Source organism: Streptomyces sp. CB02959, assembly GCF_002803155.1.
GTDB lineage: Bacteria > Actinomycetota > Actinomycetes > Streptomycetales > Streptomycetaceae > Streptomyces.
Genome location: NZ_NNBP01000002.1, coordinates 1 through 456,753 on the forward strand (window position 1 = coordinate 1; position 456,753 = coordinate 456,753).

The following is a 456,753-nucleotide window of genomic DNA, read 5'->3' on the forward strand; positions in this document are numbered from 1 at the left end:
CGCCAGCTTGGAAACGGCTCAGTGGTTCTGGGACCAGTACACGACCGACGAGGCCGAGCGCGCCCAGATCACCGCCTCCCCGCTGCGCGCCACCACCGACCAGCTCACCGGCCTGCCCCCGGCCCTGATCACCACCGGAGAGGCCGACGTCCTGCGCGACGAGGGTGAGGCATACGCCGCCAACCTCCGCACCGCAGGCGTAGCCGTGACCGCCGTCCGCGTCCAGGGCGGTCATCCACGACTTCGTGATGCTCAATGCTCTACGCCCCACCCACGGCGCCCAGACCGCCATCACTCCGGCCACCGACACCCTCCACACCGCGCTCCACCCGGCCTGACCCGCTGCGCGAGGCACAGGGCACGCCGGTACGGGTCGCCTGCCGCTACGCGAGCCGGTGATAGCTATGGCCCCGAGGTTCATCAATGTCGGCCGGCACGTACCTGTCCACGCGGCGGGTGAGTTCATCACGGACCGCTTCGTCGTTTTCGCGGGCTCGGTCTGCTCCAGCGTGCCCAGCTCGCGCAACGCCTAGAGCTCATCGGCACGGGCCGCGATCCCGGCGGCTTCGCGCAACTCGGCTTCCCGCGCGGCGGCGGCCATGGCGGCGAGCTCGGCCTGGACGACGCCGTCGGTGTCCGGGGCATAGACGGTGCCCGGCACGGCGAGCAGCTGGGCGCGGCGTTCCCACCCCGCGAGCTCCGCCCTGCCGCGGATGTCGTCGGCCAGAAGGCTCATGAAGATCTTGGTGAGGGGCTGTCCGGCCGTAGGCCGGGCAGCCCCTGTTTGCTATGCGGTGGCCGGGGCGAGTTGCCAGCTGCCGCGGGTGTGGGTGAGTCCGAGGTTGGTCGGTCGGCGGAGGTTGAGGGCGGCGGCTCGGGTGTGAAGCCAGATGTTGTTGTTGATGGTTCCGCGGTAGCGGAGTCTGCGGTTGCCGTGCTGGACGAGCCAGGCGACGGCGCGTTCGACCGGGGGCCGCCAGCGGCGGTAGTCGGTTTGCCAGTCCGGGTCGGTGGCGGCCTGGCGGCGGGCGGCCGCTTGCAGGTCGTGCCACGACCCGCTCCGGTCGGCGCACCGGAGGCCTCCGGCCGCGCCCCGGCCAGGGCTGGGACGCGCTGACGGCCTCGGAGCGCAAGGTGGCCCGGCTGATCGCCGCAGGTCACACCAACCGGTTGGCCGCGGCCGCCCTCCTCGTCTCCCCGCACACGGTCAACACCCATCTGGCGTCGATCTTCCGCAAGCTCTCGGTGCACTTCAGGGTCCGCCTGGCCCGGATCGTGCTGGCGGAGGGCGACCCCGGGACAGCCACCGCCGACTGAGCGAGCTCTGCGCTCCCGTGCAAGGTGTGGTGCGCCCCACGCCAACAGGAGGCGCCAGGCCGGTCCTAGCGTGACGGCATACCGCGCCGCTTCGACGCGCGGACCAGCCGACCCGAATCGAGGAAGCGAGCCATGCCGTACATCACCGTGGGCCAAGAGAACTCCACCGCCATCGACCTCTACTACGAGGACCACGGCACCGGGCAGCCGGTCGTCCTCATCCACGGCTTCCCGCTCGACGGCCACTCCTGGGAGCGGCAGACCGCCGCGCTGCTCGACGCCGGCTACCGCGTGATCACCTACGACCGGCGCGGCTTCGGGCAGTCCTCCCAGCCGACCACCGGCTACGACTACGACACTTTCGCGGCCGACCTGAACACCGTGATGGAAACCCTCGACCTGAACGACGCCGTCCTGGTCGGCTTCTCCATGGGTACCGGCGAGGTCGCGCGCTACGTGTCCACGTACGGCTCCGGCCGGGTCGCCAAGGTCGCCTTCCTGGCCTCGCTCGAACCCTGCCTGCTCAAGAGCGACGACAACCCGGAGGGCGTCGCCCCGAAGGAGTTCTTCGACGGCGTCGTCGCCGCCGTCAAGGCCGACCGCTACGCCTACTACACGGCCTTCTTCAACGACTTCTACAACCTCGACGAGAACCTGGGCACCCGCATCAGCGAGGAGGCCGTCCGCAACAGCTGGAACACCGCGGCCGGCGGCGGCTCCTTCGCCGCGTCCGCCGCGCCGGCGACCTGGTACACCGACTTCCGCGCCGACATCCCCGCCGTCGACGTGCCGGCCCTGATCCTGCACGGCACCGCCGACCGCATCCTCCCGGCCGAGGGCACCGCGCGCCCCTTCCACAAGGCCCTCCCGTCCGCCGACTACGTCGAGATCGAGGGTGCCCCGCACGGTCTGCTGTGGACCCACGCCGAGGAGGTCAACAGCGCCCTCCTCGCCTTCCTGGCGAAGTGACGCCACACCGTTGACCCGTCGGGTGCCGCCGGAGCCCCCGGCGTCGCCCCGGCCCCCTGGTTCCCCTGCGCAGGAACCGGACGAGTTTCAGGAGAGCAGACACCCCATGCAGTTCGGCATCTTCACCGTCGGGGACGTGACACCCGACCCCACCAACGGTCGCACTCCGACCGAACACGAGCGCATCAAGGCGATGGTCGCCATCGCACTCAAGGCTGAGGAAGTCGGCCTGGACGTCTTTGCGACCGGCGAGCACCACAACCCGCCGTTCGTACCGTCGTCACCGACCACCATGCTCGGCTACATCGCCGCCCGGACCGAGAAACTGATCCTGTCCACCGCCACCACGCTGATCACCACCAACGACCCGGTGAAGATCGCCGAGGACTTCGCGACGCTCCAGCACCTGGCCGACGGCCGGGTCGACCTCATGCTGGGGCGCGGCAACACCGGTCCGGTCTACCCGTGGTTCGGACAGGACATCCGCCAGGGCATCAACCTCGCCAAGGAGAACTACGCGCTGCTGCGCCGGCTGTGGCGCGAGGACGTCGTGGACTGGGAGGGCACGTTCCGTACGCCGCTCCAGGCCTTCACCTCGACACCGCGGCCCCTGGACGGCGTCCCGCCCTTCGTCTGGCACGGATCCATCAGGTCCCCCGAGATCGCGGAGCAGGCCGCCTTCTACGGCGACGGCTTCTTCCACAACAACATCTTCTGGCCGGCCGACCACACCAGACGCATGGTGCAGCTGTACCGGCGCCGGTTCGCGCACCACGGTCACGGCCGACCGGAGGACGCCGTCGTCGGCCTGGGCGGACAGGTCTTCATGCGGAAGAATTCCCAGGACGCCGTACAGGAGTTCCGGCCCTACTTCGACAACGCACCCGTGTACGGCCACGGCCCGTCGCTCGAGGACTTCACCGAGCAGACCCCGCTGACGGTGGGCTCTCCCCAGCAGGTCATCGAGCGGACCCTGTCGTTCCGGGAGACCGTCGGCGACTACCAGCGCCAGCTGTTCCTGATGGACCACGCGGGCCTGCCCCTGAAGACCGTTCTGGAACAGCTCGACATCCTCGGCGAAGAGGTCGTGCCCGTGCTGCGGAGGGAATTTGCGAAGGGGCGTCCGGCCGACGTGCCGGAGGCCCCCACGCACGCGTCGCTTCGAGCCGTCCGGGAGGTGTCCGCGGCGTGAAGCTGATCGTCGTCTCCGCGGGGCTGAGCACCCCCTCCTCCACCCGCCTGCTCGCGGACCGGCTGGCCGAGTCGGCCCGCGACGAACTCGCCGCCCGGGGGCACGCGGCGTCGACCGAGGTCGTGGAGCTGCGCGAACTGGCCGGCGACATCGCCAACCATCTCGTGACCGGCTTTCCACCGCCGCGACTGAACGCCGCGATCGACGCGGTGACGGCGGCCGACGCCCTGATCGTCGTCACTCCCGTGTTCGCGGCTTCCTACAGTGGCCTCTTCAAGTCCTTCTTCGACGTGATCGATCCGGACGCCCTCAGCGGGAAGCCGGTCCTGATCGCGGCGACGGGTGGTACCGCCCGCCACTCCCTGGCCCTGGAGCACGCCGTGCGCCCGCTCTTCGCCTATCTCCGCGCCGTCGTCGTCCCCACCGCCGTGTTCGCGGCCTCCGAGGACTGGGGGTCGGGGGGAGACGAGTACACCGACGGCCTGCCCGGCCGCGTCCGCCGGGCCGGCGCCGAGCTCGCCACGCTCATGGCAGCGCGCCCGGTCCGGGAAGAACCCGAGGACGACGTCACCGTCCTCGAACGGCAACTCGCCGACCTGCGCTTCGACTGAGACGGGCCCCTGGCCCGGGCGACGGCGGGGTGGTTCATACTGATCCGCCGTACCGCACGCGGCCCGGGCCCGTCCCGTGCGGCCCGGGCCGGCCCCCGGGGGTCCGACGAGGACGCTTCGCATCAGCGGAGGAAGCCTTCGTAGTTGCGCTGCTGGAGCTGGCTCTCGATCTGCTTCACGGTCTCCAGGCCCACACTCACGATGATGAGGATGCTCGTCCCGCCGAACGGGAAGTTCTGGTTCGCGTTGAACAGCACCAACTCCACTGTTGGTACGAGTGCGATCAGCCCCAGGTACAGCGAGCCCGGCCATGTGATCCGGTTGAGCACGTAGCTGAGGTACTCGGCCGTCGGGCGACCAGCCCGGATGCCTGGAATGAAGCCACCGTGCTTTTTCATGGTGTCGGCGACTTCTTCCGGGTTGAAGCTGATGGCCACGTAGAAGAAGGCGAAGAACACGATCAACAAGACGTACGCGGCGAGGTAGACGGGGCGGTCTCCCTTGGTGAAGTTGGTGGCGATCCAGGTCGCCCATGCCGCCTTCGACCCGCTGAACTGTGCGATGAGCGCCGGGACGGAGAGCAGCGACGACGCGAAGATAACGGGAATCACACCTGCCTGGTTCACCTTGAGCGGGATGTAGGTGGACGTACCGCCGTAGGACCGGCGACCGATCATCCGCTTCGCGTACTGCACCGGGATGCGCCGCTGCGCCTGCTCGACGAAGACGACCAGGGCGACCATTGCCAGGCTCACCAGGATCACCGCGAAGAACTCGATCCAGCCGTCGGCGAGCTTGCCCTGGAGCTTGACCTGCCACAGTGCGCTCGGGAAGCGGGCCGCGATCGAGATGAACATCAGGATCGACATGCCGTTGCCGATACCGCGGTCGGTGACCAACTCACCGAGCCACATGGTCAGGCAGGTGCCGGCGGTCATCGTGATGACCATCGTGATGGTGATGAAGACCGAGCTGTCGGGCACGATCTGGCGCGTGCAGCCCTGGAAGAGCGAACCGGCGCGTGCGGCGGATACCAGGGCGGTGCCCTCCAGGGCGGCGAGCGCCACGGTCAGATAGCGGGTGTACTGGGTGATCTTTGCCTGGCCGGACTGCCCCTCCTTCTTGAGGGCCTCCAGGCGCGGGATCACCACGGTCAGCAGTTGGAGGATGATGCTCGCCGTGATGTACGGCATGATCCCCAGCGCGAAGACGGAGATCTGCAGCAGCGCACCACCGCTGAACATGTTCACCAGGCCGAACAACCCGCTGTTGGCGTGGGTCCGATCCATGCAGAACTCGACGTTCGCGTAGTTCACCCCTGGGACGGGGATGTGCACTCCGATCCGGTAGAGCACGATGATGCCCAATGTGAACAGCAGCTTCTTGCGCAGGTCGGGCGTCTTGAACGCTCGGGCGAACGCGGTGAGCACGGTGCCTCCTGCGCCTCCCGCCACTTTTGGGGCCGGGAGGCGACGGTCTTGAGGATCGATGAATACGTAGCGGCCGTACTGTGCGGAGCTCGCCCGCACGGCGGGTTCCGAGGCAGGCCCCCGTAGCCGACTTGGTTGCCCAGGGTGCGGTGCGCGCGCAAACGAAGTCGCCTTCTCCCTCTCACTCAGGCGCACGGACACTGGGCTTCCGTACACACCCATCGCGACCGCTTGAATGCGGCCAGGGCGCTACCTGGCGGTCGAGCTTTGTGTCCGCGTCGGAACCGGACCGGTAGTTGAGGCGCAGGTCGGCATCGGAACCGGCTTGGGGGGTGAGGTACGGGTGGGCATCGAAGGCTCGGAGCGCGAGGGGTGATAGGGCGTCGGCACCGGCCGGGTGGTTGACGTGCAGGTCGGCATCGGCGCCTTCGTGGCACTGGGCACGGGGCGGGGCGTCGACGGCATCGGGACCGATTCCGCGGGGGTACCGGGGCGGCGCTGAGGACTGGTGGGGCCGTCCTGAGCGAAGGAGCTCGGCAGCACCATCAGTCCGACTCCGAGCCCCGCAACGGTCAGCACGGATCCGGTGGCCGTCCAGGCCGCCCGGGCCCGCCGGCGTGCGCGAACGCCGGCGTGCAGTCGGTCTCGGTGCCGGTCCTCATAGAGCGTGTCCTCCTGGCTGTCGCGCATCATCCGCGCCAGCTCCTGCTCGAAGTGATCCATAGCTCCCTCTTCACTCCACCGGCTCTGCCTCAGCCAGAAGCTGACGCAGCCGTGCAACGCCGCGGGTCGTCAGAGAACGGGCGGTACCCACCGGACAGCCCAGCACCTCCGCGACATCCCGCTCGGGCAGGTCCTGGTAGTAGCGCAGCACCACCGCAGCCCGCTGCCGCGCCGGCAGCAACGCCAACACGGCCTCCAACCGGGTCTGCTCGTCCACGGCAGCGGTCTCATCTGCCACCTCGGGCGGGTCGGGCAGCTGGTCCACAGGGTGCTCGCCCCACCAGCGACGCCGTGCCGAGCGAGCCGCAGCACGGGCCAGGACCCTGCGCACATACGCCTCGGGCGCCGCCTTGGCCACCTTTGGCCAGGCAAACCACAGTTTGACGAGCGCTTCCTGCAGCAGATCCTCGGCCCGGTGCCGGTCTCCACCGGTGAACAGCCGCGCCAGGTGAAGCAACGTCGACCACCGAGCCGCCACGAACCGGTCGAACTCATCGGCCCGCAACTGCCCCATCAGCGTCGCCCCCTCACCTCAACACGCCCCTACACCTTCAATAAAGGCACTGGCCCCTGCCCTGCTATGCACCCCGGCAAGTGACTTGGATCACGCATGCCATCCCGGCCGTGCCCGTGGCGCGACGTGTCCGGGGCCGCGGCGGCAGGTCGGACGGGAGGTCTGCGGGTGGTGGACGAGTCGGTCCGCATGCCTGCGGGCCCGTACACCCCGACGACCAGGACGCGAAGACTGCCAACGAGGTACGCAACGCAGCACCCTTCCCCTGCCCAGGATCGACTCCGAGGGGCGGCCCACTCTCCCGCAGCTCTTCGCCGGCGAGTGCTCCGGGAGCTACACGCTTCGCCTCGCCACGCCTGAGGGCGTCACGTTGGACATCCCGCTCATCGTCGGGGAAACCGCCGCCGACTGACTCGCCGTCCGAGGCGGGCGGGGATGCAGTGCTGCCGGATTCCCGCCGTGTCGGCAGCTCGCCCCGCCAAGTCCCGTGCGGGCCACGCCCCCGCGTGTCACGTTTCGGTAACCTGGCTGAAACCCTTGACGTTTCTCCTGGCTCGTTCCTAACCTCACTGCACTGCTCAACGGCAGTTCCAGCAGTACACGTGCTGCGGCGCTTTCCGCAGTGTTTTGACAGGCATAGACACAGACCACCTGTCGGTGGCTTCGTCGTGCCTTTTTGTGCGTTCCCCGTGCCGCCGGTAGGTCTTCCTCGAAGGCGGATTCATGGCACAACGTTCGGGCGTCAGAGGCGTCGCCGACGTCGTTGCGCTCATCGACGGGCTGGGAAAGATCACCGGCCGGGCGCAGGTCATCTGGTTTCTCGTGTTCGGCGGGCTGTTCCTCGACGCCTACTCGAACGCGGCGCTGAGCGCCGGTCTGGGACCGATGACGTCCCAGATGGAGCTCACCAGCACCCAGGTCTCGATCCTCACGGCCACCGCTCCGGCCCTGGCGATCATCTTCAATCCCCTCGGTGGCTGGCTCGCCACCCGCATCGGCCGCGTTCCCCCGCTCCTCATCGCCAAGGTGTTCGCGATCGCGGGCGGCCTGCTCGCCGCGCTCGCCGGCGACTTCACCGTCGTCTGGCTCGGCCGGGTCCTGGTGGGTGTCGCGTACGGCATCGACTTCGCGGTGGCCATGGCGCTGCTCGCCGAGTACACGCCCGCGAAGCTGGGCGGCCGGCTCAACCTGTGGCAGGCCGTCTGGTACGTCGCCACCACCAGCAACCTCGCCCTGGCCCTGGTCTTCTTCAACCTGGACGTCGGCGCCGACATCTGGCGCTGGTCGGTCGGCTCGGCCGCGGTCGTCGCCGCCGCGCTGCTGCTGGTCCAGGCGCTGATGCTCAAGGAGAGTCCCGCCTGGCTGGCCAGCAAGGGCCGGCTGGACGAGTCCGTCGCCAACCTGGACCGGATCTACGGGATCAAGGCCGTCGCCGGTACGCCCGACGCGGTGACCCGCATCGCGGCCCAGGCACCCGCCATCGGGTTCCGCCAGGCCGGGATCCTGTTCAAGGGCGAGTACCTGCCGCGCACGCTCCTGTCCTCGGTGATCTCGCTCGGGCAGTCGATGCAGTACTTCGCGGTCGGCTGGTACCTCCCGCTGATCAGCCTGACGATCTTCGGGGAGAGCTTCGAGAAGGCCACCATCGGCTCGATGGTGTTCAACGCCTTCGGTATCGCGGGCGGGTTGCTGTCCGCGTACTTCGGCCGCCGCCTCGGGCTGCGGCTCAGCTCCGCCGCCGGTTTCGCCGGGGTCTTCGTGGCCCTGGTGGCGATGGGGCTGACCTTCGGGAAGGCGCCCATGGCCGTGGCGTTCCTGCTGCCGGTGCTGTTCATCCTCTGCCACTCGGCGGGCCCCGGTGCCAACGGCAAGTCCATCGCCGCGCTCTCCTACAGCAGTGACGTCCGCGCGCTGGGCACCGGTGTCACCGGGATGGTCGGCAGCTTCGGCAGCGTCGCCGGGCTGTATGTGTTTCCGCAGATCAAGGACTCGTTGGGCCTCGCCGACACCTTCCTGGTGCTGTCCGCCGTACCGCTGATCGGCCTGATCACCTGCCTGGCGATCAAGTGGGACCCGACGAAGGCCGCCTCGCCCGACGAGAGCGCCGGACCGGGCCGCGACACCACTGCGGCGCCCTCCGCGACCGTGCGCTGACCGCCGCCGGACCCGGCGCACCACACGGTTGGTCGCCTCCTCTCCTCGCCTCTCCCCGCCGCATCCGTCCGCTCCGTACCCCTCCGCACGGCTCACTCGCGATGCTCGAATGAAAGGGCTGCCATGACGCAGACGTTCTCCGGCGCCTCCCCACGGCGCGGTGTGCTGTCCATCGACGAGGGCACCACGGGCACCCGCGCCGGAGTCGTGCTCGACTCGGGCGCAACCCATGAGGTGTTCTACCGGCCGATCAAGGTCAGCCATCCGAACGACCTCGCGGTCGAGCAGGACCCGATGGAGATCTGGACCGCCACCGTCGAGGTGGCGCGCCAGGCTTTCTCCCGGGCGCGCGGGGAGGGCATCGAGATCACCTCGGTCGCGCTGTCCACCCAGCGGGCCACGGTGATGCTGTGGGACCGGGTCACCGGACGGCCGCTGCTGCCCGCGGTGGTGTGGCAGGACCGCCGGTATGCGCACGAGCTCACCGCCTACGAGGCGGAGTGGGACGCCGTCCTGCTGGCCCGGCAGGGCAGGCCGGTCGGCGCCCGCGCCCCGTTCCTCTGGGCCGCCCGGCAGATCGCCGCGCACCCGGAGGTGGCCGAGGCGCACCGGGCGGGACGGCTGCTCTTCGGCACCGTCGACACCTGGCTGATCTGGCGCCTCACCGGTGGCGCCGTACACGCCATCACCCCGACCAACGCCGCGTCCACCGGCGGTTACCTGCTGGACCGGCACGCCTGGGACGAGGAATGGATCGGCCACCTCGGCTTCCCCCTCGACCTGCTGCCGGAACTCCGGTCCGACGACGCGGGTTTCGGCATGACCGACCCGGCCGCCCTCGGTACCGCCGTCCCGCTGACCGCCTCCATGGGTGACCAGCACGCCGCACTCGTCGCGCTCGGCGGTCTCGCCGCCGGGCAGGGCATGTGCATGTACGGGACCGGCGCGTTCGTCGACGCGGCGACCGGCACCACGCCCGCCCTGCCTCGGCCGGACATCGCCGGGGTGCTCGCCCAGCCCGGCCGGCGGCAGCGCGACACCACCCACTACAGCCTGGAGGCGTACACCTCCACCGCGGGTTCGGCGCTTCGCTGGCTCTGCGACGACCTGAGGCTGTTCGCGTCGCCGGAGGAGCTCGGTGAGGAGGCGGGTCGGGTCCGTACCCGGCCGGGCCGCACCCCGCGCTTCGTCCCGGCGCTCGCCGGCGTCCGTACGCCGGTCTGGCACCCGGAGGCCACCGCGTCCCTCACCGGGCTCACCCTCGCCACCACCCGCGCCGATCTCGCCCGCGCCGTGCTCGACGGGATCGCACACTCGGTGTGCGACCTGATCGACGGGGTCGCCGACACCATGGGCACCCCGTTCACCCGGCTCCGGGTCGGCGGCGGGGTCTCCGGCAGCGACCCGCTGATGCAGATCCAGGCCGATCTGACCGGCCTGCCGCTGGAACGGGTCGCCGACTCCGCCACCGCGAGCCTGCGCGGCACCGCGTACCTGGCCGGGGTCGCCCAGGGGCTGTGGTCCTCGCTCGAAGAGGTCGTCGAGGCGCAGCCGCCGGGCCGGATCTTCGAGCCGTCGATCACGGCGACCGAGCGCACCGAGTTGCGGGCCGCCTGGTGCGACGAGCTGACCACCCATCTGAACAACCCCGCGCTTCTCCCGACCCGGGACTGCGCGTCCGCACCTCGCACCCTCCGCTGACGGCCCCCGGCCGTCGCACCGGCGACCCGCACTCGATGACGGGACCGCCGCACCGGAACACCAGGAGTTGATGTTGTGATCACGATGCCCGCCCGGAAACCGCGGCGCGACGCCGCGGCGACCCGCCGGACGCCTCTGTTGCTCGACCGGGCGGCGCTCAAGCGCCGGTTGGCCGACGAGATGTACGACGTGCTCGTCATCGGTGGTGGCATCACCGGGGCCTACGCCGTGCTCGACGCCGCCTCGCGCGGTCTGCGCGCAGCCCTGGTCGAGAAGGACGACTTCGCCTCCGGCACCTCGTCGAAGTCGTCGAAGATGGTGCACGGCGGCCTGCGCTACATCGAGCAGGGCAATGTCAACCTGGTCCGGCACTCGCTCCTGGAGCGCCACCGCTTCCGGAAGAACGCCCCGCACCTGGTGCACCGGCTGCCGTTCCTCTTCCCGATCCTGGAGAAGGAGGGTGTCTTCGACGCCCGCCTCGCCAAGGGCTTCGAGGGCTTGCTGTGGACGTACGACCTGGTCGGCGGATGGCGGATCGGCAAGCTTCACCAGCGGCTCACCGTTCCCGAGGTGCTCGCCCAGGCGCCGACGCTGCGCCCCGAGAACCTCAAGGGCGGGTTGATGTACTTCGACGCCCGCACCGACGACGCCCGCCTGGTCCTCACCATCGTCCGCACCGCGGCCGCGCTCGGAGCGACGGTCCTCAACGGGGCGGCGGCGGAAGGCGTGTTGACGCGGAGGGGCCAGGTGTGCGGGGCCCGGATCGCGGCGGACGGCGACACCCTCGACATCCGCGCGGCGGCCGTCGTCAACGCCACCGGAGTGTGGACCGACGAGCTGGACGCGAAGGCGGACGAGGGCCACCGGCCGCAGGTCCGGCCCGCCAAGGGCGTCCACATCGTGGTGCCGTGGGAGAAGGTGCGGATCAACTGCACGGTCACCGTGCCGATCCCCGGCCGGGCCCGCCGCGCGACCTGCACCCGCTGGGGCAACAACGTCGTGCTGGGCACCACCGACGAGGACTACCGGGGATCCCTCGACGACGTGCACTGCACCCGTGAAGAGATGGAGTTCCTTCTGGAGGGCGCCAACACCGCCTTCGAGGGAGAGCTCGGGCCGGACGACGTGGTCGGCTCCATCGGCGGTCTGCGCCCGCTGGTCGGCGGCAAGGAGGGCGCCACCCTCGACATGCGCCGCGACCACCACATCGCCGTCGGCCGCACCGGCATGGTGACGGTGACCGGCGGCAAGCTCACCACCAGCCGGCACATGGGCGAGCTCGTCATCGACAAGGTGATGACGGTCCTCGGCCGCAAGGGGAAGAGCCGCACCACCGACCTGCCGCTCCTCGGCGGCGCCGGATACGACTCCGAGGCCGTCGCCGCGTCCGGCGGCCTCGCCGCGCACCTGGGCGAACGCTTCGGCACCGAGGCCCGCTTCGTCGGCGACCTCATCCAGGACGACCCGTCGCTGGCCGAGCCGATCGTCGCGGGACTGCCGTACACGAAGGCGGAGGTGGTGTACGCGGCCCGTGCCGAGCTGGCCCGGTCGGTCGACGACGTCCTCTCCCGCCGCACGCGGGCCCGGCTGTTCGCCCGGGACGCCTCCGCCGACGCCGCCGAGTCCGTCGGCGCGATCCTCGGCCGGGAACTGAACCTCACGGAGGCGGAGGTCGAGCGTTCGGTCGCCGAGTACCTCGCAGCCGTCCGTCACGAAAAGTCCGTACTCCTCGAAGGGGCAGCAGCATGATCAGCCGTCAGACCATCACCCACCCGTTCAACCGGGGCCGCTACACCGTCGGTGCCCCCAGCTTCGCCAAGTGGGCGCGGAACACCCCGATCGGCGACGGCGAGGCCGCGCTCCAGGTGAACCCGGTCGAGGTCCCGGAGTCCGTGGTCGAGGCGCTGCGCGAGGCCGCGCACGCGGTGCACACCTCCCGCGAGGAGGTCGTCACCCGGACCCGTGACTGGTGGGCCGGCTCGATGATCGGCGAGACCGAGGGACGTCCGGCGACCCCGAACGCCGTGATCGTCGAGGCGGCCGACGCCGACCAGGTGGCGGCCGTGCTGCGGATCTGCCACGAGGCCGGTATCCCGGTCACCCCGTCCGCGGGCCGCTCCAACGTCACGGGCGCGGCGCTCCCGGTCTTCGGCGGCGTCGTCCTGGACGTCTGCGGGCTGAACCGGATCACCGGCTTCGACGCCGAGTCGAACATCGTGGACGTCCAGGCCGGCATGTTCGGCGACCTCTTCGAGAAGCAGCTCCAGGAGGAGTACGGCGTCACCACCGGCCACTGGCCGTCCGCGTTCGCCGTCTCCACCGTCGGCGGCTGGATCGCCTGCCGCGGCGCCGGTCAACTCTCCACCCGGTACGGCAAGATCGAGGACATGGTCGTCGGCGTCGACGTCGTGCACGCCGACGGCACCCGGGCCACATACGGCGACTACGCCCGCGCCGCGGTCGGCCCGGACCTGCGCCAGCTGTTCGTCGGCTCCGAGGGCACCCTCGGCGTCATCGTCTCGGCCCGGCTGCGGGTCCACCCGCTGCCGGAGTACGCGAGCGCCGCCGCGTACGGCTTCAAGACCTTCGCGGAGGGCCTGGACGCCTGCCGCCGGATCATGCAGCGCGGTGCCACCCCGGCCGTGCTGCGCCTGTACGACACCCTGGAGTCGGGCACCCACTTCGGCCACCCGGAGACCAACCTCCTGCTCATCGCCGACGAGGGCGACCCGGCCATCGTCGACGCCACGCTCAAGGTGGCGAAGGAGGTCTGCGAGGAGTACGGCCCCGAGCTGGACAGCCAGGCAGTCTTCGCACGTTGGCTGGACGAGCGGATGCTGGTCGGCAAGTCCGCCGACGGCTTCGAGCCGGGTCCGGGCTTCGTCGCCGACACCCTGGAGATGGCCGCGTCCTGGACCGACCTGCCGGAGATCTACGACGAGGTCGTCGCCGCTATCCAGGCGGTGGACGGCACCCTGGCCGCCTCGGCCCACCAGTCCCACGCGTACACCGACGGCGCCTGCGTCTACTTCTCGCTCCGCGGAAACGTGGCGCCCGAGTCACGCCGCGACTGGTACCGCTCGGTGTGGGACGCGGCCAACGCCGTGCTCATCAAGCACGCGGCGGCGCTCAGCCACCACCACGGCTGCGGTCTGCTGCGCGGCCCCTACCTGGAGGAATCCCTCGGGGCGGGCTTCGCGACGTTCGTCGCGGTGAAGAACGCCCTGGACCCGGCCGGCATTCTCAACCCTGGCAAGCTGGGCCTTCCCAGCCGCTTCGGTACGTCCCCGCTGAACTGACCTCGGCAGCCACGAACCCTTGATCCCAGGTAGGCCCTTGCCATGACTCGTTTCCCGTCCCGGTCCGGTGCCGCGCTCGATGCCCGGCTGGTCTCCTCGCTCGACGAGGTCCCGGTCGTCGCGTCGGTCGTCGGCACCCAGCTGCTGCGGCAGTTCCTGACCGCGCCGGCCAAGGCGTGCATCGTCGCGTCGCTCGCGGTGGGGCAGCTGCCCCAGGTGGTGCCGGCGCTGGGCCGGGCGGGGAAGACCGTGTTCGTGAACGTGGACAGCAGCCCCGGTCTGGCCCAGGACCGGGGCGCGCTGGAGTTCATCAAGAACATGGGCGCGCACGGCGTGGTCAGCACCCGGCTCTCGCTGATCGAGAAGGGCCGGCCGCTCGGCCTGCTGACGATGATGAAGGTGTTCGTCACCGACCGGTCCAATCTGCGCCGCTCCATGGACGCGATCTCGCGCGGGGCGCCGGACCTGGTCGAGATCATGCCCGCCCCGATCGTCGCCCGGATGAACGAGCAGGCACTGCACGCGATGTCCCCGTCGGTCGCCGCGGGCTTCGTGGAGACCCCCGCGGACGTGGCGCTGGCGCTGGCCCTCGGGTCAGTTGCCGCCGCCACGTCCGACCCCCGCCTCTGGCACCTGCGCCGGGACCAGCTGCCGCCGGTTCCGCGCGCCGCGCTGAAGAGGCCCGCCCCACCGTCCCAGGAGTAAGCCCCCATGTCATACGTCGTCGTCGCCCGGTACCGCACCGAGGAGGGCGAGGAGGACACCGTCCTCGCCCTCCTCGACACCATGGCCGCCGCGTCCCGAAAGGAGCCGGGCAACCTCGCCTACCGCGTCCACCAGGGCACCGAGGACCCGCGGTCGATCCTGCTGTACGAGGAGTACCGCTCCGCAGCCGACTTCACCGCGCACTGCGCCGCCCCGCACTTCCAGGAGATCGTGCTCGACAAGATCGTCCCGCTGCTGGAGAGCCGTGACGTGCTGCGCTGCGCCCCGCGTCCGGAGGTACGGGTATGAAGACCCGTGCGGTGGTGCTGCGCGGCGTGTCGACCGCCCGCCCCTACTCGAAGACCCGCCCGGTCGAGGTGGAGGAGCTGGAGCTGGGCGCCCCGCGCGAGGGCGAGGTGCTGGTCCGCATCGCGGCCGCCTCGCTCTGCCACTCGGACCTGTCGGTGGTCAACGGCGACCGGGTGCGCCCACTGCCGATGGCGCTGGGGCACGAGGCGGTGGGCGTCGTGCAGGAGACCGGACCGGGCGTCAGCCGCGTTCGGTCCGGTGACCACGTGGCCCTGGTCTTCGTGCCGAGCTGCGGCTTCTGCGCCGACTGCGCGGCCGCCCGGCCGGCCCTGTGCGCACAGGCCGCCGCGGCGAACGGGGCAGGGGCGCTGCTGCACGGCCCGTCGCTGCTGACCGACGGCTCCGGCAACCTGGTCCACCACCAGCTGGGCGTCTCCGCGTTCTCCGAACATGCGGTGCTGGCCCAGGAGTCGGTGGTGCCGATCCCGGAGGACGTCCCGTTCACGGTGGCGTCGATGTTCGGCTGCGCGGTCCTGACGGGTGCCGGAGCGGTCATCAACACGGCGGCCCTGCAACCCGGCCAGTCGGTGGTGGTCTACGGTCTGGGCGGCGTGGGCCTGTCCGCGGTGCTGGGTGCCCGCGCGGCGGGTGCGTACCCGGTCGTCGCCGTCGACCCGGTGCCGGAGAAGCGCGAGCTGGCCCTCCAGCTGGGCGCGACCCACGCGTACGCACCCGGCGAGGCGGTCGAGGCGATTCGCGAACTCACCGCCGGCGGTGCCGAGTTGGCGATCGAGGCAGTGGGCAGCGCGAAGGTGATGGCCGAGTGCCTGACGGCCGTGACCCGGGGCGGCACAGTCGTCTCGGTGGGCCTTCCCGCGCCCGACCGGGTGCTGGAGGTCCCGGCGCTGGCGTTCGCGGGCGAGGGCAAGTCCCTGTTGGGCTCGTACATGGGCGACGCGATACCACGTCGCGACATTCCCCGGTTCCTGGGACTCTGGCGGGCGGGCCTGATGCCGGTGGAGCGGATGCACACCGGCACCCTGCCGCTGACCGACATCAACACGGCGATGGAGGAACTGGCCTCGGGCAGGGCGATCCGCCAGGTCATCGACACCTCGGGGATGCTGGACGGCTGACCCGGCCCGCCGCACCGTCACGGCGCCCTTTCCCATTCTGGCTGGGGCGCCGTCCCCGGTGCCGGTATTTCGGGGGGACTGCGACCGAACCGGGCGGATGCCCATGCCGACAACCTTCGACTCCCGCGGCTCGGCGGCCTGCTCTGGACTGCGCTGTTGCGAGCGTGCGTCGGGGGATGTCGGTGCCGTACGGTCCGCGAGTCGAGGTCCGCTCTTGCGTTTGGGCGTGGTCGGTGTGGCGCGCGACCTCTGCGAGGGGGCTCCGTGGGCGTCCCTGAATCGTCGCGCATTTCGTCCCGTGGGCACGGTTGAAGTGCGAGTTCGGTGGATCTGCCATCCGAAGACGCTCTGGATGGCAGCTCCCGCGCGGGAGCCCGTGGTTGACCGTTCAGTGCCGTCAGGCTCGCCGGCCTGGTTCAGGTCTGGGGAGGCCTTCTCCTCTGCCCATGTCCCGTCCTGACGAACACGGACGGGCTGCCGGCCTTCGATGAGCAGGGTGAGCCCCTGAAGCGCCGAACTGCCGAGGAACCACCGTCCACCGTGGTCGACGAGAAAAAGCCTGCTCTGTTCGTCCACGGCGATCAGCGAGTCCGCGCCATGGGACCCGAGGGGGAAGAGCATGCTGTTGACGATGACGCGCGCCGCCGGCGGTGGCCAGGAGCGGGTAGAGCTCGCGGGCGAGCGTGAAGTGACGGGTGCGGCGGCCGAGCGGACGCTGCCGAGGTCGGCCAGGTCCATGGGGATGACCTGGCAGTCCTTCGCCTCCTGGAGAGCGGCACGGGCGATGTGGGGGGCGGCGGGCTGGAACGATGCCCCGGGCCCGGCGGCCGTCAGAGTGCGGGTGGTCTCCAGGCCGGGCCCGGAGCAGCCCCCGGTCACCACGGCGGTCATGCCGGAAAGGTCGCGGTCGGCCACGACGTCCTCGGCGGGGCGGCAGCGGAGAAGGGTGAGCCGAGCGGCTGCTGATCAGAAATGGTCATGCCCCTGACGCCACGATCCAGAGCAAGGTGTAGATCAATTCCAGGAGCGAGCGGCATGACCACCACCGAAGCCGCCTCGCAGCTGAGCATCGGCGAGGTGGCCGAACCAACCGGCGCCCCTGGCCGCCGCTCTCGCCCACGCCGCCGTCGCACCCGGCGCCATCATGCCGGACGTGAGAGAGGCCGGGATCGGTGTGAGACTGGGCACGGAAGGGGTGATCCCCTTGCCGGACCTACCGCACACGTCCGCCGGTCCCGACACCGCAGTCGACGAGAACCGACTGGAAGAGCTGATCATCGAGGCACAGACGGCCCTGCCGTTCGAACTGCCCGCCCTGGCGAATCGGTGCGCCTCGGCCCTCGGCCTGGACGCTGCGCTGATCTACCTCGTCGACCTGCAACAACGGCTGCTCATCCCGCTCGACGACGCCTTGGAACCGCTGCCGGTGGACCGCTCGCCGGCCGGCTGGGCGTACCGCACGGTCTCCTCGCGGGTGGCCGAGGCCGACGACGGCGTGATCGTCTGGCTGCCGCTGGTCGACGGTGCGGAGCGACTGGGCGTGCTGGCGGTGCGGACCGCCGCGCTCGACGGGGCGCGGATGCGCCGCAGCCGGATGCTGGCCCATCTGTTCGCCATGCTGATCACTTCCAAGCGCGCCTACAGTGACTGGCTCGCCGGCCTCGCCCGCACCGCCACCATGCGGTTGCCCACCGAGATGCTGCGGGCCTTTCTGCCACCCCACACCGTCGGCAGCAGCAGATGCGTCTCGACCGCTGTCCTGGAACCGGCGTACGACGTCGCCGGCGACGCCTACGACCACTCGGTGGTCAAGAACGTGCTGCACACCATGATCCTCGACTCCATGGGGCACGACCTGGTCGCCGGCCTGACCACCTCGGTCGCCATGGCGGCGGCACGGAACGCCCGCCGCGGCGGCGGCGACCTGGCCGACGTCGTCGGCTCCGTCGACCGGGCCCTCGCCCAGTGGCTGCCCGACCACTTCTGCACCGGCGTGCTGTGCCGACTCGACGCGGTCACCGGGGTGCTGCAATGGGTCAACTGCGGTCACCCGCCACCGCTGCTGATCCGTGCCAAGCGGGTGCTCGACGGTGTGCTGGACAGCCCCCCGCAGCCTCCGATCGGCCTGGCCGGCCAACTCGCCCCGACAGCGCGGAAGGTTCACGAGGCAACACTGGAACCAGGCGACTGCGTCCTGCTCTACACCGACGGTGTCGTAGAGGCTCGCGACGCGGACGGTGCGGAGTTCGGCCTCGACCGGTTCGCCGAGTTCATCATCCGCTCCTCCGCCGCCGGCCAACTCCCGGCCGAGGTACTCCGGTTGCTCACCCACGCCATCCTCGATTACCAGCGCAACCAACTGCGGGACGACGCGACCATCCTGCTCTTCGAATGGCGCCCGCAATCCCGGTGACGCGGGATTGCACCGAGCCTGCGCGTTCTGCTGCTCGTCGCGGCCGCGCCGGTCCAGCGCGGGTGAATCGGTGGCGAAGGAGCGACCGACGGCGAGTCGGTTCTGGTCGTCGGCGCCTGCATCCGGTCGGCGCCTGCATCTGTAGGAGGGTGCGGCCTGCCCTACTGCGTTCGCGGCAGGTCAACTGTCTGCGGACGGGCGACGACAGCGTTGCGCTCAGACGGCACGGTGGATGGTGTCGAAGCGGCGGAGCAAGCGCCGCCTGTCGAGGAGTCTGGAGCAGTCGTGGATCCTGGAGCACATCGCGAGGATGTCACCGCAACCGTTGTCCGTCGTCGGCTGTGTAACACGGTGATCGATGTCGCCCCGGTCTTCGGGTTCACCGTGAGTTTTGCCGTCACGCACCGGCTCGCCGTGGCGTTGGCGCTGGCCATCGCGGGTGGGGCCGGGGTGTGCGTCTACCGGATGGTGCGTCGGGAACCGATCCGGCGACCGCTCGTCGCCCTGGGGTTGATCTGCGTCGGGGGTGTGTTGGCTGCCCGCACCGGTCAGGCCACCAACTTCTTCCTGCCCAGTTTGGTGGTGCACTGCGTGGTGGCCGTGGTGACACCGGTGCTGCTGGTTCTGGGATGGCCGCCGATGGGCCTGTTGGTCGGCGCGGTGACGGGGGAGCGGACCGGATGGCGGCGCTGTCGGATACGCCGTTGGGCCTTCACCAAGGGGAACTTGGTGATTCTCGCCGGGCACCTCGTGATGCTGGCGGTCCAGCTCCCGCTGTTTCTGTCCGGCCAGGCCGTGGCCCTCGGCTCGGTCGACGTTCTCGGCCCGATCGTCCTTGCGGTGGGTGTGCTGTGGGGGTGGCGCGTGTACCGCCGCACCGTCGGTACACACCGCTGTACCACCCAAGACCGCCCGAGTGCCGGGACCTCCGCTTGTCTGGAAAGGGCTTCCTGACGGTGACCGAAGCGCACGCTACTGACAGGACGCAGCCGACGGCGCGGACCTGCCCCTTCGATCCGCCACCTGGTTACCGCACGCTGCGGGAGAACGACCCCGTTGCGGAGGTGACGTTGCCCGATGGCGTGCCCGGCCGGCTGGTCACCGGGTACGAGGAGGTCCGGGCGGTGCTGGCCGATCCGCGGCTGAGTTCCCGACGGCGCCCGTTGCGGACCGGCGGCGCCACCGCGGGCGACATGCCGGTGCCGCCGCCTGCGCCGGGGATGTTCATCACGATGGATCCGCCGGAGCACACCCGGTTCCGGCGGCTGCTCACGGGCCAGTTCACCGTGCGCCGGATGCGGCAGTTGACTCCCCAGGTGGAGCGGATCGTCGCAGAGCAGTTGGATGCGATGGCCGCTGCCGGCGGGCCGGTCGATCTCGTTCAAGCTTTCGCGCTGCCGGTTCCTTCGCTGGTGATCTGCGAGCTGCTCGGGGTGCCTTACGCCGACCGTGAGGAGTTCCAGCTCAACTCCGCCACACTTGTCAGACTCGACGCGAGCCCGGAGGACGTGCAACAGGCAGCTCGGGCTCTCAGGCAGTTCATCCACCACCTGGCCCTTGCCAAGCGGGACAACCCCACCGACGACATCCTCAGCGGTTTGGCGCGTTCCGGTGAGCTGACCGACGAGGAACTGGCCGGAGCCGGGGTACTGCTGCTGCTCGCCGGGCATGAGACGACGGCCAACATGATCGCGCTGGGCACCATGTGCCTGCTGCGGAACCCCGACCAGTGGGAGGCGTTGCGCGCCGATGCGTCGCTGATGGACGGCGCGGTCGAGGAACTGCTGCGCTACCTGAGCATCATCCAGTTCGGCGTGCGCCGCACGGCCGTGCAGGACCTGGAGCTGGCCGGCCACCGGATCCCGGCAGGCTCCACGGTGGTGGCCTGCCTGCCCTCGGCGAACCGCGACACGGCGCACTTCCCCGGCGACCCCGACCGGCTGGACGTACACCGGCCCTCAAGCCCGCACCTGGCGTTCGGCCATGGCATCCACCAGTGCCTGGGCCAGCAGTTGGCCCGAGTGGAGTTGAAGGCCGCCTTGTCCGCTCTGGTCGACCGGTTCCCCACGCTGCGGCTGGCAGTGCCGGTCGATCAGGTGCCGATGCGCGACGACATGCTCATCTACGGCGTCCACGAACTGCCCGTGACCTGGTAGGCCGCCCACCGCGGTCACCTGTCCCACCACATCGAATCGAAAGGAAGTGCCCCATGAAGATCACTATTGACGAGGACAAGTGCGTGGGTGCCGGTCAGTGTGTGCTGGCCGCAGATGAGGTCTTCGACCAGCGCGACGAGGACGGCATCGTCGTCCTGCTCACCCCTGACCCGCCGCGCGAGCTTTTGGCCCGTGTCGAGGACGCGGCTGCTCGCTGTCCCGCGCTGGCCATCGAGGTGGAGCGGTAGACCATGGATCACATCGTCATGGTGGGCGCCTCGGCCGCTGGCCTGACCCAACAGGCCGTCATCGCCGCCAAGAACCTCCTCGCCGGCCCGAACCGTTCCCTGTCCTACGCCCCGATACCGTTCGGCTGGACCGACCAGTACGACACCAAGATCCAAATACATGGCTGGTGCCCTCCCGAGGCGCACATCGAGGTGGTCGGCGGCGACCTGCCGTCACGCAAGTTCGTCGCGCTGTACCACGCGGGCGGCCGGGTCGTCGGCGCACTCGGATGGAACAGCCCACGCGCCCTGCTTCAGTACCGCGGGCACATCGCCCAGCACACAACCATCTGACTCCGGCCAGTGGCGAAGAGGCCGCCCGGCCGATGTGCCCGCGCCGAACGCCGGTCACCCCGGCACCAACAACCCAACCCAACCCTGACCGCAAGGAGCTTCCCGTGACCTGCCCCGCCCACGAACCCATCCCCCTGCCCCGCGAACGCAACCACCCGCTGGAGCCCGCGCGGGAGACCACCCGCCTGCTCCGCGAGGAACCGGTACGCAAGGTCCGCTTCCCCAACGGCATCGACGCCTGGCTGATCTCCGGCTACGAGCACTTCCGCGCCGTGATGGGCGATCCACAGCGGTTCAGCAGCCGCAAAGACGAGATAGAGCCGCAGACGCGTGCGGTCTCCAGGCCGCCGATGAACAATCCCGCCGCGTTCAACAGCGCGGACGGCGAACAGCATCAGCACTACCGCCGCAAGCTGACCGGTCAGTTCATGGTCAAGCGGATCGCCGCGCTGCGACCGCGCATCCAGCAGATCGTCGACGAACACCTCGACGCCGTCGCGGCGTCTCCCGCTCCGGTGGACCTGGTGAGCACCTTCACTCTGCCGGTGCCGTCACTGGTGATCGCGGAACTGCTCGGTGTGCCGTATGAGCACCGACAGGCATTCCAGGACGCGGCGAGCAAAATGCTGGGGCTGAACCCCACAGCAGACGAAGCACAGCAGTCCTTCGCGCGACTCGCGGCAATCCTTGAATCCGTCTTCGACGCCCGGCTGAGCGACCCCCGCGACGACCTGATCAGCCGCCTGCTGCACGAACACCCTGACCTCAGCCACGCGGAGCTGACCTCACTGTGTGCCGCGCTGTTGATCGCCGGGCATGAGACGACCGCGAACTTCTCCGCGATGGCCACCATCACGTTGCTCCAACACCCCGACCAACTCGCCACGTTCACCGCTCACCCCGAGAGGGCCGACCAGGCTGTTGAGGAACTGATACGCCGCCTCGCCGGTAACGCAAATATCGGAAACCTCATCCGCCGAGCAGTGCAAGACGTGGAGATCAGCGGACAACTGATCCGCGCCGGAGACTGGGTCGCGCCGAACACGGCTGCCGCAAACCTCGACCCGGCCTTGTGCCCGCACGCCGAGCGGCTCGACCTCGACCGCGGCCCTGTGCAGCACGTCGCGTTCGGCTACGGCCCGCACGCATGCGTGGGGCAAAACCTCGCCCGCGCCGAGCTGGAGATCATGCTCGTCAGCCTGTTCTCCCGCTTCCCCCACCTGCGGCTGGCGGTCCCGGTGGACGAACTGCCGTTCCGCCACGACATGCTCGTCTACGGAGTCCACTCGCTACCCGTGACCTGGTTGGACGAGGGCGACACTGCCGCGGCCTAGCTCCTCGACGGCGCCACCGGTGAGGACACCAGGCGGCGCGCAGGGATCGGACACCTCGGTCAGTGGACTGTGCCGCAGGGGCCCTCGATTACCTCACGTCGAGGGGCCTGGCGCTGCGGACGGTGTTCCTTGCGCTCCTCAGCGTGACGGCACCGCGGCGCGCGAGCGGCGTCATCACCGCGACGGACAGGCGGACCTACAGTGAAGGGGTTCAGATGATCGACCGGCCCAAGCAGTGGCTGCGGGCCTGGCCGTGGATGGCTGGCCCGGCAGTCGCCGTGAGCTGCTTCACCTTGTCCGCCCCGGTGGCCCTGGGCACCGCCTATTACCGCGGGATCTCGATCGCCTGGTGCCTCGGTAGCTTGGCGCTCGCCTGCGCGCCGTTGGTCGTACGCACCCGCTGGCCGATCCCGGTCGTCGCCGTGACCTTGGCTGTCAACGTCGCCCAGACTTTTCTGTTCTCCTTCCCCGGGGCTTCACTCATCCCAGCCGGCGTCGCGGTCCACGCTGCGGCGCTGCGTGCCGACAGGCGTTCCGCTTGGCGCGTCGGCGCGTGCGCGGCCGCGGTACTCGTCACCGCGACGCTGATCAGCGACCCAGGTCTGGACAGCCTCTGGCAGCACCTGGCCCTCGTCGCCGGCATGGGCCTGGCGGCGGCCAGCGGCGACGCCACCCGCAGCCGCCGCCAACTGCTCGCCTCGGCCGTGGAACGGGCCGAACGCGCCGAGCGCACCCGGGAGGAGGAGGCCCACCGCCGGGTCACCGAGGACCGCCTGCGTATCGCCCGGGAGCTGCACGACGTGGTGGCCCACCACATCACCTTGGTCAACGCCCAGGCAGGCGTCGCCCACCACCTGATGCGTACCGAACCCGCCCACGCCTACCAGGCCCTTGAGCGCATCCGGGACACCAGCCGAACGGCCCTGGACGAACTGCGTGCCACGGTAGGGCTGCTCCGCTACGGCGAAACCCCGGACGCGCCCCGCGAACCCGCCCCCGGCCTCGCCGACCTGGATGGTCTGCTGAACTCCTTCCGCCAGAGCGGACTTGACGTCACGCTCAAGCGGACCGGCCGGGCAGGCGAGTTGCCGTCGATCACCGACCTCACTGCCTACCGGATCATCCAGGAAGCGCTCACCAACACCCGCAAGCACGCCGGCGCGGTAACGGCACGCGTCCACCTGGACCACCGCACCGACGGCCTGCGGATCACCGTCGAGGACGACGGCCGCGGCACGCCGGAAACCAGCAGCGGCGAAGGCGCCCGTCCAGGCCCCGCCGGTACCGGCCACGGCATGATCGGAATGCGCGAGCGGGCCAATGCCGCAGGCGGCACCCTCACCGCCGGACCAACCCCCACCGGCGGCTTCCGCATCCACGCCGAACTGCCCCTACGCGCCGACCGAAAGGGCTTCAACCCGTGACGATCCGAGTCCTCCTCGCCGACGACCAGGCACTCCTGCGTGGCACCTTCCGCATGCTCATCGACTCCGACCCCGACATGGAGGTCGTAGCCGAAGCAGCAACGGGACGCGAGGCCGTCCACCTCGCACGTACCCGACACATCGACCTGATCTTGATGGACATCCGCATGCCCGACCTCGACGGCCTCGGCGCGACCAAGCTCATCAGCGACGACCGGAACCTCGCGGGCGTCAAGATCCTCGTTCTGACCACCTTCGAGAACGACGAGTACGTCGCCGAAGCGCTACGCGCCGGCGCCAGCGGCTTCCTCGACAAAGGCATCAACCCCGACGAACTCCTCAACGCGATCCGCGTGGTGGCCGCAGGCGACTCCCTCCTGTCCCCGACCGCGACCAAGGCCCTGATCGCCCGCTTCCTGGCCCAGCCCGCCGCCCCCGGCCCGCAGGCACCCCCGGAACTCGCCGCACTCACCCCACGCGAGCACGAAGTGGTCATCCTGGTCGCAGCGGGACTGTCCAACGACGAGATCGCCGAGCGGCTCTACGTCGCACCGCTCACCGCAAAGACACATGTGAACCGCGCGATGACGAAACTCGGCGCCCGAGACCGGGCCCAACTCGTGGTCATGGCCTACCAGGCCGGTCTGGCGAGCCCCCATGCCTGACCTGAGCCTCGGCTGCTGCTTCGCCCACCGGTAGCCGGGGCGACGTATCTGGAGTTGGCAACTCCAGATAGTGCTACTGTGGACTCATGGACGGAACGGAATCCTCCGCGTCCCGTGGCGCACGGCGCCTGAGACGCGATGCCGAGGCCAACCGGCAGCGCACGCTCCAGGCCGCTCGGGAGGTGTTCGCCGAGCGGGGGCTGGCGGTGAACCTCGACGACATCGCTCGCCATGCCGGTGTCGGAGTGGCGACTTCCTACCGGCTCTTCGGCAACAAGCAAGCGCTGATCAACGAGCTGTTCGAAGAGCGTGTCGAGGCCTTGGCGGTGGCCGCCGAGCAGGCTCTGGCGCATGACGACCCGTGGGAGGGGTTCGTCGGCCTGCTGACCATGATCCTGGAGCTGATGGCAGCCGACCGCGGACTGCGAGAAGTGGTGTTCTCCGAGGTCGGGGGGCGTCCCCTGGTGGCGCAGGCGCGCCGCAGGTTCATGCCGGCGGCCGATGCGGTCATGCGTCGTGCCCAGGACGCCGGCCGGCTGCGTCCGGACCTGGCGATGACCGACCTGCCACTCGTCTTCTACATGGTCGGCTGCGTGATCCAGCACACCCAGCCGGTCTCAAGCGCGGTGTGGAGGCGCTGCCTGACGATCGTCCTGGACGGCATGTCCGTCCGCCCCGGGCTGACGGACATGCCGGTGGTCGCCCTCACGACCGCCGAGGAAGAGCGTGTCGCCGGCTTCGGCCCCGCCAGTTCCTGAGCGCATTCGTACATCCCGAGGCGCTCCTCGCCGGGCCCGACGTCTCGCTTCCTGCCGGGCCCGGAACCCGCGCGTGGTGGCCTTGACCGCAGTGGTGTGAGCCACCGAGCGCGGTCAAGGGCCCCTGCCGGCATGCCTCTCCGCCGCGGTCCTGCGCGCCGAGTCCGCCGGTGACGGCTGGACATCGCGCGAACGAAAGATCCTCACACGCCGCGGCTCCGCCGCGGCGTTCCACCGGTAACCGCCGGCCGCGCTGAGCACGGCCGGCTCTCAACCTTCGAAAAGCAATTGCGGAAGGACGGTGTTCGTTGAATCCGACAGCTCTTGAGGTCGACTACCTGATCGTCGGGGCCGGGGCCATGGGCATGGCCTTCGCCGACACCCTGATCGCCGAAACCGACGCGACGGTGGCCATCGTCGACCGCTATGACCAGCCCGGCGGCCACTGGACGGTCGCCTACCCCTTCGTACGCCTGCACCAGCCGTCGGCCTACTACGGCGTCAACTCACGTGAGTTGGGCAGCGGCACGGTGGACCAGGACGGCTGGAACGCCGGACTGCACGAGCTGGCCTCGGCCAGCGAGATCCTGGCCTACTTCGACCAGGTGATGCGCAGGACACTGCTGCCCAGCGGACGGGTCTCCTACTTCCCCAAGTCGTTCTACGACGGCCCGGATCCACAGCGGCCCGACATCCAGCGCTTCCACTCCCTCGTCAGCGGGGCCGACTTCGAGGTGACCGTCAAACGGCGGACCGTGGACGCCACCTACATGAACGTCACGGTGCCCGCCATGGTGCCGCCCAAGTACGAGGTCGCTCCCGGCGTCCGCCTCATCACCCCCAACCAGCTGCCCGCCCTCCAGGACCGGCCGTCCCACTACACCGTCGTCGGGGCGGGAAAGACGGGCATCGACGCCTGTCTGTGGCTGCTCGGCCGCGGCACCGACCCGTCCGACATCACCTGGATCATGCCCCGCGACTCGTGGCTGATCGACCGCGCCCACACCCAGCCCGGGGATTCCTACCTCGAAAAGGAAGCGGCCCGTCGCGAGGCCGTTGCCGGCGCTGAGACGGTCCAAGAGCTGTTCGCACGGCTGGAGGACAGCGGCCTGCTGCTGCGGCTGTCGCCCGACAACGAGCCGACCGCCTACCGCTGCGCGACGGTCGCCCGCGCCGAACTCGAACAGCTGCGCCGCATCGGCGACATCGTCCGCCACGGCAGGGTCAAGCGCATCGGCGAGAACGCGATCGAACTCGACCAGGCCACCCTTCCCACGCAAACCGGCACCCTCTACATCGACTGCACCGCCGACGGCCTGGAACGACGGAAGACGGTGCCGGTCTTCGACCAAGCGCACATCACGTTGCAGGCGGTGGTTCCCTGCCAGCAGGTGTTCAGCGCCGCACTCATCGCCCACGTCGAGGCGAGTTGCACCGACGACGACACCAGGAACGCGCTGTGCGCGCCCTCGCAGCACCCGGACTCCGCCCTGGACTGGATACAGTTCTTCGGCGACATCCAGGAGCGGATCGTGCGGTGGACCGCCGACCCCGCACTCGTCGAATGGCTCGGTACCTGCCGGCTCCTGGGCCGGCGGCTCCCGGAGATCTCCCCCGAGCAGCGGACCGCACTCCTCCCCATGTTCCAGGCCCAGAAACTGAAGTTGGAGCAGCTTGTGCACCAGGCGGACGCAGCCGCGGCGGTGAACTGACCGGGCGCAGCCCGATATCGGCTCCTTGGGGCGGCGGATCGGCGGCCCTGCTGACGGACGGTTGTCTGTCGCGGTAGATCGTCCGGCATGCGGTATGCGCAGGGGGGCGGGCTGACGGCGAAGGCAGGTCGGCCCCGTGGTTCGGAGCCGACCGCCGCCCGGTACGGACCGGCGGGGACGTGGCGCATGCTCGGCCTCCATCTCGATGCCCCGGGCCACCGCCGCGTCCTCGCCTTCCTCGCCCACCTCCGCGCCTCTGACCACCGCCGGGACCGCGCCCGCCGCACCGGGCAGCGCCCTGTACATCAGCCGGTCAGGGGGCATTTCGCTGACGGGCAGTGATTCACGAGGACCCCTGTACACCCGTGCCGCGTTGCGCGATTCTTACTCCGATGGACGAAGTGGCTGGAACCTGCGGTTGATACCCGCAGGAAATTTCGCCAGATGCTCTACCAGGCACCTGAGGGGCATTGCCGTGCAGCAAACCGCGCCGTTACCGCTGATACTGGACATACCGCCTCGTGACCGGCGATGGCTGCCCCGGCGCACCCCTCGGGCCGTTCCTGATCCAGTACAACCAGGGTGGGCGGGCCCACGTGAAAGCAGGTAGCAGCGATCATGCAGCTCGAAGATTTCGGCAGCACCATGCCCTTTCCGCCGCGCATCAATCCGCACCTGGAAGACATCCGCGCCGGCCACGAGCGATGGCTTCGGAGATACCGGCTGATCTCGGATGACGCCGACGCCGAAAGCTTCAAGGAATGGAAAATGGTCGAGTTAGCCGCCCGGGCCTATCCGGAGGCCACCGCCCGCGGCCTGCGCCTCGCCGCCGACGCGCTGGCGTGGTTCTTCCGGTTCGACGACCTGTTCGACGGCGGTCCGCTCGCCTGCGACATCCCCCGGGCCGGGAAACTCGTCGCGGCCGTGACCGGCATCGCGGACGACCCCTCCTTCACGTCGGAGGTCGACGGGACACCGGTCATTGACGCATTCCGTGACATCCGCAGCAGAAGCGTGCACGGCATGTCCCCTGAGTGGATCGAGCGTTCGGCCGATCGGTGGCGCGGCTACTTCCAGGGGAATCTGAAGGAAACCACGATCAGGGCCGGCGGGACCCCCATCTCGCTGAACGAGCTGATCAGGCTGCGCCGTTACACGATCGCCGCCGCACCCTCGGCCGATCTGAACGAGTGCGCCTGCGCCTTCGAGATCTCCGACGAGGTGGCACTGAACCCGCACTTCCAAGGCATGGAAGCCGACACCGCGGACGCCATCATCTTCGTCAACGACCTCTGGTCGGCGAGCAAGGAGGAGTCGGCCGGGGAGCCGTTCAACGCCATCTCGGTCATTCAGAGCGAAGCCCACTGCGATCGCCGCACGGCGCAGATCAAGGTCGCCGGCCTCTTGGACGACCGCGTGCGCCGGTTCACCCACCGGAGAACGGTTTTCGAAGACTGGCTGAGCGGCCGGAAGATGTCGGAACGTGAACGCTCGGCAGCGTTCCACCAGGCCGCGCACCTACAGGACTGGATCCGCGCGAACTACGACTGGTCGCTCGAATCCTCCCGTTACCGCGAATGCTCGTAGGAAACGCGGGAGTCCCTTTTCGGCATCGGCATCGGCATCGGTATCGGCGGACTGCCGGTTGCTGAAAGCAAGAAGACCGCCGGAGACGCACGTCGGGGCACTGGTACACAGGTACCGGTGCCCCGGCATGCGTCTCCGGCGGTTTCGAGAGGCGCGCGGCGAACGCTCCCGTAACGGCGCTACTTGCCCGACAGCCACCGCCTCAACAGGCTCCACCAGGACGAACGCGCCCCGGGCACGCCGGAAGAGGAGTCGGCGGCGGGCGATTCGTCGGCGATTCCCGGGCTGTCGGCGGTGGAATCCTGGCGGACGGCGGCGCCGTGCGCATCGTTCTCCGGGCCGCCGGCCGACGCCCGGCGGCCCTTTTGCGGACTCGCCGTGAACTTCACCGGGAGCGACGTCAGATGGCGGGCGATCCAATGGGACACCCACCTCAGATCGCCCTCGGGAACGGCCAGGTCGATATCGGGCAGCCGCATCAGCAGGACGTCGATTCCCGTGTCGATGATGGCCCGGCCGATGTCCTGGCCGGGGCACTCGTGCGGACCGCCGGTGAAGGCGAGGTGGGAACGGTTGCCCTGCATGGGGACGGAGAGATCGGGGCGGATGACGGGGTCGGCGTTGCCGGCGGCCAGCCCGAGGAGCAGCATGTCCCCGGCCTTGATGGACTGACCGGCGAGTTCCGTGTCGCCGGTGGCCCAACGGGCGGGCGCCACCGCGGTCGGCGGTTCGTCCCACAGCATTTGTTCCAGCGCGTCGGGCAGGGTCATGCTGCCGCCCGTGAGCGACGCCCGGAAACGCGGATCGGTGAGCATCATGCGCAGGGTGTTCGCGGTCAGGTTGGTGGTGTTCTCGTTCGCGGCGATGACGACCAGCCGCAGATGCTGCACCACTTCCTCGTCGGTCAGCTCGGCCGAGTGGGTCATCAGCCACGAGGTGAAATCCGGTCCAGGGGCTGTTCGTTTGCGGTGCACGAGCTGCTGCAGGGTCTGTACGAGGTACTCGTTGCTCTGGAACGCCGTATCCGAGCCCTTGAGCAGGTCCCGGGTGGCCTCGACCAACCGCGCGCCGTCCTCGTCGGGCATTCCGAGCAGCTGCGCCATGACGCGCAGGGGCAGTTGCTCCGCGAACTGGCTGACGAGGTCGGCCTGTCCCGCACCGATGAACTCGTCGATCAGTTGGTTGGCGGACCGGGTGACGCAGCGGCGGATCCCACGCCGGTCGAAGCGCGCCATGCTCTCGGTGAGCGCGACCCGGAACCGCTCGTGCTCCGCGCCGTCCATGAAGAGGCAGACGGGCTGCCAGGCGAGGGCCGGCATGAGCGGTGAGTCCGCCGCGACCTGGTTTTCCCTGAAGCAGTGCCAGATACGCGAGTCATGGCTGAAACGGGAGGGCGTGCGCAGCACTTCGAGGTTCTCCCGGTAGCCCAGGACCAGCCAGGCCGGCAGGTCACCGTCCACCAGCACCGGGGCCACCGGGCCGTGCTTGGCGCGCAGTCTCTCGTAGAAGCCCGGGGCGTCGTTGACCGCCTCGGGGCCGAAGAGCCGCGCCAGTCCGTCGGTTTCCCCGGGTCGGGCATGAGCGGGACATCCCGGAGGCGGTCCGGAGGCGGACGTCGTACGGGGCTGGTTCGCGTGGGAGGGGGTCACCGGGTCTCCGGAGCTGTGGTGGTGAGGGCGTAGAGATAGCGCATGAGGGTCAGCAGGGCATCGCGGCTGGAGCCGCGGTCACGGGCGTCGCAATCGACCATGGGTACGTCGTCGGGGAGATCCATGGCCGCGCGGAGCTCCGACATGGGATAGGAAGGGGCGTCCGGAAAGGCGTTGATGGCGACGACGAAGGGCAGACCGCGTTCCTCCAGCCGGCCGATCACGTCGAAGCTGTCGTCCAGGCGCCGGGTGTCGATCAGGACCACCGCCCCCAGCGCGCCCTCGAAGAGGCCGTTCCACAGGAACCAGAAGCGCTGCTGGCCCGGGGTGCCGAAGAGATACAGCACCAGCTCGCTGCTGAGGCTGATCCGGCCGAAGTCCATCGCCACCGTCGTCTCGGTCTTGCGCTCGACTCCGGCGATGTCGTCCACCCCGACACCGGCCTGCGTCATCGTCTCCTCGGTGGTCAGCGGACGGATCTCGCTGACCGATCCGACCAGGGTGGTCTTGCCCACCCCGAAACCACCGACGATCACTACCTTGACCGCGGTGGAGACCGAGGCCGGCAGGGTGTCCTCGCTCCGGGGCCCGACGACGGGCTCAGAGATTTTGCAGTCCATGCATCACCGCCTCCAACAGTTCGACATCGGGCAACGAGGCGGCCGGGATCGGCGCCCGCGCTTCGACATGGCCGCTCTCCAGCAACTCCGCGAGCAGTACCGTGACCACGCTGACCGGAAGATGGACGTATGCGGAGATCTCCGCGACCGACAGCGGGTAGTCGCATATCCGGAGGATGGCGACCTGTTCCGGCTGCGTGCTCGACGTGGGCCGGTTCCGGGTCACGATCAGCGTGACCACGTCCAGGGGGGCCGCTGCGGACCGTATGTTCCGGCCGGACGTGAGGATGTAGAGGCGCTCGGGACCGCCTTCTTCCCAACTCCGGCGCTTTTCCGGATCCGCGTCGCTCATGGGACCTGCCGGTCGGCCCGCGGCGGGCTGGTGAGGTGCTGACCGATCCGGGCGACCAGGTCCCGCATCCCCTGTCCCATGAGGCCGGCGTCCACGTTGTCGTCGGCCAGCACCGCCAGATACGCTCCGGCGCCGGCCGCCATCAGATAGAAGAAACCGCCGTTGACCTCGATGACGACCAGCTTCATCTGCCCGTCGCCGTGCGGGAATTCCGTGGCGATGGCCGCCGACAGGCTTTGCAGACCGGCACAGGCCGCAGCGAGGCGATCCGCGGTGTCCTCGTCCGTGCCGTACTGAGCCATGCACAAACCGTCCGAGGACAGCACCACGACGTCACGGGTGTGCGGAACGCTCGACGCCAGGCCCTCAAGCAACCAGTTCATATTGAGTCGCTGCTGTGTCACCACTTACTTACTCATCCTTACCTAATGACTCAGTTACGCTCGGACTCTTGGTCGCTCAGGCCGTCGGGACGAGGCGCCGGGGCCCCGGCTCGGGGCTCGCCGGAGATGCCCTCCTGGAAGGCGGCCAGCCACATTCCGGCCTGCGGGGGAGCAGCGGCTGACGCCGGGGCGTCGGACGCGGTGGTGGACGGCGCCGCGGGCCTGTGCCGCAGGGGCGGAATCACGGTGCGGGTGCGGCGCCTGCGCTGCGGGAGCCCGTTGGCACCACGCGGGGAGACGGCGGGCACCGGCTCCTCGACGACCCCCTCCACGTGGCGCATCGGACCGCCGCGGCGGCGGGGCGGCGGGAGGACGGCGGCCCTGGCGATGGCCCCGCCGGGCACCGGAGTCGCGGTGATGAGCTCCGGCGGGACGATCAGGACGACGCGTACCCCGCCGTACGCGGAGCTGCGGAAGGAGACCTTGAAGTCGTTCGTGCGCGCCAGCCGGCCGACCACGGCCAGGCCGAGTCGCGGCGACTCGCCCAGGTCGTCGAGGTCGATTCCGGTGGGGGAGTCCTGCGCCAGGGCCTGCTCGGCGCGCAGGCGGGCCTCGTCGGTCAGGCCGATCCCGGCGTCCTCCATCTCGATGGCGACACCGGTCTGGATCTCGGTCGCGGTCAGATGGACGCGTGTCTGGGGCGGTGAGTAGCGGGTGGCGTTGTCCAACAGTTCGGACAGGGCGTGGATCAGCGGCTCGACGCCGCGTCCGAGAATGCCGACCTCGGCCACCGAGTGCAGATCGACGCGCTGGTAGTCGATGATCCGGGACATCGCACCGCGGAGCACGTTGAACAGCGGGATGGTCTGCTGCCACTGACGGCCGGGCCGGGCCCCACCGAGTACGGCGATGCTGTCCGCGAGCCGGCCGACCAGCGCGGTGCGGTGGTCGAGTTGCAGCAAGTCGCCGAATACTTCCGGGTCGTTGCCGTGTTTGTCCTCCATCTCGCGTAGTTCCTGGGCCTGTTGGTGGACGATCGCCTGTACGCGCCGAGCGATGTTGACGAAGGCCCGCTGGGCGGAGTCGCGCAGGTCCTCCTCGGCCTCGACGGCCTGCAGGACGTAGCGCAGCACCGCCTGGTAGGCGGCTTCGAACTCGGGGCTGACACGGGAGACATGGCCGACGTTGCGGAGCACGTCCTCGGCCCGGATGCCCTCCTGGAGCTGGGCCATGGCCTTGGGCAGCGTCTCCTTGGCCATCCGTACGGTTTCGGCTTCCTGCTGGGCCAGGTGGCCTTGCAGAACGGACTCCCGCTGGGCGAACTGCCGGCGCAGTTCGTCGAGCGCACGTCCTCGGCGAGCCGTTTCCCCGGCTGCGATGGCCACGGCCACCGTAGCGGCGATGCCGATGGCGGCGACCGGGGCGCGGGCCGTCGATGGCGTCAACGACACGGCCACGGCCGTGCAGACGGCAAGCAGTACGGATGGCAGCAGCCATATGGGGGCGGAAGCGGGCCCCGACCCTCCGGGGGGCGAACCAGCACGAGCCATCGGCATCCTCAGAGCACTAATGGAATGGACAGGGCGACATACATGGCGTCCATGGGCACCACGGGAAGGCCGCCCGCACAAGGTCGGCAACCGTGGGATCACGCGCGCCAATTGCTTGGCCGCGGCGCGTTCCAAGGCGGCGTTCCGCACGCAACAGGCCGGGTCCCAGGACGCCCGAGCCCTTGTGCGATCGGCGGCACCATGACAGCCAGTGGCGACGTTCGGTAATCGCCGCAACTCGCTGCGCGACAGCGAGCATAGCGGGGTCGGATGTGTTTCTGTGGCCCGAGTGCGTATAACACATGAGTGCACTCGTGTGCGAAATCCGGAACGATTGTTTGATCCCGGGATTCCGTGGGGCCGGGGACCTGCTGATTCATCGATTCTTTGATCCATTGACCCGTCGAGCGGGCCCCGTCGGGCGGCCGGTGCCGACCCGAGAAGAAACGTATATTCGAGGGTCGAGCAGATGTCCGATTTCGGGTTGTGGTGCTTCGGTGTCGCGCTGATGGTGGATGAGTTGGCCGGATTGTCGCCCCGCGGGGTCGGGCGGCCGGCCTTCAGTCACGCCAACGCAGCGCGCGTCCGGGTGGCGCACACCGCGCTTTCGGTCGGTCCGGCATCGGGGAAACGCTGCGCCTATGCCAGCGATAACACTCTTGAATTCATCGGGCTGGATGCCGGGAAATCGAAGAGGCTGAGGGGTGGCGTATTGGCGCGATTGATCAGCCCGGCGCAGATCTATTCCCATCGCTGGATCGCGGGTTGATTTTGCAGTCTACGGAAATGCGCGACTGTTGCGCCGGCGGGAGGAATTCCGGGGGCGGCGTTGGCGCGCTCCGAATTACGGGCCCTGCCGGGTGGGCGGCGTTTCCTGCGTACGGCTGGAACAGCGATGCCTCATGGAACTGGCCCAAGGTGCGCACGCTCGCGCACCTGGTGCGGGAGTCCGGTCGCTGCCCGGTGTTCGTGGCCAAGCACTTCCGGACGGTCGACGGCACCACGCTGTCCGGGCTGGTCCGCGACGGAGTCGAACTGCGGGTTTCGGTTAGTGCGATGGAGGGCCTGGGTCAACTACGCGAAAGGCGTGCTGGTTTGTCGTGTTCCCTCGCGAGTGGCGGCGGGTCACGCCGGCCTGTCGCCGCCTTGCAGCTGCTCGACGGCGTGGACCAGGGGCGCGAGGACCGGTTCGGCGGCTGCCTGGTCGAGGGCCTCGCGCAGGGCGGTGTTGTGGGTGGGGCGGGCCTCCTCAAGGAGGCGCAGGCCGTCGTCGGAGACGTTGGTGTAGATGCCGCGGCGGTCGGTGGGGCACAGGTAGCGGGCGAGCAGCCCGCGGTCCTCCAGCCGGGTCACCAGCCGCGTGGTGGCGCTCTGGCTGAGGACGACGGACTCGGCGACCTGCCGCATCTGCAGATGGCCGCCCTCGCCGTCGTGCTGGCGGCTCAGCACGTCGAGCAGCGCGTACTCGCGTGCGCTCAGCCGGTGCCGGGTCTGAAGCGCGCGTTCGACGCTGCTCTCGATGCGTCCGTGCAGCAGTGAGAGCGCCGACCAGCTGTGTGCCAGTGCGGTCATCGCCGGGTCGGTGGCGGTCATGAGCGGCTCCCTGGTGCGGGTGGTGCGGGTGGAGGCGGTGGCAGGGGGACTGCCGCCGTATCACGAGAGCCACTATACCCGCGTTTGCCATTAGCCCTCGTGTGCAACTATTGTCGACGCGTGTAAGGGGCTCGCGCATCACTCTCTGTGTGCCGAAGGGCCCTCGCCATGCCGCTCGCACCGCCGGGCCCGGCCATGGGCGCCTACGGCATCGCCGCTCCCACCGCAGCGGGAGCGGCCCGCCCGTGATCCCCCATACCCGCACCGCACGCGTGCCCCACCGATCGCAAGGAAGTCCCCCATGAGCACCACCGCCGTGACCCCGCTGACCGCCGCCGACGCGGAGACCCTCGTCCTGGCCGCCCGCCGCGCCGCCGACGCGGCGGGAGTCCCCGTCAGCATCACCGTCCTCGACGCCGGCGGACACCTGCTGGCCTTCCGCCGCGACGAGCGCGCCGTACTCATCTCCGGTGAGACCAGCACGGCCAAGGCGTACACCGCCCTGCAGCTGAACGCGCCGACGGCCGACCTGGTCGACCTGGTCAAGCCGGACGGGCCCTTCCACTCCCTGCCCACCGCGCTGGGCAAGCCCCTGCTGTTCATCGCGGGCGGCGTGCCGATCCACCGCGACGGACAGCTCGTCGGCGCCCTCGGCCTCGGCGGCGGCGCCCCCGAGCAGGACCACGGCTTCGCCCAGGCCGCCCTCCAGGCGCTCTGACCCACCCCCCCCACGGACCGGCGAGCCCCCCGCTCCGCCCCCACGGCGCACGGCAGCACAGCAAGACAGCGACACAGCAACACAGCAACACCAAAGAAAGGCCCCCCTGATGACTTCCGTACCGAACGTGACGCTCAACAACGGCGTGACCATGCCGCAGCTGGGCTTCGGTGTCTTCCAGGTCCCCGACGAGGAGACCACCGCCGCGGTCGCCGCCGCCCTGGAGGCCGGCTACCGCAGCATCGACACCGCGGCGATCTACGGCAACGAGCGCGGTGTCGGCAAGGCCCTCGCCGCCTCCGGCCTCCCCCGCGAGGAGCTGTTCGTCACGACCAAGCTGTGGAACGCCGACCAGGGCCACGACCGGACCCTGGCGGCCTTCGACGCCTCCCTCGACAAGCTCGGCCTCGACCACGTCGACCTCTACCTGATCCACTGGCCCACCCCGGCCCGCGACCTGTACGTGGAGACCTACAAGGCGCTGGAGAAGATCCTCGCCGACGGGCGCGCCCGTGCCATCGGCGTCTCGAACTTCCAGGTCCCGCACCTGCGACGGCTCCTGGAGCACACCGGCATCACCCCGGCGGTCAACCAGGTGGAGCTGCACCCCGGCCTCCAGCAGACCGCGCTGCGCGCCTTCCACGCCGAGCACGGCATCGCCACCGAGGCATGGAGCCCGCTGGCCCAGGGCGCGGTCCTCGGGGACGAGGCGATCGTGGGAATCGCCGCGGCGCATGGCGTAACCCCGGCACAGGTCGTCCTGCGCTGGCACCTGCAGACCGGCAACATCGTGATCCCCAAATCCGTCACCCCCGCCCGCATCCGGCAGAACCTCGACGTCTTCGGCTTCGAGCTCACCGACGCCGACCTGACCGCCCTCGCGGGCCTCGACCGGGGACTGCGCACCGGCCCGGACCCCGACACCCTCAACTGATCCCGCACGCCCCCGGGGCGCCCGTCCACGCCGGCCGGGCGTCCCGGGGTGCCGACACCACCTCAGCCGCTCCACCGCCTCGACGAGGGGAACGCCTCATGCAGATCGATCTCTCCGGCCGCACCGCACTGGTCACCGGTTCCACCCAGGGCATCGGCCACGCCATCGCCACCGGCCTGGCCCGCGCCGGAGCCCGCGTCGTGGTCAACGGCCGCGGTGCGGAGCGCGTCGCGGACGCCGTCCGCACCGTGCGTGCCGAGTCCGGCAGCGACGACGTCATCGGCGCCGTGGGCGACCTGGCGACGGAGCAGGGCACCGCCGCCGTGCTGGAGTCCGTGCCCGCGGTCGACATCCTCGTCAACAACCTCGGCATCTTCGGCTCCGCCCCTCCGCTGGAGATCGACGACGCCGAGTGGCGCCGCTACTTCGAGGTCAACGTCCTCTCCGCCGTCCGGCTCATCCGCGCCTACCTGCCCGGTATGACGGAGCGGGGCTGGGGGCGCGTCCTCAACCTCGCCAGCGACTCGGCCGTGGTCATCCCCGCCGAAATGATCCACTACGGCATGACGAAGACTTCGCTGCTCGCCGTCGGCCGCGGGTTCGCCAAGGCCGCCGCCGGCACCGGCGTCACCGTCAACTCCGTCATCGCCGGACCGACCCACACCGGCGGCGTCGAGGGATTCGTCCGCGAGCTCGTCGGCGACGAGCTGCCCTGGGACGAGGCGCAGCACGAGTTCATGGTCAAGTACCGCCCGCAGTCGCTGCTGCAGCGCCTCATCGAGCCGGAGGAGATCGCCAACCTGGTCGTCTACCTCGCCTCGCCCTACGCCTCCGCCACCACCGGCGGTGCCGTGCGCGTCGACGGCGGCTACGTGGACTCGATCCTGCCCTGAGCCCGGCGCTCCTCGCTGCCCACCCTGTGGCCGGACCGACCTCCGCGGAGGACGGTCCGGCCACCGCGCGTCTCCGTCGTTCCCGCGGTGCACCCGGGCGACCGTTCCTGACGCACTTAACCCGCGCTTGCATTAAAGCGCGTATGCAAGTATCTTCGTTTGTGAGTAAGGCTGCGAAAAGGCGTACGGGGGAGTCGCCGAGCGGCTCACCACCACGTACGAAAAGGGAGCTCCCGATGAGCCTCGCCCACCTGCTGCCCGGTTCGCTGGGCTTCGGCACCGCCCCCATGGGCAACATGTTCCGCGCCATCCCCGAGGACGAGGCGCAGGCCACGCTGCAGGCCGCCTGGGACCAGGGCATCCGCTACTACGACACCGCCCCCTTCTACGGCGCGGGCCTGGCCGAGATACGGCTCGGCGCGATGCTGTCCCGGCAGCCGCGCGACTCCTACGTCCTGTCCACGAAGGTCGGCCGGGTCATCCACGACGAGGTGGAGGACCCCGCAGCCCGTGATCTGGGCGAGAAGGGCGGCCTGTTCGAGCACGGCCGTCCCAACAAGATGACCGACGACTACAGCGCCGACGCCACCAAGCGCTCCATCGAGGACAGCCTCCAGCGGCTGAACACCGACCGGTTGGACATCGTCTGGGTGCACGACATCGCCCAGGACTTCCACGGCGACCGCTGGCTCGCCCAGTTCGAGACCGCCCGCACCGGCGCCTTCCGGGTCCTGGACGACCTGCGCGACCAGGGTGTGATCAAGGCGTGGGGCCTGGGCGTCAACCGGGTGGAGCCCGTCGAGCTCACCCTCGCCCTGGACGAGCCGCGCCCCGACGCCTTCCTCCTGGCCGGCCGCTACACCCTGCTGGACCATCGCCAGGCGCTGCAGCGGCTGCTGCCCGCGGCGCAGGAGCAGGGCGTCGACATGGTCGTCGGCGGCCCGTACAGCTCCGGCGTCCTGGCCGGCGGCACCCACTTCGAGTACCAGCAGGCCCCGGCCCACATCCTGGAGACCGTCCGGCGCATCCGGGAACTGGCCGAACGGCACGGGGTGTCCGTGAAGGCCGCCGCGCTGCAGTTCGCCCTCGCCCACCCGGCCGCCGCCGCGGCGATCCCCGGCGCCACCCGCCCCTCCCGCATCGCCGAGGACCTCGGCGCGCTGCGCGAGGAGATCCCCACCGCCTTCTGGAACGACCTGCGGGAGACCGGCCTGCTCGACCCGGCCGCCCCGCTCCCGGCCGGCGCCTGACTCTTCGCGGGCGGCCACCGGGACGGCCTCGACGCCCTGGACCGTCCCGGGTCCGCACACGGGATCCCGGCTGATCGCCGATCGGGCGGATCCCCGCCGTTGCCCGCACGGTGGGAGTCGTCCTCGTCGGCATTCGGCCATGCGACGCCGATGATGCCGAGGATCTCGTCCGCCCGCTCCGGCAGTACCGCGCCCACGCCGCACGTGGTCAGCGCTGGTGCGACGATTCCGTCCGTCCGTCGCCCGGTCGTGAGCCGTTCCCGTCGCCGGGTGCGGCCATGACCACGTTCGGCGTGGAGGGCTGCGAAGTGACCACGGCGCACAGCAACCGCAGCGCCTCCCGCGGCCGGCCCGACCGGTGGCCGGAGAGCGCCTGTGCCGGTCCCTGGCCGCGATCGCGGAACGCGCGGACCCGCGGCAGGACGAGCTCACGGCACAACTACGGGCCGCACTCCTGGACTTCGTGTCGGAGACCCCCGACAACCAGGCGGCCGCCCGGCACATCGCCGTACTGTCCGCCGAACCGCCGCAGTCGGCCGTCCGCACGTGCCTCAGCCCCTCGGGCTTCCCGCTCGCCCAAGTTACTGCTGAGCGCCGACGGCTGCCCCGTACCCGACCGCGTGCTCGACGCATACCCGGACCTGAACCAGGACGAATGGAACGCCGTCCTCCAAGCCGGCGGGCTGACCCTCCTGGCATTCGAGACCGATCCGTCCGGCACGGCGGAGTAGCGGCCCGTCGCGCTGACGCCCGGTCATCCCAAGCGCCGAGCCCCTGACTGGCGTTCGGCCCCGGCCGGCTGCCTATGATCGCGGGCGGCGGTACCGCCCCCGCATGTCCCCGGCCACTGGTCCGCGCCCACCACGAGAACCGGCTTGGAGGCAGCATGACCCCGCCGTTCACCCCCCTCTGGGCCCGTCTGCGGCCCGCCGACGACGCCCCGCCGCATGCGTGGACCGGCTGGCCGGGCCCCGTGAGCGCCGCACACACCGCCCCGTGGAACGGCAGCACGGCATACGCGAGCATCAGCTTCACCACACCGCACCGACTGACGGTCCTGGACGCCGCCACGGGGGAGCGGCTGGCACGCCCCGTGATCTGTGACGCCGAGCAGCGCACCTTCGCCCTGACCGCCGGCCCCACCTCGCTTGTCGGAGTGGGAAAGCGGGACGTCGTCGAGCCCCTGAACCGCGTCCGCCGTTCCTACCCGCGGGAGGTGTCCACGGACGCCAGGCTCGTCGGCACCGTGACCGGCTCGGCCGAACCCCGGATCGTGAGCGTCCACTCCTTCGACGGGATCAAGGTCTGGGACGCCGTGGACCGGACGTGCCTCGCCGAGCTGCCGTTGCCGGAACTGCGGAGCCCGGACTGCCTCTGCGCAGGCGTCCTCGCCGGCACGGTGCACGCGGCGGTGAGCGAGGGGGCACGGGTGTCCGTCTACGAGGCGGAAACCGGTCGGCTCGCCGCACGTTGGACCGCCTCGGACACCGACATCACGCGCATGATGTGGGCGGGCGGAACGGCAGGCGCGCCAGACACGGTACTCACCGCGGACTCCAAGTCCCGGCTACGTGCCTGGGACCCGCGCACCGGCGAGCCCCTCGGCCGGGCATGGACGTCTCCCGGCAGTCCGCTGCGCCTCAGTGCTGCCTGCCTGGAGACGGGCGGCACGCGGATTCCCCTTGTGGCCTGCGCCTACGGCGACGGTGTGCAGCTGCTGCGTACGGACAGCGGCCAGGCACCGCTCGACCTTCGGGTGAGTGCGTGGACACGCACCGCCCACCTCACCGGTGACGGGCTGCTCCTGCTCGGCACCTCCGTCGGGCCGCTCGTTCTCCGACTCGACACCGAACGGCTGGCATCCGGCGCGGGGGAACGCGCCGAACTCGATCCGACCGGCTTTCCCGCACCCGAAGCACACGGGGCGGAGGCCGGGCACGACGCGGTCGGCCGGCCGTCGCACGCCGACCTCGTCGACCTCTGGGGGGCCGACCAGGTCCTCGTCCTCGCAGGCGGCCCGGTGAGCGCCGACCTTGTCGCGCCGGACCACGCAGCGTGGTGCGGCATCGGCCTTCCGCTCTCGCCCTTTCCCGGGCTGTCCCTGGACCAGGACCTGGCCACGGACGGCCCGGCCCCGTTGGAACAGGTCGGCGTCGGCCCGGTGGACCCTGACGGCCCGCACGCCCCGCAGCTCCCCGAAGGGCTGGACGGCTACCACTGGTTGGGGACATGGCATGACGACGACCTGGTGCTGAGCCCCTCCGGGGCGGTGGAGATCATCGGTGCGGAGACCGACTACACGGCGGCACAACCGCTCAACAGCAGCCTCGCCACCTTCCTCCTCTTCACCTACGAGTTCGCGCTGGCCGCCCTGCAGCAGGAACCGGAGTACGGCGGCGAGGCCAGGGAAGCCCGCACCGAGCGCCTGGAACAACGCCTCCGCGCCGTGGACGAGGCCGCCTTCTCGCCGCACGGCGCCGAGCACTGGACCGATGCGCTGAGCGACCTCGCGGCGGGGATGTGAGGGGGGCCGATGCCGCCGCGGCAGGGCGGCGGTGACTGGGCCCGCTCTGCTGACGAAGCGCGTTGCGGCGCCCGTTGCGCAGTGGTGAGGGCCCTGTCCCGTCGTCGGTGTGCTTCGAGGGTCAGGGTGCGTCCGAGGCCGATGTCGTGCGGCCGTGCGTGAGCTGTGTGCGTCGTGCTCGGAGGGCGCTCAGGGATTCCTCGGCAAGGGACGTGAGGAAGGCCGGGCACAGCAGGTGGGCCAGGGGAGCGTCCCGGGCCGGGCGGTGGTCGAGCTCGTAGCGGGCGCGACCGCCGGGCGAGGAGAGGACGGTGCCGAGTTCGGCGAGGTCCGGGGCCCAGTGGGGCGGGGCGGCGTGCTCGTCGTGGGCGCACGCCGCCTGCGCGTAGTGGGGGAGCGTCTGCTCCACGGCGGCGATGAGCTCGTCGAGTACGGACGTCTCCTCGAACATGTCGGAGGCGGCGTAACCGGTGACGGCGCACACGGTCAGCAGGTGGCCGGGGCGGTCCTGCGGGTCGGCGAGGGAGAGGTCCAGCGCGGGGGAGGACAGCACGTAGGAGAGGTCCGTGCCCGGCTCGGGGTAGCCGTGGAGCACCGCGGCGAGGGTGTCGATGGTGATCCGGGTGCCGGTCGGCAGCCGGGGCGGGATGTCCTCGGCGGAGCCGGGTTCGATGATGTCCAGGGCGATGCGGGCGAAGCCGGCGACGTTGCGCGGGCAGAGCCATTCTTCCCGGGAGTGGTTCTCCTCCCAGCCCGCGTCCGGATCGGCCAGACCGCGGAGCTGGTCGGGGAGGTCCAGGTCGGCTTCCTCCTCGTGGTCCAGGTAGGGGTGCTGGTCGTGGCGGCAGGGGCGGTCGCGCAGCGCGCCGTCGGTGGCCCGCAGCGCCGCTCCCGCTTCGGGTTTGCCGGTGTCGTCGATCGCCCAGGCGAGGTAGGGAGCCATCAGCACCAGACCGAGCGTCCAGGCATAGGCCGACTCCCCACCCGGGTCGGCGGCGAGCCTCGCGGCACAGTCGAGGACCTTTTGGTCGTACGCGTCGACGGAGAGGGAGTCGAAGTCTGCGCGGATCTCGTCCCAGGCGTGGGAGAGCTCCTCCAGGGCGCTGATGGTCATCACACGAGCCTATCGGCGGCCCCGGCGCGGCGAGCCGTAGGGCCGCGACCGGCCAGGACAGGCGGCCGGCGGGCGCAGCGGAGCGCTCGGGCAGCGGTGCCGCCGGGTTGGGCGGTACCGCTGCCCGAGCGCACGCACCTGACCGATTGTCACGCCCCCGCCCGCTGGCCGGTGACGACTGGTGCCCGGGTCAGGAGTGAGTGGCGAAGTCCTGGGTCCACCAAGGTCCGTTGGGGTTGAGGTTGACGCCTACGCCGGTGGACTTGTAGGAGCAGTTGAGGATGTTGGCGCGGTGTCCGGGGCTGTTCATCCAGCCGTCCAGTGCCGTGGCCGGGTCCTTGGGGCTCTTGAAGATGTTCTCGCCCCAGCTCTGCCAGGAGAATCCGGCACGGGTCATGCGGGTTCCCGGGTCGACGCCCTCGGGGGTGTCGTGGGCGTAGTAGTTCCGGGCGGCCATGTCGTCGGAGTGTGCCTGGGCCGCGGCCTGTATGTGGGGGTCGACGGTCAGCGGGCCACAACCGTGCTGGGCCCGCTGGGCGTTGACCAGGTCGACGACCCGCTGGGCGAACGCCGCGGCGGTGCCGGTCGCGCCCAGCGCCCTGGTCGGGGTCGTGGTGCCGCCGCCCGTTCCGGAGCCACCGCGGGCCGGGTGCGGTGTGGTGCGGTGGGTCGGTTGCGCGTGGCTTTCGGGGGTGGCCGCCGGGGTCGTCGGGTGCTGCTCGTCGTGCTGTTCGGAACTGGTGGGGGTGGGGGTGGCCGTGGGCTTGTGGCGGCGGGGAGAGTGCGAGGCGCTGCTCGATACCGGGGGGACGGAGGTGGCCGCGGTGGCTGCCGAGGCGGTCTGGTCGGCCGCGAGTGTCTGGTCGGCCCCCGAGCCGGCGCGTATCAGCACCAGGCAGGTGCCGCTCACGGTGAGGACGGCCGCCGCGGCCAGCAGCACGGTCCGCGCCCCGGGGCGGGCGGTCTCGGCGCGGTGGCTCCCGGCGTTGGCCCCGGGCCGGCGGGCCGGGTGGGGTGCGGCGTGCCGCCGGTGTGCGGCGGGTGTGCTGGCGTGGCGGCCGGTGCGGGTCGGCGTCTCGTCGTGGGGGGTGGGGCGGGGGGTTTCGTTGTGGTTCATGGGTGCCGTTTCCGATTCCGATGGTGGGAGCGTGTGCTGTGCGGCGTGCCGGTGGCCTGGGGGGCAGTGGGCGGGTACGGGCCGCCTGGTGGACGGTCCGCACTGGGGAGACCCCCGGCGCGGTACCGGATAACGGAAAGTGCCGTGAATTTTTTTGCCGGGTCCGCCGCGGAGGCCGTCGCCCCGGTCTGCCGGGCACGCCGGGCTCACCACACGCCGGTCATGCCGGTCGCTCCGGGCACTCCGGTCACGCAAGTCGCACCGGGCATGCCGGTCACGCTGGGCATGCCAGGCACGCCTGCCGGGGGAGCGGGCGGGGGCCCGTGCGGAGACGACGTTCGCCTTCGACGTAGGTTTTTCTGTTATCGCCGTGCGCCGGACGGGTCACCTGAGCACGGGGGCCAGAAAGGTGTACGCGGATGAACAGGACCGAACAGGCGTGAAGTGGGAAAACGGTACGGCGACCGTCGAGGCGGCCAGGGCGGGAGACGACGTTGCCCGGGAGCAACTCCTCTCCGCGTACCTACCCCTGATCTACAACGTCGTCGGCCGCGCGCTGGACGGCCATGCGGACGTCGACGACGTGGTGCAGGAGACCATGGTGCGCGTCCTGGAGTCGTTGGGGGAGTTGCGGGAGCCGGCGTCCTTCCGTTCCTGGTTGGTGGCGATCGCCATGAATCAGGTACGGCGCCGCTGGACCGTCGCCCACCGGGCCCCCGTCGTCGGCCTGGACCAGACGGTGGAACAGCCCGACCGCTCCGCCGACTTCGTCGACCTGACCATCCTGCGCCTGGGGTTGTCCGGCCAGCGCCGTGAGGTGGCCGAGGCCACCCGCTGGCTGGACGAGGGGGACCGCGCACTGCTGTCGCTGTGGTGGCTGGAGGCGGCCGGCGAGATCAGCCGGCCGGAGCTCGCCGCCGCGATGGACTGCGGGACGCGTCACGCCGCGGTCCGGGTGCAGCGGATGAAGGAGCAGTTGGAGACCGGGCGCGTCGTCGTCCGCGCCCTCGCCGGGAATCCGCCGTGCGCCGAACTCGCCCAGGTGACCGCCGCCTGGGACAACAACCCCGCGCCGCTGTGGCGCAAGCGGATAGCCCGCCATGCGCGCAACTGCACGACCTGCTCCGGGCACTGGAAGGACCTGCTGCCCGCCGAGGGACTGCTTGCCGGCCTCGCCATGCTGCCGCTCCCCGCACACCTCACCCCGCCCGCCGGCCTGCACGCTCCCACCGCGTCCTTCGCCGCCACCTTCCCTACTGCTCCTACTGCCCCCACTGCTCCCACTGCCCCAACCGCTCCCACCGCCCCCACTGCCCCGACGGCCCCCGCGTCGGGCGGCGCGGCGCAGAGTGAGGGAGCGTCGGGCGGCCCGGTGCAGAGCGACGGGGCGTCGAGCGGCGTGGCGTCGCCCGACCACGTGGGACACCACGCGCCGGGGCGACCGCCTCGCCCGCACCGGGCGGCCAAGGCGACGGCCGTCGCGGGCGCCGTGGCGCTCGCGGTCATCGTCGCCTTGTTGTGGCGTCCCGGGGCGTCCCGGGAGAAGCACGCCACCGAGCCCAAGGCCGAGCCCACGGCAGTAAGAACCGTGGCCGCCCCCACACCCAATCCCACGCCCACCCCGACGCCCACACCCACCTCGACGCGCACCCCCGCCGCCACTCCGACCCCCGCCCCGCCGGCACCGCCGTCCCCCACGGCCACCCCGCCCGACCTGGAGGAGCAGGCCACCGCGCTCATCAACCGCAACCGTGCGCAGGCCGGCTGCGGTCCGCTCCGCATCGACCGGAGACTGCACGCGGCGGCGCAACGGCACTCCGCCGACATGGCGGCCCGCGACTACTACGAGCACGTCTCGCCGGAGGGCGTCGGCCCCGACGCGCGGATCACCGCCGCCGGATACGAGTGGAGCAGCTGGGGCGAGAATCTCGACCGCGGCCCGGAGGGCGCCGCCGCGGTGGTGGGCGACTGGATGGGCGACACCCCGCACCGCGACAACCTGCTCGACTGCCGGTTCACCGCGGTAGGCATCGGCGTCGTCCACGGCGCCGGCGGCCCGTGGTGGACCCAGGACCTCGCGGCACCTCGCTGAGCAGTCCGTACCGGGAGACAGAGCAAGAGGAAGAGGAAGAGGCAGAGGCAGAGGCACGCGGCGAGCGGGGGCCGGCGGAGCCCGCCCGGGCGGGTGGGCGGACGGTGCTGCCGTCGCCGATCTGCGGGACCTCACCACCGCCGAGGATTTTTCTTGCGCACCCCGTGAAACATTTCCCCCCTCCCACCGCATCAGAGAAGTGAGGAAAGCAGCGCACACATACGCACACGCACGTACAAGCGCGCACAAGCACGCATACCGGGACGCCGGGGCAGGGGGAGCAGATGAGACAGGGCCGCGCCGAGGAGTGCGCGGAGTTCGCGGCGGCGCGGGCCGGGCACCTGTACCGGGCCGCGTGTCTGCTCACCGCGGGCGACACACACCTCGCGGAGGACCTGGTGCAGGAGACGCTCGGACGGTTGTACGTCCGTTGGGGGCGGGTCAGGCAGGTCGAGAATCCCGCCGCGTATGCGCAGACCGTCCTCACCCGGACCTTCCTCGCCCACCAGCGACGCCGCAGCAGCACCGAACGCGCCACGGACGTGCTGCCCGAACGCGCCGACCCGGCGGGCGGGGACACGGCCCTGCGACTCACCCTCATGGGCGCGCTCGGCCAACTGCCGCCCAAGGACCGGGCCGTGGTCGTCCTGCGCTACTGGGAGGACCGGTCCATCGCAGAGACCGCCGACGTCCTCGACGCCAGTTCGGCCGCCGTACGCACCCGGGTGCGTGCGCGCGCTCGGACGGCTCCGGGAACTGCTGGGCGAGGACCTCGACGGCGCCGGAATGGCCGAGGATCGCCGGCGCCATTCCGGACGGCCCCCGGAAGCCTGCGGAGCAGCCCGACGCTCCCGGGGGCGGCGCGGGCGCCCCGGTCGCCGGCACCCTCTCCGGCCTGCTCCCCGAGGACCTCAGGGTGGTGAAGAAGAGCGGCGACGGCGACACCTCCTTCGGCTACGCCGTCGTCGACGACGGCAGGGGCCGCAGCCTCGTCCAGGTCAACGTCCAGCCCGACATGCGGGACGTCGCCGGTGACCTCTTCGGCTCCGGCGCGCAGACCCTCGCCGACGGCACCCGCATCGCCGTCCACCAGGGCCCCGGCGAGAAGGGCGGCGACGGCGTCGTGATGTGGACGGTGGACACCATGCGGACCGACGGCAGGCGCGTGGTCGTCAGCGCCTTCAACGCCGAGACCCAGCAGAGCGCCGCGACCCGCACGGCCCCCGCGCTGACGGTGGAGCAGATGCGGAAGATCGCCCTCGACCCGAAGTGGTGGCCGGGCTCCTGAGGTTCCCGGGGCGGGCCCGCCCTGTCCCGGCGGACCGCCCCGAGGGTTCAGCCCTGGCGGGCGGCGGGCGTGCCCGGTTCGACGACGCGGCCGCGGTCGGTGCCTTCGATCAGTCCGACGTAGGCGCGGACGACTTCGGCGACGGGGGTGCCCGCCGCGCCGTCCCGCCCCATGGCCTGCAAGGTCTCCGAAATCCAGCCGGGGCTGACGGCGTTGAGCCGGATGCCGCGGGGCATCTCCTGGGCCGCGGCCGGGACGAATCCGTCGAGGCCCGCGTTGACCACGGCTGCGAAGGTCAGGCCGGGCTCGGTGAACTGCGAGATCCCGCCGGTCAGGGTGAGCGAGCCGCCGTCGGCGAGGTGGCGGGCGGCGCAGCGGGTGAGGTGGATCTGGCCGAGCAGTTTGGCGTCGAGGCCGGTGAAGTAGTCGGCGTCGGAGGAGGTGTCGACGCGGGCGATGGTGCCGCTCGCCGCGACGGCGACCACGGCGTCGACGGGGCCGAGCGTGGCGAACAGGGCGTCGATCGAGTCGGGATCCGCCAGGTCGACCTTGACGGGGCCGCTCCGGGAGGCACGGATCACCTCGTGCCCCGGACGTGCTTCCAGGGCGCCGGCGAGGGCCGAACCGATGGTGCCGGTGGCGCCGATGATGACGATGCGCATGGGACGGGCTCACGATCAGTCGAGGCGGAAGTGGCGGGCGGTGCGGGGACGTTCGTCCAGGAGGGCCAACACGGGGCGGCGCGGAATGCTTCCTGGCGGCGGGCGTGAGCGCTTCGGTGGTCCGGCCCCGCTCGGGCCGGTCGGGAGAGTGCGCCCGGGGCGGGCGGCAATCCGCTGTTCGGGGCAACTACCGCCCGTTATAGTCCCGTTGGATGTGACGCGCACGTGCACGTACTGTGCAGAACTCGATCGGAGCCGACCTTCGTGATGCACATCGCCCGCTGCGTACGCGTCGCCTCCACGGCGCTGGCGCTGCTCGTCGTGGGTGCCTGCTCCGCAGGCCCCCAGCCGCCCGACCTCGCCGCCCCGAAGGCGACCGGTACCGTCTACGTGGCCGGGAGGGCCGACGACGGCTCGGCCAAGGTCTGGCGGGTGACCGACGGTTCCGCGAAGCCCCTGCTCAGCGGGAAGCCCCGACAACTTCCGCTCGCCTCGGTCTCTCTTTCCCCCGACGGCGGCCACCTGGCCTACGTGTCGGACGGCACCATGTACGTCATGGACCTGCGCACCGGCGCGGCGCACGCGGGACGCAGCACCGCGGGTTCCGCCCCGGACGCGGTGACCGAGTCCGGCATGCCGGACGATGCGCAGTGCTCGACGTGGTCGTCCGACGGGAAGCACGTCGCCTTCACGGTCCAGCGCGGGGTGTTCGTGTTCGACACCGCCGGGAAGGGCGCCCTGGTCGCGGGACGGCCGGTGTCGCGGTGGCGCGAGGGGCAGCGGGACCTGCGCAACCTCGCGTCCGCGCCCAGCTACCACGACGCGTCCGCCACCTCGCAGATGACCTGCGCACGCTGGCTCGGCACCGAACAGCTCGCCTTCGACCGGCTCGGACACGACACCGCGCAGAGCATCGGTGCCGCCGAGGCCGACACGACCACCCTCGCCCGCGTCGGCACCACGGGGCCCGTCCTGACCGACGTACTGGCCCGCTGGACCGCCTCCGACGCCTGTGACCGGCGGGTGCTGCTCGACTACCACCCCGAGCAGTCCCTCGCCGCCACCCCCTCACCGGTCGCCAACTCGGGCCGGGGGCCCGGCAGACCCCTCATCATGGCCATCGACTCCCTCGCCCAGCGCACCTACGCCGACAACCCGACCCTGGCCGCCCGGGACCTCACCGCGACCGGGATCGGCGCCAAGGGTTCCGTCTGGTACTTCACTCCGGGCAGCTGCCAACTGGTCACGGCGGCACCCAAGTCGCAGGACGACGGGACGTACGACTACCTCGTCACGACCGTCGACGGTACGAGCGGTGCCACGGTGAAGCAGCGCACCCTGCCGCTCGCGATCGGGGCGGGCGCGGCGGTCTCCCGCCCCGACGGCGGCCACGTCGCGGCGAATCCGGCATCTGGTGCGCACACCGTCGCCTACGCGACGCGGGACGGCCGGGTCGGCGTGCTCGACCTGGCCTCGGGCGGCGCGACGGAGCTGACGGGGCCGTGGAAGAACGCGGAAGCAGTGCTCGCCTGGCGGGCGGGCTGACCGGCCGGGACCGCTCCGCGGCCGCGCGGTTCAGCGCATCGCCGGGGCGACCCAACCGAAGTACCCGATCGCCGTCCCGGACAGCAGACCGCAGCAGTGCAGCGCGAAGAGCGCGGCCCGGTTCACCCGGCGCACCGCGGGCGACAGCAGCATCAGCAGGGGCACCGCCAGGCCCAGCACCGGGCCCGCGGCCAGCAGCACGGCCAACAGGAGCACCTGACCCGGCGCTCCGCCGCCGGCGAGCCCCATGAGGCCGGCCATCACACCGCCGCCCACCATCATCACCAGCATCGGAGCGGCGGCCAGCAGCTGCACCATCCCCAACACGATCCACGGCCAGTCCCGTTCGCCGCCCGGACGGGTCCGGGGCGGCCCCCCCGAAGCCGATGTCCGCCATACCGCTCACCCCCTCGTAGCCGTGCCGTGCGGCGCGTCCGGACCCATTGTCGAGACCGCACGGCGCTTCGGCCTGAGTACCCGTACTCAGCGGCCGCCCCGTAAAAGATCTTCGGAGCTCCGCGGTGGGCTACCCCATCACCGCACGGGCCGTGTCGAGGAACGCCGACCGGTTGCCCTCCAGGTAGTCCCGCACGTTCTCGCCGTCGGGCAGGCCCTCCCACACGGTCCGGTTGAGGTCGAGGAAGTGCGCGTGTGCCGCGTCGGGCACGGGTGGCGGGAACTGGATGCGGATCAGCCGGTCCGCGACCCAGAAGCGGTACATCACGTCCCGGGTCGTGAGGTACCAGGGGTCGGTGTCCTCCCACTCGGAAGGCCGGGTGTACGCGCAGCGTTCCGCCTCCGCCGACACCTCGATGAACCGCTCCAGCAGCGCCAGCCGTTCCGCGCGCCGGGTTTCCGACAGGGTGATCTGCTGCCGTTGCTGTTCCACACGTTCCGCGGACCGCTGGGTCCTGTGCTGGACGAGGTAGGACAGCACGCCGCCCAGGGCAACGCCGCCCAACGATATGAGTGACACCCAGACCTGACCCGACATGGCGATCATCGTCCCATGGCGTCGCCCTTCGGGACGATCCCGCTGCGGCCGGTGCGGTCCGCGGCTCTGACCAGCTCTTTCCTCTGGGCGGGGGCGGTGTGACGTGGTGTGATGGGGCCGTGAGCCGCGCTGTCGAAGAGAGCAACCGCCGGATGCTGCGGGCCCGGGACGTCATGGACCGCGCCTACGCGCAGCCGCTGGACGTCCCCGCCCTGGCCCGGATCGCCCACGTATCCGAGGCGCACTTCACCCGCACCTTCCGGGCCACGTTCGGCGAGACCCCGCACCGGTACCTGCAACGCCGCCGCGTCGAACGGGCGATGTTCCTGCTGCGGGAGACGGACCGCAGCGTGACGGACATCTGCTTCGAGGTCGGCTTCGGCAGTCCGGGGACGTTCAGCCGCACCTTCCGCGATGTCGTCGGGCGGTCCCCGCGGGCGTACCGCAAGGAAGCCGCGGCCGCCCGCGTGCCGACCTGCTTCACGATGGCGTGGATGCGGCCGAGCGCCGAACCGCCCGCGCCGCCCGCCGACTGAGCAGTTTTGGATAAGTTTTCGGCCAGTCCGCTCAGTAGCGTGGTGCACATGTTCAACGCCATCACGCAATCGCAGATATACGTCCTGGACCAGGACGAGGCCCTCGACTTCTACGTCGGCAAGCTCGGTCTTGAGGTCGCCGCCGACGTCCAATTGGGCTTCATGCGCTGGCTGACCGTCAGCGTCCCCGGCCACCCGGAGCGCCAGATCCTGCTGGAGAAGCCGGGCGCGCCCGCGATGTCCGAGGAGACGGCCCGGCAGGTACGGGAGTTGGTGACCAAGGGGGCGATGGGCGGCTGGCTCATCTTCACCACCGACGACTGCCGCAAGACGTACGAGACGCTGCTGAGCCGGGGAGTGGAGTTCACCGAGGAGCCCACCGACCGCCCGTACGGCACCGACTGCGGACTCCGCGACCCCTTCGGCAACCGCATCCGCTTCACCCAGCCCAGGGCCTGACGGCCGACCGGGCGGACACGCCCTACGCCGGCGGCGGCGCCGTGGAGCCGCGCACCACCAGGGAGACCGGGATGTCGGCCGGGTTTCCGGGCCGCTCGTCGGCGAGCACGGAGACGAGGGCGGTCATGCCCTGCTTCCCGACCTCCTTGGCGGGCAGGCGCACCGTGGTCAGCTCGGGTTCCACCGCCGAGGCGATGGTGAGGTCGTCGAAGCCGGTCACCGAGACGTCCTCCGGCACGCGGAGGCCGAGCCGGCGGGCGGCCTTCAACGCCCCGACGGCGAGGAAGTCGAAGTCGCACAGCAACGCGGTGGGACGGCGCCCGGAGTCGTGCAGCACGGTCTCCGCGGCGCGCCGTCCGGCGTCCATGGTGAGTGCCGCGTGCACGGTGCGGAGCTCCGCCCCGGTGCCGTCCAGCGCCGCGGCCAGCGCCCGTGACCGGACGGCGAACGTCCAGGAGTCCACCTCGGCCGCGATGTGCGCGATCCGGCGGTGGCCGAGGGCCAGCAGGTGCGTGGCCACCTGGCGCATGCCGTCCACCACGTCGAGGTTGACGGTGGTGGCGGCCCGGGAGTTGGCGGGATCGCTGTCGAGCATCACCAGCGGGAGCCCGTCGCCGTCGAAGGCGGAGAGCACGTCCGAGGCCATCGACGAGGCGAGCACCCCGTCGAGGCTGGCCCGTGCCGAGACGAAGGGGTTGCGCGCGGGGCGGCCGTCCGACGGGGACGGGTACAGCACGACCCCGAGGCCGTGCTGGGCCGCCACCTGCGCGGCACCGGTGTACAGGCGGGCGTAGTACTCGTTGGTGAGGGCCGGGACGATCAGCATCACGGTCCTGGTCCGTCCCGTCCGCAGGTTCCGGGCCGCGAGATTCGGCCGATATCCCAGCGTGTTCGCGGCATCCCGGACCGCCGTGGCGATCCGCTCCGAGACCCGCCCGTGCCACTTCTCACCGAAGACGAGGGAGACCGTCGCCTGGGAGACGCCCGCCTCCCGGGCCACGTCGCGGGAAGTGGGGCGCGCCTTGTCGGCCACGGAGGAAATCCTTTCTCGGGGGTGGAGCGAGTGGACCGCTCGCTCCCAACATGGTAGACATCCCAAGGAAGTTATACGTACTACTGCCGCAGGGCCTCCTGTCGGCGAGAGGAAGGGACATGGGGAACGGCTACGGGAGCCTGCTGCGTACCCCGCACACCGCACGATTACTCGGCGGCACACTCCTGGGGCGGCTGCCGCACGGCATGGCGGCCCTGGGGATCATGACGTTCCTCCGCTCGGAGGGCGCCGGGTACGGCGTCTCCGGCAGTCTCGCCGCGCTCTTCGGCGCCACGGTCGCCGTGGGGCAGCCCCTGCTGGGGCGGGCCGTCGACCGGCGCGGCCAGACCTGGGTGATGGCCCTCGGCGCACTCTTCTCCGGCGCGGGCTTCGTGCTGCTCGCGGTGGTGGGGAGCGAGCCGCTGCCCGTCGCCGTCGCCGCGGTCGCCCTGGCGGGCCTGGCCGCACCGCCGCTGGAAGGCGGGATGCGCGCCCTGTGGCCGGGCCTCCTCAAGAGCGAGGAGCGGGTGCAGGCCGCCTACGCCCTCGACGCCGCGGCCCAGCAGATCCTCTTCGCGCTGGGGCCCCTGCTGGTGACGTTCCTGATCGCGACGGGTTCCGAGCGGGCCGCCCTCATCGTCACCGGCACCGTCGGCGTGATCGGGACGCTGGTCGTCATCACCGCCGGCCCCTCCCGGAGCTGGCGGGCCACCGCCCGCGCCGCGCACTGGCTCGGCGCGCTCCGCTCCTCCCGGCTGCTGGCCCTGCTCGGCACGATCCTCTTCGTCGGGGTGTCGCTGGGCGGCCTGTCGATCTCCGCGGTCGCCTACGGTGACGAGCACGGCTCCGGGCTGATCCCGGCGTGCCTGTTGGCGGCGAACTCCTTCGGCGCGCTCGCGGGCGGTCTGGTCTACGGCTCCCGGTCCTGGCCCGGCACCCCCGAGCAGCGGCTGCGCCCGCTGACCGCCGGACTGGCCCTGTGCTACCTGCCGTTGATGCTCACGCCCGGCCTCCCGTGGATGATCCTGCTCGCGCTGATCTCCGGCATGTTCTTCGCACCGGTGCTGGCCTGCGGCTTCGTGGTGGTGGACCGGGCCGCGCCGGCCGGGACGGTGACGGAGGCGTTCTCCTGGTTGGTGACCGCCCTGGGCGTCGGTGTGGCGATCGGCACGGCCGTCGCCGGCAGCGCCGCGCAGTACGGAGCCAGTGGTGCGAGCTTCGCCGTCTCGGGCGCCGGTGGCCTGGCCGCACTCGCCGTACTTGTGGTCTGTGGCCGATTTTTCACGGTGTCAAAGCCCGTCGCACCACCCCAAAGCGGGTGTGACGAGAAGGTCGCAACCGAGGTCGACTTCACTTCTCACGCATAAGGCTCCGAAGGGAAGTCGAGGACCCCGGCGGTGGGTTGGCGCGCCGCGTCCGTCGTGGGGGCGGGCCGGTGGGTACCGCTCGCCGCCGGGGTCGTCCGGGGAATCCGGCCGCTGGCCGGGTGCCCGTTCCCTGTGCCGGACGTGTCGGTGGGCCGATGCGGCGGCGCAGGGGGGATCGGTGCGGTGGGACGGGGAGCGGGCGATCCGAGGGGGGTCGCCTGCTCCCTTCTCGTTGCCCGGTCGGCGCGGTGCCGGGCGGGTGCGGGCGTCGGCGTCGTGCGGTGGGTGTGCTTCCGTCGACGGGCGGACGGGGAAACGGTGACGCCGCACGTCATGTGATGCCGCGTCGGCAAGGGCGGCGACGCGGGGCCGTCGCCGTGCCCCGGTCGGGGGTGCGGGTGGCGCCCGATGAGAGAGAACCGCTGGTTCCGGACAATCGCCGATCGCGCCATGTTCCTCTGCGCACAGGTGTGATCAAATATGAATATGACACGGCCATGGGTGCCGTAAAGAGTTATTCAGAAGTGCCCGGCGGCAACCCGGTGGTCGGTTCAGGGGGCCGTCGGGGCGGCGTCGCGCAGAGGGGGAGGATGAGCCGAAATCTTCGGCTCCTTGTGAATCTCATGCCTGAACTGGTTCCGCACGGCTGACTTTTGCTGGAAGCTTGGGCTTTGCGAAGCGGAGCGGGTGCCGGGGCATTTTTCTGTGTGCCTCACACAGGGGTCGGCGAGCTCGCACGCGAAAGCCAAGTTGCCGCATGGCGCACGGCAACATGGAGAAAGCAGATGACGAAGCGAGTAATTTCTGCGAATGTCTCGTTCGGCTCATCGTTGCGGCTCTTGCGCGAAGAGCGTGGCTTGTCCCTCGGGGATCTTGCCCGGTTGGTGAATTATAGCAGAAGTCACCTGAGTCGAGTGGAGACGGGAAAGAAACAGCCGGCCGAAGGTCTGGTGCGACTGTGCGACGAAGCCCTGGAGGCAAAGGGAAGTCTCCTGGCCCTGCTCGTACGGGCCCCGCGCCGGCAGAGCGGGCGTATGTGCCCCATTCAACTGCCCCGGAGCATTTCCGACTTCACCGGCCGGGAGGGCGCGCTCGACGAATTGAACGCCATGCTCTCCGAGGTGCACCGGCAGGGCGACGGGCAGGCCGTGGTCACGGTGGTCGAAGGGGCGGCGGGCGTGGGGAAGACCGCCACCGTCGTGCACTGGGGGCACCGGGTGCGGAGCCACTTTCCCGACGGGGTGCTCTTCGCCGACCTCCAGGGATTCAGCCCCGGCGGTCGGCCGGTCAGCAGTCATCAGGTCCTCAGGAATTTCATGACGGCGCTGGGCGCCGTACCGGACGAATTGCCCCGGGAGTTGCCTCACCTGGCCGCCAGCTACCGCAGTCTGCTCACCGGGCAGCGGTTGCTGATCGTCCTCGACAACGCCGCCAGCGCGGAACAAGTCCGCCCGCTTCTGCCGGCTTCCCCCCGGTGCATGGCGGTGGTCACCAGTCGCAGTCGCCTGACCGGACTGGTCACCCGGGACGGCTCCTATCGCATCACCGTGCCGCATCTGAGCGAAAGTGAATGTACCAAGCTGCTGTCCCGTCTCGGTGGTGCGCCGCTGCCGCCGAAGGGTAAGGCGCATTGCGTGTGCCGTTACCTGCCCTTGACCGTGCGTATTGCCGCGGAACGCCGGGAGTCGGTCGGCGGCATGGATATCTGCGAACGCTGCGGATCGGATTCGTTGCTCAAATACCTGTACAACACCGGCGACGACGTCAGCAACATGTACACCGCGCTTTCCTGGTCCTACCGATATTTACAGCCGGAGGCCGCCCGCGGTTTTCGGCTGCTTGCGGCCGGGGTGGGGGACACCGTCACCGTGTCCGAAGCGGGGCGACTGCTCGGAACCGATGTGATGTGGGCGCGGAAGGTGCTCGATTCTTTGGCCGATATTCATCTGCTGCAGCGCCTCTCCCGCGACGAGTACCACTTTCCCAAAACCGTGAAGGGCTTTGCGCGCGAACTCGCCGGGCGGGACGTGCAACGCTTCGCCTACGCGGGGCACGGCGCCCGGCAGGGCTACGAGCTGCTGAGCTACTGAGCCGCGCGATCCGGAACCGCGGCCCGTCTCAGGGGTGTTGACCGCGGGGCGGCACGGTGGCGGAGCCGTTCTCGTGCCGGAGCGGGACGCCGGCCCGGCAGCGGTCCCTGATCCGTCCGGCGGCCTGCGGATACCGCGCGCACAGGTCCTCGACGTCGCCGCCCTCGTAGTCGGAAGCGACGAAACCCGGTGCCGTGGTGCAGCCGAACAGGGACCACCGCCCGCCCTCGGAGACCCGGCCGCCCATCCAGGTCCCCCGGGGAATGCACAGTTGCACCTGCTGTCCCGCCAGCACGTCGGGGCCGAGGACGACCAACCGGTCCGTGCCGTCCGGGTCGAGCAGGAGGAGCTCGATGGGATCGCCGAGGTAGAAGTGCCACAACTCGTCCACCGGCAGGCGGTGCATCGCCGAGAACTGCTCGCCCTCGGCGGTGACCAGCGCGATGATCGCGGCCCCCGCGGGCCGGCCGTCCCCTTCGCCCGGTGCGGTCCAGGTGGCGCGGAAGAAGCCTCCCTCCAGCGGTAGCGGTTCCAGGCCGTAGTGCGCGATCAGCTGTGTGACCGCGATGTCGGGGTGCGACACCTTGCGTACCTCATTCGTGATGCGGCGGTTGCCGCCGGGGGCGGGCGGGGCGGTCGGTAGGGGTGGTGGCAGGGGTCAGTAGCGGTAGTTCTCGGGCTTGTAGGGGCCGCCGACGGCCACGCCGAGCTGGGCCGCCTGCGCGTCGGTGAGCAGGGTCAGTTCGGCGCCGAGCGTGTCCAGGTGCAGCCGCGCCACCTTCTCGTCGAGGAGCTTCGGCAGGTGGTGCACGCCCGGCCCGTACGCGCCGATGTTCGTGTGCAGCTCCACCTGTGCCAGCGCCTGGTTGGAGAGCGAACTCGACATCACGAAGCTGGGGTGGTCCGGCGCGTTGCCGAGGTTCATCAGCCGGCCCTCGGACAGCACGATCACCGCATGGCCGTCGGGGAAGACCCACTCGTGGACCTGCGGCCTGGCGGGCACCTTGCGCACACCGGGGACCCGGGCCAGGGCCTCGACGTCGATCTCCGAGTCCAGGTGCCCCATGTTGCCCACGATGGCCCGGTGCTTCATCCGTGCCAGGTGCGCCGCGGTGACGACGCCCGGGCAGCCCGTCGTGGTGATGACGAAGTCCGCCTCGCCGACGACCTGGTCGAGGGGGGCGACCAGGAAGCCGTCCATCGCGGCCTGGAAGGCGCAGATGGGATCGATCTCGGTGACGACGACGCGGGCGAGCTGGGCCCGCAGCGCGTCGGCGCACCCCTTGCCGACGTCGCCGTACCCGCACACCACGGCCAGTTTCCCGCCGATCTGGGTGGCGGTGGCCGCCTTGAGCGCCTCGACCACCGACTGCCGGCACTGGTAGCGGTTGTCGAACTTGGCCTTCGTCACCGAGTCGTTGACGCTGACCGCGGGGAACATCAGGGCCCGGCACTCTTCGAGCCGGCGCAGGACGGCGGTGCCCGTGGTGGTCTGCTCGCTGGCCCCGCGCACGTTCGCCGCGAGGGTGGTCCAGTACGCGGAGTCGCGCGCCACCGCGCGCCGCACCACGTCGAGCATCGCCGCGTCGCCCGGGTCCGACGGCGCCTCGGCGAGCCGGCAGGTGCCGGTCTTCTCGTACTCCACGCCGTGGTGCAGCAGCAGTGTGAGGCCGGCGCCGTCGTCCATCAGCAGGTTGGGGCCGCCGCCGTCCGGCCACGAGAGGACCTCCAGGGCGCACTGCCAGAAGTCCTCCAGGCTCTGGTCCTTCCACGCGTACACCGGGACGGGCCGGCCTCCAGGGGGGCCGGCGGCCACGGCCGCGGCGGCGTGGTCCTGCGTCGAGAGCCGGTTGGAGCCGGCCCAGCGGACCTCGGCGCCGAGGGCCACCAGTGTCTCGATCAGCACCGCGGTCTGCACCGTCAGGTGGAGGAACCCGCTGATCCGGGCGCCGGCTAGGGGCCGTTGGCCCGCGTACTGGGCGCGGAGCGCCATCAGACCGGTCATTTCGTGCTCGGCCAGGGTGATGTCCGTTCGTCCGGCCGTGGCGAGGGCAATGTCGGCCAGGCGGAAGTCGGCACTGTCTGTGCTCGTCACTGGATGTCCTGTCGTGTGTGTGGGGGAGTCCGGGAGCGCTGCCGGTCTTCGCGGGACACCGGCCGCGCGGGGCCGGTGTGCGACAGCGCGCGGTGCCAGGGGAAGGGGCCGGGACCGCCGCGGCGGCGGTGCCGGAGCCGGGACGGACGTGCTGCGGCCTGCCGGGCACCTTGGTGGATCGAGCTTCGGTGAAACCGGCGCCGGTGGCCAGTGGTTGACCGGTGTCCCTTGCCGCGGACAACGGGCGACAGGCCATGCCTGGGGTTTTCCTCCCGCGGCGGGCGCCGGGGCACGCTGCACGGTGCTGATTCGGTACCGCGCCCGCGGCCTCTCGGTAGGCCGTGGCCGCGGTCACGGTCCCGGCCGTGATGTGTGCGCGGAGAGCCGAATACACCATGGGGTCGGCGCACCCCGCCGTGGGTCCGCCACGACGCGACGCGGCGGGCGGTCCTACCCGACCAGGAGGTCTGCATGGCTTTTCGGATCACCAAGGAGTTCCACTTCTCGGCCAGCCACCGGCTGTCCGAGCTGGCCGACGGGCACCCTTGCGGCCGGATGCACGGCCACAACTACATCGTGGAACTGGAGCTTTCGGCACCGGACGACGGCCTGGACAAGGCGGGTTTCGTCCGCGACTACGGCGACCTCAAGCACTTCAGCCAGTGGCTGGACGCCGAGGTCGACCACCGCCATCTCAACGACGTGCTGGACCGCAACCCCTCGGCCGAGAACCTGGCGCGGTGGCTGTACGAGCGGTGGCTGGAGCAGTACCCGCAGCTGACCGCGGTGCGGGTGTCCGAGACCGCCAAGACGTGGGCGGAGTACCGGCCGTGACGGCCGACTCCGTGCGGCCCGCACAGCGGGAGGGAGGTGGTGCCGCGGTGGAACCGAAGCTCGTGGTCAACGAGATCTTCGGCCCCACTTGAGGGCCGTACAGGGAGAAGGGCCGTCCGCCGGGCAGCGGTGCGCCTTCGTGCGGTTGGGCGGTTGCAACCTGTCCTGCCGCTGGTGCGACACCCCGTACACCTGGGACTGGACCGGTATGGGCGACTCCGGGGTCGCCTACGATCCGCGGCAGGAACTGCGGCCCATGGCGTGGACCGACGTCCTGCGCACCCTCCTCGACTTCGAGGTACCGCTGATCGTGGTCTCCGGAGGGGAACCCCTCAGCCAGCAGCGCCGGTTGATCCCGCTGCTCCGTGAGCTGAGGGCCGCCGGGCGGAAGGTCGAGATCGAGACGAACGGCACCGTGGTGCCGCAGGACGAGCTGGTGGAGCTCGGCGTGCGGTTCAACGTCTCGCCCAAACTCTCGCATTCGGGCGATCCGGAGTCGCGGCGGATCGTCCCGGCGGCGCTGCGGGCGCTCGCGGCGGTCCCGGAGACCGCCTTCAAATTCGTCTGCCGCAACCGGACCGACCTCGACGAGGTGGCGTCCCTCGTCGACCGGTACGGGACCCGCCCGGTGTGGATCATGCCGGAGGGACAGGTCCCGACCGAGGTCGGCCGGCACCTGTCCGCCCTCGGCGATGACGTCGTGGCGCGCGGCTGGAACCTGACCACTCGATTGCATGTCGCCGTCTGGGGCGACAGGAGAGGCGTGTGAGCACCGTGAGCGGAGTCACCGAACTGAGTGTCCTGACCGATTCCGGGCCGCAGGCACCGGACCCGCTGGAGGACATCGCGCGCAAACTGCTGATCGAGATCGGCGAGGACCCCGACCGCGACGGGCTCAAGGAGACCCCGGCCCGATTCGCGCGCTGGTGGCGGGAGTTCTCCCGCTACGACGCGGGAGTCGTGGACACCCTGTTCCCCCTGCAGACCGAGGGGCAGCTGGTGATGGTCTCGGACATCAACGTGTGGTCGCTGTGCGAGCACCACCTGCTGCCGTTCTCCTGCGCGATCACCATCGCCTACCGCCCCAAGGGCGACGTGCTCGGGCTGTCGAAGTTCGCCCGGATCGCCCAGCGGCACGCGCACCGGCTGCAGGTGCAGGAGCGCCTGGTGCGCGACATCGCGGACGAGGTCACCAAGGTGACCGGTTCGGACGACGTGGCGGTCATCGCCACCGGCGAGCACCTGTGCATGAGCATGCGCGGCATCCGCACCCCGGCCGCCATGACGTCCGCGGCCTACTCCGGAATCTTCGAGGAGTACGGGCCGGCCCGGCAGGAACTCGTTGCCACGGTCTTCCAGACCCGCAAGTGAGCAGTGACAGCCGTCCACGATCGGAGGAGTACGCACGTGGCAGTTCGTGAAATTCGCACCGGGCTCAGCCTGGACGACGTCTTGCTGGTACCCCGGCGCACCTCGGTGGTGAGCCGCTCGGCGACCGACACCAGCACCGAGCTGGCCGGGATCTCCCTGCGGGTCCCTGTCCTCTCCGCCAACACCCCCTGGTGCACCGGCCGGCGGATGGCCGTCGCGATGGCGGTGGCCGGCGGTCTCGGCATCGTCCACCGCATGCAGACGGCGGAGGACCAGGCCGCCGAGGTCGCGGCGGTCAAGGCGTCGCCCGTCCCCGAAGGGGCGGACAAGGCCAGCGTCGACGGGCAGGGGCGGCTGCGGGTCGGCGCGGCCGTCGGGGTGACCGACGACTACCTGGAGCGGGCCGCCCTCCTCGTCGAGGCCGGCGTGGACGTCCTGGTCACCGATGTCGCCCACGGCCACGCGGACTACGTGCTGGCCTCCGTGGAGAAGCTGCGGGCCCGCTTCCCGCAGACGGCGCTGATCGCGGGGAACGTCGCCACCGCCGCCGCCACCCGGGACCTGATCGACGCCGGCGCCCACGTCGTGAAGGTCGGCATCGGCCCCGGCGGCATCTGCACCACCCGGATCGTCGCGGGCAGCGGGGTGCCGCAGCTGACCGCGGTCCTCGACTGCGCGGAGGAGGCGGCCCGCTCCGGGATCCCGGTGATCGCGGACGGCGGGATCAAGGCGCCGGGCGACGTGGTCAAGGCGCTGGCCGCGGGCGGCCACGCGGTGATGCTCGGCAGCGCCCTGGCCGGCGCCGACGAGAGCGCGGCCCGCCGGGTGGAACGGAACGGCGTACCCGCCAAGGTCAGCACCGGCTTCGTCACCTTCGGCATGCAGCTGACCCTCAAGCGCGCCCGCGGCGAGCAGGTCAGCCGCGCGGAGCTGGACGAGTACACCCCCGAGGGCGTCGAGGCCACCTTCGCGTACACCGGGACGCTGGCCGCCACGCTGCGGCCGTTCGTCGGCGGACTGCGGTCGGGGATGAGCTACTCCGGTGCCCACACGCTGGCCGAACTCCGGGACCGGGCGGAGTTCATCAAGGTGACGCCGGCCGGGCTGTCGGAGAGCCGCCCGCACGCCCTGGAACGCACCCAGCAGGTGGCCCTGGACTACGCCCAGGAGGCCACCGGATGACGGCCCCCTGGGAGGCCGGCCGCTACGGAAGCGAGGAGATGCGCGCCCTGGTCGGCGACCGCAACCGCTACCAGCTCTTCGTACGGGTGGAGGGGGCGCTCGCCGCCGTCCAGGGCCGGCTGGGCGTGATCCCGGCCGACGCGGCCGAGGCCATCGCGGCCCGCGCCCGCGACCACCGGTGCGACCTGGCGCGGATCGCCGAGATCGAGTCGATGAGCCGGCACGAGCTCTACGCGGTGGTCCAGCAGTTCGCCGAGACCTGCGCCCCGTACGGCCGTTACGTCCACCACGGCGTGACCAGCAGCGACGTCATCGACACCGCGCTGGCCCTCCAGCTGGACGAGGCGATCGGCATCCTCGGCGAGCGGCTCGGCGCCCTGATGGCCGGGCTGTGCCGGCGGATCGCCGAGGAAGGCGGGCGGGTGATGATCGGCCGGACCCACGGCCAGCACGCCCAGCCCGTCACCCTCGGCTTCAAACTCGCCATATTCCTCGACCAGTTGACCCGCTGCCACATCCGGCTGGACGAACTGCGCGGACGCGCCGTGATGGGCAAGGTCGCCGGCGCGGTCGGCTCGCTGGGCGGTCTGGGACCGCAGGGCATGGAGGTGCAGCACGCGGTACTGGCCCGGCTGGGGCTGCCGGAGCCCGAGGTCTGCGCCCAGGCGGTGGCGCGGGACCGGATCGCGGAGTTCGTCTCCTGGGCGGCGCTGACCGCGGCCTGCCTGGAGAACCTCGCGACCGAGATCCGCAACCTCCAGCGCACCGAGATCGGGGAGCTCGCCGAGTCCTTCGCCGAAGGCGACCAGATCGGCAGCTCCGCGATGCCGCACAAGCGCAACCCGGTCCGCAGCGAACGCATCTGCAGCCTGGCCCGGCTGCTGCGGTCGCTGGTCGGCCCGGCGCTGGAGAACGTGGTGACGTGGCACGAGCGGGACCTGGCCAACTCCGCCAACGAGCGCTTCACACTGCCGCAGGCGTGCGTACTGCTCGACGAGATGCTCGTCACCACCACCGCCGTGGTCGACGACCTGAAGGTCTTCCCGCAGCGCATGCAGGAGAACCTCGACCGGTCCCGCCACAGCCACCTCAGCGAAGCCGTCATGCTGGCGATGGTCGACCGCGGCACCGACCGGATCGACGCCTACCGGGCCCTGCAACGGGCCAGCGCGCTCGCCGCCCGGGACGAACGCGACCTGGTGTCGGTGCTGGCGGACGACGCGTCGGTGACCGAGGTACTGCCCCGGGAGGCCCTCGCGGCACTGGCCGCACCGGCCGCGGACACCGGCTTCTGCGAGAGCCTGACGCACGACACCGTACGCCGGGCCGAGGACGTGCTCGGAAAGACTTCGGAAGGAGCACGGACATGCCCGGCACGGTGATCGTGGGCGGCCAGTGGGGCGACGAGGCCAAGGGGAAGATCTCCAGCTACCTGGCGGTCCGGGACGAACCCGCGGTGGCGGTGCGGGCCGGACTGGGGCCGGGGGCCGGACACACCGTGGTGCACGCCGGACGCACCATGAAACTGCGCCAGTTGCCCAGTGCGGTGATCCGCCCCGCCACCCGCCTGCTGCTCGGCGCCGGCGTGCTGATCCGCCCGGACGTCCTGCTGCGGGAGATCGAGGAGTTCTCCGCGGGGTCCCGGGTGGGCGTGGACTTCCGCGCCACCGTCATCGACCCCGAGCACGTCGCCGCGGAGGCGGCCGACGCGGTGCTGAGCGAACGGGTGCGCAGCACCGGCAGCGGACACGGCCCGGCACTGGCCGCCCGCGCCATGCGATCGGCCCGCCGCGCCGAGGACGTCCCGGAACTGGCCCCCTACCTCACGGACACCGTGCGGGAGGCGAACGACGCCGTCGACGCCGGCGACCGGGTGCACGTCGAAGGCACCAACGGCTTCGGCCTGTCGGTGCTGTACGGCACCTACCCGTACACCGTCGGGAAGGACAGCACGGCGAGCACCGCGGCCGCCGACGCCGGACTCGGGCCGACCGCGATCGACGAGGTGGTGCTGGTCTTCCGGGCCTACCCGACCCGGGTGGGCGCGGGGCCGTTCCCCACGGAGATGACCGAGGAGGAGGCCGAGCGGCTGGGCATCGTGGAGTACGGCACGGTGACCGGGCGGCGCCGCCGCGCCGGCACCTTCGACCTGGACCAGGCGCGGGCCGCGGTCCGCGTCAACCGGCCCACCAGGATCGCGTTGACCTTCCTCGACCACGTGGACGCGTCGTGCCGCGCGGTGCGCACCGGCGCGCTGCCCGAGGCGGCGGCGGCGTTCGTGGCGCGGATCGAGGACGGACTGGGGCTGCCGGTGGACCTGATAGGGACCGGCCCGGGCACCGCCGACGTGGTCGACCGGTGGAACGACCGGCCCGCGGGCGCGGCCGGGAACATGGCGATCGGCTCGGGAGGCGAGCGATGAGCGGTACTCCGATGTGGCGGCGGGACCGTCTGCTGACCATCAGTTGGGAAGCGATGGGCCGGATGCTGAACGGCCTGGCGGACGACATCCGCGCCAGCGACTTCGTCCCGACCGTGGTGGCGGGCATCGCCCGCGGCGGCCTGCCGCCCGCCATCGCCCTGTCGAACCAGCTGGCGATCGAGGACTTCCGCATCCTGGGCATCCCCCGGAACACCTCCAACTCCCGCTACAGCGAGCGCGACGAGGCCGTCCTCAACTACGTCGTCCCGCAGCGTTCGTTCAGCGGCGCCCACGTGCTGCTGGTCGACGACATCATGGGCGACGGCGGCACCATGGCCCTGGCCAAGAGCACCGTGCTGGAGCTCGGCGCCGCCGAAGTCCGCACCGTCGTGGTGGTGCGCAATCTGGGCGCCGCGAACACCGCCGACTTCCAGGCGGTCGAGGTGGACGACTGGACGGTCTTCCCCTGGGAAGCACCGCCCGGAGCCGGCGAACTCGCCGTACCGTTACGGGTGTGATCGACATGACGGATGAGATAGGCAGCGCACCGCGGACGACGGTCGTGCTGGACCGGGACGGCACCCTGCTGGACTTCTACGAGATGTTCCACCGGTTCGTCCTGGACCTGCACCGGCAGGAGGGGGTGACACCGCCGCCACGCGAGGAGATCCTCGGCTTCGGCTACTGGTCCGCGATCACCAGCGGGGCCCTGCACATCGGGTCGGTGCGGGTGCGGGACCGGGTGGACGAGGTGGCCCATCGCTACATGGCACACGGCACGCTCTACCCGGGAGTGGTGCCGATGCTGTCGGCGCTGTCCGGCGCCGGCGTGCGGCTCGCGCTGGTCAGTTCCTGGGTCGGCACCGAGTCCACCGTCGCACTGCTGGAGCGCTACGCGGTCCGGGAGTGCTTCGGTCCGGTCCTGACCCGGGACGACCTGGCGGCCCGGGACGCGCAGGTCCCCGACGCCGACTGCAAGACCACGCTGGCCCGGCGGGCGCTGGACGGGCTCGGCCACGCGCCCGACCACCGGCTCTACGTCGTCGGTGACACCCCGTCGGACATCGCGCTGGGACGCCGGCTGGGGGCCGTGGTCGTCGGCGTGCGCACCGGGAACGGCGGCGGTCTGCCGCCCGAGGGGACGCCCGAGGGGCCGGACGTGGTGCTGCACTCGGCCGCGGACCTGGGCGAGTTGATCCTCGGGGCGGACCGGGCCGCGTGACCGCACCCCGTGCCGCGACGGGTGCGGCGTACCCGGGACCGGTGGTGCCGACGGGCCGGACTCCTCTCGTGGGAGTCCGGCCCGTTCCGGCTGCCGGCCCGCGGACGGGCCGGGCGTGATCAGGGTGCCGCGTAGTCCGTCACGTCGTCGAGGTAGTCGGTCGGGTCGGCCAGCCCGGCGTTCCGGAACGCCTCCCGCCGCTCGTAGCAGGTGCCGCAGGTGCCGCAGTGCCGGCTGCCGCCCTTGTAGCAGGACCAGCTGAGCTCCAGCGGGGCGCCCAACCGGGTGCCGTGCGTGGCGATGTCGGTCTTGGACCAGGCGAGGAACGGCGCCTCCACCTGGGGCACCGCGAAGCCCTCGTTGGCCACGGCGACCAGTTCGCGCAGCGCGCTGACGAACTCGGGCCGGCAGTCGGGGTAGATGAAGTGGTCACCGGCGTGCATGCCCAGGGCGACCACCGACGCGCGGTGCGCCACCCCGACCGACACCGCGACGTTCGCCAGCACCGCGTTGCGGTTGGGCACGACGGTGGCCCGCATGGACTGTTCCGCGTAGTGCCCGTCGGGGACGTTGACCTGGTCGTCGGTCAGTGCCGACCCGCGGAGCAGCGCCCCGTAGCCCCGCAGGTCCACCACGTGGTGCCGGGCACCGTAGTGGGCGGCCACCGTCCGGGCCGCTTCGATCTCGCGGTGGTGGCGCTGTCCGTAGTCGACGGTGACGGCGATCAGCGAGTAGTGCAGTGCGGCGTAGTGCGCCATGAGCGTCGTGGAGTCCATGCCTCCCGACAGCACCACCACGGCGGTGAACGGATCGGTGCGGCTGTCGTCTTGGTCCATCAGAAAACCTCCGGAGTGGGAAGGGAACCGAACAACCTGGACAAGGGGCGGTCGGGCGCCTCGGGCCATCGTGGCGGCGGCCGGGGCGCGGCACATCACGGCCCGTGCCGTAGCGCGGGCGGCCGGGTACCGAGGGGCGTCGGACCGGGCCCGAGAGAGTCCGCGTTCCCGGGGCTCCCCGGCCGGTGCAGGCCCGCGGCCCACCGGTCAGGTGGAGGCGGAATCCACCAGCAGCGGCCACAGCCCGGCGGTGCGGAACAGGTGCGGGAAGTCCTTGCGGCCGGTGATGTCGAGCTTGCGGTAGGCACTGGACAGGTGGAGCTCCACCGTGCGGCGGGTGATGTGCAGGGTCGTCGCGATCCGTTCGTTGGTCGAGCCCCGTACGGCGTCGACGAGGATCTGCTTCTCCCGCTTGGTCAGCTTCAGCACACCGCCCAGCGGCGACCGGCCGGCGGACCGCCCTTCCGAGGCGGCGAGCCGCTGCCGCACCCGCGCCGCGAGCGGCCGGGCGCCGCACCGGTCCGCCAGTTCCAGCGCCGTGCTCAGCTCCGCCGTCGCCTCCTCGTAGCGCCCTTCGTCGAACAGCAGGCAGGCCAGGTCGGCGGCGGCGTGCGCGAGGTCGAAGTCGGCGTGCGCGCCCGCCAGCAGCCGCATCGCCTCGCGCAGCAGCTCCTCGCCGTCCGGCGCCCCGCCCAGCGCGCCGAGCACCCGCAGGGCGATACCGCGCTCCCGCGGGGTGTCCATCGCCTCGGCGGTCCGCAGCAGCGCCCGGGCGGTGTCCCGGGCCTCCGCGTGCCGCCCCAACTGCGTCAGCAGATCGACGGTGTGGACGTACGCGTGGACGCCGCCGGTCGGGCCGAGCGGGGTGGTCGCGCCGGTGACCTCCGCCAGGTCCGCCAGGACGCCCGGCAGATCGCCGCCGTCGGCCCGCAGCCGGGCGCGCGTGAGCCACACGTCGCGATGGAGCCAGTCCGGTGACCGGCCGCCCAGGCCGCCGTGCTCGCGCAGCAGCGCGCGGGCCTCGGCACCCTGCCCCGTCGCGAGCCGGACCTCGGCCAGCATCCCCACGATCCAGAGCAGCAACGGGTGTTGCGGCCGCGTCCCGTAGTGCACGAGCGCGTCGACGCACTCGCCGAGCTGCTCGTGCGCGGTGCGCAGCCGGCCGCGCATCAGGGCCATGCGCGCGGTGACGGGCAGCAGCAGGGCCCGGTGCAGCGGGTGCTCGTGGCAGTCCGCGCAGTCGTGGTGGAGCCGCAGTTGGGCCGTCACGTCCTCGTCGCGGCCGTTCCAGGTCAGGACCATCAGCGCCAGCAGCCTGAGGACCGGGTGCAGGCACAGCCCCCGCTCCTCCCGCAACGCCTCCCGCGCGTCGCGCACCGCGTCGGCCGGCCGGCACGTCAGGTGGCCGCGCAGCGCGCTCACGACGGAGGTCGCCGCCGCCACCCGGTCCGGGCCGCAGAAGTCGGCCTCGGCGGCCGTGCGGCGGCCCAGCCCGCGGCCCTTGGGCGCGAGGCGCTCGTCGCCGAGCTGCGCGGCGCTCGGCAGCGGGTAGGCGTGGAGCCCGTCGAGCAGGCGGTGCACCTGCTGCCAGCCGGAGCCGGCGCGACCGGCGGTGAGCGTCGTCCGGGCCGCCGCGCCGGGTTCGGAGCCCAGGTACAGGGCCGTGCTGATGCGGGCCAGCAGGGGGAGCCGGAGGGCGTCGTCGGTGGCCTCCTCCAGCGTCCTGACCGCCTCGTGGAGGCCCTGCGCCAGGTCGATCCCGATCTTGGCGTCGATCAGCTCCAGGATGGCGACCCTCCGGTCCTCACCCGACGCGGCGAGGACGGCGTGCTCCAGATAGCGCCGGGCCCGGTCCGGTTCCCGTGCCGCGAGGGCCTTCTGCCCGGCCCGCAGCAGTACCGGCGCGGCCCAGGGTTCGTCCAGGGGCACCGTCGACGCCGCGAGGTGGTCGGCGATCCGTTCGGCGGGGGCCTGCTTGCCGTGGAGGTAGGCGGCGGCCGCGAGGTGGGCGGCGTTGCGGGCCATCAGGGTCATCCGGCCCAGCAGCGCGTTGCGTACGACGCGGTGGCGCAGGAACAGCTCGTGGTCGTCGCCGACGAGGTGCATGCAGACCAGCAGGTCCACGGCGGCGAGGGTTTCGGCCAGGGTCAGTCCGCTGAGGTGGGAGACGAGGAGCGGATCGGCCGCGGAGTGGGTCTCCGCGACGGCGATGGCCAGGGCGACCTTCCCGGCGTTCGGGTCGAGCCCGGCCAGCCGGGTCCCGATCGACTCCGCGACGGGGGCGGGCCGCAGGGCGGCGGCCGGTGTCGCGTCGGCGGCGGCCGCGGGCCGGTCGCGCAGGATCCGGGCGACCTCGGTGAGCAGGTAGGGGTTGCCCGCGCAGGCGCGGTGGCACTCCGCGACGACGTCGGCGGTCGGCGCGCGGCGCGCCACGCGCCGGATCAGCGCGGCGGACTGCGACGGCGCCAGCCCCACCAGCGGTATGTGCCGTGCCCCGGCGAAGAGTTCGTGCAGCTCTCCGGGGCCGCCGGCCCGGCTCTCGCCGTCCCGTGCGGAGGCGATCAGGACCAGGCGGGCGGGGGGAGGGGTGAGGAGGAGCCGGCGGAGGAAGTCCAGCGAGGCGGTGTCGGCCCGGTGGGCGTCGTCGAGGCTGAGGAGCACGGGCCCGTCGGGCGTCAGTGCGGCGAGGGCGGCCCGGGCGTCGGCCAGCAAGGTGTCCGCCGCCTGGCCCGGCGGTCCGGTGCGGCCGGCCGCGGCGGATAAGGAGGCGTCGAGGGCGGTGCGGTGGGGATCCTCCGGCGGTAGCAACGCGGCGAGTTTCGCGGCCAGTTGGCGGGCGAGGGCGAACGGCGGCTGGTGGCCGTGCGGGGGGCACGGCACGTCGACGGCGATGCGGCCCTGTGCGCGGGCGGCGGCCGAGAACGTGCGGAGCAGGGTGGTCCGCCCGATGCCCGGTTCGCCGGTGACCAGAACGCGGACCGGGCCGCCGCGGGCGCCGTCCTCCAGGGCCGCGCCGAGCCGGCGAAGCTCGGCCTGACGCCCCGTCATCGACGTCTTGGGTCCCTCGTCTGTGCGATGCATGAAGCTCCTCTGTCACAGCTCACCACTTTTACCCCAGTAGCACCCTCTCTCTTCTCGGTGCGGCGGTGCTCTGAACTAGTTGGCCATTGCCTTTCAGAAGAGGCAAAGGGGCAACGCGCCCCCGTCCGGAAGACCGTGGGCTGGTCGCACGGGACACTGCCCCCCGCTCTTGGATGGCCGGAAGGCAGCGGTTTCACGCCAGCTTCCCCGGGCGGTCCGCCCCGGCCCCGCGGTCGTTCCGGCGCGTTCGCCGGTGATCGGGCCGGGCCGAATCCCACCGGTCGCGTCCCGCCGGTGGGCGTAGCCTGGGCCCGCCGAAGCGATGATCCCCACCCCCGGTGGGGGCAGAAGAGAGGTACCGGACGTGTCCGCAGTCGCACCCGACGGACGCAAGATGCTGCGCCTGGAGGTCCGCAACAGCCAGACCCCCATCGAGCGCAAGCCCGAGTGGATCAAGACCCGGGCGAAAATGGGTCCCGAGTACAACCACCTGCAGGCCCTGGTCAAGAACGAGGGCCTGCACACCGTCTGCCAGGAAGCGGGCTGCCCCAACATCTTCGAGTGCTGGGAGGACCGCGAGGCGACCTTCCTCGTCGGCGGCGACCAGTGCACCCGCCGCTGCGACTTCTGCCTCATCGACACCGGCAAGCCGGAGGCACTGGACCGCGACGAGCCGCGCCGGGTCGGCGAGTCCGTCGTCACCATGGACCTGAACTACGCCACGATCACCGGCGTCGCCCGCGACGACCTGGCGGACGGCGGCGCCTGGCTCTACGCCGAGACCGTCCGCCGGATCCACGCGATGACGGCGGACCGCGAGGCCGGGCGGACCAAGGTGGAACTCCTGGCCCCCGACTTCAACGGCGCGCCGGAAGCGCTGGCGGAGGTCTTCTCCTCCCGCCCCGAGGTGTTCGCCCACAACGTCGAGACGGTCCCGCGGATCTTCAAGCGGATCCGCCCCGGCTTCCGCTACGAGCGGTCGCTGGAGGTCATCACCAAGTCCCGCGAGGCCGGCCTGGTCACCAAGTCCAACCTGATCCTGGGCATGGGCGAGACCCGCGAGGAGATCAGCCAGGCGCTCCGGGAGCTCCACGACGCGGGCTGCGAGCTGATCACGATCACCCAGTACCTCCGCCCCTCCGTGCGGCACCACCCCGTCGAACGCTGGGTCAAGCCGGCCGAGTTCGTGGAGCTCAAGGAGGAGGCCGAGGAGATCGGCTACGCCGGCGTCATGTCCGGCCCGCTGGTCCGCTCCTCCTACCGCGCCGGCCGCCTCTACCAGCAGGCCGTCGAACGCCGCGGCGCACCGCTCGCCGTGCCGAACTGAGCCGGACGAGGCGCGCGCCGGGCCCGCCTCAGGCGTTGCCACCGCCGTCGACGCCGATCCGCGCGGCGGTGGTGAACGCGGCCTCCGGGGACGCCAGATACGCCACGGCGGCGGCGATCTCGGCCGGGGTCGCGAAGCGGCTCAGCGGGGACAGCCCCTTCTGGAGTTCCCCGGCCGGGCCGTCCTGCGGGTTCATGTCGGTGTCCGTCGGCCCCGGCGCGACCTCGTTCACGGTGATGCCGCGCGGGCCGAGATCGCGGGCCAGGCCCTTCGTCAGACCGGTGATCGCCGCCTTGCTCGCCGCGTAGACCGCGAAGCCGGGGCCGGTGACCCGCTCGCCCAGGCACGAGCCGATGTTGACGATCCGCCCGCCGGACGGCAGGTGCCGGGCCGCAGCGCGGGCGGTGAGGATCGCGCCGCGTATGTTCACGTCGAGCAGCCGGTCGATGGTCTCCACCGGCACGTCGACGATGTTCGGCAGCGTCATGTCGCTGACCCCGGCGTTGTTCACCAGGATGTCCAGGCGGCCGAGTTCCCGGACGGTCTGCTCCACCGCGGACGTGATCGCCTCGGTGTCCGCGGCATCGGCCCGGATCGCGAGGGTCCGCCGGCCGGTCTCCTTCGCCACGTGCTCCGCGGTGAAGAGAGCGGCTTCGCGGTTCGACCGGTAGGTGAGGGCGATATCGGCGCCGTCCTCGGCGAGGCGCTTCGCGACCGCGGCGCCGATTCCCCGGCTCGCGCCGGTGACGAGGGCGACCTTCCCGTTCAACTTCCCACTCACGGCACTGTCCTTATCTCATTGCATTTCGGAACGTGCAGGAATATTCGGTATTTCCGGGACCTTCGAATGATCACTATAGGCAGGCGCCGTGGGACCCCGACAGCGCGATACGGCCGAAGATCGGAAGTCGGCGCAAAGGTGGGTCTTGCCGTGCGCCGGCCGGGCTGCTGGGGTCCGCCGCCATACGCCGGCCGCCCGGTTGCAGGACCAACACCGCCGCGCGGCACGGCGTCCCGCCACCAGGAGGTGACGGGACGCCGATGCACTGCCGATTTCCCAGCGGTGCCTTATTCCATAAGGGAGTTCAGTCGCCCTTCCGGCGGAGCGTCAGGGCGCTGCGGATCCCGGCCAGCGCGAGCAGGGTGACGACTCCGGCGAATACGCCCGCGGCGGTCACCAACGAGAACCACGACAGCAGGACGGCCACGCCGATGACCGGCAGGGTGAGCCCCAGATAGGCGGCCACGAAGTAGCTGGAGGCGACCTCGCCGGTGCGGGCCGCGGGCACCCGGGCGGTGAGCGCCGCCAGACCCGAGCGGAACGCCGCGCCCGCGCCGCCGCCCCCGAGGGCGGCCCCCGCCAGGAACAGCGTGAGGGAGCGGGCGGGCAGCGCGGCGATGATCAGCGCCAGGCCCACCGGGATCATCGACATGCCCACCACGGTGGCCCGCACCGCCTCCGCCCGGGCGGACACCACCTGCGCGAGACCGGCGGCCGCGAAGGCGCAGCCGGCCACCAGCCCGGTCAGCAGCGGACTGTGCCGATGCAGCCCCTGGGCCAGGAACGTACCGGTGAGGCCCGCCAGCAGACCGAGCACCGAGAAGCCCGCGAAGACCGAGACCGCGACCGCGGTGAAGACCCCCCGCGCCTGCGGCGGCACCGCCAACCGCTGTACCCGGAACGGCCCTTGGGTGCGTATGACCGTCTCGGGCAGGCGGAACAGCACCAGGCCCGACAGCAGCAGGGCCGCCATCACCAGATAGGGCGTGAGCAGCGGGCGGGGCGCGAACTCGGCCAGCACACCGCCCAGCAGCGGCCCACCGGCCAGCCCGAGCATGCTGGTCACCGTGGCCAGCAGGGCGGCGGTGGCCGGCCGCGGGTGCAGCTCCCGCAGATAGGCGGTGCTGGCCCCGGTGGCCAGTCCGACCGAGATGCCGCTGAGCAGCCGCCCGGCCAGCAGCCCCGGCAGCGTCGGGAAGACCGCGAACACCGCACAGCTCGCCGCCGCGACGAGCATGGCCGGCCCGATCACGGCACGGCGGCCGATCCGGTCGGACACCCCGCCGAGCAGCAACGCGGCCACCACGCCCACCGCGTACAGCGCGAACACCACGGTGACCAGCACCGGGGTGAGCCCTAAGCGGGCGCTGTAGAGCCCGTACAGGGGGGTGGGCAGGGCACCCCCGAGCATGACGGTGAAGAGCAGGAACACCACCGTGGCCACCATCGCCGGCCGGCCGCGCGCCGCCGGTGCCTGTTCGCCGGCCGGTACCGCGGGCTTGCGTACTTCCTGGTCGTGAGTCACCGGAACACCTCCATGAGTTCGGACCGGCGCATCCTGCCAGAGCGGCTTTTCGAGGTGATGACGGGGCCGACGCAACGGACTGCGGGCCCCGTTCGGCACCGGGCCGGCGCCGCTCACCGGTCGGCGGCGGGCTCAGACCGGACGGTGCGGATCGGCCGCCACCTCGTCCAGCAGGGTCCGGAAGTCCCGCACCACCGCCGTGATCGTGCCCGCGTCGAAGAGGTCCGTCGGATAGACGACCCGCCCGGACAGTTCGGCGTCCCCGGCGCCGGTGCCGAGCGCCAGTTCCAGGTCGTGGCGCGCGGTCAGCCGCGGCACGGGGTGGGCGGTGGTCGCAAGGCCCCGGAAGACGGGCAGTTCGCCCCGGCCGCCGCGCAGCGCGGCCACGTCGGTGGTGGTGTTCTGGAGCTCGAAGGTGACCTGGACGAGCGGGCGCCGACCGGCCGCCGGCTCCGGGAGCGCGGCGACGACCTGGTCGTACGGGGCCTCCTGATGGGCGAAGGCATCCAGGGTGCGCTGCCGGATCCCGGTGAGCAGGTCGACGAAGGGGACCCCCTTCGGGGCGGTCGAGCGGATGGCGAGCGTGTTGACCAGACACGTGATCAACTTCTCCCGCTCCGGCGTGGTCCGGCCGGTCACCAGCGTCCCCACGGTGATGTCGGTCTGCCCGGTCCACCGCCGCAGCAGCGCGTGGAACCCGGCCAGCAGCGTCATGAACGGGGAGGCGCCGCACGCCCGCCCCACCTCGGTGAGCCGGGTCACCAGGGGGCCGGGCAGGGCGAACGCGTGCTCGTCGGCGTGTGCGGTGCGCACCGTGGGCCGCGGCCGGTCCGCGGGCACGGCGACCGGCTCGGCACCCGCCAACTGACCTGCCCAGTAGGCGACTTGATCGTCCAATGTGCCACGGGACCGCAGCCGCTGCTCCTCGAAGCTCAGCTCGGTGTAGCCGAACGCCAGCGGCGGCAGCATCCGGGCACCGTCCAACCCCCGGAGCGCCGCGGCGTACAGCACCTCCAGCTCCCGGAAGAACACCGCCACCGACCAGTCGTCGAAGACCACATGGTGACCGGCGCACACCAGCACATGGTCGTCCGGGGCCAGGGTCAGCACCGCGGTCCGCAGCACCTCGGACGCCAGGTCGAAGGGGCGCCAGGCGACGTCCTCGACGAGGCGCTGCGCCGCGGCGTGCGGATCCGGCCGGTCGGTGAGGTCCACGACCTCGACGCGGAAGTGTTCCGGCCCGTGGGCCGTCCAGCGGAGCCTGCCGCGGGTGTCCAGCGCGAAGGTGCTGCGCAGCGACTCGTGCCGGGCGGCCAGGGCGCGCAGCGCCCGCACGAGGGCGTCGGAGTCCAGCGGGCCGCGCAGCCGCAGGGCCACCGGCACGTTGAGCTCGCCCGTCCCCGGCGTCAGCTGTTCGGCCGCCCAGAGCCGTGCTTGTGTGGCGGTGGCCAGTGGCCGTACCGCTCCCAGGCCGGTCATCGTTCCTCCGTACCGTTGTCCAGCAACTGCGTGATGGTGTGCGCGATGCGGGCCACGTGGGGCGGGCGCAGCAGCGCGTAGTGATCGGCGGGGAACGGCCGGGCGAGGAGGTCCGCACCCGTGGCCCGCTGCCACCGCCGGGCGCGGTCCGCGCCGTCGGGGTCGTCGCCGTGGACGTACAGCAGCCGTCCGGGGTAGGCGGGCGGGCGGTAGCCGGCCTGGGCCGCGAGGTGCGCCCGGAAGACGTCGAAGGCCCGGGTGAACCGGTCCTCCTCCAGGTCGGGGAGGACCTGCGCGGCACGCAGCTCGTCCAGCAGGGAGCCGAGCCCGGTGGGGCCTGCGCCCTCCTGCTCCGCGGGTCGGGTCAGGCCCGCGGAGCGGTACAGGTCCTCGGCGAAGTGGCGCAGCACGTCCGCCTCGTCGGCCGCGGTCGGTCCGGGAGTGGGCGGGCAGGCGCTGTCCAGCACACCGAGCAGTTCCACCTCCTGCCCGGCGTCCCGCAGGGCGGTGGCCATCTGGACGGCGACCAGGCCGCCGAAGGACCAGCCGAGCAGGCGGTACGGCCCTTCGGGCTGCACCTGGAGGAGCTCGGTCAGGTACCGGTCGGCCAGCTCCGCGACCGTCTCCCGAGGGCGCTGCCCGGGCTCGAAGCCGCGGGCGGCGAAGCCGAGGACCGGCAGGTCGGGGTGGTCCTCGGCCAGGGCCGCGGCCAGCTCCCGGTAGCCGAACACGGTGCCGCCCACCGGGTGGACGAGGAACACCGGGCGCCGGCCGCCCCCGGCGCGCAGCGGGACCAGGGCGCCGCCCGTGGCCGGTGCCCCCGCGCCGGTGCGCAGCAGGGCGGCCTGCTCGGCGACGGTGGGGTGGCCCAGCAGGGCCGACAGCGGCAGCTCGGCGCCGAACGCCCGGCGGACCAGCGCCACCAGCCGCAGCGCGGACAGCGAGTGCCCGCCGAGGTCGAAGAAGTCGTCGTGGACGCTGCGCACGGGGGCGCCCAGCACGTCCTCCCACACCGACGTCAGGCGCGCCTCCCAGTCGTCACGGGGTGGGGCCGGGGCGGTGGCGGCGGCCGGCTCCGCCGCGCCCAGGCGGGCGAGGGCGTTGCGGTCCACCTTGCCGTTCGGCGTGAGCGGCAGCCGGTCGATCCAGCGCCAGGCGGACGGCACCATGTGCGCGGGCAGCCGCTGCTTGAGGAAGGCCGCGCACCCGGCGGTGTCCGGTGCGCCCGCGCCGACCAGGTACGCGGTGAGCCGGTCCGACGTCAGCAGGACCGCGCAGCCGCGCACCGCCGGGTGCCGGGCCAGCGCCTCCTCGATCTCGCCCGGCTCCACCCGCATCCCGCGGATCTTCACCTGGTGGTCGGCGCGGCCGACGTACTCCAGGACGCCGTCCGGAGTCCACCGGGCCAGGTCGCCGGTGCGGTAGAGCCGGACGCCGGTGCCGTCCCGGCGCGTCAGGTGCGGGAAGCGCTCCGCCGTCAGCTCGGGCTGCCCGTGGTAGCCGTCCGCCAGGCAGTCGCCCGCGAGGTACAGCTCGCCGGTGACGCCGACCGGTACCGGCCGGCGGTGCCGGTCCAGGACGTGGGTCTCGGTGTTGGCGATCGGGCGGCCGATGGGCACCGCCTCCCGCCCGTCGTCCCGGCAGTGCCAGGAAGTCACGTCGACCGCCGCCTCGGTGGGGCCGTAGAGGTTGAACAGGTCGGCGTCCAGGCGCGCCAGGAAGCGCCGTTGCAGGGCGCTGTCGAGCGCCTCCCCACTGCAGAACACCCTGCTCAACGGGGCGCAGCGGGCCAACTCGCGGTCGTCGAGGGTGTCGAGGAACGCGCGCAGCATCGACGGGACGAAGTGGACGGTGCCCACCTCCTCCCGGGCGATCAGCTCCGCCAGGTAGCGCGGCTCGCGGTGGCCGCCCGGCCGGGCGAGGACCACCACGGCGCCGGTGATCAGCGGCCAGAAGAACTCCCAGACCGAGACGTCGAAGGTGGCCGGGGTCTTCTGCAGCACCCGCTCACCGGGCCGCAGCCGGTACTCGGCCTGCATCCACAGCAGCCGGTTGGCGATCGCACGGTGCGGCACCACGACGCCCTTGGGGCGACCGGTCGAACCCGAGGTGAAGATCATGTACGCCGGGTCGGCCGGGCCGGCGGCGTCGTCCGGGCCGGCGGCCGGGCGGTCCGCCCACCGCCGCTCATGGCCGTCGACGCACTCCACTACGGCCCCGCTGCCGGTCAGCCGGGCGGCGGCCGCCCCGGTGGTCAGCACGACGGTCGGCCGGGCCTCCCCGATCAGCTCGCGCACCCGGTCGTCCGGGTCCTCGGGCGACAGCGGGAGGTAGCCGCCGCCCGCCTTCAGGACGGCCAGCAGAGCGATCACCAGCTCGGGGGACCGCTCCAGCAGCACCCCCACGAACCGGCCGCGGCCGACACCGAGTTCCCGGAGCCGGTGCGCCAGGCGTCCGGCGGCCTCGTCCAGCTCCCGGTACGTGAGCGTGGCCCCCTCGAAGCGGACGGCCGGCGCCTGCGGGGTGCGGGCGGCCTGCTGCGCGACGAGCCGGTGCAGCACGTGGTCCTCGGGGAACTCCCGCCGGGTGTCGTTCCACTGCGCCAGCCACTTCTCCTCCGTCGCGGACAGCAGCGGGTGGTCGGCGTACCGGGCCGAGGGGTCCTCGCCCATGGCCCGGAGCGCCGTGCGGTAGTAGCCGTCGATCAGCTCGATCTGCTCGGCCTCGAAGCGGCCGGCGTCGTACCGCAGCGCCATCACCAGCCGGTCGGCGCCGTCGTCGAGCGAGAACTCCGCCCCGAAGGGGAAGTCGGAGTGCGCGGCCCACTCCTCCGAGAGGACGTCCAGTCCGCCGCCCGCGCCGACCGACTCCGACACGTGGAAGTGCGTGTAGTTGAAGAACGTCTCGTACGCGGGGCCGGTGCCGGCGAGCGACATCAGGTCCGCCGCCGGGTAGCGCCGGTGGTCCTGGACGCGCAGATCGAGCTCCGCGGTCCGGCCGATCAGGTCCATCCAGGTCCCGTCGCCCAGACGGCAGCGCATCGGCACGGTGTTCAGGAACACCCCGAGCGTCCTGTCGCCGTCGCGTTCCTCGGCCCGGCCGTTGCAGACGACGCCGGTCAGCACGTCGTCGCTGCCGCCCAGCTGCCCCAGCACCCGCAGGTGCGCGGCCAGCAGGACGATGCGCAGCGGCACCCCGAGGGCGTCGGCCAGGTCGCGGAGGTCGTCGGAGAGCGCGGCGGGGAGCGGTGCCTCGGCGCACACCATCTCCCCGGTGGGCCGGGCGGCCCGCCAGCGGGGGAGCGGCGCGGTCTCGGCGCCGGCGAGTTCGGCGGACCAGAACTCCCGCTGCGCGTCGTCGTCCTGCGCCGCGCGCTCCAGCTCGACGAAGGTGCGGAACCGTGAGGCGGGGGCCGTGTCCGGCCAGGAGTGGGCGGCGCCGCCCACCTCGCTGCGGTACCGGTCGAGCAGTTCCGCCGTCAGCGACCGCTCGCTCCAGCCGTCCAGGATCGCGTGGTGCTCGACCACGAACAGCTGGCAGGTGTCCGCCGAGCGCCGCTGCACGTGGAACCTGATGAGCGGGGCGGCCCGCCAGTCGAAGGGGCGGCGCCGCTCCGCGGCGAACCGCTCCGCCACCGCCGCCCGCTGGTCCGCCTCCGCCAGGTGGCTCAGGTCCTCGAAGGTCAGCGGCAGTTCGACCCGGTCGTGCACCAACTGCACCGGCTCGTCGAAGGTGTCCAGGTCGAAGGAGGTCCGCAGCACCTCGTGCCGGGCCAGTACGGTCCCGATCACCGTGCGCCAGGCCGCCTCCGCGTACGGGGCGCGGAGGTGGTAGCTGGTGACGTTGTGGTAGAGCTGCTCGCCGCCGCCCCCGGTGAGTTCGCTGTGGTAGACCATCCCGGCCTGGAGGGAGGAGAGGGGATAGGCGTCGAGCACGCCCGCGGGGACCCGGTCCCGGTCGCGCGGGCCGAGGGCGCCGAAGGGCGCGTCCGCGCGGGCCGCCGCCGGTTGCGCCGACACCCTTACCAGCGGCGCGAGTTCGCGGATCGTCGGATGGCGGACGAGGTCGGGGATGCCGAAGTCCAGTCCCTCTTCCCGGGCCCTGGCCAGGATCCGGATGCTGCGGATGGAGTCGCCGCCCGCGGCGAAGTAGTTCGCGTCGATGCCGACCCGCGGCAGTCCCAGCACCTCCGCCCAGACGCGCGCCAGTGCGCGTTCCACGTCGTTCCGCCCGTCGACGGCGTCCGCCGCTGCCGCCGCCTCGGCCGCGCTGTGCGGCGGCCGGGGGTCGGGCAGCCGGTCGCGGTCCACCTTGCCGTTGCCGGTGAGCGGGAAGCGGTCGAGGGCCACGAGGGCGGCGGGCACCATGTAGTCGGGGAGCCGCCGCGCCAACGCCGTCCGCAGCGCCGCCTCGTCGAGTGTGCCGTCCGCGGTCCGCACGTACCCGGCGAGGTACTCCGTGCCCTGCGGATCCGTCCTGAGGACGGCCACCGCCTCCGCGACCGCCGGCGACTCGGCCAGGGCCGCCGCCACCTCGCCCAGCTCGATCCGGAACCCGCGCAGCTTCACCTGGTCGTCGAGGCGTCCGCAGTACTCCAGGTCCCCGTCGGGGAGCAGCCGGACCAGGTCGCCGGTGCGGTAGACGCGGGCGTCCGGGTCGTCGCCGAAGGGATGCGGCAGGAACCGCTCCGCCGTCAGGTCGGGCCGGTTCAGATAGCCCCGCGCCAACCCCGCGCCGCCGACGAACAGTTCGCCCGGCACGCCCGGCGGCACGGGCTGGCCGTGCGCGTCCAGGACGTACAGCTGGAGGTCCGGCAGGGGCCGCCCGATGGCGCTGCGCGGTCCCGCCTCGGTGTCCGCCAGGGTGATCGGCCGGTAGGTCACGTGCACGGTGGTCTCGGTGATGCCGTACATGTTCACCAGCCGCGGCCGCCGCGCACCGTGCCGCAGCAGCCAGGGGCGCAGCTTCCGCAGGTCCAGCGCCTCGCCGCCGAAGACCACCCAGCGCAGCGCGAGCCCGTCGCCCGCGCCGCCCGCGGTCGCCGCCTCCTCGGCCGCCATCAACTGGTGGAAGGCGGACGGCGTCTGGTTGAGCACCGTCGTGCCCGTGCTGCGCAGCAGGCGCAGGAAGTCCTCCGGGGACCGGCTGACGTCGTACGGCACGACCACGAGCGTCCCGCCGTGCAGCAGCGCCCCCCAGATCTCCCACACCGAGAAGTCGAAGGCGTACGAGTGGAACAGCGTCCACACGTCCCGGTCCGTGAAGCCGAACCACTGCCGGGTGGTGCCGAACAGCCGGATGATGTTGCGGTGCGGGATCAGGGTGCCCTTCGGGCGCCCGGTGGAGCCCGAGGTGTAGATGACGTAGGCGAGGTCGTCGGCGGTGGCCGCCGGCTCCGGGGCGTGGTCGGGACAGGCGGCGAGGGCGTCGGCGTCCGCGGTCAGGTCGACCACCGGACCGTCGTACGCGGTCGGCGTGCCGGGCTCGCCGCCGTCGCGCACCAGCAGGGCGATCCCGGCGTCCTCGGCGATGTGGCGCAGCCGTTCGGGCGGCGAGGAGGGGTCGAGGGGGACGTACGCCCCGCCGGCCTTGAGGATGCCCAGGAGCGCCACGACGAGGTGTTCGGTGCGGGCGGTGGACAGGCCGACGCGGGTCTCCGGGCGCACGCCGCGGGCGCGGAGGTGGTGCGCCAGCCGGTTGCTGCGGCGGTCCAGCTCACGGTAGGTCAGGGTCCGGTCCTCGCAGATCACGGCGGTGGCGTCGGGGCGCAGCCGGGCCTGTTCGGCGAACCGCTCGTGGCAGACCGTCTCCGGTGCCGGCCTCGGCTCCCGGCGCGGCGGCGCGGCCAGCCGCCCCCGCTCCTCGGCGGTCAGGAGCGGCACCCGGGCCACGGAGAGGTCCGGGTCCCGGCTGACGCCGATCAGCAACTGCACGTAGTGGCGGGCCATTTGGGCCGCCAGAGCGTCGGCGTCGAGGACGCCCTCCGCCGCGTACAGCACGGCCTCGTGCCCCGAGCCGGTCGGCACCACGTCGAGGGCGAGGTCGCAGCGCCCGGCGAACGCGCCGGTGTCCGGTGCCGCGATGTCGGCGACCGTGCCGCCGGGCACCTCCCACCGCCGCCCCGGGGTCGCGCGGACGGCGAAGGCCACGTGCGGGGCGGCGTCGTGCGCGGGGGCGAGGCGCGGTGCCGCGCATTCCAGCGGCAGCTGCCGGTGCGCGGCGGCCCGTTCCGCGCTCCGGGCGACCCGGGACAGCAGGTCGCCGAAGGACGGGGCGTCGGCCAGGTCGCAGCGGAGGACGGACATCCCCTCCAGCGGCCCGACCGGGTCGGGGAACGGCCGGGGGCCGGGCTCCGGGCCGGTGGGCGGGACCGCGACCCGGACGTCGGTGGTGCCCCCGTACCGGCTGACCAGTACGGCGAAGACCGCCGACAGGCCGGTGTCCAGGGACGTTCCGGCCGCTCGGCACCGCGCCTCCAGGGCGGTGACGGCCTCGGCGGGAAGCGGGAAGCGGTGGCTGCGCCGGAGGGGAGCGCGGCCGTCGTCCCGCCCGCTGGAGGGCCACCGCGGACGGGGCGCTTCGTCGGCGAGCTGCTCCCGCCAGAAGGCCAGCGCGGTGTGTCCCTGCGGAGTGTCGAGCCACGCCTCGTGCCGGGCCGTGAACTCCGGGTAGGAGGGCGCGGGTTCGCGCGGCTCGTGCGGCCCCAGGAGCATGGCGCGGTAGCCGTGGACGAGCTCGTCGGCCAGTGCCGCCATCGACCGGGCGTCCACGACGGTCCGGTGGGCGGTGAGCAGCAGGGTGGGGTCGGCGCCGGGCGCGCGGACCAGAACGGCCCGCAGCAGAGGACCGGCGTGCAGGTCGAACGGCTCGACGGCCTCCGCGGCGAGCAGTTCGCGCGCTGCGGCGGCGTCCGCGGCCGTACGGAGGCGCCAGTCGAACCGGCCCGACGCCGCGACGACCTGCACCACGGCGTCGTCCCGCACGGCGAAGCGGGTCCGCAGGGCCTCGTGCCGGCGCACCAGGTCGCCGACGGCGGCCCGCAGCGTCGCCGCCTCGGCCGCCGCGGGCAGCGTGAGGCAGTGGGCGAGGCCGCCGGTGGCCGCGGTCGGTGCCGCCTGCTGCCGGTAAAGGTAGTGCTGTGCCGGAGAAGCGGGAATCACCCGGTCGCCGTCGCCGGCGGATTCAGGCCGGGCGGCGTCCCCGTTCTCACTCTTCATCTGCATACCTTTCCTCGATCTGCGGAACGCGCGACATTCATCGAAGAGGTGATCCGGAATTCCGCACCCCGTGCCATTCAGGAGATTCAGCGTGTCCGCGCGCAGAGGGCAAGTCAACAAGATCACACCACTTGACACAGGCCCCCACACCAAGCGCCGAACGGGCGCTACCAAAGGCCATGCGCGGCTATACCTTCGTTCCCCGGAAAGGGAACCAAGGTGCTGGCCGTCCGGTGCCGGGCAGCGGATACCCTCGGCTCACCACCCGAAGTTCCCGGCTCTACGGAGCGGAATTCCGCCTGCCCTCGGGAGGGCCAGCATGGGATTGCATTCCCCGAATGACAGCGATATGTGCACCACTCCGGGAGAGGTGCACAGAATAAGCGACGCGTATGTGGCCGACTACGCGGAACTCGACCCGATCATGGCCAGCTATCTCGGAATCCCGGGTAATGAACGGGAGTTGACGGATTTCTCGCCGGCGGGATATGAGGCGCGGGCCGAACTGAGCGCCCGGGCGCTGGGCCGGATCGAGGCCGCCACCCCCGCCGACGAGACCGAGACCGTCGCCCGGGCCGTCTTCCTCGAACGCCATCGGCTGCTCCAGGAGGAGCACGCCGCCGGACTCGACCTGGCGGCCCTGAACGTGACGTTCAGCCCCGTTCAGCACCTGCGGGAAGTCTTCGACCTGATGCCCGCCGACGCACCGGACCACTGGGCGGCCGTGGCGGCCCGGTTGGCGCAGGTGCCCGTCGCCCTGACCGGGCTGCGCGCCTCCCTGCTGACCGCGGCGGGCCGCGGCGCGGCGCCGGCCGTGCGGCAGGTGCGGCAGGTGGCCGAACAGTGCGCCCGCTGGGCGGGGTTGCGCGGGGAACCGTCGTACTTCGCCACGGTGATCGCCCCCGCGGCGGCCCAGGAGGTGCCCGCCCCGCTGCGCACCGCCCTGGAGGCCGGCGCGCGGGCCGCCGCCGAGGGGTACGCGGACTTCGCCGGCTTCCTCCGCGACCGCCTCGCGCCCGAGGCGCCGGAGCGGGACGCCGTCGGCGCGGACACCTACCGGTTGAAGTCCCGCTCCTGCACGGGCGCCCGGCTCGATCCGCACGAGACCTACGCCTGGGGGTGGGCGGAGTTCCTCCGCATCGAGGAGGAGCTGCGGCAGGTCGCCGGGCGGATCAGCGGCGGGGCGACAACGGCCGAGGCCGCCGCCCTGCTCGACGACGACCCCCGCTACCAGGTGCACGGCCGGGACGGGCTGCGCGCCTGGATGCAGGCGCTGTCCGACCGGGCACTGGACCGGCTGCGCGGGACCGAGTTCGACATCCCCGACGCGCTGACGACGCTCGACTGCCGGATCGCGCCGTCCGGTGGCGGCGTCGGCGCCTACTACAACGGCCCCAGCCAGGACTTCGCCCGGCCCGGCACCATGTGGTGGTCGGTGCCGCGCGACCGCGCGGTGTTCGCCACCTGGCGGGAGACCACCACCGTGTACCACGAGGGCGTGCCCGGCCACCACCTCCAGATCGGCACCGCCGTACACCGCGCGGACCGCCTCAACTCCTACCAGCGGCTGCTGTGCTGGGTGCCCGGGCACGGCGAGGGCTGGGCGCTGTACGCAGAACGCCTGATGCGCGAACTGGGCCACCTCGACGACGACGGCGATCTGCTGGGCATGCTCGGCGCGCAGCTGTTCCGGGCCGCCCGCGTCGTGGTGGACGTGGGCATGCACCTCCAGTTGCGGATTCCGGCCGGCTGCGGCTTCCACGAGGGCGCGCGCTGGACCCCCGCCCTGGGCCTGGAGTTCCTGCTGACGCGGACCCTCGCCGACCCCCACCAGGCGCGGGACGAGATCGACCGCTACCTCGGCTGGCCGGGACAGGCCCCCGCTTACAAGATCGGTGAGCGGCTGTGGCTGGCGGCCCGGGACGAGGCGCGCGCCCGGCACGGGCACGCCTTCGACCTCAAGGCGTTCCACCGGCGGGCCCTGGAACTGGGGTCCATGGGCCTGGACACGCTACGGGCACAACTCGCCGCGACCTGACCGGCGTCGGCCGCGGCCGGGGCGGCCGCGTCGCACCTCCGCGCCCGCCCCGGCCCACCGTGCGGCTCAGCCCACCGTGCGCCCCGGCCCACCGTGCGGCTCAGCCCACCGTGCGCCCCGGCCCACCGTGCGGCTCAGCCCACCGTGCGGCTCAGCCCGCCGGGGTGTCCTCGATGATCCGGCGGAGCGCCGCGCACCACTGCGTCCACAGCCGCTCCACGTCCCCGGCGGGCACATGGTCCCGGTGCATGATGTCGACCAGGACACCGCCCTCGACGGGGATGACGTCGAAGAAGAGGTCGAACTTGGCCTCCGCCACCTCCGGCAGCCGCAGCTCGCCGGTGACCGCGCCCAACTTCACCGTGGGGACGGCGGGGTTGAGATCGAAGACCACCGAGGTCACCTCCCGGCGCGTGCGCCAGGCGTCCGGCACGGCGCCCTCCTGCTCCAGCGCGTCCAGCACGGTGTGCAGCGGGACGTCGGCGTGCCCGAGGTCCTGGGTCAGCAGGCGGCTCGTCCGGTCGTGGTGGGCCCGCGCGTCGGCGGCCCCCGCCGTGCTGCGCACCGGCACGTAGCTGACGTAGTGCCCGACCCAGTCCCGCTCCCGCTCGCCGGGCCGCTGGTCGACGGGGACCGACACCACCAGGTCGTCCCGGCCGCACGTGGCGTGCAGCGCCGCCGTGAACGCGCTGAACGCCACCATGAACGGGGTGCAGCGCAGCGCGGGGCAGCGCGCGGTCACGGCGTCCCACACCTCCTGGTCCAGCTGGAACGTCCGGCGCGCCGGACGGCCGGTCCGGGGCCCGTCCGCGGCCGGACCGGCGCCCCACAGCGGAGCGGGGGAGTCGGCGAGCCGGCGGCGCCAGTAGCTCACGAGGTCCGCCGACACCGGGTTGGCCGGCAGCGCCGCGGGCTGCCGCACGGCGACCTCCGCCGCCGGGTCCACTCCGTCCAGTGCCTGCGCGTAGGCGGTGCCCAGATCGGTGAGGACCGTGGTCACGGACATCCCGTCGAAGACGAGGTGGTGGGCCGCGATCACCAGATCGCTGCGGTCCTCGGCGCGCCGCAGCAGCAGGCAGCGGAACAGCGGCCCGGACTCGAAGTCGAACGGCGCGTTCACGAAGGCGTCGACGGCCGCCTCCGCCGCGTCGTCGTCGGCCGCTTCGGCGCACCGCAGCACCTCGTCCGCGGTCTCGACGACGCGCAACTGCGCACCGTCGGGCGAGCACACGGCGCGCAGGGCCGGATGCCGCTGCCGCACCGCCGCCAGGGCCGTGCCCAGGGCCGCGCCGTCCACCGGGCCGTGCAGTTCGAGCAACACCGCCTCGTTGTAGGCGACCGAGTCCGGTTCCGTGCGGCGGCACAGCGCCCACAGTTCGCGCTGCTGGGCGGACATCGGCCACTGGGCGCGGGGCTCCGCGGGCGCCGCCGCCCGGCCGGTCCGGTCCGCGCCGCCGCCCAGGGTGAGGAACTGCGCCTCGTGCAGCGCGTCGAGGTTCCGGTCCACCGCGGCCAGGAACCGCTCGGCGTCGCCGTCGGTGTGTTCGGTGGAGAGGAAGAACGTCCGGCCCTCCCAGACGTACAGGCCGTCCGCGAGCAGGCTGTGGTACAGCATCTCCAGGGGGAGCGGCTGGTACAGATTGGAGAGCCCGCCGTACTGGAAGCGCCACAGCGAGCCGAAGGTGGCGACCGAGTAGGGGAGTTCGCGCTGCCGGAAGAGGTCGGACAGGGCGCTGGTGAGTCCGGCGGACCGGTCGTTGACCTCCTGGTAGAGGCGCTCCCCGTGCTCTTCGAGGTGGGTCAGCACGGCACCGGCCGCGGCGATCGACAGTGGATGCTTCTGGAACGTCCCGCCGAACAGCGTGGTCTCCGCGTACGGTGCGCTGTCGTCCCCGTAGGCCCAGTCCCCGCCGTCGAGGCCGTCCAGCAGCGCCTGCTTCCCGGCGATGGCCGAGATGCCCAGCCCGCCGCCCAGCACCTTCCCGTAGGTGGCCAGGTCCGGGGTGATGCCGAAGAGGCCCTGGGCGCCGCGGATCCCGACCCGGAAGCCGGTGATCATCTCGTCGAAGATCAGGACGGTGCCGGTGGTCTCGGTCAACTCCCGCAGCCGGCGCAGGAACGCCACGGGCTGGGTCACCGGGTTGCGCGCCTGGACCGGTTCGACCAGGACCGCGGCGATCTCGTGGGCGTGCGCCCGGAGGTACTCCAGGGAGGCCGGGTCGTCGTACGGCAGCACCACCACATCGGCCAGCGAACCGCCCGACAGGCCGGGGGAGATCGGGTCGACGCCGCCGAACTCCCCGGTGCCCCGCCCGAGCATGCCGTCGGTGATGCCGTGGTACGACTTCTCGAAGTAGGCCACCTTGGGCCGGCCGGTGGCCAGCCGGGCCAGCCGGACCGCGCCCATGACCGCTTCCGAGCCGGTGTTGGTGAACGTCACCCGGTCGTGCCCGGTCACCCGGCAGAACTGCTCGGCGACCTGGTAGGTCAGCTCCTGCTGCGGGCCCAGGGACACCGACCGCCCCAGCTGCCGGGCGACGGCCTCCTCGACGTACGGCGGGTTGTGGCCGAGGAAGTGCACGCCGAAGCCCAGGCAGTAGTCGGTGTACTCGGCGCCGTCCACGTCCCAGAAGCGGGCGCCGCGCGCCCGCTGCACGGCGATGGGGAAGTTGAGTTCCTTCAGCTCCGGGCGGAAGTTGGCCCAGGTGCGGCTCTCCACCAGGTGCTTGCGGTAGCGGCCGGCGAGCTGCTTCGACCGCGGGCTGCGCCCCTCCACCCGCCGGACGATGCCGTCCACGTACTCCTGCTGGCGCGCGGTCAGCCCGCTGCCGGCCGCTGCCGCCGCGCCCGGGCGGGGGCTCGCGCGCCCCGGCGCCGGGGGCGTCGCCGGGGCGGGTCGCGCGGTCACCGCCGGGGGACCGGCCGGCGCCGCGGGGAGCGCGGCGGCCGACCGCGTCGGCCCGCCCGCGGGCGACTGCCCGAGCAGCGACAACTGCTGCTGCATGAGCGCGAGTTGGTCGCGCACCACCTGCTCGACGAGGGCCGTGGCGGGCGCCGCGGCGGGCCGTGGCGCCTGCGTGGCGACGGGCTGTGCGGACGGTACGGGCGCCACCGGCGCCACGGGCTCCGCCGGGCCCGGGGCCGGGGACGCCTTCGCCAGGGCCGCGGCGAGGTCGCCGACCGTCGCGTACGTCTCGAACAGGTCGTGCGCCTTGAACGCGGTGCCGTGCCGCTCGTTCACGGCGGTCACCAGGCGCAGCAGCAGGATGCTGTCGGCGCCCAACTCCAGGAACCTGGCCCCCTCCGCGATGTCCTCCCGCGGATGGCCGAGCACCTGGGAGAGTGCGCCGCGGACCTCGTCGACCGCCCAGTCGTGCTGCTCTGTCAAGGGAATCCTCCTGTTGACGCCCGGGGGCGTCGGCTCGTGGTCGGTCGGCGCGTGACCCGTCGGGGCGGCGCACTCCTCGTCGGCGCCGGGCCGGTCCGGCAGCGCCCAGTGGCGCGGGCGCTGCCAGGGGTACGCGGGGGTGCCCGGCAGGTAGCGGCCCCCGGCGCAGACCGCCTGCCAGTCGATGTCGGCGCCGCGCACGTACAGTTCGGCGAGTACCGCGCGGGGCCCGGCGGCACCGTCGCCGCGGGGCCGCGCACCGTGCAGCACCTGCGCCGTCGTCCCGGCCTCGGCGGCGGTGGCGCGGACCGCGCCCTCCAGGGTCGAACGCGCCCCGATTTCGAGGAAGTTGGCGAAGCCCCAGGTCACCGCCGACCGCACGGCCTGCCGGAAGTGCACCCGCCCCGCGACGCCGTCCGCCCAGTGCCCCGGGTCCGGCCGCGCGGCGTCGAACAGGGCACCGGTGACGGACGAGAAGAACGGCACCGCGCACGGGCCGGTGGGCCGGCCCGCGCCGGTGGCGCGCAGGGCGGCGGCCGCCGGCGCCATGGCGGGGCTGTGGAACGCGAAGCCGCCGGACAGCGGCCGGTGGGAGAGCCCGCGGCGCGCCAGCTCGTCCGTGAACTCCCGCACCCCGGCCGCGGGCCCGGAGACCACCACACTGCGGGGCCCGTTCTCCACCGCGACCACCAGCGCGTCATACCCCGCCAGCAGCGGCGCGACCTCCTCCATCGGGGCCGACACCGACACCATCTGCCCCGCTCCCGACGCGGCCTGCATGGCCGCGCCGCGGGCGAGCACCAGGGCGGTCGCGGCGTCGAAGTCCAGCAGCCCGCTGACGTGGGCCGCCGCCGCCTCGCCCGCGCTGTGCCCGAGCACCGCGGCGGGCGCCACCCCGAACGACTCCCACAGCCGGGCCAGTCCGGTCTGCAGGGTGAACAGCACCGCCTGCTCGACGTCGGTGCGCCCGGCGGACCGCTCGGCGGCCCCGTCCGCACCGCTCAGCTCGTCGAGGACGGACACGCCCAGTTCCGCGTCGAAGGCCCGCGCGCAGCGCCGGGCGTGCGCGGCGAACACCGGCTCGGCCAGCAGGTCCGCGCCGCTCCCGGCCGGCCGCTGCCCCTGACCGGAGAAGACGAAGACGGTGTCCCGCCAGGGCGCGCCGCCCGTCGCGGCCGGGGCGTCCGGGCCCGGGGCGCCCTGGCGGAAGGCGGCCAGCCGCCGCCGTAGCTCCGCCCGGTCCCGGCCGGTGAACGCGGCCCGGACCGGGTGGTGCCCGCGGCACACGGCGGCGCTGTGGCACAGGTCGCCCAGCGGCTGGTCGCCGTCGGGCAGGGCGTCCAGGGCCGTCAGATAGCGGGCGGCGAGTTCCCCCAGGGATTCCTCGGCCGCGGCGGAGAGCGGCAGCACGTGCCGCGCGGGCGGCCGGTACGCCTCCCGGGCAGGTTCCGGGGCGGGCTGCTCGACGATGACGTGCGCGTTGGTGCCGCCGAACCCGAAGGAGCTCACCGCGCCGACCCGGGGCCCTCGGGACCGCCAGGGCTCCGTGCGCCGTGTGACGGCCAGGCGGGTGCCGTCCAGCGGCAGCCGCGGGTTCAGGGCGGTGGTGTGCAGCGTGCCCGGCACCTGCCCGGTGCGCAGGCACAGCAGAAGCCGGATCAGCCCGGCCATGCCCGCCGCGGCCTCGGTGTGGCCGAGGTTGGACTTGACGGACGTCACCAGGCACGGGTCGGCCGGCTCGCCGGCCCGTCCGTACGTGGCGGCCAGGGCGCCGATCTCGATGGGGTCGCCCAGCGGCGTACCGGACCCGTGCGCCTCCACGAGGCCGATCCGCTCCGGGCCGGTGCCGGCATCGGCCAGCGCCGCGCGGATGACCGCCTCCTGGGCGGGACCGTTGGGCGCCGTCAGACCGTTGCTGCTGCCGTCCTGGTTGACCGCGGAGCCCCGGATCACCCCCAGCACCCGGTCGCCGTCGGCGCGCGCCCGGGCCAGCGTCTTGAGCACCACCACACCGCAGCCGTCGCTGCGGACGAACCCGTCGGCCTCGGCCCCGAACGAGCGGCACCGGCCGGTCGGCGACATCATGCCCGCCTTGGACACCGACACCCACTGGTCGGGGGCGAGCACCACATTGACCCCGCCCGCCAGGGCGAGCCCGCACTCCCCGGTCCGCAGGCTGCGCACGGCGAGGTGCACGGCGACCAGGGAGGAGGAGCAGGCGGTGTCCACCGCCAGGCTCGGCCCGGTCATGTCGAAGACGTACGACAGCCGGTTCGCGGCGATCGAGCTGGCCTGCGCGGTGCTGAAGTGCGCGTCCACGGCCGCCAGGTCCCGGCCCAGCAGCCGGCCGTAGTCACTGCCGCTGATGCCCACGAAGACGCCGCCGCCGGCCAGCAGCGGAGAGCGCCGGGGCACACCGGCGTCCTCCAGCGCCTCGTGCGCGGTCTCCAGCAGCAGCCGCTGCTGCGGGTCCATCTGCCGGGCCTCGTGCGGCGAGATGCCGAAGAAGCCGGCGTCGAAACGGTCCACGTCCTCGATGCAGCCGGCCCACTTGGTGCTGATCCCGCCCGGCTGCTCCGGATCCGGCGCGTACCGGTCGGCGGCCTGCCAGCGGGACCGCGGGATCTCGGCGACGGCGTCCTCGCCCGCCAGCGAGAGCCGCCACAGGTCCTCGGGGCCGCGCACCCCGCCGGGGAAGCGGCAGGCCATCCCGACGACCGCGATGGCGTGCCCGTCCGGGTCGGCGGCGGTACCGTCCGCGGTGCCGGCCGCGCTCCTCACTGTGCCCCTCCCGACGCGCCCAGTGCGGCGGTGAGTTGGTCGACGGTGGCGTGGTTGAGCACCTGCATCACCGGCACCGGCCGCCCCACCACGGGCTCCAGGGCGGCGGCGAGCTGCTCCGCGCCGATCGAGTTGAGGCCGTAGTGGGAGAAGGACCGGTCGTCGGCGATCTCCGCCGGGGCGACCCCGACGATGCGGGAGAGCAGGGTGCGCACCAGCGGCTTGAGGAGGGCGCCGGGCAGTGCGGTCGCGGCGGCGGGCGTGCTGCCGGGTGCCGGGCGGCCGGGGGCGGTACTCAGCGCGGCCAGCGTCGCCCGCTCGAACTCCCCGCTCTCCAGGCGGCGCCGGCACTCGCGGCGCTGGATCTTGCCGCTGGTGGTCTTCGCCAGCGCGCCCCGCCGCACGATCACCACCTCGGCAGCGGTGACCTGGCAGTCCTCCCAGATGGCGTCCCTGACCCGCTGCGCCAGGGCCTCGGCGCCGACCTCCTTCGCCACGCCGCCCGCCACCTCGACGACGACGGCGAGCCGTTCCTCACCGTCGCGTTCGACCGGGAAGGCGGCCGTCGCGCCACTGGCCAGGGAGGGGTGGCAGCTCTCGGCCACGTACTCGATGTCCTGCGGGTAGTGGTTGTGCCCCTGGAGGATGATCACGTCCTTCAGGCGTCCGGCGACGAACAGCTCCCCGTCGTACCGGAACCCCAGATCACCGGTGCGCAGGAAGGCGCCCTCCGCCTCCTGCCCGGCGATCCGGGCCCCGAAGGTCTCCTCGGTGACGTCCGGAAGGTTCCAGTACCCCCCGGTGATGCAGGGGCCCTGCACCCAGATCTCCCCGATCTCGCCGTCGTCGCAGGGCAGGGCCCGCACCGGGTCCACGATCCGCACCCGGGTGCCCGGTTGGGGGACGCCGCAGCTGACGACGGGCGTGGCGTCGGGGCTCTCCGGGGCCACCGGCACGATCCGGTCGTTCGCGAGGGAGCTCGCCGACACCCACAGGGTGCGCGGTTCCTCCCCGAGGGGCTTGGCCGTCACGATCAGGGTGGTCTCGGCCATGCCGTAGACGGGAGTGGCCACCCGGGGGTCGAACCCCGCGGACTTGAAGGTCTCGGCGAACGCCCGCAGCGTGGCGTCCCGGACGGTTTCGGCGCCGTTGATGGCCACCCGCCAGCTCGACAGGTCGAGTTGGTCCACCTCGTCGGCCGCGCTGCGCACGCAGAGGTCGTAACTGAAGTTGGGGCCGCCGCAGTGGGTGCCGCGGAACCGGGAGATCGCTTCGAGGAGCCGCCGGGGGCGGCGGATGAAGGACTCCGGTGCCATGAGGTAGACGGGCGTGCCGAGCCACAGCGGGTTGACGACGCTGAACACCAGGCCGAGGTCGTGGAAGAAGGGCGCCCACGAGACGAGGACGCCGTCGCTCCCGATGGCCAGCGCGTCGTTCATCTCCGACGACTGCCGGGCGAAGTTGTCGTGCGAGACCATGACGCCCTTGGGCTGCCCCGTGGAGCCGGAGGTGAACTGGAGCAGCGCCAGATCGCTCCCCGACACCTCGGTCGGGGTCCAGTCGCCGGCCGCCGACTCGTCGACGGCGTCGGTCTCGATCCACTGGAGGTCCCGGAGTTCCGCCGCGTCCGGGAAGCGCTCCAGCAGTTCCTGGTGCCCGGCGCGGGTGGTGAGCACCGTGGTCGTCCCGGCGGCTCGCGCCACCGGCAGCAGCCGCCGCAGGTCGTGGTTGCTGCGCGGGAACTTGACCGGGCCGCCCGCGACGCCGGCGTACAGGCACCCGGCGAAGGCGCGGACGAACTCCAGGTCGTGCGGGTGGGCCAGCAGCACGTTGCCGCCGGCGAGCCCCGCGTTCCGGAGCAGGACGGCGCGCGCCCGCGCCGCCCGGTCCAGCGCGCCGGAGGTGAGGCTCTCCGCCGCCTCCTCGCCGTTGCGCAGATACGTGTAGAGAACGCCGTCCGGGTTCCGCTCGGCGCGACGCCGCAGGGCCTCCACCAGATTCCCGGGAGATGTATCGGGATGGCTCGCCGCATTCATTCCAGTGTCTTCCCCTCGCCTATCACACCAGGAGGAACTCGGCCGGAGTTTCGTGCACTCCTTGCCGAGGGTTTCTCCCGGACGGTCACGATGTACCGCGAGGATCTTTGACTCGGCTCCCGGCCAGGGTCAACGTCGGACGTCCCTATTCATGGCCGACCCGGCACCTCCGCGTATCCGGGCATCTTCGTTGGTACTTCTCCGCCCGCCCGGAAGTGTCCGAACAACTCCGCGGAACAACACGCCACTTGACCCGCTTTCCGGACCGCCAATAATCTGCCCGGCGTTGACCGCTCTCCGGTCGATGCACTCTTCGGCGCACTTGATCCGGGCCATTGCCCTGGTGCGCGCATATCCCCGATGGCACCAGAACGGAGCGTGCGGCGTGGGTATCTCCACACACCACCAGATGGACTTCACGAACCGAATCCGCAAAGACGACGAACGACCCGCCATCATTTCCGACGGTGAAATCCTGTCGTACGGCCGGCTACGCGACCGTATCGACCACTACGCCGATGTCCTCGCCTTCACCGGCGCCGAGGCGGGCACGACCGTGGCGCTCAGCCTGGAACGCGGACCGGACGCGGTGGCGGCGATGCTGGCGACGGTGGAGACCGGTGCCGCCTTCGTCTGGCTGGACGGCGCCCAGCCGGCCGCCCGGAACCGCACCGTGCTGGCCGACTCCGGGGCCGTGTGCCTGGTGACCGACGCCGGCGGCCGCGGGGACGGCCTGGTCCGCGACCTGGCCGGTCCCGACCTCGCCGTGGTGCAGATCGACGGGACCGCGACCGCCGCCGTCGAGCGCCTGGGCCGGCGCCGCGGCCCCCGGGCGGTCCCCGAGGACACCGCCGTGATCGTCTACACGTCGGGCTCGACCGGCACGCCGAAGGGCATCGTCCAGCGGCGCGTCAATATCGACGAGTTCACCCGCTGGTTCTCGGCGGAAGTCGGGATGACCGAACGGTCGAAGGTGCTCCAATGGGCACAGTTCGTCTACGACGCCTCCTATGTGGAGATTTTTTCCGCCATCGGTACGGGCGCGACGCTGGTGATGCCGCCCCCGGCCGTCAAGGCCGATGTGCACCTTGTGCTCGACTGGATTCGCCGCCATGGCGTGACCCACATTCAGACCGCACCGAGCCTGTATCGCGCGCTGTTCGACGCACTGACGGCCACGGACGGGCACGCCACCCTGGACGCCTTGCGCGGTATCACCATCGCCGGTGAAGCCCTGTCGCCGGCGCTCGCGCAGGAGGCACGGCGGGTGTTCCCGAACGCCGACCTCTTCAACATGTACGGACCGGCCGAATGCATTCTGGCCACCTACCACCGCATCACGGAAAACCCCGGCGATTCCCGAACGGTGCCCATAGGCATTCCGCTGCCCGGCCGTGAAGTGCTGCTGTGCCACGAGGACGGCACCCTCGTACCGGACGGCGAAATCGGAGAAATACGCGTCCGCAGCCGTTTCCTGGTGCACGGATATCTCCATCGCCCCGAGGAGACCGAGCGCGCCTTCCTCGCCGATCCGCACGGCGAACCGGGCTTCCGGGTCTACCGCACCGGCGACCTCGCCGCCCGGCGGCCCGACGGCACCCTGGTCTTCGAAGGCCGGATCGACGACCAGGTGAAGATCCGCGGTGTCCGGGTCGAGCTCGGCGAGATCGAGGTGGCCGTGGCGGAGCTCCCCGGCGTCCTGCACGCCGCGGTCGTCCCGGTGGACGGCGGCACCGGCGACCGGCAGCTGTGCGCCTACGTCCAGCCGAGGGAGCCGGGCGCGCTGTCCCCCGCGGAGTTGAGGTCCGCACTGGCGGCCCGCCTCCCGCACGCCATGGTGCCCGCCCGGTTCGTGCTGATCGACGCGATGCCGCTGACGGTCTCCGGCAAGGTCGACAAGCGCACCCTCAGGGCCACCGCCCAGGACCCGGCCACCGCGGACCGGACGCCGGACGCCCGACCCGCCGAACTCTCGGCCACACAGCGGAAGGTGGCCGGCATCTGGTCGAACGTCCTGGGCGTCGCGGCGGACAGCCCGGAGGCGGACTTCTTCGCCCTGGGCGGTGACTCCCTGAACGTGCCGCGGGTGCGGAGGGCGGTGGCCGAGACCTTCGGACTCGACGTACCGCTGGCGGCCTTCTACGAGTACCCCGGCATCGAGCAGCTCGCCCGGCACCTGGACGAGCTGCTGGCGGCCGACCGCCCGGCGGCCGTCACGGGTTCCGCGCCCGCTCCGCTTCGGTGAACGAACGCAGCGGGACGAGGCCGAGCCGGCAGGCGGTCAGCGCCACCTCCACGCGGTTGCGCACCTTGAGCTTGGCCATGATGACCGAGACGTACGACTTGACGGTGTTCTCGGCGACGCCCAGGCGCCGGGAGATCTCCCGGTTCGACAGTCCGCTGCCGATGCCGCGGACCACGTGCAGCTCCCGCTCGTTCAGTTCGGCCAACTCCGCGGCCAGGCCGGCCGAGCCGTCGTTCGGCAGGAGGGTGAAGCCGGAGAAGAGGCGGCGGATCACCGAACCGGCGAGGAAGGTGTCGCCTTCGGCGACCGAGCGGATGGCCGTGGAGAGGATCCAGTCCGGGGAGTCCTTGAGCACGTAACCGGTGACGCCGCCCCGCATGGCGCTCAGGAGGAGGTCGTCGGTGTGCCGGTCGACCATGACCATCATGCGGGTCGGCCATCTCCGCGGTCCGGCCCGGTGCACGGCGCTGCTCACTTCGCGCCACCCCTTGGGCGGCAGCGAGGCATCCATCAGGAGCACGTCGGGCCGCTCCGTCGCCACCAGGTCCAATGCCCCCGAGGAGTCCTCGGCCACGCCGACCACCTGGATCTCCTTGCCGCGCTCCAACAGCGCGCCGATGCCGACGCGGGCGAACTCCTGATGGTCGGCGATGGCCACCCTGACGGGTTTCTCCCGGCGGATCTCCGGACTGGCGTGGGATTCGGCAAGTACCACAGCGAACCTTTCTCGTGCTCGCGGCTGAGTGGGGGAGGTGGGCAGGGCCCCGGGTCGTGAGCGCGACCGGGGCCCTGCCCACCCTCGTCATCGCGCACGGCAGTGCGCGGCGCGGCACGGGTGGGGAGAAGGGACGGGAGCGCCGGACGACGTGCCGGGAAGCGGCCACGGCTGTGCGTTCCGACGCGTCGGCGACGCGGAGGACATCGGGCACGTGTGGGACATCAGACCGTCCTTGCCATGGGATCCGGTGTGGCACGAGCTCCGGCCCCTCAACTTTCATGGGGCTCAGTGACGTTGTCCAAGACCTGTTGGTCATCGGTCGCATAATCTCCGGGCATAGGCACCATGCGCGGTTCTGTCCCCGGGGCGGGCCTGACGTGCGGCGGAGGGCGCGAGCGGCCGCCCGCGGGTCAGAGGCGGACCACGACGAGGGCGACGTCGTCCCGGGCGCCGCCCGCCACGCCGAGCCGGGCGAGCAGGGCGTCGGCCAGCCGCTGCGGGCTGAGGTGGCTCATGGTGGACAGCGCCTCGGTGAGCAGGCCCAGGCCGGTGTCGATGTCCTCGTCCCGCCGCTCGATGAGACCGTCGGTGTACAGCACGAGGGTGTCGCCGGTGCGGAAGGCCGTACCGGCCTGCGGGCGGGGCACGTGCTCGGGCCGGGCGCCCAGCGGCGGGTCGGTGGCCTGGTCCAGCAGCCGGCAGGTGCCCTGGGCCTCCAGCAGCACGGGAGGCGGATGGCCGGCGCTGGAGTAGACGATCAGCTTCGAGCGGGTGTCGATCAGGGCGGTGACCGCGGTCGTCGCCAGGGCCCCGTCCACGGAGCGGGCGTACAGCCCCAGCACCTCCAGCGCCTGCGCGGGCCCGGACACCGCCCGGCTGGCCGCGGACAGCGCACTGCGCAGCATGCCCATGACGGTGGCGGCCTCCAGGCCGTGGCCGACCACGTCGCCGACGGCGACCGAGAAGCGGCCGTCGGCCAGGTCGACGGCGTCGTACCAGTCGCCGCACACGTTCAGCGAGCCGACCGCCGGCAGGTAGCGCACCGCGACGTCCTTGTGCCGGGCCAGGTCGGGGGAGTGCAGCATCGCCTCCTGCAAGGTGACGGCGACCTGCCGCTCCCGGGCGTGCGCGGCCCGCAGCTCGTCGTTGAGCCGTTGCAGTTCACGGGCCCGGACGTACAGCTCGGCCTCCATGCTCTGCGCCCGCTCGGCCAAGGGGGCGCCGCCGCGGACCCGGCGGGCGCGCACGAAGTCGGTGACGTCCTCGACCCGGTGGATGATGTAGGCCACCTGCCCGTCCGGTCCGTGGACCGGCGTGTTGATCGGTGACCACCAGCGTTCCTCGAAGCCCCCGGGCCGGTGGATCATCGGGATGTCGTAGCGCTGCACCGGCATGGTGTCCGGGCGGCCGGTGTCCAGCACCCGTTCCAGGGAGGCGCGCAGGTTGCGCACCCCGTCGGCCAAGCGGTCCGTGGGGTTGTCCGGGAACGCGGTGAACAGGTACTGCCCCACCAGTTCCGCGCAGGAGCGGCCGGTGGCCCGGCAGTACGCGTCGTTGACGTCGACGACCACCAGGTCCGTACCCAGTACCAGGTACGGGCTCGGTGTCGCGACGAACAGCGCCCGGTAGTCGAGTTCCGGCCTCACGTGCGCGCCTCCTGAGAGGGCCGCCCTCCTCAGCAACCACGCTACGCACCACCGGCCCGCCCTGCCCACCCGGCTCGGCTCCGGGGCCGCCCGGCTCAGCCGATGTCCAGCACGGCCTTGCCGTGGAGCCGCCGGCCGAGCAGGGCGTCGAGGGCGCCGGCGGCGCCGTCCCAGCTGCCGCGCCAGGCGAGGTGCGGGGTGAGCTCGCCGGCCGCGACCCGGTCGGCGAGCCATGTCAGGTCGCGGGCGAGTCCGGTGCAGCCGAGCAGGAAGAACGTGGTGAGGGTGCGGTCGTGCCGCCCCGCGTCGCCGAAGAGCGCCCCGTAGGGGAAGGTCTCGTCCGCGTGGGCGGAGTGCCCGACCGCGACCAGCGTGCCGCCCTCGGTCAACTGCGCGTGGGCGTCGACGAGTTGACTTCCGCCCACGAGGTCGACGACGCCGTCCACGGCGTCGGTGAGCTGCCGGGGGTCGGCAATCACGTCGTGCGCGCCCAGCTCCCGCAGGCCCGCGCCGTGCCGCTCCGGGGAGCCGGTGGAGGCGATGACGTGCGCGCCGCCGCGCCGGGCGAGCTGCACCGCGTAGCGGCCGGTGCCGCCGGTGGCGCCGGTGATCAGGACGCGCCGCCCCAGGAGGGGGCCGAGGCGGTGCAGGGCGCGCAGTGCGGTGGCGCCGGCCACCGGGATGGTGCTGATCGCCCCGGGGTCGGCGCCGTCGGGCACCACTCCCATCAAGTCGGTGTCCACGGCGCGGAGTTCGGCCCAGCCGCCACCCGGTCCGAGGGTCACCACGGGGGTGCCGGCGGCCGGGCCGGAGCCGTCGGCCGCCGCGCGCTCGACCACCCCGGCCGCGTCCCATCCCAGGACGTCGCCGTCGGCGGCCTGCTGGAGGCCGATGCTCACCTCGCCGAAGTTGAGGGAGGTCGCCGCCACCCGCACCAGGGCCTGGTGCGGGGCGGGTTCGGGTTCGGGGGCCCGGCCGAGCCGGAGGCCGGCGGGGGCGGAGCGGTCGACGAGCAGAGCACGCATGGCGCGGTGCACCCTTCGTGAGACGGCGGGAACCAGTGATCCACAGTTATGCCACTCAGTGGCATCTGCCCGCAAGTGGCATTCACCCCTCGGGTACGCTGTCCGGCATGGGCACCCCACCTCCACCGCACGACGCCGCAGACCGCCTTCCGCTGCGCGAACGCAAGAAGCTGCGGACCCGGGAAGCCCTGGTCGTCACCGCCCTGGAACGCTTCACCGAGCGCGGCTTCCACGGCGTGACGCTCGACGAGCTCTGCGATGCGGTGGACACCTCCAAGCGCACCTTCTTCCGGCACTTCACCAGCAAGGAAGACGTCGCCATGGCGCCGCTCCAGGACCTCTGGCGGGCCTTCCTGGCCGACCTGGAGACCCGCGAGCCCACCCGCGGACCGCTCATGGAACTGCTCCAGGACGCCCTGCTCGGCGCACTGGACGGGACGCCCGCCACCGACTGGCCGCACCGCGTCCGCCTCAGCCGCCGACTCGCCGCCGAGAACCCGTCCATGGACGCCCACGGCCTGCGCTTCTGCCAGGACACCAGCCGCGCCGCGGTCCACGTCCTGCACCGCCGCTTCGGCCTCGACGCCGCGGACGACCTGCGCCCACGGCTCGCCGTAGACCTGCTCGTCGCCGCCTTCCACTACGCGCTGGACAGCTGGACGTCCCTGCCCGGCACCCCCACCCGCGCCGACCTGGCCACCCGCCTCCGCGCCTCCTGCGCCGCCCTCCCCGAGGCCCTCACCTTGACGACCGCCCCGGCCCCCTGACCGGCCCGCCCGCCCCTCCTGCCGTCACCCGGCCCGGATCCGGCCGCGGTCGAGGGTGAGCACCTCGTCGGCCGCGGCCAGGCCCGCCACCTGGTGCGTGATCAGCAACGTGGTGCTGCCCCGGGTGGCGTCCAGGATGTCGGCGAGCACCTCGTCGGCGGCCTCCGGGTCGAGCCCTTCGGTCGGCTCGTCCAGCACGAGGACCGGCGGATCGGCGAGCAACGCCCGCGCCAGCAGCAGGCGTTGCCGCTGACCGCCGGAGAGCGCGGCGCCGTCCTCGCCCAGCAGGGTGTCCCAGCCGTCGGGGAGCGACTCGATCCAGTCCAGGAGCCTGGCCCGGCGGGCCACCGCGCACAACTCCGCGTCCGTGGCGTCCGGTTTGGCCAGGACCAGGTTGGCGCGGACGGTGGTGTGGAAGACGTGCGCGTCCTGGGTCATGCCGGTGATCACCCGGCGCACGTCGGCGCCGCGGCACTCCCGCAGCTCCCGCCCGTCGATCCGGATGCTGCCCGCCTCGTACTCGACGAACCGCAACAGCGCCGCCAGCAGCGTCGACTTCCCGGAGCCGCTGGCGCCGACCAGCGCGGTGCGACGGCCGGGCGAGAGCGTGCAGCTCACCCCGTCCAGGACCGGGGGCCCGCCGGGGCGGCGGCGCACCCGCAGGCCCGAGATCTCCACCGTGGGCCGCCCGGCGGGGGCGAGCGGGGCCGCGTCGACGGGGTCGGTCACCGGCGCCGGGGTGTCGAGCACCGCCATCAGCCGTCCCGCGCCGACCCGCACCTCGGCCAGCCGGCGGGCCGCCGCCGGCAGCGGCGCGAGGGCCTCGAAGGACACCAGGGCCAGCACGGCCAGCACCGTCAGATGCACCGCCGGCAACGCGCCCGCGGCGTGCGCGTGCAGCGCCCGCACGGTGACCCAGACCGTCGCCGCCCCCTGGAGCAGCAGCACCGAGGCCGTGGCCAGGCCGGTGGTCAGCGCCTTGCGGCGCTCCAGCGACGCGATCCGGGCGGCGGTCCGGTGCATCGCCCGGTGGGCCGCGGCCTCGGCGCCGAACACCGCCAGGTCCGCCGCGCCCCGCGCCAGGTCCACGGTGCGCGCCGCGAGATCGGCGCGCGCCGCCTTCTCCGCACGCCCCGCCCGGCCCGACAGCATGAGCACCACGGCCGGCACCAGCAGCCCGGCCACGGCCGACAGCAGCCCCAGCGGCAGCCCGGCCGCCGGCAGCAGCGCCACCGCGACGCCGGTCGCGGTGGCGGCCACCGCGTACGCCGCGGCCGCCGGGATCAGGATCCGCAGCAGCAGATCCTGGGCCGCGTCGACGTCCTCGACCAGGCGCGTCACCAGATCGCCGCTGCGGAACGCCGGGGTACCGGCCGGGGCCAGCGGCACCAGCGCCGCGTAGACCCGGGTACGGAAGCCCGCGACGGCGCGCAGCACCCCGTCGTGGCCGAGCAGCCGGTCGGTGTAGCGCAGCACGCCGCGGCCCAGGGCGAGGGCCCGCACGGCGACGGCGGCGACGCTCACCGCGGCGAGCGGGGGCCGCTCGGCGGCCCGGGTGATCAGCCAGGCGGCGGTGGCCGTCAGGCCGGTGGCGGCCAGTTCGGCGGCGGCCGCGGACAGGGCGGCGGGCAGCAGCCGGGGCCAGTACGGGGCGAGCCACCGCAGCAGACGCAGGGTGGGCCACGGCCGGCGGGCGGTCATCGGGGTCCTCCGGAAGCCGGTTCGGGCAGCGGGTGGCCGGGGTGCTCCGCGGCCAGGGGTTCCGGACGGCCTGCGGGGTACCCCGGTGCGTGCGTGACGCGCCCCACCCGCACCGTGAGCACCCGGTCGGCGTGCGGCAGCAGCGCGGTGCGGTGGGCCACCACGATCACCGTGCGGCCCCGCATCAGGCGGACGGCGGCCCGGGTCACCGCCGCCTCGCTGTCCGGGTCGAGATGGGCGGTGGGCTCGTCGAGGAGCAGTACGGGCGCGTCCTTGAGGAAGGCGCGGGCCAGCGCGAGCCGCTGGCGCTGGCCCGCGGAGACACCGGTGCCGTGCTCGCCGAGCGGGGTGGCGTACCCCTGGGGCAGTTCCTCGATGAAGGCGTCGGCCGCGGCGGCGCGCGCCGCGGCCCGTACCTCCTCGTCGGTCGCGCCGGGGCGCCCGAGGCGGATGTTGTCCGCGACGGACGCCGCGAAGAGGTAGGGGCGTTGGGGCACCCAGGCGATCTGGGCCCGCCACGCCTCGGGGTCGAGGGCGGCGAGGTCGATCCCGCCCGCGGTGACCCGGCCGGTGTCCGGCGCGACCAGCCCGAGCAGCAGCGCCAGCAGGGTGGACTTGCCCGCGCCGCTCGGGCCGACCAGGGCCACGTGCTCGCCGGGCCGGACGCACAGCGCGACGCCGTCCAGCGCGGGCGCGCCGCGCCCCGGGTACGTGCCGGTCGGACCGGTTCAGAACGCCGGGACCGGCTCGCTCCGGTCGGGGCCGTCCACGGGCCCGTCGTCGGCCGGCGGTTCGGTGGCGCCGAGTTGCGTGGCGTCCGGGCCGCGGCGGGCGAAGCGGGCGATCAGGGTCCAGTTCGTCACCGCCAGCGCGACGAAGACGGCGACGAACGTGGCGCAGGACACCGCCAGCGCGGTCCTGCTGACATGGGAGACCGCGTCCTCGACCTTCAACTGCCCGTACACGAGCCAGGGTTGACGCCCGACCTCGCGGAAGACCCAGCCGCCCACCGAGGCGAGGAAGGGGAACGGGATCATCGCCGTCATCAGGTACGCGAGGGGGCGCCGGCGGACCAGCAGGTCCTTCCACAGCAGGAAGACGGCGAAGAACGTGATGGTGGACACGGTGTTCCCGACGATCGTCATCACGTCCATCGAGATCCGCAGCCAGTCGTGCGGGGGCACGTAGTCGCCGGGCCCGAACCGCGCGGCGAGCTGCGCCTGCAAGGGGGCGACGCCGCTGTTCTCCAGGGCGGCCAGTTTCCTGGGCTGGGTCCGGTCGAGCAGCGGGAACTGCAGGTTGCCGACGATGACGACGAAGAAGGAGGCGACCGCGCCCACCACGATCCCCAGGCGCAGGGAGCGGCGGAACAGCACGGTCTCCTGGGTGCCCCGGGCGAAGTGGAAGGCGCTGACCCCGGCGACGAAGACGCCGCCCGTCGTCAGCGCGCCGAGCGTGAGGTGGGCGAGCGCGAGCAGGGCGCTGGGGTTGGTGAGCAGCGCCCCGAAGTCGCTCAAGTACGCGGCGCCGTCCCGGACTTCGTAGCCCACCGGATGCTGGAGGAAGCCGTTGGCGACGAGGATCCAGTACCCGGAGGCGTACGCGGTCAGGGCCACCAGCCAGATGAGCGTGACGTGCACGCCCCTGCGGAGCCGCCCCCAACCGAAGATCCACATGCCGAGGAAGGTGGACTCGGCGAAGAAGGCGATCAGGGTCTCCAGCGCCAGCGGGGCGCCGAAGACGTTGCCGGCGAACTTGCTCAGACCGCTCCAACTGAGCCCGAACTGGAACTCCATGACCAGGCCGGTGACGATGCCGACCGCGTAGTTGATGACGTAGAGCTGCCCCCAGAAGCGCGTCATCCGCTCCCGCGCGGCCCGCTCCACGGGATCACGGGTCAGCGCGGCCCGGGTGTGCATGAGCGCCACGAGCGGGACCAGTCCCATGGTGAGGATCACGAACAACCAGTGGATGCCGGTCGTGGCCGCGAACTGCAATCGGGCCAGCTCCACAGCGGTCATGGTTCCGCCTCTCCCGCTGGCACGGCGTCAGGTGGTGGGTGGACGACAGGGGGCCACCGCTCCCCCGAGAACAGGCGGCGGACGCTCCGACCGCATCCCGTGCGGTGGCCCCTGCGTCGACGGTAGAGAGCTTCGCTTGTGCACTCCAAGACCGGTTTTGCCATGTGATGATGCTCCACAGGCATAAGGAAAGGTCGACGATGGATCTCCTGCAGCTGCGCTACTTCCAGGTCGTGGCCCGCTACGAACACGTCAGCCGGGCCGCGGAGGAACTCCGGGTCGCCCAGCCCTCGCTCAGCCGGGCCATCGCCCGGCTGGAGGCCGAGGTGGGCACACCGCTCTTCGACCGGCGGGGCCGCCGCATCCGGCTCAACCAGTACGGCATGACGTTCCTGCGCCACGTCGAGCGCGCGCTGAGCGAACTCGACGACGGGCGGCGCGCGTTGCTCGACGCCCGCGACCAGGTCCTGGGCAGGGTCTATGTCGCCGCCGAGACCCTGCTGACCCTCACCCACCTCCTGGGCAACTTCCGCACCGCCTACCCGCGTGCCGAGGTGCGGCTCTACCAGTCGACCGCGGAGGAGATGGAGCGCAGACTGCGCGCCCGGGAGGTCGACTTCTGCATCGCCTCCCAGCCGCTGACCGGCCCGAACCTCCGCACCGTCGAGCTGGCGCGCGAGGAGGTGCTGCTCGCCGTGCCGTCCGGCCACCCGCTGGCCGACCGGGACCGCGTGACCATCCGCGAGATCGTCGACGAGCCCTTCGTCACCACCCGCGTCGGGACCTGGCCCCGCGCCCTGCTGGAGCGTCTCTTCGCCGCGGAGGGCCGCACACCGAAGCTGTCCTGCGAGGGCGACGAGCCGGGCGCCAGCGGCGACCTGGTCAGCGCCGGCCTCGGCATCGGCCTCGTCCCGGCCATGTCCCGCCGGGTCGCCACCCGCCACCAGGGCGCCTGGGTGCGCCTCGACGCCCCCGACTGCCACCGGATCCTGTCGCTGGTCTGGCACGAGGACGCCTACGCCTCCGCGGCCGCCGTGAAGTTCCGGGAGTTCGCCACCAGTCGGCCCTTCATGTCGCACTGGCTCCCGGAAGCGGGGGAGGAGAACGACGGGACGGCGTGACGGCGGCGCCCCTCCGCCCGGCGTGTGATTCACCTTTTTGTACCGATTGGTGCGTATATTTTGGCTCCGAACGGTCCCGTGCCCGCACCGTGCGACACGGGGTGCGCCGCCGATGGAGGAGGGGTCCGTGCTGGGCCAGCGTTCCGTTGAGGAGATCGGGAGAATGGTCGAGGTGAAGCTCGGCGGCCTTCCGGTGCACTGCGAACAGATGGCGGTGGTCGCGGGCATTCACCGCGCGGCCTCGGCCGTGCGGCAGCACGTCGAGAACTCCGTGCTGCGCGGCCCGGACCTGACGTGGACCGCGTTCGTGGTGCTCTGGGTGGTGTGGATCCGGGGCGAGTCGGAGTCCCGGCACGTGGCCGAGGAGGTCGGGATCTCCAAGGGGACGCTCACCGGCGTCGTCCGGACCCTGGAGTCCCGGGGGTTGCTGCGGCGCGCCGGCCATCCCGGCGACGGCAGGCTGGTGCTGCTCCGCCTGACACCGGAGGGCGAGGCCCTGATGTGCCGGGTCGTACCGGAGTTCAACGCCGAGGAGGCGTTCGTCACCGGGCGGCTCGACGGCGGGGAGTGCCGGTGCGTGGCGGAGCTGCTCCGCCGGGTGGTGGAGCAGGTCGAAGTCCGTGGCGAGGAGCGGCGGTTGAGCCTGCTCGACGGGGCCGAGCCGGCGCCGCGGCGCAGTGGGCGGCGCCGGTCGAAGGAGTGACGGCGGGCCGGCGGTGTCGGGGCCGGTGGTGTCAGGGGGTGTGGCCGAAGACGTCGAGCAGGCGGGGGACGCCGCCCTCGCGGAACGCCGCCAGCATGCGGTCGGCGGGGGTCTCGCGCCGCGCCAGGCGGGTGAACAGCGGTGCGAGGTGGGCTTCTTCCCCGGCGCCGCGGGCGCGCAGGCCGTCGGCGGCGAGTTCCAGGAGTTCCCGGATGCGGGCGAGCGAGCCGGCGTCCTCCGCTTCGAGTCCGTGTCGGCTGGCGCGGATCCACAGGGTGCGCCAGTCGTCCCAGGGGACCTTGTGCAGCAGCGCCTCGGCCTCGTCGAGCCGTTCCACCAGTCCGAGGGTCAGGGCCGCGGCGACGCCCTCCTCTCCCGGCGGGGCGACGCCGCTGGTGCGGTTCTCCACGTAGCAGTCGACCGCGTGCTCCTCGAAGTACGGTCCGATCCGGCCCCGGGCGAGGGCGGCGCGGACGTCGTCGAGGTGGGTGCCGGCGTCGAAGCCGTAGTGCAACTTGGCGGCCGGCCAACCGTATTGGTGGATCCGGTCGAGCATGTTCCGCTCGGGGGTGACCATGATCCGTTCGCCGGTGAGCGGCCGGGCCGGGACCGGCTGCGGGGACAGCAGGAAGTCCCGGAACGACGCGCCGCCGAGCACCTCGCAGCCGCCGCTCTTGCGGTTGGTGAGGAAGTAGAGGTGGGACGCCCAGTAGTGCTCGATGTACGCCCCGATGTCCGGGTAGGGGGCCTCCGGAAGGGTGTTGGAGGTGTACCGGGCCTCTTCGGCCGGAACCCGCCTGCTCCGTTCGTGCCACACCCAGTTCCGGGTCTCCTTCCACGGCTGGATCCGGCCCCGGGCGATCGGCGAACCGGCCGTGAGGGCCGTGAAGACCCCGGCGAAGCCGCCGAGGACGTTCACCGCGCGGGCCGCCTCGTGCGGTGCGACGTCCACCGACACCTGGTGGGAGGCGATCGGGACGAACCAGTGGTGGTAGTGCCAGCGCCGGGCCAGCAGCAGGTACCAGTCCTTCCGGGTCTTGCGGGCGGCGTCGAACCAGGTGCGCGGCTGGATGCCGGCGCTGAGCACGGTGTGGCCGAGCGGGTCGAGCAGCCCGCGGAGGTCGCGCAGTACGGCGTGGGCGTCCGCCACCGCCTGGCCGACCGTCTCCGCGGGGGCCAGGGACAGCTCGACGGTGCAGATGCCGGTGTCGGTGTTCACGTGGTCCGCGAACTCCCCGTGCGGCCGGGTCACGCCGACGGTGATGCCGGTGACCTCCTCCCGGGCGAGGCTCCACGACGCGTCCCGGGCGGCGAACGCGGGCCACAGCTCGGCCGCCGTGGCGTGGTCCATGCCCCGTCCGGTGGCCCGTGCGACGACCGGGAATTCGAGTTCGAGGCCGATGCGCCGGCGGGGCGCGGGGGCGGCGGGTCCACCGTCCCGGCCGGGGGCGGGCCGGCTCATCCGCGCGGACGCGTGTCGAGGGTCCGCGGCGTCGGGCAACCCGCCGCGGATTGCTGCCCGTCGGGGCGGTCTTCGGTGGGCGGGGCGGGGGTGCGGGCTGCGGCCGGTAAGGACGGGGCCGTGGAATGCGACGACGTGAGCGGCGGCACGTGGGGCATGGCTGGAATACCTTTCCTCGCCTGGTGACCTGCTCGGCTGCGTGACGCAGGGCCCCTCGCCCGTGGCGACGGACGCCGCGTGGAGCGGAGGGCGTCGGGGCGGTTGATTCATGTTCCGGGCCGACTCGCCGCAAACCTGATCACTTCCGCATGCGCCGCATCGGGCCATCGCGCGGAAGCGGCGTGCGCCCGGGTCCGATGCGGCGGGCGCCCGGCACTGGACAGCCCGCCAACTCCCTGCAAAAGTATTCCGCATGTGGCATGACTATTCATCCGATGGTGCGGATCTCGTATGGCCCGTCGGCTTCCGGGCCTTCACCGGGCACGGCGGACTGCGGGACCACGGCGACGACATTTCGATCGTGGCCTCCGACCGCCCGGCCGTCAGCGCCGCCATGTTCACCCAGAGCCTCTTCGCCGGGCCCGCGGTGGTCCTCAGCCGCGCCCACGCCGCCGGGCGGAGGCTGCGCGCGGTGGTCACCCTGGCGCAGAACGCCAACGTCGCCACCGGCCGGCAGGGCGCCGAGCACGCCGCCGAAGTCGTCGGCCGGGTCGCCGGGATCCTGGACGTCCCGGAGGACGAGGTGCTGATCGGGTCCACCGGCGTCATCGGTCGCCCACTGCCCATGGACACCATCCGGGGACACTTCGACCGGACCGCGCGGCACGGCACCGGCGCCTTCACCGCGGCACCGCTGGACGTGGCGCGGGCCATGATGACCACCGACACCCGCCCGAAGACCGCCGTCCGCACGGTCGGCGCCGCCCGGATCGTCGGCATCGCCAAGGGCGTCGGGATGCTGGAGCCCAACATGGCCACGATGCTGGCCTACGTCGTCACCGATGCCGCGCTCACGGCGGAGGACCTGGACCGGGCGCTGCGGACGGCCGTCGACACCACGTTCAACTGCCTGAGCGTGGACACCGACACCTCCACCTCCGACACCGTGGCGGTGCTCGCCAACGGCGCGGCCGGCCCGGTCGATCCGGCGGAGTTCGCCGCGGCCCTCGCCGACCTGTGCCTGGACCTCACCCGGCAGCTCGCCGGCGACGGCGAGGGCGCCACCAAGCTCCTGCGGGTCACCGTCACCGAGGCCCGCGACGCCGCGCAGGCCAGGCGCATCGCCAAGAGCGTCGTCAACTCGCCCCTGGTCAAGACCGCCGTGCACGGCGCGGACCCCAACTGGGGGCGGGTCCTGATGGCCGTCGGCAAGAACACCGACGACCGCGACATCGTGCCGCACCGCGTCACCGTCGCCTTCGGCGACACCGAGGTGTACCCGGCCGAGCCGACCCCGGACCTGCTCGCCGCACTCTCCGCCGCGATGCGCCGCAGCGAGGTCGACATCGCCATCACCCTCGGTCTCGGGGACGGCGCGGCGACCGTGTTCGGCTGCGACCTGTCCGCCGGGTACGTCCGGGTCAACGCGGACTACACGACATGACCCGGCCCGCCCACCGCGCCGGCCGGCTGCCGGTCGCCGCCCTCGACGACCCGGACCGGCTGGTCGCGGCGGTGGCCGCCACCGGCGCCCGGCATGTCTACGTCCATCTGGACCTGGACGTGCTGGACCCCGGCCACTTCGCCGGACTGTCCTGCCCGGAACCGAGCGGCCTGCACCCCGACCGGCTGGCGGACGCCCTGACGGCGCTCGCCGAGGGCTTCTCGCTCGCCGGGTCAGGGATCACCGAATACGCGCCGGCCGCTGCCGCCTCCGCGATGGAAACCGGTCCCGCGGAGGGTGTGTTGCGCCGGCTCTTCGCGGGCCCGGCCTTCCGCTAGCCGGCCGCCGTCACCGTGGTCCGGCCGGGCGGCGGGCCCCGGATCAGGCGTCGAGCGGGTGCCAGGCGGGGCCGTCGCCACCCGGCCGGACCTGTCCGAACACCACGTCGGCGAAGTGGATGCCGAAGCCGATGGTGTCCGGTTCCCGGAGTTCGGCGACCAGGCGGCGGCGGGTGTCGGCGGCCAGTGCGGGGTCGTGGTCGGGGGCCGCGGACCACTCCGGGTGGTCGACCTGGATCGGCGAGTGCAGGGCGTCGCCGAAGGCGATCAGCCGCCGCCCGCCCCCGGTGATCTCGTAACCGGCGTGCCCGGGCGTGTGCCCGAGGAGGAACCGTATCCGCACGCCGGGGAAGACCTCCTCGCCGTCCGCCACGGTCCGGACGTACGGCGCGAACGGCGCCAGGACCGCCGGCCCGGCGCCGTGGGCCGCGAGCTGGTCGCGGTGGGTCCACTCGGGCTCGGCGATCAGATGGTCGGCGTGCGCGAAGGCGGGGCGGTCGCTGCCGGGGGCGAGGTGCCCGGCCCAGCCGATGTGGTCGGTGTGGAGGTGGGTGAAGGCCACCGCCTCGATGTCGGCCGGGGCGCGGCCGAGGGCGGCGAGGTTGTCCAGCAGTGCGCCGCCGTGCAGGGCGCCGTGCGCGCTGCCGGGTCCGCCCGGGAGCGACTGCGGTCCGACGCCGGTGTCGATCAGCAGCGCGCGGTCGCCGCGCTCCACCAGAAGGCCGCCCACGCCCGCCACCAGATTCCCGGTGGCGTCCAGGTACGCGGGGTGCGCGGCCCAGGTCTCGTCGGTGGTGTGCGGCAGCCAGCGGCGCGGGATCAACTGCGCCGCGCCGTCCGGCACGTACGTCACCGTGGTCTCGCCGAGCCGCAGCGATCGGAGGGTGGCCGGTCGGTGCAGTCGCTCGTCCTTGCTCGGTGCGGCAGTGCTCATGGTCGCGGTCCCTCCGGGAGGCGGGGCGGGCAGGGGTGTGCGGGCGCTCCGCGCGGTGGCACGGCGCGCCGGGCCTCCCCGGGAGTGGGGCGGCACCGCAACCATAAGCATCAAGCTTGAATCATTCAAGCTCGGAATATTTAGGCTAGTTGTACTTGGTACGATGGCCGTATGACGACGAACCCGGAAGCGCGGGCCCTCGCGGAGCGCCAGCTGTGCGGCCTGGTGAACGGGTTGGCCCAGCAGATCGCCGACCACATCCGCCGGCGCGCGGCCACGCTCGGCCTCACCGCCCCTCAGGCCACCGCGCTGCGCGAACTGGGCGGCCCGATGACGATGCGGGAGCTCGCCGAACGGATGAGCTGCGAGGCGTCCAACGCCACCTTCGTCGTCGACAAACTCGAAAAGCAGCACCTGATCGAGCGCCGACCGCACCCCACCGACCGCCGCGCCAAGCAGCTGGTCCTCACCCCGCAGGGCACCGAACTCCGCGAACGGCTGCTCGCGCTCCTCGACGCGCAATCCCCCCTCGCCCGCCTGGCCCAGGCCGAACAGACCGCGTTGCAGAGCCTGTTGGTGCGGGCCATGACGCATTCTCCGGAGGGGGAGCCGCCGGCTCGGGGGTGACGCGACGGCGCTGCAGGGGCGACGCCCGCCGGGCGGGTGTCACCTCTTCCCCGGCCTCCCTTCGTCCCCCTTCCCCCTCCCTCAGGCCCACTCGACGAGTTGCAGCACCACGCCGTTGGGGTCGGTCACCTGGAACAGCCGCTCGCCCCAGGGCTCTTCGCGCAGCGGCATGGTGAGCGGTACGCCCGCCCGGTGCAGGCGCTCCGCGTGGTCCGCGAGGTCGCTGACCGTGAAGGCGAGGATCAGGCCCCCGGCTCGCTGGTCGCGCTGCTCGGCGGGCAGCACCTCGGTGCCGCGCCGCAGCAGCACGATGTCGACGGCCGCGTCCTCCCGGGTCAGTTTGGCGAAGCCGTCCGCGGCCGCGGCCTGGGTGTAGCCGAAGTGCGCGGTCAGGAAGTCGCGGGAGGCGGCCACGTCGTCGACGGTCAGCGAGACGGTGGAGGCGGTGATGTTGATGGGGACTCCTCGGAGTGGGAGGGGAATGCCGATGAAAGTAGTACGGGGGTAAATTTAGATCGAGGGTATGAGGGGGTCAAGAAGGTTTTTACGTCGGGGGTAAAGTTGCCGTATGGATGTCGAGCCCCCCTTGGGTCTCCGTGAGACCAAGAAGCAGGAGACCAGGCAGCTGATCTCCGATCAGGCCACCCGCCTCTTCCAGCAGCACGGCTTCGAGGCGACGACGATCGCCGAGATCGCCACCGCCGCCCGCGTCGCGAAGAAGACCGTCACCAACTACTTCGCGCGGAAGGAGGATCTGGCGCTCGACCACCAGGACGAGTTCGCCGCGAGCCTCGCCCGTGCCGTCGACTCCCGGGAGCCGGGGGAGTCCGCACTCGCCGCACTGCGCCGCGGCTTCGCCACCGCCCTGCGGGGGCGTGACCCCGTCGCGGGGTTCGCCGGGTCGGCCTTCGCCCGGATGATCGCCGACAGCCCGACCCTCACTGCCCGGCTGCGGGAACTGCACGACCAGCGGGAGCGGGCCCTGGCCGAGGCGCTCGCCGCGGCCACCGGCGCGTCGGCGGGCGACATCGCGCCCCGGGCCGCCGCCGCCCAACTCGCCGCCGCACACCGCCTCTTGTTCGACCGCCTCCAGGAACTCACCCTGGCCGGCCAGGGTGACGCCCGGATCGCCAAGACCCTCGCCGTCGAGGCCGGGCAGGTCTTCGATCAACTCGAACCGGCCCTGGGGTGGTACGCGGTCCGCTAGGGCCGGGTCGGGGTCGGGGCCGAGGTCGGGGTCGAGTCGGGTGGTCATGGGTCGTGGCCCACCGGCGGGCCCTGGTCTTCCGCCCCGTACTGGACGCCGTGCCGCCGGTTCCGGCCGACGTGGTTATGTATCGATCGATCCATTACCGTGTTAGCGTTTGGTATCGATCGATCCAAAACCTGGGTCGCTGACGAGCGGGAGCGGGGAGTCGAGATGGTTGCCGATACGACGGCGGGCGGGGCGTTGGCGGGCAAGGTCGCGCTGGTGACCGGGGGTTCGCGGGGGATCGGGGCGGCGGTCGCCCGTGCCCTGGCCGCCGAGGGGGCCGCGGTGGCGATCGGTTACGCGGCGTCCGGCGCTCGGGCCGAGGCCGTGGTGGCCGAACTGGAGCGGACCGGTGTCCGGGCCGCCGCCTACCGCGCCGACCAGGCCGACCGGCAGCAGGTCACGGACCTGGTCGCGGCCGTGGCCGCCGACTTCGGGCGGCTGGACATCCTGGTGAACAACGCCGGGGTGTCCGTGAACGGCCCGGTGGACGACGTCGCGGGGGATCTCGCCGCGTTCGACCGGCAGTTGGCGGTCAACGTGACGGGCGTCGCCGCGGCCATCCGGGCCGCGGCCGGTGTCCTGGGGGAGGGCGGGCGGATCATCACCGTCGGTTCGAGCCTGGCCGCCCGCGCCGGATTCCCCGGCGTCGCCGACTACGCGGCGACCAAGGCCGCGATCGTCGGCTACAGCAAGGGCGCGGCCCGGGACCTGGCGCCCCGGGGCATCACCGTCAACGTCGTCCAGCCCGGCAGCGTGGCCACCGACATGAACCCGCCCGAGGGCGACTTCGCGGACGCCCAGCGCGCGGCCAACCCCATGGGCCGGTTCGGCCGCCCGGAGGAGATCGCGGCGGGCGTGGTCTTCCTCGCGAGCCCGGGGGCGTCGTTCGTCACCGGTGCCGTCCTCGACATCGACGGCGGATACCTGGCCTGAGCGCGGCGCGGCCGCCGCGGCCCGGTGGGACGGGTGCGGCGGCCGGTCGGGCAGGGGATCAGAGCCGGTCGAGGATCTTGTTCAGCTCGGCGACCTCGGCGGCCTGAGTGCGGACGACATCGTCGGCGAGCTTCTTGGCGGTGGCGTTCCTGCCGCGCCGCTGCTCGTCCTTGGCCATGTCGATCGCGCCCTTGTGGTGGTCGATCATCATCGACGCGAACTTCCGGTCGAAGTCCCGGCCCTTGGCGGCCTTGAGGTCCTTCATGTCCTTGTCGGACATCATCCCGGACATGGTGGATCCGTGGCCCGTGGAGCCGTGGTCCATGGAGCCGGAGCCGTGGTCCATGCCGGGCATCGCGCCGGCCGACTCGGGCTTGCCCCAGGCCGTGAGCCAGGACCGCATCCGCTGGATCTCGGGGTCCTGGGCCTGCTTGATCGCCGCGACCAGCTTCTTGATCTCCGGGTCGGCGGCGCGGCCGTCGGCGAGCCGGGCCATCTCCAGGGCCTGCTGGTGGTGCGGGATCATCATCTGGGCGAACATCACGTCCGTGTCGCCCACCGGGCCCGGTGCGGGGTTGCCCGTGGTGGAGCCGGCCGTGGCCGACGGCTTGCCGCCGTGGCCGGCGCCGTCCTTGTGGTCCCCTCCGGTGGTCCCGCCGCAGGCGGCGAGGGACAGGGCCGCGGCGGCGGCGAGTCCGGTGAGGGAGAGGCGGCGGGCCCTGGGGCGGGCGGTCCGGCGGGCAGGCCGGGCGGTGCGCTGATGCGCGGTCATGTCGATACCTCGTACGGTCGATTGGGCGGATGCCAGGGGTGAACGCGGGGTGTGCGGGCAGCGCGGGGCGCCCGCGGTGGCGTTCGGCCTAGATCCGCAGGATCGACAGGTGGGCGAGGTCCGGGGGCCGCGGCGGGGGGTTGGGGCGCAGCAGGGCCAGGGCGCCGGCGCGCAGCGGGACCAGCCGGTCGGCCCGGCGGCGCAGTGCCCCGTACAGGAGCGCGGCCAGGGCCCAACTCCCCAGGACGGCCAGGCACAGGGACGTCATGTCCATTCCCGTGCCGGGCGGGTGGGAGGACGCCTTGCCGCCGTGGTGGGCGACGGCGTGGCCGGGGGCCGCGGTCGGCGCGGCCGACATGGCTGCCATGGCCGTGCCGTGGTCGGGGGCCGGGTGCGCGCGGGTGGCGGCGGTCCCCATGGGCGCGCCCGCGGCGCCGGAGTGGCCGCTGGGATGACCCAGGGTGTGCATCGCGAAGACGCCCAGGGCGAGCACGGCGACCAGCAGCAGGTGCCCCCAGGCACCGGCCGCCCGCATCCGCCGGCTCGTTCGCATCTCCTCGACCTCCCGGACCCGAGGATAGGGCAGGGGGTGTCCGGTGCGCTTCGCGGTGGAACGGCGACGGGCACAGCGCCGCCTGCCCTGTCCTGGCCGCGGCCCGGCGCGTCCTGCGTCAGCCCGGCGGTGCGGCCCTCGCCCGCCCGCGCACCGGTTCGTACGTCCGGGCCCGGTGCGCCACGACGTACGGCGCGGTCCGCGGTGCCGTCCGCGCACCGACGCCCTCCGTGCCGCTGGGGGCAGGGAGGGCGTTCGGTGGGTGGCGCGGTCGGTTCGCGGTGGTCGTCGGGCCCGGACCGGGGGAGAGGGCCCGGGGCGCCTCCCCGGCCTTCACCTTCCGCCGCTCGCCGCCGCTGTGTTCCCGGCAGCCGGCCGTCGCGGCCTCCGCGTCGCTCTTCCGGGAATCGCTTGTCCGGGAATCACTTGTCCGCGGCCTGGAACCCGCGCAGCCGCAGGCTGTTGCCGACCACGAAGACCGAGGAGAAGGCCATCGCCGCACCCGCGATCATCGGGTTGAGCAGGCCGGTCGCGGCCAGCGGCAGGGCCGCGACGTTGTAGGCGAAGGCCCAGAAGAGGTTGGACTTGATGGTGCCCAGGGTGCGGCGGGAGAGCCGGATGGCGTCGGCCGCGGCCCGCAGGTCACCGCGGACGAGGGTGAGGTCGCCGGCCTCGATGGCCGCGTCGGTCCCGGTGCCCATCGCCAGCCCGAGGTCCGCCTGGGCCAGCGCGGCCGCGTCGTTGACGCCGTCGCCGACCATCGCCACCGACTTGCCCTCCTTCTGGAGGCGCCGGACCACCTCGACCTTGTCCTGCGGCAGCACCTCGGCGATGACCTGGTCGGGGTCGATGCCGACCTCGGCCGCGACGGAGCGGGCCACCGCCTCGTTGTCGCCGGTCAGCAGCACCGGGGTCAGCCCGAGCGCGCGCAGCCGCCGGATCGCCTCCGGGCTGGTCTCCTTGACGGCGTCGGCCACCTCCAGGACCGCGCGGGCCGCACCGTCCCACGCCACCGCGATCGCGGTCCGCCCGGCCGCCTCGGCCGCCGCCTTGGCCCGCGCCAGGTCGTCCGGGAGCGGGATCGCCCACTCGGCGAGCAGCTTCTCCCGGCCGACCAGTACGGCGTGCCCGTCGACGACGCCCTGGACGCCCAGTCCCGCGATGTTGGCGAAGACCTCCGGCACCGGCAGGGTGCCCACCTCGGCGCTCGCGCCGGCCGCCACGGCCTGGGCGATCGGGTGCTCCGAGGAGTGCTCCAACGCGCCCGCCAGCCGCAGTACTTCGGCCTTGTCGGTGCCCGCCGCGGTGTGCGTGGCCAGCAGGGCCATCCGCCCGGTGGTGACGGTGCCGGTCTTGTCCAGGACGACGGTGTCGACCTTGCGGGTGCTCTCCAGGACCTCCGGCCCCTTGAGGAGGATGCCGAGCTGGGCGCCGCGGCCGGTGCCGACCATCAGCGCGGTCGGCGTGGCGAGCCCCAGGGCGCACGGGCAGGCGATGATCAGCACGGCGACCGCGGCGGTGAAGGCGGCGGTGAGTCCGGCGCCGCTGCCGATCCAGAAGCCGAGGGTGGCCAGGGCGAGCGCGATGACGACCGGGACGAAGACCGCGGAGATCCGGTCGGCGAGCCGCTGGGCGGCCGCCTTGCCGTTCTGGGCGTCCTCCACCAGCCGGGCCATCCGGGCGAGTTGGGTGTCCGCGCCGATGCGGGTGGCCTCGACGACCAGCCGGCCGCCGACGTTGAGGGTGGCGCCGGTGACGCCGTCGCCGGGCACGACCTCCACCGGAACCGATTCACCGGTCAGCATCGAGGCGTCCACGGCGGAGGCGCCGTCCACCACCGTGCCGTCGGTGGCGATCTTCTCGCCCGGCCGGACCAGGAACCGGTCGCCGACGCTCAACTGCCCGATCGGAAGGGTCTCCTCGCGGCCGCCGCGCAGCACGGTGACGTCCTTCGCGCCCAGCTCCAGCAGCGCCTTGAGGGCCGCGCCCGCCTTGCGCTTGGAGCGGGCCTCGAAGTACCGCCCGGCGAGGATGAAGGCGGTGACACCGGCCGCCGCCTCCAGGTAGATGTTCCCCGCGCCGTCGGTGCGGGCGATGGTCAGCTCGAACGGGTGGGTCATGCCGGGGGTGCCGGCGGTGCCGAAGAACAGCGCCCACAGCGACCACAGGAACGCGGCGGCGGTGCCGACCGAGATCAGGGTGTCCATGGTGGCCGCGCCGTGCCGGGCGTTGGTCCACGCGGCGCGGTGGAACGGCCAGGCGGCGTAGGTGACGACCGGCGCGGTCAGCGTCAGCGACAGCCACTGCCAGTACTCGAACTGCAGCGCCGGCGCCATGGCCAGGGCGATCACCGGAACGGCCAGTGCCACCGCGGTGATCAGCCGCTGGCGCAGCGGCCGCAGCGGGTCCTCCGCCGCACCGTCGCCCGAGCCCTCCGCCGCGCCGCTCCCGCCGTCGGGGGAGGCCGGCGCGGGCTCCTGCGCGGTGTAGCCGGTGGCCTCCACCGTGGCGATCAGGTCCTGGACCGAGACGGCGTCCTGGAAGGTGACCTTCGCCTTCTCCGTGGCGTAGTTGACGGTGGCCTCGACCCCGTCCATGCGGTTGAGCTTCTTCTCGATCCGGGCCGCGCAGGAGGCGCAGGTCATGCCGCCGATGGCGAGTTCGACCTCGGCGGCGCCGGGGGTGGTGGTGGTCATGTCTGCTCCTCGCAGCTCACGGAAGGGGCGGTACGGAGGTAGGGGGTGGGGGTATCCGCCGGCAGGGGGGTCAGGCCCGGCCGGTGAAGTCGTAGCCGGCCTCGTCGACGGTGTCGGCGATCAGTGCGTCGTCGGGCGCACCGCCGGTGGTGACGGTGACCAGGCCGGTGCCGATCTCCACGTCGACGGCGAGGACGTCGTCGAGTGCGCCGACGGCCTTGGCGACGACGCCCTGGCAGTGCGCGCTGCCGATCCCGTCGACCTTGTAGGTCACGGTGTGGCCGTCGGGAGTGAGGCTGGACGACATGGGTTCCTCCTGAGTGCGCGGGCCGGTGGTTCCGGCCCCTGCGGGCAAGGGCGGGGCATAGGGGCCGACGGGTGCGGCCCCTCGCTGCTGGATACCCTGGAGGGGTATCGAGCGGCACGACTCCATGTATACCCCCCACCCGTATTCACGGCAAGCGTTTCCGGTGGGTTGACTAGATACCCCGGGGGGGTATGGTGAGCAGCGAGTTGATCGGCCGCACCACCGGCGGTACCCACCACCGGCGGCCCGTGAGGAGGGATTGCGCCATGCACACCGGACTGAAGGTCGGGATCTTCGCCACCGCGCTCGCCGCGGCATTCGGCTCCGCCTACGGCGTGGGGAAGGCGGTGGGCCCCGTCGTGCCGGAGGCCCCCGCGGCCCGGCACGCAGGCCACACCGCGCAGAACGGCACGGCATCCGGCGCCGCGGCACCGGACGGACTACAGATCACCGAGGGCGGTTACACCCTCGACCTCAGGACCCCGGCCGTCGCCGCCGGCACCCCCGCCGAACTCCGCTTCGCGGTGGTCGACGACCGTACCGGCCGCCCGGTCACCGCCTACCGGCCCGCACACGGCAGGGAACTGCACTTCATCGTGGCCTCCCGGGACCTCGCGGTGTTCCGCCACCTCCACCCCCGGCGCGCCGCCGACGGCACCTGGTCCACCCCGGTCGACCTGCCCGCCGCCGGCGGCTACCGGGTCTTCGCCGACTTCACCCCCCACGGCGCGAGGGAGGGGCTGACGCTCGGCGCCGACCTGGCGGCGGCCGGCACCTACCGGCCCGCGGAAGCGCCCCGACCGGCCGCCACGGCCGAGGTCGACGGCTACCGCGTCACCCTCGACGGCACGCTCCGCCCCGGCGAGCCCGGCGCCCTGACCCTGCGGGTCGCCAAGGACGGCAAACCGGTCACCGACCTCCAGCCCTACCTCGGCGCGTACGGCCACCTGGTCGCCCTGCGCTCCGGCGACCTCGCCTACCTGCACGTCCACCCCGACGGCGAACCGGGCGACGGGAGGACGTCGGCCGGCCCGGGGATCTCCTTCACCGCCACCGCGCCGAGTGCCGGCACCTACCGCCTGTTCCTGGACTTCCGGCACCAGGGCACGGTCCGCACGGCCGCCTTCACCGTCCGGGTCGCCGGTGCGGACGGCGCCACCGGCGGCGGTGACCGCAAGGGGGTCGAAGGCGGCCACCAGGAGACCGGCGGCGGCCACCGGCACTGACCGCCCGACGACGGCACACCGGCACACCGGCGCCGGTCCGGCGCCGGACCGGCACTCTCAAGGAGGCGCCCCGGATGACACCCCCTACGGCGGCGCTGCGGCGGGCCGCCGGCCACCCCCTGGTCCGCCTGGTGGCCATCGCCCTGCTCCAGGCCGCGGCCACCCACCTCGGCCGGGCGCCCGCCGCGCCCCGTCCGGGCCCCTGCGAGCGCCCGCGGCCTTTCCCCTTTCCACCACGAGACCAGCCGCGAGCTTTACTGCACATTGGTTGCAACTAAAACCGGCCCGCAGGAATGTAGGGGGGTACCCCGGCAGCGGCCGGGGCTGAACGGAAGAAAGCAGTGCCGCCCATGCCTACGCCCCCCTCCCCGACCCTGACAGGCCAGGCCCCGCCGTCCCGCCGGCAGCGGATCGCACGGTCGATGACCCGCGCCGAGTGGGGGCGGATGGCCGGGATGGCCGGGTTCGTTCTCGCGCTGCACGTGATCGGCTGGTTCACCCTGGTGGCGATCGTGGCGCCGGAGCACTACAGCCTCGGTACCAAGAGCTTCGGCATCGGCATCGGGGTGACCGCGTACACCCTCGGCATGCGGCACGCCTTCGACGCCGACCACATCGCCGCCATCGACAACACCACCCGGAAGCTGATGCACGAGGGGCAGCGGCCGCTCTCGGTCGGCTTCTGGTTCTCGCTGGGGCACTCCAGCATCGTCTTCGGGCTGGCGTTCCTGCTGTCCCTCGGCGTCAAGGCGCTCGCCGGGCCCGTCAAGGACGACAACTCCCAGCTGCACACGGTGACCGGAATGATCGGCACCACCGTCTCCGGCGTCTTCCTCTACGTCATCGCCGCGATCAACATCGTGATCCTGGTCGGGATCTGGGGGGTCTTCCGGCGGATGCGGGCCGGCCACTTCGACGAGGCCGCGCTGGAGGAGCAGCTCAACAACCGCGGCCTGATGAACCGGCTGCTCGGCCGGGTCATGAAGTCGATCACCAAGCCCTGGCAGATGTACCCGCTCGGCCTGCTCTTCGGCCTCGGCTTCGACACCGCCACCGAGATCGCGCTGCTGGTGCTGGCCGGCTCCGGCGCCGCCTCCGGACTGCCCTGGTACGCCATCCTCTGCCTGCCGGTGCTGTTCGCGGCCGGGATGAGCCTGCTGGACACCATCGACGGCTCGTTCATGAACTTCGCCTACGGCTGGGCCTTCTCCAAACCGGTCCGCAAGGTCTACTACAACCTCACCATCACCGGCCTCTCGGTCGCCGTCGCCCTGATCATCGGGACGGTGGAACTCCTCGGTCTGCTCGCCGACAAGCTCGGCCTGCACGGCGCCTTCTGGGACTGGATCGGCGGACTGGACCTCAACGTCCTCGGCTTCGCCATCGTCGGGCTGTTCTTCCTCACCTGGATCGTCGCCCTCGCGGTGTGGAAGCTCGGCCGCATCGAGGAGAAGTGGACGGTCCACGTGCGCCCGGCGGGGGAGCAGACGGCCGACTGATCCCCCGCCCGGCCGCCGCCTCAGCCGGACAGGCCGGCCGCCGGTGTCGCGGCCGGCCGCGCCCCCTGCCGCGGGAAGGCCTCCTGGAGGCCGTCCCTCCGGTCGCGGTGCAGGGTGAAGCGGTCGAAGAGCACCGGCCGGGGCAGCGGATCGGCCGGTGTCGCGGCCGGCGTGTGGTAGTAGCCGACGGTGATCGTGGTGCGGTCGCCGGGGCCGCGGCCCGGATCCACGTCGAACACCGCGATCCCGTACGGGTAGTGGGTGTCCGGGTCGCGCACCGCCGACCAGGTGGCCTTCTCCGTCGCGTCCGGATCCGCCTTGTACGGCAGGCGCTTGGTGCGGACGAAGGCGTCGGGCACGCCGTCGTGGTCCGGGTCGGGCAGGTAGGTGTCGTCGTGCGAGGCGGTACCGCCGCCCCCGAGGATCAGGTGGACGGTGCCCTTGGACGTGTCGATGGCGTCCAGCCGGTCGTCCACCACGGCCGGGCGCAGCAGCGAGTGCGGATCGGTCCCGCGGACCGGATGGGTCCGCTCGTAGTCGTGGTCGTGGCCGCACAGCACCAGGTCGACCCCGTACCGGTCGAGCACCGGCAGCAGCTGCTCGCGCAGGCCCATGTCCCCGCCGTGGCTGGTGGCCGACGAGGACATCGCGAACTGGTGCAGCGACGCCACGATCCAGTCCACCCCGCGGTCCGCGCGGGCCTGCCGCAGGGTGCGCTCCAGCCAGCGGAGCTGGGCGCCCCGGCTGTACCCGCTGATGTAGAGGGAGCGGCCGGTCACCGGGTCCTGGCTGGCGTCGTCCTCGATGGCCAGGTCGTTGCCGTCCAGCGAGACGAAGAGCACCGAACCGACCCGGAAGCCGTACCAGTTCCCGCAGTGGTCCCGGCTCCCGTTGTCCGGCAGCGCGAACCGCGTGGCGTACGAGGCGTAGCCCAGCTCGCCGCCGCCGAGTTCGACCTCGTGGTTGCCGGGCGCCGGCATCCAGGGCCGGTTGCGGGCCGAGACCGACATGTTGTTCATGAAGGCGTCCCAGCACTGCGGCTGCCGCTCGGGGTTGTTGTTGGCGTACGCGAGGTCCCCGTTGAGCAGGTGGAACAGCGGGTCGAACTGCTCGACCTGGCGGACCGCGGCGGCACCGTGCAGCGCCGACTTCTGCCATGCGGTGCTGCCCGTGCCCAGGTCGCCGAAGCTGGTGAAGCGGAACGCGGTCCGCTCGTGGCCGGGCGCGGTCCGGAAGGTGCCCCGCACGGGCGCCGCCCCGTCGTGCAGCAGCTCGTACACATAAGTGGAATCCGGCCGCAGCCCGTGCAGCCGCACGTGGTGGGTGTACGTCTCCACCTTGTTGAGCCCGTCCACGTACGTCCGGGTCTCGGCCGCCACCGTGCGGCCGATGCCTTGGTGCGGGGTGCCCAGCCGCAGTCGGGGGCGGCGCACCGCGGCGCCGGTCGCCCAGGACAGCGTCATCTGGTGGGCGGGCTCGGTGCCGTACTGGAGGTGGACCTGCTCCGGGGGCGGGGTGCCGGCGACCGCCGGGCGCGCCCAGAGCAGGGCGGAGCCGGGGAGCGCGGTCAGCGCACCGGCCGCGGTCGCGCCGCGCAGCAGAGCGCGGCGTGAGGGCTGACGTGTCACGGGTGCCTCCTGGGCCTCGGGAAACCGCAGGGAGGCTCACAGGGGCGGGCGACGGCGGGGGTGCCGTCCGGGGACGGGTCGGTTAACTGCCGGCGAACGGTGAACTGGGCGGCGCCGCAACCCGGTTGAGGCGCCGGGCGGAGTCAGGGTGTGGGAGCGGCGTCGCCGGAGTCCGCGCCTTTTGCGGCGTGCGAGGCCAGCACGCCGGTGCGGTGCCGCTGTACGCACCAGTAGTAGGCGAAGCCGCCGAGCGCCACGACGCCGATGAAGAGGAAGGCGCCCCAGCGCAGGTACCAGTGCTGCGGTCCGGTGGCGTTGTAGACGGCGGCGCGCGGCCAGGCGAGGTTGACGGACATCCCCAGGCCCCAGAGCACCGCCAGCACGTTCACCGGCAGACCGTACCGCCCCAGCGAGAAGCTGCCCTTCGCCACCGTCCAGTTGCCGCGCAGCCGCTGCACCAGCATCGGCAGCGTCACCATCAGGTACGCCAGGTAGATCATGATGATCGCGATACTGGTGATCACCGAGAAGATCTGCGGCTGGTCGATGTTGATCAGCAGGATCACGATCCCGACCAGCCCGATCACGACCGCGGGCACCACCGGCGTCTGGAACCGCGGGCTGACCCGGGCCAGCCGCGCGGACGCCGGGAGGTTGTTGTCGCGGGCCATCGCGAACGCCAGCCGGATGGCGGCGGTGTGCACCGCCAGTTCGCAGACGGTGATCGCGATGACCACGCACCACAGCACGATCTGCCCGACCGTCGACCCGAGGGTGGCCAGGACGACGTACTGCAGGCCGTCCACCGACAGCCGCTCGGCGTGCAGATCGGGGACGGCCAGCAGCGCGAACAGCAGGATCAGCCCGCCGATGACGAACGAGGCGATCAGCGCCCGCAGGATCGCCCGGGGCGCGTTGCGGGCCGGGTCCTTGGACTCCTCGCCGAGCGAGGAGGCGGTGTCGAAGCCGTACATGACGTACGCGGAGGCGAGCGAGGCGGTCAGGAACGCGCCCAGGTACCCCAGGCTCTCGCCCTGGCCCTTGCCGAAGGTGTCCGTCAGCACGGCGGCCGGGCTGCGGGCGACGTGCGCGGCCAGCAGCAGGATCAGCACGATCGCGGCGATCAGTTCGATGGCCACGCCCGCCGAGTTGATCCGCGCCATCAGCTTCACGCCGAAGGCGTTGACCAGGGTGGTGAAGGCGATCAGCACGGCGCCCAAGAGGACCGCGTTGGCGGCCGCGTCGGTCTTCCCGGTGCCGTCGCCGACGAACTGGAACCACGACGAGATCTGCGGCAGCGTCACCTGGTAGGCCAGCGCCACCGCGGCCAGCGAGACCATGGACGCGGTGAGCATCATCCAGCCGCCGAGCCAGCCCACGTGCGGACCGCCCAGCTGCTTCGCCCAGTTGTAGATCGACCCGGCCACCGGATACCGGCAGGCCAGCTCGCAGAAGCACAGCGCCACCATCAGCTGGCCGACGAAGACCATCGGCCAGGACCACCAGTACGCCGGACCGCCGTGGCTCACGCCGAAGTAGAACAGCTGGAAGGTGCCGGTGAGGATGGAGATGTAGCTGATCCCGGCGGCGAAGGTGTGGAAGTTGCCCAGGGTCCGCTTGAGTTCGGGCTTGTAGCCGAGTTCGGCCAGTGCCCCGTCCTCGTGCGCGCCGTCGTCGGAGGAGCCCCCGGCGCCGGGGCCGGAACCGGTCACTCGAACCACCTCTGCGGAGTCGGCGCGGTGTTCCGCCAGACGTGCTTGGCCTCCTGGTACTCCGCCAGCCCGGCCGGCCCCAGCTCCCGGCCGATCCCGGACTGCTTCATCCCTCCCCACTCCGCCTGCGGCACGTACGGATGGAAGTCGTTGATCCACACCGTGCCGGCCCGCAGCCGGGCGGCCACCCGGTGCGCGCGTTCGGCGTCCTGGGTCCACACCGCCCCGGCCAGTCCGTACACCGTGTCGTTGGCCAGCGACACCGCCTCGGCCTCGTCGCGGAACCGCTCCACGGTCAGCACCGGCCCGAACGACTCGTCGCGCACCACCGACATGTCCGGGGTGCACTCGTCGAGCACGGTGGGCAGGTAGTAGAAGCCGCCCGCCAGCTCCGGATCGTCCGGTGGCGCCCCGCCGCAGCGCAGCACCGCGCCCTCGTCCAGCCCGGCCGCCACATACGCCGCGACCTTCGCCCGGTGCGCCGCGGAGATCAGCGGGCCGGTGCGGGCCCGCTCGTCGAACGGGCCGCCGAGCGGGATCCGCCGGGCCCGGGCCACCAGCTCGTCGACGAAGCGGTCGTGCAGGTCGTCCTGGACCAGCAGCCGGGCGCCCGCCGAGCAGACCTGCCCGGAGTGCAGGAAGACCGCCGTCAGGGCGTAGTCGACGGCGGTGTCGAAGTCGGCGTCCGCGAAGACGATGTTGGGGTTCTTGCCGCCCAGTTCGAGGGCGATCTTCTTGACCGTGGGCGCCGCCGCGGCCATGATCCGGCGGCCGGTGACCAGACCGCCGGTGAACGACACCATGTCCACCCGCGGGTCCTCGGTCAGCGGTGCCCCCACCAGCGGACCGGTGCCCAGCACCATGTTGGCCGCCCCGTCCGGCACCCCGGCCTCGGCCAGCAGCCGCATCAGGTGGATCGCGGTGTGCGGTGTCAGCTCGCTCGGCTTCAGCACGAAGGTGTTCCCGGTGACCAGGGCCGGGGCGACCTTCCAGGCGGTCTGCAACAGGGGGTAGTTCCACGGTGTGATCAGCGCGCAGACCCCGACCGGCTCGTGCCGCACGGTGCTGTCGACCTCGGGGCCCCCGGCGGCCACCACCCGGTCGACGCCGCCGGCCGCGCCGAGGTTGCCGAAGTACCGGAAGCAGCCCGCGATGTCGTCCATGTCGTAGCCGCTCTCCACCAGCCGCTTGCCGGTGTCCAACGACTCGGCCCGGGCCAGCGCGTCGCGGTCCCGCTCCAGCAGCTCGGCGACGCGGAGCACCACCCGGCCGCGCTCGGCGGCCGGGGTGCCGGGCCACGGCCCGTCGTCGAACGCCAGCCGGGCGGCGGCGACCGCGGCCGCCGCGTCCTTCGGCCCGCCCTCGTCGACCGTCGCGACCGGCGTGCCGTCCGCCGGGCAGCGGATCTCCCGCACCTGCCCGTCGGCCGCTGCGGTCCACTGACCGCCGATGAACAGCTCCGGCATGGGTGCGCCTCCGGTCTCGTCTCCGGGCGGGTGCCGGCGGGGGCACGCACGCAACGGGCGCCCTGCCGCGGTGGTCTCCGACGGTGGTGATCTCGGTACCGAGCGTAAGTCGACCGTCGGGGGACCGCACGGTGCACGGCGGCGGGGCGCGCGGGCGGGGCGCGGGGTGGGGCCGATGGGGTGACCGCGCGGCGCTGCCCGACAATGGGGGCATGCACCTGGTCCCCGACGCCGCCGCCTACCTCACCGGCCGCTGGCACGTCGAGCGTGCCGTGTACGACCTGCGGGCCGGCACCGAAGGCACTTTCCGGGGCACCGCGGACTTCACCCCGGACGGCCCCGACGGGGCGCTGCGCCACGCCGAGGAGGGTGAGCTGACCTGGGAGGGCGCCGTGCACCCGGCGACCCGCACCCTGTGGCTGCGGCCCGCGCCCGACGGCACCGCCGCGGTCGCCTTCGCCGACGGCCGCCCCTTCCACGACCTGGACCTGCGGACCGGCTGCTGGACCGCCGTCCACCCCTGCGCCGCGGACCGCTACGAGGGCACCTTCACCGCCGTCGCCGCGGACCGCTGGCACCTGGAGTGGCGGGTCACCGGCCCGGCCAAGGACCAGCTGCTGCGCTCGGTCTACCGGCGGACCGGCTGAGCCCGGTGCCGGTGCCCCCGTCGTTCCGGCCGCCGGTGCCGGCCGCTCCCGCTACGGCTTGACCGCCTTCAGCGCGTACAGCAGCGGAATGATCGGCTCCGACTCGGGCAGCCGCCACCAGCCGTTCTCGTCCGGCACCATCGACGGGAAACGCGGCCACGGCAGCACCTCGGTCTCCCGGACGTTCTGCACGGTCAGCCCGGCCCCGATCACCGCGTTGACGACCTCGCCGACGCCGTGCCGCCACTCGTAGCTCGTCGTCGCACCCTGGAGGGGCGGGCCGTCGGTGTAGGTCGTGGAGGTGTCGCTGCGCAGGGCGCCCCGGCCGGCCAGGTAGTCGTTGCGGAGCAGGAGCGGCGGGGTGCCCGGGTCCGCGGGCGGCGTCGCGCCGAGGGCGTTCAGCAGCGGGTGGAACTCCACCAGGTAGAACGTCCCGCCCGGCCGCAGCAGTTCGGCGACGGTCCCGGCCCAGGCGGCGAGGTCCGGCAGGTAGCACACCGCGCCCTTGCCGGTGTAGACCACGTCGAACCGGCGGTCGCCGAGCGCCTCCACCGCGCGGTACACGTCGGACCGCACGAACTCCATCTCCCGGCCGCCGTCCGCGGCCAGCCGCCGGGCCTGCGCCACCGCCTCGGCGGAGAAGTCCAGCCCCACCGCCCGCGCGCCCCGGTCCGCGAACGCGGCCGTCTCGGTGCCCAGATGGCACTGGAGGTGCAGCACATCGCGCCCGGCCAGCTCCCCGAGGTCGGCCCATTCGAACGGCGCGAACCAGTCCTCGGCGCTCCGCGACCCGTCCAGGCCGTAGAACGCACTGGCCACGTGCACCGGGGTGCGGGCGTCCCAGTTGGCCTCGTTGGCGCGCACCATCTCCTCCGTGCCGGGAAGCTCCGGCCGGTCGCCGACCGGCGGCGGGACCGTCCGGTCCGTGGACTCGCTCTGCTCTGTGGTCATGCCCCTCTTCTACCTGCCGGCGCCGCGCGGACACCAGGCAGCCGCTCCGTCCCGACCGGTACCGGCCACCCGGACCACGGCGGCCACCCGGCCCCCGGCGAGCGCCATCCGCCGGGTCGCCCGCCCGGCCAGGGCCTCGTCGTCCGTGGCGACGACGCAGGTGAGCCGGTACGCGCCCCACACCCGCACCAGCAAGGCGGCGAAGTCCGCCCGGTCGGCCGGCGGCAGACCGTCCGTCGGGCGGTCCGCGAGCAGCACGGCGGGCCGTTTCACCAGCGCCCGCGCGAGCGCCGCACGCCGCCGCGCATACGCGTCCAGCTGCCCCGGCAGCAGATCGCCCCGGTCGGACAGCCCGACCTCCGCCAGCGCGTCCCCGGCCAACTCCCACCGGTCGGCAGGTCGCAGCCCCAGCGGGACCAGCGCGGCGGCCACGCCCTGCCGCACGGTCGATCCGGCGAGCGGACCCGGATGGTCGCCGTCGCCCGCGCCGAGCAGCCCGATCGACTCGGCGCGGATCCGGTCGAGCCGGGACGCGGTGACCATGGCCAGATCCGTACCGTCGAGCAGCACGCTGCCGCGGGTCGGGCGCTCCAGCCCGCCCAGGATCCGCAGCAGCGTCGACGCGCCGGCGCCTGGCGGCCCCTGGACGGCGAGCGCGGTGCCGTACGGCACGGTGAACCCGACGCCGGCCAGGGCCCGCACCGGCTCACCGCCTCGTCGGTAGTGCTTCGTCACGCCGCTCAGGTGGTACACGGTGCCTCTCCTCCGGGCCGCCGGACCGCGGCCCCGCGACCGACCGTAGCCACCCCGTGTGATCGGTCGATGAGCGGACGGTGAGAGGCCGATGAGAACGCCCGGCCGCCCCGCCACCCCCTGGCGCGGGGCGCCCGGCCCGCGCCGGTGAGCGCGACCGGCCGACTGCCCACCGCGGGACGGCAGTTGGAGACGGCGCCCGGTGGTCGTACCGTTACCGGCACCGCAATCCGACGGGAAGAGTGGGGAATGAGCCAAGAAATCCGGCCGCTGTCCAGCGCTGTTGACGTGAGCATACCGAGCGTCGCCCGGATGTACGACTACTACCTGGGCGGCAAGGACAACTACGCGGTGGACCGCGAGGCGTGCGAGCAGCTGAGCAAGGTCGTCCCGAGCACCCAGGTGCTGGCCCTCAACAACCGGCGGTTCCTGCGCCGGGCGGTCCGCTGGCTGGCCCGCGAGCAGGGCATCCGGCAGTTCGTCGACCACGGTTCCGGCCTGCCGACGCAGGACAACGTCCACCAGGTCGCCCAGCAGGTCGATCCCCGGTCCCGCGTGGTGTACGTCGACAACGACCCCATCGTGCTGGCGCACGGCCGGGCCCTGCTGGAGGAGAACGAGAACACCGCCGTCATCCAGGCCGACATGCGGGACACCGACGGCATCTTCGGCAGCCCGGAGGTCCGTCGGCTGATAGACCTCGACGAGCCGGTCGCCGCGCTCTTCGTCTCCGTGCTGCACTGCATCCCGGACGCCGACGACCCCGCCGCGCTGGTGCGCCGGGTGGCCGAACGGCTGGTTCCAGGAAGCTTCCTGGTGGTGTGTCAGCTGGTCAGCGAGGACGCCGCGACGCGGGACTTCGTCACGGAGTTCATGCGGGTCAGCACCCACGGGAACTGGGGTCGGGTGCGGCAGCAGCACGAGCTGCGGGGCTACCTGGACGGGCTGGAGATCCAGGAGCCGGGGTTGATGGAGGTCTCGACCTGGCGGCCGGACCCGTCGGATGTCGGCCCCAGGCAGCTGACGCAGGAGTGGATCGAATACGGGGGCGTGGCCCGGAAGCCGTAGCGGCTCGCAGGACGCGGAGGGGGCGGGGCGGGCGCGGGGGGCTCGTCCCGCGGCCGTCAACTCCCCTGTTCCAGCAGCCGTTCCAGAATGGCCAGCGACTCCCGCGGGGACTCGGCCTGGGCGCTGAGCCGGTCCATCACCACCAGGTAGTGGTCGACGTCGTCCCGCTTGTCCAGGTAGAGCGCGCTGGTCAGCTGCTCCAGGTAGACGATGTCCGGGAGGTCGGGCTCCTGGAAGCGGAGGACGGTGATCGGCCCGCCCGCCGCGGCGAGGCCGCCGAGGGCGAACGGCGCGACCTGGAGGGTGATGCCGGGGCGCCGCGCCATCTCCAGCAGATGCCGGAGCTGACCGGCCATCACCTCCGGTCCGCCCAGCGGGCGGCGCAGGCACGCCTCGTCGAGGATGGCCCACAACCGGGGCGCGTCGTCGAGCTCCAGCAGCCGCTGCCGTGCCATCCGCAGCTCCACCCGCTGGTCGTTCTCCTCCGGGGTGGAGCCCGGGTGTCCCAGCAGCGCCACCGCGCGGGCGTACTCCGGCGTCTGCAACAGGCCGGGGACGAACTGGACTTCGTAGGTGCGGATCACCGAGGCGGCCGACTCCAGCCCGAGGTGGGTCTCGAACCAGCTGGGCAGGACGTCGCCGTACTGGTGCCACCAGCCGGGCGTACCGGTCCGGCGGGCGAGGGTGAGGAAGGTGGCCCGGGCGGTGCTGTCGATCACGCCGTACAGCGTGAGCAGATCGGCGACGTCGCGTTCCTTGCAGCTCACCCGGCCCAGTTCGAGGCGGCTGATCTTGGCGTGGGAGGCGCGGATGGCGTCACCGGCGGCCTCGCGGGTGATGCCGGCGGCCTCCCGCAGCCGGCGCAGCTGGGTGCCCAGCACGATGCGCAGGACGGTGGGGCCGCCGCGCGGATGTTCCAGATAGCGGCGCAGGGACAGATCACTGCTCGACTGCGCGGCGCTCATAGCTGACTCCCCTGAGTGGTCGGGTGAACGCCCAGTGTCCCATTGCCCGGAGGAGGCGTACACCTGCACCGACTATCCGGCCGACATATGCCTCAGTTATTGCGCCCGAGGACGGTCGTCTGGTCAGTCGCAGGGGAACAGGTCATCGAATTCGCCGTCCTTGGCGCCTTGGACGAAGGCGGCCAAGGCGGCGCGCGGGTAGATCAGCGCCGGGCCGGAGGTGTGGCGCGAGTTGCGTACCGCGACCCCGCCATCCGAAAGAAGCGCCAGCTCAACGCAGTTGCCACTGGGGTTGCTGCGGCGGCTCTTGCGCCAGACCGCACCTTCGATATCGGTTGCCGGCATTCCGTTGGTCATCGACTCCATCACGACTGCTCCCTTGGTGGGGGGTGTGCTCGGGACCGGTCCGGGGCCGTGATCACGGGTGGCGTGATCCTGCCCCTGGGTGGCCGCCCGTACCGATGTAATTGCAGATGCACTTGCAGCGTTGGACGGCCGACGAGGATATTAGCCCTCCGGGGCGGCCCCGCCCAGACCGTCCGGACGCGCCCAACTCGTATGCCCCTCCGCGGAGATCGTGATGACCACACACCCGGCACAGTCCGAGCGCGACGTCCTCCGGGAAGGAGGGGAGCCAGTGACCGGCGACACCGGACGGCAGACGTGGTGGATGCCGGGACCGGACGGCTTCGCGGCCTGTGCGCTCAGCGGCGCGGCCTGCACCGTGGCGGAGGCCCGCCGGTTCACCCGGACCACCCTCGACGCCTGGCGGATGTGTCCCGGTCTCGCCGAGAACGCGGTCCTGATCGTCTCCGAACTCGTCACCAACGCCCTCCGGTACGGCGCCTCGAACCCCTGCGTCACCGGCCTCGACTCCCTTTTCGACGAGCGGTTCTGCCATGCCTGGCTGGCGCTGACCCGGCAGGAGCGCGGGGTGCTGTGCGCGGTCTCGGACGGCGGGACCCAGGCGCCCGTGCTGCGGCCGCAGCACGCCCTGGCCGAGTCCGGGCGCGGGCTCCACCTCGTCGACCGCCTCAGCGACTCCTGGGGCTGGACGCCGCCCGACCAGTCGGGGAAGACGGTGTGGGCCACGGTGGTGGCGGCCGGCTGAGGGGCCGCGTTCCCCGGCGCGGGCGCGCGGGTCAGTCGCCGCGCAGGAGGTAGTCGTCGCGGACCGCGGAGGGGTCGGCGAACGGCCCGTTGCCGAAAGCGTGCAGGGCGATGGAGAGTTCGTTCGCGGCCGGTCCCTGTTCCGGATGGGCCGCGAAGTCCCCGTCTCTGGCGTTCAGTTGACGTTGCACGCCGCGCTGGCAGAGCTTGGCCAACTGGTCCGCCTCGACCGCGGACAGCGACAGTCCGGGCCGCAGCTGGACGTGGACCACGGGTCGCGCCTCCAGGTCGCCGCCCGGGTCCAGGGTGAGTCGGAACCCCACGATCAGCCCGGCCAGCGGATTGCCCTCGAAGAGTCCGCGCTCGACGTCCTGCGGATAGCTGTTGGCGCCCATGGTGACTCCCGGCCCCGAACGGTGGGTTGCACCGTCATCTTCGGGGCCCGGCACCCGGGCGTCATGAGTCCGGCTACTCAGCTCCGCGGGTGGGTACCCGCGCCCGGTGCCGGCGCGACCAGGGTCCGCTCGACGCACGCCACGGCGGTGTACGCGCCGAACGCGGCGAGGCGCAGCAGCGCGGCGTCGTCGGACGCCCCGTCGGGGGCCGTCAGACGCCAGAACTCGACGTCGGAAGCGGCGAGTTGGGCCGGGTTCAGGGCCGTCAGCAGGGCCACCGCGGCGGCCGGGCGGTCGGCGCCGCGCAGCCCGGCCAGTGCGGTGTAGAGCCAGCCGCGGGCGTCGGGCCGACGGTCGCCCGACCCGGTGCCGGGCGGCCGCCCGCCGTGCGCGGCGACGACCGTTTGCACCCGCCGCCGGGCGGTGTCGGTGAGCGCCCGGTCGTCGCCCGTCGCCGCGCACCGCAGCGCCGCCAGCCCCGCGCCCAGCGGCGCCCCGCCGGCCCAGGACGGCTCCGGGCCGACGGCCGCCGGCAGCAGCGACAGGCTCTCCCCGGGACGCGGTGCGCGCGCCCGCCCCGGCCGTGCCGCGGCCCGGCCGCCCAGGAGGCGCCACGCCCGGCCCGGCGCGCCGTGACCGGCCCGCGCGGACAGCAGCGCCGAGCCGAGCCGGGAGAGGAAGTGGGCGGTCAGGGCGGTGCCCAGGAACTCGGCGGCGTGGTCGGCGGCGAAGGGGCGGTCGTCCGGCGGGCCGTCCGGGCCGGCCGTGGCGGCGCCCCAGGCCAGCAGCCGGGCGTGGCCGGGCTCCCCGGGCGTACCGCCGTCGCGGACGGTCCGGGCCAGCGCGGGGTGGCCGTCGGTGTGCAGCGCCCGGACGTGGGTGCGCAGCACCGGCCCGCATCCCAGGGCCCGCGCCACACCGGCCGCGACCAGCTCCTTGTCCCGGCGCGGCGCCGGGTCGACCAGCAGGGACTCGCGGACCGCCACCCAGGTCGCGCACAGCAGCTCGGGCGCGCCGTACAGCAGCCGGAACTCCGGGGGGATCTCGCCCTCGCCGAAGTGGTCCGCCAACTGGGCGTGTATGGCGCGTAGTTGACCGGATCCGCCGGTGAGGGGATCCACGGTGGCGGTGTGCGGGAAGGGGCTCGGCACGGCGGTCTCCAGTTCGGGTGCGGCGACCCCACGACGGCCGCCTCCGGAGTTGATCATCGCCGTGCGGAGTGCGTCCGGGCGTCGTACGGAGGGCGACACTTCCCCCTACCGCACCCGGAGTGTGACCGGATTCCGCCTCCACCCACCGGAGTAGGGGAGACCCGTAGGGGAACCCCGGGACGGCTCGTCCGGGCGGCGGCCGGTACCGGCGTCAGGCGATCGGCCGCCGCCCGCTCACGCCCCGCCCGCCACCGCCCCGGGCACCCCGTCGACCGGGCTTCCGGCCGGGCCGTCGCCCAGGCCGAAGGCGGACAGCAGCCGCTCCGCCGCCAGCGTCGCGGTGATCTCGCCCGCCCGGACCGCCCGTTCGACCTCCGGCCCCAGCCGGCGGACGTCCGGATGCTCCTGGAGGCGGTCGATCAACCGCTCCCGGACCATCGACCAGGTCCAGTCGACCTGCTGGGCCCGGCGCCGCTCGGCGAGCGCGCCGGTGGAGTCCAGCAGGGTGCGGTGCTGCTCGATCCGCTCCCACACCGTCTTCAGACCGGTGCCCTCGCGGGCGCTGCAGGTGAGTACCGGCGGGGTCCATGCCGCGTCGGCCGGCTGCAGCAGGCGCAGCGCACCGGCGAGTTCACGCGCCGCCGAGCGGGCGTCCCGTTCGTGCGGGCCGTCCGCCTTGTTGACCGACACCAGGTCCGCCAGCTCCAGGACGCCCTTCTTGATGCCCTGCAACTGGTCGCCGGTGCGGGCCAGCGTCAGCAGCAGGAACGTGTCGACCATGCCCGCGACGGTGGTCTCCGACTGGCCGACACCGACCGTCTCCACCAGGACCACGTCGTACCCCGCGGCCTCCATCACCACGATCGACTCCCGGGTCGCCCGCGCCACCCCGCCCAGCGTGCCGGACGTGGGGGAGGGGCGGACGAAGGCCGCCGGATCGGTCGCCAGCCGCTCCATCCGGGTCTTGTCACCCAGGATGGAACCGCCGGTCCGGCTGGAGGACGGATCGACGGCCAGCACCGCCACCCGGTGCCCCATCCCGGTCAGCAGCGAGCCCAGGGCGTCGATGAAGGTGGACTTGCCGACGCCCGGAACCCCGCTGATGCCCACCCGCCGGGCCGCCCCGGAGTACGGCAGCAGCCGCACCAACAGCTCCTGGGCCGCCGCCCGGTGGTCGGCGCGAGTGGACTCGACCAGGGTGACCGCGCGGGCGATCCAGGCCCGGGAGCCCGCCCGCACCCCCTCGGCGTACCGGTCGACATCGATCCTCGCAGGCATGGCCCTCCGCTCTACAGCTCGTGGCCGAGGACCGTCGCCAGGTCCCGCACCAGGTCGTGGGCCGCGTCCGGGATGACCGTGCCGGGCAGGAACACCGCGGCGGCGCCCATGTCCCGCAGCGGCTGGACGTCCTGCGGCGGGATCACCCCGCCGACCACGATGGTGATGTCCTCCCGGTCCTCCGCCGCCAGCGCCTCCCGCAGCGCCGGCACCAGCGTCAGGTGGCCGGCCGCCAGCGAGGACACCCCGACGATGTGCACGTCGGCCTCCACCGCCTGCCGGGCCACCTCGGCCGGGGTCTGGAACAGCGGGCCGACATCCACGTCGAAGCCCAGGTCGGCGAAGGCCGTGGCGATCACCTTCTGGCCGCGGTCGTGGCCGTCCTGGCCCATCTTGGCCACCAGGATGCGCGGCCGGCGGCCCTCGGCGCGCTCGAACGCGGCCACCAGCTCGCGGGTGCGCTCGACCCCCGACGAGGGGCCCGCTTCGTCTCGGTACACACCGGAGATGGTACGGATCTGACCGGAGTGGCGGCCGTACACCTCCTCCAGGGCGTCCGAGATCTCCCCGACGGTCGCCATCGCGCGGGCCGCGTCCACCGCCAGCGCGAGCAGATTGCCCTCAAGTCCCTGGCCGGGCCCGGACTTCGCCGCCTCGGTGAGCGCCCGCAGCGCCCGCCGGCAGGCGTCCTCGTCGCGCTCCGCGCGCAGCCGCTTGAGCTTCTCGATCTGCTGCGCCCGCACCGCGGAGTTGTCGACCTTGAGGACCTCGATCTCCTCGTCGGTCTCCACCCGGTACTTGTTGACGCCGATCAGCGCCTGCCGCCCCGAGTCGATCCGCGCCTGCGTGCGCGCCGCCGCCTCCTCGACCCGCATCTTCGGGATGCCCGCGTCGATCGCCTTGGCCATCCCGCCGGCCGCCTCGACCTCCTCGATGTGCGCCCAGGCCCGGCGCGCCAGGTCGTGGGTGAGCCGCTCGACGTACGCGCTGCCGCCCCACGGGTCGATCACCCGGCAGGTGCCCGACTCCTGCTGGAGGAAGAGCTGCGTGTTGCGGGCGATCCGCGCCGAGAAGTCGGTGGGCAGCGCCAGCGCCTCGTCGAGCGCGTTGGTGTGCAGCGACTGGGTGTGGCCCTGGGTCGCGGCCATCGCCTCCACGCACGTCCGGGTGACGTTGTTGAACACGTCCTGCGCCGTCAGCGACCAGCCCGACGTCTGCGAATGGGTGCGCAGCGAAAGGGACTTGGGGTTCTTCGGGTCGAACTTCTGGACCAGCCGCGCCCACAGCAGCCGGGCCGCGCGGAGTTTGGCGACCTCCATGAAGAAGTTCATGCCGATCGCCCAGAAGAACGACAGCCGCGGCGCGAACGCGTCCACGTCCATCCCCGCCGCCATGCCCGCCCGCAGGTACTCCACCCCGTCGGCGAGGGTGTACGCCAGCTCCAGGTCGGCCGTCGCGCCCGCCTCCTGGATGTGGTACCCGGAGATCGAGATGGAGTTGTACCGCGGCATCTTCTGCGAGGTGTACGCGAAGATGTCGGAGATGATCCGCATCGAGGGCTGCGGCGGATAGATGTAGGTGTTGCGGACCATGAACTCCTTGAGGATGTCGTTCTGGATGGTCCCGGCCAGCTTCTCGGGCGGTACGCCCTGCTCCTCGGCGGCCACGATGTACAGGGCGAGAACGGGCAGCACCGCGCCGTTCATCGTCATCGACACCGTCATCTTGTCCAGCGGGATGCCCTCGAAGAGCTGCCGCATGTCGTAGATCGAGTCGATCGCCACGCCCGCCATGCCGACGTCACCGGTCACCCGCGGGTGGTCGCTGTCGTAGCCGCGGTGGGTGGGCAGGTCGAAGGCGACCGACAGGCCCTTCTGCCCGGCGGCGAGGTTGCGCCGGTAGAAGGCGTTGGACTCCTCGGCGGTGGAGAAGCCCGCGTACTGCCGGATCGTCCAGGGCTGGTTGACGTACATCGTCGGGTACGGACCGCGCAGATACGGCGCGATGCCCGGGTACGTGCCCAGGAAGTCCAGGCCGTCGACGTCGGCCGCGGTGTACAGCGGCTTGACGTCGATGCCCTCCGGCGTCTCCCACGTCAGGTCCGCGACGCTCTTGCCGGTGGCCTGCTGGACCGCCTCCGCCCACCGGGCCCCGTCGCCGGAGGCTCCCGCCCCGGACAGGTCGCCCAGCTCCACCGCGCTGAAGTCGGGGATGGCGCCCTCTCGCCGTGCCGTCTCCGTCATCCCGCCACCTCCGTGACATCCAGGGCCGAGGACAGCACCCCGGCCGCATCGCAGCCCGCGAACACGAACGTGTCCACTCCGGCCGCCACGAACTCCTCCCGGCGCGCACCCGGCTTGCCCGCCAGGTACACCCGTACCGCGCCCGCCGCCTTCAGCGCCGCGGCCACCTCCACCGCCTGCTCGGCGTACACCGCGTCGCTGGAGCACACGCACGCGATCCGCGCCCCGCTCGCCGTGAACGCCGCGGCCGCCGACTCCGCCGTCACCTGCTCCGGCACGGTCTCGATCCCGCCCGCCTGGAAGAGGTTGGCGGCGAACGCCACCCGCGCGGTGTGCGCCGCGACCGGACCCAGCGCGGCCAGGAACGCCTTCGGACGCGCCCCGCCGGCCGCCGATCGGGCGTCGGACCGGGCCCGCAGCGCCTCGAACGCGTCGTCCCGGCGCACCCGCGGCAGCCCCCCGCCGGCCGGCCGCGGGGCCGGCTCGCGCTCCAGCGGAGCTTCGGCCAGGTGCGGGAACTCGCTGACACCGGTGATCGGTTCCCGGCGGTGCGCCAGGTCCTCGCTGCGCCGCTGCCAGGTCTCCGCCAACCGGTCGCCGATCATCCCGGACCGCAGCGCGGCGGCCTGACCGCCCGCGCCCTCGATCTCCTGGAAGAACGCCCAGCCCGCACGGGCCAGTTCGATGGTGAGCTGCTCGACGTACCAGGAACCGCCGGCCGGATCGATCACCTTCGCCAGGTGCGACTCCTCCAGCAGCACCGACTGGGTGTTCCGGGCGATCCGCCGGGCGAACGCGTCCGGCAGGCCCAGCGCCGCGTCGAACGGCAGCACCGTCACCGCGTCCGCGCCGCCCAGACCCGCGGACAGCCCGGCCACCGTGGTCCGCAGCATGTTCACCCACGGGTCCCGACGGGACATCATGACCGAGGAGGTGACCGCGTGCTGGCGCTGCCCGGCGGCGGCCGGCGCCACCCCGCAGACCTCGGCGACCCGGGCCCACAGCAGCCGGGCCGCGCGCAGCTTGGCGATGGTCAGGAACTGGTCGGCGGTGGCCGCGTACCGGAACTCCAGCTGGCGGCAGGCGGCATGGAGGCCCAGGCCTCGCCCGTCCGCGGTCAGTTCCCGCAGATACCCCACCCCGGTGGCCAGCGAGGCACCCAACTCCTCGGCCGCCGAACCGCCCGCCTCGTGGTACGGCAGGGCGTCGACGCTGACCGTACGGATCCGCGGGGCGCTCTCCCCGACCAGGCCGGCCAGCCGGGCGGCGGCCGCCAGCCCGTCGGCCAGCCCGCGGTCGTCGCCGGTACGGGCCACTACGCCCAGCGGGTCGGCGCCCAGTACGCCCGCCGTCTCCGACAGCGCCACCCCGGCTTCCCGGTACAGCCGCAGCAACTCCTCGGCCGCCGCGGGGAATTGCGCGCCCGCGTCCAGGACCACCGGCGCCAGGTCCAGATAGACGCCCTGCAGCGCCTCCGCCAGACCGGACACCGGCACCCCGCCGTCGCCGACGGTCAGCCATACGGAGGTGACGCCGTTCTCCAGGTCGGCGAGGAGTGCCTCGTTGACCCGCCGCGGGTCGGTGCCGACGTGGCGCTGCCGCACGTCCCACCCGGAGACGGCCGTGCCCTCGGGCCGGGCAGCCCGGACGAACGGCGCGAAACCGGGCAGGCCCGCGGCGGGTGGAGCATCCTCGGCGGTGTACAGGGGACGGACACGGATGTCGTCCTGGAGATCCGTGGCGAGCACGTCCTCGGCGGCGGCACCCGCGGCTTCGGAAGCGCCCGATTTGCGGAGCACGCCTTCGACGAGACGCTGCCACTGATCGCGTTCGGCCGCCGGGAAGGCCGCGGCCAGGGGGAGTTCGGGGGACTGGGCGGTCATGGCAGCAGGCTAGGCGAACGACCGTTAGCCGGAGCAGGGGCTCGGGCTGTGACCTTGCCCTCGTTGATGACGCCGCCGATCGCCGTGTACAGGGCGAATCCGCCCCGGACGGACCTCCGCGGCCCCCTCCCCACCCTCCCGGAACCACGCCCTCCGGCGCGCTACGGTGGCCCCGCACCCCACCGAGGAGCGGCATTGCGCAACCCGCCGACCACCCGCACCACCCTCGCCGTCGCCCTGTTCGCCCTCCTGCTCCTGACCGCCACCGCGGCCCTGCTGGTACCGGCCCCCGCCCGCGGCCCCGGCACCCGCGCCGCCTGCCCGGCCCGCATCCTCGCCGGCTGGTCCACCGACCCCGCGACCACCGAGGCGTTCGCCCGCTACGGCGACGACAACTCCCGTACCGACGACTGGACCGGCGGCGACGGCACCCACTCCGTGCGCCTCCCGGACGGCCGGACGCTCTGGCTGTTCTCCGACACCTTCCTCGACCGGATCCACCCCCCGCCCAACCCCCTTGGTGCGCCCTTCCGTTGGCGCACCACCGACGCCGGCGGCACCCCGTTCCTACGCCACAATTCGCTCGTGGTGACGACCCCCGCGGGCACACCGGAGCGCACCCTGACCGGCGGCACCCCCGCCGCGCCCGGACCGTTCTTCCCCGACCCGCCCGGCGGCGGCTGGCGCTGGCCCGTGCACGCCACCGTGGAACCCCGCACCCCCGGCGCGCCGGAGCGGGTCGTCCGGGTGCTGCTGTGGAACCGCGTCCCCGGCACCGGCCCGTGGATCTTCGGGATGCCGCACGGCACCGAGGTCGCCACCCTCTCCCTGCCCGGCCTCCGACTGGAGTCCCTCACCCCGGTCGCCGACCAGCCCACCGTCACCGACCCGGGCCGACGCGTCCTCTACGGCACCGCGCTGGTCCGCGACGGCGGCTGGACGTACGTCTTCGGCGGCGACGACCCGCCCTCGACCCCGGCCGACAGCGGCTATCTGGCCCGGGTCCCGGCCGGCCGGCTCGCGGACCGGGCGGCCTGGCGGTTCTGGGACGGCGCCCACTGGCGGCCGGACGCCGCGCGGGCCGCGCCGGTCCTGCGCGGCGGCGGCCGGCGCGGCGTCGGCAGCGCCTTCACCGTCGTCCGCGACGCCGCGACGTGGGTGCTGCTCACCATGGACACCGCGGGCGGCGGCACCGCCGGGCTGCGGACGATCACCGGCTACTGGGCCTGCTCACCCCAGGGCCCCTGGCACGGCCCCACCGGCCGGATCACCCCGCCCCGCCCGGCCGGCCCCGACCCCGACCACGTCGCGGTCTACAACCCGCAGGCGCACCCGGAGTTCACCGACCGCGCCGGACTGCTGCTCAGCTACGACGTCAACTGGCTGGGCCCGCCCGGCACCCCCGCCGATCCGCTGGTCAACGGCGACGTGGAGCTGTACCGCCCGCGGTTCCTGCGGGTCCGACTGGCGCCACCGGGACGGTGACGGTGGCGCGGCGCGGCTCAACTCCCGTGCTGCTCCCGCCAGATGCGGGCCTGCTCCTCGATGTCGAACGGGACGCGGTCCAGCGGCGGCCCCTCCGGCGGGGTGGCCAGCGCCGCCCGGATCCGGCCGTTGATCTCGGTCAGGACGCGGCGCAGCGCGGCCTCGCTCGGCGCGGCGGAGGCGGCCGCCTGCGCGTCCTCGATCTCCTTGCGCAGGACGAGGCTGGGCGGGAGGAAGGAGACCTGTTCCCGGTCCATCTTCTCCTTGATCCACCACATCTCGTCGTAGGGCCGGTCGAGATTGCGGAGGGGCTTGCCGAAGCCGGGCAGGCTCTCGAAGCCGCCGCGCTCGGCCGATTCGCGGATCTGCTTCTCGACCCAGCTCTCGTAGCTGACACCGGGGGGTTTGCGCTCGGTCATCGTGGGGGTCTCCCAAGGTGTGGCCGGACGGTCCTGGCTCCTTCACGGTAGCGCAGGCCCCCCGTCCGGCCCGGGCCCCGGAGCGGGGCGCCGGGTCAGCCGCCTCCGCCGCCGGTCCCGCCCGTGCCGGTCGGGGTCGGCTGGACCAGCGGGAAGGCGTTGCTGCCGCCGCACACCATCGGGCCGACCCGGACGCCGCCGCCGACCAGGGTCACCGTGACCTGGCCCGGCGGCTTGTTCCCGGGGACCCGGGCGTTGGCCGCGGTGCACACCAGCTGGTTCAGCGAGGCCGGGTCCAGCAGCTTGGCGTTGACCGGCAGGGTGATCACGACCTGGCCGGGAGTGGACGACGCGGTGAGCGGAGCGGGGAACTTCGGCACCACACTGGACAGGCCGCGCATCCGCTCGGCGTGGTTGGGCCCCTGCACCAGCAGCTCGATCGCGGCCTGTGGATCGAGCGGTTCGCGCGCCGGACGGGTCGCCGGGTGCAGCCCGTCCGGTCCGTAGAAGAACAGCTGCACATTGGCCGTCGGCTTGCCCGGGGCCCGCACCCCGGTCGCCGGCTCACCGGCGTCGATCACATCGGTGGGCTCGATCCCGCAGCCGGCCAGCGCCGCGGTGAGCACCCCGGCCAGGGCGCCCAGTGCGGCCCGGCGGCCGGGGGCACGGCGTACGGCGGTGCGGCACGCGGCCGTACGGCTTGCGGTCAGGCGTCGATCGGTCATGCGGTGTCGTTCCCCTTCCCGGCATCGGCGGGCTTCCCGACGGGTTCGTCGGTGGCCTCACCGGCCGGTGCTTCCTCCTGTCGCAGCGGCAGCTCCACGGTGAACACCGCACCGCCCTCCGAGGCGTTGGCGGCGCGCAGGACACCGCCGTGCAGCCGGACGTTCTCCTGTGCGATGGCCAGCCCCAGGCCGCTGCCCTCGGACCGGGCACGGGCCGAGTCCGCCTTGTAGAAGCGGTCGAAGACGTGCGGCAGCACCTCCGGGTCTATCCCCGGGCCGCTGTCGCGGATCTCGATCAGCAGGGTGGCGTCGCCGGGCTCCGGCGCGCGCAGCACCACCCGGACCGGCTCGCCGCCGTGGTGCAGCGCGTTGCCCACCAGGTTGGCGACCACCACGTCCAGGCGGCGCGGGTCGAGCCGGGCCCGGACGTCGTCCGGCAACTCGGCGGCCACCCGGTTCTGCCAGGCGCGGGCCTGGAGGGTCTTGCGGATCGTCTCGGCGACGTCCACCTCGTCCAGGTGGAGCGCGGCGGCACCGGCGTCGAACCGCGAGACCTCCATCAGGTCCTCCACCATCCGCGCCAGCTTCCCGGTCTCCTGGCTGATCAGCCGGACCGCCGAGGCGGTGTCCGGGTCGAGCAGGTCGGCGTCCTCGTCCAGCACGTCGGTGACCGCGGACATCGCCGCCAGCGGCGTCCGCAGTTCGTGCGAGACATCGGCCGCGAACCGCCGGGAGTTGGCCTCCATCCGGCGCAGCTCCGCCATGCTCTCCTCCAGCTTCGCCGCCATCTCGTTGAACGTCCGTGACAGATCGGCGAGTTCGTCGGAGCCCTTGACCTCCAGCCGGGTGTCCAGCTTGCCCTCGGCGATCCGCCCGGCGGCCTGCCGCAGCCCCCGGACGGGCCGCAGCACCCCGCGCGCCGCGAACAGCGGCAGGATCACCGCCAGCGCGAAGGCCGGCAGCGCCCCGCCCCGCGCGGCGGTCACCAGCGCCTCGACGTTGGCCTCCTCGCCGCGCAGCGGCAGCTGGGCGTAGACGGTCAGCGGGGACGGCTGGTTGTCGGTCTGCCGCACCGGCATCCCGATCAGCAGCCAGGGGGCGCCGTCCCGGTCGATGCGCTGGAACGCCGGCACCCGGCGCTTCTCCACCGACGCCTTGAAGCCGGCCGGTACCACCATGTCGCGCCGCAGCCCGGCCTGGTCGTCGTCCGGTACGCCGTTGTAGTGCACCGAGATGTCCCAGTCGCGGGACTTGCCGGAGCGCTCCAGCTTCACCCGGAAGAAATCCAGGTCCGACTGGGACGGCGGCACCGCGAGCTCCGGCGCCAGCGAATTGACCTGGGCCCGCAGGTCGTTGACGGCACCGTCCTGGGACCGCTGGAGGATGGCGTTCCGCGCCTCCCGGTAGGTCAGTCCCGCGGTGGTCAGCGCACTGACCGCGGCCACCAGCAGGAACGCCACCACCAGCCGGGCGCGCAGCCCGCGCACCGCGGAGACACCCGGCACCAGGCGGCGGAGGCGGCTCACAGTGGTCCGAAGCGGTAACCGAAACCGCGCACGGTCTGGACGTACCGGGGACTGCGCGGGGTGTCCTCTATCTTCGTCCGCAGCCGCATCACGCAGGCGTCCACCAGCCGCGCGTCGCCGTGGTAGCTGTGCTCCCAGACGTGCTCCAGCAGCTGCTGGCGGCTGAAGACCTGGCCCGGGGTGGCGGACAGGAACAGCAGCAGCTTCATCTCGGACGGCGCCAGCGCCAGGTCCTGGCCGCCCTTGCTGACGACCAGTCCGGCCCGGTCGATGGCGAGTTCGCCGTAGGTCTCCACCGGCGCGGGCCCCGGCTCGGCGGCCGGGGCGCCGTCGGTGGGCAGCGCGGTGCGCCGGAGCACCGCCCGGATCCGGGCCTCCAGGACCTCTCCACGGGCCGGTTTGACGATGTAGTCGTCGGCTCCGGCCTCCAGCCCGAGAACCACGTCGAGGTCGTCGCCGCGGGCGGTGAGCATGATGATCGGCAGTTGCCGCTCGGCGCGGATGAGCCGGCAGATCTCGAAGCCGTCCTTGCCGGGCAGCATCAGATCCAGCAGGACGATGTCGGGGCGGAAGCCCGGCAGCGCCGCCAGCCCTTCCTCGCCGCTGGCCGCGGCCGCGACGTCATGGCCGCGCCGCCGCAGCGCGAGGGACACCCCGTCCCGGACGGCGGCGTCGTCCTCGATCAGAAGTACTCGTGGCATGGGTCCAGTATCAATAAGTTTCATGATGGATCCGTAACAGGCGGAGCCTGTCCCGAGTCCTGTGCATCTGTGGAGGTGAAGCCGGCGTCCGTGCAAAGGGGCACACTGCGCCGCCGGCAGGTATACCAGCACAGCACACGAGGGGTGGGTTCGACATGGCAGGGCGCTTCGGCAGGGGACGACGCTTCGGAATCGAGGGCGGGATCATCGGCGTGACCACCGTGGCGGTGGCGTCGCTGGCGGTTGTGGGAGCCTTCGCACTCCTCCAACCCAGTGCCGAGGCGGACACGGTCACGCAGGCCCGGAAGCCGGCCCAATCGCCGCGCGTCGCCCCGGTCGACCCGTCCATCGTGCACGCCTCGGACCGTCCGGGCCGCAGCCTCAACATCACCATCGACGACGGCCCGGACCCCGTGTGGACCCCGAAGGTCCTGGAGGTCCTCAAGGAGAACGGCGTCAAGGCGACCTTCTGCATGATCGGCCCGCAGGCCGCGGCGCACCCCGCCCTGGTCAAGAAGGTGGTCGCGGACGGCCACAAGCTCTGCGACCACACCGTCAACCACAACACCGCCATGGACCACCGCCCGGACGACTACCAGTCCCGGCAGATCCTCGACGCCCAGAAGATGATCGAGGACGCGGCGGGCGGCGCCAAGGTCGAGTACTACCGCGCCCCCGGCGGCGCCTTCACCCCCTACAGCCGCCAGCTGGCCGCCGAGCACGGCATGCGCCCGCTGGGCTGGAACGTCGACAGCAAGGACTTCGAGGGCGGCAGCGTCGCGAAGATCGAGTCGACCGTCCGCGGCGAACTCCGCAACGGCCCCACCGTCCTCTTCCACGACGGCGGCGGCAACCGGGCCCGTACGGTGGAGGCGCTGGAGCGACTCCTGCCGTGGATGAAGCAGCAGGGCTACGGCTTCGGCTTCCCGCAGCGGTAGCGCACCCCCCTTCGCACAGCCGAACGGGCCGGTCGCCGCCGGCCCGTTCGTCGTGTCCCGCCCGTTCGCGTCCCGTGCGGCGCCCCCTCGCGGCACGCGGTACCGCCTCACGCGGTGCCGAACAGCTCCGCCAGTTCACGGTCCACGCCCAGGTGCTCGTGCTCCCGCCCGTCCGGCACCGCCTCGTAGGAGCGGGCCAGGAACCGCCGGACGTCCTCGGTCCGCAACTGGACCATGGCGATGCCCTCGTCGGCATGGAACTCCATCACCGTGCGGTCCGAGCCCGACGGCCGCACCCGTACGTCGCCCCGGCCGGCCGCGCCGCGCAGCCCCTCGGCGAGCAGGTCCCGGGCGAACGCCCAGTCCACCGCCGCGCCGTCGAGCGAGATCTCCGGGGGGAAGGTCATCCGCACCGCCAGCGGGTCGGTCCGCTGGTAGCGGAGGACCGCGGGCACCGCGTGGCCGACCGACGTCGCGAGGAGACGGACCTGTACGGCTTGGTCGATGGCGGTGTGCATCGCGGCGGCTCCTCACGGCTGGTCGGCCCGCGGAACGCGGGCGCGGTCATCCTGTAGGACGGTCCGCCCGGCCTCGCCGTGCATACGGCGGGGGTGTGATCTGCGTCATGCCGCTGCTGCCGGACCGCCGTTCCGTGCCGGATGAGTGAGGAATTCGTCCAGGATGCCCGGGGTCGCGGCCGCCGCGAAGCCGGGCGCGGCACCCTCCGCGAGGTCCGGGATGCGGTAGCCCTCCTCGCCCGCGGCCACCGCCGCGGTGAGCGTCACCAGACCGGCTCGGCGGGTGAACGGCGAGGTGGTGAACGTCCAGGCGGCGACGGCGTCGCGCCGCAGGACCAGGGTGTCCCGGCTGAAGGTGCCCGAACGGGCGACCAGGTGGCGGCCGGCGATCCCGTGCCCCAGATTCCGGTACGCGTCCCGGGCCAGCCACAGCACGACCGGCGTGGTGACCAGCGCGTAGATCCATGCGGCGTGCAGCAGGACGGGGGTGAACGCCGCCCCGAGACCGGCCAGCAGCGCGCTGCCCGGCAGCACCGCGAAGAGCAGCCCGCGCATCCGCCGCCGACGCAGCGCGACCCGGGGATGCCCCATCAGAAAACCTTCCTGACGCCCCGTCATGTCCTCGCCGGGGAAAGGCGATTGCATCGTTCCACCGGCCACCCGGACCGCCTCCCGCCGGGGTGCCGGCGGAAGCAGTCCGCTGCGCTTTCGGTTCTCCTCCTTGTTGCCCAGGCCGCCCGCCACCGCCCGCACCGTCGCCCCGCCGCCGGCCCGCAGCAGCAGCGGTTCGCGCAGCACCACGCCGCGCAGCCGGGCCCGCTCGATGGTCACCGAGCGGGTGGTCAGCAGCCCCCGGTGCACCCGCAGCGTGCCGGCGTCGGCCCACTCCAGGCGGTAGCTCCACCAGTTCTCGACGTAGAGGACGACCGCGCCCACCGAGCCCAGCGCGATCACCGCCAGCAGCGCGGCGGGGACGGTCAGCCACAGCATCCCGTTGCCGAACTCCTCGAACGCCCGCCGTACGAAGCCGAGTTTCCAGGGCTCGATGCCCATCTCGTGCAGCGCCCGGTAGGCCGAGCCGCCCGCGGCGAACACCCCGCCGACGACCCAGAAGGTGAGCGGCGCGTACCGCAGCCAGCGCCAGCTGATCCGCGCCAGCACCGGATCCTCGGCGACCGCTCCGGTGGCCGCGCGGGCCAGCAGTTCGGCGCGCAGCCGCTCGCCCTCGGCCACCGGGAGGGCCTCCAGCGACAGTTCGCCGCCGCCCTCTTTGGAGCCCGCCGTGCCGGCCCGCAGCACCGTGACGCCCAGCAGCCGGTGCAGCGGCGACGCGGTCAGGTCGACGGTGCGGATCCGGTGCAGTGGCACGCTCCGCAGCCGCCGGGTGAGCAGTCCGCTCCGCACGTCCAGGCTCTCGCCGGTGACCCGGAAGTCCGTGCGCGCCCAGCGGATCAGCCCGGCCGCGGTGACCACGGCGAAGGCGGTGGCGATCGCGGCGAGGGTGAACCAGGCGCCGCCGGTGATCCGCCCGCCGGTGGCCAGCGCGGTCAGCGCCAGCGAGCCCAGCGGCGCCCCCAGCCAGCCGCAGTGCACCAGCAGGGTGCGGGGACTCAACCGGCGCCATGCGGGCGCGGCCTGCGTCGCGGACCGCTCGTCGGCGTACGGCGCGGCGGTGGGTGCCGGTGCGCCGTCGTCGCCGCTGCCCTTCCAGGGGGTGCTCATGCGGCATCACCCGGCACGTCCTGCGCGACCTCGCCGATCCGCCGGGACAGCGCTTCGGCGTCCGCGTCCGACAGGCCGGCGATCTTGATGTCGCCGGCGGTCGAAGCGGTCGTGACGGTCACCGTCGCCAGCCCGTACCGCCGCTGGATCGGCCCGCGCAGGGTGTCCACCGTCTGCACCCGGGACAGCGGCGCGATCCGCCGCTTCTGCCAGAACCAGCCACCCGCCGCGTAGACCGCACGCTCGCCCAGCTCCCAGGCGTGCACCGCGTACCGCATCCGCGGCATCACCACGAGATAGCCCACCGCGGGCAGGACCAGGACGATCAGCAGCAGCGGCCCCAGCCACGGCAGCGCACCCGGGAAGAAGAGGAGCGACAGCACTGCCATGACCAGCGCGGTCAGCAGCATCGGCCCGCTGAGCGTGAGCAGCGCCTGGACCCGCCACCAGGCGCGGGCGCGGGGGTCGACGCGGTGCCGGGGCGGGCGGAGGAGCGGTGCGGCGTGCTCGGACATGAGGGGGTCACCGTTTTCCAAGTCAAACGTATTGTGTGGCGGTACGTTATAACGGTACGAGCGACTTGTAAAAGTCGGCCGGTCACCGGCGCCGGACGGACGACGGCGCCACAACGGAAGGGACGCCGAACCGCGCCGACAGGATGACCGCACCGGCGCCGAAGAGTGGCGCCGAGCGCGGCACGGAAGCGCGGCACGGAAGCGCGGCACGGAAGCGCTGTACGCAAGCGCAGTACGGAAACGCAGTACGGAAGAAAGGAAGCCGCCCGTGCCCAAGAAGGTGGATCACGAAGCCAGGCGCCAGGAGATCTCGGCGGCACTCTGGCGGCTCGCGAACACCCGGGGCGTGGACGGGGTCAGCCTGCGCGACGTCGCCGCCGAGGCCGGAATCTCGCTCGGCCGGATCCAACACTACTTCCGCAACCGGGACGAGCTGCTGCTGTTCGCCCTCCGGCACATCAACCAGCAGGCCACCGAACGGATCCGGCACCGCCTCCAGGCCCTGGAGGAGGCGCCGACGCCGCGTACGGTGCTCCGCGTCTGCTGCGCCGGAATGCTCCCGCTGGATGCGGAGAGCCGCGCCGGCCTCCTGGTCGCCGCCGCCTACTACTCCCGCGCGGTCCACGACCCCGCCCTGGGCGCGGAGGCCCGGGACGGCATCCCCAAACTCCGCGACCTCTTCGCCGACCAGTTGCGGCTGGCCGCCGAGCGCGGCGAGGTGCCGCCCGAGCGCGCCAACGAGGACGAGGCGATGCTCCTGATCGCCCTCGCCGACGGCCTGGCCTCCTACGTCCTGCTGGGCATCCACGGCCCCGAGCAGGCGCTCGCCCTGCTGGACCGGCAACTGGACGGCCTCTTCGGGCGCGAGGGCGTCACGGGGGGCGGCGCCGGCTCGCGAGCCGATGCCGATGCCGATGCCGACAACAGTGCCGATGCCGACAACAGTGCCGATGCCGACAACAGTGCCGATGGCGATGGCGATGGCGATGGCGATGGCGATGGCGATGGCGATGCCGATGCCGATGCCGATGTTGATCGGAGCGCGGGCCGGTAGCGAAGCCCGCCGACCTAACGCCTGACGTACCGTCAGTCAAGCGCGGAGCGGCCCATCGGTCGGCTTTCCGCGCTTTCGCGCCATCGCCGCTCGGCCCGTTCACGCCGTCTGCCATTCTGTCGTCCGACCGTCGCGCAGGACCTCCCCCCACCGCACCCCGGTGGGGCGCTTCCGCGCGCCACCGGCACGACCAAGGGGAGGCAGCGATGCCGTACATCGGGGAGATCTGGCGGGTGGAACGAGGCGCCGACGTGGTCGGCGAGATCACCGTCACGGAGGCGGATTTCCCCTGGCTGAACGGCCGTTTCACCCCCGGCCCGGCCTTCGCCGAACTGCGGCCGCACTTCGCCCGCGAGCTGGCGCTCAGCGACACCGCCGACGACGACTTCGCTGCCTGGGAGGACGCCTACGCCCGTGCCAGCGACGGCGTCCGACTGATCGCCCCGGACGGTCCGGTGGCGGAGTTCCTGCTGCACATCGAGGACGACGCGGCGTGGTTCCGCTGGAGCGACGAGCCGTTCCCGGCGGAATAGCGGGCGAAGCGACGAGTGGAGCCGCAAGTGGAGCGGAAAGTGGAGCGGTGAGTCAGGTGACGAGCCGTCCCTGGCGGACTGGCCGACGAGTGGAGTGATCAGCGGTGCGGCACGCTCCCGGGGGAACGGGGGACCTCCGCCGTCACCGACCAGTCCACCAGTCCATCAGTCCACCAGTCCATCAATCGATCAATCCATCAGGCTCGCCAGTCGCCCCTCCAGTACCACCAGCAACTCGCTCAGCGCCGAGGACAGTTCCTCCTGCCGCTGCTCCCCGATGCCCTCCAGCAGCGCGGCCTCGTAGCGCAACTGCTCGGGCAGCAACCTGTCGATGGTCTCCCGCCCCTCCTCCGTGAGCGAGAGGTGCGTGACCCGGCGGTCGCGGTCGTCCGGCCGACGACTGATCAGCCCGCGCTCCTCCAGCTGCCGGATGCGTTTGGTGACCGCCGCCCCCGAGGCGAAGGTCTCCCGCGCCACCCGGCCGGGGGTCAGCTCACGATCCATCCGGCGCAGCGTGCCGAGGATGTCGAACTCGGGCCGGGTCAGCCCCGCTCGCCGCAGGGGCGCGTCGGCGGCCTGCTGCAACAGCGCGGAACAGCGGTTGAGCCGTCCGATCACCGCCATCGGGCCGGTATCCAGCCCCGGGTGCACCTGCTGCCACTGGCGCAGCACCCCCGCGACGATGTCCTCGGTCACCCGCACTCTCCTCTCGGCCCCGTCCGTCCGGCCGGTGTCCCCGGTCGCCCATGCACCTCATTGTGCCTGCCCAGGACCGGTCCGAGGGGCACGTCAGGCGGCCAGCGCGGGTGCGGCCGGCCGCCGCACCAGGACGGCCAGCGTCCGGTGCCCCTGCTGCTCGGCGCGGGCGATCCGCTCCTCGGGGAGTGCCCGCTGCCACCACTCGCCGCTCGCCACGTCCACCGCCTCCCGCAGCTCGACCAGGGACCCGGCCAGACGGTCACGCACCCAGCCGGCCTCGCGCCCATCGTCCGTCCCGGTACGCCCGTCGTCCGTCCCGGTACGCGCACCGTCCGGCCCGGTATGTGCACCCTCCGCTCCGGTACGCGCACCCTCCGCTCCGGTACGTCCGGTACGTGTGCCCTCCGCCCCGGTGCGGGCCGGGGTCGTGCCGGGCCCGGCCGCCAGCAGCCGGGTCGCCGCCGCCTCGGCCGCCGCGACCCGTTCCAGTGCCAGATCGATCCGGTCGGCGGCCCGCCGGTTGGTGACCAGCACGCAGCAGACCAGCCCGACCGCCGCGCCCACCACGGTGTCCAGCCACCGGTCGGCGATCAGCGTGCCGGCCGGCAGAGGGTGGCCGAACTCGGTCAGCAGCAGCGCCATCGGTGTCACGCACACCGACCCGAGCCAGTAGTTCCGGGTGATCGTGGCCTCCGCGCCGAGTTGGAACGCCAGCGCCAGCGCGATCATGGTGACCTGTCCGGTGTGGATCAGGGGGAGCAGTGCGGTGAACAGGACGAGCCCCAGCAGGTTCCCGAGGGTGCGTTGGAAGGCGCGCTGCCAGGAGAGCGTGGTGTTGGCCTGGTAGATCGACGCCGCGGTCACCACGGCCCAGTACGGGTGCCCGACCCCCACCGCCAATGAGGCCCAACCCGCCAGGATGCACCCCACCGCGACGCGCGCCCCGATGGGCAGCAGCGGCGACCCGGGCCGGAGCCGCCCGGCCACCGCCCGTACGCCCCGCGGCCGTCCGGGCACCGGGCGCCGCAACCCGGCCCCTCCCACGGCCCGCCCGGAACGGGATCCCGACGGCTTGCGGGAACCCGGCGACTTGCGGGATCCCGACGGAGTGCGGGCCCCGGACCGCAGGGCCATGCCGGGCTCCAGCGCCATGCCGGGCTCCAGCGCCACACCGGCTTCCCACGCCACCCCGGCCAGTTCCTCGGCCTCCGCGGCGGTCAGCGTCACCGCGGGCAGCGGCCGCCCGCTCCGGAGCTCCCGCGCCCAGCCGCCGAGCCGCCCGGCCTCCGCCGCGGCATCCCGCGGGACGCCGCCCAGCGCCGACTCCGCCCGCACCAGCAGCCGCTCCAGCCCCGCCCGTGCCGTGGCCTTCGCCGGCGCACGGGTCGGTACCAGGAACAGCGCGTGCCAAGCGGCGTTCACCGCCGCCGCGGTGGCGTGCCGGGCGTGCGCCACCCCCGGGGGTTCCGCGTCCCCGGCCGACGACGTACCGACGGCGGCCGCCCGCGCCCGCAGCAGCCCGGCCGCGGCCTCCAGAGCCCGCGCGGCGGCGATCCGCTCCGGCCCCTGCGGCCGCACCAGCGCCGGGGCCATGCACACCACCCAGGCGAACGCCCCGGTGGCCAGCGCCAGCGCCGTGTGCGGCAGCATCTCCGCCGGCCGCTGCGGCACGAAGAACGCGGAGGCCGCGATGAAGGTCAGGATCAGATTCCCCGGCGGCCCGATCCGCGTCGCGTCGCACACCACCTTGTGCACCGCGGCGACCAGTGAGGCCAGCACCACCAGCACCGCGGCCGAGGTGACCAGCGATGCCGCGGTCAGCGCGACGGCGACGCTCGCCACCATCCCGAGCACCACCCACGGCAGGGTCCGGGCCCGTGCCGCGTACGGCAGGCCGTGTGCGTACAGCGCGCACATCGCCCCGGCGGAGGTGTAGAGGACCAGGTCGAGTCGTCCCAGTGCGAGCAGCACCAGATCAGGGACGGCCAGTGCCACCACGGCACTGAGCGCCGGCTTGTGCCAGATGTCGACGGGCCGCCGCAGCCGCACCGTGCTCCGGACCGGCAACGGCCGGAACCGCACCGCCCCCGCCCGGCCGGGCGCCGACCTCGTCTCCCACCGCCCCATCGGTCCGGTGTGCTTCGCGTGCTTCCCCATGCCAAAACATTAGCAGGTGTTTTACTAGTGAAAGATATGTGCCGGATCGCCCCGCGGGCGCGCGACAATAACCCCGTGCCAACCGCGAAGAACGTCAAGAACACCGAGGCCGCCAAGCCCACCCAGGCCACCAAGCCCGCAGAGGCGGCTGCGACCGCCGAGAACGCTGCGACTGCCAAGGGCACCAAGAGCGCCAGGACCACCAAGAGCGCCAAGGGCACGAAGAAGGGCGGGGGCGACGGGGACGCCGGGGTTACCGGGGGCGCGAAGACCACCAGGAAGGCCGAGTCGGCCGCCGCGTCCGCCTCCCCCGACCGCCGCCGCGAACTCCTCGACACCGCGGCGGAGGTGTTCGCCGCGCAGGGCTACAACGCGACCACGGTCCGGCAGATCGCGGATGCGGCCGGGATGCTGGCGGGCAGTCTCTACTACCACTTCGATTCCAAGGAATCGATGGTCGACGAGATCCTCGCCGCTTTCCTGGATGAGTTGTGGGCGGGTTATGACGCGGTCCTGGCGGGTGGTCTGGGGCCGCGGGAGACCATCGAGGCGCTGGTCACCGAGTCGTTCCGGGAGATCGACCGGCACCGCGCCGCGGTCGCGATCTACCAGAAGGAGGCCCGGCACCTCGCCACCCAGCCGCGCTTCGACTACCTCACCGCATCCCGTCGGAGGTTCGAGGAGGCGTGGCTCGGCACGCTGGAGCGAGGGGTGGCCGAGGGCGTCTTCCGCGCCGACCTCGACCTCCGGCTGGCCTACCGCTTCCTCCGCGACACGGTCTGGGTCGCCGCGAGCTGGTACCGCCCGCAGGGCCGGCACACCCCCGAGGAAATCGCCCGCCAGTACCTCGCCATGGTCCTCGACGGCATCGCACTCCCCGGGGCCGGATGACGCCGCGCGCCTGACGCCCGCCTGCGGACGCCGGGCCTGCCACATACGACACGAGCACCCGCAACCGAACGCGTGATGCTTGACGGGTGGTGACGGGTGACGGGTGACGGGTGACGGGTGACGGGTGACGGGTGACGGGAGGCGTGACGCGACGGGGTGAGAGGTCGCGCCACGGGGCGAGGGGTCGCGCCACGGCACGGGACGTCACGCGAGGGGGCGGGGGACGCAACCAAGGACGCGCGCCCCGCCGGCGTCAGCGGGCCACTGTCAGCAGGCCACGTTCTTGACGTACAGGGCCCGCGGTCCGCCGGTCGTGCCGTACCGCACGTCCTTCGTCAGGCCCTTGGGGAGTTGGCCCCGCACATCCGCCTGATGCGGGATGACGATGGTGTAGCAGGCAGGCCGCTGGGCGCACAGATTCGTCAGCCGGACGTAACGCTGCCCGCCCTGACTGAAGAACTTGCGCACCTTCGCGCAGCGCGGCACCTGCTCGGCCGCCGCCTGTGCCGTACCGGCCATCGTCAGCGAGGCCCCGCACACCGCACCGGCCAGCGCTATCGACATGATCTTCCGCATCTGCTTTCCCCGTTCACTGCGCGGCGACGGTCCACCCCGGCCCTCATTCGATGACCGGTCGGCCGCCCGCCCGCGCATTCTCGGCCTTCTTCGCTTCCCGGCTGCCTGGCTTCCGTGGCCGGCTGCCTGGTTTCCGTCGCCGACTGTCTGGTTCCCCGTGCCGGCTGTCTGGCTCCCGGCTGTCTGGGCTCTCCGTGCGTTCGTCGGCTCCGCCCCATTCTCCACACCCGCACCCCGGATTTCAGCCCCCGGTTGCTGCCTGGAGTTCATCCACCCGTAGATAGGCCAGGGCCTGCCGGGTGAGATCCGCCACGTTGTCCGGCTCGTCCTGCCATGCCCAGTGCTCCATGGCGACCGACAGCGCATCGATCAATGCACAGGCCAGCAGCCGTACTTCCATGCTGCACTCGGACGCCCCGGTGCGCGCCGCGAGCACCGGAACCAACTGGTCCTGCATGTCCCGCCCCGCCGCCAGCCACCGCATCCGGATCGCCGGCACGCTGCCCATGACGCGGATCAGTCGCCGGGCCTTGTCCGGATCGGCCAGCCTCCGGGCCGCCTCCGAGTCGTCGAACGCCGCCCGCACCGCGCTGGTCAGCGGCTCGTCGACGGGCCGCCCGGCGAGCTGCTGCACGAGCACCCCCACGCTGGAGGTCAGTACAGGCGTGAGCGCGTCCTCCTTGGCCGCGCAGTAGCGGTAGAAGGTGCGCAGCGAGATCCCGGCCGCCGAGGCGATGTCCTCGACGGTCGTCGCCTCGTACCCCCGCTCGGAGAACAGCGTGGCTGCGGTCTCGGCGATCTCCAGCCGGGTCTCCTGCCGCCTTCGTTCGGTCAACGAGGGCCTGCCTCGCACTGCCGTCATGCGCCTCTCCCACTCCCCACGGCCGTAACCCCAGTTGCCCAGCTCTGCATATTGTCACGAACAAGCTTCTTGGCGCGTCATGCCAAAAAAGCTATCTTGGCCCCGGCTGATCACCCGACACCGCCCGACTGTCGCGACCCGCCCGCCCACCTGGGCGGCGAGCCGCCCACGACCGTGACACCGCCTGCCCGTCACTCCGACGCCCCCTCCCTTACGCCACCCGTCTTGCACTGGCTTTCTCGCACCACCTGCCTTACGTCACCTGCCCTGCCCTGCTTGCCTCGCGCTGCCTGTCTTGGGTCGCCTGCGATGGTCCGTCCACGGCGAACTGACTGCGACGAACCGTCCGTGACGAACCGTCCGTGACGAACTGTCCGTCACGGCGCGCACCGCGAGGGGCCAAACGACCGAAGAGTTGCGGGCCCGCAGGCCCGCAGGACTGACGGACCTGCGGACCGACGGGCCGAACGACCGATCGACCGAAATGGATCGAAGGAGCCGACCATGCCTCGTCGTACCTACCTCGTCACCGGCGCCGCCTCCGGAATCGGCCGGGCCACCGCCGCCCGGCTCCGCGACCGGGGCCACACCGTGATCGGTGCCGACCTCACCGGCACCGACATCTCAGCCGACCTCGCCATACCCGCCGGCCGCACCGAACTAGTCGACCGAGCCCGCGAGTTGACCGATGGGCGGCTGGACGCCGTGATCGCCTGTGCCGGACTCGCCCATCCCGACCCCATCACCCTCCAGGTCAACTACTTCGGCATGGTCGCCACCCTCGAAGGGCTGCGCCCCCTGCTCGCCGCCGGTACCGATCCCCGCGCCGTCCTCGTCTCCTCCGCGGTCGCCATCCACCCGTCGGACCCGGCGATCGTCGACGCAGCACTCGCCGGTGACGAGGACGCGGCCGTCGCCGCCGCCCAGGAGGCCGTCGACCGCGGCGAAGGCCACACCATCTACGGCTCCTCGAAGCACGCCGTTGCCCGCTGGCTGCGCCGCGCCGCCGTCACGGAGGACTGGGCGGGCGCCGGCATCCCACTCAACGCCGTTGCCCCCGGCACGGTCGTCACACCGATGACCGCACCGCTGCTCGACGACGCCGCGATGCGCGAGGTCGTCGACGCCAGCCTGCCGATGCCACTGCACGGCCACGCCCGCCCCGAGCAGATCGCGCCCGTCCTCGCTTGGCTCGCCTCCCCGGACAACACCCATATCACTGGGCAGATCCTCTTCGCCGACGGCGGCGCCGACGCCACCCTGCGCGGCGACACCGGTTGGTGACGCCCCGGACCTGGCCCTCAACTGGACCACCGGACCTCCGGACGCCTGCCATCGGGCCCCGCCCCGCACAGCCTCGACGCCCAGGGAACGGGCGGCACCCCCAGCCTCGTACCACCCGGAGCTTCCGCCCCAATGCCGTCGCCCCGCCCCCGCCCCCGCGCCACCCCGGCGCTGAGGCGAGATATACGCCTACGCCCCGCCGTCGCCTATACGCAGCCAGCCAGCCAGCCGAGCCAGGCCGGTCAGTCCGACCAGCCGAGCCAGTCAGGCTGGCCGGACCGACCAGTCCCGTCAGCCCGGTCAGTCGTCCCCGGACGGGCGGGCCGCCACCACCTTCATCCCGCGTTCCGTGAACTCCCTGCGGGTCTCCTCCGCCACTGCGGCGTCGGTGATGAGGGTGTCGAAGACGTCCGCGTCACCCACCCGCGCGAAGCACCGTTCGCCGATCTTTGACGAGTCCGCGACGATCACGGCCCGCCGAGCGCGCTCGGCCATGAGCCGGTTGATCCGCGCCTCGGCCTCGTCGTGCACCGTGGCCCCCCTCAACGGATCCACGCCATTGGCCCCGATGAACGCGATGTCGATGGAGATCTGCTGAAGCACCAACTCGCTGAAAGGCCCCACCAGTTCATAGGAGCGGGGATGCGCCACACCCCCCGTGAGTACGATCTTGATCTGCGGTCGGACGGCCAGCTCACTGGCGATGTTCAACGAGTTGGTGACGATGGTCAGATGCGGTTGCGGGCCCGCCTCCGCGAAATCCGCCCGGGTGGCGAGCGCCCGAGCGATCGCGGTGGTCGTCGTCCCACCGCTCAGCCCGACCACGTCCCCGCGCTCGACCAGGCGCGCGGCCGCCTTCGCCACCGCTTCCTTCTCCGCCGCCCGGTGCCCCTGCTTGTAACGAATCGGAAGGTCGTACGCCACCGAGCTCAGCACCGCCCCGCCCCGGGTACGGACCAGCAGCTGCTGTTCGGCGAGGGTGTCCATGTCGCGCCGCATCGTGGCGGCCGAGACCTCCAGCTCGGTCGCCGCCTCCTCGACCTCCACCCGGCCCCGGTCCCCGAGCAGCTCGAGCAGGGCGTTCATTCGTTCATGGCGCTTCATGACGCGAGCCTAATTCGTTTTCCCGCCCGCACCGGTCCCCGGCCTGTGCTCGTCTCCTCGGCCCGCCCGCCCCTCACCCTTGCCCACCCAGTACCCCTGCCCGTCCACGACCTCTCCCTGACCCCTCACCTCTGCAGGGCTCCACGAAGGGCACCGAGAAGGAATCTGAAGAAGGAATTCGAGAAGGAATCCACTGGTACCCCTCCGCGAGATATGGAAGGCGTGCCACCCAGAGCCGGCCCCGGTCAGCAGGGGCAGCCTGTCCGTGACCGGCGCGGAGGCGCAGTGGTGTCGTGCCGCGGCACTGCGCTGAGTGTCGTGGCACCCGCGTGAGCAGCTCGGCCGTAGTGATTCCGGATGCCGGTCCCGGTGATTCCGGGAGTCGGCAACGGTGGCGGTGGTGATGGCGATGGCGGGGAGACTCACCCCTGGACTGTGACCTCCGCCGTCTGCGGAGCGGGCACCGCCACCGGGGTGTTGAGCACCTCCAGCAGGCGGGCCGCCTCCTGTGCCACCGCTTCCCGGGCCGGCTTGACGTACTTCCGGGAGTCGACGAGTGCCGGGTCCGCATCCAGGGTGCGCCGTATCGAGCCGGTGAAGACGGAGACCAGATGCGTGGAGATATTGATCTTCGTCATTCCCGCGGCGACAGCGCGGCGGAGCTCGTCGTCCGGCACTCCGGACGAACCGTGCAGGACCAGGGGGACCGGGAGTGTCGTGCGCAGCGCCGCGATCAGGTCCTTGTCCAGTTCGGCGGTGCGCTCGCGCATGGCGTGAGAGGAGCCGACGGCGACGGCGAGTGCGTCCACGCCGGTGGCCCGGACGAAGGCCAGGGCCTCCGCGGGGTCCGTCCGCGCCCCCGGCGCATGGACCCCGTCCTTCCCGCCGACCTCGCCGAGTTCCGCCTCGACGAAGGCGTCCCGTTCGTGGCACCAGGCGGTGAGTGCGGCGGTCGTGGCGACGTTCTGCTCGTAGGGGAGGGCCGAGGCGTCCACCATGACCGAGCCCACGCCTGCGGCGATGCCCTGGTGGACCAACTCCGCGTCGGTGAGGTGATCGAGGTGGACCGCGATCGGGGCTGTGGACTCCTCGGCGAGGGCGAGTGTGGCCCGGGTGAGGGGGAGCAGGCTGCCGTGATAGCGGATGCAGTTCTCGCTGATCTGCAGGATCAGCGGGAGGCCGGTGCGCTCGGCGGCCGCTACCAGGGCTTCGGCGGTTTCCAGATGGATGACGTTGAAGGCCGCGGCACCGACCCGCGCTGCACGCGCGGCATCGACGATCGACGGGGTAGGGACGAGGGGCATGGTGTCCTGACTCCCTTGCGGAAGAGGCGAGTTGAGGAGGGAGGTGGGGGCGAGGGCGGGAGTGTGGAGGGGGTGCCGGGTCTGGCGTGCGGCTAGGACGTGGCCGGTTCCTGAAGCATCACGGAGCGGGTCAGGCTGCGCGGGTTGTCCGGGTCCAGGCCGCGGGCGCGCGCCCGCTCCAGGGCGACCCGCTGCACCAACACCAGGTCGGCCAGCGGATCCCGGGCATGGGACACGAAGTGCGCTCCGGTCCGTGCCACATCTGCCTCAAGCCCCTCCGGTGCCCGGCCGAAGAGCCAGGTCACCCGGCCCGGAGCAGCTATCGAGATCGGGCCGTGCCGGTACTCCATCGCGGGGTAGGACTCCGTCCAACTCTGCGACGCCTCCCGCATCTTGAGTGCCGCCTCGCTGGCCAGGCCGTACGTCCAGCCGGTGCCGAGGAACGCGAACTGCTCGGCGTCCACCCACTCCTTCTCGACCGGTGCCGTCAGCGCCTCCTCGGCGTCGCCCACCGCCCGCGCGACGTCCTCGCCCAGATGGGCGCGCAGCAGCGTCAGTGCCGTGGTCGCGAAGCGGGTCTGTACCACGGACCGTTCGTCCGCGAAGGGCAGCGCGACCGTCTCGTCGGACAGCTCGACCGCCGGGGTCTCGGGATCGCCGAGCACCGTCACCGTGGGGATCCGCCCCTTGACCGCTTCCAGTACCCGCAGTACCTCGGTCGTCGTCCCCGAGCGGGTGATCGCGACCACCGCGTCGTAGCCGCGGTCGGCGCCGAGGAACGCCTCCGAGGCCGGGAAGGGGTCCGTGACGCCCAGGCCCGCGCCTTCGCGCAGTGCCGCGTAGGACTGCGCCATGAACCATGACGTGCCGCAGCCGACGACGGCCACGCGCTGACCGGCCTTGGGCAGCGGCCCACTGCCGGCGCCGATCCGCGCGGCCTCCCGCCACGTCTCCGGCTGGCTGCGCAGCTCCTGCTCCATGTACGAGGTCTCGCTCATGGCCACCCTCCCGTGGTGCGTGCTCGGTGATGCCGATCGATTGGTCTGAGATCGACTGCTCTGAGAATGCAACTTTCTGCTTCGCTGACAGCAACTCTACGCACTTTCGTGCATGTGTTCCATCCCTCGTGCGGGTGACGGCGGCGGGTGGTGCTCGCGGTGCAGCCTGGTTGAGTAGGTGAACGCGTGGCGCGAAGTGGGCGTGGCGCGAAGCAAAAAGCGGGTAAGTGACTGTTGACATCTGCGTGAAAGGTGCCTGATATTCGCAAGATCAGTCATGCCGATGCCCGGCCATGGCCGACGATGCGGCGCCCCGGCGCCTTATTACGCAGTCATGCAGTCACGCAGTCATGAGTCACGCAGCAAAGGCGCTCCGTCGCACAAAGGACTTCCCATGTCCACTGCCCCCCTCTCCGCACCGCGCCCGTCGCCCCCGACCCGTCTCGGCACCGGCCGGATGTTCGCACTCACCGGCGCCGTCGTCGGCGTCATCTACGGCTACGACACCGGCAGCATCTCCGGCGCCCTGGTATTCCTCAGCAAGGAATTCGACCTCACCGAGACCGAGAAGGGGCTGGTCAACAGCATCTTGGTGTTCGGGTCGATCCTGGGCGCGCTGATCGGCGGCAAGCTCGCCGACGCCCTGGGACGCCGGACCGCGATGCTGATCGTCGCCGGCTCGTACGCGGTCTTCGTCGCGCTGTCCGCGGTGGCCCCCACCGTCGAAGTGCTCGACGCCGTCCGCTTCCTGCTCGGTGTCGCCATCGGCATCTCGATCGTGGCGGCACCGCTCTATGTCGCCGAGTCGACCCCGGCCCGTATCCGGGGTGCCTCGGTGGCCGCCTACCAGGTGGCCACGGTCGTGGGCATCGTCCTCACGTACTTCGTCAACTGGGGCCTGTCCGGCGGCGGTCACTGGCGCTGGATGCTGGGCCTGTCGGCGATTCCCGCGGCGCTCGTCGTGATCCCGCTGCTCCGCCTGCCGGACACCCCCCGCTGGTACGTCCTCAAGGGGCGCACCGAACGTGCCGTCGAGGTCATGGCGATGACCGATCCGGACGTCGACCCGCAGACCGAGGTCGCCGCGGTGCGCGCCGCGCTGACCGAGGAAAGCGGCGGCTCGATGCGCTCGCTGCTGCGCAAGCCGTACGCCCGCGCCGCGTTCTTCGTCGTCGGCCTCGGCTTCTTCTGCCAGATCACCGGCATCAACGCCGTGACGTACTACAGCCCGCAGATCTTCGAGGAGATGGGCTTCACCGGCAGCGGCCAGAACTTCCTGCTGCCGTCCTTCGTTGAACTGGCCTCCCTGGCCGCCGCCGTGCTGGCGATCCTCATCATCGACCGCCTCGGCCGCCGGGTGGTGCTGCTCTCCGGGATCGGCACGATGGTGCTGATGCTCGCGGTCCTCACCGCCGTCTTCAGCGCGGGAAGGCTGCACGGCGCCACCACCTGGGTGGGCTTCGTCGCGATCCTCCTGTTCACCGCCGCCTTCAACTTCGGCTTCGGATCGCTGATCTGGGTCTACGCGAGCGAGGCGTTCCCCGCCCAGCTGCGCTCCACGGGCGCGTCGGTGATGCTCACCGCCGACCTGGTCGCCAATCTTCTGATCGCCCAGTTCTTCCCGTCGCTGATGGCGAAGGCGGGGGCCGCCGCGACCTTCGCGGGCCTGGGCGTGCTCGCGCTCGGCGCCCTGGTGTTCGCCGCCTTCACCGCTCCCGAGACGAAGGGGCGCCAGCTGGAGGAGATCCGGGAGTACTGGCGCAACGGCGGCCGCTGGCCCACGGAGCCCGCGTCCGGAGCGGTCGGCGCCGGACCGCTCGGCACCGCGGCCGCGTCGCCGGCCTCGCCGTCCTAGGCAGCCCGTTGCGGGGAGGCGCGGAACACCCGCGTCGGTGCGCGGTGGGGCATGAGCCCAGGAGCCCGAGCGCCACACGGCCCGGCCCGCCGGACGGTTCCGGCGGGCCGGGCCATGGTGCGACGGGGCTCAGGAGGGGAGCTGCTGCACGTATTCCGCCAGGGCCGGTGCGGTCTTGGTCGCGATGAATTCGGTGATCCGGTACTCGCAGACCCCGGCGCGGACGAACGGGTCCTCGGCCGTGATCTTCTCGGCGGTCGCACGATCGATCCCGGCGGCGAGGATCACGCCGCCGTCACGCGGGTTCTTCCGCCCGGAAGCGATGAAGTGCCCGGCCGCGTACTCCTTTTCCAGCCACGCCACGTGGTCCGAGAGGGCGGCGTCGACGCGGTCGAGGGGCGCGGTGTAGGTCAGTTCCAATACGAACATGGCTGCAATATAGAGGAGGGGCAATCGGGGTCGGTGGCCGGTACGCACCCGGTCAGCGGTTCGATAGCGTTGCGGGCACCATGGACACTTCCGGAATCATCTCCCGTGCCGACGAACTGCGGCACTGGCCGGCGGACGAAGCCGGGGCCCGCGCGGTCCAGGACCGGCTGCGCACCCACGTGCGGCTCGACGAGCCCGGCCCGGCACCGGGCTTCGAGGGCACCGTGGTCGGTGTGGACGTCGCCTACGACGACGAGCGGGACGTGGTCGCCGCGGCCGCCGTCGCCCTCGACGCCCGTACCCTCGCGGTCGTCGACCAGGCCACCGCGGTCGGCCCGGTCTCCTTCCCGTACATCCCCGGGCTGCTCGCCTTCCGGGAGATCCCCACCGTCCTCGACGCGCTGGACCGGCTCGCCCGCACTCCCGACCTGGTGGTCTGCGACGGCTACGGGCTGGCCCACCCACGGCGCTTCGGCCTCGCCAGCCACCTCGGGGTGCTGACCGGACTGCCCACCATAGGGGTCGCCAAGAACCCCTTCACCTTCCGGTACGAGGCGCCGGGCCCGGAGCGCGGCGCCACCTCGCCCCTGCTGGACGACCGGGCGGCGGACGGTGAGCCCGAAGAGGTGGGACGTGCCCTGCGCACCCAAAGGGGCGTCAAACCGGTCTTCGTCTCGGTAGGACACCGGGTGGACCTGGACCGGGCCTGTGCGCACACGCTCCATCTGGCGGCCGCGTACCGCCTTCCGGAGTCGACCCGGGCCGCCGACGCCCTGTGCCGCAAGGCCCTGGCGAACGCCTGACGGACGGCCCGGCTACCCGCGGACCACCCGGAAGGTGATCCCCGCCTCCTGGAGGCGCCGGGTCAGCGCGTCCCCCATGGCCACGGCCGTCGTCACCTGTCCCGCGGTGTCCGGGAGGTCGTCGAAGGCCAGGCTGAGGGCTCCCTCGGCGAGCATCTTCGCGGTCTCGTCGTAGCCGGGATCGCCGCCCCTGACCTCGGTGACCAGGTGCGCACCGCCTCCGGACGCCACGAACCGCACCGCGAACCAGCTCCGCGCCCGCCGCTGCGGATCGGGCCCGTCGCCCGGTTGCAGCCGGCCCGACAACCAACGCCGGGCGGGCGGTACCTGGGCGAGCGCGGACAGCGCCCCCGCGCCCAGCGCCCCGCCCACCACCCCGGCCACCGCCGTCGGCAGCCGGCGCACCCCCGCGTAGTGCCGGTACCGGAAGTCCGGGCCGTAGTGGTCCAGGGCGGCCGCGGAGCGGGCGACGATCTGCGGGTCCAGGGTCGGCAGCGGGACGCCCCAGGTGCCGGTGTCGCGGCTCCTCACGGGTGGCCCGAACGGGGCGCTCACGGTACGGCCCACGGGCCGCGGTTCGGCCCGCCGACGGGCCCGGGCGGTCCGGGCCATGGCGGCCGGCCGGGAGACCGCGGTGAGCGCGGAGGAGAGCGTTCCGCCGGAGAACGTGCCGTTGGTTCGCACGAAGCCGTCGATGCGCAGCGGCACCGCTTTGGGGAGCAGCCCCACCGTGTAGTGCACACCCAGGTCGTACGGGACGGAATCGAAGCCGCAGGCGTGGACGAGCCGCGCCCCGGACGCGCGGGCGGTGGCGTCGTGGCGCAGGTACATCCGGTCCACGAACTCGGGCTCGCCCGTGAGGTCCAGGTAGTCGGTGCCGGCCCCGGCGCACGCCGCGACCAGGGGTTCGCCGTGCAGCAGATAGGGCCCGACGGTGGTGGCCAGGACGCGGGTGGCGGTGGCGAGCGCGCGCAGCGAGTCCGGGTCGGTGCTGTCGGCCCGGAGCAGCGGGAGGTCCGCGCAGGCCGGGTTGACGGCCGTCAACCGGTCGCGCAGCCGCTCCAGTTTGGTGGTGCTGCGTCCGGCGAGCGCCCAGCGGCAGCCCTCGGGCGCGTGCCGGGCGAGGTACTCCGCGCTGAGCTCGCCGGCGAACCCGGTCGCTCCGTACAGGACGAGGTCGTGGTCCCGTCCTGAGGTGTCCTGCCGTGCCATCTGCATCCTCTCTGGTCCGAGGTCCGGACCTTAGGGAGTCGCCGACGCCACGTCAACGGAAGGACGGGACGGCACGGTTGCCGGTGGCGGACGGGAGGGCGGGCCGGTGCGCTGCCGGTCTTGACGCGGCGGGGGAGCGCGGCCAGATTCGTCCGGTGAGAGGGGACATCCGACGTCCGGTTTGGCCTGGTACGTACGGCGGATGGGCCGGGTGGCTTCTGGAGGAGGCCGGTTGCTGTGATGACGCACTCCGCGGACCCGTCGGGCCGGACACCGCGCCGCGCCTGGTACCACGAGGTCACCCCGCGCCAGTGGAAGGCGCTGTCCGCCGCCTGGATCGGCTACCTCCTGGACGGCTTCGACTTCGTGCTGATCACGCTGGTGCTGACCGAGATCGCCGACGACTTCCGGCTGGACACCGCCACCGCCGCCTCCCTGGTCTCCGCCGCCTTCATCACCCGCTGGCTGGGCGGCGCGCTCCTGGGGGCGATGGGCGACCGCCACGGCCGCAGAGCCGCCATGATCGCCAGCATCCTGCTCTACTCGCTCGGTACCTTCGCCTGCGGGTTCGCCTGGGACTACACCAGCCTGTTCGCCGCCCGGCTGGTGATCGGGCTGGGCATGGCGGGGGAGTACAGCACCAGCGTGACGTACGTCCTGGAGAGCTGGCCCGCCCGGCTGCGGAACCGGGCCTCCGGATTCCTGATCTCCGGCTACGCGGGCGGCACGGCCGTCGCGGCCCAGCTCTACGCCTGGGTGGTGCCCGCATGGGGCTGGCGCTGGATGTTCTGGATCGGCGTACTGCCCGTAGGGGTCGCCCTGTGGATGCGCCGGTCGCTGCCGGAAGCCGGGGACTGGCAGGCCGAGGTCGCCACCGCGGCCGCAGGGGGCGGGACGGCGCCTCGGGAACGCCCGAACCCGTTCCGGCCGCTGTTCGCCGGCCGCCTCCGCCGCCGGGGCAACATCGCGCTGGCGGCGGTCGCCTCGGTCGCGCTGTTCTGCGCCTTCACACCGTACGGCGCGGGGTTCGTACCGTGGTCGGCCGCGGTCGCCGCGCTGTGCCTGGTCGCCTTCGCCGTGCAACTGGGTGGACGCCGCGGCTGGCTGCTGTACGTCTCCTTGATGGTGACGGTGTTCTGCGCCTTCCTCTACAGCTGGCCGGTGCAGGCCCTGCTGCCCACCTACCTCAAGGCCGACCTGGGGTACCCGCCCGCACAGGTCGGCGACGTGATGTTCGTCGCGGGTTTCGGCGCCATGGCCGGCTGCTGGCTCGCCGGGTTCACCGGCGATCTGCTCGGGACCCGGCGCGCCTATGCGTACACCCTGCTGGCCTCCATGGCGTTCGTGTTCCCGGTGTTCGCGGTGCGCGGGAGCCTGGTGGGGCTGGGGGTGCTGATCTTCGTCCTGCTGGCGCTGGGCCAGGGCATCTCCGGGATCCTGCCGAAGTACATCGCGGGGCACTTCCCGACCGCGACCCGCGCCGCGTCGCTGGGCTTCGTCTACAACGTGGGGGCACTGGGCGGCGCGGTGGCGCCGGTCCTCGGTGCGCAGCTCGCCCGCGGCATGCCTCTGGGGCGGGCGCTGGCGGTCCTCACCTTCGGGCTGACGCTGCTGGTCGTCGTCCTGGTGGGCGGCGACGTCCCGCGGCGACTGGCCCGGCTGGTGGACCGTCAGGTGCCCGGCGACCACCTCGTGCCGGCGGCGGATGGCGATGCGGGCACGCAACGGGTGGGCGGGCCGGATGCCGCGCGGGGGGAGTCGTCGGCCGGTGCGGTGTAGCGGGGGCGGTGGCCGTGGCGCTCGCAGGCCGGGACGGGGGCGCCGTGCGCGGAGGCGGCCGGGCTCACTCCGTGCTGTCGTCCTGCCGCCCCAGCGCGACCCCGCGGACGCCCTCCAGTTCGGTCAGCGCCGCCACCAGGGGATGCGCGGAACCGTCGCCCTCCAGGCGGAGCAGTACGTCGGCCGCCACCAGGGCGTCGTCCGGATGGGCCGCCACCTGGACGTCGGAGACCCGGAACCCGCTGCCGGTGCACAGCTCCAATATCCTCCCGAGCAGTCCGTGTTGCGCCCGGTACGTCAGGCGCAGCTCGATCCGGTCGAAGGACGGTCCCCCGGTGATCCGCTCCGACACCTTGGAGAAGCCCCGCACGATCAGGAAGTGCACCGCCGTCGCGCCGATCGCGAGCAGCGGCAGGCCACCGCCGCACGCCATGCCGATGGCGCAGGTCAGCCAGATGGTCGCGGCCGTCGTCAGCCCCCGGACCGCGTCCTTGCGCACGAAGATCAGTCCACCGCCGATGAAGCCGATGCCGGAAACGACCTGCGCGGCGACCCGGGACGGGTCCAACGCCACACCGTCCGTGCCCAGCAGCGAGCCGAAGCCGTGGATCGACACCTCCATGAACAGGGCGCTGCCCACCCCGACGAGGGTGTGGGTGCGCAACCCGGCGCTCTTCTGCCGGGCCTCCCGCTCCAATCCGATCAGCGAGGACAGCAGCAGGGCTATGGCCAGCTCGGCGAACTGACGCGGGCCCTGGCCGGCGTGGACGTCGAACAGCGCGGCGGCGAGGTGTGACATGGCGGCATTGTCCCTCTGCCGGACCGGCGTCCGGCAGCTCCGCGGGCCGTTGTCAGTGGTCGCGGTTAGCGTTGAGGTCGATGGGCTGCGCGGGCGTACGCGCGGCTCGCCGGAGGCGCCGCGGGCGGTGCCGGACGGGGGAGCGGACGTGGAGGACGACATGGTGAAGGCGGCACGGCCGAGGACGGCGCCGGCGCGGGCCGGTGCGCTCCGGCTTCGGATAGCCCCCGAGCTGCTCATCGACCGGCTCGGCGGGGGATAGCGGCGCGGCGGCAGCAGGCGCGCGAAGGCCCGTGGCGGCGATGGCAGTTGAGCATCGTCGCCACGGGCCTTCGCCGTGCGTGACCACTTGGTACGGGGGGCTTGTGGAAAGTGGAACACGTTCTTAACATCACGAGTGTTACATCAGAAGTGTCACAGTGCGGAAGGCATGGGACGCGATGACGCGGTCAGGGAACGGCCCGCTCAGCGGGGTGCGGGTGCTGGAGCTCGCAGGCATCGGCCCCGGCCCGTTCGCGGCCATGCTGCTGGCCGACCTCGGCGCCGACGTCGTCCGGGTCGACCGGCCCGGCGGCGCCGGACTGGGCATCGACCCGGCGTCCGACCTCACCAACCGCAACAAGCGCTCGGTACTGGTCGACCTGAAGCAGCCCGCCGGAGTCGGCCAGGTCCTCGACCTGGTCGAGCGCGCCGACGTCCTGATCGAGGGATACCGACCGGGGGTGGCCGAGCGGCTCGGCGTCGGGCCCGAGCCCTGCCTGGCGCGCAACCCCCGCCTGGTCTACGGCCGGATGACCGGCTGGGGCCAGGACGGACCGCTCTCCGGCACCGCCGGGCACGACATCGGCTACATCGCCATCACCGGCGCCCTCGGCATGATCGGCCCGCCCGACGGCCCGCCCGCCATCCCCGCCAATCTGCTCGGCGACTACGCCGGCGGCTCCCTCTACCTCGTCATCGGCGTCCTCGCGGCCCTCCAGCACGCCCGCACCGACGGTGGGACGGGCCAGGTCGTGGACGCCGCGATCGTCGACGGCACGGCCCATCTGACGGCGATGATCCACGGCATGCTGGCGGCCGGCGGCTGGCAGGACCGGCGGGGCGCCAATCTGCTCGACGGCGGCGCGCCCTTCTACGGCGCCTACGAGACCGCCGACGGCGGCTACATGGCCGTCGGCGCGCTGGAGCAGCGGTTCTACGCGGAGTTCATCCGCCTGCTCGGCATCGAGGACGACGCCCCCGGCCGGGACGACCTCGCCGCCTGGGACGACCTCCGCAGCGCCATCGCCGCCCGGTTCCGGACCCGTACGCGGGACGAGTGGACCGCGGTCTTCCAGGAGTCCGACGCCTGCGTGGCGCCGGTGCTGTCGCTGCGCGAGGCCCCCGGGCACCCGCACCTCGCCGCCCGCGGCACCTTCACCGAGCACGCCGGCCTCACCCAGCCCGCCCCCGCGCCCCGCTTCTCGGCCACCCCCGGGACCGTCCGCAGACCTCCCGCCCGCCCCGGAGCGGACACCGAGGAGGTCGCCCGCGACTGGCAGGCGCCCAGCCTCGCCACCCCGGCCGAGCAGCCCCGCCGACCACTCAGGACCACCCCCGAAGGGACAGCAGAGTGAAGCGCCAGATCTTCACCGAGGACCACGACGCCTTCCGCGAGACGGTGCGCACCTTCCTCGCCAAGGAGGTGACGCCGCATTACGAGCAGTGGGAGAAGGACGGCATCGTCAGCCGGGACGCCTGGCGGGCGGCCGGCCGGCAGGGGCTGCTGGGCCTGGCCGTGCCCGAGGAGTACGGCGGCGGGGGCACCACCGACTTCCGCTACAGCGCGGTCCTGGCCGAGGAGTTCACCCGCGCCGGCGCCCCGGGCTTCGCCATCGGGTTGCACAACGACATCATCGGCCCCTATCTCACCTCGCTCGCCACCGACGAGCAGAAGCGCCGCTGGCTGCCCGGCTTCTGCAGCGGCGAGACCATCACCGCCATCGCGATGACCGAGCCCGGTGCCGGCTCCGACCTCCAGGGCATCCGCACCTCCGCCGAGGACCGCGGCGACCACTGGATCCTCAACGGCTCCAAGACCTTCATCTCCAACGGCATCCTCGCCGACCTCGTCATCGTCGTCGCCAAGACCACCCCCGAGGGCGGCGCACACGGCCTGAGCCTGTTGGTCGTCGAGCGCGGGACGGCGGGCTTCGAGCGCGGCCGCAACCTCGACAAGATCGGCCAGAAGTCCCAGGACACCGCCGAACTGTTCTTCAACGACGTGCGGGTCCCCAAGGAGAACCTCCTCGGCGAGCTCAACGGCGCCTTCGTGCACCTGATGACCAACCTCGCCCAGGAGCGGATGGCGATAGCGATCGCCGGGATAGCCGCCGCCGAGCACCTGCTGGAGATCACCACCCGGTACGTCAAGGAGCGCGAGGCGTTCGGCCGGCCGCTCGCCAAGCTCCAGCACATCCGGTTCGAGATCGCCGAGATGGCCACCGAGTGCGCGGTCACCCGCACCTTCCTCGACCGCTGCATCACCGACCACTCCGAGGGCACCCTCGACGCGGTGCACGCCTCCATGGCCAAGTGGTGGGCCACCGAGCTCCAGAAGCGGGTGGCCGACCGCTGCCTCCAACTCCACGGCGGATACGGCTATATGGCCGAATATCCCATCGCCAGGGCCTTCACCGACGGCCGTATACAGACCATCTACGGAGGGACGACCGAGATCATGAAGGAGATCATCGGCCGCTCCCTGCTCGGCTGACCCTCCCCGACTGTGTCTTCCCGGGCCCTGACACCAGCGGCCGACCCCGCGGCCCCCCGAACCCCGGCCGGAAAGAAAGGCTTTTCTGTGAGCACCGAAGCGTTTGTGTACGACGCGATCCGCACCCCCCGCGGTCGTGGCAAGGCCAATGGCGCACTGCACGGCACCAAGCCGATCGACCTGGTCGTCGGCCTGCTCCACGAAGTGCGGCGGCGCTTCCCCGACCTGGACCCGGCCGCGATCGACGACATCGTGCTCGGCGTCGTCGGACCGGTCGGCGACCAGGGCTCGGACATCGCCCGGATCGCCGCCATCGCCGCAGGCCTGCCCGACACCGTCGCCGGCGTCCAGGAGAACCGCTTCTGCGCCTCCGGCCTCGAAGCCGTCAACATGGCCGCGGCCAAGGTCCGTTCGGGCTGGGAGGACCTGGTCCTGGCGGGCGGTGTGGAGTCGATGTCGCGGGTTCCGATGGCCTCCGACGGCGGCGCCTGGTTCGGCGACCCGATGACCAACTTCGACACCGGCTTCGTCCCGCAGGGCATCAGCGCCGACCTCATCGCCACCATCGAGGGCTACTCCCGTCGCGACGTCGACGAGTTCGCCGCGCTGTCCCAGGAGCGGGCCGCCGCGGCCTGGAAGGACGGCCGCTTCGAGCGCTCCGTCGTCCCCGTGCGGGACCGCAACGGCCTGGTCGTCCTCGACCACGACGAGCACCTGCGCCCCGGCACCACCGCCGACTCCCTCGCGGCCCTGAAGCCCTCCTTCGCCACCATCGGCGACGCCGGCGGCTTCGACGCGGTCGCCCTCCAGAAGTACCACTGGGTCGAGAAGATCGACCACGTCCACCACGCCGGCAACTCCTCCGGCATCGTGGACGGCGCGGCGCTGGTCGCCATCGGCTCCAAGGAGGTCGGCGAGCGCTACGGCCTCACCCCGCGGGCCCGCATCGTCTCCGCCGCGGTCTCCGGCTCCGAACCGACGATCATGCTCACCGGCCCCGCGCCCGCCAGCCGCAAGGCCCTGGCCAAGGCCGGACTGACCATCGACGACATCGACCTGGTCGAGATCAACGAGGCGTTCGCCGCGGTCGTCCTCCGCTTCGTCAAGGACATGGGCCTCAGCCTGGACAAGGTCAACGTCAACGGCGGCGCCATCGCCCTGGGGCACCCCCTCGGCGCCACCGGCGCGATGATCCTCGGCACCCTCGTCGACGAGCTGGAGCGGCAGGACAAGCGCTACGGCCTGGCCACCCTCTGCGTCGGCGGCGGCATGGGCGTCGCCACCGTCATCGAGCGCCTCTGACCCCTCGTCCCACCCACTACGGAGTACCAACCATGAGTGAATCCACCACCATCCGCTGGGAACAGGACGAGACCGGCGTCGTCACCCTGGTCCTGGACGACCCCGACCAGTCCGCCAACACCATGAACGACGCCTTCAAGACCTCCCTCACCGCGGTCGCCGACCGCCTGGAGGCCGAGAAGGACAGCATCCGCGGCATCATCTTCACCTCCGCCAAGAAGACCTTCTTCGCCGGCGGCGACCTGCGCGACCTGATCGCGGTCACCCCCGACCAGGCACAGCAGGCGTTCGAGGCCGGCAACGGCATCAAGCGGGACCTGCGCCGGATCGAGACGCTCGGCAAGCCCGTGGTCGCCGCCATCAACGGCGCGGCCCTGGGCGGCGGTTACGAGATCGCCCTGGCCTGTCACCACCGGGTCGCCCTGGACACCCCCGGCACCAAGATCGGCCTCCCCGAGGTCACCCTCGGCCTGCTGCCCGCCGGCGGCGGCGTCACCCGCACCGTCCGGCTGCTGGGCATCACCGACGCGCTGCTGAAGGTGCTCCTCCAGGGCACCCAGTACAACGCCACCCGCGCCAAGGACAACGGGCTGATCCACGAGGTCGCCGGGACCCCCGACGAACTGCTCGCCAAGGCCCGGGAGTTCATCGACGCCCACCCCGAGTCCCAGCAGCCCTGGGACGTCAAGGGCTACAAGATCCCCGGCGGCACCCCGGCGCACCCGAAGTTCGCCGCCAACCTCCCGGCGTTCCCCGCCAACCTCAAGAAGCAGCTGGCGGGCGCGCCCTACCCGGCGCCGCGGAACATCCTCGCCGCGGCCGTCGAGGGGTCCCAGGTCGACTTCGAGACCGCCCAGACCATCGAGGCGCGCTACTTCGTCGAGCTGGTCACCGGCCAGGTCTCCAAGAACATGATCCAGGCGTTCTTCTTCGACCTCCAGGCCGTCAACTCCGGTGCCAACCGCCCCAAGGACATCGCGCCGCGCACGGTCCGGAAGGTCGCCGTCCTCGGCGCCGGCATGATGGGCGCCGGGATCGCCTACGCCTGCGCCAAGGCCGGCATCGAGGTCGTCCTCAAGGACGTCACCCAGGAGGCGGCCCAGAGGGGCAAGGAGTATTCCGCGGGGCTGCTCGCCAAGGCGCTGGCCAGGGGGCGGACGACCGAGCAGCAGCGCGACGAGCTGCTGGCGCGGATCACGCCCACCGCCGAGCCCGCCGACCTCGCCGGCTGCGACGCGGTCATCGAGGCGGTCTTCGAGGACGTCGCCCTCAAGCACAAGGTGTTCAAGGAGATCCAGCACGTCGTCGAGCCCGACGCGCTGCTGTGCTCCAACACCTCCACCCTGCCCATCACGCTGCTGGCCGAAGGCGTCGAGCGGGACACCGACTTCATCGGCCTGCACTTCTTCTCGCCGGTCGACAAGATGCCGCTGGTGGAGATCATCAAGGGCGAGCGGACCGGTGACGAGGCGCTGGCCCGCGCGTTCGACCTCGTCCGCCAGATCCGCAAGACCCCGATCGTCGTCAACGACTCGCGCGGCTTCTTCACCTCCCGCGTCATCGGCCACTTCATCAACGAGGGCGTGGCGATGATCGGCGAGGGCTTCGACCCCGCCTCGGTCGAACAGGCCGCGGCCCAGGCCGGCTACCCGGCCAAGGTGCTGTCCCTGATGGACGAGTTGACCCTCACCCTCCCGCGCAAGATCCGCAACGAGACCAGGCGCGCCGTCGAGGAGGCCGGCGGCACGTGGCAGCCGCACCCGGCCGACGCCGTCATCGACCGCATGGTGGACGAGTTCGAGCGCCCCGGCCGCAGCGGCGGCGCGGGCTTCTACGACTACGGCGACGACGGCAAGCGGGCCGGCCTGTGGCCCGGGCTGCGCGAGCACTTCCAGAAGGCCGGCGCCGCCATCCCGTTCCGGGACATGCAGGAGCGGATGCTGTTCTCCGAGGCGCTGGACACCGTCCGCTGCCTGGAGGAGGGCGTGCTGACCTCCGTCGCCGACGCCAACATCGGCTCCATCCTCGGCATCGGCTTCCCGGGCTGGACCGGTGGCGTGCTCCAGTACATCAACGGCTACGAAGGGGGCCTGCCCGGGTTCGTGGCCCGCGCCCGCGAGCTCCAGGCGTCCTACGGAGACCGGTTCGCGCCCTCCGCGCTGCTGGTCGAAAAGGCCGAGCGGGGCGAGAAGTTCAGCGACTGAGCCGGGCGTGCGGGGGCGGGCCGCCGCGGCCCGCCCCCGTCACCCCTCGTCGGTGCCGCCGTCCGCGGGCCGACCGGCGCGTTCCGCCCGGCCGCCGTGCTCACCCGTGCCGAGCCACTCCCGCAGCTCTTCCTTCATCGACCGTTGGAAGGCGGTGACCAGTGCCTGCACCACCATCGGCTGCATATGCGCCGAGAGCGACTTCATCCGCGCCACCTCCTCCGCGTCCGGCCCGCCGTCCCGGTACGGCTCCCATACCTCGTCCTTGAAGAGCCGGCTGAGCTCACGGGCCGCCGAGCGGGTGTGCTCGATGACGACGGTGCGCGCCGCCAGGATCGTCTCCAGGGCGATCGGCACGTCCAGCAGCCGCGTGCCCAGGTGCAGCAGCCCCGGGTCGACCCGGAAGACCTGCGGATCCTCGGTCCGGACGAGGACGTTCATCGCCGCCAGCCGATCGAGGTCCTCCTCGGTCAGCTCCCGGCCGACCCGCCGTTCCAGCTGCTCCCGGGTGGCGTCCTCCGCCGTGTCCGGTACCCAGCTCGCCACCAGGGCGCGGTGGATGGCCAGGTCCTGGGCGCTCAGGTCGGGCGGCAGCTGCGCCAGGTAGCGTTCGATGGCGGACAGGGTCAGGCCCTGGTGCTGGAGTTCCTCGATGAGCGCGAGCCGCGAGAGGTGGTCCGGGCCGTAGCGGCCGACCCGGCGCGGGCCGATCTCGGGCGGCGGCAGCAGACCGCGGGTGCTGTAGAAGCGGATCGTGCGGACCGTGACGCCGGCGCGAGCGGCGAGTTCGTCGACGGTCAGGCCGTCGGGGGCGGACTCCATCATGTTCAACAGTATTGCTGTCTCACCAGTCCTGTGAAACCTTCTTCACCGCTCAGCGCGCAGCCAGGCCCTCTTCGGGCAGGGCCTGGGTCCTCCGTACGGTCCGCAGATCAGGCCTATGCCCTCGGGAGGCCGCCATGACCACGCTCCTGCGTATGCCCGGTGAGCCGGGCGCACTCACGCTGCCCGCCCTGCTGTTGCGCAACGCCGAGGACCACGGCGCACGTCCAGCCCTCTCCTGGCGCGCGCCGGACGGCGGCCGGCACACGCTCAGTTGGGAGGCGGCCCGCCGCCGGATCGGCGAACTGGCCGCCGGCTTCAGGGCACTCGGCGTCCGGCGCGGGGAGATCGTCCTGCTCATGATGGGCAACCGCCCCGAGCACTGGCTCGGCGACCTGGCCCTGGTGCACCTGGGCGCGGTGCCCGTCACGGTCTACGGCACCGCCGCGCCGGGCCAGATCGCCCATGTCGTCCGGCACAGTCGGGCCCGACTGGCCGTGCTGGAGGGGCCCCGGGAACGGGCGCGCTGGGAGCCGCTGCTCGACGACCCGGCGGCGCGCCTGGAGCGGCTGGTGGTCGTCGAACCGGCGGACGGACCGCCGGCCGCCGGCCACCCGGCGGAGGGCAGGTGCGAGAGCTTCGCCGCGGTGGCGGCCCGCGGTGCGGCGGCGTACGACCCCGGGGCGTTCGAGGCGGCCTGGCGGCAGGGCGACGCGGGCGACACCCTGACCGTCGTCTACACCTCCGGCACGACCGGCGACCCCAAGGGGGTGGTGGTCAGCCACCGCCACGTGCTGCTGAACGCGGTGGCGCTGGACGGCGTCGTGGAGCTGCCGGACCATGCCGCGCACCTGTCCTACCTCCCCTTCGCGCACATCGCCGAGCGGATGCTGGGCATCTACCTGCCGGTCTTCCGGGCCGCGCACGTCCACCTCTGCGCGGATCCGGCGGAGATCGCGCCGCTCGCCCGTGAGCTGCGGCCGGCGCAGTTCTTCGGGGTGCCGCGGGTGTGGGAGAAGCTGGCGGCGGCCGTCCGGGCCGCGCTGGCGGAGCTGCCCGCGGAGCACCGGGCGGCGGTGGCGGCGGCGGGCGAGACCGCCCGGGCCCACGTCGCCTGCCGGGAGCGCGGCGGGCGGCCGCCCGCCGGGCTGGAGGTGCGCACGGCCGCGGACGGGGAGATCGAGGTGCGCGGCCGGACGGTGACCGCGGGGTACCTCCGGGCGGACGGGACGGTGGAGCCGGCCGCCAGTGTGGACGGCTGGTTCCGCACCGGCGACATCGGCCGGATCGACGCGGACGGCTTCCTGTGGGTGACCGACCGCAAGAAGGAAATGATCGTGACGTCGACGGGCAAGAACGTCTCGCCCGCGCTGGTCGAGAGCGCCCTCAAGGAGCATCCGCTGATCGGGCAGGCGCTGGTGCACGGCGACGGCCGGTCGTGTCTGGTGGCGTTGGTGGTGCTCGATCCGGAGCTGGCCCCGGCCTGGGCGGCCCGGCACGGCATCGAGGGGAGCCTGCCGGAACTGGCCCGGCATCCGGCCGTCCGGGCGGAGGTCGAGCGGGGCGTGGCGGCGGCGAACGAGGGTCTGAACCGGACGGAACAGGTCAAGCGATTTTCGTTGTTGGGCGAGGAATGGCGACCTGAAACTGGCGAGCTCACACCGTCGTTGAAGCTTTGTCGCCGTGTTATTCGCCACAAATGCGGACAGATCCTAGAGCGAATGTAAGCCATGTGATCTCTCACACAGACGGGGGGCCACTCTTCGGGGAAGGTGTGCCGACTGGCCGTTCGCACGACCTGCGGAGCCGGTCATGGTCAAGTTCTCCGAAAGCGAGATGAACCAGTAGTGAGCACAGAAACCGTCGTGGATGAGGGCCAGCGGTCATCGGACGGGGGGAGCGGGACCCGGCAGGACGCGGGGGACGCGGGTTACAGCAAGGCTCTCAAGGGCCGCCACATCAACATGATCGCCATCGGCGGCGCCATCGGCACCGGCCTCTTCCTGGGGGCCGGCGGCCGGCTGCACTCGGCGGGTCCGGCACTGGCCATCGCCTACGCGGTCTGCGGCCTCTTCGCCTTCTTCGTCGTCCGGGCCCTCGGCGAGCTGGTGGTGCACCGCCCGTCGTCCGGCTCGTTCGTCTCCTACGCCCGGGAGTTCCTGGGGGAGAAGGGCGCCTACGTCGCGGGGTGGATGTACGTCGTCAACTGGTCGACGACCGGTATCGCCGACATCACCGCGATCGCCCTGTACACGCACTACTGGAGCATGTTCACCAGCATTCCGCAGTGGGTCATGGCGCTGATCGCGCTGGCGGTGGTGCTCACGATCAACCTGATATCGGTGAAGATCTTCGGTGAGATGGAGTTCTGGTTCGCGATCATCAAGGTCGCGGCGCTGGTCGCCTTCATGTTCATCGGCATCTACCTGCTCGCCACCCAGCACCCGGTCGACGGACACACACCGGGCCTGCACCTGATCACCGACCACGGCGGCATCTTCCCGACCGGCCTGCTGCCCGTGGTGATCGTGCTCCAGGGCGTCGTGTTCGCCTACTCCGCGGTCGAGCTGGTCGGCGTCACCGCCGGTGAGACCAGCGAGCCGGAGAAGGTCGTGCCGAAGGCCGTGAACTCGATCATGTGGCGGGTCGGCATCTTCTACGTCGGCTCGGTGATCCTGCTGGCCATGCTGCTGCCGTGGAACGTCTTCAGCGCCAACGAGAGCCCCTTCGTCACCGTGCTGTCCCACGTCGGCATCCCGCACGCCGGTGATGTGATGAACCTGGTCGTGCTCACCGCCGCGATGTCCAGCCTGAACTCCGGGCTGTACTCCACCGGCCGCATCCTGCGCTCGATGTCCATGGCGGGCTCCGCGCCGAAGTTCGCCGCCCGGATGAACCGCAGCCAGGTGCCGTACGGCGGCATCATGCTCACCTCCACGGTGTGCGTGCTCGGTGTCGGGCTCAACTACTGGCTGCCGGGCAAGGCGTTCGAGATCGTGATCAACATCGCGGCGCTGGGCATCATCAGCACCTGGTGCACGATCATGGTCTGTCACATGGTGTTCGTCCGCCGCTCCAAGGAGGGCCTGGTCGAGCGGCCGCGCTTCCGCCTGCCGGGCACGCCGGTCACCGACATCGCCACCATCGTCTTCCTGGTCGGCGTCATCGTGCTGATGTGGTTCGACGACGGCGTCGGCCGGCAGACCGTCCTGCTGATCCCGGTCCTCGCCGCCGCGCTGGTGGGCGGCTGGTTCGTGGTCCGCGGCCGGGTCCGCCGGATCGCCGAGGAACGCGAACTCGCCGAGTAGGTCGCGCGAGGACCAGCGCCCGTACAGCGGAGGGCGGCCGCGGTGGACCGGAAGGTCGCCGGGGCCGCCCTCCGCCGTGCGGGCCCGTTGTCAGTGGTCGCCCGTACCGTGGGGTCATGGCTGAGAAAACGGGGATCGACGCCGCAATCGCCTTCGTCAAGGGTGATGCCACCGCACCTCAGGGCAAGGGCGTCAAGATGATTGTGCATGTCTGCAACGACCTCGGGGGCTGGGGCAAGGGCTTCGTGCTCGCCCTCTCCCGCCGCTGGCCGGAGCCGGAGCGGGCCTACCGCCGCTGGCACCGCGAGCGGGCGCAGAACGACTTCGGACTGGGCGCCGTCCAGTTCGTGCAGGTCGGTGAGCATGTGTGGGTGGCCAATGTGGTCGGGCAGCGGGGCACGAGGACCGGCAGCAAGGGCGTGCCGGTGCGGTACGAGGCGATAGCGGCCGGGCTCGCCCGGGTCGCCGACCAGGCGCTGGAGTTGGGGGCCTCGGTCCATATGCCGCGGATCGGCTGCGGGCTGGCCGGCGGGAGGTGGTCCCGGGTGGAGCCGTTGATAACCCAGCGCCTCATCGGGCGCGGCGTGGCGGTGACGGTCTACGACCACTGACGGCCCGGGGCCGCCGGCGGCGGATCGCGGGTGTGGCGGACCGGCCCGCGCGGCCGGTCCGCCGCCCCGACGGGCCGGGTCAGCCGCCGATGACCGGATAGTGGTCGGAGAGGTTGGTGTAGGTGTAGTCCTTGCCCCAGCTGGAGACGGTCCAGGGCGCCGACTGCTCCTTGACCACGGTGTTCCCCCAACCGCTGGGCCGGGCATGGCCGTTGCGGAACAGCACGTAGTCCAGGTCCTCGCGGGGATCGTTCGGGTAGCGGTACGCGGCGATCGAGTTCTGCTGGGTGTCGAAGGAGTACGGGTGGCCCGTGCGGCTGTCGGCGGGGGCCAGGTCGGCGTTGGCCAGCAGGGCGTTGTACTCGGCGCCGTGGGAGTCGATGTTCATGTCGCCGGCGACCATGATCTCCTCGTTCGCCGGGATGTTCTTGGCGTCGAGGAAGGCGTCCAGCTCCTTGAGCTGCTTGGCGCGGTCGGCGGCCGCCTCACCGGCCTTGCAGCCCGAATCGGTCGACTGGGTGTGGGTGCCGACGACATGCACCTTGGTGCCGTCGACGTCCAGCACCGCGTAGACGAAGCCCTTGTCGGAGTAGGAGTCCGAACCGCAGGCGTCCTGGTAGATGTGCTGCTCCTTGCGCAGCACCGGCCACTTGCTCAGCAGCGTCACCCCGCCGTCCTCGGGCGTGACGGCCGAGTAGGCGCCGCTCGTGGCGTCCCAGCCGCTCCGGCTGCGGCCGACCACCGGGGTCTGGTGCGGATACTCCGCGGCGGCCTGCGACTTGAGCGCGTCGGAGGAGGAGTTGTCGAAGGCTTCCTGGAGCACGACGACGTCGTTGCCGTGGAAGAAGTCCGCGGACGCGATGGCCTGGGCGCGGTGGTCCTGGCCCCAGTTGGGATACAGGTTCTTGCTCATGAGGAAGGTGTTGTAGGTGAGCACCTTGAGACGGGGCGCGCTCGCGACCGCCGGGGAACCGGCGGGGCCGGCCGGGGCCGACGCGGTCGCGGCCGACGCGGTGGGGGACGCGACGGCCAGCGTGGCGGCGAGGGCTGCGGCGACGGCGACGGCCCGGGACGTACGCAGGGGGGAGTGCGGCACTGAAACTCCCTATCGAGGGGGGACTTGGGGATATGACGTGGCGACGCACATCAAACCAGCTGGGGTTACTTCTAGGTAACCTCCCGGCGGGCAGCAGATTTACAGACCGAGGAGCACTACCGCGAGATGCGGGACATGGGACAGGTCTGGGGCTTGAAAGGCCATCACCTCCCGCCCGACTGGGCGTCGTTCTGCGCCTACTACGACGGGGTGGTGGCCGGGCGGCTGGAGCTCAACGACTCGGTGCGGGACGTCCTGGCGGAGCTGGCCCGCCCGCAGAAGCCGCCGGTGTGGTGGGTCCCGGCAGCGCTCTGGCGGCCGTTCGCCGCGCTCGCCGCCCACTACGCCCTGCTGGTCGACGTCGGTGTACTGCCACCGGTCCTCCGCGAGCGGTTCGGGCTGACCTGGACCGCCCGGCAGCAGCGCCGGCTGCGCCGGTTCGCCCGGGTGGTGCGCTGTCTGGCGGCGCCGGTGCCGCCCCCGCCGCGGATCGCCCCGGCGCTCTTCCTGGCCTACTGGCACACCCACCGCCCGGGCGCCGCCCCGCGGACCCGCCGCCCGCTCGGGGCCACCGTATGATGAGCAACCGTATGAACACGGTAGGAACAGCCACGGAACGCACCGACCCGGAACCCCCGCCGCCCGGAGGTGTGCTCTGGACGCTGGTCGGGGACGTCAGATCGCTCCTGACCCTGCCCGCCGCACTGACGATGCAGGTGGCCCACCCCGCGGTGGGCGCGGGTGTGGACGACCACTCGGTCTTCCGCACCGACCCCTGGGGGCGCGGCGAACGGTCACTGGCCTCGCTCCAGCTCTGGGTGTACGGCGGCCGGACCGCCGTCGAGGAGGGCCGGCGACTGCGGAAGCTGCACCGGTCCATCCAGGGCACCGACGCCCACGGCCGGAAGTACCACGCGCTGACCCCCGCGTACTACGCCTGGGTGCACGCCACCGGCTACCCGGTCTTCCGGCACGCCCAGCGCTACCTCGGCCGTCCCTTCACCCCGGCGCAGGAACGGCAGCTGTACGCGGAGTGGCTCCAGGTCGGCCGGATCCTCGGCATCCACGACCGGGACATGCCGCAGACCATCGAGGAGTTCTGGCCGTACTACCGCAAGGTCCTCGCCGCCGAGGTCGAGGAGACCGCGGTGGTACGGGAGTTGATCGCCACCGACCAACCGCTGCCGGTCCCGGACCGCGGCCCCTGGTGGGTGCGACTGGCGCTGCGGGTGGTCTGGCCGGTGCTGCTGCCGGGGTTCGCCCGGTTCCGCCGGTTCGTCACCATCGGGCTGATGCCGCCGGACGCCCGGCACGCCATCGGTCTGCCCTGGACCGACGCCCAGGAGCGCCGGCTGCGCCGCCTGGGCCGGGGGGTGCGCCTGATGGTGCCCCTGCTGCCGGAGCGGCTGCGGTTCCTGCCGATCGCGCGGCGGGCCCGCCGGGAACACCGGGCGGCCCGCCGGTAACGGCGACGGCGGGCGGAGTCGGGCACGCCCGGACCCCGCCCGCCGCTCCCGGTCAGTGACCGGCGTGCACCTCGTGGGTGGCCGCGATCTGCTTCCACGACTTGGGCTGGGCGACCAGGCCCGGCGCGGCGAACGCCCGCGCGCCCGCGCCCGCGGCCGGCTTGGTCGGCTGGTACAGCCAGGTGTCGAAGAAGCCGGCCAGCGGCTGCCCGGACTTCTGCTCCGCGAACTTCACGAAGTCCCCGATCGCGGCGTTGCCGTACCGGTGCTCCGTCGGCCAGGACTTCAGGATGTCGAAGAAGACCTTGTCGCCGACCTTGTTGCGCAGTGCCTGGAGGGCCAGCGCCCCGCGGTCGTAGACCGCCGAGTCGAACTGCTTGTCGGCGCCCGGGTCGCCCGGCTTCACCGTCCAGAACGGGTCGTCGGCCGGGTGCTGGGCGTAGACGTAGTCCGCCAGCTGCTGCGCGGTGCCCTCGCCCTCCTTCTCCGACCACAGCCACTGGCTGTACGAGGCGAAGCCCTCGTTGAGCCAGATGTCCTTCCAGTCCTTCAGCGACACGCTGTCGCCGTACCACTGGTGCGCCAGCTCGTGCACCACCACCGAGACGTTGGTGCCCTTGTCGAACGCCTTCTTGCCGTAGAACGGACGGGTCTGGGTCTCCAGCGCGTACCCGGCCGGGACGTTGGGGACGTAGCCGCCGACCGAGTTGAACGGGTACGGCCCGAAGACGCTCTCCAGCCACTCGGTGACCTCGGTGGTGCGCTCGATGCTCGACCGCGCCGACCCCAGGTTCGCGCCCAGGTCCGGGCTGACCGCGTTGATCACCGGCAGGCCGTCGGCCGTGGTGTCGGTGGTGATGTCGAACTTGCCGATCGCCAGCGTCGTCAGATACGTCGCCTGCGGCTTGTCCGAGCGCCAGTTGAAGCGCGTCCAGCCGAGCTTGGAGGTCTTCGAGGCCAGCACGCCGTTGCTGAGCGCCTGGGTGCCGTCCGGCACCGAGACGGAGATGTCGTACGTCGCCTTGTCGGAGGGGTGGTCGTTGCTGGGGAACCACCACACCGCCGAGTCCGGCTCCTGGGCCACCACACCGCCGTCCGGCGTCCGGGCCCAGGCGGTGAAGCCGTCGATCTTCAGCTCGGAGGGCTTGCCCGCGTAGCGGACCACCACGCTGATGTCCTTGCCCTTCTCCAGCGGCGTGGCCGGAGTGACCTCCAGCTCGTGCTTCCCGGAGGTGGCGAAGGTGGCCTTCTTGCCGTTGACGCGGATCTCGCTGACCTTCAGGCCGAAGTCCAGGTTGAAGCGGGAGAGGTCCTGCGTGGTCCGGGCGAGCAGGGTCGCCGTGCCCTCCAGCAGGTCCGTCGCCGGCTGGTACTTCAGCCGCAGGTCGTAGTGGGAGACGCGGTACCCGCCGTTGCCGCTCTCGGGGTAGTAGCTGTCGCCCGCACCCGGGGCACCCGGGGTGAAGTCGGCCGCCGCCGCCGGGATCGCCAGCAGCAGGCTGAGCGCGGCCGCGCCCGGGACCAGGAGTCTGTGACGCACGAGTCCTCCAACTCGTAGGGGAGGTCGATCTCTTACGGAGCTTATGTACGCATCGGGGGCCGCGTCATGTCCATGGCCACATCTGACACATGACCGACATCTCACCGACACGCACCCCCGACGCCCCTCTTCTGCACGGGAGTTGACCCGCGCTACGGTCCGCGCGTGACAATACGCCCGGGAACCCCCCACACCCCTTGGAAAACCCTCGTCCTGTCAGCCGTCCTCGCCCTCCTCGCCCTGGTCGCCGCCCCCGGTGCGGCGGGCGCGGCCCCCGCCCCCCGGGAGAGCAAGCCGGTCTACTCCTACGACCACGCCATCCGCGAAACGGTCTGGGTGGACACCGGCCTCGACGGCGACGGCGACGGCCACCCCGACCGGGTCGCCGCCGACATCATCCGGCCCGCCGAACCCGCCCAGCAGGGCCGCCGGATCCCCACGATCATGGACGCCAGTCCCTACTACTCGTGCTGCGGCCGCGGCAACGAGAGCCAGAAGAAGACCTACGACGCCCAGGGCCGCCCGGTCCAGTTCCCGCTCTTCTACGACAACTACTTCGTGCCCCGCGGCTATGCGACCGTCCTCGTCGACCTGGCCGGAACCAACCGCTCCGACGGCTGCATCGACGTCGGCGGCCGCTCGGATGTCCAGTCCGCCAAGGCCGTCGTCGACTGGCTGGGCGGCCGGGCCCGCGGCTACACCGCCCGCAGCGGTGGGAAACCCGTCACCGCCGACTGGTCCAACGGCAACACCGGCATGATCGGCAAGAGTTGGGACGCCACCATCGCCAACGGCGTCGCCGCCACCGGCGTCCCCGGCCTGAAGACCATCGTCCCGATCGCCGGCATCTCCTCCTGGTACGACTACTACTTCGCCCAGGGCGCCCCGCTCTACGACGGCGGCCCCGACGGGCTCGCCGGTGCCGTCGAGAGCCCCGGCGCGCACAAGAACTGCGCCGCCGTCCAGAAGAAGCTCGTCGACGGCGCCCCGCGCAACGGCGACTGGACCGACCTGTGGACCGAACGGGACTACGTCCGCAACGCCGACAAGGTCCGCGCCAGCGTCTTCCTCGTCCACGGCATGCAGGACCTCAACGTCCGCACCAAGCACTTCGGCCAGTGGTGGGACGCGCTCGCCCGGCACGGCGTCCAGCGCAAGATCTGGCTCTCCCAGACCGGCCACGTCGACCCCTTCGACTACCGCCGCGGTGACTGGGTGCGCACCCTCCACCAGTGGTTCGACCACTACCTGATGGGCTACGACAACGGCATCGAGCGCGCCCCGATGGCCGACATCGAGCGCGCCCCCGACACCTGGCGCACCGACGCCCGGTGGCCCGCGCAGGGCACCGCCGCCGTCACCCTGCACCCCCGAACCGGCACCACCGCCGGCGTCGGCGCCCTGGGCACCCGGCCGACCCCGGCCGGCCAGACCGCGGCCTTCACCGACGACCCGACGCTCGGCGAGGCCGACTGGTCCGCCGCCGTCGACCGCGCGACCCCGGCCAAGGCGGGCTTCACCACCGGCCCGCTCACCGCACCGCTGCGGCTCTCCGGCGCCGGCACGGTGACCGTCACCGCCACCCCCAGCACCACCAGCGCCCACCTGACCGCGGTCCTCGTCGACCTCGGCCCGGACACCATCCGCAACTACGGCGCCGACGGCGAGGGCATCGTCACCCGCACCAACAGCACCTGCTGGGGCGCCGGCACCACCGGCGACACCGGCTGCTTCAAGGAGACCGCCGCCGACACCAGCAAGGTCGGCTTCACGGTCTTCAGCCGCGGCTGGGCCGACCTCGGCCACGCCACCGACCCGCAGCACGGCCACCCGCTCACCCCCGGCAAGCCCTACACCCTCACCCTCCAACTGGCCGCCACCGACCACATCGTCCCCGCCGGGCACCGGCTCGCGCTCATCGTGGCCGGCACCGACGCCAACCTGATCGACCCGCCCGCCTCCCGCCCCACGCTCACCCTCGACCTGGCCCGCACCGCCGCCCGGCTGCCGCTCACCGGCGGCGCCCCGGCCCTCGCCCGGTCCACCGCGGGCACCCCGGCGGCCACCCGCCCGGCCGGAACCGCCCCCAAGGGAATCGCCCCGCCGCCGGCCCTCAGCCGGCTGCCGTACGGAGACTGACCGGCCCGGGGCCGCCCCCGCGTGCGGGGCGGCCCCACCACCCACGCTGCCGACCCACGGAGGCACCCTCGTGGCACCCCTTGGATCACTCCGCTCCCGCGGCCTCGCCCTCGGTGCGCTGGCCGCCGCCCTCACCGCCGGGATCAGCCCCGCCCCGTCCGCCGACGCCACCCCGACGCGCGTGCCGCGTACCGGATTCGAGTCCAGCCACGGCGCCCGCTGGACCAGTGAACCGGAGGAAACCGCGTTCCTCGCGGCCTTGTCCCGGGCCGCGGGCGCCGCACCCCGCGTCCGCATCGACCGGATCGGCACCACCGCACAGGGCCGCCCCCTGCGACTGGTCCGCCTCGGCGCCCCCGCCCCCCGGCGCCCCGCCGCCGTCCGGCGCGGCAACTCCGTGCTGCTGGTCTGCTCCCAGCACGGCGACGAACCCTCCGGCCGCGAGGCGTGCCTGACCACCGTCCGCAACCTCGCCTACGCCAAGGACCCGGCCACCCTCCGCTTCCTCGCGCGCACCAGCGTTCTCGTCATCCCCACGGCCAACCCCGACGGCCGGGCCGCCGACACCCGCGGCAACGCCGACGGCACCGACATCAACCGCGACCACCTCGCGCTGACCACCCCCGAAGCCCGCGCGACGGCCGCGGTGATCCGCGACTACCGCCCCGACACCATCTACGACCTGCACGAATACACCCCCAAGGCGCCCTACTACGTCAAGGACCTGCTCTCCCTGTGGCCGCGGAACCCCAACACCGCGGACCCCGTCCACCGCGAATCCACCGCCCTGTCCCAGGACTTCGTCACCCCCGCCGCCCGGGCAGCCGGCTTCAGCACCGGCGTCTACGGCATCTGGACCGACCCGGTGACCGGCGCCCCCGTCAAACAGGTCGCCGGCGACGGCCAGGAGCGGATCCTGCGCAACACGGCCGGGGTCAAGGGCTCCCTCGGGCTGCTCGTGGAAACCCGCGTCGACCCGCCCGCGGCCCCCACCCGGGCGGACACCCGGTCCGCCGCGCCCACCGACACCGAGCAGGCCGACCCGGCCCCCAGCAGACGCCGCCGGGTGGACTCCCAACTCGCCGGTCTGAAAGGGCTGTTCGCCTTCCTTGAGCAGCACCGCGGGCGCATCGAGGCGGCCACCGCGGCGGCCCGCAGCGCCGGTCTGGCCGACCACGGCCCGATCTACCTCGGCGGCGCCGACAATGAACCCCCGACCGCCGACCGCGTCCTGACCCGCCCGCCGCGCGCCTACCGCCTGGACGCCGCGCAGTTCGCCCGGGCCGAAGCCGTACTGGCGGCACACGGCGTGCACTGGCTGCGGGACGGCGACGGCGGCGCCACCGTCCCGCTGCGCCAGTCACTGCGCGCGCTGGTCCCGCTGCTGCTGGACGCACGCGCCGACTCTCACGTCGCGGCGGGCACCCCGGTCGGCCCCTGAGCCGGCGCGATCTCGGCCCGCACCAGCCGCAGCACCTCGTCCGCGCACCCCCAGGACACGGTCACCCCCGCACCCCCGTGCCCGTAGTTGTGCACGCACACCGTCCCGTCCGGCAGTCGCTCCGCCGCCAGCCGCACCGCCGGACGGGCCGGGCGCAACCCCACCCGGTGCGCCAGGACGCGGGCCCGCGCCACCTCGGGGAAGTACCGGGCGCAGCGCGCCACGATCGCCTCCGCCACCGCCGGATCCGGCTCCCGCGACCAGGCCCCCTCCCGCGCCGTCCCGCCCAGGACCAGCCCGAACGGCTGCGGCAGGAGGTACGTGGTGTCCACCGCGCCCGCATCGGCGGCGGTGAACCACTCCTCGACGCCCGGATTCTCCACGATCACCAACTGCCCCTGGACGGGCTGCACGGCCGGGTCCGGAACCAGCTCACGGGCCCCCAGCCCGGAGCAGTTCACCACCGCCCGCACGCCGTCGGCCGCCTCCGCCAGGGACGCCACCGGACCCGCCACCACACTCCCGCCGGCCGCCACCAGCCGCCGCTCCAGATACCTCAGGTGCACCGGCATCTCCACCAGCGGCGTACGCGCCCGCCACCCCGCGCCGCAGCCGGGGGGAAGCTCCTCGGCGCGGGCCCGCCGCAGCCCCGGCACCGCCGCGTACCAGGCACCGAGACCCTCCTCGGGTCCGGCCGCGGCGCTCTCGTCACCCCCGTCGTCCCCGTGACCGCCGTGACCGGCGTGAGCCCCCGGGGTGCTCGCGAGGGTGCCCGTCACCAGCCGGGACCCGGTCTCCGCCGGTCGCGCGGCGAGCCCGGTGAGCACGTCCAGGGAGCGCAGCGACCAGCGGATCGCGTCGTCGTACGGCTGGATCCGGTAGGGCCAGCACAGGCCGCCGGCCACCGCCGAAGTCGTGTCGCCGGCCGCGTCCCGGGCCACCACCCGCACCCGGTACCCGGCCTCGGCGAGCACGATCGCCGAGGTCAGCCCGATCACCCCGCCGCCGACCACGCATATCTCCGGGTCCACCGACCCGCCCGTCCCCGCCGACCGCCGATCCGTCATCTCCGTGCCCTCCCGAGGTCCTGTCGCCTTGCTGTGCGTGGTGCCGTTCGCGGCGTGGTGCGCTTGCCGTCTTGCCGTCTTGCCGTCTTGCCGTCGTCCTCGTCCACTCGTCCGGCCATCGCCGCCGTCCTGGATTTCGACGCCCGACGAGCGCGCTGTCCTCCGAACCCGTCGCCTGTGACCTTCTCCACCTTTGATCTTTGTGTAACCCTCCGGCAGTGGGCCGGACACAACCGGACCGTAGGCTGGTAGGGCCCTCGGTGGACCGGCCCCGCCACGCCACCGGCCGGGCCCCGGCACCGTCGGCCGATGACGCCCCTCGGATCCGCCCGCGACCACTCCTGGCCGCGCACCCGTATCCCGTCCCCGCCATCGTCCGAGGAGACCCATGCTCCGCCACCGGCGCGCCGTGCCCGCCTGGCTCGCCCACCCCTTCCAGTGGCAGCGGCTGCCCGTGCCCTGGGCGGCGGTGGCCCGGGGCACGCTCTGCGCGGGACCGCTGCTGGCCGCGGGGATCGCCGCCGGACACCCGGCCCCCGGCGTGCTGACCGCCCTCGGCTCGATGCTGGCGGGCGTCAACGACCGCCCCGGCACCCGGCGCACCGGCATCGTCCACATCGGCCTGCCCGCGCTGGCCTCCGCGCTCGGCATGCTGATGGGCGAGTCCCTGCGGGCCGCCGACGCGGGCTGGTGGGTGGTCCCGGCGCTCAGTGCGGTCGGCTTCGTCTCCGGCGCGGGCAGCGTGGCCGGGCCGGTGCGCTCCACCGCCGGGATGCAGATGCTCGCCGCCACCGTCCTCGGCGCGGGCATGCCCCTGCCCGGCGCGCCATGGGCCAAGGCGCTCTACGTCCTCGCCGGCTGCCTCTGGCTGCTTCTGCTCCGGCTCGTGCTGCGGTCGCCGCGCCCCGCGGGCGGACCGCTCAGCGGGGAACGGGCGGCCGTCGCCACGGTCTTCGACGCGCTCGCCGACGCCCTGGCGGCGGCCGGCGGGCCGGGCGCGGAGCCCGCCCGCCGCCGGCTCACCGCCGCCCTGGACCGCGCCGACGAGGCGCTGCGGCTGCGCCGGCTCACCAGCCGGCTGCTGGGCCGCCCGGCCCGCCCGGAGGAACTCCTGCTGGCGGAGCGCTTCGCCGCGGCCACCGCGCTCTGCGAGGCCAGCGTCGCGCTGCTGTGGGAGGCCCGCCCGCTGCCGCCGCGGGTCGCCGAGAGTCCCCGCCGGTTCGCCGAGGCGCTGCGCACCGGCCGGCCACCGGGCCGGCTCGCCGCCCCGGACCGCAGCTCCGCCGCCCGCGGCGCCTTCGACCACGCCCTGCTGGACACCGCGGTCGCCTTCGACCGGGAACGGCCGGTGCCACCGCCCGCGGCGGGCACCTCCGCCCCGCCGGAACGCGCCGCGGGCCCCCGCGGCGCACTGGGCCCGGCCGGCCGGGACTACGGGCTGCGGGTCGCCCTCTGCATCGGCACCAGCGGGGCGGTGGCCCTGCTGCTCCGCGCCGACCACTGGTACTGGCTGCCGGCCACCGTCACCTTCCTCGTCAAGCCGGACCTGGGCCCGCTGTTCTCCCGTACGGTCAACCGCTTCGCCGGCACCGCGGCCGGCGTCCTGGTCTTCGCGGCGGCCGGGGCGCTGCTGTCCGGGAGCTGGTGGCCCGCCCTGGTCGCCGGTGCGGGCGGTGCGCTGCTGCCGTTCGCCACCCGGCACTTCGCGCTGCAGACCGGGGCGATCACCTTGATGGTGCTGTCCTTCGTCTACGTCGGGGGCGCTCCGCAGGCCGCCCCCGAGCGGATCGTCGACACCTCCCTCGCATGCGGGATCGTGCTGGTCGTCGGGCACCTGCCGCACCTCACGGATCCGCGCCGCCGGGTCGGCCCGCGGGTCACGGAGGCGCTGCGGAGCACCGAGCGCTTCCTGCGGTACGTCCTGGAACCCCGGCCCGCGGCCGACGCCGCCACCGCCCCCGGTGGGGCCGCCGACGCCGCTGCCGTCGCCGCGGGGCGGCTGGCGCTGCGCCGGGCCGCGTACCGGACGCTGGCCCAGGCCCGGGGCGCCGCGGAGACCGCCGCCGCGGAGTTCCGTCCCGCCCGGGACCCCGGACCCGACTGGCTGACGGTGGTCACCGCCGCCGAACGCATCGTCGACGCCGCCACCGCCTGCGCCGTCCGCCTCGACCACGGCGCCCGCCGCCCGGGCCCGACGGAGGCCGAGCGGCTCTGCCAGGCCCTCTCCGCCATGGCCGACGCCCTGGAGGCCCCCGGCCACCGCCCGCCCGGCACCCCGCCACCGGAACTCCGACCGGTCCCGGACTGCGCCACCCTCACCGACGTCGCGGCCGAACTGGAGCGCCTGCGCGGCTACGCGGGTGCCCGGTGAGCAGGCGGCTCGCCGGCCAGGCGGCTCGGCGACCCGGCCGCTTGGTGACCCGGCCGCCTGGTGACCGGTGACCGGTGACCGCTCTGTCCGGGCCTCCTGCCGACCGCATACGCCGCGGACTCCGGCCCTGACCGGGACCGGGAACCTGACCGGGGCCGGGACCCGGCCCCGCCCCGGATGGCCACCGCCCTCGAATGACCACCGCCCCGAAGCACCCCCCGTCACGACGCCGGCGCCGCCACCTTCCCCGCGCCGCCGGCCGCCCGCCGCCGCACCCGTAGCCCCTCCGCCGCGCCACCGACCGCCAGCGCCACCGCCACCAGCAGGGCGCTCACCCACAGCGGCGCGCGGTAGCCGAAGCCCGCGGCGAGCGTGATGCCGCCCCACCAGGGGCCGACCGCGGCGCCCACATTGAGCGCCGCGGTCGCGAAACCGCCGCCCAGTGTCGGAGCCTCGGCGGCCGCGTAGAGCACCTGCGCGATCAGGGTGGAGCCGACCGCGAACGACAGGGTGCCCTGGACGAAGACCAGCGCGACCGCGGCCACCGCGGCACCGGCCGACAGCGCGAACACCGCCCAGCCCACCAGCAGCGCCACGCCCCCGATCGCGAGCAGCGGCCGGGGCCGCCGGTCCGCCAGTCGCCCGCCCGCCGTGACCCCGGCGAACGAACCCAGCCCGAACAGCGCCAGCACCACCGGTACCCCGGCGGCACCGAAACCGGTGACGTCGGTGACCAGCGGCGCGAGGTAGGTGAAGGTGCAGAACGTGGCACCGTTGACCAGCGCCGCCAACAGCAGCGTCACCAGCAGCCGGGGCCGGCGCAGCGCCCGCAACTCACCGCGCGCACCGGGCGCCGCGGCGTCCGCACCGGCACCGGCCGGACCGCCCGGTACGGACCGCACGAGGGCGACGACGGCCGGCACCGACACCGCGGCCACCGCCCAGAACGCCGAACGCCAGCCCCACTCCTGCCCCAGCACGGCACCGGCCGGAACCCCCGCGATACAGGCCAGCGTCGTGCCGCCCAACAGGACGGAGGTGGCCCGGCCCTTGGCGTCCGGCGCGACCATCGCGGCCGCGGTGGCCAGCGCCACCGCCAGGAACCCGGCATTGGCCAGCGCCGCCACCACCCGGGTGGCCAGCAGCACGCCGAAGCTGGTGGTCACCGCGCCCAGGACGTGGACCAGCAGGAAGGCGACCAGGAAGACCAGCAGGGCGCGGCGCCGCGGCCAGCGCCGGCTCAGCAGCGCCATCAGCGGCGCCCCGACGATCATCCCGGCCGCGAACGCCGAGGTCAGCGCGCCCGCGGCCGGGACGGACACCTGTAGATCGACGGCGATGTCCGGAATCAGCCCGGACAGCATGAACTCGGATGTGCCCTGCGCGAATACCGCCAGCGCGAGCACGTAGAGAGCGAATGGCATCAGAAGATCTCCGCAACCACACCGTGGACCGGCACCGGCCGAGGGCACTGCCGGCGGGGCCGACGGCGCTCGGTAGGACCGGTCGAGGAAGCGGCAGCCCCGGCTACCGCATGGACAAGACCTGCCTCAACAGGCGGTCCGGTGGCGGGAGAAGACCTCGGCGTGGCGGCGCGAGAGAAGGCGCGCCGACGCGACGGCAGCCCGAGGGCGGTGTCGCGGCCGCGGAAACGGCAGCACGAGGAGCCACCGGACGGCGCCCGGTGGCTAGCGTCTTGAGGACTCGGGGCTGGACATGGTCCGCAGGCTAACCGGACCGCCCGGCCCCCGTCCACGGATTTCGGGCCCATCCGCCGCATGAGGGCCGCATGAGGGCCGGACAGCCCGGGGCCCGTCCGGTGGATCGGCATCGGACCGGTCCCGGTCCACCCGCGCCGCGACGCCGGTGCGCCGGCGGTCGGGTCAGCGCGGGGCCCGCGGTATCCGCGCGAAGACCTCGATCCAGAAGCGCTGCACGTCGGGTGCCGCCCCGACCAGATACGTCGACCGCAGCTTCGGCGGCAGCAGCGGTACCAGCCGGGCCACCACCGCACGGTGCTCCCGCAACTGCGTCAACTCGGCGGTCGCCAGCACCTGGTGGACCGTGTCGGTGTCGTTCGTCCCCTCGCCGGACACCTCGGCGGCCGACCGCAGTCTGTCCTCCCAGGCGTCGACGTCCCGCGCCACCTCCTTCAGCCCGGTGACCGGCCGGTCGCTCAGCCGGTCGAGCAGCGCGGTCAGCGACACCGGGGCGTACTCGCCGTCACCGAGGTAGATCGTGCCCATCTCCAGCGGCAGACCGCGCTGGTGGAGTTTGACCAGCCGCTCGATGGTGCGCTTGGTGATCCAGGCCCGGCCCTCCTCGTCGATGTCGTGCTTCCACCACTCCAGGACCGTCTCGGCGACCGCGCCGTACTTCGCGATCAGCCACTCATTGGCCGGGATGTCGCCCGGCTCCACCGTCAGCGAGGCGGTGAAACGGCTCGCCTGGGCGATGTTGTTGCGGGCGACCAGCAGCTTGCGGCCGAGGTGGTACGGCGGATTCTGGACCGCTATCTGGGCCCGGAGGTTCGGGATCGGCCGCCCGGCCAGCGACCACTCCTGGGTGATCTCCATCAGCTTGGCGAACGCCGCCTTGTCCTTGGGGCGGTTGTACTCGTCCCAGACGATCGCCTTGGGCTCCGGGTCCAGGAACGGCGCGGCGAGGAGGTTCTCCAACGCGCCGTCGGCGGTGGGGATCGGCGCGCACAGGTCCTCGACGTTGGTCACCGGCAGCGAGAAGTACAGCGGCTCGCGTCCGCCCAGGCCCTCCCGGACCGTCTCGCGCACCAGCTCGGTCTTGCCGCATCCGGGCGGGCCCTGCAGCAGCACCGTCCAGCGGTTGCGCAGGGCGGCCCGCACCACCGCGCGCACCGGGTCCGGCACCGTGGCGGGATTCCCGGCCCCCACGGCCGCCGCGATCCGGTCGAGGATCTCCGCCGTACGGTCCGTGCCCGCCCTGCCCCCGGGCCGCTCCTCCACCAGCCGCAGCCGTTCGCCGCCCACCAGCGGCAGCCCCCAGCGCAGCGGGAAGCCCTCGCGGGCGTTGGCCAGGATGTGGTCGAGGGTGCGCGGCGAGAGGAGTTCGCGCAGCGACGGGGCGAGAGCGGCCCAGGTGGTGAACACCTCGCGCAGGTCCCAGTCGTGGTACTTCGCCGCGAGCCGGTGCCGCCAGGACGTGTCGTTGGCGGACAACCGGATCGTCACCATCCGGTCCAGTACCGCCAGATCGCTGCGCCGGGCCGCGGTCTCCGCCAGCGACTCGTTGTCCGTCAGGAAGACGCCGATGCAGCCCAGCTCCCGCAGGTCGTACTCGCCGAGCGTCCAGTTGCAGGCGATCTGCATCAGCTGCGACTGGATCGCGGGCCCGGCCTGCAACGAGTCGTCGATCAGCAGCACGAACGGCCTGCCGGGCCGCAGCTGGCTCATCACCAGCTGCCGCAAGGCCAGTTCACCGGTCCGGGCGTCCCGCACCGGGGCGCTGACCAGCAGGTCGTCCGGGGTGAGATTGGCGGCCGGGACGAAGACCAACTCGGTGTCCGGATACGCCTCGGGGAGGTGCGAGAAGAAGGTCGCGGTCTTCCCGATGCCGTGCTCACCGAAGATCTGGCCGGTCTGCCCCATGTCGATCATCGCGTCGATGAACGACTCCAGCCGGGACACCTCCGTCCCGCTCTCCGGGGGCTCCGGATAGGTGGCGTTCGCCCGCAGGCCCGGCCGGACCGGTGTCGTCGGCGTGGTGGTGCTCATCGGTCTCCCGTCGTCACGCGATGGCAGGCCATCGGCGGGGTGTGGTGGTCGGGCCAGTCGTCGCCGCCGTCGGTGATCAGCCAGATCCACTTGTCCGGCTCGGCGGGGGTGATCGCGGGTGCGCGGCCGTCGGTGAGCATCACCACGGCATCCGGTATGTCCTCGAAGGGGCGGCCGTCCATCACCGCACGGCCCTCGACGTGGTCGGCCACCGCCTGGAAGCTCGTCCCGCCGCCGCCGTACACCCGCTCCCCGGGGCGGAACGGCATCACCACCCCGTCGAACGACAGCCAGTGCGCCACCACCCCGTCGATCGAGCCCACCAGCCCGGTCAGCCACTCGACCACCCGGTCCGGCATCGAGGCCGAGGTGTCGTACGCGACGACCAGCACCTTCTCCCGGACCGGTCCGCGCCGCGAGAGCAGCGGATCGTGCCCCAGCGCGGCCAGCAGCGCACCGCGCTTCTTCGGGTAGACCAACCGCTCGCCCTCCGCCAGCTTCGAGGCCAGCACGTCGACCAGCCAGCGCTGCCACCAGTCGACCCGGCCGGTGCGCGGGGTCTCGCCGCGCAGCAACCCCGCGCCCAGCCGCCCCCACACCCGGCGCGCCCGCGCCGACGTCCCGTCCGTGCGGTCCATCAGGTCGAGCAACTCCCGCTCGGCGTCCGGGTGTCCGCGCCGGGCCGCGAGCAGCGCGTTCAGCAGTGCGGCGGAGACCACCTCGTCGATGGTGCCCTGATCGCCGCCCGCCACCGCCGGGTCGGTCAGGTGCAGGCAGGCCGCCGTCGGCGGCGGCACCGGGGGGCTGGTCATCCGCTTGAGCTCGGTGAACACCCGCATGTCGGTCTCGACGAAGTCGTCGTAGGGGAGCGGTTCGAGGCCCTGCTCCGTCAGGTCGGCGACGTATGCGGCGTGGACCTCGAACGGATCGACGCCGACCGGCCGGTCGTCCAGCAGCGGCAGGGCGGTGCGCCGGAGCCGCACCAACGCGACGTGGTTGACGGCCACTTCGGCGGCGATGGTGAACACCGGGTCGGCGCGCAGCTCCGGATCGGCGAAGAAGTGCCGGTGCACCAGGTGCCGGGCCTCGTGGAACAGGACGAACTTCACGCCCTCCAGGCCCAGTCGGACGAAGAAGTCCGGGTTGTACAGCAGGGGGTGGGTGCCGTCGCCGCCGGCGAGCAGGGCCGCCGTGTCCACCGCCGTCGTCGGGATCTGGTGGTGGCACTTGGCGTAGATCCACGACGCCACCACGGACTCGGTCAGCCCGAAGTCCGTCAGCGCGGCCTCCTTGAGCCGCCGCGCCTGCACGACCACCGCCGGATCCGCCGGCCGCCAACTCTCCAGCGCCCGCCGGTCGGCCACCCCGATCACCGGCCGCCGCGCGACCGCCGCCATGTCGTGAGCCATGACCCACCCCCCGTTCTCAGCCGCCTCCATTGGTACCAGCAGCCACTGACAACGGGGTCGACGACGAGCGCCCCGCCCGGTCCGGACGCTGTTGGCCAACAGCGTCCGGACCGGGCGGGGCGCTCGTCGCGGCGGTCGGGGCGGGCGGCAGTGCCACCCGCCCCGACCCACCGTCAGTCCGTCACGCTCGACGGCCGTCCTTGCCGCCCAGCAGCCCGGCCCGCCGCAGCGCGTCCGCCATCGCGTCGTTGACCGGTCCGGCGTCCCGGCCGCCACGGCGCTCGCCGCCCCGCTCGCCGCCGCCCTGCCGCTGCCGCGGCGCACCGCCCCGGCCGCCCTCGCGCGGCCCCCGACCGCCGCCGGCACCGCCGCGCCGCTCACCGCCACCGGAACCGCCGCGCCGCTCACCGCCACCGGCCGGAGCGCCCTTGCCCGGCTCGTCGTCCAGCCGCAGGGTCAGCGAGATCCGCTTCCGCGGGATGTCGACGTCGAGCACCTTCACCCGGACGATGTCGCCCGGCTTCACCACGTCCCGCGGGTCCTTGACGAAGGTCTTCGACATCGCCGAGACGTGCACCAGACCGTCCTGGTGGACGCCCACGTCCACGAACGCCCCGAAGGCGGCGACGTTGGTCACCACGCCCTCCAGGAGCATCCCCGGCGCCAGGTCGCCGATCTTCTCCACGCCCTCCTTGAAGGTCGCGGTCCGGAACTCCGGCCGGGGGTCGCGGCCCGGCTTCTCCAGCTCCTGGAGGATGTCGGTCACCGTCGGCAGACCGAAGGAGTCGTCGACGAAGTCCGCCGGGCGCAGGGCGCGCAGCGCGGCGGTGTTGCCGATCAGCGCCCCGACCTCGCTGTTCGCCGCCTGCACCATCCGGCGCACCACCGGGTACGCCTCCGGGTGCACGCTGGAGGCGTCCAGCGGGTCGTCGCCGCCGCGGATCCGCAGGAAGCCCGCGCACTGCTCGTACGCCTTGGGGCCCAGCCGCTGGACGTCCTTGAGGGCCTTGCGGGAGCGGAACGGGCCGTTGCCGTCCCGGTGGGTCACGATGTTCTCGGCCAGGCCGGAGCTGATGCCGGAGACCCGGGCGAGCAGCGGCGCGGAGGCGGTGTTGACGTCCACGCCGACGCCGTTCACACAGTCCTCGACCACCGCGTCCAACGAGCGCGACAGCTTGGCCTCGGCCAGGTCGTGCTGGTACTGGCCGACCCCGATCGACTTGGGGTCGATCTTGACCAGTTCGGCCAGCGGGTCCTGGAGGCGCCGCGCGATGGACACCGCGCCGCGCAGCGACACGTCCAGGTCGGGCAGCTCCTGGGAGGCGAACGCGGAGGCCGAGTACACCGAGGCGCCCGCCTCGGACACCATCACCTTCGTGAGCTTCAACTCCGGCTGTGCGTCGATCAGTTCGGCCGCCAGCTTGTCGGTCTCCCGGGAGGCGGTGCCGTTGCCGATCGCGATCAGCTCGACGCGGTGCTCCCGCGCCAGCCGCGCCAGGGTGGCCAGCGCCGCGTCCCACTTCTGCTGCGGCACGTGCGGGTAGATCGTCTCGGTCGCCGCCACCTTGCCGGTCGCGTCGACCACGGCCACCTTCACGCCGGTGCGGAAACCGGGGTCCAGGCCCATCGTGGCGCGCGTCCCGGCGGGCGCCGCCAGCAGCAGGTCCCGCAGGTTCGCGGCGAAGACCCGGACCGCCTCGTCCTCGGCTGCCTGCCGCAGCCGCAGCCGCAGATCGATCCCGAGGTGCACCTGGACGCGGGTGCGCCAGGCCCAGCGGACCGTGTCCTGAAGCCACTTGTCGGCCGGCCGGCCCCGATCGGTGATCTCGAAGCGGTGCGCGATGGACCGCTCGTAGGAGCTGGGGCCCTCACCGGCCTCCGCCGGGTCCTCCGGCTCCAGGGCGAGGTCGAGCACGTCCTCCTTCTCGCCGCGCAGCATCGCCAGCACCCGGTGGGAGGGGAGTTCGGTGAACGGCTCGGCGAAGTCGAAGTAGTCGGCGAACTTGGCGCCTTCCTCCTCCTTGCCCGCCCGCACCTTCGCCGCGACCCGGCCGCGCGACCACATCCGCTCGCGCAGCTCCCCGATCAGGTCCGCGTCCTCGCTGAACCGCTCGGTGAGGATCGCCCGCGCGCCCTCCAGGGCCGCGGCCGGATCGGCGACGCCCTTGTCCGCGTCCACGAAGGCCGCGGCGGCCGAGGCCGGTTCCACCGACGGGTCGGCCAGCAGTCCGTCGGCCAGCGGTGTGAGGCCCGCCTCCCGCGCGATCTGCGCCTTGGTGCGCCGCTTCGGCTTGAACGGCAGGTAGATGTCCTCCAGCCGGGCCTTGGACTCGGCCTCGCGGATCTGCGCCTCCAGCGCGGCGTCCAGCTTGCCCTGCGACCGCACGGACTCCAGGACGGCGGTCCGCCGCTCCTCCAGCTCCCGCAGGTAGCGCAGCCGCTCCTCCAGGGAGCGCAGCTGCGCGTCGTCCAGCATCTCGGTCGCTTCCTTGCGGTAGCGCGCGATGAACGGGACGGTCGAGCCGCCGTCGAGCAGTTCGACCGCGGCCTTCACCTGCCGCTCCCTGACGCCGAGCTCGTCGGCGATCCGCGCTTCGATGGACCCGGGGGTCCCGATGGGCTCAGTGGCTGCCGTCACGTTGATCCTGCCCGCCTTCCAGCGACTTTCCTGAGCCTGCATTGTGCAGGTTGGCCCCCCGGACTGTCGCACCGCCCGGCCGGGGGCGCCGGGGGTGTGAGAAGACGCACGCACCCCCGGCGCCCCCGTACCGGGCCGTCGGCTACTCCCTGCCGAACAGCGCCTGGGGGAACGCCCCGGACTCCACGAGGAGCTTGGCGAACCCGGCCGCCAGCTCGGTCAGCCGGGCCACGCCCGCCGCCCCCAGGTGCTCGTACGGCGCCCGGTCCAGCCGGTCCGTCGTCCGCTCCAGGTCCTTGCGCAGCGCCGTCCCGGCCTCGGTCAGTTCGTCGGCGGTGGCCAGCAGCCCGCGTGCGCGCAGCCGCTCCTGTGCGGCCGTCAGCTCCTCCTGCGACCAGCCGCGGGTCGCCAGGATGCCGCGGTAGCTCATCCCGTGCCCACTGGCGGCGTGCGAGACCAGCGCCTCCACCGGGTCCAGCCCGGCGTCCAGCAGGGCCACCAGGTGGCCGTCGCCGCGGTGTTCGCGCAGCAGCGACGCGGCGTGCCAGTAGGCGAGGTGCGGGGCGTCCGGCACCGGCAGGTCGGCGTAGGCGGAGAACAGCGGCCGGGCGTGCCGGGCGCAGCCCTCGGCGGCGGTCAGCGCGAGCTTCGCCGCCTCCGCCATCTCCGCGGACTCCACCGCGTCGCCGAGGCACCGGCGCAGGGAGGCGTCCACCGCCCGCAGCCGGGCGTCCAGGACGGCCTGCGGTGTGGTGACCGTCCAGACCTGCGGGACGTGCTGGGCGACCAGCTCGTGCTTGAAGGAGTAGAAGGTCGCGGTGACCGTACCCGCGCCCACCGCGCCCAGCGGCGCGCTCCGGGCGGCGAAGTACCCGGCGCGGCCGTCCACCCCCAACCCGGTCATTTCCGCGCCGAGTTCGGGGGCGAAGTAGTGCGCCGAGTGGAAGGGGTTGAGGGCGTTGTGGCAGTGCCGGCCGGCCCGTTCTGGCAGTGCGCTGGAAGAGGTCATGCCAGCAGGTTACCGACCCGTTGGTATGCCGCCACCCCGAGCCGCCCGCACCGCTCCGGGGGCCGCCTGGAGCCCGCATGGCAGGAAAGGTGGGAAATCCGTCATTGCCGCCATCCGTCCCGCTGGCCAGGATGTACGGCATGGAGCAGCGCGACGTACTGGTCGTCCTCTTCGACGGCGTGCAGAGCCTCGACGTGACCGGCCCGGTCGAGGTCTTCAGCGGTGCCGGGCAGGGCGCCCCCGGGGCCTACCGCATCCGCACCGCCACCCTGGACGGCGCCCCGGTCCGCACCACCAGCGGCCTCACCCTCGTACCGGACCTCGCGCTGGACGCCGCCGAACCCCCGCACACCCTCCTCGTACCGGGCGGCCACGGCACCTGCACCCCCGACCCGCACCTGGTCGACTGGCTCCGCACGCACGCCCCGCTGGCCCGCCGCCAGGTCTCGGTCTGCAGCGGCGCCTTCCTGCTGGCCGCGGCGGGACTGCTGGACGGCCGCCGCGCCACCACCCACTGGAGCCTGTGCGCCGACCTCGCCGCCCGCCACCCCGCGGTCCGCGTCGAACCCGAACCGATCTACGTCCGCGACGGCGACGTGGCCACCTCCGCGGGCGTCACCGCCGGCATCGACCTGGCGCTGGCCCTGGTCGAGGAGGACCACGGCCGCGACCTCGCGCTGGCCATCGCCCGCCACCTGGTCGTCTTCCTGCGCCGGCCCGGCAACCAGACCCAGTTCAGCGCCCAGCTCGCCGCGCAGACCGCGGAGCGCCGCCCGCTGCGCGACGTCCAGCAGTGGATCACCGAGCACCCGGCGGCGGACCTCTCCGTCGAGGCCCTGGCCGACCGCGCCGCGCTCTCCCCGCGGCACTTCGCCCGCGCCTTCCGCGACGAGACCGGGATGACCCCCGGCCGCTACGTCGACCGGGTCCGCCTGGAGGCGGCCCGGCGGCGCCTGGAGGACACCGCCGACGGCATCGAGCAGATCTCCCGGCAGTGCGGCTACGGCACCACCGAGGCGATGCGCCGCGCCTTCGTCCGGGTCCTCGACACCTCCCCGGCGGAGTACCGCCGCCGCTTCCGGCCCGCCCGGCAGCCCTGAACGGCCCCGGAACCGCCCGCCGCCACCGACCACCACGGCACACCGCACCACCGGCCACCACGGCACACCGCACGACCGACCCAGGAATGAGGCCCCCGTGCAGATCGCCATCCTCCTCTACGACCGCTTCACCGCCCTCGACGCCATCGGCCCCTACGAGACCCTCGGGCTCGTCCCGGACGCCGAAGTGGTGTTCGTCGGCGAACGCCCCGGCGCCCACCGCAGCGACAAGGGCTCCCTCAACCTCGTCGCGGAGGCCGCCCTCGGCGACGTCACCGCGCCGGACGTCCTCGTCGTCCCCGGCGGCCCCGGGCAGGCCGCGCTCATGGCGGACGGTCCGCTGCACGACTGGATCCGTGCCGTGGACGCCGGCACCACCTGGACCACCTCGGTCTGTACCGGCTCGCTGCTCCTCGCCGCCGCCGGCCTCCTGCGGGGCCGCCGGGCCACCTCCCACTGGCTCGCGCTGGACCTGCTCCCCACCTACGGCGCCGAACCCACGGGGGAGCGGGTGGTCTTCGACGGCAAGTACGTCACCGCCGCCGGCGTCTCCGCCGGCATCGACATGGGGCTCACCCTGGCCGGCCGGATCGCCGGCGACTTCGTCGCGCAGACGATCCAGCTCGGCATCGAGTACGACCCGCAGCCGCCCTACGACGCGGGCGCCCCGGAGAAGGCACCGGCCGACGTCGTCGCCGCCCTGCGGGAGCACGGCGACGTCATCCTGGCCGGGAAGCGGTGGCGGGACGAAGGGCTCGTAGGAAAGTGACGGTGCGTCAGGTTCACGGGCGGCGGCCGCCGCTCAGCCCTCCGGCCACCTGAACCGCGGCGCCCTGCGCTCCAGGAAGGCGGCGGCACCCTCCGCGGTGTCGCCGCTCTCCCGCGCCTGCGCCGCCCAGAACGCCCCGCGCGCCTCCGCTTCCTCCGGCGGCACGTCCCACGTCCCGTTGGCCAGTTCCTTCGCCGCGGTCTGGGTCAGCAGCGACCGGCTCGCCAGGACGGCGGTGAACTCCGCGATCCGCTTGTCCAGCTCACCCTCGGCCACCACCTCGTCCACCAGCCCGGTCCGCAGTGCCCGCGCGCAGTCGATCAACTCCCCGGAGAACAGCAGGTACTTCGCGGCCGACAGTCCCACCAGCCGGACCAGCCGCCGGGTCGCGGACGCCGGATACGCCACCCCCAGCTTGGCGGGCGTCACCCCGAACAACGCCCCCTCCTCCGCGAACCGCAGATCACAGGCGGCCGCCAACTGGGCGCCGCCCCCCACGCAGTAGCCCCGTATCGCCGCCACCGTCGGACGCGGAAAGGCCGCCAGCGCCTCCTCGGCCACCACCGCCAGCCCCTGCGAGGCCCCCGACGTGTCCCGCAGCGACCCGATGTCCGCCCCCGCGCAGAACGTCCCGCCGTCCCCGGTCAGCACCAGCGCCCGCACCGCACCGTCCTCCGCCAGCCGCGCCAGCAGCGGTGGCAGCTCCTGCCACATCGCGACGGTCATCGCGTTGCGCTTGCCCGTATTGCTGATGGTGACGGTCGCCGTACCGCCGCTGACATGCGTCTTCAGACCCGGTTCCATGCCCGGATATTAGAGCGACCACCGGGCGCCCGGCCGGATACGATCGGCGACTGATGTCTGCAACCCTCGTCGCCAAAGACCTCGCCGCCGGCCACGGCGAGCGCGTCCTGTTCTCCGGTCTCGATCTGGTCGTCGCCCCCGGCGACGTGATCGGCCTCGTCGGCGCCAACGGCGCCGGCAAGTCCACGCTGCTGCGCCTGCTGGCCGGGCTGGTCACCCCGGAGCAGGGCGGTCTCGCCCTCAGCCCGCCGACCGCCACCGTCGGCCACCTCCCGCAGGAGCCGGACCGCCACCCCGGGGAGTCGGTGCGCGCCTTCCTCGCCCGCCGCACGGGCGTGGCCGAGGCCCAGCGCGCCCTGGACGCCACCACCGAGGCGCTGGCCGACGGCCGCCCCGGCGCCGACGACGCCTATGCCACCGCCCTGGAGCGCTGGCTCGCCCTCGGCGCCGCCGACCTCGACGACCGCGCCGAGGAGACCGCCGCGCAGCTGGGCCTGTCGGTCAGCCTCGACCAGCCGATGACGACCCTCTCCGGCGGCCAGGCCGCCCGCGCCTCGCTCGCCTCGCTGCTGCTCTCCCGCTACGACGTCTTCCTCCTCGACGAGCCCACCAACGACCTCGACCTGGACGGCCTGGACCGCCTGGAGGCCTTCGTCACCGGCCTGCGCGCCGGCACCGTCCTGGTCAGCCACGACCGCGAGTTCCTGGCCCGCACGGTCACCCGCGTCCTCGAACTCGACCTCGCCCAGCAGCAGGTCAACGCCTACGGCGGCGGCTACACCGCGTACCTGGACGAGCGCGAGCGGGCCCGGCGGCACGCCCGCGAGCGCTACGAGGAGTACGCCGACACCAGGGCGACCCTGGAGACCCGGGCGCACACCCAGCGCAACTGGATGGAGAAGGGCGTCCGCAACGCCCGCCGCAAGGCCCCCGACAACGACAAGATCGGCCGCAAGGGCCGGGTCGAGGCCACCGAGAAGCAGGCGGCCAAGGCCAAGCAGACCCAGCGCATGATCGACCGGCTGGAGGTCGTCGAGGAGCCCCGCAAGGAGTGGGAGCTGCGGATGGAGATCGCCGCGGCGCCCCGGGCCGGCGCGGTGGTGGCCACCCTCCGGCAGGCCGCGGTCCGCCGCGGCGACTTCCACTTCGGCCCGGTGGACCTCCAGATCGACTGGGCGGACCGGGTCGCCATCACCGGCCCCAACGGCGCCGGCAAGTCCACCCTGCTCGCCGCCCTCCTGGGCCGGCTGCCGCTGGACTCCGGCGCGGCCTCGCTCGGCCCCGGCGTGGTGGTCGGCGAGATCGACCAGGCCCGAGGCCAGCTGTTCCAGGGCAGTGGCGACACCTCGCTGATGGACGCCTTCCGGGCCGCCGTCCCGGACCTGGCACCCGCCGAGGTGCGCACCCTGCTCGCCAAGTTCGGCCTCAAGGTGGCCCACGTGCTGCGCCCGGCGCACACCCTCTCGCCCGGGGAGCGCACCCGGGCCGCGCTGGCCCTCCTCCAGGGCCGCGGAGTCAACCTCCTGGTGCTCGACGAGCCGACCAACCACCTCGACCTCCCCGCCATCGAGCAGCTGGAGTCCGCCCTCGCGTCGTACCCGGGCACCCTGCTGCTGGTCACCCACGACCGCCGGATGCTGGAGGCGGTGCACACCACGCGGCGGATCGTGGTCGACGGCGGACGGATCACCGACCGGGCCGTGTGACCAGGCACGACGCGGCCGGCGGCCCGCTCCGGTATTCGATTTGTCTCCGGGGCGGGGACCCCGTAAGGTAATCCGAGTCGACGCGGGGTGGAGCAGCTCGGTAGCTCGCTGGGCTCATAACCCAGAGGTCGCAGGTTCAAATCCTGTCCCCGCTACTCGCAAGAACAGCAGGCCCGGTGCTCAGGCACCGGGCCTGCTGCCGTATGTGCACGCACGCATGCTCCTCGCTCACCCTGCCCTCTCCCGCAATACGGGGTATACCAGGAAAAAACGGTCCCTGATCGAGGAGGCGGCGATGACCGGCAGGTCCAGAACTTCCGGACGCAGTCCGGCGGCGGCCAAGCTGGGGCGCAGTTTCGGGCTCCTCGCGATCCTCGGGATCATCCTCGTCCTGGCCGGAATCGTCGGGCTGATCTACGTCGCCGCGGCCACCCTCACCACGATGCTGCTCTTCGGCTGGCTGCTGCTGATCGGCGGCCTGGTCGGACTGGTCCACGCCGTCCAGTCCCGGGGGTCGAGCTTCTTCTGGCTCGCGGTGATCGTCGCGGCACTGAACATCGCGGCCGGGGTGGTGGTGCTCCGCCTGCCCGACGCCACCGCAGCCGCGCTGACCATGTTCGCCGCCCTGCTCTTCCTGACCGGCGGGCTGTTCCGCCTGGCCGGTGCCGTGGTCGTGCGCGGACCGCAGTTCGGCTGGACGCTGCTCCAGGGCGTGATCGGCATCCTGCTGGGCGTCCTGGTGCTCGCCAACTGGCCGGAGAGCAGCCTCTACGTCATCGGCGCCTTCTTCTCGCTGGAACTGCTCTTCGACGGGCTGGGCCTGCTCGCCATGGGGATCGGCGGCCGAGGCGTGGTCGGCATGGTCGAGGACAGCAGAGTGGCTTGATCCTTACCCCGGTCACGCCGGTTCCGACGGTGGCTCGGCGGTCGTCCCGGAGGTCGGCATAAAAGCGCGAATCAAAAACGACGGAACATGTCGCGAGGCCGATCAATTCCGGCAGAATCGGTCAAAAGGCGTCGATTGGCGCTGACTTGTGTTCAGGAGGCCGGTCCGGACCAGCACATTCTCAACACTCGTCGTGTGAGGATGCCTTCCGGACCCCCTGCAGAACCCCCCGAGGAGCTGACCTCCCCGCTCGCCTACGAAGGTGTCTGGCGGTTCACCGCCGCGGCACTGGAGTCGTCGGTGCCCCAGGCACGCCACGCGGTGCGGGATCTGCTCGTCGAACAGCACGTGCCCGTCGCCGACGACATCCTGGACGGGCTCCTGCTGATCGTCTCCGAGTTGGTCACCAACGCCGTCCGGCACGCCGCGCTGCTCTCCCCGCGGATCGCCGTCCAGCTCACCATCGGAGCCAACTGGCTCCGGATCGCGGTCGAGGACGACCACCCCTACCGCCCCAAGGCGCTGGAGGCGGACGAGGGCGACGTCGGCGGCCGCGGCCTGTGGCTGGTCAAGGCGTTCACCGCGGAAGTGGGCGGGAAGTGCGACGTGGAGCACACCGCGGGCGGCGGCAAGGCCATCTGGGCCGAATTGCCGCTGGCCCCGCTCGCTACCAGCCCGCCGACTTCCCGGTGAGCTCGCGGACCGCCGGCCGCGCCGCGTCCAGCACGGTCATGAACCACGCGGAGAACGGCACCTGCGCGTGCCGCTCGGCCAGCTCTTCGGGCGTCACGAACGCGATCTCGGAGATCTCCTCCGGGGCCGGCGCGGGCTGGGTCCGCACCAGACCCACGAACAGGTGGTTGTACTCCTGCTCCACCAGGCCGGAGGTCGGGTCGGGGTGGTTGTAGCGCACCGTGCCGGCCTCGGCCAGCAGCGCCGGGGCCACGCCCAGCTCCTCCGCGGTCCGCCGGGCCGCCGCCGCGAACGGCGTCTCGCCCGGGTACGGGTGGCCGCAGCAGGTGTTGGACCACACCCCGGGGGAGTGGTACTTCTCCAGCGCCCGGCGCTGGAGGAGCAGCCGCCCCTTCTCGTCGAACAGGAAGACCGAGAACGCCCGGTGCAGCTGTCCGGGCGGCTGGTGCGCCGCGAGCTTCTCCGCGATGCCGATCGTCGTGCCGTCCTCGTCGACCAGTTCCAGCATGATCGGCTCGGCGGCGCCGTCCGGCGCGCCCGCCGCCGAGGTTCCGGCGGTCTGTCCGTTGGCAGATGTGATCGGCATGCCCATCCTTGTCGTCGGTCGTCGATGTCAAGTCTGCCCCACCAGGGCCGCCGTCAGTGGCAGAGCACTGCCGGGTGCCGCGCGGCGCCGCGTGTCCCGGCGCCGGGTGGACCGCCCCCGAACGGTCCGCCGCCCGGGACGCGGTTGCGCACCGGCGGCGGCATGGCCCTCGCCACAGCTGCTCCACGGCAACCGTGACCAGCCCCCGCATAACCGGCACCCGGGCCGGCGGCCAGTTGTTCCGGCGAGGCCCGATCCACCATGATGATCGCGGCAGGCGCAGCCGTCGCTCACCCGATCGAGTGGTGAATACGTGGTGAACGGCCGCATCCCGCGATCGGATAGCCTCTGCCGACGTGCCTCCCAGCCCTCCGGGGCCAGGGTGTGCCACGCCCGCCGCCCGGGTAGTTCGTGTCGAATGCGGACCGACCGGCGCTGCTCGTCAGCATCCAAGGAGTGAGTTCGTCTGTCGACCGCCATCCTCACCGGTCCGCCGGTCGCCGGGTCGTCGCTCGAAGCCGACCTGCGCACACTGGGTTTTGACGTCCGTACGGTCGGTGACGCCACCGGTGCCGCCGAGCTGCTCGCCGAGGTCCCGGCCCAGGAACGGGTGGCCCTGGTGGACCCCCGCTTCGTCGGCCACCTGCACGCCCTGCGGCTCGCCCTGACCGACCCCCGCTTCCCGGCCGCCGCGGTGCCCGGCGCACTCACCGTGCAGCCCGAGGCCCGCGCCGCGCTGGACCGGGCGGCCGGCCGCATTCCGGTCGGGGCCGGCACCGCCCACCTGACCGACGTGCTCACCGACACCCTCACCGAGGCGCTCGACCGTGCCGACGTCGGACTGCACCGCGTGGAGCCGGGCAGCCTGGTCGCCACCATCGCGCTGACTCCCGCCCAGCGGGAGGAGGCCCGCGAGGCGGTCGCCGCCGTCGACGACGAGGCGGTCCGGCTGCGCACCGCCGTGAAGTCCCGCGACGGCTTCTTCACCACCTTCTTCATCAGCCCGTACTCCCGCTACCTCGCCCGCTGGTGCGCCCGCCGCGGCCTCACCCCCAACCAGGTCACCACCGCCTCCCTGCTCACCGCGCTGATCGCGGCGGGCTGCGCGGCCACCGGCACCCGCGGCGGCTTCGTCGCCGCCGGCGTGCTGCTCCTGCTCTCCTTCGTCCTGGACTGCACCGACGGGCAGCTCGCCCGCTACTCGCTCCAGTACTCGACGCTCGGCGCCTGGCTGGACGCCACCTTCGACCGCGCCAAGGAGTACGCGTACTACGCCGGACTCGCCCTCGGCGCGGCCCGCGGCGGGGACGACGTATGGGCGCTGGCGCTCGGCGCGATGATCCTGCAGACCTGCCGGCACGTCGTCGACTTCGCGTTCAACGAGGGCAGCGACTTCGAGGGCGGCGCCGGGAACGCCGGCCCGGCCGTGGGACTCTCCGACCGGCTCGACCGGGTCGGCTGGACGGTCTGGGCGCGCCGGATGATCGTGCTGCCGATCGGCGAACGCTGGGCCCTGATCGCCGTACTGACCGCGGTCACCACCCCGCGCATCGTCTTCTACGTCCTGCTCGTCGGCTGTGCGCTGGCCGCCTGCTACACCACGGCCGGCCGGGTGCTGCGCTCCCGGGCCCAGCGGGCCCGGCGCACCGACCGCGCCGCCCGCGCGCTCGCGGACCTGTCTGACTACGGCCCGCTGGTCGAACTGCTCACCGGCGGCGGCCGCGGCCGGGGCCGGGCCGGCTCCTTCCTCGCACCCGTTATGGCGTTTCTCTCGTCCGCGGTGCTGCTGGTGTGGGTGATCTCCCAGCCGGACCCCGCCTCGTGGCTCACCGTCGGCGTCGCGGCCTGCTCGGCGCTGCTGGCCGCCGCGGCCGTGTCCCGCCCGCTCAAGGGCGCCCTCGACTGGCTCGTCCCGCCCTTCTTCCGGGCCGGCGAGTACCTCACCGTCCTGGTGCTGGCCGCCCGGTCGGACGCCCACGGAGCGCTGCCCGCGGCGTTCGGGCTGGTCGCGGCGGTCGCCTACCATCACTACGACACGGTCTACCGCATCCGCGGTGGCACCGGGGCCCCACCGCGGTGGCTGGTCCGGGCGACCGGTGGGCACGAAGGGCGGATCCTCGTGGTCACCGTCCTGGCCGCCCTCCTGCCCGCCACAGGTTTCACAATCGCGCTCACGACACTCGCTGTGGTCCTGGCGCTGCTGGTGCTCGCCGAGAGCATCCGCTTCTGGGTGGCCGCCCACAAACACGGTGCACCCGCCGTACACGATGAAGGAGAACCCGCATGATCGGCCTCGTGCTGGCTGCCGGCGCCGGACGGCGTCTGCGCCCCTACACCGACACCCTGCCCAAGGCTCTGGTGCCGGTCGACGGGGACACCACGATCCTGGACCTGACCCTCGGCAACTTCGCCGAGATCGGCCTGACCGAGGTCGCGATCATCGTCGGCTACCGCAAGGAGGCCGTGTACGAGCGTCAGGAGGCCCTGGAGCAGAAGTACGGCCTCAAGATCACGCTGATCGACAACGACAAGGCCGAGGAGTGGAACAACGCCTACTCCCTGTGGTGCGCCCGTGACGTGCTCGCGGCCCACGACTCGGTGATCCTCGCCAACGGCGACACCGTGCACCCGGTCTCCGTCGAGCAGACGCTGCTCGCCGCCCGCGGCAACGGCCAGAAGATCATCCTCGCGCTGGACACCGTCAAGCAGCTCGCCGACGAGGAGATGAAGGTCGTCGCGGACCCCGCCAAGGGCGTCCAGAAGATCACCAAGCTGATGGACCCGGCCGAGGCCACCGGCGAGTACATCGGCGTCACCCTCATCGAGGGCGAGGCCGCCGCCGAGCTGGCCGACGCCCTGAAGACCACCTTCGAGCGGGACCCCGACCTCTACTACGAGGACGGCTACCAGGAGCTGGTCAACCGCGGCTTCAAGGTCGACGTGGCACCGATCGGCGAGGTCAAGTGGGTCGAGATCGACAACCACGAGGACCTCGCGAAGGGCCGTGACATCGCATGCCAGTACTGACCCGCCTCATTCCGTCCCCGGTCGTCGTCGACATCAGCGCCGGCGCCCTGGACGACCTGGCGGGTCTGCTGGCCGACCAGCGCATCTCGGCTTCCGGCAAGCTCGCCATCGCGATCAGCGGCGGCTCGGGGGCCCGGCTGCGCCGGCGGCTGGCCCCCGCCCTGCCGGGCGCCGAGTGGTACGAGGTCGGCGGCGGAACCCTGGACGAAGCGATCAAGCTCGCCGACGCCATGAAGAAGGGCCACTACGACGCGGTCGTGGGCCTGGGCGGCGGCAAGATCATCGACTGTGCGAAGTTCGCCGCGGCGCGCATCGGCCTGCCGCTGGTGGCGGTCGCGACCAACCTGTCGCACGACGGGCTGTGCTCGCCGGTCGCCACCCTCGACAACGACGCGGGCCGCGGCTCGTACGGCGTGCCGAACCCGATCGCCGTGGTGATCGACCTCGACATCATCCGCGAGGCGCCGGTCCGCTTCGTCCGCTCCGGCATCGGCGACGCGATCTCCAACATCTCCGCGGTCGCGGACTGGGAGCTCTCGCACCGCGAGACCGGCGAGGACCTCGACGGGCTGGCCGCCGCCATGGCGCGTCAGGCCGGCGAGGCCGTGCTGCGCCACCCCGGGGGCGTCGGCGACGACAACTTCCTCCAGGTGCTGGCCGAGGGCCTGGTCCTCACCGGCATCTCGATGTCGGTGGCCGGCGACAGCCGTCCCGCCTCCGGCGCCTGCCACGAGATCAACCACGCCTTCGACATCCTCTTCCCCAAGAGGGCGGCGAGCCACGGCGAGCAGTGCGGCCTCGGTGCCGCCTTCGCCACCCACCTGCGCGGCGACCGGGAGACCTCGGCCCTGATGGTCGAGGTGCTCCAGCGCCACGGCCTGCCGGTCACCCCCGGCGAAATGGGCTTCACCGACGAGGAGTTCGTGCAGGCCGTCGAGTTCGCCCCGAAGACCCGTCCGGGCCGCTACACGATCCTGGAGCACCTGGACCTGTCCACCGATCAGATCAGGGACGCATACGCCGACTATGCCGAAACCATCAGTAGCTGAACTCCGCCCGGTCGTTCACCCCGCGGGCGTGAAGGACCGGCGCAGCGGTGAGCACTGGGCCGGCCGCCTCTACATGCGGGAAATCTCGCTGCGTTGCGACCGGTACCTGGTCAACACCCGGGTCACGCCCAACCAGCTGACCTACCTGATGACCGTCTTCGGGGTCCTCGCGGCTCCGGCGCTGCTGGTGCCGGGGATCTGGGGCGCCGTGCTCGGCGTGCTGATGGTCCAGCTCTACCTGCTGCTCGACTGCATCGACGGCGAGGTCGCGCGCTGGAAGAAGCAGTTCTCGCTCGGCGGGGTCTACCTGGACCGGGTCGGCGCCTACCTGTGTGACGCCGCGGTGCTCGTCGGCTTCGGCCTGCGCGCCGCGGACCTGTGGGGCCCCGGGCGGATCGACTGGCTCTGGGCGTTCCTCGGCACCCTGGCCGCCCTCGGCGCGATCCTGATCAAGGCCGAGACCGACCTCGTCGGCGTCGCCCGCCACCAGGGCGGACTGCCGCCGGTCAAGGAGGCGGCGGCCGAGCCGCGCTCGTCCGGTCTGGCGCTGGCCCGCAAGGCCGCCGCCGCGCTGAAGTTCCACCGGCTGGTCCTCGGGATCGAGGCGTCCCTGCTGATCCTGGTCCTGGCGATCGTGGACTCGGTGCGGGGCGACCTGTTCTTCTCCCGGCTCGGTGTCGCGGTGCTGGCCGGCATCGCGCTCCTCCAGACCCTCCTGCACCTCGTGTCCATCCTCGCCTCCAGCAGGCTCAAGTGACCGCGGCCTCCGGCATGCGACTCGGTGCGGTTGTCCTGACCATGGGCAACCGCCCCGACGAGCTGCGCGCGCTGCTGCACTCCGTGGCCCGGCAGGACGGCGGCCCGATCGAGGTGGTGGTGGTCGGCAACGGCGCACCGCTGCCCGAGCTGGTCGTTCCCGGACTGGTCGTGCGGACGGTCGAGCTGCCGGAGAACGTCGGCATCCCGGCCGGCCGCAACGTCGGCATCGAGGCGTTCAGGACCGAAAGCCCCGAAGGCCCCGACAGTGCCGCCGGATCCGACGGCTACCGCGTGGACGCCCTGCTCTTCCTCGACGACGACGGACTGCTGGCCGGGACGGACACCGCCGAGCTGTGCCGCGAAGCCTTCACCGCCGATCCCGAGCTGGGCATCATCAGCTTCCGGATCGCCGACCCGGACACCGGGCTGACCCAGCGCCGGCACGTCCCGCGGCTGCGCGCCTCCGACCCGATGCGCTCCTCGCGGGTGACCACCTTCCTCGGTGGCGCCAACGCGGTCCGCACGGCGGTGTTCGCCCAGGTCGGCGGCCTGCCCGACGAGTTCTTCTACGCCCATGAGGAGACCGACCTGGCCTGGCGGGCGCTGGACGCCGGCTGGTTGGTCGACTACCGGGCGGACATGGTTCTGCACCACCCCACCACGGCCCCGGCCCGGCACGCGGTCTACCACCGGATGGTGGCCCGCAACCGGGTCTGGCTGGCCCGCCGCAACCTCCCCGCCCCGCTGGTACCGGTCTATCTCGGTGTCTGGTTCCTGCTCACCCTCGCCCGCCGGCCGTCGCTGCCGGGGCTCCGGGCCTGGTTGGGCGGCTTCAAGGAAGGCTGGGCCACCGCGTGCGGTCCCAGGCGTCCCATGAAGTGGGCTACCGTTTGGCGACTGAGCCGGCTGGGCCGCCCTCCCATCATCTGACAAGCTCGTATCTGAGAGCATCAGGCGCGAACCGGGGCGTCCCCGGCAGCGCACCTTGAGGACGAAAGTGTCAACTGTGAGCGAGACCACGCACGACAGTGCGGTCGCCATGAGTGCCCCGCCATCCGCCGACGAAGGACTCACGCCGGCTCAGCGGGCCGAGAAGTACGGGCTGTCGCAGAGCGGAGCCCGCCCCAGCCTTGCGGAGTACGTCCGCCAGCTGTGGGACCGGCGGCACTTCATCTCCGCCTTCTCCAGCGCCAGGCTGACCGCGCAGTTCAGCCAGGCGAAGCTGGGCCAGGTCTGGCAGGTGGCGACGCCGCTGCTGAACGCGCTCGTCTACTACTTCATCTTCGGCGTGCTGATCGGCACGAAGCGCGGCGTCCCGGACTACGTCCCGTTCCTGGTGACCGGTGTCTTCATCTTCACCTTCACCCAGAGTTCGGTGATGGCCGGTACGCGGGCGATCTCCGGCAACCTGGGTCTGGTGCGTGCGCTGCACTTCCCGCGGGCCTGCCTGCCGATCTCGTTCTGCCTCATGCAGCTCCAGCAACTGCTGTTCTCCATGGGCGTCCTGGTGGTGATCCTGCTGGCCTTCGGGCAGCTGCCCACCTTGTCCTGGCTGCTGGTGATCCCCGCGCTGCTGCTGCAGTTCGTGTTCAACACGGGACTGGCGATGATCATGGCCCGGCTCGGCAGCAAGACGCCGGACCTGGCGCAGCTGATGCCCTTCATCATGCGGACGTGGATGTACGCGTCCGGCGTGATGTTCAGCATCAGCGTGATCATGAAGGGCAAGCACGTCCCGCACTGGGTCGAGGTGCTGCTCTACGCCAACCCCGCCGCCGTCTACATCGACCTGATCCGCTTCGCGCTGATCGACAGCTTCAAGGCGAGCCAGCTCCCGCCGCACGTGTGGGCGTTCGCGCTCGGCTGGGCGGTGCTGGCGGGCGTCGCGGGCTTTGTGTACTTCTGGAAGGCTGAGGAGCGGTACGGACGTGGCTGAGCAGATGGAAGGCGTCCAGCCGACGGAGGCGGCGCAGGACCAGATCCCGACGGTGATCGCGGACGACCTGCACATCGTCTACCGGGTCTACGGAACCGGCGCGGGCAAGGGCAGTGCGACCGCGGCGCTCAACCGCATCATCCGGCGCCGGCCGACGGTGGGCGTGCGCGAGGTGCACGCGGTCAAGGGTGTCTCCTTCACCGCCTACCGGGGCGAGTCGATCGGCCTGATCGGTTCGAACGGCTCCGGCAAGTCCACGCTCCTCAAGGCCGTGGCGGGTCTGCTGCCCGCCGAGCGCGGCAAGGTCTACACCCACGGTCAGCCCTCGCTGCTGGGCGTGAACGCGGCCCTGATGAACGACCTGACCGGCGAGAAGAACGTCGTCCTGGGCGGCCTGGCGATGGGCATGTCCCGCGAGCAGGTCCGTTCCCGCTACGACGAGATCGTCGACTTCTCGGGCATCAACGAGAAGGGCGACTTCATCTCGCTGCCGATGCGCACCTATTCGTCCGGTATGGCGGCCCGGCTGCGGTTCTCCATCGCGGCGGCCAAGGACCACGACGTGCTGCTGATCGACGAGGCCCTGGCCACCGGTGACCGGGCCTTCCAGAAGCGGTCCGAGGCCCGCATCCGCGAGCTGCGGAAGGAAGCGGGTACGGTCTTCCTGGTCAGCCACAACAACAAGTCGATCAGGGACACCTGTGACCGGGTGCTGTGGCTGGAGCGGGGCGAGCTGCTGATGGACGGCCCGACCGACGAGGTCATCAAGGCGTACGAGAAGGAGACGGGCAAATAGCCCACCCTTCGCAGGAGGCCCCCGCGAATCCGGTTCGCGGGGGCCTTCGATCGTGACGGAAAGGTCAACTCCGAGTAATGCGGGAACGGTTGGGTTCCGCACGACGTTGATCTGATCGTTGTCCGAGGCTTCGGTACCCACTCGGACGCGGTCTGGCTGTACGACGTAAGCTGTACGGGTACTGAACAGCACAAGTGGTGCAAGTCGGGCATTCACCCGGGCGAGCGACGGGAGCTCGATCGGAGCACGTCGCGAGGTGCGGCGTGTCCGAAATGGGATGTTTTAGCTTGGCGGTGTAGAACGGGAGACGTGACGGCAATGGCTACTGGTTCGCTCCGGCTCCATAACACGCCGGGTAGCCCCCGGTGAGCCGAGGAGACGAGCAGGCGCGTCGCGCCTTCCTCCGGAGGGTGGCGGTGAGTGGCGGGAGGGACCACACGCGCACCGTGCTCGATCAAGCCGCGCACGAGAATTTCCCGGTCGCGCCGTTCTTCCTGCCCCGTGCCTGGCGCGCCGACCTGATGGCCCTCTACGGCTTCGCCCGCCTCGTCGACGACATCGGCGACGGCGATCTGGCGCCCGGCGGTGGCGACGCCGTCCTCCTCGGCCTGGACCGCGTCCAGTACGACGACCGTCCGGCACTGCTCGACGCCCTGGAAGCGGACCTGCACCGGGTCTTCAGCGACCGCGCCCCCGGCCCCAAGCACCCGCTGATGCGCCGGCTCGGCCCGACCGTCCGCCGCTGCGGGCTGACCCCCGACCCCTTCCTCGGCCTGATCGAGGCCAACCGCCAGGACCAGCGGATCAGCCGCTACGCCACCTACGGTGACCTCGCCGCCTACTGCGAGCTGTCCGCCAACCCCGTCGGCCGGCTCGTCCTCGGCGTCACCGGCACCTCCAGCCCGGAGCGCGTCCGGCTCTCGGACGCCATCTGCACCGCCCTCCAGCTCGTCGAGCACATCCAGGACGTCGCCGAGGACCTCGGGCGGGACCGGATCTACCTCCCGGCCGAGGACATGAAGAGCTTCGGCGTCACCGAGGACGATCTGGCCGCGCCGACCGGGGGCCCCTCGGTGCGCGCGCTGATCGCCTTCGAGGCGGAGCGCGCCGGGGAGCTGCTGGACGAGGGCGCTCCGCTGGTGGGGAGCGTGCACGGCCGGCTCAGGCTGCTGTTGGCCGGGTTCGTCGCCGGCGGGCGGGCCGCCCTCCAGGCGGTCGCGGCCGCCGATCACGACGTACTCCCCGGACCGCCCAAGCCGACCAAGCTCAGCCTGCTGCGCGAGGTCGGGGCGACACTGCGACGAGAGGGGTGAGTCGGACCGTGGAGGCAACCACACAGATGTCCGCGCCGGTGCTCGCTGCGTACCGCTACTGTGAGACGGTCACCGGGCAGCAGGCGCGCAACTTCGCGTACGGGATCCGGCTGCTGCCGGCCGACAAGCGGCAGGCCATGTCGGCGCTCTACGCCTTCTCCCGCCGGGTCGACGACATCGGCGACGGAGCCCTGGCCCCCGACGCCAAGGGGCGGCGCCTGGAGGACACCCGCGCGCTGCTCACCCGTATCAAGGACGGCGGGATCGCCGAGGACGACACCGACCCGGTGGCCGTCGCGCTCGCCGACGCCGCCCGGCGCTTCCCCATCCCGCTCGGCGCGCTGGACGAGCTGATCGACGGGGTGCTGGCGGACGTCCGCGGCGAGACGTACGAGACCTGGGACGAGTTGAAGGTCTACTGCCGCTGCGTCGCCGGGGCGATCGGCCGGATCTCACTCGGTGTGTTCGGTACGGCACCAGGCGCACTCGACGCCGAGCGCGCCCCCGAGTACGCCGATACGCTCGGGCTTGCGCTCCAACTGACCAATATCCTCAGGGATGTTCGCGAGGACGCGGGCAACGGACGGACGTACCTCCCGGCCGAGGATCTTGCCAAGTTCGGCTGTTCGGCGGGGTTCCAGAGCCCGGTGCCGCCGCCCGGCGCGGACTTCGCCGGCCTGGTGCAGTTCGAGGTCCGGCGGGCCCGCGCACTGTTCGCCGAGGGCTTCCGGCTGCTGCCGATGCTCGACCGGCGCAGCGGCGCCTGCGTGGCGGCGATGGCCGGTATCTACCACCGTCTGCTGTCGCGGATCGCCGACGACCCGGCGGCGGTCCTCCGCGGCAGGGTCTCGCTGCCCGGCCGGGAGAAGGCGTTCGTCGCGGTGCGCGGGCTCTCCGGGCTCGACGCGCGGGCGATCGGCCGCCGGCAGGCCGTGAGCAGGAGGCGTGGATGAGGTGCCGGACCGCGTACACCGACCACGGTCCGGCGTCGGTGCGGCGGGCAACCCTTCGCCGGACGGAGGCGTCCTTGACAGGCGTAAGGGGGAAGAGCACATGACAGTGGGAGCCACGCTGCCAGGGCGCGATTCCGCCCGTCCCTCCGGCCGTCCCGAAGGGGCGGCCGCGGTGGTCGTCGGGGGCGGACTCGCGGGTACCACCGCGGCGCTGGCCCTGGCCGACGCCGGCCTGCGGGTCACGCTGGTCGAGGGCCGGCCGCGCCTCGGCGGTCTGGTCTTCTCGTTCCGCCGCGACTCCGCCGCCGGCCCGCTGACCGTCGACAACGGCCAGCACGTCTACCTGCGTTGCTGCACCGCCTACGGCAGCCACCTGGAGCGGCTCGGCGCGGGCCATCTGGCGCCCCTCCAGGACCGGATGGACGTCCCGGTGCTCGACGCGGGGCACGCCGGGGGCCGGCCGCGGCTCGGCCGGCTGCGCCGCACCGGCCTGCCGGTCCCGCTCCACCTGGCCAAGAGCCTCGCGCTCTATCCGCACCTCTCACCCGCCGAACGCGCCGGAGTGGTCCGCGCCACCCTCGCCCTGGGGCGCCTGGACCTGGACGACCCCGCGCTGGACACCACCGACTTCGGCAGCTGGCTGCGCCGCCACGGGCAGAGCCCGCGCGCCGTCGAGGCCCTGTGGGACCTGGTCGGCATCGCCACCCTCAACGCCACCGCCGGCGACGCCTCGCTGGGGCTGGCCGCCAAGGTCTTCAAGACCGGGCTGCTCTCCGCCCCCGGCGCCGCCGACATCGGCTGGGCCCGGGTGCCGCTCGGCGACGTGCACGACACCCACGCCGCCGCCGCGCTGGAGAAGGCCGGCGTCCGGACCGCGCTGCGCACTCGGGTCGCCGCGGTCAACCGCGACGACACCGGCTGGCAGGTCACGGCGGAGAACGGCCCGCACGGCCGGGAGACGCTCACCGCGGACACCGTCGTCCTCGCCGTACCGCAGCGTGAGGCGCACGCCCTGCTGCCCGACGGCGCACTGCCCGCCAGGGACCGGCTGTTGGACATCGGCACCGCGCCGATCCTCAACGTCCACGTCGTCTACGACCGCAAGGTGCTGCGCCGCCCGTTCTTCGCCGCGGTCGGCTCCCCGGTCCAGTGGGTCTTCGACCGCACCGACTCCTCCGGCCTGGCCCGCACCGACGGCCACCCGCGCAGCCAGTACCTGGCCCTCTCGCAGTCCGCCGCACAGGACGAGATCGACCGCCCGGTCGCCGAACTCCGTGCCCGCTACCTCCCCGAGCTGGAACGGTTGCTCCCGGCCGCCCGGGGCGCCCGGATCCTCGACTTCTTCGTCACCCGCGAGCGCACCGCGACCTTCGCGCCCGCACCGGGCGTCGGCCGGCTCCGCCCGGTTGCCCGTACCCAAGTTCCCGGCCTGTTCCTGGCCGGTGCGTGGACCGCCACCGGGTGGCCCGCGACCATGGAGAGCGCTGTCCGCAGCGGCACCGCCGCCGCCCGTGAGGCACTCACCGAACTCGGCGTCCCCCAGGGCCGGTTGCCTCAGGAGGCGGCATGACCATGAGTACGGGCGCTCGCACCAGCACAAGCATCGGAAACAGAGGAGAAACCGTGGCTTCCCCGGCTATCGACACCGCGAGCGTCACCGCGCTGCTGGAGCGCGGGCGGACACTCGCCACTCCCGTGCTGCGTGCCGCCGTGGCCAGGCTCGCCCCTCCCATGGACACCGTCGCCGCCTACCACTTCGGGTGGATCGACGCGGCCGGCAACCCCAGCGCCGGCGACAGCGGCAAGGCCGTGCGCCCCGCGCTCGCCCTGCTGTCCGCCGAGGTCGCGGGTGCCGACCCCGAGATCGGGGTGCCCGGTGCGGTCGCCGTCGAGTTGGTGCACAACTTCTCGCTGCTGCACGACGACCTGATGGACGGTGACGAGCAGCGCCGGCACCGCGACACCGTCTGGAAGGTGCACGGCCCCGCGCAGGCCATCCTGGTCGGCGACGCGCTGTTCGCACTGGCCAACGAAATACTGCTGGAGCTCGGCACCGTCGACGCGGGCCGCGCCACCCGCCGGCTCACCCTGGCCACCCGCAAGCTGATCGACGGCCAGGCCCAGGACATCTCCTACGAGCACCGCGAGCGGGTCACCGTCGAGGAGTGCCTGGAGATGGAGGGCAACAAGACCGGCGCCCTGCTCGCCTGCGCGGTCTCCATCGGTGCGGTCCTCGGCGGCGTCGACGACCGCACCGCGGACATCCTGGAGAAGTACGGCTACCACCTCGGCCTCGCCTTCCAGGCCGTCGACGACCTGCTGGGCATCTGGGGCGACCCGGAGGCCACCGGCAAGCAGACCTGGAGCGACCTGCGCCAGCGCAAGAAGTCGCTGCCGGTCGTCGCCGCGCTCGCGGCCGACGGGCCCGCCTCCGAGCGGCTCGCCCAGATCCTGGCCGCCGACGCCAAGAAGAGCGAGACCGAGATCGCCGACTTCACGGAGGAGGAGTTCGCCTCCCGCGCGGCGTTGATCGAAGAGGCCGGCGGCCGTGAGTGGACCTCCCAGGAGGCCCGCCGCCAGCACGCCACCGCCATCGCCGCCCTGGACGAGATCGACATGCCCGAACGCATCCGCGCGCAGCTCGTCGCGCTCGCGGACTTCGTCGTCGTACGAGAGAGATGATGACCATCAACACGAACTAGATCGCAGTCGCCGGCCGGCGCCGTCCGGGCGCCGGCCGACGGAATCCCTGAACACGCATTGACAGTTCACTGCAGAAGGGGAAGCCATGACAGCGACGACCGACGGCAGCACCGCGGCGCTCCCGCCCCGGGGCTCCTCGGCCACCGATGCCGCCGACGGGACCGCACCCGCCGGCCCGGCCGGCAGACCGCCCACCGCCGTGCTCCAGGTCACGGCGGACGCCGCGCGGGAAGCGACCGCCCGCGCCACCGACTACCTGCTCTCCGTCCAGGACCCCGCCGGCTGGTGGAAGGGCGACCTCGAAACCAACGTCACGATGGACGCCGAGGATCTGCTGCTCCGTCAGTTCCTGGGCATCCAGGACCCCGAGCTCACCGAGGCCGCCGCCCGCTACATCCGCGGTGAGCAGCGCCCGGACGGCACCTGGGCCACCTACTACGGCGGGCCCGGCGAACTCTCCACCACCATCGAGGCGTACGTGGCGCTGCGGCTGGCCGGCGACGCGCCGGACGCCCCGCACATGGCCACCGCGTCGACCTGGATCCGCGAACACGGCGGCATCGCCGCCTCCCGCGTCTTCACCCGGATCTGGCTCGCCCTCTTCGGCTGGTGGAAGTGGGACGACCTCCCCGAACTGCCCCCGGAACTCCTCTACTTCCCGAAGTGGTTCCCGCTCAGCATCTACGCCTTCGGGTGTTGGGCCCGGCAGACCATCGTCCCGCTGACCGTCGTCTCGGCCAAACGCCCGGTCCGCCCGGCGCCGTTCGCCCTCGACGAGCTGCACACCGACCCCCGCAACCCCAACCCGCCGCGGCCGTTCGCCCCCGTCACGAGCTGGGACGGCCTCTTCCAGCGCCTGGACCGGGCGATGCACCTGTACCACAAGGTCGCGTTGCGCCGACCGCGCGCCGCCGCGATGCGCTCGGCCGGCCGCTGGATCATCGAGCGGCAGGAGAACGACGGCTGCTGGGGCGGCATCCAGCCCCCCGCCGTCTACTCCGTCATCGCCCTGCACCTGCTCGGTTACGACCTCGACCACCCCGTGCTGCGGGCCGGACTGGAATCCCTGGACCGGTTCGCGGTCTGGCGCGAGGACGGTGCCCGCATGATCGAGGCCTGCCAGTCACCGGTGTGGGACACCTGCCTGGCCACCATCGCGCTGGCCGACGCCGGGGTGCCGGCCGATCACCCGCAGCTGGTCCAGGCGGCCGAGTGGATGCTCGGCGAGCAGATCGACCGCCCCGGCGACTGGTCCGTGCGCCGTCCCCAACTCCCCTCCGGCGGCTGGGCGTTCGAGTTCCACAACGACAACTACCCGGACATCGACGACACCGCCGAGGTGGTCCTGGCGCTGCGCCGGGTCCGGCACCCCGACCCTCGGCGGGTCGGGGCCGCACTCGACCGGGCGGTGCGCTGGAACCTCGGGATGCAGTCGAAGAACGGGGCCTGGGGCGCGTTCGACGCCGACAACACCAGCCCGTTCCCCAACCGGCTGCCGTTCTGCGACTTCGGCGAGGTCATCGACCCGCCGTCGGCCGATGTCACCGCGCACGTCGTCGAGATGCTCGCCGAGGTCGGCCGGGCCCACGACCCGCGCACCCGCCGCGGCCTCGCCTGGCTGCTGGCCGAACAGGAGCCCAGCGGCGCCTGGTTCGGGCGCTGGGGGACCAACTACGTCTACGGCACCGGCTCGGTACTGCCTGCGCTCACCGCCGCCGGGATCCCCGCCTCGCACCCGGCCGTCCGGCGGGCCGTCGGCTGGCTGGAGAGGGTGCAGAACGACGACGGCGGCTGGGGCGAGGACCAGCGCTCCTACCAGGACCGGAAAGAGTGGGCCGGACGCGGCGCCTCCACCGCCTCGCAGACCGCCTGGGCGCTGATGGCGCTGCTCGCGGCCGGTGAGCGGGACGGCGAGGCGGTCCGCCGCGGGGTGCGCTGGCTGGTGGAGACCCAGCTGTCGGACGGCTCCTGGGACGAGCCGTACTTCACCGGCACCGGCTTCCCGTGGGACTTCTCCATCAACTACCACCTCTACCGCCAGGTCTTCCCGCTGACCGCCCTCGGCCGCTACGTCCACGGCGGACCGGCCACCGGCGGGACCGCCGGGGCGCCGGTGGGGGACTGATGCCGAGACGGCTCCCGCCGGACGCGGAACCGCCGCTGCTGGTCGCCTGTGCGCTCGGCATCGAACGGTTCGCGCTGCGGGGCGGTGACCACGGGGCGGCGGGTCCGCCCGTGGTCACCCTCCGCACCGGCATGGGGCCCCAGGCGGCGGAGCGGGCCCTGGCCGCCGCGCTGGGTGAGGGGTCGGCCACCGCGGGTTCGCCCGTGGTGGCCAGCGGTTTCTGCGCCGGGCTGGCCCCGGGGATGCGCCCCGGGGACGTGATCGTCGCCGAGGCCACCCGGGACCACCGGCCCGGCGTCCCCGATGTGCCCTGCCGCGACAACGGCCCCTTGGTGCGGTCCCTGCGGGAGCGCGGCCTGCGGGTGCACACCGGACTGCTGCGCGGCTCGGACCACGTCGTCCGGGGCGCGGAGCGGGCCGCACTGCACGCCGAGGGCGCGCTCGCGGTGGACATGGAGTCCGCCGCGACGCTCCGGACCGCGGTGCGCCGCGGCAGCCCCGCGGTTGCGGCCGTCCGGGTGGTCGTGGACGCCCCGGAACACGAACTCGTGCGCATCGGGACGGTACGCGGTGGAATATCTGCCTTCCGCGTGCTGCGCTCGGTTTTTCCTGTTCTCTTTGAATGGCACCGTTCTTTGCTGCTCCCCAGGAGGTGAGCCAGATGGCAATGCCGCTCCGCCAGACCATCCGGGTCGGAACCTATCTGTTTGAACAGAAAGTGCTGCGCAAGCGGGAGAAATTCCCGCTGATTGTCGAACTGGAACCGCTCTTCGCCTGCAATCTCAAGTGCGAGGGATGCGGGAAGATCCAACATCCGGCCGGCGTCCTCAAGCAGCGGATGCCGGTGGCCCAGGCGGTGGGCGCGGTGCTGGAGTCCGGCGCCCCGATGGTCTCCATCGCCGGCGGCGAACCCTTGATGCACCCGCAGATCGACGAGATCGTCCGGCAACTGGTGGCCCGCCGGAAGTACGTCTTCCTGTGCACCAACGCGATGCTGCTGCGCAAGAAGATGGACAACTTCAAGCCCTCGCCGTATTTCGCCTTCGCGGTGCACATCGACGGGATGCGGGAGCGGCACGACGAATCCGTGGCGAAGGAAGGCGTATTCGACGAGGCGGTGGCGGCCATCAAGGAGGCCAAGCGGCGCGGCTTCCGGGTCACCACCAATTCCACCTTCTTCAACACCGACACCCCGCAGACCATCATCGAGGTCCTCAACTTCCTCAACGACGACCTGAAGGTCGACGAGATGATGCTGTCGCCCGCCTACGCCTACGAGAAGGCCCCCGACCAGGAGCACTTCCTGGGCGTGGAGCAGACCCGGGAGCTGTTCCGGAAGGCGTTCGCCGGCGGCAACCGGCAGCGCTGGCGGCTCAACCACAGCCCGCTCTTCCTGGACTTCCTGGAGGGCAAAGCCGACTTCCCGTGCACGGCCTGGGCGATCCCCAACTACTCGCTCTTCGGCTGGCAACGCCCCTGCTACCTGATGAGCGACGGCTACGTCCCGACGTACCGCGAACTGATCGAGGAGACCGACTGGGAGAAGTACGGCCGGGGCAAGGACCCCCGGTGCGCCAACTGCATGGCGCACTGCGGCTACGAGCCCACCGCCGTCCTGGCCACCATGGGCTCCCTGAAGGAGTCCCTCCGGGCCGCCAGGGAGACCGTCGCCGGGAACCGCGGCTGACGCGACGCGCGGAGAGCCGGCGGTACCGGAGCGGTCCGGTGCCGCCGGTCCGGCTCGGGGCGGCGCGGCCCGCCGCCCGTAAGGAGAACACCTCGTGACCGGATTCGACCTGACCGGGCTGCTCGCCGAACGCGGCGCCGAGCGCTACGAACTGCACAGCCGCCACCTCAACCACCAGCTCCCGCGGATGCTGCGCACCATCGGCTTCGACAAGGTCTACGAACGGGCCGAGGGCGCCTACTTCTACGACGCCGACGGCCAGGACTACCTCGACATGCTCGCCGGCTTCGGCGTGATGGGCCTGGGCCGGCACCACCCGGTCGTCCGCCAGGCCCTGCACGACGTGCTCGACGCCCAACTCGCCGACCTCACCCGCTTCGACTGCCAGCCGCTGCCCGGACTGCTCGCCGAGAAGCTGCTGCGCCACGCGCCCCACCTGGACCGGGTCTTCTTCGGCAACAGCGGCACCGAGGCCGTCGAGACCGCCCTGAAGTTCGCCCGCTACGCCACCGGCCGGCCGCGCGTCCTCTACTGCACCCACGCCTTCCACGGCCTGACCACCGGCTCGCTCTCGGTCAACGGCGAGGACGGCTTCCGCGACGGCTTCGCCCCGCTCCTGCCGGACACCGCCGTCGAGATGGGCGACCTGGCCGCGTTGGAACGGGAGGTGCGGCGCGGCGACGTGGCGGGCTTCGTCGTCGAACCCGTTCAGGGCAAGGGCGTCACCGCGGCCCCGCCCGGATTCCTGCGCGCCGCACAGGAATTGCTGCACCGCCACAAGGCCCTGCTGATCGCCGACGAGGTGCAGACCGGCCTCGGCCGCACCGGCGACTTCTTCGCCTACCAGCACGAGGAGGGCGTGGAGCCGGACCTGGTGTGCGTCGCCAAGGCGCTCTCCGGCGGCTACGTCCCGGTCGGCGCCACCCTGGGCAAGGACTGGATCTTCAAGAAGGTCTACTCGTCCATGGACCGGGTGCTGGTGCACTCTGCCAGCTTCGGGGCCAACGCCCAGGCGATGGCGGCCGGGCTGGCGGTGCTCGCGGTGATGGAGGACGAGGAGATCGTCGCGAATGCCCGGCGGACCGGCGATCTGCTGCGCTCCCGGCTGGCCGCGCTGACCGACAGGTACGAGCTGCTGCACGAGGTGCGCGGCCGCGGCCTGATGATCGGCATCGAGTTCGGCCGCCCCAAGTCGCTGGGCCTGCGCAGCCGTTGGACGATGCTGCAGGCCGCCCGCAAGGGGCTGTTCGCGCAGATGGTCGTGGTGCCGCTGCTCCAGCGCCACCGCATCCTGACCCAGGTCTCCGGCGACCATCTGGAGGTCATCAAGCTGATTCCGCCGTTGATCATCGGCGAGCGGGAGGTGGACCGGTTCGTCGAGGCGTTCACGGCCGTCATGGACGACGCCCACAGCGGCGGCGGCCTGGTGTGGGACTTCGGGCGGACGCTGGTCAAACAGGCGGTCGCCAACCGCTGACGGCGCCGGGGCCGGTCCGGCGGGGCAGTGCCGGGTGGGTCACCGGGCGGTGACCCACCACGGGCGGACGTCAGTCCGTCAGCAGCCGGTCGCGCAGCCGCTCGCGGGTGGCGGGCGAGAGCTTCAGGCCGTCGGCGAGGTAGGTCTCGGTCGAGCCCCAGGTCTCGTCGATCGCGTCGAAGGCGGCCGTCAGGTAGTCGATGTCCGCGCCGAACAGCGGCGACAGCAGCTCCATGACCTCCGGCGACATGCCCGCCGCGGAGTGGTTGGAGCGGCGGACCTTGTAGCGCCGGCTGGGGTCGTTGGACTGGAGGTAGTCCGCCTCGATGGCGTCCCGCTCCACGCCGACCGCGAGCAGCGTGACCGCGATGGACAGGCCCGCGCGGTCCTTGCCGGCGGCGCAGTGCATCAGCGCCGGCATGCTGTCCTCGGCGAGGGCGTGCAGCACCTGGCTGTGGTCCGCGGTGCGGGTGGTGATGATCTCGCGGTAGGTGTGGGCCATGCGGCCCGCGGCCTTGCCGTCACCGAGCATGACCCGGAGCTGGTCCAGTTCGCCGTCCCGTACCATCGTCCAGAATTCCGCCCCGTCGGCCGGGTCGGTGAGCGGGATGTTGACGTTCCGCACACCGGGCAGGGTGACGTCGGGGCCTTCGAGCTTGATGTCGGAGGCGTTGCGGAAGTCGAAGATGGTGTGCAGCCCGAGGCCGGCGAGGAACGCGGTGTCCGCCTCGGTGGCGTGCGCGAGGTGGCCGCTGCGGTAGAGCCGGCCGTGCCGGATGCGACGCCCGTCGACGGTCGGCAGCCCGCCCACGTCGCGGAAGTTGCGCACCTCGGCGAGCTCGGGCTGGGACTGGGGGACCTGCGGCGTCTGCTGCGTCACGGGCGCTCCTCGGGGTCGGCCGCCGACGCTACTCGTCGACGAGGCGGGCTCCTTCGACGATACGACATTGATGCCATAGGCAATCAGGTGGCAAGAGCGTGCGACGCCTGCGCAACGGCGCGCATCATCCCGCATGCGCGGCGCTGTATCAGCACTCCGTGACCGTTCATTGTTCCAACTTGGACAGAATTTGACCGGGTGGTGTTAATCACCTCTCGTCAACCCCTGGTTACGGTGGCGTAGGTCACTTCAGAAGGTGAAGTATGTCCTGACGTGGCAGACGATTCGAACAACATCAGCAAGGGCGCGACAGGCGCCATCGGGTCGTACGCAGCCGTCGGGGACAGCTTTACCGAGGGGGTCGGGGATCCCGGTCCGGACGGGGCGTACATCGGCTGGGCGGACCGGCTCGCGGTCCTCCTCGCCGACCAGCGGGACGAGGGGGACTTCCGCTATGCGAACCTCGCCGTGCGCGGACGGCTCCTGGACCGGATCATCGAGGAGCAGGTGCCCCGGGCGCAGCAGCTCGCCCCCGAGCTGGTGACGTTCTGTGCCGGCGGCAATGACATCCTGCGGCCGGGCTCGGACCCGGACGCGGTGGCCGAGCGCTACGAGGCGGCCGTGGCCGCACTGCGGGAGACCGTCCCGACGGTGCTGCTGTGCACCGGTTTCGACACCCGCGGGATGCCGGTCCTCAAGCATCTGCGGGGCAAGATCGCCACGTACACCGCTCATGTGCGGGCCATCGCCGACCGGCACGACTGCCCGGTGCTCGACCTGTGGTCGCTGAAGTCCGTGCAGGACCGTCGGGCGTGGAGCGAGGACCGGCTGCACCTGTCGGCCGACGGGCACACCCGGGTGGCGCTGCGGGCCGGTCAGGTGCTGGGCCTGGAGGTGCCGGCCGACCCGGACCAGCCGTGGCCGCCGGAGACCGAGCGGACCGCCGCCGAGGCCCGGCGGGACAACGTCCACTGGGCGCGCGAGCACCTGGTGCCGTGGATCGGCCGCCGGCTGCGCGGCGTCTCCTCCGGTGACCATGTCGAGCCGAAGCGGCCCGATCTGCTGCCGCTGTAGCCCTTCCGGTGCACAAGGCCCCGTGTCCGCCCCCGTGGCGGCGCGGGGCCTTCAGTGCGTTGCGGTGCGGTACGGGAGATCCGCCCAGACCACCTGGCCGCGGCCCCCGTCGTCGGGGCGGGTGCCCCAGCTGTCGGAGAGCGCGCCGACCAGGAAGAGTCCGCGCCCGCCCTCTTGGTCGAGGGTGCCGGGCTGGGCGTGCGGCGCGGAGAGGTCCGGGCCGCCCTCGTCGGTGATCTCTATCCGTATGTGCGCGCCGACGACCGCGAGCTCGCAGCCGACCTTTTCGCTGTCGGTGTGCCGCACCGCGTTGGTGAACAGTTCGGTGACCACCAACTCCACATCGTCGCGGACCTGTTGAGCGGCGTCCCACTCGCGCAGCAGCGCGCCGACGCGCCTGCGCGCCTCGGGCACGGACGTGCACCGCGCCGGCAAGTGGAACGCGTCCTGAAGGCTCTGGGCGAGGAAGCCGCCGCATCGCCCTAACGACGGAGCGTTTTTGTAGGAAGCCACGACATAACTATGTGCGATGTTGGTCACCGTTGGCAAGGATCAGTCTGTAATTTGCAGAATCGAAAGTGCAGTCTGTTCGAGCTGATGACGGCATGACACACTGCTGAACACTGAAGCTGGTTGGAGGGGATCGGACGTGGCGGACCCACGGTCTGCAGGTGCACCGACCGTCCTGCGGGTGGTGCTCGGCAAGCGACTGCAGGATCTGCGGGAGCGGGCGGGGCTCTCCTTCGAGCGGGCCGCGGCCGCACTGGACGTGACGCACGCCACGATACGGCGCATGGAAAAGGCCGAGGTCGGCCTCAAGATCCCTTACGTCGAGAAGCTGTTGGCGACCTACGGCGTCACCGATCAGCGAGAGATAGACGGCTTCCTCTCCCTGGCCCGCGAGGCCAACCGCCCCGGCTGGTGGCACCGCTTCCGTGACGTCCTCCCCGAGTGGTTCAGCGCCTTCGTCAGCCTGGAGAGCGAAGCCAACCTGATCCGCTCCTACCAACCGCACTACGTCCCCGGCCTGTTGCAGACCGAGGACTATGCCGCTGCCGTGCTGCGCGCCGGAATGCCGCACGCCGCCCCGGCCGACATCGACCGCATCGTGGCCCTGCGCATGGAACGGCAGGCCCTGTTGACCCGCGAGAACGCCCCGATGCTGTGGTCGGTCATGGACGAGACCGTGCTGCGGCGGCCCATCGGCGGACCCAAGGTGATGCGCGACCAGATCACCCGGCTGATGGAGGCCACCTCGATGCCGAACGTCCGGCTCCAGGTGATGCCCTTCGCCGCGGGCCCGCACCCCGCCATGTACGGGCCGTTCCACATCTTCCGCTTCCCGATCCCGGAGCTCCCGGACATCGCGTACGCGGAAAGCCTCGTCGGAGCCGTGTACTTCGACCAGCGCAACGACGTCTCGCAGTTCCTGGAGGCCCTGGACCGGATGTGTGCGCAGGCCGCGCCGGCACACACCACCGAGGCCATTCTGGGTGGCTTTCGCAAGGAGATCTGAACCCCCCATGGATCGCATACGTATCTACAACGGCATGCCCGCCAACGAACTGGGCAGCGACGGCTGGCACAAGCCGTGGAGCGGCGGAAACGGCGGCGAGTGCGTCGAGGCCATGCGCCTGCGGGACGGCCGGGTCGCCCTGCGCCAGTCCACCGACCCGGACGGTCCCGCACTGATCTACACCCACCGTGAGATGGTCAGTTTCATCGAGGGCGCGAAGGCCGGCCACGCCGACTTCCTGCTCTCCGCCGCGCCGTGTCCGGCGCACTGAGGGAGGAGCCATGACCGACCAGCACAGCTCTCCCGAGGCGGACTCCGGCTGCCCGGAGATCGGACCGTACCCGCCGGGGCCGGACCACCTGGGCTTCTCCGCGGAGGAGATCGACACCAGCCGGCCGCATCCGGCCCGGATGTACGACTACTTCCTCGGGGGATGGGACAACTACGAGGTCGACCGGGTCGCCGGCGACCGGGTCATCGAACTGCACCCGCAGGTGCGCGACAGCGTCCGCGCCAACGGGGCCTTCCGCGGGCGCGCGGTCCGCGCTGTGGTGGCGTCCGGGATCCGGCAGTTCCTCGTCCTCGGCATCGGCATCCCCACCTCGCCCAACACCCACGAGGTGGCCCGGGAGACCGCACCCGAGACCCGGGTGGTGTACGTGGACAGCGACCCGATCGTCGCCACCCACGCCCGGGCCCGGCTCGCCAACGCCCCGGGCACCGCCTTCGCCCTCGGGGACATCCGTGATCCCAAGGCCGTCCTGGACGACCCGGTGGTCCGTGAGCTGATCGACTTCGAGCGGCCGGTGGGGCTGCTGATCGGCGGCGTGATGGACTTCCTCGGCGACGAGGACAATCCCGCCGCGCTGCTCGCCGCGTTCGGCGCCGCACTGCCGGCCGGCAGCCATCTGGTGCTCTCGCACGGCACGTACGAACCGTACGAGGGCTATGCGGAGGGCCGGATCGACGAGGCGGCCCGGGCTCATGTGGAGGAGGTCTACAAGAGCGCCACCACCCCGCTCGCGCTCCGCACCAAGGCCGAGATCGCGGCGCTCCTCGGACCGTTCACCCCGCTGGAACCGGGGCTCGTACGCGTGCCCCTGTGGCGACCGGACGCGCCCGTGCCCGGCCCGAAGGAGCTCAGCGACACCATCTTCTACGGAGTGGTGGGCCGCAAGGACTGAACCGGCGGCACCCCGGCACGGTCGGACGCCGGCGCCCCCGCACCGCGGGGCTGATCCGGAGTGGGAGTCCGACCGGGTGCGGGGAGGTGCCCGGGGGCGGAGAGCGCCACGGGCACGGAGTGGCGTACGGGGGCGGGGAGTTGCCCCGGGGCGGGGACGCGCTCCAGCACACCGCCCGCGAAGACGTCGTACAGCGGCAGCGTCTCCAGATGGACGTAGCCGATGTGGCAGTCGCAGACGGTCAGCGGGCAGGGGCGCGGGCGGAGCGCCGCGCGGAAATCGCCGTCGTAGAGGTTGCCCAGCTCGGCCCGGACGAAATGGCAGCGCCGGATCGTTCCGTCGCCGTCCACCGACACCACCGACTCGCCCGTCCGGCAGGGGAGTCCGGCGCTGCGGTGCGGATGCCGGCTGTACGGGAAGAGGGGATCCAGCGCCGTCCAGTCGGCGGCCTCGTCGTCCGTGTAGGTGCGGCCCTCCGCGGCGTTGACCCAGAGGTAGACCTGCTCGGGGAGGTCCGCGCGGAGCCTGCGGGCGGCTTCCAGGTGCTCGGGGAAGCCGACGACGCCCACGCTGAAGCGGACGCCGAGGTCGGCCAGCTCCCGGGTCTTGGACAGGAAACGCTCGGGGGGCGTCTGGCCCGGGTGGTAGGTGCACCACAGGGCGAGGGTGTCGAGGTCGGCCCCGGCGAGCCAGTCCGTGCGGCAGCTGAGGTTGGTCTGGATCGCCACCCGGCGCACCTGCGGCAGCCGGCTCAACTCGACGAGGGCGCGCCGGTACCAGGAGCGGACCAGGCCCTCGCCCCACGGGGTGAAGAGCACCGACAGCCGGTCGTCCGTCTGCCGCCCGACCCAGGCGGTGAAGCGGTCCAGCGCGGCCCGGTCGGCACGCAGCTGCTCGCGGCTGTCCCGCCGCTTGGCGAACGGGCAGTAGGGGCAGTCGTAGTCGCAGGACGCCAGCGGCCCGCGGTAGAGAAGCGTCAAGTCCATGGCACGGCCCGTCACTTGAGGTCGTAGGCGGCCATCCGGGACCGGACGCCGGGGGAGAACAGCAGCGGGCCCAGGGCGTCGGAGTGCGCCAGCCCCTCGGGGGACAGCCGCAGCACGTCCGGGCCGGCCGTCCCGTCCAGCCAGCCGCGCTCGGCGAACGCCGCCAGCTCCACCGGGAAGTCGTCCGCCGGCGCACTGCCGAAACGGGCCCGGTACTCCGCCACGGGCATGCCCGCCGCCTGGAGGACCGACTGCAGCAGATGGCGGCGGCGCGGCTCGTCACCGGTCATCCGCCAGCCGAACTCGGCGTGCGCGAAGTCCGCGGTGGGCCGGGCGGCGTAGTCGTCGATGAGCGAGCGGATCCGCGTCATCCCGACCGCGTAGTCGAAGGAGTAGTGCAGCGCCGAGGTGTACGAACGGGCACCGCAGCCCAGGCCGATCATGCCGTCGGTCTGGCAGGCGTGGTCCCCGGCCGCGCCCGGGCCCGCGCCGGGACCGGCCGCCGGGCGGCGGAACATCCGCATGGAGACCTGCTCGTATCCCGCGGCGAGCAGGTGGTCCCGGCCGTGGCGGTACAGCCGCAGCCGCTGGGCGTCCCACTCCGGGTCGGGGCCGGCGCTCTCCTTGCGGCCCAGCCCCGTCAGCGGTCGCACGTACAGCGGGTACAGGTACAGCTCCTCGGGGCGCCACTGCAGCGCGGCGTCCAGCGACCGCTGCCAGCTGCGCTCCGTCTGCCCGTCGATCCCGTAGATCAGATCGATGTTGAGCACCGGAACGCCCGACTCCCGTATGCGGTCCAGTGCCGCCGTCACCTCCGCCGGGTCCTGCGGACGGACCGCCGCCCGCGCCTCCGCCTCGACGAAGCTCTGCACGCCGATGCTGATCCGGGTCGCCCCGCGCTCGGCGAGCACCGCCAGCCGGTCCGCGGTGGCGGTCGACGGCGACGTCTCGACCGACAGCGGCACCGTCCGCAGGTCCGCGCCCATCCGCCGCTCCGCGATGTCGCACAGCCGCGCCAGCTCCCCGGCATCGAGGAACGTCGGGGTGCCGCCGCCGAACGCCGCGGCCGCGAAGCGGGCGTCCGGGCCCAGCGCCGCGCGGACGGCCGTCGCCTGCCGCTCCAGGGCGTCCAGATAGGCCCTGGTCAGCTCGCCCGCGGCGCCGATGCGGGTGAAGAGGTTGCAGAAGCCGCACCGCACCTCGCAGAACGGTATGTGCAGATACAGCGAGAGGGCGTGCTGCGGCTCGGCCGCCCACAACTCGCGCAGCGCCGGGCGGTCCGGCAGCCGGCGGTACGCCGTCTTGTGGGGGTAGGCGTAGACATAGCTCTCGTACGGCGAGGCGGGGGCCGCGGCGGGAGCCGGGGACAGCAGGGGGAGCGGGGTGCGGGTCATCGGGCGGCCTCGATCGTGAACTGGGCGTAGGGGACGGTCCATACGGCCTCGTGGCCGAGGCGGTGGCCGGTGTAGCCGTCGTCGCCGTATGTCGTGCCGTGGTCGGAGCAGACGACGGCGAAGCACGGGCGGCGGTCGGCGGCCGCGGCGAAGAGCCGGCCGATGTGCCGGTCGACGTACTCCAGGGCGGCGGCGTGCGTGGCACGGCTGTCGCCGGCCTCCCGGGTGGCACCGGGCAGGTGGAACCAGTTCGGCTGGTGCAGCGCCGAGACGTTCACGAACAGGAAGAGCCGCTGCTCGGCCGGCAGTCCGGCGACGACCTCCTCGGCCCGACGCACCTGGGCCTCGAACGAAGTGGGCGAGGCGACGCCGAACTCCGGCTCCCAGTGCGCCTCCTGGAACAGCCCGGGGAGCACCGATCCCAGCGCCGCCTGCCGGTTGAAGAACCCCACGCCGCCGATGCACACCGTGCGGTAGCCCACCGCGGCCAGCCCCGAGACCAGGTCGGGGGCGTCGAACACCCAGGTGCCGGGCGCGGTGGTCTCGCTGCCGGCGAACCGCGCCGCGAACAACCGCGGATGCGGCCCCGGGGAGGCCGGCGTCGGCAGGAATCCGGCGAATATCGCCTGGTGGGAGGCGTAGGTGAAGCTGCCCGGGGCGTGCCGGCGCTCCCACTGGCCACTAGGCAGATGGCGGGCCAGATGCGGGATCCGGCCGGCCTCGGCGAGCTCCTGTGCCACGTCGTAGCGCAGCGTGTCGAGGGTGACCAGCAACAGGTCGTGACTGCCGACGATCTCGGTCATGTCGGGCCCGGCGGGCACGCCTTCCGGGGCGGCCGCCGCTTCCGGGATGCGGGGGGTGGTGTCAGGGGCGTGCACGAGACGTTCCGTTCTTTCCATGCGTACGGCATACGGCGGCGATCTGCGCACCGTAGGTGTCCAGGCCCTCGGCACCACTGCCGGGCAGGCCGGTCAGCCGGGGCAGCAGATCCCCGAAGGCGTTCACCTCACCCACCGCGAACCGCCGCCAGCCCGCCGCCGGCAGCAGGTCCACGCCCACGCACAGGGTGCGCGGGAAGCACGCGGCGGCCGCCTCGCAGACCGCGAGGGCATCGGACCAGCGGGCCCCCGACGCCTCGATGGCCGCCCGCGCGGCATCGAGGTCGCCGCGCGCCCCGCCCAGGTGGAGGTTGGTCATGGGGGAACGGCTGGTGCGCACCACGGCGTGGGTCGCCCGGCCGGCCACGACCACCACCCGCAGATCGGCCACCCGGCCGTGCTGCGCCGCCTTCGGATACCACCGCTCGATGTGCAGGCCGTCCGGGGCCAGCGCGTCCACGATGGCCGCTATCTGCGGCTCGCCGTCGTATCGGCGCACCCGAAGGGAGTTGAACAGGCGCCCGTCCCCGGTCAGTTCGACCGAGGTGGTGGCGCGCAGCCGACCGCGGCCGTCGCTCTCCAAGGCCATCACTCCGGACGCCGAGGAGCCGTGCGCCGGCTTCAGGAAGGCCCGCCGCAGACCGGCCGACTCCAACAGCGCCCGGACCTCGGCCCAGCCGCCCAACGCCGGAGCGGCCGGGCCCGATGTCGGCGACTCCGGCACCGGCACCCCGGCGGCCCGCAGCACCCCGTGGCACCGCCGCTTGTCGAAGAGCACCGCCAACTCGCCCGGATCGTCCAGCAGGACGGCCCCGCCCGCCGAGGCGGCCCGGGCGACCACCCGCACCGCCTCGGTGAAGCGGGCGTACCACCGGGCGGTGCCCTCCACCGCGGTCGGATCGGCTGCCCCCCGCAGCAGCCGCTCGACGTCGGCGTTCTCCCCCGGCGAGTCGATCCGGACGAACTCGCCCGGCGCGAACTCCGCACCCGTGCGCAGTACCTCGGACCAAGCCAGCAGCCGCGGCGCGGGCAGCCCCGCGGCGCGGACCGCCTCGGCGAAGAGCGTCACCCGGCGGTTCTCGGGATTGCCGACCACGGCGAAGCGGGGCGGGCCCGCGGTGCCGGGTCGGTCGGCGGTGTGCATGGGTGCCTCCGGGCGTTGGGTGGTCCGGCGGGCCCGGGGGAGGGGCCGGACCGGTCTCGGGCGGGTCGTGGCGGCGGCGCGGGCTACTCGGTCACCGCGGCGTACCGCCAGACCCGGTCCTCGTACTGCGCCAGCCGCTCGCTCTCGCCTATGACGACCTCGACGCCCTGCTGCGTCAGCGTCGTACGCACCCGCTCGGCCATCGCGGGGGTGAGGAAGTGGTGCTCCAGGTCGAGCTTCTTGAGGTGGGTGAGCGGCTGGCCCGTGACCAGTGCCTCCGCACCCGTGTCGGTGAGCGTGCCCATCGACAGGTCCAGGCTCTCCAGGCCCGCGACGACCGGAGCCGCGGCGACGGCGGCGGCGATCTCGTCCTGGATCTCGCTGTTCTGCAGCCCCAGGTGGCGCAGTCGGGGGAAGCGGGCGCCGGACAGCGCCCCGGCCAGGTCGCCGATCTCGTAGTCCCCGCCGTACTCCGGCACCCCGAGCCAGAGGACCAGCGACTCCAGGTCGGGGAAGTCGCTCCCGCAGACCCCCCGGACCACCTCGGCCGGCAGCCCGCCGGACTCCAACCGCAGCTCCCGCAGCGCCTCATGGCGCACGACCGGGAATTCCAGCTCCGAGCCGCCGCGCACGATGAGCACCTCCAGCGCGGGGAAGGCGGTGAGCAACGGGGACACGTCGGACTGCTGGATCCAGGAGATCTCCGCCTCCTCCTGGGCGATCTCGCCGAGGAAGACGGCTCGCAGGCCGGTGAACCGGTCCTTGGCGGCCACGATGGCCGAGACGACGATCTCCGAGGTGTTGTCGTACGCCTCGCCCCACTGACCGATGATCAGCGCGCGCACCCCCGACAGGTCCACGGCCCCGGTGAAGCGCTCCCAGAGCTCCTCGAAGCTGCTTTCTTCGCCGTCGCCGTACGGATCGTGACTGAGCCGCCAGGCGACCGCACCGACTTCGGGGAGCGAGGCCGGGGCGTCGGCGGACTCCGGGAACGTGAAGACGGGCAGCCCGCCGAACTCTTCGAGGAACTCGTGAACGCTCATGCCGACATTCCTATCAACCGGCACTGACAATCCCGCCCGAGCCCCCACCTCCCGCCCGCCGGTATCCGGGTGTTTCCGCAGCTCAGCGCCGATTGTCAGACCCGGCCCCTAACGTTTTCGGCAACTCGCGGCGTGCGGCACGACCGCCGTGCGGCGGGTCGGACGTCGGGACGAACGAGGGGAGCAAAGGTCGTGTACCGACAGGGAGATGTACTGATGGTGCCGGTTGCGGAAGGGGCGCTGCCGGAGCATGTGGAAGGGCTGCCGGACGAACCGCGGGACGCCCGCGGGCGGATGGTGCTGGCCCTCGGCGAAGTCACCGGCCATGCCCATGCGGTGGTCGGCCCCGGGGCGCTCCGGCGGGTGGCGGGGGACTGGGGCCCGATGCTGCTGCACCTGCCGGACGGCGGCCGGGTGGTCCACGAGGAGCACGCCGCGATATCCCTCCCGAAGGGCTGGTACCGCGTGGTCCGCCAGCGCGAGTACGTGCCGGGGTCGGTGCGGCTGGTGGCGGACTAGGGGCGGTCACCGTACGCGGCGGGGCGCGCAGCGGCGTACGCGGCGTACAGAGCGGCCGCGCCCGGGGCGGCGGCCGCGAGCGCGAGAACGGGGACGACGGGATGGACGGGACGAACGGGGATGACGGGGTGTTGGAGATGGCGGACGTGACAGGCGTGGCCGAGACGGCAGGGACGGCCGCGACGGCCGAAGCGACTGAGGCGACCGAAGCGAGGGGAGTGGCGGACGCGGTCCGGGCGGCGGAGGTGTCCGCGGCGGTCGCCGAGGCCGACGAGTGGCGCCGGGTCGTCGCCGTCACGGGCGCAGCGGACCGGGCCGCCGCCGAGGCCGGGGTGCGGCTGGCCTACCGGCTGGCCGGACTCGACGAGCCGGAGCGCGTGGAGTGGGTGGCGTCGCCCAGGGAGGCGGTCGCCCGGGTCCTCGCGGCGCCGCCGGGCGAACGGGGCGCGAGCGTCCGCGACGCCGTCCGCAGCCGGCCCTGGGCGGCCGAACGGGACGCGTGGCACGCCGCGGTGGGACGCGCCGCCTGGAGCGCGCACTGGCAGCGCACCGGCGGCCGGCTGTGGGACACCACCCGGACGCTGACCGAGCGGATCGCGACCGGAGTCGTCGCGGAGCTGGCGGCGGCACCGGAAGAGGAGGCCGCGGTGCGGCTGGCACTGCTGGACGCGGTGCACGGACAGCACGACGCGCCCTGGCTGGCCGCGTTCGGCACGGCCGACGGGCGGCTGGCCGGGCTCGCCGCGGTGGCCCGCAGCGCCGGCTGGTGGTGGCCGTACGAGAAGGTCGCGCTCGTCGCCGAACGGCCCACCGAGCTGCACCGCGACGAGGCCGGGCGGCTGGACCGCGGCGACGGTCCGGCGCTGGCCTTCCCCGACGGCTTCGCGCTGTACGCCTGGCGGGGAATGCCGGTCCCGGCCGCCTTCCTGGACGAGCTCGGGAGCCTCACCCCGCAGCGGATACGCGCGGAGGAGAACGCCGAACTCCGCCGCGTCATGCTGGAGTTCAACGGCTACGACCGCTACCTGGAGGAGTCCGGGGCGCGACCGTCGGGCCGCGACGAGACGGGCGTGCTGTGGCGCATCGACCTGGCCGACGACGAGCCGGTGGTGATGGTCGAGGTGGTCAACTCCACGCCCGAGCCGGACGGCACCCATCGCACGTATTGGCTGCGGGTGCCGCCGCGGACGCGGACGGCGCGGCAGGGCGTCGCCTGGACCTTCGGGCTCACCGAGGAGAGCTATGCCCCGGCGCTGGAGACCTGAGCCTCGGCGGCGGGCACCGGGGGCGGAGGCGGCGGCGGGGTGGTGGAGGCCCGGAGGTCGTCCGGTTCGGCCAGGGCGGTGTGGGTGCCCGCCGCCGTACAGGCGTGGGCACCGGCCACGGCACCGAGTCGGGCGCACTCCTCCAGGTCCTCGCCCGACAGCCGGCCGTAGAGGAAGCCGCAGGTGAAGGCGTCACCGGCACCGTTGCTGTCCACGACCGGGGTGGGCGGTACGGCGGCCGGCACCAGCCGCGGGGTGCGGTCGTCCGGCGTGAGGAGGTAGGCGCCGCCCGCGCCGGCGGTGGCGATCACCGCCTTGGCGCGCCCCTCGCGGATGATCTCGCGCATGATCTGGCCGATCCGCTCGCCGGCTCCCGCCGTACTGAGGAAGACCAGGTCCGAGCGGAACGCGAAGGCGCGGTGGTGCTCGGTCAGGCCGTCCCAGTCGTGCAGGTCCGTGGAGACGGGGACGCCCAGTGCCGCGATGTCGTCGAAGAGGTAGCGGGCGAAGTGGCTGATCGACAGGTGGACGTGCCGGGTGCGGCGCAGGAGGGGGAGGTAGTGCTCGGGCGGCATCCGGAGATCGAGCGGGTCGCGGGCGTCGTAGAAGGACATCCGGCGGCCGTCGGGCGAGACGAGGTTGACCGCCCGGCGGGTGCCGTGCGGGGAGATCAGCGGGCGGAAGTCGACACCGCTGCCGGCCAGCCGCTCGCGGACCAGCGCGCCCGGCGGGTCGTCGCCGAGGAAGTCCACGAATCCGGTGGCGAGTCCCAGCGCCGCGCAGCCGAGCGCGACACCGGTACCGGTGTGCCCGGCCCATTCGCGGATGGGCGGCACCGCGTGGCTGTCGGCGGACGGTACGGGCAGTGCGCCGACCCGCACGATGGTGTCCACGCCCGATCCGCCGACGACGAGTACGTCATATGGCTCAGATACCTGCTGGAAGGTCACAAGCGTCCCTGAATCCCTTGCTGGTGAGACGAGTCCCGTGCTGGTGGGAGCGGCCGCGGCCGCGGTGCGTCCGCCGTCGGGAGTCTAGACGCAGACTCGCCTCATATCGGGATGTTAGGGACTGGCGTGACGCGCGGGCGGAACGGCACCGGAGCAGCCGCCGCTCAGGCCCGGAGCCCGGCGGTGAGCGGGTGGCGGCCGGGGTGCTCCCGACCGGCCGTCAGAAAGCGAGCGGGCAGGGAGAAGGGCCGGAAGGGGCGTCGCACGGTCACGTCGCCGGAACGGTCACGGTGGCGAACGGGTCGTTGACACGGGCGCGCCGGGCGCTGAGGCTGAGGCGCACCAGTGATCAGGTCTCGGGTGACCGGCGTGACCACCCTCCGGTGGACGCGCCGGCCGTGGGGGAGAAGGGGTACGCATGGCGGAGCACACCGGGCGCGAGCGGACCGCGATCGTGATCGGCGGCGGGCTCGCCGGGATGCTCGCCGTCACCGCCTTGCGGGGGCACGTCGACACGATCACGGTCATCGAACGGGACCGCTACCCCACCGACCGGACCTTCCGCAAGGGCGTCCCGCAAGCCCACCACCTGCACATCTTCCTCAGCGGTGGACAGCGCGCCCTGGACCGGCTGCTGCCCGGTACGGTCGCCGCGCTCACCGAGGCCGGGGCTCGCAGCCTGTATCTTCCGCGCGACCTGGTCACCCGTACGCCCACCGGCTGGCAGCGCCGTTTCGACGAGCGCCGGCATCCCACGCTCAGCATCACCCGACCGGTCCTGGACGCCGTGGTCCGCGAGCGGGCCCTGCGTGCCACCGCCGGCCCGGCCACCCGGGTCGAGGTCCTGGAGGCGACCGAGGCCGTCGGCCTCACCGGCGACGCCCGGCGGGTCACCGGCGTCAAGGTCCGCGCCCGCAACGGCGACCGCAGTGCCGGTACCGCCCGGGAGCTCCCCGCCGACCTGGTGGTGGACGCCTCCGGCCGTGGCTCCCGTACGCCCCGGTGGTACGCCGAACTGGGCCGCGAGGCGCCGCAGGAGGAGACCGTCGACTCCGGTCTGGCCTACGCCACCCGGATGTACCGCCCCACCGCCCAGGACGGCGAACCGGCGGTCGGCGTCAACATCCCCGGCTGGCCGGAGTGCCCGCGGGGCGCCGCCTACATCCCCGTGGAGGACGGCAACTGGCTGCTGACCCTGTCGGGGGTGCGCGGGCACCATCCGCCGACCGACGAGGCGGAGTTCGCCGCGTTCAGCGCCACCATCGGCGACCCCTACGTCCACGAACTGCTCGCCCGCGCCGAACCGGTCTCGCCGGTGCACGGCTTCCGCGACACCTGCAACCGCCGCCGGCACTACGAGCGCCCCGGCGCGGTCCCCGACGGCCTCCTGGTCCTGGGCGACGCCAACTGCACCTTCAACCCGGTCTACGGCCAGGGCATGTCGGTGGCCGCGCTCGGCGCGGTGGCCCTGCGGGACACCCTCGACGCCGCCGGTGGCCCGGGGCCCGGTGTCCTCGCCCGGGCGCAGCGGGCGGTCTGCCGGGCCGCGGATCCGGCCTGGATCGCCGCGGTCGGCGCGGACCGCCCCTACGTGCGGGGGCTCGGCGCCAAGGCGGGCCTCGGCGAGCGGTTGACGACGTGGTACCTCGACCGGCTCTCCGCCCGTGCCGCCGTCGACCGCGTCGTCGGAGCCGCCTTCCGGGACGTCTTCTGCCTCACCGCCCCGCCCTCCCGCCTGATGGCCCCGCACGTCGTCCTGCGCACCGTCCTCCTGCCCCGCCGTCCGGGCCTGCCCCGTCTGCCCGCCGTGGTGGAGGCGGCATGACACCGCGGAGCGGAGCGGCCCCGGACGGTCCGGCCGCCCCGCGCCGGCACCGAGTGGGGCCACGGGCGGCAACGACGACGGCAGCAACAGCGACGGCGGCACGGACCGCGACCGTGACCGGCAACAGGGCAGGAGCCACGCCATGACCTGGTCGATGACCCGGGACCCCGCCGACTTCGAGGCGGCCGCGGGGGAGTTCCTACGGGGGCGGCCGGTGGAGCACACCACGCTGCTGTCGGTGGCGGCCGCCGTGCGGGCGCTCGGGCCGGACACCTATGGCCCGGAAGCGCCCTGGTACGGCTGGTGGCGCGGCGACGAAGGGGCGGCGGTCGGCGGCGCGTTCCTGTGGACCCCGCCGCGGAAGCTGCTGCTGTCCCCGTTGCCGGAGGGCGCCGCGGCCCAGTTGGTCGACGCCCTGGCGCGGCGGCGGACCGGGCTGCCCGGCGTGAACGCGGCGCGGACGACCGCGGAGGCGGTCGCCGCGGCCTGGCAGCGGCGGCATGACCGTCCGGCGCGGATCGTCGAGCGGCACCGGCTCTACCGGCTCGGCGAGCTGACGCCGCCGCGGCCCGCCCCACCCGGAGCGGCCCGCCTTGCCACGCCCGCCGACCGGGAACTGCTGCTCGGCTGGTCCGCGGCGTTCGCCGCGGACATCGGCAGTTCGCCGCCCCGCAACGCCCGCGCCCTCGACGGACGGATCGCCGCGGGCCGCTGCGCCCTCTGGGAGGCAGGTGGACGCCCGGTCGCGATGGCCGGCATCACCGCGACGCTCGCCGGTATGGCCCGGGTCGCCCCGGTCTACACACCTGCGGAGCTGCGCGGACGCGGCTACGCCGGTGCCCTGACCGCCGCCTTGTCGGGGGCGGCCCGGACCTCCGGCGCGACCGAGCTGCTGCTCTTCGCGGACCTCGCGAACTCCACCAGCAACGCGCTCTACCAGCGGATCGGCTACCGCCCGGTGGAGGACCACCTGGTCATCGCATTCGGAGCGGAGGAGGGGACCGGCTAGGGAGGAGCGTGGAGGAAGCAGACGGCGCCCGGGGGCCGGAGGCGCGCCCTGCGCCATGCGCCCCACGCCCCGGCATACCCACCCTGAATTCACCCGAACGGGTGCTTTCGGCTGGCGCTTCCGTTCATCCCGCCGTAGGCACCCGCGGCCCCCGCCCCCGGTCGCGGAACACACCCGCACACCGGGCCGGGAATGCGCCGGTCGGCTGTGCCGTTGCCCCGGAGAATGCCGGTTGCCGCATCCGGGGCCGCTGCCTGGCGGTCCCGCGGTACCGGAACCCAGCGTTCGCGCGGTCCGTTCACTTCGCGACTGCCCCGACCATGGAGGTGCCGTGACCGCATCCCGACCCCGCCCCACGCGACTGACCGCGCTGCGTCCCGCGAGTTTCGGGGCCGAGCCGACCGGGGAGCGGCTGGCGAGGATGCGAAGATCGCCGCAGTTCGTGGACGGTCAGTTCCGCAACCCCGCCCCGACCCGGCAGCTGCTCCGGGGCGCCGCGCTGCCGATGATGCGTGCGCGGCTCAGCCGCGAGGGGCGGCTGCGGCGCGCGCCGATCGGACGGATCCCGGTGCACCGCCCGACCGACGGGGACTGGGGCCGCCCGCCCGCCTCGGGGCTGCGGCTCACCTGGATGGGACACTCCAGCGTGCTCGCCGAGATCGACGGGCACCGGGTGCTGTTCGACCCGGTCTGGGGCGAGCGCTGTTCACCGTTCGGCTGGGCCGGGCCGAAGCGGATGCACCCGGTGCCGGTGGAGCTGGCGGAGCTGGCACCGGTCGACATCGTGGTGATCTCCCACGACCACTACGACCACCTCGACATGCCCACCGTCAAGGGCCTGATCGCCTCCGGTGCGCACTTCGTCGTACCGCTCGGCGTCGGCGCCGACCTGGAGTTCTGGGGCGTACCCGCGGAGCGGATCACCGAGCTGGACTGGCACGAGTCCACCCGGGTCGCTGGACTGACCCTCACCGCCACACCGGCCCAGCACTTCTGCGGCCGCGGTCTGCGCGGCGCACAGCACACGCTCTGGTGCTCCTGGGTCGTCGCCGGACCCGAGCACCGCATCTATCACAGCGGTGACACCGGCTACTTCCCCGGTTTCGCCGAGACCGGCGCGGAGCACGGCCCGTTCGACGCGACGATGATCCAGATCGGTGCCTACTCCGACTTCTGGCCCGACAACCGCACGGACTGCACCCCCCACCCCGGCGGCTGGCCGGACATCCACATGAACCCGGCTCAGGGCGTCCAAAGCCACCTTGACCTGCAACGAGGCCGGCCGCACGGCGTGCTGCTGCCGATCCACTGGGGCACCTTCAACCTCGCACCGCATCCGTGGGCCGAGCCCGCGGAGTGGACCAGGGCTGCCGCCGAAGCCGTGGGGCAGGACGTGGCCTTCCCGGTCCCCGGTCGACCCTACGAGCCCGCCGGCACGCTTCCCACCCGCCCCTGGTGGCGTGACCTGGCCCTTCCCCTGGACCGGGCCTGGCCCCTTCCCGCCAGCGCGACGACGGCACGCGGCAAGGACCTCGATCTCGTGAACGAGGGCTGACGGGGACGCGTTGAAGCAGCGGCGCCGGCCCTCGCGGCAGTGCCCGATGTCGTCCGGCTGAAGTGCGCAGCCGACGCCCCGGGCGCACGGTGGTGGTACATCTGCGCTACGGATCGGCACGCCCACGGGGAAGCGCCCCTCACAAAAGCGAGGGGCCCTTCTTGCGTCGGCAATGGCGGTTCACCGGCGCCTCGGATCTCGTACGAGCCCGGCCTGCCGTTCCCCGACGCCGTGCCGTTCCGACACCGGCGAGCGATCACAGCGCTTGTCCGGTCGCTCCGCCAGGCGGAACCGAGCTGCGACGGGACGCCGCAGCCCGGCCCGTCACGTCAGTCTTCGCGGCTGGTGACTTCGAGGAGGTGAAAACCGAACTGGGTCTTCACGGGGCCCTGGATCGTGCCGACCGGGGCAGAGAAGACGACCGTGTCGAATTCCTTGACCATTTGCCCCGGCCCGAAGGATCCGAGGTCACCGCCCTGCTGCCCGGAGGGGCACGTGGAGTGCTGCTTGGCAAGCCCGGCGAAATCTGCGCCGGCCTCGATCTGCGCCTTCAGATCCGACGCCTTGGCCTCGCTGTCGACCAAGATGTGACGTGCGGTTGCCCTAGCCATTTGTTACACCCTTTCGATTACGCATGAATGCCGCCAAAGGGTATGCGCCTGGGGACCTTCCAGGTGGTGGCTGTGACGGCCCCGACCTGCCGCAGGTCCCTTCGGCCTCCCGTAAGCGGCGTTCGTAAGTCAGACCTGCACCATCTCACAGGCGATCACACCGTGGCCCATCGGACAGGTCCTTCGGCCGTTGCCGGTGCAGGCCGCGGGCGCGATTCCGCTGCGGTACCGCGCCGACGGCCGCGGCCGAACCGGCCCTGATGCGGCTCGGAGTGCGGGCTCCCGCCGATCGTGCGAGCAAGCCGCCCACCACGCCGACGATGATCTCCGGCATCGGCGCCGCCCACCGTATTCGAGTTCGTGAACGTTGTTTCTTGCGCCGCTGGAACTGCCGGGACCCGCTCGGAAACCCGGACATGGCGGCGCACTAAATGTTCAGGGCCTATTCGGTATTTCAGCTGCCGGAGAAATGCCGCTGCGAGCGGTGACGGGGCAAGTCGGGCGTCGCCGGTGGACTCCGCGACATCCGGGGCGCCTGTCAAGACACTTCACGTGTGAAGGTGCCGGCGGGCGCCGTGGATTCGACGGGAGTCCTGCTGGCGGGGTAAGGCTGATCGGCCTGCCGTCCGGGGCGAGGACGGTGCGATGGTGCGGCCTCGGCGGAACGCCCGAAGCGAGGCGGGGTCGGTGGGGCGGCTGAGGTGTCCGGTGGTGCCTCAACCGCTGCTTTCTGTACGGGAGTTCGGATCTTTTCGTAACTGCGTGCGGGGCGTGCCTACCCAAGGAGGTGGCGCGGGGTGGCGAAACCCCGGAGGGGGTCCGAACCCCACCCCCGCAACAACTAGCGTGCGTGCTCCGCGAACTGCCAACGGCCGATCCGGAGGGCGCCGATGCCTACCGCAACCCCGCCGAGGACCGAGACGTCCCAGGAGGCTCCCCGGTCCCATGGCGGACGGCACGGCCGGACGGCCTTCCCGGAGCCGGTCACCGACTCGGCCATACGGGCCCGCCTGGTCCGGCTCGCCGCCGTCCCCGCCCTGCTCGCCGCGGTCGTCTGTGCGGGCGTCGCCGCGTTCGTGGTCCGCAGCGGCGGCGCGCGGCTCGGCGGCCGCGAGTGGGCGGTGCTGGCCGGTGGCCTCGTCGTGGTCTGCGGCGTCGTCCTGGTCGGCGGCCTGGTCGGGAACGCCGAGGCGCGCGCCCTGGCGCACCGGTGCGCGCGGCTGCGCGAGGTGTGCGCCCGCGCGCAGGCCGATATCGACGACCTCCTCGACCGGGTGCGCAACGACGAATGGCTGCGGATCCGCGACGACCGGGAGCCGTTGCCGGAGGCCGGTGGCGATCCGCTCGGCCGGCTCGCCCACGAGGTCGCCGCCACCGGCCGGGCCGCCGAGGCCGCGCTGATCGAGGCGGTGGGCATCGTCCGCAGCGACGCCACCGGCAACCAGCAGAAGCTGGAGGTCTTCGTCAACCTCGCCCGCCGCCTGCAATCCCTCGTGCACCGCCAGATCCTGACCCTGGACGAGATGGAGCACCAGGTCGAGGACCCGGACCTGCTCAAGGGCCTGTTCGTCATCGACCACCTGGCCACGCGGATCCGCCGGCACGCCGAGAACCTCGCCGTCCTCGGCGGCGCCATCACCCGCCGCCAGTGGACCCGCCCGATCACCATGACCGAGGTCGTCCGCTCGTCGACCGCCGAGGTCGAGCAGTACACCCGGATCAAGCTGGTGTCGCCCTTCGAGGGCACTCTGCGCGGGCACGCGGTCGCCGACGTCGTGCACCTGCTCGCCGAACTCGTCGAGAACGCCTCCGAGTTCTCCGACCCGGAGACGCCGGTCACGGTGCGGGCCCGGCACGTCACCGCGGGGCTCGCCGTCGAGGTCGAGGACCGCGGCCTGGGCATGCCGACGGAGGAACAGGAGCAGATGAACCGCCTGTTGGCGGACCCCGAGCGGATCGACCTCACCGAACTCCTCGACGACGGCCGGATCGGTCTCTACGTGGTCTCCTCGCTCGCCCAGCGGCACGGCCTCGTGGTCCGGCTCCAGGGCAGCATCTACGGCGGCGTCCAGGCCACCGTGATCGTGCCGCCGGAGCTGCTGGGCGCCAACTCGGCCGAGACCCGCGAGGAGTTCCCGGACGGTATGGAGGAAGAGAGGGCCGCGGTGGACCCGGCGCGCGGTCAATGGACGTACGGCGAAGGGACGTACCGCGAAGGGACGTACGGCGGGGCGTACGGCGAGCGGTTCGACGGCGGCGTCGGCCGCCGTGAGCCGACCGGTGCCCCCGCGGCCCGCGCCCTGCCCCCCGCCCGTGCGCTCACCGCCGGACCCGACGGCCTCCCCGCCCGCCGGCGCATCGTCCGCACCCCCGCCTCGACCACCGTCGCCAGCGTCGAGGCCGCCGCGCTCGCACCGCAGCACACCGGCGGCGTGCCCGACGGCCCGCCCGGCTTCCTGCCCGGTGGCGGCCACCCCGCCGACCACCGGCCCACCGAGGCCCGTCTGACCGCCGCCCGGCCCGCCGATCCCGGCCCGGTGGTCCTGCCGCCCCCGCCGCTGCCCCTCGACGACGGCCCCCGCCCCCGACTGCCGCGCCGCATCAAGCAGGCGCACCTCGCCCCCCAACTGCGCGACCTGCCGGACCACCCGCCCCAGCGCACCGGCCCCGAACGCCTCCACGACCCGAACCTGATGGCCGCCTACCAGCGCGGCTTCAGCCGAGCCGACCCCAGCTACGCGGCCGGCCTCATCGCCGCCGGCCACCCCGCCCCCGCTCCTGCCACCACCCCGGGCCAGGACTGCGCGACCGGCAGCCCCGGAGACCCCGAACTGCTCCTTGCCCCCGACCACGACGCCCCGATGGCCCGCCCCCGAGGAGACGACCCCGACCATGGTGAGTGATGTGCGCGCGCAGACGCACGCGGAGTTCCGCGGCAATCAGCACACCGACCTTTCCTGGCTGCTGACCGGACTCGTCCAGCGGGTACCGCACACCCGCAGCGCCGTCCTGCTGTCCGCCGACGGCCTGGTCAAGGCATCCCACGGCTTCGAGCCGGACGTCGCCGACCACATGGCGGCGCTCTCCTCCGGCCTGTACTCCCTCGCCCGTAGCGCCGGTTCCCGCTTCGGGGAGGGCAGCGACATCCTCCAGGTCGTCGTCGAGATGGAGCAGACCTTCCTCTTCGTCGCCGCCGCCGGCTCCGGCGCCTGCCTGGCCGTCCTCGCCGGACGCGAGGCCGACGCCGGGGTCCTCGGCTACGAGATGGGGATGCTGGTCAAGAGCGTCCGCCCGTATTTGTCGACGCCCGCGCGCCACCAGGCCACGGCGGGTGGCCGTTGACCGTGGCCCTGCCGCGCCGGCAGCGGCCGCACGGCCCGGACGCGCCGTGGGTCGACGAGGTGGCGGGCCGCCTGGTCCGCCCCTACACCGTCAGCAGGGGCCGCACCCGGCCCACGGCGCACTTCGACCTGATGACCATGGTGCGGGCGACCGGGCGGCGGCCCGCCGGCCTCCAGGGACCCGACTACGACCGGGTCCTGGCGCTGTGCGACGCGCCCGTCCCGGTCGCCGAGGTCGCCGCGCACGTCCGGCTGCCCGCCGCGGTCGCCAAGGTGCTCCTCGCCGACCTCGTCGACTGCGGGGCGCTCACCGCGCGGATCCCGCCGGCCGTCGCGGCCGAGCCCGCCCCCCGTACCGACCGTGCCCTGCTGGAGGCCGTGCTGCATGGACTTCGTGAACGACTCTGACTTCCGGCTCCCGGGGGATCCCGTGTCCGACTCCTTTCCGACCGCGCTGAAGGTGCTGGTCGCGGGCGGTTTCGGAGCCGGCAAGACCACCTTCGTCGGCGCGGTCAGTGAGATCGAACCGCTCAGCACCGAAGAGCTCATCACCCAGATCAGCGCCGGCACCGACGACCTGTCCGGTGTGGAGGACAAGACCACCACGACCGTCGCCATGGACTTCGGGCGGATCACCCTCGGCCCGGAGCACGTCCTCTACCTCTTCGGGACGCCCGGACAGCACCGCTTCTGGTTCCTGTGGGACGAGCTGTCCCACGGCGCGCTCGGCGCGGTGGTGCTCGCCGACACCCGGCGGTTGGACCAGTCCTTCGCCGCGGTCGACTTCTTCGAGGGGCGGGGCATCCACTTCGTCGTCGCGGTGAACGAGTTCGACGGCGGCCACCGCTACGGGTCCGAAGAGGTCCGGGCCGCCCTGGACCTCGCCCCGCAGATCCCGGTCGTGCTCTGCGACGCCCGTCAGTGCGCCTCCGGCACCCATGTCCTGGTGTCCCTCGTCGAATACCTGCTCAGCCCTGTCCTCACCGCCACCCCGGAGCTGTCATGAACGTCCCCTCCGCACGCTTCCCCTTCCCCTCCCGATATCCGTCCTGGCGCTACCCCTCTTCCGAACTCCCTTATCTGACCGATGACCTGACGCGTCGACTGGTGATCACTCCGGAGGACCACGAGGCGCCGGCGCGGGTGGCCCGGCTGCGCGAGCTGGGCATCGGCAAGAACCCGCTGCCCGCGTTCGACGACTTCGCCCGCAAGCTCGCCCGGACCACCAACACCCCTTATGCGATGGTCAACTTCATCGACGAGCGCGAGCAGTACTTCGCCGGCCTCTACGCTCCCGACCTCGACACCTCCGTCGAGCTGGGCCCGGCACCGCCCAGCGGCCGCCCCGAGCGGATCATGGCCCGTGACCACGGCTACTGCCCGTACGTCGTGGTGCGGCGCAAGGCGCTGGTCCTGGAGGACGTCTGCGACTACCCGCGGTTCGCCGGGAACCCCGTGGTCGACGAACTGGGCATCCGCACCTACCTCGGCGCTCCGCTGATCGACCGCACCGGGACGACGCTGGGCACCGTCTGCGTCATCGACCGAGAACCCCGGCCCTGGGGGCGCGAGGGGCTGCACACCATCAAGACGTTCGCCGCCGAACTCGTCGAGCAGATCGACGAGATGGAACGGCGGCAGCGGGAGGCCGACGCCCGCTGACCGGGTGCGGCCACGGCCCCGGAGGCCCGTCCGGCCGGCCGGGGCCGCACCCGGGCGGCAGCGGCGCGGCCGACCGCGCTCAGGACACCCGGGCCAACGCCTCCCGCCCGCCCGGCAGCGGCTCCTCCTCGGGCCGTTCCGCCGGCGCGGGCCGCAGCACCTCCGCCAGCCGGCCCGACCACTCGCCCTTCCCCTGCCCCAGCGCGAGTTCGCCCAGCCGCAGCAGTTGGATGTCGGAGGTGCCGGCCGGCGCGAAGATGTGGTGCGCGTCGCGCAGGAAGCGCTCCACCGGCCGGTCGGTGAACAGCCCGCAGGCGGCGTGGATGTCCATCGCGTCCCGCGCCGACTCCAGCGCCGACTCCGCGTTCACCAACTTGGCGTTCATCAGCTCCGCGTCGCACGGCAGCCCCTGGTCGAGCAGGTGCACCGCGTGGTACGCGGACAGCCGGGCCAGCAGCAGCCGGGACTGGATCCGGCCCAGCTTGAGCTTGACGGTCGGCAGCTCCGCGAGCGGTTCGCCGTAGCGCCGCCGCTCGGTGCAGAACGCCGTGGTCTCGTCCAGGACCGCCTGGTGGATGCCGAGCGAGACCGCGGTCAGGTTCGGCCGTCCGTACAGCACGCTGGAGGAGTACGCCACGGAGAGCCCGTCGCCCTCCCGGCCCAGCAGCTGCGCCGCCGGGACTCGGCAGTCGTCGAAGAACAGCTCGCCGAAGCTGAAACCGTGCAGGCCCATCGCGGGCTGCTGCGGCCCGACCCGGAAGCCGCGGGTGCCCGACTCGACGAGGAACGCCGACAGGCCCTTGGAGCCCTCGCCGGTGCGCACCACCACCCCGTGCAGATCACCGATGTGGCTGTTGCCGACGTAGATCTTCCGGCCGTTGAGGACGTAGTCGTCGCCGTCGCGGACCGCGGTGGAGGCCATGCCCAGCACATGGCCGCCGGACTGCGGTTCGGTGACCGCGATGGTCGGCAGGCAGTCGCCCGACGCGATCGCCGGCAGCCAGGTCTTCTTCTGCTCCTCGCTGCCGAAGTGGACGATCTTCGCCACGCCCAGCTGGGACGCCTGCGCCATGGCGCCCATCGCGGCGCTGACCCGCGACAGCTCCTCGATGATGAGGGTCTTGGCGACGTGCCCGGCGCCCATCCCGCCGTACGCGCGGTCCACCGTCGCGCCGATCCAGCCCTGCCGGGCGATCAGCCGCGAGAGGTCGGGGCAGACGGTGCGGCTCGCCTCCATCTCGGCGATCCGGGGGCGGACCTCGCGTTCGGCGAAGTCCCGCACCTGGCGCCGGAGTCCCTCATGTCGCTGGTCCGTGAAGTAGCGATGCAAGACGAGCCCTCCTCCGCGAACTTCCGTGTGCCGATCCCTCCCCGCCTCGGGGCGGCACGGACGGTGCCGCCGTGATCGTATCGAAAATGATCTTGTGCCTACCGTGCGCAATACCCGTTGGAATACCAGCTGCGGGTCGCGCAAAACATCAACCGGGCGCATCCATACGGGCACTTGGAGTGCGCGGATGCGCCGCACAACCCCGGCCGCGCCATGCCGGGCGACGCGGTCCCGGGCCGCCCGGAACCGCGCCACCCCCCGCCTCCCCGACCCTCAGTGCCCGGTGCCGCAGCAGGACTCGCGGCGCTGCTGCCGCCCCACCTCCAGCCAGTCGGTGCCCGCCGCCGCGCGCACCGCCGGCCCACCGGGCGCCGGGAACGACTCCACCAGCGCCCGCTGCTCGAACAGCCGCCCGCCCTTGAGCACCGTCGAGGTCCGCACCAGCGCGCCGAGATCGCGGAACGGATCGCCGTCCACCAGCGTCATGTCGGCGAGCTTGCCCACCTCCAGCGTCCCCAGGTCGCGCTCCGCACCGAAGACCCGGGCCGGCAGCACCGTCGCCGTGCGCAGCGCCTGCACGACGCTCAACCCGCCCCGGTGCAGTGCCCGCAACGCCAGATGGAGCGACAGCCCCACCGGCACCAGCGGCTGGTCCGTCCCCAGCGCCACCAGCCCGCCACCGTCCAGGATCCGCCGGTAGACGCCCACCTCGACCCCGATGTCGGCCAACTGCGCCGGCGTCGGACGGCGCCCGGCGTTCTCCCGGACCACCGCGCTGTCCCACGGCGGCATCAGCCGGCTCACCCGCACGTCCTCGGCCAGCGCCGGATCCTCCCCGATCAGCGGCGACGCCGAGAACGGCGTGGCCAGCATGTGCAGCCCGCCGGCCGTGTAGACGTTCTCCACGTCCTGGTACGCGTGGCCCGAACCGGACACCGCATGCCCGAACTCCAGTCGCTGGGTGGCCTGCAGATGGGTCGTCAGATCCTGCCCCAGCTGCACCCCCGGGGTGAGCAGATGGCTCCCCGAGCGCACCCCGAGCCGGTCGTGCGCGAAGCGGGCCGCCTCCGCCATCACCCAACCCGGCGCCCGCACATAGGTCTTGACGAAGTCCCAGTCCAGCGCCGCACCCCGGGCCAGCGACCGCCGCAGCCCCGCCTCGGTGCGGTGCGCCCGCCCCATGCTGTACGCCACCCGCCCGCCGTCCAGCAGCTCACCGCAGGTCAGCAGCCGCGGACCGGCCAGCACCCCGGCGGCCAGCGCCTCCCGCAGCCGCGCCTGCTCGTAGGAGAAGCCGCCGCAGGACACCGTGGTGGTGATGCCGTACGCGAGCTGCAGCGCGGTCTGCCGCCCCCCGTACGTCGTCTGCCAGGGGTGCGTATGGGCGTCCCACAGCCCCGGCAGCACGGTCCGCTCCGCGGCGTCCACCCGGCGGGCGGTACCGGCCCGGGACGCCCGGTGCGGCTCCACCGCCGTGATCCGCCCGTCCCGCACCACCACGTCGACGTCCTCGCGTACCGTCTCACCGGTGCCGTCCCAGAACCGGCCCGCGTGCACCACGGTGTCCCGGGCCCGCGCCGGCCGCTGCGTAAGCGCGACCGGAACGGTCCGGGCCGGACCGCCGGACACCGGGACCAGCCGCAGCTTCCCCGCCGAGAGGTACAGCAGCGTCCCGGAGTCCCCGGACCACGACGGATGGTCCGCGGCCTCCTCGGTCAGCTGCCGCGGCGCACCGTCCGGCGTCCCGTCCGGCCGCACCGGCAGCACCCACAGCGCCGACTCGGCGATCAGCGCCAGCCACTTGCCGTCCGGCGACCACACCGGCCCGGAGTCGTAGCGGTCGGCGATCGAGACGTGCTCGGCGACCTGGTACAGCCGGTCCTTCCCGGTCTCCGTGTCCACGATCCGGATGACGTTGTAGCCCTCGCGGAACCGGCGGTTGAGCCGATTGCGGTCGCACAGCGCCAGATGGCGGCCGTCCGGCGACCAGCTGGGCCGGCCCGGCAGCCCGCCCGCCCCCATCGGCGCGGCCAGCACCTTCTCCGATCCGTCCGCCGGCGTCCGCACGACGAGGTTGCCCGCCATGTCCAGCGCGGCCAGCCGCCCGCCGTCCGGCGACAGCGCCGGCTGCACCCGCCCGCCGGACGCCAGCACCGTCTCCGCACCGGAGTCCACCTCCAGACGGCGCACCGCGAACAGCCCGTCCCGGTCGTCCGCGTACACCAGCGCCCGGCCGTCCCGGGACCAGCTCGGCGCGAGCACGTAGCGGGTGGCCGCGGCCCGGGTGATCCGGCGCGGCGCACCGCCACCGGAAGTGGGCGCCAGCCACAGCGAGTTGAGCGCGGCGAAGGCCACCCGGCGGCCGTCCGGGGAGAGCGCCGGCAGATGGATCCCGCGGACCGGGCCGGCCGCCGTGCGCTCGAAGCCGTAGTCCTTGACGCGATACCGCGGCCGGTCCAGCGGCAGCCGCGCGGTGAACGGGATGGCCTCGGCCCGCCGCGGCGCGTCGGGCCGGACGATCCGGAACTCCCCGCCGACCGTCACCAGCAGCTCGTCCCGCGACACCCAGCGCGGCGGCACCGGCTCCACATCGCCGTCCACCGCCACCACCGCCCCGTCCACCACCAGCGTGCAGCTCGGCCCCGGATAGTCGGTGGTGCGCAGGTACGCCAACCGCCCGGCCGGGGACAGCGCGGGCACCATCACCTGCGCCGTGACGGTCTCGGTGTGCTCGGTGCGCACCGCGCCCCGCCCGTCGGCGGGCACCGACGCCACCGTCCGGGAGACCAGCGCGGCACCGTCCAGCCGGCCCCGCACGAAGAAGATCCGGGCGCCGTCCGGCGACCAGCAGGGATCGAAGTCCTCCCAGGCGCCGCCCTGATGGGGGCCGTCCTGGCCGGGCAGACCGGTCACCCGGGTCAGCCGCCCGGACGCCACCTCCAGCACCCAGACCCGGTACGGGCTGCCGCTCACCGCGTCGCCGCCGCGCTCCGAGGCGAACGCGAGCCGGGTCCCGTCGGGCGACCAGGCCGGCCCCCGGTCGTCCCACGGCCCGTCGGTCAACTGCGTCAGATCCGAGCCGTCCGGGGCCAGCGCCCACAGGTGGAAGTTGCCGCCCCGGTAGGCGCACACCGCGAGCCGTCGGCCGTCGGGGGAGTACACCGGGCGGGTGGGCTCCAGGTCGGGCGGGGTCAGCGCCCGCGCCTCACCGCCGGCCCGGGGCAGCGACCACAGGACGTTCTGCACCTCGGCGACCAGCCGGTCACCGGACGGCGCGAGGGTGGCCGCGCCATTGGTGGCGGCGGTGAACGACAGTGCCACGGGCGCACCGGCCGACGGTGCGCCGCCGGGTGCGGCCGGCAGGGCCGCGGCCGTGGGCGCGGCGACACCCGCCAGACCGGCCACGGCGGCGGCCGAGGCGGTGCCCTGGAGGAATCTGCGACGGGAGAGCGGCGAAAGCGGGGCCGGAGCGTGCTCGGGGCGGTCTGCGGTGTCCAACGATCCTCCTGCGAAAGGGGGTTGCGGCACAGAACCGCCTGATCGTGTCACGCGGACGGGCCGCGGACCATCTCTGCCGCGCGCCCCGTGGCCACCTGCCGCCCCACGGGTCAGAGTGGGCCCGACCGACGAACCCTCCGCCCCGGGAGAGCACCATGCAGCAGGACGTCCACCAGGCCCCCGACGGCGCCCGCATCGCCACCTACACCTGGCTCCCGGAGTCCGGCACCCCGCGCGCCCTGGTCCAGATCGCCCACGGCGCCGCCGAGCACGCCCGCCGCTACGACCGCTTCGCGCGCTTCCTCACCGGCCACGGCTACGCGGTCCTCGCCTCCGACCACCGCGGCCACGGCGCCACCGCCGCCTCCACCGGCGGCCGCGGAGTCACCGGCGAGGACGCCTGGCGGGCCGTCGTCGGCGACCTCAAGGGCATCGGCGACCGCGCGGCCGCCGCCCACCCGGGCCTCCCCCTCGTCCTCCTCGGCCACAGCATGGGGGCGATGCTGGCCCGCGACTACGCCCAGGAATACGGCGCCGACCTCGCCGGGCTGATCCTCACCGGCGCCTTCCGCACCCTGCCGAGCCTCGACATCGACGCCGCCGAGGCCGAACTGGAGGCCGAGATCGCGGCACACGGCCGCTCCCACCTCTCCTCCTTCCTGCCCCGCGCCTTCGCCACCTTCAACGACGCCTTCGCCCACCGCACCGGCTACGAATGGCTCTCCCGCGACACCGCCGAGGTCGACCGCTACGCCGCCGACGAGGACTGCGGCTTCCCGTTCTGCGCCGGTCTGGTCCTCGACTGGGTACGCGCCATCCGCAAGGTCAACGACCCCGACCACCTCGCCCGGATCCCCCGCGGCCTGCCGGTCCACGTCGCGGTCGGCGACCAGGACCCCTGCCACCAGCGGATGACCCTGGTCCACGAACTCCTGGAGGACTTCCGCTACCTCGGCATCCGCGACCTGACCTGGCGCGCCTACCCGGGCGCCCGCCACGAGATCCTGAACGAGACCCACCGCGACGAGGTCCAGGACGACCTGCTGGCCTGGCTCGGCAAGCACCTCTGACCCGCCCGCCACCGGGCCGGCCCTACGCGCCCAGGAACCCGGTGATCCGGGCCCGCAGGCCCTGCGGGTCGAGCCCGTGCGCGGCCAGGTGCTCGTCGAGCTGCCCGTAGCGGCGCAGTTCGCGGCGGCCGACGCCCAGCCCCAGCACCCGGTGCGGCCGGTCCGCCAGCGCGTCGCCGGCGTGCCGGGTGGAGGTGCCGGCCAGGTACGGCTCGACCAGCACCACGTCCGAGGAGCCGGCGGCCTCGGCGGCGGCCCGCAGCGTCCGGCCGTCGAACGGCCGCACCGTCGTCGCATAGAGGACGGTCACGTCCAGCCCCTCGGTGGCCGCCAGCACGGCGTCCAGCATCGGGCCGACGGCGACCACCACCCCGCGGCGGCCCTCCCGCAGCGCCGTGAACCCCGCTCCGGCGACCGGCCGCGGTGCCTCGTTGGCCTGCACCGACAGCCGCACGTACACGTTGTCGTCGCCGGCCGCCGCGGCCTTCCGCAGCAGCACCTCGGCCTCGTCCGGGTGGCCGGGCACGTGCACCGTCCAGCCGTCGAGGGTGTCCAGCAGCGCCACGTCGCCCGGTGCCGTATGGGTGAAGCCACCGCTCGGCCAGTCGTAGGAGGCGCCGGCGCTCACCAGCACCCCGCCGGTGCCCTGGTGGCCGAAGTCCAACTTGAGCTGCTCGAAGGGCCGCTCCACCAGGAAGCTGGCGAAGGTGTGCAGCACCGGCCGCAGCCCGGTCAGCGCCAGCCCGCCGCCGACCCCGATCAGCAACTGCTCGCGGATGCCGACGTTCACCACCCGCTCCGGGTGCCGCCGGGCCGCGTCCGCGAAGCCGTCGACGCCGATGTCGGCGAGCACCACGGCCAGCCGCGGGTCCTCGTCCAGCAGCCGCGAGGTGACCGCGGCGAAACGCTCACGCATGGTGTCCATCTCTGAATTCCTCTCGCAATACGGGTCGTTGGGGGAAAAGGACCGCGGTCAGGCGGCGTGCGCGGAAGGCTCAGGGGTCCCGGGGCTCCCGGGGCTCTTGGGCTGCTTGGGCTCGACGCGGGCGACCACCGCGTGCGGCCGGCCCGGGTGCGGTGCGCGGAACGCCTCGTACAGCGCCCGGTGGTCGCGGCCGTCCACGGTCGTCGCGGACCAGCCGGCGGCCGCGAAGCGGGAGGCGATCCCGCCGTGCCAGCCGTGGGTGGCCGAGGAGTTGTCGATGACGAGGGTGTGCAGCCGGTCCAGGCCGACCGGGCCGGCGTAGGCGATCGCCTCGTGGTTGCTGCCCTCGTCGAGTTCGGCGTCGCCGATCAGCACCCATACGGCGGGTTCGGTCCGGCCCTGGGCGCGCAGCCCCAGTGCCGTGCCCACGGCGAGCGGCAATCCGTGCCCGAGCGATCCGCTGCCGATCTCGACGCCGGGCACCAGGGTCCGGTCGGGATGGTGGCCGAGCGGCGAGTCGTACGAGCCGAAGGCCGGCAGCCAGTCGGTGGGGAAGAAGCCCTTGGCGGCCAGCACCGCGTAGTAGGCCATCGGGCCGTGCCCCTTGGAGAGCAGGAAGCGGTCCCGCTCGGGGTCGGTGGCGGTGGCGGGGGAGACCCGCAGCACCCGGTCGTAGAGGACCCAGAGGGCGTCGAGGGTGGAGGTGGCCGCCGGGCCGTGCTTCTCGTCGCCGGTCATCAGCCCCATCAGCCGGGGCAGTTCACCGAATCCGCGGGCGCCGCGCAGAGGGGCGCCCACGGTGCTGTCCGTCGCTGTCTTCGTCATGCGACAGACTTTGCAACCTCAAGCGAACTTGAGGTCAAGCCTAGGGCCGCGGATCGGCGACCCGCGGCCCGTGGTGGCCGGAATCAGATCTGTCCCGGCTTGAAGGCGTCCTGCTCGATGAGGAGCTTGTCGATCCGGGCCTTGTCCACCCGGTTGGTCACCTCCGTGGCCTCCTGCTTGTCGCGGACGCACTTGGCCAGGGTGAACGCGGACGAGACCACGAAGACCAGCCCCAGCGCGAGGAACCCGCGCTCCCAGGCGCCCACCGGCAGTTTGATGATCCCGATCACCAGCGCCGCCAGCGACAACCCGAACGAGAGCGCGGCCTGCACGAAGAAAGCCGTGGTCGTCGGCCGCTGAATCGATGGAGTAGTCATGCGCGTAGCGTGGCCGCGCGGTGACGTCACCGCATGAGTACGGGTACTCATCCCGGCCACCCCGCCACCTGCCCCGTCGCCCGCCCCGGCCGGGAAATGGCGACGCGCACCGTCTGACATGCGGTATTGTTCTCATGCGCGACCGGCCGGGGAAGCCCCCGGCGGATCGGGCACCGGGACGTGGCGCAGCTTGGTAGCGCACTTGACTGGGGGTCAAGGGGTCGCAGGTTCAAATCCTGTCGTCCCGACTTGCGGAAACGTGAGTCGGAGGCCGTGTCGGAAGTATCCGACACGGCCTCTTCGCGTTGTCCGCCGGTGCCCCGACAGCCCCTGCCGCCCGTCCGCTCTCCGGGCGATCCACATGCCCTCCCTCCCTGTGATGCGGCCCGCCGGGGCCACTCACAGTCGTTGCCGGATCACTCAACTCGTGGTTAAGTCCGGCCTTCCTCACTGTCCGTATGTGGACTGGTGCGGCGTGTTCCCGGCGTGCCAGGATGGGGACGTAGCTTCGACGGCCTTAACTGCTCGTTGGGCCGGCCCGGCGAACGGGGGGAATGGCAGTGGGGGGCGACAGCCGGCCCAAGGGGGAGGGCAGCGTGCTCGCGGAACGGCTCAACCACCTCTTCGCGCACATGCACCCACCGGGCGCCCCGTACACCAACGCCCACGTGGCCGACGAGATCAGCCGGGGGGCGGCGGAGTACGGCGGGGTCAAGGTCACCGAGCAGTACCTGTCGATGCTGCGCAACGGACGGCGGACGAACCCGGGCCCCGAACTCCTGCGCGCGCTGGCGAAGTTCTTCGCGGTACCGGTCGGGTACCTGCTGGGGGACCTCTCGCAGCCGCAGGCCACGCGGGTGGAGGAGGAGGTCCGGTTCCTCGCCGCCATGCGGGACCAGCGGGTGCGCGCCATCGCACTGCGCTCGGTCGGGCTGCCCCCGGAGGTACAGGACAGCCTGACGACGATCATCTCCCAGTTCCGCCGGCAGATGAACCTGCCGGACGGCCCGTCGGAGCAGGGTGGTGATCGGCGTGGCGCACGGCCCGATTCGGACCGCTGAGCGCGACCGGATCTTCACTACCTGGCGGCGGGCCGGACACGAGGGCGGGACGAGCATGCGAGTGGGCCAGATGCGCAGGCGGTGCAAGCAGCTCATCAAGGAGCTGCGGCTGCCCGCCTCGACCGATCTGCGGGGGATCTGCGACATCGTCGCGGCACGAGTGGAACGGCCCGTCCACCTCGTGCCGATGAGCCTGGGCGGGGTGGTCTCCGGCATGACCGCCACCACGGACGACGGCTACTGGGTCTTCTACGAACTCAAGACCTCCGCCTGGCACCAGACCCACATCGTGCTGCACGAAATCAGCCACCTGCTCCTCGGGCACGCCCAGGACCCGGCCGTCACCGAGGACGCGCTGCGGATGTGGACGCCCTCCGTCGACGTCGCCACCGCCATGCGACGCATGGGCCTGACCATGGGCTTCGCCCGGCACCACGGCTACGACAACCTCGCCGAGCGGGAGACCGAGGTGCTCGGCACGCTCCTGATGGAGCACGTGGTGCCCGCCACCGTGGAGCGGGAACTCCCGCTGGAGGGGCCGGCCGCCGAGGTCGCGGCGGCGCTGGGCCCCGCGCTCCGGCACATCCGCCGCCGGCAGGAGGCCGCCGGACCGGAGGAGGAAGCCAATGTTTGACGTCGTCTACCTCTGCTTCGGGGCCGCCGCCTGGGCGTTGGTGGCCTACAAGGCGGTCGCCTGGTTCCGGGACCGCTCCAACACCGACCTCGGGCTCGCCTGCGTGATGACCGGCGGGGTGGCCACGGTCTTCCTCTTCTCCGCGCCCAGCCTCTACCGGGGATTCGACCGGCTGGTCGGCGTCGCCAACCTCGCCATGGTCTTCCTCTACTCCTCCGTCGTGGTCTTCGCCGCCGGTGCGTTGGTGCTGCTGCTCCGCTGGACGGCAGGCGAGGGCGAGGAGGCCCGGAACCGGGCGCGGACCAGGGCGCGGGTGGCGGTCGGCGCGGTGGCGCTGCTGTGGGCGGTGGCCGTCACCGGCTTCGCCGTCGGCCGCCCGGACGCCGTGGAGCACCCCCGGGACTTCAGCACCGCCTACACCGACGCGCCCGGCGTGATGCTCTTCCTGATGCTGTATCTGGCCATCTTCGGGGCGAGCTTGGCGGGCCTGGGGACGCTCTGCCCGCGCTACGCCGCCCGGCTCGGCGGTTCGTGGCTGGCCCGCGGACTGCGGGTGCTGGCCGCCGGCTGCTGGCTCGGCCTGGTCTACTGCGCCTGCAAGGTCATCGGCTTCGTCCTGTCATGGACCGGACACCCGGCGCTCTGGCTCTCCAACGGCGTCGCCCCGCTCAGCGCTTCGGTCGCCGCGATCCTCGTCCTGGCCGGCTTCAGTCTGCCCGCGGCCGGCCCCCGGGTCGCGGCGTGGCGCCGACTGCGCCGCCTGACGCCCCTCTGGCGGACCGTCACCGCACAGACCCCCGAGGTCACCATGGACGGCTCCCGGTGGTCCGGCCGCTGGCCCTTCGCCGACCTGGAGTGGCGCGCCAACCGTCAGATGGCCGAGATCCGCGACGTGCAGCGCGGCATCCGCCGCCATGTGGAGTCCGACGCCATCGACATCGTCCTCGAACGCGCCCGCGCGGTCTCCCTGGACGACGGCCAACTGGCCGCGGTCGCCGAGGCGGCCGCCCTCCGACGCGGCCTGGAGAACCGCGCGGTGGGCCATGTCCCGGCCCACGGCGCCGACAGCGTGGTGGTCGCCGACGGTCTGGACGCCACCGAACTCGCCGCCGAATACGAGCACTTGGCACTGGTCGCGGACGTCTACCACTCACCGCTGATCGAGACCGTGCTCACCGAGTTGCGGCAGCGCAGTGCCACCATGCGCAGCTGACCGCGACCCCGCAGACGGGGTGGCCCGGTACGGGGGTCCGGGCCTCCCCCACCGCACGCGGCGGCACTGACCCACGTGGCCGGTGCCGCCCGGCGCTCCACCACTGGTGATCTAGGCTCGGGCGCCATGCAGAACACCGCCGAGACCGGCCCCGACGCTCCGTTGGACACCACCCCCCTCCTGGACGACCCGTACGCCGCCTGCGCCGCACTCCGCGAGGCCGGCCCGGTGCACCGGATCACCGGCACCGACGGACAGCCCGCCTGGCTGGTCACCCGTTACGACGACGTCCGCAGCGCCCTGGCCGACCCCCGGCTCTCGCTCGACAGGCGGCACGCCACCCCGGGCAACTACCGCGGTTTCTCCCTGCCGCCCGCCCTCGACGCCAACCTCCTCAACATGGACCCGCCGGACCACACCCGGATCCGCCGCCTGGTCGTCAAGGCCTTCACCCCGGGGCGGGTCGAAGCGCTGCGCGCCCCCGTGCAGCGGATCGCCGACGACCTGCTGGACGCCATGGCGGCGCGGGGCCGCGCGGAACTCGTCACGGAGTACGCCGGGCCGCTGCCGATCACCGTCATCTGCGATCTGCTCGGCATCCCGGCCGAGCACCGACGCGACTTCCTGGCCTGGTCGGACGCGCTCATCACGCCCGACCCCGGCCGCCCGCAGGCGATGAAGGAGGCGATCGGCGCGATGCTGGAGTTCTACACCGGGCTGATCGCCGCCAAGCGTGCCGAGCCGGGTGACGACCTGCTCTCGGATCTGATCGCGGTGCGCGACGACAGCGCGGACACCCCAGGCGCCGACCGGCTCAGCGAGGACGAACTGACCTCCCTCGCCTTCCTGATCCTCTTCGCCGGATACGAGAACACCGTCCAGCTCATCGGCAACGCCGTCCTCGCCCTCCTCGACCATCCCTCGCAACTCGCCGCGTTGCGCCGAAATCCAGCCGAACTGGCGCCCGCCGTAGAGGAGTTCCTCCGCTACGACACCCCGGCCTCCCTGGCCATCCGCCGCTTCCCTGTCGAGGACCTGGAAATCGGCGGCGTCCGCATCCCCGCCGGCGAGAGTGTGCTGCTCTCGATAGCGTCCGCGAACCGCGACCCGAACCGGTTCCCCGACCCGGACCGGCTGGACCCGGCGCGTGACCTCTCCGGTCACCTCGCCCTGGGGCACGGCATCCACTACTGCCTCGGCGCGCCGCTGGCCCGTATGGAGGCGGAGATCGCCATCGGCGCCCTCATCAGCCGCTTTCCCGGGCTGCGGTTCGACGTACCGCGGGATGAAGTACGGCACCGTCGGACAATCCGGGCGCGTGGCCTGATTTCGCTGCCCGTGACCTGGTAATCCGGGGACGCACAAGTTTTTGATGCGTAACCCTTCAGTCATGCGGTAGAAAAGTCCTGTGACCCGCCCGGTGTGCATCCCCCGTCGCACCGGGCGGGTCCTTCTTTGCGACTGCGCACACCTCCCGACATGCCGACCGCGTCACCCCTCCCGTGGCCCGTCTGGCGCACCTGCGCTGCGCCCGCCGCCCGCCCTCCTTAGCGTGACTCCATGGCATTTGACGCGCTTGTGTCCAAGAAGGCCGGTGCGCTGGCACTGATCGCCGCCGCCGGAGTGTCCCTGACCCCCATACCGGCCGATGCCCGCCCCGCCGCACCAACGGGGCGTCAGGCCGCGGCCCCCGCCCGGCACCTGCCCGGCGGCCTCAGCGCCCTCGCCTGGATGGTCGCCGACGCCGACACCGGCAAGGTGCTGGCCGCCAAGAACTCGCACCGCAGACTCGCCCCGGCCAGCACCCTCAAGACGCTCTTCGCGGTCACCGTGCTGCCCAAGTTCTCGTCCGGCCGGGTGCGCCAGGTCAGCGCCGACGACCTCGCCGGCCTCGGCGCCGGCAGCAGCGTCGTCGGCGTCCGCCAAGGACAGCGCTACACCGTCGCCGACCTGTGGCGCGGCGTCTTCCTGCGCTCCGGCAACGACGCGGTGCACGTCCTCGCCGCCATGAACGGGGGGTGGTCGGCCACCGCCCAGGAGATGCAGCGGACCGCCCGCCGGCTCGGCGCCCGCGACACCACCGTGAAATCCCCGGACGGCTACGACGCCCCCGGCCAGGTGTCCTCCGCCTTCGACCTGACGGTCTTCGCCCGCGCCGGCCTCGCCAACGACGACTTCGCCCGCTACTGCTCCACCACCCGCGCCGGGTTCCCGGCGGCCGGCGGGGGCACCGTCCAGATCGAGAACACCAACCGGATGCTGGTCGGCTCGCACGGCCTGACCCGCTATCCCGGCATCATCGGCGTCAAGAACGGCTACACCAGCAAAGCCGGCAACACCCTCGTCGCCGCCGCCCACCGCAACGGCCGCACCCTGATCGTCACCGTGCTCAACCCCCAGTCGGGCGAGGCCAACGGCGTCTACAAGGAAGCGGGCGCGCTGCTGGACTGGGGCTTCAACAATGCGACGCGCCCCGAGCCGGCCGGCCGCAGCGGCTCCGACGACGCGGACGACGACGACTCGTGACCCCGGCCGCCCCTCCGGGCCGGTGCCCTGCGCCGACCGCCTAACCGGCGCGCAGCCGGGGAGCCGCCCCGGAGGCGGAGACCGTACCGGGCGCCCCGCCCTCCGGGACCCCGGCCAGAGTGCCGGTCAGGTCCCGTGCCCAGGCCGTCAGTCCGGCGATGTCGATGCCGTGCGGGGCGGCCGCGGCATACGGGGCGAGTGCCGCCGCGCCGCGTCCCAGCAGCGCCGCACCCCCCGTGGCGTTGCCGCGCGCCGCGTGCGTGAGCCCCACGGCCAGTTGGGCCAGCCCGCGCCACAGTTCCCGCTCGGCCTCCGGGGCACCCTTCCAGGCGTCCTCCAGGACCTCGTGGGCGTGGAACGGCATCCCGGCGTCCAGCAGCCGCTGCGCCTCGGTCAGCGCCTCATCGGGCGTACGGGGCACCCCCTCGGGTTGCCGGGCGATCCCCGGCGATCCGTAGGGCAGCGGGCGACCCAGCCCGTCCCGGGGCCTGGCGTTGCGGGCCCGGCCCTGCTCGTCGCGGTCACGGGAGCGGGGCGCGGGGGCGCCGCCCTCCTCGTACCGGGTGCGCTGTCGGTGGTCCTCCGGGGCGTTCACCCTTCGATTGTGCGCCGTGGGACGGTCGGCGTCGCCACGGGGTCGCCACGAGGCGGCCGGGGGCCCCCGGCACCGGTGGCGGGGCCCATCGGCGGCCCGCCGCCGGCGTCAGGGGACCCGGACCGGGGAGGACGCGTCCGGCACCCGGAGCGACGGCGCCCCGCCGCCGTCCGCCGGGACGGTCCAGACGTCGCTCCGCCGCCCGTCCCGGCCGGGCAGCGCGTACGCCAGGGTGCGGTCGTCCAGCCAGGCGGCCTGGTCGTCCACGCTGCGGGTCTCGGCGACCGGACGCTCCCGCAGCGTCCGCAGGTCCAGGACGTACAGCCGCCACGGATCGGTGGCGCCGGCCCGGACCCGCTTCTTGAAGGCGAGACGGGTGTCGTCGGGCGACAGGGAGGGGCACTCGACGTTCTCGCGGACCGTGTGCGCCACCCATTTCCGCAGGTCGCCCTGGACCAGATAGGTCTTCCCGCGGGTCGAGACGGTCGCGTAGAAGAGGTTGTCGTCGCGGGCGAAGGTCACGCCCCAGTAGTTGACGTCGGGGGAGTGGTACCGGCGACCGCCGAGGGTGAGCGGGATCTCCTCGATGTTCTTGATGAGGTAACCGGTGCGGGTGTCCAGGATGGAGGTCCGGGTGGAGAACGACGTGGTCGCGTAGGAGTCGCCGGTGGCGAACATCGTCCAGGACAGCATCCGCCCGGAGGCCGAGACCCGGGCCCGGTTGGGGATGCCGGTGAGCGCGATCCGGCGCCGCTCCCGCAGCCGGCCGTCCAGGACGACCGCGTACGACCTGGGCGGAATACCGGGGCGCCGCTGGAGACAGAGACCGGTGTCGGCGGCCGCGTGGAAGCGGTCGCACACGGGTCCGCCGGTGGTGCGCCGGTCGTCCCCGGGCGCCGTGCCGGGCGTGCGTCCGCCGGGCGCCGGGGCCGGGAGACTGGCCACGCGGCCGGCCCCCGCGCCCGTACTGCGGAAGTACAGCCGCCCGTGGTCGAGGCCGAACGCCGAGGCGGTGTCGGTCGGTTGGGCGCGCCGGGCGGAGGCGACGGTGTAGCCGACGGCGACGGCGGCCAGCAGTGCCCCCGCGGCCGCCACGGCGAGGATCCGGGCCCGACGGGAGCGAGCGGGGAGGGGCGGGAGCCGGTGGGGCGAGGCGGTGGGGGCTTGCGGGGTGTCGGGGTGGTCCGCGGGGCTGGGGCGGGTCATGGGCGGGACGGTCGCCTTTCGGGGTCGGGGGCTTCCGGACCGGGGCGCTCCGGGGGCGGGCCGGTGTTCTCGGGACCTCCGGTGTGCTCCGGTTCTTGCGGATCCGGGCCTTCCGGGGCCGGGTCCTCCGAGGGCGGGGCGGGGCTCGGTTGCCGGGTGCCGGGGCGCCCACGGTCGGCCGGGCCGCGGCCCGCACGTCCGGAGAGGAGGACAGTGGCGGCCGCCAGTGCCGCGGCCAGCGCGAGAGCCGCGGTGACCAGGGCCGGGCCGCTGCCCCACAGCGTCCAGGCGGCACCGAAGCCCGCCGCGGCCAGTAGCCGGCACAGCGCCTGGCCCGTCTGGAGCAGCGCCATCCCGCTCGCCCGGTTGGCGGCCGGCAGCACCGGTCCGGCCAGTGCCATCAGCACCCCGTCGGTGGCCGCGTAGAAGACACCGAGCAGCAGCAGGACGCCCACCAGGAGCACCGGCCCCGCATCGGTGGCCAGGAACAGCAGATAGCCGCCGAGCAGCGCCACGTGCCCGCACAGGAACGGGACCCGGCGGCCGATCCGGTCCCCGAGCCGGCCGGCCGGCACGGCGAGCGCGAGGTAGACCGCCGCGGCGCCCAGCGGCAGCAGCGGGAACCAGCTCACCGCGAAGTCCAGCCGGCGCTGGAGCAGCAGGTACAGGAACGAGTCCCCGATGGTCGCCGCGCCCAGCAGGCCCGCCGCCGCGCAGATCCGCCGGAAGGCGGGGTCGCGGAGCGGGGCGAGCAGCCGGCCCTGGGAGCGGGGCACGGGGCGCGGCTCCCGTTGGTGGGCCGGCAGCCCGGCCCTCCCCGGGACGAAGGCGACGAGCAGCAGCACCCCGAGCAGCCCCACGCAGAAGCTGACCACGAACACCGCGTCGTACGCGTCGGCGGTGGCCCAGAGGAGCGCGAACGCGGCGAGCGGTCCCAGGAGGGCGCCGGTGGTGTCCATCGCCCGGTGGACGCCGAAGGCCCGGCCGAGCGCGTCCGGCGGCGCGCTGAGTGAGATCAGGGCGTCGCGCGGGGCGGTGCGGACGCCCTTGCCGATGCGGTCCGCGGCGAGCGCCGCACCGATGCCCAGGGTGCCGCCGCCGGCGAGCAGCAGTCCCAGCCGGGAGAGCGCGGACAGGGCGTAACCGGCTCCGGCGACCAGCTTGTGCCGGCCGCCGCGGTCGGCGGCGCGCCCGCCGAGCAGCCGGACGAGCGCGGTGACGCCGTTGTAGAGGCCGTCGAGGAAGCCGAACTGAAGGGGGGAGAGACCCAGTTGGAGGACGAAGTAGAGGGGCAGCACGGCGGTGACCATCTCGGAGGAGACGTCGGTGACCAGGCTGACCGCGCCGAGGGCCAGTACCGGCCCGCCGACGCGGCCCCGCGTCACCTTTGCCGTCGCGGCCGCGTCCGTGGTCGCGAGATACATCGATCAACCCTGGTGGGCGTAGGAGGAATCGACCTGGATGGCGGTGCTGTCCGGCCCGGCCCCCGGGGCCGGGCCGGTCGGTCAGTGGCACTGGTAGGACGGACTGCTGTCCTTCGTCTTGCCGTCCGTGCCGATCAGGTCCCAGGAGAAGCCGTTGTCGGTGAAGTTCAACCGCACCACACCGAAGGTGTTGGTGAGCCGCTTCTCGCTGTTGGGCTGGACCTCCTCGATCTTGTACGGGTTGGCGCCCCCCATCCCGCCGAGCAGCTCCACGATCCCGTTCTTGTCGGCCTTGCCGTCGGGGTCCTGAGGGGCGAACCGCTCGTAGTGGTGGTCGTGCCCGTTGAGGACCAGCTCGGCCTTGGCGTCCTGGAGCAGCTTCCACACCGGGCGGCTGACCGGGTCGTTGCCGTGCTCGCCCGACGAGAAGAGCGGATGGTGCCAGTAGGCGGCCACGCACTTCTTGGAGGTGGCGGCCAGGTCGGCCTTGAGCCAGGCCAGCTCCGCGGAGTCCAGGGTGTTGGAGTCCAGCGCGATGAAGTGCCAGTTGTCCTGGTCGAAGCTGTAGTAGGGCTTGCCCTTGGGGTACGCGATCGAGCCGAAGTACGCCTTGTAGCCGGCGAGGGCGCCGGCCGGGTCGTAGGTCTCGTGGTTGCCGGCGACCGGGTGCGTCTTGTCCTTGAAGGCGCCCCAGGTCTTGTCGTAGTACTTCTTGAAGTCCTTCAGGCGGGCGTCGTCGTACTGGTTGTCGCCCATGGTCAGCACGAACGCCGGGTTGATCTTCTTGACCAGTGCCGCGGTCTTGGCGTGCTCGCAGTCACTGTCCTTCGCGGTGCACTGCTCGGCGATGTCGCCGGCGGCGACGGCCGTGAATCCGGCGGCGTGCGCACCCGGGACGCGGTCCGGCGCGGCGTCCGCACGGCCGGGGGCGGACCAGAGCGCCACGCCGCCGACGAGCGCGAGGGCCGCGCCCGCGGCGGCGGGGATGCTCCAACGGGGGCCGCCGGCAGGGGATTTCAGTCGCCTGGTCGGCTTGTGCTGGTTGGATTTCTCGGGCTGCGCCGGGTTCCGCATCGGCTGCTCGGCGCGGGGGATGGACGTCATTTCCGTCTCCTGGATCGGCATGGGGGAGCCGTCCCAAGTGATCCTGAAGGGACCCCCATGTACGCGTCAAGAAGTCGGCACGATAATTGTCAGGAAACTTTCCTAACGATGCTTCGGGGCGCGGAGACGGCCGCCGCCACTACCCCAACTGCACCTCGTGGAAACAGAGATGATCCTTGATCTCCGCGACCCCGGCATGCGGCTCGGGGTAGGCCCAGACAAGGTCCTCGGGGCCCTGTTCGAGCGACCAGTAGGAAGCGGTGCCCTTGAACGGGCACACGGTACGGGTCGCCGACGGCGTCAGCAGATCGGTGCGGACATCCTCCGGCGGCAGGTAGTACCGCACCGGAAAACCGGTCTCGAAGAGCAGCAGCGGCCGCCGGCTCTCGGCGAGCAACTGCCCGTTCACCACGACCCGGACGTGCTCGGTGCCGCGCTTGACCTCAATGCGGTGGCCATGTGTGGACAAAACCCTGATCTCCGTTCATGACGCGGACGGGTACTTCCTCAGGGTCGCATCCGGGACGGGTTCAGGGAGATCCCTGAGGCCGGCGCGCCCCGCGATCGGCACAGTGTCAGGCATGACTTCCGACATGACTTCAGACATGACCTCAGACACGCCTTTCGGTACGCCTTCGGCCTCTCCGTCCCCTTCCGTCGGCCCGGCCCACCTCTCCCGCAGAGCGGCCATCGGTGCGGCAGTGGCGGGTGCGGCGGCCCTCGCCGTCATCGGCCCGACGCGCACTGCCGCCGCAGCGTCCCCGCCGACACCACCAGCCCCACCCGCACCGCTCCCGCCGCTGGAAGTCACGGCCCTGCGCACCGCCCTCTCCGACCTCGCACACCCCGAGGTCACCGGCGCCCAGCTGCGGGTCACCGGCAAGGCGGGCCGCTGGTACGGCACCGCCGGCGTCGCCGACCGCACGAGCGGCCGACCCATCGACGAGCACGACACCTTCCGCATCGGCAGCATCACCAAGGTGTTCGTCGCCACCGTGGTCCTCCAACTGGCCGCCGAACACCGCCTCGTGCTCGACGCCCCCGTCCAGCGCCACCTTCCCGGCGTCCTGCCGTCCGCGTTCCCGCCCATCAGCGTCACCCAGCTGCTGAACCACACCAGCGGCCTGCCCGACGAATCGCGCGACGGCGCACCGGACCTGTCCACCCCCGAGGGCATCGCCCGCCACCGCTACGACAGATGGACCCCGGAACAACTGGTCGCCCTGATCTCCCGCGGCCCGATGAAGTTCACCCCCGGCAGCAAGCAGGAGTACCGCGGAATCAACTACGTCCTCCTCGCCCTGCTCATCGAGCGCCTGACCGGCCGTCACTACGGCGAGGTGATCGCCGACCGCATCCTGCACCCGCTCGGCCTGCGCCGGACCTCACTGCCCGGGAGGGACCCCCGCATCCACGGCCCCCACGTGCACGGCTACCTGAGAATGACCGACGGCAGCCTGCTCGACATCACCGCGTACGACCAGACATCCGCCTGGGGCGAGGGCGAGATGATATCGACCACCGGCGATCTGGACCGCTTCCAGACCGCCCTGTTCTCCGGCACGCTGCTGCCACGGCCCGTCCTGGAGCGCATGTTCACCCTGCCCGACGGCGTGCGCATGGTCGACGGCAGCCCGGCCCGCTACGGCGCCGGTCTGCAGACCGTCACGATGAACGGCATCACGTTCTGGGGCAAGACCGGTGAACGGTACGGCTACGCCTCCTTCATGATCGCCACCCGCGACCAGCAGCGCCGCGCGGTGCTCGCGTTCAACCCGACGCACCGGGACGCCACCCAGCTCCAGATGACACTCCGGGTCGGCGAGGCGCTGACGAAGGGCTGAGGAGGGCGGAGCCGTGTCGTTCATGACCATCGCGGACTTCAGGGGCCGAGGGGGTGTTCGGTGAAGCGGCCGCAGGAGCGGAAGCCCAGTCGGCGGTAGACGGGTTCGCCGTCCGCGGACGCCTGCAGAACGGCGATGCCGGTGCCCTCGGCGCGGGCCGTGTGCAGCGCGGCCAGGGTGAGGGCGGTGCCGTATCCGCGTCGGCGGTGGTCGGCCAGGGTGCAGATGTTGTAGATCCCGGCGACGTCGGCGTGGTGGAAGACCTCGGCCGAAGCGACCGGGCGGCCGTCGGCGTAGCCGACCAGGAAACGGGCCGGGCAGTCGGCTGCCAGTGCCTGCCGCGCCGCCCCTTCGTAGAAGCGGAGGACGGTGGCGGCGGGCGGGTTCCAGTTCGCGGCGAGGATCGCGGCGTAGTGCGCGAGCTGTTCGGGGGTGGTCACCTGCTGGATGTCCAGGAGGTCCGGGGAGGGGGAAGGGAGAGTGCCGTCGAGTTCGGCCCACATGGCCGTCTCGTGATCGGAAGGGGGAAGACCGGCGGCCGCGAGCCGGGCCGTCAGGTCCGGCGGTGTCGAGGCGGGGCCCACCCACCAGGAGAAGGGGCGGCCGGTCCCCGCCGCCGCCCGCACGGTTTCGGCGATCCGTGGCGTGGCGGTGGCGGGGGTGAAGCGGGCCCCGGCGACGACGTTGAAGGTGTCGTCGGCGAGGCCGCTGTCCGCGACGAGGAGGTCGGCGGCCTCGGTGACGGTCGCGCCCGCAAGGTTCCGGTGCAGGTGGCAGGCGTGCTCGGCCAGATTCCGCTCCATCCTGGTCAGGAGGTCGCGTTCGTCGGAGAGAGGAGTTCGCACATGACGCATGATCGATGATCAGAACACGACCGGGCCCGGATGGCACGGCGTTTTCGGGGCCGCCGAACCTGTGCGCCGCGCACCGATGGTCAGGTGCCGACCGGTCGGATCCCGTGACCGGCCCAGTCCGGGGCCGGTGTGGTGAGGGCGGCGAGACGGGCGTGGGTGGCGTCGGGGAAGGGGACGGCGAACCCTTCGCGCTGGTCGACATGGAGGGTGAAGAGTTCCTCGGTGGCCACCGGAGTGCCGCTGGGTGCACCGGTGGGATCGCAGCGGTACATCTCGTGGACCACGCGGAGCTTCTTGGCGGCCACCCCCAGCACCGTGCTGCGGACGGCCAGTTGGCTGCCGCGGGGGACCTCGTCGAGATAGCGGACGTGGGCCTCGACGGTGTAGAGGGAGCAGCCCGTGCGGGTGCGGTAGTCGGCGTCGAGACCGCATGCGTCCATCAGGGCGTCGGTCGCGAAGCCGAAGACCAGGACGTAGTACGCCTCGCTCAGGTGGCCGTTGTAGTCGATCCAGCTCTCGTGGACGACCTGGCGGAAGAGGGGGAGGGGGAGGGGTGGGGAGGGGTGGGGGGAGGGGCCCCCGGGGGGAGGCGAAACCGGGGCGGCGGTAGCTGTGGGGGGTGCAGACGGGGCGGTTGCTGTGGGTGGCGTGGGTGGCGTGGGTGGCGTGAGTGGTGTGGGTGAAGTGGGTGGCTGGGGCTTCATCAGGCCAGGCTCCCCGGGGTGTTGGGGCTCTTGGGGGTGCCGGGGGAGTCGGGGTTGCTGCGGGAGTCGGCGTGACTGGTGTGGGGGAGGCGGCCGGTGGCGCGGAGGACGTTGATGACGCCCTGGTCGCGTTCGGCCACCAGGTCGGCGTAGGTGCGGTCCCCGGCGGCGGTCGCGCAGCCGTCGACCATGGCGTCGCGGAGTTCGCGGTCCAGTTCGGGGGCCTCCAGGCGGGTCCAGGGAGACTTCAGGGACGGGCCGAAGTGGTCGAGCATGTGGGCCATACCGCCCTCGCCGCCGGCCAGTGCGAAGGTCAGGCAGGGGCCCATGAACGCCCAGCGCAGGCCCGGGCCTTCGGTGATCGAGGCGTCGATGTCCTCGACCGTGGCCTCACCGTTGGCGACCATGTGCAGGGCCTCGCGCCACAGTGCCTCCTGGAGGCGGTTGGCGATGAAGCCGGGGAGTTCGCGGTCCATGGTGATGACCGACTTGCCGGCGAGGTCGTAGAAGCGGGACGCCCAGGTCACGGCCGCGGGGTCGGTTTGCGTACCGCCGACGACCTCGACGAGCGGGATCAGGTACGGCGGGTTGAAGGGGTGGCCGACGACCAGGCGGGACGGGTCGGCCGCCGCGGTCTGCATGTCGGTCATCGGGTAGCCGGAGGTGGAGGAGGCGATGACCACGCCGGGGGGCGTGGCGGCGTCCAGTTCGGCGAGCAGCGAACGCTTCAACTCCAGCTTCTCCGGGGCGCTTTCCTGGACGAAGTCGGCGTCGGCGACGGCCTGGGCGAGGGTCGGCGCGACCGTCAGCCGGTCCGGGGAGGCGCCGTCGGCCAGACCCAGTTGTTCCAGGGCGGGCCAGGCGGCCGACACCAGGCGGTGGAGCTTGTCCGCGGCGTCGTCGGCGGGGTCCCAGGCCGTGACGTCGTAGCCGCGGGCGAGGAAGTGGGCGACCCAACCGCCGCCTATGACGCCGGCGCCTATGCAGGCCACGCGGCGCGCGGCCTCGGGGGTGGTGGAGGGGGTGTAGGGCATGGGGTGCTGCCTCCTGGGGGCGGGAGTTCGAGTGGGGGACCGTGGAGCGACGGCTCGTCGGGGTACGGCACGCCGGATACGGCTCGTCGGGGCATCGGCATCGGCATCGGTGCGTGCGTAGGCGCGACGCCGAGGGTGCGGCAGTGAGGGAGTGAGGGAGTGAGGGAGTGAGGGAGTAGGGAGTGCGGGCGCAGGGGCGCGACGCGGCGCCTGCCTCGCCCCGGCGCCTGCCCGGGCCTCAGACCCGCCTTCTTGACCCCGCGCCCTCAACCCCCCGACCTCAGCTCCGCACCCTCAGCTCCGCGCCCTCACGCCCGCAGCTTCAGGCCCAGCCGGGCGCGGGCCTGGTCCGGAGTGGCCACGGTCGCGCCGAGGAGTTCGGTGATCTGGACGGCGCGTTCGACGAGTTGGGCGTTGGTGGCCTTGACGCCGCGGCTGAGGTAGAGGTTGTCCTCCAGGCCGACGCGGACGTTGCCGCCGAGCAGGATCGACTGGGCGACCCAGGGCATCTGCATCCGGCCGAGTGCGAAACTGGCCCACTGGGCGCCCTCGGGCAGCATGTTCACCATCGACTGGAGCACTCCGGGATCGGCCGGGGCGCCCCACGGTATGCCCATGCAGAGCTGGAAGACGGTGGGGTCGTCCAGCAGTCCCTCGGCGAGCAGCTGCTTGGCGAACCACAGTTGGCCGGTGTCGAAGATCTCCAGCTCGGGACGGACGCCGAGTTCCTGGATCCGCTTGGCGCCGGCGCGCAGCATGTCGGGCGTGGAGACGTAGAGCGTGGAGCCGTCGCCGAAGTTGAGGGAGCCGCAGTCCAGGGTGCAGATGTCGGGGAGCAGGTCCTCGACGTGCGGCAGCCGTTCCAGGCCGCTGACCAGGTCGGTGCCGGGCAGCTGGGTGAGCGGCTGCTCCGGGTCGATGACCAGGTCGCCGCCCATGCCGGCGGTGAGGTTGATGACGACGTCGGTGCCGGTCTGCTTGATGCGGTCGACGACCTCGGCGTAGAGGCGGGGGTCGCGGGACGGGGCGCCGGTCTCGGGGTCGCGGACGTGGATGTGCACCACCGCGGCGCCCGCGGCGGCCGCTTCGACGGCGGACGCGGCGATCTGCTCGGGCGTCACGGGGACGTGCGGGGAGCGGCGGACGGTGTCACCGGCGCCGGTGAGGGCGCAGGTGATGATGACCTCGCTGGTGGGGGTGGTCATGGGATCCCTTCGGGTCGGTCGGTCGGTAGGTAGGCAGGGCAGGTCTGCGCGGCGGGGAGGGTGGTCGCTCGGCAGGGGCGGGCAGCAGCGGCGGCGTGCGCCGGGCCGGGGACGTGGCGCTGCTCTTCAGAGGGAACGGGGGCGGGTGTACGGCGAACGGCAGCGGCACGAGCGCTCAGGGCCGTCAGGGAGCCGTCCGGGGAGTCCCGGGGCCCGCCCTGCGTGCCCCGGTCGTCCGGGTCGTCAGAGTCGTCAGAGTCGTCAGGGACGTCAGGGTCGGTTCGGATCGGCGGCCGGGTCCGGCCGGGGCGCGTCGAGTTCGTTCTCGACGAACGCCAGCAGGGCGGCGTGCATGGTGTCCGGGCTGGTGCTGTCCGGGGCGGTGGCCAGGACCTGGGTGGCCAGGCCGTCGATGAGTGCGGTGAGCCGGAGGGCGGTGACGTCGGGGTCGACGGGGCGGAAGACGCCCTGGTCGATGCCGCGCCGGAGGACGTCGGCGACGGTGGTGCGCCACTGCCGGTAGTAGTGCTCGTGGAGGCGCCCCACGGCGGTGTCGCGGGCGGCCTGTGCCCACAGGTCGAGCCAGACCAGCCACTGCCGGCGCTGTTGTGCGGTGCGGGGGGTCTGCAGGGCGATCAGGTGCAGGAGTTCGGCGCGGGCGTCGGGGGCGGCGGCCAGTCCGGCCGCGCGGCGTTCGGTGTCCTCGTCCATGCACCAGCGGACGGCGGCCTCCAGGAGTTCGTCGCGGCCGGGGAAGTGGTAGTGGACGGCGGCCGGGCTGGTGCCGCAGGCGGCTGCGATGTCGGCGACCCGTACGGCGTGGAAGCCGTGCTCGGCGATCAGGCGGACGGTCTCCCGGACGATCTGGAGCGGACGGCCGCCGTCGGGGACCGTGGCCGGGCGGGGCTCGGGCGGTGCCGCGGGGCGTTCCGGGGCGCCCAGCAGCCAGCCGGTGTCCACCCCGCCGATGTCGGCGATCCGGACGATCTCGGCCAGGGCGAAGCGTCGGGTGCCGCCCAGTGACCTGGAGAGTTTGGACGGGTCCATGACGATCCGGCGGGCGAACTCCCGATGGCTGCAGCCGAGCCGTGCGATCACCTGCCGGACGCGGTCGGTGACGCGTCCGGTGTCGTCGGCGATCCGGTCCCCGGGGTCTTCGTTCATGGCCGGGGACGCTAACAGGGTGTTGAGAACATCGCAACGACTTCCGGGGGGTGAGAGTGGAAAGGCGCTGTTCTTCCTGCATGTGTGAGATGGTGTTGAGAGGGTACTGAGTCATGAGTCAGTGATGTGGCGGGTGGGGTGGGACGGTCCGTCCCGGTAGGCGCGGACGGTCGTGGCGATGGGGCCGGCAAGCCGTGGCGGTGGCGCTCCGCAGGCCGCCGCGGGGCTGCCGGGCAAGCCGTAACGGGGGGCCGGGCGAGCTCCGGCGTGCCGCTTGCCGAGCCACCGCGGTGCGACTGGACAAGCCGCAATAAGGGTGAATGTGGCAAAGTGACGGCATGGCTGACCGGGGAGCGAAGGGGCCCACCGTGTCGGTGCCGGAGGACTGGCCCGCCCACCCGGACCTGACCCTGGCGCTCAACGGGATGGGCGGCTTCGACTGGGACCTCGACAGCGGGCTGATGCATCTGGATCCGCCCGCGCTGGAGGTTTTCGACCTCCGGCCGGCGGAGTACGACGACCGCCCGGAGAGCCTCGGCTGCCGGGTCCCGAGCTACGAGGCGGCCCGGCTCGACGCCCTGGTGGCCCGCGCCCTCAAGGACGGCAGTCACTCCTACGGTGCCTATTTCCGGATCCGGCTGCGGGACGGCGGCCTGCGCTGGACCCACGCCCAGGGCAGCATCCGCCGCGACCCCACCGGCCGGCCCCGCCGCATCATCGGTGTGGTCCGCGACGCCACCGACGAGTACGCCCAGGCCGCCGAGCAGATCGCGGTCACCGAGGAGCGCCGCCGGCACACCAGCATCGTCGAGCGCACCACCGCCGCCCTGGCGCACGCCCGCACGGTCGGCGAGGTGATCGGTGTGCTCGCCGACGAGCAGGGGCTGAGCCGGCTGGGCGCCGAGAACGTCATCCTCGGCCTGGTCGAGGCCGGGCGGATCCGGCTGGTCTCCGAGGGCAAGGCGGGCAGCTTCGTCCCGGACCTGGAGTACACCCGTATCGGTGACGAGTTCCCGATGAGCGAGGTGGTGCGGACCCTCACCCCGCGGTTCGTGCACAGCCGGGAGCAGTTCCGCACCCACTACCCGCGCCTGTGGCCGGCCATCGAGCCGCTCAACGTCAGCTCCGCCGCGTATCTGCCGCTGATCGCCCAGGGGCGCCCGATCGGGGTGATCGGGCTGTTCTTCGAGCGGGAGAGCGACTTCCGCGACCCGGAACGCAACGTGCTGGTCGCGCTGGGCAGCAGCATCGCGCAGAGCCTGGCCCGGGCGATGCTCTTCGACCAGGAGCACGAGATCGCCGCCGGCCTCCAGCAGGCCATGCTGCCGCGCCGGATCCCCGGCTTCCCCGAGGCGCAGATCGCGGTCCGCTACCGCTCCGCCCGCATGGGCCGGGACATCGGCGGCGACTGGTACGACGTGATCCCGCTCCCGGACGGCCGGGTCGCCGCGGTGATCGGCGACGTCCAGGGCCACGACACCCAGGCCGCCGCGCTCATGGGGCAGCTGCGGATCGTGCTGCGCGCCTACGCCGCGGAGGGGCACGCGCCGGCCACCGTGATGGCGCGGGCCTCCGCGTTCCTCAACGAACTCGACACCGACCGCTTCGCCACCTGCACCTACGTCGACGCCGACCTGACCACCGGCGCCGCCCGGTTCGTCCGGGCCGGCCACCTCGACCCGATGGTGCGGCACGCCGAGGGCATCTGCCGCCGGCTCCCGGTGGCCGGCGGGCTGCCGCTGGGCATCTCCTCCGAATTCCGGCTGCTGGACTACCCCGTCACCACCGTCCACCTCGCCCCCGGCGACACTCTGGTGCTGTGCACGGACGGGCTGGTCGAGGAGCCCGGCGCCGATCTGGACGCCGGTCTGCGGCAGTTGGCGCGCGAGGTCCGGGACGGCCCGCAGGACGTCCAGCAACTCGCCGACCGGCTCTGCGAGTCGGCGGACGGCCGGCGGGGCGAGGACGACATGGCGCTGCTCCTGCTGCGTCGCCTCGGGGCGCCCGAGCACGACACGGTGGGCCGCTTCCGGCAGCACATCGTCCCCGCCGACCCCGAGGGGCTGTCCGCCGCCCGCCACATGATCCGTGCCGCGGTGCGCGCCTGGGGCGCCCGCGAGCGCTCCGACGAGATCGAGCTGGTCGCCGACGAGCTGATCACCAACGCCCTGCTGCACACCGACGGCGAGGCGGTCGTCAACATCCGTATGCCGCACGGCGCCGAACGGCGGCTGCGGCTGGAGGTCGAGGACGGGTCCAGCAGCCTGCCGCGCCGCCGGGAGCCCGGCGAGGCCGGGGTCTCCGGCCGCGGCCTGCTCCTCGTCGACCGGCTGGCGGATGTCTGGGGAGTGGAGCCGCGCGGCGGTGGAAAGTGCGTATGGTGCGAGTTCAACTGCCCCTGACCGGGAGGCCCTGGCCGATCCGGGCACTCAGCGGGAACGGGCGCCGAGGGATCGGCACGGCCACGTAAGGACTGTTCTATGGGATCGCGGGCGGAAGAGCGCGAGAGCGCCCGCCAGTTGGCGGCGCGACTCGACGCGGAGGGCGTCGGCAACATCGCGCTGACCTGGGTGGACAACGCGGGCATCACCCGCGTCAAGTCGATTCCGGCGGCGCGGCTGGCGGACGTCGTGGAACGCGGCGTCGGGATGTCGCCGGTCTTCGACGTCTTCACCTCCGACGACGCCGTCACCGCCTCCGACCACCTCGGCGGCCCCGACGGCGATCTGCGGCTCTTCCCCGACCTGGACCGGCTCACCACCCTCGCCGCGCAGCCCGGCTGGGCCTGGGCGCCGGTCGACCGCTACGACCAGTCGGGGCAACCCCACCCCGCCTGCCAGCGGCTGTTCGCCCGCCGGATGGTCGACCGGGCCGCCGCCGCCGGCCTCGACCTGCGGATGGGCTTCGAGACGGAGTGGGTGGTCACCCGCGCCCCGCAGGGGCCCGCCGACGCCGAACTGCTCGACTACCCCTGCACCGGCCCCGCCTACGGCATGACCCGGGTCGTCGAGCTCTCCGACTACCTCCGGGACGTCACCGAAGCCCTCACCGTCCAGGGCGTCCAGGTCCTCCAGCTCCACCCCGAGTACGCGCCCGGCCAGTTCGAGGTCAGCACCGCCCCCGGTGACCCGCTGCGCGCCGCCGACGACGTCGTCCTGGTCCGCGAGACGATCCGCGCGGTCTCCACCCGGCACGGGCTGCGCACCACCTTCGCCCCGTCCGTCGTCGCCGGCGAGGTCGGCAACGGCTGCCACCTCCACCTCAGCCTCCACCGCGCGGGGACGAGCCTGCACCGGACCGCCGGCGCCGACTGGGGCCTGGCGCCCGACGCGGTGGCGTTCCTCGCCGGCGTCCTGGACACGCTGCCCGCCCTGCTCGCCATCGGCTGCCCCTCGCCCGCCAGTTACCTGCGGCTGCAGCCCTCCCACTGGGCCGGGGTCTACCAGTGCTGGGGCGTGGAGAACCGCGAGGCGGCGCTCCGGCTGATCACCGGCGCCCCCGACGACCCCGACGGCGGCCACGCCGAGATCAAGCCCTTCGACGCCGTCGGCAACCCCTACCTCGTGGTCGGCGCGGTGATCGCCGCCGGGCTGCACGGCATCGAGACCGGCGCCCACCTGCCCGCCCCGCAGCCCGGCGACCCGGGCGTCCTCGGCGTCCGCGAGCGCGCCCGGCGCGGCATCGTCCGGCTGCCCGCCACGCTCACCGAGGCCGCCGACCGGTTCGAGAAGTCGACGCCGCTGCGCGAGGCGCTCGGCGAGGTGCTGCACGGTGCGGTGCTCGCGGTCCGGCGGGCCGAGGAGGCCCACTTCGAGGAGCGCGAACCGGAAGAGATCGCCGCGGCCACCCGCTGGCGCTGGTGACGGCCGCGAACGCCCCGGGGCCCGGCGCCGGCTCCGCGGTGCTGGACGGACTGCCGCCGCTGGTGGACCACCACTGCCACGGCGTGATCCGTTACGAACCGGACCCCGGGACGTTCGCCGCGTTCCTCACCGAAGCGGACCGGCCGCCCGCGGCGGGCACCACCTTCTTCGACACCCAGACCGGCTTCGCGGTCCGCCGCTGGTGCCCGCCGCTGCTCGACCTGCCCGAGCACTGCCCGCCCGAGCACTATCTGGCCCGCCGCCGCGAACTGGGCCCGGACGAGACCCGGCGGCGGCTGCTGACCGCCACCGGGATCGGCGCCTACCTTCTCGACACCGGGCTGTCCGGCGACCTGACCGGACCGGCCGAGACCGCCGGTGCGGGCGGCGGCACCGGACACGAGGTGGTGCGGCTGGAAGCCCTGGCCGAGCGGACCGCGGCCGGCCACCGCGGGGCCGGTACGGCGGACGCCGCCGAGGAGTTCGCGGGCGACCTCGCCCGCGCCGTGCGGGCGGCCGCGGACACCGCGGTCGCGTTCAAGTCGGTGGCCGCCTACCGGCACGGCCTCGCCCTGGCCCCCGCGCCGCCCGGCCCGGACGCGGTGCGCACGGCGGCCCGCGACTGGCTCGGCGCGGGCGCGCCCCGGCTCACCGACCCGGTCCTGCTGCGCCACCTCGTCTGGCTCGCCGTCGCCACCGGCCGCCCGCTCCAACTGCACACCGGCTTCGGCGACCCCGACCTGCGGCTGGACCACGCCGATCCGACGCTGCTCACCGACCTCGTCCGGGCCACCGCGGACACCGGCACCGACCTGGTGCTGCTGCACTGCTACCCGTACCACCGGCAGGCCGCCTACCTGGCCGGGGTCTTCCCGCACGTCTACGCCGACGTCGGGCTGACCCTCACCCACGTCGGCCCGCGGGCCGCCGCGGTGCTCGCCGAATTCCTGGAACTGGCGCCGTTCGGCAAGCTGCTGTTCTCCACCGACGCCTACGGCCTGCCGGAGCTGTACGCGGTGGGCAGCGCGCTGTTCCGGTCGGCGCTGGGGGAGGTGCTGGGCGGCTGGACGGCGTCCGGTGCCTGGTCGGCGGCGGACGCCCGGCGGGTCGCGGCGATGATCGCGGCGGGCACCGCGCGCCGGGTGTACGGGCTGCCGGACGACGGTCCGCCGGACGCCGAACGGTAAGGGGCAGTCGGCTCATTCACCTATTCCGCCGCGGCCCGATGACGTGGTTTACTGCTGCGTGCCACGTACAACGACCTCTGACGCGCCGGCCGATGACCAGGCCGGAAAGGGCGAAAAGCCCCGAATAGCGCGGCGCGGGCGGATCTTCGCCGATCTGACCCCGCTGCGCACCTCGCCGGACTACCGCCGCCTGTGGTGCGGCAACACTGTCTCCTGGATGGGCCAGCAGATGACCGCGCTGGCGGTCTCCCTCCAGGTCTACGCCCTCACCCGCTCCACCTTCTCCGTCGGCCTGGTGGGCCTGTGCTCCCTGGTCCCGCTGGTCGTCTTCGGGCTCTACGGCGGCGCCATCGCCGACACCGTCGACCGCCGCAAGCTGGGCCTGTACAGCGCCGCCGGCGCCACCGCGATGTCCGTGACGCTGGCCGCCGCGGCACTGGCCGGCTACCACCGGGTCTGGCTGCTCTACACCGTCGTCGCCCTCCAGGCCGTCTGCTTCGCGATGAACTCCCCGGCCCGCTCGTCGATGATCCCCCGGCTGCTGCCCACCGAGCAGCTGCCGGCCGCCAACGCCCTCCAGTCGCTCACCTCCAACCTCGGCCTGATGGGCGGGCCGATGCTGGGCGGCGTGATCGTCGGCCTGTGGGGCTACCAGGCGGCTTACCTGATCGACGTGGCGGCCTTCAGCGCCTCGCTCTACGCGATGTGGCGCCTGCCCGCCATGCGGCCCGAGCAGGGCGAGGGACCGGCCCGCCGGGCCTCGGTCCTGGACGGCCTGCGGTTCCTCGCCACCCGCCCCAACCTGCGGATGACGTTCTTCTCCGACCTCGCGGCGATGGTGCTGGCCCAGCCCCGCGCGCTGTTCCCCGCGGTCGCCGCGCTCTGGTTCGGCGGCGACGCCAAGACCGTCGGCCTGCTGGTCGCCGCCCCCGCGGTCGGCGCCGTCCTGGGCGGCCTGTTCTCCGGCTGGCTCGGCGGCATCCGCCGCCACGGCCTGGCCATCCTGATCTCGGTGGCGGCCTGGGGCGCCGCCGTGGCCGCGTTCGGGCTCTCCCGGCACCTGTGGCTGGGCCTGTTCTTCCTGGCCGTCGCGGGCTGTGCGGACACCGTCTCCATGGTGTTCCGCAGCACCATGCTCCAGGCCGCCACCCCGGACGAGATGCGGGGCCGCCTCCAGGGCGTCTTCATCGTGGTGGTCGCCGGCGGCCCCCGGCTCGGCGACTTCCTCGCCGGTTCCGCGGCCGATCTGACCTCGCCCGCCACCGCGGTGATCGGCGGCGGCCTGGCCTGCGTCCTGGTCGTCACCGCGCTGGGGCTGGGCCGCCGCGCCTTCGCCCGGTACGACGCCCGGGACCCGCAGCCGTGACGGACGGGCGCCGGGCCGGGCGGTGACGGGGGACCGGCCCGGCGCCGGAATCCGCCGTGCGTCCGGGCCATCGACGGGCCAGACTCGGGTACGGGGGCTCCTACGCCACCCGTCGTCTCATCCCGGAGGCCCGTCGTGCAGCGGCAACCGCTCGTCCGCCGTGACCGCACACCCGACTGCGACCACCGGCCCCCGCCGGTCCCCCCGGACCCCGGAGGCCCACCGCCCGGCCCCGTTCCGGAACCGCCCCCCGGCCCCGTGCCGCCCGAGCCGATTCCCGGGCCGCCCACCCCGCCGGCACCGCCGGACCCGATACCCCCGGAACCCTCACCGGTGCCCCGCCCACCCGGCCCCGACCTGGACCCGGTCCCGGAGCCGTCCCCGGTCCCGCAGCCGCTCACGCAGGCGCCGCCCGGCCCTCCCTAGCGCCCGGCCCCGGCGTCCCGCCACCGCACCGCACCGCAAGGAGGTGCCGACCATGGCCAACACGGCCATCGCCACGGTCAACCCGGCCACCGGCGAGACCCTCAAGACCTTCGACGCGCTCAACGCGGGCGAGATCGAGGACCGCCTGGTCCGCGCCGAACAGGCCTTCCAGGACCACCGCAGCACGTCCTTCGCCCACCGCGCCGAACTCCTGCACCGCGCCGCCGACCTGCTCGAAGCCGACCAGGACGGCATCGCGCGCACCATCACCACCGAAATGGGCAAACCACTGGCCCAGGCCCGCGCCGAGGCCGCGAAATGCGTCAAGGCGATGCGCTGGTACGCCGACCACGCCGAGGCGCTCCTCGCCGACGAGCGGCCCGACCCCGCCGACGTCCACGACTCCGGCGCGGCCCGCGCGGTGGTGCGCTACCGGCCGATCGGCACCGTCCTCGCGGTGATGCCGTGGAACTTCCCGCTCTGGCAGGTCGTCCGGTTCGCCGCGCCCGCCCTGATGGCCGGCAACACCGGACTGCTCAAACACGCCTCCAACGTCCCGCAGACCGCGCTCTACCTGGAGGAGCTGTTCCGCCGCGCCGGCTACCCCGACGGCTGCTTCCAGACCCTGCTGATCGGCTCGGGCGCCGTCGAGGAGGTGCTGCGCGACCCGCGGATCGCCGCCGCCACCCTCACCGGCAGCGAACCCGCCGGCCGTGCGGTCGCCGCCGCCGCCGGCGACGAGATCAAGAAGACCGTCCTGGAACTCGGCGGCAGCGACCCCTACGTCGTCCTCCCCTCGGCCGACCTCGACAAGGCCGCCCGGGTCGCCGTCACCGCCCGCGTCCAGAACAACGGCCAGTCCTGCATCGCCGCCAAGCGGTTCATCGTCCACACCGACGTCCACGACGCCTTCGCCGAGCGGTTCACCGCGGGGATGGCCGCGCTGACCGTCGGCGACCCGATGGACGAGGCCACCGACGTCGGACCGCTCGCCAGCGAACAGGGCCGCTCCGACCTGGAGGAACTCGTCGACGACGCGGTCCACCGGGGCGCCCGGGCCCTGTGCGGCGGCGGCCGCCCGCCCGAGCGCCACGCCGGGTGGTTCTACGAGCCGACCGTGCTCGCCGGCATCACCCCGAGCATGCGGATCCACCACGAGGAGGCGTTCGGCCCGGTCGCCACGCTGTACCGCGTCGCCGACCTGGACGAGGCGGTCACGCTCGCCAACGACACGCCGTTCGGCCTGAGTTCCAACGCCTGGACCCGGGACGCCGCCGAACAGGAGCGCCTGGCCCGGGACCTCCAGGCCGGCGGGGTGTACTTCAACGGCATGACCGCCTCCCACCCCGGCCTCCCGTTCGGCGGCGCCAAGCGCTCCGGCTACGGCCGGGAGCTCTCCGGCCACGGCATGCGCGAGTTCTGCAACATGACGACGCTGTGGTACGGGCCGGAGGAGTGAGCCCGGGGCCCTGATCCGGCGGGACCGTCCGCCGGATCAGGGCCCCGCCCACAAGGTGACGGTCAGGCCGAAGGTCGGGTTGTCCGGCCCCGCGCCGCTGCTGCTGTCCGCCGGGTCCACCTTGGTGAACGTCACCTTCGCCACCTGGTTCCGCGTGGACACCACGCACCAGACCGTACCGGCGGTGATCTTCCCGGCGTCGGGGTGCGGGCCGACCGGGTTGCCCTCGGCGGCCGCCCGGCAGGCCTCGGCGGTGTCCGTCCCGGCGTCGGCGGTGCCGGCCCGCACCGGGCTCATCATGCTGCCGCCGACCTCGATGACGGCCTGGGCGCCGTACATTCCCTTCAGGCAGCCCATATAGTCCAGGTCGCCGTCGGACGACGCGGACAGCGGGCTCGTGGCGACGGACGCCGCGTCGAGGTCGAGCGCCTGGAACGTGCCGCCCAGGCAGCTCGCCGCCCGCCAGGTCAGACGCTTGTCGCGGTAGACCACCTTCGCGGCGGCCGCGGTGCGTTCGGACTCCGGCGAAGGCGTGCCGGAGTCCGGCAGAGGGTTCCCGGGGGAGTTGCGGGGCCCGCCGGGGGTGGTGTGGGCGCCGGCCCCCTTGCGGTCGGCGGCGTCGCCGCCGCTTCCGTCGCCGGTTCCGAACACCCCCCGCACCAGCGACGACGTCAGCAGCACGGCGAGGGCGCCGCCCACCGCCGCGGCGAGCAGCACCGCCCGGCCGCGGCGCGCGGGCCGCGGCGCCGGGGCGGGGGCGCCGAGGTCGAACGGTGGCGGGCCGCCGGGCGGCGGGGTGCGCGGCGGAGGCGGCACCGGGCCCGCGGTGCGGGGTGCGCCCGCCGTACCCGGCACCCCCGACGGCCCCCGCATCAGCACCAGGGACCCGGCCGCCCCGGCCGAGCGGCGCTGCGGCCGCGGCAGCCCCCGGGCGTGCAGCGCCCGGTCGACCTTCCCGTGCACCTCGTCGAGGGTGAGCGGGACCGGCGCGGCCAGCGCGTCCAGCAGCGCGCCGGTGAAGGCGGTGTACGCCTCCCCGGCGGGCGCGTGGGCCGGGGCGGTGCGCGTGGTGGACGTCAGGGTGTAGGTGCCCGCCAGGTCGAGCTGGCCGAGGGCCAGGTCGGCCGGCCCGGCCATCGCGGAGACCGCCCGGCCCGAGAAGCAGCAGTCCACGACCAGTACCCGGGCCTTCGCCCGGGCCTCGCCCACATGCCGTTTCACCAGGTCGATCGGGACGGCGGAGAAACCCACCTGGTCGAGGTCGGTGTGCACCAGCCCCAGGTGCAGCAGCCCGGTGTCGTCCAGGACGCCGTGCCCCGCGTAGTAGACCAGCAGCGCCTCCTCGGCCTCCCGCACCGCCCAGGCCAGCGCCGCCCCGACGGCCGACTGGTCGGTGGGGTCGGCCACCACCCGGCAGTGCTCCGGGGCCAGCAGCCCCTGTGCGGGATGGGTCAGGGCCGCCCACAGCCCCTGGAGGTCGGCCGCGACCGACGGGATGCCCGGCAGGTCCGGGCTGGTGTAGCGGCCGGTACCGATCAGCACGGCGCGACTGCCGGGCCCGTACGGGAACCACCGGCCGGCGGTTCTGCCACTCATCGATGCCCTCCCCTGCATGACGAACGGTCGTCGCCATCCTGGCACGATCACCCCGCTCGCACGCCCGGTTCCGCAGGCCGGGTCCGGGGTATCCGCGGTGCCCATCTCCCGCGCCGCGTCGGTGAGTTCAGGATCCTCTGCCGGGCGGGTCGTCCGGCACCACGAACTCGCACCACAGCGCCTTGCCCGACCCCCGCGGCTCGGCACCCCAGCGGTCGGCCAGCGCCTCCACCAGCAGCAGGCCCCGCCCGGAGGTCGCCGTCTCGCCGGGCCGCCGGCGCCGCGGCCACTGACTGGACCGGTCCTCGACCTCCAGCCGGATCCGGCACGGCGAACCGGGCAGCAGCTCCACCGAGACCAGCGCGCCGCTCTCGGTGTGGGTGAGCGCGTTGGCGATCAGCTCCGAGGCGGCCACCTCCACGTCGTGGGTGACCGCACCCGCCCGCCACTGGTCCAGCGTGCGGCGCACCGCCGAGCGGACCTCCGCGGTGCCCGCCGGGTCGGCCTGGTGGACGTGCAGCCGCAGCCGCGGCGTGGCGGCCTCCCCGGGGATCGCGCTCCGGTGCAGCAGCAGGAGCGCCATGTCGTCGTCCGAACCGGGCTCGGCCCACAGGTGGTCGGAGAGCCGGTCGGCGAGCGCGTCCAGTGCGGTGGGCCCGGCGCGGACCGCGGCGGACAGCGCGTCGATCCCGGCCGAGATGTCCTGGCCGGGCTGTTCGACCAGCCCGTCGGTGCACAGCAGCAGCGTCGACCCCGGCTCCAGGAACAGCTGGGTCTCCGGGAAGTGGTCCTGCCCGAAGGCGGTGGCCAGGCCCAGCGGCAGCCCGCCGCTGATCTCCGGCCAGTCGATGTGCCGGGAGCTGTTGCAGATCAGCGGGCCCAGATGGCCGGCCCGGGCGAGGTACAGCGCCCCGGACTCCAGGTCGGCCTGGACGTAGGTGCAGGTCGCGAACCGCTCGGTCTCCAGCTCCGCCAGGAAGCGGGAGGCCCGCACCAGCACCGTCTCCGGCGGGTGGCCCTCACTGGCGTAGGCGCGCAGTGCGATCCGCAGTTGGCCCATCACCGCCGCGGCGTGCGTGTCGTGCCCCTGGACATCGCCGACCACCAGCCCGGTCCGGCCCTGCGGCAGCGCGATCACGTCGTACCAGTCGCCGCCGACGTCCCGGCCGACGCTCGCCGGGTGGTAGCGGACGGTGACCTCGCCGCCGGCGATCGGCGGCAGCAGGCGCGGCAGCATCGCCGCCTGAAGCCCGGTCGCGAACTCCCGCTCCTGGTCGAAGAGGGTGGCCCGCTGCAGGGACTGCGCCACCACACCGGCCAGGGCCAGCGCCAGGTTCCGGGCCTCCGGCGACTGCACCGCCGGCTCGTGGTTGAACAGCCCCAGCGCCCCGAGGACGGTGTCCTGCGCGACCAGCGGCAGGAAGGCGGCACTGCCGGTCGGCAGCACGTCGACGGAGGGGCGCAGCCGCGGATAGCGGGCGACCAGCTCACCGCGGGTGCTCAGGAAGCTGGGCCGCCGGGAGCGCACCGCGTCGGACAGCGGGAGGGTGTCGTCCAGCCGCGAGTTCATCATGTCGGCGGGCACCTCGCCGTCCAGCCCGGCGGTGGCGATCACCTCGAACCGGTCGTTCTCGACCAGGCCCAGCACCAGCGCGTCCGCGCCGAACCGCCGCGCGCCGCCGGTGCCGGTCAGCACCCGCGTCACGTCCGTCACCGACAGCGCGCGGGCCAGCGCCGCGGTGGTCTGCTGCACCATCACCGTCTGCCGCTGCCGCTCCTGCTGGAGCGAGCGCAGCAGCGCGGAGTCGGCGAGCTCGCTGGTCGCCTCCCGGACGATGCCGATGACCCGGTACGCGACGCCCTGCGCGTTGTGCAGGATCCGCCCCTGGGAGTGGGTCCAGCGCCGGGTCCCGTCGCGGCACTGGATCCGGAAGTACGCCCCGTAGGAGGAGTTGCCGTCCTGGAGGGCCTGGGAGAGCGCCGCGTCCAGCCGCAGGCCCTCCTCCGGGGGCACCCGGAGGGTCAGGGACGTCGGCGCGCCGTCGTACTCGCCGGGGCGCAGGTCGAAGACCTCCATGGCGCCGGGGTCCAGGTCCATGAACCCGCTGTCCAGGTCCCAGTCGAAGGTGCCCATGCGGTTCAGCGACAGCCGCTCGCGCAGCCCGATCGGCTCGTGGTGGGACACGCCGGGTGCCGCCTCCTCGACCCGGGGCGCGGCCCGGTCGGCGCGGGGGTCGTAGCCCTCCGCGGAGGGGTCGGGGGGCCGCTCGGCCATGCGAACACCTTAGGCGGGGCCCACGCGGCCCGCATTCCCGGCGGCCGGGACGGCGGCCGTGCCCCGCGGTGAACGGCGCCACCGCACGGTACGGCCGCGATCCACCGGACGGGTCCTCAGGCGGACGCCGTGGCCCGCGCCGCCGCTGCGACCGGCCGGGTGCTGTGCGTCCGGTGCGCCAGTGTGGCCCGCCGGGTCGGTACGTCGACGGTGTAGACGTCGAGGGTCAGCCGGGCGGCGGACGCCTTGAGGACCATGAAGCCGTGGTCGGCGAAGTTCTGCCAGGCGGCCGGGTGGTCGAAGTGCGCCCTGCCGTCGCCGGTCTTCGCCGCCGCGCCGCACACCACCTGCCGGGTGCCGCCGGTCCGGGCCGTCGGTTCCAGCACCTGGAGCGTGTGGTCGTGGCCGGACAGGATCAGGTCGGTCCGCCCGCAGACCACGTTCTCGTACAGGTCCTTGAGGTGGACGCCGCTGGTGTAGTGGCCGATGGTGAAGCCGTCGTAGGCGCCGGCGCTGCCGTGCTTGCCGTTGTTGAGGTACGGGTGGTGGCTCAGGACGACCTTCCAGCGGGCCCGGGACGCCCGCAGCGCACCGTCCAGCCAGGCCCGCTGCTCCCGCATGTACGGCCCGTCCCAGCGGTAGTACGGGTCGAGCTGGGCGACGTAGGACGACCAGGGGATGGTGTCGAGGGCGAAGAACTCCACCAGGGGGCGGGCGGCGGGCAGCGGCACGCTGTAGTAGCGGGCGGGCATGTACCAGCGCCGTGACCGGGTGGCGTACAGCACCTCCCGGTCGCCGCGGGACGGGTCGCCGCCGCTGCCCGGGATCAGCCCGGAGCAGTCGTGGTTGCCCAGCACCATCAGCCACGGCACGTCGATGCCGCTGTTGGGCTTCTCGAACTTGTCCTGGAATTCCGTGTCGTGGTCGGACTCCGGGCCGTTCTCGTAGAGGTTGTCGCCCAGGCCGACGGCCAGTCCCACCCCCTCGGCCCGGCAGACGTCCCGGGCGGCGGCCGCCACCGCGTACTGGGCCGCGTCCCCGGTGCCCGCGTCCCCGATGATCAGGATGGCGAACTCGCCCTTGCCGTTGGGGTGTTCGGGGAACGGGAAGGAGCCGGCCGGGCCGCCGGAGCGCGGTGCGGCGGCGGCCGTCCCGGCGCCCGCGGGCAGGGCCGCCAGCGCCGCGCCGGCCATCGCCCCGCCCAGCACCGCGCGGCGCCCCACATACCCCGGGACCCGGCCGGTGGTCCGCGGCAGCGGTCCGCCGGCCGGTGTCCGGGGGTCGGTCCGCAGCCACTCCTGCTCGGTCAAGTCCGCTTGCGGCGGGATCAGTTCGTCATCGCACATGCCTGGCTTTCTCTCACGGCGGGCCGGGCCGGTGGTGACGGAACGATGAAGCCGGGGTGGACGTATGGCGATCAGCGGCGGTCGTCCGCGCCACCGGCCAGCCGGCGCAGCGTCGCGCCTAGATGACGGGCGTACCCGCGCTGCAACACCGGGACCAGTGGCCCGGCGAGGCGGGTGAGTGCGCGGGCGGGCCGGCTGAAGGCGGTGACGGTGAGCCACACCGAGCCGTCCGGGCGCCGCTCGACGACGAACGCCTCCTCGCCGCACTCCGGGTGGCCCGCCCGGGTCCCGTACGCGAAGCCCGCCCGGTCCGCCTCGTCGACGGTCCACACCACCCGGCACGGGGCGGTGATCCGCAGCGGGCCGGCGCCCAGCGAGACGTCGACGGTCACGCCCGGGGCGGCCCGCGGTGCGCCGGCCCGGATGCGGGTGCCGGCCGCCCGGTGCATTCGGAAGGTGGCCACCGCGTCGCCGGCGGCGGCGAACACCGCCGGGCCGCTGCCGAGCCGGACCGCCTCGCGCAGGTGGTGGTAGCCGGGCGGCAGTGGGGCGCGCCGGGTGCCGCCCCGTTCGGGGTAGGTCAGGTCGTCGTCGGTCATCGGGCGTCGTCCGCCGCGCCGTGCCGTCCGGCGCCCGCCGCGAACCGTGCCGCGCCCGCCAGGCCCTCGGCCAACACGGCCTGCCCGTGCCGGAGTTCGATGGCCATGGCGGTCTCCTCGGTCCGGCCCTCCTGGTCCAGCAGGCCGGCCCGGTCGCTGCGCAGGCAGGCCTGCGGGAGGCGGGCCAGCTCCGCGGCCAGCCGCTCCGCCGCGGTGCGGGCGGTGCCGGTGGGCACCACCCGGTTGACCAGCCCGATGTCCAGGGCCTCCGCGGCCGGCACCGGACGCCCCGTCAGGACCAGGTCCATCGCCCGGCCCGCGCCGATCAGCCGGGGCAGCCGCACCGTGCCGCCGTCGATCAGCGGGACGCCCCACCGCCGGCAGAACACCCCGAAGACCGCCTCCTCCTCCGCCACCCGCAGATCGCACCAGAGCGCCAGCTCCAGCCCGCCGGCCACCGCGTGCCCGGCGACCGCCGCGATCACCGGCTTGCCGAGCCGCATCCGGGTCGGGCCCATCGGCCCGTCGCCGTCCGGCGCGACGCGGTTGCCGTGCGCGGTGCCGACCGCCTTGAGGTCGGCACCGGCGCAGAACGTGCCGCCCTCGCCCCACAGCACCGCCACCCGCGCGTTCTCGTCGTCGTCGAACTCCCGAAAGGCATCCGCGAGTTGACGTGCAGTCGGGCCGTCGACGGCGTTCCGGGCGGCCGGCCGGGACAGCACCACCGTCGTCACCGGACCGGCCCGCTCGACCCGTACGGGGGCGCCGGGGTCCCCGGGCATCAGGCGGCGTCCCCGCCGGTCCGGGCGCCCCCGAGGACCCCGGAGAGGTCGGCGCCGGGCGGCAGGGTGCCGAAGGCGTGGCCCCACTCGCCGTCCAGCCGGGAGGCGCAGAACGCGTCGGCGACCGCCGGGGTGCTGTGCCGCACCAGCAGCGACCCCTGGAGCACCAGCGCCAGGCGTTCGGCCAGCGAACGGGCCATCAGCTGGGCCCGCTCCGGGTCGCCGAGCCCGCCGAGCATCTTGCGCAGTCCGGCCACCGCCGCGTCCAGCCGCCGGTCGGCGCCGGAGGCGGCCTCGACCTCGGTGAAGTAGGCGTCCAGCGCGGCCGGTTCGCGGGTCAGGGCGCGCAGCACGTCGAGCGCGGCGACGTTGCCCGAGCCCTCCCAGATCGACAGCAGCGGCGCCTCCCGGTACAGCCGCGGCATGCCCGATTCCTCGACGTAGCCGTTGCCGCCCAGGCACTCCAGGGCCTCCGCGGCGTGGCTGCTGCCCCGCTTGCACACCCAGTACTTCCCGGCCGCCAGCGCCAGCCGGCGCAGTGCCGCCTCCCCGGCGTCGCCGGCCTGCGACCGGTCCACCGCGGCCGCCAGCCGCATCGCCAGCACCGTGGCGGCCTCCGACTCGACGGCCAGATCGGCCAGCACCGAGCGCATCAGCGGCTGCCGGTCCAGCTCCCGCCCGAACGCCTGCCGGTGGGCGGTGTGGTGCAGGGCCTGCCGCAGCCCCGCCCGCATCCCGGCCGCCGAGCCCAGCACGCAGTCCAGCCGGGTCATGTTCACCATCTCGACGATGGTCCGCACCCCGCGGCCCGGCTCGCCGACCGGCCAGGCGACGGCGTCCTCGTACTCGATCTCGGACGAGGCGTTGGAGCGGTTGCCGAGCTTGTCCTTCAGGCGCATCAGCCGCATGCCGTTGCGGGTGCCGTCGGGCAGGACCCGTGGCACCAGGAAGCAGCTCAGCCCCTCGTCGGTCTGCGCCAGCGCCAGGAACACATCGCTCATCGGGGCCGAGGTGAACCACTTGTGGCCGGTGAGGCGGTAGCTGCCGTCCCCGGCCGGGACCGCCCGGGTGGTGTTGGCCCGGACGTCGGAGCCGCCCTGCTTCTCCGTCATCGACATGCCGGCGATCAGGCCGCGCTTGGTGAGGGGGGCGCGCAGCCCGAAGTCGTAGGTGCGGGCGGCGAGCAGCGGCTCGTACTGCGCGGCGAGGTCCGGTGCGGCGCGCAGGGCCGGCACCACGGCGTAGGTCATCGAGACGGGGCAGCCGTGGCCGGGCTCGGCCTGCGACCAGACGTAGAACTTGGCGGCGCGCACCAGGTGCGCCCCCGGGCGCGGGTCGGTCCACGGCGCGGCGTGCAGGCCGTGCTCCACGGCGGTGGTCATCAGCTGGTGCCAGGCCGGGTGGAACTCGACCTCGTCCACCCGGTGCCCGAACCGGTCGTGGGTGTGCAGCCGGGGCGGCTGCTCCTCCGCCCAGCGCGCCTGGTCCTGCACCGCGGCCGAACCGGCCAGCGCGCCGAGTTCGCGTACCTCCTGCTCGCCCCACGCGCCGCCCTCCCGGCGCAGCGCCGCCAGCAGCGCCGGCTCGTCCGCGGCGCTGAAACCCGTCAGCGGCGGGGCCTGATTGGTTACTTCATGGGTGACGGTCATAGCCCGACATTACAGATTCTCAACGACCGGAGGAAGAGTGTAAGAGCGCCCGGGGCGGCGTTTCGTCCGCACGATCTAGACTTCCCGGACCTATGAACGACGCCCCACTCGCCCTCCGGCCGCTGACCGCCCGCTCCGTCGTGCTGAGCACCCTCCTCGGCCATCACCCGCCCCGGCTCCCGGTGCGCGCGCTGGTGCGGGTCGGCGAACTCTTCGGCATCGCCGAGGGGACGGTCCGGGTCGCGCTCTCCCGGATGGTCGCGGCCGGCGACCTGCGGCAGCAGTCGGGCGGCTACGCGTTGACCGCCCGACTGCTGGCGCGCCAGGCCCGACAGGACGAGAGCCGTGCACCGCGGACCCGCCCGTGGCGCGGCGCCTGGGAGATCGCCGTGGTCACCGCGGACGGCAGCCGCCCGCCCGCCGAACGCACCGCCCTGCGCCAGGCGATGGCCGCGCTGCGGCTGGCCGAGCTGCGCGAGGGCAGCTGGCTGCGGCCCGCCAACCTCGACCGGCCCCACCCGCCGGTGGCCACCGCGCAGTGCACCTGGTTCACCGGCGCCCCCGACGGCGACCCGGCCGCGCTGGCCCGGAGCCTGTGGGACCTGGACGGCTGGGCGGCGCACGCCCGTGAGCTGCTGGCCGCGCTGGACCGCGCCGAGACCCCCGCCGACCGCTTCACCGTCGCGGCGGCGGTCCTCCGCCACCTCCTCACCGACCCGCTGCTGCCCGCGCCCCTCCTCCCGGACGCCTGGCCGGGCGCCGCCCTCCGCTCCCGCTACGACGCCTTCGAGGCCGAATTCCGGGAACGGCTCCGGCACTTCCTGGCCCCCGGCGACGGGTAGTGCGCTTGCCCCGCGCACGTGCCACCCCGTTGGCGCGGCGCTCCCCGCCCCCCGCGGACGGCGGGTCGGCCGGTCGGAGGGGCGCACGGGCGGCGCGGTGACGCGCACGGATGCGGAGCGTGCCGGCACGGGTGGGGGCGCAGGGAACGGGCCTCCTGGAGCGGTGCCGGTGCGCCGGGCCGGAACGCGCCGCGCGGCGGGCCGCCGCGGGCCGTACGGCCTGCCGACTTCCGGTGAAACCCGGGCGGTTGCACCGTCCCGACGGCCGTGCGCGGTGTGTGCGGCCCCCGCCGCGCGTATGCACCGAGGCCGGCGGATGCACGGGGCGTAACCTCCCGGAGTCGAACGCCCGGGCGATTGCCGGTCGGCCGGGCACCGGGGGCACAGGGGGTGCGCCCCTACCCGCCGGTGTGGTGTGCCATGCGGAGGATTTCGTACCCCTTCCGGCGGCGAGGGGGCAGACCGGTCGCCGAAAGCGCTACCGCGCGCTCTGCCGATGCCGACGCGGCCCATGGTTGTCTCTTCCTCGTCGAATTCGACCGCCCGGAGAAAGAAAACCCGACGATCCAGAATCCCAGAACTCGCCGAAAACGCTGACATCTCTGCGCGCCCACCGAAATACCGGCACCTTCCGGAATTCGAAAGCGGGCGACAACTCAGTACGCACAGCAACAAGCGACGGGAGTACGCACATGGAAACTCAGCAGGTACCGGAAACGCAGGAATCGCCGGAGCCGCAGGTACGCCGGGCAGCGGAAGTACGCGAACCGGCGGACCGGGCCGTCCGCGGCGAGGCACTGCGCGGCCGGGGGGCCCGGGGCGTCACCGCGGCCGCCGTCCTGCTGGCCGCCGGGGCGCTGGGCGCGGTGTCCGAGGAGCCGGCCGAAGCCGTCAGCAGCGGCACCTGGGACCGCCTGGCCCAGTGCGAAAGCGGCGGCGACTGGCGGATCGACACCGGCAACGGCTTCTCCGGGGGGCTCCAGTTCGGCCACTCGACCTGGCATTCCTTCGGTGGCCACGTCTATGCGTCCCGCGCCGCCCGGGCATCGCGGACCCAGCAGATCCAGGTCGCCGAACGCGTACTGGCCCGCCAGGGCTGGGGCGCCTGGCCCGCCTGCTCGGCCTCGCTGGGGCTGTACGGCGTCCCCCGCGGCGCCGCGCACACCACGCCGGCGCAGGGGCAGGCCGTACCCAAGCGCACCCACGGCCGGCCCCCCAAGCCCCAGGAAAAGCCCTACAAGAAGGATCGGCATCGCGTTCCCGGGGGTGCGGTGACGGTCAATGCGGGGGACACCCTGAGCGGTATCGCCGTCGTCCACGGAAAGCCGTGGCAGGAAATCTACCGACAGAATCGCCAGGTCATCGGCGAGGACCCGAACCTCATCTATCCGGGCACCCGACTCCAGGTACACGCATCCGGTACGAGGTGACCTGCGGCGGCTGAACCGACGCCGCAGCGGATCCGTGGCCGGGTAATTTCCGCGGAGTGAGTCAACGGAATGCAAGGGGCGAGAGATATTCCCCAACCTTGTTGTTCCGGTGACTTTCCGGGGAAATTGACGGGGGATCCAGGGGGAATTCCGGGAGTCGCTTCCCGAGGGGAGAGGGCAGGCCGTCCGTGGCGCCGCGGACGGCCTGCCCGGCACCGGAGCTAGGTGCGCCGGACCCGCCGCCGGATTTCGTAAGCGGCCAGGACGACACCCAGCGTGAGCAGGCTCAGCCAGAACTGCGCCCGACTGTCCGGCAGCACCGCCATCGCCCCGATCACCAGCGCCATCAGCGCCACGGTCAGCCGGCTGAGCCACGGGAAGCCCCACATCCGCAGGGTCAGCCGCGCCGGGGCGTCGCGTTCCAGTGTGCGCCGCATCCGTAGTTGCGCCACCGCGATCGCCAGATAGACGAACAGGGCGATGGCTCCATAGGAGTTGATGAGGAAGGTGAAGACGACATCGGGCGAGATCCACGCCGCGATCACCGACAGATATCCGACCGAGGTGCCGGCGAGCAGCGCCCGGCGCGGCACCCCGCTCGCACTGACCTTGGTGAAACCGCGCGGCGCGTCGCCGTTCCGGGTGAGGGCGAAGAGCATCCGCGACGAGGTGTAGAGCGCGGAATTCAGGCAGGAGAGCACCGCGACCAACACGATCGCGTTCATCACCGTCCCGGCCGCCGGCACCGCCAGCCGGTCCAGCACCGCCGCGTACGGGCTGACCTCGATCGCCTTCGACGTCCACGGCACCACCGCGACCACCAGGAAGATCGACAGCACGTAGAACGCCACCACCCGCAGCACGATCGACCGGATGGCGCCGGCCACCGCCCGCTCCGGCTCGGCCGACTCCGCGGCGGCGATGGTGACGATCTCGGCGCCGGTGAAGAAGCCCACGCAGGGCACCACGGCGGCCAGCACCGCACCGATCCCCTCCGGCGCGAACCCGCCGTGCGCGGTGAGCCCGGCCAGCCCGCCGGTCGACCCCGGCCATAGCCCGAGCACGTAGAGCGCGCCCAGGAAGAGAAACACCACGATCGCCACGACCTTGATCGACGAGAACCAGTACTCGAACTCGCCGTAGGAGCGCGCCGACACCATGTTCGTCGCCGTCAGCAGCGCCATCAGCACCAGGCTGACCGCCCACAGCGGGGCGCCGGGCAGCCACAGCCGGATGATCCGGCCGCCCGCCACCGCCTCGACCGCGACCACGATCACGAAGAAGTACCAGTACAGCCAGCCCACGGCGAACCCGGCCCGGTGCCCGAGGGTCTCCCGGACGTGCGCGTAGAAGGAGCCCAGCGCCGGGCGGGCCACCGTCATCTCGGCGAGCATCCGCATGATCAGCACGGTCAGGCCGCCGGCCGCCAGGAACGACACCACCGCGGCCGGCCCGGTCGACCGGACCACCACCCCGCTGCCCACGAACAGGCCGGCCCCGATCACGCCGCCCAGCGCGATCAACTGCATATGGCGGCGTTCGAGCCCCTGTCGGAGGCCCGTGCCGGCGGTTTGCGCGCCCGGTCCCGCCGGGTCCGGCCGCTGCGCCGGGGTGTTTGGTGCGGCACCGGCACCGGATGCTGTGGTTCCCGTACTCATGGGGCGCGACGCTAACGCGCCAATCCTGCGGGCCTGTTGCCGCAGTGTTTCAGCTGCGCCGGACCGGACGGCGACGGTCAGCGCGGCAGCACGCAGACCGCCATCGGAGCCGCGAACGGCTCACCGACCCGCACCAGCGCCCCGGTCCGGGCGTCCACCGCGAACACCGTCACCGACCCCGACTTCTGGTTCGCCGCGAACAGCCACCGCTGGTCCGGCGAGAACGCGATCTGCCGGGGGAAGTCGCCGCCCACCGGCACCGTGTCCAGCAGCCGCAACCGGGCCCCGGCCGCCGCCACGGCGTACCGGGTGAGGCTGTTGTGGCCGCGGTTGGCGAGGAAGGCGAACCGGCCGTCCCGGGTGACCAGGATCTGCGCCGGATAGCTGACGCCCGGGCCGGTCCCGGTGGACTGCGGCGCCCCGGGCGCCAGCCGCCCGCTGCGCGGGTCGTAGCCGCAGACCACCACGGTGTTGTCGACCTCGTTCGCCAGATAGGCGTACCTCCCCGACGGGTGGAAGGTCAGATGGCGGGGCCCGGCGCCGGGCCGCAGCGCCGCGTACGCCACCTGCGTCAGCTTCCCGGCCCGCGGGTCGAGCCGGTAGGTGTAGACGGTGTCGTTGCCGAGGTCCACGGCCAGCACATGGTGGCCGTCCGGAGCGGTGACGATCTGGTGCGCGTGCGGCCCGGTCTGTCCGGGGCCGGGCGGCGGGCTGTCGTGGACGACCAGGTCCGTGCGCGGGCCCAGCGCGCCGCTGCCGGGCTGGACCGGGTGCACGGCCACGCTCCCGGAGAGGTAGTTCGCGCTCAGCAGCCACCGCCCACCGGGGTGCACCGACAGGTGGCACGGCCCGGCCCCGCCGGTGGACCGGCTGCCCAGCACCACCGGCCCGCCGCCGTCCCGCGGCAGCGCGACCGCGGTCACCGCGCCGTCCTCCTGCTCGTCGACCGCGTAGAGTGTCCGGCGGTCCGGGGCCAGGGCCAGGTACGACGGGTCGGCGACGCCCGGGATCACTCCGGTGGCGGTGAGCGCACCGGTACCGGGGTTGTAGTCGGCCAGCCCGATGCCGGTGCCGCCGCCCGGCTTCGAGGTGTACGTCCCGAGGAACAACTGCCGCGGCCGCCGCTCCCCGCCCTCCGCGGCTGCCACTTCCGCGGCTGTGGTCACTCCTGCCACTCCCGCGACTCCCGCCGCGACGGCCCCGACCGCCCCGACGAACCGCCGCCGCCCGATGCCCCCGCGTGCCCCGACCGCCTCGTCCATCCCACACCTCCGGTGCCGTGCCCGTCAGGGTGGCCCGTCCCGCAACACCCCGCAAGAGCACCACTTGTGACGTCTCGTCAGATCTCTGACCCCGAGAACCCCGTACATCCCGATGATGACCACCCACCCCCTCCGTAGCACTCCAGTCGTACATCACAACCCATACGTGGACGGATTCGCCGCACGCCTCCTCTTCCGTACGTTCGTGAACACGGCAAACGCATGATCGAGAGGCCACGGATCGATGTACGGCAAGGCATTCGCCCCGGAGTACCAGGGCGAACTGGGCTCGGCGCTGAGCGTGAACTCCTCCTACGAGGAGGTGCTGGCCACCGCGCACCGGACACTCACCGAAGCGGACACCGCGCTCAAGCGGTCCAGAGCCCAGCTGGCCGTCGCCGAGGCCAACCGGCGACTGGGCAGGGTGGACGCGGCGGGCGCCGCCTGGCGCGCCGCCTACCGCAGCGGCCGGACCGCCGGCGACCCCGCCGCCATGGCCTGGGCCCTGTGGAGCGGCGGCACCCTCGCCCGCCAGTGCGGCACCCTGGCGCTGGCTCGGCGGCTGCTCACCCACGCGGTGGCCCTGGCCGAGACCGGCGGCGACCGCCTCGCCCACGGCTACTCCCTCGCCGGCCTCGCCGAGACCGGCCGCATCCAGGGCGACTACGCCGCCGTCGCCGACCTGCACGAGCAACTCCTGGAGCAGGCCCGGGCGCACGGCGAGGCCCGGCACATGGTCTGGGCGATGTCCGGCATCGCCCAGATGCACCGCAACACCGGCGACCACCGCAAGGCCCTGGAACTCTTCGAGGAGTCCGCCCGGATCGCCGCCGACGCCGACGACTTCCGCGGCCGCGCCTGGTCGCTGCGCGGGGTGGCCGACGTGCTCTCGGTCCGCGGCGAGCCGGACCGGGCGCTGGCCCTGCTGTCCGAGGCCGAGGCCATCTGCCGCACCATGGACCTGGCCGGTGCGCTCGCCTACAACCACAAGATGCGCGGCAACGTCCTCTACCGCGCCGGCCGCTACGCCGCGGCCCGCGACATCTACGCCCTCGCGCTGCGCGAGTTCCGGGAGATGCAGGAGCCGCGCGGTGAGGCGCTCTCCCGGCTGGGCCTGGCCAAGTCCCGCGCCCGACTGGGCCGCGACCGCACCGAAACCCTCGCCGAACTCGACGCCCTGGAGCGGGACTTCGCCCGGATCGGGCTGCGCCACGCCCGCGAGATGGTCATCGCCTTCCGTACAGAGCTGACCGCGACACCGGAGGCAGGAACTCCCGCTCCGCGGTCCGGTGCCACCACTCGCCGGTCTCCCGCAGTTCCCGCCAGGTCGTGAAGCGGTAGCGGAACACCCGGGCCCGCACCCGGGCCGGCGGCAGATCGGGGAACGGATTGCGGCGCAGCAGCCGCACGGTGTCCCGGTCGTTCTCCAGCAGCCGCGCCACGAACGGCACGAACCACGACCGGGCGTAGGCCGGCGAGAGCGCCGCGAACCACATCAGCCAGTCGAGCCGCAGATGGTAGGGGGCGAACTGGCGGGGCAGCCGCGCCGGTTCACCCGGCTTGCCGTGGAACTCGTAGGCGTGCCAGGTCGTACCGGGCCCGGAGACCGCGTCCGCGGTGCCCTCGACGACGATCTCCCGGCGCACCCGGGTGATGCTGCCGAACGCGCCGTAGGAGTTGACCAGGTGCAGCGGCTCGTACGAGGTGTTCATCAGCTGGCCCCGGGACAGCAGGTTGCGGGCCGGGCGGTAGCTGAGCGCGAGGACGCCGGCGGCCGCCGCGCACACCACCGCCTCGAACCACACCGGCGGTGCGCCCGGCGCCGGCGGGGTACCGCCCCACAGCGGGGCGGCGGCCGACAGCGCCAGGGCGATGGTGACCCAGTTCAGCCAGGAGAAGTTGCCGGACAGCACCAGCCACAGCTGGGTGGCGGCCATCCCCAGGGCCGCCCACCCGGCCACCGGCTGCGGGGTGAAGAGCAGTACCGGAAGGACGAGTTGGGCCACGTGGTTGGCGGCCGTCTCGGCCCGGTGCAGCGGCTTGGGCAGCCGGTGGAAGAACCAGCTGAGCGGCCCCGGCATCGGCTGGGTCTCGTGGTGGTAGTAGAGGCAGGTCAGATCGCGCCAGCAGCGGTCCCCGCGCATCTTGATCAGCCCGGCCCCGAACTCCACCCGGAAGAGCAGCCAGCGCAGCAGCCACATGATCGGCACCGGGGGAGCGGTGGCGGCGTTGCCGAGGAAGACCGCCAGCGCCCCCGCCTCCAGCAGCAGCGTCTCCCACCCGAACCCGTACCAGGTCTGCCCGACGTTGACGATGGACAGGTACATCGCCCACAGCACCGCCCACAGCGCCATCGCCGCCCCCAGCGGCACCGCGTCCGCCGCCCCCGCCGCGACCGCCGCCGCCAGCACCGCCCCGCTCCAGGCCCACGCCGCGAAGAAGCGGTCCGAGTAGTGCAGCTGGAAGACCGACGGGGACAGCCGGAACGGCGCCCGCGCCGTGAACGCCGGGATCGGCAGCATCCCGCGGGACCCCAGCAGCGCCCGGAACTGCCGGGCCGCGGCGAGGAACGCGACCAGGTAGAGCACCGCGAGCAGCCGCTGGAAGACCAGCCGCCCGAGCCAAGAACCGGGATCCGAGAACCATTCCACCCGCCCATGGGTAGCACCGCGGCCGCCGACGCACGGGCGCGGCGCGCGGGCGGGTGCCCCCGGCGCACGCGGACCGGCTTCCCACCTTACGGACGGCGTCGCACCCGGCAACCGGGGGCCCGCGAACGCCGCGCGGAAGAGGGGCTGACGGCCAACCGGGTGAATGACGCAGCGTGTTTCCGCGCCCCGGCGCGGGCCGTGGCGCCGGGCGGACGCCCCGCGTTCCCGAGACGTGCCGTTATCGGCGGAAAAAGTCGAGCGTTCCCCGAGCGGCGTCGATATCCTGGAGGGCGACGGACGACCCTCCTGGGAGACGCCAACACCATTGGCCCGTCGCGGGAACGCCACACACCCTGGCCGACCTCCCGGTCTGTGAAAGAAGGCGCCACCGCGTCGGAACCAATACCTCGAAGAAGGAGTGCGTGGTGGCATTGCACAAGGCTCAACACAAGCAGCCCCGTCTGAAGCAGGGCGAGCGCCCCGGGCGAATCAAGGAAGTCCGCAATCTCGAAGCCTGGGACCGCTGCGCCCCGGTGCGGCTGGCCGGCTGCGAGGAGGATCCCGTCGAACCGCACATCGTCCGCGGCATCGACTGACCCGACCGCGGGTGCCCGCCGGCCCCGGCCCCTCCTCGGAGGCCGGGGCCGGCGGCCGTGCGGTGCTCAGGGCCGGCGGCCGAGCAGGCACAGCAGCCGGGTCTGGTCGTCGGCGTCCGCCGGGGGTTCCACCGGCGCGGCGAACAGCCCCGATCCCGCCAGCACCTCCGCGTACGGCTCCACCTCGCGCAGTGCCGCGGCCACCAGGTGCGCCGGCAGCCGCTCGTCGGCGCCGATCGCCCGGGACAGGTCCCAGGTGTGCACCACGGCGTCGGCGGTCAGCTGCGTGCAGTACGCGTCGGCCGGGGTGGTGCCGTAGGACAGGTGGACCGAGCGGTGCAGCGCGCCCGGTTCGGCGAACGCCGCGCGGGCCGCCGCCGAGGCCCGGTCCCAGCCCCCGACCGGGTCCTCGCCGAGCTGGTCGCCGTCGAAGTCCCCGTCCACCTCGGCGATCGTGGCCCCGTCCCGTACCAGGCGGGGCACCCACAGCTGTTCCGCGGCGAGGTGGTTGACCAGGTCGAACACCGACCACTGGGTGCACGGCGTGGGTGCCTCCCACTGGTCCTCCTGGACGGCGTGGACCCGGGCGCCGAACAGTGTCAGCGCCTCGCCGTGGGTGCGCAGGATGTCGTTGTTGCCCATGGTCCCGAGGATAGGAGCGGCCATCCCCGACGGCGCCCGCTGCGGGGCGATCGGAGCACCGCGCCGACCGGGCGGGGATGGCGCGGGGAGCTCTGGTGGGCGCGCGGCGGATGGCTGTTCAATGAGCCGGACCGGTGTGGGCCGGTCCTGGCCGCTCCCTCCTGGAGGCACCATGGAAGCCGTCGCACCGCCCGCCGCCCGCGCCCCCGCCATCCGCTGCGCGGGCCACGAACGCGGCTACCCGGAATTCCTCGACCGCGCCGCCCGGATCGCAACGGGCCTGGCGGACCTGGGAGTCGGGCCCGGCGACCGGGTCGCCGTGGTGCTCCGCAACGAGCCCGCGCACCTGGAGATCACCACCGCCGCCGCCCAGCTGGGCGCCGCCGCGGTCCCCGTCAACTGGCACTTCCGCGCCGACGACCTGCGCCACGTGCTGACCGACAGCGGCAGCGCGGTGGTCTTCGCCCACACCGACCTGCTCGGCGCGGTGGCCGCGGTCCTGCCCGAGGGCGTGCAGATCGTCGAGGTCGCGGTGCCGCCCGGCGTGGCGGCTGCCTGCGGGACCGCCGCCCCGCCCGTCACCGGCCGGCACCCGGTCCTCGACGACTGGCTGGCCGATCGGCCGCCGCTGTCCCGGCCCGTCGGGGCCCGGCCGCCCACCGTCATCTACAGTTCCGGAACGACCGGGCGCCCCAAGGGAGTTCTGCGCGAACCGGTCGGTCCGGAGCGGCTCACCGAGGCGGTGGCGAGCTTCCTGGAGTACTTCGCGGTCGCCCCGGGCGGCCGGACCCTGATCCCCGCCCCGCTCTACCACGCCTCGCCCAGCCAGCACGCGGTGCTGGCCCTGGCGGCCGGCCTGGACATCACGCTGATGCCGCGCTTCGACGCCGAGGAGTTCCTGCGGCTGGTCGAACGGCACCGCATCGAGCAGGCGCAGGTGGTGCCCACCATGTTCGTCCGGCTGCTGCGGCTGCCCAAGGACGTCCGCGAGCGCTACGACCTGTCCTCGCTCACCTCCGTGGTGCACGCCGCCGCGCCCTGCCCGCCGCATATAAAACACGCCATGATCGACTGGCTGGGTCCGGTCCTGCGGGAGTACTACGGCGGCAGCGAGACCGGCGCGGTGACCTGGTGCGACAGCCCGGAGTGGCTCGCCCACCCCGGCACCGTCGGACGCGCCCAGGGCACCTGCGCGGTCCTCGTCCTCGGGCCCGACGGGGAAGTGCTGCCGCCCGGTGCCACCGGCGAGATCTACGTCCGGCCCGCCGAGAACTGGCCCCGCTTCAGCTACCTCGGCGACCCGGACAAACGCGCCGCCATGGAGGCGCCGGACCGGCCCGGATACGTCACCCTCGGCGACATCGGCCACCTCGACGAGGACGGCTACCTCTACCTCAGCGACCGCCGCAACGACCTGGTCATCTCCGGCGGCGTCAACATCTACCCGGCGGAGATCGAGGGCTGCCTGCTCGCCCTGGACGGGGTGCGGGACGCGGCGGTGTTCGGCATACCCGACGAGGAGTTCGGCGAGGCGCTGGCCGCGCACCTGGAGACCGAGGCCGGGGTGCGGCTCACCGCCGTGGCGGTCCGCGCCCACGTCGCCCGGCGGCTCGCCGCGTACAAGGTGCCCCGGGCCGTGGTGTTCGAGGAGCGGCTGCCGCGGGACGAGTCCGGGAAACTCTTCAAACGGCAGCTGCGGGACCCCTACTGGGACGGCTACGGCCGCCGGATCTGACCCCCGCGGCCGCCGCCCCGCCCCGCGCTCAGCCGGCCATCGCGTCGAGCACCGGAACCAACTGCTCCTCCTCGTAGGTGAGATGGGCCTCCAGCTCGTCCGTCAGCCGCTCGACCTCGGCGCGGATCCCGCCCGGGGCGGTGGACGGCTCGGCGAGCGTCCGGCGCAGCTCCTCCAGGAGTGCGGCGATGCTCCGGTGCTCCTCGTCCAGCCGGTCCAGGACGGGGGCGAGTTCCGGGCGGTGGCGGCGGAGCGCCGGGAACATCCCGAGGTCCTCGCCGGTGTGGTGGTTGTGCAGCCCCTGGCACAGGGTCAGGCAGTTGATCCGCAGCTGGGCGCCGAGCGCACTGCCGGATTCGGCCAACTCCTTGCGGATGGTGCCGAGTTCGCGGCGGAACGCGTCATGGATGAGGGTGACGGACTGGCCCGGGGTCGCCCCGGGGAAGCGCGGCGGGCCGGTCTCGACGGAGGTCAGCGCCACCACCGGGATGGTGCGGCGGGTCTTCGCCTGGTAGTCGGCCCAGCCCGAGTCGGCCTCGACGGCGCGGGCGAAGACCCGGTCGCGTTCCTCACCGGTCAGCACCTCGGCCGCCGCCTCGTAGGTGAAGACCCCGTCCTCGACCGTGGCACGGGGGTGGGCGACCAGGTTGTGGAACCAGTCGGGGTGGTGCGGTGCGCCGCCGGCCGAGGCGATGACGAGGATCCGCTCCCCGTCGGGGAGGTAGCCGACCGGGGTGGTGTGCCGGGTGCCGGTGCGGGCGCCGGTGGTGGTCAGCAGGATCAGCCGACCGCCCTCGAAGGGGCCGCCGACCCGTCCGGCGTTGGCCCGGAACTCGTCGATGACGTGCTGGTTGAAGTCATGGGGCATGAAGGGTCCGTCTCCAGGTACGAGGTGCCCAGGGCGAAGCCGCGTGGGCAGGGTGAAGTGACCGCACGACGACGGTGGCGGCGCGGCGCGGCAGGGCGCGGCACGGCGGCGTCCGTGGTGCGGGAAGAGGAAAGGCGCGCGGAAGAGCCGCGCGAAACGGTGGAAATGGCGCGTCGCATACGCGCAGGGGAGAGGCAGGAAGAGGTGGGGCGGGTCCCTGACCCGCCGCGCGGTCACGAAGTGACCGGGTGCCTCACTCGCTCGTGGCCCATGGCCGACCCGGTAGTCACGACGCCCACCGTACGGGCACGGACGTGCGAAGGCAATTCCGAATCGGACCGCTGGTCGCCTACCGGCCCTTCCGCCGAGGGGAGTTGACTGCCACGATGTCCCCGCCTCCTCACAGGGGAGAACACTGTTCGTGTACGTGAATATCCGTGCTTCCGTCCCGGAGGGGTGTGCATGGAACGCCGGCACGTCCGCACCGTCGCCGTACTGCGCAGGGTCGCCGACCACTGGATCGGCGCGCACCGCGACCCCGGCGACAACCAGTGGGCCCGCGCCACCTTCTTCTGCGGGCTGATGGCCCTGCACCGCCTCACCCGCGAACCCCGCTACCTCGCCTACACCCGCGGCTGGGCGGAACGGCACGGGTACGGCCTGCACAACGGCCCCACCACCCGGCACGCCGACGACCAGTGCGCCGGCCAGGTCTACCTCGACCTGCACGCCCTGGACCCCGCGCCCGACCCGGCGAAGCTCGCCGCCGTCGAGGAGTCCGTACGGCGGATGGCCGACACCGCGGGCGGGCGGCACGACGACTGGTGGTGGGACGACGCGCTGCACATGGCGATGCCGCCGTTCGCCCGGCTCGGCGCGCTGCGCGCCGACCGCTCCTACTGGGACGCGATGCACGCCTTCTACCTCCACACCCGGGACGCCGAGGGCGGGCCGGGGCTGCACGATCCCGGCAGTGCGCTCTGGTACCGCGACAAGTGGTTCCTGCCCGGCGGGATCACCTCCCCGGCCGGCCGGCCGGTGCTGTGGTCCCGCGGCAACGGATGGGTGGCGGCCGCGCACGCCAAGGTGCTGGCGGTGCTGCCGGACACCTTCGCGCCGACCGCCGCCTACCGCCGCACCCTCGCCGCGCAGTTGGCCGCGCTGCGCACCGCGCAGCGGCCGGACGGGTTCTGGAACGTCAACCTCGCCGACCCCGGGCACCTGCCGGGCCCGGAGACCAGCGGCACCGCGTTCTTCACCTACGCGACGGCCGCCGCGATCCGCGCCGGGGTCGTCCCGCGCGACGCCTACCTGTCGATGGCCGCCCGCGCCTGGGCGGCGATGGCGGCCACCGCCGTGCACCCCGACGGCTTCCTGGGCTACGTCCAGAGCGCCGGTGACCGGCCGGAATCGGGCCAGCCGGTGACCCGCGACTCCACCGCCGACTTCGGGGTGGGGGCGTTCCTGCTGGCCGGTACCGAACTGGCGGCGCTGGGCGGCTGAACGGCGCCGGACCGCCCGGCGTGCGGACCGCGGGCGCCGGCCGCCGTCCCGGCCGCCGACCAGGGCCGGTCACCCCCTGATCGGCACCGCAGGCCCCCCGCTACAGTCGGCTCACCACAGCAGACCAGGGCAGACCGGCACAGACGCCGCCGCCACGGGTTCCGGGGGCTGCCGCCCCGGGGGGAGGACGAACCGCGAGATGAGCCGCCGTTCCCAGGGATTACTCGGCATCTGGGCCGAGGCACAGCGCCAGCAGCAGCGCCGGACGGAGGCCGCACACCGCGCGCAGGCGCAGCAGCAGCGGGAACAGGAACGGCAGGCCCGGGCCGCCGAACGCGCCATGGCCCGCATGCACCGCGAGCGGCAGACGGCCTACCGCCGGCAGCGCGAGGCCGACGCCCGCCGCCGCACCGAGGAACTCGACACGCGCGTCGCCGCCCTCACCGACCTGCTCGCCGACGGCTGCCGGGCCCCCGCCTTCACCGCCGCCGCCCTGCTCCGCCCCGAACGCGTCGAGCCGTTCGCCCCCGGCGCGCTGGCGACCCCGGTGGCCATGCCCGACCCGGCCCGCTACCAGGTGCCCACCGGCGGCCTGCGGTCCGGCGTCCGCCGCGACCGCGACCAGCAGGAGGCCCGCGCCCGCTTCGAACAGGACTGGTACGCGGCCCAGGCCGCCGAGGCCCGGCGCCAGGCCCAACTCGCCGCCTACCAGCAGCAGTACGACCAGTGGGCGGCCGGCGCCCTGGACGGCATCCGCCGGCACAACGCCGGCATCGAGGAACTGCTCGCGGGCCTGCGCACCGGCGACACGGACGCGGTCGTGGAGTACTTCTCCGCCGCCCTGTACTCCGGCACGTCCTGGCCCGAGGGCTTCCCGCGGCAACTCAGCGCCGGCTACGACACCGCCGCCCGCCAACTCGTCCTCGACTGGGAACTGCCGGGCTACGACGTCGTCCCCGACGTCAAGGCCGTCCGCTACCTGCCCACCGCCGACGAGGAGCGGGAGACCGCCCGCCCGGCCGCCCAGCGCCGTGCGCTCTACCGCGAAGTCCTCGCGCAGAGCGTCCTGCTGGTCCTGCGCGACCTCTTCGCCGCCGACACCTACGGCGCCCTGGAGTCGGTGGCGCTCAACGGCTTCGTCGACGACGTGGACCCGGTCACCGGCCGCCCCGCCACGATCTTCCTCGCCACCGTCCTGGCCCCCCGGAACGCCGTCGAGTCCTACCAGCTGGCCCAGGTCAGCGCCCTCGACTGCCTCACCGACGGGCTCCGCGGGCAGCTCTCCGCCCGCCCCGACCAGCGCACCCCGGTCCGCCCCGGGCGCCGCCCGGACGACATCGCCGGCGGCGCGGTGGTCTCGCACGGCACCGACGGCGAACCGGACCTCTTCGCCATGGACCCGCTCGCCTTCGAGCAGCTGATCGCGGAGCTGTTCCGCGCGATGGGGATGCGGGCGGTCACCACCCAGCGGTCCGGCGACGGCGGGATCGACGTGGACGCCCTGGACCCCGACCCGATCCGCGGCGGCAAGATCGTCGTGCAGGTCAAGCGCTACCGCAACACCGTCCCGCCGACCGCGGTCCGCGACCTGTACGGCACCGTCCAGTCCGAAGGCGCCAACAAGGGTGTGCTGGTCACCACCTCGCACTTCGGGCCCGGCGCACACCGCTTCGCCCAGGGCAAACCGCTCACCCTCATCGCCGGCCCCGAACTCGTCGACCTGCTCGGCCGGTACGGGCTGCGCGGCCGCCTCGGCCCCGGCGACGACGGCCCCGGCACCCCGGAGCCCGCCGAACCGGCGCCGGACCACACCACCCTCGCCATGAACTGGTCCGGCCGGGCCGCCCTCGACGTCTGCGCCCTGGTCTGCAAGGGCACCGCCGTGCTCGGCGACGACCACTTCGTCTTCTTCAACAACCCGGCCACGCCGGACGGTTCGGTGCGGATGCTGGCCGGAGTGACGGAGGACCGCGCCGCCCTGCGGGTGCGCTTCGCGGACCTGCCATCGGACGCCGACCGGCTGGTCCTGGTCGCCGCGGTCGATCCGGAGACCGACCCGGACGCCGATCTCGGCGGCTTCACCGACGCCCACATCCGCCTGCTGGACGCCACCGGGACCGAACGCGACCGGCTGCCGGTCTCCGACGGGCGGCCCGGCGAGCGGGCGCTGGTGCTCGGCGCGTTCCGCCGCCGGGCCGGCGACGACTGGGACTTCGTCCTGGGCGGCCGGGGCTACCCCGGCGGGCTGGCCGCGCTGGTGGGCGACTTCGGGATCGAGGTGGCCTGAGGGCGTCGCGCGGCGGGCGGGACCCCTCCGGTCCGCCCGCCCGGGTCAGCTCTGCCACAGCCGGGTGAGGACCTCGTTGACGACCTCGGGCCGGTCCTGGTGCGGTGCGTGGTCGGTGCCCGGCACCCGCACATGACGGGCCCCGATCATCTCGGCGAGGTACTCCCCGCAGGCGGCCAGCGCATCCCCCACGAACGCCCGGTACTCGGGGTGCGCGGTCTCCCAGGTCCCGTTGACGACGGTCTTCGGCATCTCGGCCCGGGCCAGCGGCGCCAGCGGGATCTGCGCGTCCCAGACGGGCCGCTCCCGCATCGCCGACCGGACCGCCCGCAGCACCCGCGGCGTGACCTTCGGCAGGCGCATCCCGTACGCCTCGGTGGACTGCCGCAGGTACTCCTCCGGACTCACCTCACCGGCCCCCTCGGCGCTCGCGTACGCCGCCCGGATCCGCTCCACCGCGGCCCGCACGACGGGGTGCGCGGCCGCGGTGCGCAGCGGTGACGGCTCGATCAGGGTGAGCGACTGGACGGCCTCCGGACGCACCACCGCGGCCAGCATCGCGGCCGCCGCGCCGTACGAGTGACCCACCAGGTGGGCCCCGTCGCCGAGCAGCCGAGCGAGGTCCTCGGCGTCCACCGCGTAGTCGCTGCGCTCGATGTCGGGGCTGTCGCCGAAGCCGCGCCGGTCCACCACCTCCAGCCGGAACATCCCGGCCAGCGGCCGCTGCCCCGCGAAGCAGTCGGTGCCCCAGCTCATCGTGCCGTGCACCAGCAGTGCCCGGGGCGCGCCGGGCAGTCCCTCGTCCCACACCGTCACATGAAGCGGTTCCTCGTTCATACCGGGCCACCCTAGGGGCCGCCGGTCGGTCCGGCCGGTCAACAGGCCGGGGGAGGGGGAAGGTTGGTGCCGGGGGCCACGTAACGGGTGTGCGGGGCGGGCGAGTTGTGGAGGGATCGTGACCGAAATCCGCCCGGCCGGATGCCCGGCGTGCGGCCGGACGCCCGTCGGGCCGCACGCACCCGCCCCGACCCCGCGTCACCGCCGCCCAGGGCTCTTCCCGCCCCCAGGCCCGGGGCCGTCCGAGGGACAGCGACGGACACCACCCCGTACGGACATTTTCCGGCGCGAAGCGACTGATATCTGTCGGACATGAGCGCGTTCACCCGGTATGCGACAGCGGTGCTGCTCGTCGCGCTGGCCGTCGGCTGCGGCGCCCGGCCGGACGCCCCGCCGCCCGCACCGCGATCCACCCCGCCGCACCCCGCATCCCGCGCCGCGCCGCCCTCCCCGCCGCACCGCCGCACCGGCGCCCGCCCCGCGGAGACCGCCCCGGCCCGGCCGTTCACCCTGGTCGCCACCGGCGACGTCATCCCCTCCTACCCCGACGCGGTCGGTACCGCGCAGGACGACGCCCCGGTGGACGGCGGCTACGACTACCGGCCGATGCTCCGGGGCGTCGCACCCGTCATCGCCCACGCCGGCCTCGCGCTGTGCCACCTGGCCGCGCCGCTCGGCCCGCTGGACGGCCCGTTCACCGGCTACCCCGACCTCCAGGCCCCGCCCCAGATCGCCACCGCGCTCAAGGCCACCGGCTTCGACTCCTGCGCCACCGCCTCCCACCACGCCCTCGACCAGGGCGAGGGCGGGGTGCGCCGGACCCTCGACGCGCTGGACACGGTCGGCCTGCGGCACACCGGCACGGCCCGCGGCGCCGCCGAGGCCGCCCACCCGACGCTGCTGCGAGCCCCCGGCGGCGCCCTGGTGGCCCACCTCGCCTACACCTACGAGGCCGGGGAGGTCCGGCCTCCGAGCGACGCGCCCTGGATGATGAACCCGCTCGACCCCGGACGGATCCTCGCCGACGCCCGCGCCGCCCGCCGGGCCGGCGCCGACGTGGTGGTCGTCAGCCCCTACTGGGGCACCGAGTACCGCGCCGCCCCCGACGCCCGCCAGCTGCGGCTCGCCCGGCTCCTCGCCGCCGCCCGTACCGACGGCCGCCCCGACATCGACCTGATCGTCGGCAGCCACGCCCACACCCCGCAGCCCTTCGAGAAGCTCCGCGGCACCGGGGCCGTCCGGACACCGGAAGGCGGGCCGGCGGCGGCCGGCCGGCACGAGAGCGGTACGTGGGTCGCCTACGGACTGGGCGACCTCATCGGCGGCACCCATCACGACGAGCGCGGAGGGATGAGCACCGCCGCCCGGTTCACCTTCGCGCCCCCGACCACGCCCGGCGGCCGCTGGGAGATCGCCAAGGCCGAATTCGTCCCGCTGTGGTGGGACGAGCGAGCGGGCCGCGTGATCGACCTGAACAGGGCGATCGACGCCGGACGGCAGGACCTCGAACCCCTCCGCCACGACATCCGCCACATGGTGCTGAGCCGGGGCGCGGGCAAGGCCGGACTGGCCATGGGCAGATGACGCCGGCCTTCCACTTAAAGCCGTGGTGTGTGTGGCGAGTGAAGAGAGTGGTGTTTCGTTCTCCGCGCCCCACGCGAGCGGGCAATCTGACGCACGGCGGGGGTCGTTCAAGGGGTTCCCGCCGCAGTGCCGCCTGCGCATTGCGACTCATCACTAGAAGAAGGAAGCTCATCATCATGAGCAACACCCACGGCATTGAGACCCGCGAGATTGCCGATGACGACCTGGACGGCGTCGCGGGCGGTCTCTCCGTCAGTGGCTCCCTGGAGGGCCTGACCGCCAAGTTCGCCCCGGGCCCCAACGGTCTGCCCATCCTGACCGGCGGCTCGATCAAGTCCCTCAGCCTCACCGTCTCGGACATCCCGCTGGGCCCGATCGGCGGCTGAGTCACAGCTTCCGCACGTCGGCCTCCAGGACCTGCTCGTGGTCCTGGAGGCCGATGTCGTTCCCGGGGGCCGACGGGTGCGCGCAGCCGGGGGCGGGCCGCGCTCGGCCGGGGCGCCGGGGACGGCGGGCCGGTGCGGTGGCGGTGGGCGCGGGCTCGCAGCACCGGCCTCCGGTCGGCCGCTGGACCGGACCGTGGTCCTCCGGTACGGTCCGCCGCCGTGGTGTGAAACCCTGGTGAAGGAGTGCCGACCCCGCTGACGACCGGATCGGCCAGGCAGAGAAAGGACCGGAGGGCAGTGGGCGAGAGTGCGGCCGTCCGGCCTCGTAACCCGCGCGGGCAGGGCGAGCGCCTGCGGGAGGAGCTGCTGCGGGCGACCGAGCGCCTCCTGGAGGAGGTCGGCAGCGAGGACGCGCTGTCGCTGCGCGCGGTGGCCCGGGAGGCCGGGGTCGCCGCGCCGAGCATCTACCGTCACTTCGCCGACAAGACCGAGCTGGTCTGGGCCACCCTGGAAGTCAGCTACGAGCGGCTGGCGCACGCCATGAACGACGCCGCCGCGCAGGCCGACGAGGGTGACCCGGTGGCCCGGCTGCGCGCCCAGCTCCGCGCCTACTGCCGCTACGCCATAGAGCACCCGGCGAACTACCGCCTGCTGTACGAGACCCGGCAGACCCCGGTCGGCCCCGAGCGGCTCGCCGGGCACCCGGCCGGGCTGCTGGTCCGCAGCTGGCACCACGCGCTGACCGCCTGCGAGGAGGCCGGCTGGCAGGTGCGGGGCTCCCGTGCCGAGGCGCCGTACCTGCTGTGGTCGGCGGTGCACGGCCGGGTGATGATCTGGCAGGTCATGCCGAGCCGCAAGGACACCAGCCGGCTGGACGGGTTCGTGGAGGAGCTCCTCCAACTGCTGCTGGAGCGCTGACCCCGGGTCCTTTCCGGCACCTCTCCGGCACCTTTCCGGCGCCCTCCCAGGAGCCTCCCTCGACGCTCCGCCCCTGCTCATCCCCCTCGCACGAGGCCCCCAAGGCCCCGGCCGCCCGTCGGCCGGGGCCTTGCGCGTACCCGCCGCCGACCGGCCGCGGGGTGTTCCGTTCCTCACGTTCCGACGCGAACCCCGGGACGTTTACCCGATCATTACGCATGTAAGTTTACGCTCGTTAGGCGAAGGATCGACTCATGGCGCACACCCGACCGGTGTGCGCGCGAGGAGCGAGATGACCGAGATGATCGACACGACAGTTCCCGCCGCCCCGGCCCCGCTGCCCGTACAACCCCCCAGCGGCTGCCCCTTCGACCCCCCGGCCGAGTTCGGCACCCTGCGCGCCGAGGAGCCGATCTCCAAGATCTCGCTCCCCGACGGCAGCTGGTCCTGGCTGGCCACCCGCTACGCCGACATCCGCGCGATCCTCGGCGACACCCGCTTCAGCTCCGACACCACCCTCCACGGCTACCCGCTCAGCGGCATGACCGGCGGCGGCAACACCGACAACCGCGGCTTCATCCGCATGGACCCGCCGGAGCACACCCGGCTCCGCCGGATGGTCACCCGCGAGTTCATGGTCAAGCGGGTCGAGGCGCTGCGCCCGGAGATCCAGCGCCTCACCGACGAGCTGTGCGACGCGATGGAGCGCCGGGCCGGCGAGCCGGTGGACCTGATCGAGGCACTCGCCCTGCCCGTCCCCTCGCTCGTCATCAGCCTGCTGCTGGGCGTCCCCTACGACGACCACGACGTCTTCCAGCGGCTCACCGGCAAGCTGCTCTCCCGCACCATCGCGGACGACGAGCGCGAGGCCGCCCGGATCGAACTCCGCGACTACCTCGACGCGTTGGTCACCGCCAAGGAGCAGGAGCCGGGCGACGACATCCTCGGCCGGCTCATCGTCGAGCAGCGGCACACCGGCGAGATCAGCCACGACGACGTCGCCGCCTTCGCCGCCCTCCTGCTGATCGCCGGGCACGAGACCACCGCCAACATGATCGGCCTCAGCGCCCTGACCCTGATGCAGGACCCCGGCACCGCCGAGCGGCTCCGCCAGGACCCGACACTGATCCGCGGCGCCGTCGAAGAACTCCTGCGCTTCCACAGCATCATCCGCAACGGCCCGCGCCGGGTCGCCACCACCGACATCGAGATCGACGGGCAGCTCATCCGCGCCGGTGAGGGCGTCGTGGTGGCCGTCCCGTCCGCCAACCGCGACGCGACCGTCTTCGCCGACCCCGACCGCCTCGACGTCGGCCGGGCCAACGCCCAGCACCACGTCGCCTTCGGCTACGGCATCCACCAGTGCCTCGGCCAGGCCCTGGCCCGGGTCGAGCTCCAGGTCGTGATAGCCACCCTGCTCCGCCGCTTCCCGACGATGCGGCCCGCCGGGCCCGTCGAGGAGATCCCGTTCCGCACGGACATGGCCATCTACGGCTGCCACGCGCTGCCCGTCACCTGGTGACCGGCCGCACCGGCCGACCCACCGTCCCCACCCACCCCCACGGAGCCACCGCCATGAAGATCACCCTTGACGCCGACAAGTGCTGCGCCGCCGGCCAGTGCGTGCTGATCGCCCCCGAGGTCTTCGACCAGCGCGAGGAGGACGGCGTGGTCGTCCTCCTCGACGCCGCACCGCCCGCCGAGCAGCACACCGCGGTCCGCGAGGCCGCCGCCATCTGCCCGGCCGCCGTGATCGAGGTGCAGGAATGACGACCCGCCCGATCGCCGTCGTCGGGGCCTCGGCCGCCGGGATCACCGCCGCCGAGACCCTGCGCCGGGCCGGCTGGTCCGGCCCGCTGACCCTCATAGGCGACGAACCGCACCTCCCGTACGACCGGCCGCCGCTGTCCAAGCAGCTGCTGCACGGCGCCTGGGAGCCGGAGCGGCTGCTGCTGCGCACCGAGGAGCAGCTCGCCCCGCTCGACCTCGACCTGCGGCTCGGCACCCGGGCCACCGGCCTCGACGTGGCCACCCGCACCCTCACCCTCGACGGCGGCGAGCGCCTGGCCTGCGCCGGCGTGATCATCGCCACCGGCGTGGCGGCCCGCACCCTGCCCGCCGCCGACGGCCTCGCCGGTGTCCTCACCCTGCGCACCCTGGACGACGCGCTGGCGCTGCGCGACCGGCTGTCCGGCGGCGCCCGCAGGCTGGTCGTGGTCGGCAACGGCGTCCTGGGCTGCGAGGCCGCCGCGGTGGCCCGGGAGCTGGGGCACGAGGTCGCCCTGGTCGGCCGGGAGCCGGTACCCATGGCCGCGGCCGTCGGGGAGGGCATCGGGGAGCTGCTCGCCGAGGAGCACCGGGCCCGCGGCGTCCGGCTGCTGACCGGCGAGGTGGCCGCGTTCGAGACCGCCGCCCCCGCCGCCGACGCAGCGGCCGCCGAGGGCACACCGGCGCAGGTCGGCGGCGTCCGCCTGGCCGACGGCAGCCGGCTCCCCGCCGACCTGGTGCTGCTCGCCATCGGCTCCGAGCCCGCCGTGGGCTGGCTGGCCGACCCGGCCCTGGACACCACCGACGGGCTGGGCTGCGACGCGTACTGCGCCGCCGCCCCCGGGATCTACGCCGCGGGCGACGTGGCCCGCTGGGAGCACCCGGTGCACGGCCGCCCGCTCCGCTTCGAGCACCGGATGAACGCCACCGAGCAGGCCATGGCCGCCGCCCGCAACCTCGTCGCCGAGCTGACCGCCGAAGCGCCCGCCGGGCCGCCCGAGGGCGCCGCGGAGGGCACCGAGCCGCCGGAGCGCCGGCCGTTCGCCCCGGTGCCGTACTTCTGGTCCGACCAGTACGGCCTCAAGCTCCAGGCGTACGGCCTGACCGGCGGTGCCGATCAGGTGGAGACCACCGTCCTGGACCGGGAAGCCCGCCGCGCCGTCGCCCTCTACGGCCGCGACGGCCGGGCCGTCGGCGCCCTGGCCTGCGCCCTGCCGCCACGTCAGATGCGGGCGCTGCGCGCCCTGGTCGCCACCCCCGTCCCCTGGGAGGAGGCCCGCGACCGGGTCCGGGAGGCCACCGCGGCCGGCTGACGGCCCCGCACGCCGCGCACGGGTGCCGCGGGCACGGCGGGCGGTGTCCGATCATGGAGGGATGACCGACTCGTACGTCCGGGTGCGCGGCGCCCGCGAGCACAACCTCCGCGGCATCGATGTGGACATCCCGAGGGACGCGCTGGTCGCGTTCACCGGGGTGTCCGGGTCGGGCAAGTCCTCCCTCGCCTTCGGCACCCTCTACGCCGAGGCGCAGCGCCGCTACTTCGAGTCGGTCGCCCCGTACGCCCGGCGGCTGATCCACCAGGTCGGCGCCCCCAAGGTCGAGGAGATCAGCGGGCTGCCGCCGGCCGTCGCCCTGGAGCAGCGGCGCTCCGCGCCCACCTCCCGCTCCTCGGTCGGCACCGTCACCACCCTCTCCAACACCCTGCGGATGTTGTTCTCCCGCGCCGGCGACTACCCGCCGGGCAGCACCGAGAGGCTCGACTCCGACGCCTTCTCACCCAACACCGCGGCCGGCGCCTGCCCCGAGTGCCACGGGCTGGGCACCGTCCACCGCGTCACCGAGGACTCCCTCGTCCCCGACCCGTCCCGCTCCGTCCGCGACGGTGCCGTTGCCGCCTGGCCCGGGGCCTGGCAGGGCAAGAACCTCCGCGACATCCTCGCCGCCCTCGGCCACGACATCGACCGCCCCTGGCGCGACCTCCCGCCCGCCGACCGGGAATGGATCCTGTTCACCGACGAACAGCCGGTCGTCACCGTCCACCCGGTCCGCGAGGCCGGCCGCATCCAGCGCCCCTACCAGGGCCAGTACACCAGCGCCCGACGCTACGTCCTGCACACCTTCGCCGACTCCAAGAGCGAGACGCTGCGCAAGCGCGTCCGCCAGTTCATGACCGCCGAGCCCTGCCCGGTGTGCGACGGCCGGCGGCTGCGCCCCGAGGCACTGGCGGTCACCTTCGAGGGCCGCGACATCGCCACCCTCGCGGGCCTCCCGCTCGGCACCCTCGCGGAACTCCTCCGCCCCACCGCCGCCCGCCCCGGCGACGAACCCGCCCCGGCCCTCGCCCGCGACCTGGTCGCCCGCATCGAGGTCCTCACCGAACTCGGCCTGGGCTACCTCAGCATGGACCGGCCGGCCCCCACCCTCTCCGCCGGCGAACTCCAACGCCTCCGCCTCGCCACCCAGTTGCGCTCCGGCCTCTTCGGGGTGGTGTACGTCCTGGACGAGCCCTCCGCCGGCCTGCACCCCGCCGACACCGAAGCCCTGCTGACCGTCCTCGGCCGCCTCAAGGAAGCCGGCAACACCCTCTTCGTCGTCGAGCACGACATGGACGTGGTCCGCCGCGCCGACTGGCTCGTGGACATCGGCCCGCGCGCCGGGGAACAGGGCGGCCGAGTCCTGCACAGCGGCCCGGTCGCCGCCCTCGCGGACGCCGAGCACTCCGCCACCCGCCGCTTCCTCTTCGCCGCCGAACCGCCGCCCGCGCGCACCCCGCGCACCCCCACCGGCACCCTGACCCTGCACGGCGTCACCCTGCACAACCTCCGCGACCTGGACGCCGCCTTCCCGCTCGGCGTCTTCACCGCCGTCACCGGCGTCTCCGGATCCGGCAAGTCCACGCTGGTCACCCGGGTCCTCGCGGAGGCCGTCCAGGACCGCCTGGGCACCGCGGCCTCCCGACCCGACGCCGACGACCCGGCCGCCGCCGACGACCAGGACGCCGGGCCCGCGGTCCGCGCCCGGCTCACCGCCGCCACCGGCCTGGACGCCGTCGACCGGCTGGTCCGCGTCGACCAGAAGCCCATCGGCCGCACCCCGCGCTCCAACCTCGCCACCTACACCGGCCTGTTCGACGCCGTCCGCAAGGTCTTCGCGGCCACCGACGAGGCCCGCGCCCGCGGCTACACCGCCGGCCGGTTCTCCTTCAACGTCCCGGCCGGCCGCTGCGAGACCTGCCAGGGCGAGGGGTTCACCGCCGTCGAACTCCTCTTCCTGCCCGGCACCTACGCCCCGTGCGCCGACTGCCGCGGCGCCCGCTACAACCCCGAGACCCTCCAGATCACCCACCGCGGCCGCACCGTCGCCGACGTCCTGGGCCTCACCGTCGACGACGCCGCGGAGTTCCTCGCCAACGTCCCCGCCGCCGCCCGCAGCCTGCGCACCCTCCAGGACGTCGGGCTCGGCTACCTGCGCCTCGGCCAGCCCGCCACCGAACTCTCCGGCGGCGAGGCGCAACGCATCAAACTCGCCACCGAACTCCAGCGGGCCCGCCGCGGCCACACCCTCTACCTCCTCGACGAACCCAGCACCGGCCTGCACCCCGCCGACACCGAAGTGCTGCTGCGGCAGTTGCACGGCCTGGTCGACGCGGGCAACACCGTCGTGGTCGTCGAGCACGACATGGGTGTGGTGGCGGGCGCCGACCACGTCGTCGACCTCGGTCCCGGCGGCGGCGCGGCGGGCGGCCGGATCGTCGCCGCGGGCACCCCCGCCGAGGTCGCCGCCGCCCCCGGCAGCCGCACCGCCCCCTACCTCGCCCGCCGCAGGGCGCACCGGGACCCTTCTTGACGGTCCGCTAATGTACGCGGGTCAGATCACCCCGCGGTTCCGGCACACAACGGGCCGCGGCACGACGAAGGGGCACCACCCGTGGCAGACATAGAGCAGGCCAGGGCCACGTTCGCGCGGTTCGACGCGGATGGCGACGGCCGGGTCACGCCGGACGAGTTCCGGCACGCGATGGCCGAGATGGGCGACCACCTGGTCACCGGCCCGGTGGCCGAAGCGGTCATCAAGGCCAAGGACACCGACGGCGACGGCCTGATGTCCTTCGACGAGTTCTGGAAGTCCGTCCAGGGCTGAGCCGCGGGGCCGGGCCCGGCGCCCGGTCTCACACCCCCTTCGCCTCCCGTTCGCCCGCGACCGCGCGCAGCGCCGCCACCGCGCGGGCGATCGGGGGCCGGTCGGCACTGCCCCGCCGCACCACCGCCACGAAGCGCCGCACCGGCACCGGCTCACCGCGCAACGGCACCCGCACCAGCGGCGCGTGCTCCGGCACCGGGGCCAACCGCGGCAGCAGGCAGATCCCGCAGCCGTGCGCGACCAGCGCGGCGACCGTGTACCAGTCGACCGCATGGTGCCGCACCCGCGGAGCGAACCCGGCCGACGCGCAGGCGGCGAGCAGGAGTTGATGCTGGCCGGCCGGATCGCCGGCCCGGACCCAGGTCGCCCCGGCCGCCTCCGCCGGCGCCACCCCGTCCACGGCCCGCGCGGCGAACGGATGCCCGGCCGGCACCAGCAGGTCCTGCGGCTCCTGGAGCAACGGCAGCACGGCGAACCGCGCGTCGTCCGGTGGCGGCACCTCCCCGGCCGCCCGGAGCCGGGAGTCCGCCGGCGGGCCCACCGGCGCCGGAATGACCACCGCGATGTCCGCCCGCCCGGTCAGCAGCAGCCCGTACCGGTCCTCCCCGGGATCCTCGCCGATCTCCACCTCCAGCCGCGGCAGTTCAGCCCGCAACCGCGCCGCCGCCGGCGCCAGGACACCGGCGACCGCGGTCGCCACCCCGGTCATCCGCTGCCGCCCGGCGATCCCGTCCGCATACCCGGCGAGGTCCGCGCGGACGTCGTTCCGGGTCGGCGCCGCGGGCGCGCCGGGAGTGGCCACCGCCGACGGGTGCTACGCCCTGCTCGCGGTGGTCGGCGGGGCCGCGGCCGCCCGGGTCGTCGCCCCGGGCGGAGCCGCCCTCGGACGGGTGCTGACCGGTCCGCGGGGACGGACCGCCACCGCGCTGGTCTCCGCCGCGGTGGTCTCTGCCGCGGTGCTCTCGGCGCTCGCCCTCGTCCTGCTGCTGCGGGGCTGAGGAGAGCGCCCCGAAGTCCCCACCGGCGCGGGCTCGTTCTCGGGCCCGGCCGAGGCGCGCCAAGGGGGCGAACCCCGCCGAGGCACCCCGCCGACGCACCTCGTCTACCCTCGCCCTGTGCACCCGTCAGACCCATCGGAGACCCGCCGGACACCGGCACCGGCACCGGCACCGGACCGTCCGGACCCGGCCGGTCCCGCCGCCCTGCCCACCGAGTTCGTCCGGTACGCCGTCGCACTGGACGCGGTCGAACTCGCCTGGGGGTACCTGCACGCCGGGCTGACCGCCGAGGACACCGTCGAGTTGGCGTTCCTCCGGCGCTGCGACCTCGGGACGGACGGGATCGCGTTCGAACGGATCCACAAGGCCGGGGCGGGGGTGGCGACCGGGGACACCGCGGAACTCGACGCGGTCTGCCGGGAGGTCGCGGCCGCCGGCGAGCCCGCGGACGGCGTCGACCCGGGCCGGATCTGGGACCACCTCGCCGACTGCCGACGGGCCGCCCGCGGCGACCGGACCGTGTCGCAGGCCCGACTCGCCGCCGGACGTGCCGAGTTCCTCCTCGACCGGGCGGTCCCCGGCCGGGGCATGAACTGGCAGGAGGGCTCCGCACTGCTCGGCACCGACCGCCCCGAGGAGGTGGACGCCGCCTTCGCCCGCGGCGAGGAACTCCTCGGCGTCGCGGTCATCGGCCTGGCACTCACCCACCCGCACCCCGAGGCGATCCTGCCCCGCGTCGCACGGACCCTGGAGCGGGCCCTGGCGGTGGGCGACACCGGCCTGCGCCACCAGGGCATCGTCGCGCTCGCCCACACCGCCCGGCTGCACGCCACGGTGGACGCCCGCTGCCTGGAACTGCTGCGCCGCTGCCCGCGCGACACCGAGGCGGACATGGACGTCTGGGCGTACGTGCCGCGCCGCCGCCTGCCGTGGTGGCTCTGGTGGCACCGGATCGCCGGGCGGCGGTGGCGGGCGGTGCTGCGGAGGATGCGGCGGCGCGGCTGAACCCGTCCGGCGCGCCGCCCCGGCCGGGCGTCACGCGTCGCGGGCGGCGCCCGCCCCGTCCGGCGTACGGCACACCGGCTCCGCCCGCAGTCCGGGCGCCAGCACCACCGTCACCGCCAGCGACGCCACGGCCAGTATCGCCATCGCCCGCCCCGGCGCCGTCCACTCGGCCAGGGCCCCGGCCAGGGCGGCGCCCGCCCCCTGGAAGGTGAGCATGCCGGCCGCGTGCAGCCCGAGGGCGTGCCCGCTCAGGTCGTCGGGGGTCAGTGCCATCAGCCGGTCCTGGAGCAGCAGCCCCGAGGCGTAGCCGACGGTGGCGAGCAGCACCGCCGCCACCGCCACGGCCGTCGGCGGGCGCACCGCGAAGACCGCGTACGGCCCGGCGAGCAGCAGGCACAGCGGGACCACCAGGCGGTCCGCCCGGCGCCGGGGCACGAACCGGCCGACGAGGGTGTCCCCGGCCAGCATGCCGAGCGCCCCGCACGCGAACAGCAGCCCCGCCTGCCCGGGCGCGTACGGGACGTAGAGCGATTCGCAGCCGACGATCAGGCCGTTGGGCAGCCACAGCGCGAGGTAGACGTACCGCCGGGGCCGGGCGGCCCACAGGACGGCGTTGGTGCGCCAGGTCTCCGCGACCGAGGGGCGGCCGTCGGCGCGCGGTGGCCGCCGGGCCAGTCCGCGGCGGGCCGCGGCCGCACCGGCGGCGTACAGCCCGGCCGCGACCAGCAGCGCGCCGCGCGGCGACAGCGCCGCCACCAGCGCCCCGCCCACCGCGAAGCCGCAGATCTGCACCACCCCGGACGCCATGCCGAACACCGAGCGGCCCAGCAGGTACCCCTCCCGTGGCAGCAGTTCGCCGAGCAGCCCGTAGCGCACCCCGCCGCCCAGGGAGGAGAGCACCCCCAGCGCCGTCAGCACGGCGAACGACGCCCCCACCGGCAGTCCGGGGACGGCCTGGACGGCGGTGCCCAGACCGAGCAGCAGCCCCAGACCGGTCAGCGCGGCGCGCGGCGGGAGCCGGTCGGCCGCCGACAGCAGCGTGGCCGCGCCGATCACCTGGGCCAGGGACGGGCCGAACATGGCGAGGGACGACAGCAGCGGCGAGCCGGTCGTCCCGTACACCAGCGTGCCCAGGGCCAGCCCGCCGACCGTCTGGCCGGCCACCTGCCCGGCGGAGGCGAGGAAGAGCGGAGTGAACTCCGGGGTGCGGAAGAGCTCGCGGTAGCTGCGCATGGCGGGAGTGTCGGGGCGGCCCGGCGCCCCGGCGTACAGTTTCGCCGGCGGGCGAAACGAGGGGGCGGTGGGCGTGGGGTGGTGGGAGGTCACCGCGGACACCCTCGCCGCGGGCCGGTTCGCCGTCTCACCCCTGGCCGAGACCACCGCCGCCCTGAAGACGCTGCACCGCGGCACCGCCGCGCACCCGGGCGAACGCGCCTGGCTCGACGCCCACTTACCCGCCTACCGCGCCCACCTGGCCGCCGACCCGCCGACCGCCCTCCTCGTCCGCTGCGCCCTGCGCCGCACCTGGAACGCGACCTTCCTGACCCCGACCCCGAGCGGCGCACCCGACCAGGACTTCCCCGCCGAACTGGCCCGGATCCGCGACACTTTGCCGGCCACCGCCCGGGCCGACCTCGCCGAGGCGCTGGCCGGCACTCCGCTGCCCGCCGCCCTCCGCCACCGCGACGACCTCCCCGAACGCACCGCGGCGCTCCTCGACTGGGTCTGGCGGCACACCGTGCGGCCGGACTGGCCGCGCCGCCGCCGCGTCCTGGAGGCCGACGTCCTGATGCGCACGGCCCGGCTCGGCAGCGGCGGTTGGGCCGCCGCGCTGGACGGGATGCGCCCCGGCCTGCGCTGGCTCGGCGCGAACCGCCTCCAGATCACCGCCCACGACCAGCCGCCGCGCGAACTGGCCGACGCCCGGCTGCTGTTCGTCCCCGTCACCCCGCAGCAGTCCTGGCTCTCCTGGGACACCGGCGGGCGGCGACCGCCCCGCTCCGCGGTGGTCTACCCCTGCTCCGGCACGCTGGCCGAACCGGACCGGGCGCCGGTCCCCGGGGCGCTGGCCGCCCTGTTGGGGAGCGGCCGGGCGGCCGTCCTGGTGCTGCTCGGCACGCCGAAGAGCACCACTCAGCTGGTCGCCCTGACCGGCCAGGGCCTGGGCTCGGTCGGCCGGCACCTCCAGGTGCTGCGCGACGCCCGCCTGATCGCCCGCCGCCGGGCCGGGCGCAGTGTGCTCTACCGCTGGACGGAGGCCGGCGAGGCGGTCGTCCGGGCCGTCACCGCCGCTGCGGAGCCGTCCCGTCCGCCGTCGCCAACGCCGACTTCCGGTAGGAGTACGAGAAGTAGATGACCAGGCCGATCACGAACCACACCGCGAACCGCACCCAGGTCTGCCACTCCAGGAACGTGATCAGCCACAGCGAGAAGCACACCCCGATCGCCGGGACCACCGGCATGCCCGGTGTGCGGAAGGTGCGCGGCAGGTCGGGTTGCCGGTAGCGGAGCACGATCACCGAGACGCAGACCACCACGAACGCCAACAGGATGCCGATGTTGGTCAGTTCGGCGGCCTCCCCGATCGGCAGGAAGCCGGCGATCAGCGCGGACGCCGCGCCGACGATCCAGGTGACCCGGACCGGCACGTGGTGGGTGGCGCTGGTCTTCGCGAACCACCTGGGCAGCAGCCCGTCCCGGCTCATCGAGAACCACACCCGGGTCACCCCCAGCATGAAGGTGAACATCACGGTCAGGATGCCGATGATCGCGCCGACCGCGATCACGTCCGCCAGCGCGTCCAGCCCGACCGACTTGAACGCCGTGGAGAAGCCGCTCTCCGGGTCGATGTGCCGGTAGTTCTGCATGCCCGTCAGCACCAGGCAGGCGAGCACGTACAGCACCATCGAGACGGCCAGCGAGTACATGATCGCCCGGGGCATGTGGCGCTGGGCGTCCTTGGACTCCTCGGCCGCGGTGCTCATCGCGTCGTAGCCGAAGACCGCGAAGAAGACGGTGGCCGCCCCGGTGAACGCGCCGCCCACCCCGAACGGGAAGAACGGCCGGTAGTTGCCGGTGTCGATGTGGAAGAAGCCGACCCCGATGACGACCAGGACCACCAGCACCTTCAACCCCACCACGATCGTCTCGAACCGGGCGGCGTTCTTGATGCCCAGGGTCAGCAGATACGCGATCAACAGGCAGAGCACCGCCGCGAACAGGTCCATCCGGTGCCCGGGGCCGGTGCCGGGCGCCCCCAGCATCCACGCCGGCAGCTTCAGGCCCATCTCGCCGAGCAGGAACGAGAAGTAGCCGGAGATGCCGATCGCGACCACCGCCACGATCGCGGTGTACTCCAGCAGCAGGTCCCAGCCGATGAACCAGCCCGCGAGTTCGCCCAGCACCGCGTAGCCGTACGTGTAGGCCGAGCCGGCCTTCGGGATCAGTCCGGCGAACTCGGCGTAGGAGAAGGCCGCCGCGGCGCTGGCCACGCCGGCGATGAGGAAGGAGACCAGCACCGCGGGGCCGGCCTTCTCACGGGCGACGGTCCCGGCCAACGTGAAGATGCCGGCGCCGATGATGCCGCCGACGCCGATGGCGGTCAGTTGCCACAGCCCCAGCTCGCGGGTGAGCTGCTGGGCCGCGGTGCCTTCCGGCTCCTCGATGTGCTCGATCGGTTTGCGGCGCCATACGCCCTGACCCGCGCGCAGCAGGCGTGCCATGGGTGATCCCTCCGTACGCTCGGTACGTGTCCGTCGAGGTCCGACGGCGGATCATCATGGACTGCCGGTGGCGCGGTGACGAAGGCGACGCGGCGGCGGGGAGCCATTCGGCCCCGGGGCTTCAGCCCGCGTCCTCCAGCCGGAAACCGACCTTCAGACCGACCTGGTAGTGGTCGACCCGGCCCTCGACGATGTGCCCGCGGACCTGCGTGATCTCGAACCAGTCGAGATTGCGCAGGGTGCCCGAGGCCCGCCTGATGCCGTTCTGGATGGCGGCGTCCACGCTCTGCTGGGACGTCCCCACGATCTCGGTCACGCGGTACGTGCGGTCGGTCACGGTCTCTCCCTAGTCGGGGCGGCGCTCCCCCCGTCCACCCTCCACCGTGCCTCAGCCCGGCCCGGCCCACCAGCGGAGCGCCGGACGCGGCCGGTGGCCCGGGTGCTACGGCACGACGGTGACCGGCCACCGGCCGGCCTTGACCAGCCGCACCGCGACCGAGCCCATGATGCGGTGCCCGGCGGACTCCGAGGCGCCGACCACCACCGCGTCCGCCTTGAGCTCGTCGGCCATCTGCACCATGCCGTTGTACGGATCCCCGCGCAGGGTGTGGAACTCCCACCGCAGCTGGAAAATCCCGTCGAGCCGTTCGGTGGCCTTGCGGATCTCGGCCATCAGCTCCTCGGCCACCTCGTTGGTGGCGTCCATGACCGGCGCGCCCATCGCGGCGCCGGCCGCCAGCACCGGCTGGACGTAGACCATCACCAGCTTCGACCCCTGGCGCCTGGCCAGCCCGGCCGCGTACGCCGCGGCCCGCCAGGACGAGTCGGAGCCGTCGACACCGACGACGATGACCTTGGGACCGTCCGTTCCGCGCTCGAACGGCGCGGTCGTGTTCTCCTCCACACCAGGGAGGTTATCCGCACACACGTGCAGTCGGACTCACGGGCCGGGCGTTCGCGCGCCGCCGTCCCCGGGTGCCGCGGGCACCGGCGGCCAGCGGTCGGCGGCGAGCACCCCCAGTACGTACGCCTTGGCCACCAGCGCGGTGCGGCCCTGGACGCGCCAGCGGCGGGCCAGCCGGGTGAGGTGGTAGTTCACCCCGTCGACGGTCAGCCCCAGCGCGCTGCCGATCGCGGCGGTGGTCGCGCCGCCGGCCGCCAGCGCCAGGATCCGGGCCTCGACGGGGCTGGTCGCGGCGCGCGGCGCGACCGGCGGGGCGGCGGCGCCGGCCCCGGGGTCCTCCCGCAGCAGGGCCAGCAGCGACGGCGGTGCCGCGGACGGGCCGCCGACCGGATCGATCGTCAGCTCGCCCTGTTTCTCCGGCTCGTCGGGGCCGGTCCGCCAGCGCACCTCGACCGGATAGCGGGACCGGTGGCCCAGGCGCAGGGCCTCCATGATCCGGGCGATCTGCGCCGGGTCCCGGGGCCGGAACAGGTCGAGCAGGTTGCGGCCGCGCAGTTGTCCGGGGACCGCGCCCCACTGCGCCGCCATCGCCGGATTGGCGATCAGCACCTGGCCGTCCGCCCGGCACACCGCGATCGGTGTGGGGATGCGGTCCAGCAGCATCACGAAGTAGTCGCGGTAGGCGCCGGCCGGGGGCGGGGCGGGTGGGATCGGCGGCCAGGCGCGCGGACAGTCCGCGCCCGTGCCGTCCTCCGGTGCAGCACCGTGCGTCGCCCCGCTCATCGACCGGTTTCCGCCCTTTCTTCCGTACCGACGGTAGCCCCTGCCTCATCCTCGCCGTCCGCACAAGGGCGCGCGACGACGAACCACTGCACAATCATGCAGTTCCCCGGGGCGGGGCCGGCCACCGGGCCGGTCACGCTGGAGACATGACCGACACCATCGCGCCCCAGACGGGCGACCGCGCCACCGCCGTGAGCGTCCCGGTCGCCGACCTCACGGCGACCGGGATCAGCACGACGCCCATTCAGCAGGCCATGGACCTCGCCCGGATCCACGGCCCCGCCTTTCTGCGCAAGTTCGGTGCGCGCGAGACGCTGTTCCTCTCGTCCCTGGACCTGGTCACCGAGGTCGCCGACGAGACCCGTTTCGCCAAGGGCGTCTCGGTGGTCCTGGAGGGCGTACGGGAGTTCGCCGGTGACGGTCTGTTCACCGCCTACAACGACGAGCCCAACTGGGCCAAGGCCCACGAGGTCCTGATGCCGGCCTTCGCGCTGGGCTCGATGCGCACGTACCACCCGGCGATGCTGAAGGTCGCCCGCCGGGTCACGGCGGCCTGGGACCGGCGGATGGCCGAGGGCCGCCCCATAGAGGTCGCCGACGACATGACCCGGATGACCCTGGACACCATCGGACTGGCCGGCTTCGGCTTCGACTTCGAGTCGTTCTCCCGGGACACCCCGCATCCCTTCGTCGAGGCGATGGTGCGGTGCCTGGAGTGGAGCATGACCAAGTTCGCCCGTCGGCCCGGCACCGACCACGCGGCCGCCGACGCGGCGTTCCGCACCGACGCCGACTACCTCGCGTCCGTCGTCGACGAGGTGATCGCCGCCCGCACGGCCGGCGGTGAGCTGCACGACGACGACCTGCTGGGCCTGATGCTCGCCGCCACGGAGGGCAACGCGGCGCACCAGGGGCCGGTCCTCGACCTCGCCAACATCCGCAACCAGGTCATCACCTTCCTGATCGCCGGTCACGAAACCACCTCCGGCGCGCTCTCCTTCGCCCTGTACCACCTGCTCAAGGACCCGGTCGCGCTGCGGATGGCGCAGCGTGAGGCCGACGAGCTGTGGGGCGACGACCCCGACCCGGACCCCACCTTCGAGGACATCGGCAGGCTGGCGTTCACCCGCCAGGTGCTCAACGAGGCGCTGCGGCTGTGGCCGACCGCCGCCGCCTTCACCCGCCAGGCCCGCGCCGACACCGTGATCGGCGGCCGCTACCCGGTCGCCGCCGGCCAACTGGTCACCGTCCTCACCCCGATGCTGCACCGCGACCCGGTCTGGGGCGACAACCCCGAGGCGTTCGACCCGTTCCGCTTCGGCCCGGCGGCCGAGGCGGCCCGCTCCCCGCACGCCTACAAGCCGTTCGGCACCGGTGAACGCGCCTGCATCGGGCGGCAGTTCGCGCTGCACGAGGCCACCATGCTGCTGGCCCTGTTGGTGCACCGCTACCGGCTGATCGACCACACCGGCTACCAGCTCCGCATCAAGGAGACCCTCACTCTCAAGCCCGACGGCTTCACCCTCTCCCTCGCCCCCCGCACGCCCGCCGACCGGGCCGCGACCCGCGCCGCGCTGGCCGTGCTGCCCGGCGGGCCCACCGGGTCCGCGGACGGCGACGCCACCGGCGCCGCGCCCGACGAGGGCCTGCCCACCCGCGTCCCGCAGGACACCGGCCTGCTCCTGCTGCACGGCACCAACTACGGCACCTGCCGGGAGTTCGCCGAGCGGCTCGCCGACGAGGCCGCCGCGCTGGGCTTCGCCACCGAGGTCGCGCCGCTGAACGCCTGCGCCGGCGGACTCCCCGCCGACCGCCCCGTCGTCATCGTCGCCGCCTCCTACAACGGCCAGCCGACCGACGACGCCGCCGCGTTCACCGCCTGGCTCGGCACCGCGCCCGAGGGCGCCGCGGCCGGCGTCCGCTACGCCGTGCTGGGCGTCGGCGACCGCAACTGGGCCGCCACCTACCAGCAGGTCCCCACCCTCCTCGACGACCGGTTGGCGGCCCTCGGCGGCGAGCGGCTGCTGCCCCGCGCCGAGGCCGACGCCTCCGGCGAACTCACCACCACGGTGCGGAAGTTCGGCGCCGAACTGCGCACCGAGCTGCTGACCCGCTACGGCGACCCGGCGAGCGTCGGCGACCGCGGCCCCGACGGCGCCGCCGACGACGCCGGCTACACCGTCACCGCGCTCACCGGCGGCCCGCTCGACGCCCTCGCCGCCCGGCACGACCTCGTCCCCATGACCGTCACCGAGGCGTACGACCTGACCTCCGACGGCTGGGCGCGCCCCAAGCGCTTCCTGCGCCTGGCGCTCCCCGACGGCGTCTCCTACCGCACCGCCGACCACCTCGCCGTCCTGCCGGCCAACACCCCCGAGGCGGTGGACCGCACCGCGCGGGCGCTCGGCGCCGACCTGGACACCGTGCTGGCGCTGCGCCCGCCGGCGGGCCGCCCGGCCCGTGACACCCTGCCCCTCGACCGCCCGCTGACGGTACGTCAACTCCTCACTCATCACCTGGAGTTGGGTATCCGCCCGACCCGCGAGCAGCGTGCCCTGCTCGCCGCCCACAACCCCTGCCCGCCCGAGCGGCATGCCCTGGAGAACCTCCCCGAGGACGATCCGCGCACCCTCGTCGAGCTGATCGAGGCCCACCCGGCGCTGCGCGGCGCACTGCCCTGGCCGGTGGTCCTGGAACTGCTGCCGCCGCTCCGCACCCGCCACTACTCGCTGTCCTCGTCGCCGGCCGCCGATCCCCGGCACGCCGACCTGATGGTCTCGCTGCTGCCCGGCGGCACCGGCTCGACGTATCTGCACACCCTGCGGCCCGGCGACACCCTGCTGGCCCGGGTCCAGCCGTGCCGGGAGGCGTTCCGCCTCGACCCGGCCGACGACACCCCGGTCATCCTGGTCGCCGCCGGCACCGGGCTCGCCCCGTTCCGCGGCGCCGTCGCCGACCGCGTCGCGGCCGGCCGGACCACCCCGGCCCGGCTCTACTTCGGCTGCGACGACCCCGACGGCGACTTCCTGCACGCCGCGGAGTTCGCCGCCGCCGAGCGGGCCGGCGCGGTCGCCGTGCACCCCGTCTTCAGCGCCCGCCCCGAAAACGGCCACCGCTTCGTCCAGCACCGGATCGCGGCCGAGGCCGCCGAGGTGTGGGAGCTGCTGCGGGCCGGCGCCCGGGTCTACGTCTGCGGCGACGGAAGCCGGATGGCGCCGGGCGTCCGGGACGCGTTCCGCGCGGTGCACCGGGCCCGCACCGGCGCCTCGGAGCAGGAGTCGGAGGCGTGGCTGCGCGAACTGACCGCGTCCGGCCGCTACATCGAGGACGTCTACGCGGCGGGCTGACGTCCCGCCGGGCCCAGGCGGCGGGTGCGCTGCTCGCGCACCCGCCGCCGCCCGTCACGCCTCCGCGCTCTCCGGCCGCTCGGACGTCCCCGACCACTGCACCACCAGCAGCACCAGGCCGGTCACGAGGAAGTTCCGCACTGCGGCCTCCACCCCGTTCCACTGCTTCGACTGCCACATCGAGAACCACTCGCCGCCGATCGCCCAGAACCCGGCGCCGAACAGCAGCAGCATCATCAGCAGCCCGATGGTGGCCAGCCGCCGCGCCCGCCCGGCACCGCCGGACCGCCCCCGCACGGCCCACAGCGCGGTGGCCGCGAGCAGCACCAGCGCCGCCACCGACTCCCACGCGATCACCGCCACGTACGCGGCATCCTGTAGGCCCCGCGAGGTGATGGCCCGCCACATCAGGTCCGGGTCGTGGAAGGTGGTGTCCATCGCCAGCACATGGCGGACGTACTCCCGGTTGGTGCCGAAGTCGGTGATGTTGCCGAAGGCGACCAGCGCTATGTAGAGCGCCACCGTCCCCGTCAGCACCGCCGCCGCCCACGACAGCCCGCCCGAGCCGGCTTGGCCGGTCCCCCGATTCTGCATCCGTACACCCTTTCGCTTGGTCGTTTGCGTCGCTGACCGTATCGCGCCCGCTTCCGTTCCGCCCGCCGGCGGCCAACTCCCGTACCCTGCTCACCGACCAGGCAGGACATGAGGGGAAGCGGGGCCCATGAACAGGAAGCGGTGTGCGGGAACGGTCGCCGTCGCGGCGGCGGCGATGATCGCGGCGACGAGCCCGGCAGGGGCCGAGCCGATCGCCATGAAGATCTCCAACACCTACGACACCAGCACCGCGGTCGGTGTCCACAACGCCTACGAGAAGGCCACGTACCCGTATCTCGCCGATGCGTTGGACTCCGGTGCCGCGCTCGTCGAGGTGGACGTCTGGACCAACGGCCTGGGCGGCTCGTGGCGGGTCTCGCACAGCAACCCGCTCGGCAACAACAACAACTGCGTCGGCGCGGCCACCGCCGCCGAACTGCGCACCAAGGACCGCAACCAGGACTTCGCCGGCTGCCTCGCCGACCTCCGGGCCTGGCACGACGCCCACCCCGGCCACCGCCCGATCCTCGTCAAGGTCGAGATGAAGGACGGCTTCAACGCCAAGGGCGGCCGCGGACCCGCCGAATTCGACGCCCTGATACGCCAGAAGCTTGGCGACGCGGTCTACGGGCCCGGCGACCTGGCGGCCGGCCACGCCACCCTCGACGAGGCGGTACGGGCCGGCGGCTGGCCGCCGCGCGCCGACCTGGCCGGCAAGTTCCTCTTCGAGCTGATCCCGGGCACCGTCGAGGAGAAGAACCCGTTCGACAAGCTGTGGACCGACGTCGAGTACGCCGGCCACCTCAAGGACCTCGCCGCACAGGGCCGACTGGGCCGGGCCGCCGCCTTCCCCGCCGTCCACGGCGCCGCCGCCGGCGACCCCCGGGCCCGCTACGCCGACGCGGCCCTGCGCCCCTGGTTCGTGGTGTTCGACGGCGACGCCGCCAGGTATCTCGACGGCACCATCGACACCTCCTGGTACGACGCCCGCCACTACCTGCTCGTCATGACCGACGCCCACAAGGTCCCGCCGGCCCTGGACGCCACCCACCCCACCGAGGCGGAGGCCCTGGCCCGGGTCGGGAAACTCGCCGCCGCGCACGCCAGTTTCGCCACCGCCGACTGGTACCCGCTGCCGTCCGTCCTCGCCACGGTCGTCCCGCGCGGCGGCGCCTGACCGGCCTGACCGACCCACCGGACCGGACCGGGCCGCCCGCTAGCCGCGGGTGGCCCGCCGGTACAGCGCCGCCACATCCGCCCCGAAGCGACTGCTGTACGACGTGCTGTCGTCCCCGCCCTCCTCCTGACCGCCGATCAGCCCGATCAGGGAACCGGTGCCGGTCGCCGGGTCGACGTCGGTGAGCATCGGGCCGCCGCTGGTCCCGGCCGGGAAGCCGGCGCAGGGGAAGCGGAGCTGGCCCGGCCCCTCGGCGTCGGCGGTGTGCCGGCAGTTGACCGGGGTGTCGCGGTCGGACGGATAGCCGGTCAGCTGCGCCGGCCGGCCGGGCGGGGCGTCGAACCGGATCAGTTCGGCGCCGGTGACGTCCTCGATCCGCTGATCGGTGCCCCCGTGCCGGCGCACCCGGAGGAACGCCACGTCGTGGTCCGGGTCCCGGTCGCTGATCCAGCGCGGGTCCACGTAGATCCGGGTGGGCACCCACAGGCCGTACGGCGCGGTCCCGTCGTGCAGGCCGGGCGCGAAGACCAGCCGGGTGCGGAAGCCGCCGTCGTGGACGCAGTGCGCCGCGGTGGCGATGAGGTTCCCGGCGGGGGAGTGCACCACGCTCGCGCTGCAGTAGTGGCCGGTGTCGCCGTCGGGGCCGGGGGAGAAGAGCGCGCCGACCGGCGGCGACGGCGCCGCCGTGGTGGCCACCAGGGGGCGGGAGGCGGGCAGCGGGGCCGGGGCGTCACCGCCCCGGGGCGCGGCGACGGCCGGCGGGCCCGGCAGCTCCCGGTACGGGCCGGCCAGCACCGCGGCCGCGGCCCGGTCGCCGGCGGACCGCGAGGAGACGTACGTCCCGGTGACCGGGTCCCCGGGCGCCACGTACGGGTCCTGCCGCGCGGCCTTCAGCGCCAGCGCCGTACCGCCGACGACGACGGTCAGCACCCCGAGCGCCACCGTCACCCGCAGCGGCACCCCGGCGCGGGCCCGACCGGTGCGGAGCGGCCGGCCCGCCCCCGGCCACTTCGGCGCCCCGGCCGCGTCGTGCGTCCGTCGCGCGTCCTGTGCCGCCGCCCCGGGCCCGCGTTCGCTCGTCTCCACCAGGTGCCGCCTTGCCGCTTCAGCCGGCGCGGCCGCACCGCGCACCGTCGTGCGGGGCGGGGGCAGCGCCGGAACCAGACATTTCATCCAGTCTGATGCACGGTGGCCCGTGGTGGTTCGGTTCGACGGCCGATCACGTGTGCGCGTGGGCCGGCAGAGTGACGCCGAGCCCGGCCAGGTTGTGCCGGATCAGGGTCTCGGCCATCCCGAACTCGTTGGGGAAGTCCATCGGGACGATGCCCAGCCCCCGCCAGGCGCTGCCCTCCGCACCCTCCAGCAGGCTCTTGACCTGCGGGTTGAGGCGGTCGGCGTTGGACCGCGGCGGGAGCAGCGCGGCGGTCGAGACGTAGTTGACGAAGAGCTTGCCGGGCTGGCCGACGGCCTTGCGGAACTGGGCCTCGACCTTGGGGTACTTCCCGATCGGCTCGGTCATGTAGTCGTCCTGGATGTCGAACTGCGCCGGGTCGGCGTACCGCACGCCGCCCAGCCCGTCCGAGTCCGCCAGCAGCACGACCCGCCCCCGGGCCGCGCCCAGCACCGGCAGCCCCGGGTCCAGCCGGAACAGCGAGCGGTAGCCCTTGCCGTCCAGGTAGCTGTCGAAGATCCGGCGGAAGTCCTCCGCGGAGACCTCCGAGTACTCCTGCTTGACCCGCATCAGCACGGTCTCGGTGGGATGCGCCCGGAGGAAGTCCCGGCACGCGTTGAGCACGTCGCCGAACATCAGCTCCTGGTAGAACGCGCCGTGGTGGATCGCGAAGACGCCGTCGATCGCCCGGCAGCGGACGTCCAGGAACCGGATGCCGGAGGCGAGTTGCTCGGCAACCGAGGTGTTCTGGCACGCCACCCAGGGCCCGCCGATCCGCGCGCCGGAGTCGTGGGTGCCGGGGATGCTCAGCCCCTGCACGGGCGTGGCGTCGCCGAGCGCGGACATCCAGTCCTGCACCGAGACCGCGGTCGGGGCCGCGGCCGCCGCGGACCCCCCGCCGCCGATGCCCGCCAGCAGTCCGGCGGCGGACAGCCCCGCCGCGCCTCTGAGGAAACTCCGCCGATCCAGCGCCGTGCCCATGCCCTGTCCCTCCGTCGAGCCCGTGTGGCCCCGTACGCGGCGGGCACGCCCGGCGGCGCGTACGGATGTGCGATCGGGGCATCGAACCACATCGACGGAGGGAGGGGCACCCGTCGGGCGAAACCGATCAGATCCGCAGCGCCAGCGACAGCGCGATCCGGCCGGCGCTGTCGGTCCACCACTCGGTCAACTTCATCCCGGCGGCGGCGAGTTCGGCCCGCACGCCGTCCTCCCGGAACTTCGCCGAGACCTCCGTGCGCAGTTCCTCGCCGGCCGCGAACGGCACGATCAGATCGACGCCGGGGATCTTCACGGTCAGTTCCGAGCGGGCCCGCAGCCGCATCTCGATCCACTCCTCCGCGGCGTTCCACCGCGCGACGTGGTCGAAGTCGGCCGGGTCGAAGTCGGCGCCCAGCTCGCGGTTGACGACCGCCAGCACGTTCTTGTTGAAGTCGGCGGTCACCCCGCGGGCGTCGTCGTACGCGGCGACCAGGGTGGCCTCGTCCTTGACCAGGTCGGTGCCGAGCAGCAGCGCGTCGCCGGGGGCGAGCAGGTCGTGGACGGAGCGCAGGAACGCGGCCCGCTCGTCCGGCAGGAGGTTGCCGATGGTGCCGCCGAGGAACGCCAGGAGCCGGGGGCCGGGCGTGGCGGGCAGGGTGAGGCCCGGCTGGAAGTCGGCGACCAGGGCGTGCACGGTCAGCCCCGGATGTGCGGCCAGCAGCCCCTCGCCGGCCGCCCGCAGCGCGGACTCGCTGACGTCGACCGGCAGGTAGGTGTGCAGGTCGGTGAGGGCGCGGAGCAGATGACGGGTCTTGTCGGACGAGCCGGAACCCAGCTCGATCAGGGTGCGGGCGCCGGTGGCGGCGGCTATCCGGTCCGCGGTGGCGCGCAGGATCTCGCGTTCCGCACGGGTGGGGTAGTACTCCGGCAGGGTGGTGATCTCGTCGAACAGCTCGCTGCCGCGGGCGTCGTAGAACCACTTCGGCGGCAGTTGCTTGGGCGTACGGGACAGCCCCGCGACGACATCGGCGCGCAGGGCGGCCGCGGTGGCGTCGGCGGGCAGGGTGCGGGTGATGCTGAGGGGGCTCACGTTGCGGGCTCCTTGAGCGGGGTGAGGCGGACCTCGGTGCGGGTGGCGCAGAGCAGGGTGCTCTCGGGGACCTCGGTCCAGTGGGGGGACTCGTCGTAGGGCTCGGAGGCGACGACCCGGCCGCCGCCGGGTATGGCCAGGTGGAACAGGGTGTCGCCCCAGGTGGTGCCGGCGATGCGGGTGCCGTCGGTCAGCAGCAGGGTGAGCCGGGAGCCGGGCGCCGCCGCGGCGACCTCCTCGACCGTGTCGGCCAGCGCCTGGCCCGGATCGTCGCCGGCGATCAGCCGGCGGTGCACCAGGGCCCACAGGAACGCGGAGTCGTTGCGGGCCTGGAGCCGCAGTAGCTCCTCCGCGGGCAACCCGGCGGCCAGCGGCGCCATGGTGCCGGGCCACCCGGCCACCGCGCCGTTGTGGCTGAAGAGGTACCGCCCGGACGCGAACGGCGCGGCGGCCGCCTCGGCGTCCGCTCCGGCCACGGTGGCGTCCCGGACGGCGGCGAGCAGCGCCCCCGTGCGGACCACCCTTGCCAGGTCGGGCAGTTGCTCGTCGGCCCAGATCGGCCCGGCCCGCCGGTAGCGGGCCGGCACCGGGTCGCCCGGCGCGTACCAGCCGACGCCGAAACCGTCCGCGTTGACCGTGCCGTGCCGCTGGTGGCGCGGCGCCCAGGACTGCCGGTAGAGGCCGTTCGGCGGGGCCAGGACCACCTGCCCGAACGGTATCTCCGGACCCACGTACGCGAGATGACGGCACATCAGGTCAGGTCCCCGGCCGACGCCCCGGCGTTCCGGGCGGTGCGGAAACCGGAGAAGATCTGCCGGCGCACCGGGAGGTCCCAGTTGCGGAAGGTGCCGCGGCAGGCGACCGGGTCGACGGCGAACGAGCCGCCGCGCAGCACCTTGTGCGCACCGCCGAAGAACACCTCGGAGTACTCCCGGTAGGGGAAGGCGGCGAAGCCGGGGTAGGGCAGGAAGTCGCTGGCCGTCCACTCCCAGACGTCGCCGATCAGCTGGTGCACGCCGAGCGGCGAGGCGCCTTCGGGGTAGCTGCCGACCGGGGCCGGCCGCAGGTGCCGCTGGCCGAGGTTGGCGCGGTCCGGGGTCGGGTCCGCGTCGCCCCACGGGTAGCGCCGCTCCCGCCCGGACGCCGGGTCGTGGCGGGCGGCCTTCTCCCACTCGGCCTCGGTGGGCAGCCGCCGCCCGGCCCATCGCGCGTAGGCGTCCGCCTCGTACCAGCCGACGTGCAGCACCGGCTCGTCCGGCGGCACCGGCTCGGTCACCCCGAACCGGCGCCGCAGCCACTGCCGGCCCTCCCGGCGCCAGAACAGCGGGGCCCGCAGCCGGTGTTCGCGCACCTGCGCCCAGCCCGCCGGGGCCCACCAGCGCGGGTCGTCGTAGCCGCCGTCCTCGATGAAGCGCTGGTACGCGCCGTTGCTGACCGGCGTGGTGTCGAGGAAGAAGGGCGGCACCGTCCGCCGGTGCGCGGGCCGTTCGTTGTCCAGCGCCCAGGGTTCGGTGGACGTTCCCATCAGGAACGCCCCGCCGGGTATGAGGACTTCCGACGGCAGCGGGCCGGCCGGCGCGGCCGGTGGCTCGGGCGCGGTGAGCACCGGCGGCCCGGACCGCAGCTGATGGGTGATCAGCATCGTCTCGTCGTGCTGCTGTTCGTGCTGCGCGATCATCCCGAAGGCGAAGCCGGCGGTCAGCAGCGGCCCGCCGTGCAGCTCGGCCCGCTCCAGGACGTCCAGCACCCGGCCGCGCACCTCGGCGACGTAGCCGTGCGCCTCGGCCGGGGCCAGCAGCGGCAGCGCGGGCCGCTCGGCCCGCGGGTGCTCGAAGGCGTCGTAGACGGAGTCGATGTCCGGGCGCAGCGCGTCACGGCCGCCGACGGTGCGCAGCAGCCACTGCTCCTCCTGGTTGCCGATGTGCGCCAGGTCCCACACCAGCGGTGACATCAGCGGGGAGTGCTGGGCGACCAGGTCGGGGTCCTCGACGCAGGTGGTCAGCGCGCGGGTGCGGTCGCGGGCCGTGAGCAGTGCCGCGGCGGCCCGCTCCCGGAACGGCTCGGGGTCGATGGTCACTGGCTGTCCTTCCCACGGATGAGGCGGCCCTCGGCCGCGGTGCCGGCGCCGTCCTCGACCGGGCCCCGGCCGTCGGCGTCCGCCGCGGGCAGCGCGTCGAGCTGGTCGTCGGCCGGGCACCGGCCGCGCGCCACATAGCGCTCGGTGAACTCCGCGACCGCCGCGCGGATCCCGGGGGCGGCCCCCAGCCGCGGCAGCGCCTCCTGAGCGGCGGCGAAGCAGGCCACCGCGGCGGCGTGCAGCTCGGGGTCGGTCAGCCCGTCCCGGGCCGCGGTCCGCCACAGCGGGTTCTCCGGTGCCGGACGCCAACCTGCCGTCTCCGCAAGGGGCTTGACGGCACGGTAGGCGTACTCGGCGGCCTCCGGATCGTCGAAGAGGGCGACCGTGACGGCCAGTGGCACGATCCACCCGTCCGGGCCGGGCTGCGCGTCGATCATCCGCAGTTCCAGATGGCCGCGCGGCCGAACGGGCGGGAAGAGCGTGGTGACGTGGTAGTCGAGGTCCTCCCATGTCACCGGCCGCGGGTCGCCGGTGCGGACCCACTCCCGGAAGGTGAGGCCCTCCGGCGCGTCCCACGGGCCGTCCGGGCGCCGGACGCACATCACCGGGGCGTCCAGGGCGTAGCGGGCCCATGCGGTGCGCGGGTCGGCGTCCTGCGGCGGGGCGCAGGTGCGGCCCGGGTCGAGCTGCGCCCAGATGGCCTGGCGGGTGGTGCGGTAGCCGGTGGGCCGACCCTCGGCGAGCGGCGAGTTGGCGAACGCGGCGGCCAGCACGGCACCCAGCAGATGCGCCAGCAGCCACCGCCGGCCGAGCCCCAGCGGCCCGGGTTCCTCGTGCCCGGCGTCCACGCAGACCTGCACGGAGGCGGTGCCGCACATCATGGAGCGACCGGCCGGGCCGCGGCGGTCGAAGTACGCCTCCATGGCGTCGTAGCGGGGTGCGGTGAGCACCCGCCGCGGGGGGTGCCAGGGATTGTGGCCGTGTCCCGCGAGACCGAGGCCCCGCTCCGCGAGGACGGGGCGGACCCGGGCGAGGTCGGCGGTGACCGCCTCGACGCAGGCGGTGAGGGAGGCGGCGGGCAGCGAGCTGAGCTCCAGCTGGCCGCCGGGTTCGAAGGTGAGGCAGGAGTGCAGCGGCAGGGCGCGCAGGGCGTCCTCCGCGGTGCGCATCCGATCCGGTGCGACCGGACATCGGGGGTTGCGCGCGTCGTGGACCAGGAGCTCGATCTCGACGCCTATGCGACGGGGTGGACCCGTCTTGAAACAGATCCCGCGTAGATGGGCCTCAAGTTCCGCTTCCGACACTGCTGGTCGTACGGGCATCGCTTCCCTCTCCCCTCCGGGGCGGCGGCTGGACTGCCGCCCTCCACCTAAGCCGCTGTGGGCGGTGCGCTCAAGGGCGCCTGCCCGCGGCGGACGGCCCGGTGCGGGGGACCGGGCAGGTGGGACGGGGGAGGGCCGCCGGGAAACGGGTACACCCGTTCGGGTGCCGGGCGGCCGTGACCGGGGAGGGAGGGCCGCGGTGCCGGTCCGCCTCCCCGGCGGCGGTGCGCCCGCTACTGCCGGTAGCCGGCCAGGAACCGCCCGATCCGGCTGATCGCGGCGTCCAGGTCGTCGGCGTGCGGGAGGGTGAGGATCCGGAAGTGGTCCGGGCGCGGCCAGTTGAAGCCGGTGCCCTGGACGACCTGGATCTTCTCCCGCAGCAGCAGGTCCAGCACGAACTTCTCGTCGTCGTGGATCTTGTGGACCGCCGGGTCCAGGCGCGGGAAGGCGTAGAGCGCGCCCTTGGGCTTGACGCAGGAGACGCCCGGGATCTCGTTGAGCCGCTCCCAGGCCCGGTCGCGCTGTTCGCGCAGCCGGCCGCCGGGGAGGACCAGGGCGTCGATGCTCTGCCGGCCGCCGAGCGCCGCCTGGATGGCGTACTGCGCGGGGGCGTTGGGACACAGCCGCATCGAGGCGAGGGTGCCCAGCCCCTCCAGGTAGTCCGCGGCGTGCTCCTTGGGGCCGGAGACCACCAGCCAGCCGGAGCGGAAGCCGGCCACCCGGTACGACTTGGAGAGGCCGCTGAAGGTCAGGCACACCAGGTCCGGGGCGAGCACCGCGGCGTGGTGGTGGACGGAGTCGTCGTAGAGGATCCGGTCGTAGATCTCGTCGGCGAAGACCATCAGGTGGTGGCGGCGGGCCAGGTCGAGCATGCCCTCCAGCACCTCGCGCGGATAGACCGCGCCGGTCGGGTTGTTGGGGTTGATGATGACCAGCGCGCGGGTCCGGTCGGTGATCTTCGAGGCGAGGTCGTCGAGGTCCGGCAGCCAGTCGGCGGACTCGTCGCAGAGGTAGTGCACCGGTTTGCCGCCGGCGAGTGAGGTGACCGCCGTCCAGAGCGGGAAGTCGGGCGCGGGGATGAGGACTTCGTCCCCGTCGTCCAGCAGCGCCTGGATCGCCATCGAGACCAGCTCGGAGACGCCGTTGCCCAGGTAGACGTCGTCGACGTCGACGTCCTGGAGTCCGGCCTCCTGGTAGCGCTGGGCCACCGCGCGGCGGGCGGGGAGGATGCCGCGGGACTCCGTGTAGCCGTGTGCGCGGGAGAGGTTGCGCATCATGTCCTGGAGGATCTCCTCCGGGCACTCGAAGCCGAACAGCGCCGGATTGCCGGTGTTCATCCGGAGCACGCTGTGGCCGGCCTCCTCCAGCGCGTTCGCGTGCTCGATCACCGGTCCGCGGATCTCGTAGCAGACGTCGGCCATCTTGCTGGACTGCTTGAACTGCATGCGGCGGCCTCCTCGTTCTCTCTCGCCCGCCGCGGGGCGCGGCAGCACTCGTGACACCGTACTTGGTTTTCCCAACTTCGGACTTGGAAAATCCAATCACATGTCTATGCTGGTGTCATGCCGCGTCGAAGCTATGACCAGTACTGCGCCGTCGCCCGGGCCCTGGACGCCGTGGGCGACCGCTGGACGCTCCTGATCGTCCGGGAACTGCTCGGCGGCTCCCGGCGCTACACCGACCTCCACGCCGACCTCCCGGGCGTCAGTACGGACATGCTCGCCTCCCGCCTGAAGGACATGGAGCGCGACGGGCTGCTGATCCGCCGCCGACTCCCCCCGCCCGGCGCCGCCTTCGTCTACGAACTCACCCCGCGCGGCCACGCCCTGCTCCCCGCCCTGGCCGCACTCGCCGACTGGGGCGCCCCCGCCCTCGGCGAACCGCGCCCCACCGACGCGGTCCGCGCCCACTGGTTCGCGGTCCCCCTGATGGCCCGGCTCGCCCGGCACTTCGCCGGCGGCCCGGTGCGCGTCATCGGCATCGCCCTGGACGAGGGCGCCTTCCACGTCGTACTGGACCCGGACGGAACCCCCGCCGCCCGCTACGCCGACGGCCCCGCCCCCCACCCCGACGCCGTCCTGCGCATGGACACCGCCACCTGCGCCGCCGTCGCCCACGACCGCCTCTCCCTCGCCGAGGGCCTGGCCGCCGGCTGGATCGAGGAATCCCACCCGGACGCCCGGCCCACCGACCCCATGGCGGTCTGAAGCGGGCGACCGCCCGACCGCCCGCCGACCGCCCCACTCGACACCGACCGCCCCACTCGACACCGACCGCTCACGCGGCGCCGCCCGCCGCCCTTGCCGCTGGCGGCCGCCCGTGCCACCGTCCGTCCGGTGGACGCAGACCGGACACCGCCCCACCCGCCCTCCGAGACGGCTCGCTGGCACACCCATGACCTCTCCCTCCACCCCGACCGGGTCGTCAAACGCTTCCGCCGCGCCGAGGGCCCCGGCCCCTACGAGCGCGAACGGCGTGCGCTGACCCTGCTCGGCACGCACGCCCCGGGCGTCGCCCCCGTCCTGCTGAGCGCCGGTCTGGTACCAGGACGCGCGGGGCGTCCGGGCGCAGCTGCCGCTGCTGGCGGAGTACGGGGTGCGGGGGAGGCGGCTATGGGCGCTCGGGTTCGAGGATCCGGGCGTCTGGGCCGCGTTCCGCGGCGAGGAGGCGTAGCGCGGCCTCGGAGGGCGAGCCCTCGGCGGCGGTGTACATGAGGACGCCCTGACCGGAGCCGTCCTGGGTCTGCATCATCTCGAAGTCCAGGGTCAGGTCGCCCACCAGCGGATGGTGGAAGTCCTTGGTGCCGAAGGTGCAGTTGTTGACCGCATGGCGCGACCACAGGGTGCTGAACTCGGTGCTCTTCATGGACAACTCGCCGATGAGCTCGGCCAGTTGCTGGTCGTCGGGGCGGGCCCCGGCGGCCATCCGGAGCGCGGCGACGGCGCGCCGGGTCTCCGTCTCGCGGTCCGGGTAGAGCTCGCGGGTGTGCGGGTCGAGGAAGAGCAGCCGCTGGGTGTTGGGCCGGTCCGCGGGGCGGGACGGGCCGTCGAAGTCCAGGTGGCCGGCGAGCAGGGCGTGCCCGAGGCGGTTCCAGGCCAGGACCTCGAAGCGCGGTCCGAGGGCGACGGCCGGTACGCCCTCGATGGCGGCGAGCAGCTGCCGCATGCCGGGGCGGGCCATGGCGGGGCGGACCGCCGGGCGGCGCCGGTTCGGTGCCGGGCGGGCCAGCTGGCGCAGGTGGGCGCGCTCGTCGGGGGTCAGCCGCAGCGCCCGCGCCAGGGCGTCCAGCACGCCCTCGGAGGCGTTGTGGCTCTGGCCCTGTTCGAGGCGGGTGTAGTAGGCGATGCTGACGCCGGCGAGCTGGGCGAGTTCCTCGCGCCGCAGTCCGGGGACCCGGCGGCGGGCCCCGTAGGAGACCAGGCCGACGTCCTCCGGCTGCAGCCGGGCGCGGCGGGTGCGCAGGAAGTCCCCCAGTGCGGAGGGGCCGGTGGCGGGTGAGTCCATGTCCGCCAGTCTGCGCCACGGGGCGGCCGGGTTGCCTGTCCCTGTCGTTGGCAGGCTGCCGGGTGCGGGTGCGGGTGCGGAGGGGGCGACGGGCCGGGCGGGGCGCCTGTGACGGGCCCGGCCGGAACTGTTCCTTCGGGATTACCGACTGCTTAGTATGCATCGTGGCGAGGGCCGGGCCGGCCCCGCACCAGCCGTACGACTTCAGGTCTGTGGAGGCATCAGGTGAAGGCATGGCGCGTGCACGCGAACGGGGAACCGCAAGCGGTGATGCGGCTGGAGGAGGTGCCGGACCCGCAGCCCGGCCCCGGCCAGCTGCTGCTCCGGGTGCGGGCGGCCAACGTCAACTTCCCCGACGCGCTGCTGTGCCGGGGCCAGTACCAGGTCCGGCCGCCGCTCCCGTTCACCCCCGGCGTGGAGATCTGCGGCGAGGTCCTGGCCGTGGGCGAGGGAGCGGCCGGCGAGGTCGGCGCGCGGGTGCTGGCCCAGCCGGCGCTGCCCGGCGGCGGCTTCGCCGAGCTGGCGGTCGCCGACGCCGCGACGGTCCGGCCGGCCCCCGAGGCGCTGGACGACGCGGAGGCCGCCGCGCTGCACATCGGCTACCAGACCGGCTGGTTCGGACTGCACCGCCGGGCCCGCCTCCAGGCGGGCGAGACGCTGCTGGTGCACGCCGCGGCCGGCGGCGTCGGCAGCGCCGCCGTCCAGCTGGGGCGGGCCGCCGGCGCCCGGGTCATCGGCGTCGTGGGCGGACCCGAAAAGGCCCGTACCGCCCGCGAGTTGGGCTGCGACCTGGTCCTCGACCGGCACACCGACGACCTCGTCGCGGCAGTCAAGGAGGCCACCGGCGGGCGGGGCGCGGACGTGGTCTACGACCCGGTCGGCGGCGACGCCTACACCAAGTCCACCAAGTGCATCGCCTTCGAGGGCCGGATCGTCGTCGTCGGCTTCGCCGGCGGCACCGTCCCCACCCCGGGCCTCAACCACGCCCTGGTCAAGAACTACACGATCCTGGGCCTGCACTGGGGCCTCTACAACGCCAAGGACCCGGCCGCCGTCGACGCCTGCCACAAGGAGCTGACCGCACTCGCCGCCCAAGGGGCGATCAAGCCGCTGATCGGCGGCCGGGTCCCGCTGGCGGGAGCCGCCGACGCCGTCCAGCGGGTCGCCGACGGGGACTCCGTCGGCCGCCTCGTGGTGGTTCCCGGAACGGAGGAGACCCGATGACTGACGCCGCCGACCTGCGCCGGCGCACCGCCGACCTGCTCGCCTCCCACCCGCCGGCCACCACCGGCCGGCTGGACTTCCTGCGCGCCCGCTTCGACGCCGGACTCGCCTGGGTGCACTTCCCGGCGGGACTCGGCGGCCTGGACGCCCCGCGCGCCCTGCAAAGCGCCGTGGACGCCGAACTGGCCGCCGCCGGCGCCCCGGACAACGACCCCGGCCGGATCGGCATCGGCCTGGGGATGGCCGCGCCGACCGTCCTGCGCTACGGCACCGAGGAGCAGAAGAAGCGCTTCCTGCGGCCGCTGTGGACCGGCGAGGAGGTGTGGTGCCAGCTCTTCAGCGAGCCCGGCGCCGGCTCCGACCTGGCCGCGCTCGCCACCCGCGCGGTCCGCGACGACGCCGGGGACTGGATGGTCGACGGGCAGAAGGTCTGGACCTCCAGCGCCCACCTGGCGCGCTGGGCGATCCTGGTCGCCCGCACCGACCCGGCCGTGCCCAAGCACCGCGGGCTGACCTACTTCGTGTGCGACATGACCGACCCCGGCGTCGAGGTGCGGCCGCTGCGCCAGATCACCGGCGAGGCGGAGTTCAACGAGGTCTTCCTCACCGGCGTCCGGATCCCCGACGCCCACCGCCTCGGCGACGTCGGCGACGGCTGGCAGGTCGCCCGCACCACGCTGATGAACGAGCGGGTCGCCATCGGCGGCGCCCGCACCCCCCGCGAGGGCGGGATGATCGGCGTGGCCGCGGCCGCCTGGCGCGACCACCCCGCACTGCGCACCCACGACCTGCACCAGCGGCTGCTGAGGCTCTGGGTGGACGCCGAGGTCGCCCGGCTCACCGGCGCCCGCCTGCGCCAGCAACTCTCCAAGGGCCAGCCGGGCCCCGAGGGCAGCGGCATGAAACTCGCCTTCGCCCGGCTCGCCCAGCAGATCAGCGGCTGGGAGGTGGAGTTCCGCGGCGAGGACGGCCTCACCTACGACGACTGGACGCTGCGCCGCCCCGAGGGCGTCGACTTCACCGGCCGCGAGGCCGGCTACCGCTACCTGCGCGCCAAGGGGAACTCCATCGAGGGAGGCACCTCCGAAGTGCTGCTCAACATCGTGGCCGAGCGCGTCCTGGGCCTGCCGCCCGAGCCGCGCACCGACAAGGACGTCGCGTGGAAGGACCTCCCCCGATGACCCGCACGACCGGGACCCCCGAACCCGACCTCCTCTACTCCGCGGAGGAGGACGCGCTGCGCGCCGCCGTACGGGCGCTGCTCGCGGACCGCTGCGCCCCAGCCACCGTACTGGCCGGACTGGAGACCGCCCGCCCCCACGACCCGGAGCTGTGGCGGGCTCTGGCCGTGGAGATCGGCGCCGCCGGGCTGCTGGTCCCCGAGAAGCTCGGCGGCCAGGGCGCGGGCCCCCGCGAGGCCGCCGTCGTCCTGGAGGAGTTGGGCCGCGCGGTCGCACCGGTGCCGTACCTGACCAGCGCGGTGCTCGCGGTCACCGCCCTGCTCGGCTGCGACACCGACCGGGCCGAGGTCGCCGGACCGCTGGCCGCGCTCGCCGAGGGCCGAACCGTCGGGGCGCTCGCCGTCCCCCTGCCGACCGCACCCGGCGGGACCGGCGCGCCCACCGTACGGGCGGACGCCGCCGGCGCGCTCACCGGCCGGATCACCTCGGTCGCCGGCGCCGCCGGTGCCGGGCTGCTGCTCGTCCCGGCCGAGGGCCCGGACGGCCCGGCGCTCTACGCGGTGGACGCCGCGGCGGACGGCGTGCGTACCGAGCCGCTCACCCCGCTCGACCTGACCCGGCCGCTGGGCCACGTGGCCCTCGACCGGGCCCCCGGCCGACTGCTGGCCCGCGGGGAGCGGGCCCGGGCCGCCGTCGACCGGGCGCTGCTCACCGGCGCCGGTCTGCTCGCCTCGGAACAGCTCGGGCTCGCGGAGTGGTGTCTGACCGAGACCGTGCGGTACACCGGCGAACGCACCCAGTTCGGCCGCCCGATCGGCTCGTTCCAGGCGCTCAAGCACCGGATGGCCGCGCTGTGGCTGGACGTCGCCTCGGCCCGGGCCGCGGCCCGCAACGCCGCCGACGCACTGGCCGGCGACCACCCCGACGCGCCGGTGGCGGTCGCGGTGGCCCAGGCGTACTGCGCGCCGGTGGCGGTGCGCACCGCCGAGGAGTGCGTCCAACTGCACGGCGGCATCGGGATGACCTGGGAGCACCCCGCGCACCTCTTCCTCAAGCGCGCCAAGGCCGACGAACTCGCCCTCGGCACGCCGGGGCGCCACCGGGACGCGCTGGCCGGGCTGGTCGGCCTGGCCGCGCCGTAGGCGGACCGGCGGCGCGCGCCGGGCCCGGAGCGGACCCCGGCGCCGCCGCGCGGCCCGCCCGCCGGGTCAGTCGGTGACGGCGAACGGCCGGCTGAAGGCGTGCGCGGTGCCGCCGCCGGCGGCCACCTCCAGGGCGTAAGCCCGGCCGGGCGGCACCACGGGCAGCGTCACCAGGGCCTCGCCGGCGGTGGCGGCGCCGGCCCGCGGGGAGACCAGTGCCAGTCGCTGTATCCGGCCGCGGCCGGCGGCCTCGTTCAGCCAGACGTCCACCTCGGTGCCGGTGGTGTTGGTCCAGGCGACCGGGAAGCTGCTGTTGGTCCGCAGGCTTCCCGCGGCGGCGGGCGCGCTGACCTGGATCCGGCCGGCCGGGATCCGACCGCCGCCACGGGGGAGCGGCCCGTCCGGTCGGGGACCGGCGGGCCGGGTTCCGGCCGGGTCCGGTGCGGTGGCCGCGGCCCGGTCGGCCGGGCCCCCGGCGGCGTCCGGCCCGTCGCGGGTGACCGCGGTGCGGCCGGTGGCGACCGGGCCGACGGCGACGGCGGGGGCGGTGGGGGACGCGGGCTGTGCGGAGCCGGCGCGGTGCGAGGGGGCCAGTTCGAGGACCATCGTGCAGCCGACCGCGGTGGCGGCGACGGCGATGGCGAGGGAGTTGGCCGTCTCGGCGACCCTGCCCATCGTGTCCTCCTTTTCCTCGGGGGAGGGACGAGCCGGAACATCCCCGGCGACCTTGATCATCAAAAACCCGCGCCCGGCGACCACCTGCATGGGCAGCTCCGGCGCGACAGGACCGGGAGCGGGAGGGATACTGCCCGGCACCACCGGGCGATCAGTAAAGAATCCGTAAATTGGCAAGGGTGTCTTGAAAGTGCGGTTCGGGTAGCGTCGGAGCCATGAAGACCGCAACCCGCCGTGTGCTGATCGGACCGGTTCTCCTGCTGCTGGCGGCCCTCCTCGCGATGGTCACCGTGGCCGCCCCCGGTGCACATGCCGCAGGTGGGCTGGACGAAGCGGCCGCCGCGCTACGGAAGGGCCCGGTCTACGTCGACCCCCGCGCCTCAGGTCAGTTTTCGGCCAGCCAAGCGGACGCCCTCGCCAAGAAGATCAAGGACTCCGGCAAACCGGTCTTCGTCGCCGTCCTGCCCCGCACCTCCGACTACCAGCCGGCCACCGTGCTCCGGGACCTGCGCACCAAGGTCGGCATCAGCGGGGTCTACGCCATCGAACTCGGCGACGGCTTCAACGCCGGCGCCGACCCCCGCGTGATGCCGCGCAGCGCCGTCCAGAACCTCGTCGGCGCCGTCCGGCGCTCCGCGTACCCGACCGTCTCCGAGCGCCTCAACAGCTTCGTCGACACCGCCGCCACCGAGGCCCGCGGCCACGCCCCGGCCTCCTGGGGCGGCACCGGCGGCGGCTTCGGCACCGGCACCGCCGTCGGCATCGGCGCACTGATCGCCATCGGCGGCGGCGGCGCCTACGCCATCGCCCGCCGCAACCGCCGCAAGCGGGCCGAGGAGGAGCGCGCCGCCCTCGAAGACCTGCGGATCGTGGTCGACGAGGACATCACCGCCTTCGGCGAGGAACTGGACCGGCTGGACTTCGACCCGGGCGAGCCCGGCGCCGACGACGCGATGCGCACCGACTACTCCCGCGCCCTCGACGCCTACGAGGACGCCAAGTCGGCGATGGCCGCCGCCGAGCACCCCGGCGACGTCCACGCGGTGACCAAGGAGCTGGAGGAGGGCCGCTTCGCGCTCGCCACGCTCGCCGCGCGCCGGGCGGGCGGACCGCTGCCCGAGCGCCGGCTGCCCTGCTTCTTCGACCCCCGGCACGGCCCGTCGGTCACCGACGCCGGCTGGGCCCCGCCCGGCGGTGCCGAGCGCACCGTCCCGGTCTGCGCCGCCGACAAGAGCCGGCTGGAGGACGGCCGCGAGCCGCTGGCCCGTACCGTCCGCACCCCGCAGGGCGACCGCCCCTACTGGGACGCCGGCCCCACGTACGCCCCCTGGGCCGGCGGCTATTTCGGCGGCGGGCTGCTCCCCGGCCTCCTGGTCGGCACCACGCTCGGCCACCTGATGGCGGCCGGCCCCGCCTACGGCGCCGACTTCGGCGGCTACCAGGGCGCGGAGGGCGGTGACGTCACGGGCGCCGACTTCGACCCCGGTGACTTCGGCGGTGGCTTCGGCGACGGCGGCGGGGACTTCGGGGGCGGCGGCGACGGGGGATTCGGCGGCGGATTCTGACCGGCCCGGCCGGGCCGGTGCCCGCCCCCGCCGGCTACCCCTCCCCGGAGCCGCCCGCCGGCACCCGCTTGGCGCCCAGGAAGCGGGCGTACCGCGGCCGCGCCGCGAAGTCGGCGTACGACCACACCACCGGGCGGCCCACCTCCCGGCACAGGTGCAGCACCCGGTCCGGGCCCAGATGGACGCCGACGTGCGCGCCGTACCCGGCCGGCCGCCCGGCGACCGAACCGGCGTCGAAGAGCACCAGGTCCAGCGGCTCCGGCACCACGGCCCGCCGGGTCGCGGTGCGGTCCGCCCAGAGTTCGGCCGACCGCAGCGGCGGCACCCGCAGTCCGAAGTGGCCCAGCACGGTGTAGGCGTAGCGCTGGCAGTTGGCGCCCCCGCCGAGGTCCGGGGGCGCCCCCGGACCGGCCGCCCCCGGCCCGGCGGGGCGTGACGGGCATTCAGGTGTCCCGGCTCCCGGATGGCGGGCGCCCGAGTAGGCGACGTTGCGCAGCGCACCGGGCAGCGCGTCGTACGCGACCGGGCCGTGGGCGCTGGGGACTTGGGGGCGAGCGGTGGAGGCCACCGGGCCATCATGCCGGTGCTCTTCCCGGTGCTGCCCGGCGCGGTGTCGAGGAGTCTCGACGTGAGCTGATCCATGCACGTGCCCACGCCCGGTCCGTCCGGGCCCGACGTGTACTCGACACCGCGAGGAGACCTCGATGGAACGCCGCATTCCCAAAGCCGCCCTGTGGAGCGCGGCCGCGGCCGCCCTGCTGGCGGCCGTCGCCCCGAACGGTCCGGCGCGGGCCCTGCCGCAGCCCGACCCCAGCCCCCAGCCCTCGCAGCGCGGCATGCTCGACGCGATGCGTCGGGACCTCGGACTCTCCCCGGTCCAGGCCCGGACCCGGCTCGCGCAGGAGGCCGAGGCCCAGCACACCTCGCTCGCGGTGCGCCGGGCGCTGGCCGCGCCACCCGCCGGGATGTGGTTCGACAAGACCCTCGGCCGGCTCGTCGTCGCGGTCAACGACGCCGCCGACGCTCGGCGGGTGCGGGCCGCCGGAGCGGTGCCCAAGACCGTCCGGCACAGCCGCGCGACGCTCCGCGGCATGGTGCAGCAGATCGCCGACCGGGCCGGCCGGGGCGTGCCGGGCGTCACCGGCTGGGGCATCGACGAGCGCGCCAACGGCGTGGTGGTGCGGGTCGACCGCGCGGCACGCACCAACCGCACCGCCGGTTTCGAGAGCGCGGTCCGGCAGCTCGCGGTCCGCTCGCGGGTGCCGGTCTCCGTCGAGCGCAGTGACCAGGCACCGCGCCAGCAGAGCGGCACCGTCGTCGGCGGCGAGCGCTGGATGCCGGGCACCGACGGCATCTGCTCGATCGGCTTCTCGGTGACCGGTCCGGGCGGATTCCAGGGCTTCCTGACGGCCGGCCACTGCACCCGCAAGGCCGACCAGCCCGCGTACGGCAAGGACCGGAGCCGGGTGGGGACCTCCAACCGGGGCGGGACGCACAGCGTCAACGGCTACGAGGGCGACTTCGGCCTGGTGACGGTCGACCAGCCGGGCTGGAAGCTGAGCCCGGCGGTGGCCGGCCAGGGCGGCAGCCCGGTGGCCGTCACCGGCTCCCAGGAGGCTCTCGTCGGGACGTCGATCTGCCACTCGGGCCAGACCAGCGGCTGGCGCTGCGGCGAGGTCACCCGCACCGACCAGACCGTGGACTACGGCAACACCGTCATCTCCGGGCTGTCCTTCACCAACGCCTGCTCGGCGGCCGGGGATTCGGGCGGTTCCTACGTCGCCCAGCCCAGCGCCCCGAAGGCCGTCGGGGTGCACTCCGGCGGCGGCGCCGCGACCTGCGACGTCGGCGGGGACACCGTCACCATCTTCCAGCCGATCGACGAGCCGCTGCGGAAGTGGGACCTGAAGCTGGTGACCGGCACCCCGTGAACCGCGGCCCGGCCCCGGGGGCCTCCGCGTGCCGCAGCAGATCGGGGGCGTCCGGGACCGGTTCATGACCACACCTTTACGTACTGTTTAATGGCAACCGCACAATTGCGAGCGGTTCGCAACAGCAGTCGATCTTCAAGAGGTGTGTGGGCATGACGTCCCGGTCCGTACGGCGCGCGGCCGCCACCGCGCTGGCAGCCACGATGGCGCTCACCGCGGCGGCCTGCGCCGCGCCGGACGAGGGCCGGGGCGGCGGGCCCACGGACACCGCGGTCGTCGGCATCGCCTACGAGCCCGAGACGCTCAGCCCACTCCTGGGCTACGGCAAGGACGGCAACTCCAAGATCTTCGACGGGCTGCTCACCCACGACGCCGACATGCGCCTGAAGCCCGCGCTGGCCGCCGCCCTGCCCAAGGTCACCGACGGCGGGAAGACCTACACCTTCACCCTCCGCCCGGGCGTGACGTTCAGCGACGGCAAGCCCTTCACCGCCGGCGACGTGGTCTTCACCTACGAGACCATCCTCGACGAGCAGACCAACAACGCCTCCAAGGCCGAGCTGGACGCCCTCGACACGGTCGAGAAGAAGGACGACCGGACCGTCGTCTTCCACCTGAAGTACCCCTACGCCCCGTTCGCCGAGCGCACCGTCCTGCCCATCGCCCCCGCACACCTCGCGGGCAAACAGGACGTCAACACCGGGTCGTTCACCACCCACCCCGTCGGCACCGGCCCGTACGTCCTCACCAAGTGGTCCAAGGGCGAGAAGCTCACCTTCACCGCCAACCCCCACTACTGGGGCGGCGCACCCAAGGTGAAGCACCTCACCATGGCCGTCATCAAGGACGACGACATCCGCGCCACCCGCCTGCGCTCCGGCGACCTCGACGGCGCCATCCTGCCGCCCGAACTCGCCGCCACCTTCAAGGCCGACAAGGGCCGCAGGACCGTCGCCGCCAAGACCTTCGACTACCGCAACGTCACCCTGCCCAGCGCCAACCCGGTCACCGGCGACCGCACCGTACGCCGGGCACTGGACCTCGCCGTCGACCGCCAGGCCATGGTCAAGGGCATCCTCAGCGGCGCCGGCAAGCCCGCCTACGGGCCGGTGCCGACCGACAGCCCCTGGTTCGCCAAGGGCACCGAACGCCCGCACGACCTCGCCAAGGCCCAGCAGCTCCTCGACGAGGCGGGCTGGAAGAAGGGCCCCGACGGCGTCCGCGCCAAGGACGGGCAACGCGCCTCCTTCACCCTCTGGTACCTCTCCGGCGACAAACTCCGCCAGGAACACGCCCTGGCCTTCGCCTCGGACGCCAAGAAGGCCGGCATCGAGGCCAAGGTCGAGTCCGGCACCTGGGAGGCCATCGAGCCCAACATGAAGCGGGACGCGGTCCTCGCCGGCGGCGGCAGCCCCGCCGACCCCGACTTCGACCAGTACCTGCTGCTGCACTCCTCACTCGCCGGCGACGGCTTCAACAACATGTCCAGGTACGCCAACAAGACCGTCGACGACCAACTCGTCACGGCCCGCCGCACCGACGACCACCAGGCCCGCAAGGCCGCCTACGACACCGTCCAGCGCGAACTGGCCAAGGACCCCGCCTACATCTTCCTCACCCACGTCGACCACCTCTACGTCGTCGACGACCGCTGGCGGGACCTGACCACCCAGGTCGAACCGCACGACCACGGCCTGGCCTCCGGCCCCTGGTGGAACGTCGAGGACTGGCAGCCCGCGAAGTGACCGCGCCGACCTCGCTGCCCTGGGGGCCGATGGCACGGATGACGGCACGGCGGGCCCTGACCGCAGTGCCGGTGCTGCTCGCCGTCACCCTCGGAGTGTTCGCGATCGCCGCCGCCTCGCCCTTCGACCCGGTACGCGCCTACGCCGGCACCGCCGGACTCACCGCCTCCCAGGAGAACCTCGACCAGCTCCGGCACAACCTCGGCGTCGACCGGCCGCTGCTCACCCGCTGGTGGGACTGGCTGACCGGCGCCCTCACCGGCGACCTCGGCGACTCCGCGAGCCTGCGCGCCCCGGTCTCCCAGGTCATCGGCGAACGCCTCGGCTGGTCGGTGCTGCTGTGCGCACTGGCCTTCGCGCTCGCCGTGGCCGCCGGCACCGTCCTCGGCGTCCTGGCCGCCCGGCGCCGCGGCGGCGCCTTCGACCGCGCCGTCACCTCCGCCGCCTACATCCTGGAAGCCGCCCCGCCGTACTGGCTCGGACTGCTCGCCGTCTGGCTGGGCGCCCTCAAACTCGGCGTGCTGCCGGCCGGCGGCCTCACCGACACCGGCAGCGACCTCGCCACCCCCGACCAGATCGCCCGCCACCTCGTACTGCCCGCACTGGTGCTCGCCGTCTCCCAACTCCCGTGGTTCGTCCTGTACGTCCGGCAGGGCGTCGGCGACGCACTGGAGGAGGACCCCGTCCGCGGCGCCCGGGCCCGCGGCCTACGGGAGCGCACCGTGCTCCTCCAGCACGCGCTGCGCTCCGGCCTGCTGCCCGTACTGACCCTGATCGGCTCCCGGGTGCCCGAACTCATCACCGGCGCCCTGCTGGTGGAGACCGTCTTCAGCTGGCCGGGCATCGCCGCCGCCACCGTCCAGGCCGCCACCAGCGTGGACTTCCCGCTGCTCGCCGCCCTCACCGCACTCGCCACCGCCGCCGTCCTCGCCGGCAACCTGCTGTCCGACCTGCTCTACGGGTTGGCCGATCCGAGGGTGGGATTCGATGGCTAGCGCCACCACGTCCGCCGCGAAGCCGCGGACCCGGCGCGGCGCCGGCCCGCGGCGCGCCCTGCGCCTGCGGGTCTGCGCCGGAGTCCTGGCCGTCATCGTCCTCGCCGTCGTCCTGGTCCCCCTGCTGTTCCCGCTGGACCGGCAGGCCGTGGACCTCGCCGCCAAGCTCCTGCCGCCGTCCGCCGCCCACCCGTTCGGCACCGACGAGGTCGGCCGCGACCTGCTGCTCCGCTGCGTCTACGGACTGCGGGTCTCGCTGCTGGTCGGGGTGGTCGCCGCACTGGCCGCCACGGTCCTCGGCACCGCCGTCGGCGCCCTGGCCGGGGCGCTCGGCGGCTGGGCCGACCGCACCGTGATGCGCCTGGTCGACCTCTTCTCCTCCGTGCCGCACCTCCTGCTCGGCATCTTCATCGTGGCCGTGTTCCGGCCCGGCGTCTGGCCGGTGATCGTCTCGGTGGCGGTGACGCACTGGCTGTCCACCGCCCGGATCGTCCGCGCCGAGGTGCTCTCGCTGCGCTCCCGGCCCTACCTCGACGCCGCACTCACCGGCGGCGCCTCCCGCCTGCGGGTGACGGTCCGCCACCTCCTGCCGGCCGTGCTGCCGCAGGCCGGACTCGCCGCCGTCCTGATGGTGCCGCACGCCATCTGGCACGAGTCCGCACTGTCCTTCCTCGGTCTCGGCCTGCCCGCCCACGAGGCGAGCCTGGGCATCATGGCCAACGCCGCCCGCAGCTCCCTGCTGGCCGGCGACTGGTGGCCCACCCTCTTCCCGGGCCTGTTCCTCATCGTCCCCACCCTCGCCGTCGCCGGCCTGGCCGGCGCCTGGCGGGAGCGGCTCAACCCGCGCCGCCGATCGGAGCTGACCCTGTGACCGCCCACGGGACCGCGGCGGGGGCCGCCCGCCCCACACCCGACCCGACGCCCGACGGGACCCCTGACGGAACCCCTGACGGGACCCCTGACGGGACCCCTGACGGGACCCCTGACGGAACCCCTGACGGAACCCCTGACGGAACCGCCACCGCCGACCGCCCCCTCCTCGCCGTCCGCGGGCTGACCGTCCGCTTCCGGATGCCCGGCGGCCGGTCCGTCGCCGCGGTCACCGACGCCGCCTTCGACCTGGCGCCGGGCGAGTGCCTGGTCCTCGTGGGCGAGAGCGGCTGCGGCAAGTCCGTCCTCGCCTCGGCCCTGCTCGGCCTGCTGCCCGGCAACGCCGAGGCCACCGGCACCGCGCTGATGGCCGACGCCCACGGCGAGACCGAACTGCTCACCGCCCCCGAGGCCGAACTGGCCCGGACCGTCCGCGGCCGCCGGATCGGGCTGATCCCGCAGAGCCCCGCCGCCCACCTCACCCCCGTCCGCACCGTCCGCTCCCAACTGGAGGAAACCGTAAGGGAGTTGAACGGCGTGCCGCGCGGCCCCGCCCTGCGGACGGCCGCCGAACGGGCCGCCGAACGCGCCGCCTTCCCGCCCGGCCACCTCGACCGCCACCCGCACCAACTCTCCGGCGGCCTGGCCCAGCGCGCCGCCACCGCCCTCGCCCTGGCCGGCGACGCCCCCCTGCTGCTCGCCGACGAACCCACCACCGGCCTCGACCGCGACCTCGTCGACCGCACCGTCGACGAACTGCGCCGGCACCTCGCCGCCGCACCGCCCGGACCCGCCGGGAACGACACCGGCCGCGCCCTTCTGATGATCACCCATGACCTGGCGGCGGCCGAGCGGATCGCCGACCGGGTCGCCGTGATGTACGCCGGACAGATCGTCGAACTCGCCGACGCCCGAAGGTTCTTCGGCACCCCCGGCCCGCGGCACCCCTACGCCCGCGGCCTGCTGGACGCCCTGCCCGACCGCGCCTTCACTCCCATCCCCGGGATGCCGCCCGAACTCGGCGACCTGCCGCCCGGCTGCGCCTTCGCGGCCCGCTGCGACCGCGCCACCGCGACCTGCGCGACGCTCCCCGCGCCGCGCGACGGCGTCGCCTGCCACCACCCCGGGCCGCCGGAGAGGGAGACCGACCGTGCTGGAACTGCGTGACATCACCGCCGGATACGACCGCCGCGCCCCCGTCGTCCGCGGCGCGTCGCTGACCCTCGCCCCCGGCGAGGCGGTCGGCCTGCTCGGCCCCAGCGGCTGCGGCAAGTCCACCCTGGCCAGGGTCGCGGCCCTGCTGCACCGGCCGGACGCCGGCACCGTGGTCCTGGACGGCACACCCGCCCAGGGCTGGCGCCACCGCGCGCCCCGCGAGCAGCGCACCGCCTTCGGCGTCCTCTTCCAGCAGCCCCGCCTCTCCGCCGACCCCCGCCTGCGGCTCGCCGACGTGATCGCCGAGCCGCTCCGCGCCACCGGGAGAAAGGCCGAAGTGCCGTCCCGGCTCGCGGAGTTGGCGCCCCTCGTCGGCCTCGGTGACGAGCTGCTCACCCGCCGCCCGCACGAGGTCAGCGACGGCCAGCTGCAACGCGCCTGCCTGGCCCGCGCGCTGGTGCTCCGCCCCCGCTGGCTGATCTGCGACGAGATGACCGCGATGCTGGACGCCTCCACGACCGCCGCACTCGTCGCCGTCGTCGAGTCCTACCGCCGGGAGAGCGGCGCCGGACTGCTCGCGGTCGGCCACGACCGCACGCTGCTGGCACGCTGGTGCGACCGCACCGTCGGCTGGGCGGAGCTGGGCGCGGCAACTGGAATGCCCGGCGCGGCCTGAGCGTTCAGCCCTACGATGGTCCGTCGTGACGCACGGGACGTACATGGCGTACGGGGTGCACGGGGTGCACGGGGTGCACAGGACTTTCGGGTAGACAGGAGCGATCGTGACCGAAGTGACGCAGGTGGCGGCCGGGACGGGTGCCGAAGAGACGCACGTGACGGCCGAGACGGGTGCGGACGCCCCCTTCGCCGTGCCGATCACGGTCCGGGGCTATGAGACCGACACCCAGGGCCACCTCAACCAGAGCGTCTACCTCCAGTACGCCGAGCACGCCCGCTGGTCCGCCCTGCAGGCCGCCGGCATTCCGCAGAGCGCGATGCTGGCTCAGGGCATCGGCCCGGTCGCTCTCGAAACCACCATCCGGTACCTGCGGGAACTCCGCGCCGGCGACGAGGTCGAGGTCAGCTGCCGGTTCGTCTGGGGCGAGCGGAAGACCTTCGTGATCGAGCAGACCGTGCGCCGCACCGACGGCACCCCCGCCGCCGAGATCAGCGCCGTCTGCGGAATCCTGGACCTCACCGCCCGCCGACTCGTGCACGACCCCCGTACGGCCCTGCGGGAACTCGCCTCCGACGCCAAGGCGCTGGGGCTCGGGTAGCCGTTTGAGGCAGGCGCTTGAGGCAGGCGCTCGGGGTGGCCCCTGGGGGGTGGGCGAACGGATCCCCTAGGGGGAGCGGACGCCCCCTCGGGGCCACAACGCGCGGATGGGAGCGAATATTCCGGAGGCCCCGCGCCCTTCAGCGCAGCCGCCCCGCCTCACGCAGCACGGCCACCCCGCCCCCCTCACCCCAGCTGCCCCGCCTCACCCCTCGCGCGCCCCGCGGGTCGGTACCACCGTCACCTCCGTGCCGGCCGCCCGCACCGCCCGCACCTGCTCCACGGGCAGCCCGTCGTCGGTGATCAGCAGGTCGAAGTCGGTGAGCGGCGCCAGCGCGTACAGCCCGTCCTTGCTGAACTTGGTGTGGTCGGCGACCAGTACCCGGCGTGCCGCGCTCTCCATCATCGCCCGCTTGACCTGCACCGTCTCCGGCGAGGTGTGGTAGCAGCGGCCCTTGGCGACGGCCGTGGTCGACAGGAACAGCACATCCGCCCGGTAGGCCCGGACCGCGTCCGCGGTGTGCAGCCCCATGAACGCGTCGTACGCCGGGAAGTACGCCCCGCCCAGCGTGATCAGCGAGATCCCCGGCTCCTGGGCGAGCGTGGTGGTCGCCGGCAGCGAGTTGGTGATCACGGTCAGCGGCGCGTGCTCGGGCGTCTGGTGCGCCAGCATCAGACAGGTGGTGCTGTCGTCGAGCAGCACCGTCTGCCCCGGCACCAGCAGTGCCGCCGCGGCCCGCGCCAACAGCTGCTTGGTCGCCGCCATCGTCGCCATCCGCTCCGCGACCGTGCCGTGGAACTGCGCCGACGGCAGCCCCGTCGCCCCGCCCCGCACCTTCCGCAGCCAGCCCTGCGCCTGGAGCGCGTCCAGATCCCGGTGGGCGGTCATCAGGCTGATCCCGAACTCCGCGGCCAGCTCCGAAGTCCGTACGAACCCGCGGGCGATCACCTTCTCCCGGATCCGCCGCCGCCGTTCCTCCTGGGCCTCGACCCGGTCCATCGCCCCGTTCCCTCCGGTTCGCGCCGCGGTCACCCACGTGAAGGCGCCGCGTGATGTTCACACGAAGGTAACGCGGCGCACGCGGCTCAGGTGCCCGCCGTATGCGGTGCCGCCCCGATGCACCACGGCAGATCCCCGCCCCGATGGGAAGATTCCGGCCACCCTTGACGCCCCTTTTACGCGAGCGATTGCATCACCGCGTCGTCCACCGGCCCCCGCGGATCCCGCCACCCCCTCCGCCGGCCCGGACCCACCCGCATCCGTCCCGCCGCAAAAAGGGGAGCTTCGATGACGAACCCTCCACTGCCCGCGCCCCGCGCGCTCCTGGCCCGCCTCGGCATCCCACCGACCCTCGCCTGGGGCTACCTAGGGCTGCTCCTCTTCATGATCGGCGACGGCGTCGAGTCCGGATACCTCTCGCCGTACCTCATCGACCGCGGCATCCCCGAATCCCGGGTCGCCCTGCTCTTCACGGTCTACGGCATTGCCGCGGGCATCGCCGCCTGGCTCTCCGGCGTCCTCTCCGACCTGTGGGGCCCCCGCCGCGTGATGGGCGCAGGCCTGGCCGTCTGGGCCCTCTTCCAACTGCTCTTCCTCACCGCGGCCCTCCCTCTCACCAGCTACCCCCTGATGCTCCTCGGCTACGGCCTGCGCGGCCTGGGCTACCCGCTCTTCGCCTACGGATTCCTCGTCTGGATCGCCGGCGTCGCGCCGCGCGCCCGACTCGGCACCGCCATGGGCTGGTTCTGGTTCGCCTTCACCGGCGGACTGCCCACCCTCGGCTCCCTGGTCGCCAGCGGCCTGATCCCGCGCATCGGCGCCTACGCCACCCTCTGGGCGGCACTGGCCCTGGTCGCCGCCGGCGGCCTGATCGCGCTGCTGCTGGTCCGCGACGAACACGGCGCCCGCCGCCCCAGGACCGCGGGGGAGGGGCCACTGGCCACCCTCGTCGGCAGCGTCACCGTCCTCTGGCGCAACCCCCGGGTCGGCGTCGGCGCCCTCGTCCGGGTCGTCAACACCGCCTCCCAGTTCGGCTTCTTCGTCATCCTGCCGGTGCACTTCACCAAGACCGTGGGCTTCACCCTCACCCAGTGGCTGCACCTGCTCAGCGCGATGTTCGCCACCAACATCTTCGCCAACCTGCTCTTCGGCGTCGTCGGCGACCGCATCGGCTGGCGCCGCACCATCGCCTGGTGCGGCGGCGCGGGCTGCACCCTGAGCACCCTCCTCCTCTACTACGTCCCCACCACCGCCGGCCCGAACTTCCCGCTCGCCCTCCTGGTCGCCGCGTTCTACGGCGCTACTCTGGCGGGATACGTACCGATATCAGCGTTGATGCCCTCTCTGGAGCCGCGGCACAAGGGACAGGCACTGGCGGCCCTCAACCTCGGCGCCGGCGCCAGCACCTTCGTCGGACCCGCCGTCGTCGCGGCCTTCGTCGGGCCACTCGGCGTCGAAGGGGTGGTCTGGATCTTCGCGGGGATGTACGCGGTGAGCTGCGCCCTCACCCTCTTCCTGAAACTCCCGCACGGGTCGGAACCGGCACCGGCCGGCCACGACGCCGCCGCGCCGCACACCACCCCCGGCCTCGGCGTGAAAGGAACCCGCTGATGTCCGTACTCACCATCGACGCCGGCACCACCGTCATCAAGTCGGTCGTCTTCGACGACCAGGGCCACGAGATCGCCGTCTCCCGCGTCGCCACCGAAGTGCTCCGCCCCCACCCCGGCTGGGCCGAACAGGACATGGACGCCGTCTGGCAGGCCGTCGTCCGCACCGTCCGCGACGTCCTCACCGACCTGACCGACCCGGTCCGGCTGGTCGCCTTCACCGCCCAGGGCGACGGCGCCTGGCTCGTCGACGACCACGGCCGACCCACCGGCCCGGCCATCCTGTGGTCCGACGGCCGCGCCGGCGACCTGCTCACCACCTGGCAGCGCGACGGCCTCCTCGAAGCCGCCTTCCGCCGCAACGGCTCACTGACCTGCGCCGGCATGCCCAACGCCCTCTTCGCCTGGCTCGCCGCCCACGACCCGGACCGACTCGCCCGCTCCACCACCTCGCTCACCGCCGCCGGCTGGCTCTTCCTCCGCCTCACCGGCATCCGCGCCACCGACGAATCCGACGCCTCCGCACCCTTCCTCGACCACACCACCGGCGCCTACGACCCCGCCATCCTCGAACTCTTCGGCCTCACCGCCCACGCCCGACTCCTGCCCACCGTCCTCGCCGAGGACCAGCGCACCGCCGAACTCACCACCGACGCCGCCGACCAACTCGGCCTGCCCGCCCGCCTCCCCGTCGTCATGGCCCCCTACGACATCGCCGCCACCGCCCGCGGCGTCGGCGTCGTCAACCCCGGCCAGGCATGCAGCATCCTCGGCACCACCCTGTGCACCGAAATCGTCCGCACCGGCATCGACACCACCGGCGAACCCTCCGGCATCAACATCGCCTACCGCGGCCGCGAACGCGTCCTCCGCGCCTTCCCCACCCTCAACGGCGCCGAAGTCCTCGGCTGGGCCGCCCGCCTCCTCCACCTGCCCGGCCCACCCGAACTCTCCCGACTCGCCTTCTCCTCGGAACCCGGCGCCCGCGGACTGATGTTCCTGCCCTACCTGTCACCGGCCGGCGAACGCGCCCCGTTCCTCGACCCCGGCGCCCGCGGCTCCTTCTGGGGCCTGACCCTCGAACACACCCCCGCCGACCTGGCCCGCGCCGTCTTCGACGGACTCTCCCTCGTCCTGCGCGACTCCCTGGCCGCCGCCCGCACCGACATCACCGAACTCCGCCTGTGCGGCGGCGGCGCCAACAGCGACGCCTGGTGCGCCCTGATCGCCGACGCCACCGGCGTGCCCACCGCCCGCTCCGGCGACACCGAGATCGGCGCCAAGGGCGCCTTCCTCACCGGACTGGTCCGCACCGGCGCCGTCAGCAGCATGCACCGCGCCGCCGACACCTACGTCCACATGCAGCACCGCTGGCAACCCGACCCGGAACGCGCCGCGTTCTACGCCGCCCTCCACCAGGACTTCCTCACATGGCGCGGCCTCGCCCGGAACGCCGGCTGGCGCACCACCGCCACCTGGCGCCCGAACCCCGCCACCCACAACACCCTCACCACCCGCCGCACCGACCCCACGCACCACCCCGCCGAGAACCCCGCCCCAGGAGGCATCCGTGTCTGACCCGCACGCCCCCGGACCCACCGGCCCAGGCCCCGACGGCATCTGGCTCGGCCTCGACCTCGGCACCCAGAGCGCCCGCTGCCTCGCCGTCGACGGCACCGGAACCCTCCTCGCCACCGCGGCCCGCCCGCTCACCAGCCGGCGCACCGGCAACCGCCACGAACAGGACCCCGACCAGTGGTGGACCGCACTCGCCGAAGCCTGCCGCGAAGCGCTCGCCGGACTCGACACCGCCCGGATCCGGGGACTGGCGATCGACGGCACCTCCGGCACCCTCCTCCTCACCGACACCCACGGCACCCCCCGCACCCCCGGCCTCATGTACGACGACGGCCGCGCCACCGACCAGACCGAACCGGTCAACACCGCCGGCGCACCCGTCTGGCAGGAACTCGGCTACCGCACCATGCCCCCCTCCTGGGCCCTGCCCAAACTCCGCTGGCTCCTCGACCACGACCCCACCCTCCGCACCGGCTCCCGACTCCTCCACCAAGTCGACCTGATCACCTGGAAACTGGCCGGCCGCCAACTCCCCAGCGACACCAGCCACGCCCTCAAAACCGGCTACCACCTCATCGACGACCGCTGGCCGCACGACGTCATGGACCACCTCGGCATCCCCACCGACCTGCTCCCCGACGTCGTCCGCCCCGGCACCGTCCTCGGCACCGTCGCCCCCTCGGCCGCCGACGCCACCGGCATCCCCGCCGGCACCGCCATCGTCGCCGGCATGACCGACGGCTGCGCCGCACAGATCGGCGCCGGCGCCCTCACCCCCGGCGCCTGGAACGCCGTCCTCGGCACCACCCTCGTCCTCAAAGGCAGCAGCGACCACCTCGTCCGCGACCCCGCAGGCGTCGTCTACTGCCACCGCGGACCCGGCGACACCTGGCTCCCCGGCGGCGCCTCCAGCAGCGGCGCCGGCGTCATCTCCCAGTACTTCCACGGCGAGAACCTCGACGTCCTCACCGGCCAGGCCGCCGCCCTCGACCCCGACGCCGTCGCCTACCCCCTGGTCTCCACCGGCGGCGAACGCTTCCCCTTCCACGCCCCCGAAGCCGAACCCTTCATCCTCGGCGACACCCCCACCCGCGCCACCGCCTTCCACGCCTACCTCCTCGGCGTCGCCTGCCTCGAACGCCTCTGCTTCGACTACCTCGACCACCTCGGCGCCCCCACCGACGGCCCCCTCACCTACACCGGCGGCGGCGCCCGCAACACCTACTGGTGCCGCCTGCGCGCCGAAGTCCTCGGCCGCACCGTCCACCTCCCCGAACACGCCGAAGGCGCCCTCGGCATGGCCGTCCTCGCCGCCACCTCCACCGGCACCCCCCTCACCGAGACCGCCACCGCCATGGTCCGCCCCGGCACCGAGATCCGCCCGGACCCCGACCGCACCGCCCGCTACCTCCCCGTCTACCACCGCTTCGTCGACGAACTCACCCGCCGCGGCTGGCTCGCCCCCACCGTCGCCGACCACGCCCTCAGGAGGGCCGCCCAGTGACCGACTTCCTCCTCGTCCGCCACGGCGAGACCGTCTGGCACGCGGAGAACCGCTACGCCGGCCGCTCCGACGTCCCCCTCACCGACCGCGGCCGCGAACAGGCCCACACCCTCGCCCACTGGGCCGCCACCGCCGACCTCACCGCCATCTGGACCTCCCCCCTGACCCGCGCCCGCCTCACCGCCGCCCCCGCCGCCGACGCCTGCGGCCTCACCCCCCACATCGACGAACGCCTCTACGAACTCGACTTCGGCCAGGGCGAGGGCCTCACCCGCGACGAAATGCGGCAACGCTTCCCGCACCGCGTCACCGCCTTCCTCGCCGACCCCGCCGACCACCACCTCCCCGGCGGCGAACACCCCCGCCACGCCGCGGAACGCGCCGCCGCCTGCCTCACCGACATCGCCCACGACCAGCCCCACGGCCGGATCCTCGTGGTCGCCCACTCCACCCTCATCCGGGTCCTGCTCTGCCACCTCCTCGGCATCCCCCTCGCCGAATACCGCCGCACCTTCCCCCAACTCCACAACGGCGCCCTCACCGAAATCCGCCTCGAACACGGCCGCACCGCCCTCCTCCGCCTCAACGCCCCCGCCCTCGCCCCCACCCCCGCCCTGCACTGACCCGCCACCACCCCGGCAACCCAGGAGAGAAACCCCGCATGACCACCACCGTCCTCGCCGCCGGCAACCACTTCATCCGCCCCGGTCTGTTCACCGCGGCCGTACGCAAGGCGGCCGGGGACACCCCACTGGAGATACGCGAGATCCAATTCGGCTGGCCGCACACCCCCTTCGGCCCGGTTGCCGAAGTCACCGAGGCATCCGGCACCGAGGACCAGATGATCCAAGCCCTCCAGGGCGTCGAGATCTGCGTCACCGAACACGGCCCGCTCACCGAACGCATCCTCGCCAACTGCCCCGACCTCAAGCTCTTCTGCACCAGCCGCGGCGGCCCGGTCAACGCCAACCTCGAAGCCGCCACCCGCCACGGCGTCGCCGTCTGCAACGCCCCCGGCCGCAATGCCACCGCCACCGCCGAACACACCCTCACCCTGCTGCTGGCCGCCGCCCGCGGCGTCGGCGACACCCACACCGACCTCCGCCGCGGCATCTGGCGCGGCGACTACTACGACTACGACAACTGCGGCATCGAGATCGACGGCACCACCATCGGCCTCATCGGCTTCGGCGCCATCGGCAGCCGCGTCGCCAAGGTCCTGCACGCCATGGGCGCCCACGTCCTCGTCCACGACCCCTACGTCCGCCCCGAGGCCCTCGCCGGCCTCGCCGAACAGGTCCCCCTCGACGAACTCCTCACCCGCTCCCGCATCGTCTCCCTGCACGCCCGCGTCACCCCCGAGACCACCGGCATGATCGGCCCCGCCCAGCTCGCCGCCATGCCGCGCGGCTCGGTCCTGATCAACTGCGCCCGCGGCGCCCTCCTCGACTACGACGCGGTCTGCGACGCCCTCGAAACCGGACAGCTCGCCGGCGCCGGCTTCGACGTCTTCCCCGAAGAACCCGTCCCCGCCGACTCCCGACTGCTGACCGCCCCCGGCGTAGTCCTCACCCCCCACATCGCCGGCGGCAGCCAACAGGTCGCCCACAAGGCCGCCGCCATCGTCGCCGCCGACGTCGGCCGCTACCTCCGCGGCGAACCCCTCCACCACCAGGCCAACGCCTGACCCGCACAACGACAGGACGGCCCGCCTCGAAAGGCGGGCCGTCCTGTCATTGCACTTCCGGGTGCGCCGGTCAGCGCCTCCGCACCAGCGGGAACGGCAGCGTCTCCCGGATCGACAGACCGGTCAGGAACATCACCAGCCGGTCCACGCCGATGCCCAGACCACCGGTCGGCGGCATCGCGTACTCCAGCGCCTGGAGGAAGTCCTCGTCCAGCTCCATCGCCTCCGGGTCACCACCGGCCGCCAGCAGCGACTGCGCGGTGAGCCGCCGCCGCTGCTCGACCGGATCGGTCAGCTCCGAATAGGCCGTACCCAACTCGGTACCGAACGCCACCAGGTCCCAACGCTCCGCGAGCCGCGGATCGACCCGGTGCTGACGCGTCAACGGCGAGACATCGGTGGGGAAGTCCTTGTAGAACGTCGGCAGCGTGGTCTTCTCCTCCACCAACCGCTCGTACATCTCCAACACGATGTCGCCCCGGCCCATCTCCGGCTTCACCGGCACCGACGAGGCGTTGCACAGCCGCCGCAGCGCCTCCGGATCGGTGTCCGCGTCGACCTCCTCGCCCAGCGCCTCGGAGATCGCCCCGTACACGGTCTTGACCGGCCAGATGCCCGAGATGTCGTGCTCGACCAGCCGCCCGTTCTTGTCCGCCTTCCGCGCCGTCGCACTGCCGAACGCGGCGACCGCCGCACCCTGGATCAGCTCCCGCGTCAGGTTCAGCATCACGTCGTAGTCGGCGAACGCCTGGTACGCCTCCAACATCGTGAACTCGGGATTGTGCTTGTACGAGATGCCCTCGTTGCGGAACGTCCGCCCCATCTCGAAGACCTTCTCCATACCGCCCACACAGAGCCGCTTGAGATACAGCTCCGGCGCGATCCGCAGGTACAGGTCCAGGTCGTAGGCGTTGATGTGGGTGTGGAACGGACGGGCGTTCGCACCACCGTGGATCTGCTGCAGCATCGGCGTCTCGACCTCCAGGTAACCCCGGTCGATCAGCCCCTGCCGCAGCGCCTGCACGGCCGTACTACGGGCCCGCACCGTCTCCCGCGCATCCGGCGAGACGACCAGGTCCACATACCGCTGCCGGACCCGGGCCTCCGGATCGGACAGACCGCGCCGCTTGTCCGGCAACGGACGCAGACACTTGGCGGTCAACCGCCACTGCGTCACGAACACCGTCAGCTCACCGCGCTCACTGGCGCCGACCTCACCCTCGGCCTCCACGTGGTCACCGAGGTCCACGTCCGCACCGAAGCGCTCCAGCAGCTCGCTGCCCGCGTCCCGGGTCAACGCGATCTGCAGATCACCGGACCAGTCCCGCAGTTCCGCGAACAGCACACCACCGTGATCACGGACGAGCAGCACCCGCCCGGCGACCGTCACGGTCTTGCCGGTGCGCTCCCCGGCAGCCAGCTCCCGGTGCTCCTCGCGCACCTGCCCCAGGGTGTGCGTCCGCTGCACCCCGACCGGATACGGGTCGGTACCCGCCTCCCGCAGCCGCGCCAGCTTCTGGTGCCGCACCCGCACCTGCTCGGGCAGCGCGGCCAGCTCCCGCTCCCGCTGCTCCTCCTCGGTGGCCGGCTCGGCCTGCACCAGACCCAGCTCGTCCAACGACGGCAGACCCGCGGTGCTCGCCGGCGCCAGCACCCGCTTCTTGTGCCCCTTGCCCCACAGCTTGCCCAGACTCGGCACCGCCACGAAACCCTCGGCGATACCCGACGCCATGCCGATCCGGGCGAGCGCACCGGCATCCGCGTAGCACAGGAACCGCGGGTACCACTGCGGCTGGTACTTCGAGTTCGACCGGTACAGCGCCTCCAGCTGCCACCAACGGGAGAAGAACAGCAGCAGCCGCCGCCACACCTTCAGCACCGGACCGGCACCGATCCGGGAACCCTCCTCGAAGGCGGACCGGAACACCGCGAAGTTCAGCGAGACCCGGCGCACGCCGATCGACCCGGCCTGCGCACACAGCTGCGCGACCATGAACTCCATCACGCCGTTCGGCGCACTGCGGTCGCGCCGCATCACGTCCAGCGAGATGCCGTCCTTGCCCCAGGGCACGAACGACAGCAACGCGATCATCTTCCCGTCGCCGTCGAACGCCTCGGCCAGCAGGCAGTCGCCGTCCTGCCGATCACCGAGCCGGTCCAGCGCCATCGAGAAGCCGCGCTCGGTCTCGGTGTCCCGCCACGCGTCCGCGCGGTGGATGACCTCTTCCATCTCCGCATCGGTCAGCTCGGCGTGCCGCCGGACCCGGAACGTCGCCCCGGTCCGCTCGACACGGTTGACGGCCTGGCGGGTGACCCGCATGTCCCGGCCGTCCAGATCGAACTCCGCGATGTGCAGGATCGCCTCGTCGCCGAGCTGCAGCGCACCCATCCCGGCGCGGGCGAACGCCTTGGCGCCGTCCTCGCTCGCCCCCATGACGGCCGGCTGCCAGCCGTACCGGCCGGCGACGTCCAGCCACGCGTCGATCGCCGGACCCCACGCCTCCCGGTCACCGACCGGATCACCACTGGCCAGGCAGACGCCGGCCTCCACGCGGTACGTGACCGCGGCCTTGCCGCTGGGGGAGAAGACCACGGCCTTGTCCCGGCGGGTCGCGAAGTAACCGAGCGAGTCCTGGCTGCCGTACTTCGACAGCAGGGCCCGGATGCGGTCCTCCTCGTCACCGTGCAGCGCGGCTTCCATCCGCTGCGAACGGAACAGGGCGGCGGCGGCGTTGAGCAGCGCCAGCGCGCCCAGCAGCCCGAGCAGCGTGCCGATCCAGTGCGCCGGGTGCCCCTCCACGATCCGGCCGCCGACCAGCCCACCGCAGACGCGGTTGGCCGCCCACAGCAGCCGGTTGCCGCCACCGGCCTCCAGCGAACCGGGCGCCAGCGACACCAGGCCCCAGCCGATCAGCACCGACACCACGAGCCCGCCGGCGAGCACCAGCGCGGCCCGCAGGAACGCGCCGCGCCGGGTGATCGCGTAGAACTCACGGTGCGAGACGAGCAGCAGCACCAGCGCCCCGACGCACAGCACCAGGGAGAAACTGAACTCCCAGTACCCGCCGGCCAGGAACAGCGCGTCGGCGAGGCCGTTCAGCACCATGTACGCGGCCACGAACCACAGGGCCACCCGTTTGCGCGTGGTCATCGCCGCGGCCAGGAGGAAGAGGAACGCGGCGTAGGCGAAGTTCGGCGCCACGGGGATCGTGAGCGTGTCCAGCCAGTAGATCACCGAGTGGAGGGCGCGCCGAAGGGGCCCGATCAGCGCCGTCAGGGCGCAGAAAAGCCCCAGCAAGCTGAAGATGATGGCGAAGCCATTGGGGACGCGGCGCCGGAAGCGCCGCCACCCCGTGAGTTGATCCTGGTCCTGCACGGTGCTCATTCCGTCACATTAGGCTCTGAAGAGGGGTCGGCAGTCCGACACGAGGCGCGTGCTCCGCCTCCGGCCCACTGCCGCTGCGACCGGCCGACCATCCAGTCTCCGGCCCCGCTCCCTCTGTTGTCTGTCCCTCGCAGGGAGGGTTCGGTGACCGCCACGGGTCACCCACCTGGACCTTGCCATAAAGCCGGCGTGAGTCCGAGTCCGGGTGTGATGTACGCGTCAGAATCGAGGTCCGCCCGGACGGCCGCACTACGGCCCACGGTGAACCGCAGCCCGTAGTCCTTGGTGAAGAACCGCCCGCCACCGGAGTCCACGCCGTTCAGCTCGGCCCGGAGGGTCACCTTCGTGCCCGGCTTCCAGTCCCGCTCCGGCCGCCAGACGATCCGGTCCTTGCCGTGGGCCGACTCCCAGGTCCAGGCGCCCACCGTCCGGTTGTCGGTCGTCACGGTCAGCCGCTGCTCCACCGCCGCCCGGTCACGCACCGGAAAGGCGAAGGTCAGGCTGATCGGATCGTCGACGTCGACCACCTCGCCGTGCGGCCGGGGACTGAACGTCGGCCGGTTCCGCTTGGCCACCTTCCCGGTGGTCAGCGACTCCTTGGCCTCGTCGGAGGCGCCCTGGGGGTTCTTGGTCCGCGCCAGCACCGAGTACTTGGTGTCCGGGGCGGCCTTGGCCCGCGACGTCCACACCGTCCCACCGTGGCTGAACCCGCCGACCAGCTGCCGACCCCGGGGATCGGTCACCGTCACCTCGGTCAGCACCCCGCCGTCCGCGCTCACCCGCAGCTGGTCACCGGCCTGCACCGTCGGGTGCCCACCGGCCGACCCCAGCCCCACCTTCACCGGCTGCTCCGGGGTCGCCGACGCCCGGGCCGCGTCGCACGCCGCCAGCGTGCCGACGCCGAGCACCGGCATCAGCGCGAGGGCGACACACAGCGACCGGGAGGGCCGGAACGGCCGGGCGGGGCTCAGGCTCATGGGCGGACTTTCCGTCGGTGGTGGGAGCGGCGGCAATGTCGGCCGCTAAGACGTTCAATCGCAACACTCCGTTGCGAGGGGTGAGGTGATCCATGCCACTTCTTTACCGACGGGTGGAACTCCCCTCGAATGTGTCTTTCCCGTGGGCGAGTTGAGGGTGAACCGCGCTCCTGCGCTCCTGCCTCCGCACCCGGCCACCCCTTTCGGTAGCCAGTCCATGACCCGCAGTGATCACCCGTTCGGAGCACCCTGCCGCGAACCGGATATACCCCGAAATGCGCCAAACTGGCCACCGCTCGCCGTCCATTCGGGCGGTTGTCGAGGAGGTGTGGTGTCCATGGCGGTCTCTATCTCGGTCGTCCTCTTGCTGGTGATCCTGATCGTGATCTTCCTGCGCAGCGGAAAGCTGAAGATCTCGCACGCCGTCGTCTGCGGACTGCTCGGCTTCTATCTGGCGGGCAGCAGCCTCGCCCCGGACATCCACCACGGCCTCGCTAGTGCCGCCGAGGTCGTCAGCAGCGTCCGCCCCTGACTCCACCCGCACTCGCAATCACGCTGAGTGATAACAACGGGAACAATTAACTCTCCGTAATCGTTGCCGAACAAGGAAGAAAGAGGCACCCGGCCCCAGGAGGCACCCAGGCGTACAGAGGCACCCGGCCCCGGCCCCGACTCCCGGGCCCCACGACCCCTCCGGCCCGCGGCCCCCACCCCTCGATCAATGGAGCCCGCCCCGCCGGGCCTCCCGACCCTCGCCGCCCGTCCCCGCCCGGCCCTCGCCGCCCCACTCCGCCCGGCCCCGTTTCCGCCCCGCGCCCGGCCGGTACGCCCTCACCGCCGTCACCCCGCCCCGGATCGACCGCTGACCGTCCGGTGACCGCCCGGGACCAACCAGCGCCCGCCCGGGACCGGCTCCCCGCAGCGGGCCTGCGCCCGGTCGAGCCGCCTGGCCGAGCCGCCTGGCCGAGCCGCCTGGCCGAGCCGCCTGGCCGAGCCGCCCGGCCCGGCGCCCCGCATCACCCGGCCGAGAAGACCCCCACCGCATTGGCCACCGGTCGCTCCTTGCCGTCCGTGGGGTGGTTGCGCACCCGCGCCTCGCCGTAGAGGTCCTGGGTGACGAACGTCGAGGAGCCGCCGCCGTCCAGGTCCATCGCCTCGCGTGCTCCCAGCCGCGCCATCAGCTCGGCCAGCTCCCGGACCGTGAGGCCGGTCTGGTGCCGGCCCTTCTCGCCGTCCAGGGCCATCAGGAGCAGGGTGTGGCCGCGGTTCGCGATTCCGGCAGAGGTCCGCATGGTGACGGCGGCGGTGTCCAGGCCGGCCGCGGGGCGCCCGTGGCGCAGCACCGGGAAGCCGCCGACCGCGCAGCGCAGGCGGCCTGGGAGCCGACCTACGAGGCGGTGGCCGACCTGGACCCGCTCGCCCCGGTGCAGTGCGCGCAGCCGCCGTGCGCCCGCCTCGCGGCCGACCAGCACCACCGACCCCGGTTCGATCACGCCGGCGCCCGGGCGCTCGGCGGTCTCCGCCACCCGGCCGTTGCGGATCGTGACCTCGGCGGTGTCGGTGTCGCAGCCCGCCCCGCGGTCGCTGTCGGTGCCGCACACCGCCCGCTCGCGGGACGTCCGGCCCCATCGGGCGGTGTACGCGCCGATGCCGCCCTCCGGCAGGGCGTACTGGTTCAGCCCGCGCAGCGGCCAGGAGCCCGAGGCGCTGCGGACGGTGCCGTGGAGGGCCAGCCGGTCCAGCCGGGCCCGGTGGTCGTAGCCGATGCCGAGCACGTCCCGGGTGGTCGCGCCGGGCGGCAGCGTCGGGCCGAAGCGCTGGCCGTCCGGCACCGCGCCCTTCAGTTCCCGGCCCGATGACACGGCGGGGCCGACCGGGGAGCCGGTGACCTCCACCCCGGGGTGCTGCGCCTCGCTGATGTTGAAGAAGTCGCCGTTGACCGCCCCGACCGCGTCCCGGTCGTCGGCCAGTTCGGAGACCGGGGCCCGGGCGGCGACCGCCGCCGGATGGAGCAGGTCCACCGAGACCCCGGGGTGGGAGAGGTCCACGGTCAGCAGGTGCCCGCGGACGATGCCGCGCGGCAGGGTCAGCCGGAACTCGGCGTAGGTGACTCCGGGCGCCAGTCGCACCGGGGGCGTGCGGGTGAGGCCGCTGTCCGGCATGGCACCGGCGTCGGCCGTGGCACCGCCTCGGGCCGTGTCGCCGCCGTCGGCGGCGGCTGCCCGTGCCGCGCCCGCCGCCGTGCCACCGACCAGGACGCCCCAGGCGACCGCGACCGCCGCCACCGTCCGCATCCAGTCCAACCACTGCTTCACGACAGCCCCCTGACGTTGCGTCAACTCTTTCAGGTGGTGGCAGCGCTCACTATGACCCGCGGATGGCGTGATTCCGAACATCCGCGGAACGGTGCCGTGTCGCCCGGCGGGTGACGGCGTGGTGGCCCGGGGGTCAGCGCCCGGGCCGGCGGGACACCGCGGGCCCGGCCGTCACAGGCCGGTCAGGCTCTCCCAGAAGGTCACGCCGTTGACCAGCTCCATGTAGTGGGCCCAGTCCCAGTACTCCCCGGGGTCGGTGTGGTCGGTACCGGGCACCTCCATGTGCCCGATGATGTGCTCGCGGTCCTTGGGGATGCCGTAGTGCTCGCAGATGGCGGCGGTCAGCAGGGCGGAGCGGGTGTAGAGCGTCTCCGTGAACCACTGCGGGTCGTCGATCCAGCCCTCGTGCTCGATGCCGATGCTGCGGGTGTTGTAGCTCCAGTTGCCGGCGTGCCAGGCGACGTCGTGTTCGCGTACGCACTGGGCGGTGTAGCCGTCCGAGGACCGGACGACGTAGTGCGCGGCGGCCTTGTGTGCGGGGTCCTGGAAGAGTCGCAGGGTGTCCGGGAAGGTCTCCTGCGTCACGTGGATCACGACGGTGTCGATCGGGTACTGCGCCGGGCGGTTGGCGGCCGTGAAGTTGGCGGAGTCGGCCGGGTGCCAGTGGACGGGCGGGTAGCCGTCGGTCTCCGCGGGGCGCTTGCGCGGCGTCGTGGCGCGGGCCGGGGTGAGGGGGGTGAGTGCGGCGGCCGCGGCGAGTGCGGCGGCGCCGGTGAGCAGTCGTCGGCGGGCCGGGAAGTGCTGGTCGGGTTCCATGTGAACTCCTGACAAGGACCGAGGGGTGGTCGCGTACATGTCACGCACATGCCGGTGCGTTCATCATGCGCAACAGCGCGCGCCCTGCCAAGGGAATGGCCGTAGTGTCAATGGCTTGACCAAAGATGGCTCGCCGCCGGTCGAAAGTGCCCAACGCCGCCTGTTCGGCCGGTACGCACGTCACCCGGGTGCCGCGCCGCGCCGGGACCCTGACGGAGGGTCGGCGCCGCGACGGCACCCGGGTGACGGTGCGTCGGGCCGGTTGCTCAGTGCCCGATCTCGACGTCCTCCAGGACGCCCAGCGCATCGGGCACCAGCACCGCCGCCGAGTAGTAGGCGCTGACCAGGTACTTGATGACGGCCTGGTCGTTGATGCCCATGAACCGCACCGACAGGCCCGGTCGGTACTCGTCCGGGATGCCGGTCTGGTGGAGCCCGACCACGCCCTGGTTCTCCTCGCCGACCCGCATGGCGAGGATCGAGCTGGTCTGGTCGGGGTTGATCGGGATCTTGTTGCAGGGCAGCAGCGGGATGCCGCGCCAGGCGCGCACCGGCGTGCCCTCGATCTCCGCGGTCGCCGGGTAGACCCCGCGGGCGTTCCACTCCCGCCCGATGGCGGCGATGGTCCGCGGGTGCGCCAGCAGGAACTGCGTCTTGCGGCGCCGGGAGATCAGCTCGTCCAGGTCGTCGGGGGTGGGCGGGCCGCTGTGGGTGTGGATGCGCTGCTTGAGGTCGGCGTTGTGCAGCAGGCCGAACTCGCGGTTGTTGACCATCTCGTACTCCTGGCGCTCGCGCAGCGCCTCCACCGTGAGCCGCAGCTGCTGGTCCAGCTGGTTCATCGGGTCGTTGTAGAGGTCCGCGACCCGCGAGTGGATCTTCAGGACGGTCTGCGCGACGCTGAGTTCGTACTCCCGCGGCGCCCGCTCGTAGTCCACGAAGGTGCCCGGCAGCGCCGGCTCGCCGATGTGTCCCGCGGCAAGTTCGATGGCCGCCTCGCCGTGCTTGTTCTGCGCCGGGACCAGTGCCGTGCGGAAGCTCTCGATGTGCTCGCGCAGCGTCGCCGACCGGCCCAGCACCTCCTCGTAGTCGCCGCGGGAGAGGGTGAGGACGGTGCCGCGGGTGGCCGCCCGGAGGGTGAACTCCCACAGGGCGTCCGGGGCCAGCAGTGCAGCGTCACCGGCCGCGTCGCCGCCGGCGAGCACCGCGGTCACCGTCTCGTCGCCGTACTTGCCGGTGCCGACCCGTTCGAACTTGCCGTGGGCGATCAGGATGACCTGGTCGGTCGGCGTGCCCTTCTCGGCGAGGACGTCACCGGGGACGACGTCCCGCTGGGCGAACCGACCGGCCAGCTCCTGGAGCGTGGGGTCGTCGGTGAAGCCGCGCAGCGGCGCCAGTTCGCGCAGCTCCTGCGGGATGACCCGGACCTCGGCGCCCTCGGTGACGAACTCCACCTGGCCGTCGCCCAGGGTGTGGGTCAGGCGCCGGTTGACGCGGTAGGTGCCGCCGGAGACCTGCGTCCAGGGCAGGACCCGCAGCAGCCACCGCGAGGAGATGCCCTGCATCTGCGGCGGGGTCTTGGTCGTGGTCGCCAGGTTGCGGGCGGCCGCGGTGTCCAGGCTGGACCGGTGCTGCTCGGAGCCGTCGGTCTGCGGGCCGGACGTGGGGTCCACGGATGTGGTCATGACGGGGGGTCACCTGTTCCGATCGGTGCGTGAAGCTTTGCAGGGGGATCTCGGGAAAGGCGCGGGAAATCGGCCGGGAAACGGTTGGAGCGGGCGCACTGCCGGTCCGCGCGGCGCGGCAGTCGCTGTCCGGGGATTTCCGCTCAGTGCCCGATTTCCACGTCTTCCAGGATTCCCAGGGCGTCGGGGACGAGGACGGCCGCGGAATAGTAGGCGCTGACGAGGTAGTTCATGACTGCCTTGTCGTCGATTCCCATGAAACGTACCGAAAGGCTCGGCTCGTATTCATCGGGAATTCCGCTGCGGTGCAGCCCCACCACGCCCTGCTTTTCCTCGCCGGTGCGCAGCAGCAGCACCGAGCTGGTGCCCTCCTTGGTCACCGGGATCTTGTTGCAGGGGAAGATCGGCACGCCGCGCCAGGACGGCAGCGAGTGGCCCATGAAGTCCACCGCGTCCGGGTAGAGCCCGCGGGCGCTGCACTCCCGGCCGATCGCGGCGATCGCCTTGGGGTGGGCCAGCAGGAAGCCCGGGTCCTTCCACACCGTGGCGAGGAGTTCGTCCAGGTCGTCGGGGGTGGGCGGGCCGTTGCGGGTGTGGATGCGCTGCTTGAGGTCGGCGTTGTGCAGCAGGCCGAACTCGCGGTTGTTGACCATCTCGTGCTCCTGGCGCTCGCGCAGCGCCTGCACCGTGAGCTTGAGCTGTTCCTCGACCTGGTTCATCGGGTCGCTGTAGAGGTCGCCGACCCGGGTGTGGGTGCGCAGGACGGTCTGCGCGACGCTGAGTTCGTACTCCCGCGGTGTCCGCTCGTAGTCGACGAACGTGCTGGGCAGGGGCGGTTCGCCGCGGTGGCCGGAGGTGAGGGTGATCGCGGATTCGCCGCTGGCGTTGGTCGGCCGCGCGGAGTGGTGGCCGTCGGACGAGAGGTGGTCGCGCAGGGCCGGGGAGCGGCCGATGACCTCCTGGGCGTCCTGGCGCGCCAGGGCCATCACCGTCACCCGGGTCACCGCCCGGTAGCTGAACTCCCACTGCCCGTCGGCGCTGTTCAGCACGGCGTCGCCGAGGTGGTCGCCGCCGGCGAGCGCTTCGAGGACGGTCTCGTCGCCGTATTTGCCGGTGCCGATCCGGTCGACGCGGCCGTGTGCGATCAGCACCACCCGGTCGTGCGGGGCGCCGGCCTGGGCGATCAACTCGCCTGGTGCGTACTCGTGTTGAGTAAACCTTTCACCGAGTGCCGAGAGCACGTCGACGTCGGTGAACTCCCACAGCGCGGGGAGTTCGCGCAGCTCTTCGGGGATGATCGCGACCGTGGTGCCGTCGATGTCGAAGTCGATCCGCCCGTCGCCGACGGTGTACGCCAGGCGCCGGTTGACACGGTACGTACCGCCTGAGACCTGGACCCAGGGCAGCAGCCGCAGCAGCCAGCGGGACGTGATGCCCTGCATCTGCGGCGCGGTCTTGGTGGTCGTCGCCAGATTCCGCGCAGCGGACGTGCTGAGGCTGGAATTCTGGCTCTCTTCGGCGTTTCCGGTCAGCGTTTCGCCGGCAATCGTCACCATGTCACCTATCTCGTGGAGGCTGCGGCGTGGAACACCGGGCAGGGCTCGACGAAGCCCCCGGCAACTCGCCGCCGCCTCGAAGATAGTGGTGCTCTTTTTATCGACACAATCGCTCGATTGGGTGGCATGGAATTAGATTTCCATGGAAAGAGTTTAGGTTTTTCGGTACTGGGCAAAGTGTGCCGGGGCGATGATCACGGACGGGCGGTCAACCGCCCAGCAGTGCCGCCCCGTCGGTCAGTGTGGCCGCCAGCCGGTCCCAGGCGGCGCCGTCCCGCTCCCGCGCCGGGTACGCCGCGCCGCGGGCCGTCCCCCAACGGCGCGCCACCGCCGCCGGATCCTCGCCCAGCAGCAGCCCGGCCGCCTGCGCCGCCGCCCCGAGCGCGACCAGTTCGTCCGCCTCGGGCACCACCACCGGGCGGCCCGACAGGCGCCGCACGGTCTCCCGCCAGGCGCGGCCCCGGGCCCCGCCGCCGATCAGCAGCAGCGGCGCGCCGGGCGCGGTGTCCACCCCCGGCAGGCGGTCCAGCGCCCGCAGCAGCGCGAACACCGCGCCGTCGTAGGCGGCCTGGAGCAGCTGGCCGGCGGTGGTGTCGTGGCGCAGTCCGTGCAGCAGGCCCGCGGCGTGCGGGAGGTTCGGCGTCCGCTCGCCGTCCAGGAACGGCAGCAGCACGGCGCTGCCGCCCGCCTCGACGGCCTCCCGGTCGCGGCCGAGCAGGGCCGCCACCCGGTCCACCGCGAGCGTGCAGTTGAGCGTGCAGGCCAGTGGCAGCCAGTCGCCGCGGGCGTCGGCGAAGCCGGCGACGGTGCCGGTCGGGTCGGCGGGCCGGCGGGTGGTGACCGCGTACGCCGTGCCGGAGGTGCCCAGGCTCAGCACCGGCTGCCCCGGGCGCAGGCCCAGCCCGAGCGCCGCCGCCATGTTGTCGCCCGTCCCGGCGGCCACCAACGCACCGTGCGGAAGGGGGAGTTCATCGGTCCGCACGGTGCCCGCCGCCTCGCCGGGGAGCGCCACCCGCGGCAGCATCGCGGGGGCCAGTCCGACCCGGTCCAGGACCTCCGTGTCGTACGCGCCGGTGGCCGCCGCCCACCAGCCGGTGCCCGAGGCGTCGCCGCGGTCGGTGACGGCCTGGCCGGTCAAGCGCTGGACGAGGTAGTCGTGCGGCAGCCGGACGGCGGCGGTGGCGGCGGCCGAGGCCGGCTCGTGGCTGCGCAGCCAGGCCCACTTGGCGACCGTGAACGCCGGGCCCGGCACGCTGCCGATCCGCTCCGCCCACACCTCCGGGCCGCCGCCCTCCGCGATCAGCCGCGCGCTCTCCCGGGCCGGGCGGACGTCGTTCCACAGCAGTGCCGGGCGGACCGGCTGCCCGGCCGCGTCCAGGGTCACCAGGCCGTGCTGCTGCCCGGCGACGGAGACCGCGGACGCCTGCCGGGCGGCGGGTCCGCACTGGGTCAGTGCCTCGCCCAGCGCCCGCCACCACTGCCGGGGATCGCTCTCCTTGCCCGCCCCGCCGCTGACCGTGTGCGGCGCCTGACCGCGGGCCAGCACCTCGCCGGTCTCGGCGTCCACGACCAGCGTCTTGGTGGACTGGGTCGAGCTGTCCACCCCGACGACCAGGGGTCCGGCCGACTGTGCGCCCATCGAGCACTCTCCCTCGGCGGCCGGTTCGTCCAGGCCCTGACCCCGGGGCTCCCGGCCGCTTGGGGCCCCGGTGCGCTGCCGCATGGTAATCCGCGCGCCGCGGGGCCCGGGCGGCCTGTGGACGACACGCGTGGCGCACGCCGGCCGGCGCGGTCAGTCGTCGAACAGCTTGCGGAGGAACCGGATCTCCGCGGTCCGCTGCGCGCCCCCGCCGCTCTCATGGGCGTTGAACCGCCAGACCTCCAGCTGTTTGTCGCCCGCGTAGTGGTGGTAGGCGGCGAATCCGGTGGACGGCGGGACGATCTCGTCGCGCAGGGCGGTGCCGAAGAGTGCCGGGGCGGTGGCGCGGACCGCGAAGTTCAGGCCGTCGAAGTGGTCGAGGGTGTGCAGCGCGGTGTCGATGTGGTCGCGCCGGCCCGCGAAGTAGCGGGTGAGTTCGCCGTACGGTCCCTGGTCGGTGACGTCCAGGGCGCGCCGGATGTGGGTCAGGAACGGCACGTCGATCAGTGCGCCCGCCAGGCCGGGCACCAGGCCCGCGACGGCCAGTGCGAGGGCGCCGCCCTGGCTGCCGCCGGCGACCACGATCCGTCCGGCGTCCACCGCGGGGTGTCCGTGGGCGACCTCGACGGCCCGTACGGCGTCGGTGATCAGCCGCCGGTAGTAGTAGGTGTCGGGGTCGAGCAGGCCCTGGGTCAGCTTGCCCGGTACGCCCGGGTGGACGACGGCCTCGGGGTCGGGGGTGTCGCCGGGCCGGTTGGGGCCGCTCTGGCCGCGGGTGTCCATGACCAGCGTGGCGTATCCGGCGGACGGCCACAGCAGCCAGTCGTGCGGCAGCATCCGGCCGCCGCCGTAGCCGAGGTACTGCACCACGCACGGCAGGGGGCCGGCGGCCGTCCGGGGGCGCAGGAACCAGCCGCGGATCCGGTGCCCGCCGAAGCCGGCGAACTCCACGTCGTCGGTGTGCAGTTGGGTCAGGCCGGTGTCGGCCGCGGTGAAGCGGGGGGCGAGGTCGTGGGTCCGGGCCTCGTCGAGGGTCCGGAGCCAGAAGGCGTCGAAGCCGGGCGGCTCGGGCAGGGGAGGGCGGTAGCGGCGGAGTTCGTCCAGGGGAAGGTCGGTGAACATGGCGCACCTCCGGGCAGTGAGGCGTACACGTCGGGCACGTTAGGGTCTGTCCGGGCGATCAGGACCGGGAGCCGTCCGTACGGTGCCGCGGGTCGCAGGCGGTCCCCACCGGCGCGGAGGGCTCGCCCCGGATCGGCCACCGCGTCCTCGACTCCCATCAAAGAAGCGACATTTCCGCCATGAGCTTTCCCCCGCCTCCGCCGTCCAACCAACCGCCGCAGCAGCCGCCCCAGGGGGCGCCGGGCGGCTTCGGTCCGCCGGGCGGCGGGTACGGGCCCGGCGGACAGCAGCCGGGGCCGGGCGGTTACGGTCCGGGCGGTTACGGGCCGTCGGCGCCGCCGACCGGGCCGTCGCCCGCCGGGCCGTACGGTCCGCCCGCCGGGGGCTTCGGGCCGCCCGGGCCCGGCGGTCCGGGCGGGTGGCAGCAGCCGCCCGCCCCGCCCTCCGGCGGCGGCAGCGGCACCACGATCGCGCTGATCATCGGTGCCGGTGTGCTGGCCGTGGCGCTCGTCGTCGGCTGCGTCATATGGGCCAACAGCGGTGACGGCGGCGGCAACCAGGCCCGGCCGTCCACCGGCCCCACGGCGGGCCCCACACCGGCGGCCTCCGACTCCGGCCTTCCGTCCCCGTCCGACTCGCCCACCGCGACCCCCAGTGGCCCGGAGACCACCGCGTCCTCGTCCAGCGGCCGCACCGTCGCCTTCTACGCGCTGAAGACCGGCGACTGCTACGACATCCCGCCGGGCGGGAACGGCGGCAACAACGCGTCGGCCTCCTGCACCGGCCCGCACGACGCCGAGGTCGTCTTCGTCTACACCCTGCCCGGCGGCCTGGCCTCCGCGGCCGAGATCAAGGACAGGGCGTCCGCGCTGTGCGCCTCCGAGCTCCAGTACAAGGCGTCCAGGCAGCCCGCCGGGACGGCCGAGGGCACCTATGTGCAGTTCCCCAGCGCCAACGGCTACAAGATGGGCATCAAGTCCGCGGTGTGCAGCCTGACCGGCAACCACAGCGGCACCAGGAAGCTCACCAAGCCGCTGCGCTGAGCCGGGCCGGCCGCCGGACGGCGGGGTGGACACGGGGCGGGTCGGTGCGGGTCGGGTCAGGGTTGGGTCGACGGTTCCGTGACCGGCCCGGTCCCGTCGGCCCCGCCCGTCCCGTCCGCCCCGCTCGTCCCGTCCACCTCGGTCGCCGCCGGGTCCAGCACGCGGGACAGGAACGCCCGGGTCCGCTCGTGCCGGGGCGCGCCCACCACCTGTGCCGGGGCGCCCTCCTCGACGATCAGCCCGCCGTCCATGAAGACCACCCGGTCGGCGACCTCCCTGGCGAAGCCCATCTCGTGCGTGACGACCAGCATGGTCATGCCGTCCCGCGCCAGTGACCGCATGACCGCCAGCACCTCGCCGACCAGTTCCGGGTCGAGCGCGGAGGTCGGTTCGTCGAAGAGCATCAGCTGCGGATCCATCGCCAGTGCGCGGGCGATGGCCACCCGTTGCTGCTGCCCGCCCGACAGCTGCGCCGGATAGGCGGCCGCCTTGTCGCCCAGGCCGACCCGGGCCAGCCGGTCGCGGGCGATCCGCTCGGCCGCCGCCCGGTCGCGGCGCAGCACCCGGCGCTGGGCGATCGTCAGGTTCTCCAGCGCGGTCAGGTGCGGGAAGAGGTTGAAGGACTGGAACACCATGCCGATCCGGCGCCGCACCCGGTCGATGTCCACGTCCGGGTCGGTGACCTCGGTGCCGTCGACGGTGATCCGGCCGGCGGTCGGCTCCTCCAGCAGGTTCACACAGCGCAGCAGCGTCGACTTCCCGGAGCCCGACGGCCCGATGACGCACACCACCTCGCCGCGCGCCACCGAGAAGTCGATCCCGCGCAGCACCTCCAGCGCACCGAACGCCTTGTGCAGCCCGCGCACCTCGATGGCGTTGCCGTCGCCGCCGTCGGCCATCCCGCCCCCTGCCCGTCGCCCGTCCGGTCGTTCCGCTCCCCGTCCGCGCACCCGCCCCGTCACCGGGCCCTCGCCGTACGGGCCTCCAGCCGCCGGACCACCTGGCCCAGCGGAAGGGTGATCACCAGGTACAGCAGCCCCGCGACCAGCACCGGGGTGAGGCTCTTGTGCTCGTTCAGCGCGTCCCGCCCGAAGTTGGCCAGCTCGAACTGGGAGAGCGAGAGCCCCAGCAGGTACACCAGTGAGGAGTCCTTCGTCAGCAGGATCAGTTCGTTGGTGAGCGGCGGCAGGACGATCCGGAACGCCTGCGGAATGACGATCGAGACCATCGCCCGGCCCTGTGACATGCCCAGTGAACGCGCCGCCTCCGTCTGCCCCTTGGGCACCGCCTGGATACCGGCCCGGACGGTCTCCGCCATGTAGGCCGCGCCCACCAGCCCCAGCGACAGCATCACGGTGACGCCCTGGTCGAGCGCGACCTGGAAGGCCAGCGGCACCCCGAAGCCGAGCGCGATGAACACCAGGAGGGCGGGGATCCCGCGGAAGAACTCGATGTAGGTCACCGCGATCCAGCGGTACGGCGGCACCGACGACAGCCGCATCAGCGCGAGCAGCAGCCCGAGCGCGAGCCCGAAACCGAACCCGAGCAGGGTGTACCGCACCGTGTTGACCAGCGCGGTGGTGACGATGTCCGGGAACAGCGCCCGCGCGACGGAGACGTCGAAGAACGCCGACCCCAGCCGGCGCCAGTCCGCGGCCAGGGCAAGGGCCGCCACCGCGGCGGCCAGCACGCCGTACTGCGCCCCGCGGACCAGCCGTGCCCGGCGCCGCCGCGACGGGTGCCAGGGCATCAGCCGAACCACTTCCGGTGGATCCGGTCGTAACTGCCGTCCTTCATCGCCCGCGCGAGGACCTTGTCGATGCGCTCCCGCAGCGCGTCGTTCCCCTTCCGGACGCCGAATCCGTAGTGCTCGCCGGTGTCGAACTCGGCCGCCACCCGGGTGTCCTGGTTGTGCTTCACGTAGTCGAGGAGCACGCCGTTGTCGTTGATCCCGGCGTCGACCTGACCGGACCTCACGGCCGTCAGCAGCAGGCCGACGTCCTCGAACTCGACCAGTTCGACGCCCTTTGCATGGGCCTTGGCGTAGAGCGCGCCGGTCGTGGCCTTCTGGTAGCCGAGCTTCCTGCCCCGCAGGTCCTCGATCTTCCGGATCGGGGCACCGCGCTTCACCAGCAGCGCCTGGGTGGCGTCGAAATACGGGGCGGAGAAGTCCATGACCTTCGCCCGGGCCGGCGTGATGGTCATGCCCGCCGCGGCCAGGTCGCACTTGCGGATGGCGAAGTCCTGCCCGGTCTCGATGCCTTCGAAGGGGGTGTTGATGATCTGCTGGGTGACGCCGAGGTCCTTGGCCACCAGGTCCACCAGGTCCACGTCGAACCCGACGACCTTGCCGTCGCGCGTCACCTGGAAGGGGGAGTAGGGGAGGTGGGTGCAGGTCAGGAGCGCTCCGGGGCGGACCAGTTCCGGGCCCTGGCCCGGGCCGGCGGGCGCGGTGCTGGTGCATGCCGCCAGGAGGGCGGCGGCCGCGACGGCGGCCAGAGGGGGCAACGCGGAGCGAGCGGTCACAGGGCCTCCAGGAGTGCCGTGACGGTCAACCGGGCCGGGGGTGCCGTGAGTTGGCCTGCATCCTGCCATCGGCCGGGGTTCCTGTCGCCGGTGCGTCCGTTGCGGCTGGGTAACGTCGGCCCGCTGGTGCGCCGTTCCGGCGGGCGGCGACCGGCTCGGCGCAGGGTCCGGAGCCGGCCGAGCGGGGGCAGGCCCAGGGGCCGGGCCACCGAACGGGAGGCGTGGTTGGCGGCGGTGGTGCGGTGGAAGAGCACCTGCTCGTGCCGGGTTGCGTGCTGCGCCCGGGCGGCGACGGCGGCCGGCGGTCAGCGGCCCAGCGCCGCCGCCAGTTCGGCGATGGTGTCCGGGCCCACCCGGCAGCAGCCGCCGATCAGCCGGGCGCCGGCCGCGACCCAGCCGGCCACCCGGTCGGCGGGGAACGCCGGACTGCCGAGCCAGGCCCGGGCCGTGGCGTCCCAGGTCTCCCCGCTGTTGGGGTAGACCACCACCGGTTTGCCGGTGACCCGGGCCGCGATCTCCACCGCCCGGTCGGCGTCGTCCGGTGCGCAGCAGTTCACCCCGACCGCGATCACCTCGTCCGCGTCCGCCGCCCCGGCGAACGCCTCGGCCAGCGGCTGCCCGGCGCGGGTGCGGTCGCCGGCGACGCTGAACGACAGGTAGGCCGGGACGCCGAGGCCGCGGACCGCCCGCAGCAGCGCCTGCGCCTCGTCCGCGTCGGGCACGGTCTCCAGGGCCAGCACGTCGGGTCGGGCGGCGGCCAGTACCTCCAGGCGCGGCCGGTGGAAGCGCTCCAGCGCGTCCACGGACAGGCCGTACCGGCCGCGGTACTCGGAGCCGTCCGCCAGCATCGCCCCGTAGGGCCCCACCGACGCGGCGACGTAGAGAGGCCCGGTGACCCCGCCCGCCTGGGCCCGCGCGGCGGCCTCGCGGGCCAGTGCGACGCTGCGGCGCAGCAGCCCGGCGGCCTCCTCCGGGCCGGTGCCGCGCCGCGCGAACCCCTCGAACGTGGCCTGGTAGCTGGCGGTGAGGGCGACCTGGGCGCCCGCTTCGTAGTACGCCAGGTGGGCCCGCAGTACGGCGTCGGGTTCCTCGGCCAGCAGCCGGGCCGACCACAGGGTGTCGCCCAGGTCGTGGCCGTCGGCCTCCAGCTGGTTGGACAGTCCGCCGTCGAGGACGACCGGTCCCGCGGCGAGCGCCTCGGCGAACGGCGGCGACGGCGGTCGGGACGACGGTCCGGTCATGGGGACACCCTCTCTCAGTACTGCTCTTCGAGCTCTCTCAGTGCTGCTCTTCGGGCCGGACCGCCTGGATGTCCAGCTCGACCCGGATGGTAGCGCCGATCGCGGCGATGCCCCTGGCGAGCATCTTGCGCCAGTCCAGGGTGAAGTCCTCGCGGTGCAGTTCGGTGACGGCCTGGCACGCGGTGCGGGTCTCGCCCGCGATGCCCGTGCCGATGCCCAGGTAGCGGGTGTCCAGTTGGATGGTGCGGCTGACGCCGTGCAGGTGGAGCACGCCCTGCACCGTCCAGCGGCCGCCCCCCTTGTGGACGAACCGCTCGCCGGCGAACTGGAGGTACGGGAAGCGCTCCACGTCCAGGAATTCCGCCGACCGCAGGTGGTCGTCCCGCATCCGTACGCCGGTGTCGATGCTCGCCGCGTCGATGGTGACCTCGACCCGCGAGTCCTGCATCCGTTCGCCGATCCACAGTCCGCCCTCGAAGCGGTTGAACCGGCCGTGGATCTCGGCCAGTCCGATGTGCCGGGCGGTGAAGCGGATGGCGCTGTGGTCGGGGTCGAGCCGCCACTGGCCGGCGTCGGGCAGTGGCAGCGCCGGCGCCAGTTCGAGGGTGACCGAGCGGGGCGCGGTCCGCTCGCCCGCCGCCACCTCGGCCTCGAAGCGGGCCGGCCGGAAGCCGTCGGAGGTGACCGCGAGCCGGTAGCCGCCGGGCGGCAGCGTCACCGTCAGCCGGCCGTTGGGGTCGGTCCGGCCGGCCGTCGCCTCCCGGCCTCCGGAGTCCCGGACCGAGATCCCCACCCCGGCCATCGGGAGTCCGACGGGATCGTTGACGCACAGGTCCAGTGCGCCCGCCCCGCGGGGGAGGGACGGCTGGGTGCGGTGCGGCGTGCGGTCGCGCAGACGGTGGAGGAAGGCGAGCGGCATGGCAGGACGGGGCCCCATCGGTCGGATCGGTCTGACAGCGGACAGTGGACAGCGGGCGTGCGGGCACGAGCTGTCGTGGCCGGGCGCAGGCGGGCGGCGCCGCGGAATGAATCGCACGAAAAGGGTGCGGATTCGGTTTCATCCTGTCATTGGTGGCGACCTGAAACGGTCATCAGTGTCAAGGTCTGACCAAAGGTGATGTTTCTCGCACCATGGGGGGATTCCCCCTAGGAACACCCCTCCGATACGTCCGCCGCGACGCCCGCCAGCGCCGCCGCCGGATCCTCCGCGGCCGGGCCGGCCGGCGCCCACCGCCCACCCTCCTTGCGGAACGGCCACCAGTGACCGTCGCGCCCGAAGCGCAGCTGGACGTCCCCGCCGACGACCGTCCAACGATTGCCGGCGGCCCGGAACCGCGGCCGGGACGCCTCGTCCTCCCAGGCGGCCGCCAGCCGGTCCCGCAGACGGGACAGCACCTCGGGCGCCGGCGTCCACTCCTCCTCCAGGGCCGCCAGCCCGACCGCACCGCCCACCTGCCAGGCCCGTACGGCCAGCGCCAGGCCCCGCGCATCACGCCCCGAACCGTCCGCCAGCCGCGCCGCGACGGCCGCCCCGGGCCCGGCGGCCGCCAGCCGCACCGCGTCCTGGGAGGGTGTCAGGGCGGGCACCGGCGGACTGTCGGCGTGCCCGGGGGAGAGCGCCTCCGCCAGCAGCCGACGGGCGCGCGCCGCCGCGTCCTCGACCAGGAACTCCAGTGCGTCCGCCGCCACTCCGGGCGCCGGCGGGGCACCCCCGCCGAGCACCGGCGCCGGGCCGGGGGCCTCGACCGGCGGCGGTGGCGGGGGCAGCGGCGGCAGGATGTCGCGCGCCGCGTACGCCTCGGCCGCCGGGACGCCCGCCGCGGCGGGCCCGTCCGCGGCACCGGCCGGGCCCGCCGCCCCGGCCCGGGACGCGCTGCGCCGCTGGAGCTCGTCCAGCAGCTCCTCCTCGCCCCGCCCGCGCAACAGCAGCAGCACGAACGGGTCCTGGTCCAACAGCCGCGCCACCTGGTAGCACAGCGCCGCCGAATGCGCGCAGTGGTCCCACGCCTCGCAGGCGCACTCCGGCTCCAGGTCCCCGATGCCCGGCAGGAGTTCGACCCCGGCCGCCGCCGCGTCCTCCACCAGGACCGGCGGGATGTCGCGGTCCAACAGGGCCGCGAGGTGCCCGGCCCGGTCCGCGACGACGTCCAGCAACCGGTCCCAGTCCGCCGCGGTCAACTGCTGGAGCAGGACGTCGGAGCGGTGCCGGGTGTGGTCGCGGTCCTGGACGACGGCGGTGATCCGGCCGGGGCGCACGGAGACCGCGCCGACCGCCCCGGCGCGGGCGTGCCGACGGCCCGCCTTCACCTGCGCCCCGTCCAGCGCGGTGTCCTCCAGTGCCCTGAGCCACGCCTGCCCCCACCAGGTCTGTGCGAAGCCCCGGCCGCGCGCCACCGGCAGCGCGGCGAACGTCCGCTCCGGCCCCGCCCCACCGGTCCCGCTCCGGTGCACCGCTTCCCCGTCCGCCATGTCCCCGTCCGCCATGCCCTCGTCCGTCCTGTCGTCGTCCGTCGTGACCCCGTGCGCCCGGCGGTCCGCCCGCCTCCCCGTCGTGCTCACCGCTCGCTCCCGCGCAACGCGACCAGGTCCGCCAGCTCGGCGTCGGTGAGTTCGGTCAGCGCCGCCTCCCCGGAGCCCAGTACCGCGTCCGCCAACTGCTGCTTGCGGGTCAGCAGCGCGGCGATCCGGTCCTCGACCGTGCCCTCCGTGATCATCCGGTGGACCTGCACCGGCTGGGTCTGCCCGATGCGGTAGGCCCGGTCGGTGGCCTGGGCCTCGACCGCCGGGTTCCACCAGCGGTCGAAGTGCACGACATGCGACGCCCGGGTGAGGTTCAGGCCGGTGCCTGCCGCCTTCAAGGACAGCAGGAACACCGGCACCGCCCCGTCCTGGAAGCGCCGCACCATCTCCTCCCGACGGGCCACCGGCGTCCCGCCGTGCAGCAACTGGGCCGGCACCCCGCGCGCCGCCAGGTGCTCCGCCAGCAGCCGCGCCATCTGCACGTACTGGGTGAACACCAGGACGCTCGCCCCCTCGGCGAGGAGGGTGTCCAGGAGTTCGTCGAGCAGCTCGGCCTTCCCCGACCGGGCGGCGAACCGCGCGGTCCCGGTGTCCGGCCCGCCGGGCGGCTCCTTGAGGTAGTGCGCGGGGTGGTTGCAGATCTGCTTGAGCGAGGTCAGCAGCTTGACCACCAGCCCCCGCCGCGCGAGCCCGTCCGCCCCGGAGATCTCGCCGAGTCCCTCGCGCACCACCGCCTCGTACAGCCCGGCCTGTTCCGCGGTGAGTGCCACGGCCCGGTCGGTCTCCGTCTTGGGCGGCAGCTCGGGCGCGATCCCCGGGTCGGACTTGCGCCGGCGCAGCAGGAACGGCCGCACCAGCCGGGCCAGTCGCTCCGCCGCCGCGGCCGCCTCGGGCGACCCCGCCGCGCCCCCCTCGACGGCCTGCGCGTGCCGCCGCCGGAACCGGCCCAGCGGTCCCAGCAGCCCCGGCGTCGTCCAGTCCAGGATCGCCCACAGCTCGGACAGGTGGTTCTCCACGGGCGTCCCGGTCAGCGCCACCCGGGCCTTCGAGGGGAGCGTGCGCAGCGCCCGGGCGGTGGCCGAGAAGGGGTTCTTGACGTGCTGCGCCTCGTCGGCGACCACCAGCCCCCAGCCGGCCTCCGCCAGTCTGGCGGCGTCCATCCGCATCGTTCCGTAGGTGGTGAGGACGAATTCCCCGTCGGCGAGGTCCGCCAGGCTGCGCCGCCCGGCGTGGAAGCGGCGCACCGGCGTCCCCGGCGCGAACTTCTCGATCTCCCGCTGCCAGTTGCCCATGAGGGAGGTGGGGCAGACGACGAGCGTGGGTCCGGCCGACTCCGGCTCGGCCTGCCGGTGCAGGTGCAGGGCGATCAGGGTGATGGTCTTGCCCAGGCCCATGTCGTCGGCCAGACAGCCGCCGAGGCCGAGTGACGTCATCCGGTGGAGCCAACCCAGGCCGCGCACCTGGTAGTCGCGCAGGGTGGCGGCGAGTCCCGGGGGCTGCCCGACGTCCGGGCCCGGTGCGCGATCCGGGTCGGCCAGCCGGTCGCGCAGGTGGGCGAGCCAGCCGGACGCCTGGACCGCCACCCGGTGGCCGTCCTCGTCCTCGGTGCTGCCGGTCAGCGCGGCGCCCAGCGCGTCGAGCGGGGTGACCGTGCGGTCCTTGCGGTCCCGGGCGGCGCGCACCGCCTCCGGGTCCACCAGGACCCACTGGCCGTGCAGCCGCACCAGAGGGCGCCGGGCCTCGGCGAGCCGGTCCAGCTCCGCCCGGTCGAGCTCCTGGTCGCCGAGGGCGAACCGCCAGCTGAACGAGAGCAGCGCGTCGGCGGAGAGCAGCGACGGCGGTCCGCCGGCCCCGGGCCCGCTGCCGGCCACGGCGGCGTCCGGCCCGCCCGGCGGGCCCACCACGGCGCGCGTGGTCAGCGTCCGCGCCAACTCCCGCGGCCAGTGGACCCCGACCCCGGCGACGGCCAGGGCCGTGGCTGCCGGGCCCAGCAGTTCGGCGACCTCCTCGTCCGCCAACTCCAGTGCGTCGGGCACCGCGGCGGACAGCAGCGGCGTCAGCGGCGCCCAGGCGGCGGCCGCCCGGCGCAGCGTCAGCAGGGCCTCGGTCCGCGCCCGCGGCCCGAACGCCTGACCCGCCGGTGCGGTGCCCGCCCACACCTCGGCGGCGTCCGCGACGACCGCCGGGTCGGCCGCACTGTGGACCTGGACGACGGCGGTGAACGCGGGGGCCGGGGAAGGGGCGGATGCCGGTTCCGCACCGGCCGCGGCCGGACGCCGCCGGTCCGCCTCCGCGCCTCCCGGCCGGTCCGGCGCCGCCGTGCGCGCCAGGTCCACCCCGTGCACCTCCACCCGCAGCGAGAGCCGTACCCCCGCGTCGTGCCCGGCGGCGATCTCCGCGGCCCAGGCGCGCTGCTCCGGGACGTGCTGCGGGGCGGCCGCGGCGAAGGCCGGTCCACCGGCCGCCAGTTCGGCCGCGGGCGTACGCGGCAGCCCGTCGGCGACCGCGTCCAGGAACGCCCGCACGTGGCGCTCGGGGTCCGGCAGCCGGACGGGGGCGGTGCCGGGGAGCGGGGCGGCGTGCGCGTACGGCGGCATCGCGGCGGCCAGGTCGCGCAGCCGCGCCAAGTCGTCCGGGTCGAGCGGGCCGGCCCGCCAGGCGTCGTGGTCGGTGGGGCTGAGGCCGGGCAGCAGTCGGCCGCGGGCCGCGACCTGGAGTGCCAGGAGGGCGGCCGCGCCCCAGAAGGCCGCGGCCGGATGGGTGTGCCGCCCGGCGCGCATCCGGGTGAGGACGGGGAGCGCGGCGGCGATCGGCAGGACCAGGGCCGGCACGGCGCACACGGTGATGCCGTCGCCGCTGGCCGCCGCGTCGCCGTCCTCCGGCCCGGTGGGGAGGGCGACGGCCAGTTGCTCCAGTGCCGGTGCGCCGTGGGTGGTGGTGTCCAGGACGGGTCGGCCGTCCGGGCGCCAGAAGGCGATCCGCCCGAGCCGGGGCGGATCCGAGGGCAGGAAGAGCGCCGCGCAGCGGGACGGCTCGGAGAGTGGAAGGGGCGTGACCGAGGGGAGGGAAGCCACTGGGCCAGTTACTCCTCAAATTTGACTACTGGAGCGTGGAGCGCCCGAGGGTACAGCACGATCCGCCCCGTCAGGGAACCTCCGGAGCCGAACCGGCGTTCAATGGAATACGACAGAGCGCGGCGCGCGCCGCGGAAAGGGCGTGAAGGATGTCCACACAGGCGAAGGTCGCGATCGGCGGCGTCGCGGTGGGAGTGATCCTGCTGTGGCTGCTGCCCTTCTGGGCGGCCGTCTTGGTCATGGTAGGGATCTCGGCCGTCGCGTATCTGACGCTCGACCCTTCCCAGCGGCGCCGGCTGCGCCGGGTCGGCCGCAAGGAGCTGGGCCGCTGAGCCGGCGGCCCCGGCCGGTGCCTCGCCCCTCAGAGGCGGCCCCGGCCGGCCGCGGCCGTCAGACCGGGCGGGCCGCCAGCCCGTCCAACGACGCCAGCAGCCCCGGGAGTTCGGGCCCCCGCCCCACCGGGTGCACCTGTCCGGGCTCGTCGTCCAGCAGGACGAACGCGATGTCGTCGGTGCGGGCCACCATGCTCCACCCGGGCCCGTCGACCCGCAGCGTACGGGCCTCGCCCGCGGCGAACGACGACCGCACCCGGCCGGGCGGCGGCGGATCGGCGACATAGCCGCGGGCCTCCGCCAACACCCGCCGTACGCCCTTGTGCCGCTCCTCGCCGGGCTCCGCGAAGGCGACCTCCTCGACCTCCACCTGGGCCCGCCACGACGCCCACTGGAGCGCTATCTCGTCCGCGCCCAGCCGCCGCTGGGCCGGCCCCCAGTCCCCGGCGTCCGGCGGCGCCAGCGGCGCGCGGTCGCCCTCCTGCGGCTCCGGGTCGTGCGGCTGCGGCACCCCGGGAGCCGACACCGCAAGGGCCAGCGGCCACCCCGGCAGCGCCACGACGATGCTGTCCTCACCTGGCGACAGGTCGTACTCCATACCGCAGTCCCAGGCCGCGATCGCACAGGCCACCAGCGACACGTCCTCCGTGACCACGGTCCAGCGCGCCCCGGTGCCGTCCTGGCCGAGGACCAGCCCGTAGCCCTCCGCGTACGGTTCGAGGCCGAGTCCCGAGCACACCTCGGGGTAGTCGTCGCCGAGCACGCTCGGGAACTGCGCGGGCGTCAGCAGCACCGCCGTCAGCACGAACAGCTGATCGCCCAACTGGTCCTGGTCGGCGCTCTCGGTCGTCGGCACGCCGGGCCTCCTTGCATTGCGGTCCGCTTTCGCCGCGCACCCTAATTGGCCAGGTGCGGCCTTGTCACCAGCCGTACGCTGCGGTGATGCGATCGCGCCCCCGGTGGCGCGGCCACCGGCCGCCGCGCGTCAGGGCAGCGGCAGCCCGAGGAGGTCGTGGGCGACCTCCCGCGGCGACTGATCGCGCTCCCGCGCCAGCGCGAGCACCGCCCGGCAGGCGAGCTCGTGGACGCCGAAGGCCAGCGCCTCGGGCGACACCCACTCCGCCGCCTGCGCACCCCGCTCCTCGTCGCCCTCGGCGCCCGCCGCCACATAGCAGGCCGCCGCCTCGAAGAGATTGTGCGCACGCTCCGCCGCCGGGCGGCCGCCACGGCGGAGCACCGCGCGCCGTGCGGCCCCGATGCGTCTGCCGGGGTGCAGCACCCCGGCCATGTCGCGTATGAATCCCGCCATCCCGACCCCCGGCCCCTCGTCCGTCACCGTCGTAGGAGTCTGCCCGCAGCCCGTAGTGTGGGAACTTCGGCGGACGAAGGGACGGACAACAGGTGCGGCGCTACGACTGGTTGAAGGAGATCAGGCGGCTCGATCCGGAGCGCGACTTCTTGCGGATCTACCGCATCACCTACGCCCACGAGTTCCCCTGGGACATCACCAGGGCACTGGAACTGGCCCTCTACCGCACCTACGCCGTGCCGAGCGTCGGGCGGCTGCTCGCCGAGACCGCCGAGCTGACGGACCGTGCGCAGAAGCGCTACGACGACACCGTCCTCCTCCTGGACACCGTCCTGGAGCACGGCTTCGACGGCGCCGACGGGCGGACCGCGATCCGCCGGATCAACCAGATGCACCGCAGCTACGACATCAGCGACGACGACATGCGCTACGTCCTGTGCACCTTCGTGGCGGTGCCCATCCGCTGGATCGAACGGTACGGCTGGCGGCGGCTGAGCGAACACGAGAAGCGCGCCATCGCCGCGTACTACCGCACCCTGGGCCGCCACATGGGGATCACCGACATCCCGCGGACCCACCAGGAGTTCGAACGCTGCCTGGACGCCTACGAGGAGGAGCACTTCGGCTGGGACCCCGGGGCCCGGCAGGTGGCCGACGCCTCCCTGGACCTGATGGCGGGCTGGTACGGCCCGCTCGCCCCGGTGGTGCGCGGCGCGAGCCTGGCCCTCCTGGACGACGCACTGCTGGACGCCTTCCGCTACGACCGGCCCCGGCCCGCCGTGCGGACGGCGGTGCACACCGCCCTGAAGCTGCGCGCCAAGGCCGTGCGGCTGCTCCCGCCGCGCCGTGCCCCCCACTTCGCCCGGCAGAACCCGGAGATCAAGGGCTACCCCACCGGCTTCCGGGTCGCCGAACTCGGCACGTTCCCCGCGTCCCGGCGGCCGGGCGGCTGCCCCGTGCACCCGGTGGGTGGCGACGCCCCGCTCCAGGAGGACCCGGCGGCCTCGTGACGCGGGGCGGTCCGCCAGGGGGACGCCGGGGCGCCACGGCGTCCGGGGCGCCTCACCCCTGGCGGACCGCCAGCGCCAGATAGCGGGTGTCCTCGTCGACGTACCGGACGAGGTCCCAGCCGCTGCCGGCCAGGAGGGGGCGCAGGTTGGGTTCGGCCCGGAGGTCGCCGGGGGTGAGCGGGTGCCCCTTGCGCGCGGCGAGGGCCGCCCGCCCGACGGGATGGAAGAGCACGAGCTTGCCGCCGGGGCGCACCACCCTGGCCAGTTCGGCCAGTCCGGCCGCGGAGTCGGGCAAGTGGGAGACCAGCCCGGCGGCGAACACGGCGTCCAGCGCGGCGGGCGGCAGCGGGAGCCGGGCCACGTCGGCGAGCAGCAGGGCCGCGCAGGTCTCGCGTCCGGCCCGTACGGCGGCCGCCAGCATCTCCGGGGTGAGGTCGGCGCCCAGTACCGTCCCGCGCGCTCCCACGGCCGTTCTGAGGGCCGGGAGGGCGCGTCCGGTGCCGCAGCCGGCGTCCAGCACCCGCTGGCCCTCCCGCAGGTCCAGGGCGGCCACGCCGGCGGCGTAGGCGGGCCCGTCGTCGGGGAACTTGGCGTCCCAGCCGGCGGCGCGGGCGCCGAAGAACGCGCGGACCTCGTGCGGACGACTGGTCTGGGGGCCGCTCATCGGTCTCCTTCAGGTGTGGTGGGACGGCGGGCGAGCGGGGCGGTGGCGGCATACAGGACGCCCGCGACGAGAAGGGCGGCCACCACCCCGAGGTTCATGGCGCCCAGCGTGCCGTGCGCGGCGGCGCCGGTGAGCAGGAAGCCCGTGATCCGGGCGATGTTGGGGTCGGCGGACGTGATCAGGCCGAGCCCGACGGCGGTGGCGACGGCGAGCGAGAGGACCGCCGGCCACCTGACGGCGGGCACCGCGGACGGTCCGGCACCGGAACGTCCCTCGCGCCACCGCGCCACCAGGAAGACCGCCGACCATGCGGCCATCGTCACCCCGACGATCGACAGGAACGCCTGGAACGTGGCGAAGAAACTGGGCGAGACGAACAGCACGTACCAGCCGCCGACGGCCATCAGGACCCCGTCCACCAGCACCGCGAGGTGCCGGCGGACGGGCACCCCGAGGGCCAGCAGCGACATCCCCGAGCTGTAGATGTCCATGATCGCCCCGGAGGCGAACCCCCCGATGGCGGTGAGCAGATACGGCACCAGGAACCAGGTCGGCAGCGCCGCCGCCAGCGCGCCCACGGGGTCGGCGGCGGCCGCGGCGGCCAGCTTCGGGTCGCCGGCGTTCAGCAGCACCCCGAAGACCAGCAGCACCACGGGGGCCAGCACCCCGCCCAGCGTCGTCCAACCGGTGATCGCCCGGCCGCTGCTGTTGCGGGGCAGGTAACGGCTGTAGTCCGCACCGCAGTTGACCCACCCCAGCCCCAGGAGGGTCATCGCGAACACCACGCCCCCGACGGCCGTCCCCAGACCGCCCGGCCGACCCGCCACGAGCGCGGAGGGATGGATCCGGTCGGCCGTCAACACCAGGTATGCCGCGGTCATCACGGTGATCGCGGCGGTCAGGTACTTCTGCACCTTCATGATCAACGCGTGCCCGTAGACGCCCACGACCACCACCGAGACGGCGGTCACCGCGAAGCACAGGGCCTGCGCCCCGGTGGTCGGCGTCCGCCCGTCGGCCCGGGCGAAGACCGCCGGCGAGACGCGTGCCAGGATCGCGGCCCCGCCCAGCGAGGAGAGCGCGACCAGCACGGTCTCCCAGCCGACGTTGGAGACGTAACTGAACACGGTGGGCAGCTTGTTGCCCTGCCGCCCGAAAACGGCCCGCCCGATGACCATCGTGGGCGCCCCGGTCCGCGCCCCGGCCACCGACACCAGGCCGACCAGGACGAACGACAGCACGTAGCCGATCGCCCCGGTGACCACCGCCTGCCAGGCATTGAGGCCGAGGCCCATGACGTAGGCCCCGTAGGCGATGCCCAGCAGTGACAGCCCGGAGCCGGCCCACGGCCAGAACAGGGAGCGGGGCGTGCCGTGCCGCTCGGCGTCCGGCACCGGGGCGATGCCGTTGCGCTCCACCGCCGTGGCCGAGGGGGGTACCGCGGCGGACGCGGCGCGCCGCTCCGGTGACTGCGCCGCCTGCTGCTGCGTCATGCGCACATGATCCCCCATGGCCGGTGCTCCGGGGGAAACGCCTGTGCGACGGAGACCGGCGGCAGGACGTGGCCGGATTGCACAGCATGTCCCGATGCCGTGGCGGCTTTTGCGAATTCGAGGAAATCCTGATCAGCGGACGGTACGGTCCTCGCCATGGATTTCCGGACGGCACCCGGTGCCGCCGCCGGCCCCATCGTTGTGCCTCGGATCCGCACACCCGCACCGCGCGGGACCTCGCACCCTGGAGGAGACGGCCCATGAACGCCGTACAAGGGACCCCGGAGGACAGAGCCCCCGGCCCTGCCCCCGATGTGGCCCTGAAGATCTTAGTCGCGGGCGGTTTCGGGGTGGGCAAGACGACCCTGGTGGGCGCGGTCAGCGAGATCCGCCCGCTGCGCACCGAGGAGCGGCTCAGCGAGGTGGGCCATGCGGTCGACGACACCGGGAAGGTGGCGGACAAGACCACCACCACGGTGGCGATGGACTTCGGCCGCATCACCATCCGGTCGGGACTCTCCCTGTACCTCTTCGGCACTCCGGGACAGGACCGCTTCTGGTTCCTGTGGGACGACCTCTCGGAGGGCGCACTGGGCGCCGTGGTACTGGCCGACACCCGCCGCCTGCCGGACTGCTTTCCGGCCATCGACTACTTCGAGCGCCGCGCCCTCCCCTTCGTGGTGGCCGTCAACTGCTTCCCAGGGGCCGGGTCCTACGGGGCTGACGAGGTCTCCCGCGCCCTGGACCTGGACCGCGGCACGCCCGTCGTGCTCTGCGACGCCCGCGACCGCGACTCGGGCAAGGAGGTGCTGGTCCGGCTGGTCGAGCACTCCGCCCGACAGCTGGACTCGGTCGGCTGACCGGCCCGTGGGGCGGGCGCCCGACGCCCTGAGGGCGCGGCCCCCGGAGGGCCGCGCCGCCCGCCCCTCAGTCCGCGAGCGCGGCGACCGCGACCGCCTTGTCGATGCGGACCCGCACCAGCAGCTCGCCGGGCACGCCGTTGCGGGCGCCGTACTCCTCCGCACGGTCCTCGCCCATGTAGCGGGCCGCGATCCGGGTCGCCCAGTGCCGGACCTCCGACAGCTCCTCGCCGAGTTCCGCCGTGCCCTGCACGACCACGAAGGAGAACGGCGGCCGCTCGTCGTCGACGCACAGCGCCACCCTGCCGTCGCGGGCGAGATTGCGGCCCTTGACCGTGTCCCTCCCGGTGTTGAAAACCAGCTCGTCGCCGTCCATCAGGAACCACACCGGAGCGACGTGCGGGCTGCCGTCCGCCCGCACGGTCGACAATTTTCCGGTTCGGGTGCCCTCGGAAAGGAACGCCGACCACTCGTCCTTCGTCATTGTGTGTGCCATGTCGCTCATCCTCGCCGCCGGCACACGCCGGAGGTATGTGGCACGCCGCGGTGCGGAGCCGCTTGCCGAGACGGCGGAGGTGGGACAGGCTGGCACGGCGGCTCGCCGACGGGCTGCGAACTACCGTCCGGCCACGGCGGCGGACGGGGATACGGGGAGGAAAGGGCATGGCACTGAGCAGCGGACTCGACTGGCTGCTGGACGACCTGACCAAGCGGGTGGAGCAGGTACGGCACGCCTTGGTGCTGTCCAACGACGGGCTGGTGACCGGCGCGAGCCAGGGGTTGGAGCGGGAGGACGCCGAACATCTCGCGGCGGTCGCCTCCGGACTGCACAGCCTCGCGAAGGGGTCGGGGCTCCACTTCCGGGTCGGGCGGGTGCGTCAGACCATGGTCGAGTTCGACGACGGGGTGTTGTTCGTGACGGCGGCTGGGGACGGCAGCTGTCTGTGCGTGCTGGCCGGCGCCGACTCCGACATGGGGCAGATCGCTTACGAGATGACGCTGTTGGTCAACCGCGTCGGGGAGCACCTGGGCGTCGCGGCCCGCCGGCCGGAGAGTTATCCACAGGTCTGAGACGCGCGTTGACGCTACGTCATCGCCCGCGGCATGGTCGTAACCATCAGTGATCGACGACCGAGTCGCAGGGGGAAGCACCATGACGATGACAGTGATGTGCGACGGGCGGCAGACGCTCTCGACGACGCAAGCCGCGCAGGAACTGGAGCTGCGGACCGGCGAGTGCGAACTCGCCACCCAGCTCGGAGAAGTACGGACGGTCCCGGCCGGGACCGCCGACCGGCCGGGCAGCGCCGGACGGCCCGCCCGGCGCCGGGTGCCGGCCGAGGAGATCGCCCGGCTCCAGGCCGAGCCGGGCTTCCCCGAGGGGCTCCGCGCCCGGCTCCGCACGGTCACCACCAATGAGGCGGCCGCCCTGATGGGCATCGGCCCCGGCCGGGCCCTGCGGCTCACCCGGGCCGGCTGCGTGAGTCCCGTCCGCTTCTACGTGAACCGCTTCGGCGCGGTGGTCTGGCTCTATCTCGCCTCGGAGATCACCGAGTTCGCCGACCGCGAGCCGGAGCTGCTGCAGGGCGACACCCCCGCCGCGATGCGGGTGATGCTCACCAGCGGGCAGGACTGGCGGGGCCGGCAGTGGCGCAGCCGCCGGGTCGCCCAGCTGATGGGCCGGACCGACGATCCGTGGGAGTCGGCCGCCGTGATCGCCGCCGTCCTCCCGCCGGAAGAACTGGCCTCGGTCGCCGACGACCCGCTGGAGCGCGCCCTGCTGCGCCGCCTCCGGCCCACCCTCGCCTCCGCGATCACGGCGACGTCCGCGGCCCGGGAGTCCTTCGAACGGACCCTGACGTCCGAGGAGTTCGACGAGGTCCTCTGGTACCGGGTCAATCTCTCCCGCGCCCTGGAATCCGCCCGCCGTGAGGACCCCGGCCGGGTCCGCCGGCCGACCGCCGCCCGAACCAGCCGACCCGCGAGCCCGCAGAACAGTCTCTCCTGGACGCAGCGGCCCAGAAGTCTCTCCGCGCATGCGTAGCCCCGGCCGCAGGCGGCGGGCTGCGGCGGTCGGGGGCGAGGTCGGCGCGACGGCCGGTGCCGCCCGCGGTCACCGCCGAGGGTCCGAGGCGTCCCCGCGATCCGCCAGTACGGCCCGCGCGATCGTCGACAGGGTCAGGGCCCGGTCCTCGCCGACGACGAGCCAGCCCTTGTCCAGCAGGGATTGCAGCAGCGGGCGGACCTCGTCGCCCAGTGCCTCCGCCACATCGTCGTCCGCAGGAGGTGCGCCGGCCCGGAGGCAGGCGGCGACATGGCGGACGACGGCCTCCTCCGCCGGGGTGAGGGTGAAGTCCATACGACGAGCGTAGGCGGTGCGGCGACCGCCGCCCATGCACCCATCAGCTGCCGAGCGCGCGGAACAGCCCTTTTGGGGATCGGCCTTCCAGGCCCGCAGCACACTCTTGAATCTTCGATGGGCTGGAGGGGGCCAGGGGCCAGTACCCGGTTGCAGATCGTGATCTTGCTGGGCGGGTGCCAGGTCCTGGGGCGAACCGATCCCCGCCCCGATCGGTCCGGTCCGATGCGCTTGCCGTCTCAGCCGGACTGGTCAGTGGAGGGGCTGATGGCGCTGTCCGTGCCGTAGAAGCGGCCCTGGTCGCAGAGGGCGTCGATCTCGGCGTTGTCTGCCTCGCTCAGTTGCGCGTCCAGCGAGAGGCTGATGACGCGTCGGGCGTGGGCCAATCGCCGAGCGACATCCCAGTCGGTGATGAACTTGCCGACGGTGTAATCGTCGGCGGTTCCGGACGCCTGGCGGGATCCGAGTCGGTCGAGGGAGACGACGAACTCGTTCAGGTCCTGCAGTACTGCGACGACGTCGCTGAGGGGCATGCGGATCTCTCGGGAGGACATGTCCATCAGCAGATTCAACTCCGGAGTTCGTGCTCGGGCCCAGATCCTGATCTTGGGCGCAGCGCGGCTTCAGCTCCTGAGGTCCTGGGGTCCTGTGGTCCTGGGGCCCCGGGAGCGTCGCACCGCGTCGGGGGGCTACCGAGTGGTCGTCCCCGGAGTCTTCTCTTCGCTGGACCCGTCCATGTGATGCGGACCGTAGGGACGCAGGAGCCCCTCCTGCACGACGGATACCAGCAGGCGCCCGGCGCGGTCGTAGATGCGGCCGCGGGCCAGGCCCCGGCCGCCGGTGGCGATCGGGGACTCCTGGTCGTAGAGGAACCACTCGTCCGCCCGGAAGGGGCGGTGGAACCACATCGCATGATCGAGGGAGGCCATGTCGAAGCCACGCGGGCCCCACAGGGGCTCTATCGGGATGCGGACCGCGTCCAGCAGCGTCATATCGCTGGCGTAGGTCAACGCGCAGGTGTGCACCAGCGGGTCGTCGCCGAGCGGTCCGACGGCGCGCATCCAGACCGCGCTGCGCGGTTCCGCGCCCTCGATCTCGTCCGGCGACCAGCGCAGCCGGTCGACGTATCGGATGTCGAACGGCTGCCGGCGGGCCATCCGCTCCAGCGCCTCGGGCAGGCCGCCCAGGTGCGCGCGGACCTCTTCCGCGACGTTCGGCAGCTCTTCCGGGTCGGGAACGGCCCGGCGCATCGGCAGTTGGTGTTCGAAGCCGGGTTCCGGCTTGTGGAAGGAGGCGGTCAGATTGAAGATCGTGCGTCCCTGCTGGACGGCGACGACGCGACGGGTGGTGAAGGACCGCCCGTCGCGGACCCGCTCGACCTGGTACACGATCGGTACCCCCGGCCGGCCCGGCCGGAGGAAGTACGCATGCAGCGAGTGGACCGGGCGGTCCCCTTCCGTGGTCCGCCCGGCGGCGACCAGCGCCTGTCCGGCGACCTGCCCGCCGAAGACCCGCTGGAGGCTCTCGTGCGGGCTGCGGCCGCGGAAGATGTTCACCTCGATCTGCTCCAGGTCCAGCAGATCGACCAGCTTCTCGGCCGGATTCGTCATGACCGGTGGTCCTCCGTCGTCTCCTTCGGCGGCCTCGGTCGAAGCCGTCGCCTCACAACTGCCCCACAGCGGTGACCCGGACCACCGCGCGCCCCTCCTCGTCGGAGGCGGCCAGGTCGACCTCGGCCGAGACACCCCAGTCGTGGTCGCCGTTCGGGTCGGCGAAAGTCTGCCGCACCTTCCACAGCCCGTGCGCGGCGTCCTCCTCGATCTGGAGGAGCTTCGGGCCGCGGGCGTCCGGGCCGGTGCCCAGCTCGTCGTACTCGTCCCAGTAGGCGTCCATCGCCTCGCCCCAGGCGTCGGCGTCCCAGCCGGACTCGGCGTCCATCTCGCCGAGCTCCTCGACCTTGTCCAGCGCCGCCAGCTCCACCCGCCGGAACATCGCGTTGCGGACCAGCACCCGGAAGGCCCGTGCGTTGGCGGTGACCGGCCGCACCTGGTCGGCGCGCTCGGCCGCCTCGTCCGCCGTCTCCTCCTCCGGGTTGGCCAGCTGTTCCCACTCGTCCAGCAGGCTGGAGTCGACCTGCCGGACCATCTCGCCGAGCCAGGCGATGATGTCCTGGAAGTCCTCCGACTTCAGGTCGTCCGGCACGGTGTGGTCCAGCGCCTTGAAGGCGCTCGCCAGGTAGCGCAGCACGATGCCCTCGGTGCGCGCCAGCTCGTAGAAGGAGGTGAACTCCGTGAAGGTCATGGCGCGTTCGTACATGTCGCGGATGACCGACTTCGGCGACAGCGGGTGGTCGCCGACCCACGGGTGGCTCTTGCGGTAGAGGCCGTAGGCGTGCGACAGCAGCTCGTCCAGCGGCTTGGGGTACTCGACGTCCATGAGGCGCTCCATGCGCTCCTCGTACTCGACGCCGTCGGCCTTCATCTGCGCGACCGCCTCGCCGCGCGCCTTGTTCTGCTGGGCGGCCAGGATCTGCCGGGGGTCGTCCAGCGTCGACTCCACCACCGACACCATGTCCAGGGCGTACGACGGCGACTCGGGGTCGAGCAGGTCGAACGCGGCCAGCGCGAACGTGGACAGCGGCTGGTTGAGCGCGAAGTCCTGCTGGAGGTCGACGGTGAGCCGGACGATCCGGCCCTCCGCGTCCGGCACCGGGAGCCGCTCCACGATCCCGCCGTCCACGAGGGAGCGGTAGATCGCGATCGCGCGGCGGATGTGCCGCAGCTGGTTCTTGCGCGGCTCGTGGTTGTCCTCCAGCAGCCGGCGCATCGCCTCGAAGGCGTTGCCGGGCCGGGCGATCACCGACAGCAGCATCGCGTGGGTCACCCGGAAACGGGAGGTCAGCGGCTCGGGATCGGAGGCGATGAGCTTCTCGAAGGTGTTCTCGCCCCAGTTGACGAAGCCCTCCGGCGCCTTCTTGCGGACCACCTTGCGGCGCTTCTTCGGGTCGTCGCCGGCCTTCGCCAGCGCCTTCTCGTTCTCCACGACGTGCTCGGGGGCCTGCGCGACGACGAAGCCGGCGGTGTCGAAGCCGGCCCGCCCGGCGCGGCCCGCGATCTGGTGGAACTCCCGCGCCCGCAGCGTCCGCACCCGCGTCCCGTCGTACTTCGTCAGGGCGGTGAACAGCACCGTGCGAATGGGGACGTTGACGCCCACGCCGAGGGTGTCGGTGCCGCAGATGACCTTCAGCAGACCCGCCTGGGCCAGCTTCTCCACGAGCCGCCGGTACTTCGGCAGCATGCCCGCGTGGTGCACCCCGATGCCGTGCCGGACGTACCGGGAGAGGTTCCGCCCGAACTTCGTGGTGAACCGGAAGTTCCCGATCAGCTTGGCGATCTCGTCCTTCTCGGCGCGGGTGCACATGTTGATGCTCATCAGCGCCTGCGCCCGCTCCACGGCGGCGGCCTGGGTGAAGTGCACGATGTAGACCGGCGACTGGCGGGTCTCCAGCAGCTCGGTCAGCGTCTCCGTCAGCGCCGTGGTGCGGTACTCGTACGACAGCGGCACCGGCCGGGTCGAGGAGCGGACCACCGAGGTGGGCCGACCGGTGCGCCGGGTCAGGTCCCCCTCGAAGCGCGACATGTCACCGAGCGTCGCCGACATCAGGACGAACTGAGCCTGCGGCAGCTCCAGCAGCGGGATCTGCCAGGCCCAGCCGCGGTCCGGCTCGGCGTAGAAGTGGAACTCGTCCATCACGACCTGGCCGATGTCGGCGTGCTTGCCGTCACGCAGCGCGATGGAGGCGAGCACCTCGGCGGTGCAGCAGATCACCGGGGCGTCGGAGTTGACCGACGCGTCGCCGGTGAGCATGCCGACGTTCTCGGTGCCGAACAGCTTGCACAGGTCGAAGAACTTCTCCGAGACCAGCGCCTTGATGGGCGCGGTGTAGAAGGTGACCTGGTCGTTGGCGAGCGCGGTGAAGTGCGCGCCGGCCGCCACCAGGCTCTTCCCGGAGCCGGTGGGGGTGGACAGGACGACGTTCGCCCCCGAGACCACTTCGATCAGCGCCTCCTCCTGGGCAGGGTAGAGCGCGATGCCCTGCTGTTCGGCCCAGCCCGAAAAGGCTTCGAAGAGGGCGTCGGGGTCGGCGTTGTTCGGCAGATGATCGATGAGGGTCACGCCCCCATACTGCCTGCCTTCGGCCCGGATCCGGGAACCGGTGCTCCGGATGGAGATCAACTGGAGACCAACGGGGGCCGGCGAGGTCCGGCCCGCACCCCTGCGCGGCGGCGTCGGCACACCCCGCGCACGACCGTGCGCGGGGTGTGCGCGGGCCCGTCCCGCCCCCGGGTGCCGGTCCGCCACCCGCTCCCCGTTCGGAGATCATCTGACGCTACGCTGAGTGGCCGATCGGGCGTCAGAAGCGCAGAACAAGGGGTGGGGAACAACCATGATGGGACCGGCGCACTCGCTGTCGGGAGCCGCGGCCTGGCTGGGGGTGGGGGCGGCGGCCTACGGCGCCGGCTCTCCAATGCCCTGGCCGGTGCTGGTCAGCGGCGCCCTGATCTGCGCCGGGGCGGCGCTCGCACCGGACCTCGACCACAAGGCGGCCACCATCTCGCGGGCCTTCGGTCCGCTGTCGCGGTGGCTGTGCGAGGTGGTCGACACCCTGTCGCACGCCGCCTACAAGGCGACCAAGATGCGCGGCGACTCGCACCGCTCGGGCGGGCACCGGACGCTGACCCACACCTGGCTGTGGGCGGTGCTGGTCGGCGGCGGCATGTCGCTGCTGGCGATGGAGGGCGGGCGCTGGGCGGTGCTCGGCATCCTCTTCGTGCACATGGTGCTCGCCATCGAGGGGCTGCTGTGGCGGGCGGCGCGGGTCTCCAGCGACGTGCTGGTGTGGCTGCTCGGCGCCGCGACGGCCTGGATTCTGGCCCAGATAATGGACCAGCCGGGCAACGGCGCGAGCTGGCTGTTCACCGAGCCGGGGCAGGAGTACCTCTGGCTCGGCCTGCCGATCATGCTGGGTGCGCTGGTGCACGACATCGGCGACGCCCTGACCGTCTCGGGCTGCCCGATCCTGTGGCCCATCCCGATCGGCCGGAAGCGCTGGTACGCGCTGGGCACGCCCAAGCCGATGCGCTTCCGGGCCGGCAGCTGGGTGGAGCTGAAGGTGCTGATGCCGGCGTTCATGCTGCTGGGCGGCATCGGTGCGCTGGGGGCGCTGGGCTACATCTGATCCGTTCGACCGGACCGGGCGGTGCCCTGGTCCGGGCCCGCTCACGGGTGGCGCCCCGCGGATCCGCGGGGCGCCACGCGTGCGTCCGGGGCGGTTCAGTCGTGCCACGACCGCCACAGTGCCGCGTACGCACCGTCGGCGGTGACCAGTTCCCGGTGGCTGCCCAGTTCGCTGATCCGGCCGTCCTCGACGACCGCGATGACGTCGGCGTCGTGGGCGGTGTGCAGCCGGTGGGCGATGGCGACGACCGTCCGCCCGTCCAGGACCTTGCCCAGCGACCGCTCCAAGTGGCGTGCGGCGCGCGGGTCCAGGAGCGATGTCGCCTCGTCCAGCACCAAGGTGTGCGGGTCGGCCAGGACCAGGCGGGCCAGCGCGATCTGCTGGGCCTGGGCCGGTGTCAGGGTGGTGCCGCCGGAGCCGACCTCGGTGTCCAGACCATCGGGCAGGGCCCGGGCCCAGGCGTCCGCGTCCACCGCGCCCAGGGCCGCCCAGAGTGCGGTGTCGGCCGCGTCCGTGCGGGCCAGCAGCAGGTTGTCCCGCAGCGTCCCGACGAAGACGTGGTGCTCCTGATTGACCAGGGCGACGTGCTCCCGGACGCGTTCGGCGGGCATCGCGGAGAGCTCGGCACCGCCCAGCGACACCGAGCCGGCCCGCGGTCCGTAGATGCCGGCCAGCAGCCGGCCCAGGGTGGACTTCCCGGCGCCGGACGGGCCGACGAGCGCCACCCGGCTGCCCGGGCGGACGCTCAGCGAGACCTCGCGCAGGACGTCGACACCGGCGCGGTAGCCGAAGCTGACGTCCTCGGCCCGCACGTCCCGGCCGCCGGGGACCACCGACGCGTCGCCGGCCGCGGGCTCGATCTCGCGGACGCCGACGAGCCGGGCGATCGACACCTGGGCCACCTGGAGCTCGTCGTACCACCGCAGGACCAGGTTGACCGGTTCGGTGAGCATCTGGGCCAGCAGCGCGCCGGTCGTCAGCTGACCCGGGGTGAGCCAGCCGTGCAGCACGAACACCCCGCCGAGCATCACGACCGCGCCGAGGACCAGCACATGGGTGACGTTGATGACCGGGAAGAGGACCGAGCGCAGGAAGAGGGTGTAGCGCTCCCACTGGGTCCATTCGCGGATCCGGCGCTCGGACAGGGCAGTCCGGCGGACGCCCAGGCGGTGCGCCTCGATGGTGCGGCCGGCGTCCACGGACTCGGTGAGGACGGCGGAGACCGCGGCGTAGCCGGCGGCCTCGGAGCGGTAGGCGGCGGGCGCGCGCTTGAAGTACCAGCGGCAGCCGACGAACAGTACCGGCAGCGCGACGAGCACGGACAGCGCGAGCGGCGGCGCGGTGACGGCGAGCCCGCCGATCAGCAGGCCGGCCCAGACGACGCCGATCGACAGCTGCGGTACGGCCTCCCGCATCGCCTCGGCGAGCCGGTCGATGTCGGTGGTGATCCGGGACAGCAGATCACCGGTGCCGGCCCGCTCCAGGATGCCCGGCGGCAGTGCCACCGACCGGACCAGGAAGTCCTCCCGCAGGTCCGCCAGCATCCGTTCGCCGAGCATCGCCCCGCGCAGCCGCATCATGCGGACGAAGACCGTCTGGACGACCAGGGCGAGGGCGAACAGGCCGATGGTGCGGCCCAGTTGGAGCTGCCCGCCGCGGCCCGCTGAGAGGTCCTCGACCAGGCCGCCGAGGAGGTAGGGCCCGGCCATCGAGGCGATGACCGCGACGGCGTCGACGAGGACCAGGACGGTGAAGTCCCGGCGGTTGCGGCGGATCAGCTCGGCCACGTAGGCGCGCACCGTCGCCGGCGAGCCGACCGGCAGGGTGTCTGCGGTCCGGGGCGTGTGGGGATCGTGCTCCGGCGGGGCCAGGCCGATCATGCGGTCTCCTCGATGGTGCGGTCGGCGCGGGGGGCGGGCGCGTCGTGGACGGGATCCGGTTCGCGGGTGACGACGGCGCGGTATTCGGGGTGGGTGTGCAGCAGTTCGCGGTGCGGGGCCGCGCCGGCGATCTTCCCCTCCTGGAGGAACACCACCTGGTCGGCGCGGTCCAGGAGCAGCGGGCTGGAGGTGAGGACCACGGTCGTGCGGCCCGCCCTGATCTCGCGCAGACCGTCGGCGACCCGGGCCTCGGTGTGGGCGTCGACGGCACTGGTCGGTTCGTCCAGCACCAGCACCTCGGGGTCGGCGACCAGTGACCGGGCCAGGGAGAGCCGCTGGCGCTGGCCGCCGGAGAGGGACCGGCCGCGTTCGGTGATGTGGGTGTGCATCGGGTCGCCGGAGTCGTCGGCGGTCGCCTGGGCCAACGCGGCCAGCACATCGGCGCATTGGGCCGCGTCGAGCGCCGCGGTCGCGGTCACCCGACCGGAGGCCGGGACGTCGAGGAGCTCACCGAGCGTTCCGGAGAGGAGTACCGGGTCCTTGTCCTGGACGAGGACGGCTCTCCGGGCGGTGTCGCGCGGGAGGTCGTCGAGCGGGGTGCTGCCGAGGACGACGGAGAGCGGACGATCCGGGCCCGGGGCGGCGGGCTCCGGGGCCGGTCCGGTGGCCTGCGGGGCCGGTCCGGGGCTCTGCGGGTCGGGGCCCGGCGACGCGTCCGGAGGCGGGGCGGCGCTTTGCTGCGCGGGTGGGGCGGCGTGCGCGGGATGCCCGCCGAGGCGTTCGGCGAGCCGGCCCGCCGCGTCCGGGTCGCCGCACACCACGGCGGTCAGCCGGCCGGCCCGCGCGGTCAGTCCGCTGGCCGGGTCGTGGAGGTCGCCGGACGGCGGTGCCGGGTCGGCCGGCCGTCCGCCCGTCTGCCGGCTCAGCGCCAGCACGCGTGTCGTTCGCCCTGCCGAGGGCAGGGCGAACGACCAGGCCATCGTCATCTCTTCGAATTGGCGCAGCGGGTAGAGCAGGAAGGCCACCATGCCGTAGAGGGTGACGAGTTCACCGATCGCGATCCGGCCGTCGAGGGTGAGGTGGACCCCGTACCAGACCACCGCGATCAGCAGCAGGCCCGGCAGGGCGACCTGCACGGCCGAGATCAGTGACCACATGCGGGCGCTGCGCACGGCGGCCCGGCGGACCTCCTGGGAGGCGCTGCGGTAGCGGCCGAGGAAGAGCTCCTCGCCGCCGATGCCGCGCAGCACCCGCAGTCCGGCGACGGTGTCGGAGGCGAGTTCGGTGGCCCGGCCGGCCTTCTCGCGCTGGGCGTCCGCCCGGCGGGTGGCCGGCGCCAGCAGCGGGAGGACGGCCAGGACCAGCAGGGGCGTGCCGAGGGCCACCACGAGGCCGAGTTGCGGCTGGTAGGCGACGAGCGTGAGGCAGACGCCGACCGAGGCCGCCAGCGCCGCGCCGAAGCGGGACAGTGTCTCGACGAACCAGCCGATGCGCTCCAGGTCACCGGTGCTGACGGCGACGATCTCACCGGCCGCCACCCGCCGGGTCATCGCCCCGCCCAGCTCCGCGGTCTTGCGGGAGAGCAACTGCTGCATCCGGGCCACCGTGACGATCCAGTTGGTCACGGCCGCGCGGTGCAGCATGATGTCGCTGACCGCGACCAGCGCGCCGAGCAGCGCCAACAGGCCGCCCGCCAGCGCCAGCCGGGCGCCGCGGCCGTCCACCGCGGCCTGTACGGCGAGGCCCACCGGCAGGGGCAGCGCGGCCGTCGAGCCCATGTGCACCAGCCCCCAGAAGAGGGCCTTGGCATGTCCGCCGAGCTGCTGTCGGCACAGCCACACGAGGAATCTGCCGCCCGTACGGACGTCGGGGACGCCGGGGTCGGGGTGGGGAAGGTCGCGAATGCGCATGATGTCCAAGGAGTTGTCGCGGGGGGTGGGGGTGGGTCGCGCGCCGGGCGGGCCGGAGGGGCGGGCCGGGGAGCGGGGTGGTGGTCGTCGGCGGGGAGCGGTGGCACGCCGTCCGGGCAGGCCGGCAGGGCCCTCGCGCCCTTTGGTGACGGGCCTCGGCGCGAGCGGAGGCACAGGGAAGGTTCGCGTGCCGGACGGCCCGGCTTCAAACGGTTTTTCCGCAGAAAGCCGGTTAGTCGACGGGTTTTCCGTGCGGGACGCGTCGGCGGGCCGGGGCGAACGACCGTCAGGAGGCGGTGGGAGCATGGACGTCATGCGGACAGCGGGTGGTGCGGGACGGGCCGTGGCGGTGGCCGCGGCGACGGCGGTTCTCCTGGCGGGCTGCGGAGCCGGCGGCACGGCGGGTAAGGGCGGCGGCGACGGCGGCGACGGCAGGGGCGCCAAGGGGCGCGGAGCCGGGGCGGGGGAGCGTCCCGGGGGACCGGCCCGCGGGGGTGCGGCGGCCACGCACTCCGACGGCATTCCCGACGTCGGCGCCGCGCTGCGGTCGCGGATCCCGGCCGCCGCCCGCCAGGTCGTCGCGGTCTACGGCGCCGGGGCGAACTCCCCCGACGCGACCGTGGTGCTGTACGAGAAGGACGCCAACGGCTGGCAGAGCCAGGGGAGTTGGCGGGCGCACAACGGCCGGCGCGGCTGGACGCCGACCACCACGAGGGCGACCAGCGCAGCCCGGTCGGCGTCTTCCCGCTGACCGACGCCGGCGGTGTGCTCCCCGACCCGGGGGCCCGGCTGCCGTACACCCACTCGGCGGCCTTCACCCCGCCCGCGTACTGGTCGAAGAACACCCGCCACGACTTCGACTACGTGGTGGCGATCGACTACAACCGGGTCGCGGGGACGTCCCCGCTGGACCCCACCCGCCCCCAGGGGCAGGCCAAGGGCGGCGGGGTCTGGCTGCATCTGGACCACGGGGGCGGGACCTCGGCCTGCGTCAGTGTGGCCGAGTCGGCGATGGTGGCGCTGCTGCGTGCGCTCGACCCGGCGCGGCACCCGGTCGTGGTGATGGGGGACCGGGCGCACCTCGCCGACTGAACCGGGTACCGGCCGCAGCGCGAGGGCCGGGCGGCCGCCCTCCTTGGATCAAGCTCCAAGATTTCCGGGAAGTTGCACCGCACTCTTTCGGCAGGAACCACAACCGGCCATAGTGACGGACCGCGGAAGTTCATTTCCGTATTCCAGAATCCGTCCATGGAGGAGTGCCCGTGCCGCACGCCACCGGAAGCCTGGCCCGCCGCGCCGGGCGCCTGTTGCGCACCAGCCTGTTCGTCCAAGTGCTGCTCGCCCTGCTGGTCGGTGTCCTGGTCGGACGCCTGTGGCCGCAGGCGGGCGCCTCGCTCCAGCCGTTGGGCGACGGCTTCGTCCGCCTCATCAAGGCGGTCATCTCCCCGCTCGTGTTCTGCGTCGTCGTCGCCGGCATCACCAAGGCGGGCGACCTCAAGTCCTTCGGCCGGATCGGCGTCAAGGCCCTGATCTGGTTCGAGGTCGCGACCAGCGTCGCCCTGGTCGTGGGCCTCCTGGCGGGCAACGTCTTCAGCCCCGGCGCCGGGATGCACGTCGACCCGGCCTCCCTCGACAAGGGCGCGGTGGACGCCACGACCGGTGGCGGAAAACTGCCCTCCGCGGCCCAGTTCGTCCTGGAGGCGCTGCCGAACAGTGCGGTCGGCGCGTTCGCCGAGAACTCCCTGCTCCAGGTCCTGGTGCTGGCCTGTCTGGTCGGCGCGGCGCTGCTGCACCTCGGGCAGAAGCGCGTGCCCCAGCTGCTGCCGCTGATCGAGCAGGTCCAGGACGTGGTCTTCACCATCGTCGGCTACATCATGAAGCTCGCCCCGCTCGCGGTCTTCGGAGCCACCGCCCACCTCGTCGGCCAGTACGGCCTGGGCGCCATGTCGACGTACGGCAAGCTGATCGCGGTCTGCTACGGCGTCGCCCTGGTCTTCCTCGTCCTGCTGGGGCTCGCCCTCAAGGCCGTCACCGGGCTCAGCCTCTGGAAGTTCGTCCGCTACACCCGCGAGGAACTGCTGCTGGCGCTGGGCACCGGCTCCAGCGAGACCGTGATGCCGCGGATGATGCAGAAGCTGCGGGCCGCCGGCTGCCGGGACGACGCGGTCGGGCTGGTGCTGCCCACCGGGTACTCCTTCAACCTCGACGGCGCCTCCATCTACCTCTCCATCGGGACGCTCTTCATCGCCCAGGCCATCGGCGTGCACCTGTCCCTCGGCCAGCAGATCACCGTCGTCCTGGTGCTGATGCTGACCAGCAAGGGCATGGCGGGCGTGCCCGGTTCGGCGTTCCTGGCGCTGTCCGCGACCGCCTCCGCGCTGGGCGTCATCCCGGCCTCCGCCGTCGCCCTGCTGCTCGGCGTCGACCGGATCATGGACTCCATGCGGGTGGCCACCAACCTGCTGGGCAACTGCGTCGCGGTCTTCGCGGTGTCCCGTTGGGAGGGCGCGCTGGACCGGGTGACGGCCAAGCAGGTGCTGGCCGGCGCGGCCCCGGCCGGGCAGCCGCGGACCGCCCCCGCCGGCCGGGAGGAGCCGGACGGCGCCGCGGTCGCCCCCGGCGAGAAGTGACCTCCGGGGCCCGGTGGCGGACGGCCCGCCACCGGGCCCCGGACGCCCGCGCCCCGGCTACTCGGCGGGCTTCTGCGAATCCATCCCCGGGCGCGCCTTCCGCCACAGCCCCCGGGTGAAGTCCGGGATCTCCTGCGGTGCGCCCTGCGCCTTGATCGAGCGGTCGCTCAGCGGCACCGGCGCGGACCAGGTCGCCGCGTCATAGACGTCGAAGTCCGGTACCAGGCCGAGCCGCAGGCACTGGGTCAGCCGGAAGACCAGCATGTAGTCCATCCCGCCGTGGCCGCCGGGCGGGTTGGCGTGCTCCTTCCACAGCCAGTGGTCCCACTGCGCGTACCCGCCGAAGTCGCCCCACTCGTCGTTGCTCTGGTCGGGCTCCAGGTAGATCCGCTCGGGATAGTCCTCGAAGAGCCCCTTGGTGCCGCCGAGGCTGTTGATCCGGCTGTACGGGTGCGGGGTGGAGACGTCGTGCTCCAGCCGGATCACCCGGCCCTTGGCGGTCTGCACCAGGCTGATCGTCCGGTCGCTCTCGACGTAGGACTCCTTCCAGCTGGGGTCGCCGGACGGCATGTGCTGCTTGCGGTACGCGGCCAGGCCCAGTGCCGGGGTGCCGAAGCTGGCGATCCGGACCGCCCGGTCACCGCGGTTGACGTCCATGTAGTTGGCGACCGGGCCGAAGCCGTGGTTGGGGTAGAGGTCGCCGCGCAGCCGGGTGTGCCACAGCCGGCGCCAGGGCCCCTCGTAGTACGCCGGGTCGAACATCAGGCCGCGCAGGTCGTGGATGTACGCCCCGGCGCCGTGCAGCAGTTCGCCGAAGAGGCCGGCGTGCGCCATCCGCAGCACCCGCATCTCGTTTCTGCCGTAACAGCAGTTCTCCAGTTGGAGGCAGTGTCTGCGGGTGCGTTCGGAGAGGTCCACCAACTCCCACAGCTGGTCCAGGCGGAGCGCCAGCGGGCATTCCGTGCCGACGTGCTTGCCGTTGAGCATGGCGGTCTTCGCCATCTCGAAGTGCCAGTCCCAGGGGGTCGCCGCGTAGACGAAGTCGATGTCGGTGCGCTTGCAGAGGTTTTCGAAGTCGTGGTCGCCGTTGGTGTAGACGGCGGGTGCGGGCTGCCCCGCCTTGGTCACCTTCGCGGCGGCCTTGGCGACCTTGTCCTTCACCGGGTCGCAGAGCGCCACCACCCGTACGTTCGGCATCGCCAGGAACAGGTCGATCATGCTGCCGCCCCGGTTGCCGAGGCCGATGATGCCGATGCGCACCGTGCTGCGCGGTTCGAACGGCACCCCGATCATGGTCTTGCCCTGGGGCTTGGGGGTCGTGGCGGCGGCCTCGGCCGTGCCGGTCGTCCCGGGTGCGGCCGCGGCCGCCGGTCCGGTGCCCAGCCCGGCGAGTCCCAGTCCGGCGCCCGCAGCGCCGGCGGTCCACAGGATCGAACGGCGGCTGGGGCCGGTCTCGTCGGGCTGCTGGTTCTGCGGTTGTGCCTCGTGCATCGGTCCTCCAAGGAAGCGGATCGTACGCGGGACAGTCGTGAACCTCGGTGAGGACCCTGACGGTTGGGTGGCCTGGGGCACAAGAGGGCCCATTGGACTCTTGGTACGCGTACTTGGACTCTTCGTACGCCGCGGGTGCCGCCGCGGGCCGCCCGACCGTGTCAGCGTCTTTCGCAAGACCCTGAAAAGCCTTGCCGAAATCCTTGACGTGTCCACGCACGAAAAGGCAGGCTCCGAAGCGGAATCCCCCCCATGGCGGCCTGGCGCGTGGCTGCTCTCGTGGGCGCGGTCCCCGTGCCCCATGACGAAGGAGCCGCAACAGTGCAGCGACGAAGGAGCCGCGACAACGCAGCGACGCAAGCGCCGAACCGGGGGCACCGGTCCCGGGCGCGGGCCCGGACGCTGGCCGGGGTACTGGCCGCGGTCGGCCTCGCCGCCTTCGCCCCCTGGCCCTCGCAGGCCGCCCCGCCCGGCGACCGGAACGTCACCGCCACCCTCTTCGAGTGGAAGTACGCCGACGTCGCCCGGGCCTGCACCGACCAACTGGGCCCGGCCGGCTACGGCTACGTCGAGGTCTCACCCGCCTCCGAGCACATCCAGGGCGACCAGTGGTGGACCTCGTACCAGCCGGTCAGCTACAAGATCGCCGGACGGCTGGGCGACCGGGACGCGTTCGCCGCGATGGTCGGCGCCTGCCACACCGCCGGTGTCAAGGTCATCGCCGACGCCGTCATCAACCACATGGCGGCCGGATCCGGCACCGGCACCGGCGGAACCCAGTACACCAAGTACAACTACCCCGGCTACTACCAGGACTGGGACTTCCACGGCTGCCGCAAGAACATCTCCGACTACACCAACCGCGACGACGTCCAGAACTGCGAACTGGTCGGCCTCGCCGACCTCGACACCGGCAGCGACTACGTCCGCACCACCCTCGCCAAGTACCTCGACGACCTGCGGTCGCTGGGCGCGGACGGCTTCCGGATCGACGCCGCCAAGCACATCGCCGCCGCCGACCTCGCCGCCATCAAGGGCAAGATGAAGGACCCGGGCTACTGGGTGCAGGAGGTCATCTACGGCGCCGGCGAGGCGGTCCGACCCGACGAGTACACCGGCACCGGCGACGTCGACGAGTTCCGCTACGGCAGCCACCTCAAGAGCGCCGTCCAGGGCCGGAACCTCGCCCAGCTCAAGTCCGTCGCGGACGGCAAGCTCGCCGGCGACAAGGCCCGTACGTTCGTCGACAACTGGGACACCGAGCGGAACGGCTCCACGCTGACCTACAAGGACGGCGCGGCCTACACCCTCGCCAACGTCTTCATGCTCGCCTCGCCGTACGGCTCCCCGAACGTCTACTCCGGCTACCAGTGGACCGACAAGGACGCCGGCCCGCCGGCCTCCGGCAGCTCCGCCTGGACCAATGAGCACGCCAAGCGCGAGATCACCGGGATGGTGGGCTTCCGCAACGCGGTGGGGTCGGCGGAGCTGACCGACTGGTGGGACAACGGGGGCGACGCGATCGCCTTCGGGCGCGGGTCGGCCGGGTTCGTGGCCCTCAACGCCGGGGACGGGGCGGTGAGCCGGTCGTTCGCCACACCGCTGCCGGCCGGGACGTACTGCGACGTGGTCGCCGCGGACCCGTCGGCGTGCGACGGGCACACGGTGACCGTGGGCGGGGACGGGCAGGCGCAGATCACCGTGCCCGCCCACGGCGCCGTGGCCCTGCACGTCGCCCGCTGACGCCCGCGCGTCCTCAAACGCCGTACGGGCCGGGGTCGTTGCCCGGACGCGTCGCCCATTCCAGCGCCAGGAGGGCCGAGCGGTAGCCTCGGCCCTCCGTCGCGTGGTCCATGCCGATCTCGCACATGCGGTTCGCCGAGAGGTGGGCGTCGAAGGGGCGGGCGGTGACCTCGGCGGCCTCCTTCGCGGTGGCGGACTCGGTCAGTTCCCGGTGGAGCAGGCCGCGGTCGCCGGCGAAGGCGCAGCAGCCCGCGTCGTCCGGGACCACCACCTCGCGGGCGCACGCCTCGGCGACTCGCCGCAGTTGGTCCTCGTCGCCCAGGTGCTGCATGGAGCAGGTGGGATGGAGGACGGCGGAGCCGAGCGTGCGGCGGACCGCAAGGCGCGGGAGGAGCTCCTCGGCCCACACCACGGAGTCGACGACGGTCAGCTCGGCGTGCAGTGAGCGGTTGAACGGGGTGAGGTACGGCACCACCTCGCGGGCCAGGCCCAGGGTGCAGGACGAGGCGTCCACGACCAGGGGCAGCTGTCCGCCGGCCGTCCAGCCCCAGGCGGCCTCGACGATGCGGTTGGCCATCAGCCGGTTGCCCCGCTCGTAGCCCTTGGAGTGCCAGATGGTGGCGCAGCAGGTGCCGGTGACGTCCGGCGGGATCCACACCGGGCGGTCGGCCCGCCGGGCGAGCGCCACCACCGCCTGGGGGAGGGACGGCCCGCGGTGGCCGGCGGGTTCGCCGAAGATGCGGTTCACGCAGGCCGGGTAGTACACCGCGGCTGCCCCGGTCCGGCGGGTCGCGGGCAGCCGGCCGGCCGCGGCGCCGGGGATCTGCGGCAGCCACTCCGGCACCAGGTCGGGGCGGACGGCCCGGCGGGCGGTGCCGGTCACCCGCGCCAGCAGCCGGTCGTCGAGCCGCTCCGCGGCGGCCACCGCCAGCCGGGCCGCCCGCTCGACCGCCCCGAAGTGCCGGGCGGTCGACTCGGCGATCCGCTCCTCGCGCGGGGTGTGCCGGCGGTGCCGGAAGTCCTTCATCAGCGCGCCGGTGTCGATGCCGACCGGGCAGGCCAGCTTGCAGGTGGAGTCCCCGGCGCAGGTGTCCACCGCGTCGTAGCCGTAGGCGTCCAGCAGGGCGTCGCCGACCGCGGAGCGGGGCGGCTGGCGCAGCATCTCGCGGCGCAGCACGATCCGCTGGCGGGGCGTGGTGGTCAGGTCCCCGCTGGGGCAGGTCGGTTCGCAGAAGCCGCACTCGATGCACGGGTCGGCGACCGCCTCGACCTGGGGGATCGTCTTCAGCCCGCGCAGGTGCGCCCGCGGGTCGCGGTCGAGCAGGACCCGCGGGGCGAGGATGCCCCCGGGGTCCACGGTTTCCTTGATCCGCCACATCAACTCCGTGGCCCGCGGCCCCCATTCGAGTTCCAGGAACGGTGCGATGTTCCGGCCGGTGGCGTGCTCCGCCTTCAGGGAGCCGTCGAAGCGCTCGACGGTCAGCCGGCAGAAGTCGTCCATGAAGGCGGCGTAGCGGGCCACGTCGTCGGGGTCGGCGGCGTCGAAGGCGAGCAGGAAGTGCAGGTTGCCGTGGGCGGCGTGGCCGGCGACCGCGGCGTCGAAGCCGTGCCGGGCCTGGAGTTCCAGCAGCGCGGTGCAGGCGTCGGCGAGCCGGGCCGGCGGGACCGCGAAGTCCTCGGTGATCAGGGTCGTCCCGGCGGGCCGGGAGCCGCCGACCGCGGTGACGAACGCCTTGCGGGCCTTCCAGTAGCCGCTGATCACGGCTGGGTCCCGGGTGAGGTCGTTGCCGACCGACGGCACCGGGGCGACCAGTTCCAGTCCCGCCAGCACCCGGGCCGCCGCCTCCTCGTACGCCTCCTGCGCGGCCTCGTCCGGTGCCCGGAACTCGACCAGCAGCGCGGCGGTCTCCTTGGGCAGCTCCGCCCAGTCGGCGGGCACCTGGGGCACGCGCACCGACGCGCGCAGGGTGTTGCCGTCCATCAACTCCACGGCGCGGGCGCCGGCTTCGGTGAAGCGCGGGACGGCGGCGGCCGCGGCCGCGAGGGTCGGGAAGAAGAGGAGCGCGGTGGAGGTGTGCCGGTCCAGCGGCAGGGTCGTGAAGACCGTCTCGGCGATGAAGCCGAGGGTCCCCTGGGAGCCGACCATCAGCCCGCGCAGGATCTCCACCGGCGTCCGCCCGTCGAGGAAGGCGTCCAGGCGGTAGCCGTTGGTGTTCTTGATCGTGTGCTTGGCGCGGATCCTGGCGACCAGGTCCGGTTCCGCCTCGATCTCCGCCTTGAGGGCCAGCAGTTCGGCGCAGAGCACCGGTTCGGCCCGGGCCAGGTCGGCGTCGGCGGCCGGGTGCGCGGTGTCGACGACGGTGCCGGACGGCAGTACGAAGGTCAGTGAGGCCAGCGTCCGGTAGGAGTTGCGGGTGGTGCCGGCGGTCATCCCGGAGGCGTTGTTGGCGACCACGCCGCCCACCGTGCAGGCGATGGCGCTGGCCGGGTCGGGGCCCAGCAGCCGGCCGTACCGGGCGAGCGCGGCGTTGGCCCGCAGCACGGTGGTGCCGGGCCGGATCCGGGCCCGGGCGCCGTCGTCCAGCACCTCGACACCGGCCCAGTGGCGGCGCACGTCGACGAGGATGTCCTCGCCCTGCGCCTGGCCGTTGAGGGAGGTCCCGGCGGCCCGGAAGACCACATGACGGCCGTGCGTGCGGGCGTACGCGAAGACCGCGGAGACGTCGTCGGCGGTTTCGGCGACCACCACGACCTGGGGGAGGAAGCGGTAGGGGCTGGCGTCGGAGGCGTAGCGGACCAGGTCGGAGACGGTGTGCCGGACCTTGTCCGGGCCGAGCAGCGCGAGCAGGTCGCCGCGCAGCGGCTCGGGGGTGCCGGCCGCCAGTCGTTCGGGCACCCGGTCCGGCGCGGGGTGGGTGGTACGGGGCCGCAGGGCTTCGGGCGTGGGCTCCAGCAGGGGCACGGTCACCTCCGGTTGGCTGCGCGGCGGCCCGTGGGTCAGGCCGGTGCGGCAGTGCGGTGCGGTTCACCCGGTCCGTCGACGAGGGTGGCGAGCAGGCCGCCGAGCATCTCGCGCTGTTCGGCGGTCAGGGGGGCCAGGATCTCCTCCGCGGCGGCCCGACGCGCGCCGCGCAACGCCCGCAGCGCGGACCGGCCGGTGTCGGTGAGTTCGATCCGCACCACGCGGCGGTTGGTCGGATCGGGCATCCGGCGCACCGTGCCGTTCGCCTCCAGTGCGTCCACCAGCGTGGTCACCGCCCGGGGCACCACCTCCAGCCGCTCGGCCAGGTCGGCCATCCGGGGCGGGGTGTCGCGGCAGTGGCCGACGATCCGCAGCAGCCGGGACTGGGCGGGGGTGAAGGCGATGTCGAGGTGGGCCATGTGGCGCTTCTGGGCGCGCTGCATCCGGCGGGTCAGCCGCACCAGCTGCTCGGCGACGTTGGCTTCGTTCGCGCCGACCGACGGCTCGGGGGAGGGCATGCCCCCAGAGTACAGGACAAGATTCATTGTGAGTATAGGTAACAATGAGCTAAGCTCGGCAAAGTTTTCGCCCTCGCAGTCCCTGACCCTCGCCCTCGTAGGAGCCCATGCGTCCCGAAGAACCGAACTGGACCCCGCCCCCCAAGGACCCCGACGCCCCGGTCCAGCTGCGGCGGATCCTCGCGCTGTTCCGCCCCTACCGCGGCCGCCTGGCCCTGGTCGGCCTGCTCGTCGCCGCCTCCTCCCTGGTCTCGGTGGCCTCCCCCTTCCTCCTCCGCGAGATCCTGGACGTCGCCATCCCCGGCCGGCGCACCGGCCTGCTGACCCTGCTCGCCCTCGGCATGATCGCCACCGCGCTCACCACCAGCGTCTTCGGCGTCCTGCAGACCCTGATCTCCACCACGGTCGGCCAGCGCGTCATGCACGACCTGCGCACCGCCGTCTACGCCAAACTCCAGCGGATGCCGCTGGCGTTCTTCACCCGCACCCGCACCGGCGAGGTCCAGTCCCGGATCGCCAACGACATCGGCGGCATGCAGGCGACCGTCACCTCCACCGCCACGTCCCTGGTCTCCAACCTGACCTCGGTCATCGCCACCGTCGTCGCCATGATCGCCCTCGACTGGCGGCTCACCGTCGTCTCGCTGCTGCTGCTCCCGCTGTTCGTCGCGATAAGCCGCCGGGTCGGCAACGAACGCAAGAAGATCACCACCAAGCGGCAGAAGCAGATGGCCACGATGTCCGCGATGGTCACCGAGTCCCTCTCGGTCAGCGGTGTGCTGCTCGGCCGCACCATGGGCCGCGCCGACTCGCTGACCAGGGACTTCGCCGCCGAGTCCGAGCGCCTGGTCGACCTGGAGGTCCGCGCCAACATGGCCGGCCGCTGGCGGATGGCCACCATCGGCATCGTCATGGCCGCCATGCCCGCGCTCATCTACTGGGCGGCCGGCCTGGTCCTCCAACTCGGCGGCCCGGCCTTCTCCCTCGGCACCCTGGTCGCCTTCGTCTCCCTTCAGCAGGGCCTGCTGCGCCCCACCGTCTCGCTGCTGACCACCGGCGTCCAGATGCAGACCTCGCTCGCGCTCTTCCAGCGCATCTTCGAATACCTCGACCTGCCGGTCGACATCACCGAGCCCGCCGACCCCGTCCGGCTCCCCGCCCCGCGCGGCGAGATCCGCTTCGAGAAGGTGTCCTTCGGCTACGACCCCGAGGCCGCCCCCACCCTCGACGGCATCGACCTGACCGTCCCGGCCGGCACCAGCCTCGCCGTCGTCGGCCCGACCGGCAGCGGCAAGACCACCCTGAGCTACCTCGTCCCGCGCCTCTACGACGTCACCGGCGGCCGGGTCACCCTCGACGGCACCGACGTCCGCGACCTGGGCTTCGACACCCTCGCCCACGCGGTCGGCGTGGTCTCCCAGGAGACCTACCTCTTCCACGCCTCGGTCGCCGAGAACCTGCGCTTCGCCAAGCCCGACGCCACCGACGAGGAGATCGAGCGCGCCGCCCGGCTCGCCCAGATACACGACCACATCGCGGCCCTCCCCGACGGCTACGACACCGTCGTCGGCGAACGCGGCTACCGCTTCTCCGGCGGCGAGAAGCAGCGCCTGGCCATCGCCCGCACCCTCCTGCGCGACCCGCCGGTCCTCGTCCTCGACGAGGCCACCAGCGCCCTGGACACCCGTACCGAACACGCCGTCCAGCAGGCCGTCGACGCGCTCTCCGCGGGCCGCACCACCCTCACCATCGCGCACCGCCTCTCCACGGTCCGGGACGCCGACCAGATCGTCGTCCTGGACGGCGGCCGGATCGCCGAACGCGGCACCCACGACGAACTGCTGGCCGCCGACGGCCGCTACGCCGCGCTGGTCCGCCGCGACACGCACCAGGAGGAGCCGGACGAAGCGGCCGGCACCACGGACGACGGGAGCGCCCCCGGGGTCCTGCGGTGACCCGGACCCCGGGGTGCGGCGGCGGGCGGCGGCCGTCCGCGACGGGGCGCCGAAAGCCCGTCAGAGCGCGGCCGGATCGACCGCCTCCGCCATCACCCGGTACCCGGCGTCGTCCGGGTGCTTGAAGTCCCCGCTGTCGTAGGCGGACCGCAGCGCGTCCGGATCGGCCGGATCCGCCAGCACCGCCGCGAAGTCGGCCACCGCGTCGAACGCGCCCGCCGTCCGGATCCACTCGTTGACCGCCCGGCGCTTCGCCTCCGCGACCGGCGTGTGGTACTCCGACCCCTTGAACGGCAGGATCGTCCCCCCGACGACCCGCACCCCGGCCGCATGCCCCCGATCGATCAAATCCCGGTATCCCGCGATGAGTTGCTCGGCGGAGTTGTCCGGGTTCGGCTTGTACGTCGGCAGGTCGACCTCGCTGAAGCCGATGTCGTTCAGGCCGACCAGGACCACCACCGACCGCACGCCCGGCTGTGCCAGCACCTCGCGGTCGAACCGCGCGCCGGCCGACTCGCCGAACCACGGCGAGTCGTTCAGCAGCAGGTTCCCGCCGATGCCCAGATTGAGGACCCGCAGGGGGCGGCCCCCGGCGGCCAGCCGCTCGGCCAGCGCGTCCGAGTACCGCCGGTCGGCGTCGACGGTCGACCCGAAGCCGTCGGTGATCGAGTCGCCGAAGAGCACCACGGTGTCCCGCCGGGCCGGGCCGCCGTCCGCCAGCTCGACCGCGGCCAGGTGGTACCAGGACACCGACGTCTCTCCGAAGACCGCCGGATCCACCTCCCCCAACTGTGCGCCCGCGGCCCGGTACGCGGTGGCCCACGCCTGCGCGTGGAAGGTCGCCGGTCCGGTCGGCCCCGCGAAGTACAGCGACACGGTGAGCGACTCCAGCGCCGCCACCGTCACCTCCGCCGGGTCGCTGTACACCTCGCCGCCGGCCGGGATCCGCACCGAAGCGGCCCCGTCGAAGGTCAGCGGCCGGACCGAACCGGCCGCCACCGCCGCCCCGGTGCCGGCCCGGGCGAGGCTCGCGCCGGACACCTCCAGCGGCGCGGTCCCGTAGCGGTTGGAGAGCTTGATCCGGGCCCGGGTCCCGGCCCCGGTGACCCGCACGGTCTGCCGCACGGTCTGGTCCGCGAAACCCTCCTCGGCCCAGTTCTTGTGGAACCCCACGCTCGGCCGCTGCACCGCGGCGGCCCAACCAGCGTTCCAAGCAAAGGAGTTGTGGTGGCTGTTCATGGCTGTCGGCTGCCTCTCGGTCATCTGCTCGGTGCGATGACCAGGAGTCTTCCGGCGGGCGCGGGGGCCGCCCAGACACCTGCGGATGGTACGCATCGGATGCCTACCACTGCCGGGGTCACCCTCCGCGCCGGCCGCCCGCGCCCGCCCGGCGCCGCGCCCGCTACCCCGCGTCCCCGCGCTCCGCGCCGTCCGCCAGCAACACCACCTCCAGCGTCCGCGGACCGTGCACCCCCTCCACCCGGTCCAGTTCGATGTCGCTGGTGGCGGACGGCCCGGAGATCCAGGTCAGCGGGCGCTCCGGGGACAGCCGCGGCAACGCCTCCGGGACCGAGCCGACGACCTGGTCGGGGACCCGTACCACGCAGATGTGGTGGTCGGGGACGAGGGTGATCCGGCGCCGCCCCTGGTCCGGGCCGGCGTCCAGGACCAGCGTGCCGGTCTCCGCGACGGCCACCGCGCACCCCGTCACCACGCTGTCCACCGCGTCCAGGTCCCGCACGGTGTCCGCGGCCCGGTCCGGGCGCAGGGTGACCTCGGCGGCGGACAGCCACCGCGGGTCCAACCCGGTCGGCACCACCACAGTCCGGGCGCCGCGCGCCGCCAGCAGCCGGGCGAGCAGCGCCGGCAGCCCGGCCGGCGCACAGTGGTGCACCACCGCGCGGTAGTCCGCGAGGTTCTCCGCGAGCAACGCGACGGTCTCGTCGGTCGTCCGGGAACCGTGCACCCGGCGGTAGTCGCGGGGCACCGGCGGATCGTGCGGCCCCTCACCGCGCGGCACATCGGCCAGCGCCCGCCGCACCCGTGCCAACACCACGTCCCTGCTGCTCACTTGACTCCTCCTCGGTCGGGTTCGCCGGCACCGCCCCGGGTGCGCTGCCACCAGTCGCGGAACGACTCGGCGGGCACCGTCGGCAGGGTCCGGGTGTCGGTCCAGGCGCGCCCCGGCCCCGGCAGCCGCCGCGGATGGATCCGCCGGGTCCGCGCGGCCAGCCGCATCCCGCCGCGCAGCGCGCCCGGATGGTCGAACGCCCAGGCGGCGGCGCGCATCGCGGCCCGCTCCGCGGCGTGCCCCTTGGCCGGCTTGAGCACCACCCGGGTCCCGTGCCGGGTGACCGGGCCGCCCTCCACCACCCGCTCCCGCAGATGCACCAGCACCTCGGGGATGTCGATGGCCACCGGGCACACCTCGTAGCACGCCCCGCACAGCGACGAGGCGTACGGCAGCGACTGCTCCAACGGCCCGGCCATACCGCGCAGTTGCGGGGTGATGATGGCGCCGATGGGACCGGGGTAGGGGGATCCGTAGGCGTGCCCGCCGGCCCGCTCGTACACCGGGCAGACGTTCAGGCAGGCCGAGCAGCGGATGCAGCGCAGCGCCTGCCGTCCCACGGTGTCCGCCAGGGTGTCGGTCCGCCCGTTGTCGAGCAGCACGAGGTGGAAGGTCCGCGGCCCGTCGCCGTCCGTGGTCCCGGTCCAGGTGGTGGTGTACGGGTTCATCCGCTCGGCCGTGGAGGAGCGCGGCAGGACCTGGAGGAAGACCTCCAGGTCCTGCCAGGTCGGCACGATCTTCTCGATGCCGACGACGGAGATCAGGGTCTCCGGCAGGGTCAGGCACATCCGGCCGTTGCCCTCGGACTCCACGACCACCAGGGTGCCGGTCTCGGCGACCATGAAGTTGGCGCCGGAGATGCCCACCTTCGCGGTGAGGAACTTCTCCCGCAGATGCAGACGGGCCGCCTCCGCCAGCTCGGCGGGGGAGTCGGACAGCCCCTCGGGCGCCGGACGCCCCCACTTGCCCATCTCCCGGCGGAAGATGTCCCGGATCTCGGCGCGGTTGCGGTGGATCGCCGGCACCAGGATGTGCGACGGGAGGTCGTCGCCGAGCTGCACGATCAGCTCCGCGAGATCCGTCTCGTAGGCCCGGATCCCCGCCTCGGCCAGCGCCTCGTTGAGGCCGATCTCCTGGGTGGCCATCGACTTGACCTTGACGACCTCGTGCTCACCGGTCTCCCGGACCAGCCGGGTGACGATCCGGTTGGCCTCGTCGGCGTCCGCCGCCCAGTGCACCCGGCCGCCCGCGGCGACCACCGACTCCTCCAACTGCTCCAGATAGTGGTCCAGATGACGAAGCGTCCGGTCCTTGACCGCGGCGCCCGCGGCCCGCAGCTCCGCCCAGTCGTCCAGTTCGGCCACCGCCCGGGCCCGCTTGTCGCGGATGGTGCGGGTGGCGTGGGCGAGATTGGCCCGCAGCCGGGTGTCACGGGTGGAGACGGCCGCGGCCCGGGGGAACGCCGGCATGCCGAGGAAACTGCGGCTCATCGCACGCCCCCTTCCGCACCGGCGCCCCGGCCGGCTCCGCCGTCCGCCACCGCATCGGCCTCCGTACTGGCCAGGATCTCCGCGAGGTGCACCGGCCGCACCGGCGAACCCTGCCGGGCGAGCATGCCCCCGATGTGCAGCAGACAGGAGTTGTCCACCGTGCAGACCGCCTGCGCGCCGGTCCCGGTCACCGCGCGGACCTTGTCGGCGCCCATCGCGGCCGACACCGCCGGATTCTTCACCGCGAACGTCCCGCCGAACCCGCAGCACTCCTCCGCGCCCGGCAGCTCCTTCAGCGTCAGCCCCCGGACCTGCTCCAGCAGCCGCCGCGGCCGGTCGCCGAGCCCCAGCATCCGCAGCCCGTGGCAGGTGGGGTGATAGGTCACGGTGTGCGGATAGTAGGCGCCGACGTCGGTCACCTTCAGCACGTCCACCAGGAACTCCGTCAGCTCGTACGTCTTGGGCACGGCCCGCGCCGCGGCCTCGGCCAGCTCCCGGCCGCGGCCCTCCGCCGCGGCCTTCGCCGCGATCCGCGGAAAGTTGTCGCGCACCATCGCGGCACAGGAACCGGACGGGGTCACCACGTACGCGTAGTCGCGGAACGCCCGGTCGAAGCGGCGCACCAGTGGCTCGGTGGCGTGCCGGTAGCCGGTGTTGAACTGCGGCTGACCGCAGCAGCTCTGCTCCGCCGGGAAGTCGACGTCGACGCCCAGCCGTTCCAGCAGGGTCACCACCGCCCGCCCGGTCCGTGGGTGAAGCGTGTCGTTGATGCAGGTGACGAACAGTGCTACCCGCACGGTGCCTCCTCCTCGCGCTCTCGTCCCGGCACTCGGCCGGCCCGGCCCGGCGGCGTGCCGGAATGTTGCCGGCGCATTGCCGGCGCATGGCGATCGGCTTCCCGCGGCCCCACGGCTGCGACTTCGTCGTCGTAACCCTGGCGGCCGCCCGCCTCACCGGTACATGATCGCCTTTCGGATCATCCTGCCCCAGCGGCAGGCGGAGGAGAAGGACCGGGAGCCCAAGGACGATGTCGAGCGCACAGCCCATAGCCGAGGACGCGGCACCCGAGGGTGTCCGTCCGCCGTCGCAACTGAGGCAGCTGGCCGCCGCCTCCGTCGGCAACGCCGTCGAGTGGTACGACTGGTACGCCTATTCCTTCCTGGCGGTCTACTTCGCCGACCAGGTCTTCCCCAAGGGCGCCGGCAACTCCCTGGTGCCGCTGCTCTCCACCTTCGCGGTCTTCGCCGTCGGCTTCTTCATGCGCCCGGTCGGCGGGCTGCTGCTGGGTGCCGTCGCCGACCGCCGCGGCCGGCGCGCCGCGCTGACCCTCACCATCCTGCTGATGGGCGGCGGCAGCCTGCTGGTCGCGCTCACCCCGACGTACGCGGCCACCGGGGTCCTCGCGCCGATCGTGCTGGTCCTCGCGCGCCTGGTGCAGGGCCTGTCGGTGGGCGGCGAGTTCGCGGCGTCGACCACGTTCCTGGTCGAGTCCGCCGGACCGGGCCGGCGCGGCCTGTTCTCCAGCTTCCAGTACGTCTCCACCACCCTCGGCCAACTTCTCGCCTCCGGCACCGGGGCGCTGCTCGCCGCGCTGCTCACCGAGCACCAGATGGGGCAGTGGGGCTGGCGCGTCGCGTTCCTCGTCGGCGCCCTGCTGAGCCTGCTCGGCCTGTGGATCCGGCGCGGCGCCCAGGAGACCCTTCCCGGAGCGGGAGCCGGGGAGACCTCCGGCGGCGCACAGCGGGCCGCCCGCCCCGGCCTCTTCGAGGGCCTGCGCCGCCACCCCCGCCAGTCGCTCCTGATCTGCGGCATCACCGCCGGCGGCACCATCGCCTACTACACCTGGACCACCTACCTCCCGACCTATGCACAGGTCAACGCCGGTTTCGACAAGGGCGACGCACTCACCGTCGGCACCCTGTCACTGGTCTTCTTCGCGCTGCTCCAGCCCCTCGGCGGGATGCTCTCGGACCGCATCGGGCGCAAACCGCTGCTGCTCACCTTCGCGTTGGGCTTCGCGGTGCTGGCCGTTCCGCTGCTCCACCTGGTCACCGACGATTTCTTCTCGCTGCTGCTGGTGCAGTGCGCCGGCATGGTGCTGCTCACCGGCTACACCTCGGTCGCCGCCGCGGTGAACGCCGAGGTCTTCCCGGCCCGGGTGCGGGCCGCCGGCATCGGCTTCCCGTACTCCCTCACCGTCGCGCTGTTCGGCGGCACCGCCCCGTACGTCGGCACGTGGTTCAAGCAGGCCGGCCATCCGGACCTCTTCCCCTGGTACGTCGCGGTGGTCTGCCTGGTGTCCTTCCTGGTCTACCTGGCGCTGCCGGAGACCGCGCGCCGGCCGCTGGAGGTGTAGCCGGCCGCCGGCGAACCGGGCGGTCCGCCGCGGCGGTTGCCCGTCCGGGCAGACGGAAGGCGCCGCTCCTCCTGGGACATGGGGGAGCGGCGCCTCGGGGTGGTGCAAGTCCGTCAGACGAGCCAGCCCACGAGGTGGACGATGCCGGCAAGCAGGCTGGTGAGGAAGTTCATCTGGCTCTGTCTCCTAGCGAATTGCGTTGTGGGACCAACTCTCCGGCCCAGCAAGGGATGTCAGCCGGAGGCGCCGTAACGGTCTGCAGCCCGTCGCTTGCGCCCCGTAAGCATCACCCGTCGCGGGGCCCTCGGGGAAGCCGTTCCGTGATCGACCACGCTTTCCGGCGAACATTCGCTTCGGCGTTCGTTTGTTCCCATTGGGTGGCGGGGCGTCGGGTGTCAGGCACGTAGTTGTCAGACAAGATCGCACGCCATCGGGCAAGGCATGCCGGGCGTGCCTGCCGTCGCGGGGCCCGTCTCCTCGGCGGAGCGGCCGGGGTGGCCGGTCGCCGGGCCCGGAGCGATGGAAAACTGGCCGCACGCGCCTGCCCGAGGCGCGGTGCGGGCAGTCGGACCACGGACGCGGGGAGACCGAGATGGCTGGCAGACAACAGAACCGGGAACGCCCCCCGGCCCGGCCCCAGCGGCGGCCGGTCGTCGCGCTGTACGAGCGGATGGTCGAGGCCATCCGCGCCGGCACCTACCCGCCGGGATCCGCACTGCCGACCGAGCCCCGGCTCGCCGCCGAACTCGGCGTCAGCCGCCCGGCGCTGCGCGAGGCGCTGATCCTGCTCCAGGAGGACGGCGTGATCACCGTGCGGCGCGGGGTGGGCCGCACGGTCAGCCACCATCTGCCGCCGCGCGGCTTCGAGTTCCTCAAGCCGGTGGAGGCGCTGCTCGGGGAGGGGCGGCAGGTGGTGACGGTGCCGACGGCCCGCACCCGCGAGGAGCCCACCGACTTCTCCACCCAGCACCTGGTCCTGCCGGCCCACGGCGAGGTGCGCTTCTGGGAGAGCGTGATCGAGGTCGGCGGCCTCCCGGCCTGCCTGACCCAGGAATGGGCCTCGGACGAGACGCTGGCGGAGCTGCTGCCGGACGCCGCGGCGGCGTTCGACGGGCCGGCCGGGCGGGCGTCGTCGATGCTGGGCCTGCTGCTGGAGGCCGGGCGCGGACTGCCGCTGACCGGCAGCAGCGCCATCGTGGCCACCACCCTCGGCCGGCAGCGCGGCACCCAGCTGGGGCGCCCCGCCGACACCCCCGGTGTCCTGGTCACCCAGGTCGTCCGGCTGGACCGCACGCCGCTGCTGGCCGCCAAGCACATGCTGCCCCCGGGCGCCCCCGCTCTTCCGGTGTGGCAGGCGCGCTGAGCAGTCCGGACACCTCGCGCCCCGGGTCGGCCGCCGGACCGCCCGGCGAGACCCGGTCGCCCGGTGGTGCCGCGACGTGTCATACTCCCGCCCCATGACGTTGTCTGACAAGCTTCCGCCGCAGTCCACCCACGCCCTCGACCAGGAGCGGATCCGCCGCGCTCCGAAGGTGTTGCTCCACGACCACCTCGACGGTGGTCTGCGCCCGGAGACGATCATCGAGCTGGCGGAGGCGATCGGCTACCAGGACCTGCCGACCACCGATCCGGCCGCGCTGGCCGTCTGGTTCCGCGATGCGGCCGACTCCGGCTCGCTGGAGCGGTACTTGGAGACCTTCGCGCACACCTGCGCCGTGATGCAGACCGGTGAGGCGCTGTTCCGGATCGCCGCGGAGTGCGCCGAGGACCTGGCCGGCGACGGCGTGGTCTACGCCGAGGTGCGCTACGCCCCCGAGCAGCACCTGGCCGGCGGCCTGACCCTCGACGAGGTCGTCGACGTGGTCAACGCCGGGTTCCGCGCCGGCGAGCGGCGGGCCGCGGAGGCCGGCCGCCGGATCCGTGTCGGGACGCTGCTGTGCGCCATGCGGCACGCCGATCGCGCGGTGGAGATCGCCGAGCTCGCGGTCGCCCACCGGGACCGGGGTGTGGTCGGCTTCGACATCGCCGGCGGCGAGATCGGCAACCCCGCCGCCCGGCACGCCGAAGCCTTCGACTACCTCCGCAGCCAGGGCGCTCGCGTGACCATCCACGCCGGCGAGGCGGTCGGCGCGGAGTCCATCCACGAGGCGGTGCTGCGCTGCGGTGCCCACCGCATCGGGCACGGAGTCCGCATCACCGACGACATCACGATCGGCGCCGACGGCCGGGTCACCCTCGGCCGGCTCGCCTCCTACGTCCGTGACCAGCGGATCGCGTTGGAGGTCTGCCCGACCTCCAACCTCCAGACGGGCGCCGCGACCGGCTATGCCGAGCACCCCATCGACCTGCTCCGCCGGCTGGGCTTCCGGGTCTGCCTCAACACCGACAACCGCCTGGTCAGCGGCACCAGCATGACGCAGGAGTTCCAGCACCTGCGGGACACCTTCGGCTACGGCACCGCCGAACTGGAGGAGTTCACCGTCCACGCGGCCAAGGCCGCCTTCCTCCCCTTCGACGAGCGGACCGCCCTGATCAACGAGGTGATCCGGCCCGGCTACGCCCAGCTGCGGGCGTGGGAGCTCAGCCGCGTCCCGGTGGGGGAGACGGCCGCCGCCCCGGCCGCGTAGCCGGTGCCGCGTCCCGCGCGGTCGTCGGCCGGGCGGGGGTCCGGGACGCCCGCGCCCCGGACCCCGGCGGCCGGCCGCGGGGATCCGCCCGGCGCGGGTGGCGCGGGCGGGGCCCCCGTCAGCAGCTGCCGGATCTCGCGGACCGCGGCGCGTCCCGCCCGGTTGGCGCCGATGGTGCTGGCGGACGGGCCGTAGCCGACGAGGTGCACCCGGGGATCGCGCACCACCCGGGTCCCGGCCAGCCGGATCCCGCCGCCCGCCTCGCGCAGCCGCAGCGGCGCGAGGTGATCGACGGCGGCCCGGAAACCGGTCGCGTAGAGCAGTACGTCGGCCTCGACGGTCCGCCCGTCGTCCCAGGCCACCGCGTCCGGGGTGACCCGAGCGAAGAGCGGCAGCCGGGCCAGGACACCGCTCTCCTGGGCCTGTCGGACCGCCTCGGTCATCGGCAGCCCGGTCACGCTCACCACGCTGCGCGGCGGCAGCCCCTGCCGTACCCGCTCCTCCACCAGCGCGACCGCGGCGCGCCCCTCGTCCGCGCCGAACGGACCGGAGCGGAACACCGGCGGCCGCCGGGTCACCCAGGTCGTCGCGGCCGCGACCGGCGCGATCTCGATCAGCTGCTGGACGGCCGAGGTGCCGCCGCCGACGACGACCACCCGGGCGCCGCGGAACTCCGCCGGCCCGCGGTACTGCGCACTGTGCAACTGCCGCCCGCGGAAGCCCTCCTGCCCGGGGAAGCGCGGCCAGAACGGCCGGTCCCAGGTCCCGGTCGCGTTGATCACCGCCCGCGCCGCGTAGCGCCCCTGCGAGGTCTCCACCAGCAGCCGCCCGTCCCGGGCGTCCCGCACCGCGGTGACGCTCACCGGGCGGTGGACCCGCAGCCCGAACCGCTGCTCGTACGCGGCGAAGTACCCGCCGATCACCTCGGCCGACGGCCGGCGCGGATCGGCGTCGGTCAGCGCCATGCCCGGCAGTGCGTGCATGCCGTGCACCTTGTCGTAGGTCAGTGTCGGCCACCTGAACTGCCAGGCGCCGCCCGGTTGCGGGGAGTGGTCGAGCACCACGAAGTCCGCATCCGGGCGGTAGCCGGAGCGCCGCAGGTGGAAGGCGGCGGCCAGTCCCGCCTGCCCGGCACCGATCACCACGACCTCGACCTCGCGCACCGCGATGTAGTTCATGTTTCTACTAACTCGGGGTGGGGCCGGGATCTTCCCGTCCGCCCCCACCCCGTCCCGGGCACGTCGCTCAGCGCCCGCCCGCCACCAGCAGCGGCGCCCCACCGGGAGCCGAGGCCGGCCGGCCGTTCGCCGCCGGCACCCCGGTCAGCGGCGACGGCCCGGCGTCCAGGAGCCCTCGCGCCGCGAGCTCCGGCCGGACTCCCTCGCCGAACCAGTACGCCTCCTCCAGATGCGGGTACCCGGACAGCACGAAGTGCTCCACCCCCAGCGCGTGGTACTCCTCGATCCGGTCCGCCACCTCCGCGTGACTGCCGACCAGCGCGGTACCCGCACCGCCCCGCACCAGCCCCACCCCCGCCCACAGATTGGGCGATATCTCCAACTTGTCGCGCGAGCCGCCGTGCAGCGCCAGCATCCGCTGCTGCCCCACCGACTCGCTCTTGCCCAGCGCCTGCTGGGCGGCGGCGACGGTGTCCGGGTCGAGGTCGTCCAGCAGGCGGTTCGCGGTGGCCCACGCCTCCTTCGACGTGTCGCGGGAGAGGGTGTGCAGGCGGATCCCGAACCGGACGCTCCGCCCCTCCCGCTCCGCCAGTCCGCGAATCCAGTCGATCTTCTGCTTCACCTGCTCCGGCGGCTCGCCCCAGGTCAGATAGACATCGACGTTCCGCGCTGCCACCGGCCCGGCCGCCGCCGACGACCCGCCGAAGAAGATCTCCGGCAGCGGATCCGGCGGCAGCGCCGTCAGTCCGCCCTCGACCTGGTAGTGCTCCCCCCGGAAGTCGAACGGCCGACCGCTCCACACCCCCCGCACGACCTGCAGGAACTCGTCCGTCCGCGCATACCGCTGATCGTGCCCGAGATGATCCCCGAACCGCTTCTGCTCGGTCGAGTCCCCGCCCGTGACCACGTTGAGCAGCAGCCGCCCCCGGGACACCCGCTGGAACGTGGCGGCCATCTGCGCGGCCAGCACCGGCGAGATCACCCCCGGCCGGAACGCCACCAGGAACTTCAGCCGCTCGGTGACCTGCGACAGCGCCATCGTCGTCAGCCAGGCGTCCTCGCACCACGTACCGGTCGGCGTGAGGACCGCCTCGAACCCCAACTGCTCGGCGGCCTTGGCGATCTGCGCCAGGTACTCGACGTCCGGGGCACGCACCCCGCTCACCGGGGTGATCCGCTCCCGCCGGACGCCCCCGTCGGTGTAGGCGTGCCGGTCGACGAGCGTCCGGCCGTCCCCGCCGGTCGGCAGGAACCAATGCAGGTGTACGGACATATCACTGGGCCTTTCCGTAGGTGCGCGGCGCCGTGCCCGAAGGCGGCAGACCGCCGTTGAAGCGGGGATCGACCAACTCCCCGAAGTCGAAGGAGCGCGGGATCAGCTTCAACGCCGCGAAGGCGTCCACGATCCGCTGCTCGGAGGCGACGGCCTCCTTGTCCACGGCGACCGGCACCGCCGTCCCCCGGGTCCGCTCGACCGCGTCCAGCGCCACCTTCTCCGACAGGCCGGTCGCCTTGGCCCATGCCTTCGCCCAGACCTCCGGGTGCCCGAACACCCAGTCCTGGGCCCGGCGCAGCCGCGCCGTGTAGTCCTTCAGCGCCGCCGACTTCGCCTTGTCGTCCAGAGCGGCGGGCGCGGCGACCTGGAAACTCAACCCGTTCACCAGCCCCTGACCGGTCGTCAGCACCCGCGCGTCGGCCTGGTCGAGCGCCTGCGAGGTGTACGGGTCCCACACCGCCCAGGCATCGACCTTCCCCCGGGTGAACGCGGCCAACGCGTCCGCCGGCTGGAGGTAGTTGAGGGTGACGTCCTTCGGCGACAGCCCCGCCGCCTTCAACGACGCGACCAGCTGGTAGTTGGCCGAACTGCCCTGCGCCACCGCGATCGACTTCCCCTTCAGCTCCGCGGGAGACCTCAGCGGCGAGTCCTTCTTCACCAGGATCGCCTCGCCGTCCGACCGGCTGTGGGACCCCGCGATCACCTTGATCTTCGAATGCGCGGCACCCGCGAAGACCGGCGGCGTGTTGCCGACCGCCCCGACGTCCACCGCCCCCGCGTTGACCGCCTCCAGCAGCGGCGGCCCCGAGGTGAACGTGGACCACTTGATCCGGTAGGGAAGGTCGTCCAACTCGCCCGCGGCCCGCAGCAACGCCTCCGAACCCCCCTTCTGGTCACCGACGTTGAGGGTCAGCGACCCCTTGCCGTCGGTGTGCCCGCCGACCCCGCCCCCGGCACCGTCGGCACGCGAGGCACCCCCGCAGGAGGTCAGCACCAGGGCGAGCGGCAGCGCGGCCAGGGCGAGCGAGAGCCGACGGCGTCCCGCCACCGGGCCGCCGATCAATGCAGGTCTCATGAGATGTCCGTCCGTTCTGCCGTTCTGCGCTCGGGGGCAGTGACTGGCGGGGGAGTGGGTGGGGATGGAGTGACTGTGAGTTGGGTGACTGAGGGTGGAGTGTGGGCGTGTCTGGGAGCGAGTGACCGGGGAGGACCGTGACTGGGGCCGGGGCCGGGGCCGGGGCCGGGGCCGGGGCTGGGACTGGGACTGGGACTGGGACCGTGACTGGGGCCGGGACGGGAGGGGGGCAGGGTCGGGACCGGGACAGGCGCGGGGCGAAGCCTCAGGCGGCCACCGCCTCCCGCGCCCCGTCCACCACACCCCCCGCCACGGCCGTCGCTTTCCCCTCCTCCGTCGCATTCCCTTCCTCCGCCTCGCCGCCGTCCGCGTCCGCCACCCCCAGCCGACCGAGCAACCGGGCGCGCAGCGCGGCACACCGCGGATCCGTGACATCCCGCGGCCGGGGCAGGTCCACCGCCGTCTCGTAGGCGATCCGGCCGCCCTCCATCACCAGCACGCGATCGGACAGCAGCAGCGCCTCCTCCACGTCATGGGTGACCAGCAGCACCGCGCACCCCCGCTCCTGCCACAGCTCGGCCACCAGCCGCTGCGCCTTGATCCGGGTCAGTGCGTCCAGCGCACCGAACGGCTCGTCGAGCAGCAGCAGGTCCGGGTCGCGCACCAGCGCCCGCGCCAGCGACGCGCGCTGCGCCTCGCCGCCGGAGAGCGTCTTGGGCCAGGCATCCGCCCGGTGGTCGAGCCCGACCTCCGCCAACGCCCGTTCCGCCGTGGCGCGTTCGGGACGGCCGGGCAGTCCGAGCAGGACGTTGCGCCAGACCCGCTTCCACGGCATCAACCGCGGTGCCTGGAACGCCACCGCCCTGCGCCGCGGGACCAGCACCTCGCCCTCGATCTCCCGGTCGAGCCCGGCCAGTACCCGCAGCAGCGTCGACTTCCCGCACCCGCTGCGTCCGAGCAACGCCACGAACTCACCGGCCTGGATGTCCAGTTGGAGTCCGTCGACGACCCGCCGCCGATCGAACTCCCGCACCAGCCCGGCGACCCGCACCGCGACCTCGCCACTCCCAGGCGGAGCACCGGGGGACCGGGGGGAGGAGGGAGTCGCACCAGCGGTCGGCGGAGAAGACGGCAACACACCCGCCCCGTCGGAGATCTCCGGTTCGGGGCTCACTGCCCCGTGAACGTCGGTCGCCATTGCAGCAACAGCCTTTCGAGGGTACGGACGAGGAAATCGGCGAGCAGCCCGAGCACCGCGTAGACCACCAGGCAGACGACGATCACATCGGTGCGGAAGAACTCCCGTGCCTGGTTCATCAGGAAGCCCAGCCCGTCGTCGGCGTTGACCTGTTCGCCGAAGACCAGCGCCAGCCACGCGGTCGCCAGCGAGTACCGCAGCCCGGTCATGGCGCCGGGCAGCGCCCCGGGCAGCACCACGTGCCGGACCAGCCCCCACCGGCCGAGCCCGAGCGCGTTCCCGGCCTCCACCAACTGCGCATCCACGCCCCGGATCCCGGCGTACACGTTCAGATACAGGTGGAACGCGACCCCCACCGCGATCAGCGCGATCTTCGGGGCCTCGCCGATCCCCAACCAGATGATGAAGAGCGGGATCACCCCCACCCAGGGAATCGACCGCAACATCTGCACGGTCGCGTCGACCAGATCCTCACCCAGCCGCGAGAGCCCCGAGACCAGCGCCAGCCCGATCCCGACGATTCCGCCCAACAGCAGCCCGGCGAAGACCCGTTGCAGCGACACGCCCATCGCCGACGGAAGCGTCCCGTCCGCGACCATGCCGCCGCCCGTACGGGCGATGTCCACCGGCGACGCCAACATGTCCGCCGGCAGTACCCCGCCGGCGCTCAGCACCTGCCACACCACGACCAGTCCGACCGGCCCCACGGCCCGCCGCACCCACCGCGGCACCACCCACCGCCGGCCCGACACCGGCACCACCCGGGACAACTCGATCGCCCCGCCCGGCGCCACCGACACCCCGACCGGACCAGTCCCGGCCACGGCAGCCTGCTCACCGCTCATCAACAACCCCAGACACACAGGCACCGGGCGGGCACACCACGCCGAGCCGCGACGCCGCTTCACCACGCAGACGTCAGGCATCCGGCGCCCGAGGCACCCGGCACACACAGGAAGGAAAACTCAGCGAGAACCGCGGAAAGCGAACGGAAAGAACGTCAGCAACAGCGGCCGCGAAGGCAACACGCGGCAGACGCCACCCGCAGCAGGTCGATGTGACCGCGCGTGGTGAGCAGGGCTGACGTAGACATGCCGCCGAACGTAGCGCCGCCCGCGGAGAGGGGTCAAACCCCCGTCTCGGCTGCTGGACCTTTGTTGCCACAGCATTGACCGGCCCTCGCCGACCCGGGCGTGCGGCACCGGCCCGACGCGCCCCGGCCCGACGCGGCGCCGCCACCCCGCGCGTACGACGTGCACCGACTCCCCTTTGGGAAGATCACCACATGGCTGCAACCTTCACGACACGAGAAATCGACGTACGAACCGGCTCCACGGAGACGGTCCACGACCTCACCCGCGAGTGCCTGGCCTTCCTGCGGGACACCGCACCGGGCCGCGACGGCCTGCTGAACGTCTTCACGCCCCACGCGACGACGGGCGTGGCCATCCTGGAAACGGGAGCCGGCAGCGACGACGACCTGCTCGCCGCACTGCACGACCTCCTCCCCGCGGACGACCGCTGGCAGCATCGCCACGGCACCCCCGGCCACGGCCGCGACCACGTCCTCCCCGCCCTCGTCCCCCCACACGCCACCCTGCCGGTCATCGCGGGCGAACTCGCCCTCGGCACTTGGCAGTCGGTGTGCCTGGTCGACACCAACATCTCCAATGTCAACCGTAAGGTTCGACTGAGCTTCCTGGGCTGACCAAGATCGCCCTGGGTGCGGCCGCGAAATCTCCGTACTCTGCGTGCCCGAAACGGAGAAGCCTTGCGCGGTACGGACCTGGACACCTGAAGAAGTGCTGGACCATCCCGCCACGGGCGAACGCACAGTTCGCAGCCCGGATGGAAGACGTCCTGGCCGTCTACGCCCGGCCCTATGACCCGGCACGTCCGGTGGTGTGCATGGACGAGAAGCCCTACCAACTCCTCGGCCACGTCCGCGACCCACTCCCGGCCCGGCCCGGTCACGACGCCTGCCAGGACAGTGAATACATCCGCTGCGGCACCTGCTCCATCTTCGTGTGGACCGAACCCTTACGCGGATGGCGTCGCACCCAGGCACTGTCCCGACGGACTCGCATGGACTGGGCCGGCCAGGTCAAGCAGCTGCTGAACGTGGACTACCCCAACGCCGAGACCGTGGTTCTGGTGATGGACAACCTCAACACCCACAACATCGCCGGCGGTGGACGTTCGCGACCGAGGAGCCCGACAGCGGGCACGCACCTGTACGCAGACGCCCTGCACACGGCACTGAGGGGCTGCCTCATGGCCGCCGGCGAGAGCCTGCCGCCCGTCGACCCGTTCAGTGTTTGTGCTTGCCGGGTCTGTGGGCCTTCTTGGGGCCGGGCTCGGCGTCGGGTGCACTCTCCGGTTTCTGCTCGGCAGGCTGTGGCGGGAGTGCGGAATCTGTCGCGTATGACGCCGAGGGGGACGGCGTGGCGGAGCTCGTGTTCGTGGACGGGATGGTCTGCGGCTCCTGCGCTGAGCCGTTGTCGGGGGAGAACCACACCAGGCCCACGACCACCGCCAGGGTGAAGACGCCGGCGCCGCCCAGCACAGCGACCAGCCGGGAACGACGGAGGAACGGCAGGTGTGCGCGGCGGGTCGAGGCCCGGTGCACGCTCGTCTGCCACTCGGTGGCCGCCACCGGGGCGAAGGCACGGTCGGAGTGGGCGGTGGGAGCGGAGAAGGAGCTTGCGGAGGCGGCGGCCCTGGAGCCGGTGTTGTGCGGCTGATCCGGGCGACCGTGATGCCGGTGCTCGCTCGGCAGCGGCTCCCGCGCGCCGCGCCAGGCTCCGCGCCCGAACCAGTCCGCCACCTCCTCAGCCGTGGGTCGGCTCTCGGGCTCCTTGGCCAGCAGACCGAGCAGATAGCTCTCGAAGGCGGGCGGTAGACCGGCGCTGAGTTGCCGGGGCGGTACCGGGGCGGAATCAAGGTGCTGATGAAGCACCGCGAGCGCGCTGTCCGCCTGGAACGGCGGTCGGCCGGTGAGGAGTTGGTAGAGCACGCAGCCCAGGGAGTACACGTCGGATGCCGGGCCGGCGGTGCGGCCCAGGGCCCGTTCGGGCGCGAGGTAAAGGCTGGTGCCGACGATCTGCCCGGTGGCGGTGAGCGCGGCACCGGGGTCGTCGAGGAAACGGGCGATGCCGAAGTCGCCGATCTTCAGGGTTCCGTCGGCGCCCAGCAGGAGGTTGGCCGGCTTGATGTCCCGGTGCACGATGCCCTGCCGGTGCGCGGCGGCCAGCCCAAGGGCGGCCTGTGCGGCGATGTGGGCCACCTGCTCGGAGGGCAGCGGTCCGGAGCCAGTGAGCAGTTCGGCGAGGCTTTCCCCCTCGACGAGCTCCATCACCAGGAACAGGCGGTCGTCGTGTTCGCCGAAGTCGAGAACGGCGACCACATGCGGGTGGTTGAGGCGGCCGGCGGTCTGCGCCTCCAGTCGGAAGCGGGAGGGTGCGGTGGAGTCGGTGTCGTGGGGGAGCAGCAGTTTCACGGCGACCGGTCTGCCGAGCGTTTCGTCGAAGGCCCGCCAGACCTCCCCCATCGCGCCCCGCCCGATGGTGTCTCGCAGTCGGTATCGGCCCGCTATCAGCACTTGTTGTTCATCCTCATGGCCAAAGACGTCTTGATGGTCGCAAGCCATGACTCACGGTGGGGCGCGGATCAAGGTGCGGGTGCCGCAGAGGCCCCAGCGTACCGGCCCTGCAACCTTGTTCTTTCCGGGCGGCGCAGAGCCCGGCTGCTACGGGCAGCCCCGCCGGAGGACGAGGATGCGTGCATGGCTGGCGGTTGAGTCGTGACGGCTTCAAGCTGCCCTGTTCACAAGAGCGCTGGATTGGTGACCATCTCTCTCCACCAGTGACATTTCAGGGGCGCAGCACGCAGAAGGGAGTGACCCGATCATGAGGGTCGAGGCGCTCGCTCCCCTGGAGGGGTTGCGCGGGCGCCGACCGCAGGAGCGGGCTGGTTCCCCCCGTGCTGGCCCGCTCCTGCGCGCAAACGGCAGCCCGGGCGTCCCACGTGGCAGTGGCCCGCGGGCTGCGTCATCAGTGAATCCCTTAAGGCCCTTGCATAGCACCGGCGGCCAGGATGGTCGCCCTCTCTCGCGCGTCCACGACGGCCTGCCCGGCATTCACGTCGGCGACGAGCGACTTTCGGTTCTCCACCCGGAGCCATCGTGCTCTGGCATTCTTCGGTGCAGCGGACCCGCAGAAAGCGGATGAGGTCATCACAAGAAGCGGATGCCTTCATGCAGAGCGCCGATGATGTTCATCGTGAGACGCGGGTGTCGGTGCTGGCTCCGCGCTCGGTGTCACTTGGCGCCCTGGAGTTCTGAAATCCAGGTTCTCATGGCCCAATATCCAATGCCTTGGACTCAAGGAACTCAAAGCGAGCGCACTGGGGATTATTACCTCATGCCGGTCTTTTCGCCCAATCGACGAGCCGAGCCCACCAGCCGCCCCTCGGTCGGCCCGGGGGACTCCCCGGGTGCCCATTGGCGTGTGTGCGTCGCGACACCCCACCCTGTAGGGCCGGCGCCGATTCCGAACGAGTCGTCGCCTCCACCGTGCGTGCACGCTTGCGTTCCGCGGGCTCACACGTGCACCGCTGAGCCGTTGGCACACCCATGAGCACTTCGTCCACATGCCTTCCGCAGCCCTCATAGGTCAGCTTCCGGCACGACCGACAGGCAGCACGTTGACACATGATTGATCTCCCTCAGCTCTTCGTTCGATATTCACGCCATCGCCACAAGAAACTCCAGAATTTACAACCCTTCCGTAAATGGCTGACTTGCGCCAGCGTGGGCCGCGCTCACGCAGTCGAATCACGATTCAAGCAGCCTCGTCAGCGATTGCAAATATCCGGACATGAGGGGCAGGCGCCGCAAATCCGTCGCGGAGAGTATCTAGCTAAGTGGTACCAGGTGCCCTGTTTGGGAGAACTCCCTGAGTTGCTCGAATGCCGAAACAATGGTTGCATCTCGGCCGATCAAGGAACGGAGGCGCAACGCCTTACTGTCACTGCCCGCCACCGCATTGCTTTTCAGACCGTCGACCGGGCGCAGCGAGGGCAGGAATCGAGAACGGCAACCGCTCTCCCCGAACGGGTGGTGCGCCGGTCAGGAAGGAGCAACGTGGGTTGCTCTCACGCCCCAGGATGCCCCCTTTTTCCCCTACTCCAGGCGAGCTTGCAAGGGTGGCGCGAATACTACTGCGACAGCGCGGATCGATGGCTCGGCTGTGCGCGCTACCAGATGTCACTCACCGGCGAGCGCGTGCCGATCAGCCTGCTGCCCAACGGAGCCCGCGCGCGACACCTCGAAGCCCCGAGCAAGCCGGACCGATCCGGCGCCACCAGCCCGGCGGCGGTCCGCCGACAGCCCCCGCCGCCACAGCCCACTCCGGGGGTACCGGAGAGCGCGTCCTGGCCCCAGCCGGCACCGACCCAGCCACCTGAGCAGTCAGGACCTGGAACCGAGATACCGGAGGCCATGGGCCAGTTCGGGGCAACGCCTGCTTCGCCTGTCTGGCATGACCAACCGTCACCGTCCCCACGAGCTGACCACCCTTCAGACGGCCTCGCTCGACACGCACGGCAAGCGCCCAGCTCGAAGGACGGCTGGTGGGCTCGACTTGCCGATTGGATGAGAGGACCCGCATGAGTACCTACTGGCCCTGGTGGGCGGGCGCTATCGGGCTCGCCCTGGTCACCATCAACCACACCCTCATCACCGATCGGTCTCTCGGGGTGTCGGCCGCGTGGGATCGCGTGTTGCACTGGCGTCGCGAGCGCCGGCTCGAGCAGATGGACGAGGAGTTCACCGACGATGAAGCTCTCGCTGAGGCGCTTGCCGCAGCTACAGCGGAGCACTTCGGCACCTGCACCGGCGCATCTACCGTGCCGCAGGAACCGTACGGGAAGTCGCAGCCGCTCGAAGCCGACGCCGAACCGGCAGCGAGTGGGCGCCCGGCAGCCACGAGCCTGCGCCCGGCCCCGCTGGTCACCCAGGCTGCCCTGCTGATATCGATCTTCCTCGGTGGGCTCGTCGCCGCGGTCACCTCCGGGCGCTTCCACCTCCGCTACGACATGGGCCCCGGATTCCGCGACCTGGTCACCGCCGATCCGACCACCATGATCGCCGTGCTGTTCGTGGGAGGCGTGCTGGTCGGCTTCGGCACTCGGCTGGCCGGTGGGTGCAGCTCCGGCCACGGACTCAGCGGCTGCGGCCGGCTACGCCCGGTCAGCATCGTCGCGACCGCCGTGTTCTTCGGCACCGCCGTCGCGGTGTCGTTCCTCCTGTGGAAGGTGATCTGATGCGCACCCGGGGCGCGATTCTGCTGGCCGCCATCATCACCGGGCTGGCCCTCGGCTATACCGTCACCAACATCGGCTTCGGCGACTACACCGAGCTGAACCGCATGTTCACCTTCCAGGACCTGCGCATGTTCCTGTCCTTCGCGGGTGCCGTGGTGATCATCGTGTGCGCGTTCGCTCTGCTGCGGGTCCGCCGCACCCCAGGGCGCATCCACGCCGGTGTGATCCCCGGCGCGGTGTTGTTCGGTACCGGCTGGGCGATCTCAGGTGGGTGCCCTGCAATCCCGATCATCCAGGTCGCCAGCGGATACCTGCCTGCCCTGATCACCATCGTCGGCGTCATCGTCGGTATACGGCTGTGTCGTTGGGCCAACGCCCGATACTTCCACCTCGACCGCGGCTCCTGCGGGCTGTAACCGAGCACGCCCACCGACCCGAGCCATGAAGGTCGGGGCTCTCGCTTCGACGATCTTCCCGACCTGTCCAGTGCCCGCACGTGTACGGCCACGCCGAGTTCCGGTATCTGATCGAGGGACGAGCGCGCGTCCGAGAAGGCGTTGGCCTTCAGGTTTGCGGGTCGCCGTCTCCTGGGTGAGCCGATCGTTTCTCACTGCTTGCGGGTGAACCATGAAGCCACGCCCTCGTGCCGACCGAAAGTGGACGATCACTCCCGTTATTGTCAGTTTTGTGCCGTTGAGCTGTGCGTTCGTGAACCTCAAGCCCGGCGTCGGAAAGACGACGAGTGCTGTGTGGCTGGCCCATGCGTTTCATGAGTTGGGTATGTCGCCGTTGCTGGTCGACGGTGACCCGGCCGCTTCCGCGTTGCGCTGGAGCGAGCTGGCCAGTGGCTTTCCGTTTCCGGTGATCGCTCTGCCGGTGGGGGATGTCCACCGTCGCGTGAACGACTTCCTCGGCAACCGGCAGGCCGTCGTGCTCGATGCGCCCCAGCTGGAGGACCATCCCCGCATCGCCCGCAGCATCATGAGGTACGCCGGCGAGTGGATCGTTCCCGTGACGCCCGCCCCCATCGAACTGGACCGGATGGCACCCATTCGTAGCGAGATGGCGGACGTGCAGTCGCTGCGTGCCGAGCCGGCCCGCACGGCGGTCCTGCTCAATCGCACCAACCGTCCCGATGCCACGCGCACCGGGCCCGATGCGGACGCTCGCGAGGCACTCACCGAGCGGGGTTTCGAGGTGCTGGACACCCAGATCGCGCGGCTCGACCTCTACGCCCAGTCTTTCGGGAACCCGGTCCAGGCCAAGGGCTCGGCGTACATGGACTTCGCGGAGGAACTGATCAAGCGTCAGGATGGGGCATGAGTCAGCGCAAGGAGAGCTACCGCGCCGCATTGCGGCGCGAGCAGGATGTCTCGGCACCCCGGTCCACCAAAGTCACCACGCTGAAGAGCAGATACATCCGGGTGACCGTCGAGCTCGATCCCGACCTGCAAGGCGACCTGACGCGATGGGTGGGACGGCCGGTCTCCTCGGTCGTGTTCGTCGGCGCGACCGTACTGCGTACCGTGGCCGCCACCGCCGGCTGGGTAACCCGGCTCGGAGGCCAGGCTGCGTCCGTCCCGCGTGAGGTTCCGGATTCGGGTCGCTGACCAGGCGGTTCACACGGCAGGGGGCCCTGCCTGAGGTGGCCGTACGCAGTGACGGCCCCCGGCCGTGCCAGGACGACGGCGGGGCCCTCGCGCGGAGGTGGAGCTACCAGGTGAAGCGTTGGGGCGCCCCGCCGTTGCGTGCCTGGATGACGAGCTGTCCCCGAACCGCGACCGCTATGCAGGCCGCACGCGACGTCACGCGACCCGTAGGGATGTCGCCCTGAGGGACCACGCACAGCGCCGTCGGCACCGCGAGGCACTCTGCTCCTGCGGAACCACCCCAGACCAACCGAGACCAATGCCCTGACGAGCACAACGCCGGCATCGAGAGGTGGGACGCCTGTCCGCACCTCATTGAAGGCCGACTCCATGCCCGACTGCCCCCCACGATGGCTGACAGTGCGGTGTTCGACTCCGCGTGCACCCGGGTGGGCCGCGAGGGCCGCACGATCGCCCTGCTGTGCGCCGACGCTTTCGCAGTCGTATCCGGCTTGTGCCGCCGGGCGGCCGAAGGGGTGTACGGAACGTGGTGCGGCCCGATCGGCTGCCTCTCAAGAGTGCCGGGAGGCTGCCGCGTGGCGAGGCTTCTTATGACAACGGCATTGACGTGTAGGGGAGCCGCCGATTTCATGGCTCGCACTTCCTCCCCCCACGCCCCTCCGAGCAAGGCGGTGATCCGTTGGCGTCGACGGTGAAGGACATGCGATCTGGTCCGGGAACGGCCGCGGGCCACGGCGCGATGCGCCAGTCGATCGGCCTGCTGGACGGTGCGGTGATCGCCGCCTCCAGTACGGCCGCCACCAGTAGCATCGGCATCGGCCTGGGTCTGATGGCCGGGATCGTCGGCCTGCACCTGCCCGCGATCATGCTGCTGGCCTTCCTGCCCGTGCTCGCCATCGCGGGCGGCTACGGGCGGCTGAACGCCGTCGAGCCGGACGCCGGCAGCAGCTACCGCTGGGTCGGTCGTACCCTCAGCCCCTGGCTGGGCTTCCTCACCGGCTGGGTGAACACCGTCGGCACGGTGGTCTTCATGGCGTACACCACCACCGTCACCGGCTCGGCGATCATCCAACTCCTTGGCCAGGCGCACCTGCGCAGCATCGCCGGCCTGCGGCTGGACGCCGACTCGACCGTGCAGTGCACCCTGCTCGGGCTCGTCGTCCTGATCGGTGCCGCGCTGGTCGCCGTACAAGGTCTCGAGCTCGCTGCCCGGCTGCAGAAGGCACTGTTGGTGTTCGAGTACCTGGTGCTGCTCGGCTTCTGCGGGTACGGGCTGTTCGCGGGTGATCAGCCGTTCTCGCTCCAGTGGTACAACCCCTTCGACATCCCCTCCTTCGACGCGGTGGCGCAGGGCATGGTGCTGGCGGTGTTCTGCTACTGGGGCTTCGAGTCGGTGTTCAGCGTCGGCGAGGAGGTGCGCGACCCACGCGACGCCTCCCGGGGCGGCTTCCTCGCGCTGGTGGTGATGCTGCTGCTCTTCCTGCTGGCCGGCACCGCCTTCCAACGAGTGCTCCCACTGGGCGAGTTGGCCGACAACGGCGCGCACGGACTGACCTACTTCGGCGACCGGCTCGCTCACCAGCCGCTGGCCGCACTGCCGTTGATCGCGCTGATGTTCTCCGCCGTGGCCTCGCTGCAGTCCTCGGTGATCCCGACCGCGCGCGGGATGTACGCGATGGGCCGCGACGGAGTACTCGGGCCGATCTGGACCCGGCTGCACCCCCGGTACGCCACTCCCGCCATCGGCACCCTGCTGATCACCGGCGTCGCCGTGCTCCTCGCCCTCGCCTCGATCGCCATCCCCACCGTCAACGACCTCATCTCGGCCTCCGTCAACGCGATCGGCATCATCGTCGCGCTCTACTACGCGCTCACCGCCGTCGCAGCCGCCGTCCGGTTCCGCCACCTCCTGCGCACCGACCTGCGGCAGGGCCTGCGCGCCGTGGTCGCGCCGCTGCTCGGCGCCGCCGTGCTGCTCGCCGTCGGCGGCTACCTGGCCTGGACCTTCTACGACTCCACCGACCACTTCGAACTGGCCGCCGACAACGGGTGGTTCGAACTGACCGTGGTGGTGCTGATGGTCGTCACCGGACTGCCGTCGGCGGCCTGGGCCCGTTGGCGGCGGCGCTCGCCGTACTTCCTCCACCCCACTGACTGACACAGCAAGAACGGAGCACCACCGATGACCGAGGCCGATCTGGTCTTCACCCACGGCCCTGTCCACACCGGCGACGCCGCCCGCACCCGGGCGAGCGGCCTGGCCGTGACCGGTGAGCGGATCACCGCCGTCGGGCACGACGAGGTCCGGGAGTTGATCGGGCCGAAGACGGAGGTCGTGGACCTCACCGGCAAGCTGCTGCTGCCGGGCTTCCAGGACGCCCATATCCACGCGGTTTCCGGCGGCGTCGAGTTGGCCGCCTGCGACCTCACCGGCACGGTGGGCGTGGCCGAGTACCTGGAGCGGATCCGCGCCTACGCCGAGGCCAACCCCGACCGGGCGTGGATCAGCGGCAGCGGCTGGTCGCTGGAGAGCTTCGACGGCGGGCTGCCGACACGGCAGTTGCTCGACTCCGTCGTCCCGGACCGTCCGGTCTACCTCACCAACCGCGACCACCACGGCGCCTGGGCCAACACCCGAGCCCTGGAACTGGCCGGCCTCACCCGCGACACCCCCGACCCGGCCGACGGCCGGATCGAGCGCGAGGCCGACGGTACTCCCAGCGGCACGCTCCAGGAGGGCGCCACCAGCCTGGTCGCTCGGCTGGTGCCGGCGGCCACGGCCGCAGAACGGCTTTCCGGTCTGCTGCGGGCGCAGCGCCTGCTGCATTCGCTCGGCATCACCGGCTGGCAGGACGCGCTGCTCGGCGTGTTCAACGGCCAGCCCGACCCCTCCGACGCCTATCTGGCCGCCGCCCGCTCCGGCGCGCTGACCGCCCGGGTGACCGGTGCGCTCTGGTGGGACCGCGACCGCGGCGCCGAGCAGATCACCGAACTGATCGAGCGCCGCGCCGAGTTGAGCCACGGACGGTTCCGGGCCGGCTCGGTGAAGATCATGCAGGACGGCATCGCGGAGAACTTCACCGCCGCGATGACCAGCCCCTACCTGGACGGCTGCGGCTGCGCCACCGCGAACTCGGGCCTCAGCTTCGTCGATCCGAAGGACCTGTGCGGGTACGTCTGCGAACTGGACGCGCTCGGCTTCCAGGTGCACTTCCACGCCCTCGGCGACCGGGCGGTCCGCGAGGCGCTGGACGCCGTCGAGGCCGCTCGGACGGCCAACGGGTGGCGCGACACCCGCCACCACCTCGCCCACCTCCAGGTGGTCCACCCGGACGACATCCGGCGCTTCGCCGAGCTCGGCGCGATCGCCAACATCCAGCCGCTGTGGGCCGCGCACGAGCCGCAGATGGACGAGCTGACCATCCCCTTCCTCGGGCCCGAACGCGCGGCCTGGCAGTACCCGTTCGGCGCGCTCCTGCGCGCGGGCGCCACCCTGGCGGCGGGCAGCGACTGGCCGGTGAGCAGCCCGGATCCGCTGGCCGGCCTGCACGTCGCGGTCAACCGGCGGGAGCCGGAGGCCACCGACGGCCGGGTCTTCCTGCCCGAGCAGCGCCTCGACCTGCCCTCCGCCCTCGCCGCGTACACGGCCGGAGCCGCCCATGTGAACGGCCACGACGACGCGGGCACGCTGGCCGTCGGACGGCTCGCCGACCTGGTCGTCCTCGACCGCGACATCCTGACCCGACCCGCCGAGGAGATCGCCGACGCCCGAGTGCTGCGCACCTACGTCGGCGGGGAACTCGTCCACGCGGCGGACTGAACGCGTCGCAGGGCGTCGTCGCCGGGCCCCGGGGGGGCTCGGCGACGACGCCCTGCGACTGGTGCCGGGTGTCAGCTGTCGAAGCCCAGGCCGAACCGGTCCAGCGTGCGCAGCCATAGGTTGCGCCGCCCGCCGTCGGCGTCGGCGCGGGTGAGCGCCCACTGGGTGATGCCGATGCCGATCGAGCGGACCGGCTCGGGCGGGAACGGCAGCGGCTTGCGGCGCACCAGCTCCAGGGCGGTGCGCTCGGTGCGGGCGCCGGCCAACAGGTCGAGCATCACCTCGGCGCCGAAGCGGGTGGCGCCGACGCCCAGGCCGGTGAACCCGGCGGCGTAGGCGACCCGGCCGCCGTGCGAGAGGTCGAGGAACGCGCTGAACCGGGTGCAGGTGTCGATCGCGCCGCCCCAGGCGTGGCTGAACCGGACGCCCGCCAGCTGCGGGAAGGTCTGGAAGAAGTGTCGGGCGAGGGTGGCGAAGGTCTCCGGGCGCTGGTCGCGCTCGGCCCGTACCCGGCTGCGGAACTGGTGGACGACGTCGTAGCCGCCGAACAGGATGCGGTTGTCGGCGGAGAGCCGGACGTAGTGGAAGTGGTTGGCGCTGTCGGCGAAGCCCTGGCGGTTCCGCCAGCCGACGGAGGCGAGCTGCTCCTCCGTCAGCGGTTCGGTCATCAGCGCGTAGTCGTAGACCGGCACGGTGTAGAGCCGGTGACGGCGCAGCAGCGAGGGGAAGGCGTTGGTGGCGAGCGCGACCCGGCGGGCGCCGACGCGGCCGTACGGGGTTCGGACGGTGATCCCGCGCGGGGAGTCGGTCAGCCCGGTGGCTCGGGTGTGTTCGTGGATCCGTACGCCCAGGTCGAGGCAGGCCCGCTTGAGGCCCCAGGCGAGGCGGGCGGGGTTGAGCATGGCGACGCCCTCGCGGTCCCAGAGCCCGCCGAGGAAGGTGGGGGAGTCGATCTCGGCGCGGACGGCCTCGCGGTCGAGGATGTCGAGCCGGCTGCCGTAGCGGGCGGCGAGCTCCGCGAACTCGTGCAGGCCGTCGACCTGGTAGGGCTCGGTGGCGACGACGAGGGAGCCGGTGCGCTCCCAGTCGCAGTCGATGCCGTGGCGCTTGATGGTGTCCTCCATGGCCTGGAGGTTGGCGGCGCCGAGCCGTTCCAGGGTGGCGAGTTCGTCCGGCCAGCGCGCGTGGCCGTTGGCGAGGCCGTGGGTGAGGCTGGCCTCGCAGAAGCCGCCGTTGCGGCCGGAGGCGGCCCAGCCGATCTCCTGCGCCTCGATCAGGGTGACGTCGAGCGAGGGGTCGCGCTCCTTGGCGATCAGCGCGGTCCACAGCCCGCTGTAGCCCCCGCCCACCACCAGCAGGTCGCAGCGCACGTCCCCGACCAGGGCGGAGGCGGCCGGGGGTCTGCCGGGGTCGTCGAGCCAGAACGGTATGGGCTGGGCATCCTGGAGGGCGCGGCGGGGGTCGGCCATGGCGGGTGGCTCCTTCGGTGCGTGGAGGGTCAGGGCCTCCGGGTGCCGTCATCAGACCGCCGGGCCGGATTCAAGGTCAATGGTGTTGACATAAGCGCTAGGCAGGGGGCGGGAGCTCGATCCGGTCCAGGATCCGGGCCGCGATCGCCGTGGCGCCCGGCTGGTAGCGGTGTGCGAGCGTGCGGAACAACTGCTCGGCCGCCTCGGCGGGCCAGTCGGCGGGCAGGTGCTCGGCCGGCAGGTGCGGATCGCCCCGGACGAGGTCCAACCAGTCGGTGTGGAGCAGCAGTTCACGGGCGAGGTCGTCGGTGCCGGGTGTGCCGGGTGCGGTCCCGCCCCACCGGTCGAGGAAGGCGCCGTACCCGGCCGCGATCGCCGGGACGTCGAAGGCGGCCAGCAGGTCGGCGGCATCGGTCGGGGCGACGGCCCGGCCGTGGAAGACCCGCAGGTGCCCCTCCAGGTCGAGTCCGTCGACCAGGGCGGCCACGTCGACCTCGCCGGGTGCCGTCCACAGGCCGCTCTGCAGCGGGGCGAAGCCGCCCCAGACCAGCCGGGAGCGCAGGTCGTGCCGCTCGCGGCGCCAGGCCTCGGGGAGGGAGAAGCCGACCAGCGTCCAACTGCCGTCCCACTCCCGGTTGACGGCGCCGGTGCGCCAGATCCGGTCCTGCCCGTCGGTGAGCACGGTCGTGGCGCGCTCGGTCAGGCCGAAGTACATGCGCCGGCCGCGGCGGTGGCGTGCCAGCAGGCCGCGGTTCACCATCCGGGTGAGGGTCGAGCGGACGGCCTCCTCGCTGACCTGGACCCGGGCGAAGGCGTCGATGACGCCCGCGGAGGCGAGGGCGACGTCCCGGCCGAGCGCGTGGATGCCGAAGAAGCTCAGCATCAGGGACTGCGGTCGCGGCGCAGCGGCGTCCTGGTCGGCGGGCAAGGTCTTCCTCCTGAGGTTCGGTGGGTCGGGGCAACAGCGTAGTCAGGACAATATTCGGCAGTCTATTGACCGTCGACAAAATTGTGCCTAGCTTCTCGGTAGCCGCCGGTGGCGATGCCTGGTCGCGAACACGCGCCTCCGCCCCGGCCGGGCGAAAGGACTCCCATGGATCGCATCGCTCTCTCCGGCAGGGTCGCCGTCGTCACCGGCAGCGGACGCGGACTCGGCCTCGCCTACGCCAGGGCTCTGGCCGCTGCCGGAGCCTCGGTGGTCGTCAACGACGTCGACCCGCAGGCCGCCGCCGACGCCGTCAAGGTGATCACCGACGCCGGCGGCCGGGCCGTCGCGCTGTCCGTCCCGGTCGGCACCGCGGAGGCCGCCGAGGCGCTGGTCGCCTGCGCCGTCGAGAACTTCGGGCGACTGGACGCGATGGTCACCAACGCCGGAGTGCTGCGCGACAAGGTGCTCTGGAAGATGACCGACGAGGACTTCGACACCGTCGTGCAGGTCCACCTGCGCGGCACCTTCACCTGTGTCCGCGCCGCCGTCGAGCGGATGCGCGAGCAGGGCGAGGGCGGCCGGATCATCGTGGCCGGCTCCCCGGCCGGGCAGCGGGGCAACTTCGGGCAGACCAACTACGCCGCCGCCAAGGCCGGGATCGCCGCCATGGTGCGCACCTGGGCGATGGAGCTGGCCCGGGCGGGCGTCACCGCCAACGCCGTCATCCCGGTCGCCGCCACCGCCTTGACCAAGACCATCCCCGTGTTCGCCCCGCATATCGAGGCGCTGGAGCAGCACGGCACACCGTTCCCCGACACCCTGCGCAAGGGCGAGGGCTTCGGCACCCCCGAGGACGTGGCCGGGCTGGTCGCCTTCCTCGCCTCCGAGGCCTCCGCCGGGATCACAGGGCAGTGCATCGGCGTCGGCGGCGACAAGCTCGCCTTGTGGTCGCACCCGGAGGAGGTCGCGGTCGCCTACACCGACGGAGGCTGGAGCGCGGAGGCGATCGCCGCGACCTGGCCGGTCTCGGTCGGGCGCAACCCGCAGACCTACGGCATCCCGGCCCCGCAGCTGTGAGCGCCGAAGCGAGGGATCGCCACCACGCCGCGATGACCCCGGACGAACTCGTCGCGATCGACGTGCACACCCACGCCGAGGTCTCCGCCAAGGGCGCGGCCTCCCTGTCGGCGGAGCTGGACAGCGCGGCCGGCGCCTACTTCAAGGCCGAGCACCGCCACCCCACCCTGCCGGAGATCGCCGCCCACTACCGCGAGCGGAGGATGGCCTGCGTCGTCTTCACCGTCGACGCCGAGTCCGCCACCGGCACCCCGCCGGTCCCGAACGAGGAGATCGCCGAAGCCGCGCTGGAGCACCCCGACGTGATCATCCCCTTCGCCGGGGTCGACCCGTACAAGGGGAAGGCCGCGGTGCGCCAGATCCGGCGCCTGGTCGAGGAGTTCGGGGTCAAGGGCTTCAAGTTCCACCCGAACATCCAGGCCTTCCACCCCAACGACCGGCTCGCCTACCCACTGTACGAGGCGATCGAGGAAGCCGGCGCGATCGCCGTCTTCCACACCGGCCAGACCGGGATCGGCGCGGGCGCGCCCGGGGGCGGCGGAATCCGGCTGAAGTACTCCAACCCGATGGACGTGGACGACGTCGCCGCCGACTTCCCCGGCATGCGGATCATCCTCGCCCACCCCTCCTTCCCCTGGCAGGACGAGGCGTTGGCGGTGGCCACCCACAAGCCGCAGGTGTACATCGACCTTTCCGGCTGGTCGCCCAAGTACTTCCCGCCGCAGCTCGTCCGGTACGCCAACAGCCTGCTCAAGGACAAGGTGCTGTTCGGTTCGGACTACCCGCTGCTCTCCCCGGACCGCTGGCTCGCCGACTTCGCCGGGCTACCGATCAAGGACGAGGTCCGCCCGAAGATCCTCAAGGAGAACGCGATCCGGCTGCTCGGCCTCGACGGGAGGTGAGGGCAGCCATGCGCACACCCGCGCGCAACCAGGGCATCGGATCCTGGCCGACCCGTCGGGCCCGCCGCACCCCCCGGCGCTCCGCGCTGGTGCACGAGGGCGCGGCCGTCGACTACGCCCGGCTGTCCGATCGCTGCACCCGGCTGGCGCACGCGCTGCGCCAGGCGGGCATCCGGCGCGGCGACCGGGTGGCCTTCCTCGGCCCGAACCACCCGGCCTACCTGGAGGCGCTGTTCGCGGCCGGACTGCTGGGCGCCGCCTTCGTTCCGCTCAACACCCGCCTGGCGGTGCCGGAACTCCGGTACCAGCTGGCCGACTCGGGCAGTGCGGTGTTGCTGACCATGCGTCAAGACAGCGATGTCGTACGGCTGTTGACTGAAAGTGTCGATGTCTGGCAGGCGGAGGGCGAGGCGTACGAGGAACTGCTCGCCGCCGCGCCCGGGGAGTCGATCGACGAGGAGGTCGGCCCGGACGACCCCTGCCTGATCATGTACACCTCGGGCACCACCGGCCGGGCCAAGGGCGCCGTCCTCACCCACGGCAACATCCTCTGGAACAGCCTCAACGTGCTGGTCGACACCGACCTCACGAGCGACGAGGTGGCCCTGGTCAGCGCTCCGCTGTTCCACACCGGCGCGTTGAACATGAGCTGTCTGCCGGTGCTGCTCAAGGGCGGCACGGTGGTCCTGGAGTCGGCCTTCGACGCCGCCCGCACCCTGGAGCTGATCCAACGCCACCGCGTCACCTGCATGTTCGGCGTGCCGACCATGTACGACGCGGTGGCCGCCGCCCAAGGTTGGCCGGCGGCGGACCTGTCCAGCCTGCGGAACCTGCTGTGCGGCGGGGCGCCCGTGCCCGCCCGCACCGCCCGCGCCTACCTCGACCGCGGTCTCGCCTTCGTGCAGGGCTACGGCATGACGGAGGCCTCGCCCGGCGCGCTGATCCTGCACCGCGCCGACGCGCAGACCCGTGCCGGAACGGCCGGAGTGCCGCACTTCTTCACCGAGGTCGGCGTGGTGGACCCGCTCGGCGAGGAGGCCGGACCGGGTGTGGAGGGGGAGGTACTGGTCGCCGGGCCCAACGTCACGCCCGGGTACTGGAACCTGCCCGACGCCACGGCGAAGGCCTTCCACAGGGGCGGTTGGTTCCGCTCCGGCGACGTCGCGGTGGTCGACGCCGAGGGCTACGTCCGCCTGGTCGACCGGGTCAAGGACATGATCATCTCGGGCGGGGAGAACATCTACCCGGCCGAGGTGGAGGACGCCCTGCTGGAGCACCCGGCCGTCGCCGAGTGCGCCGTCATCGGGGTGGCCCACCCGGTCTGGGGCGAGGTCGGGCGGGCGGTGGTGGTCCTGCGCGAGGGCGCCGCCGTCGAGCCCGCCGAGCTGCTCGCCCACCTGGACGGGCGGCTGGCCCGCTACAAGATCCCCAAGTCCGTCGTGCTCGCGCCCGAACTGCCGCGCAACGCGACCGGAAAGCTGCTCAAGGGCCCGATCCGGGCGCGCTTCTCCGACTGACCCTTCCCTACGTTCGACAAGGAGCACCCGTATGCCCACCACCGTCCACGGTATTGAAGAGATCAAGGCCCAGGCCGGCGCCGACCTCGGCCACACCGCCTGGCGGGAGATCGACCAGCCGCGGGTCGACCTGTTCGCCGACGCCACCGACGACCACCAGTGGATCCACACCGATGCCGAACGGGCCAAGACCGGCCCGTTCGGCGGCACCATCGCGCACGGCTACCTCACCCTCTCGCTGCTCATTCCGCTCTGGAGCGAGCTGCTGGCGGTCGAGGGCGTCGCGATGGCCGTCAACTACGGCCTCAACAAGGTCCGTTTCCCCGCGCCGGTGCCGGTCGGCGCGAAGATCCGTGCCCACGGCACGATCGTCTCGGTCGAGGACGTCAAGGGCGGCGGCGTGGAGGTCGTGGTCGACCTCACCGTGGAGATCGACGGTATCGCCAAGCCCGCCTGCGTGGCCCAGGCCGTCTACCGCTTCTACGCCTGATCCCCGCTCCGCAACCCCGAAGGGGGCGGCTGCCACGAAGCAGCCGCCCCCTTCGGGGTTGCGCCTCAGACCACCGGCAGCCCGACGTAGTTCTCCGCCAGCGAGGCGGAACCGGCCGGTGAGGAGGCCAGGTACCGCAGGTGGGACAGGCGCAGCCGGCGGTCGAACTCGCCCTCGCCCGGCGCCGGGTGGAGCAGCGTGGTCATGGTGTACGAGAAGTGCTCGGCCCGCCAGACGCGGCGCAGCGCCGTCTCCGAGTAGGCGTCGAGCAGCGACTCGTCCCGGCCCGGAGCCCAGCGGCCGATCGCCCGGGCGAGCAGGGTGACGTCGGCGACGGCGAGGTTGAGGCCCTTCGCGCCGGTGGGCGGGACGATGTGCGCCGCGTCGCCGGCAAGGAACAGCCGTCCGTGGCGCATGGGTTCGGCGACGAAGCTGCGCATCGGGGTGATGCTCTTCTCGGTGATCGGGCCGCGGGCGAGGCGCCAGTCGGCGTCCACGGCGAAGCGGGTGTCCAACTCGTCCCAGACCCGCTCGTCCGGCCAGTCGTCCACCGAGTCCTGCGGATCGACCTGGAGGTAGAGGCGGCTGACCTGCGGGGAGCGCATGCTGTGCAGGGCGAAACCGCGCTCGTGGTGGGCGTAGATCAGCTCCTCGCAGGAGGGTGGGACATCGGCCAGGACGCCCAGCCAGGAGAACGGGTACGTCCGCTCGCTGACGGTCAGCAGGCCCTCGGGCATCGACCGGCGGCCGATGCCGTGGAAGCCGTCGCAGGCGACCACGAGCTCGCAGTCCAGGGTGTGCTCGGCGCCCTCGTGCCGGTAGCGGATGCTCGGTGCGGCCGTGTCGATGCCGTCCACCGACAGCGCCTCGGCCTCGAACAGTACGGTGCCGCAGGCCGCCTCGCGCAGCGCGATGAGGTCCTTGACCACCTCGGTCTGGGCGTAGACCATCACCGAGCGGCCGTCCGCGAGGGCGGGGAAGTCGATCCGGTGCGAGCGGCCGTCGAAACGCAGCTCGATGCCGTGGTGCGGCAGGCCCTGGCGGTCCATCCGCTCGCCGGCGCCGGATTCGCGCAGCACGTCGACGGTGGCCTGTTCGAGGATGCCGGCGCGCTGGCGGCGCTCGACGTAGCCGCGGTCGCGCAGCTCCAGGACGACGTTGTCGATGCCCTGGGTGTGGAGCAGGTGGGAGAGCAGGAGGCCGGCCGGGCCGGCGCCGATGATGCCGACGCTGGTGCGCATGGGGTGTGCCTTCCGGTGAGGTCAGTGGGTGGGGGAGTCGGCCGGATCAGCGGGACCGGCGAGGTCCGCGAGGACGGCCTGGGCGGTGGCGAAGGCCGCGTTGGCGCTCGGCACCCCGCAGTACACGGCGGTCTGCAGCAGCACCTCGGCGATCTCGTCCGCCGTGAGCCCGTTGCGGACGGCGGCGCGGACGTGCATCGCCAGCTCGTCCTGGTGGCCGCGGGCGGCGAGGGCGGTGAGCGTGACGCAGCTGCGGGTGCGCCGGTCGAGGCCGGGACGGGTCCAGATCTCGCCCCAGGCGTAGCGGGTGATGAAGTCCTGGAACACGGCGGTGAAGCCGGTGGTCCGGGCGGCAGCGCGGTCCACGTGGGCGTCGCCCAGCACCTGGCGGCGCACCGCCGTGCCCGCGCGGTGGCGGGACTGGTCGTCGGCGGGGGTGCCGAAGTGGCCCATCAGGGCGGTGAGAACGGCCTGCGGCTGTTCGACGGGGGCGAGATGGGCGGCGTCGGCGAGCTCCAGCAGGCCGGCGTCGGGGATGCCGTCGGCGAGTTCCCGGGCGTGTGCCGGTGGCGTGGCCGGGTCGCGGCGGCCGGCGATCACCAGGGTGGGCGCGGTGATCCGGGCGAGTTCGGTGCGCAGATCGTAGGCGGCGAGCGCGTCGCAGCAGGCGGCGTATCCGCTGCGGGCCGTGCCGCGGAGGTCCTCGACCAGCGCGGCGGCGGCCGGGGAGTCGGCGAAGGCGGGGGTGAACCACCGGCCGGGGGCGGTCGCGGCCAGCGCCCCGGTTCCCTTGGCGCGAACCAGTTCTGCCCGTTCGAGCCAGCCGGCGGGTGGACCGAAGCGGGCCGAGGAGCAGACCAGGGCGAGTGCGGTGATCCGTTCGGGGTGGTGCACCGCGAGGTGGGCGCCGATCGCCCCGCCGAGCGAGATCCCCGCGTAGCCGAAGCGCCGTACGCCGAGGTGATCGGCGAGGCCGAGGACGAGGTCGGCGAGGTCCGCGACGAGGGTGCTGCCGTGATCGGGCAGGAGCTCGGCGGTGCTGCCGCCGTGGCCGGGCAGGTCGAAGCGGACCACCCGGTGCCGGCGGGCCAGCGCGGGCAGTTGGGCGTCCCAGACGGCGAGGGAGGTGCCCAGGGAGGGGCCGAGGAACAGCACCGGCGCGTCCGGCGGCCCGTCGATCCGGTGGTGCAGACGTACGGTCACGAGGGGTTCTCCTGGGCGGGGGGAACGGGTCGGCGCTGCAGGGCCCGGTCGACGAGCGCTCCGGCGGCGCCGAGGTACCGGGTGGGGTCGGTGAGTTCGTGCAGCCGTCCAGCGGTGATCAGGCCGTGCAGGGCGGGCTCCTGCGCGAGCACCTCGGCGAGGTTCGACTCCTCCTCGGCGGCCCGCAGGACGGCGCGTTTCAGCAGCTCCCGGGCCGGGCCGCGGCCGAGCAGTGCGGTGAGTTCGCCGACCAGGTGCTCGCTCGCCACCAGGCCGCGGGTGAGGCGCAGGTTGTCGTGCATCCGGACGGCGAACACCCGGAGGTCGGCGGAGAGTTCGGCGGCCCGGGCGGACGCGGCGCCGGCCAGCCGGAGCAGCTCGCGCAGCGGCTGCCACTCCGCGTGCCAGGCGCCGGCCGGGCGCTCGTCCTCGGCGGCCAGCGCGCCGAGCAGCACGGCGGCCGACGCCGGGGCCTGCCGGGCGGCCGCGGCGATCAGCGTGGCCGCCACCGGGTTGGCCTTGTGCGGCATCGCGGAGGAGCCGCCGCCCCGGCCCTCGGTGAGCTCGCCGATCTCGGTGCGGCTGAGCACCAGCACGTCGGCGGCGAGCTTGCCGAGCGCGCCTGCGGTGAAGGCCAGCGCGGCAGCCAGGTCGGCGATCGGGGTACGCAGCGTGTGCCAGGGCAACTCCGGCTCGGCCAGGCCGAGTTCGTGAGCGTACCGGGCCATGAGCGCCGGCCCGTCCGGGGCGTCGAAGGCCGCCAGGGTGCCGGCCGCGCCGCCGAGTTGGGCGGGCAGCCGGACGGCGGCGAGCCGGTCGGCGGCGTCCAGTACGAGGCTGCGCCAGCCGGCCGCCTTGAGCCCGAAGGTGGTCGGGACGGCGTGCTGGGTGAGCGTGCGTCCGGCCATCGGGGTGAGCCGGTGCGCGGCGGCGAGCCGGCCGAGGGCCTCGGCGGCATCGTGCAGGGCAGCGGTGATCAACGGCAGGCAGCGGGCGGCGACCAGCATCGTGGCGGTGTCCAGGATGTCCTGGCTGGTGGCGCCCCGGTGCACGTACGGCGCGGCCTCGGCGGGCACGGCCGCGGTGAGGTCGGCGACCAGCGGGATCACCGGGTTGCCGCCCACCCGGGCGCGCAGCGCGAGGCTCCTCGGGTCGAAGCCCTCGGCGCGGGCGGCGGCCGTCACGGCCTGCGCGGCCTGGGCCGGGGCCTGGCCGAGCCCGGCCTGGGCCCGGGTCAGAGCGGCCTCGGCGTCCAGCATCGCCTGCAGGAAGGCCCGGTCGCCGGTGGCGGCCTCGACCGCCGTACCGGCTCGGACGGGGGAGAGCAGGCCGAGGTCCGCGCCGTCGGGGTCGTCAGGGGAACCGTGAGGGGAAGTGCCGTCGGTGGAAGTGCCGTCAGTGGAAGTCAAGGAAGACCGTCTCCTCGGGGCCCTGCAGTCGCACGTCGAAGCGGTAGCCGCGCGGGGCCGTCTCGTGGGCCAGCAGGGTGGTGCGGCGCTGTGGGCCGAGCGCGGCCAGCAGCGGGTCGGCGTCGGTCGCAGGCCCGGGCAGGTAGATCCGGGTGTACAGGTGGTGCAGCAGGCCGCGGGCGAACACGCACAGCGACAGGTACGGCACCCCGCCGGGCGGCAGGGTGCGGATCGCCCAGCGTCCGTCGGCATCGGTGGGGACCCGGGCGAAGCCGGTGAAGGTCACCCCGTCGCGGCCGGCGAAGCCGCCGGTGGTGGGGTCGCGGCGCAGCGAGCCGGGCGCGCCGGTGCGGCTGCCGTCCGGGGCGGGCTGCCAGAGCTCCAGCAGCGCGTCGGAGACCGGCTCGCCCGCGCCGTCGTACACGGTGCCGTGGACGGTCAGGGCCTCAGGGTGCCCGGCGGGCGCGGGTTCGGGGCCGCCGGGGAAGGGCAGCGCAGAGCCGTAGAACGGGCCGACGGTCTGGGACGGGGTCGGGGGAAGCACGGGCATCATCGGCCTTCCTCGAACAGGGTGGCGCGCGGTCCGTCGAGGACGATGTCCCAGCGGTAGCCGAGCGACCACTCGGGTACGGACAGCTCGTGGTCGTACGCGGCGACCAGGCGGGTGCGGGCATCGGCGTCGGTGACGGACTGCAGGATCGGGTCGTACGGCAGCAGTGGGTCGCCGGGGAAGTAGAGCTGGGTGACCAGCCGCTGGGTGAACGCGGTGCCGAACAGTGAGAAGTGGATGTGCGCGGGGCGCCAGGCGTTGGTGTGGTTGCCCCACGGGTAGGCGCCGGGCTTGACGGTGGTGAAGCGGTAGCGACCCTGGTCGTCGGTGAGGCAGCGGCCGGTGCCGGTGAAGTTGGGGTCCAGCGGCGCCGGGTGCTGGTCGCGCTGGTGGGCGTAGCGGCCGGCGGCGTTGGCCTGCCAGATCTCCACCAGCTGGCCGGTGACGGGCCGTCCGGTCCGGTCGAGGACCCGGCCGGTCACGGTGATCCGCTCGCCGAGCGGCTCGCCGGTGTGCTGGCGGGTGAGGTCGTGGTCGAGGTCGGTGACGTCGGTGCGGCCGAAGGTGGGGCCGGACAGTTCGGCCGCCTCGGGATCCCGAACCGGGACGAGCGGCTGCCGGGGGTGGCGCAGCGCGGTGCTGCGGTAGGGCGGGTAGGCGCGGTCGGGGTGGTGGCGGGTGGCGTCCCCGGCGGCGTACGCCTCGGCCTGGGCGGCGATCTGCTCGGAGATCTCGTGCTGGGTGGGGGTCATGCCGGATTCCTCTCGTCGGCTGGGCGGGTCATCGGTCGAGGACGAGGGCGAGCCCCTGGCCGACGCCGATGCACAGCGCCGCGACGCCCGTACCGCCGCCGGCGGCCCTCAGCTGGTGGGCGACCGTCCCGGCCAGCCGGGCCCCGGAGGCGCCGAGCGGATGGCCGAGGGCGATCGCGCCGCCGCGTGGGTTGAGCACGGCCGGGTCGAGCTCGGGCCACTCGGCGAGGCAGCCGAGCACCTGGGCGGCGAAGGCCTCGTTGAGCTCCAGGGTGGTGAGGTCGGCGAAGCCGCGGCCGGCCCGGGCGAGGGCCCGCCGGACGGCCTCGACGGGCCCCAGCCCGAAGTACTGCGGCTCGATCCCGGTGACGGCGGTGGCCCGGACCCGGGCGAGCGGCTCCCGGCCGAGGCGGCGCAGGCCGTCCTCGTCGGTGAGCAGCACGGCGGCGGCGCCGTCGTTGAGCGGCGAGGCGTTGCCCGCGGTGACGGTGCCGCGTTCGGTGCGGAAGGAGGGCGTGAGCCTGGCCATGGCCGCGAGGGAGGCGTCGGGGCGGACGCACTCGTCCCGGTCGACCACGAGTGGTTCGCCCTTGTGCCGGGGAACGGAGACGGGCACGGCCTCGGCGTCGAAGAGGCCCTGTTCCCAGGCGGCGGCGGCCTTTTGGTGGCTGGTGAGGGCGAACGCGTCCTGCTGCTCGCGGGTGATGCCGTGCCGTTCCGCGATCAGCTCGGCGGACTCGCCGAGCGGGACCGTCCACTCCGGCGCCATCTTGGGGTTGACCATCCGCCAGCCGAGCGTGGTCGAGTACAGCTCGGCGTGCCCGGCCGGGAAGAGGCGGTCGCTCTTGGGCAGCACGTAGGGCGCGCGGCTCATCGACTCCACGCCGCCGGCGACCACCGTCGAGGCGTCGCCGAGCGCGATCGCCCGGGCCGCCTGGACCACCGCCTCCAGGCCGGAGGCGCACAGCCGGTTGACGGTGACGCCCGGCACGGTCACCGGCAGCCCGGCGAGCAGGGCGGCCATCCGGCCGACGTTGCGGTTCTCCTCGCCGGCGCCGTTGGCGTTGCCGAGGTACACGTCGTCGATCGCGGCCGGGTCCAACGCCGGGCTGCGGGAGAGGAGTTCCCGGATCACCCCGGCGGCCAGATCGTCCGGGCGGACGGCGGACAGCCCACCGCCGTAGCGGCCGATCGGGGTGCGGACGGCGTCGACGAGGTAGACGTCCTTGGTCATCGTGGCTCACCCGCCTGCACCGGGGCGGCAGTTCGGGCGAGCAGTTCGTCGGCGCTCACGCCCGGCGCGGTCTCCACCAGGACGAGGCCCCCGGGGGTCACGTCCAGCACGCCGAGGTCGGTGATGATCCGGTCCACGCAGGCGCGGCCGGTCAGCGGCAGGGTGCACTCGGGGACGATCTTCGGCGAGCCGTCCTTGGCGGTGTGCTCCATCAGCACGATCACCCGCCGGGCGCCGTGGACCAGATCCATCGCCCCGCCCATGCCCTTGACCATCTTTCCGGGGATCATCCAGTTCGCGAGGTCGCCGCCGGCCGACACCTGCATGGCACCGAGGATCGCCGCGTCGATGTGGCCGCCGCGGATCATGCCGAAGGAGAGCGCGGAGTCGAAGAAGGCGGCGCCGGGCAGGACGGTCACGGTCTCCTTGCCGGCGTTGATCAGGTCCGGGTCGACCTCCTGCTCGGTCGGGTACGGGCCGACGCCGAGCAGCCCGTTCTCCGAGTGCAGGACGACGTCCACGGAGGGCGGCAGGAAGCCCGGCACCAGGGTGGGCAGGCCGATCCCGAGGTTGACGTACCAGCCGTCGGCCAGTTCCCGGGCGGCTCGGGACGCCATCTCCTTGCGGTTCCATGTCATGCGCTGCGCACCGTCCTTCGCTCGATGGCCTTGGCACCGGCCTGCTCCGGCGTCAGCGCGAGGACGCGCTGGACGAAGACGCCGGGCAGGTGGATCTCGTCGGGGTGCAGCTCGCCCGGCTCGACCAGTTCCTCGACCTCGGCGACGGTCACCTGTCCGGCCATCGCGGCGAGCGGGTTGAAGTTGCGGGCTGCCTTGGCGAAGACGAGGTTGCCGTGCCGGTCGCCCCGGGCCGCGCGGACCAGCGCGAAGTCGGTGGTGATGGCGCGCTCCAGCACGTAGGAGCGGCCGTCGTACTCGCGCACCTCCTTGGGTGGGGAGGCGACGGCGACGGAGCCGTCCGGCTCATAGCGCCAGGGCAGGCCGCCCTCGGCGACCAGGGTGCCGACGCCGGCCGGGGTGAAGAACGCGGGGATGCCGCAGCCGCCCGCGCGCAGCCGTTCGGCGAGGGTGCCCTGCGGGGTGAGTTCCAGCTCCAGCTCGCCGCTGAGGTAGCGGCGGGCGAACTCCTTGTTGCCGCCGACGTACGAGCCGGTGACCCGGCTGATCCGGCCGGCGGCGAGCAGCACGCCCAGGCCGCCCCCGTCCACGCCGCAGTTGTTGGACACCACGCTCAGGCCATCGGAGCCGCGGGCGTAAAGCGCCTGGACCAGCACGTCCGGGACGCCGCTGAGGCCGAAGCCCCCGACGGCGAGCGAGGCGCCGTCCTCGATGCCGGTGACGGCCGCCTCGGGGGAGGCCACCATTTTGTCCATTCCTTGCCCCTGTTCGCCTGGTGAACTATCGTTCGGAATCACGGGTGCGCAGAGTGTGTGCCGACGCCCGATGCCTGTCAATGGAGTTCGAGGCGCGAGTTCGAGGAGAATCCGCAGATGCCCGCAACCGTCCCCGACTCCGCTGCCCCGCAGGCCGCCCCGCCGGCGGAGTCCGTCGGCCCGCTGGAACGCGGCCTCGCCCTGCTGCGCACCATGGCCCTCGACCCCGCTCCGCGTCAGCGGCCGAGCGACCTCGCCCGCACCACCGGCTTCGCCCGCTCCACCGTCGACCGGATCACCACCACACTGGTCCGGCTCGGCTACCTGCGCTCCGACGGGCGGGACCTCGTCCTCGCGCCCCGGGCAGCCGAGTTCGGCAACGCCTACCTGGCCGGAAGCCGCCTGCCGGAACTCCTCGGACCGCCCGCCGTCGAACTCGCCGACCGCCTCGACGAATCCGTCTCGATCGCCGTCCCCGACGGCGCCGGCGCCCGCTTCGTCGTCCAGGCCACCCGGCGCCGCACCATGGCCGTCTCCTTCCGCATCGGCGATCTGCTGCCCGCCGAACGGTGCGCCCCGGGCGCGCTGTTCGCGGCCGAATGGGACTCCGGGCAGCGGACGTCATGGCTGCGCCACCACGGCGATCCGACCGAGGCCGGCTTCGCCGTCGCGCCCTCGCGCATGGTCGAACCGGACGAGTTCCTGGAGCGGGCCCGGCTGGCCCGGGTGCAGGGCTGGTCGGTCGACGACCAGCTGATCGAAACCGGACTCGTCGCCGTCGCCGTTCCGGTCCGAGACCCCTCGGGCTCCGCCGTCTGCGCGGTCAGCGTCGTCAGCCACACCAGCCGACACGACGCCCACTCGCTCGCCGACCACGCCCTGCCGCAACTCCGCCACACCGCCCGGGAGATGGAGCGCCGGCTCGCCGACCCGACAGCGGTGACGACAACGCCTTCCGGGGTGTCGTCGAGCCGGGCGTTCAAGGACGAACTCGGCTCCGGCTTCCTCCAGTCACTCGCCCGCGGGCTCGACGTGCTGCTTGCCCTCGGCGCCGCGCCCGGACACCACACCCTCGCCGCCGTCGCCCGCGCCACCGGTCTGCCCCGGGCCACCGCCCGCCGGGCCCTGATCACCCTCCAGTGCCTGGGCTACGTCGGCACCGAAGGTGAGGGGTTCCGTCTTCTGCCCCGCGTCCTGGAACTCGGCTACACGCGACTGGCCGGCCTCTCCCTGCCCGAGATCGCCGAGCCGCACCTGATCGACCTGGTGCGCACGGTCCACGAATCCGCCTCCATGGCGGTCCTCGACGGCCCGGACATCCGCTACATCGCCCGCGTCCCCACCAGCCGCATCATGCGCCTGGACATCACGGTCGGGACTCGTCTCCCGGCGTTCGCGACCTCCATGGGGCGCGTCCTGCTCGGGGCGGTTCCGGAGGCCGAATTGCTCGAACTCCTCAGGGATATGAGGCGCGATCAGCTCACCGACGTCACGGTGACCGACCCTGTCGCGCTCGCCGCCACCATCAGGTCCGCCGCACGCGAAGGCCATGCCATGGTGGACCAGGAACTGGAGGAGGGCCTGCGCTCCATCGCGGTCCCCCTCCACGGTGGACACGGCGAAGTCCTGGCCGCCGTCAACATCGCCCTCCACGCGGGCCGGGGGACCCCGGCCGAGACCCGCGCCGGCTTGCTCCCGGCGCTGCGCGAGACCGCCGCCGCGATCGCCGCCGACCTGTCCCTGGCCCGCCGCTGGACCGGTGCGCCACCGGCCTGAGGGAGGCGGGGCGCGGCCGTGTTCAGCGCATCGCCGTGAGGCGGGCCTCGGCGGGTTCTTCGTCTGCCGGCGGTACATCACCTAAACGCTCTTGACCAGCGAATACGCTGGGGGCGAGGCGAACGGTGGCGCAAGACCCACCCACGGCCGGGCGTTCGCGGTGACTGTCTCAGGCGCTCGACGACCGGACCAGGGTCATCGCCGGGCAGCCCGGCGTCGGTGGAACGCGACGGTGGCGGCGGCGGTGGTGAGGCCGACGAGTGCGGTGCCCGCCCAGTAGGCCGAGCCCAGTCGGTGCTGCAACAGAGTGGTGAACAGCGCGCCTCCGGTGAAGCCGCCGAGGGACTCGCCGAGGGTGGCGCTGACCTGGCGGAAGTTGAAGACCTCGACCATGGGCCGGCCGTCGCCGAGTTGTGCGTAGGCGGTGCTGACCATGGGGGAGAAGACCATCTCGGCGACAGCGAAGACGCCGACGGCGAGGAAGGTCAGGGCGATGGACGCACCGGGGAGCGCGAGGAGGAGGAAGGACAGGCCGAACACGGAGATGCCGTCCGTATCGCCTCGATGGCCATGCGCGTGGGCGGGGAGTCGTCGGACGCCTGCGCGATGATCGTGCGCAGGAAATCGACCGGGAGAGACGTACGTGATTCCGCCGCGGCCATGGGACTCCAATCTCCGACACCGCACCCCTGGCCTCTGGTCGGCCCCACCCGGGCGCGGTGATGTACCAGGTGTTGGCACCAATCATGCCGAAGGGGACTGACAGGGCAAGCGGTTACGAACATACGGTTTCGGAGGGGCTTGCGGAGCAGGTTGGCTGCCCAAGTTCGGCACGACGCCGACGTCTCTACGCCTGGCGTGACAGGTCGGCCACCAAGAGATCGAGGGTGGCCTCCTCGTGGAGCGCGATGCCGAGGGCGGTCATGGCAGGGGCGAGATCCGGGTCCCAAGCTGCGCTGACAGGCGAGCCGTCGAGCGCCAGTTGAGGGATGCCCTCAGACTGACTGCGCGCGGCCAGGTGTTCGTAATCCGCGGCCCCCATACGCCACGACACAGCTTCGTAGCGGCGGATGACCCGGTTGGCCAGAGCCACCCCTGGCCAGTCGAAGTCGCCGTGGTAGGCGAAGCGGCAGCCCGTGGCGGCGAGGGCGTCAAGAAGAGTGAAGACCACCGTGGCGGCGCTGCCGGACGTGCACACCAGGGGCTGCGCGCAGGCCGCGTCCGCTGCGGCTTCCACCACGCGTGGATTCTCACAGATGCGGACGAGCGTTCCGGTGGGGAGTTGCAGCCGCAGAGCGTGCAGGTCACGCGGCGTGAGGTGGGCTTCGGCGTGATGCTCGGCTCGCTCCCGTAGGGCACGCTCCCGCCAGCCCTCGCCGTCGGGTCGCAGCCCGTAGGTCAGCACCGTGCTGGAGACCTCGTCCGGCGTGACGGATACCTGCCGCCACAGGGCGCGTCGACCGGCCGCGTCGTCGGGGAACCCGGTGCCATGGGCAAGGGCGACGCCGCGTTGGACGAGGCGTGCGAGCCAGGTGCCGTCGTCCAAGCCGTGAGCGGAGCCGGTCGCCATGGCGGCGAGTTCTCCTCGACCGAGTACGCCGTCGCGCGGGGGCCCTAGGAGAGTGGTGAGGACGTGGACCGCCTGCTGGAGTGTCCCCATGGCCGCTTCGGGCGACACTCCTCTCGGAACACCGGCGCGACGCAACAGGTCGTACCACCGCCGGGGCCATTCCTGGTCGGCGAGCGGTGAGGCGTCCAGCGACATGGCGAGGGACGACCACACCTGCTCCCGCCGTGCCGCCACGTCCGCGCGGGCGGCACGTCGGTCGGTGAGTGGCGGGCCGAGTTCCTCCAGGGTTTGTCTGAGGCCGAGTCCGGCGGCCGAGGCCCTCAGCCGTGCGTCGAGCATGTCGAGCCGCACGGTCACGGTCGGCCCTGTGAGGGGTTTCCCCAGCAGAAGGGACAGGTCGTTGCGTTCCTGTGCGTTCATCGCGGTCAGCCGGAGCGAACCCGTGGCCTGTACGCCGTTGCTCTCCAGGCGCTTGCGTACCCCCTCCCAGAGTCGGTTGAGTCCAGGTCCCGTCAGCCAGTCACGCGTTGCGTCGGGCAGCCCGCTCATACGGACACCAGGCGCCGGTGCCGACCGTTCCAGGTGTAGTGCAGAGTGGCCACCCCGCGCACATGGGGGTCACGGAGGCACTCGTAGATGTGCAGGGACGGAACTTCGGGCCAGTTGCCCATGAGCCGCTCGCTGGTGAGGACGAAGTCGAGATCGAGGTCGACGAGGATTCGGCCAAGTCGTCCATGGGTGGGTTCGTCGACCTTCGCGAAGGCGTCGTCCAAGAGGATCAACCGCGGCGCGTGCGGTGCTGACTCGGCGAGACTGCTGAAGTGGGCGGCAGCCGCGGCGAAGAGCACGAGGTAGGAGAGCACCCGCTGCTCGCCCTGGCTGAGCCCGGTCCGGCCGGTCAGTTTTCGACGACGGCCCGGGGCCGCGTCCTCGACCACGAAGGTGTGAAAACGGAACCAGTCGCGGTAATCCAACGCGGTCCGCAGATGGGCGGTGTAACCGGCTGACGGGTCGGCACGACGAGCGTCCTCGATCCGGCGTTGCAGTACCTCGCGCAGCTGCTCAGTCTGCTCGCGTGTCCTGAGGCTTGATGGACTGCGCAGCAACTCGACGGCCGCGCGTACGTCCGCGTCCACGTCTTCGTCCAGCTTCCATAGCAGCTCGACACCGAGGCCGTGGGATGTGCGTACGGTCCGCAGGGTGTTGTTGAGCGCCGCGACCAGATTCGCCGCGGTGATGACCTGAGCCGAGAGGTGATCGCCCAGTTCTCCGGTCAGGAACCGCTGAAACACCTCACGTTCGCGCTCGGTGAGCCGTCCCCGGGCCTCCGCGGCCTGGACCGCGATCCGCTCGCCCACGGCCGCGACGTCATGGGACCCGTGGTCGTCGACCAGGCGGCACACCTTGATCCCGTCGCGTTCTTCAAGCTGTGCGTCGAATCCGCCGGCCAGTTGGTCGCGCAGCTCGGTGTGGCGGTTGAGCAGGGTGCTGTCCGACACTTCGCCCTTCGGGCGGCCGAGGGCCTGTTCTACTGCGTCGGCGAGTGCCCGCAGTGCTCGCAGACGGGTGCGGACGTCCGTGCCGGGATCGTCCGACACGTATTCGGGCAGTGAGGGCCGGTCAAGGCTGGCGCCGCGGACCACCTCGGGTCGGCTGAGAGCACCACGAAGTGCGCTGCCGGTGTCGATGACCGTCGTCTCCTGGTCCGCCAGGTTTCCGCGCAGGCGCTTCTCGTCCTCTTCCGCGCGCACGCGCAGGTCGTGGAGTTCGTCGCGGGCTCGTTGTGCGCCGGGGAGGGCACGGACGGCGTTCGTGATGCGCTGCTTGGCCTCCTGCTCGCGGGTGAGGATCTCTTCCTCGGACGAACCGATGGCCTGCTCGCGGGTGTGCAGGTCCTGCTCCGCGGTGCGCAGTCCGGCGAGACGGAGCCGGTAGCTCTCGTCCGCGGCCAGGCGATCTTCTCGCGCGCGTCCGTACCGATCGGCATCGGTCTGGTTGGCGCCGAGCCGCTCGCCCGTGCTGCTGACGGCCCTGCGCAGATGACCGATACCGGTAAGCAGGGCAGCCAGCCCGGTGCGTACGCGGTCCAGGGCGGCGGGGTCGCCGGGCAGGTTGTGGGCCGTCGCGGTGGCATGCGCCTCGGCACGCGCTGATACGGCGAGAGCGCGGGCCTCCTCTGCCAGCCGTGCCGCCCGGGTCGCCTTGACGGTCAGGTCACGCAGCGTCCTCTCCGCTGAATGGGTCCTGCTCCAGGCGTCCGCGAGACTCCGTGCCCGGGGGAAGTTCCGTTCCGCGAGCGTGAGCGCCCGGCGCATGGCATCCGCTACGACGAGCTCCTCGCGGATGCCGGCCAGCCGCTGTTCTGTCTGCGCGATCCGTTCCTCCAGCTCGGCGAGGCTGCGCCGCCGCGTCTCTGCGCGTACTGCGGCTCCCACGTACTCGGCGTCGCCCTTGTCATGACGGCCGCCGAGCACGCCCAGACGCCAACTTCCGTCGTGACAAACCGTGTTGTGGGCGGAAGTCTCCTGTGCTGGTGCGAGTGCAATGCTGGCCAGCAGGCGCCCCACCTGGTCGGCGGTCACACCGCACCCCGGTTCAGGGGCCGGACGCAGGACCGAGGCGAGAGTCGGCCCGTCCGACAGCACGGGACCGGGCCGCAGGACGGTGTCCCGGGTGCGGGGATCGAGAAGGACACCGTCCGCGCCTACCCACGCGTCCAGGATTCCACTGGCCTCCAAGGCTCCTTCCAGACCGGCCCGGTCGGCCGGAACAAGGGCATCCGCGAAGTCCACGAGCCGGTAGAACGGCGCTCCTTTGCCCGGCGTCCTTTCGGCGACGCGATGGTGCGGGGCCGGCGGCTCAGGATCGGTCGTCTGCTCCCAGTCCCGTTTCTGCTCCGTCAGGTGGTCCAGATCCTTGCTGAGCTGGCTGACATCGAGCGCCAGGGCGTCCCGGCGTCCGGTGAGTTCTTCGCCGTACGGCTCCAAAGCGGCTTGAGCGGTTCGCCACGCCTGGCTGTCGATGTCGGGCGGTAGCGTGCGGTCCGCGAACGGTGCGTCGGCAGAGCTCTCGCAGCTGACCGAGGTGTGGACGGCATCCAGTGGCGGGCAGTTGGGACCCAGCGCAGTCCGCGAGTGCGTCGCCCACTCGGCGACTTGGCGGGCGTAGGCGCCGCTCTCCTCAGCGACCCTCTGATGGCTGCCGTCGAGATGACCGGCGGCCTCTTCCGCTTCGCCCTCCAGCCGTTCCCGCTCGGCATCGGCCTGAGCCGCCCCGGCCCGGGCCTCGTCTGCCCCTGAAAAGAGGCGGGTCACCTCCTGGGCCATCCGGGCCCGGTTTCTCGCGACCGCCTCACCGTCCGCCAACTGGTTCTGCCAGGTCCGCAGCCCTTCCTGCGTCGTGACCGGGTCCACGCGGGCCACCGATCTGTGCCTTACGGTGCGTGCCTCCCCGTCCGGAGTCGTCAACTCAGTCTCCGTGGCCTGGGCGAGAACCGTGCGCGGCAGGGCCACCGCCGCGCCGAGATGGCCGGTGGGAAGCCCGGTCTTCTCCGCCTGTGTCACAAGCTCCCGGTGTTCTGATCCCAACTCGGCCAGCCGGCTTCCGATGTGTTCGATCCCTTCGGCCAGCCGTTCTGCTGAGCTCTCCTCTGCATCATGTGCGTTTCGCAGGGTGGTGAACGCAGCCACAGCGGCGGTATGCAGAGCCTCCACCGTGCCACGACGCTCCGATAGTTCGCGCAGACTGCGGTAGGCATGACTGGCATGCAGGGCGGCCAGGTCGGTCCGGGCAGCCTGTTCCTCTTCACGCAGGGTCTCCAGACGGCCATCCGACTCGCCCTCCTGCGTCCTCAGGTCGCTCGTCCGCTGTGCGGCGTCTCCGGCCGCCCGGCGCCGCTGTGCGAGGACACCCAGCTCGTGCCCGACTCTCTGCGCGGAGGTACGCAGGACGCCGGACAAGTAGCCGCGGTAACTGGTGAGGAAGGTGCGCAGCGCCGCGTCGGTGCGCTCCAGGCGGCCGAGTTCGTCTCGTACGGCGTCGAGGTCGTGGAGGTTGCGCGCCACCTTCTCGACCACGTCCTCGTCGAGCCCTGGCAAGGTTTCGCTGAGCAGGGAGGCCAGGCCCCCGTGTTCGATGCGGTCCCCGACCGTCGGACGCCTTAGCCGGTGGAGGAGCTGGGTGAGGTTGCGGTAGCGCGTCGGGTCGGCGATGCCGAAAAGCTCGCGGGCCACACGGGAGCGGTGCACTACCGCACGGTCGGTCGCGTTGTCGGAGCCGACGATCTCTTTCAGCCGGTCGACCGACAGCGGCTTACCTGCCTCGACCAGATGCAGGTCCTCACCGATCCGCAGTGGGGTGACGAAGAACGTCGGCAGCGCCCTCTGCATCGACTTCGAGGCACGGATGGCGGCACCGAGCGTCAGGTGGCGGTGGCCGCCGTCGTCTGCCGTGCCCCGGAACTCCACCCACAGATACCCGAGACGGTTGGTCTGCTCGAATCCGTCCAGCATCAGCCAGGCAAGCGTGGTGCGGCCGGTGCCTGTCGCGTCCAGTGCCCGGGAGTCGCCGTCCAGAAGATAGGGAAGCAGCATCTCCAGGGCCTTGGACTTGCCCGCGCCGTTCTTGCCACGCAGCAGCAGCCGTCCGTCGCCGAAGGAGAACTCCTGCTCGTCGTACTGCCAGACGTTCTGGATGCCCGCCCGGTGCAGCCGGAAGCGGGTGCCGATGGTCGTCGCGGAGCCGGAACGCGGCAGCGGAACGAGGCCACGCGCATCGGTGGTCATAGCGGTAACTCCTCTTGAACGCCCGTGCCTTTGTCAGATGCGGTGGCCGGGCGCACGGTGACGTGGGTGGCGTAGCGGGCCGCTGCAGCCAGCAGCACCCAGCCGCCCCCGGCAGGCCGTGCGCCATGGGCATCGGTCACCGTGCGGCCTTCCGGCGCTTCTTCGACGTATCCCTGCGGCAGTCCTTCTCCCTCAGCGCGCAGCCGGCCGGCACGGGCCATCAGCCGCATGCGGACCAGCAGGTCCAGCACTGCCTCTCGCAGGGAAGATAGGTCCTCCAGGTAGCCACGTTGCCAGTTGCTGCGCTGCCCGTACTCGGCGATCAGCCCGGCCAGCACCTCATCCACCAAGCCGTCCGGGACAGCCACCCCGATCACGAGCGTCCCGCCCGTCGCCGGATGCCCCGGCTCCTGCGGTCGAAGCCGTTCCACGAGCCGTACCGCCAGTAGCAGCGCCGCTTGTGCGACAGTCCCGGTGCCCGGCAGGTGCAGATCTGTCAGCTCCTCCTCAGGGTCCACCAGCGCCACGCCCTCGGCACGGATCTCCATTTCCAGACCCAGGAGTTCGGAGAAAGCCTGGGCTTCCCGGCGCTGCCGGGTGCGCAGCCAGTCGCGCTCGGCGTCGGTGAGCTCGTCGAGGTGGACGACGGGTGTCTCGACGAGCATCCGGCGCACATAGGTGCGAGGTCCGCCGAACCCCGGGTCCGCTGCTCGCTGAACCAGCTCGGCGCCGTCCCGGGCTTGTGCGAGTGGGCCGGCGACGACCACGCGTGCCAGTTCGCGATCCACCGTGATCAACGCTTCCCCGCCCGCTTCCTGCGCGATCGCGGCCACCTGGCCCTCGGTCTCGATGAGCACGCCCCAATCGACCAACTGCCGCAGAGCCGCGACCAGGGTCCGCTTCCCAGCTACCCGACCCGTCTCCTCCAGCTCGATCCCTGCGTCGGCCGCGGCGGCCCTGATGTCGGCGACCAGCTGCGATAGCAGCATCTGCTCGGGAGCGGTCACGAGCACGGACAGGGCCAGCGCGAGGCAGGCGTACGTGTGTGGGGTGAAGGGGGTGCCGGTGGAGCGCTCCAACCGGTGTCCCGAGCCCGCCCCCAGCCCCGCTTTGAACAGCCGGGCGTATGAGCTGTCGACCAGCAGGCGGTAGCCGAGAACCTGCTGAAACCGTTTGCCCAGCCAGTCGGCGTGCCTGCGGATCAGAGGGAAGAGGTCGGCATGGGGGCCGTCCGACGCCACCAGGGGGTGGGCAAGGAGCAGTCGGGCGGCGCTGCGGCGCTCGGCGGCCAGAGCCACGTCGTGAGTCGAGGGAAGGGTCATGACACGCTCACCTTCGCTTCGCCTCCACCCGCGACGGAGATACCAGCGATGTCCAGCTCCAGGCCGTCCAGCAGCAGGTCGCCGTCGGCCGAGTGCAGCACCGTCTGTGTGCCCTCGGTTCGGCGCACGGTTAGCCGGATGCCCAGTTCGGCGTCCTCGCTGTGCGCCGAGCCCAGGTCGAAGCTCGCCGTCCCCACCCCGCCCGCATCGGCGCGACTCCTGAGTTGGGCGTTTCCGAGTGCCGTGGCCAGCAGCTCCAGGAGCAGCCCGAGCGCCGCCGACGTGAGGTGCACCTCAGCGAACCGGCCGGAGGCGCTGCGCAGTTCGTCCGCAGCCGCTGCCCTGGCTGCCGCCCGCTGACGGGCGGCCTCCCGAAGCCGCCGCTTCTGCGCAGAGTGGTCCTCCACCGCGGACGTCCGGCCCCGCTGGGCGCGGCTGCCCCTTTCACGCAGGGCCACGGGAACCTCGACCACCGGCCCGGTCCACCAGCTCGTGTAGGCGGGCACCACCTCGTCGGTGGCAGGAGGTATGCCCAGATGACGGGCGCCGTACAGTCCGAACGCGGCGACGGCGATGTCGTGTGCGTCCTGCGGCGCCGCTTCGTCGAACCAGCGGGCCAGCCGCAGCAGATCCTTGCGCCGGGACATCTCCCCGGCGGCCGACCGCAGCATCCGCTTGGCGTTGGCGAGTAACGACTGCAACGCGCGCAGCGTGGCGTCCCGTAGTTGGTCGACCTGGCTGCCCTGACCGTCGGCGTCGCTGAACCAGCCGCGCAGACCCTCCCAGTCCGCGAGCTCGCGGCCCCGGCTGCGCTGGACTCGGACCTCCAGGCGGTCTTCGCCCTGCGCTGAGAGCCCGGTGAGCCCCTGGGCGTGGGCGTCCAGGCGGTCCAGCAGGGCCGGGATGTGCGGCCACAGGGTGTCCAGCGTCGCCGAGATGCGGGGCGCGCGGAACGCTACGTCCTCTGTGATCGCCTCGACGTAGTCCAGGAGCAGTTCCTTGAAGCCCTGGTACTCGGCGCCGTCCAGGTCGTAGCGGGACAGCACTTGGCCGAGGTAGGCGTAGAAGTCGCGTATGGAGTCTGCGAATTCGGTGAACTGCACGAACAACGTACTGATCCGCTCCAGACCGTCCTGGGGCTCGATGCCGCCCGGTACGGTCACGAGGCCGGCCAGCTCCCGCAGTCCGCGCTCGACCAGTGCCAGCAGTTCGTTGCTCACCTCACGGGCCGCGTCGGCCTCGGCCAGGACACCATCAGCGTCCCGCTGGATGCGTTCGCCCAGTTTCGACAGCTGGTAGCGAGAGCGGGAACGCTGGTACTCGCTGATGCTGGACGCCTTCACCGTGTGACTGCTGCGCAGCAGGTTTCCCCACTGCACCAGCTGTTCCAGCCGGACCGTGAGAGTGTCGGCGTCGAGCCCTGCAGCAGAACCATCGGCCTGGCGCAGCTTCGCCATGATGTCCGGGACGGCAAGATCCGCCAGCAGCGTTCCACAGAAGACCCGCATGATCGCGATGTGCTCCAGCCGCTCAGGCGCACTGAGGTAGGTGTACGCGTTCAGCCGCCGGCGTGCCTCCTCGTCGGTGTCCTGCGCTGCGTCGGATGTGGATCCCCCCATGCGCGCGAGGTTACGCGGCCCATGGGGCCGCCGCCGTTGTGTGGCCGAAAATGCCACGGATACGTGCCAGACAACGGCTCGGTCTCGTCAACGAACCGCTGTCCCGGACAGCGAAAGCACCCGCGCCAAGCTGAAACGCCTGATCAAACTCGGCATCCTCACCGAACCCGACACCGGCAAGGCGACTTCACTCGTCGGCAGCAGCCGACCAAGCCCCGCCACCAGGAGCCCTGCCCCACCCTCACCTCGAAACGGACATCAACCCACGAACCGCCCTCCGGGGCGACCTCGGAACCACTCAAGAGTCACGAAAGGCCCTCTCACCGGCTTCGTCGCAGGCGGATGTTCTGGGTCCAGGCGTTCGTCCCGCCATTCGGCGTGGTCTTGCAGGCGGTGGCGTAGCAGCGCCAGACCCAGGTGCCGTTCTGCAACGACGTCCGTGACGAGCTCGGTGGCTCGCAGTCGGAAGTCGTCTGGATGCTCGCCGCCTCCGGCACCGGAACCCTCCTGGCCGCCCTCGTCCTGCCCCGCGTCCTCGACCGGATCGCCGCCTGCGCCGTCATGATGACCGGCGCAGGCGTCCTGGTCGGCGGCACGACCGCCGCGGTCACTCTCATCGCGACCGGCCTCACCGCATGGACCGGTACGGCGGTCACCTGGACCGTGATCGGCATCGGCATCGGCATGGCACTGATCATCACCCCGACCGGCAGGGCCCTGCGCGCCTCCGTCGGACGCGTCGCGATCCCCGAGGTGTTCGCGGCCCGGCTCTCTCTGTCGTATCCAGCCCGGCTGATCGCCTATCCCATCGCGGGATGGCTCGGCACGAACGCCGGCTTCACGCTCGCCTGGTCCGTCCTCGCGGCCCCCGCCGGCGCGGGAGCGGCCTTCGCCCTCCTCCTGCGGCCGTGCCACGACGGACAAGGAGCCGTCACCGCACCCGTGCCCCTTCCTGCCGGACGCGCAACCGGCAGGGATCGACCCACCCCCACCAAGGCCGCATGAATTGCCGAACGTGAAGGCCGTCAGGGGGGTTGGCGTTGCGGGCTCGCGTCCCTAACGTAGAGCGGAACATGAGTCCTGCTCACATTTAAGGACCTACGCGATGGTCATCGTTCAACCTTTGCGCCGCAGACTCAGATCGTTCGCGGTGGTGTCGCTGCTTCTTGCCGTGACGGCCCTGGTGCTCGGTCCGGGGCCCAGCTCCGCGGCGGAGTCCAACTGGTGGGATCCCTCCGCGAGGCCCGCACCCGACTCGCAGATCAACGTCACGGGCGAGCCCTTCAAGGGCACCGACGCCGAGGGCCGCGTCAGGGGCTTCGTCGACGCCCACGACCACATCATGTCCAACGAGGGCTTCGGCGGCCGGCTGATCTGCGGAAAGCCGTTCTCGGAACAGGGCGTTGCCGACGCGCTCAAGGACTGCCCCGAGCACTACCCCGACGGCTCGCTCGCCCTCTTCGACATGATCACCAAGGGGGGCGACGGCAAGCACGACCCTGTCGGGTGGCCGACGTTCAAGGACTGGCCCGCGCACGACTCGCTGACCCACCAGCAGAACTACTACGCCTGGATCGAGCGGGCATGGCGCGGCGGCCAGCGGGTGCTGGTCAACGACCTGGTCACCAACGGCGTGATCTGCTCGGTCTACTTCTTCAAGGACCGCGGCTGCGACGAGATGACCGCCATCCGTCTCGAGGCGAAGAAGACGTACGACATGCAGGCCTTCATCGACAAGATGTACGGCGGTCCGGGCAAGGGCTGGTTCCGGATCGTCACGGACAGCACGCAGGCCCGGAAGGTCATCGAGCAGGGCAAGCTGGCCGTCGTCATGGGCGTCGAGACCTCGGAGCCGTTCGGCTGCAAGCAGATCCTGGACGTCGCGCAGTGCAGCAAGGCGGACATCGACCGGGGCCTGGACGAGCTGAAGCAACTGGGCGTCAGCAGCATGTTCCTGTGCCACAAGTTCGACAACGCCCTGTGCGGGGTGCGCTACGACTCCGGCGCGCTCGGTACGGCCATCAACGTGGGCCAGTTCCTGTCGACCGGCACGTTCTGGAAGACGGAGACCTGCCGCGGCCCGCAGCACGACAACCCCATCGGCAACGCGGCGGCGCCGGAGGCCGAGAAGCGGCTCCCCAAGGGCGTCGCCGTCCCCTCGTACGCCTCGGGCGCACAGTGCAACACCCGCGGGTTGACCGACCTTGGCGCGTACGCGGTGCGCGGCATGATGAAGCGCAACATGATGCTTGAGGTCGACCACATGAGCGTCAAGGCCGCGGATCAGGCCTTCGACCTCCTGGAATCCGAGTCGTACCCGGGCGTCATCTCCTCGCACAGCTGGATGGACCTGGGCTGGACCGAACGCCTCTACAAGCTCGGAGGGTTCGCTGCCCAGTACATGAGCGGCTCGGAGGCGTTCAGCGCGGAGGCCAAGCGCACGGAAGCGCTGCGCAGGCAGTACAAGGTCGGCTACGGCTACGGCACCGACATGAACGGTGTCGGAGGCTGGCCGGCCCCGCGGGGCGCGGACGCCCCGAACCCGGTGAAGTACCCCTTCCGCAGTGTGGACGGCGGCTCGTTGATCGACAAGCAGACCACCGGCCAACGCACTTGGGACTTCAACACCGACGGTGGCGCCCACTACGGCATGGTCCCGGACTGGATCGAGGACATCCGGAACGTCGGCGGCCAGGGCGTCGTCGACGACCTCTTCGCGGGGGCCGAGTCCTATCTGCACACCTGGGCGAGCACCGAGAAGTACAAGGGCGGGACGAACCTTGCCGCGGGCGCGGCCGCCACGGCGTCCTCGTCGGAGTGGTGGAACCCGTTCGTCAGCTTCAAGCCCGGCAACGCGGTGGACGGCGACACGGGCACCCGCTGGGCCAGCGAGTGGAAGGACGACCAGTGGCTGCAGATCGACCTCGGATCCGCGAAGCCGGTCGGGCGCGTCACCCTCGACTGGGAGCAGGCGTACGCGAAGTCGTACCGCGTAGAGCTGTCGGAAGACGGCACGAACTGGAGGACGGTGTGGTCCACAGACTCCGGTGACGGCGGCCTGGACACGGCACGTTTCGCCGGAACTCAGGCGCGCTACGTACGCGTCAAGGGGCTGGAGCGCGGCACCCAGTGGGGCTACTCACTCCGTGAGGTCGGCGTCTACGCCGACTGACGCACGGGGCCGGCCGGATCGGCTCACCCGATCCGGGCGGCCCCGGTGGACGAGTACGACAGGGATGAGTAAGACGTGCGCCCAACTCACATTCGAGGATTCGAGTGATCACTCACCACTCCGAGGCCCGCCTCTGGCTTCTGAGCACTCCCGGCACCTCCTACGCCTTCCGGCTGGACGCCGACGACGTCCCCCGGCACGTGCACTGGGGCCGGCCGCTCACCCTGGAGCAGGCCGTCGTCATCGCGGCCGACCTGCCCGAAGAGGACCCCGGCGGCGACGACCCCGGGGGCGAGGAGTACGTGGTCGAGGGCGGCCTGCGCTTCGGGGCGCCGTCGCTGACCGTCCGGTTCGACGACGGTGTCCGCGGCTTCGAGTGGCGGTTCGTCTCGCACACGGTCGACGAGGGCCGGCTCACGCTCTCCTTCACCGACCGTGTCCGCTCCCTCGCTCTCGACCTGAACTACCGGATCCGGGAAGGCCATGACCAGATCGAGCGCTGGGCCGTCCTCACCGCGGACGAGCCGGTGGAGGTCCTGCGCTTCGACTCCGCCGCCTGGACGCTGCCGGCCCGCGACGACTACCGGGTCAGCCATGTGGTGGGGGAGTGGGGCCGGGAGTTCCAGCTCCAGCGCGACCGGGTGCCCGTCGGGGAGACCGTGTTCACCAGCCGCCTCGGCATCACGGGAGCGCACGCCGGACCCTGGCTGATGCTCGACGCGCAGGACGCCGCCGAGGAGCACGGCGAGGTCTGGAGCGCGGCCCTGGCCTGGAGCGGCAGCCGCCGGATCACCCTGCGCCGCGACCCCTACGGCCGCGCCTCGTGGACCGGCGGGTTCGGTCACGAGGGGCTGGTCTGGAATTTGGGCGCCGGCGAGTGTCTGGAGACCCCCGTCTTCACCGGGCTGTACGCCCCCGACGGCTTCGGCGGCACCAGCCGACGCTGGCACGCCTACGTCGAACGAGAGGTGCTGCCCGCCCGTCCGGCCGAACGCCCGTTGATCTTCAACTCGTGGGAGGCGACCGAGTTCGACATCAGCGAGAGGCAGCAGACGGAACTGGCCGACCTGGCCGCGGGGCTCGGCGTCGAGGTCTTCGTCGTGGACGACGCCTGGTTCGGCACCCGCACCAGCGACCGGGCCGGGCTGGGCGACTGGTGGCCCAACCCCGACCGCTTCCCGAACGGTCTGGGCCCGCTCGCCGACCACGTCCGTGCGCTGGGCATGGGCTTCGGCCTGTGGGTCGAGCCCGAGGCGGTCAACCCGGACAGCGACCTCTTCCGTGCGCACCCTGACTGGATCCTCTGCCAGGACGGCCGTACCCGCACGCAGCGTCGCAACCAGCACGTGCTGGACTTCGCCCGCCGCGACGTCCGCGAATGGGCGGTCGAATGGCTGGTCAGGACCGTCACCGAGCTGGACGTGGTCTTCCTCAAATGGGACATGAACCGGCCCTTCAGCGAGGCAGGGCGGCCTGGGGCCGCCGACTCCGACCGGGTCTGGATCGAGCACACGCGCGG

Annotated in this window: 378 protein-coding genes, 2 tRNA genes and 7 pseudogenes (1 of these 387 only partly in view); 198 read left to right on the plus strand and 189 right to left on the minus strand. The window is 73.0% G+C overall.

Going from position 1 to position 456,753, the window contains the following annotated elements:
* Positions 1 to 338, plus strand: a pseudogene (locus CG747_RS03315) (alpha/beta hydrolase fold domain-containing protein); the annotation flags it as partial.
* A gap of 191 nt (positions 339 to 529) precedes the next feature.
* Here CG747_RS03315 and CG747_RS49100 read toward each other — a convergent pair.
* Together CG747_RS49100 and CG747_RS50890 are read right to left on the minus strand one after the other, a co-directional pair.
* On the minus strand, positions 530 to 736 hold the full coding sequence (locus tag CG747_RS49100) for a hypothetical protein (RefSeq protein ID WP_257980193.1): 207 nt from the start codon (positions 734 to 736) through the stop codon (positions 530 to 532).
* A 51-nt stretch (positions 737 to 787) separates the two neighbouring features.
* On the minus strand, positions 788 to 1,156 hold the full coding sequence (locus CG747_RS50890) for a transposase (RefSeq protein WP_374701739.1): 369 nt from the start codon (positions 1,154 to 1,156) through the stop codon (positions 788 to 790).
* On the opposite strand from CG747_RS50890, the gene CG747_RS03330 reads away from it, so the two are divergent.
* From CG747_RS03330 to CG747_RS03345, 4 genes are all read left to right on the plus strand, one after another.
* Positions 1,114 to 1,317, plus strand: a complete 204-nt coding sequence (locus CG747_RS03330; RefSeq protein ID WP_219621417.1) for a helix-turn-helix transcriptional regulator — start codon at positions 1,114 to 1,116, stop codon at positions 1,315 to 1,317. The two genes, CG747_RS50890 and CG747_RS03330, sit on opposite strands and share 43 nt — an antisense overlap.
* Before the next feature lie 132 nt (positions 1,318 to 1,449).
* Entirely contained in the window at positions 1,450 to 2,286 is an 837-nt protein-coding gene (locus CG747_RS03335) for an alpha/beta fold hydrolase (protein ID WP_100600085.1), read from the plus strand.
* A gap of 106 nt (positions 2,287 to 2,392) precedes the next feature.
* A complete protein-coding gene (locus tag CG747_RS03340; RefSeq protein WP_100600086.1) occupies positions 2,393 to 3,478 on the plus strand; it encodes an LLM class flavin-dependent oxidoreductase in 1,086 nt (361 codons plus the stop codon).
* Positions 3,475 to 4,089, plus strand: coding sequence for an FMN reductase (locus CG747_RS03345; RefSeq protein WP_100600087.1), 615 nt, complete (start codon positions 3,475 to 3,477; stop codon positions 4,087 to 4,089). The genes CG747_RS03340 and CG747_RS03345 overlap by 4 nt, the downstream gene beginning before the upstream one ends.
* Before the next feature lie 122 nt (positions 4,090 to 4,211).
* Here CG747_RS03345 and secY read toward each other — a convergent pair whose 3' ends face one another.
* Positions 4,212 to 5,519, minus strand: a complete 1,308-nt coding sequence (gene secY, locus CG747_RS03350; protein ID WP_100600088.1) for a preprotein translocase subunit SecY — start codon at positions 5,517 to 5,519, stop codon at positions 4,212 to 4,214.
* A gap of 733 nt (positions 5,520 to 6,252) precedes the next feature.
* The gene (locus CG747_RS03355; protein ID WP_100600089.1) at positions 6,253 to 6,756 is read right to left on the minus strand and encodes a SigE family RNA polymerase sigma factor; all 504 of its coding nucleotides are present in this window, start codon (positions 6,754 to 6,756) and stop codon (positions 6,253 to 6,255) included.
* A 723-nt stretch (positions 6,757 to 7,479) separates the two neighbouring features.
* On the opposite strand from CG747_RS03355, the gene CG747_RS03360 reads away from it, so the two are divergent.
* The 7 genes from CG747_RS03360 to CG747_RS03390 all read left to right on the plus strand — a co-directional run bounded on the left by CG747_RS03360 (position 7,480) and on the right by CG747_RS03390 (position 16,060).
* Positions 7,480 to 8,910 (plus strand): MFS transporter, encoded by a 1,431-nt coding sequence (locus CG747_RS03360; protein WP_100600090.1) that lies wholly within the window; start codon positions 7,480 to 7,482, stop codon positions 8,908 to 8,910.
* Between the two features lie 123 nt (positions 8,911 to 9,033).
* Positions 9,034 to 10,611, plus strand: a complete 1,578-nt coding sequence (locus tag CG747_RS03365) for an FGGY family carbohydrate kinase (protein WP_100600091.1) — start codon at positions 9,034 to 9,036, stop codon at positions 10,609 to 10,611.
* 75 nt (positions 10,612 to 10,686) lie between these two features.
* Complete coding sequence (locus CG747_RS03370; protein WP_100600092.1) at positions 10,687 to 12,360, plus strand: glycerol-3-phosphate dehydrogenase/oxidase; 1,674 nt, start codon at positions 10,687 to 10,689, stop codon at positions 12,358 to 12,360.
* Entirely contained in the window at positions 12,357 to 13,910 is a 1,554-nt protein-coding gene (locus tag CG747_RS03375; protein ID WP_100600093.1) for an FAD-binding oxidoreductase, read from the plus strand. Before CG747_RS03370 ends, CG747_RS03375 begins: the two co-directional genes overlap by 4 nt.
* A 42-nt stretch (positions 13,911 to 13,952) precedes the next feature.
* A complete protein-coding gene (locus tag CG747_RS03380; RefSeq protein WP_100600094.1) occupies positions 13,953 to 14,615 on the plus strand; it encodes a glycerol-3-phosphate responsive antiterminator in 663 nt (220 codons plus the stop codon).
* Positions 14,616 to 14,621: 6 nt separating this feature from the next.
* Positions 14,622 to 14,924 carry a putative quinol monooxygenase gene (locus tag CG747_RS03385; protein WP_100600095.1) on the plus strand — a complete coding sequence of 101 codons (303 nt, stop codon included), beginning with the start codon at positions 14,622 to 14,624 and terminating at the stop codon, positions 14,922 to 14,924.
* Positions 14,921 to 16,060, plus strand: a complete 1,140-nt coding sequence (locus tag CG747_RS03390) for a zinc-binding dehydrogenase (protein WP_100600096.1) — start codon at positions 14,921 to 14,923, stop codon at positions 16,058 to 16,060. The genes CG747_RS03385 and CG747_RS03390 overlap by 4 nt, the downstream gene beginning before the upstream one ends.
* Before the next feature lie 492 nt (positions 16,061 to 16,552).
* Here the strand turns inward: CG747_RS03390 and CG747_RS50895 are convergent.
* Positions 16,553 to 16,951: pseudogene (locus tag CG747_RS50895) on the minus strand (SUKH-3 domain-containing protein); the annotation flags it as partial.
* A 304-nt stretch (positions 16,952 to 17,255) separates the two neighbouring features.
* Between CG747_RS50895 and CG747_RS03400 the strand changes: the two are divergent.
* The 11 genes from CG747_RS03400 (at position 17,256) to CG747_RS03450 (ending at position 28,690) form a co-directional block, all read left to right on the plus strand.
* Positions 17,256 to 18,473 carry a PP2C family protein-serine/threonine phosphatase gene (locus tag CG747_RS03400; RefSeq protein ID WP_257980234.1) on the plus strand — a complete coding sequence of 406 codons (1,218 nt, stop codon included), beginning with the start codon at positions 17,256 to 17,258 and terminating at the stop codon, positions 18,471 to 18,473.
* Between the two features lie 351 nt (positions 18,474 to 18,824).
* Positions 18,825 to 19,427 carry a DUF3159 domain-containing protein gene (locus CG747_RS03405; RefSeq protein ID WP_257980195.1) on the plus strand — a complete coding sequence of 201 codons (603 nt, stop codon included), beginning with the start codon at positions 18,825 to 18,827 and terminating at the stop codon, positions 19,425 to 19,427.
* A gap of 2 nt (positions 19,428 to 19,429) precedes the next feature.
* Positions 19,430 to 20,629 carry a cytochrome P450 gene (locus CG747_RS03410; protein WP_100600099.1) on the plus strand — a complete coding sequence of 400 codons (1,200 nt, stop codon included), beginning with the start codon at positions 19,430 to 19,432 and terminating at the stop codon, positions 20,627 to 20,629.
* Positions 20,630 to 20,682: 53 nt separating this feature from the next.
* Positions 20,683 to 20,877: a ferredoxin gene (locus tag CG747_RS03415; RefSeq protein ID WP_100600100.1), complete on the plus strand. Its 195-nt coding sequence runs from the start codon at positions 20,683 to 20,685 to the stop codon at positions 20,875 to 20,877.
* A 3-nt stretch (positions 20,878 to 20,880) separates the two neighbouring features.
* Positions 20,881 to 21,210 carry an oxidoreductase C-terminal domain-containing protein gene (locus CG747_RS03420; protein WP_100600101.1) on the plus strand — a complete coding sequence of 110 codons (330 nt, stop codon included), beginning with the start codon at positions 20,881 to 20,883 and terminating at the stop codon, positions 21,208 to 21,210.
* Positions 21,211 to 21,314: 104 nt separating this feature from the next.
* Positions 21,315 to 22,544, plus strand: coding sequence for a cytochrome P450 (locus tag CG747_RS03425; protein ID WP_257980196.1), 1,230 nt, complete (start codon positions 21,315 to 21,317; stop codon positions 22,542 to 22,544).
* Between the two features lie 215 nt (positions 22,545 to 22,759).
* Positions 22,760 to 23,968: a sensor histidine kinase gene (locus CG747_RS03430; protein ID WP_100600103.1), complete on the plus strand. Its 1,209-nt coding sequence runs from the start codon at positions 22,760 to 22,762 to the stop codon at positions 23,966 to 23,968.
* A complete protein-coding gene (locus tag CG747_RS03435) occupies positions 23,965 to 24,633 on the plus strand; it encodes a response regulator transcription factor (RefSeq protein WP_100600104.1) in 669 nt (222 codons plus the stop codon). Before CG747_RS03430 ends, CG747_RS03435 begins: the two co-directional genes overlap by 4 nt.
* Positions 24,634 to 24,719: 86 nt before the next feature.
* A complete protein-coding gene (locus CG747_RS03440) occupies positions 24,720 to 25,391 on the plus strand; it encodes a TetR/AcrR family transcriptional regulator (RefSeq protein WP_100600105.1) in 672 nt (223 codons plus the stop codon).
* Positions 25,392 to 25,699: 308 nt separating this feature from the next.
* On the plus strand, positions 25,700 to 27,103 hold the full coding sequence (locus tag CG747_RS03445) for an FAD/NAD(P)-binding protein (protein WP_107490298.1): 1,404 nt from the start codon (positions 25,700 to 25,702) through the stop codon (positions 27,101 to 27,103).
* Positions 27,104 to 27,721: 618 nt separating this feature from the next.
* Positions 27,722 to 28,690, plus strand: a complete 969-nt coding sequence (locus CG747_RS03450) for a hypothetical protein (RefSeq protein WP_100600106.1) — start codon at positions 27,722 to 27,724, stop codon at positions 28,688 to 28,690.
* Between the two features lie 179 nt (positions 28,691 to 28,869).
* On the opposite strand, the gene CG747_RS03455 is transcribed toward CG747_RS03450, so the two are convergent.
* From CG747_RS03455 to CG747_RS03475, 5 genes are read right to left on the minus strand one after another with little or no spacing between them, the layout of a single operon-like run.
* The gene (locus CG747_RS03455; protein ID WP_257980198.1) at positions 28,870 to 30,339 is read right to left on the minus strand and encodes a cytochrome P450; all 1,470 of its coding nucleotides are present in this window, start codon (positions 30,337 to 30,339) and stop codon (positions 28,870 to 28,872) included.
* Positions 30,336 to 30,959, minus strand: coding sequence for an ATP/GTP-binding protein (locus tag CG747_RS03460; protein ID WP_100600107.1), 624 nt, complete (start codon positions 30,957 to 30,959; stop codon positions 30,336 to 30,338). The genes CG747_RS03455 and CG747_RS03460 overlap by 4 nt, the downstream gene beginning before the upstream one ends.
* Positions 30,940 to 31,311 carry a DUF742 domain-containing protein gene (locus CG747_RS03465; protein WP_100600108.1) on the minus strand — a complete coding sequence of 124 codons (372 nt, stop codon included), beginning with the start codon at positions 31,309 to 31,311 and terminating at the stop codon, positions 30,940 to 30,942. The genes CG747_RS03460 and CG747_RS03465 overlap by 20 nt, the downstream gene beginning before the upstream one ends.
* Positions 31,308 to 31,694 (minus strand): roadblock/LC7 domain-containing protein, encoded by a 387-nt coding sequence (locus CG747_RS03470; protein ID WP_100600109.1) that lies wholly within the window; start codon positions 31,692 to 31,694, stop codon positions 31,308 to 31,310. Before CG747_RS03470 ends, CG747_RS03465 begins: the two co-directional genes overlap by 4 nt.
* Positions 31,695 to 31,744: 50 nt before the next feature.
* Entirely contained in the window at positions 31,745 to 33,244 is a 1,500-nt protein-coding gene (locus CG747_RS03475; RefSeq protein WP_100600110.1) for a sensor histidine kinase KdpD, read from the minus strand.
* A gap of 469 nt (positions 33,245 to 33,713) precedes the next feature.
* Here CG747_RS03475 and CG747_RS47065 point away from each other — a divergent pair, with 469 nt between their 5' ends.
* Positions 33,714 to 34,013, plus strand: a complete 300-nt coding sequence (locus CG747_RS47065; RefSeq protein ID WP_146022035.1) for a hypothetical protein — start codon at positions 33,714 to 33,716, stop codon at positions 34,011 to 34,013.
* 356 nt (positions 34,014 to 34,369) lie between these two features.
* On the opposite strand, the gene CG747_RS03480 is transcribed toward CG747_RS47065, so the two are convergent.
* Entirely contained in the window at positions 34,370 to 34,837 is a 468-nt protein-coding gene (locus tag CG747_RS03480; protein ID WP_100600111.1) for a MarR family winged helix-turn-helix transcriptional regulator, read from the minus strand.
* Positions 34,838 to 35,138: 301 nt separating this feature from the next.
* Between CG747_RS03480 and CG747_RS03485 the strand changes: the two genes are divergently transcribed.
* The 5 genes from CG747_RS03485 to CG747_RS03510 all read left to right on the plus strand — a co-directional run bounded on the left by CG747_RS03485 (position 35,139) and on the right by CG747_RS03510 (position 41,156).
* Positions 35,139 to 35,555 (plus strand): heme-binding protein, encoded by a 417-nt coding sequence (locus CG747_RS03485; protein WP_100600112.1) that lies wholly within the window; start codon positions 35,139 to 35,141, stop codon positions 35,553 to 35,555.
* 109 nt (positions 35,556 to 35,664) lie between these two features.
* A complete protein-coding gene (locus CG747_RS03490) occupies positions 35,665 to 36,489 on the plus strand; it encodes an aldo/keto reductase (protein ID WP_100600113.1) in 825 nt (274 codons plus the stop codon).
* Positions 36,490 to 36,587: 98 nt separating this feature from the next.
* A complete protein-coding gene (locus CG747_RS03495; RefSeq protein WP_100600114.1) occupies positions 36,588 to 37,382 on the plus strand; it encodes an SDR family NAD(P)-dependent oxidoreductase in 795 nt (264 codons plus the stop codon).
* Between the two features lie 236 nt (positions 37,383 to 37,618).
* The gene (locus CG747_RS03500) at positions 37,619 to 38,632 is read left to right on the plus strand and encodes an aldo/keto reductase (RefSeq protein WP_100600115.1); all 1,014 of its coding nucleotides are present in this window, start codon (positions 37,619 to 37,621) and stop codon (positions 38,630 to 38,632) included.
* 886 nt (positions 38,633 to 39,518) lie between these two features.
* Complete coding sequence (locus CG747_RS03510; protein WP_180985374.1) at positions 39,519 to 41,156, plus strand: SUKH-4 family immunity protein; 1,638 nt, start codon at positions 39,519 to 39,521, stop codon at positions 41,154 to 41,156.
* 121 nt (positions 41,157 to 41,277) lie between these two features.
* Here the strand turns inward: CG747_RS03510 and CG747_RS03515 are convergent, their stop codons facing one another.
* Both CG747_RS03515 and CG747_RS49110 read right to left on the minus strand, forming a co-directional pair.
* Entirely contained in the window at positions 41,278 to 42,270 is a 993-nt protein-coding gene (locus CG747_RS03515) for a hypothetical protein (protein WP_100600117.1), read from the minus strand.
* 190 nt (positions 42,271 to 42,460) lie between these two features.
* Complete coding sequence (locus tag CG747_RS49110) at positions 42,461 to 43,387, minus strand: CAP domain-containing protein (RefSeq protein WP_257980199.1); 927 nt, start codon at positions 43,385 to 43,387, stop codon at positions 42,461 to 42,463.
* Positions 43,388 to 43,826: 439 nt separating this feature from the next.
* On the opposite strand from CG747_RS49110, the gene CG747_RS03530 reads away from it, so the two are divergent.
* The 3 genes and pseudogenes from CG747_RS03530 to CG747_RS03540 all read left to right on the plus strand — a co-directional run bounded on the left by CG747_RS03530 (position 43,827) and on the right by CG747_RS03540 (position 46,767).
* Complete coding sequence (locus tag CG747_RS03530) at positions 43,827 to 45,479, plus strand: sigma-70 family RNA polymerase sigma factor (RefSeq protein ID WP_100600119.1); 1,653 nt, start codon at positions 43,827 to 43,829, stop codon at positions 45,477 to 45,479.
* Positions 45,480 to 45,763: 284 nt separating this feature from the next.
* Positions 45,764 to 46,253 (plus strand): annotated as a pseudogene (locus CG747_RS03535) (SigE family RNA polymerase sigma factor); the annotation flags it as partial.
* 142 nt (positions 46,254 to 46,395) lie between these two features.
* Positions 46,396 to 46,767 carry a hypothetical protein gene (locus tag CG747_RS03540; RefSeq protein ID WP_180985402.1) on the plus strand — a complete coding sequence of 124 codons (372 nt, stop codon included), beginning with the start codon at positions 46,396 to 46,398 and terminating at the stop codon, positions 46,765 to 46,767.
* Positions 46,768 to 46,814: 47 nt separating this feature from the next.
* Here CG747_RS03540 and CG747_RS03545 read toward each other — a convergent pair whose 3' ends face one another.
* Complete coding sequence (locus CG747_RS03545) at positions 46,815 to 47,429, minus strand: short chain dehydrogenase (RefSeq protein ID WP_100600121.1); 615 nt, start codon at positions 47,427 to 47,429, stop codon at positions 46,815 to 46,817.
* Between the two features lie 264 nt (positions 47,430 to 47,693).
* On the opposite strand from CG747_RS03545, the gene CG747_RS03550 reads away from it, so the two are divergent.
* Positions 47,694 to 48,974 (plus strand): hypothetical protein, encoded by a 1,281-nt coding sequence (locus CG747_RS03550; RefSeq protein WP_146022037.1) that lies wholly within the window; start codon positions 47,694 to 47,696, stop codon positions 48,972 to 48,974.
* Positions 48,975 to 49,004: 30 nt separating this feature from the next.
* On the opposite strand, the gene CG747_RS03555 is transcribed toward CG747_RS03550, so the two are convergent.
* Together CG747_RS03555 and CG747_RS03560 are read right to left on the minus strand one after the other, a co-directional pair.
* Complete coding sequence (locus CG747_RS03555) at positions 49,005 to 49,292, minus strand: hypothetical protein (RefSeq protein WP_100600123.1); 288 nt, start codon at positions 49,290 to 49,292, stop codon at positions 49,005 to 49,007.
* A gap of 208 nt (positions 49,293 to 49,500) precedes the next feature.
* Positions 49,501 to 49,977 carry a hypothetical protein gene (locus CG747_RS03560; RefSeq protein WP_100600124.1) on the minus strand — a complete coding sequence of 159 codons (477 nt, stop codon included), beginning with the start codon at positions 49,975 to 49,977 and terminating at the stop codon, positions 49,501 to 49,503.
* A 110-nt stretch (positions 49,978 to 50,087) separates the two neighbouring features.
* Here CG747_RS03560 and CG747_RS03565 point away from each other — a divergent pair, with 110 nt between their 5' ends.
* Positions 50,088 to 50,504: a helix-turn-helix domain-containing protein gene (locus tag CG747_RS03565; protein ID WP_180985375.1), complete on the plus strand. Its 417-nt coding sequence runs from the start codon at positions 50,088 to 50,090 to the stop codon at positions 50,502 to 50,504.
* A gap of 48 nt (positions 50,505 to 50,552) precedes the next feature.
* On the plus strand, positions 50,553 to 50,963 hold the full coding sequence (locus CG747_RS03570; protein WP_100600126.1) for a VOC family protein: 411 nt from the start codon (positions 50,553 to 50,555) through the stop codon (positions 50,961 to 50,963).
* Positions 50,964 to 50,985: 22 nt separating this feature from the next.
* Here the strand turns inward: CG747_RS03570 and CG747_RS03575 are convergent, their stop codons facing one another.
* Positions 50,986 to 51,996 carry a LacI family DNA-binding transcriptional regulator gene (locus CG747_RS03575; protein WP_100600127.1) on the minus strand — a complete coding sequence of 337 codons (1,011 nt, stop codon included), beginning with the start codon at positions 51,994 to 51,996 and terminating at the stop codon, positions 50,986 to 50,988.
* 119 nt (positions 51,997 to 52,115) lie between these two features.
* Between CG747_RS03575 and CG747_RS03580 the strand changes: the two genes are divergently transcribed.
* Positions 52,116 to 53,363 carry an MFS transporter gene (locus CG747_RS03580; protein ID WP_100600128.1) on the plus strand — a complete coding sequence of 416 codons (1,248 nt, stop codon included), beginning with the start codon at positions 52,116 to 52,118 and terminating at the stop codon, positions 53,361 to 53,363.
* A gap of 785 nt (positions 53,364 to 54,148) precedes the next feature.
* A complete protein-coding gene (locus CG747_RS03585) occupies positions 54,149 to 55,453 on the plus strand; it encodes a helix-turn-helix transcriptional regulator (RefSeq protein ID WP_100600129.1) in 1,305 nt (434 codons plus the stop codon).
* A gap of 28 nt (positions 55,454 to 55,481) precedes the next feature.
* On the opposite strand, the gene CG747_RS03590 is transcribed toward CG747_RS03585, so the two are convergent.
* The gene (locus tag CG747_RS03590; RefSeq protein WP_100600130.1) at positions 55,482 to 56,036 is read right to left on the minus strand and encodes a cupin domain-containing protein; all 555 of its coding nucleotides are present in this window, start codon (positions 56,034 to 56,036) and stop codon (positions 55,482 to 55,484) included.
* Between the two features lie 75 nt (positions 56,037 to 56,111).
* Positions 56,112 to 57,548 (minus strand): adenosylhomocysteinase, encoded by a 1,437-nt coding sequence (locus CG747_RS03595; RefSeq protein ID WP_100600131.1) that lies wholly within the window; start codon positions 57,546 to 57,548, stop codon positions 56,112 to 56,114.
* A 471-nt stretch (positions 57,549 to 58,019) separates the two neighbouring features.
* Here CG747_RS03595 and CG747_RS03600 point away from each other — a divergent pair, with 471 nt between their 5' ends.
* From CG747_RS03600 to CG747_RS03635, 8 genes are all read left to right on the plus strand, one after another.
* The gene (locus CG747_RS03600) at positions 58,020 to 58,382 is read left to right on the plus strand and encodes a 6-carboxytetrahydropterin synthase (protein WP_100600132.1); all 363 of its coding nucleotides are present in this window, start codon (positions 58,020 to 58,022) and stop codon (positions 58,380 to 58,382) included.
* Between the two features lie 139 nt (positions 58,383 to 58,521).
* Complete coding sequence (locus tag CG747_RS03605) at positions 58,522 to 59,151, plus strand: 7-carboxy-7-deazaguanine synthase QueE (protein ID WP_257980200.1); 630 nt, start codon at positions 58,522 to 58,524, stop codon at positions 59,149 to 59,151.
* A gap of 5 nt (positions 59,152 to 59,156) precedes the next feature.
* The gene (folE, locus tag CG747_RS03610) at positions 59,157 to 59,753 is read left to right on the plus strand and encodes a GTP cyclohydrolase I (RefSeq protein ID WP_100600497.1); all 597 of its coding nucleotides are present in this window, start codon (positions 59,157 to 59,159) and stop codon (positions 59,751 to 59,753) included.
* A 36-nt stretch (positions 59,754 to 59,789) separates the two neighbouring features.
* Positions 59,790 to 60,935: an IMP dehydrogenase gene (locus CG747_RS03615; RefSeq protein WP_100600134.1), complete on the plus strand. Its 1,146-nt coding sequence runs from the start codon at positions 59,790 to 59,792 to the stop codon at positions 60,933 to 60,935.
* On the plus strand, positions 60,932 to 62,317 hold the full coding sequence (purB, locus tag CG747_RS03620) for an adenylosuccinate lyase (protein ID WP_100600135.1): 1,386 nt from the start codon (positions 60,932 to 60,934) through the stop codon (positions 62,315 to 62,317). Before CG747_RS03615 ends, purB begins: the two co-directional genes overlap by 4 nt.
* Positions 62,302 to 63,357: an adenylosuccinate synthetase gene (locus tag CG747_RS03625; RefSeq protein WP_100600136.1), complete on the plus strand. Its 1,056-nt coding sequence runs from the start codon at positions 62,302 to 62,304 to the stop codon at positions 63,355 to 63,357. Before purB ends, CG747_RS03625 begins: the two co-directional genes overlap by 16 nt.
* On the plus strand, positions 63,354 to 63,875 hold the full coding sequence (locus CG747_RS03630; RefSeq protein ID WP_100600137.1) for a phosphoribosyltransferase: 522 nt from the start codon (positions 63,354 to 63,356) through the stop codon (positions 63,873 to 63,875). Before CG747_RS03625 ends, CG747_RS03630 begins: the two co-directional genes overlap by 4 nt.
* 5 nt (positions 63,876 to 63,880) lie before the next feature.
* On the plus strand, positions 63,881 to 64,579 hold the full coding sequence (locus CG747_RS03635; RefSeq protein WP_146022038.1) for an HAD family hydrolase: 699 nt from the start codon (positions 63,881 to 63,883) through the stop codon (positions 64,577 to 64,579).
* Between the two features lie 119 nt (positions 64,580 to 64,698).
* On the opposite strand, the gene queC is transcribed toward CG747_RS03635, so the two are convergent.
* Positions 64,699 to 65,415 (minus strand): 7-cyano-7-deazaguanine synthase QueC, encoded by a 717-nt coding sequence (gene queC / locus CG747_RS03640; protein WP_100600139.1) that lies wholly within the window; start codon positions 65,413 to 65,415, stop codon positions 64,699 to 64,701.
* A gap of 207 nt (positions 65,416 to 65,622) precedes the next feature.
* The gene (locus CG747_RS03645; RefSeq protein ID WP_100600140.1) at positions 65,623 to 68,496 is read right to left on the minus strand and encodes an AAA family ATPase; all 2,874 of its coding nucleotides are present in this window, start codon (positions 68,494 to 68,496) and stop codon (positions 65,623 to 65,625) included.
* Between the two features lie 364 nt (positions 68,497 to 68,860).
* Between CG747_RS03645 and lipA the strand changes: the two genes are divergently transcribed.
* Complete coding sequence (gene lipA / locus CG747_RS03650) at positions 68,861 to 69,823, plus strand: lipoyl synthase (protein ID WP_100600141.1); 963 nt, start codon at positions 68,861 to 68,863, stop codon at positions 69,821 to 69,823.
* A 28-nt stretch (positions 69,824 to 69,851) separates the two neighbouring features.
* On the opposite strand, the gene CG747_RS03655 is transcribed toward lipA, so the two are convergent.
* The 4 genes from CG747_RS03655 to CG747_RS03670 form a co-directional block, all read right to left on the minus strand.
* Entirely contained in the window at positions 69,852 to 70,604 is a 753-nt protein-coding gene (locus CG747_RS03655; RefSeq protein WP_100600142.1) for an SDR family NAD(P)-dependent oxidoreductase, read from the minus strand.
* 304 nt (positions 70,605 to 70,908) lie between these two features.
* Positions 70,909 to 72,129, minus strand: a complete 1,221-nt coding sequence (locus tag CG747_RS03660) for an MFS transporter (RefSeq protein WP_100600143.1) — start codon at positions 72,127 to 72,129, stop codon at positions 70,909 to 70,911.
* A 132-nt stretch (positions 72,130 to 72,261) separates the two neighbouring features.
* Complete coding sequence (locus tag CG747_RS03665) at positions 72,262 to 73,608, minus strand: condensation domain-containing protein (protein ID WP_100600144.1); 1,347 nt, start codon at positions 73,606 to 73,608, stop codon at positions 72,262 to 72,264.
* Positions 73,605 to 80,825, minus strand: a complete 7,221-nt coding sequence (locus tag CG747_RS03670) for a non-ribosomal peptide synthetase (RefSeq protein ID WP_180985376.1) — start codon at positions 80,823 to 80,825, stop codon at positions 73,605 to 73,607. Before CG747_RS03670 ends, CG747_RS03665 begins: the two co-directional genes overlap by 4 nt.
* Positions 80,826 to 81,195: 370 nt before the next feature.
* Between CG747_RS03670 and CG747_RS03675 the strand changes: the two genes are divergently transcribed.
* On the plus strand, positions 81,196 to 82,863 hold the full coding sequence (locus tag CG747_RS03675) for a DUF885 domain-containing protein (RefSeq protein ID WP_257980201.1): 1,668 nt from the start codon (positions 81,196 to 81,198) through the stop codon (positions 82,861 to 82,863).
* A 151-nt stretch (positions 82,864 to 83,014) separates the two neighbouring features.
* Here CG747_RS03675 and CG747_RS03680 read toward each other — a convergent pair whose 3' ends face one another.
* Positions 83,015 to 89,032, minus strand: coding sequence for a type I polyketide synthase (locus tag CG747_RS03680; protein ID WP_100600147.1), 6,018 nt, complete (start codon positions 89,030 to 89,032; stop codon positions 83,015 to 83,017).
* Positions 89,029 to 91,068 carry an AMP-binding protein gene (locus tag CG747_RS03685; protein ID WP_100600148.1) on the minus strand — a complete coding sequence of 680 codons (2,040 nt, stop codon included), beginning with the start codon at positions 91,066 to 91,068 and terminating at the stop codon, positions 89,029 to 89,031. Before CG747_RS03685 ends, CG747_RS03680 begins: the two co-directional genes overlap by 4 nt.
* Positions 91,069 to 91,453: 385 nt before the next feature.
* Here CG747_RS03685 and CG747_RS03690 point away from each other — a divergent pair, with 385 nt between their 5' ends.
* On the plus strand, positions 91,454 to 93,313 hold the full coding sequence (locus CG747_RS03690; protein ID WP_180985377.1) for a non-ribosomal peptide synthetase: 1,860 nt from the start codon (positions 91,454 to 91,456) through the stop codon (positions 93,311 to 93,313).
* Here CG747_RS03690 and CG747_RS03695 read toward each other — a convergent pair.
* The 3 genes from CG747_RS03695 to CG747_RS03705 all read right to left on the minus strand — a co-directional run bounded on the left by CG747_RS03695 (position 93,282) and on the right by CG747_RS03705 (position 96,702).
* Entirely contained in the window at positions 93,282 to 93,971 is a 690-nt protein-coding gene (locus CG747_RS03695) for a response regulator transcription factor (RefSeq protein WP_146022039.1), read from the minus strand. The two genes, CG747_RS03690 and CG747_RS03695, sit on opposite strands and share 32 nt — an antisense overlap.
* Positions 93,972 to 94,441: 470 nt before the next feature.
* A complete protein-coding gene (locus tag CG747_RS03700; RefSeq protein ID WP_100600151.1) occupies positions 94,442 to 95,677 on the minus strand; it encodes a PP2C family protein-serine/threonine phosphatase in 1,236 nt (411 codons plus the stop codon).
* 95 nt (positions 95,678 to 95,772) lie between these two features.
* A complete protein-coding gene (locus CG747_RS03705) occupies positions 95,773 to 96,702 on the minus strand; it encodes a zinc-binding dehydrogenase (protein ID WP_100600152.1) in 930 nt (309 codons plus the stop codon).
* A gap of 107 nt (positions 96,703 to 96,809) precedes the next feature.
* On the opposite strand from CG747_RS03705, the gene CG747_RS03710 reads away from it, so the two are divergent.
* Positions 96,810 to 97,469 (plus strand): TetR/AcrR family transcriptional regulator, encoded by a 660-nt coding sequence (locus CG747_RS03710; RefSeq protein ID WP_100600153.1) that lies wholly within the window; start codon positions 96,810 to 96,812, stop codon positions 97,467 to 97,469.
* A 24-nt stretch (positions 97,470 to 97,493) separates the two neighbouring features.
* On the opposite strand, the gene cydC is transcribed toward CG747_RS03710, so the two are convergent.
* The 3 genes from cydC to CG747_RS03725 all read right to left on the minus strand — a co-directional run bounded on the left by cydC (position 97,494) and on the right by CG747_RS03725 (position 101,191).
* On the minus strand, positions 97,494 to 99,170 hold the full coding sequence (cydC, locus tag CG747_RS03715; RefSeq protein WP_100600154.1) for a thiol reductant ABC exporter subunit CydC: 1,677 nt from the start codon (positions 99,168 to 99,170) through the stop codon (positions 97,494 to 97,496).
* Positions 99,167 to 99,817: an ATP-binding cassette domain-containing protein gene (locus tag CG747_RS03720; protein WP_374701733.1), complete on the minus strand. Its 651-nt coding sequence runs from the start codon at positions 99,815 to 99,817 to the stop codon at positions 99,167 to 99,169. The genes cydC and CG747_RS03720 overlap by 4 nt, the downstream gene beginning before the upstream one ends.
* An 81-nt stretch (positions 99,818 to 99,898) precedes the next feature.
* A complete protein-coding gene (locus CG747_RS03725; protein WP_100600156.1) occupies positions 99,899 to 101,191 on the minus strand; it encodes a cytochrome ubiquinol oxidase subunit I in 1,293 nt (430 codons plus the stop codon).
* Between the two features lie 200 nt (positions 101,192 to 101,391).
* Between CG747_RS03725 and CG747_RS03730 the strand changes: the two genes are divergently transcribed.
* Complete coding sequence (locus CG747_RS03730) at positions 101,392 to 102,312, plus strand: LysR family transcriptional regulator (RefSeq protein ID WP_100600157.1); 921 nt, start codon at positions 101,392 to 101,394, stop codon at positions 102,310 to 102,312.
* A gap of 112 nt (positions 102,313 to 102,424) precedes the next feature.
* Positions 102,425 to 103,015 (plus strand): MarR family winged helix-turn-helix transcriptional regulator, encoded by a 591-nt coding sequence (locus tag CG747_RS03735; RefSeq protein WP_374701734.1) that lies wholly within the window; start codon positions 102,425 to 102,427, stop codon positions 103,013 to 103,015.
* 31 nt (positions 103,016 to 103,046) lie between these two features.
* Here the strand turns inward: CG747_RS03735 and CG747_RS03740 are convergent, their stop codons facing one another.
* Positions 103,047 to 104,477 (minus strand): glutamate-cysteine ligase family protein, encoded by a 1,431-nt coding sequence (locus tag CG747_RS03740; RefSeq protein WP_180985378.1) that lies wholly within the window; start codon positions 104,475 to 104,477, stop codon positions 103,047 to 103,049.
* Positions 104,478 to 104,889: 412 nt separating this feature from the next.
* Here CG747_RS03740 and argJ point away from each other — a divergent pair, with 412 nt between their 5' ends.
* Entirely contained in the window at positions 104,890 to 106,080 is a 1,191-nt protein-coding gene (gene argJ, locus CG747_RS03745; protein WP_100600160.1) for a bifunctional glutamate N-acetyltransferase/amino-acid acetyltransferase ArgJ, read from the plus strand.
* The gene (locus tag CG747_RS03750; protein WP_257980202.1) at positions 106,077 to 106,418 is read left to right on the plus strand and encodes an arginase family protein; all 342 of its coding nucleotides are present in this window, start codon (positions 106,077 to 106,079) and stop codon (positions 106,416 to 106,418) included. The genes argJ and CG747_RS03750 overlap by 4 nt, the downstream gene beginning before the upstream one ends.
* 43 nt (positions 106,419 to 106,461) lie before the next feature.
* Here CG747_RS03750 and CG747_RS03755 read toward each other — a convergent pair whose 3' ends face one another.
* A complete protein-coding gene (locus CG747_RS03755) occupies positions 106,462 to 107,352 on the minus strand; it encodes an MBL fold metallo-hydrolase (RefSeq protein ID WP_180985379.1) in 891 nt (296 codons plus the stop codon).
* 171 nt (positions 107,353 to 107,523) lie between these two features.
* Here CG747_RS03755 and CG747_RS03760 point away from each other — a divergent pair, with 171 nt between their 5' ends.
* Entirely contained in the window at positions 107,524 to 107,979 is a 456-nt protein-coding gene (locus CG747_RS03760) for a MarR family winged helix-turn-helix transcriptional regulator (RefSeq protein WP_100600161.1), read from the plus strand.
* An 81-nt stretch (positions 107,980 to 108,060) separates the two neighbouring features.
* On the opposite strand, the gene CG747_RS03765 is transcribed toward CG747_RS03760, so the two are convergent.
* Positions 108,061 to 108,435 (minus strand): VOC family protein, encoded by a 375-nt coding sequence (locus CG747_RS03765; protein ID WP_100600162.1) that lies wholly within the window; start codon positions 108,433 to 108,435, stop codon positions 108,061 to 108,063.
* A gap of 112 nt (positions 108,436 to 108,547) precedes the next feature.
* On the opposite strand from CG747_RS03765, the gene CG747_RS03770 reads away from it, so the two are divergent.
* Positions 108,548 to 109,186, plus strand: coding sequence for a TetR/AcrR family transcriptional regulator (locus tag CG747_RS03770; protein WP_100600163.1), 639 nt, complete (start codon positions 108,548 to 108,550; stop codon positions 109,184 to 109,186).
* A gap of 213 nt (positions 109,187 to 109,399) precedes the next feature.
* Positions 109,400 to 110,167 carry an SDR family NAD(P)-dependent oxidoreductase gene (locus tag CG747_RS03775; RefSeq protein ID WP_100600164.1) on the plus strand — a complete coding sequence of 256 codons (768 nt, stop codon included), beginning with the start codon at positions 109,400 to 109,402 and terminating at the stop codon, positions 110,165 to 110,167.
* Positions 110,168 to 110,225: 58 nt separating this feature from the next.
* On the opposite strand, the gene CG747_RS03780 is transcribed toward CG747_RS03775, so the two are convergent.
* The 4 genes from CG747_RS03780 to CG747_RS03795 form a co-directional block, all read right to left on the minus strand.
* A complete protein-coding gene (locus tag CG747_RS03780) occupies positions 110,226 to 110,939 on the minus strand; it encodes a DUF305 domain-containing protein (protein WP_100600165.1) in 714 nt (237 codons plus the stop codon).
* 88 nt (positions 110,940 to 111,027) lie between these two features.
* The gene (locus CG747_RS03785) at positions 111,028 to 111,492 is read right to left on the minus strand and encodes a DUF6153 family protein (protein ID WP_100600166.1); all 465 of its coding nucleotides are present in this window, start codon (positions 111,490 to 111,492) and stop codon (positions 111,028 to 111,030) included.
* 422 nt (positions 111,493 to 111,914) lie between these two features.
* Positions 111,915 to 114,188: a cation-translocating P-type ATPase gene (locus CG747_RS03790; protein ID WP_100600167.1), complete on the minus strand. Its 2,274-nt coding sequence runs from the start codon at positions 114,186 to 114,188 to the stop codon at positions 111,915 to 111,917.
* A gap of 70 nt (positions 114,189 to 114,258) precedes the next feature.
* Positions 114,259 to 114,495 (minus strand): heavy-metal-associated domain-containing protein, encoded by a 237-nt coding sequence (locus CG747_RS03795; protein WP_100600168.1) that lies wholly within the window; start codon positions 114,493 to 114,495, stop codon positions 114,259 to 114,261.
* A 266-nt stretch (positions 114,496 to 114,761) separates the two neighbouring features.
* Here CG747_RS03795 and CG747_RS03800 point away from each other — a divergent pair, with 266 nt between their 5' ends.
* Both CG747_RS03800 and CG747_RS03805 read left to right on the plus strand, forming a co-directional pair.
* Positions 114,762 to 115,721 (plus strand): DUF748 domain-containing protein, encoded by a 960-nt coding sequence (locus CG747_RS03800; protein ID WP_257980203.1) that lies wholly within the window; start codon positions 114,762 to 114,764, stop codon positions 115,719 to 115,721.
* A 422-nt stretch (positions 115,722 to 116,143) separates the two neighbouring features.
* Positions 116,144 to 117,220: a HoxN/HupN/NixA family nickel/cobalt transporter gene (locus tag CG747_RS03805; protein WP_100600169.1), complete on the plus strand. Its 1,077-nt coding sequence runs from the start codon at positions 116,144 to 116,146 to the stop codon at positions 117,218 to 117,220.
* 20 nt (positions 117,221 to 117,240) lie between these two features.
* Here CG747_RS03805 and CG747_RS03810 read toward each other — a convergent pair whose 3' ends face one another.
* The 3 genes from CG747_RS03810 to CG747_RS03820 all read right to left on the minus strand — a co-directional run bounded on the left by CG747_RS03810 (position 117,241) and on the right by CG747_RS03820 (position 122,026).
* Entirely contained in the window at positions 117,241 to 118,848 is a 1,608-nt protein-coding gene (locus tag CG747_RS03810; protein WP_100600170.1) for a metallophosphoesterase family protein, read from the minus strand.
* A gap of 143 nt (positions 118,849 to 118,991) precedes the next feature.
* Positions 118,992 to 120,560 (minus strand): APC family permease, encoded by a 1,569-nt coding sequence (locus CG747_RS03815; RefSeq protein ID WP_100600171.1) that lies wholly within the window; start codon positions 120,558 to 120,560, stop codon positions 118,992 to 118,994.
* Positions 120,557 to 122,026: an aldehyde dehydrogenase family protein gene (locus tag CG747_RS03820; protein WP_100600172.1), complete on the minus strand. Its 1,470-nt coding sequence runs from the start codon at positions 122,024 to 122,026 to the stop codon at positions 120,557 to 120,559. Before CG747_RS03820 ends, CG747_RS03815 begins: the two co-directional genes overlap by 4 nt.
* 212 nt (positions 122,027 to 122,238) lie before the next feature.
* On the opposite strand from CG747_RS03820, the gene CG747_RS03825 reads away from it, so the two are divergent.
* On the plus strand, positions 122,239 to 122,673 hold the full coding sequence (locus tag CG747_RS03825; protein ID WP_100600173.1) for a DUF6314 family protein: 435 nt from the start codon (positions 122,239 to 122,241) through the stop codon (positions 122,671 to 122,673).
* A 51-nt stretch (positions 122,674 to 122,724) separates the two neighbouring features.
* Here CG747_RS03825 and CG747_RS03830 read toward each other — a convergent pair whose 3' ends face one another.
* Both CG747_RS03830 and CG747_RS03835 read right to left on the minus strand, forming a co-directional pair.
* Positions 122,725 to 123,624 carry a class I SAM-dependent methyltransferase gene (locus CG747_RS03830; RefSeq protein ID WP_180985380.1) on the minus strand — a complete coding sequence of 300 codons (900 nt, stop codon included), beginning with the start codon at positions 123,622 to 123,624 and terminating at the stop codon, positions 122,725 to 122,727.
* A 9-nt stretch (positions 123,625 to 123,633) separates the two neighbouring features.
* Positions 123,634 to 124,377, minus strand: coding sequence for an ATP-binding cassette domain-containing protein (locus tag CG747_RS03835; protein WP_100600174.1), 744 nt, complete (start codon positions 124,375 to 124,377; stop codon positions 123,634 to 123,636).
* 249 nt (positions 124,378 to 124,626) lie between these two features.
* On the opposite strand from CG747_RS03835, the gene CG747_RS03840 reads away from it, so the two are divergent.
* Positions 124,627 to 125,445, plus strand: a complete 819-nt coding sequence (locus tag CG747_RS03840; RefSeq protein WP_100600175.1) for an SAM-dependent methyltransferase — start codon at positions 124,627 to 124,629, stop codon at positions 125,443 to 125,445.
* Between the two features lie 56 nt (positions 125,446 to 125,501).
* Here the strand turns inward: CG747_RS03840 and CG747_RS03845 are convergent, their stop codons facing one another.
* Together CG747_RS03845 and CG747_RS03850 are read right to left on the minus strand one after the other, a co-directional pair.
* Positions 125,502 to 126,410 carry a helix-turn-helix transcriptional regulator gene (locus tag CG747_RS03845; protein ID WP_100600176.1) on the minus strand — a complete coding sequence of 303 codons (909 nt, stop codon included), beginning with the start codon at positions 126,408 to 126,410 and terminating at the stop codon, positions 125,502 to 125,504.
* 123 nt (positions 126,411 to 126,533) lie between these two features.
* Positions 126,534 to 126,776 (minus strand): DUF397 domain-containing protein, encoded by a 243-nt coding sequence (locus CG747_RS03850; protein WP_100600177.1) that lies wholly within the window; start codon positions 126,774 to 126,776, stop codon positions 126,534 to 126,536.
* A 271-nt stretch (positions 126,777 to 127,047) separates the two neighbouring features.
* Between CG747_RS03850 and CG747_RS03855 the strand changes: the two genes are divergently transcribed.
* Positions 127,048 to 127,521: an ATP-binding protein gene (locus CG747_RS03855; RefSeq protein ID WP_257980205.1), complete on the plus strand. Its 474-nt coding sequence runs from the start codon at positions 127,048 to 127,050 to the stop codon at positions 127,519 to 127,521.
* Between the two features lie 31 nt (positions 127,522 to 127,552).
* Here the strand turns inward: CG747_RS03855 and CG747_RS03860 are convergent, their stop codons facing one another.
* The 5 genes from CG747_RS03860 to CG747_RS03880 form a co-directional block, all read right to left on the minus strand.
* The gene (locus CG747_RS03860) at positions 127,553 to 127,915 is read right to left on the minus strand and encodes a coenzyme f390 synthetase (RefSeq protein WP_100600179.1); all 363 of its coding nucleotides are present in this window, start codon (positions 127,913 to 127,915) and stop codon (positions 127,553 to 127,555) included.
* 77 nt (positions 127,916 to 127,992) lie between these two features.
* Positions 127,993 to 129,123 carry a carboxymuconolactone decarboxylase family protein gene (locus tag CG747_RS03865; protein WP_100600180.1) on the minus strand — a complete coding sequence of 377 codons (1,131 nt, stop codon included), beginning with the start codon at positions 129,121 to 129,123 and terminating at the stop codon, positions 127,993 to 127,995.
* Between the two features lie 177 nt (positions 129,124 to 129,300).
* The gene (gene meaB / locus CG747_RS03870) at positions 129,301 to 130,344 is read right to left on the minus strand and encodes a methylmalonyl Co-A mutase-associated GTPase MeaB (RefSeq protein WP_100600181.1); all 1,044 of its coding nucleotides are present in this window, start codon (positions 130,342 to 130,344) and stop codon (positions 129,301 to 129,303) included.
* Positions 130,345 to 130,355: 11 nt separating this feature from the next.
* Positions 130,356 to 132,587, minus strand: coding sequence for a methylmalonyl-CoA mutase (scpA, locus tag CG747_RS03875; protein WP_100600182.1), 2,232 nt, complete (start codon positions 132,585 to 132,587; stop codon positions 130,356 to 130,358).
* A complete protein-coding gene (locus tag CG747_RS03880; RefSeq protein ID WP_100600183.1) occupies positions 132,584 to 134,470 on the minus strand; it encodes a methylmalonyl-CoA mutase subunit beta in 1,887 nt (628 codons plus the stop codon). The genes scpA and CG747_RS03880 overlap by 4 nt, the downstream gene beginning before the upstream one ends.
* A gap of 195 nt (positions 134,471 to 134,665) precedes the next feature.
* On the opposite strand from CG747_RS03880, the gene CG747_RS03885 reads away from it, so the two are divergent.
* Positions 134,666 to 135,955, plus strand: a complete 1,290-nt coding sequence (locus CG747_RS03885; RefSeq protein WP_100600184.1) for a DUF4185 domain-containing protein — start codon at positions 134,666 to 134,668, stop codon at positions 135,953 to 135,955.
* Positions 135,956 to 135,972: 17 nt separating this feature from the next.
* On the opposite strand, the gene CG747_RS03890 is transcribed toward CG747_RS03885, so the two are convergent.
* The 4 genes from CG747_RS03890 to CG747_RS03905 form a co-directional block, all read right to left on the minus strand.
* Complete coding sequence (locus CG747_RS03890; protein WP_100600185.1) at positions 135,973 to 136,374, minus strand: DUF1992 domain-containing protein; 402 nt, start codon at positions 136,372 to 136,374, stop codon at positions 135,973 to 135,975.
* Positions 136,375 to 136,469: 95 nt separating this feature from the next.
* The gene (locus CG747_RS03895) at positions 136,470 to 137,099 is read right to left on the minus strand and encodes a GerMN domain-containing protein (protein ID WP_100600186.1); all 630 of its coding nucleotides are present in this window, start codon (positions 137,097 to 137,099) and stop codon (positions 136,470 to 136,472) included.
* Positions 137,096 to 138,625: a HAMP domain-containing sensor histidine kinase gene (locus CG747_RS03900; RefSeq protein WP_100600187.1), complete on the minus strand. Its 1,530-nt coding sequence runs from the start codon at positions 138,623 to 138,625 to the stop codon at positions 137,096 to 137,098. Before CG747_RS03900 ends, CG747_RS03895 begins: the two co-directional genes overlap by 4 nt.
* Positions 138,622 to 139,326 carry a response regulator transcription factor gene (locus CG747_RS03905; protein WP_100600188.1) on the minus strand — a complete coding sequence of 235 codons (705 nt, stop codon included), beginning with the start codon at positions 139,324 to 139,326 and terminating at the stop codon, positions 138,622 to 138,624. The genes CG747_RS03900 and CG747_RS03905 overlap by 4 nt, the downstream gene beginning before the upstream one ends.
* A gap of 155 nt (positions 139,327 to 139,481) precedes the next feature.
* Here CG747_RS03905 and CG747_RS03910 point away from each other — a divergent pair, with 155 nt between their 5' ends.
* Positions 139,482 to 140,264, plus strand: a complete 783-nt coding sequence (locus CG747_RS03910) for a polysaccharide deacetylase family protein (RefSeq protein ID WP_100600189.1) — start codon at positions 139,482 to 139,484, stop codon at positions 140,262 to 140,264.
* A 107-nt stretch (positions 140,265 to 140,371) separates the two neighbouring features.
* On the opposite strand, the gene CG747_RS03915 is transcribed toward CG747_RS03910, so the two are convergent.
* The 3 genes from CG747_RS03915 to CG747_RS03925 all read right to left on the minus strand — a co-directional run bounded on the left by CG747_RS03915 (position 140,372) and on the right by CG747_RS03925 (position 143,019).
* Positions 140,372 to 140,782 (minus strand): SsgA family sporulation/cell division regulator, encoded by a 411-nt coding sequence (locus CG747_RS03915; protein WP_100600190.1) that lies wholly within the window; start codon positions 140,780 to 140,782, stop codon positions 140,372 to 140,374.
* Between the two features lie 105 nt (positions 140,783 to 140,887).
* On the minus strand, positions 140,888 to 142,504 hold the full coding sequence (locus tag CG747_RS03920; protein WP_100600191.1) for a PH domain-containing protein: 1,617 nt from the start codon (positions 142,502 to 142,504) through the stop codon (positions 140,888 to 140,890).
* A complete protein-coding gene (locus CG747_RS03925) occupies positions 142,501 to 143,019 on the minus strand; it encodes a PH domain-containing protein (protein WP_100600192.1) in 519 nt (172 codons plus the stop codon). Before CG747_RS03925 ends, CG747_RS03920 begins: the two co-directional genes overlap by 4 nt.
* Positions 143,020 to 143,287: 268 nt before the next feature.
* Between CG747_RS03925 and CG747_RS03930 the strand changes: the two genes are divergently transcribed.
* Together CG747_RS03930 and CG747_RS03935 are read left to right on the plus strand one after the other, a co-directional pair.
* Positions 143,288 to 144,073: a TetR/AcrR family transcriptional regulator gene (locus CG747_RS03930; RefSeq protein WP_257980206.1), complete on the plus strand. Its 786-nt coding sequence runs from the start codon at positions 143,288 to 143,290 to the stop codon at positions 144,071 to 144,073.
* Between the two features lie 206 nt (positions 144,074 to 144,279).
* Complete coding sequence (locus CG747_RS03935; RefSeq protein ID WP_100600193.1) at positions 144,280 to 144,606, plus strand: hypothetical protein; 327 nt, start codon at positions 144,280 to 144,282, stop codon at positions 144,604 to 144,606.
* Between the two features lie 189 nt (positions 144,607 to 144,795).
* Here the strand turns inward: CG747_RS03935 and CG747_RS03940 are convergent, their stop codons facing one another.
* Both CG747_RS03940 and CG747_RS03945 read right to left on the minus strand, forming a co-directional pair.
* On the minus strand, positions 144,796 to 145,302 hold the full coding sequence (locus CG747_RS03940; protein WP_100600194.1) for a MarR family winged helix-turn-helix transcriptional regulator: 507 nt from the start codon (positions 145,300 to 145,302) through the stop codon (positions 144,796 to 144,798).
* A gap of 93 nt (positions 145,303 to 145,395) precedes the next feature.
* Positions 145,396 to 147,432 (minus strand): FUSC family protein, encoded by a 2,037-nt coding sequence (locus tag CG747_RS03945; RefSeq protein WP_308303760.1) that lies wholly within the window; start codon positions 147,430 to 147,432, stop codon positions 145,396 to 145,398.
* A 330-nt stretch (positions 147,433 to 147,762) separates the two neighbouring features.
* Between CG747_RS03945 and CG747_RS03950 the strand changes: the two are divergent.
* Positions 147,763 to 148,353 (plus strand): annotated as a pseudogene (locus CG747_RS03950) (TetR/AcrR family transcriptional regulator); the annotation flags it as partial.
* A 267-nt stretch (positions 148,354 to 148,620) separates the two neighbouring features.
* Here the strand turns inward: CG747_RS03950 and CG747_RS03955 are convergent.
* The gene (locus CG747_RS03955) at positions 148,621 to 148,929 is read right to left on the minus strand and encodes a hypothetical protein (protein ID WP_100600197.1); all 309 of its coding nucleotides are present in this window, start codon (positions 148,927 to 148,929) and stop codon (positions 148,621 to 148,623) included.
* A gap of 241 nt (positions 148,930 to 149,170) precedes the next feature.
* The gene (locus tag CG747_RS03960) at positions 149,171 to 149,791 is read right to left on the minus strand and encodes a TetR/AcrR family transcriptional regulator (RefSeq protein WP_100600198.1); all 621 of its coding nucleotides are present in this window, start codon (positions 149,789 to 149,791) and stop codon (positions 149,171 to 149,173) included.
* Positions 149,792 to 150,295: 504 nt separating this feature from the next.
* Here CG747_RS03960 and CG747_RS03965 point away from each other — a divergent pair.
* Entirely contained in the window at positions 150,296 to 151,075 is a 780-nt protein-coding gene (locus tag CG747_RS03965) for an SDR family oxidoreductase (protein WP_100600199.1), read from the plus strand.
* A 300-nt stretch (positions 151,076 to 151,375) separates the two neighbouring features.
* On the opposite strand, the gene CG747_RS03970 is transcribed toward CG747_RS03965, so the two are convergent.
* The 3 genes from CG747_RS03970 to CG747_RS03980 form a co-directional block, all read right to left on the minus strand.
* Complete coding sequence (locus CG747_RS03970) at positions 151,376 to 152,179, minus strand: DeoR/GlpR family DNA-binding transcription regulator (protein WP_100600200.1); 804 nt, start codon at positions 152,177 to 152,179, stop codon at positions 151,376 to 151,378.
* A gap of 422 nt (positions 152,180 to 152,601) precedes the next feature.
* Entirely contained in the window at positions 152,602 to 153,483 is an 882-nt protein-coding gene (locus CG747_RS03975) for a class II fructose-bisphosphate aldolase (RefSeq protein WP_100600201.1), read from the minus strand.
* 92 nt (positions 153,484 to 153,575) lie between these two features.
* On the minus strand, positions 153,576 to 154,481 hold the full coding sequence (locus CG747_RS03980; protein WP_100600202.1) for an SIS domain-containing protein: 906 nt from the start codon (positions 154,479 to 154,481) through the stop codon (positions 153,576 to 153,578).
* A gap of 394 nt (positions 154,482 to 154,875) precedes the next feature.
* Between CG747_RS03980 and CG747_RS03985 the strand changes: the two genes are divergently transcribed.
* A complete protein-coding gene (locus tag CG747_RS03985; RefSeq protein WP_100600203.1) occupies positions 154,876 to 156,336 on the plus strand; it encodes a sugar porter family MFS transporter in 1,461 nt (486 codons plus the stop codon).
* A 129-nt stretch (positions 156,337 to 156,465) separates the two neighbouring features.
* Here the strand turns inward: CG747_RS03985 and CG747_RS03990 are convergent, their stop codons facing one another.
* The gene (locus CG747_RS03990) at positions 156,466 to 156,765 is read right to left on the minus strand and encodes a YciI family protein (protein WP_100600204.1); all 300 of its coding nucleotides are present in this window, start codon (positions 156,763 to 156,765) and stop codon (positions 156,466 to 156,468) included.
* 80 nt (positions 156,766 to 156,845) lie between these two features.
* Between CG747_RS03990 and CG747_RS03995 the strand changes: the two genes are divergently transcribed.
* Positions 156,846 to 157,568: an endonuclease V gene (locus tag CG747_RS03995; RefSeq protein ID WP_100600205.1), complete on the plus strand. Its 723-nt coding sequence runs from the start codon at positions 156,846 to 156,848 to the stop codon at positions 157,566 to 157,568.
* Between the two features lie 12 nt (positions 157,569 to 157,580).
* Here the strand turns inward: CG747_RS03995 and CG747_RS04000 are convergent, their stop codons facing one another.
* On the minus strand, positions 157,581 to 158,780 hold the full coding sequence (locus tag CG747_RS04000) for a trans-acting enoyl reductase family protein (RefSeq protein WP_100600206.1): 1,200 nt from the start codon (positions 158,778 to 158,780) through the stop codon (positions 157,581 to 157,583).
* Positions 158,781 to 159,020: 240 nt separating this feature from the next.
* Here CG747_RS04000 and CG747_RS04005 point away from each other — a divergent pair, with 240 nt between their 5' ends.
* Positions 159,021 to 160,559 carry a sialate:H+ symport family MFS transporter gene (locus CG747_RS04005; protein WP_100600207.1) on the plus strand — a complete coding sequence of 513 codons (1,539 nt, stop codon included), beginning with the start codon at positions 159,021 to 159,023 and terminating at the stop codon, positions 160,557 to 160,559.
* A gap of 64 nt (positions 160,560 to 160,623) precedes the next feature.
* Here the strand turns inward: CG747_RS04005 and CG747_RS04010 are convergent, their stop codons facing one another.
* Positions 160,624 to 161,358 (minus strand): MgtC/SapB family protein, encoded by a 735-nt coding sequence (locus tag CG747_RS04010; RefSeq protein ID WP_100600208.1) that lies wholly within the window; start codon positions 161,356 to 161,358, stop codon positions 160,624 to 160,626.
* A 440-nt stretch (positions 161,359 to 161,798) separates the two neighbouring features.
* Between CG747_RS04010 and CG747_RS04020 the strand changes: the two genes are divergently transcribed.
* The 4 genes from CG747_RS04020 to CG747_RS04035 all read left to right on the plus strand — a co-directional run bounded on the left by CG747_RS04020 (position 161,799) and on the right by CG747_RS04035 (position 167,619).
* Positions 161,799 to 162,974 (plus strand): CaiB/BaiF CoA-transferase family protein, encoded by a 1,176-nt coding sequence (locus CG747_RS04020; protein WP_100600210.1) that lies wholly within the window; start codon positions 161,799 to 161,801, stop codon positions 162,972 to 162,974.
* Positions 162,971 to 164,113, plus strand: coding sequence for an acyl-CoA dehydrogenase family protein (locus CG747_RS04025; RefSeq protein ID WP_100600211.1), 1,143 nt, complete (start codon positions 162,971 to 162,973; stop codon positions 164,111 to 164,113). The genes CG747_RS04020 and CG747_RS04025 overlap by 4 nt, the downstream gene beginning before the upstream one ends.
* Before the next feature lie 87 nt (positions 164,114 to 164,200).
* Positions 164,201 to 165,415: an acetyl-CoA C-acetyltransferase gene (locus tag CG747_RS04030; protein ID WP_100600212.1), complete on the plus strand. Its 1,215-nt coding sequence runs from the start codon at positions 164,201 to 164,203 to the stop codon at positions 165,413 to 165,415.
* Positions 165,416 to 165,447: 32 nt separating this feature from the next.
* Positions 165,448 to 167,619, plus strand: coding sequence for a 3-hydroxyacyl-CoA dehydrogenase NAD-binding domain-containing protein (locus CG747_RS04035; RefSeq protein WP_100600213.1), 2,172 nt, complete (start codon positions 165,448 to 165,450; stop codon positions 167,617 to 167,619).
* Between the two features lie 39 nt (positions 167,620 to 167,658).
* On the opposite strand, the gene CG747_RS04040 is transcribed toward CG747_RS04035, so the two are convergent.
* The gene (locus CG747_RS04040; protein WP_100600214.1) at positions 167,659 to 168,444 is read right to left on the minus strand and encodes a MerR family transcriptional regulator; all 786 of its coding nucleotides are present in this window, start codon (positions 168,442 to 168,444) and stop codon (positions 167,659 to 167,661) included.
* A 134-nt stretch (positions 168,445 to 168,578) separates the two neighbouring features.
* Between CG747_RS04040 and CG747_RS04045 the strand changes: the two genes are divergently transcribed.
* The 3 genes from CG747_RS04045 to CG747_RS04055 all read left to right on the plus strand — a co-directional run bounded on the left by CG747_RS04045 (position 168,579) and on the right by CG747_RS04055 (position 172,360).
* Positions 168,579 to 170,168, plus strand: a complete 1,590-nt coding sequence (locus tag CG747_RS04045; protein ID WP_100600215.1) for a long-chain fatty acid--CoA ligase — start codon at positions 168,579 to 168,581, stop codon at positions 170,166 to 170,168.
* 138 nt (positions 170,169 to 170,306) lie between these two features.
* Positions 170,307 to 171,749, plus strand: coding sequence for an amino acid permease (locus CG747_RS04050; RefSeq protein WP_100600500.1), 1,443 nt, complete (start codon positions 170,307 to 170,309; stop codon positions 171,747 to 171,749).
* Positions 171,750 to 171,865: 116 nt separating this feature from the next.
* On the plus strand, positions 171,866 to 172,360 hold the full coding sequence (locus CG747_RS04055; protein ID WP_100600216.1) for a macro domain-containing protein: 495 nt from the start codon (positions 171,866 to 171,868) through the stop codon (positions 172,358 to 172,360).
* A 79-nt stretch (positions 172,361 to 172,439) separates the two neighbouring features.
* Here the strand turns inward: CG747_RS04055 and sph are convergent, their stop codons facing one another.
* A complete protein-coding gene (gene sph, locus CG747_RS04060; RefSeq protein WP_100600217.1) occupies positions 172,440 to 173,456 on the minus strand; it encodes a sphingomyelin phosphodiesterase in 1,017 nt (338 codons plus the stop codon).
* Between the two features lie 105 nt (positions 173,457 to 173,561).
* On the opposite strand from sph, the pseudogene CG747_RS04065 reads away from it, so the two are divergent.
* Both CG747_RS04065 and CG747_RS04070 read left to right on the plus strand, forming a co-directional pair.
* Positions 173,562 to 174,035 (plus strand): annotated as a pseudogene (locus CG747_RS04065) (oxygenase MpaB family protein); the annotation flags it as partial.
* Between the two features lie 11 nt (positions 174,036 to 174,046).
* The gene (locus CG747_RS04070; RefSeq protein WP_180985381.1) at positions 174,047 to 174,922 is read left to right on the plus strand and encodes an oxygenase MpaB family protein; all 876 of its coding nucleotides are present in this window, start codon (positions 174,047 to 174,049) and stop codon (positions 174,920 to 174,922) included.
* Positions 174,923 to 174,974: 52 nt separating this feature from the next.
* Here the strand turns inward: CG747_RS04070 and CG747_RS04075 are convergent, their stop codons facing one another.
* Positions 174,975 to 176,462, minus strand: a complete 1,488-nt coding sequence (locus CG747_RS04075) for a M1 family metallopeptidase (RefSeq protein ID WP_100600219.1) — start codon at positions 176,460 to 176,462, stop codon at positions 174,975 to 174,977.
* A 165-nt stretch (positions 176,463 to 176,627) separates the two neighbouring features.
* Between CG747_RS04075 and CG747_RS04080 the strand changes: the two genes are divergently transcribed.
* Both CG747_RS04080 and CG747_RS04085 read left to right on the plus strand, forming a co-directional pair.
* Positions 176,628 to 178,601, plus strand: a complete 1,974-nt coding sequence (locus CG747_RS04080; RefSeq protein ID WP_257980208.1) for a Xaa-Pro dipeptidyl-peptidase — start codon at positions 176,628 to 176,630, stop codon at positions 178,599 to 178,601.
* A gap of 70 nt (positions 178,602 to 178,671) precedes the next feature.
* On the plus strand, positions 178,672 to 180,042 hold the full coding sequence (locus tag CG747_RS04085) for a M14 family metallocarboxypeptidase (protein WP_100600220.1): 1,371 nt from the start codon (positions 178,672 to 178,674) through the stop codon (positions 180,040 to 180,042).
* Here CG747_RS04085 and CG747_RS04090 read toward each other — a convergent pair.
* Positions 180,009 to 181,109 (minus strand): FAD-dependent oxidoreductase, encoded by a 1,101-nt coding sequence (locus CG747_RS04090; protein WP_180985382.1) that lies wholly within the window; start codon positions 181,107 to 181,109, stop codon positions 180,009 to 180,011. The two genes, CG747_RS04085 and CG747_RS04090, sit on opposite strands and share 34 nt — an antisense overlap.
* A 388-nt stretch (positions 181,110 to 181,497) precedes the next feature.
* Here CG747_RS04090 and CG747_RS04095 point away from each other — a divergent pair, with 388 nt between their 5' ends.
* The gene (locus tag CG747_RS04095; RefSeq protein WP_100600222.1) at positions 181,498 to 183,480 is read left to right on the plus strand and encodes an FUSC family protein; all 1,983 of its coding nucleotides are present in this window, start codon (positions 181,498 to 181,500) and stop codon (positions 183,478 to 183,480) included.
* 221 nt (positions 183,481 to 183,701) lie between these two features.
* Here the strand turns inward: CG747_RS04095 and CG747_RS04100 are convergent, their stop codons facing one another.
* The 5 genes from CG747_RS04100 to CG747_RS04120 form a co-directional block, all read right to left on the minus strand.
* Entirely contained in the window at positions 183,702 to 184,904 is a 1,203-nt protein-coding gene (locus CG747_RS04100) for a Cmx/CmrA family chloramphenicol efflux MFS transporter (protein WP_100600223.1), read from the minus strand.
* A gap of 459 nt (positions 184,905 to 185,363) precedes the next feature.
* Positions 185,364 to 187,229 (minus strand): AAA family ATPase, encoded by a 1,866-nt coding sequence (locus tag CG747_RS04105; protein ID WP_100600224.1) that lies wholly within the window; start codon positions 187,227 to 187,229, stop codon positions 185,364 to 185,366.
* Positions 187,226 to 188,638, minus strand: coding sequence for a hypothetical protein (locus CG747_RS04110; protein WP_257980209.1), 1,413 nt, complete (start codon positions 188,636 to 188,638; stop codon positions 187,226 to 187,228). Before CG747_RS04110 ends, CG747_RS04105 begins: the two co-directional genes overlap by 4 nt.
* Positions 188,639 to 188,819: 181 nt before the next feature.
* Positions 188,820 to 191,276, minus strand: coding sequence for a Tex family protein (locus tag CG747_RS04115; protein WP_100600225.1), 2,457 nt, complete (start codon positions 191,274 to 191,276; stop codon positions 188,820 to 188,822).
* Positions 191,277 to 191,418: 142 nt separating this feature from the next.
* Entirely contained in the window at positions 191,419 to 192,285 is an 867-nt protein-coding gene (locus CG747_RS04120; protein ID WP_100600226.1) for a hypothetical protein, read from the minus strand.
* 140 nt (positions 192,286 to 192,425) lie between these two features.
* On the opposite strand from CG747_RS04120, the gene CG747_RS04125 reads away from it, so the two are divergent.
* Positions 192,426 to 193,385 (plus strand): GlxA family transcriptional regulator, encoded by a 960-nt coding sequence (locus tag CG747_RS04125; protein ID WP_100600227.1) that lies wholly within the window; start codon positions 192,426 to 192,428, stop codon positions 193,383 to 193,385.
* 97 nt (positions 193,386 to 193,482) lie between these two features.
* Positions 193,483 to 194,154 (plus strand): DJ-1/PfpI family protein, encoded by a 672-nt coding sequence (locus CG747_RS04130; protein WP_100600228.1) that lies wholly within the window; start codon positions 193,483 to 193,485, stop codon positions 194,152 to 194,154.
* Between the two features lie 33 nt (positions 194,155 to 194,187).
* On the opposite strand, the gene CG747_RS04135 is transcribed toward CG747_RS04130, so the two are convergent.
* On the minus strand, positions 194,188 to 194,958 hold the full coding sequence (locus CG747_RS04135; protein ID WP_100600229.1) for an enoyl-CoA hydratase/isomerase family protein: 771 nt from the start codon (positions 194,956 to 194,958) through the stop codon (positions 194,188 to 194,190).
* A 53-nt stretch (positions 194,959 to 195,011) separates the two neighbouring features.
* On the opposite strand from CG747_RS04135, the gene CG747_RS04140 reads away from it, so the two are divergent.
* The 4 genes from CG747_RS04140 (at position 195,012) to CG747_RS04155 (ending at position 198,243) form a co-directional block, all read left to right on the plus strand.
* Positions 195,012 to 196,664 (plus strand): ABC-F family ATP-binding cassette domain-containing protein, encoded by a 1,653-nt coding sequence (locus tag CG747_RS04140; RefSeq protein WP_100600230.1) that lies wholly within the window; start codon positions 195,012 to 195,014, stop codon positions 196,662 to 196,664.
* Positions 196,665 to 196,745: 81 nt separating this feature from the next.
* A tRNA-Met gene (locus tag CG747_RS04145) sits at positions 196,746 to 196,819 on the plus strand.
* Between the two features lie 140 nt (positions 196,820 to 196,959).
* Positions 196,960 to 197,550 carry an HdeD family acid-resistance protein gene (locus CG747_RS04150; protein ID WP_180985383.1) on the plus strand — a complete coding sequence of 197 codons (591 nt, stop codon included), beginning with the start codon at positions 196,960 to 196,962 and terminating at the stop codon, positions 197,548 to 197,550.
* A gap of 201 nt (positions 197,551 to 197,751) precedes the next feature.
* On the plus strand, positions 197,752 to 198,243 hold the full coding sequence (locus tag CG747_RS04155; RefSeq protein WP_100600232.1) for an ATP-binding protein: 492 nt from the start codon (positions 197,752 to 197,754) through the stop codon (positions 198,241 to 198,243).
* Here CG747_RS04155 and idi read toward each other — a convergent pair.
* On the minus strand, positions 198,218 to 198,829 hold the full coding sequence (gene idi, locus CG747_RS04160) for an isopentenyl-diphosphate Delta-isomerase (protein WP_100600233.1): 612 nt from the start codon (positions 198,827 to 198,829) through the stop codon (positions 198,218 to 198,220). The two genes, CG747_RS04155 and idi, sit on opposite strands and share 26 nt — an antisense overlap.
* A 466-nt stretch (positions 198,830 to 199,295) precedes the next feature.
* Here idi and CG747_RS04165 point away from each other — a divergent pair, with 466 nt between their 5' ends.
* The 15 genes from CG747_RS04165 to CG747_RS04235 all read left to right on the plus strand — a co-directional run bounded on the left by CG747_RS04165 (position 199,296) and on the right by CG747_RS04235 (position 216,654).
* A complete protein-coding gene (locus tag CG747_RS04165) occupies positions 199,296 to 201,116 on the plus strand; it encodes a DUF5941 domain-containing protein (RefSeq protein ID WP_100600234.1) in 1,821 nt (606 codons plus the stop codon).
* Positions 201,113 to 201,856 carry a sugar phosphate nucleotidyltransferase gene (locus CG747_RS04170; protein WP_100600235.1) on the plus strand — a complete coding sequence of 248 codons (744 nt, stop codon included), beginning with the start codon at positions 201,113 to 201,115 and terminating at the stop codon, positions 201,854 to 201,856. Before CG747_RS04165 ends, CG747_RS04170 begins: the two co-directional genes overlap by 4 nt.
* Positions 201,844 to 202,905, plus strand: a complete 1,062-nt coding sequence (locus CG747_RS04175; RefSeq protein WP_100600236.1) for an iron-containing alcohol dehydrogenase family protein — start codon at positions 201,844 to 201,846, stop codon at positions 202,903 to 202,905. The genes CG747_RS04170 and CG747_RS04175 overlap by 13 nt, the downstream gene beginning before the upstream one ends.
* Positions 202,883 to 203,662, plus strand: a complete 780-nt coding sequence (locus CG747_RS04180) for a CDP-alcohol phosphatidyltransferase family protein (RefSeq protein WP_100600503.1) — start codon at positions 202,883 to 202,885, stop codon at positions 203,660 to 203,662. The genes CG747_RS04175 and CG747_RS04180 overlap by 23 nt, the downstream gene beginning before the upstream one ends.
* A gap of 14 nt (positions 203,663 to 203,676) precedes the next feature.
* Positions 203,677 to 204,594 (plus strand): glycosyltransferase family 2 protein, encoded by a 918-nt coding sequence (locus tag CG747_RS04185; protein WP_100600504.1) that lies wholly within the window; start codon positions 203,677 to 203,679, stop codon positions 204,592 to 204,594.
* Positions 204,595 to 204,670: 76 nt separating this feature from the next.
* On the plus strand, positions 204,671 to 205,600 hold the full coding sequence (locus tag CG747_RS04190; protein WP_100600237.1) for an ABC transporter permease: 930 nt from the start codon (positions 204,671 to 204,673) through the stop codon (positions 205,598 to 205,600).
* Positions 205,601 to 205,604: 4 nt separating this feature from the next.
* Entirely contained in the window at positions 205,605 to 206,396 is a 792-nt protein-coding gene (locus CG747_RS04195; protein WP_100600505.1) for an ABC transporter ATP-binding protein, read from the plus strand.
* Positions 206,397 to 206,842: 446 nt separating this feature from the next.
* Entirely contained in the window at positions 206,843 to 207,709 is an 867-nt protein-coding gene (gene hpnC, locus CG747_RS04200) for a squalene synthase HpnC (RefSeq protein WP_100600506.1), read from the plus strand.
* Positions 207,710 to 207,735: 26 nt separating this feature from the next.
* Positions 207,736 to 208,662 carry a presqualene diphosphate synthase HpnD gene (gene hpnD / locus CG747_RS04205; protein ID WP_100600238.1) on the plus strand — a complete coding sequence of 309 codons (927 nt, stop codon included), beginning with the start codon at positions 207,736 to 207,738 and terminating at the stop codon, positions 208,660 to 208,662.
* A 100-nt stretch (positions 208,663 to 208,762) separates the two neighbouring features.
* Positions 208,763 to 210,232 carry a hydroxysqualene dehydroxylase HpnE gene (gene hpnE, locus CG747_RS04210; protein ID WP_100600239.1) on the plus strand — a complete coding sequence of 490 codons (1,470 nt, stop codon included), beginning with the start codon at positions 208,763 to 208,765 and terminating at the stop codon, positions 210,230 to 210,232.
* Between the two features lie 2 nt (positions 210,233 to 210,234).
* Positions 210,235 to 211,344 carry a polyprenyl synthetase family protein gene (locus tag CG747_RS04215; RefSeq protein WP_100600240.1) on the plus strand — a complete coding sequence of 370 codons (1,110 nt, stop codon included), beginning with the start codon at positions 210,235 to 210,237 and terminating at the stop codon, positions 211,342 to 211,344.
* Positions 211,345 to 211,450: 106 nt separating this feature from the next.
* Positions 211,451 to 213,490 (plus strand): squalene--hopene cyclase, encoded by a 2,040-nt coding sequence (gene shc, locus CG747_RS04220; protein WP_100600241.1) that lies wholly within the window; start codon positions 211,451 to 211,453, stop codon positions 213,488 to 213,490.
* Entirely contained in the window at positions 213,490 to 214,146 is a 657-nt protein-coding gene (locus tag CG747_RS04225; protein ID WP_100600242.1) for a 1-hydroxy-2-methyl-2-butenyl 4-diphosphate reductase, read from the plus strand. The genes shc and CG747_RS04225 overlap by 1 nt, the downstream gene beginning before the upstream one ends.
* Before the next feature lie 5 nt (positions 214,147 to 214,151).
* Positions 214,152 to 215,177: an adenosyl-hopene transferase HpnH gene (gene hpnH, locus CG747_RS04230; RefSeq protein WP_100600243.1), complete on the plus strand. Its 1,026-nt coding sequence runs from the start codon at positions 214,152 to 214,154 to the stop codon at positions 215,175 to 215,177.
* A 94-nt stretch (positions 215,178 to 215,271) separates the two neighbouring features.
* Positions 215,272 to 216,654: an aspartate aminotransferase family protein gene (locus CG747_RS04235; protein ID WP_100600244.1), complete on the plus strand. Its 1,383-nt coding sequence runs from the start codon at positions 215,272 to 215,274 to the stop codon at positions 216,652 to 216,654.
* A gap of 70 nt (positions 216,655 to 216,724) precedes the next feature.
* Here the strand turns inward: CG747_RS04235 and CG747_RS04240 are convergent, their stop codons facing one another.
* Complete coding sequence (locus CG747_RS04240; protein WP_100600245.1) at positions 216,725 to 217,534, minus strand: tyrosine-protein phosphatase; 810 nt, start codon at positions 217,532 to 217,534, stop codon at positions 216,725 to 216,727.
* 273 nt (positions 217,535 to 217,807) lie between these two features.
* Between CG747_RS04240 and CG747_RS04245 the strand changes: the two genes are divergently transcribed.
* Positions 217,808 to 218,608, plus strand: a complete 801-nt coding sequence (locus CG747_RS04245) for an SGNH/GDSL hydrolase family protein (RefSeq protein ID WP_100600246.1) — start codon at positions 217,808 to 217,810, stop codon at positions 218,606 to 218,608.
* 51 nt (positions 218,609 to 218,659) lie between these two features.
* Here CG747_RS04245 and CG747_RS04250 read toward each other — a convergent pair whose 3' ends face one another.
* Entirely contained in the window at positions 218,660 to 219,121 is a 462-nt protein-coding gene (locus tag CG747_RS04250) for an ATP-binding protein (protein ID WP_257980210.1), read from the minus strand.
* 136 nt (positions 219,122 to 219,257) lie between these two features.
* Between CG747_RS04250 and CG747_RS04255 the strand changes: the two genes are divergently transcribed.
* The 3 genes from CG747_RS04255 to CG747_RS04265 are packed head-to-tail and all read left to right on the plus strand — an operon-like array spanning position 219,258 to position 221,308.
* Positions 219,258 to 220,124, plus strand: coding sequence for a helix-turn-helix transcriptional regulator (locus CG747_RS04255; RefSeq protein ID WP_100600248.1), 867 nt, complete (start codon positions 219,258 to 219,260; stop codon positions 220,122 to 220,124).
* A 7-nt stretch (positions 220,125 to 220,131) separates the two neighbouring features.
* Positions 220,132 to 220,395: a DUF397 domain-containing protein gene (locus CG747_RS04260; protein ID WP_100600249.1), complete on the plus strand. Its 264-nt coding sequence runs from the start codon at positions 220,132 to 220,134 to the stop codon at positions 220,393 to 220,395.
* A gap of 10 nt (positions 220,396 to 220,405) precedes the next feature.
* Entirely contained in the window at positions 220,406 to 221,308 is a 903-nt protein-coding gene (locus CG747_RS04265; RefSeq protein ID WP_100600250.1) for an SAM-dependent methyltransferase, read from the plus strand.
* On the opposite strand, the gene CG747_RS04270 is transcribed toward CG747_RS04265, so the two are convergent.
* From CG747_RS04270 to CG747_RS04290, 5 genes are all read right to left on the minus strand, one after another.
* A complete protein-coding gene (locus CG747_RS04270) occupies positions 221,281 to 222,294 on the minus strand; it encodes an STM4011 family radical SAM protein (protein WP_100600251.1) in 1,014 nt (337 codons plus the stop codon). The two genes, CG747_RS04265 and CG747_RS04270, sit on opposite strands and share 28 nt — an antisense overlap.
* 11 nt (positions 222,295 to 222,305) lie before the next feature.
* Entirely contained in the window at positions 222,306 to 223,688 is a 1,383-nt protein-coding gene (locus CG747_RS04275; protein ID WP_100600252.1) for an STM4012 family radical SAM protein, read from the minus strand.
* Positions 223,685 to 224,491, minus strand: a complete 807-nt coding sequence (locus tag CG747_RS04280; RefSeq protein ID WP_100600507.1) for an STM4013/SEN3800 family hydrolase — start codon at positions 224,489 to 224,491, stop codon at positions 223,685 to 223,687. The genes CG747_RS04275 and CG747_RS04280 overlap by 4 nt, the downstream gene beginning before the upstream one ends.
* A gap of 61 nt (positions 224,492 to 224,552) precedes the next feature.
* Positions 224,553 to 225,710 carry an STM4014 family protein gene (locus CG747_RS04285; protein ID WP_100600253.1) on the minus strand — a complete coding sequence of 386 codons (1,158 nt, stop codon included), beginning with the start codon at positions 225,708 to 225,710 and terminating at the stop codon, positions 224,553 to 224,555.
* A gap of 83 nt (positions 225,711 to 225,793) precedes the next feature.
* Positions 225,794 to 226,753, minus strand: a complete 960-nt coding sequence (locus CG747_RS04290; RefSeq protein ID WP_100600254.1) for an STM4015 family protein — start codon at positions 226,751 to 226,753, stop codon at positions 225,794 to 225,796.
* A 192-nt stretch (positions 226,754 to 226,945) separates the two neighbouring features.
* On the opposite strand from CG747_RS04290, the gene CG747_RS04295 reads away from it, so the two are divergent.
* Positions 226,946 to 227,272: a hypothetical protein gene (locus CG747_RS04295; protein ID WP_100600255.1), complete on the plus strand. Its 327-nt coding sequence runs from the start codon at positions 226,946 to 226,948 to the stop codon at positions 227,270 to 227,272.
* Positions 227,273 to 227,409: 137 nt separating this feature from the next.
* Positions 227,410 to 228,537 (plus strand): DUF6745 domain-containing protein, encoded by a 1,128-nt coding sequence (locus tag CG747_RS04300; protein ID WP_374701735.1) that lies wholly within the window; start codon positions 227,410 to 227,412, stop codon positions 228,535 to 228,537.
* Here CG747_RS04300 and CG747_RS04305 read toward each other — a convergent pair.
* The gene (locus tag CG747_RS04305; protein ID WP_257980211.1) at positions 228,513 to 229,487 is read right to left on the minus strand and encodes a carbohydrate kinase family protein; all 975 of its coding nucleotides are present in this window, start codon (positions 229,485 to 229,487) and stop codon (positions 228,513 to 228,515) included. The two genes, CG747_RS04300 and CG747_RS04305, sit on opposite strands and share 25 nt — an antisense overlap.
* Positions 229,488 to 229,905: 418 nt before the next feature.
* Between CG747_RS04305 and CG747_RS04310 the strand changes: the two genes are divergently transcribed.
* The 3 genes from CG747_RS04310 to CG747_RS04320 all read left to right on the plus strand — a co-directional run bounded on the left by CG747_RS04310 (position 229,906) and on the right by CG747_RS04320 (position 233,876).
* Complete coding sequence (locus CG747_RS04310) at positions 229,906 to 231,312, plus strand: NAD(P)/FAD-dependent oxidoreductase (protein WP_100600257.1); 1,407 nt, start codon at positions 229,906 to 229,908, stop codon at positions 231,310 to 231,312.
* Positions 231,313 to 231,454: 142 nt separating this feature from the next.
* On the plus strand, positions 231,455 to 232,321 hold the full coding sequence (locus tag CG747_RS04315; RefSeq protein ID WP_100600258.1) for a GNAT family N-acetyltransferase: 867 nt from the start codon (positions 231,455 to 231,457) through the stop codon (positions 232,319 to 232,321).
* 331 nt (positions 232,322 to 232,652) lie between these two features.
* On the plus strand, positions 232,653 to 233,876 hold the full coding sequence (locus CG747_RS04320) for an MBL fold metallo-hydrolase (protein ID WP_257980212.1): 1,224 nt from the start codon (positions 232,653 to 232,655) through the stop codon (positions 233,874 to 233,876).
* A 329-nt stretch (positions 233,877 to 234,205) separates the two neighbouring features.
* Here the strand turns inward: CG747_RS04320 and CG747_RS04325 are convergent, their stop codons facing one another.
* On the minus strand, positions 234,206 to 234,487 hold the full coding sequence (locus CG747_RS04325) for a peptidylprolyl isomerase (protein WP_100600260.1): 282 nt from the start codon (positions 234,485 to 234,487) through the stop codon (positions 234,206 to 234,208).
* Positions 234,488 to 235,377: 890 nt separating this feature from the next.
* On the opposite strand from CG747_RS04325, the gene CG747_RS50650 reads away from it, so the two are divergent.
* Genes CG747_RS50650 through CG747_RS04355 form a run of 5 tightly spaced genes read left to right on the plus strand, consistent with a single transcriptional unit; the run spans position 235,378 to position 239,490 of the window.
* On the plus strand, positions 235,378 to 237,390 hold the full coding sequence (locus tag CG747_RS50650; RefSeq protein ID WP_100600262.1) for a sensor histidine kinase KdpD: 2,013 nt from the start codon (positions 235,378 to 235,380) through the stop codon (positions 237,388 to 237,390).
* The gene (locus CG747_RS04340; RefSeq protein WP_100600263.1) at positions 237,380 to 237,829 is read left to right on the plus strand and encodes a roadblock/LC7 domain-containing protein; all 450 of its coding nucleotides are present in this window, start codon (positions 237,380 to 237,382) and stop codon (positions 237,827 to 237,829) included. The genes CG747_RS50650 and CG747_RS04340 overlap by 11 nt, the downstream gene beginning before the upstream one ends.
* On the plus strand, positions 237,826 to 238,236 hold the full coding sequence (locus CG747_RS04345; protein ID WP_100600509.1) for a DUF742 domain-containing protein: 411 nt from the start codon (positions 237,826 to 237,828) through the stop codon (positions 238,234 to 238,236). The genes CG747_RS04340 and CG747_RS04345 overlap by 4 nt, the downstream gene beginning before the upstream one ends.
* On the plus strand, positions 238,214 to 238,834 hold the full coding sequence (locus tag CG747_RS04350; RefSeq protein ID WP_100600264.1) for an ATP/GTP-binding protein: 621 nt from the start codon (positions 238,214 to 238,216) through the stop codon (positions 238,832 to 238,834). The genes CG747_RS04345 and CG747_RS04350 overlap by 23 nt, the downstream gene beginning before the upstream one ends.
* Complete coding sequence (locus CG747_RS04355) at positions 238,831 to 239,490, plus strand: GAF domain-containing protein (protein WP_257980213.1); 660 nt, start codon at positions 238,831 to 238,833, stop codon at positions 239,488 to 239,490. The genes CG747_RS04350 and CG747_RS04355 overlap by 4 nt, the downstream gene beginning before the upstream one ends.
* 79 nt (positions 239,491 to 239,569) lie before the next feature.
* Here the strand turns inward: CG747_RS04355 and CG747_RS04360 are convergent, their stop codons facing one another.
* Both CG747_RS04360 and CG747_RS04365 read right to left on the minus strand, forming a co-directional pair.
* Positions 239,570 to 240,820, minus strand: coding sequence for an acyl-CoA dehydrogenase family protein (locus tag CG747_RS04360; protein ID WP_100600265.1), 1,251 nt, complete (start codon positions 240,818 to 240,820; stop codon positions 239,570 to 239,572).
* 273 nt (positions 240,821 to 241,093) lie between these two features.
* Complete coding sequence (locus CG747_RS04365; protein ID WP_100600266.1) at positions 241,094 to 244,318, minus strand: amidohydrolase family protein; 3,225 nt, start codon at positions 244,316 to 244,318, stop codon at positions 241,094 to 241,096.
* A gap of 155 nt (positions 244,319 to 244,473) precedes the next feature.
* Here CG747_RS04365 and CG747_RS04370 point away from each other — a divergent pair, with 155 nt between their 5' ends.
* A complete protein-coding gene (locus CG747_RS04370) occupies positions 244,474 to 245,388 on the plus strand; it encodes an alpha/beta fold hydrolase (RefSeq protein WP_100600267.1) in 915 nt (304 codons plus the stop codon).
* Between the two features lie 22 nt (positions 245,389 to 245,410).
* Here CG747_RS04370 and CG747_RS04375 read toward each other — a convergent pair whose 3' ends face one another.
* From CG747_RS04375 to CG747_RS04385, 3 genes are all read right to left on the minus strand, one after another.
* Positions 245,411 to 246,313: a transketolase family protein gene (locus CG747_RS04375; protein ID WP_100600268.1), complete on the minus strand. Its 903-nt coding sequence runs from the start codon at positions 246,311 to 246,313 to the stop codon at positions 245,411 to 245,413.
* Between the two features lie 48 nt (positions 246,314 to 246,361).
* Entirely contained in the window at positions 246,362 to 247,138 is a 777-nt protein-coding gene (locus CG747_RS04380; protein ID WP_100600269.1) for a transketolase, read from the minus strand.
* 83 nt (positions 247,139 to 247,221) lie between these two features.
* Entirely contained in the window at positions 247,222 to 247,515 is a 294-nt protein-coding gene (locus CG747_RS04385; protein ID WP_180985384.1) for a YiaA/YiaB family inner membrane protein, read from the minus strand.
* A 174-nt stretch (positions 247,516 to 247,689) separates the two neighbouring features.
* Here CG747_RS04385 and CG747_RS04390 point away from each other — a divergent pair.
* The 6 genes from CG747_RS04390 to CG747_RS04415 all read left to right on the plus strand — a co-directional run bounded on the left by CG747_RS04390 (position 247,690) and on the right by CG747_RS04415 (position 252,949).
* Positions 247,690 to 247,763 (plus strand) — tRNA-Pro (locus tag CG747_RS04390).
* Positions 247,764 to 248,069: 306 nt separating this feature from the next.
* Positions 248,070 to 248,576 (plus strand): helix-turn-helix domain-containing protein, encoded by a 507-nt coding sequence (locus CG747_RS04395; RefSeq protein ID WP_100600271.1) that lies wholly within the window; start codon positions 248,070 to 248,072, stop codon positions 248,574 to 248,576.
* A 61-nt stretch (positions 248,577 to 248,637) separates the two neighbouring features.
* On the plus strand, positions 248,638 to 249,210 hold the full coding sequence (locus CG747_RS04400; RefSeq protein ID WP_257980236.1) for a hypothetical protein: 573 nt from the start codon (positions 248,638 to 248,640) through the stop codon (positions 249,208 to 249,210).
* Positions 249,203 to 250,423, plus strand: a complete 1,221-nt coding sequence (locus CG747_RS04405) for an MAB_1171c family putative transporter (RefSeq protein ID WP_100600273.1) — start codon at positions 249,203 to 249,205, stop codon at positions 250,421 to 250,423. The genes CG747_RS04400 and CG747_RS04405 overlap by 8 nt, the downstream gene beginning before the upstream one ends.
* A 126-nt stretch (positions 250,424 to 250,549) precedes the next feature.
* On the plus strand, positions 250,550 to 251,773 hold the full coding sequence (locus tag CG747_RS04410; RefSeq protein WP_100600274.1) for a cytochrome P450: 1,224 nt from the start codon (positions 250,550 to 250,552) through the stop codon (positions 251,771 to 251,773).
* 210 nt (positions 251,774 to 251,983) lie between these two features.
* Positions 251,984 to 252,949, plus strand: coding sequence for a D-alanyl-D-alanine carboxypeptidase family protein (locus tag CG747_RS04415; protein WP_180985385.1), 966 nt, complete (start codon positions 251,984 to 251,986; stop codon positions 252,947 to 252,949).
* Between the two features lie 40 nt (positions 252,950 to 252,989).
* Here the strand turns inward: CG747_RS04415 and CG747_RS04420 are convergent, their stop codons facing one another.
* From CG747_RS04420 to CG747_RS04440, 5 genes are all read right to left on the minus strand, one after another.
* Complete coding sequence (locus tag CG747_RS04420) at positions 252,990 to 253,544, minus strand: DUF309 domain-containing protein (RefSeq protein ID WP_100600276.1); 555 nt, start codon at positions 253,542 to 253,544, stop codon at positions 252,990 to 252,992.
* Between the two features lie 108 nt (positions 253,545 to 253,652).
* Positions 253,653 to 254,750, minus strand: a complete 1,098-nt coding sequence (locus CG747_RS04425) for a hypothetical protein (protein ID WP_257980214.1) — start codon at positions 254,748 to 254,750, stop codon at positions 253,653 to 253,655.
* Positions 254,747 to 256,174, minus strand: a complete 1,428-nt coding sequence (locus tag CG747_RS04430; protein ID WP_257980215.1) for an MFS transporter — start codon at positions 256,172 to 256,174, stop codon at positions 254,747 to 254,749. The genes CG747_RS04425 and CG747_RS04430 overlap by 4 nt, the downstream gene beginning before the upstream one ends.
* Before the next feature lie 81 nt (positions 256,175 to 256,255).
* A complete protein-coding gene (locus CG747_RS04435) occupies positions 256,256 to 257,278 on the minus strand; it encodes a metallophosphoesterase (RefSeq protein WP_100600512.1) in 1,023 nt (340 codons plus the stop codon).
* 139 nt (positions 257,279 to 257,417) lie between these two features.
* On the minus strand, positions 257,418 to 257,747 hold the full coding sequence (locus CG747_RS04440; RefSeq protein WP_100600277.1) for a DUF427 domain-containing protein: 330 nt from the start codon (positions 257,745 to 257,747) through the stop codon (positions 257,418 to 257,420).
* Positions 257,748 to 257,967: 220 nt separating this feature from the next.
* On the opposite strand from CG747_RS04440, the gene CG747_RS04445 reads away from it, so the two are divergent.
* Positions 257,968 to 259,122: a serine hydrolase domain-containing protein gene (locus tag CG747_RS04445; protein ID WP_374701740.1), complete on the plus strand. Its 1,155-nt coding sequence runs from the start codon at positions 257,968 to 257,970 to the stop codon at positions 259,120 to 259,122.
* Between the two features lie 38 nt (positions 259,123 to 259,160).
* Here CG747_RS04445 and CG747_RS04450 read toward each other — a convergent pair whose 3' ends face one another.
* From CG747_RS04450 to CG747_RS04475, 5 genes are all read right to left on the minus strand, one after another.
* The gene (locus CG747_RS04450; protein ID WP_100600279.1) at positions 259,161 to 259,925 is read right to left on the minus strand and encodes a GNAT family N-acetyltransferase; all 765 of its coding nucleotides are present in this window, start codon (positions 259,923 to 259,925) and stop codon (positions 259,161 to 259,163) included.
* 131 nt (positions 259,926 to 260,056) lie between these two features.
* Positions 260,057 to 260,485, minus strand: coding sequence for a thioesterase family protein (locus CG747_RS04455; RefSeq protein WP_100600513.1), 429 nt, complete (start codon positions 260,483 to 260,485; stop codon positions 260,057 to 260,059).
* A gap of 194 nt (positions 260,486 to 260,679) precedes the next feature.
* A complete protein-coding gene (locus tag CG747_RS04460) occupies positions 260,680 to 261,714 on the minus strand; it encodes a 3-hydroxyacyl-CoA dehydrogenase NAD-binding domain-containing protein (RefSeq protein WP_100600280.1) in 1,035 nt (344 codons plus the stop codon).
* 308 nt (positions 261,715 to 262,022) lie between these two features.
* Positions 262,023 to 262,919 (minus strand): 3-keto-5-aminohexanoate cleavage protein, encoded by an 897-nt coding sequence (locus CG747_RS04465; protein ID WP_100600281.1) that lies wholly within the window; start codon positions 262,917 to 262,919, stop codon positions 262,023 to 262,025.
* 270 nt (positions 262,920 to 263,189) lie between these two features.
* Positions 263,190 to 264,083 (minus strand): TetR/AcrR family transcriptional regulator, encoded by an 894-nt coding sequence (locus tag CG747_RS04475; protein ID WP_100600282.1) that lies wholly within the window; start codon positions 264,081 to 264,083, stop codon positions 263,190 to 263,192.
* Positions 264,084 to 264,421: 338 nt separating this feature from the next.
* Here CG747_RS04475 and CG747_RS04480 point away from each other — a divergent pair, with 338 nt between their 5' ends.
* The 5 genes from CG747_RS04480 to CG747_RS04500 all read left to right on the plus strand — a co-directional run bounded on the left by CG747_RS04480 (position 264,422) and on the right by CG747_RS04500 (position 272,384).
* Positions 264,422 to 266,485, plus strand: coding sequence for a SpoIIE family protein phosphatase (locus tag CG747_RS04480; protein WP_100600283.1), 2,064 nt, complete (start codon positions 264,422 to 264,424; stop codon positions 266,483 to 266,485).
* A 78-nt stretch (positions 266,486 to 266,563) separates the two neighbouring features.
* Positions 266,564 to 267,946, plus strand: coding sequence for a glutamine synthetase family protein (locus tag CG747_RS04485; protein WP_100600284.1), 1,383 nt, complete (start codon positions 266,564 to 266,566; stop codon positions 267,944 to 267,946).
* Positions 267,940 to 269,133 carry an amidohydrolase family protein gene (locus CG747_RS04490; RefSeq protein ID WP_257980237.1) on the plus strand — a complete coding sequence of 398 codons (1,194 nt, stop codon included), beginning with the start codon at positions 267,940 to 267,942 and terminating at the stop codon, positions 269,131 to 269,133. The genes CG747_RS04485 and CG747_RS04490 overlap by 7 nt, the downstream gene beginning before the upstream one ends.
* A 58-nt stretch (positions 269,134 to 269,191) precedes the next feature.
* The gene (locus tag CG747_RS04495; RefSeq protein ID WP_100600285.1) at positions 269,192 to 270,499 is read left to right on the plus strand and encodes an MFS transporter; all 1,308 of its coding nucleotides are present in this window, start codon (positions 269,192 to 269,194) and stop codon (positions 270,497 to 270,499) included.
* Positions 270,500 to 270,977: 478 nt separating this feature from the next.
* Positions 270,978 to 272,384: an NADP-dependent succinic semialdehyde dehydrogenase gene (locus tag CG747_RS04500; RefSeq protein WP_100600286.1), complete on the plus strand. Its 1,407-nt coding sequence runs from the start codon at positions 270,978 to 270,980 to the stop codon at positions 272,382 to 272,384.
* A 36-nt stretch (positions 272,385 to 272,420) separates the two neighbouring features.
* Here the strand turns inward: CG747_RS04500 and CG747_RS04505 are convergent, their stop codons facing one another.
* The 6 genes from CG747_RS04505 to CG747_RS04530 all read right to left on the minus strand — a co-directional run bounded on the left by CG747_RS04505 (position 272,421) and on the right by CG747_RS04530 (position 280,631).
* The gene (locus tag CG747_RS04505; protein ID WP_100600287.1) at positions 272,421 to 273,980 is read right to left on the minus strand and encodes a caspase family protein; all 1,560 of its coding nucleotides are present in this window, start codon (positions 273,978 to 273,980) and stop codon (positions 272,421 to 272,423) included.
* A gap of 127 nt (positions 273,981 to 274,107) precedes the next feature.
* A complete protein-coding gene (locus CG747_RS04510) occupies positions 274,108 to 276,255 on the minus strand; it encodes a SpoIIE family protein phosphatase (RefSeq protein ID WP_100600288.1) in 2,148 nt (715 codons plus the stop codon).
* Between the two features lie 116 nt (positions 276,256 to 276,371).
* Positions 276,372 to 277,601 (minus strand): metallophosphoesterase, encoded by a 1,230-nt coding sequence (locus CG747_RS04515; protein ID WP_100600289.1) that lies wholly within the window; start codon positions 277,599 to 277,601, stop codon positions 276,372 to 276,374.
* A gap of 71 nt (positions 277,602 to 277,672) precedes the next feature.
* A complete protein-coding gene (locus CG747_RS04520; protein ID WP_100600290.1) occupies positions 277,673 to 278,200 on the minus strand; it encodes a DUF1990 family protein in 528 nt (175 codons plus the stop codon).
* Positions 278,197 to 278,982, minus strand: a complete 786-nt coding sequence (locus tag CG747_RS04525) for a crotonase/enoyl-CoA hydratase family protein (RefSeq protein ID WP_100600291.1) — start codon at positions 278,980 to 278,982, stop codon at positions 278,197 to 278,199. The genes CG747_RS04520 and CG747_RS04525 overlap by 4 nt, the downstream gene beginning before the upstream one ends.
* Complete coding sequence (locus CG747_RS04530) at positions 278,982 to 280,631, minus strand: acyl-CoA dehydrogenase family protein (RefSeq protein ID WP_100600292.1); 1,650 nt, start codon at positions 280,629 to 280,631, stop codon at positions 278,982 to 278,984. Before CG747_RS04530 ends, CG747_RS04525 begins: the two co-directional genes overlap by 1 nt.
* Positions 280,632 to 280,723: 92 nt before the next feature.
* Between CG747_RS04530 and CG747_RS04535 the strand changes: the two genes are divergently transcribed.
* Positions 280,724 to 281,473: a PaaX family transcriptional regulator C-terminal domain-containing protein gene (locus CG747_RS04535; protein WP_100600293.1), complete on the plus strand. Its 750-nt coding sequence runs from the start codon at positions 280,724 to 280,726 to the stop codon at positions 281,471 to 281,473.
* Positions 281,474 to 282,165: 692 nt separating this feature from the next.
* Entirely contained in the window at positions 282,166 to 282,903 is a 738-nt protein-coding gene (locus tag CG747_RS50655; protein WP_100600294.1) for a transglycosylase family protein, read from the plus strand.
* 221 nt (positions 282,904 to 283,124) lie between these two features.
* On the opposite strand, the gene CG747_RS04545 is transcribed toward CG747_RS50655, so the two are convergent.
* Both CG747_RS04545 and CG747_RS04550 read right to left on the minus strand, forming a co-directional pair.
* Positions 283,125 to 284,561, minus strand: coding sequence for an amino acid permease (locus CG747_RS04545; RefSeq protein WP_100600295.1), 1,437 nt, complete (start codon positions 284,559 to 284,561; stop codon positions 283,125 to 283,127).
* Between the two features lie 77 nt (positions 284,562 to 284,638).
* Positions 284,639 to 285,823: a lactonase family protein gene (locus CG747_RS04550; protein WP_100600296.1), complete on the minus strand. Its 1,185-nt coding sequence runs from the start codon at positions 285,821 to 285,823 to the stop codon at positions 284,639 to 284,641.
* Between the two features lie 244 nt (positions 285,824 to 286,067).
* On the opposite strand from CG747_RS04550, the gene CG747_RS04555 reads away from it, so the two are divergent.
* Positions 286,068 to 287,156 (plus strand): tetratricopeptide repeat protein, encoded by a 1,089-nt coding sequence (locus CG747_RS04555; RefSeq protein WP_100600297.1) that lies wholly within the window; start codon positions 286,068 to 286,070, stop codon positions 287,154 to 287,156.
* On the opposite strand, the gene CG747_RS04560 is transcribed toward CG747_RS04555, so the two are convergent.
* On the minus strand, positions 287,050 to 288,474 hold the full coding sequence (locus tag CG747_RS04560) for a lipase maturation factor family protein (RefSeq protein WP_100600298.1): 1,425 nt from the start codon (positions 288,472 to 288,474) through the stop codon (positions 287,050 to 287,052). The genes CG747_RS04555 and CG747_RS04560 overlap by 107 nt on opposite strands.
* A 425-nt stretch (positions 288,475 to 288,899) precedes the next feature.
* Here CG747_RS04560 and CG747_RS47780 point away from each other — a divergent pair, with 425 nt between their 5' ends.
* Positions 288,900 to 289,070, plus strand: a complete 171-nt coding sequence (locus tag CG747_RS47780) for a hypothetical protein (RefSeq protein WP_159030818.1) — start codon at positions 288,900 to 288,902, stop codon at positions 289,068 to 289,070.
* Between the two features lie 66 nt (positions 289,071 to 289,136).
* Here CG747_RS47780 and CG747_RS04565 read toward each other — a convergent pair whose 3' ends face one another.
* Positions 289,137 to 289,712: a TIGR03086 family metal-binding protein gene (locus CG747_RS04565; RefSeq protein ID WP_100600299.1), complete on the minus strand. Its 576-nt coding sequence runs from the start codon at positions 289,710 to 289,712 to the stop codon at positions 289,137 to 289,139.
* Positions 289,713 to 289,884: 172 nt separating this feature from the next.
* Here CG747_RS04565 and CG747_RS04570 point away from each other — a divergent pair, with 172 nt between their 5' ends.
* Complete coding sequence (locus CG747_RS04570; protein WP_100600300.1) at positions 289,885 to 291,447, plus strand: AMP-binding protein; 1,563 nt, start codon at positions 289,885 to 289,887, stop codon at positions 291,445 to 291,447.
* Positions 291,448 to 291,475: 28 nt separating this feature from the next.
* On the opposite strand, the gene CG747_RS04575 is transcribed toward CG747_RS04570, so the two are convergent.
* Entirely contained in the window at positions 291,476 to 292,315 is an 840-nt protein-coding gene (locus tag CG747_RS04575) for a nitroreductase/quinone reductase family protein (RefSeq protein ID WP_100600301.1), read from the minus strand.
* Positions 292,316 to 292,777: 462 nt separating this feature from the next.
* On the opposite strand from CG747_RS04575, the gene CG747_RS04580 reads away from it, so the two are divergent.
* Together CG747_RS04580 and CG747_RS04585 are read left to right on the plus strand one after the other, a co-directional pair.
* Positions 292,778 to 293,818, plus strand: a complete 1,041-nt coding sequence (locus tag CG747_RS04580) for a glycoside hydrolase family 88 protein (RefSeq protein ID WP_100600302.1) — start codon at positions 292,778 to 292,780, stop codon at positions 293,816 to 293,818.
* A 199-nt stretch (positions 293,819 to 294,017) separates the two neighbouring features.
* A complete protein-coding gene (locus tag CG747_RS04585; RefSeq protein ID WP_100600303.1) occupies positions 294,018 to 296,105 on the plus strand; it encodes a restriction endonuclease in 2,088 nt (695 codons plus the stop codon).
* 45 nt (positions 296,106 to 296,150) lie between these two features.
* Here the strand turns inward: CG747_RS04585 and CG747_RS04590 are convergent, their stop codons facing one another.
* The gene (locus CG747_RS04590) at positions 296,151 to 296,942 is read right to left on the minus strand and encodes an alpha/beta fold hydrolase (RefSeq protein ID WP_257980216.1); all 792 of its coding nucleotides are present in this window, start codon (positions 296,940 to 296,942) and stop codon (positions 296,151 to 296,153) included.
* A 312-nt stretch (positions 296,943 to 297,254) separates the two neighbouring features.
* On the opposite strand from CG747_RS04590, the gene CG747_RS04595 reads away from it, so the two are divergent.
* From CG747_RS04595 to CG747_RS04630, 8 genes are all read left to right on the plus strand, one after another.
* The gene (locus tag CG747_RS04595) at positions 297,255 to 298,526 is read left to right on the plus strand and encodes a CapA family protein (protein ID WP_100600305.1); all 1,272 of its coding nucleotides are present in this window, start codon (positions 297,255 to 297,257) and stop codon (positions 298,524 to 298,526) included.
* A 176-nt stretch (positions 298,527 to 298,702) separates the two neighbouring features.
* The gene (locus CG747_RS04600; protein WP_100600306.1) at positions 298,703 to 298,912 is read left to right on the plus strand and encodes a hypothetical protein; all 210 of its coding nucleotides are present in this window, start codon (positions 298,703 to 298,705) and stop codon (positions 298,910 to 298,912) included.
* Between the two features lie 297 nt (positions 298,913 to 299,209).
* A complete protein-coding gene (locus CG747_RS04605; protein WP_100600307.1) occupies positions 299,210 to 299,830 on the plus strand; it encodes a TetR/AcrR family transcriptional regulator in 621 nt (206 codons plus the stop codon).
* 292 nt (positions 299,831 to 300,122) lie between these two features.
* Complete coding sequence (locus CG747_RS04610) at positions 300,123 to 301,352, plus strand: cytochrome P450 (RefSeq protein ID WP_100600308.1); 1,230 nt, start codon at positions 300,123 to 300,125, stop codon at positions 301,350 to 301,352.
* 53 nt (positions 301,353 to 301,405) lie between these two features.
* A complete protein-coding gene (locus CG747_RS04615) occupies positions 301,406 to 301,600 on the plus strand; it encodes a ferredoxin (RefSeq protein ID WP_100600309.1) in 195 nt (64 codons plus the stop codon).
* Positions 301,597 to 302,910: an NAD(P)/FAD-dependent oxidoreductase gene (locus tag CG747_RS04620; protein ID WP_100600310.1), complete on the plus strand. Its 1,314-nt coding sequence runs from the start codon at positions 301,597 to 301,599 to the stop codon at positions 302,908 to 302,910. The genes CG747_RS04615 and CG747_RS04620 overlap by 4 nt, the downstream gene beginning before the upstream one ends.
* Positions 302,911 to 302,971: 61 nt before the next feature.
* Positions 302,972 to 305,443, plus strand: coding sequence for an excinuclease ABC subunit UvrA (gene uvrA, locus CG747_RS04625; RefSeq protein WP_100600311.1), 2,472 nt, complete (start codon positions 302,972 to 302,974; stop codon positions 305,441 to 305,443).
* A gap of 81 nt (positions 305,444 to 305,524) precedes the next feature.
* Positions 305,525 to 305,737, plus strand: coding sequence for an EF-hand domain-containing protein (locus CG747_RS04630; RefSeq protein ID WP_100600312.1), 213 nt, complete (start codon positions 305,525 to 305,527; stop codon positions 305,735 to 305,737).
* 28 nt (positions 305,738 to 305,765) lie between these two features.
* On the opposite strand, the gene CG747_RS04635 is transcribed toward CG747_RS04630, so the two are convergent.
* Positions 305,766 to 306,539 carry a LysR substrate-binding domain-containing protein gene (locus tag CG747_RS04635; RefSeq protein WP_257980217.1) on the minus strand — a complete coding sequence of 258 codons (774 nt, stop codon included), beginning with the start codon at positions 306,537 to 306,539 and terminating at the stop codon, positions 305,766 to 305,768.
* Between CG747_RS04635 and CG747_RS04640 the strand changes: the two genes are divergently transcribed.
* The gene (locus tag CG747_RS04640) at positions 306,532 to 306,735 is read left to right on the plus strand and encodes a hypothetical protein (protein WP_219621410.1); all 204 of its coding nucleotides are present in this window, start codon (positions 306,532 to 306,534) and stop codon (positions 306,733 to 306,735) included. The two genes, CG747_RS04635 and CG747_RS04640, sit on opposite strands and share 8 nt — an antisense overlap.
* A 117-nt stretch (positions 306,736 to 306,852) precedes the next feature.
* Positions 306,853 to 307,740, plus strand: coding sequence for a hypothetical protein (locus CG747_RS04645; RefSeq protein ID WP_100600314.1), 888 nt, complete (start codon positions 306,853 to 306,855; stop codon positions 307,738 to 307,740).
* A gap of 30 nt (positions 307,741 to 307,770) precedes the next feature.
* On the opposite strand, the gene CG747_RS04650 is transcribed toward CG747_RS04645, so the two are convergent.
* The gene (locus CG747_RS04650) at positions 307,771 to 308,973 is read right to left on the minus strand and encodes an MFS transporter (protein ID WP_100600515.1); all 1,203 of its coding nucleotides are present in this window, start codon (positions 308,971 to 308,973) and stop codon (positions 307,771 to 307,773) included.
* Between the two features lie 73 nt (positions 308,974 to 309,046).
* Here CG747_RS04650 and CG747_RS04655 point away from each other — a divergent pair, with 73 nt between their 5' ends.
* Positions 309,047 to 310,096, plus strand: a complete 1,050-nt coding sequence (locus CG747_RS04655; protein WP_100600516.1) for a helix-turn-helix transcriptional regulator — start codon at positions 309,047 to 309,049, stop codon at positions 310,094 to 310,096.
* On the opposite strand, the gene CG747_RS04660 is transcribed toward CG747_RS04655, so the two are convergent.
* The 4 genes from CG747_RS04660 to CG747_RS04675 form a co-directional block, all read right to left on the minus strand.
* On the minus strand, positions 310,023 to 311,462 hold the full coding sequence (locus tag CG747_RS04660) for an amino acid permease (RefSeq protein WP_100600315.1): 1,440 nt from the start codon (positions 311,460 to 311,462) through the stop codon (positions 310,023 to 310,025). The two genes, CG747_RS04655 and CG747_RS04660, sit on opposite strands and share 74 nt — an antisense overlap.
* A gap of 121 nt (positions 311,463 to 311,583) precedes the next feature.
* A complete protein-coding gene (locus CG747_RS04665) occupies positions 311,584 to 311,799 on the minus strand; it encodes a dodecin (protein WP_100600316.1) in 216 nt (71 codons plus the stop codon).
* A 105-nt stretch (positions 311,800 to 311,904) separates the two neighbouring features.
* Positions 311,905 to 312,366, minus strand: coding sequence for a universal stress protein (locus tag CG747_RS04670; protein WP_100600317.1), 462 nt, complete (start codon positions 312,364 to 312,366; stop codon positions 311,905 to 311,907).
* 36 nt (positions 312,367 to 312,402) lie between these two features.
* Entirely contained in the window at positions 312,403 to 313,149 is a 747-nt protein-coding gene (locus CG747_RS04675) for a PAS domain-containing protein (RefSeq protein ID WP_100600318.1), read from the minus strand.
* Between the two features lie 146 nt (positions 313,150 to 313,295).
* On the opposite strand from CG747_RS04675, the gene CG747_RS04680 reads away from it, so the two are divergent.
* On the plus strand, positions 313,296 to 316,496 hold the full coding sequence (locus CG747_RS04680; protein WP_100600319.1) for a cytochrome P450: 3,201 nt from the start codon (positions 313,296 to 313,298) through the stop codon (positions 316,494 to 316,496).
* Positions 316,497 to 316,550: 54 nt separating this feature from the next.
* Here CG747_RS04680 and CG747_RS04685 read toward each other — a convergent pair whose 3' ends face one another.
* Complete coding sequence (locus CG747_RS04685; RefSeq protein ID WP_100600320.1) at positions 316,551 to 317,090, minus strand: DUF2165 domain-containing protein; 540 nt, start codon at positions 317,088 to 317,090, stop codon at positions 316,551 to 316,553.
* 127 nt (positions 317,091 to 317,217) lie between these two features.
* Between CG747_RS04685 and CG747_RS04690 the strand changes: the two genes are divergently transcribed.
* Entirely contained in the window at positions 317,218 to 318,267 is a 1,050-nt protein-coding gene (locus CG747_RS04690; protein WP_100600321.1) for a phosphatidylinositol-specific phospholipase C domain-containing protein, read from the plus strand.
* 39 nt (positions 318,268 to 318,306) lie between these two features.
* On the opposite strand, the gene CG747_RS04695 is transcribed toward CG747_RS04690, so the two are convergent.
* From CG747_RS04695 to CG747_RS04725, 7 genes are all read right to left on the minus strand, one after another.
* The gene (locus CG747_RS04695; RefSeq protein ID WP_100600322.1) at positions 318,307 to 319,353 is read right to left on the minus strand and encodes a serine protease; all 1,047 of its coding nucleotides are present in this window, start codon (positions 319,351 to 319,353) and stop codon (positions 318,307 to 318,309) included.
* A gap of 133 nt (positions 319,354 to 319,486) precedes the next feature.
* Positions 319,487 to 320,419 carry a phosphatidylinositol-specific phospholipase C gene (locus tag CG747_RS04700; RefSeq protein WP_100600323.1) on the minus strand — a complete coding sequence of 311 codons (933 nt, stop codon included), beginning with the start codon at positions 320,417 to 320,419 and terminating at the stop codon, positions 319,487 to 319,489.
* 127 nt (positions 320,420 to 320,546) lie between these two features.
* Positions 320,547 to 321,509, minus strand: coding sequence for an L-histidine N(alpha)-methyltransferase (egtD, locus tag CG747_RS04705; protein WP_100600324.1), 963 nt, complete (start codon positions 321,507 to 321,509; stop codon positions 320,547 to 320,549).
* Entirely contained in the window at positions 321,506 to 322,261 is a 756-nt protein-coding gene (gene egtC, locus CG747_RS04710) for an ergothioneine biosynthesis protein EgtC (protein WP_100600325.1), read from the minus strand. The genes egtD and egtC overlap by 4 nt, the downstream gene beginning before the upstream one ends.
* The gene (gene egtB / locus CG747_RS04715; protein WP_100600326.1) at positions 322,261 to 323,586 is read right to left on the minus strand and encodes an ergothioneine biosynthesis protein EgtB; all 1,326 of its coding nucleotides are present in this window, start codon (positions 323,584 to 323,586) and stop codon (positions 322,261 to 322,263) included. Before egtB ends, egtC begins: the two co-directional genes overlap by 1 nt.
* Entirely contained in the window at positions 323,583 to 324,908 is a 1,326-nt protein-coding gene (gene egtA, locus CG747_RS04720; RefSeq protein WP_180985387.1) for an ergothioneine biosynthesis glutamate--cysteine ligase EgtA, read from the minus strand. Before egtA ends, egtB begins: the two co-directional genes overlap by 4 nt.
* A 233-nt stretch (positions 324,909 to 325,141) precedes the next feature.
* Positions 325,142 to 326,353, minus strand: a complete 1,212-nt coding sequence (locus tag CG747_RS04725; RefSeq protein ID WP_100600327.1) for a pyridoxal phosphate-dependent aminotransferase — start codon at positions 326,351 to 326,353, stop codon at positions 325,142 to 325,144.
* 117 nt (positions 326,354 to 326,470) lie between these two features.
* Between CG747_RS04725 and CG747_RS04730 the strand changes: the two genes are divergently transcribed.
* A complete protein-coding gene (locus CG747_RS04730; protein ID WP_100600328.1) occupies positions 326,471 to 327,115 on the plus strand; it encodes a winged helix-turn-helix transcriptional regulator in 645 nt (214 codons plus the stop codon).
* A gap of 403 nt (positions 327,116 to 327,518) precedes the next feature.
* On the opposite strand, the gene CG747_RS04740 is transcribed toward CG747_RS04730, so the two are convergent.
* A complete protein-coding gene (locus CG747_RS04740) occupies positions 327,519 to 328,412 on the minus strand; it encodes a helix-turn-helix transcriptional regulator (protein WP_100600329.1) in 894 nt (297 codons plus the stop codon).
* Between the two features lie 225 nt (positions 328,413 to 328,637).
* On the opposite strand from CG747_RS04740, the gene CG747_RS04745 reads away from it, so the two are divergent.
* Genes CG747_RS04745 through CG747_RS04755 form a run of 3 tightly spaced genes read left to right on the plus strand, consistent with a single transcriptional unit; the run spans position 328,638 to position 331,959 of the window.
* The gene (locus tag CG747_RS04745) at positions 328,638 to 329,636 is read left to right on the plus strand and encodes an NADPH:quinone oxidoreductase family protein (RefSeq protein ID WP_100600330.1); all 999 of its coding nucleotides are present in this window, start codon (positions 328,638 to 328,640) and stop codon (positions 329,634 to 329,636) included.
* A complete protein-coding gene (locus CG747_RS04750; RefSeq protein WP_100600331.1) occupies positions 329,633 to 330,817 on the plus strand; it encodes an acyl-CoA dehydrogenase family protein in 1,185 nt (394 codons plus the stop codon). The genes CG747_RS04745 and CG747_RS04750 overlap by 4 nt, the downstream gene beginning before the upstream one ends.
* On the plus strand, positions 330,814 to 331,959 hold the full coding sequence (locus tag CG747_RS04755; protein WP_100600332.1) for an acyl-CoA dehydrogenase family protein: 1,146 nt from the start codon (positions 330,814 to 330,816) through the stop codon (positions 331,957 to 331,959). Before CG747_RS04750 ends, CG747_RS04755 begins: the two co-directional genes overlap by 4 nt.
* Before the next feature lie 66 nt (positions 331,960 to 332,025).
* Here the strand turns inward: CG747_RS04755 and CG747_RS04760 are convergent, their stop codons facing one another.
* Positions 332,026 to 332,634, minus strand: a complete 609-nt coding sequence (locus tag CG747_RS04760) for a hypothetical protein (RefSeq protein ID WP_100600333.1) — start codon at positions 332,632 to 332,634, stop codon at positions 332,026 to 332,028.
* 215 nt (positions 332,635 to 332,849) lie between these two features.
* On the opposite strand from CG747_RS04760, the gene CG747_RS04765 reads away from it, so the two are divergent.
* Positions 332,850 to 334,199 (plus strand): hypothetical protein, encoded by a 1,350-nt coding sequence (locus tag CG747_RS04765; protein ID WP_100600334.1) that lies wholly within the window; start codon positions 332,850 to 332,852, stop codon positions 334,197 to 334,199.
* Positions 334,200 to 334,233: 34 nt separating this feature from the next.
* Here the strand turns inward: CG747_RS04765 and CG747_RS04770 are convergent, their stop codons facing one another.
* A complete protein-coding gene (locus tag CG747_RS04770; RefSeq protein WP_100600335.1) occupies positions 334,234 to 334,767 on the minus strand; it encodes a cell wall hydrolase in 534 nt (177 codons plus the stop codon).
* Positions 334,768 to 334,903: 136 nt separating this feature from the next.
* On the opposite strand from CG747_RS04770, the gene CG747_RS04775 reads away from it, so the two are divergent.
* The 7 genes from CG747_RS04775 to CG747_RS04805 all read left to right on the plus strand — a co-directional run bounded on the left by CG747_RS04775 (position 334,904) and on the right by CG747_RS04805 (position 342,172).
* A complete protein-coding gene (locus tag CG747_RS04775; RefSeq protein ID WP_100600336.1) occupies positions 334,904 to 336,130 on the plus strand; it encodes a S1 family peptidase in 1,227 nt (408 codons plus the stop codon).
* A gap of 152 nt (positions 336,131 to 336,282) precedes the next feature.
* The gene (locus CG747_RS04780) at positions 336,283 to 337,875 is read left to right on the plus strand and encodes an ABC transporter substrate-binding protein (RefSeq protein ID WP_100600337.1); all 1,593 of its coding nucleotides are present in this window, start codon (positions 336,283 to 336,285) and stop codon (positions 337,873 to 337,875) included.
* 38 nt (positions 337,876 to 337,913) lie between these two features.
* Entirely contained in the window at positions 337,914 to 338,870 is a 957-nt protein-coding gene (locus CG747_RS04785) for an ABC transporter permease (protein WP_374701741.1), read from the plus strand.
* On the plus strand, positions 338,863 to 339,741 hold the full coding sequence (locus CG747_RS04790; protein ID WP_180985388.1) for an ABC transporter permease: 879 nt from the start codon (positions 338,863 to 338,865) through the stop codon (positions 339,739 to 339,741). Before CG747_RS04785 ends, CG747_RS04790 begins: the two co-directional genes overlap by 8 nt.
* 200 nt (positions 339,742 to 339,941) lie before the next feature.
* On the plus strand, positions 339,942 to 340,907 hold the full coding sequence (locus CG747_RS04795) for an ABC transporter ATP-binding protein (RefSeq protein ID WP_100600518.1): 966 nt from the start codon (positions 339,942 to 339,944) through the stop codon (positions 340,905 to 340,907).
* Entirely contained in the window at positions 340,891 to 341,571 is a 681-nt protein-coding gene (locus tag CG747_RS04800) for an ABC transporter ATP-binding protein (RefSeq protein ID WP_100600338.1), read from the plus strand. Before CG747_RS04795 ends, CG747_RS04800 begins: the two co-directional genes overlap by 17 nt.
* Before the next feature lie 124 nt (positions 341,572 to 341,695).
* Positions 341,696 to 342,172 (plus strand): acyl-CoA thioesterase, encoded by a 477-nt coding sequence (locus CG747_RS04805; protein ID WP_374701742.1) that lies wholly within the window; start codon positions 341,696 to 341,698, stop codon positions 342,170 to 342,172.
* 204 nt (positions 342,173 to 342,376) lie between these two features.
* Here the strand turns inward: CG747_RS04805 and CG747_RS04810 are convergent, their stop codons facing one another.
* Entirely contained in the window at positions 342,377 to 343,171 is a 795-nt protein-coding gene (locus CG747_RS04810) for a DeoR/GlpR family DNA-binding transcription regulator (RefSeq protein WP_100600339.1), read from the minus strand.
* A gap of 288 nt (positions 343,172 to 343,459) precedes the next feature.
* Here CG747_RS04810 and CG747_RS04815 point away from each other — a divergent pair, with 288 nt between their 5' ends.
* Genes CG747_RS04815 through CG747_RS04835 form a run of 5 tightly spaced genes read left to right on the plus strand, consistent with a single transcriptional unit; the run spans position 343,460 to position 349,550 of the window.
* Positions 343,460 to 344,782, plus strand: coding sequence for an MFS transporter (locus CG747_RS04815; RefSeq protein WP_100600340.1), 1,323 nt, complete (start codon positions 343,460 to 343,462; stop codon positions 344,780 to 344,782).
* On the plus strand, positions 344,782 to 346,359 hold the full coding sequence (locus CG747_RS04820; protein WP_100600341.1) for an FGGY-family carbohydrate kinase: 1,578 nt from the start codon (positions 344,782 to 344,784) through the stop codon (positions 346,357 to 346,359). The genes CG747_RS04815 and CG747_RS04820 overlap by 1 nt, the downstream gene beginning before the upstream one ends.
* A complete protein-coding gene (locus CG747_RS04825; RefSeq protein ID WP_100600342.1) occupies positions 346,352 to 347,863 on the plus strand; it encodes an FGGY-family carbohydrate kinase in 1,512 nt (503 codons plus the stop codon). The genes CG747_RS04820 and CG747_RS04825 overlap by 8 nt, the downstream gene beginning before the upstream one ends.
* Positions 347,860 to 348,486 carry a histidine phosphatase family protein gene (locus tag CG747_RS04830; protein ID WP_100600343.1) on the plus strand — a complete coding sequence of 209 codons (627 nt, stop codon included), beginning with the start codon at positions 347,860 to 347,862 and terminating at the stop codon, positions 348,484 to 348,486. Before CG747_RS04825 ends, CG747_RS04830 begins: the two co-directional genes overlap by 4 nt.
* A 38-nt stretch (positions 348,487 to 348,524) precedes the next feature.
* Complete coding sequence (locus CG747_RS04835) at positions 348,525 to 349,550, plus strand: 2-hydroxyacid dehydrogenase (RefSeq protein WP_100600344.1); 1,026 nt, start codon at positions 348,525 to 348,527, stop codon at positions 349,548 to 349,550.
* Between the two features lie 70 nt (positions 349,551 to 349,620).
* Here the strand turns inward: CG747_RS04835 and lysX are convergent, their stop codons facing one another.
* The gene (lysX, locus tag CG747_RS04840) at positions 349,621 to 352,935 is read right to left on the minus strand and encodes a bifunctional lysylphosphatidylglycerol synthetase/lysine--tRNA ligase LysX (protein ID WP_100600345.1); all 3,315 of its coding nucleotides are present in this window, start codon (positions 352,933 to 352,935) and stop codon (positions 349,621 to 349,623) included.
* A gap of 158 nt (positions 352,936 to 353,093) precedes the next feature.
* Positions 353,094 to 353,912, minus strand: a complete 819-nt coding sequence (locus CG747_RS04845; protein ID WP_100600346.1) for an Ig-like domain-containing protein — start codon at positions 353,910 to 353,912, stop codon at positions 353,094 to 353,096.
* 337 nt (positions 353,913 to 354,249) lie between these two features.
* Between CG747_RS04845 and CG747_RS04850 the strand changes: the two genes are divergently transcribed.
* Positions 354,250 to 354,444: a hypothetical protein gene (locus CG747_RS04850; protein WP_100600347.1), complete on the plus strand. Its 195-nt coding sequence runs from the start codon at positions 354,250 to 354,252 to the stop codon at positions 354,442 to 354,444.
* A gap of 484 nt (positions 354,445 to 354,928) precedes the next feature.
* Here CG747_RS04850 and CG747_RS04855 read toward each other — a convergent pair whose 3' ends face one another.
* The 6 genes from CG747_RS04855 to CG747_RS04880 all read right to left on the minus strand — a co-directional run bounded on the left by CG747_RS04855 (position 354,929) and on the right by CG747_RS04880 (position 363,042).
* Positions 354,929 to 356,206 carry a phosphodiester glycosidase family protein gene (locus CG747_RS04855; RefSeq protein WP_100600522.1) on the minus strand — a complete coding sequence of 426 codons (1,278 nt, stop codon included), beginning with the start codon at positions 356,204 to 356,206 and terminating at the stop codon, positions 354,929 to 354,931.
* A gap of 192 nt (positions 356,207 to 356,398) precedes the next feature.
* Positions 356,399 to 357,043 carry an N-acetylmuramoyl-L-alanine amidase gene (locus tag CG747_RS04860; RefSeq protein ID WP_100600348.1) on the minus strand — a complete coding sequence of 215 codons (645 nt, stop codon included), beginning with the start codon at positions 357,041 to 357,043 and terminating at the stop codon, positions 356,399 to 356,401.
* A gap of 266 nt (positions 357,044 to 357,309) precedes the next feature.
* On the minus strand, positions 357,310 to 358,725 hold the full coding sequence (locus CG747_RS04865; RefSeq protein ID WP_100600349.1) for a family 2B encapsulin nanocompartment shell protein: 1,416 nt from the start codon (positions 358,723 to 358,725) through the stop codon (positions 357,310 to 357,312).
* Between the two features lie 143 nt (positions 358,726 to 358,868).
* Positions 358,869 to 360,281: a family 2B encapsulin nanocompartment shell protein gene (locus tag CG747_RS04870; protein ID WP_100600350.1), complete on the minus strand. Its 1,413-nt coding sequence runs from the start codon at positions 360,279 to 360,281 to the stop codon at positions 358,869 to 358,871.
* 208 nt (positions 360,282 to 360,489) lie between these two features.
* Positions 360,490 to 361,920 (minus strand): xylulokinase, encoded by a 1,431-nt coding sequence (xylB, locus tag CG747_RS04875; RefSeq protein ID WP_100600351.1) that lies wholly within the window; start codon positions 361,918 to 361,920, stop codon positions 360,490 to 360,492.
* A gap of 153 nt (positions 361,921 to 362,073) precedes the next feature.
* On the minus strand, positions 362,074 to 363,042 hold the full coding sequence (locus CG747_RS04880) for an acetylxylan esterase (RefSeq protein ID WP_100600352.1): 969 nt from the start codon (positions 363,040 to 363,042) through the stop codon (positions 362,074 to 362,076).
* A 179-nt stretch (positions 363,043 to 363,221) separates the two neighbouring features.
* Between CG747_RS04880 and CG747_RS04885 the strand changes: the two genes are divergently transcribed.
* The gene (locus CG747_RS04885) at positions 363,222 to 364,085 is read left to right on the plus strand and encodes a hypothetical protein (RefSeq protein WP_100600353.1); all 864 of its coding nucleotides are present in this window, start codon (positions 363,222 to 363,224) and stop codon (positions 364,083 to 364,085) included.
* Between the two features lie 56 nt (positions 364,086 to 364,141).
* On the opposite strand, the gene CG747_RS04890 is transcribed toward CG747_RS04885, so the two are convergent.
* The 7 genes from CG747_RS04890 to CG747_RS04925 form a co-directional block, all read right to left on the minus strand.
* A complete protein-coding gene (locus CG747_RS04890) occupies positions 364,142 to 364,984 on the minus strand; it encodes an amino acid ABC transporter ATP-binding protein (RefSeq protein WP_100600354.1) in 843 nt (280 codons plus the stop codon).
* 59 nt (positions 364,985 to 365,043) lie between these two features.
* Positions 365,044 to 365,835: an amino acid ABC transporter permease gene (locus CG747_RS04895; RefSeq protein ID WP_100600355.1), complete on the minus strand. Its 792-nt coding sequence runs from the start codon at positions 365,833 to 365,835 to the stop codon at positions 365,044 to 365,046.
* Entirely contained in the window at positions 365,835 to 366,611 is a 777-nt protein-coding gene (locus tag CG747_RS04900) for an ABC transporter substrate-binding protein (protein WP_100600356.1), read from the minus strand. Before CG747_RS04900 ends, CG747_RS04895 begins: the two co-directional genes overlap by 1 nt.
* 305 nt (positions 366,612 to 366,916) lie before the next feature.
* On the minus strand, positions 366,917 to 367,852 hold the full coding sequence (gene mmuM, locus CG747_RS04910; protein ID WP_100600358.1) for a homocysteine S-methyltransferase: 936 nt from the start codon (positions 367,850 to 367,852) through the stop codon (positions 366,917 to 366,919).
* Between the two features lie 37 nt (positions 367,853 to 367,889).
* Positions 367,890 to 368,771 (minus strand): YceI family protein, encoded by an 882-nt coding sequence (locus tag CG747_RS04915; RefSeq protein WP_100600359.1) that lies wholly within the window; start codon positions 368,769 to 368,771, stop codon positions 367,890 to 367,892.
* Between the two features lie 227 nt (positions 368,772 to 368,998).
* Positions 368,999 to 370,321, minus strand: coding sequence for an SWF or SNF family helicase (locus tag CG747_RS04920; RefSeq protein WP_100600523.1), 1,323 nt, complete (start codon positions 370,319 to 370,321; stop codon positions 368,999 to 369,001).
* Between the two features lie 86 nt (positions 370,322 to 370,407).
* Positions 370,408 to 373,446: a DEAD/DEAH box helicase gene (locus CG747_RS04925; protein WP_100600360.1), complete on the minus strand. Its 3,039-nt coding sequence runs from the start codon at positions 373,444 to 373,446 to the stop codon at positions 370,408 to 370,410.
* Between the two features lie 149 nt (positions 373,447 to 373,595).
* Between CG747_RS04925 and CG747_RS04930 the strand changes: the two genes are divergently transcribed.
* Positions 373,596 to 373,778 (plus strand): hypothetical protein, encoded by a 183-nt coding sequence (locus tag CG747_RS04930; protein WP_100600361.1) that lies wholly within the window; start codon positions 373,596 to 373,598, stop codon positions 373,776 to 373,778.
* 58 nt (positions 373,779 to 373,836) lie between these two features.
* On the opposite strand, the gene CG747_RS04935 is transcribed toward CG747_RS04930, so the two are convergent.
* Both CG747_RS04935 and CG747_RS04940 read right to left on the minus strand, forming a co-directional pair.
* The gene (locus CG747_RS04935) at positions 373,837 to 374,634 is read right to left on the minus strand and encodes a hypothetical protein (protein WP_100600362.1); all 798 of its coding nucleotides are present in this window, start codon (positions 374,632 to 374,634) and stop codon (positions 373,837 to 373,839) included.
* A 129-nt stretch (positions 374,635 to 374,763) separates the two neighbouring features.
* A complete protein-coding gene (locus CG747_RS04940) occupies positions 374,764 to 375,087 on the minus strand; it encodes a hypothetical protein (protein WP_374701737.1) in 324 nt (107 codons plus the stop codon).
* A gap of 92 nt (positions 375,088 to 375,179) precedes the next feature.
* Here CG747_RS04940 and CG747_RS04945 point away from each other — a divergent pair, with 92 nt between their 5' ends.
* Positions 375,180 to 376,097 carry an oxygenase MpaB family protein gene (locus CG747_RS04945; RefSeq protein WP_100600363.1) on the plus strand — a complete coding sequence of 306 codons (918 nt, stop codon included), beginning with the start codon at positions 375,180 to 375,182 and terminating at the stop codon, positions 376,095 to 376,097.
* A 52-nt stretch (positions 376,098 to 376,149) separates the two neighbouring features.
* On the opposite strand, the gene CG747_RS04950 is transcribed toward CG747_RS04945, so the two are convergent.
* Together CG747_RS04950 and CG747_RS04955 are read right to left on the minus strand one after the other, a co-directional pair.
* Complete coding sequence (locus CG747_RS04950; protein ID WP_100600364.1) at positions 376,150 to 376,761, minus strand: class I SAM-dependent methyltransferase; 612 nt, start codon at positions 376,759 to 376,761, stop codon at positions 376,150 to 376,152.
* Positions 376,758 to 378,254 (minus strand): cytosine permease, encoded by a 1,497-nt coding sequence (locus CG747_RS04955; protein WP_100600365.1) that lies wholly within the window; start codon positions 378,252 to 378,254, stop codon positions 376,758 to 376,760. Before CG747_RS04955 ends, CG747_RS04950 begins: the two co-directional genes overlap by 4 nt.
* A 260-nt stretch (positions 378,255 to 378,514) precedes the next feature.
* Here CG747_RS04955 and CG747_RS04960 point away from each other — a divergent pair, with 260 nt between their 5' ends.
* Positions 378,515 to 379,114 (plus strand): ATP/GTP-binding protein, encoded by a 600-nt coding sequence (locus CG747_RS04960; protein ID WP_100600366.1) that lies wholly within the window; start codon positions 378,515 to 378,517, stop codon positions 379,112 to 379,114.
* Between the two features lie 67 nt (positions 379,115 to 379,181).
* Here the strand turns inward: CG747_RS04960 and CG747_RS04965 are convergent, their stop codons facing one another.
* On the minus strand, positions 379,182 to 379,610 hold the full coding sequence (locus CG747_RS04965) for a PPOX class F420-dependent oxidoreductase (protein ID WP_100600367.1): 429 nt from the start codon (positions 379,608 to 379,610) through the stop codon (positions 379,182 to 379,184).
* Between the two features lie 167 nt (positions 379,611 to 379,777).
* Here CG747_RS04965 and CG747_RS04970 point away from each other — a divergent pair, with 167 nt between their 5' ends.
* Together CG747_RS04970 and CG747_RS04975 are read left to right on the plus strand one after the other, a co-directional pair.
* On the plus strand, positions 379,778 to 380,185 hold the full coding sequence (locus CG747_RS04970; RefSeq protein ID WP_100600368.1) for a roadblock/LC7 domain-containing protein: 408 nt from the start codon (positions 379,778 to 379,780) through the stop codon (positions 380,183 to 380,185).
* 82 nt (positions 380,186 to 380,267) lie between these two features.
* Positions 380,268 to 381,158: a DUF6397 family protein gene (locus tag CG747_RS04975; RefSeq protein ID WP_257980218.1), complete on the plus strand. Its 891-nt coding sequence runs from the start codon at positions 380,268 to 380,270 to the stop codon at positions 381,156 to 381,158.
* A gap of 69 nt (positions 381,159 to 381,227) precedes the next feature.
* Here CG747_RS04975 and CG747_RS04980 read toward each other — a convergent pair whose 3' ends face one another.
* The 4 genes from CG747_RS04980 to CG747_RS04995 form a co-directional block, all read right to left on the minus strand.
* Positions 381,228 to 381,473, minus strand: coding sequence for a hypothetical protein (locus tag CG747_RS04980; protein WP_257980219.1), 246 nt, complete (start codon positions 381,471 to 381,473; stop codon positions 381,228 to 381,230).
* 239 nt (positions 381,474 to 381,712) lie between these two features.
* Positions 381,713 to 382,027, minus strand: coding sequence for a hypothetical protein (locus CG747_RS04985; protein ID WP_146022040.1), 315 nt, complete (start codon positions 382,025 to 382,027; stop codon positions 381,713 to 381,715).
* Positions 382,028 to 382,162: 135 nt separating this feature from the next.
* Positions 382,163 to 383,083, minus strand: a complete 921-nt coding sequence (locus CG747_RS04990) for an acyl-CoA thioesterase II (protein ID WP_100600372.1) — start codon at positions 383,081 to 383,083, stop codon at positions 382,163 to 382,165.
* Between the two features lie 52 nt (positions 383,084 to 383,135).
* Complete coding sequence (locus tag CG747_RS04995; RefSeq protein ID WP_100600373.1) at positions 383,136 to 385,649, minus strand: RNA helicase; 2,514 nt, start codon at positions 385,647 to 385,649, stop codon at positions 383,136 to 383,138.
* A 271-nt stretch (positions 385,650 to 385,920) separates the two neighbouring features.
* On the opposite strand from CG747_RS04995, the gene CG747_RS05000 reads away from it, so the two are divergent.
* Complete coding sequence (locus CG747_RS05000; protein WP_100600374.1) at positions 385,921 to 386,712, plus strand: metal-dependent hydrolase; 792 nt, start codon at positions 385,921 to 385,923, stop codon at positions 386,710 to 386,712.
* 95 nt (positions 386,713 to 386,807) lie between these two features.
* Here the strand turns inward: CG747_RS05000 and CG747_RS05005 are convergent, their stop codons facing one another.
* The gene (locus CG747_RS05005; protein ID WP_100600375.1) at positions 386,808 to 388,592 is read right to left on the minus strand and encodes an ABC transporter ATP-binding protein; all 1,785 of its coding nucleotides are present in this window, start codon (positions 388,590 to 388,592) and stop codon (positions 386,808 to 386,810) included.
* Positions 388,589 to 390,502, minus strand: coding sequence for an ABC transporter ATP-binding protein (locus tag CG747_RS05010; protein WP_100600376.1), 1,914 nt, complete (start codon positions 390,500 to 390,502; stop codon positions 388,589 to 388,591). The genes CG747_RS05005 and CG747_RS05010 overlap by 4 nt, the downstream gene beginning before the upstream one ends.
* A gap of 304 nt (positions 390,503 to 390,806) precedes the next feature.
* Here CG747_RS05010 and CG747_RS05015 point away from each other — a divergent pair.
* A pseudogene (locus CG747_RS05015) lies at positions 390,807 to 391,594 on the plus strand (hypothetical protein).
* Between the two features lie 170 nt (positions 391,595 to 391,764).
* On the plus strand, positions 391,765 to 393,132 hold the full coding sequence (locus CG747_RS05020; protein WP_100600377.1) for a cation:dicarboxylate symporter family transporter: 1,368 nt from the start codon (positions 391,765 to 391,767) through the stop codon (positions 393,130 to 393,132).
* Between the two features lie 57 nt (positions 393,133 to 393,189).
* Here CG747_RS05020 and CG747_RS05025 read toward each other — a convergent pair whose 3' ends face one another.
* Positions 393,190 to 394,623, minus strand: a complete 1,434-nt coding sequence (locus tag CG747_RS05025; RefSeq protein WP_100600378.1) for a Gfo/Idh/MocA family protein — start codon at positions 394,621 to 394,623, stop codon at positions 393,190 to 393,192.
* 402 nt (positions 394,624 to 395,025) lie between these two features.
* Between CG747_RS05025 and CG747_RS05030 the strand changes: the two genes are divergently transcribed.
* A complete protein-coding gene (locus CG747_RS05030; protein WP_100600525.1) occupies positions 395,026 to 396,366 on the plus strand; it encodes an alpha-amylase family protein in 1,341 nt (446 codons plus the stop codon).
* Positions 396,367 to 396,379: 13 nt separating this feature from the next.
* Here CG747_RS05030 and CG747_RS05035 read toward each other — a convergent pair whose 3' ends face one another.
* Positions 396,380 to 399,328, minus strand: coding sequence for an FAD-binding and (Fe-S)-binding domain-containing protein (locus tag CG747_RS05035; RefSeq protein WP_100600526.1), 2,949 nt, complete (start codon positions 399,326 to 399,328; stop codon positions 396,380 to 396,382).
* 35 nt (positions 399,329 to 399,363) lie between these two features.
* Positions 399,364 to 399,846 (minus strand): MarR family winged helix-turn-helix transcriptional regulator, encoded by a 483-nt coding sequence (locus CG747_RS05040; RefSeq protein ID WP_100600379.1) that lies wholly within the window; start codon positions 399,844 to 399,846, stop codon positions 399,364 to 399,366.
* 107 nt (positions 399,847 to 399,953) lie between these two features.
* Between CG747_RS05040 and CG747_RS05045 the strand changes: the two genes are divergently transcribed.
* The gene (locus CG747_RS05045) at positions 399,954 to 401,801 is read left to right on the plus strand and encodes an ABC transporter ATP-binding protein (RefSeq protein WP_100600380.1); all 1,848 of its coding nucleotides are present in this window, start codon (positions 399,954 to 399,956) and stop codon (positions 401,799 to 401,801) included.
* 60 nt (positions 401,802 to 401,861) lie between these two features.
* Here CG747_RS05045 and CG747_RS05050 read toward each other — a convergent pair whose 3' ends face one another.
* From CG747_RS05050 to CG747_RS05065, 4 genes are all read right to left on the minus strand, one after another.
* A complete protein-coding gene (locus tag CG747_RS05050) occupies positions 401,862 to 403,064 on the minus strand; it encodes an SGNH/GDSL hydrolase family protein (protein WP_257980220.1) in 1,203 nt (400 codons plus the stop codon).
* A 139-nt stretch (positions 403,065 to 403,203) separates the two neighbouring features.
* Entirely contained in the window at positions 403,204 to 403,872 is a 669-nt protein-coding gene (locus CG747_RS05055) for an LUD domain-containing protein (RefSeq protein WP_100600382.1), read from the minus strand.
* Complete coding sequence (locus tag CG747_RS05060; protein WP_100600383.1) at positions 403,869 to 405,362, minus strand: lactate utilization protein B; 1,494 nt, start codon at positions 405,360 to 405,362, stop codon at positions 403,869 to 403,871. Before CG747_RS05060 ends, CG747_RS05055 begins: the two co-directional genes overlap by 4 nt.
* Positions 405,359 to 406,159 (minus strand): (Fe-S)-binding protein, encoded by an 801-nt coding sequence (locus CG747_RS05065; RefSeq protein ID WP_100600384.1) that lies wholly within the window; start codon positions 406,157 to 406,159, stop codon positions 405,359 to 405,361. Before CG747_RS05065 ends, CG747_RS05060 begins: the two co-directional genes overlap by 4 nt.
* Before the next feature lie 230 nt (positions 406,160 to 406,389).
* Between CG747_RS05065 and CG747_RS05070 the strand changes: the two genes are divergently transcribed.
* The 3 genes from CG747_RS05070 (at position 406,390) to CG747_RS05080 (ending at position 410,345) form a co-directional block, all read left to right on the plus strand.
* Positions 406,390 to 407,718: an MFS transporter gene (locus tag CG747_RS05070; RefSeq protein WP_180985389.1), complete on the plus strand. Its 1,329-nt coding sequence runs from the start codon at positions 406,390 to 406,392 to the stop codon at positions 407,716 to 407,718.
* A 592-nt stretch (positions 407,719 to 408,310) separates the two neighbouring features.
* Positions 408,311 to 409,081, plus strand: coding sequence for a GntR family transcriptional regulator (locus CG747_RS05075; protein ID WP_257980221.1), 771 nt, complete (start codon positions 408,311 to 408,313; stop codon positions 409,079 to 409,081).
* Positions 409,082 to 409,175: 94 nt separating this feature from the next.
* Positions 409,176 to 410,345: an adenosine deaminase gene (locus CG747_RS05080; protein ID WP_100600385.1), complete on the plus strand. Its 1,170-nt coding sequence runs from the start codon at positions 409,176 to 409,178 to the stop codon at positions 410,343 to 410,345.
* Here the strand turns inward: CG747_RS05080 and CG747_RS05085 are convergent.
* The 6 genes from CG747_RS05085 to CG747_RS50900 all read right to left on the minus strand — a co-directional run bounded on the left by CG747_RS05085 (position 410,273) and on the right by CG747_RS50900 (position 416,165).
* The gene (locus CG747_RS05085) at positions 410,273 to 411,523 is read right to left on the minus strand and encodes an NAD(P)-binding domain-containing protein (RefSeq protein ID WP_257980222.1); all 1,251 of its coding nucleotides are present in this window, start codon (positions 411,521 to 411,523) and stop codon (positions 410,273 to 410,275) included. The two genes, CG747_RS05080 and CG747_RS05085, sit on opposite strands and share 73 nt — an antisense overlap.
* Before the next feature lie 67 nt (positions 411,524 to 411,590).
* Complete coding sequence (locus tag CG747_RS05090; RefSeq protein ID WP_100600386.1) at positions 411,591 to 412,796, minus strand: LLM class flavin-dependent oxidoreductase; 1,206 nt, start codon at positions 412,794 to 412,796, stop codon at positions 411,591 to 411,593.
* A gap of 1 nt (position 412,797) precedes the next feature.
* Positions 412,798 to 413,874: an ABC transporter substrate-binding protein gene (locus tag CG747_RS05095; RefSeq protein ID WP_100600387.1), complete on the minus strand. Its 1,077-nt coding sequence runs from the start codon at positions 413,872 to 413,874 to the stop codon at positions 412,798 to 412,800.
* 265 nt (positions 413,875 to 414,139) lie between these two features.
* Positions 414,140 to 415,072 carry an ABC transporter ATP-binding protein gene (locus CG747_RS05100; protein ID WP_257980223.1) on the minus strand — a complete coding sequence of 311 codons (933 nt, stop codon included), beginning with the start codon at positions 415,070 to 415,072 and terminating at the stop codon, positions 414,140 to 414,142.
* Positions 415,045 to 415,917, minus strand: a complete 873-nt coding sequence (locus tag CG747_RS05105; protein ID WP_257980224.1) for an ABC transporter permease — start codon at positions 415,915 to 415,917, stop codon at positions 415,045 to 415,047. Before CG747_RS05105 ends, CG747_RS05100 begins: the two co-directional genes overlap by 28 nt.
* Before the next feature lie 155 nt (positions 415,918 to 416,072).
* Complete coding sequence (locus CG747_RS50900; RefSeq protein ID WP_362297602.1) at positions 416,073 to 416,165, minus strand: putative leader peptide; 93 nt, start codon at positions 416,163 to 416,165, stop codon at positions 416,073 to 416,075.
* Positions 416,166 to 416,357: 192 nt separating this feature from the next.
* Here CG747_RS50900 and CG747_RS05110 point away from each other — a divergent pair, with 192 nt between their 5' ends.
* Together CG747_RS05110 and CG747_RS50905 are read left to right on the plus strand one after the other, a co-directional pair.
* Positions 416,358 to 416,780, plus strand: coding sequence for a secondary thiamine-phosphate synthase enzyme YjbQ (locus CG747_RS05110; protein WP_100600389.1), 423 nt, complete (start codon positions 416,358 to 416,360; stop codon positions 416,778 to 416,780).
* Positions 416,781 to 416,980: 200 nt separating this feature from the next.
* A pseudogene (locus CG747_RS50905) lies at positions 416,981 to 417,241 on the plus strand (transposase); the annotation flags it as partial.
* A 142-nt stretch (positions 417,242 to 417,383) separates the two neighbouring features.
* Here the strand turns inward: CG747_RS50905 and CG747_RS05120 are convergent.
* On the minus strand, positions 417,384 to 418,673 hold the full coding sequence (locus CG747_RS05120; RefSeq protein ID WP_180985390.1) for a serine/threonine-protein kinase: 1,290 nt from the start codon (positions 418,671 to 418,673) through the stop codon (positions 417,384 to 417,386).
* A gap of 2,066 nt (positions 418,674 to 420,739) precedes the next feature.
* On the opposite strand from CG747_RS05120, the gene CG747_RS05135 reads away from it, so the two are divergent.
* From CG747_RS05135 to CG747_RS05160, 6 genes are all read left to right on the plus strand, one after another.
* The gene (locus CG747_RS05135) at positions 420,740 to 421,396 is read left to right on the plus strand and encodes a YeeE/YedE family protein (protein WP_100600393.1); all 657 of its coding nucleotides are present in this window, start codon (positions 420,740 to 420,742) and stop codon (positions 421,394 to 421,396) included.
* A complete protein-coding gene (locus CG747_RS05140) occupies positions 421,396 to 421,812 on the plus strand; it encodes a YeeE/YedE thiosulfate transporter family protein (protein WP_100600394.1) in 417 nt (138 codons plus the stop codon). Before CG747_RS05135 ends, CG747_RS05140 begins: the two co-directional genes overlap by 1 nt.
* A 292-nt stretch (positions 421,813 to 422,104) precedes the next feature.
* A complete protein-coding gene (locus tag CG747_RS05145; protein ID WP_107490304.1) occupies positions 422,105 to 422,719 on the plus strand; it encodes a ParA family protein in 615 nt (204 codons plus the stop codon).
* A complete protein-coding gene (locus CG747_RS05150; protein ID WP_100600396.1) occupies positions 422,716 to 423,006 on the plus strand; it encodes a hypothetical protein in 291 nt (96 codons plus the stop codon). Before CG747_RS05145 ends, CG747_RS05150 begins: the two co-directional genes overlap by 4 nt.
* 700 nt (positions 423,007 to 423,706) lie before the next feature.
* Entirely contained in the window at positions 423,707 to 425,164 is a 1,458-nt protein-coding gene (locus CG747_RS05155; RefSeq protein WP_100600397.1) for an APC family permease, read from the plus strand.
* Positions 425,165 to 425,188: 24 nt separating this feature from the next.
* Positions 425,189 to 426,826 (plus strand): amidohydrolase, encoded by a 1,638-nt coding sequence (locus CG747_RS05160; protein WP_100600398.1) that lies wholly within the window; start codon positions 425,189 to 425,191, stop codon positions 426,824 to 426,826.
* A gap of 71 nt (positions 426,827 to 426,897) precedes the next feature.
* Here the strand turns inward: CG747_RS05160 and CG747_RS05165 are convergent, their stop codons facing one another.
* Together CG747_RS05165 and CG747_RS05170 are read right to left on the minus strand one after the other, a co-directional pair.
* The gene (locus CG747_RS05165; RefSeq protein ID WP_100600399.1) at positions 426,898 to 428,295 is read right to left on the minus strand and encodes an FAD-binding oxidoreductase; all 1,398 of its coding nucleotides are present in this window, start codon (positions 428,293 to 428,295) and stop codon (positions 426,898 to 426,900) included.
* Between the two features lie 97 nt (positions 428,296 to 428,392).
* The gene (locus tag CG747_RS05170; protein ID WP_257980225.1) at positions 428,393 to 429,223 is read right to left on the minus strand and encodes a PaaX family transcriptional regulator C-terminal domain-containing protein; all 831 of its coding nucleotides are present in this window, start codon (positions 429,221 to 429,223) and stop codon (positions 428,393 to 428,395) included.
* A gap of 165 nt (positions 429,224 to 429,388) precedes the next feature.
* On the opposite strand from CG747_RS05170, the gene CG747_RS05175 reads away from it, so the two are divergent.
* The 4 genes from CG747_RS05175 to CG747_RS05190 are packed head-to-tail and all read left to right on the plus strand — an operon-like array spanning position 429,389 to position 433,209.
* Positions 429,389 to 430,300, plus strand: coding sequence for an SDR family NAD(P)-dependent oxidoreductase (locus tag CG747_RS05175; protein WP_100600400.1), 912 nt, complete (start codon positions 429,389 to 429,391; stop codon positions 430,298 to 430,300).
* Between the two features lie 32 nt (positions 430,301 to 430,332).
* Positions 430,333 to 431,202 (plus strand): amidohydrolase family protein, encoded by an 870-nt coding sequence (locus tag CG747_RS05180; RefSeq protein ID WP_100600401.1) that lies wholly within the window; start codon positions 430,333 to 430,335, stop codon positions 431,200 to 431,202.
* A gap of 8 nt (positions 431,203 to 431,210) precedes the next feature.
* The gene (locus CG747_RS05185; RefSeq protein ID WP_100600402.1) at positions 431,211 to 432,719 is read left to right on the plus strand and encodes a long-chain fatty acid--CoA ligase; all 1,509 of its coding nucleotides are present in this window, start codon (positions 431,211 to 431,213) and stop codon (positions 432,717 to 432,719) included.
* Positions 432,720 to 432,750: 31 nt separating this feature from the next.
* On the plus strand, positions 432,751 to 433,209 hold the full coding sequence (locus CG747_RS05190) for a MaoC family dehydratase (RefSeq protein ID WP_100600403.1): 459 nt from the start codon (positions 432,751 to 432,753) through the stop codon (positions 433,207 to 433,209).
* A 65-nt stretch (positions 433,210 to 433,274) separates the two neighbouring features.
* Here the strand turns inward: CG747_RS05190 and CG747_RS05195 are convergent, their stop codons facing one another.
* Genes CG747_RS05195 through CG747_RS05225 form a run of 8 tightly spaced genes read right to left on the minus strand, consistent with a single transcriptional unit; the run spans position 433,275 to position 440,991 of the window.
* Complete coding sequence (locus CG747_RS05195; RefSeq protein WP_100600404.1) at positions 433,275 to 434,450, minus strand: 4-hydroxybenzoate 3-monooxygenase; 1,176 nt, start codon at positions 434,448 to 434,450, stop codon at positions 433,275 to 433,277.
* A gap of 21 nt (positions 434,451 to 434,471) precedes the next feature.
* Positions 434,472 to 435,653 (minus strand): 3-oxoadipate enol-lactonase, encoded by a 1,182-nt coding sequence (gene pcaD / locus CG747_RS05200; protein WP_100600405.1) that lies wholly within the window; start codon positions 435,651 to 435,653, stop codon positions 434,472 to 434,474.
* Positions 435,650 to 437,062, minus strand: a complete 1,413-nt coding sequence (gene pcaB / locus CG747_RS05205; RefSeq protein ID WP_374701738.1) for a 3-carboxy-cis,cis-muconate cycloisomerase — start codon at positions 437,060 to 437,062, stop codon at positions 435,650 to 435,652. The genes pcaD and pcaB overlap by 4 nt, the downstream gene beginning before the upstream one ends.
* Positions 437,049 to 437,612: a protocatechuate 3,4-dioxygenase subunit alpha gene (pcaG, locus tag CG747_RS49135; RefSeq protein WP_257980240.1), complete on the minus strand. Its 564-nt coding sequence runs from the start codon at positions 437,610 to 437,612 to the stop codon at positions 437,049 to 437,051. The genes pcaB and pcaG overlap by 14 nt, the downstream gene beginning before the upstream one ends.
* A complete protein-coding gene (gene pcaH / locus CG747_RS05210) occupies positions 437,612 to 438,364 on the minus strand; it encodes a protocatechuate 3,4-dioxygenase subunit beta (RefSeq protein ID WP_100600407.1) in 753 nt (250 codons plus the stop codon). Before pcaH ends, pcaG begins: the two co-directional genes overlap by 1 nt.
* 28 nt (positions 438,365 to 438,392) lie before the next feature.
* Positions 438,393 to 439,598: an acetyl-CoA C-acyltransferase gene (locus tag CG747_RS05215; RefSeq protein ID WP_100600408.1), complete on the minus strand. Its 1,206-nt coding sequence runs from the start codon at positions 439,596 to 439,598 to the stop codon at positions 438,393 to 438,395.
* A complete protein-coding gene (locus CG747_RS05220) occupies positions 439,595 to 440,236 on the minus strand; it encodes a CoA transferase subunit B (RefSeq protein WP_100600409.1) in 642 nt (213 codons plus the stop codon). The genes CG747_RS05215 and CG747_RS05220 overlap by 4 nt, the downstream gene beginning before the upstream one ends.
* Positions 440,233 to 440,991 carry a CoA transferase subunit A gene (locus CG747_RS05225; protein ID WP_100600410.1) on the minus strand — a complete coding sequence of 253 codons (759 nt, stop codon included), beginning with the start codon at positions 440,989 to 440,991 and terminating at the stop codon, positions 440,233 to 440,235. Before CG747_RS05225 ends, CG747_RS05220 begins: the two co-directional genes overlap by 4 nt.
* Before the next feature lie 117 nt (positions 440,992 to 441,108).
* Between CG747_RS05225 and CG747_RS05230 the strand changes: the two genes are divergently transcribed.
* Positions 441,109 to 442,767: an IclR family transcriptional regulator C-terminal domain-containing protein gene (locus tag CG747_RS05230; RefSeq protein WP_100600411.1), complete on the plus strand. Its 1,659-nt coding sequence runs from the start codon at positions 441,109 to 441,111 to the stop codon at positions 442,765 to 442,767.
* A 195-nt stretch (positions 442,768 to 442,962) separates the two neighbouring features.
* Here the strand turns inward: CG747_RS05230 and CG747_RS05235 are convergent, their stop codons facing one another.
* The 5 genes from CG747_RS05235 to CG747_RS05255 all read right to left on the minus strand — a co-directional run bounded on the left by CG747_RS05235 (position 442,963) and on the right by CG747_RS05255 (position 452,062).
* Complete coding sequence (locus CG747_RS05235; RefSeq protein ID WP_100600412.1) at positions 442,963 to 443,307, minus strand: hypothetical protein; 345 nt, start codon at positions 443,305 to 443,307, stop codon at positions 442,963 to 442,965.
* Positions 443,308 to 443,614: 307 nt separating this feature from the next.
* Positions 443,615 to 444,886 (minus strand): TIGR02679 family protein, encoded by a 1,272-nt coding sequence (locus CG747_RS05240; protein WP_100600413.1) that lies wholly within the window; start codon positions 444,884 to 444,886, stop codon positions 443,615 to 443,617.
* Positions 444,883 to 449,121 (minus strand): TIGR02680 family protein, encoded by a 4,239-nt coding sequence (locus tag CG747_RS05245; protein ID WP_100600414.1) that lies wholly within the window; start codon positions 449,119 to 449,121, stop codon positions 444,883 to 444,885. Before CG747_RS05245 ends, CG747_RS05240 begins: the two co-directional genes overlap by 4 nt.
* Complete coding sequence (locus CG747_RS05250; RefSeq protein WP_100600415.1) at positions 449,118 to 450,443, minus strand: TIGR02678 family protein; 1,326 nt, start codon at positions 450,441 to 450,443, stop codon at positions 449,118 to 449,120. Before CG747_RS05250 ends, CG747_RS05245 begins: the two co-directional genes overlap by 4 nt.
* Positions 450,440 to 452,062 (minus strand): TIGR02677 family protein, encoded by a 1,623-nt coding sequence (locus tag CG747_RS05255; RefSeq protein ID WP_100600416.1) that lies wholly within the window; start codon positions 452,060 to 452,062, stop codon positions 450,440 to 450,442. The genes CG747_RS05250 and CG747_RS05255 overlap by 4 nt, the downstream gene beginning before the upstream one ends.
* A 417-nt stretch (positions 452,063 to 452,479) precedes the next feature.
* Here CG747_RS05255 and CG747_RS05260 point away from each other — a divergent pair, with 417 nt between their 5' ends.
* From CG747_RS05260 to CG747_RS05270, 3 genes are all read left to right on the plus strand, one after another.
* Positions 452,480 to 453,067, plus strand: coding sequence for an MFS transporter (locus tag CG747_RS05260; protein WP_257980226.1), 588 nt, complete (start codon positions 452,480 to 452,482; stop codon positions 453,065 to 453,067).
* A gap of 100 nt (positions 453,068 to 453,167) precedes the next feature.
* Positions 453,168 to 455,234, plus strand: a complete 2,067-nt coding sequence (locus CG747_RS05265; protein ID WP_100600417.1) for a discoidin domain-containing protein — start codon at positions 453,168 to 453,170, stop codon at positions 455,232 to 455,234.
* 104 nt (positions 455,235 to 455,338) lie between these two features.
* Positions 455,339 to 456,753 carry the 5' portion of an alpha-galactosidase gene (locus CG747_RS05270; protein ID WP_100600418.1) on the plus strand. It continues 646 nt past the right edge of the window, so the window shows 1,415 of its 2,061 coding nt (coding positions 1-1,415); it begins with the start codon at positions 455,339 to 455,341; the stop codon falls past the right edge of the window.

What these genes read in the sequence shown, in the direction of transcription:
- CG747_RS04380 (WP_100600269.1), bottom strand. Translation starts at nt 247,138, where the DNA reads ATGACGAAGACAGCGACGGACAGCACCGTGGGCGCCCCTCTGCGCGGC.
- CG747_RS03725 (WP_100600156.1), bottom strand. Translation starts at nt 101,191, where the DNA reads ATGACCGCTGTGGAGCTGGCCCGATTGCAGTTCGCGGCCACGACCGGC.
- CG747_RS05090 (WP_100600386.1), bottom strand. Translation starts at nt 412,796, where the DNA reads ATGTCCGTACACCTGCATTGGTTCCTGCCGACCGGCGGGGACGGCCGG.
- CG747_RS04650 (WP_100600515.1), bottom strand. Translation starts at nt 308,973, where the DNA reads ATGCGCAGCTACCGCGAGCTCTTCCGCACCCCGGAGTTCACTCCGCTC.
- CG747_RS04565 (WP_100600299.1), bottom strand. Translation starts at nt 289,712, where the DNA reads ATGGGCAACAACGACATCCTGCGCACCCACGGCGAGGCGCTGACACTG.
- CG747_RS04795 (WP_100600518.1), top strand. Translation starts at nt 339,942, where the DNA reads ATGCCCGGCGGCCGGTCCGTCGCCGCGGTCACCGACGCCGCCTTCGAC.
- CG747_RS04180 (WP_100600503.1), top strand. Translation starts at nt 202,883, where the DNA reads ATGCCGAAACCATCAGTAGCTGAACTCCGCCCGGTCGTTCACCCCGCG.
- CG747_RS03865 (WP_100600180.1), bottom strand. Translation starts at nt 129,123, where the DNA reads ATGATCAACTCCGGAGGCGGCCGTCGTGGGGTCGCCGCACCCGAACTG.
- CG747_RS05095 (WP_100600387.1), bottom strand. Translation starts at nt 413,874, where the DNA reads ATGAGACCTGCATTGATCGGCGGCCCGGTGGCGGGACGCCGTCGGCTC.
- CG747_RS05060 (WP_100600383.1), bottom strand. Translation starts at nt 405,362, where the DNA reads ATGAGCCGCAGTTTCCTCGGCATGCCGGCGTTCCCCCGGGCCGCGGCC.
- CG747_RS04870 (WP_100600350.1), bottom strand. Translation starts at nt 360,281, where the DNA reads ATGGTGACGATTGCCGGCGAAACGCTGACCGGAAACGCCGAAGAGAGC.
- CG747_RS04680 (WP_100600319.1), top strand. Translation starts at nt 313,296, where the DNA reads ATGACCGACACCATCGCGCCCCAGACGGGCGACCGCGCCACCGCCGTG.
- CG747_RS03500 (WP_100600115.1), top strand. Translation starts at nt 37,619, where the DNA reads ATGAGCCTCGCCCACCTGCTGCCCGGTTCGCTGGGCTTCGGCACCGCC.
- CG747_RS50900 (WP_362297602.1), bottom strand. Translation starts at nt 416,165, where the DNA reads ATGTCTACGTCAGCCCTGCTCACCACGCGCGGTCACATCGACCTGCTG.
- CG747_RS04300 (WP_374701735.1), top strand. Translation starts at nt 227,410, where the DNA reads ATGGCGGACGTGACAGGCGTGGCCGAGACGGCAGGGACGGCCGCGACG.
- CG747_RS04485 (WP_100600284.1), top strand. Translation starts at nt 266,564, where the DNA reads ATGGGATCGCGGGCGGAAGAGCGCGAGAGCGCCCGCCAGTTGGCGGCG.
- CG747_RS04100 (WP_100600223.1), bottom strand. Translation starts at nt 184,904, where the DNA reads ATGCCATTCGCTCTCTACGTGCTCGCGCTGGCGGTATTCGCGCAGGGC.
- mmuM (WP_100600358.1), bottom strand. Translation starts at nt 367,852, where the DNA reads ATGACCGGACCGTCGTCCCGACCGCCGTCGCCGCCGTTCGCCGAGGCG.
- CG747_RS03795 (WP_100600168.1), bottom strand. Translation starts at nt 114,495, where the DNA reads ATGTCGTCCAGCCTCACTCCCGACGGCCACACCGTGACCTACAAGGTC.
- CG747_RS04285 (WP_100600253.1), bottom strand. Translation starts at nt 225,710, where the DNA reads ATGCACACCGCCGACCGACCCGGCACCGCGGGCCCGCCCCGCTTCGCC.
- CG747_RS03510 (WP_180985374.1), top strand. Translation starts at nt 39,519, where the DNA reads ATGACCCCGCCGTTCACCCCCCTCTGGGCCCGTCTGCGGCCCGCCGAC.
- CG747_RS49100 (WP_257980193.1), bottom strand. Translation starts at nt 736, where the DNA reads ATGAGCCTTCTGGCCGACGACATCCGCGGCAGGGCGGAGCTCGCGGGG.
- CG747_RS03845 (WP_100600176.1), bottom strand. Translation starts at nt 126,410, where the DNA reads ATGAGCGCCGCGCAGTCGAGCAGTGATCTGTCCCTGCGCCGCTATCTG.
- CG747_RS03960 (WP_100600198.1), bottom strand. Translation starts at nt 149,791, where the DNA reads ATGACGGCAGTGCGAGGCAGGCCCTCGTTGACCGAACGAAGGCGGCAG.
- CG747_RS04535 (WP_100600293.1), top strand. Translation starts at nt 280,724, where the DNA reads ATGAACGACGCCCCACTCGCCCTCCGGCCGCTGACCGCCCGCTCCGTC.
- CG747_RS04920 (WP_100600523.1), bottom strand. Translation starts at nt 370,321, where the DNA reads ATGGCGGACGGGGAAGCGGTGCACCGGAGCGGGACCGGTGGGGCGGGG.
- CG747_RS04070 (WP_180985381.1), top strand. Translation starts at nt 174,047, where the DNA reads ATGAACACGGTAGGAACAGCCACGGAACGCACCGACCCGGAACCCCCG.
- CG747_RS04950 (WP_100600364.1), bottom strand. Translation starts at nt 376,761, where the DNA reads ATGAGCGGCCCCCAGACCAGTCGTCCGCACGAGGTCCGCGCGTTCTTC.
- CG747_RS04155 (WP_100600232.1), top strand. Translation starts at nt 197,752, where the DNA reads ATGCCTTCCGGACCCCCTGCAGAACCCCCCGAGGAGCTGACCTCCCCG.
- CG747_RS04610 (WP_100600308.1), top strand. Translation starts at nt 300,123, where the DNA reads ATGACCGAGATGATCGACACGACAGTTCCCGCCGCCCCGGCCCCGCTG.
- CG747_RS04595 (WP_100600305.1), top strand. Translation starts at nt 297,255, where the DNA reads ATGAGCGCGTTCACCCGGTATGCGACAGCGGTGCTGCTCGTCGCGCTG.
- CG747_RS04125 (WP_100600227.1), top strand. Translation starts at nt 192,426, where the DNA reads ATGGAGCAGCGCGACGTACTGGTCGTCCTCTTCGACGGCGTGCAGAGC.
- CG747_RS03770 (WP_100600163.1), top strand. Translation starts at nt 108,548, where the DNA reads ATGGATGTCGAGCCCCCCTTGGGTCTCCGTGAGACCAAGAAGCAGGAG.
- CG747_RS04430 (WP_257980215.1), bottom strand. Translation starts at nt 256,174, where the DNA reads ATGTATCTCGCGACCACGGACGCGGCCGCGACGGCAAAGGTGACGCGG.
- CG747_RS04845 (WP_100600346.1), bottom strand. Translation starts at nt 353,912, where the DNA reads ATGAGCCTGAGCCCCGCCCGGCCGTTCCGGCCCTCCCGGTCGCTGTGT.
- CG747_RS03895 (WP_100600186.1), bottom strand. Translation starts at nt 137,099, where the DNA reads ATGACCGATCGACGCCTGACCGCAAGCCGTACGGCCGCGTGCCGCACC.
- CG747_RS04410 (WP_100600274.1), top strand. Translation starts at nt 250,550, where the DNA reads ATGCAGAACACCGCCGAGACCGGCCCCGACGCTCCGTTGGACACCACC.
- CG747_RS03450 (WP_100600106.1), top strand. Translation starts at nt 27,722, where the DNA reads ATGCAGCTCGAAGATTTCGGCAGCACCATGCCCTTTCCGCCGCGCATC.
- CG747_RS03495 (WP_100600114.1), top strand. Translation starts at nt 36,588, where the DNA reads ATGCAGATCGATCTCTCCGGCCGCACCGCACTGGTCACCGGTTCCACC.
- CG747_RS04865 (WP_100600349.1), bottom strand. Translation starts at nt 358,725, where the DNA reads ATGACCACATCCGTGGACCCCACGTCCGGCCCGCAGACCGACGGCTCC.
- CG747_RS04415 (WP_180985385.1), top strand. Translation starts at nt 251,984, where the DNA reads ATGGCATTTGACGCGCTTGTGTCCAAGAAGGCCGGTGCGCTGGCACTG.
- CG747_RS04600 (WP_100600306.1), top strand. Translation starts at nt 298,703, where the DNA reads ATGAGCAACACCCACGGCATTGAGACCCGCGAGATTGCCGATGACGAC.
- CG747_RS03935 (WP_100600193.1), top strand. Translation starts at nt 144,280, where the DNA reads ATGCCGTACATCGGGGAGATCTGGCGGGTGGAACGAGGCGCCGACGTG.
- CG747_RS03740 (WP_180985378.1), bottom strand. Translation starts at nt 104,477, where the DNA reads ATGAGCCGGCCCGCCCCCGGCCGGGACGGTGGACCCGCCGCCCCCGCG.
- CG747_RS03850 (WP_100600177.1), bottom strand. Translation starts at nt 126,776, where the DNA reads ATGGAGTCGATGACCAACGGAATGCCGGCAACCGATATCGAAGGTGCG.
- CG747_RS04960 (WP_100600366.1), top strand. Translation starts at nt 378,515, where the DNA reads ATGAACGCCGTACAAGGGACCCCGGAGGACAGAGCCCCCGGCCCTGCC.
- CG747_RS03755 (WP_180985379.1), bottom strand. Translation starts at nt 107,352, where the DNA reads ATGAGCACTGCCGCACCGAGCAAGGACGAGCGACTGCACCGACCGGCC.
- CG747_RS04940 (WP_374701737.1), bottom strand. Translation starts at nt 375,087, where the DNA reads ATGGCGGGATTCATACGCGACATGGCCGGGGTGCTGCACCCCGGCAGA.
- CG747_RS03775 (WP_100600164.1), top strand. Translation starts at nt 109,400, where the DNA reads ATGGTTGCCGATACGACGGCGGGCGGGGCGTTGGCGGGCAAGGTCGCG.
- CG747_RS03955 (WP_100600197.1), bottom strand. Translation starts at nt 148,929, where the DNA reads ATGCGGAAGATCATGTCGATAGCGCTGGCCGGTGCGGTGTGCGGGGCC.
- argJ (WP_100600160.1), top strand. Translation starts at nt 104,890, where the DNA reads ATGTGGCATGACTATTCATCCGATGGTGCGGATCTCGTATGGCCCGTC.
- CG747_RS04880 (WP_100600352.1), bottom strand. Translation starts at nt 363,042, where the DNA reads ATGTTCACCGACCTTCCCCTGGACGAACTCCGCCGCTACCGCCCTCCC.
- CG747_RS03800 (WP_257980203.1), top strand. Translation starts at nt 114,762, where the DNA reads ATGCACACCGGACTGAAGGTCGGGATCTTCGCCACCGCGCTCGCCGCG.
- CG747_RS04150 (WP_180985383.1), top strand. Translation starts at nt 196,960, where the DNA reads ATGACCGGCAGGTCCAGAACTTCCGGACGCAGTCCGGCGGCGGCCAAG.
- CG747_RS05185 (WP_100600402.1), top strand. Translation starts at nt 431,211, where the DNA reads ATGCGCACACCCGCGCGCAACCAGGGCATCGGATCCTGGCCGACCCGT.
- CG747_RS03890 (WP_100600185.1), bottom strand. Translation starts at nt 136,374, where the DNA reads ATGACCGAGCGCAAACCCCCCGGTGTCAGCTACGAGAGCTGGGTCGAG.
- CG747_RS04090 (WP_180985382.1), bottom strand. Translation starts at nt 181,109, where the DNA reads ATGACGGATCGGCGGTCGGCGGGGACGGGCGGGTCGGTGGACCCGGAG.
- CG747_RS04035 (WP_100600213.1), top strand. Translation starts at nt 165,448, where the DNA reads ATGAGTGAATCCACCACCATCCGCTGGGAACAGGACGAGACCGGCGTC.
- CG747_RS03750 (WP_257980202.1), top strand. Translation starts at nt 106,077, where the DNA reads ATGACCCGGCCCGCCCACCGCGCCGGCCGGCTGCCGGTCGCCGCCCTC.
- CG747_RS03600 (WP_100600132.1), top strand. Translation starts at nt 58,020, where the DNA reads ATGGCTTTTCGGATCACCAAGGAGTTCCACTTCTCGGCCAGCCACCGG.
- CG747_RS05150 (WP_100600396.1), top strand. Translation starts at nt 422,716, where the DNA reads ATGAGTCAGCGCAAGGAGAGCTACCGCGCCGCATTGCGGCGCGAGCAG.
- CG747_RS04855 (WP_100600522.1), bottom strand. Translation starts at nt 356,206, where the DNA reads ATGCGGACGGTGGCGGCGGTCGCGGTCGCCTGGGGCGTCCTGGTCGGT.
- CG747_RS04590 (WP_257980216.1), bottom strand. Translation starts at nt 296,942, where the DNA reads ATGAACGAGGAACCGCTTCATGTGACGGTGTGGGACGAGGGACTGCCC.
- CG747_RS03730 (WP_100600157.1), top strand. Translation starts at nt 101,392, where the DNA reads ATGGATCTCCTGCAGCTGCGCTACTTCCAGGTCGTGGCCCGCTACGAA.
- CG747_RS03625 (WP_100600136.1), top strand. Translation starts at nt 62,302, where the DNA reads ATGCCCGGCACGGTGATCGTGGGCGGCCAGTGGGGCGACGAGGCCAAG.
- CG747_RS05110 (WP_100600389.1), top strand. Translation starts at nt 416,358, where the DNA reads ATGGCTGCAACCTTCACGACACGAGAAATCGACGTACGAACCGGCTCC.
- CG747_RS03585 (WP_100600129.1), top strand. Translation starts at nt 54,149, where the DNA reads ATGACGAAGCGAGTAATTTCTGCGAATGTCTCGTTCGGCTCATCGTTG.
- CG747_RS04930 (WP_100600361.1), top strand. Translation starts at nt 373,596, where the DNA reads ATGTCCACACAGGCGAAGGTCGCGATCGGCGGCGTCGCGGTGGGAGTG.
- CG747_RS04835 (WP_100600344.1), top strand. Translation starts at nt 348,525, where the DNA reads ATGACCACCACCGTCCTCGCCGCCGGCAACCACTTCATCCGCCCCGGT.
- CG747_RS04700 (WP_100600323.1), bottom strand. Translation starts at nt 320,419, where the DNA reads ATGGGCACGGCGCTGGATCGGCGGAGTTTCCTCAGAGGCGCGGCGGGG.
- CG747_RS04820 (WP_100600341.1), top strand. Translation starts at nt 344,782, where the DNA reads ATGTCCGTACTCACCATCGACGCCGGCACCACCGTCATCAAGTCGGTC.
- CG747_RS04395 (WP_100600271.1), top strand. Translation starts at nt 248,070, where the DNA reads ATGGCAGTGGGGGGCGACAGCCGGCCCAAGGGGGAGGGCAGCGTGCTC.
- CG747_RS05215 (WP_100600408.1), bottom strand. Translation starts at nt 439,598, where the DNA reads ATGACCAAGGACGTCTACCTCGTCGACGCCGTCCGCACCCCGATCGGC.
- CG747_RS05190 (WP_100600403.1), top strand. Translation starts at nt 432,751, where the DNA reads ATGCCCACCACCGTCCACGGTATTGAAGAGATCAAGGCCCAGGCCGGC.
- CG747_RS04120 (WP_100600226.1), bottom strand. Translation starts at nt 192,285, where the DNA reads ATGACCTCTTCCAGCGCACTGCCAGAACGGGCCGGCCGGCACTGCCAC.
- CG747_RS03840 (WP_100600175.1), top strand. Translation starts at nt 124,627, where the DNA reads ATGAGCCAAGAAATCCGGCCGCTGTCCAGCGCTGTTGACGTGAGCATA.
- CG747_RS04000 (WP_100600206.1), bottom strand. Translation starts at nt 158,780, where the DNA reads ATGGCACGGCAGGACACCTCAGGACGGGACCACGACCTCGTCCTGTAC.
- CG747_RS03825 (WP_100600173.1), top strand. Translation starts at nt 122,239, where the DNA reads ATGCACCTGGTCCCCGACGCCGCCGCCTACCTCACCGGCCGCTGGCAC.
- CG747_RS05140 (WP_100600394.1), top strand. Translation starts at nt 421,396, where the DNA reads ATGCGCACCCGGGGCGCGATTCTGCTGGCCGCCATCATCACCGGGCTG.
- CG747_RS04740 (WP_100600329.1), bottom strand. Translation starts at nt 328,412, where the DNA reads ATGGACTCACCCGCCACCGGCCCCTCCGCACTGGGGGACTTCCTGCGC.
- CG747_RS03335 (WP_100600085.1), top strand. Translation starts at nt 1,450, where the DNA reads ATGCCGTACATCACCGTGGGCCAAGAGAACTCCACCGCCATCGACCTC.
- CG747_RS04530 (WP_100600292.1), bottom strand. Translation starts at nt 280,631, where the DNA reads ATGACCGTCACCCATGAAGTAACCAATCAGGCCCCGCCGCTGACGGGT.
- CG747_RS04815 (WP_100600340.1), top strand. Translation starts at nt 343,460, where the DNA reads ATGACGAACCCTCCACTGCCCGCGCCCCGCGCGCTCCTGGCCCGCCTC.
- CG747_RS03820 (WP_100600172.1), bottom strand. Translation starts at nt 122,026, where the DNA reads ATGCCGGAGCTGTTCATCGGCGGTCAGTGGACCGCAGCGGCCGACGGG.
- CG747_RS04570 (WP_100600300.1), top strand. Translation starts at nt 289,885, where the DNA reads ATGGAAGCCGTCGCACCGCCCGCCGCCCGCGCCCCCGCCATCCGCTGC.
- CG747_RS04785 (WP_374701741.1), top strand. Translation starts at nt 337,914, where the DNA reads ATGACGGCACGGCGGGCCCTGACCGCAGTGCCGGTGCTGCTCGCCGTC.
- CG747_RS03380 (WP_100600094.1), top strand. Translation starts at nt 13,953, where the DNA reads ATGACTCGTTTCCCGTCCCGGTCCGGTGCCGCGCTCGATGCCCGGCTG.
- CG747_RS04095 (WP_100600222.1), top strand. Translation starts at nt 181,498, where the DNA reads ATGCTCCGCCACCGGCGCGCCGTGCCCGCCTGGCTCGCCCACCCCTTC.
- CG747_RS05040 (WP_100600379.1), bottom strand. Translation starts at nt 399,846, where the DNA reads ATGCCCTCCCCCGAGCCGTCGGTCGGCGCGAACGAAGCCAACGTCGCC.
- meaB (WP_100600181.1), bottom strand. Translation starts at nt 130,344, where the DNA reads ATGCCTGCGAGGATCGATGTCGACCGGTACGCCGAGGGGGTGCGGGCG.
- CG747_RS04660 (WP_100600315.1), bottom strand. Translation starts at nt 311,462, where the DNA reads ATGGCACGCCTGCTGCGCGCGGGTCAGGGCGTATGGCGCCGCAAACCG.
- CG747_RS04730 (WP_100600328.1), top strand. Translation starts at nt 326,471, where the DNA reads ATGCCGCGTCGAAGCTATGACCAGTACTGCGCCGTCGCCCGGGCCCTG.
- CG747_RS03780 (WP_100600165.1), bottom strand. Translation starts at nt 110,939, where the DNA reads ATGACCGCGCATCAGCGCACCGCCCGGCCTGCCCGCCGGACCGCCCGC.
- hpnD (WP_100600238.1), top strand. Translation starts at nt 207,736, where the DNA reads ATGTCCGCGCCGGTGCTCGCTGCGTACCGCTACTGTGAGACGGTCACC.
- CG747_RS04215 (WP_100600240.1), top strand. Translation starts at nt 210,235, where the DNA reads ATGAGTACGGGCGCTCGCACCAGCACAAGCATCGGAAACAGAGGAGAA.
- CG747_RS03485 (WP_100600112.1), top strand. Translation starts at nt 35,139, where the DNA reads ATGAGCACCACCGCCGTGACCCCGCTGACCGCCGCCGACGCGGAGACC.
- CG747_RS03670 (WP_180985376.1), bottom strand. Translation starts at nt 80,825, where the DNA reads ATGAAGAGTGAGAACGGGGACGCCGCCCGGCCTGAATCCGCCGGCGAC.
- CG747_RS04965 (WP_100600367.1), bottom strand. Translation starts at nt 379,610, where the DNA reads ATGGCACACACAATGACGAAGGACGAGTGGTCGGCGTTCCTTTCCGAG.
- xylB (WP_100600351.1), bottom strand. Translation starts at nt 361,920, where the DNA reads ATGGGCGCACAGTCGGCCGGACCCCTGGTCGTCGGGGTGGACAGCTCG.
- CG747_RS05180 (WP_100600401.1), top strand. Translation starts at nt 430,333, where the DNA reads ATGACCCCGGACGAACTCGTCGCGATCGACGTGCACACCCACGCCGAG.
- CG747_RS04725 (WP_100600327.1), bottom strand. Translation starts at nt 326,353, where the DNA reads ATGCAGTTCAAGCAGTCCAGCAAGATGGCCGACGTCTGCTACGAGATC.
- CG747_RS05265 (WP_100600417.1), top strand. Translation starts at nt 453,168, where the DNA reads ATGGTCATCGTTCAACCTTTGCGCCGCAGACTCAGATCGTTCGCGGTG.
- CG747_RS03365 (WP_100600091.1), top strand. Translation starts at nt 9,034, where the DNA reads ATGACGCAGACGTTCTCCGGCGCCTCCCCACGGCGCGGTGTGCTGTCC.
- CG747_RS04810 (WP_100600339.1), bottom strand. Translation starts at nt 343,171, where the DNA reads ATGGACCGGGTCGAGGCCCAGGAGGAACGGCGGCGGCGGATCCGGGAG.
- CG747_RS03910 (WP_100600189.1), top strand. Translation starts at nt 139,482, where the DNA reads ATGGCAGGGCGCTTCGGCAGGGGACGACGCTTCGGAATCGAGGGCGGG.
- CG747_RS04760 (WP_100600333.1), bottom strand. Translation starts at nt 332,634, where the DNA reads ATGGGCAGGGTCGCCGAGACGGCCAACTCCCTCGCCATCGCCGTCGCC.
- CG747_RS03360 (WP_100600090.1), top strand. Translation starts at nt 7,480, where the DNA reads ATGGCACAACGTTCGGGCGTCAGAGGCGTCGCCGACGTCGTTGCGCTC.
- CG747_RS50650 (WP_100600262.1), top strand. Translation starts at nt 235,378, where the DNA reads ATGCCTACCGCAACCCCGCCGAGGACCGAGACGTCCCAGGAGGCTCCC.
- CG747_RS05105 (WP_257980224.1), bottom strand. Translation starts at nt 415,917, where the DNA reads ATGAGCGGTGAGCAGGCTGCCGTGGCCGGGACTGGTCCGGTCGGGGTG.
- CG747_RS03665 (WP_100600144.1), bottom strand. Translation starts at nt 73,608, where the DNA reads ATGACCGGCCTGGGAGCGGTACGGCCACTGGCCACCGCCACACAAGCA.
- CG747_RS03340 (WP_100600086.1), top strand. Translation starts at nt 2,393, where the DNA reads ATGCAGTTCGGCATCTTCACCGTCGGGGACGTGACACCCGACCCCACC.
- CG747_RS05195 (WP_100600404.1), bottom strand. Translation starts at nt 434,450, where the DNA reads ATGCGCACCAGCGTCGGCATCATCGGCGCCGGCCCGGCCGGCCTCCTG.
- CG747_RS04975 (WP_257980218.1), top strand. Translation starts at nt 380,268, where the DNA reads ATGACGATGACAGTGATGTGCGACGGGCGGCAGACGCTCTCGACGACG.
- CG747_RS05155 (WP_100600397.1), top strand. Translation starts at nt 423,707, where the DNA reads ATGCGATCTGGTCCGGGAACGGCCGCGGGCCACGGCGCGATGCGCCAG.
- CG747_RS04585 (WP_100600303.1), top strand. Translation starts at nt 294,018, where the DNA reads ATGAGCCGCCGTTCCCAGGGATTACTCGGCATCTGGGCCGAGGCACAG.
- pcaG (WP_257980240.1), bottom strand. Translation starts at nt 437,612, where the DNA reads ATGCCCGTGCTTCCCCCGACCCCGTCCCAGACCGTCGGCCCGTTCTAC.
- hpnE (WP_100600239.1), top strand. Translation starts at nt 208,763, where the DNA reads ATGACAGTGGGAGCCACGCTGCCAGGGCGCGATTCCGCCCGTCCCTCC.
- CG747_RS03925 (WP_100600192.1), bottom strand. Translation starts at nt 143,019, where the DNA reads ATGTCCGAGCACGCCGCACCGCTCCTCCGCCCGCCCCGGCACCGCGTC.
- CG747_RS04045 (WP_100600215.1), top strand. Translation starts at nt 168,579, where the DNA reads ATGACCACGCTCCTGCGTATGCCCGGTGAGCCGGGCGCACTCACGCTG.
- CG747_RS03985 (WP_100600203.1), top strand. Translation starts at nt 154,876, where the DNA reads ATGTCCACTGCCCCCCTCTCCGCACCGCGCCCGTCGCCCCCGACCCGT.
- CG747_RS04790 (WP_180985388.1), top strand. Translation starts at nt 338,863, where the DNA reads ATGGCTAGCGCCACCACGTCCGCCGCGAAGCCGCGGACCCGGCGCGGC.
- CG747_RS04135 (WP_100600229.1), bottom strand. Translation starts at nt 194,958, where the DNA reads ATGGAACCGGGTCTGAAGACGCATGTCAGCGGCGGTACGGCGACCGTC.
- CG747_RS04545 (WP_100600295.1), bottom strand. Translation starts at nt 284,561, where the DNA reads ATGAGTACGGGAACCACAGCATCCGGTGCCGGTGCCGCACCAAACACC.
- CG747_RS04525 (WP_100600291.1), bottom strand. Translation starts at nt 278,982, where the DNA reads ATGCCCGGGGACCCCGGCGCCCCCGTACGGGTCGAGCGGGCCGGTCCG.
- CG747_RS03830 (WP_180985380.1), bottom strand. Translation starts at nt 123,624, where the DNA reads ATGACCACAGAGCAGAGCGAGTCCACGGACCGGACGGTCCCGCCGCCG.
- CG747_RS03915 (WP_100600190.1), bottom strand. Translation starts at nt 140,782, where the DNA reads ATGCACACCGCCATCGACCAAGCCGTACAGGTCCGTCTCCTCGCGACG.
- CG747_RS03685 (WP_100600148.1), bottom strand. Translation starts at nt 91,068, where the DNA reads ATGAATGCGGCGAGCCATCCCGATACATCTCCCGGGAATCTGGTGGAG.
- CG747_RS04480 (WP_100600283.1), top strand. Translation starts at nt 264,422, where the DNA reads ATGGCTGACCGGGGAGCGAAGGGGCCCACCGTGTCGGTGCCGGAGGAC.
- CG747_RS04195 (WP_100600505.1), top strand. Translation starts at nt 205,605, where the DNA reads ATGGAAGGCGTCCAGCCGACGGAGGCGGCGCAGGACCAGATCCCGACG.
- CG747_RS05045 (WP_100600380.1), top strand. Translation starts at nt 399,954, where the DNA reads ATGCGTCCCGAAGAACCGAACTGGACCCCGCCCCCCAAGGACCCCGAC.
- CG747_RS04985 (WP_146022040.1), bottom strand. Translation starts at nt 382,027, where the DNA reads ATGTCCTCCCGAGAGATCCGCATGCCCCTCAGCGACGTCGTCGCAGTA.
- CG747_RS04225 (WP_100600242.1), top strand. Translation starts at nt 213,490, where the DNA reads ATGCCGAGACGGCTCCCGCCGGACGCGGAACCGCCGCTGCTGGTCGCC.
- CG747_RS04915 (WP_100600359.1), bottom strand. Translation starts at nt 368,771, where the DNA reads ATGCCGCTCGCCTTCCTCCACCGTCTGCGCGACCGCACGCCGCACCGC.
- CG747_RS05080 (WP_100600385.1), top strand. Translation starts at nt 409,176, where the DNA reads ATGACGTTGTCTGACAAGCTTCCGCCGCAGTCCACCCACGCCCTCGAC.
- CG747_RS05135 (WP_100600393.1), top strand. Translation starts at nt 420,740, where the DNA reads ATGAGTACCTACTGGCCCTGGTGGGCGGGCGCTATCGGGCTCGCCCTG.
- CG747_RS04780 (WP_100600337.1), top strand. Translation starts at nt 336,283, where the DNA reads ATGACGTCCCGGTCCGTACGGCGCGCGGCCGCCACCGCGCTGGCAGCC.
- egtC (WP_100600325.1), bottom strand. Translation starts at nt 322,261, where the DNA reads ATGTGCCGTCATCTCGCGTACGTGGGTCCGGAGATACCGTTCGGGCAG.
- CG747_RS03630 (WP_100600137.1), top strand. Translation starts at nt 63,354, where the DNA reads ATGAGCGGTACTCCGATGTGGCGGCGGGACCGTCTGCTGACCATCAGT.
- CG747_RS05250 (WP_100600415.1), bottom strand. Translation starts at nt 450,443, where the DNA reads ATGACCCTTCCCTCGACTCACGACGTGGCTCTGGCCGCCGAGCGCCGC.
- CG747_RS04955 (WP_100600365.1), bottom strand. Translation starts at nt 378,254, where the DNA reads ATGACGCAGCAGCAGGCGGCGCAGTCACCGGAGCGGCGCGCCGCGTCC.
- CG747_RS50655 (WP_100600294.1), top strand. Translation starts at nt 282,166, where the DNA reads ATGGAAACTCAGCAGGTACCGGAAACGCAGGAATCGCCGGAGCCGCAG.
- CG747_RS04675 (WP_100600318.1), bottom strand. Translation starts at nt 313,149, where the DNA reads ATGAGCGGGGCGACGCACGGTGCTGCACCGGAGGACGGCACGGGCGCG.
- CG747_RS05010 (WP_100600376.1), bottom strand. Translation starts at nt 390,502, where the DNA reads ATGCGCATTCGCGACCTTCCCCACCCCGACCCCGGCGTCCCCGACGTC.
- CG747_RS04515 (WP_100600289.1), bottom strand. Translation starts at nt 277,601, where the DNA reads ATGTGCGATGACGAACTGATCCCGCCGCAAGCGGACTTGACCGAGCAG.
- CG747_RS04890 (WP_100600354.1), bottom strand. Translation starts at nt 364,984, where the DNA reads ATGGCCGACGGCGGCGACGGCAACGCCATCGAGGTGCGCGGGCTGCAC.
- CG747_RS04385 (WP_180985384.1), bottom strand. Translation starts at nt 247,515, where the DNA reads ATGACTACTCCATCGATTCAGCGGCCGACGACCACGGCTTTCTTCGTG.
- CG747_RS03490 (WP_100600113.1), top strand. Translation starts at nt 35,665, where the DNA reads ATGACTTCCGTACCGAACGTGACGCTCAACAACGGCGTGACCATGCCG.
- CG747_RS04465 (WP_100600281.1), bottom strand. Translation starts at nt 262,919, where the DNA reads ATGACCACCCCCACCAGCGAGGTCATCATCACCTGCGCCCTCACCGGC.
- CG747_RS05075 (WP_257980221.1), top strand. Translation starts at nt 408,311, where the DNA reads ATGGCTGGCAGACAACAGAACCGGGAACGCCCCCCGGCCCGGCCCCAG.
- CG747_RS04990 (WP_100600372.1), bottom strand. Translation starts at nt 383,083, where the DNA reads ATGACGAATCCGGCCGAGAAGCTGGTCGATCTGCTGGACCTGGAGCAG.
- egtA (WP_180985387.1), bottom strand. Translation starts at nt 324,908, where the DNA reads ATGCCCGTACGACCAGCAGTGTCGGAAGCGGAACTTGAGGCCCATCTA.
- CG747_RS04435 (WP_100600512.1), bottom strand. Translation starts at nt 257,278, where the DNA reads ATGACGTCCATCCCCCGCGCCGAGCAGCCGATGCGGAACCCGGCGCAG.
- CG747_RS04690 (WP_100600321.1), top strand. Translation starts at nt 317,218, where the DNA reads ATGAACAGGAAGCGGTGTGCGGGAACGGTCGCCGTCGCGGCGGCGGCG.
- CG747_RS03760 (WP_100600161.1), top strand. Translation starts at nt 107,524, where the DNA reads ATGACGACGAACCCGGAAGCGCGGGCCCTCGCGGAGCGCCAGCTGTGC.
- CG747_RS04850 (WP_100600347.1), top strand. Translation starts at nt 354,250, where the DNA reads ATGGCGGTCTCTATCTCGGTCGTCCTCTTGCTGGTGATCCTGATCGTG.
- CG747_RS03580 (WP_100600128.1), top strand. Translation starts at nt 52,116, where the DNA reads ATGGGGAACGGCTACGGGAGCCTGCTGCGTACCCCGCACACCGCACGA.
- CG747_RS04260 (WP_100600249.1), top strand. Translation starts at nt 220,132, where the DNA reads ATGGATCGCATACGTATCTACAACGGCATGCCCGCCAACGAACTGGGC.
- CG747_RS04020 (WP_100600210.1), top strand. Translation starts at nt 161,799, where the DNA reads ATGACGCGGTCAGGGAACGGCCCGCTCAGCGGGGTGCGGGTGCTGGAG.
- CG747_RS05175 (WP_100600400.1), top strand. Translation starts at nt 429,389, where the DNA reads ATGGATCGCATCGCTCTCTCCGGCAGGGTCGCCGTCGTCACCGGCAGC.
- CG747_RS49110 (WP_257980199.1), bottom strand. Translation starts at nt 43,387, where the DNA reads ATGAACCACAACGAAACCCCCCGCCCCACCCCCCACGACGAGACGCCG.
- CG747_RS04575 (WP_100600301.1), bottom strand. Translation starts at nt 292,315, where the DNA reads ATGCCCCATGACTTCAACCAGCACGTCATCGACGAGTTCCGGGCCAAC.
- CG747_RS04615 (WP_100600309.1), top strand. Translation starts at nt 301,406, where the DNA reads ATGAAGATCACCCTTGACGCCGACAAGTGCTGCGCCGCCGGCCAGTGC.
- CG747_RS04765 (WP_100600334.1), top strand. Translation starts at nt 332,850, where the DNA reads ATGAAGACCGCAACCCGCCGTGTGCTGATCGGACCGGTTCTCCTGCTG.
- CG747_RS04350 (WP_100600264.1), top strand. Translation starts at nt 238,214, where the DNA reads ATGGACTTCGTGAACGACTCTGACTTCCGGCTCCCGGGGGATCCCGTG.
- CG747_RS04860 (WP_100600348.1), bottom strand. Translation starts at nt 357,043, where the DNA reads ATGGAACCCGACCAGCACTTCCCGGCCCGCCGACGACTGCTCACCGGC.
- CG747_RS04685 (WP_100600320.1), bottom strand. Translation starts at nt 317,090, where the DNA reads ATGCAGAATCGGGGGACCGGCCAAGCCGGCTCGGGCGGGCTGTCGTGG.
- CG747_RS04290 (WP_100600254.1), bottom strand. Translation starts at nt 226,753, where the DNA reads ATGAGCGTTCACGAGTTCCTCGAAGAGTTCGGCGGGCTGCCCGTCTTC.
- purB (WP_100600135.1), top strand. Translation starts at nt 60,932, where the DNA reads ATGACGGCCCCCTGGGAGGCCGGCCGCTACGGAAGCGAGGAGATGCGC.
- CG747_RS03645 (WP_100600140.1), bottom strand. Translation starts at nt 68,496, where the DNA reads ATGCATCGCACAGACGAGGGACCCAAGACGTCGATGACGGGGCGTCAG.
- CG747_RS05085 (WP_257980222.1), bottom strand. Translation starts at nt 411,523, where the DNA reads ATGAACTACATCGCGGTGCGCGAGGTCGAGGTCGTGGTGATCGGTGCC.
- CG747_RS04005 (WP_100600207.1), top strand. Translation starts at nt 159,021, where the DNA reads ATGACGCACTCCGCGGACCCGTCGGGCCGGACACCGCGCCGCGCCTGG.
- CG747_RS03390 (WP_100600096.1), top strand. Translation starts at nt 14,921, where the DNA reads ATGAAGACCCGTGCGGTGGTGCTGCGCGGCGTGTCGACCGCCCGCCCC.
- CG747_RS03990 (WP_100600204.1), bottom strand. Translation starts at nt 156,765, where the DNA reads ATGTTCGTATTGGAACTGACCTACACCGCGCCCCTCGACCGCGTCGAC.
- CG747_RS04520 (WP_100600290.1), bottom strand. Translation starts at nt 278,200, where the DNA reads ATGACCGACGACGACCTGACCTACCCCGAACGGGGCGGCACCCGGCGC.
- CG747_RS03735 (WP_374701734.1), top strand. Translation starts at nt 102,425, where the DNA reads ATGGAGGAGGGGTCCGTGCTGGGCCAGCGTTCCGTTGAGGAGATCGGG.
- CG747_RS05000 (WP_100600374.1), top strand. Translation starts at nt 385,921, where the DNA reads ATGATGGGACCGGCGCACTCGCTGTCGGGAGCCGCGGCCTGGCTGGGG.
- CG747_RS04340 (WP_100600263.1), top strand. Translation starts at nt 237,380, where the DNA reads ATGGTGAGTGATGTGCGCGCGCAGACGCACGCGGAGTTCCGCGGCAAT.
- CG747_RS03920 (WP_100600191.1), bottom strand. Translation starts at nt 142,504, where the DNA reads ATGAGCACCCCCTGGAAGGGCAGCGGCGACGACGGCGCACCGGCACCC.
- CG747_RS05100 (WP_257980223.1), bottom strand. Translation starts at nt 415,072, where the DNA reads ATGGCGACCGACGTTCACGGGGCAGTGAGCCCCGAACCGGAGATCTCC.
- CG747_RS03480 (WP_100600111.1), bottom strand. Translation starts at nt 34,837, where the DNA reads ATGACCGCCACCGACCCGGCGATGACCGCACTGGCACACAGCTGGTCG.
- CG747_RS04895 (WP_100600355.1), bottom strand. Translation starts at nt 365,835, where the DNA reads ATGCCCTGGCACCCGTCGCGGCGGCGCCGGGCACGGCTGGTCCGCGGG.
- CG747_RS03560 (WP_100600124.1), bottom strand. Translation starts at nt 49,977, where the DNA reads ATGATCGCCATGTCGGGTCAGGTCTGGGTGTCACTCATATCGTTGGGC.
- CG747_RS05255 (WP_100600416.1), bottom strand. Translation starts at nt 452,062, where the DNA reads ATGGGGGGATCCACATCCGACGCAGCGCAGGACACCGACGAGGAGGCA.
- CG747_RS04105 (WP_100600224.1), bottom strand. Translation starts at nt 187,229, where the DNA reads ATGAGCACCACCACGCCGACGACACCGGTCCGGCCGGGCCTGCGGGCG.
- CG747_RS05230 (WP_100600411.1), top strand. Translation starts at nt 441,109, where the DNA reads ATGCCCGCAACCGTCCCCGACTCCGCTGCCCCGCAGGCCGCCCCGCCG.
- CG747_RS04310 (WP_100600257.1), top strand. Translation starts at nt 229,906, where the DNA reads ATGGCGGAGCACACCGGGCGCGAGCGGACCGCGATCGTGATCGGCGGC.
- CG747_RS03415 (WP_100600100.1), top strand. Translation starts at nt 20,683, where the DNA reads ATGAAGATCACTATTGACGAGGACAAGTGCGTGGGTGCCGGTCAGTGT.
- CG747_RS04275 (WP_100600252.1), bottom strand. Translation starts at nt 223,688, where the DNA reads ATGACCCGCACCCCGCTCCCCCTGCTGTCCCCGGCTCCCGCCGCGGCC.
- pcaH (WP_100600407.1), bottom strand. Translation starts at nt 438,364, where the DNA reads ATGACCCCCACCCAGCACGAGATCTCCGAGCAGATCGCCGCCCAGGCC.
- CG747_RS03970 (WP_100600200.1), bottom strand. Translation starts at nt 152,179, where the DNA reads ATGAAGCGCCATGAACGAATGAACGCCCTGCTCGAGCTGCTCGGGGAC.
- CG747_RS03965 (WP_100600199.1), top strand. Translation starts at nt 150,296, where the DNA reads ATGCCTCGTCGTACCTACCTCGTCACCGGCGCCGCCTCCGGAATCGGC.
- CG747_RS05160 (WP_100600398.1), top strand. Translation starts at nt 425,189, where the DNA reads ATGACCGAGGCCGATCTGGTCTTCACCCACGGCCCTGTCCACACCGGC.
- CG747_RS04140 (WP_100600230.1), top strand. Translation starts at nt 195,012, where the DNA reads ATGTCTGCAACCCTCGTCGCCAAAGACCTCGCCGCCGGCCACGGCGAG.
- CG747_RS05050 (WP_257980220.1), bottom strand. Translation starts at nt 403,064, where the DNA reads ATGACCGAGAGGCAGCCGACAGCCATGAACAGCCACCACAACTCCTTT.
- CG747_RS04405 (WP_100600273.1), top strand. Translation starts at nt 249,203, where the DNA reads ATGTTTGACGTCGTCTACCTCTGCTTCGGGGCCGCCGCCTGGGCGTTG.
- CG747_RS03790 (WP_100600167.1), bottom strand. Translation starts at nt 114,188, where the DNA reads ATGACCACCACCACCCCCGGCGCCGCCGAGGTCGAACTCGCCATCGGC.
- lysX (WP_100600345.1), bottom strand. Translation starts at nt 352,935, where the DNA reads ATGAGCACCGTGCAGGACCAGGATCAACTCACGGGGTGGCGGCGCTTC.
- CG747_RS03975 (WP_100600201.1), bottom strand. Translation starts at nt 153,483, where the DNA reads ATGCCCCTCGTCCCTACCCCGTCGATCGTCGATGCCGCGCGTGCAGCG.
- CG747_RS04750 (WP_100600331.1), top strand. Translation starts at nt 329,633, where the DNA reads ATGACTGACGCCGCCGACCTGCGCCGGCGCACCGCCGACCTGCTCGCC.
- CG747_RS03375 (WP_100600093.1), top strand. Translation starts at nt 12,357, where the DNA reads ATGATCAGCCGTCAGACCATCACCCACCCGTTCAACCGGGGCCGCTAC.
- shc (WP_100600241.1), top strand. Translation starts at nt 211,451, where the DNA reads ATGACAGCGACGACCGACGGCAGCACCGCGGCGCTCCCGCCCCGGGGC.
- CG747_RS05225 (WP_100600410.1), bottom strand. Translation starts at nt 440,991, where the DNA reads ATGGACAAAATGGTGGCCTCCCCCGAGGCGGCCGTCACCGGCATCGAG.
- CG747_RS04325 (WP_100600260.1), bottom strand. Translation starts at nt 234,487, where the DNA reads ATGGCTAGGGCAACCGCACGTCACATCTTGGTCGACAGCGAGGCCAAG.
- CG747_RS05165 (WP_100600399.1), bottom strand. Translation starts at nt 428,295, where the DNA reads ATGGCCGACCCCCGCCGCGCCCTCCAGGATGCCCAGCCCATACCGTTC.
- CG747_RS04185 (WP_100600504.1), top strand. Translation starts at nt 203,677, where the DNA reads ATGCGACTCGGTGCGGTTGTCCTGACCATGGGCAACCGCCCCGACGAG.
- CG747_RS04555 (WP_100600297.1), top strand. Translation starts at nt 286,068, where the DNA reads ATGTACGGCAAGGCATTCGCCCCGGAGTACCAGGGCGAACTGGGCTCG.
- CG747_RS03465 (WP_100600108.1), bottom strand. Translation starts at nt 31,311, where the DNA reads ATGAGCGACGCGGATCCGGAAAAGCGCCGGAGTTGGGAAGAAGGCGGT.
- hpnH (WP_100600243.1), top strand. Translation starts at nt 214,152, where the DNA reads ATGGCAATGCCGCTCCGCCAGACCATCCGGGTCGGAACCTATCTGTTT.
- CG747_RS03880 (WP_100600183.1), bottom strand. Translation starts at nt 134,470, where the DNA reads ATGACCGCCCAGTCCCCCGAACTCCCCCTGGCCGCGGCCTTCCCGGCG.
- CG747_RS04270 (WP_100600251.1), bottom strand. Translation starts at nt 222,294, where the DNA reads ATGGACTTGACGCTTCTCTACCGCGGGCCGCTGGCGTCCTGCGACTAC.
- CG747_RS05220 (WP_100600409.1), bottom strand. Translation starts at nt 440,236, where the DNA reads ATGACATGGAACCGCAAGGAGATGGCGTCCCGAGCCGCCCGGGAACTG.
- CG747_RS04450 (WP_100600279.1), bottom strand. Translation starts at nt 259,925, where the DNA reads ATGGAGCGGAATCTGGCCGAGCACGCCTGCCACCTGCACCGGAACCTT.
- CG747_RS04885 (WP_100600353.1), top strand. Translation starts at nt 363,222, where the DNA reads ATGAGCTTTCCCCCGCCTCCGCCGTCCAACCAACCGCCGCAGCAGCCG.
- CG747_RS05025 (WP_100600378.1), bottom strand. Translation starts at nt 394,623, where the DNA reads ATGCACGAGGCACAACCGCAGAACCAGCAGCCCGACGAGACCGGCCCC.
- CG747_RS04580 (WP_100600302.1), top strand. Translation starts at nt 292,778, where the DNA reads ATGGAACGCCGGCACGTCCGCACCGTCGCCGTACTGCGCAGGGTCGCC.
- cydC (WP_100600154.1), bottom strand. Translation starts at nt 99,170, where the DNA reads ATGACCGCCCGCCGGCCGTGGCCCACCCTGCGTCTGCTGCGGTGGCTC.
- CG747_RS04510 (WP_100600288.1), bottom strand. Translation starts at nt 276,255, where the DNA reads ATGGCCGAGCGGCCCCCCGACCCCTCCGCGGAGGGCTACGACCCCCGC.
- CG747_RS05005 (WP_100600375.1), bottom strand. Translation starts at nt 388,592, where the DNA reads ATGATCGGCCTGGCCCCGCCGGAGCACGATCCCCACACGCCCCGGACC.
- CG747_RS04370 (WP_100600267.1), top strand. Translation starts at nt 244,474, where the DNA reads ATGCAGCAGGACGTCCACCAGGCCCCCGACGGCGCCCGCATCGCCACC.
- CG747_RS04040 (WP_100600214.1), bottom strand. Translation starts at nt 168,444, where the DNA reads ATGATGGAGTCCGCCCCCGACGGCCTGACCGTCGACGAACTCGCCGCT.
- CG747_RS04550 (WP_100600296.1), bottom strand. Translation starts at nt 285,823, where the DNA reads ATGGACGAGGCGGTCGGGGCACGCGGGGGCATCGGGCGGCGGCGGTTC.
- CG747_RS03440 (WP_100600105.1), top strand. Translation starts at nt 24,720, where the DNA reads ATGGACGGAACGGAATCCTCCGCGTCCCGTGGCGCACGGCGCCTGAGA.
- CG747_RS03860 (WP_100600179.1), bottom strand. Translation starts at nt 127,915, where the DNA reads ATGGGCGCCAACAGCTATCCGCAGGACGTCGAGCGCGGACTCTTCGAG.
- CG747_RS04010 (WP_100600208.1), bottom strand. Translation starts at nt 161,358, where the DNA reads ATGTCACACCTCGCCGCCGCGCTGTTCGACGTCCACGCCGGCCAGGGC.
- uvrA (WP_100600311.1), top strand. Translation starts at nt 302,972, where the DNA reads ATGACCGACTCGTACGTCCGGGTGCGCGGCGCCCGCGAGCACAACCTC.
- CG747_RS03995 (WP_100600205.1), top strand. Translation starts at nt 156,846, where the DNA reads ATGGACACTTCCGGAATCATCTCCCGTGCCGACGAACTGCGGCACTGG.
- CG747_RS04970 (WP_100600368.1), top strand. Translation starts at nt 379,778, where the DNA reads ATGGCACTGAGCAGCGGACTCGACTGGCTGCTGGACGACCTGACCAAG.
- scpA (WP_100600182.1), bottom strand. Translation starts at nt 132,587, where the DNA reads ATGACGGAGACGGCACGGCGAGAGGGCGCCATCCCCGACTTCAGCGCG.
- CG747_RS04170 (WP_100600235.1), top strand. Translation starts at nt 201,113, where the DNA reads ATGATCGGCCTCGTGCTGGCTGCCGGCGCCGGACGGCGTCTGCGCCCC.
- CG747_RS03945 (WP_308303760.1), bottom strand. Translation starts at nt 147,432, where the DNA reads ATGGGGCGGTGGGAGACGAGGTCGGCGCCCGGCCGGGCGGGGGCGGTG.
- CG747_RS05070 (WP_180985389.1), top strand. Translation starts at nt 406,390, where the DNA reads ATGTCGAGCGCACAGCCCATAGCCGAGGACGCGGCACCCGAGGGTGTC.
- CG747_RS03705 (WP_100600152.1), bottom strand. Translation starts at nt 96,702, where the DNA reads ATGCGTGCTCTGCTCGTCGACCGCTCCGCCCCCGCCGGCCTCCGGCTC.
- CG747_RS03515 (WP_100600117.1), bottom strand. Translation starts at nt 42,270, where the DNA reads ATGACCATCAGCGCCCTGGAGGAGCTCTCCCACGCCTGGGACGAGATC.
- CG747_RS04175 (WP_100600236.1), top strand. Translation starts at nt 201,844, where the DNA reads ATGCCAGTACTGACCCGCCTCATTCCGTCCCCGGTCGTCGTCGACATC.
- CG747_RS04110 (WP_257980209.1), bottom strand. Translation starts at nt 188,638, where the DNA reads ATGGCTCACGACATGGCGGCGGTCGCGCGGCGGCCGGTGATCGGGGTG.
- CG747_RS04315 (WP_100600258.1), top strand. Translation starts at nt 231,455, where the DNA reads ATGACCTGGTCGATGACCCGGGACCCCGCCGACTTCGAGGCGGCCGCG.
- CG747_RS04280 (WP_100600507.1), bottom strand. Translation starts at nt 224,491, where the DNA reads ATGACCGAGATCGTCGGCAGTCACGACCTGTTGCTGGTCACCCTCGAC.
- idi (WP_100600233.1), bottom strand. Translation starts at nt 198,829, where the DNA reads ATGCCGATCACATCTGCCAACGGACAGACCGCCGGAACCTCGGCGGCG.
- CG747_RS04980 (WP_257980219.1), bottom strand. Translation starts at nt 381,473, where the DNA reads ATGGACTTCACCCTCACCCCGGCGGAGGAGGCCGTCGTCCGCCATGTC.
- CG747_RS03545 (WP_100600121.1), bottom strand. Translation starts at nt 47,429, where the DNA reads ATGCGCATCGTCATCATCGGCGCCACCGGCACCATCGGTTCGGCCCTC.
- CG747_RS04055 (WP_100600216.1), top strand. Translation starts at nt 171,866, where the DNA reads ATGGCTGAGAAAACGGGGATCGACGCCGCAATCGCCTTCGTCAAGGGT.
- CG747_RS04375 (WP_100600268.1), bottom strand. Translation starts at nt 246,313, where the DNA reads ATGGACACCATGCGTGAGCGTTTCGCCGCGGTCACCTCGCGGCTGCTG.
- CG747_RS04475 (WP_100600282.1), bottom strand. Translation starts at nt 264,083, where the DNA reads ATGAACGAAGACCCCGGGGACCGGATCGCCGACGACACCGGACGCGTC.
- CG747_RS03430 (WP_100600103.1), top strand. Translation starts at nt 22,760, where the DNA reads ATGATCGACCGGCCCAAGCAGTGGCTGCGGGCCTGGCCGTGGATGGCT.
- CG747_RS47065 (WP_146022035.1), top strand. Translation starts at nt 33,714, where the DNA reads ATGTCCGATTTCGGGTTGTGGTGCTTCGGTGTCGCGCTGATGGTGGAT.
- CG747_RS04775 (WP_100600336.1), top strand. Translation starts at nt 334,904, where the DNA reads ATGGAACGCCGCATTCCCAAAGCCGCCCTGTGGAGCGCGGCCGCGGCC.
- CG747_RS04460 (WP_100600280.1), bottom strand. Translation starts at nt 261,714, where the DNA reads ATGCCCTACACCCCCTCCACCACCCCCGAGGCCGCGCGCCGCGTGGCC.
- CG747_RS03635 (WP_146022038.1), top strand. Translation starts at nt 63,881, where the DNA reads ATGACGGATGAGATAGGCAGCGCACCGCGGACGACGGTCGTGCTGGAC.
- CG747_RS05245 (WP_100600414.1), bottom strand. Translation starts at nt 449,121, where the DNA reads ATGACCACCGATGCGCGTGGCCTCGTTCCGCTGCCGCGTTCCGGCTCC.
- CG747_RS03805 (WP_100600169.1), top strand. Translation starts at nt 116,144, where the DNA reads ATGACCCGCGCCGAGTGGGGGCGGATGGCCGGGATGGCCGGGTTCGTT.
- CG747_RS04755 (WP_100600332.1), top strand. Translation starts at nt 330,814, where the DNA reads ATGACCCGCACGACCGGGACCCCCGAACCCGACCTCCTCTACTCCGCG.
- CG747_RS03470 (WP_100600109.1), bottom strand. Translation starts at nt 31,694, where the DNA reads ATGAACTGGTTGCTTGAGGGCCTGGCGTCGAGCGTTCCGCACACCCGT.
- CG747_RS04425 (WP_257980214.1), bottom strand. Translation starts at nt 254,750, where the DNA reads ATGACCCGCCCCAGCCCCGCGGACCACCCCGACACCCCGCAAGCCCCC.
- CG747_RS04620 (WP_100600310.1), top strand. Translation starts at nt 301,597, where the DNA reads ATGACGACCCGCCCGATCGCCGTCGTCGGGGCCTCGGCCGCCGGGATC.
- CG747_RS04500 (WP_100600286.1), top strand. Translation starts at nt 270,978, where the DNA reads ATGGCCAACACGGCCATCGCCACGGTCAACCCGGCCACCGGCGAGACC.
- CG747_RS03980 (WP_100600202.1), bottom strand. Translation starts at nt 154,481, where the DNA reads ATGAGCGAGACCTCGTACATGGAGCAGGAGCTGCGCAGCCAGCCGGAG.
- CG747_RS04265 (WP_100600250.1), top strand. Translation starts at nt 220,406, where the DNA reads ATGACCGACCAGCACAGCTCTCCCGAGGCGGACTCCGGCTGCCCGGAG.
- CG747_RS03420 (WP_100600101.1), top strand. Translation starts at nt 20,881, where the DNA reads ATGGATCACATCGTCATGGTGGGCGCCTCGGCCGCTGGCCTGACCCAA.
- CG747_RS03475 (WP_100600110.1), bottom strand. Translation starts at nt 33,244, where the DNA reads ATGGCTCGTGCTGGTTCGCCCCCCGGAGGGTCGGGGCCCGCTTCCGCC.
- CG747_RS03710 (WP_100600153.1), top strand. Translation starts at nt 96,810, where the DNA reads ATGGGCACCCCACCTCCACCGCACGACGCCGCAGACCGCCTTCCGCTG.
- CG747_RS03555 (WP_100600123.1), bottom strand. Translation starts at nt 49,292, where the DNA reads ATGGTGCAGCTGCTGGCCGCCGCTCCGATGCTGGTGATGATGGTGGGC.
- CG747_RS04505 (WP_100600287.1), bottom strand. Translation starts at nt 273,980, where the DNA reads ATGAGTGGCAGAACCGCCGGCCGGTGGTTCCCGTACGGGCCCGGCAGT.
- CG747_RS03385 (WP_100600095.1), top strand. Translation starts at nt 14,622, where the DNA reads ATGTCATACGTCGTCGTCGCCCGGTACCGCACCGAGGAGGGCGAGGAG.
- CG747_RS03355 (WP_100600089.1), bottom strand. Translation starts at nt 6,756, where the DNA reads ATGGGGCAGTTGCGGGCCGATGAGTTCGACCGGTTCGTGGCGGCTCGG.
- queC (WP_100600139.1), bottom strand. Translation starts at nt 65,415, where the DNA reads ATGGACCAAGACGACAGCCGCACCGATCCGTTCACCGCCGTGGTGGTG.
- CG747_RS03905 (WP_100600188.1), bottom strand. Translation starts at nt 139,326, where the DNA reads ATGCCACGAGTACTTCTGATCGAGGACGACGCCGCCGTCCGGGACGGG.
- CG747_RS03460 (WP_100600107.1), bottom strand. Translation starts at nt 30,959, where the DNA reads ATGGACTGCAAAATCTCTGAGCCCGTCGTCGGGCCCCGGAGCGAGGAC.
- CG747_RS05240 (WP_100600413.1), bottom strand. Translation starts at nt 444,886, where the DNA reads ATGAGCGGGCTGCCCGACGCAACGCGTGACTGGCTGACGGGACCTGGA.
- CG747_RS04355 (WP_257980213.1), top strand. Translation starts at nt 238,831, where the DNA reads ATGAACGTCCCCTCCGCACGCTTCCCCTTCCCCTCCCGATATCCGTCC.
- CG747_RS03785 (WP_100600166.1), bottom strand. Translation starts at nt 111,492, where the DNA reads ATGCGAACGAGCCGGCGGATGCGGGCGGCCGGTGCCTGGGGGCACCTG.
- CG747_RS03570 (WP_100600126.1), top strand. Translation starts at nt 50,553, where the DNA reads ATGTTCAACGCCATCACGCAATCGCAGATATACGTCCTGGACCAGGAC.